Below are 461,373 nucleotides of genomic sequence, written 5' to 3'. Positions count from 1 at the left end.
GTCATGATGATACCGCCTTCGCCTTGGCAGCAGTGGCCGCACATCTGGCATTCAAAAGCCTTGCTCATTATTTATTGCCTGCTAAATTTTTATGGTCAACCATTATGCAACGGTCTTCGATTACGGTGATGTCTTTGCCGGAGAACAGTTCGCGTGCTTCGGGGCTGAAAATATCTTGCTGCATCCAGAAACATTTGGGCAGAGTTTCAAGCTCCAGTACTTCTCTGGCGTGGTCCGCGCAGAACTCGGAAGCCCTGAATAAGTTAACGAGATCAACCGCAACGGGGATATCTTTGACGGACTTGTATGTCTTAAGTCCCCAGACATTCTCCCTTTTGGGATGAACGGGGATGATTTCATAGCCGGCATCAATCATATAACGGCAGACTCGGTCAACAGGGCGTCCTGGTTTATCCACCGCGCCGATTACGGCTATTACCTTGACCTCGTCAAGAAGTGCGGCTAACTTTTTTTCGTCAACTATAAGCATATTTTGATCTCTCCAAGGTAATTGATTTCAGCATGCTACAGTAAAGCCCGATTACTTGCAAAGCTCTCTTTTCCACGAATCCTTATTTATATGAATCCGATACATCCAAGGAGTATAACTCATGTCTGATCTGGAATCCAATGTCGTTGTTCCGCGCAGTGAACTTGAAGCCCGCTGGGCAAAATGCCGTCGCTTCCTGCCCGAAGTAGCTCCTCAAGCTGGGGGCATGCTCTGCTTTTCGCGTTTGCAGATTTATTACCTCTCAGGCTCATTTGTCAACGGCGCAGTATGGCTTCCGCTGGAAGGAGAGCCTGTTCTTTTTGTCCGCAAATCCTGCGACCGTGCAAATATTGAAAGTTCCATCAAGAATATCGTGAGTTTCAGGTCTTTTAAAGACCTCGCCCCCCTTGCCAAAGAGTTGGGTCAGCCGCTGACCGAGGTTATGGGCGCGGAGACTGCAGGGCTTACATGGCAGCTTGGGGAAATGCTTACTTCCCGCATGTCCGAATATAAATTTGTTCCCGGAGATATGGTCTTGGCCTTGTCCCGTGCTGTGAAATCCGAGTGGGAACTGGAAATCATGCGCGAAGTGGGGCACCTGCATCACACCGCGCTGTTTGAGGTGTTGCCGGAATTAATCGAGACAGGAATGAGCGAACTGGAGATAGCAAAGTATCTTTGGAATATCTTTTTTGAGCTTGGTCATGAGGGGCACATGCGCATGCAGACTTTCAACGAGGAAATTTTCCTCGGTCATATTTCTGCTGGTGATTCCGGTATTTATCCCAGTTCCTTCAATGGTCCGCTTGGGTTGCGCGGAGTTCATCCGGTTTCCCCGTTTATGGGTAGCGGCGATAAATTCTGGGAAAAAGGTGCGCCTCTTTCAGTTGACTGCGGATTTGTCATGGAAGGGTATCATACTGATAAGACACAGGTTTACTGGTCCGGTCCTAAAAGCTCCATTCCTAAGGAAGTTCTGGATGCACAGTATTTTTGTCAGGATATGCAGGCTATGGCCGCAGATCTCCTTTATCCCGGAAATCTTGTCAGCGATGTTTACGCCAAGGTTATGGCGCAAGCTGAGAAAGAGGGATTCTTGGAAGGATTCATGGGCATTGGTGAATGCAAGGTCCCCTTTATCGGGCATGGTATCGGCCTGACCGTGGACGGCTTCCCGCCCATTGCCAAGGGATTTGATATTCCCATTGAAGAAGGCATGGTTTTCGCCCTTGAGCCGAAGCAGGGTATCCCCGGAATAGGTATGGTCGGGGTGGAAAACACTTTCGAAGTTACTGCTGACGGTGCAGAGTGCCTTACCGGAGATGATTATGATATCATTTGCATTGAGTAACTGCTGGGCTGAAAAATAAAAGGTTGCGCAGGTTGTTTTACAGCCTGCGCAACCTTTTTTTATAAAACTGTTACGACATCTTCCAGCGGAAGCCGCGCTTTAGGCTGTCCGTGGTTGTAGTCACCGTTTTTCAGATGATACCCCAGCGCCAATGCTGTTTCGCATACGTATCCGCCGAGTTCTTCCTTGAATATTTTACCGATAAGTTCAGAATCAACACCCTCCATGGGAGTGGAATCAATTCCAAGCCGTGCAACAGTGTGTAGGGTATTACCCAAAGCGAGATAGGTCTGGGCCTTGGTCCAGCAGCCGTTGTATCCTGTTTCGTCAGTGTTCAGGCCGGCAAAGAACATTCCTTTCTCCATCATTTCGTCATGCTTAGCAGCTGGCAGATGGCCTGATTTAACTTCGGCATCTACCACTTTTTGGTATTGTTCTTTTGTGAAGTACGGATTGTAAGCAAATAGAATTATATGGGATGCTTCAGTTGCGTGGGGCTGGTTAAATTGGAATTTATTGGCAAAAGTGCCATGGAAACGCTGCTTGGCGGAATCACTTTCAAGGACGATGAATTTCCAAGGCTGAGAATTTACGGATGATGGTGACATACGCAGGGCATCTTTAATCACAGCTATTTTATCAGCTGGAATGCGTCTGGATGAATCGTATTTTTTGCAGGTATAACGGCAGGTAAGTTCTTCGATAATCGGGTTGGTCATGTTTGATCTCCGTTTAAGGATTTAGGATTATCAATTGTCGGTGAGTCTAACGCGACATGGCAGAATCGTTCAATCCATTTCTTTTGTAAGCTTAAGAAAATAGAATCCCCCGCAACTATCTGGCTGCGGGGGATTTGTCTTCATCCTTTATATCTAAATTCTACTTCACATCAATATCAAGTCCGCTGGCAGTCTTGTTGATGACCGGGGCCGGGGTCTGGCCCTTGAGGTCCATGACCATGCGGATTTTGTCATCGTAGATGCCGATCCTGAAGCGTGAGAAGATCGGGTTTTCCGGCTTGAGCACGGTGGGTCCGAAGTAATCCCACTTGCCTTGGATGTCGACCACAAGGCGGTTGGGATCTTTCAGGAAAAACGATGTGTAAGACAAGGGCGAGCCGCCGAGATCAAGGCTGATTCTGGTTTTGCTGTCCACTTCTTTGAAATAGATTGATTTGAGCTTGCCTTCCTGCAAGCCGTGCTTTGTGCCTTCCGGCTCTTTCGCATCAACATTCTCTACAGTCGTAGCATTGCTTACGTCCGTACCGTTGAAGGCCAGAATGGTTTTTGAAGTGGAATTAGTTTGCGTGGCATTGGTCTCTGTTCCATTGCCATGCATTTCATTGGCAGTGCCGTTATCAGTTGGGATCGCAATAGTTCCATTTTCAATCGCGACACTGCTGTTGGTCGCATTGGCAATAGCCATGGAGAGCAGGGGAAGTTCGTTTTCCGGTTCGGCTTCAATGAGTTCAATTTCAGCCTGTTCGGATTGTTCCGCGACTTTTGAGTCCTCTTTAAGCAGCCAGCTTTCAGGTAAGAGCAATTGCGGGTTCATAAAGGCGAGGATTGCCAATGCTCCGAAAATATGGATCAGAGCCTGCTTGCTGGTGAAGTAGTTGCCATAGCGGCGAAAACTGCGACTGCACGAACCACAGGTGTAGGACCTGACCGGTACGAGCAGTGAAATTAGCACGTCAGAAACCAGCCCCCGCCTGAAATACAAGCGGTTGCTGTCACAAAACGGGCACTGAATTATTCTTTTCTGCTTTTTAGTCATTGTGCGGTAATTTCCTCCGATCCCCAGCTACCAACACTTTGAAATATGCCAAAATTCTTTAATTGTCTGTAGTTATACTTATAAAAGAGCACACTACAATGTCAATTAGCAGTTTTTTCGAAATTAAGGGGAACCCACAGATTGAGTTCCCCCTTTAATAATCAAGTCTAGCAGCTCGAAGTTAATTATATTTAACCTGCAATAGCTTCGGACATGATGCATTCAAGGTCTTCACGTTCCATCTTCGCGGGGGTGAACTCGAAAAGCTTGCCCATAGTCTGCTCGGCGATATCCACCAGTTCGGCAACATCTTCTTCTTTTGCACCGTAATCTTTGAGCGATTCTTCGTTGAATCCGGTCCGTTCGAGCAGGGAGCGAAGTCCTTCAAGGAAGACGGTTGAGCGCATATTCTCGTCAAACTGCTGGGTATCGTAACCCATAGCCATGGCTAGATCTTCGAAACGTTCCGGACTTTCCGGGACCAGGCGCTTGAAATAGGGTACGGAAAGCTTGGCAAGGCCGAGGCCGTGCGGTAATTCGGGGTATTTTGCGCTCAGGGCATGTTCAAGTGCATGCTGGGAAATGCAGCGGGAAAGGGTCTCGCACATACCTGCGGCGGTGCTGGACCATGCCATGACTGTGCGGGCTTCGATGTTGTCACCTTCGGCAATTGCCATGGGCAGGTAATGGCTGCTCAGGTGGACAGCTTCGAGGGCCAGCATGTCGCTCATAGGCTGGTGAGCGGTGGAAAGGAAGGTCTCCACAGCATGGAAAAATGTGTCGATACCTGTGTAGGCAGTTGTGCGCGGAGGCACACTGACCATGAGTTCCGGGTCAACGATGGAAATAGTCGGGAAGGTGGAATCATTACCGAGGCTGATTTTTTCAATGCCGTCGGATTTGCTGATCACTGCCCACTGGTCCGCTTCCGTGCCTGTTCCCGCTGTGGTGGGGATGGCGATGAGGGGTGCTGCCGGATTTTCTGGGTTAACACCGCCGCCGGAACCGGACTGCATGTAATCCCAGCATTTGCCTACGTTGGTGGTCAAAAGAGCGATGGCTTTGGATGCATCGATAGTGGAACCTCCACCAAGTGCAACGATGAAGTCGATTCCTTTCTCTCGGGCGATTTTTACAGCCTCGTCAACCTGATCGGATTTCGGGTTGGGAGAGATGTTATCGAAAACCACGGTGGAGACATCCTGCTTAGCGAGGAGGGCCTGAACTTTATCGAGGTAACCGTTTTTGATCATTGCACCGGATTCGCCGATGACAACCATTGCTTTTTTGCCTTTGGGCAGAGGCATGGTGCCCAGTTCTGCAAGTTTGCCGGGACCGAATACGATGCGAGTGGGGATAAATATCTGAAAATTGAGCATACGCTTCCTTTATTTATGTAATGTTTTTTAGTTGCGTTGAGCCACCTGATAACTGACTGTGGGGCTGTCGTAAAGGGTGGATGGTGCTTAAATCCTTTTGTTCCACTCATTGATTGAAGAGATCAGCTCTTGAAGGCATGTTGTCTCGGTTTTACCAGCCGTGTCCATCACAATTCTTTCCGACTTCCAAGCGTGATAATCGCGTTGCTCCACCTGTTCCCAAGTAGGTAGCTTTAATCCTGCCACGGATGAAGTCCTTTTTTCGACTCGTTCTTTATGCTCGGCCTTGTCAGAACAAACAACTTCAATATTAATAAACTTAACACCGGCATTTACGGCAACGTCCTTCCATTCTGTGCGGGTTAATTCTATGGGGTTGCAGGAATCGGAAACCACGCTGATACCGCATTTAAGGTTATCTGAAGCAACCCGATAAGCAAGGCGATACCCTTCGCCTTCTACTTTGAACTCGCAGAGGTCTCGTATTGCCTGTTCAATCGTATCTATCCTGAGATAGGCACATTTTAATTCAGAGCTTAAACCTTGAGCCAGAGTACTTTTACCTGATCCGGGCAGACCTGAGAATATGTATAAGATTACTGATTTCATTAGTTTTTTGTTTTATAGGTAATCAGGTTCAGGTAAATTACCTGCGGGTCCTGAATTACGCAGAACCTCCCGACGCCCTCAATCTTGGTGGGCGGAAGCATAACCTTGCCGCCTGTTTCTTCGACTTGAGTCGCTGCAGATTCCACGTCATCAACCGTGATGTACGGGTCCCAACAGCCTTTGATGTGTTCTGGTGTGCCGGCTGGCTTGATCATCATGCCTGCTGCCATGCGCCCGTCTTTGAAAGCGGTCAGATAGGTGTCGCCGTATATGGTTTTTGACTCCTTGAAGGTCCAGCCCAGAAGGCCGCCATAGAATTTCTTGGCCGCTTCCAGATCGCTTGTCAGCAGTTCATTCCAGCTGAAGAATCCGTGTGATGATGAATCGTTATGCATAATCTTTCCTTACTTGAGTGTCTGGCTTAAAGCCTCATTCATCTGTCCGGTTGTGTAAAGGTCGCGGATGACCGTGGGGGATGATGAGTCCTCTCCGGGCTTGAAGATGGCTGCCAGCGGAATGGAACGGCTGCCCAGTGCACGCAGGAATTTGTCAGCCACTTTGTCCGGGGCGGTGAGGTCTACCTTGATGAAGGTCAGGTTGTATTGTTCTTGCCAGCGGTTGAGGTTGGCGGGAGTTAGTACGGTCTGTTCAAGAACTTTGCAGGACGGGCACCAGTCAGCGGTGAATTCTACCAGCATGGCTTCGTGTCCCAAGCGAGCAGTGAAATCCTGCTGCTCAAAGCCGATCCAGTGTGCTGTACGTTCCTGCGGAGTTGCGGCCCAGAATCCTGCCCCGATACAGATTGTCAGCGCGCCGATACGCAGCAGGTACATAATTGATTTCTTGTCCGCGCCTGCGGAAAGCCCCCACATCCAAGCTCCCACAGCAGTGAACCAGAGGAAAATCATGGTTGGGATGTACATATCCTCTGGTAGGATGCTGAACAGGTAGATACAGGTTCCGGCAAGAAAAAATCCTGCGGCCCGTTCAATCCATATGGTCCATGCTCCGGGTTTAGGAAATTTGGTTGCCAGTGCCGGGAAAATTGCCATTAAAATGTAAGGCAAAGCCATGCCTGCGCCTACACTCAGGAAAACCGAGCTGATCACATAATGCTGCTGCACCATGGCCCAGCCTAGCACCCCGCCGAGAAAGGGGCCGCTGCACGGTGTCGCCAGAAGGGTGGCAAGCACTCCAGTAAACAGAGCCTGTCTACGCGGTCCGCTGTTTTCAGATCCAAGCTTGAGGTCCACAATGGGCAGATTGAACAGTCCGAACAGACTCAGGCTGAGTGCGAATACAATCCCGGTCAGCCCGATGACCACCGGCGGTTTCTGGAAAATCTGGCCCCAAGCCATACCTGTCATACCGAGGATGCAGCTGAGGACCCCGAAGTAGAGCAGGATGCCGAGGGCAAAGAAAATATTGTGTTCCCTGAAACCGCGTTTCTGTTCTTCCGCGCTTTCATGTCCCGCCCCGGCGAGCAGGGTAGAGAGCTTCAGGCTGATCACCGGAAGTACGCAGGGCATAAAGTTAAGCAGGAATCCGGCCAGCAGCCCGAAGAGGATTGCGGTTGTCAGATCTGTTACTTCAAGCCCCGGTGTGAAGGAGCGGGGCTTTAGGGAGTCGAATGAGAACGTGGATTCAGTTCCATTTTTCTCTACATCCTGAACAGGAGGAGCGGTCTTTTGCGGCTGGGATATAGCATCTTTTTCCGTCTTTATAACTTCAACTTTGGCTGCGATATTTTTTAGGGAGATTTTGATGGTTTTGGCTCCCTTGCGCATTTTTACAAATTCCGGCCACCAAGGTTGTAGGCTGGCCTGCGGAAGTTTGTCAGGTGATACCGCCATGCCGAAGAAACTGAGATCAGTCCTGAAAGGCTGGCAGGCTGTCTTGGAGCACATGAGCAGAGATAGCTTGGCCTTTAGTGTGAAGGATTTCAAGGACGGTGGCACTGGCACCAGAATCGGGGTCGGGTCTGAGTAAGTTGAGACTTTTTTACCTTTGTTAAAGGGATCATCCTTGAGTTTTCCCGGGAGGTAGATGGCTGGAAGAATAGTGTTATCCGGGGTCAGGGTGACTTTAAGGGTAGTCGGTTGGCCCAGCTTGCCCGGATTGTTGGAATATGTGTACCAGCCGTTCATAGGCTCAAGCATCAATCCAACCAGAATGTTGGTTTTCAGTCCGACTTGTTTCTGGTCTTCTTTGCTGAGGCTATAAAGATTCCATTTGGTATTCAGGTTGGGATTCTGATTTTGGGCACTGAGGGCCGTTTGCGGACAGATAAGCGCAAAGGTTGAAATGAAACTCAATAAAATTAAACAAATTAGCTTAAAACGCATTTAGTTGCCTTTTTTAAATAAAAAAATAAAAAACTGATTGACATCCAGAGTGAATGTCTCTAAACCCATTCTCACGACACGGGTCACTGGCTCAATTGGTAGAGCAGCGGACTCTTAATCCGTTGGTTCAAGGTTCAAGTCCTTGGTGGCCTACCACAGTAAATACAGGGTGTTAGACGTTTAGTCTAGCGCCCTTTTACTTTTTGTTTTTGGAGGTCTCTCCCGGTTCTCTCCCGGTTTTGGTTGGAATTTTGTTTAAATCCATATTTGTTTTCCGGTTTTAAAAATTGTTTAAATTGGTGGTTGTTTGTAGCTATAGTTTAATTCATTAAAGTCTAACTTGGCAAATCGTATCTATTTCGCAGATTTTGAATCCTTGAGTCGTTTTCTAAACCAAGCTCTTCAAGTTTGGCTAAAATTTTAGGCAAGTGATATACCCACCTTCCGCCATGTCCAAATTCTTCAGGTAAAACTTTCATTATTAGCCTGATCACCATATCAGCTTGCAAGCTCTGGAAACATTACCGAGTTCTTCCGCCAGATTCAGCAGACCTATCTTGTGTTTTATGATGTTTTGATTGAAACTGGACATGTGGTTCTCCTTGGGCACGGTGCCCTGTTTTGATGGTTCCTTAGTATTCCCATCAAAAAGGAGAACCTCTTCTGTTTCAAGAGGAAATGTCAGATCAAGTCGGAACTAATACAGCTAATTGGCCCTCAGGATTAAAGTTTCCCAACTTAATCGTTTGAGTTGTTAGTTCTTTTCTCGAAGGGGGGCTTTGGTTATACTTTCAAACATTAATATTGTTTACAATTTAAGACCTTGCTAAACTTCCCCCATGCCAACCTACCACCCACCCCACACAATAACCCCACTCATCGTAAATCTGATAGCCCAGATAAGCGAGGAAGTAGGGCGTTTGACCGTTTTAACCGATAGCTCAAAGGAGCTAAGACTAAGACGCATTAACCGTGTTCGCACTATTCGTGGATCACTGGCTATTGAAGGTAACAACCTTAGCGAAGAGCAGATTACAGCAATTCTGGACGGCAAAGAGTAATAGCTCCGCCCCGTGAGATTCAGGAAGTGCGTAATGCCATTGCTGCTTATGACCGGTTCGATGATTGGTCGGTGGAGAGTGAAGCGGATTTGAAGGAGGCGCACAGCGTGCTCATGGCCGGACTGATTGACGAGGTTGGTATGTATCGCCGTTCCGGCGTGGGCGTTATAGCCGGGGATAGGGTGATTCACATGGCTCCCCCTGCCGATAGAGTTCCGGCACTTATGCAGGATCTGTTTTCATGGCTGGGTGCTACTGAAGACCATCCTTTGATTGCCAGCTCGGTATTCCATTACGAATTTGAATTTATCCACCCCTTTGCGGACGGCAACGGTCGTATGGGCCGTTTGTGGCAGACTCTTATTTTGACTCGTTGGAATCCGCTGTTCGCAGATATCCCGGTTGAAAGTCTGGTTTATGAACACCAAGAAGAATATTATGACGCTCTGCAACAGAGCACAGATAAAGCTGATTCAGCCCCTTTCATAGAGTTCATGCTCAGGATGATTTTGGATGCAGTTTTATCTGCGACCCCCCAAGTCGGCCCCCATGTTACCCCCCAAGTTAAGGCATTGATAGAAATCATATCCGGTGAAATGAGTCGTGATGAGCTGCAAACAGCTTTAGGCCTTAAGGATCGTAAATCATTCAGGGAACTTTACCTCAAGCCCGCACTGGAAGAAGGGCTTGTGGGAATGACCATTCCCGACAAGCCCAATAGTCGAAATCAGAAGTATCGGTTGACTGAGATGGGGCGAATGGCTGTATATCGCTAATCCGTCCTTTTCTGTGTATTTCGAATCAGGACTAGATTGGTGTGTCTGTTGCCGAGAATGCGGATACAGCCTATCTGGTTTTGTGTAGAAAAATTGGTGTTGAACATACTGAAATAACAAATTGTCCATTGCTAAGACGGAGTCGCTGAGATGAAATCGCATTTTAATTTTGAAGATCTGAGCCAAACTTTTGTGGGGGCGTTTGCATTGGCGGTACCGATTTCTTTTTCCGAGGAAGCTTGGAGCATAGCCCCGGCTTTACCGTTGCTGAATTTGTTTTTGATTTTTAGTTTGTCGGTTTTATTTTTAGCTTTTTTCACTTATGAAAGCGTCTTTCGAGGGAATGTGAAACATAGGATCGGAGCTTTCTTTTTTCGTCTTTTTGTTGCCTATACTATTGCAAGTTTAGTGGTTGCTCTCCTTCTTTTTGCCTTGGATAAGTTTCCGTTAATTTCAGATCCTGAAGTCGCAATCAAACGTCTGATAGTCATAACTATGCCAGCTTCTATGGGCGCTATTGTAGTAGACAGTTTTGATAAGGAATAAAGGAGGCTACCCTGACAGTTTGCGCTTCTCTTCATTTAGGTCTTTGGCAGATGGACATATATAGTTGTCATTTCGGGGTTAGAACTGTTCAATTCAATATTGCCATTTTGAGCTTTGACCATCATCATGGCTAAGTATGTTCCCAATCCAGTTCCGAATTCTTTGCCTGATGTAACCATTTTGTTGAAAAAAGTGTCTCTTATGCTTTCTGGCACTGATCCGTAGTTACTAATAGCGATGGAACAATATTTGTTTTTACTAAGAATAACTGAAATTGGCTTTCCTTGAGGAGAAGCTTCTAATGCATTTGTAAGTAGGTTCATGAAGATGCTGTAGAGAAGAAATTTATCTCCAGTTACTGGGAAAATATCACTTTCAGCGCCATCAGCGTCCATGCAGGTGATTGAAATTTCATGTTCGTAATTTGAATGGGAACTAGCGATACGTTCGACAATAGTTGTGATTATTTTGAATAGGTTTACAGTCGTAAATTCTTTTGCATAAGTTCCTTCTTCTATCCGATAAAGTGTTAAGCTTGAATCAAGTATCTCAAGCATTTTTTCCCCACTGTCCCGTATCAGTCGTACAATGATTTTTTGTTTGTCAGTTAAGTTGGGATCAGAAAGAACTGATTCTGGTAATGATGCTGAAGCTATCAAAGCACTTCTGAGATCGTGCTGGATCATTTTCTCTATTAATTCTCTCGCTTCGATTTCTTCATGTAAACGGTCTATTTCGGTTTTGAGTACAGAGATAGATTGGTTTGCATCATCCAGATCAGCAATACTTATTGTTAATTCGGCATCTGTGATACGTTGTTTTTTCTTATAACCATCAATCCGATCTATGGCATTTTGAGATTTTGTATCAAATTCTTCAAGACTTAATTTGAATTTGAGCCGTTCAGACTGCATATCTGTGATCACATCATCCTGCTCCAAAATCTTATTTTGGAGTTTGGATTTTTCCACATCACTTGTTGACGTTGCTTTTTGGTCCCATATACCTTTCACTATAGTCGCAATTGTTCCAATAAGAATACCAATGAGTAAGGTTCCCAAAAGTACTAATGCACGTGATATTGGAATAGTCCAGAATAAGAACGCGATCTGAATCTGCTCAGTATTTTGGATGATAAACAATACGAAAAAAAGAATTATCAATATAATGACAGCTAAGTATATCTTATGTCTGATTTTTGTTAGAAGTCTTAGCATAAATGTCTCAGGATATAGCCATCTTTTTTAGATGAGGAGGGTGGTTATTTTTGGGAGAGTGTTTGCCGCACCAATCGTTTTTTTTTACTCTTGGCCAAATTCCCATGGCCTTATCTGAGGTTGGTGAAACTGTTGGAGGCGAGAACCTGCATATTCCGTCTTCCTTGTAGTCCATTTGGCTTGGAAGGTAGTAACGACAATTTTCGCATGCTTTATCCATTGAATGATCTCCTTAAAAGTACCACTGTCGGTAAAGTTGTGTGCTTTTTATGATTCTACCTTTAATCTTATGACTTCTGTAATCTTAGGTCAACCGGCATGCAAAAAAAATGTTCAGTCCTGATCCCGTTCCTCGTTTTTGAAGATGAGGTTTGAGCCCGTCCTACGAAGTTTGTTTCATTTTAATGCCTAATAAAATAGTCTCTAAATTGATCTATGACTAAAATATTAGGCATTAATTTGGGTTAAGCGTGAGTCTTCTTCTGCATCGCCCTATACATATCCCCAGCAACCTCACTGGCCCGCTGCATGGCGTCATCCCGTAAATGGGCATATCTTTGAACCATGGCTGGCGTTTTGTGGGTGAGAAGCTTTTGCAGGGTGTACATATCTACCTTCCCGGAACTGGCAAGAGTGGAAGCGAAGACATGACGTAGTCCGTGCATGGGCCGGAAGTCTTTGGGCAGCCCCGCATTGGTGCGGATGCGTTCAAAAGGTTCGCGCATGTCTTTGACGTGTCCTTTGAATCTACCGGGGAACACCCATTCAGAATTACCGCTTCTGGTGTATTGATCTTCGAGAACGTTTCTGGCCGGGGTGTTTATTGGGATACGCTGATCAATTCCGCCCTTGGGTGCGTGGATCAGGATAAAACCGCGCTCGAAGTCTACATGCTGCCATTGTAATCTGTAAATCTCGCCCTTACGCATGCCTGTGTATAAGGCCATAAGCATAATGCTGGCTGCTGCTCTGTTCGGTTCCTTTTCTATAGTTTCTAAAAGAGTGGAGAGCTGCTTGCTGGTCAGGTTTCCGTTTTGATATTGTTGAGCTTTGGCATTTCAAAATGAAGCCGAGCGGGATTGATAGGTTCACAAAGTCCACGTTTGGCTGCGAAATTCAGGATACGTTTCAGCAGGACTAAGCCTTGTTTGACTGTGCCGGGAGCAAGGCCGCGATCTTGAAGCTTGCGGCGGAGGCTATCCACATCCATAGTGGTGATTTCTTCGGGCAGCTTGTTGCCGAAATCCTTGAGCAGGTAGCTGCGCCAGCGGTTGCGGTCGTCTTTTATGCTCTTGTTTTCCTGCTTGGCGTCATAAAAGGCTTCCCAAAGGCGGCTGACGGTCTGCTTGGATCGCTCAGTGCGGATTTTTTCTTTACGTTCTTCATTGGAGTCAACTCTGCCTTCGATGCGCAGCACTCGGAGCCGGTTCGCCTTGGCGGGTGTCATGCGGTCCTGATGCTGGCGACCGGCTTTTTCTTCAATGGATTTTCCGTTCTTATAATAACGGATGTAGTAGATCCTTTCATTTGCCCCGGATGTGGGGTTGGTGCTGGTGATGTAAAACACGCCTTTGTATGCGGTTTTATTCTTTTTTTTGCTGCCATGACCTTACCTTTTTTACCTGTTTGTGGGGAATAGCTGGACTACTCTTTCCATAATTTTACGCGGAATTCCGTAAGGGGTAGGGCATGCTATTCCCATGCTATTCCCCATAAAAATCCCTAAATAAGGTAATTTGAGCTTAAATCAAATAAGGTAGGTTAAAGAGTGTTGTTCTTTGAATTAAACAACTTATGACTGAGTTAAGGCGGGATAAATTCGGTAGACCGGTACTCTTAATCCGTTGGTTCAAGGTTCAAGTCCTTGGTGGCCTACCACAGTAAATACAGGGTGTTAGACGTTTAGTCTAGCATCCTTTTACTTTATGTAAAATGAGAACCGGTCCGAGCATGATGTTCGGACCGGTTTTTTGTTATCTTTTCAGTTTGTTGCTAGGCAGGAAAATCAGAAAGAGTGCTGCCGGAATCAGAATTATGAAGTGACTATAATAGTTATTAAATCTAGCTGGTGTCTTGGGTTAGATCGTTATGTTACTAGTAAAAAATGCTTTCCCGTTCAGCCAGTTTTCAGTCAGATCTTCAATATTTTCAGCTCCACTTTCCAATAATAGATATACCGCTCTAGGTAAAAGCAGGTAGCCCGTTTCGAGGCCTGTTTCTTTTGCCCCGTTTAGAATCCCTACTTGAATGCTGTCTGCAATGATTCGTGGCAGTGGGTGGTTTTCGATCGGTGCGAGGGCGTCACCGGTTTGGTTGCTGTGTTTGCACATGTCTGCATTAACTGAGTTCCAGCCCCGGCAGACAAAAGGTCGGGCAGCATATATAGAGCAAGTCTCACCTTCCATGAAAAGGCAAGGGTGCAGGTGTCTTTCCATCCCGATTTCTTGGCGACTTTTACCTTTCAACTCTGTGAGCAGTTTTTTAGTCCTGTCTTTAAGAATTTGAAGCTCTTCCGGGCTTCGGGTTTCAAGTAGATGAAAGCCAAGGTACAGTGCTTCCGGTTCAGTTAAGGACACCTGATTGATACAGCAATAAATACATCCTCTTTTGCACGCCAGTGGCGGATCCAAGGTTATATCATCAAGCATTGAACCGAAAAGTGAATAGGACTCCTGCATAAGCTCTTTGAACGGCTGGATTCCGCTGCCCGTTGTTTTTACGGAGAGTCTTTCTACAAATTCTTTGCGTCTTTCTTCAGCTGTTTTTAATGCAAGAGCTTCATGTTGAGATAGTGTATGCGCTAAGTTTATATTCTGTTTGGTCGCATTAGGCGTTGCTTTTCTTTTTCTGGATTTCTTCTGCCGAATTTTTTGTCTGGAAGCCATTAGTTGTTCCTTTGGCAGAGTTCTGATCGTGAATACGCTGCCTAACTTTTAGTCTGTAATGAAGTTTTTGATTTTTACATTATTCATGCCAGACAAGCGGGCAATAGAATAATGTAATGTTTATAATTCTGTTTTGTTAACTGCCTGTTAAATAAATATATTTTTTATATCTTTCATTTGTATTTATTTTTTACAGAGATGAATTAAGTACTTGATTCATAAAACAAGTATTTTAAGTTCTTTTTTTATAGAAAAGAGAATTTTTAATTCTTATTAATTATCCCTTTATAAATAGAGATTGTCATCAGGTGTTGATGTTTCTCTTCTATAACAGGAATTAATAGTTCCTGTATTTTTCTGACGGTGTTTGTATTCTGCTTGGATTACAGCCTGTTCTTTGGTGGCATGTATGTTGATAACAGACCGGAGTACATAAAAGTTTTCATTTCTCTTTCGTGTCAGGGTGGCTTTTTTGCGTAGTGAAAACCACGGCATTCCGGGAGTTGGAGTTGGGAATAATACGGTTGTTACTTGCCATTGCTGTCTGCAATTCTCATTTTGAATTGACTGCGCTGCCAATGGTCGACGGACATGAGGCGGTGCTGACATTTTTTGCAGTGTCAGGCTTTTACATGGCTATGATTCTGGGTGAGAGAAAAGAAAGCCCGGCCAGTTTCTATAAGAGTCGCATATTGTCGCTTTATCCCATGTATTTATTTGCAGTGGTGGTAAGTGCGGCAATTCTTTTCTTGCTTGATGCCCATCCGCTGATAAGTCGCGCCCAGATGATGGAAATTATTAGTAATCCATGGGGAGTGATTATACTTCTTTGGACTTCTGTGTGCGTTGTTGGGCAGGAATTGCTGTTCAGTCTGGGGACTTCCGGGGGCGGATCTGTGCATTTTATAAGCGGGGATATGCCCAGCATATATAATCATGTGTTTCTGGTGCAGGCGTGGTCTCTTTCGCTTGAAATTATTTTTTATTGTCTGGCACCATTTCTTGTCATATTGAAAGATAAGACCTTGATTGTTTTGAGTATCGGAAGTCTCTTGTTAAGAGTCCTGATCGTTGTAACTCCGCTTTCAGAACAAAGTTTTTTCCTGCGCTTTTTCCCTGCTGATTTCTGGCTGTTCGGGTTCGGTATTATTTCCTACAGGTTTTATCGCGGTCTTTCGAAAAAAGTATCTCCGGCAGATTATCTGGCATTCATAGCTTTAATTGTTCTAGTGATGATCGCCGGTGGAGTCAGCAGTATTTATGAACCCTTCTTCCTTCCCATGGGAGCTTTGATTCTTCAGCCGTTCATTTTTCGGGCTTTTCAGTTTCTTGTTCTGGATTGCATCGTGGGGAAAGTCACCTATCCCTTTTATCTGTTGCACTATGCCGTGATAGGTCTTTTTGAGGAGTATGCAGATGATCCTCTGGGATGGCATATCTTTGCAGTTTCAATGGCTGCGGCACTGGTAGCTTTCTTATTCTTCAGCCCCGGTATAGGTGTTTTGAAATCTAAAGTAAGGAGGCGGAGTTCGGTCAATCCGATTCTTGGAACTGCGTGAGAAACTGCAGTATTGGCTGGCGTTGTATGGGCACCACCGCCCCCGTCTACCGAGGGCGATGGTGTATGGAGGTTTGGGAATTAGTCGGTTTTCAACTTAACCCAGTATTCATCGTACAATTTCATGGACTCGCCTAAATAATCCTGAAACTCACCGCGTTCGATTACTTCATTTGAAGGGTAAACGATGTGGTTGTTACGCACTTTTTTCGGGATAAGTTTCATAGCAGCGTCATTGGGTGTGGAGTAACCCATCTCAGTAGAGATTATGGTAGCGACATCAGGGCGCAGCAGGTAGTTGAGGAAAGCGTGTGCTTCTTCAATATTTTTGGCTCCCTTGGGAATGCACAGGGAATCTACCCAGAGGTTGTATCCTTCAGGAGGGTACACGTACTTAATGTCGGGATTTTCCTGATTGGCGATAAATGCTTCACCGTTGAAGACCACGCCCACGGCGACTTCACCGGCAAGCAGAGCCTGCTTGGGGGAGTCTGAATCGAAAACACGAACACTTGGAATCAGGCTTTTCAGCTTCTGATATGCTTCCTCAATGTGGGCAGGGTCGGTTTCGTTCAAAGGATAACCGAGCAGCTTCAGGGCAAGAGCGAAGACTTCACGCGGTTCGTTAGGCAGGAGCAGTTTACCTTTGAGCTCCGGTTTCCAGAGATCCGCGATGGAGTTTACAGTGTCGTTGCCGAGCAGGGCGGTGTTCACTACAATAGATGTTGATCCCCACATATACGGGATGGAGTAAATGTTCTCCGGGTCAAAGGACTGGTTTGTGAACTTGGGGGCAAGGTAGCTGAAGTTGCTCAGTTTACTTTTGTCCAGCGGCAGCAGTAGATTTTGACGGCGCATAAGGCTGACATAGTCAGAGGAGGGAACAACCAGGTCGTATCCTTCTCCGGCCAGTTTAACCTTGGTGTACATAGCTTCGTTGCTGTCGTAGTTGGACATATGGACCTTGATGCCGGTTTCTTTGGTGAAGTTTTCCACAACTTCATCCGGTATATATTCAGACCAGATGTAGAGATAGAGTTCACCGCTTCCGGCATAGGTGGGCACGCAGTAGAACAGAACCATGGCAAGCGCCAACAGTATTTTTTTCATTATTTTTTCTCCTTGAGCAGACGCCGTGATAAAATGACGGCGACAACAGTTATCCCGATCATTACCACGCTGAGTGCGTTTACATCAGGTTTGATTCCTAAGCGGACCATGGAGTAGATTCGCAGGGGCAAAACTTCATAGGTCGGACCTGTTGTGAAAAAGCTGATGATCACGTCATCCAGTGAGAGCGTGAAGCTAAGCAGCCATCCGGCCATCAGTCCGGGCAGGGCCATGGGGACGATAATCTTTTTGAAGACCAGATATTCGTTTGCACCCAGATCACGGGCAGCTTCAACCACGGTCCTGTCGAATCCCTTGAATCGGGAATAAACAGTTGCGGTGACGAAGGGAACGCATAAGGTCACGTGTCCCATAAGCAGCGTCCAGAATCCCAGCGTAAGCCCGGCCCCCATGAACAGCACCAGCAGTGAAATCCCGATGACAATGTCAGGGGACATCATCATTACAAATATACTGCCGAAAACAGCCCCGCGTCCTTTAAATCGGTATTGATGCAGCATGAAGGCGGCAAGTGTTCCGATCAGGCATGCAATTGTGGCCGAGATCAGTGCTATGGTCATGGACCGCAATGCCGCATCAATCAAAGTGGAATTGGCGAGCAGCTTGCCGTACCATTTGAGCGTGAATCCCTTCCATGAAAGCGAATACTTGGACGCATTGAAAGAGTACACCGCCATTACAGCCAGAGGCAGGTAAAGGAAAGTGTAAACCAGCCCGACATACAGAGACTTGATGAATTTATTCATATCTTGAGTCTCCTGCCTGAGCGGCGCATGCTGCGGTAATATAAGGCCAGCATAAGCCCCATCATCAGTGTCATGGCAATGGAAGCCGCTGATCCCATGGGCAGGTCTCTTGCAGTAAGGAACTGGTCACGGATATAGTTGCCAAGCAGCATTGTCCGCGCTCCGCCGAGGACATCGGGGATATAAAACATTCCCAGTGCGGGAAGAAATACCAGCATGCATCCGGATACTATTCCCGGCATGGTCAGCGGTATGGTTATCTTTCTGAATGCAAGCCATCTGCCTGCTCCAAGGTCTCTTGCGGACTCCAGAAGACGATGGTCGAGCTTCTCAATTGCAGCGTATAGCGGCAGGATCATGAATGGAAGCAGGGTGTAGACCAGTCCGATAAATACGGCGGACTGGGTGTACATGATCTTGATGGGCGCATCTATCAGGCCGAGAAACATAAGTGTCTTGTTCAGGATGCCGTCAGCTTTGAGAACAGCAACCATGGCATAGGTCCTGATCAGGGTGTTGGTCCAGAACGGGATCATAACCAGCATAAGCATAAGCCGGGACGTTTCTTTACTAGCCCGGGCTGCAATGTATGCAAACGGGTAGCCGATGAGCAGGCATAAAAATGTAGCAGTTCCCGCCATAAGCAATGATTGCACAAGCATGGTTCCCAGCGCCGGTTCGAAAAGGCGGAAATAGCTTTCCAGTGAAAAAAACGGAGCAATAAGATCCTCAGTATTACGGGTCATGAAGCTTACACACAGAAGCATCACAGTGGGCAGAATGCCGAACAATGTAATCCAGCCCAAAACTCCCCCGATGATAAAACGTTTGAACAAGCGTTTATCCTTCATGGGGCAGGACCACCTCCCAGCCTTCAAACCAGCCGACTGCTACGCGGTCTCCGGCGTGGAAGTAGAGGGTTTCGGCATCTTCATCAAAGAACTCCGAAACCAGAATTTTTTTTCCGTCATCAAGGGTGATGTCCAGGTCGTATGTCGCACCTTTGTAGTAAGTATGCTCTACGGTACCTTTGAGGAGTGCTTTGGAGAATTTTTCAGCCAGTTCCGGGTCATCGTTTACTTCGTGCATAACCTCAACCCGGAAATCTTCCGGCCTGAGCAGAACGTGGATTTTGTCTCCCACGGAGAAATCCCGTTTTGATTTGACGATGACCGGGACTCCTTCAACTTCGGCGTTAAAGCTGCATTCTTTCTTCTCGGTGATGATGCCATCGAGTATGTTGATTTCCCCCACAAAGCGGGCCACGTAGAGGTTGGATGGATTTTCGTAAATCTCGCGGGGAGTGCCGATCTGTTCAATGCATCCTTTATTCATGACGACCACACGGTCAGACATGGTGAATGCTTCTTCCTGATCATGGGTGACAAGTATGAAAGTAATGCCGAGGGTGCGCTGAAGTTCCTTGAGTTCCTTCTGCATTTCTTTGCGCAGGCGGTAATCAAGGGCGGACATGGGTTCGTCCAGAAGCAGTACGCGGGGTTTGTTGACAATGGCACGGGCGATGGCAACGCGCTGCTGCTGTCCTCCGGAAAGTTCTCCGGGCATGCGTTGTCCCATTTCGTCGAGGCGGACCAGTTTAAGAGCCTTTGCTACTTCACTGGCAATGTCGGCTGCGGGAGTACCTGCTATTTTAAGGCCGAAGGCAACATTGTCGTATACCGACATGTGCGGGAAGAGGGCATAGCTTTGAAAAACGGTATTCACCGGGCGGTTTTCCGGTTCAATGCCGGTCATTGGTTTACCGTCAAGTACGATTTCACCGCTGTCGCATTCTTCAAAACCGCCCAGAAGACGCAACATTGTAGTTTTGCCGCAACCGGAAGGTCCCAGCAGAGTCAGGAATTCACCATCTTCAACTGACAGGGACAGCTGTTTTACGGCTATGTCCCCATCATATGATTTAGATATGTCGGATATCTTAATAACCTTGTTCGCCAAAATTATCTCTTCCTATGTTTGTTACCAGGCATCGTCACTCCCGAATTGCATTTCATCCTCAAGGGTGTATCCGAGAACTTTAATGCTGATATCTTCATCTGTTTCAGTTACTACACCCTGTATTGTAATCCATCTGTCTATGTAGTTTGTAAGTAACTTACTAGACTCATCTATTTCGATGTTGAATTCTTCTTCCCCGTCTACAAGCAGAACGAGTTCGGATACAGAGTCATTGTCCCATCCCGAAGGCACAAGTTGTCCGTATAACGTATCTTGATAAATTTCTGAACTCATATTTTACCCCTCAGTAGCTAGTTGAGTTCGTCAGTGTCTGACCCCAGATCATACCGGTAAACAATTCCACCGCCTTCCGGGATGAACTGTTTGATATGGCGGTGTTCTGGAATGAAATTATTAGCTTCACAAAAGAGACGTGCGTTTTCAAAGGCTCTGTCTGTTTTTGTTTCAAAAAAGATGGATTGACCGTTATCGTAATCAACTAGTCTGTTCATCTCGTTGATCAAAGCAGAACCGATTCCTAAACGCTGGAACTCAGGGTCGACGGCAATAGCGTACATTTCATAATTTCCCGGCCAGTACGGAATGGGGCCGAAACAAATAAAACCGATAACCTGATCCTTCCCGGCTCTATTTATTGTAGCTTTTAGAAATGTGTCCGGCTCATTGCCATTTCCATATGCACTGTCCCATGCCATGGATTCAGCAGAGGTCATTTCTGAGGACGAAAAAAGTCCACTGGCCGCTGCCATGCTTAAAACTTGTTCAACATCGTCCGGGGTAAGTCCCGATGCGATTGCAACCTCTTGCGTTTCGACAGATGCATCTTCCTCTAGAGCCATCTCTCATCACCTTTGTTTTTGGTTTTATTGCATGAGGGGGGGGCGAGTGCGTCATACAGTTGCGGTATGCTTCCGGTGGCGTGATTCTCCCGTCACTCCCCAACATTTTCTATCGGTGTAAAGCTTTCCAGTAGGATGGACTCCATGCCGTCCTTTTTGTGTATGATACCGGTAAAAAATGCTTCCTTTTGTGAAAATGACCGTAATTCAGGGAAACTTTCAAAATTCTCCACACGAAGCTCCCGTTCATCCCGACAGGCAACTAGGATGCCTGTAACTTCGAAGCGGGCATTCCATTGTGCAGGGATAGCCATGCCTCTGATGGTTGTTGTGGTGCTTTGCGCAGATGTAGATGATTTTTCCATATAACCTCACGACATTTTCAATGAGCTAGCAAAGCATGATGAGTGCCAAGTGTATAACTATTTGATTTTAAATGGTTATATGTGAAAATTGTATTTCGAGTGAGAACTTAAAGTTCTTATATTCACTAAATGGACGTATGAAAAGCAAAAGCCAACTTTGCATATGCAAAGTTGGCTTTTGCTTTTCATGTAAATAATTTATTTATTTTAAGTGTTTATGCGTAAAAAAGAATTTATAGTTCTTATGTTGCAATGAAAGAGAATTGTTATTTCTTGTTTTTAAAGTCGGTTCTTTTGAGGCCGTGCCGATTCATTAATTTGCTAAGTTGCCGGGTTGTAATGCCAGCTTTTTCGGCTGTGGTTTTGATAATTCCATTACATTGTTCTAGAAGACTGGACAGGTATTGCTTTTCAAATCTGTCTACAGTTATCTGGCGAGCTTCCTTGAGAGGGAGGCTCGTTTTGACCGGGGAGGTTACCACTTCTCCCTGTGTGTCCAACAGATCCGGAGGAAAACTGTCCGGCTGCAGAATCTCGGTTGTCTCCAGAATGCAGGCCCGCTCGATAACATTCTCCAGTTCCCGCACGTTTCCTGGCCAATCGTATTCGAGCAGTGTGTCCAGTACTTGAGGATGGATGCCCTTGATTTCAGTATTCAGCAGACCGTTGAACTGCCTGATGAATCCTTCGGACAGTCTGGGAATGTCTTCTCGGCGTTCTCGTAATGGGGGGATTCGAATGGGGAATACATTGAGCCTGTAGAAAAGGTCGCGACGGAATTTTCCTTCCTCGCAGAGCTGGCCCATATCTTCGTTTGTTGCGGCAATGATGCGAACATCGACAGAAAGGTCGTTCTCGCCACCGACTCGCTGGATTATGCGTTCCTGAATTGCGTTGAGAAGCTTAACCTGTACCGATTGGCTGACTGTACCGATTTCATCAAGGAAAATTGTGCCTTCGTGGGCCAATTCGAATTTACCCAGTTTGCGGCGGATAGCGCCGGTGAAGGCGCCTTTTTCATGACCGAAGAGCTCGCTTTCTACTAGAGTGTCAGGAATAGCTCCGCAGTGAACACTGATAAACGGCATGTCCTTACGGTTGCTGTGAGCATGGATAATTTTTGCAATGAGGCTTTTTCCGGTTCCGGTTTCACCGGTCAGCAGGACAGTTGTGCGGGTTCCTGCTACCTGCCTGATTTTGGCAAATACATCGCGCATGGATTTGCTGCGGGTGTCCACATATTCAAGTGAATCGTCATTCCAGAATTGTCCCCGTAAATAGTCCAATTCAGATTGCAGCACATCGGATTCACGGACTTTCTCCATGACCAGTCCCAGTTCTTCTTTTTCAATGGGATGGGTCAGGTAATCAAAAGCACCGGCTTTTACCGCATCAACAGCTACTTTGGTCTGTTCTTCATTGGCCATGACCACGATGGAGGCTGAAGGGTAATGCTTCCAGAGGTCTTCAAGGGCCTTTGTCATTGATTTGTTCTTATTTTGCAGCGATTCTACATCTACAAAAAGGGTATCCACTTCCCGGTCATCTTCGGGGCTGGATGATTCTGTAGATGTTTCGGTCAGAATTTCTTCAATCTGGTCAATCAACTCTCCGATTTCTTCCGACCTGTTCCCGTCGCGGGTAATCACAAGCATCTTTCTCATGGGTTACAACTCCTCAAAGAGTATTTAAGGCTATGTTGAATTGAGCACAATCAGAAAATGGCCCAATTCTTAAAATGTTGTTGATGGCTCAGCAAAAGATGTTCGGCTTTTCAGAATTCCCCGCTTCCGGCTGATAAATCACCCCTCATCCCATCACTATTTTAAATTTTTAATAAAGTAATTAGTAGGCTATGTACGTCTACCAAAATATTCATATGTTTAGATCATTAATTGACATGTATAACAGAAGTGTATTAGTGCATTTCTAGTGTTACTTTTTCAATATTTGTATTTGGTGTGTTTGATGATTTGTTAACTAATTTTAACAAAGGAGGCCATACATGTCAGGATGTGCGCCAAAGTCCCCGCCAGCCGGGGCGGCAGCGGTTCAACCTGCTGTGAATGAAAATGCCAAACGAATGGAGGGTGTTGAGTACAGTCTTTACGCTCCTCCTGTGGGTGTTGATGCAGATACTGTCAGATTCGTGCGGGTTGACGAATCAAAATGTGAGGGTTGCGGTGCGTGTGAAGAGCATTGTGCAAGTGGTGCGATCCAGGCGATCAATGACGATGGAATTCATCAGATCATCGATCCTGTTGCTTGTATGAATTGCGGTCAGTGTCTTACCAACTGTCCGTATGGTGCCATCTACGAGGGTGTTTCATTCGTAGATGAGCTTGCTGCCAAGCTTAAGGATCCCAATACCATTGTTGTGTCCATGCCTGCTCCGGCTGTTCGTTACGGTCTTGGTGAATGTTTCGGTGCTCCTACCGGGACATATGTCGGCGGAAAGATGCATGCTGCATTGCGCAAACTTGGATTCGATTACATTTGGGATAACGAATTCACTGCTGACGTTACCATCATGGAAGAAGGTACCGAGCTTCTCAACAGAGTGAAAAGTCAGGGTTCCAAGGACGTAATGCCTTTGCCCCAGTTCACTTCTTGTTGTCCCGGCTGGGTAAAGTTCGCGGAGACCTTTTATCCCGACCTGATTCCCAACCTGTCCACCTGTAAATCACCTATCGGTATGCTTGGTCCCTTGGCTAAGACATATGGAGCAAAGGAAACAAAGACAGAAGGTAAAAAGATTTACACTGTTTCCATCATGCCCTGTATTGCCAAGAAGTACGAAGGTGTGCGCAGTGAACTGGATGACGCCGGATTTGACCGCGACATCGATGCTACCATCAATACCCGTGAGCTTGCTTACATGATCAAGGCAGCTGGTATTGATTTTAACAGCCTGCCTGACGAAGCTCCTGATCCGGTTCTTGGCGAATCAACCGGTGCGGCTACCATCTTCGGTAACAGCGGCGGGGTAATGGAAGCAGCTCTCAGGCTCGCTTACGAAGTGCTTTCCGGTACCAAAATTCCCAGCCCCGATATCAAAGTTGTCCGCACCCATGAGGGTATTAACACCGCTGATGTTCATGTTCCCAACTTTGGAACCGTGAAAGTCGCTGTTGCAAGCGGACTCAGCAATGCTGCCAAGCTTTGTGACGAAGTTCGTGCGGGTAAATCTCCTTATCACTTTATTGAGATTATGACCTGCCCCGGCGGTTGCGTTAACGGTGGTGGACAGCCTCTTGATCCTGAAATCCGGGCTTCCCTGTTCAGGTCTACCGTGGCTCAGATCAACAAGCGTTTCAGAGCCCGCAAAATTAAGGCATAAGGAGAAACTGATATGAAATTAAGCAGACGCAGTTTCATCAAGGCCGCAGGTGCGGTGGCCGGTTATGCGGTTTTGGGCGTAAATATCGCCAAAGAGGCAGCAGCAGAAGTCATGGACTTTGTTGCCCGCCGTCAGAACTCTGTTTATGCAGCTGATGCTAACAAGGATATCTACAAGTACAGAAAATCTCAGGATAACCCCATGATCGTTAAAATTTACGATCCTAAAAAAGGTTTCCTGCATGATGGTCCGTGCGGACATCAGTCCCATGAGCTCCTGCATACTCATTACTATGATCGCAGCAGTAAGCTTAATGCCTTGAAAGAGAAGGGTATCAAGCTGAATCTCTAAAAATTCATATACATGCGTTTGCCTGAGGTGAGGATTTCTCTGGCCCAAGGGTCGGCGCAAGTTCTGGAGGCTGTTTTGTAGAAACAGCCAGTGTTTTTCTTACCGGCAAATTACCGAGGAAAAGGGTCCGTCCTGACTTCCTGCAGGGGTTTCCCCGGCAAGCTCCGGAAGCTGTCAGCTGCTTCTTTACTTCGACCATTGCGGAGCCTTTTTAATGGATAAGCGTTTGGGAATTATAGGAATAACCATCAAAGACAGATATAAGTCTGCACCTAAGGTCAACCAGACCTTGAGTGAACATGGAGAAATCATTGTAGGGCGCATGGGACTTCCTTTCCGCGAAAAGGGCGTGAATGTCATCGGTATAATTATCGAGGCAACCACGGACGAGGTCGGGGCATTAACAGGGCAACTGGGCATGCTTCAAGGCGTAAAAGTCAAATCACTTCTCGTGTAGGAAAGGATAACATTATGAATAAGAATTCCACCCTTGGAACCGGTCTTGAATCATTTATTGATGAAGAGCTTATTTGGTCGGAAATTGAAAAAGCCGCCAATCCTGAGCCATCCCTTGTCCGTGACGTCATAGCAAAGGCCAAAGAGAGAAAAGGTCTTTCTCCTTTTGAGGCGGCGGTTTTGCTGAAGAATAAGGACAGGGAGTTGGATAATGAAATTTTTGAAGCCGCCATTGAAGTGAAAAAGGGCATCTACGGCAACAGACTGGTCCTTTTTGCTCCCCTGTATATTTCGAATGAATGTGCCAACCAGTGTGCTTACTGTGGTTTTAACGCCACCAATAAAGACCTTGTACGCCGAACTCTTACTGCGGAAGAAATCCATAAAGAGGTCGAGGTTCTTGAAGATCTGGGACATAAGCGTCTTCTTCTGGTTTATGGTGAACACCCCAAGTATGATGCCGACTGGATTGCTCAGACTGTTAAGGAAGTCTATTCAGTAACTTCCCGCAAGAGCGGTGAAATTCGCAGGGTAAACATCAACTGTGCTCCGTTGGATGTTGAGGGCTTCAGGAAATTGCACGAGGTCGGCATCGGTACCTATCAGTGTTTCCATGAAACCTATCATCAGGAAACATACAAGAAATATCATCTTGCCGGTCGTAAGACAGATTACAATTGGCGTCTCTATGCCATGCACCGTGCTATGGAAGCGGGGATTGATGATGTGGGTATGGGCGCGCTTTTCGGTCTTTATGACCCGGTCTTTGAGGTCATGGGCCTTCTGTATCATGCCAAGCAGCTTGAGATTGACTGTGGTGTAGGTCCTCATACTATCTCCTTCCCCCGTATTGAGCCTGCGCAGAACTCTGATCTGGCATTGAATCCTCCTTTCCTTTCCTCTCCTCATGATTTCAAGAAAATTGTTGCTGTACTGCGTTTGGCAGTGCCGTATACCGGACTGATTCTGTCCACCCGGGAGAATCCCGAGACTCGCAAAGAATTGTTGGAAGTCGGTGTTTCCCAGATTTCAGGCGGCTCGCGCACATACCCCGGTGCCTACAGCGATCCTGAATATGACCGTCCCGAAGTCCAGCAGTTCTGCATAGGCGACAGCCGTTCCCTTGATGAAACCATCCGTTCCATTGTCGGTGATCATGGCTATGTACCTTCATGGTGTACTGCCTGTTATCGCCTTGGTCGTACCGGTGAGCATTTTATGGAACTGGCCAAGACCGGTTTTATCCAGAAATTCTGCTTGCCCAACGGCTTGCTGACTTTTAAGGAATATCTCGAGGATTATGCCTCTGAAGAAACCAAGAAGGTCGGTGAAGAATTGATCAGGAACGAAATTGAAAGCTATGCTGATCCTGAACGCCGCAAGCTGCTGACTGATCGTCTTGCCCGCATGGAAAAAGGCGAGCGGGATCTATACTTGTAATCAAATCCCGGGGGAAACATGTCTGAAGCCGGAAAAACTGCTTTCCGCATAGAGAAGGACGCGCTGGGTGAAATGGAAATCCCGGCTGAAGCATATTACGGTATCCATACCCGGCGGGCTATGCTCAATTTCCCGCTGTCCGATTCCCGAATTCATGATCGGTTCATCCGCGCATTCGGGCAGGTGAAAGAGGCATGTGCTGCTGTAAATATGAAATTGGGCTTTCTGGATGACAGGATCGGAAGGGCGGTTCTTACGGCATGCAGGGATGTTTCCTCCGGTAAATTTAATAGCAGTATAGTGGTTGACCCGTATCAGGGCGGTGCTGGGACTTCCACTAATATGAATTTTAATGAAGTGATAGCCAACAGGGCTGTTGAAATACTGGGTGGCAAGCTTGGTGACTACAATCTGGTCCACCCTGTCGATCATGTAAATATGCATCAGTCCACCAATGATGTTTACCCCACTGCTCTGAAAGTGGCGGTTCTTGCCCTGCTTGTTGATCTGGAAAAAGAGGTCTCAAAACTTCAAGAGGAACTGCAACAAAAAGAAGCTGAGCTATCAAGGGTTGTCAAAGTGGGGAGGACGCAGTTGATGGATGCTGTACCCATGACTATGGGTATGACTTTCGGTGCCTTCGCCGATGCTGTTGCCCGAGACCGCTGGCGCATTTTCAAGTGCCGGGAAAGGATCAAGAAGGTCAATCTCGGCGGAACTGCTGTTGGAACTGGCCTTGGCGCTCCCCGTGGTTATATTCTTCAGGTTGCAGGAGAGTTGAAGAATATATGCGGCCTTCCTGTTTCACGGGCGGAAAATCTTATCGACGCTACCCAGAATTCCGATTCGTTTGTGGAAGTCTCCGGCATGCTTAAGTCGTACGCCACAAATTTGATGAAGATCGCAAACGATCTGCGTTTGCTTGGCAGTGGACCTGCTAGCGGGCTTGGAGAGATCAGGCTTCCGGCACGGCAGTGCGGTTCATCCATCATGGCCGGAAAAGTCAATCCGGTTATACCTGAATCGGTAACGCAGGTGGCTTTGCAGGTTATGGGTAATGATCAGACCATTACTCTTGCCGCATCCATGGCTCAGTTGGAGCTTAACCAGTTCATGCCGCTTCTGGCGCATAATCTCCTTAATTCCTTGAGTCTGCTGCTGAATGTAACCGGAAGTTTTACCCGAAATTGTGTGCAGGGGATAACCGCTGACGAAGACCGCTGCCGCAGGCATGTGGAGTCAAGCTATGCTCTGGGCACTGTTCTGGTCCCTGTTCTGGGTTATGAAGCTGTGGAGAAACTAGTCGATGCCTGCCGTGAATCCGGGCGTTCTTTACGTGAAGAAATCATCTTTCAGGGGATTGCCGGTGCTGATGAGGTTGACGAACTTTTGTCGCCGCAACGGCTTTGCAAGCAGGGGTTCACCCCGGACGAAGTGAAGGGAGGGAAGTAATGAAGCTCGTATGCGGTGTCGGAGAGTTGGGCATTCCTGCAATGTTTGCCGAGGCGAAGAGGAGAATCATCCTCCATGCTGCGGTTTACGGTCCCTTTTCAAAGTCCGAAGTTCATATTCTAGGGCTGGAGAAAGCCTTAGCACGGACCGGTTTCAATAGTCTTGATGTCATTGCCGTACAGCCCGGTATCGGAAATGGATGGGACGATTCGTTCTTAACAGCTCTGCGTTTCGGAATTTCCCGGCTGTCTATTGATGATGAGCTTGAGTTGTCACAATCATTTTTAGATGAACTGGCTGAACGCCATCCTGAAAAAGTTAATGTTTATCCGGCCGGCAATCTTCCCTGTCTACCGCTTGTCATTGTGGATGATGCCATTTGTTTCGGGCAGTATGCCCATTCCTGTGTGCATGCCCCGCAAGGATTCTGGGGATGCGTTGAGGCTGATGTTGAAAAGCTTTTCAACTGGGCCGAGTCAGGGAATATCCCGCTTGGAGCAACTGCCGACGAGATTGCTGCGTTCAGGCTGGTCAGCGAATGTTCAAGGGCTATGAAGTGCAGTAGAAATGTAGAAGGGGTTGATAATGGCTGTATTCGGGCGTGATGATCTTATTTTTTACCTGAATGGCGGCAACGATGATGAATTGTATGCACTGGCTGACGGTCTGCGGGACGAAACGTTTGGACGGGAAGTTTATTTGCGGGCCATTGTAGAGTTTTCCAACGTTTGCAATAAGAAGTGCAATTATTGCGGCCTGCGTGCTCCGAATTCAAAGGTGAGCCGTTACCGTATGGACGTTGATTCTATCATTGAATCCGCCCGTATGGCCGCTGAAGCAGGGGCGCGTACCATAGTGCTGCAATCCGGTGATGACTTCAGCTATTCCCCTGCGCAGGTTGAGGAAATCATTATAGGGATTAAGGAATCATACGATGTTGCAGTCACTCTCTCACTGGGAGACCGCAGTGCCGGGGAGTACGAGCACTGGTTTAACTGCGGTGCAGACCGCTGCCTGCTCAAGCTTGAAACTACAGCTCCCGATATCTATAGAAAAATCAGGTGCGGGGAAGATTTTCATAAGCGCATCAGCTTGTTGCGGTCCCTGCAGGAGATAGGTTACGAGGTGGGGTCCGGAATCATTGTAGGGCTTCCGGATTATACCGTGGAGCAGCTTGCAGAGGATTTGTTTTTTCTCAGCGGTCTTGAGCTGGATATGATTGCGGCCGGGCCGTTTATTCCGCATCCTGATACGCCTTTTTCTACTGCCGGAACCGGAGACATAGATTTATCCTTCAGGTTTACAGCCTTGGCTCGTCTGCTTAACCCTCTATCCAATATTCCGGCAACTTCCGCTCTCGATTCATTTGATTCAAAGGGCAGGGAGAAAGGCTTGAAGCGCGGCTGTAATGTCGTCATGCCGTCAGTAACTCCTGCGGCCAAGCGCAAGGATTACAATATTTATCCCGGCAAGAATTCTATTTCATTGGATGTTGCCGATTCTATTTTCAAGGCTGAAGAATTGATCCGTGAATTGGGTTTTGTTCCCTCAGCTACTAAAGGGTCTTCAAGGAGAATGAATAATGTCGAATAAGGCTCCACGCGGTGTCCGTCTGGTCATAACTCTTGTCGGCAAGCGTAATGCCGGAAAATCTTCATTAATCAATGCAATTGCCGGACAGGATGTGGCAATTGTTTCCGATCAGCCCGGAACAACGACCGACCCGGTGGCAAAGCATTATGAATTGCTCCCCCTCGGTCCGGTGACCTTTTACGATACCGCCGGACTGGATGATAGCGGAGAGGTTGGCGAGCTGCGTATTAAGGCCACCAATAAGGTCATGATGCGCACTGACCTTGCTCTGGTTGTCGTTGGCGAAGACGGACTTACCGATTACGAAATGAAGTTGATAGACAAGGTTTCTGAGTTGGAAATCCCTTATCTGGTAGCTTTCAATAAGAACGACCTGTGTGAGCCGCTTGAGTCCGATATGGATTATTGCCGTCAGCGCGGTATTCCATTCTACAAGACTTCTGTGCTGGAAGCATGTTCCATTGATGAACTCAAGGAAGCCATCATCACGCTGGCTCCTGAGGAGATGAAGCGCGATCCTGTTCTTGCAGGTGATCTGTTTAGTGAAGGAGATTGGGTTGTCTGCGTGGTGCCCATTGACCTTGCCGCTCCCAAGGGAAGGCTGATCCTTCCGCAGGTGCAGGTCCTGCGTGAAATCCTCGATTGCGACGCCGTGGGGGTAACAGTCAAAGAACGCGAGATTGAGGAAACATTGTCCTCAATGAAGCGTAAGCCCGCATTGGTCATAACTGATTCACAGGTTGTTATGAGCGTTGCCGGGGATGTGCCGGATGAGATTCCGTTAACAACATTTTCGACCCTGTTTGCCCGCTACAAAGGGGATTTACCCAGCCTCGTGGAAGGGGCAAAGGCCATTGATGCCTTACAGGATGGAGATACAGTCCTGATGGGTGAGGCGTGTTCCCACCATCCCGTTGCCGATGATATCGGAAAGGTCAAGATTCCACGCTGGATTCGCCAGTATACCGGGAAAGACATCAATTTCGTTATGTATTCCGGTCATGATTTTCCTGAAGATTTGGAGCGCTTCAAGCTGGTGATTCATTGCGGAGCCTGCATGCTCAATCGCAGTGAGATGCTTCGCCGCATCAAAGAATGCCAGCGTAGCGGGGTTCCGGTGACTAATTACGGTGTAGCAATATCCAAAGTACAGGGAGTCTTGGATCGGGTCATCCGTCCATTTGATCTGTAGGATTCTTCTAAGAACCAAAAGGCCGGCATCCACTTTTATTAAGATGGATGTCGGCCTTTTTTTATGCTTCTTGTATCCCCACGGGCCTGATAGCAGGGACAGGCGCTATCAGGCTCGTGCTCGAATCTAGAGGTAGTTATTTCCGAGTCGCCGTGGGATTTGAAAAACGTTAACGCCCCGGGGATGGAGGTAGATCTTCTTGAGTGGAATCAAGAAGCCGAAAAGCGTGCTGAGCAGTAGCATCTTCCCGGACTGGGGCCGTTTTTCTAGAAAAGTATGTACTTGATTTTGTGTTACCAGTCAAGAAAAGGTGTTACAAAAGTTTGATGAAAATTAAAAACTTATTCAATTAATATGGATGTGAGGTTTTAGGGGATGTAAATAAAATCCGGTCCGAGCGTGATGCTTGGACCGGATTTTTTATCTTCTTAGTTTGTTGCGGAGGGCGAAGGCGATATAAAGTTTTGGAAATAGAGTGATTTTAGGCAGAGTTATATTTTGCTTGGCTAGCAACATGTGTAGGTTGTGCCAAGTTTGGGCTACGGATAAATATACCTTGATGTTGAGAAATTACTCGTTCTTAATTCCTTTTACATACAGAACTTTTTTGTCATTCATGCCAAGTGTTACCTCAACCTTATGTCCTGTGTTTGTGCCTATGTGCTCTAAAGATCCAGCAAGCATGATAGGAAAAACTTGACGAAGGTCATTAGTAGACCCCGTACTTGTTACTGTTGTTTTCCATATTTGTATTTCCTTCTTGGTTTGAAGGAATTCTTTATAATCATATGCATCAATCCAAAAAAATCTGGTGTAGTCGGTGTGAGTTCTTGTTTGCTGAGTATATCCCGTGATCCCATATGTAGGAGTATAAGTTGTTGTTCCAGAATAAGTTCCTTGATTACCGTATGTATTAATCGTTCCGTATGTGTGTGAGGAGCTAACACCTGTTTGTCCCCAAACAGGAACGGACACCGTGCTTGTCGACGTTTTGGGACCACTTATTCCGTAGCCAAGCAATATAATCAAGTCTGCTGTCTCATAGCGTTGAGCGTAGCGCAAGCCTTTGCTTTGCATGGCTCGGACAACATAGGTTGCGAATTCATTAAACTGGAAGTCGTTTGGAGTTACGTTTTTGTTTCCAGGAACAACGACAAATGTTTTTCCGGCAACATTAAAAACTTTAGAAAAAGAGTCAATTTCACATCTATACTGAGGTCCACACCCCGTAACTAAGAACAAAGTTAAGCAAAGAAATATTATGTTTTTCATAACCCCTCCTTAGTCAGATTTCTATCTTAGTGGTTCAATTTTATCAATAACAATATCGATAACTTCTAGAATAATAGGAAAATTTTTCTTTTAGTAAACGAATAGGGTGTAAACCATTGAGTGATAACTTCGTTATGCAATGTGTTGTGTATTGGCTCTAGTAAGTCGTAGTCGGTACTCAACTGGAAGAAAACCGATGCCATACCCCTAGGCAGAACCCCCATATTGTATATGCATGAATATTATGCTTAATATGACAGCATATTTCATTGATCAGTACTATCTGGCTTTACTTATCAAATTTAAGGAGACTCAAAATGGATATCGTTCATGACATAGAAGTGCCATGCATGGCGGAAGGGATCGGACTTGGAAAGCTGACCACTAAACATCCCGAAGGGGATATGGGTAAGCCCGTGTTTGTTGCTGACGGTTCTGATAAAGCTTACGGCCCTGCTGATGTCGATGCTCTTATGCCTATTGAGGGACGGGAATATTCGGAAGATCAGCTGGAATATATTCGTGTGCACGGGTTGCAGATACAGGGCGATCGGGCATGGTACATGGAGGGCTGGGCACCCAGCAAACATGTTTGCAAAGGTCACTAAGCCTGTTCGGATAATACGTAAGGCGTAAAAAATCCCTGTTGAGATGCTCAGCAGGGATTTTAATTTTTGATTTGGTGGAAATCTAGAACTTCACGTAAAGCCGGAGCCCGGACATATAGAACTTGTTTTTCGGTTCCATGTAGGTTCCGGTGCTCACAGTGTCTTTCTCGGAGTCTTCAATGTGCCAGTAGCGGAAGTATGGTTCCATTCCCAGCGCGTAATCATCGAAGTCGTATTCAAGGAAAGCTGATACACGTCCACCGCCACCGGAAGCGAATTCCTGTGTGTTGTTGACGTCTTCATAGTTGGATCCGATATCGGAAAGCTTGCTTTTTACCTTACCGCCCAGCAGTAGGTCACCCTCAAGGGTTCCGCCGATGGACCAGCCTCTGTCCAGCCTAGTGACGATATTAACGCCTACAGGCAGGTAGAGCTGTTTGATCTGGCGTTCGTATCCACCAGTGGTTTTGATGTCATCATTCCAATAGCGGGCAGCAATGCCGAGGTAGGGCGTAATCCCAGTGTGACCGTAATCGAGACCCATGCCGATGGTGGCGCGCCCACTGATGAAGTAGTCGTTAGTGTCGCATTCCAGCGGAGTGCCGTCGCTGTATTTACCGCTGTAGCGAAGCGATCCGGCAAGGCCTTCAAGTTCGGCATTGAGCATGATGTTGTAGTCTGAGAAATATCCTGTCCATGATCCGAATCCGCCGTTAAGGATACCTTTTTCATGCATTACATCGGGTTCATCGTAATACATGTACATCCCCTCGTAACCGAGTTTGAATTCACTGGTGGGGAAGAGTTCCTTGTCCGCGGCAAAGGCAGAACTTGCCATTAGCAGCAGGGCGGTAATGAGGATGATTACTTGTCTTTTAAACATGAGTGCATGAACATTTCGATTAAAGATTCGGATTCTTCATGGATGTTTACTTCTTCCGGGAAGAACTGGGAATACTGTGCCAGACCGAGCAGGATTGAGAAATACTGGGCCGCTGCTACGTTGGCTTTCAGCTCTTCTCTAAAAACACCATCCTTTTGGCCTTGCTCAATAATTTTCTCTGTTCTTTTCAGAAACTTGTATTCATATTCCCTGAATTTCATCTTGAAGGGCATGAGTTCTTCTGACCATTCGGTCTTGTTGAACATTATGCCGAATGCTGCGCGGAAGTTATCTTCTGTACCTGCATGTAAGATCCAGACTTGCATAAGGCTGATAAGCATTTCCTTTGGTTCAAAATCTTCTTCAAATTTACTGAAGAGCAGATCCCGAACAGGCATGAATGCATAATCAAATAGTTTTTCAAAAAGATCGGTTTTATTCTTGAAATGCCAGTATACAGCCCCGCGAGTTACTCCGGCGTCTTCGGCGATATCCTGCAATGTTGTCTTGGCATATCCTTTATCATTGAACACCTTGAAGGCCGAGGCAAGCAGGGCCTGCCGCGTTTTCTCTGCTTCTTCTTTGGTCTTTCTGGCCATGTCTGTTCCTGTTTTGCTTATTTTCTCATTAAGTTAGCTTCTTCGTGTAACATAATCCTATTACAACCTGAGTGGCGGAAAGTCCAGCCGTGTATGTAAAGGGGGAGTGTGGTTCATTTCACTCCGTCATTTTGGAATTGGAATGGCAAGTAAGTAGTTCTTTAGAAAATTACATAGCTTTATGGCTTGGAACAATTTATTGTTGATGCTCCTATAGATAGGACTAAACATGTAGGTGACCATGAAAATAGTTGTGCCTTGTACCGAACCAGATCTTAAAGGAAATGTCGCTTCGAAGTTGGGATCTGCCGATCATGTTCTGATTGTCGATACTGATGATATGTCTTTTGAAATATTGGACGGTCCTCATAATGCATCAGGTCCCGGATCCGGAGTGACAATCATTTCGTTGGCGGTGAGTCATGAAGCGCAGGCATTGCTTGTCGGCTATGTTGCTCCGCATATTGTCAATGCCATGAAGGGTAAATCAATAGAAATAGTTACAGGGATTAAAGGGAATGTCCGTGAAGCTGTCTACTCTTATCTTGATAAGTGCGAGGGAAGGCAGGATTTTCCAGAATCGGACTTAAAGGTTGATGCTCCCAGCGAACGCGAACTTTGGAATGCTGCATTTCGGAAAGGAGTGCGTCAATTTTATCAAATACTGCCCAAGCTGGCCGGTGTAATCATGCTGCTTGGGTTGTTTCGCGGTTTTGTTTCAGAAAAAACTCTGTTTTCGCTCTTTTCAGGGTCGGTTCTTCAGGATTCCATTGTGGGTGCAGCTCTAGGGAGTGTTCTGGTTGGTAATCCGGTAAACAGCTATGTGATTGGCGATAGTTTACTTAGAGCAGGAGTGAAAGAGGCCGGAGTAATCTCTTTGATGATGGCGTGGGTTACGGTCGGTCTCATTCAGCTTCCAGTTGAAGTGTCTGCTTTGGGGACTCGCTTTGCATTGCTCCGTAATCTGTGCGGATTTGTAATGGCTGTGCTCATGTCTTTGTTGGTTACAAACTGGGGAGGGCTGTTCTAATGGTTGCAAAAAAAATCTGGCCCTATATCAAACCATGGCTGTTTCCGTTGATAGTAGGCTGTATTTACGCCTTTTGTCTCCAGTATGATCCCTTGTCAGGCCAGCGTGCAGTAGAGGCCAGCCGTAGGCTTATTAGCCAGCTTGGCCTGCCCATCTGTTTCGTGCTGGTGATGATGACGTTAATTAACCGTTATCTGGACCCTGCAGCAGTTGCCCGTTTTCTGGGTAGCAGAACCGGAGTACGTGGCATCTTGCTTTCCGCATTGGCAGGAGTCATTTCCATGGGGCCTATTTACGCATGGTATCCACTTTTTAAAAATCTTAAAGAAAAGGGTGCGTCCACCTTCATTATCGCAAACTTTATCGGCTGTCGTTCCGTAAAACCGGTGCTTATCCCTGTGTTGCTGGCTTATTTCGGTTGGCAGTTTTCTATTGTGTTTGTTCTGATTAATCTGTTCGGGGCAATGGGGACGGCGTATCTGGTCGCCATGTTCTGTCCAACTCTGCCGGAATAAATCCATACGAGTTATGTTGTATAAATATGTGTCTGAAGTTCAGTATTATGATTGAAGTGAAACTTCCTGTTTAAGGTAGAAGAAAGGAGAACTGTGGAGAGCATGTGCTTAGCTGTCTGGGTCAAATAATGATGGCCGGCGTCAGCTGCAAAACGTACAATGAAGGACAATAACTCATGAATGTAATAGCTTTTAATGGTAGCCCGCGTAAAAAGAACTGGAATACAGTAACGTTGCTGGAAAGTGCTCTCAAAGGAGCCGCCGCTGCAGGAGCAGAAACAGAACTGGTCAATCTTTATGATTTGAGTTTTTCAGGATGTATTAGTTGTTTTTCCTGTAAAAAAAGGAATCGTAAATTAGACGGTGTTTGTGCTGTAAATGATGACCTTACACCGGTTTTGGAGCGGGTACGGAATGCGGATGTCCTGATTGTTGGAACACCGGTTTATTACGGAGCTGAATCAGCAGCTACGCGTGCTTTGCTGGAACGTCTTTTGTTTCCCTACAATAATTATTCGAAGGATCTGAAATCACAGTTTCCAAGGGTTATCAGCACGGCCCTTATTTATACAATGAATGTCGGCCTGGAAGATGTGAAAAACTATGGATATGAACAGCATTTTAATTTGACCAAGACAATGCTTGATAGGCATTTCGGTCCCTGCGAATTGTTTTTGTCCGTTGATACAATGCAATACAGCGATTATTCAAAATATGAATCCGAAAAATTCGACGCTGAAGCCAAGCTTAAACATCATAAAGAAATTTTTCCGCAAGAATGTGAGAAGGCATTTGATATGGGGAAACGGCTGGTTACAAATCCTGCATAGAAAATGCTTGATGACAAAGGTCTTAGAAGGCAAAAAAGCCCTGCTGAAACATGTTCAGCAGGGCTTTTTAAAATTACGTCAATTAAAGAACTAGAAACGTACGGGCAGGGACTTTTCGAGCCCTGCGAGTACCTTCTGGTGTTCTTTGTCTACTGCCTTGTCGGTCAGGGTTTTCTGACCATGGCGGTAGGTGATGCGGAAGGATAGGTTGCGTTCTTCGTCCTGACCTTCAGGTGCGAATACGTTAACCAGTTCCACGGATTCGATCAGGGGCAGTCTCAGTCCGAGGATTGCTTCCTTGATGGTTTCCGCGTGCAGGGAAACAGGACCGATTACGGTCACGTCGCGTCTGGACGGCGGGAATACCGGAAGGGTTTCGAACTTGATTGCGTGAGCCATGACGATCTCGCGCAACAGGTCCGCGTTGAGATCAGCCATCCATACTTCTTTTCTAGCGTGGTACTTGTCAGCAATGTCTGCCTTGACCATGCCCATGAAGCCGATTTCCTTTTCACCGAGAGTGATGTTCACGCAAGGCTCAAGGTAGCTGTGATCTTCAGCAAGAGAGAAGGTTGCTTCGCCCAGCTTGAGGTCTGCCAGCAGGTGCTCTACGAGACCTTTGACATCAAGATAGTCGGCATCGCCATGTTCGTTGGGCCATTCAGCATTTGAACGGGGACCGTGAAGCATAATGCCCAGACGGGTCTGTTCGCGGGTCTCAGTGTCGGAAGTTTCATCTTTGATGAACTTCTTGGCGATTTCAAATACCCGGATGTGGGTGTTACCCTGCGCGAGGTTATGACGCACAGTGTTGAGCAGGCCGGGAGCCAATGCTGTACGCATTACGTTCTGGTCTTCGCTCAGGGGGTTGGCGATGTTCACGCGGCCTTCTTTGGGCAGGCCCAAGAGGTCGAGATCATCATCACCTACGAAGCTGTAGTTGATGGCTTCGTGCAGACCTACGCCGCGACCCCAGTTTTTGATGCGGCGATAAAAGCCGTAAGGGGTGTCCGCAATGACGGAAGCGTCAAAGGTCTTGGAGATGCGGGGCAGTACGGAAGGAATTTTATCCATGCCGAAGTAGCGAGCTACTTCTTCGTACAGGTCGGCCTCGCGTTCGAGGTCCAGTCTGTAGGAGGGGGAGGATACTTTCCAGCAATCTGCATCGCTATCGTTAACTTCCAGTCCCATGAGAGTGAAAGCTTTTTTGCTGAATTCAGGTTCAAGGTCCAGACCGAGCCAGCTGTTGCAGCGCTTGTGGCGGTAATCGTGGGTACGATCCTGCCAGGGAGTCGGCTCGTTTTTGGCTACGCCGGAAACAATTTTTGCCCCGGACAGTTCGCTGATGAGCTGAGCTGCACGGTCCATGGCAAAGGTGTTCATCTGCTGGTCCACGCCGCGTTCGAAGCGGTAGGAAGCTTCGGAGGGCAGGGCCAGACGACGGGCGGTTTTGCGGATGAGGCCGGGGCGGAATACTGCGGATTCGAGGACCACGTTAGTGGAGCCGTCGTGAATCTCGGAGTTCAAGCCGCCCATAACACCGGCCAGCGCAACTGGACGTTCTGCATCCCAGATAAGCAGGTCAGAGCCGATAAGCTTACGTTCCTGTTCATCAAGGGTGGTGAATTTAGTCCCTTCCGGAGCAAGGCCGACACGGATTTTGTCGCCTTTGAGCCTGTCTGCGTCAAAGGAGTGCAGGGGCTGGCCCAGTTCAAAAAGGATGTAGTTAGTCACGTCAACAATGTTGCTGATGGGACGAACGCCCACGGAAAGGAGACGGTAACGCATCCAGTCCGGGGAAGGTGCGATCTTTGCGCCCTGCAGGATTCTGGCCTGATAGAGTGGGCAGAGATCGGGATCGTCGATTTCGATTTTAAGCATATCTGCCGCATTTCCGCCGTTCTCAATAAGATTGAGCTTGGGCAGGTTGATGGGCAGATCAAACGCCAGAGAAGTTTCGCGGGCGATACCGAGCATGGACAGGCAGTCGGCACGGTTGGGAGTGATGCCCAGATCCAGAACCGTATCTTCCATGTTCATGGCTTCGGTGAATTTTACGCCGGGGGTCAGATTCTCGGGCAGGATCATGATGCCGTCGTGCGCGTCGGAGAGTTCCAGTTCGCGCTCAGAGCAGATCATACCGTTGGATTTAACTCCGCGGAGTTTTGCCTTCTTGATTTTGAAATCGCCGGGCATGGTTACACCGACTTTTGCCACGGGCACGTTAATGCCCTTGGTAACGTTTGGTGCGCCGCAAACGATATCAAGAAGTTCGCCGTCACCGACGGCTACTTTACAAACAGACAGCTTGTCAGCTTCGGGGTGTGGGTCGCACTCCACCACGTGACCGACAACGATGTCTTTGATCGCTTCAAAAGGATTGAAAATTTCTTCAAGCTCAAGGCCGAGCATGGTCAGCCTGTCGCCAAGCTCCTGAACTTCGCCTTCATAAGGAACGAAATCCCGCAGCCATTGCATGCTTAAAAGCATTTGAGCCTCCAGCAGTATTTACTGCGTATATATTAGGAAAACTGTTCGAGGAATCGGATATCGTTTTCAAAGAACATGCGCAGGTCGCCGATGCCGTATTTGAGCATGGCTACGCGTTCAATGCCGAGTCCGAATGCGAAACCGGAGTATTTTTCGGTATCGTAATCAACTGCTTTCATTACGTTGGGGTCCATCATACCGCAGCCGAGGATTTCCACCCAGCCGGTCTGCTTGCATACACGGCAAGGCTTGCCGTCGATGGTTCCTTTCCCGCCGCACATAACGCAGGAGATGTCCACTTCCGCGCTGGGCTCGGTAAAGGGGAAGAAGCTGGGGCGGAAACGCACGTCAGTCTTGGGCCCGAAAAGCTGGTGGACGAATGCAGTCAGTGTTCCGCGCAGGTCAGCCATACTAACGTTCTGATCGACGAGAAAACCTTCGATCTGGTGGAACATAGGGGTATGGGTCAGGTCGGAGTCCCTGCGGTAAACCTTGCCCGGGGCGATTGCTGCCAGCGGAGGAGTTCTATCCTTCATGGTGCGGATCTGTAGCGGGGATGTGTGGGTACGCAGCAGGATGGAATCTGAAATGTACAGGGTGTCCTGCATGTCGCGCGCGGGGTGTTCCGGCGGAATGTTCAGTGCTTCGAAGTTGTACCAGTCGTTTTCAACTTCGGGTCCGGTTACGACTTCAAAACCCAGCCCGATGAATACGTCACAAATCTCGTCCATGACGAGGGTGACAGGGTGGAGCGAACCTTCAGCAGGCTTGCGTCCGGGCATGGTGGGGTCGAAACGGGACAGGCTCTCAGCGGTGGCGGCTTTTTCAAGCTCGCTCTGTTTTCCCTCGATAAGCTCGGTGAGAGCGGCCTTTACTTCATTGGCTTTTTTACCTGCTACAGGCTTGTCCTCGTTAGGAAGTGAGGGCAGACCGGACATGATTTTGGCTACACGGCCTTTACGGCCGAGCATGTCGATCTTGATGTCTTCCAGTTCAGACAAAGAAGCCTGATCCAGGCGTGCAGAGCACTCCGGGACCAGGCCTTCAAGTTCCTGTAACAGGGACTTTACGTCCGACACCTTAGCTAACCTGAGCTTTGGCGATCTCAACTACTTTGGCGAATGCAGGTGCATCGTTAACAGCCAGATCAGCGAGAACTTTACGGTTCAGGGTAACGCCAGCAGTGGACAGTCCGTGAATGAGACGGCTGTAGGACATGCCGTTGAGGCGTGCAGCAGCGTTGATACGCTGGATCCAGAGTTTGCGCATATCACGTTTGCGCAGTTTGCGGCCGACGTAGGCCATGCAGAGTGAGCGTTCAACTCTCTCTCTGGCGGTACGGTAAAGGGTTGATCCAGAGCCACGGAAACCCTTGGCCATCTTTAAATATTTTTTATGACGCCTCTTAGCGGCAATACCACGTTTTACTCTCATTGTATTCCTCCAGGAATCTTTCTCTAAAACCAGCCGCGAACGTAGTTCCGCGGACAGGAGTGTTCATTTATTGTCTTAGTCGATTTTTACGCAATTAAGCGTAGGGAAGCATGCGCTTGACCTGACCAACGTTCGCACTGTCAACAGTTGCGCTCTGGCCGAGTCTGCTCTTACGCTTCGCGGTCTTCTTGGTCAGGATATGACGCAGACCCTGTTTGCGGCGTTTGAATTTGCCGCTGCCAGTTTTAGTAAAACGCTTTGCAGCGCCTCTTCTGGTTTTCATTTTAGGCATTTTTTATCCTCCTTGGGAAATACCGACACGTGAGTCGGAAAAAACCTTATTTTTTAATAGGAGCCAACATCATGTTCATGGTGCGGCCTTCGGACCTTGGAGCCTGCTCCATTTTGGAGATATCCATGGTTTCCTCTTTGACCCGCTCCAGAACTGCCAACCCTCTGTCCTTATGGACAATTTCTCGGCCCCTGAAAAATATAGTGACTTTGCACCTGTCGCCGCCTTCGAGAAACCGACGGATGTGCTTGAGCTTTGTCTGGTAATCGTGCTCGTCTGTCTTGGGGCGAAACTTGACTTCCTTGATCTGGATTACAGTCTGCTTCTTTTTGGCTTCCTGCTTACGTTTCTGCTGCTGATATTTGAACTTACCATAGTCCATAATCTTGCAAACTGGCGGATCTGCCTTCTCTGCAACTTCAACCAGATCAAGACCCCGGTCCTGTGCAATTTCAAGGGCTTCACGTGTGGGAAGTACTCCCAGTTGGTTACCCTCGTCATCAATAACCATGACCTTGGGAACTCTAATGCGCTCGTTTCGGCGGGCACCGTCATCCCTGCGATAGGGACGCCTACCGTCTCTATGAAAAGCTATAGCTCATGCCTCCGCGTTTGAATGGTTCGTCAATGGCGGTCGAAATAAGCTCTGCCGCTTCATCAAGAGACTTGAGACCGGGGTCTTCCCCGTCGCGGGCCCTTACATTGACCGATTCCGCAGCGACTTCTTTGTCGCCAACTACTAACATGTACGGGATTTTTTCAAGCTGGGCTTCCCGAACTTTGTAGCCCAGTTTCTCATTTCGATCATCAACCTCGGCACGAATGCCCTTTTCTCGCAGAAACTGCAAGACTTTTTGTGCAAATTCGTTCTGAGAATCGGTGACTGTGAGAATTTTTGCCTGAACAGGGGACAGCCAGGCAGGCAGTGCGCCACCGGTGTGTTCAAGCAGCACACCGATGAAACGTTCGATGGAACCGAGGATAACCCGGTGGAGCATAACAGGTCTGTGACGCTCACCATCTTCGCCCACATAGCTTAAGTCGAACCGCTCTGGCAAGGTAAAATCACACTGGATTGTAGCACATTGCCAGCGACGTTCAAGAGCATCTTTAATAATGATGTCAATTTTGGGACCGTAGAACGCGCCGTCGCCTTCATTGATTGAGTATTCCATACCCATTTCTTTGAGGGCGCCTTCGAGTGCTTCGGTGGCTCTATCCCAATCTTCGTCAGAACCGATAGCTTTTTCGGGCTTGGTGCTGACTTCTGCTTCGTATTCAAATCCGAACAGGCCCATCACATCGCCGACGAATTTTGCAATGCCGATGATTTCATCGCGGAGCTGATCGGGGCGGCAGATGAGGTGTGCATCATCCTGAGTGAAGGTACGTACGCGAAGCAGGCCGTGCAGTACGCCTGATTTCTCGTGGCGGTGAACTACACCATGCTCAAAGTAGCGCTGGGGCAGGTCACGGTAGCTGCGCAGTCTGGATTTGAATACCAGCATGTGAGAAAGGCAGTTCATGGGCTTGATGCCGTAGGACTGCTCATCAATCTCAGTGAAATACATATTCTCGCGGTAGTTGTCGTAGTGGCCGGATTTTTCCCAAAGCTCACGCTTGAGAATGAGCGGGCCCTGTACGAACTGGTAACCGCGTTTGAGGTGTTCCTTGCGCTCGAAGTCTTCAAGGATTGCACGGATAAGCGCACCCTTGGGATGCCAGATGGTCATGCCCGCGCCCACTTCAGGGTTCACGGAAAAGAGATCGAGCTGGGTTCCCAATTTACGGTGGTCGCGCTTCTTGGCTTCCTCAATCTGAGCGAGGTGCTTTTTCAGGGCTTTCGGATCAGCAAACGCGGTACCGTAAATGCGCTGGAGTTGCTGGCGTTTTTCATCGCCGCGCCAGTATGCGCCTGCAACGGAGAGAAGCTTGAAAGCTTTGAGCATGCCGGTGCGGGCCACGTGGGGGCCACGGCAGAGGTCAGCAAACTCGCCGTTGGTGTATACGGAAACAGTTTCTGCGCCCAGATCGTTAATCAGTTCGATCTTGTAATCTTCGCCCATTTCCTCGAATTTTTTCAGTGCATCTGCACTGGAAAGCACTTCGCGGGTAAAATCTTCATCAGCACCGACACGGCGCAGCATTTCGGCTTCGATTGCCTCAAGATCTTCAGGAGTGAAGGGGCGTTCGTAGTCGAAGTCGTAGTAGAAACCGCTGGCGATGGAGGGGCCGATGGTCACCTTGGCTGTGGGGAAGAGCTTTTTCACAGCTTCAGCCATAAGGTGTGCGGTGGAGTGGCGGATTACATTCAGACCTTCTTCGGAATCAGCCATTACCGGCTCAAGGTCGGTACAGTCGGCAGGCACGGTGGTGGTGAGATCAAGAAGCGTATCGCCACATTTGGCAACTACAACGTTCTTGAACTGCTTCTTGGACAAGGCCTCTTTGAGAACCTCGCCGCAAAGCGCACCCTGCTGAACCTCAAGTTCTTTACCTGCAACTTGCATAATCCTTTCTCTCTTTGCGGAAAAAATGTTTCTGTGTCCGATTCTTGCGGACAACTAAAAAATGTCTTCAATCAGATGGATAAGTTGTCGTTGCAACCCATCATTATCCTTGAATTCATAAGGCTTGAAGACGTAGAACATCATAAGGATCGCGCAGTAATATTACTGCACGAAAGGCGGTATATTTAGCTGAGATATGGTGAGAAGTCAAGTGTTGTAGGGGCTTTCTTCAATGTGTCCAGTGATTAGTAGGCTTAGTTTAAATAAAATTGCCTTCCACTTGATCGGTGGAAGGCAATTCGAAATTATATTATTTTATTCTTCTTACATTTTAAAATCAGTTGGCAGTGATCCATTATCTTTCATTGCCTTGATGTTTGCCTCTAACTTTTGGTCAAATCCATTAGCGAAAATTTTATTCATGACTTTAGCAGACTCCTGTTCAGCCTGTTTCATAATTAAAGGAAGTTTTTTCAGGCATTTTTGGCCGGTATCGGTTTTATAAAAAGCAATGATGTCTTGTAATTCTTTTTTGTTGAATTCTGCAGCGTAGACTTGTGCAAAGACTGTTATCAGAATCCGTTGATTTTTCTTTTCGTTGAATGTTTCCTTCATTGATTTGGTAAAGGCCTTTATTAATATTTCACTGTATTTTTTTGTTTCGGGATGAGTCTTAAATATTCCTTTAAGCATAGCAGGGGCTATCATATCAAATGCTTGGTCAAAGGCATCAGGGTTGTAAGTCAGTTCTGCCATTTCATAAGCTGCTTTTAAATTTTCCTCACTCTGGGCATGCGCATTTGCGGTGTGAATTACCGGAAGTGAAAGTAGTGTGCAGAGTGCCAATATTTTGAACAGTTTCATAAGAGGCTCCTGTTTTTATTTGATTTAAGCAAACTATGCTGACTTTGCTGCTGGGATACTCTGTTAATATTAGTATTGCAATATTTATTATTTTAAAGGTTAATTGATTATTGTGATTAGATTTTCAGTGCAGACAGTTAAACATCAAAAAATCCCGCTCTACTTGAGTATGCGGGATTTTTTGATGACAATTTTATGGAAAGGAATTTATTCCACTTTCAAAGCAAAAGCAGCTTTCCCTTCAGTCTCATTCAGGCCAATCAATTCATATCCATCGTCCTCGCAATCACAATCCATTAGCTTGATGGAGTTGCCTTCGAAAACTTCGGAAAGGAAGGCTACGCGAATTGATTTTACTTTGTTCTGGTCAAATCCAAGTGAACGCAGTCCATCAAATGACCAGCGCAGGTACTCAGTGTTGTTGACGTGACCATTGGCATCAAGAGAGCTGTAGCCCACACTTAAGGACCGGAGTTCTTTTTCCGGTGTGCCGGGGCGCAGCCTCTTTATCGGGTCAGGGAATACGCAGCGGTCTTGAGCGTGCAGATTCAGCTTTTGATCAATTGCTATCGGCCTGCGGGTTTCGGAGTCGAGTACCATCCATTCCGAGGAGGCGCGGATGATTTCTCTTCCGTTTTCATCACAGCCGGAGAAATCGCGGAAGGCCCGCAATTTTTTTGCGCCCCGTGACCAGGTTGTCAGCGCAAAAGTTTTTTCGCGCAAGGGCAGCTCTGCAATCTCGATACGCATTGAAGTCAGGACCCAGAAGCAGCCCTGCTTCGCCATATCTTCAATGCCGAAACCGAGCGAGTTCGCATGGGAGGTGGCTGCTTCCTGAAGCCTGCACATGAGCCAGTGGCAGTGCATGCGGTCATCCGGTCCCGTCTCATAGGCCGGGACCGTGTTACTGATCAAAAGTGAACCATTGTTCATTTCTACCACTTCCTTCCGAGGTCAAGCGGAGTCTTGCGGCGCATCATGATCTGTTTGGTGTCTTCCTCTGCGGAAAAGCGCTGGTAGACGCCCAGTGCCCACATGGGGAAATATTGGGAGTATCCATGGTAACGCAGATAGAATACGCGCGGGAATCCAGTTCCAGTGAACAGAGTCTCATCCCAGCTGCCGTCTTCTTTCTGGGTATCCAGCAGGTAACGAACGCCGCGGCTGACAGCCTTGGAGTGAACCCGTCCGGCAGCCATGAGTCCAAGCAGCGCCCATGCAGTCTGGGATGCTGTGGAATCACCAAGTCCGGCGTAGTTCTTGTCGTTGTAGCTCAGGCAGGTTTCGCCCCAGCCGCCGTCTTTGTTCTGGTGGTTTTCAAACCATTCTACAGCCTTGCATACGTAGGAGGAGTTCATATCCTCGCCAGCCTGACGCAGGCCGCAAAGTACGGACCATGTGCCATAAATATAGTTAACACCCCAGCGTCCAAACCATGAGCCGTCGTCTTCCTGTTCCTTTTTCAGGAATTCGATACCATCTTTGATGGGGCGGAAGCTCTTATCGTAGCCGATAACGCCCAGCAGCTCGATGACACGTGCGGTAAGGTCCGAGGTGGGCGGGTCGAGCAGGGCGCCGTGGTCCGCAAATGGGATGTCGTTCAGATACTCGGCGCAGTTGTCGATATCGAATGCTGCCCAGCCTCCGTTGGAGGACTGCATGCCGATAAGCCAGTTTACGCCTTTGATGAAGTTCTCATGGTGTTCCGGCTGATCCAGAACTCCGGCGCGGCACATTGCCATAAGTACCATGGCGGTATCATCAAGGTCCGGATAGAATGTGTTTTCAAACTGGAAAGCCCAGCCGCCGCCCTCAAGTTTGGGGGCCTTAGAGATCCAGTCTCCACGGAAGAAAATCTGCTGACCCCAGAGCCATTTCAGTGCTTGCTGAGTGGATTTACTATCTTGATTTTCGCCTGCTTCCATCATGGCTGAAAGGGTCAGGCAGGTGTCCCAGATTGGGGAGTTGCAGGGCTGGCACATGGCCTGCTCAAGGTTTTCTGCAGTACCGTGGTCGGGGGAAATGTCCAGCTCCGGTGCGGCGGAAAGCTCAGCTCCACCGGTGATTACAGTGTGCTCCCAAGGGGACTTTTCAGGCACGTGGAATTTATCGACCATGAGGTCATCCACAGACTGCATGCCACGGGCAAAATCCGGGTCTGATTCATCGTATCCGAGCAGGCTCAGGGCCATGACAGCGTTAGCCATTGCCGGGAAAATTGCACCGATACCACCACGTCCAGCCATGTGTTCGCGGGTCCATTTTTCCGCATAGTTCAGGGCTTTTTTGTTGATGGACTTGGGGACCAGATGAATGGTCCGCTTCAGTACGCGGTCAAGCAGAATGAAAAGGTTTTTGCGCCAGCCTTTGTCGCGGTACTTATCTATATGTATATGTTCTTCGGCAGGTTTGCAGAAAAGTTCGGGTACTGCTTCTTCAGGACGCAAACGGCAGACCGGCTGCTTGGCATAAATGATAAGCAGCGGGTAGATTACCGAGCGGGACCAGTAGGATACTTTGTCCAGATGGAAAAAGAACCATTTGGGCAGCAGTACGATTTCAATGGGCATAGCGGGCGGGCAGTGCCACGGAATCTGGCCGAAAGTGGCAAGGCAGATGCGGGTAAATACGTTAGAAGTTTCTGCCCCGCCCTTGGCAAGGATTATCTGGCGGGCGCGGACCATATGTTCAGCATCCTTGTCGTCGCCGAGCATCTTGAGGGCCATGTATGCTTTAACTGATGCACTGATGTTCACCGGGCCGTCATTGTCATGCAGAGGCCATCCGCCATCGGGCATCTGTTTGGCCCGGATGTAATTGCCAAGTCTTTTGGCAAGGCCTTTGTCCATCTTGCGTCCCAGAAATCTGTTGAACATGATGTATTCTGAAGGGATGGTCACATCAGCTTCAAGGGCAAAAACCCAATATCCTTCAGGGGACTGCAGGGAGCGGAATCTTTTCATTACCCGGTTCAGGGCATCTTTTGGCTGCAGCAGCGAAACAACTTGATTTTTGGCCTTTTTATTCATCTTCATGGCGCTTTTTTTGTTCATGTTGAAGTTCCTTATGTAAACGGATTATTTTATCCGACCCGTGCGAAAAAAGTTTGTTCGATTATAGTAATCAGCTGATGGCGTCAACAGCGGAGTCAATTACCTGTGCTTTTAACTTGTCCAGCGGACCCCATTCAAAAGTGGGGTAGGTAATCAAAAGTGAAGTCAGCCCGTGGGTAGCAGCTACTACCGAGTTTGCGGTAACTATAATGTCTTCATCGGAAGCATTTGCGGGCAGGCAGTCTTTTACACACTTGTTAATACGATTGTACATGGTCTTACCGAGCGGGTTGTCCTGAAAATGTGAGTTGTGGTCATTCCACAGGTCACTTTCCATCATAAAACCCACCCTATAGGCATTGGGGTTTTCAAGTCCCATATCCACAAGAGTGTAGAGTATGTCTTTCAGAGCTTCACGTGGGGGAGGCGTGGTCGCTATAATGCGATTGATACGGTGCAGGAAGTCCCGGTATGTCTCTTCAGTCAGGCAGAGGAAGAGTTCCTTTTTATCTTTAAAGTGATGATAAATTGTAGTTGGCGAGTAGCCGATGGTGGTCGCCAGCTTACGCATGGAAACCTGAGCGTACCCGTGCTCGGCAAAGAGCTTGCGGGCGGCGTCCAATATCAGCATACGTAAGGGCTGCTGCGGCGCATCCATTGTTTTTGAAGTAGTATTCATCGTTGATTCTCCAGCGCTTAACAGTGTTAAGCTGAGAAGCGTTCTGGCATGAATGTATACGACTGTCAACTAAATGTAACCATAGTTACTAACTTTTTAGCAGGGACAGGGGCGAAGGGAGGCGTGTTAACCGGATTGTATGGGAAAATAAGGATAAAAATAAAAAAAGGGCTTGCAATCGAAAACCGCTTTGGATATTAATGCTCGCCTCGGACGGAGAAATGCGCTAAAGTTCTCCAGCCGTTATCACATAAAGTGGCCCCGTAGCTCAGTAGGATAGAGCACAGGATTCCTAATCCTGGTGCCGCAGGTTCGATTCCTGCCGGGGTCACCAATGAAATCAAAGCCTTACGAAGATTTTTCTTTGTGAGGCTTTTTCTTTTCCAACTGTATTTCCAACCTTTGAAGGGAAAATTAGGGAAAAGGTAGGATATATCGTTCTTTGATAGATTTAGTATAAATTCCATTGCGTCGCGAGTTGCTTGTAGGTATTTATAGTAACTCTATCTATCCTCACTCAGCAGTAAAATTTCTTTCCTTAATTAGTTTTGATATTGATATACTCAATGGCTTTGGTTTCGTTCGATCGATAAAACAGTGTGTTTTATATTTTTAATCGCCCAATGTGTAAATAATATAAAAATATATTAATAAGCGCTTGCCAATTGCTTAGTGCTTCTATAATAGAGAGCGCTGGTTTTGATAATGTCTATGCACTGATGTCGTCGATTTCCTTTTGTCCGTGAGAGTGGGAATCAATAAATTTGAGGCTATCAATACTATTAAGCAAGCTCTCTGTCTGATTTGAAGAAAACACTAGTTTACACCACACCCTAGCATAACTCTCCGGTTCCATAATATTCATAGTATTATAATTTTTGATCACTCCAGCCGGTTTAGATCGAAGCCCTATTGGCTATCTCTTTGCTCGCGAATTTTTTAATTAAAAAAATAAAGATATATTATAAAAGTTATTGCTCTCTATTTAGTATTTCTGTAATAGCTGGCGTTGCTTTCTGGAAAACCCTTGAGTGGTACGGGTTAAAATTATGTTAGGATAAATATAATTTCTCGAAAGCGTGCTGTTTTAGAAAGGGCGTTAGTGGTCGAGTTGGTTTCTATTTTACATTGGTTTTATTTTTTGTGTGAGTCTTCTTATGAAATATATATTGATGGTTTTGGTTTTAATTTTGTTTGTGGGGGGGGGTTCTGTGAGTGCTAAAGCTACGGATAGTGATGCTTCTAATGGAATAGGGAAATACTTAGACCTATATCTATCCACTTTGTTTTATAAAAATAATGATACCTTGCTTAAGTGGGATGACCACATAACAATCCGAATGATTGGTTTGCCAGAGGAATTAAATCCTATTTATCATATGTATTTAGACTATTTTAATTCAAAGTTAAATAGTGAAGGTGTTGTCATTGAAGGTGTAGAGAGTGGGGATGCCGACATTATGATTGTTGTGTCAAACGATCTGACTAAAACAGCTCTTTCTCCAAATATTAAAAGTCTTTTAAAGATTAATTCGCAAAGCGAAGATGATTATGATGATGAAGTTTCTAGTTATAAAAAGGACGGAATAGTTCTCAAGTATAAAAGATTTGAAGATGGCGCTAGATTTGTCGCTCTTTGGGATCCGTTAGTATATCCAGCTAGAAATAAAGTAGAGAGAGATCCTCGTTTTCAAATTCAGAGAATTCTTTATTGTGCATTGACTTTTGTTCCACCAACTACAAAATGCAATAGCCTTGTTGTAGGTAAACGAGTTTACGGTTTGAATTACCTTGATGCTTCTTACATGGTTTCTATATATGATAAAAGTATTAAATCTTTTGCCCCTATTTCAGAGGCAAGAGGTAAAATTTTAAAGAATATGGTTAATTATCTTTCAGCTATAAGAAAGCGTAAGTAGTAAGTTTGAGGAATTTAAATTATGTCTATTGTGCCCAAAAAAATAAGCTCTCCATCTGATCTGAAGAAAATATTATTTTGCCCCATATCCCCCGGCATAACTCTCCAGTCTCTCAATATTTATCGTATTATAATTTTTGATCACTCTGGCCGGTTTAGATCGAAGCCCTTTTGGCTATCTCTTTGCTCGCGAATTTTTTAATTAAAAAGATAAAGATATATTATAGAAGTTATTGCTCTTTGTTTAGTATTTCTGTAATAGCTGGCGTTGATTTTCATAAAATCCTTGAGTGGCGAGGGTTAAAAGTATGTTAGAATAAACATAATTTCTCGAAAGCGTGCTGTTTTAGAAAGGGCGTTAGTGGTCGAGTTGGTTTCTATTTTACATTGGTTTTATTGTTTGTGTGAGTATTCTTATGAAATATATATTGATGGTTTTGGTTTTAATTTTGTTTGTAGGAGTTGGGGCTGTGAATGCTGATGCTGCTGATAGAGAAGAGATGGAAGAATATGCGAATGCATATCTGGATAGGTGTTTCTCGGCTTTGTTTTACAAGACTAATGACAGGCTGCTAAAGTGGGAGAATGAGATAACTATTCAGTTTTTTGGGTTACCAAGTGATTGGATGGGTGTGTATAATAACTATTTAGAGTATTATAATAACTTTCTTTCTCATAACAAATTGGGGCTTCGAAATGTTGATACTGGGACAGCTGATATTAGCATATTTCTTACTGACAATTTATATAAAACAGCTAAGAAGAAGTCGCTACGCTCTCTGTTACAGAATAGAGGAGAAGACGATACTGCGTATGAGTCTAGGATAAAGTCTTGGGTTGATGAAGGTGTTACCTATAAGTTTATAAAGCATGGAGACGCCGAGAGATTTATTGTTTTGTGGAACCCATACAAGTTTGAAAGGACTTGTATGGCAGATCGTAGTCCTAGATTTCAAATGTTGAAGATTTTATACTATGCAATAGCTTTTGTTCCATGCTCAACAAAAAGCAGTAGAATCATAATGAAGGATGACGATATATACCCTATCTCTTATGCCGATATGTCTTATCTTATGGCTTTGTATAACCCTAATGTAGAGGCCTTTTCTCCGCTTCAAAATATACGGTCCATTCTTTTAGATAATATGGTTGATTACTTATCTTCACTCAATCTTTAACTTTTCGTGTTACCTATGCCTTCTATACCTAAAAAAATCGGGAGCGTTACTGATTTCCGAAAGTTTATCGGAGATTTTGATGGCGATATTACTATTGATCCTGTAACTCGTAAGATTACAGGTATAAATGCTAGTGGTAAAACCATTTTTGGTACACTTAGCGGGGAAGTAGCGCTTGATAAGCATGGTAATGTTGATGCCTTTGTTTTTGAAGGCAGTCGTTCGGTTAAGCTTGCAGACGTTGGAGTGCGTTGTTCGTTAAGTGATGGTGGTGTTATTACTTCAGTTTTTGCCTCAACTGATATTGGGACCGAGGATTTTAAGGCCGAGGGTTCATTGACAGGTAGTATAGGATACAGTGGTAATGCTTTATTTTTAGAGGTGGCAGTTGATGGTAAAGTTGTAGCAAACTATATGGGGGTTAAGCTGTCCCATGGTGGTGAGTTGTCAGAGAGAATTGAACTAGTTAGTTGGGACACCGTAGAGGCCGGTGACAATTCTACAAATTCAACAATTTCTGGTTACAACCCAGACAAACACGCAGGAGCTGACTCAACTCCCATTAAAGACACCGATTTGAATCAGAACCAGGGGTCAGGTGACACCAGCTCAACAAATACACCCCAGCCAGATAATCTGGTAACTCCCACCCCGCAAAACAATACTTCTCAGATTATCCCCCGCAATAGCACTTACAAAATCCAGCCCGATGACACTTTGACTGCGATTTCAAAAAAATCAGGTGTTCCAGTTGATGTGCTGCGTGAGCATAATAATATTGATGACCCAGATAAGATATATGCAGGCGCTGACCTTGAGATTCCTACTAAGGATAAAGAAGCCGAAATAAAGCAGAGAATCAAAGACGAACGTGAAGCAGCAATAAAAAAAGCACAAGAAACAAAAACTGCCGAAGATACAGCCACAACTTCTTCTGAAAATAATTCTGACCCTCATGATCAGAAAGATGCAGATAGTGCTGATGATCCTGCAAATGAAGACAATCCTACTGAAAATAAAGATGAACAGAATGCGTCCGGTGAAGATCAGGACGAGAACAAGTCCGCCGAAGAGAATGCAGACGCACCAGCAGTAGATAACGTCATCACCGGAACCATCGGTTCCATTGTCGGCTCCCATATCGGTATGGCCCTTGGTATAGATGGGCGTTTTGAGACTGCTGCTGTCAGTGCGGTGGGGCAGACTTTCGGGCGCAATATTGGTGAAGTTGTCGGCGGTAATATTGATGCTTTTGATGATTTTTTTACCGGCAACGGCCAAGCGGGCAATAATGTTTATGAAGATTTCGCCACCAGCGATTTCGGCCAGAATGCCGTAGGGGCTGGAGTCGGCCTTGCTTCCTCTTTTCTTACTTCAGAACTTTCCAATCTTCTCGATGTAGGCGGTGATTTCGGCGGGGCCTTGTTTGAAACGGTCACGGATTTCGCTATTTCGTCTGTAATTGAAGAGGGGCTTAAATTAGCTGATTTTAACCCCATGATAGGGAAAGATTCGCTATTAGGCGGGTTTGAAGGTTTTTCTAATCCTGCGAACTGGGCCAGCATGGGCGGTGGATTTCTGGGTGGGTATCTGGGGCGTCAGGTCGTGGATATTGATACTCAGGCAGAAGCTATCGGTAGTTCCATGGGCTCGGCTCTCGGTGCATGGGGCGGTGCTGCTGCAGCGGTAAGTATCGCTAAGATGGCTGGGATGGCGCAGGTTTGTATTCCTATCCCTTTTGTGGGTGCCCTTATCGGTGCCTTTGTGGGTACCATTATCGGTTGTTTCTTTGGCGGATTGTTTGGCGGCAGCAAGCCTGAGCCTCCGCCGCCGCCACATGCCGAGGCTGTTATGGAGCTCAATGCGGACGGTGAGTTCGAGTTGACCCATATGGAAATGGAGCATGGCGGGGACGGTGGCGGACTCGGTGAAACGATCTCCTCCATGGCCGATACCCTGAATGCCCTTATTGAGGCCAGCGGCGGTTCTATCCTTAATGCCGGGGATATCGGTAAAGTTACCATCGGCTATACCAAAGATGAGAAGCACCTTAACGGTGAACCTATTGATTCCCTTTCTGATGGTGTTGATAGAGGATTGCTGGCTACCATCCGCAGCATTCAGATTGAGGGTGGCGACCCTATCATCAAGCGGGCCATTTATAATTCCCGAGCCACCACGATTGAGGAGCTGCTGGAAGATGTTCAGGCTGCGGAGAAATACCGCACCTACGTTGAGAATCAGGACGAGATCGACCAGTTGCTGGAGGCGGAAGGCGAGATTGAAGAACTTCTGCAAAGGGCCGATGAGCTTGCGGCTGATTCAGAGGTTACCCCTGCTGAATTGCGTGCTCAGGCCAACAAGATGGCCGAAGAGATTGAGTTCTGGAAGGATGTACTTAAGCAAGTAGAAGGACTCCGACTTGATCAAGAACATTATTCGGATGGCTTCAGCAAGCTCGGCAAGCTGCTGGCAGCCAGCGGAGTGAATTTTTCCGGGCAACATCTGAATGACCTCTCCATGGAACTTTCCCATGGTCGGCTTACTATTGCTGTTAATGATCCGGAGAACCCGGATGCTGATTTTTCTGACCTCCAGCCTCGTTTTACTATTTCAGATTGGGATAATTGGAAGAAAGATTCTTCCATGCTGACTCTGTCCGACGGGACTATTGTTTCCCTTGGTGGGCTGGTGGAAAGTTTCGGTGTTACCGAGAACTCCGGCCCTGTTAATCTGGGTGAGGTCATGGCCGAACGTCTCGGCACTGATGGTATCTCCGGTACCGATATGAATGATGTGCTTGGCGGCACAAGTGGTGATGATGTCATGTCCGGCGGTAAAGGACGCGATACACTCAAGGGTGGAGCCGGGAACGATACTGCCGATTATTCAAGCTCGGATGCCGGTGTGGATATTGATTTGGCCGCAGGCACAGCTAAAGGTGGTGATGCTGCGGGCGACAAGCTGGTCAGCATCGAAAACCTTACTGGTTCCTCTCAGCGTGATGTCCTTAAGGGGGACGCTAAAGCAAACGTGATTGACAGCGGAGCGGGTGATGATGCCATTGCTTCCGCTGGCGGGGATGATGTTGTTCTCGGTGGAGCAGGTGAAGATGTTATCAATGCCGGGGCTGGGGATGACGTTATTGATGGCGGTGCTGATTCAGATAATATTTTCGGTGATGGTGGGCGCGACCGGGCTTCCGGAGGCGCGGCCAATGATTCGGTCTTTGCAGGGGCCGATGATGACTTTGCCTCTGGTGGTGATGGAAACGATATGCTTTCCGGAGGTTCCGGGGACGATGTTCTGATCGGTGGTTCCGGGGACGATGTGCTCGTGGGCGGCGAAGGCAGTGATTACCTTGTAGGTGGTACAGGCACTGATACTGCTATTTTTGATGGCGATGCCGGTGACTATATCATCAAGACTGAGAATGGACGGACTACCGTACGTCGCAAGGACGGTACCGGAGATGAAGATGTCCTTAAGGATGTAGAATTTTTCCAGTTTGACGATTCCGTTGTCAACAGGCTTGATACAGTTGTGGCTTCAGGTGGAGCAGACGAAGAGGAAGAAGAGGAAGAATATAAATCTTCCGGTTCCCGTGTGTTGCCTTCCAGAGCCAGCATGATGGCCATGGCCGCAGCTTTGGGTATTGCCGCAGTGATGGCAACCGATGAGTCTTCGGCTGCCGATGAATTTTATGATCTTACACCTGATCAGGTGGTTGGAACATCCGGCGGAACCGTTACTGGTGATGACGCGCAGGATGTGGTTGTTAATGCAGCAGATCAGGCGGCGGACATTGAGAGCTCTTTGTCTGAAAACACAGCAACAAACGGGGCTGCAGAGAGTGATAATGTAGTTGTTCCATCAGATGAAGATAGCGCAGATGAGGAGCAGCTGGAAACAAGCTCTTTTAGTTCTGTTGCTATGCCGGAGCTGGATCTGGAGCAGAGTGCTGAAGCAGAACCGGCAGAGGGCGGAGAAGTTTCTACCGCCGAGGCTGTTGCAGAAGATGATGCTGAAGAGAATGTTGAAGTTGAAGAAGACGGAGAGGGGGCTGAGATAAATGGAGATAGCGACCCTGAACCTGAAATCCTTATCGCAGAATCTTCTCCCTCTGCCAGCGGAGATGAAGATAGTTCCATTGATCTGGACTTGAACGTACATTTAAGCAATCCGGGAAAGGCCTTAATCATAATTTCAGGAGTGCCTGAAGGAGTCTCTCTATCTGCAGGAACTCATACAGGATCAGGCAATTGGACTCTTGAATACAGTCATCTGGAAGGTCTCAAGTTACTGATGCCGAATGACTGGGCTGCGGATTTTGAATTGGGGCTTTCACTAACCCAGTTCGGTGCGTATTCCGTTAAAAGCAAGGTCAGTTCCTTTACGGTCCAAGTTCAGGCTACTACCAATGCTCCGACTCTTACCGTTGTTGAGGAAATCTTGGCTGTCTCCGATACCAGTACAGGCGAGCTCATGAACGGTACAGCTGTAGAGGATACTTTCCATGCCGGTGGAGGTGACGATACTGTTTACGGTGCTGCCGGTAATGATGTTATATATGGTGACAGTGCAAAAGGATTGTCCACTTCGCCTCTGGTAATTGATTCTACAATGGTGCAGCCCGATGCAGACGGGAGTGAAACCCTGACTTTGGCTGTGTTCGGTGTTCCTGTCGGAGGGTATCTTAGTGCCGGAACCGAAATGCCGGTTGGATCGGGAGTATGGAGCCTTACAGCCGACCAGATCGAAGGGCTTGAAATAACTGTTCCCGCAGGTGCTGAAGATTACACCGTTGCAGTCATTGCCACCACAACCGATATTGATCCTGATACTGGGCCTGTTACAGCTTCCAGCGAGCCAAAAGAAATCACAGTTAAAGCTTCCGACGTTGCCGGGGATGATGAATTGCACGGCGGTGCTGGAGCTGATGAACTGCGTGGAGAAGACGGTGCCGATGTTCTTTGGGGTGATGCCGGAGAAGATAGCCTTTATGGCGGTGACGGCAATGATGTCTTACATGTGGATGCGGACGATAAAATTTATGACGGCGGCGACGGTTACGATACTCTTGTTGCAGATGGAAGCACAGGGATCACAGTCGATCTTGGTGAGAATAATATTGAACGCGCCTATGGTGGAGCTAACTCCGACAATATTTATACTTCAACCTCCGCATCAGTATATATTGATGGTGGAGCCGGAACTGATGCCCTCACAGGGAATGACGGTGATGATACTTTAATCGGTGGTGCCGGAAATGATGCGTTTCACGGCGGCGACGGCGATGATACTCTTTATGTGGATAGTGAAGATACCATCATTGACGCCGGGGAAGGTACGGATACGCTTATCGTCACCGGTGACAGCGGGCTTGATATTGATCTTAGCGCGGCCAATGTGGAGATTGCTGTCGGCGGCAATCATGCAGATACATTTCGGATTAGCGGCGCAGAATCCATTGTTGCTGATTTAGGAGACGGAGACGATCTGGTTCTGTCCGGTTCGGGCCGAGATGTTCTCTCCGGCGGCGATGGTGAAGATACAGTCTCATATGAATTGTCCGATACTAAGGTTTATGCCAGTCTTGCCGTCGGTTTTGCTGGAGTGGATGGATATGCTGAGGCAGATTCTCTGGACGGTTTCGAGAATATCATAGGATCTTCGCATGATGATGTGTTGACCGGGGATGATCTTATCAACAAGTTGGTTGGTGGTGCTGGAAATGATAATCTGATCGGTGGCGGTGGCGACGATATCCTTACCGGAGGCATTGGCGATGATGTAATTGAAGGTGGCGAAGGTGACGATGTCGCAGTATTCAGCGGAAAGTTTTCTGATTACACCGTAACCAAAACCGAAGACAGGGCAGCTTCTGTTGTCTGGAACGGTGCCTCCGGGACCGATTCTGGTAGTGACACGGTATCCGAAGTTGAAACATTGCAGTTCGATGATGCTGTCATCTATCTGGATGGGCGCAACAACAGACCTTATACTCAGGCGGATACCGCATCCACTCGCGAAGATACAGCTGTAATAATTTCCAAGGAAGACGTTTTTGCCAATGATATAGATTTTGATGGCGACCCCATGCATATTTCTAATGTCTCTGCAGCGGTAAACGGCTCTGTCAGCCTCACCTCCGGTGGTGATATCAGGTTTGTGCCTTCGCATAACTATTACGGCGAAGCCTCTTTCACTTATACCGCCTGCGACGATAAAGGGCTGGAGCATTCTTCTACAGTGAGCGTTACCGTGGAAGCGGTTAACGACGCTCCGACAATTCAGGCCGGTGGGGCCCAGTATTCCGGCCAGCATTCACCATACAGCGGCTCTGGACGTGTGCTCGGTACCGATGTTGATGATTCTTCGCTAACCTATCAGTTAGTCTCAGGGGACGGATTTTCTGTAAGCAGTGACGGTTCTTTTTCCTACGATGGAGGTAATCAGACAGACTCCATGGTCGTTCGTATTACCGACCCACACGGTGCCAGTTCCACTCATACAATATCTATCACCAACCCCGAAAAGCCTGATGGCGGTGGAAAAAAGCCTATAGCCATGGATCTGGATAACGATGGTCTGGAATTTATAGGCATTGATGATTCAGATGTCTATATGGATGTTAATAATGACGAGTTCATAGAACATTTGGCTTGGGTAAGTGGCGACGATGGTTTGCTTGCATTCGATCGTAATGACGATGGTAAGATTGAAGGTTTTGACGAGATTTCTTTTGCCGCTGACCATGATGATGCCCGCACAGACCTTGAGGGATTGGCTCTGGGCTATGATTCCAATAGCGACGGAGAGTTCAATGCTGAGGATGATTTATGGGATCGTTTCGGAATTTGGCAGGACGCTAACGAAAATGGAATCTGCGAGCATGGAGAATTTATCGATCTCGAAATAATTGGAGTGTCTTCCATTGGTCTGAGTAGTGATTGGCAGGCCGAGCGTTTGGGCGATACCGTATTATTCGGGAAGACGTCTTTCGAGACAACTGATGGTGAAGTCGGTATTCTGGGGGATGTTGCTTTTCTGTATGACGATTCTCGTTATGTTCGTATCGATAATGACGATGGGTCTAGCCGGATTGTACAAGTGGCCGAAGATACAGAGGAAGGTAGACAGGTTCTCAACGAAATGGTGGATGAGGTAATTGCCGATATTCAGGAGCAGAATAGTACGACTGAGCAGCAAGAAGTTACGGAAGAGAGTGTCGAGAGTGATGTTTCCCCTGAAGATATGTGGCTACAGGATCAGCAGGACAGTGACACTCCAGGACTGGAGGATGGGCCGGAAGAAAGCTTTAATCATGATGTTTCTCCTGAAGATGCGTGGTTACAGGAGCAGCAGGGCAGCGATATTCAAGGGCTCGATGATCCGCCTGCGGAGAGTATTAATGGAGATGTTTCTTCTGGGGATGCGTGGTTACAGGAGCAAGCTGTTGAATCGTTTGATAACGATGAACAACCTTATGAGAATAACTCTGAATCCATTTCAGATTCACGTTCAGATTCAGGTATTGGAGATGGGGGGAGCGTAGCAACTGAAGCTTGTCAGGTTGCTGAAGCTATGGCCGTATTTGATTCTCCGGACGATTCTTCTGCTGAAATTGATTCCGCAATAATTGATTTGAATATGGATGTTTACATTGATGAAGCTATTGATGCTGATGCCAGATAAAAACAATGAGACCGACAAAAACTGAAATAATTGAACAGGTAAAGCAGGTTACTGCTCAGGTTATGGGGCTGAACTCTTTGAAACTGAAGGAAGAGTTCCACTATATTGCAGATTTGGGTACTGATTCTCTTTCGATGCTGCAGATTAAGCTGGAGCTGGAAGATTTGTATGACATAGATATACCTGACGAACATATCACAAAAATATCCAGTATCGGTAGTACCGGCGATTATCTTTTAGAGCGATTGAGTGAGGAATCATAATGAATATTCGCCCTGCAATGCATTCAGATGTCGAAGCTGTAGTTCAGCTTGGGAGAGAAATGCACTCCTTAGGTCGTTTTAAAAATATCAGATATGATTTTACAAAATGCCGTCAGGCCGTCAGGCATTGTGTGGATAACCCCGGTTCCTTTTTTTTCTGTATTGCAGAAACTGATGAAAAGGAAATCATTGGTTTGCATATGGGAATGCTTCAGGAGTATTTTTTTAGCAATCAGGTAGCAGCGCAATCGATTAGTTTTTTTGTAACGCCTGAGTACCGTGGGTCATCGGCTGCTTTGAAAATGTTATACGCTTTCAAGAAGTGGGCGAAGAAGCGAAATGCCATTGAGGTTGTTTTCGGTACAGGTATTTCTGAAGGAGCTCCTTTAGCTGTTATGGATAATTTTATGAAAAGGCTCGGTTTTGAACTCACTGGCGGTAACTACGGCTTGTGGATTAACACGGACCAAAGTGTGGGATAATATTTTTAATGATGACGAATTCAGAAGACAACCTTGATTTTGAGGCAGCGGACAGGAGTTTTATTAAAGAAAGAGGCGGGGAAAGTTTCAATAATTATTTTGGAATTCCTGATGGTTCTGCTGTTTTTGAGTCTGTGGTGAAGTTGCTTCTTAACTCTCCTTCCCATGATCATTTATTCCTTTCGGACATGAAGTGGCTAGTGTTGCCTCCGTTACAGCTAAGGCAGTGCAAATTGTATCGCCAGCAGGGGGTTGCCGTGGCTTTTGCTTCTTGGGCGATGCTGTCTCCTGAGGCAGAGAAGGATTTTATTCGTAATAAAAGACTGCGTCCAAGGGATTGGGATTCCGGAAATAGATGCTGGCTTGTTGACGTGGTGACTCCCTATGGTAATTCGGAACAAGTCATAAAAAATTTGACTAGGACAGCTTTGAAGGAAATACCGGTTCAAACTCTGCAGTTCCACAAAGACGGTTTTAGAGTTGTTCAACTGGAAGAAATGCTGGCAACAACAAATCAGTAATAAAAAATATTTTTTTTAGGAGAATAGGATGAGTGAAAAAAATAATAAATCTGGTCACTGGAGTCAGAAGAATACCAACGTTAGAGGAGCAAATGGGGAACCCATCACAATGGCTGGAGTTCTCGGAGAGATAACTTGGGTTCTCTCACAGCACCGCTCTCACCGTTATATGTTTCTTGCGGATTTGGAATGGCTGGTAATGCCTCCGGTGCTGGCTGGTCAGTACAGAATATTCCGTACTGAGGAAGGTCCGATCGGCGTCGCTCTGTGGGCATACTTGTCAGATAAAGCCGAAAAAAGGATTTCAGAAGGGTTGGGGCGTATTGCCCCTGTTGAATGGAGGAGCGGAACGAATCTTTGGATTATTGATTTGATAGCTCCTTTCGGTGGGGATGATAAAATGATTGAGGAATTGAAAAGCAGCGTATTCAAAGGACAGTCGTTTAAATATCCCAAAGTAACACCCGATGGTCAGAGAACAATCGTGGAAGATAAAGGATAACTGGTTCTCGGCGTAACTGTATTGCTCTTTAATGGCAGTAGCTTGTGAGTTGCATGAGTGAAATAGGTGAAATTATTATGCATACCAATGTTAATGGATTGGCCGGTTCAAGTCATTCCAACGAAGGACATACGATTGATAGTGGATTGGCCTGCACTGCATTGGCATTGAATCTTCTTGAACTTCCTTCTGATGCTAAAGAAATCAGGAGAATTGTCGGAACCTATGAGCTTTTTACTGTCAGCGATATTATACGGGCGGTGAGGGAGTCTGGTGCAAAGGCAGACCAGCAGAAGACCACATGGGAACGGCTTATCAAGTTGCGTTTTCCACTTATTGCAGTGTGCAAGGAACAGCGTTTTGTTCTTGTTGCTGGTGCTGAGGAAAATAAAATTCTTATTCGTGATCCTCTGCAGTCAGGGACGCTCGTCCTGACCAGGGAAGAGTTTGAAGCGCAATGGGAAGGGGTGGTTGTTCTTGTTGCTAACGCCAGTCAGAAAAGCTCAGAAGCAACAAAATTTGGGTTTAAATGGTTTTTACCGGGGTTGTTCCGCCAGAGAGGTTTGCTTACGCAAGTTCTTTGTGCATCTTTTTTTGTGCAAATCTTTGGGTTGATAACTCCTCTTTTCACAATGGTTATTATTGATAAGGTCCTCTCTACAGGAGGTATGAGTACTCTGGATGTACTTGTTTTCGGTCTTATCATAATTACTGCATTTGATTTCATTATTGGTGCTTTTCGAGGATTTCTTTTTCGACATATGACCAACCGAGTCGATGTTGAGTTAGTTGCACGCCTATTCAGACATATGAGCAGGCTGCCAATGAGTTATTTTTCTTCCCGTAAAACTGGCGATACTGCTGCACGTGCCCGTGAGCTTGAAACTATCAGGAATTTTTTGACAGGTCCTGCTTTGACATCCATGACGGACTTTCTGTTCACTTTTGTATTTCTCATTGTCATGTATGTTTTCAGCCCGTTGCTTATGGTTATGGTGATGATTTCTATTGGATTGCTGCTCTTGCTATACGGAGGTCTTGCTCCGAAACTTAAGAATCGTTTACAGAAGAAGTTTGAGGCCAATACCGATTCGCAGTCATATCTGGTGGAAGTTATTTCCGGCATGGAAACCGTGAAGGCAATGTCGGTTGAGCCTCAGTTTCAGCGGCAATGGGAAGATCTGGTGGTGGGGCACACTAGGCAGGCCAAAGATTCGGAAAATCTTTCCAACATAATCGGGTTGATTTCAGGAACGATCAATAAGCTCACTGTTGCTATCTGTCTTTGGGTGGGGGCTAAGCTGGTCATTTCGGGAGACATGACTGCAGGTGGTTTAATCGCTTTCAATATGATGGTAGGGCGGGTTCTTGCTCCTGCAATGCGAATTGCTCAAGTTTTTCAACAGATTCAACAGGCTAAAGTGTCTGTTAACCGTGTGGGAGATATTATTAATTCACAAGTGGAGCCTGCAAGCGGCTCAAGCGTGGAGAATCTTCCTGTTTTGCGTGGCAATGTGCGGTTTGAAGATGTTTCTTTCAGTTATGGACCTGAAAGCCCTTGTGTGGTTGAGGATATAAGCTTTGATGTAAGAGCCGGTGAGATTGTCGGTATTGTCGGTTCGTCCGGGTCTGGTAAGAGCACCCTAATGAAGCTTTTGCAGCGTCTTTATACTCCCCAAAAAGGTCGGATTCTAGCTGATGGCATCAATGTTTCTCAAGTGGAGCCGTCATGGCTTCGTAGGCAGATAGGAGTTGTTCTTCAGGAGAGCATTTTGTTTAACCGATCAATTAGGGATAATATAGCACTGACAGATCCTTCATTATCCATTGAGAAGGTTGGATATGCTGCTAGGCTTGCTGGAGCTGATGAGTTTATTCGTGCGCTGCCCCAAGCTTATGATACTATTGTGGGGGAACGTGGCGCCACTCTATCCGCCGGGCAACGACAACGTATTGCCCTAGCGCGCGCTTTGGTAGGTAATCCTCGCATTCTTATCTTTGACGAGGCGACCAGTGCTTTGGATTATGAATCAGAACGTATTATTCAACATAATATGCGGAAAATATGTCAAGGCAGGACTGTTTTTATAGTTGCTCACCGTTTGAGCACTGTACGAATCGCGGATCGAATTCTTACGGTAGAAAAAGGTCGAATAGTTGAAGACGGACCTCATAAAGTGTTGCTTGCTTCCAATGGGCGTTTTGCCCAGCTTCATGCGATGCAGGAGGGGCAGGTTTGATGAACGAATCTAATAAAGAGATCATGCCGTTGCCTCAGCGTATAATAAAAATGATTCAATTCACTAAAGCCGGTTTGAACCAATGTTTTGGTTTTATGAGGTTGGCTCCGAAATCAGTTTGTGATGGAATTCACTGTTATAAAAATAGGTACAGATCTAAGGAGGCTGAATACCTTTCCGGCATTGATGCTGTTGTGAATGCGCCGCTTCCTACGATTGCCTGGCTTCTTCCTGTAGCCATTATGGGACTTATTTCAGTAGCTATATTATGGGCCACGTTTTCTCAAATTGACATTATTTCTCCAGCAACAGGGAAAACAATTCCTTCCGGGCGGGTCAAAGTCATCCAGGCCCCAGAGCTTTGTGTAATCAAAGAGGTTTTGGTTCAAGAGGGGCAATCAGTAGAGGCCGGACAGACTCTTATTGCATTTGATCAGACTGAGGTTGAGGGAGATGCTCTCGATATTAGTAATCAGCTTGACCGTCAGTATGCAAGGCGCGCTAGGCTTGCGGTTCTTTCCGAGTCTGATGATAGCGTCGGTGATTTTATGGAACCAGCAGGGGTGCCGCAGTTTTTAGTCGAAGCAGAAAGGCGGATCATGTATTCTCAATGGGATTCATTTTGCGCCGAGATGGCTACTCTGGATCAGGAGATTGCAGGAAAGGAAGCAGAGTATGAAGAGACTCTTGCTCAGTTGGAAAAGACTAGAAGTATGGTCGGATTTGCTGAGAGGCGGGTTGAACGTCTTGAAAAGCTTTTTCAAGAAAAGGCGGTATCAAGATCTGGTCTTGAAGAGATGGAAGAACAATTGGTTGAGAGGAGACAGTCTGAGTCGGTCCTGACACAGACGGCGAAGAAGATCGAGACTGAGATTGGTTACGCAGTTGAACAACGCAGGACAGCTGCTGAAAAATTTCATCATTCAATACTTACGGAACTGTCAGAATGTGAACAGCAGATAGTGACTCTGGAGCAGGATCTTCACGCAGTACAGCGCCGTCTAGCAATGAGGACATTGAAATCTCCCATTAAAGGTACAGTTCTCGACCTTGCCGTCCATACCAAGGAAGGCGTAGTTGAGCCAGCATCTGTACTCATGCGTATTGTTCCCAATGAGAGTCACCTTGAGGTTGAAGCTAAGATTTTAAACCGCGATATTGGCTTTGTGAGTCCTGGACAAAAAGTTAAGGTGAAGGTCGAAACTTTTGAGTTTACAAAATATGGAGCCATTAACGGTATAATCCGTAAAATTGCTAATGACGTAACAATGGATGAGCAATTAGGACCGGTATATCGGGCTCTTATTGAGATGGAACGCGATACTATAAAGGTGGGAGATAAACCTATCAGACTTATTCCGGGGATGTCAGTCACAGTTGATGTTAATCTTGGATCAAGACGTTTAATCGAATATCTTTTGACACCTGTTTTGCGGTATAAAAATGAAGCCTTGAGAGAACGCTGATTAGATAAGTCTGAGCATATAATGCATGTCTCTTATTATGGTGTTACGCCACCGCATTATCATTAATTACTTCAACCAGATCCAGCACCTTTCGTGCATCATGCATTGAGAACACACCTCCAACTCCGTGCGGGTGCCTATCTATATAGGGTGATGATTCAAAAAGCAGGCCGGGGTCCATGGTTCCCTGGCTGGTCAGGTGTTCGATGATGTGGTTTACGAAATGGATTTGATCGGCATTGTAGTTGCCGGACTGGATGAATTCTTGGAAGGCGTTTTCTGCTGCGCTGCGGTCTAGCCCCACAATATTGCGGATAAGGGTGCCGAGAGTGTAGTCCTCTCCGAAAGCGGTGCTGAACCGATTTTTATCGCCGATCTCCTCGGCACTGAACAGCATGCGCTCAAGTTCGCTGATGTCTACCGTATTGATCGGTTTGTTCATGTACAGTTTGTTGATGGCGATGTGGTCCATGTGTGAGCGGATGAACTGCTCAACCTTGAGGCGATATTTGGCGAGTGATAGCCCGTCACCCGGAAGATCAACCTCGGTTGCTTCGCCGAGGGTGTCAGTGAAATTTGTATAGACCGGTTCCTGTGTTTCGGTGTCCAGAAAGCGGATCAGTTCGCGCAGAGCGATGCGGATGCGCTCCAGCAGGCCGCAGGATGGTTCAGCCCAGAATTCATCGGTCAGGATAGCCTCGATCAGGACCATTTCCTTTTGAACTGCCGGAATGGTTGCTTTGTCAGTTAAAGCCTGTGCCAGTGCGCTGATTTTGCCCTTGTATCCTTCAAATGCCGAATCTTTGGTCAGCAGGCAGGTCTGGGCATTGAGGATGATCATGTCGAACCGTTTGCAAAGCCCGTTGCCTTCGTCAAAGTCTGATTTGAGTTTTGCAAGATGGTTGCTGAGGTCCGCTTCATCTTCATCAGAGACGGAATCCCAGCGTTCAAGATCGGCGTAGCGTTCGACGTATTCACGCGCAGGGCGGACCATGAAGCTGTCCACATTAAGGCCATTTATTGTGCGGTAGAGTTTGTCTTTTACGCTTTCCAGAAATTTGTCATCGTCATCAGTGATTTGTTCGCCTTCAGCAAGTAGGCGTAACAGTCCCAGTCTCTTCAGGAATATTTTTTGATGCAGAGGTTGCCCCCCGCCATTTTCGTAGCCCGCAGGGTTATTGCTGAAGAATTCAAAGTTTTCGCAGAAGTCAAAGATTACGAACTGTTCTTTGTGTTCGCCCGGAGCAAATAGATTCTCGCAGAGCCGTGTGCCGCGCCCGATCATCTGGTGGAACTTCACCCGTGAGTATACCCGTTTGAAAAAGACAAGGTTGACCACTTCCGGCACATCCACCCCGGTATCGAGCATATCTACTGAAATTGCGATCTGGGGCAGCTTGTCGCTCTGGGAAAATTCTTCGAGCAGGGATTCAGCGAATGGGCCGTAATCTTCACCACTGGCGATTATGCGCGCATATTTTCCGGCTTCTTTGGGAAAATTGGAATCGAACCGTTCCTGAATATAGCGTGCATGTGGAATATTGGCCGCGAAGATAATGGTTTTCCCCAGCTTTTCGCCGCCGTCTATTTTGATACCGTTTTCAAACAGGAATTTGAGAACCTTGTCCACGGTGTCCTGATTGAAGAGCCATTTATTCAATTGGGATTTGTCGATCTCACGCAGGCTGTCATCGCCGTCTTTCCAGAATGTATCTTCGAACTGGTCTTTTTCATCAGCAGGCAATTCGTCATACTTCACGCCTTCTCGGGGAAATTTCAAAGGCACTGAAATATTGGTCGGCGGCACCAGATGACCTTGTTCTACTGCAACAGCCAGCTCATAATTGTATGTGGGAACTTCGTCTTCCAGCTCAAAAAGTTCATAGGTGTTGCGGTCCACCTCATCACGCGGGGTTGCGGTTAGGCCCAGAAGCAGGGAATCGAAATAGTCGAAGATGGCCCCGAATTTCTGGTAGACCGAGCGGTGTGCCTCATCAATGATGATCAGGTCAAAGTGCCCGACTCCGAAACGGCGCACTCCGTTCTCAAATTCATCAATCACGCCCATCATGGTGTGGTAAGTGGAGAGCACCACCCGTTCTGTATCGCCGCTTTCGCGGTCGGTGCGGATGTCCAGCGGATTGCTGTCCGGCATCAGGGCGAGAAAGGCGTTCTTGGCTTGTCTGACCAGAGCGTTGCGGTCCGCGAGGAAGAGGATGCGTTTGGCCCAGCCTGCGCGTTGCAGCACATCTGCCAGCGAAATAGAAAAGCGCGTTTTTCCTGTCCCTGTTGCCATAACCACCAGAGCCTTGCGTTGCCGTTCTTCAAAAGTACCGGTCACGCGGCGAAGTCCTTCCTGCTGGTAAGGCCGTCCTGCAATGTCGGGATTCAGTCCCACCTCGCTCAAATCCTTGGACTGAGTGCGGCGCATAACCAGCCGTTGCAGCTCATCTTTTTTATGGAATCCCTGCACCGGGCGCGGAGGGTAGAAGGTGTCATCCCAGATAAATGTTTCGTATCCGTTGGTGTAAAAAAGGATAGGACGTTGGTCGTACATCTGTTCAAGACAATCGGCATACAGTTCGGCCTGCCTTTTGCCCTTGGAGGCGTTAGCGGTAGTGCGTTTAGCTTCAACCACAGCTAGTGGTTTGCCATCATCACCCCAGAGAACATAATCCGCCTTGCCTTTACCGTCTTTTTTGCCGGATTTGGTAGGCATGCCGACAACCGGAAACTCCCGCACATTAGGCTTTTCAAGGTCCCATCCTGCTTCACGCAATAACAGGTCGATGATGTATTCGCGGGTCTCGGCCTCGGAATAATCATGCGGATCTGGGATGGAAGCGTTACGCTCTTTAGTTTCGGTAACCTTTTCGTTGCGTGCCGTAAGTTCCTCACGGGTCAGCGCATGAGCCTTGCGCTCATCATTAAGAGCCTTGGCTTGATCTTCAAGTTTTGCTTTGAGCTCCTGAATCTGTTTCAGGGTAAGGTCTTGTTCCTGCGTTTCTTCGACCAGAAGCGCGGCTTTAAACTCCTGATCCTGCGGTTCAACATCCGAATAGCTGCGGTACAGCCAGTATAAAAAATGGAAAAGTTCTTTCACGCATTGCAGCGCATCAATTGCTTTGGGCTGGCGTCCGCTATGGGCGGCAAGGTTCCCGGCCTTGTGGATGATTTTTACCTTCGGGAAAAGGGAAGGCGGCATGTTCTCTTTAAAGCTAGGTTCATGAATCAAGGCCCCGAGGTTCTCGGCATAGGGCTTCTTTAAGTATTCGTCATGATCATAGAGCCAGTGAGTGGCCTGTTCTAAGGTATATCGGCAAGAAAAAAGGCAGGAGCGCGGTGCTGATTTTACCTGTGATTCCGCTTCACGGGCAGCAGAGTAGAGTTCGGGCCACTGGGATTTCAGGAAGGTGAAGTTTGATTTCATAACGTGCTTATGATCCTGCTATGCTCGTTGTGAGTGGGATGTTTAATTGTATGGGTGGGTTATAGCAGTTTATTGAGGAATAATTAAGAGTTTATTTAGGCCAGAATAATGACCCATACGAATATACCTGCAATGAACATGGCGGCACTTGTTAATCCTGATTTTTTACTCCAATTTTGGTATTTTTTCCCTTCTTTCAGGTTTTGGGCTATTTTTTTTAGATTTGGTTTGTCTTCTGAGATTTTGATTGGTTCGTTAAAATGTTTTTGTGAGATCATTGCAAGTGCATAGAGAAGGACAGAGCATAGGATTCCTATTCCAAATATTGTTGCAGGGACGATAAACCAAAGACTGTTGAGTCCTATGATAGGGTCTTTGGTTTGCATGCTAGCGCCAAGGAGTGTCAGTAGTGCCACTGCCGCACCGCCATTGGCGAGAAAAAGCGTCTTTCCTGCTTGCATGGCGAAGTTCTGCAAGGCTTCAAAACCCGGTTCACCGTATGGTTCTTGCTCCAGACGATTGACGAATTTATCACCGTCCTTTGCGCTCTGAATTAGTTGTCTTGCTTTTTCTTCGAAGTCTGATGCAGGCATATATTCACCATATATTTTGAATTAGAGTCCAACAATCGATACACTACAGCAAATAAAAAGGCCAGCTTGGGGCTGGCCTTTAGGAAATGTCGTGGCCTCACTGAAGGTCATGGCATTTGGTGTTGAGTATGGCGGTGCTGGTTATCAGGGGTTATTTTCTTTTGATTTTAAGTTCTTTTTCAATCAATGCGTAAAGAGCATCATGACGCATTCTATAAATCGTGTTGTCTTTGCACTTCGCACGAAGGAAAGCTTGTACACTAGGTTGATCTTTTTCTTTGAACAATCCCACAACGTATCTTTCTTCGTGATCTTCGGAGCAATTATAAAGATCCCAGTCAGAGTATGACATATTTATCTCCGTATTATTTACGCACGCCAATTTCTCAACTTAGCATAAGTAAGACTTTCGATGATTCTGTCAATATGGAATATCGATAATTTTATAATTCACCCCGGAATGCTCGTTGGGATAGGGATGCGAATAGGGTGTCGGCAGTGGATAACTTGTCGATGGACTTGTTTCTCAAGTAGTACATTTTTTTTATGGCATCTGAGTAATCGCGTTGCATGCCCATACTTGGAATTATAGCTTTAAATTTTTTTATCGCGCCGACATTGACATGGGGAGATGTTGCACCACCAACTTCTTTTAGTGCTTGTTGATAAATTCCCTTAGAATTGAGGAGCCCCCATAGGAATTCAGATGTGCACTTGCTCCGATCAGGAGAGAAAAGCATCATCCTTTGTCCCAAACAAAGTTTAGTTTCTTGCGGGATCAAAGCAGCAATTCCGAATCGTTCTCCCTCACGGCTGTATACAATATCTCCAGATGAAGGTTCATGTCGTTTGATTCTTACTGCGTAATTTTCGGGTGTTACATATTTTGTTGTTTCAAACTCTAAAAACCCCTTTTGAAGATCTGAAGTCCTTATGCAGGGAATTCCTTCTGTTGGATCGCAGTACTGAGGTGTTGTGTGAGGGCAATCAACTATCGTTTTGCATAAGTCTTCAATTTTACAATTATTCCATCCCATAGGATTACTAACCGGATCACCAAACATATCCAGAAAAGTAGCCCGCAGAAACTCATCCGCTAACTCCAGAGCTTGCTTCCTTTTACGCCGGATAGCATCGGCCTTGTCCAGAATGGCGGCTATGCGTTTTTGTTCGGATAGCGGGGGGAGGGGGATTTTGAATTTTGTGATGTCTTCTTTATTGAACCCCTGCTGTGCAGCTCGGCTACCAACTGATTTGAGCAAGTTTTGAAATAAGTCTGATTTAAGATAGAAATAAAGATACGGCTTAATCAGGCTTTTCGCATCAGGTATTGTTTTAACAATTGCAACGTTATATGCCCCGCTTAGCCCTGTTAATATCTTTCCAACAGAAGCCCCATATCTTGCAATAAGAATGTCGTCTTCTTTGCAAATTTTTAAGGAATTAGATGTAGGTACATATTCATTCTGCGGTGACTGCGTAAAATCCCTAATTTGAAGCATAGGAATATACCCGTCTTTGGGGTTATTAATCCAAACATTTTTAGGGGGTTGCGATCCACCTTGAAAATTGCATACTTCCCCCAGTTCAATCATATCCCAACTCATCCCATCACCCCACAACCACAAAAAATAAAATCATAAATCATAAAATTAACCAACCCCATTCCCAGAATCCGAATAAGAGCAAAACTCAATCCCAACCCGCGCAATATGCTCCCGCAAATCATCAGATGTTATCTGCCGGAACAAACTCAAATCAATAGTGTACGGCAGAAAAAGATCATCCAGAGCCAACAGAATGCGGTCCCGCTCTGTGGCTGTAATCTCATCCCCCATAAGGGTCAGGTCGATATCTGAACCGGGGCTATGACAGCCTTTGGCCCGTGAACCGAACAGGATCACCTTTTCCACTGACGGATAGCCGTGAATAACAGCGCATATCCGCTCTATGACTTCCTCTTTGAGTCCAAAACGCATACTAATCCTCTGATTCATCACGAATGGTCTTGAACCGTTCGGCCATTTGCTGAAATGCGGGGTAATAATCAGCCAGAATTCTTGTGGCAATTTCCCTTGCCGTGTCTTCATTGTAGGTATGGGAAGAACGGTTACGGTCCAGAATCATGCTCATCCAGATTTCGCCGTCTTCTATCAGGCCGTTTTGAAACGCAGAACGGACGGCATCTTTTGAGCCTATAAGGTTGCTGATTCCCTGATGCTTCAAAAAGTCTTTTAATACATTCCAAGCCAGCTCGTGGGTAAACTCGAATCCTTGAATCATGCCCTGTTCTTCCAAATCAGAAAGGCCACGCGCTTCAGCGAGTTCTACAGCATTAGAAAGCCTATCCAGAGCCTTTAAGTAATTGCTGAAACGTTGCTTCCAGCGCACATCCTGATTAGTCATTAAGCATCTCCCTTAATTCGGCCATATCGCCGAGGATTTCCCGTTCAAGCTCTTCCATACGATCAAGGATTTCAAGAGGCGGGTCGTATTCTTCCTCTTCGTAGACGATTTCTTTGTAGCGGTTGATGGAGAGATCATACTTGTTTTTGGCAATATCTTCCACGGGAACCATGAAGCTTTGCTCGGTACGCGCGCGGCCTTCTACATCCGCAAGAGCCTTCCAGCGGGCGATGATATCCGGAATGTTGTTTTTTTCGTGATCGTCTTTGTCCAACTCGGTGCGCTTGTCATCCAGCGAATAACCGTCGGCCTGCATGTCGTAAAACCAGACTTTGTCAGTACCACCGGAATCTGTTCGGGTGAAGATGAGGATAGCGGTGGATACCCCGGCATAGGGCTTGAAAACACCAGAAGGCATGGAGATGACAGCATCAAGCTTGTGTTCTTCTACAATCATCTTACGAATAGCAACGTGTGCCTTGGTGGAACCGAAAAGAACGCCATCAGGTACGATGCATGCACACTGCCCGCCGGGTTTGAGCAGACGAAGGAACAGGTTCAGGAAAAGAAGCTCGGTCTTCTTGCTTTTCTGCGGGCGCAGCAGGTCGGGAGCAACGATGTCATAATCAAGTGAACCCTTGAAGGGCGGGTTGGCGTAGATTTTGGTGCAGATTCCGGCGATGTTTTCGCTGGACTGAGCCAGCGAGTCGCGGGATTCGATGTTCGGGTTTTCTACGCCGTGCAAAACCATGTTCATGACCGCAATACGCAGCATGGAGGGGTCGAAGTCGAACCCGGTGAACATGGGGCCGCTGAAGTGTTCGCGCAGTTCAGCGGATTGGAAAATTTCGGGATGTGTGTCGCGTACGTATTCACTGGCAGCCATAAGGAATCCGGCGGTTCCACATGCAGGATCGCAGACGGTGTCCTTGGGCGTGGGGGCGAGCATTTCGATCATCATCTTGATGATGTGGCGCGGGGTGCGGAACTGCCCATTTACCCCGGCGGTGGTTAACTTGGAAAGCAGGTATTCGTATAGATCGCCCTTGGTGTCCCGGTCTTCCATGTCGATATCGTCAATGAGGTCGACTACTTTGGTCAGCAGGTCGGCGGTAGGGATCATGAATACGGCATCTTTCATGAATCTGGCATAGGCGGTGCCGTTGCCGTTCATGTTTTTGATGAATTCGAAAAGTCCCTCGGCTCCGGTGAAAATTTCATACATCTCAGAAGGTGCCTTGTTCTTGAGCACCGACCAGCGGAAGTGTTCCTGCTCCGGCGTGAAAATGGGATTCTCAATCTCAATGCGTCGCAACATGGCCTGTTGCAGCTTCTGGGTATGCAGTTCGTCGAGCCTGCGGATGAAAAGCAGGTAGGATATCTGTTCAATTACAGCAAGCGGGTTGGTCAGTCCTCCGGACCAGAATGCGTTCCAGACCTTATCGACCTTTGATTTCAGTGTTCCGGTGATCATCTATATTTTCCTTTGTAGGGTGGTGTCGAATTCAGATGATGGTCATAACCGGATTGGGACCGGAAGTGAACTCTTAAAAGTTGGTGTGGTGGATTGGGATATCTTGGTGAATATTAAGGTGTGGGTGTGTGCTTACATTGCTGTAGGCAAAAAGGTTTGCCGAAAAGTGTGGGGCAAGGCTGAATTTTAAATAGGTAGGATTGTAGCCATATAATATATGGTAAATAAGGTTGGTTTACCATATAGATGCTTTTTGTGTCCGTGCATTGGCTATGTAATTCTTGTGAATTTACCATATAATATATGGTAAGTTTATTTGTAAAAAATAACATGATTTATGGCTAAATAAAATTAATCTACCTGGAGGGTTATGCATAGTTCTAAAAAAGATCATTATGCCATATATTATGGTAAACTGTACTTGTTTACCATATAGAGATGCCTAAATATGCAGTTTAAAATGTGTCTATGAGTTTACCATATATATGGTAAACTATGTGGATTTTGAGAAGTTGGGTATTTATCTATGGAATTTTAATAGGCTCTATATGGTAAATTCATTCCATTTACCACAGAGGCAGAAATATGGTAAACGGCTATAAAAATCAGCTTGAGCAATATTAGCGAAAATGAAGAGTAGGAGTAGTTCGTTTTTAAGATTGGTAGTGAAAATTGAAATACGCGCAGAATCTGCGTAAAAATTAGTTTACAATCATCGCGTTAAAATATTGGCAAAATGAATTGGTCGTAATGGTGTTGAAATTGGAAGCCGATACGAGTTTATATTCAGATCAGTATGACATGCACTCTGAATCCTTAGGAAGTCAGACAAATTATAATCCCTACTCCTCATTTGATTTGCTTGAGGGGCTATCGTGTGTCTTTGCTGTCTTGCTGGGTATGATGTCTAAAAAAGGCTCAAAAGAGATTCTGAGGGGTAATGTGACCCGAAAACGGAGTTGAATATGCTGATTCATTCTTGTTGGTTTGGAGGTATAGCCAATGCTGGTGTTGGTTCAAAGGTATCGAAATAAAGGCATAAAAGTGGGTTTATTCGGTAAAAAATGGTGAAAAAATATGTTAGGCCGTGCGATTCAATCAAAGCCGGTGACAAAAGGGCTTCAGTGAAAATATGAGAACATAGGGTTGTAAGTGTTTTTTATATTGAAATTGATTTGAAATATGACGTTTGTCCGGAAATTCAGGCTGTTTTTGCCTTTGCTGACTTTAAGATTTGTGTCTTTGTCTCGACATCCTCTCTCCAAAAAACTGAATTAGGGCCAAATAAGCCCCTAATTCAGGAAAAAGTCCACTCTTTGAGCTGTTAACATCTCCTTTCTATTTGGTTGGCAGATTTGCCGTTAATTAACCTTAACCGGAGGGATTGTTATGAAAAAAAATGTAGTTGCACTAGACATAGGCTATAGCAATTTCAGAGTGGCTTACGGACAAGGAGATAAATTTAAAAGTTGCATTTTCCCTGCCGGGGTAAAAGAGGGGCATTCTTGTAATATTAAAGCGAAAGAGGAGCATGACCCTCCTTTTTGTGTAAACATCGGGGGGATCTCACATATAGCTGGTATTGAGCCTATGCAGACTGAGACACGGGCCCTCCATAGGTGGTATATTGAGTCAGATCAATATCTGGCATTATTTTATGCGGGGCTTATTCAATCTGGGTATTCAAAGATAGATTGTTTGGTCACTGGTGTGACTATGTCTGAATATCTTGAAGGGACGCAGGTTAAGCAGCTTACTAAGATGATGACAGGCGTCCATCACGTTGCTCCTAATGTAAAGATAGAAGTAGATGATGTGCATGTCGTTGCCCAGCCGTTCGGGAGTTATTTTAATTCTATTTTAAGGAATAGTATGGATAGGTTTTTGTCGTCTGTACTTGTCTTTGACGCTGGTTTTTATTCACTAGATTGGGCCCTCTTTCATAAAGGTAAAATTATAGAGTCGACTTCAGGCAGCTCGATGCTTGCCGTTTCCATGGTTTTAGAAGAAGTATCTAAATTACTGTATAAAGACTGTCGAATGGCTCTTCCAATTGCAGAAATTGAGGCGGCGTTGCGGAAAGGAAGAAACTATGTCTTTTGTTTTGGTAAAAAACATAAATTGGATAGTTATATTAAGCGAGCAACGGAAAAGATGTCCACAGAGATATACGATACTATTTTAAATAGACTTAGAATGAGTGAGAACCCTGTTGATATAGTGGTCCTCACAGGGGGGGGAGTTGTATACTATGAAGATATAGTACGTCGTATTTTTCCTAGTTCTGAATTGATAATTGAGCCCGATCCTTTGTTCTCTGCGGTACATGGATATTATCATTATGGTCTGTCAAAGCAAGGATAGTGTGGTTATATTTATGATGAATATACATGTTCGCTAGTCTGATCCACTAAGAATAAAATTGACTATGAAGGCCTCCGATGAAATTCGGAGGCCTTTTCTTTATGCCCAGCGTAAAAGACTGAGGTGGTGCTCAATGTCCTACAAAGACTTTGTACTGATATTTACAAAGGTTATCCTTATGGTATTGTGTGCGCTAAATTAAATTTTGCGGAGGAATGTATGTCACCTTTATTTTTGAGTCGGTTGAATCCTGTTGAAAAGTTTATATATATTTACACAGGGGTTGAGCCAGAAATGTATTTCCCTTTAGCAATGGGATTGTTTTTCCTTGTAGTCACAGTTGGAATTGTTTCTAGTTTTATACGATATCAAAGAATACCATTGGATAAGAATGTTAAAAATGCTCAGGGTAAGATTTTTTGTCCCCAATGTAGTAGCCAAGTCTATTATAACAGATCATATAATGCTGATTTGTTGATTTGTCGCAGCTGCGGAAAATATGTTGCCCGGAGGGATACTAGAGAAATTATCGGATTTAACTATAGGAGATAATGTTTAAAATGAATGAGAAGAGCATTGCCGATAAAGCCAGTTGTCAGGTTGCCGATTCTAACACTTACGATGAACTGAATAGCGTTAAGTCTACAGTGAATTCGGCCAGGTGGTCTTTCATTCGGTGGTTCTCATTTATGCTTATTTTACAGACAATACTTATCGTTGTTTTGATTAAATTTTTTTAGTCAAGAGAGGATGTTGTGATGAATACTAGTGTTCTAGTTTTTATTGTTCAAGTTTTAAGGAAAATGGCTAGCTATATAGAAGCAAAATTCGCATATGAATTACAGGGGGCTCAAGTAGGTTCGTCCTCCGAATTGAATGATGATGGGGTAAATAGTGATCAAGTGGTGTTTTTAAGAGAGAAGTTACAATGTCCATTGCACTTGGATATTGTTCACATTGATGAGTGTCGTGGGTGTCGATTTTCTGATTGCTGTTATGAATTCATAGATATACAAGTTGCACAGTAATAAGTGAATTGGGTTTGCAAAGCATTATTTAAATGATGGTGGGTTTTGTTTATATGGATAAAAGAATGTTTGTTTTGATTGTTTTGGTTTGCATCGTGTTTTTGAATACTGGATGTGAAAAGCGTATATATGGATATGAAGAGACCTATGCCTACAGGGTGTGTAAACAATCCAGATTTGCTGATGAGTATGAATTTAGACAGTACTTACGAAGATATTCTGAATTATATAAGAAATCTGCCAATGCAACAGCTAGAGTGGACTCTCAAGCTGCAATTGTTAGCCCTTCTGTAGCAGGGCTTTTGAGTGCTTCCACTCCTCCTCCTGGATTTACCAACCTGAGTGCAGGGCTTTTGTCTTTTTTCTTTTGGTCAGGTACCAAAACATATGATTTTCAATACCCTCAGGTATTTATTTGGAAGGAGGGGCATGGTGATCAGACGGCAGAAGAAGTTAATAGCTGGCTTATAGCTAATTATTTGGAAGTTGTTCGCAAGGAAGTTGGTGAGCGAGGACTGTTTCAAGGATTTGATCCTCAGGCCAGCAAGGAAGAAATAGGCGAAGGCTTCACTCCGCTCGTGTATAAGCTAGGGATGAATGGAACAATGCAAAATTATTGCCAAATTGGCGTTAGTTCAAGAGAGGATAAATTTCCCCAAAAGAAAGTTGCTCCTGAGATTCTTGGCAAGGAAAAGCTTTGGGAAGGAAGCGCAAGCATTGGAGGATGGTGCTATTATAGGCAGCCAACTACTTTCTTTAATTCTTATGTTAAGAAGCCTGTTCCATTTCATTTTGCCACATATGATTTCTGGGTAAGTCTGAGCAAAAAGTTGCCTACTGAATTTTTCATATATCTCCCACCAGCAGGGAAATTTTACAGTTGCAAGTATGAGAATGGCGAGAAGCTCATGCATCCTGTTGTGCTTCATCAAGGTCAGCCACACTGGTTTTATCCAGGAGCGAGTTAAATCTCTTCCGTTATAATTATAAAAATTAGCCCCTCTTGACATGGATCAAAAGGGGCTAATTTTTTATCTCGTATGATTTATTGGGATAATCGTTTTGGCTTCAAGGTAGGCCAAAATGTCTTCTTGCCTGTAACGAATGCTTGATCCTATTTTGACATAAGGAAATCCTGTTCCGAAATGTCGATCTTTTCTGATTTTAGAGAGGGATAAGCTTGTCATTTTAGCCAGTTCAATTTCAGTATATAGCCGTTGCATGAGATTTCTCCTGGACAGAGGTCTACAAAATATAGCTGCAATTATGATGTGTTAGAGATGTGCAGCTTTCCCAAATCAATGCGGCGTCCCAAAATTAGTTTTTGGGCTGTTGTAGATCCATCTAATAGCTGCCATGGGACTACTAGTGAGGAGTTTTATGCTGGCCGTATGGGCCGTCCTGAGGTTGGGAAAATGGGTTAAGCAATGCACACTTAAGCGCGTGCAAGGGGGTAGTCTAAAGATAAAATTCTTTAAATCTTGAGGAAGAGTTTCATGCAGGTTGGTTTGTTCTGAAATAAATCAGAATCTGATTGTAAAATCGGTTGGGGTGGCCTGATTGGGGTGTTTAATCCGCAATTGGCTCGTTACAGTACATTTACACTTGGTTGAGTCTGTTGTCAAAATTAACTATTTTCAGATTGTTTCTTGCTAAAAAAGTGTACTTTTTTAGGCTCCTCTTTACCAATGTTGTCGAAAATATTACCGGCAACATCGGAAGCCCGTTGTAAAGCTTCATCGCGTAAATGAGCATAACGCTGAGTCATAGCTGAGCTCTTGTGGGTCATTAACTTTTGCAGCGTATATAAGTCCACCTTTCCAGAGCTGGCAAGCATGGAAGCGTATACGTGTCGTAGGCCATGGATAGGGCGGAAGTCTTTTGGTAAGCCTGCTTCCTTTTTGATAATGGCAGTTGCTCTACGGCAATCCTTACGCTCGCCTCCCTTCGCTCCAGGGAAAACATAGTCGCTACCTGTACGTTCGTGATTTTCGAGTAGTTGACGAGCTGCCTGATTAAGTGGAATTTTCTGATCTACTCCACCTTTTGGATCTTTTAGGGTAATGAAGTTGCGTTTGAAGTCAACATGGCTCCATTGCAAGCGGAAGAGTTCTCCTCTGCGCATGCCTGTGTAAAGAGCCATTAGCATAAGGTTGGCAACTTGCCGGTTGGTCGATTCATGAAGAACCTTGAGCAAAGAGTTGAGTTGTTCACTGCTGAGATCTTCGGTCTTTAGATTGTTTACTTTGGGCATTTCAAAATGTAGGCGTGATGGATCGATAGCAGGACAAAGGCCACGCTGTACTGAAAAGTTAAGAATGCGCTTGAGAAGGACAACGGCTTGTTTGACTGTTGCAGGGGCCAAGTCTTTTTTGGTTAGACTTCTCCTCAGCCTATCTATGTCTAGCGTAACAAGTTCTTGTGGCTCTTTTTTAGCGAATTCTTTTTCAAGGTATGCTTTCCAGCGATAGTAATCGTCTTTGATGCTTTTATTTGCCTGTTTAGCTTCGTAAAAAGCTTCCCATAGTTTGCCTATAGTTCCGGCTTCCTTACGAGATTGTTCTTCACGGATTTCTTTTCGTGACTTTCTTTTGTTCTCAATACGCTCAGCCCTTATTCGGGCAGCACGAGCAGGTGTCATGTCATCCTGATATTGGCGGCCTACTTTTTCTTCGTGTGTTTTGCCGTCCTTTTTGAAGACAATGTAATATATTTTTTCAATTGCTTTGCCGGTTCCAGCTCGCTTGCCTTCGCGGTAGTAGATACCGGGGTAGGTAGTCTTGATGCGTTTTGCCATGACTCTTTGCTCCCTGCATGAAAAGAAATTCAAGGTTAGAATGGTAGAGTTCTGTTATTAGCTGTCGGAAAATATTTTCCAACCGTATTTCCAACCTATGGTTGGAAAGTGAGGGAAAAGGCTGGAAAAGTCAAGAAGGTCATTTTTATGATAAGTGTCTGTATTTATTGCTGTGTGAAAAGAAATGAAAATGTAGGAAAGTTTCGCTTTACGGATTCCTAATCCTGGTGCCGCAGGTTCGATTCCTGCCGGGGTCACCATCTAGTACAAAAGTACTACAATATTAAAGGGTTAACTCAATATTTGGGTTAACCCTTTTCTGCGTTTATTTGCGGTTTATTTGGTGTGCTGCCAACCTTTGGTGCCAACCGTGATGGGGGGGGGTGATTGTTGTTATAATGTGATTTGTTTTGAGATTGTTGATGCTTGACCAAAAAGCTTGGAGTAGCTAGTACCCTATTAGTGTTTTGTTTATTTTTTTAAACATATTAAAAATCGAATTTTATTTTAACATTTTTGTGCTGTGATGAATAATAAAGATAGAAAATATAAAGTGTTATCGTTGTTCTCTGGAGCAATGGGGTTAGATATAGGGCTGGATGCTTCTGGATACTTTGAAACCATTTTATGTATCGAAAAAGAAAACGCTTTTTGCAATACTATTCGGCAAAATAAGAAAAATGGGAATCTACCACCTGATTTAATTGTTATTGAAGCTGATATTTCGAAGTTGGATCCTGAAGAGGTTCTTGCTGAGAATGGTATTGACCCAGATGATATTGACGTTGTTGTTGGTGGCCCTCCTTGTCAATCCTTTAGTACAGCAGGAAGAAGAAGGACTACTCAAGATCCTAGAGGTACTTTACTGTGGGATTTTTTGCGTTTTGTAAAATATATTAAACCAAAGTTTTTCCTTATGGAAAACGTGCGAGGACTTCTCTCTGCTGCGTTAAAACATCGTCCTCTTGCTGACAGACCTAATAAAGGTGGCCCACCTTTGAGTATGGAGGAAGAGCCCGGATCAGTTGTTAGATTGTTTGCGAAGGATTTATCTGAGATGAATGGGATTGGCTATCGCTTAGATATTTTTGAAGTCAATTCTGTCAACTATGGCGCTCCTCAAATTCGGGAGAGGGTTCTTTTCTTTGGCAATAAGTATGATTTGGAAGTTAATTTTCCCAGTCCCACTCATGGTCAGGAGGTTAAGAGTAAAAATGAGCAAGCTTCCTTGTTTAACTCTGAAAAATCTTTAATGCCTTGGAAAACTCTTGGTGATGCTATCTCCGATTTGAATGAAGAAGAACCTGAAGTTTTAGATTTTAGTCCTAGGAAGAAAGAGTTTTTGTCACTTGTGCCGCCCGGTGCAAACTGGCGCAGTTTACCCGAAGAGATTCAAAAAGAGTCTATGAAAAAAGCTTGGTATGCTAAGGGAGGTAGGTCTGGATGGTGGCGAAGATTGACTTTTGAACTTCCTTCTCCGACATTAATAACTATGCCTAATCATGCCAGTACTTCATTATGTCATCCTATAGAGACACGTGCTTTGTCTGTCCGTGAATATGCAAGAGTTCAGGAATTCCCAGATGAATGGGAGTTTGCAGGAAAAACAAGTGAAAAATATACCCAGATAGGCAATGCAGTCCCTACCCGATTGGGAGAGGTTGCTGGCAATGTCTTGGCTTCTCAATTAGACAAGATTGATAAAGATAGTCTGAAGGAAGTTTCTACTAGCTCTTGTGATCCTCGTATAGTATATGTTCAATCACATATTCGCACTCGCAAATGGTTTAAAGACGGTAAGGTGGTTGTTTGGAATGGAAAAGGGGCTAATGATGAATGCAGTTATAGTGCTCCAAGAACTTTTAAAAAAGTAAAGGCGCTTTAATATGGCACGCGGACATAGAGGACTTCCTCGACCTATGCCAATGACTCTTCGGAAGAGTGATATATTGTCTCAATTGGGGACTGTTGATGGTTCTCAAGAGTCAAGGGATAGAATTTTGGCAATGGAAAATGATTTTAGAGCTAGAATTGATATTCACCTTGATGCATTGCCACAAAATAATGCAACATTACAAAAATTTAATACTAGTCCATATGTTCTGTTGATGCATGCAAAACAACGTGGTTATTCTAGAATTAGTGATATTGAAAATGACCTTTTGCCAGCCAAGCAGTTTTCATCAATGGAAACATCTGCTGGTAGGATGGTGGAGCAAGTTGCTCTTCCCATTTATGGGTGGGAATGTGTTGAGAGTGAGATGCATTCAGTAAACTCTGCTTTGGATGGTAAAAAGAATGATGGTGAAACATTAAAATTAGTTACCTTGAAAAGTGGACCTCGTTGTTTAAACGATGAAATGAGTGAAAACTTTGCTGATGCTATCATTAATAACTATTCTGAATGGGCAAATGATGGAGATGCAAGTAAAATAGACTTTACATATGGTGTGCTGTACGGAACTAAAAAGATTTCTAATAAAAAAGATTGGCACATTCTTAGAAATATAAATGAGAAGAATTCTGATTCGATGACGATTTCTCCTGATCAACGTTGGGATTGCCAATTTAATGATGGTAATGTTGAAGTTGATGTCTCAGTCAGAGTTGGGCTAGATTGGTGGCATCATCTTGGTGGAGAATTTTGCTTTGTTGAAGTTTTTACTGCTTTGATACGTGCTTGTATTTTGCCCGGTGAGATTGATGACAGAGAGTATGCCTATATTATCTCTGACCTTGGTTCAATTGTTTCAACAGAAACAATACCTCAAGATTATAATGTTGCGATTTTGCAGAGGAGTCAGATTCCTTGGCTGTTTTTGATGGCGAAACATTTTTGTGACGTATTAGAATAAACCCTAAATAGATATTAATTGATATAAAGCCGGTATTTCCCGGCTTTTTTTATATATTCAGCTTGGTTAAATTTACAGCACGTCATCGCCACCAGATTCGGTCAACCGAAGAATCGAAGCACTAGCAACGAACCAAACTCCACCACAAAACACACCACCATCTGATCCACAGAATCACCAAAAAAATCGAAAGATAATCAACCCACCCCAGTGACCAAATCAAACCAATCAGGATACCCTTCAATTTTCATGATTATTTAACAATATGAAATTGAAGGAGATTTGCTGATGGTAATTAACTGCGATCCATCTTTATTCTGCATCTTAAATTTTAAGGCGAATAAGTATAAAAGGTTAACTCAAACAAGCGAGTTAACCTTTTTGGCCGATATTTGTGTTGTTCTCCGCGATGAATGATAGAAGTCATTACACCTTACAAAATGAAAAAGCAGTCAACCCGGTATAGGTTGGCTGCTTTTGGGGATAGCTAGGAAGGTGTTCTATTTTCCAGAGATGCTTTCAAGTTCCTCAGCAAGTTGGACAAGATTATTTAGGGCTCTTGTTGAAATCTGGACTCTTTCACTTATTGCGCTGGCAAGGTTGTTTACGTCGCCTATGGAGCGGTTAATTTCCTCTGAACTTGCAGATTGTTCTTCAACTGCAGCGGCAATGTTTGTTATGTCCGTCGTAGATTCCTGAACGAAGGTTACGATGTCCTTTAACTGTTTGCCTGATTCTTCAGCATACTCAGCTGCTTTTACAGCTAGTGTCCTTGTTTCATCTGTTATGGTTTTTGATTTGCTTGTCTGGTTACGTAGCTCAGTAATTACTGTTTCAACTTCTTTGGTAGCATCTACTGTTTTTTCTGCCAGTTTGCGTACCTCGTCGGCAACTACGGCAAACCCTCGTCCTGCCTCTCCTGCTCTGGCTGCTTCGATTGCAGCGTTTAGAGCAAGCAGGTTCGTTTGATCCGCAATATCGTTAATTACGCTAAGAACAGATCCTATACTTTCAGCTCGATCTTCCATCTTACCCATGATTTCGCTCATGATTTCGGTTTGATGTCTAACCTTGGTAATGGCTGCGGTTGCGTTCAGTACCGTTTCTGCTCCATTCTCAGCCCGGTCGCGAGTCTCCTGAGATTTTTCTGAAGCCCGGCCCGCATTCTCGGCAACATCAAGTACGCTCGCATTCATTTGGCTCATAGCGGTGACAGTTTCAGAGAGGATCTTTTGCTGGCTGACAACTGATTTATCAACTGTTTTCATCTCCAGTTCCAAGTCGTTGCAACTGCTGGATACTTTTGATGATGCTTCTTTTGTAGAATTATTAACCTTGTTGATTTTTTCAAGCTGGATGTTAATCGCGTTTTCTTTTGCAACAAGATCACTGACGTTTCTGGCTACTTCCAGATAGCCAAAAGTCTCGCCATTTGCGTTCTTAAGCGGGGTTGCGACAGGCTGTATGTATATTTTGTTGCCTTGCCTGTCTGTGAGCAACAGTATTTCCGCTTCACTTTCCTGCCCGCTTCGCATGCTTTTTTCTATAGGACATTTTTCTGTTGAGCATATTTGGGTCTTGAAAATGTTTGAGCATTTGCTTTTTTTGATTTCATCTCTTCCTAAACCGGCAAAATTCTCTACAGCTTGGTTTGCCAGCAAGAGCTTGAAATTTTTATCAACTACGAAAATGGGATCAGGTACGGCATTTACGACATCGACATATACCTGCATGTTGTTGACCATTTCTGACAGCTTCCCGAGCATGGTGTTGAACAAGCTGCACAGGTTTCCGATTTCGTCATTAAATCTGATTTCCATTGTGCTGCCAAGGTCAGCCCGATCTTCGTTAATGTCATTAATCTTGCCGGAGATGGCTTGCACAGGTTTAAGCACCTGAATGGACAGGCTGAAGTAAATGAATATCAGCGGGATAACCAAGATGGCGGCAAGGCAAATTAATAGCCAAGTGTTCGCGTTGCTTGAGAGCACAGCCAGTTTTTCGATGTTTAAGACTCCTATGAGAATGCCAACCTGTTTTCCTCGGTAATCAGTTATGGGCAATGTAGCTATTGCTATGTTGTCCATGTTTTTAATGATCTGCTTGGTCCGTCCTTCGTCTAACATTTCTTTCTTCAGCAGATCGGTATATTTTGTCTTGTCAGTAGCACTGACCAGTACATAGTCGTTAATGACCGGATACTTGGATTCGTCCTTTAACGAAGTTGATGTGTTCAATAAATCTTTATTCATGAAAAGCATGGTTGAAATACCTGCGTTTTCAACACCTTTTAAAACAGGTTCGAAACTCTTCAAAACTTCTACAGAGCCGAGCGTATTGCCTGATACGTCTTTAACGGGGACAAGGCCTCTGATGGCGAAACCGCCTCGTCCAAGTTCAATTCCGCCAACGGCTTTACCGTTCTGGTTGACGTCTAAAACTGTCTGGCGAAAACTTGAGATATCGTCGGATATATCTACCCATTCTCCGTTTCTCTTTGCTTGTTTTTCGCGCCACAGCCGTACAAGGCTCCTTCCGTTGGGCAAATGGAAATGAAGTCGTAACTTCTCATTCTCTAATTTTTGATATCCCTTAAGCTCTGCTTGCAGTTCATTTCTGAGGTGTTCGCGAGCAGTTTGTGATTCGGGCGAGCGCTCGTTATCAATGTTTCCGGAATGAGCTACTTTAAATGCTTCAACTACATCCGGCCTTTGTGAAAATAATGCCGCAAGATGTTGTGCAGCCTTTGCAGAGTCGTTGATGCTGTTTTTTACTGAGGTAAATGCATTGCTTACTTTAGATTCTACGTACATCTCTTTGAGTTGAGTGAATGATTTATCTATAATGTAGAAGCTTACACAGCCTAGCAAAACAACAACGAAAAGTTGTGGCAGGATTAATTTTGTATTTAATTTCATGCTTCATCTCCGTTAGCGATAATTGATAATCGTACGAATATAGCATCTGCACAGTGCTAGGACAATGCTTTTACGTTTTTCGGGTACTTCTTTTCATAATTCACAATATGTAACAATAACGAGCTGTTTTATATCTGTTTTTTATTCAAATTTTGAGAATTATTTCACAATATAGGGTGCTTCTAATTTGAGTTTTGCCTGGAATTAGCTGTAAATGCTTCATGTAATCATCTTAGTAAAAAACAAATCTTCTACGAGATAGAATTGCTATAAGCAGGGTAGCCTTAAAATTCGAAATTTTTGCCGTTGTCCCTTAATTAGTAGGGGGAGAGCTTTAGAATAGCGCTCATTTTTATACATAGAATGGGGCTATGTGTTGTCGTGCGAGTTATTGGTGACACACATACCCCGTATGGGTATGTTAAAGTCGAAGAGTTGGATAAATATGTCTCTTTGCATTCAAAAAAGGTGATGGGATGTTATGGGTTAAGAAAATAATTTTTGGATGTTTCTAATGAATCGCAAGGTAATAGGCACCCTGATCTGTGTTCTCATGGTACTGTCCATAGCCAGCATGGCTACTGCTTTCGGTGGCGGTAATGCTCGTAAGGGTAAATTCCTGTATCGTAAACACTGCCGTTCGTGTCACGGCGCAACTGCATCAGATTTGAGTCCCAGCAACAAGACTCAGGCAGAGTGGACTGACATTTTCTATGATACTTCCAAGATTCCGTGTTCCTCTGATTGGAAAAAAGTACAAGAAAAAGACATTAACGATATTTTCACCTACCTGCATGACTACGCCAAGGATTCCCCGTCCCCGGCCAAGTGCAGCTAGTGTGTGTAATTAGCGTATTTTTATGTGCGGCGGAATGCCTGATTCCGTCGCACTAATCTATACTCCTTTCCACTTGATCAACATGGAGGTGGAAGTGGCTAAAGACAAGACCAGGCTTTCCCGTCGTGACTTTTTTAAGGCCTCCGGGATGCTGGCCGCTGCCGCAGCCGGGAGTGTCCCCGCACTGGGCGGACTCGAAGCGGCGTCCGCACAGGTAACCAAATCCTCGGGTAAATGGGAATCGGCCTTTTCGGCCTGTGATATGTGTTCAACAAGTGTGGCTGCATCGCCCGTGTACAGGACGGCGTGGTCAAGAAGCTTGATCCCAACCCTAAATTTTTGAAATCCAGAGGTATGCTCTGTGCTCGCGGTAATGCTGGAGTGGCACAAATGTATGCCCCTGACCGCCTCAAGTATCCCCTTTTAAGAAAGGGCGAGCGCGGTGAGGGCAAGTGGCAACGCATTCCGTGGAATGAAGCCATCGACATGATGGCGGAGAAGATGCAGGACATCCGGCAGAAGTATACCCCCTGTGGGCATCTATTTACTGCCGGATCAGATCTGCAGTCCACATTTGTGGGCCGTTTTGCCGAAGTCTACGGATCATACAACGTGACTTCCCACGAATCCCTCTGTCTGCTAAGCGGAAGCCGTGCTTTTCTTGATACCTTTGGCGAAGTTCCTTTCGCTGACGTCCTCAACAGCAAATATATCATCATGGCCGGGGCCAACCGCTTTGAAGCATTGGTCACACCTGACTCCATCGATCTGATGACTGCCATGCAGAAGGGTGCCAAACTTGTGGTGCTCGACCCGCGTTATACCAAGACCGCAGCATTGGCAGATGAATGGTATCCCATCCAGCCCGGTACGGATATGGTCTTCATGCTCGCACTGGCGCATGTCATCATTAATGAAGAACTATATGACAAGAAGTGGATTGCCGAGAAGACCTACGGCATTGATCAGCTTCGCGAACATGTGCAGAAATATGATCCCCGTTTTGCCGCCGAAGAGTGCGGAATCCCGGCGCAGGATATCGCCCTCATAGCCCGTGATCTTGCTGCCGCAGCTCCGGCTTCCATGATCTATCCCGGCCGCCGAACATCAGACTACAAGAATTCCACTCAGGTCCGCCGCAGTTTCGCCATTGTGAACGGCCTGCTCGGAAACTGGGACCAGCCCGGCGGACTGCTGGCTGCACGAGAAGTGGGACTCAAAGGCGTTCCCTATGATGCCCCGTGGTATGATGACAATCCGGATGACCGCATTGATGCCCATAAGGTGCCCATGCTGTTCGAACATGACGGTTCATTTGTCATCACCCGCGACGCAGTACTTGAAGGCAAGCCGTATCCCATTAAAGGATGGTTCGTATACAAGACCAATCCCATGGGGACCGCACCCAACCGGGCTAAGACCATCGAGATGTGCAAGTCCATGGAATTCATGACCGTAGTGGACATTGCTATGAGTGATACCGCATGGATGGCTGATCTCGTGTTGCCTGCCCCAAGTTATCTGGAGCTAGGAGAATACTTTGATTTTACTATTGAGGAATATCGTAAACAGCAGTTGCGTGAACTGCCCGGAGCAGCTGAAGCCTTCAAGAAGGACGGGGTCTACTATAACCCCAGTAAGGTTTACGGCATTTACGAGGACCGTGTTTACAAAACGCTGAGCAAGAAGGTTGAACTTTATAACCAGCGCTACGAAAAGATGGGCGTGGACCCTCTTCCGGTCTACACTCCGCCGTCCAAGCCGCCTAAGAACAGGTTCCGCATGGTTATCGGGCGCAGCGCCTCTGTCACTCAGACTTCGTCGCAGAATAACTCTGTGCTGCATCAGATAACCGGACCCAACACCCTTTGGTTGAATACCAAGGCAGCCGAGAGGCTGGGCATCACCCCCGGTGATACCGTGGAGGTCTCAAGTGCCGTGGGCAAGGGTGCACTCAAGGTTGAAATCACCGACGGCATTCGAGAAGATACAGTTTATATGCTCTCCGGTTTCGGAGCCTTGTCTCCGCAGCTTAGTCTCATCTACGGTGAAGGAGCCAGCATGGCTGCGGTACTTGAAGAGGGGTACGATGAAATCTGCGGTAATGCTGCGATGCATGAAACATTTGTGTCCGTAACAAGGAAGGTGGCCTCATGAGTAAGACTGTACAACTCGCAATGGTCATCGATTCGTCAAAGTGCATAGATTGCAAGGGCTGCATGGCTTCCTGCAAAGTCGCTAATGATGTGCCCGAAGGTCAGTGGCGTAACTGGATCAAGGCATCGGTTCCGGACTTTTCTTCCGGCAAACTGAAGACCCATTTCCAGCCCGGCGGCTGTATGCATTGCGATAATCCCACCTGTGTTCAGGCCTGTCCCACCGGGGCAACATTTAAAGACAAAACAGACGGCACTGTGCGCATCGATGCTTCATTGTGCATAGGTTGCGGTAACTGCATCCCCGCCTGTCCGTATAATGCCCGGTTCCGTAACGAGATTACCCGTAAAGCCGATAAGTGCGACTTCTGTGCTGATCGCCGTGCGCAGGGATTGCTCCCGGCCTGTGTGGATACCTGTCCCACCAAGGCCCGGATCTTCGGCGATATAAACGATCCCGATTCCGAAGCCTACAGACTGCTTCAGGAAAACAAGGGCAAGTTGGTCCGCGTGATCAATGCCAAGTCGGACACCAAACCGAACATGATCTATCTCGGCGAAACCGCTCCGCTGGAATGGCCTGTGGAAGCGAAGATGCCTTCAGCCATGGATGTACTGACCATCATGGTCAACCCTGTGGTCAAGACTGTGGTCGGCCTTTCTGGAATCGGAGTGGCGGTCATGCTGGGCCGTCAGCTTCTGGTCGGGTCCAATGAACATGACGACTCCCGGAATAAGGGAGGTGATGCCTAATGACTCAGAGACAATACAAGCGGCATGACCGCTCGGACATCTTTATTCACTGGTTCAACGCGGCCTGCTGGTTCCTGTTGCTGGTAACCGGACTGGGGCTTTTCGGTAATCCGGAAATTGATCCGCTTGGTTCCGGTTATCCGGCCTTTATGCGTTCACTGGTGGGCGGAGGCGGGAATCTGCTGACCATTCATGTCACCCTCGGCCTTATCTGGGCCGGCGGTCTGATTTTGTACATGCTGATCAATTTCAGGGGAGCTATATTTTTTTTGAAGGAAATCTTCATGGTTGATCCGGTCCGGGACATAACTTGGATGATCCGCAAGATGATCCTTATGACCGCCGGACCTAAATTGCTGGGCAAAAATTCCGAACTGCCCGATCAGGGATACTACAATATGGGCCAGAAGGCTTTTGCACAGGCCTCTGTTGTGGGTGGTATTGTTATCGTTGTGACCGGAATCATAATGTTCCTGTCCGACCGGACTCTCGGTGCGGAGCACATGGCCTTGGTAAGCTGGTCCATCACCCTGCATTATCTTGCCGTAGGTCTGGTTTTCGCAGGCCTGCTGGTCCACATCTACATGGCAGCCATATCACCCGAAGAAAAGCCCGGATTCCGTTCCATGTTTACCGGACACGTGCCGGAGGATTACGCCAAGCATCACCATAAGCTCTGGTACGAACGGGTGAAGGACAATCCTTCGTCTGACATTTAGAAGAAAGCGCGCAGCGCACCATAATAAAAGAGCAAAGGGAGAATTACATGAGGAAAATTAAGTTTTTCAAAGTAGCGGTACTGGTTCTGTGTATGGCGTTCATCGCCGCACCGGCCATGGCTAAGGACGTTGTTCCCAAGAGTCAGATGCAGGACTGGATGTACAAGGACTTGGTCGATACCGACTTTATTGCCAAGTACGCCAAAATGCCCAAACCTGAAGGCGTGATGATAATTGACTCACGTCCTTACAAGGGTAAATACATCCTCGGGTACATTCCTACTGCGGTATCCATCCCGGATTCCAAGTTTGATGAAATGACGGACAAGCTGCCCAAGGACAAAAACACCCTGCTCATTTTTTATTGTCAGGGCTTGAAATGTAAACTGAGTCATAAGTCTGCTAAAAAAGCTGTAAAGCTGGGCTATAAAAATGTAAAAGTATATCCCTACGGGTACCCCGGCTGGATGAAGTCCGGTCGCTACGGTGGTATCGGCCTTGAAACCGTTGCCGAAATGATGGCAAACGGCGATCCATACATGCTGATCGATGCCCGTCCTACAAACAAGTTTCTGGCTGGTTCCATCCCTTCAGCTATCTCCATTCCCGATTCAAAGTGGGCTAAGCGCACCGGTCTGCTACCCGCGGATAAGAAAAATACCAAGCTTATCTACTTCTGCGGCGGCTACAAGTGCAAGCTGAGCCATAAGTCTGCCATCCGTGCCATGGGTATCGGCTATAAAAATGTGCATGTTGCCGAAGCCGGATATCCCGGCTGGAAAAAAATGTTCGGCGCATCCGGTGCAGTTGAAGTTAAGTCCGGCGGCGAAGAGGGCAGCATTGATATTGAGCAGTTCAAAAAGATTGTAGCTGAAACCCCGAATTCCATTATGCTTGTCGACGTCCGTGATGCGGATGAATATGCACAGGGGCATATTCCCAGTGCAGTGAATATGTCGGTGGACATGCTTGAGAAGAAAATTAAGACTCTCCCCGCTGACAAGCCCATCGTGTTTGTCTGCTCAACCGGAGCACGCAGCGGTGAAGCTTACTACATGACCTTGGACATGCGTCCTGATATTAAGAAAGTATATTACCTTGAAGCTGAAACCGATTTCCATAAGGACGGTTCCTTCACCATTCATACACTCAAAAAGTAATCAGTAAGCAGGGCCGGGACTTAGGTCTCGGCCCTTTTAACTTCGGGAGTAGTAATGATCCGGATGCGGATTTCCATCACAACGTTCTTTCTGTTCCTGATTATGCTTTCGAGTGTGCAGGTTCGGGCGGAACAAGATAGCCCAATTTGGTGGAATGATGCGCAGAAGGAAGCAGACCATTATGGCTATAAGCTGTTGGACGGAACGGGAGTTGAAGAGAAATTAAAGGAAGTTCCCGGAATTATGCTGCTGGATGTACGGGCGGAATATGAGTTTGAAAGCGGGCATATTCCCGGTGCCTTGAACATGGAATTTGAACTTGGTGAAGATCAGTATTTTTCCACGGAAAGAGAAAAGCAGTTACGGGAGTTGTTTGGTACGGATCTTAACCGTCCGGTAATTATCTATTGCCGCAGCTTCAGGTGACTGCGCAGTTCCATTGCGGCTCGCCGTGCAGCGCGCCTTGGCTATACAAATATTTACCGCTATGCTCCGGGCTGGTTTGGTTGGGTGGGGGATCATCCACCGGAAAAACAGACGGCAGAACTCAAAATATTACCGGATATGAATTTTGCTTTCTCCGGCAATGCTGAAGAACGTGCTTATTTGGGGGTGGGCAAAGGAAAGACCGACCTGAATCTGGCATCACTCGATGCTAAATACTTCCTGCTCCTGCTGGTGGAAGAGGGGCACGCTGAGAACGCACAGGCAGTTCTCAGTGTTGATGCTGCGCGCAGGGAATTGGAATGCTGCACCCCGGATATGCTGTTTGTTACTATCGGGTTCGGTATGAACCGTCGCGAAGCCATACGTTTCCACAAGATCAACAATGCCGGGATTCCCATGCTTGCTGATCCCGTGGAACACAGTGAGGCTTTAAGAGAAGGGGAGCACCTTCCTGCGGTATTCATGCTTAAAAAGGAAGAGAGAGTTTTTGTAGTAATGTTTGTCTGTAATGATCTGGTTTCCGGACCGGCACCGCTGGTTAAAAGAATCAACGATGCCCTTAGCGGAAAACCCGGACGAAAATGTGTCAGGAGGAAGTAATTTCTTCCAGCATGGAAACCAGCAGTTCTGATGCTGCAACGTAAAATTTCATGGTGTCGCTGTTGGTCAGCTTTTCACTGAATTTGCGGACCCAGACTTTTTTTTGGGCGGCAAATGCGCTGGCCTGCTTGAGGGAATCATCATCGTTTCCGCCCCAGCCGTTGGCCAGCAGCACGTAAAGGTATTCCAGCTCAATGCAAAGATGGTCCATGGGTTCTGAAGCCTGCTCCCCGGTGGGGGTAAGCCCTGCTTCTTCAAGAAGCTTGCTCATGGCAACATGGGACTCGCCCATAACTCTGCCGGAGCCCGGTTCGTAACATGATTCATAAAGCGGGGCTACAATCCCGTCCCTACTGTTGATGAACAACCGTACGTATTCGGACTCAAGCTCGTCGCAAAAAGTGTCGGTGACGTCCGGGTAGGAATTTTCGAGATTTTTTAGTGGCCTTGAAAGGGATTGCAGCGATTCCGATGAAAGTGTAGCCAGTGCGGGCAGGCCTTCATCCAGAAGAGCTGCACATTCTTCGGGGTCAATTCCCCGAAAGATAATGGCGCATAGCTCAATACAGTTGAGCAGGCAGACCTGATCAAGGTTTTCGTCTTCGGACATTGGTGTGTTGGTGTTTTTTTCAGTCATCCGGGGACTCTACTTAATCTCTCATACACATACAAGATCAAGGAGCATGATATGCCAGACTCCGCAGCAGAACAGGAAAAAATTAAAATTGATGTTCTCAAGCGCATGAAGCGCATTGAAGGGCAGATCAGGGGAATTCAGGGGATGATTGAAGGGGGTAAGGAATGCAGCGACATTTTAACACAGGTCAAGGCTGCGCGTTCCGCCCTTAAATCTTCAAGCAAGCTTATTATGAAACGTTACATGCTTAAATGTTATGCCGAGGCCATCGAAAGCGGTGAAGATCCGGTAGAAGCAATGGACAAGTTTGTAGCTGTCATGACGAATTATATGGAATAGATAACGTATTGGTAAGATACGTAAAAAAGCACAGCCTAATTTAAAAGGACAGCCAGATCTATGAATATTGGACCGTATACTTTTGAAGAGTTCAAAGAAGTTGCCCGTAAATTTCACGGATATCCTGCTCCCGGTTTGCTTATTGGCGGCTATATGGTGGAGGAAGCTAAGCGGCATTTGCCCGCAGATACACTCTTTGATGCAGTAGTGGAAACCGGTAAATGCTTGCCTGATGCGGTTCAGCTTCTGACCCTCTGTTCATATGGAAACGGCTGGATGAAAGTGATCAAGCTGGGGCGTTACGCTCTCTCTCTTTACGACAAGTATACCGGGGAAGGTATACGCATCCATATTGATACCGAAAAGCTGGAAAACTGGCCGGAAATCAAGGCTTGGTTCCTGAAGCTTAAGCCCAAGAACGATCAGGATACTGATAAGCTTTTCGCTGAGATCTGCGAGGCCGGACATTCACTTTGTTCTATTGCCCCGGTTCGGATTTTATCCGATTTTATGGGACATAAGCATATGCGCGATATCGCCATCTGCCCATCATGCAAGGAAGCTTATCCGCTCAGTGACGGGGCTATCTGTCGTGGTTGTCAGGGGGAAGTGCCTTATGTAGGTGCTTCTCGCGATTTGGTTCGTGAGGACTGTATCGTTGCTGTAGATGTGGAAGACGCCGTTGGGAAAAACGCGTTGCACGACATGACCCGTATTGTGGCGGGAGTTTCTAAGGGCCCGGAATTCAAGGCCGGACAGGAAATTACTGCAGGGGATGTCTGCCGTTTGCAGCAGATGGGGCGTAATCGTCTTTATATTCAGGACGAGAGTGTTGCCGGCAACATGGTTCATGAGAATGATGCCGCGCAGGCTTTTGCCGAGCGTATGGCCGGAGATGGAATTGTTTTCAAGACACCGCCTGAGGAAGGGAAGATCAGTTTTTGCGCAGCTTACTCCGGTCATTTTTCAATCAATCGTGACATTCTTGAACGTTTCAATATGCTGCCGGACGTGATGTGTACCTGCCGTCAGGGAGATATTCTTGTTGATGAGGGTAAGCCTGTTGCCGGTACAAGGGCTATTCCCCTCCATATTTCCGAAACCGTTTTCCGTAATGCGCTATCTGTACTTGATGAAGGACCGCTTTTTTCCGTCATTCCGATGAGAAAGGCCAACGTTGGGATTCTGGTCACCGGAACTGAGGTTTTTCAAGGTCTTATTGAAGATAAATTTATCCCCATTATCAGTGGAAAGGTACACGGCTTGGGGTGCGAAGTTGTTGCAAGCGTGATTGTTCCTGATGATAAGGATGCTATTTCAAATGGTGTAAATGAACTTTTGAAGCAGGGTACTGATCTGATTGTAACCACAGCAGGGCTTTCCGTTGACCCTGATGATGCAACCCGTGCCGGTCTGATTGATGCAGGGTTGGAGGATGCCTTGTTTGGAGTTCCCGCGTTACCCGGGACGATGCTTTTAGTGGGTAAGATCGCTAATGCGGACATTATGGGAGTTCCGGCCTGCGCTTTATTCTACAAGACTACAAGTTTTGATTTGCTACTGCCGCGCATCCTTGCTGGACAGACGGTCACCCGCCAAGACCTTGCTCGATTAGCTGAGGGCGGACTTTGTCTTAATTGTCGCGTTTGTACTTTTCCCAAGTGCCCGTTTGGAAAGTAAATGACATAGTTGTGCTGTAACAGTTTGTAATATATTAAATATTTTACTGCTGATGCGGTAGGTTTCATTCCTGTTCGGCATCATAACGAATAAGCCATGCAAAGATCTTCTTTGTGCGGCTTTTCTTTGTTTGTTGTGTTTCGATAACTGAGTATTGTTTATAATTATAATTACGGTTGTTTCTTGTTTCTAATTGACGGAAGTCAATTTATTCGAAAGTAAAATGCATAGTATTTTGATATGCAAGCGGCTTTATTTTTGGGGCTGTTTTTTTTGCCACAGTGTTATAAAAGTGATAAGATTTCAATGTATAACTATTAATTCTATTCAGACTAAAAATTGAAATCTGTATATATGAATAGGTGATTTATGCGTAAGTTCTATGAAGGTAAATTAATACGTAAGGCCATTGTAATGGTTCTTGCTTTTAGCTTTGTAGGTCTCCTGTTGGTTTTCTTTTTTTATTTTAAATCATTGGATGATTTAGCTGCTGAAAATATGCGCCAAAGAGTAATGGTTGCGTTAGATGTTGAAGCTAGTATTCAGCAAGAAATATTAGAAGAGTATACATTTTGGGATGAAGCCTATGAGAATTGTATCGAACAAGTTAATAGCGAATGGATTTATCTCAACACAGGAGACTATATATTTAGTCAGCAGGATGTTGCTTTTAGCTTGGCTGTAGATTCTACCGGGGCTTTTACTTATGTAGATGCTGCAGACAAGAAAGATATAAGTAAGTATGCACAGCTTCTTGTTCCAGAAGTTAATTTACTTTTAAAAAAAGTACCGCAAAGTTCTTTACCAACTAAAGTAGTTAGCGGCTATATTGTTATTGAGGATGATTTTTATCTTGTAAGTGTTGGTCCATTTATAAATGAAAAAACAAAACAGGTTCGTTTGCCTGCCAGCTACTTGGTTTTCGGAAAGAGGATGGATGCTGATTATATCAAAAAGATCGGAGAAAAATACAGATTGAATCGTCTTGATTTTAGTTATGAATTTAAAGATTGTGACCATAGCCTTCAGATACGAGATCAAGAAAACAGCTTAATCGGATGCGTTGTTTGGGACAAGGTTTACCCCAGCCGCGAAATCTTGCCGTTCCTTACTTTGGTGGTCTGTTTATTTTATCTCATTGCCAGCGGTATTTGTATGGTAGTTCTTAAGCGGGAAGCCGGGAATATTAAAGAACATGAAGAACAGTTATATTTTATGGCTACCAAAGATTATCTTACCGGGGTCAGCAATAGAAGACATGTTATGGAACTTGGACAGCAGATGCTTGCCGCTCATCATAGGAGTTCGTGCAATCTTTCCGTGCTGGTATTGGATATTGACCATTTCAAGGCAATTAATGACAAATACGGTCATGAAGTTGGGGATCGCTCGCTAAGTTCCTTTTCAAGTCTTTGTTCCAGAGTTTTGCGTTCCTCGGATGTTTTTGGACGGTTCGGTGGAGAAGAGTTTTTGGCTGTACTCCACGATACAGGATTAGTAGAAGCCATTGAGGTGGCTGAAAGGATGCGTAGAACTGTTGAAGAAGGTTCTCTTGATAGTGATGGTATTCCCCAGCTGACCGTAAGTATAGGCGTTGCTGTTGATTTTGCGGGAGATAATTTTGAAATGGTTATACGCAGAGCTGATGAAGCCTTATTCAAAGCTAAGTCGAAAGGTCGCAATCGAGTTGAAGTCTATGATGGTACTGATGTAGGATGAGTTTTTTAGCCATGTCCCGACAGGTAAATGATGCGTTCAAGGCAAGCCGGTTGGCTGGTGAATAGATTACTGTCCAAGCTGACTATTCTTCGTCAAGATCACCACGCGGGAATGTGATAGTGAAGCATGCTCCGAGGTCTTCTTTAGTCGAAGCGGAGATTGTTCCATTGTAATCCTTGATTATTCCGTAGGATATGGAAAGGCCGAGTCCGGTCCCTTTACCAACGTCTTTGGTGGTGAAGAAGGGCTCGAAAAGACGGGTCTGAATGGGGTCCGGTATACCCGGTCCGGTATCACAGATTTCGATGATTATATGTTTGTCAGTAAAGTCAGTGGTTATGTAAATCTTTTTGTTGTCGGCAAGGGGAACGCTGTCTTTCCAACGTTCTTCGATTGCATCGCGGGCATTGATAAGCAGATTGATGACCACCTGTTCAAGACGGTTGGAATCAGCTTTGATTATGGGAAGGTGGCTGTTGAGGTTCCATTCCACACTGATATTACGCAGGGTAAGTTGCCTGCTGAAGAAATCGAATCCACGCCTGAGCACATCGTTGACCTGAACGGGCATGGTTTTCATATCTGATTTGCGGCCGAACTCGCGCATGTGTTCAATGATCTTGCTGGCCCGGTTTACGTGGGTATCCACGCCTTCCGCCATTTCCTTGAGAACCTTGGGTTCGACCTGCTGGTTTCGAGTCACCTTGCGCATGAGCAGATTGCTGATGGTCTTGAGAATTGCCAGTGGCTGGTTAAGTTCATGGGCAACGCCGGAGGCCATTTCCCCAAGGGTACTCATTTTACTGGCCTGAATCAGTTGCTGTTCAGCCTCAAGTTTCTGCGTAACATCACTGCAGGTGACGATCAGGGTACGGTTGCCGTCAAATTCAGCAGGAGAAATCCTGAGCATTGCGTAAATTGTATTGCCTGACCTGGTCAGATGTGAGCAAGGGCCGATTTCTTTCCTTACTTTGATCAAATGCTCGTAGTCATTTTGTTCTTCTTCCCTGAAAAGTTTTAGGAAAGAACTTCCCAGAATCATACCGCGCGAATATCCGTATATCTCTTCAACCGGATCATTGCAGTTGAGGATGGTCAGGTTCTCTGCATTCAGCACGAACACCGCCTGCGGAATGGAATCAAAGATGGCGTGGTAGCGTTGTTCAGAAGCTGCGAGGCTTTCTTCAAGTTCCTTACGCCGGGTGATGTCGAGCATCATTTCCATGGCAGCAACAATTCTGCCTTCACGGTCCTTGATGGGTGAGGTATAAACTATCCAGTGAATGGGCTTGCCATCCTTAGAAAGTCCGGATTCCTCACTCATGTGCGGGGTCAGGTCAAAGAAAGTTCTTTCAACCGGGCATTCTTCACACTTGCGGTCCCGGTCTTTGTTGATCTGGTAACACTGCCTGCCGCGTGGTTTGCCGAAATGTTTTTCGTAAGCCTTGTTGTGGCGGATTACCTTGAAATTGAGGTCAACAACAGAGACCAGACAGGGGACGTTGTCGAACAGGTCACGGTACTCTTCCTTTTGTTCTAGAAGGGCCCGATGTTTTTCCTGAACCTGTCTACCCATCATGTTAAAGGCATCGGCAAGTGTACCTATTTCATCAGTCTGGGCGAGTTGGATTTCAACAAAATCCTGAGCCGAACCGAATTTTCGGGTAGCGGTGATCAGCGTTCTGATCGGTTGAAAAATGAAATTGTAGGCAAAAATAAACAGGGCTCCGAAGGTGGCGATAAAAACAATCAGTGCTATGCCGAAGTTCGCCTGTTCAAAAGTAGTAAGTATGGAGTCCTTTTTCTCCGTGGAAATCTCAAGGTCCAGCAGTCCGAGTAACTGTTCGTCTTTGGAATGTACATGGCAGGGGCCGGGAGCACACCCCTCGGAGTTGGGGATGGGGGTCATTATGCCCATGAACTTTTTGCCATTGATGGTTTTCAGCCTAGTGCGCTGCTCGAGGCTCATGGTTGCCGGAGGATTGTCCAGATGGTGGCAATTCCAGCAGGGCGGACTTTTTATGTCGATAATGTTGAGAATTTCATCCGGATCATTTGAATAGATGATCTGTCCTTTCTTGTTAATGACCCGGATGGACTTGATTTCACCTTGCCTGGTGATGTTGTTGATGTCGTTCTGGATAAATTCCTTGGAGTCGAGCATCATGGCGTGATGCAGGCTGAGCAGGACGGTATCGGAAAGCATGGCAATATCGGATTGGATGTTGCCGGTGACATTCTTTTTAAAGAAAACCACATTAAAGCTCGTCCAGAGAATCACACTTAAGAGAAGGGTGACTCCACCGGAAAGGAGCATTTTCATGATCAGGGTGTGGCGGTATTTTTTAAACACTCAACATCCTGCGTATTATGATTCTCTATTACTCTGGCCTGTCCATGGGACAAAGACGGGCATCTTTAATCAGGTCAGCCAAGGTGTATGAATCAAGCATCTTGTACATGGCCTGATTAGCGTCATCCCAGATTGAGCGGCGCAAACAGACCGCTGCTCTGGTGCAGGTGGTCATATCGCCTTCGCAATCAAGAATTTTATCCTCGCCTTCGAGGGCTTCAGTGAGTTTTCCGAGTGATATCTCTTCCGGTGCCATGGTCAGTACATTGCCGCCGTTGGGGCCGCGTTTTCCTTTAATATAACCTGATTCTTTAAGGATTTTGAGTATTTTTTCCAAATATTTAAGTGAAATATCTTCCCTGCGGGCAGAGTCTTTACTGGGGACCGGGCCGTTTTCAGAATGCAGGGCAATGTCGAGCAGCAGGCGTGCTCCGTATCTTGAGCGGGTGGTAAGTTTCATTAAATTAATTGTCGTTGTTTAAAATTATTAGAGTATTCTATCGCTTGTTAAATCTTTATAGCAGGATGCCGGCAAGATTGAAAGTGGCAGCAATCATTATACACAGGGGCAGGGACAGGGCTGCTTTTTTATTTCAGATTTTCGAGGCAGTAATATAGTGAACGTGGTTCCCTGTGTGGGTTCAGATTCAACACTTATCTTGCCTCCGTGCTGCTCAATGGTCTGGTTGGAAATGAATAGACCTATTCCGGTTCCACGTTTACCTTTGGATGAGAAGAAAAGGGTGAATATTTTTTCACGGGTTTCCTGATCCATGCCCGAACCGTTATCACTGATCTTGATTTCGATTTGATCTGCGACTTCTCTTGCTGAGATGTTTATAGAATATTTTTTGTCCGGAAGAGGGGGCTCACAGGCATCTACTGCATTTTCCAGAAAGTTTACCAATGCGGCAGACATGGAACTGGTATCTATTTCAATATTGCCGAGCTCTTCGGGGATGTCGATGTTATAGGATACATTGGCAGTTGCGGCTTTGGTAACAATCAGGGCCGCTGTGTCGCGCAGGAAATTTCCGGCGGAAATAGTTTCGGTCTCTATTTCACGTGATTTGGCGTAGTAAAGGATATCCAACACCATTTTTTTAACCCGGCCGACCACATCTTTCAAAGTTTTGGTGGCGTCTTCAACTCTGGTGGGATCGTTTTTACGCAGACCTGATTCAAGGCGGTATAAACCGCCATCAAGGGCAGTAAGCATCCCTTTTACACCATGAGACATGGAGCCAAGCATGAAACCCAGAGAAGTTAGGTGATCTTGAAGCCGGCGTATCTCGGTAATGTCAGTAGACATTTCCATTACCTGCTTGATCTCTCCATATGCATTACGCAGGGGAGCAGACCAGACCAGCATGTTCTTCTGTTCGCCGTTCTTGGTGGTTACTACTGTTTCCATCTGATGGGATTCACCGTCTTTGAAAGTACGTTGGACCGGACATTCATCACATGGAGTCTCACGGTGTTTGTATGATGAGTAACAGGTGCCACCGATCGGTTCCAGAAAGTCGTCCTTGAAACGCCGGTTAACTTCCGCAATGGTGTAGTCCTTATTCTGGACAGAGATGTAGCAGGGGGCTTCGTCAAAAAGACGCTGAAATTTAGACTGCGTTTCAAGCAGTTCATCACGCAAACGCTGCAGCTCAGTCATGTCCACGGAAATGTCGAGGACCAACTCGATTTCTCCGTTTTTAGCGGGGATAGGTGCAGTATAGACGGTTACAGGGATTTCCTCGCCGTCTTCTGTTATGAAAGTTTCCTTGCTGCGCTGGCCCTTACCGGTCTGGAAGGTTAGTTGAACCGGACATGCGTTCCCGGCGGAATTACGGTCAGAGTATATGTCGAAACTGTTTTTCCCGACCACGTCACCGAGACGTTCTTTGAGAAGTTTGTTTGTGGCTACAATTTCAAGGTAGCGGTTGTGGATAGAGACCAGGCAGGGAAGCTCGTTGAACACGCTGCTTTCCGATTCCACTTCATGGGCAGCACTTGAGAGGGCATTGCTCAAGCCCTCCACAACCTGACAGGCAGCGTTCTGGCGCTCCAGCTCAACAATGCGACTGGTCTTTTCTTCGACCATTTTTTCGAGATTTTCTGTGTATTCCTGAACCTGCCGTTTCAGATGTATTTTTTCCATCACCCGTTCAAGGGATAGCTCAAGCACATCATCATCAACGGGTTTGGTGATAAAGTCGGCTGCATCGTTCTTGAGAGATTCAATGGCCAGATCAAGGTCTCCATGCCCAGTAAGCATGATTACCTCAATGTGGGGATGGTCTTCTTTGATGGCTTTAAGTAAATCGATACCATCCATCCGCGGCATTTTGATGTCAGTGACAATAATATCGGGGTGAAAGTTTTCAAGCAGCTTAAGTGCCTCAACCCCGTTTTCCGCAGTTTCAACCGTATAACCGAAATCCATAAGAGTGAGTCCGAGGAACCTTCTAAGGCCTTCCTCGTCGTCAACAAGCATTATTTTATTGTCACTCATCTCCGCACCCCTGCAAATTCATGACACAAGTTCCGGCCAACACACCGGATAAAAGTTAAGTAAGAAAGGCTCCCCCGTCGACAAGCAAGCTAGTCGTCGGTCTCGCCCAGAGCCTTTCTAACTATCTCAATAACTTCAGTGGGATCAAAAGGCTTTTTAATTGTTGCCACAGCCCGTTTGATCGCCATGTGAATCCCCGGAAGACCGCTGATAACGATAACCGGGATATTGGAAAATTCTTCTTCGAGGGTCAGGCGACGGTAAAAACGCGGTCCCCATTCATGGGGCATTTCCAGATCAAGAGTTATCAGGTCCGGTTTTTCGGCCATGGCCACATCGAATGCAGATACACCGTCGGAAGCCCGACAAGTGAGGTAACCGTGGTCCTCGAATACTGTAACGAGGTAATCCACGATATACGGGTCATCATCCACAACCATTATTTTTTTGGGCATTATTTCCACCTGTGCAATGATTTTAAGGGGTTATGTTTCCCTGTGGGATGAAGCCTACACCTAGCCCGCATATTATTTCAAGTTAAAAAAATGGCCGGCCGGTGTGTGAAACACCGACCGGCCCGATATGGATTCCCTTGGTTTAGCCGATTGTGTCCTTCACAATCCTGATTAGCTCTTCTGCATCGAAGGGCTTGGTCAGAGTGGCTACAGCCTTAGGAATTGCGTACTTATTAGCGTTCAGACCGCTGATAACGATGACCGGAGTTCTTTTGAACTCATCATTCTGGGAAAGCTTGCGGTAGAAACGGGGACCCCACTCACCGGGCATTTCCAGATCCAGAGTGATAAGGTCAGGTTTCTCGGTTTCCACAGCTTCCATAGCAACAGAACCGTCTTCGGCCATGGCGGTTTCGTAACCGTTATCGGTGAACAGTTCGCTCAGGTAAGAACGAATATCCTGATCGTCATCTATAATTAAGATCTTCTTAGACATAATAACTCCTCCTGTTGAATCTTTCCCCTTCGTCATTTCCCGGCAACCTGAAGGTGTTAGGTTGTCGGAATTAGCGATTAATCAGATTCAGTTATACTTACAGCCTAAACTTTATCGGGTTTGCTGACGCTGACCACCGGGCAGTTTGCCCTTAAGATGACCTGCTCAACAGTAGAACCGATACGTGCTCTTTCCGGATCAAGCTCATTGGTGTGATGGGCGAGGCAGATAAGGTCCACGCTTTTTTCACGGGCAAGCTTGACGATTTCGACGTAGGGAGTTCCTTCCCATACTTCGATGTCGTAGTTCTTGAAATCGCCCATGAGCGGGATGTAGGTTTCTCTGATACGCTTGCGGGCGATGATCAGTTTTTCCTCGATTTCATTCTGGTCCAGAACCTTGCCGCTGATGTCCAGGGCATGGAAGATAGTCAGGTCGCAGTTGAGTTCGCGGGCTGTGGACAGAGCGAATTTGAAAGCACTCTCAGCCTGCTTGGAGAAGTCAGTACCAAAAAGGATATTGGAGAACCCGCCCCAGTAGGATGCGGATTCACGGTGTACGGAAAGGACCGGGCAGCGAGCAGCTTTAGCTACTTTCTGCATGGTGCTTCCGGGGTAACCTTTGTGGAAGGATGCGTTTTCGCCGGAGCTTGCAGCCATAACAATTAAATCACTGTCAGCTTTGCGGGCTTCACGCAGGATTTCACGGGAAGGTACACCGGTTGTCAGAACGATCTTGGCGTTGTCAGTTCCTTCGAACTGTTTGGCGAAGGTGGTTTTGAGTTCTTCTTCAACCCAAGCGAGGTATTCTTCATCAACCTCAACCTCTTCACCGGTGCGAACGTCGTTGACAACGTGGGAAAAAGCCTTGGTAGGCACACCCACAACATGGAAGATCGTAACTTCGGAACCGTAGCGTTTCGCCATGTCGAAGGCTACGCGGGCGGCACCGAAGCTCGCAGGAGAGCCGGTAGTCGCCAAAAGGATTTTCTTAAACATGTGACACCTCGTTCGTTGCGGACAATATCAGATAATCATCGGCCCCGAAGGGCCGATGGCTACTACCATTCGACACGCATGCCTTCGGGAACGTCCAGCATACCAATGATCAGGGGCTTAAGGAAGGACCAGCGGATACCGATCTCATACTCTTCCTCAAGATCTCGGATTGCATCCCAGCAGTTGTGGCAGGGAGCGATAACCAGCTTACAGCCGGTGTCGAGGATCTGATCCATTTTTTTACGCAGTGCTACGTTACGCTGTGGGCGGTACAGGCCGACTCCGTTGAATCCGCCACCACCACCGCAGCAGTAGTTGTGTTCCTTGTTGGGTGCCATTTCAACGAAATAGCCGGGCTCAACAATGTAGCTGATGATTTCCCTGGTGATTTCCTTGAGACCGTGGTTACGCACGTAGTTGCAGGAGTCCTGCAGGGTTACGGGTTCCTTGATTCTCTTGGCAGGGTCGATTTTCAGCTTGCCTTCGCGCAGTGCCTCGGCCAGCCATTCCACATAGTGAATGTACGGTTTGGGAGGCAGTCCGTCTTCACGTCCAACCCAGTAGGGGCCTTCGATGACGGTAGCACGGTGTGCGTGTCCGCATTCGGTACCGATTACTCTGGCCGGGTTGAGGCGCTCGATGGCGTCGTAGACGTTCTGTACGTTGTCCTTGCAGCATTCCCAGTCACCGGCAAACATGGACAGGGAGGTCTGTTCCCAGCCTTCGGAAGGCACGGTCCAGTTTTCGCCTGCTACATGGAAGAGGATTGCGGCTTCAGCCACGTCTTCCGGGTAGTGTTTGGGTTCACGGGCGTTACAAGTGTACATGATGTCTGCGTCCTGCTTGTCCACAGGGATGGTCAGACCGGGCCATTCTTCCTCGGTCTCTTCGGCCATCCATTCACATGTTTCAACCCAGTCGTCAGTGGTTACGTCCATCTGTGCACGGTATACGCGGTGCATACCGGAACCGATCTTCAGTTCCCACGGAACAAAGCCCTGAGAGTAGAGAAGTCCGCGCAGGTAGGAGAACATAACACCCATGTCGATACCGTGGGGGCAGTACATGCCGCAGCGGTTGCAGCAGGTGCACTGGGACCACGCCACCTTCATGCAGTGACGCATGAACTCGTTGGTCACCTGTCCTTTCTTCTTGACGATCTGGCCGAGAGTGGACTGGATTTTATATGAAGGTACCTGTTCTGGTACACAGTCGTTTACCTGATAGAGGAAACAGCTGTCGGCACAGAGGCCGCAGTGAGCGCAGATTTCAAGCCAGGTTTTGGTCCTGGACTTCATGGTCTTCTGGATGGTGGCCCACAATGCGTTGGTGTCCACATCCAGCTGTTCCATTTCTGAGTAGTATTGCTTGCCGCTCTTGTCTGAGAGAGTCAGCTTGAGCTGCTCGTCAGTGGTGATCGGCTGTCTGTTACAAAGCTTACCTTGAGGCATTTTCTTTCTCCTGTTCGGCTGTGATTCTTCCTGTTACCAGGAGAATGTGGAGCCTTTCATGCCGCCGCGTTTGATGCCGTAGTCCATTCCGAGCTGTGCACGGGAACAGAAGAAGAGCACGCAGTGGCTGAGTTTGGTGAAAGGCAGGCACAGCAACCAGATTTCGCCGGTAATAATATGGGTCAGCAGCCAGAAGTTGTAGTCACCCATGTGGTAACGAGCGATGAGGCCGGTTACGAAAGGAGCTACGGTGATGATCAGCAGCAGGTAATCATATGCTGTGGTCAGGATTCTTACTTCCGGAAGCGCAAAGCGGCGGGCGATGATAGCAACGCAGGCCAGAATTACGGTCCATGACAGCAGGTCCGCGAAGAAAGCGGGCAGCTGCGGCATGCTGAAGCCCAGATTCTCCTGCAGCATTACGTTGTGTGCTGCGAGGAAAATGGGGGTTACAAGCAGTCCGATGTGGAATGCAAAGAATATGAAAGTAAAGCCGGGTTTCTTTCTCCATCCACGTGCACCCACGGGATTGAGCCAGCTAATTATCGAATTGAATGCACCTTTAAGTCCATAGGACATGTGGGCTTTGTATGCCACGCGGTCGAGCTGCTGGCTGAGGCCCTTGAAGTAGAGCACGATGCGAACCAGCAGGCCGCCGAAGCTGATCGCGAAGACCAGCCAGAGCAGGGGCCCTGTCAGAAGTTCATACATTATAGTTTCTCCTCGAATCTCGGCTTAATGGTGGTCGCCGTAGTTCTTCTTGTTTTCGTCACGGTAGGCCTTTCCACCCATGAGGAACTGCCAGAACATAGTGACTCCGACCAGTGCTCCACCCATGAAAAGGTACATGATACCTTTTGTGAATGTGTAGTATTCCTGAAGGTTATGTGCTTCCATTTTACTATCTCCTATGCTGGGTCGACCTAGTGGTCGCCTTTGTAATCAGGATGCTCAAAGAAAATGGGCATTCTGGTGGTGATGAAACGGAAAATTACCACGCCGAGAGTGACGATGAATACGGAAATTCCGATTTCAGTCATGCTCGGGAAGTACCTTTCAGATGCAGGCAGGTGGTAGTTGAACGCGATCATGGAAACGTTGAACCTGTTGAAGACAATGCCGAGAACGGTAATTACCGCAGCTTTCTTGATCAGGCCGAGGTTCTTGTCGCGTACACCTACTGCATAAAGGAAGCAGGGCAGGGCTACGAAGCCGAGCATTTCAGTCAGGAAGAGCAGGCCGTAACCGGTGGTAAGGTAGTGCCAGTTGTTATCGTAAGCTACGCCCATCATTTTGATGAAGAAATAGCCGAAGAGAACCAGCGATGCGGCCTTACCGAAACCGAGGACCACGCCGTCATGGTGCTTGAGGTATTCTTCGTCCATCATGCGGTGCAGCTTCTTGTGGGACAGGGTGCCCTCGAAGATGACCATGGACATACCTGCTGCAATACTTGAAACAAAGAAGTAGAGCGGCATGTAAGGTGAATACCAGAGCGGATGAAGCTTGGACGGTACGATGGTGTACAGTGCGCCGAGAGAAGACTGGTGCAGGGTAGAGAGCACTACGCCGAAGATAGTCAGCACGAGGGTCATTTTAACGACCACTTTTCTGATCTTCGTCCAGCCCAGCCATTCAAAGGCGGCCGGAGTGAACTCAACGAAGAGCACAGTCAGGTAGAGCATAACGCACAGACCAACTTCGAAAAGCAGGGAGGTAGTACCCTGAGATACGAAGATGGGGTAAGGCAGTCTCCACGGACGACCGAGGTCGTACTGCAGTGCAAATACAACCAGAGCGTAGCCGAGGAATGCGGTCAGGATTGCCGGACGGACAGCGGAGTGAAAGCGTTTGAGTCCGAAGATATAGCAGGCTGCGGAAGTTGTGTAACCTCCGGCTGCAAGTGCAACACCGCAGAGCAGGTCGAATCCGATCCAGATTCCCCACGGGTTGTTGTCATCAAGGTTGGTCACGGGACCTATCCCCTGAGTGAATCTGAGCACGGAGAGTACCAGACCAATTACGAGGATGGCGCCAGCCACCAGATTAAAGGTATTGAAGGCCGATTTAGGGCCATTGTTCGCGGGAGTGGACATTAAGATTCCTCCTTCTCGCTGTTTTCATCCTGCTCTTCTTCTTTGGGAGCAAGTGCTTCTTCCACAGCTTTCTTGACCTCGACTTCGATCTTGCGCTTGTTGGCAACATCAGCCTTTTCAAGAGCTTCGGAGAGAGTTTTTTCAGCTTCCGCGCTGGCTCTTGCAATTGCCTGTTCCACGGCTTCCTTGCGCTCTTCGTCGGCAACCTTGCTGTTGCGTTTGCTTACAGCGTAGATGCCGCCGAGAAGTACGGGCCAGAGACCTGCAACCATGGGAACTGCTGCCAGCGCGCCGGCGGTGAGTTCAGGTGCGGACTTGGTGCCGAGGTCTTCACGCATGCCGATTTCTTTGAAAGGCACACCGGAGAGGTACAGCCAACTGGTTCCGCCCATTTCGTCTTCACCGTATATGTGATCAACGTAACGGTCGGGGTTGCGGCGGATACGCTCGCGGGCGATCTTGATCAGTTCGTCCCTTTCGCCGAAAACAAGTGCTTCCTTGGGGCAGTCCTCTACGCAGCCGGGCAGTTTGCCTTCGGCCAGACGGGGTGCGCACATGGTGCATTTCATGACTCTGGGAGTCAGAGGCTCATCATATTCGTAAGTCGGGATTTCAAAGGGGCAGGCCACCATGCAGTAGCGGCAACCTACACAAACCGACTCATCGTAAACAACTGCGCCGTTGGGCAGTTTTTTGAATGCTTTTACAAAGCATGCGGATGCGCAGGCGGGCTCAAGACAGTGGTTGCACTGGGACTTACGGAACACGGGGTTCTTGGGTCCGCCGTACTTGTTGACCACGGTAAAGGTCTTGGCGTCGGTTCTGCGTTTGGTATCCAGCACGGACAGGTCGTCGAATTTTTTCTCGGGCTCGGGAAGCTTGTTGACCTTGTTACAGGCCGCTTCACATTTGCGGCAGCCGATACAGCGGGTCGCGTCGAAGAGTACACCCTTACTTCCGGGATAACCCTTGAACTCCTTGCCTGCGGCCTCGGCTCCTGCGGGGAGGCTTGCTCCCACGCAGGCTGCGCCAAGCATTCCGAGGAATGTTCTGCGTTGCATTTATCTGTTCTCCTTCAGGCTATCCGTTACTATTTCTTCGCGTGACATGCGGTGCAGTCAGTTGAAGCAGGCTTCTCAATGTTCATAGCGTTATGACAGGTCATACACTGAACATGGTAAGCAGCCTTGAGGGCCGGACGTCCGTCCTGAACTTTACCGCCGTGACAGCTTGCGCAGCTCGGCGGAGTTGCGCTTGCAGGGCTGTTGTGGTGGCAGCTTCCGCACACGGTAAGAGGTGTGCTGTGGAAAGCGTTAGCCATCTCGTCACCCTTCATCTTGTCGACCATGCTCATGATGATCTTACGGTGGGGCAGCTTGCTGGCCTTGTATTCATTTTCGAGGACGTTGATGGTCACGAATTCGGGAATGTCCTTTTCAGCAACCAGTACCGGGGAGGTAGGACGTTCCATTACCAGCTTGGACGCAATGGCTGCCTTGGCGGAGGCATCCATCTTGACAGGATCGCTGGAGGTGGAAGCGGGGCCGTTATGACAAACGGCGCATGTTTCCTTGGACTGGATTACGTTCTTGGGCATGAGTTCATGACAACCTGCACATTTCGGGTCTTTCTGCTTAACGGCATGACAGCCCACACAGGATCTGGTGCTGTCGGCCTTGTGCATGGCCTTGTCAAGAGTAACGAATCCGCCATCCTTGGAACCACGAACGGTGTGACATGAGGAGCATGACTTATTCATGGTTTCGTGGTGGCAGGAGCTACAGGAGTCAGTGTAGCCTTCGTGAGCTTTATGGTTAAAAGCTACGCCAGCCATGGTTGCTTTTACAGCAACGTTGTCCTGTACCGGAGCGGTGAGCAGAGCAGCGTCAGGCTGGTTTCTGGGCAGGCGAGGAAGTTTGCCGTCCATTTTCTGCAGAACAGCAGCATTGTCAGCCTTGATTTCCGCAGCCTGATTCAGGCCGTGACAACCGGCACAGTCGACAGGACCGGTCTTTTCAGCCTTGGCAGCTTTCATTTCAAGGTGACAGGATACACACTGGCCGTGGTAAGCTTCAGAAGTCTTGAGCTTAACATCGCCAGTGGGCTTGGCGGTATGACATACGCCACAATTTTCTTCCTGCCCTTTTACGTACTCAAGCTTCTTATCAAGCTTGTTGTATACGTGGTGACAGGCTCCACAGTTGGTGTCCTGACCTGCATCTTTAGCAATGAGCTTGGAATCCCAGTGGCGGTAGTGGAGAATGTTCTCCATGCCGGCGGGAGCACGCTCTGCTGTGATTTCAGGTTCAGCAACGTGACAGCTGCGACATTCTCCAACCTGAGGTCCGGCTTTCTTTCCGGCCTTGGCGTCGGCAGCATGACAGCTGATACAACCGTTGTGGTAAATTTCTTTAAGCTGTTCAGGAGTTCCGTTCTCAAGTCTCTTGAACTTGTAGGATACGGTCTCCTCGTTTTTCTGGTGGCAGGCAGTACAGTCTTTGCCTTGCTCGGCCACCGCCTTAGCGTGTGTTTCATGGAGAAACGCAACGGCAGGCAGTTCCAGTTCTTCCTGAGCGGCAATAGTGTCGATCATGATCAGATCAGGACGCTTGTTGCCGTTTTCCTGCGGGGTTCCGACCATGCTCAATGCTTCCATATGGAAGCCGAGCACCCCGGCCAGGACGATCAGGATACCGGACAATCGCAATAGTTTCTTTCCGTTTGCCATGATATGGATCCCCTCTCAATGCAATTGGTCCTGGAGCCTCTTACTCCAGACCTTTGTTGCTCCGGCCGGTTTTTTATAACTATTCACAGCTTTTATTCCTCCGTGGAAAGCCGTTTTACAGAATAATTTGTCTAACCGTTCCGGTGCGCCTCATTTCCCATCCATCGGGTTGGTATTAATACCCCCTCAACAGATAGGTTTTTATACCTGCTCGATAGGTATGTTATTAATCTACATTCCGTCAAGGGGTGTTTACAAAAAGTTAGGGTCGATAATTCTTCACTTTTAAGGTCTGAAATTACGAAAATAATTAACTTTTAGTGACTGCTAAATTTGGTCAAAATGATCGGATTCTTAGTTGTTCAAAATTTGAAAATCCTTGACACAAAATGAAATTTCCCGAAAAAGCAGCGGAGAAAAACGGCCTATGGGCCGAGGAGTGTTTGTCATTAAAATGAAATATTATATTGAACTACTGAAGAAATTTAACGATTTTCAAGGTAATGCAAGCCGCAGGGAATTTGTGCATTTTATCCTTTTTCACTGCGGAATTATTGCTGTGCTGCTTTTTTTGGGCTTTGCCATTGAGCATCCTTTTGCACACAAGGTCATCAACACTGTGAGCGGTCTTTTTGTGGTCGGTACTTCGCTGTCTTGTGTGGCTCTTTTCGTCCGCAGGATGAATGCTCTGGGCCGTAATCCAAAACTGCTGTTCGTGGCTTTGATTCCAGTTTTAGGATGGCTTTATCTATTGTTTATCTGTCTGAAAAAAGTCTGAGCAGGGTTGGATGTTTTCACAAATCTAAGTGTCTGTAAAATAGATAAAAAAGGGCCTGAAACATAAAGTTTCAGGCCCTTTTTTATCTTGAGCTGATTGTCAGTTATAAAGGGTAGGGTGAAATTTCAAATTTTAACCCTCGCTATGTTTTCAGCAAATTTGCATAACATATCCAGAAGCAGAAAAGTATCACATGTCATCACTCCCCTTGATGAAAATGCCCCATGGAAAGGGCGGCTACCCTCCTAGCCGTCCTTTTCTCCTTCTGTGAGCATGTGAAATTCTTCGCCGCTCAGAGCTTCTTCGGATAAATCTTTATTTATTGAGCGCTTGGGCTTTACTCCCAGTTCTTTCAGCATTTCTGCCTGCCGGATCAGGTTTCCGGAGCCGTTACAGAGCTTGACGCGGGCTTTCTCATATGAATCCTGAGTCTGACGGAGTCGTTCTCCTACTTTTTCCAGATCATCCACGAAATTTCTGAATTTATCATAAAGAATTGCCCCCCGGTTGGCGATTTCCTGCGCATTTTGATTCTGACGTTCCTGCCGCCAAATATGGGCTACGGTTCTAATTACAAAAAGCAGGGTGCTGGGGCTGACAATAAGCATGTTTTTATTCCAAGCTTCCTGCCAGAGGGCTACGTCATTGGAAATTGCCAGCGCAAAGGCCGGTTCGATAGGAACGAACATGATCACGAAATCCGGTGATTTGATGCCGTATAAATCCTGATAATTTTTAGCCGAGAGTCCTTTCAAGTGCGCTTTGATGGAATTTATGTGTCCCTTTAAAGCTATCTCGCGCTTTGTTTCGTCTTCAGCCTCGATATATTTCAGGTAATCTGTCAGCGAAACCTTGGAATCAACCACCAGATGCTTTTCTTCCGGTAGATGGATAACCACGTCCGGTTGTATTCTGGTTCCATCCTGACGGGTATGGCTTACCTGAACAGTATACTCATGGTCTTTGCGCAGTCCCGATGCTTCAAGGACCCGCTCAAGAATAAGTTCGCCCCAGTCTCCACGAGTCTTGGATTGTCCTTTCAATGCTTTGGTCAGGTTGTGGGCATCATCAGAAAGCTGACGGTTAAGATTCATAAGCTGTTTAACCTGTGCCGCCAATTCGGATCTGTCCTTGCCTTCCTGAAAATAGGCTTTTCCTACTTGTTCTTGAAATTCGTGGATCTTTACTCCCAGTGGGGCAAGAATCTGTTTGATATTTGTGGCATTCTGGTCCGTGAATCTTTTGGATTTTTCTTCAAGTATTTCGCCTGCAAGAGTCTTAAATCTGTTGGAAAGTTCTTCTTTGGCTTCTTGAAGTAAAGACAGTTTTTCCTGTCCCTGTCTTCTCTCATTATCAAGATTGGCTTTGGTTGCCTTGTATTTGCCGTACAGGTTGGAGTAAGCGGTGGTCAGTTTATGTTCTTGAGCTCGTTGTTGAGCCAGTTCTTTTTTTAGTCCGGGTAATTGAGCTGCCTGTTCCTCAAGTCTGGCACCAAGCTGGAGCTGCTCCTGAAGGTGATCCTGAAGTTCTGCGTTTTTTTCTTTCTCCTCGGTCAGACGTCTCTTGCCGAAAACTGCAGAGATAGCCAGTCCAAGCACAAGGCCGGCAAAAGAACTGCCCAGCAGAACATATTCATTTCCAATTATTTCAAGGGGTGGCAGGGAGAACACAGGAACCTCACATTTCAGAATTCGTAGTCGAGTTTAAATCCGTGTGCTCGATAGCATATGTATCTTCATTAATATAGTGTGCGGGGAGAGGGGATAAAAAAAAGGCTGGCTCTCAAAAATAGCCAGCCCTTGCTGATGTTCTTAAAATTTCAATCAACTAAACGAATTTATCCCTTGTTAACATCCACCCCATACTTGGACATGCGTTTGCCGGAATCGGTGTAGTGCTTGCGGATGGTTTTTTCGAGTCTGGAAGGACGACCTGATTTGAGGGCTTCCAGAATAACAAGGTGGCGTTCGTAAACTTGCTGAGGGGTGTAGAGGTTTATCCATCTCTTGTAGAGTAGGAATTTAGAGATTCCCTGACAGGAGCGGCGGCAGAGTTCTATGAGCAGCTCATTGTCTATGCGGGAAAAAAGGATATTGTGAAAGGTTGTATCCAACTGAGTCAGGGATTCGTGGTCTTTGCCTGAATCAGCAACTTCACGCATCTGTTTTACGATTTGTTCAAGATTAGAAATATCTTCATCGGTGTAGAGTGGCATGGCCTGCGTCACTGCGGCGGCTTCGAGCACTCCTCCAGTGAAGTAGCTGTCCATGATCTGCTTGGCGGTGAGTGCGGATACGTGCTTGCCTTTTTGAGGCTCGGATTTAATGAGTCCTTCACGGGCTAGAATCTGCAATGCTTCGCGAATGGGAGCGCGGCTTATTCCCAGCTTTTCGGCCAGCAGCACTTCCTTGACCTGATCTCCGGGTGATAATTCACCTTCGAGAATGGATTGCTTAATGTATTCAGCAACTTGTTCGCTGTAGGTTAGCTTTTTGATGCCGTCCATGGAATCTCCAATACTGAAAGGGTCGCGCGTGTCTGCAAGTATTCTATCAAAAATTTGTGTCATTTAGATATCGTGAAGTTTATGGGTTGTCGAGTCTTACCAGCACGAATGCTTTAGGAATAATGTTTCCAAGTATGTTTAATTATCAGGATAAATATTAATACAATCCCGAATGTTAATTGTTTGAAAACAGGAATAGGCCTACCATGGGAAGGCCTACCTGTAAGTGTTTGCTCGATTTTTTAAAATAAAAAACTGTGTTCGGTTTCGTTGAATGAAAATCGTTCTTCTAATTGTGTTTGTGCTTTTTCGGCATTTGCAGCCAGCGAGGGCAGGGCTTTGAAGATGACATCAATGTATTTGTCTGAGTCTTCTGTCGTGAATGCCGGTATTTTCCATTCTTTGATATAGTCTTCCGACACCACCATAGAGAGAACTGCGCTGGTTCCAGGCATAATGCCTCCGCCGCCGACCTGATCATGCATATGTGCGCTCATGAAGGTCACGCCTCCGGCATCCTGACTTACGATTAAGGCCAGTTCGCTTATGAGTTTCACTTTTTCAGCGGATGTTTCCGCAGAAGTAAAACTGTTACCGAGCTCGGTGATGCGCTTACCTAAAACCTGCACTGCGTTTTTGAGTTCCCCTGTATGGCGAGGGTAGGCAGCGTTTGAACTTAAGTATGACAGTTTAGCTTCTTCAATACCGGAAAGAAGCGCATCATAAACGTATCGGTTGTCGGATTCAGCGTTGATTCGCACCCACATGCGGTCATGACCAACACCTTCACATATGGAAGGGACATAGGCCTTACTCTCAAGGATGATGGTTGGCAAGCGGTCAAGGCCGAGGTCTCTCATGGCGCGGCCTTTATCTCCGAGAGCAATATTGCCTTCAAGGTCTTCATCCGGGCCGAGACCTCCGTGATTGGCATTTACCAGTGCCATTATCGAAACCGGGATTTCTCCCATGAGCAGGCGGGTACCGATGCAGCCGCCGATTTTGCTGGGCATGTCTTCGTTGCCGCGTATAAAGCTGCCGGGAAATTTATTTTCAAATGTATTCATTACTGCCAAGCAGCAGGCGGCCTGAAAAGCAACCGGGCATTCAAGCACTCCCTGACCGTAGATACGGCCGAAGACCTGAAATGCGCATGACTGGCTGTAGGTTGCATCCAAGTCTTTGGCTGCATTCAACAGGGCAGCCTCGTATGGTGTGAATCCGCGGCGTGCAGTAGCTTTACCTGTGCCGCCGTCTTTGGTGGTAACAGTTACTTCGCCGGAAAGGACGTCTACATTGACTTCGGCAATGGTGGTGTCAGCGGGGTAGGCTTTCTTGATAATTTCAATGGCAGTGGCGAATCCGGCGGAATCATCCTGTACAAAGCCGCAATGGCTGTGCACATGACCGACTCCGGCATGGCCGGAAATGCCGAGGATGCTATTCCCTTCAGGATTGGGAGTAATCTGCATGCGTTTTGCTCCAATAAAAGGTTGCCCGCCGCCTGGAGGGTGACGGCGGGCAAAGTATTATTACAGCCCGGGCAGCCAGAGTGCCATGGGCGGGAAGAAGACAATGGCGAGGAGTGCCAGAATCATTGTGAACAGGAAGGGCATAACAGCTACACTGAGTTTTTCAATGCTGATGTTACCGATGCTGCAACCTACGAAGAGGTTAACACCTACCGGAGGAGTCAGGAAGCCCATGGAAGCACAGACGATCATGACAATACCGAAATGAATCGGGTTCATGCCCAGAACCTTGACCACAGGCAGGAGCAGTGGAGTCAGGATCAGGATGTTTGCCAGTGCGTCCATGAAAGTTCCCATGACCAACAGGAAGACCAGAATGATCGGAATGAGAATATACTTGTTGTCAGATATTCCTACGAGGAATTTTACGAGCATGTCAGGTACATTGTAAAAGAGCAGGATCTGGCCCAGTGCTGTTGCTGTAGCAACCACCAGAAAGATGGATGCTGTGGTCAGGGCGGTTCCCTTGAAGATTTCAGTTACTTTTTCCCAGCTCAGGGTGCGCAGTACAAGACCTTCAGCAACAAACGCATAGAGAACAGCGATAACACCTGCTTCGGTGGGGGTGGTCAGGCCACCGTAGATACCACCGAGAACGATGAGCGGAACCATGAGTGCAACAATGGACTCTTTGAGTGCAGTCATGATCTCTTTTAAAGTAGCGCGTTTACCGGAACCGGTGTAGCCGTACTTCTTGGAAAGGATGTAGCTGCAGATCATGAGGCAGATACCAACGAAGATGCCGGGAATGACACCTGCAATAAACAGGTCGCCAACAGAAACACCGGCGGTGGTACCGTAGATGATCAGTGGTACACTGGGCGGAATCATAACGCCCAGGCAACCCGCTGCGGTGTTGACGGCAGTAGAGAAGGAGGTGCTATAGCCTTCTTTTTTCATGGAAGGGACCATGATTCCGCCAACAGCCGCAACGGTTGCAGGTGCTGAACCGGACAATGCTCCGTAGAACATGCTGGTAAGAATGGAAATATGAGCCATACCGCCGGTAATGTGGCCGACGAGGCTTTTGGAAACAGTCAGCAGGCGTTGAGCCATACTTCCCTTCTGCATGATTTCACCCGCCATAATAAAGAACGGGACAGCCATGAGCGGGAAAACATCAAGGGAAGTGACCATTTTCTGGATCAGGAACTCGTAGGGCAGCATGTCGCCTGCCCACACACCCACGATAACGCTCATTCCGATGGCGACGCCGATGGGTACGCTCAGGAAAAGGAACGATGCGAGTGCAAGAAATGTAAGGACGATTGCAGTATCCATTATATAAACCTTCTATTTTTCCACCGGGGAGGCGAATTGTATATCACCCCGGATAATGGAGAGCACACGCTGTGCGGTGCGGATGGCCATGAGGCCCATGCCGACGGGAACACTGAGAAATACCCAGTACATCTGGATTTCAAGAGCCGGGGTCTTTTGTCCGGTTCCGGCGAGAAAATCAACCATCTGAAAACCCCAGACAGAAGTGCATACGCAGAATCCGATGGTGCAGAGATAGGCTGCAAGGGTCACGTATTTGGCAATGTTGGGTCCGAAGCTGCGGAGGATGGTTACTTCCAGATGGCGGTCTTTCTGGGTCGCATAGCTGCAACCGACATAGACGGACCAGATGAAGAGGTAGCGGGCCAGTTCTTCAGACCAGTCCAGCGAACTTTGCAGGACGTAGCGCATGAAGACCTGAACTGCGATGATCAGGGCCATGCCTGCGAGACAGGTAGATGATACGACCCCTTCGACTTTATCGAATAAATTTTTACTCATGGCGCTCACGCTTTTTTGAACAGCGGCCACCGGAAAAGGTTGGTACGGTGGCCGCTGTATGTTTTATTTACCAGCTGCAATAGTAGCTTTAGCTCTTTCAATCAGGTCTTTGCCGATACGATTTTCAAACTGGGTGTATACGCCTTTGGTGGCTTCTGCCCAGCGAGCACGTTCTTCAGGAGTGAGAGTGTAAACGGTCACACCTTTGTTGGCCAGTTTAGCCATGATTTCTTTTTCGCCGTCACGGATGAGCTTGCGTTCGTACAGTTTTGCTTCTTCGAATGCTTCGAGGATGGTTACTTTGTCAGCATCGTCCAGAGAATCGAGGAAACGCTTGGACATCATTACGAGGTGGGGGGAGTACAGGGAGTTAACAATAGTAAGGTTGTTGTTAACTTCAGGGAAGTTGTTGTGCCATGCAAGGTTGAGATCGATGTCGATGCCGTCAACTGTCTTCTGCTGCAGGGCGGTGTATACTTCACCCCAGGAAATAGGAGTGGGGTTGATGCCGAGACCTTTCAGGGTGGCGATGTGCGCTTTAGAAGGAGTAGAGCGGATTTTGAGGCCCTTGGCATCTTCGAGGGTTTTAACTGTGCGCTGGTTGTTCCAAAGGTTACGGAAACCGATTTCAATGTAGCCGAGGCCGATGATGCCGGTTTTTTCCAGTGCTTTTGCAGCGGTCATGCCGATGGGACCGTCGGTGATAAGGTCAGCGGACTCGTAAGTGGGGAACAGGAAAGGAAGGTCGAAGATTAGGAAATCATCGGAGAAAGGAGCAAGGTTCGGAGTGGAAGCGGAACCCATCTGCAACATGTTGAACTGCAAGCCCTGCACGACTGCGTCGAAGTTGCCGAATTTGGAGCTGTCGTAGATGTCGACACGGAATTTACCGTCAGTGCGGGTTTCAACGAGTTCTTTGAATTTTTCAAAAGCCTGACCCATGGGGTGCTGGGGAACGTTGGGGTGGGCCAGTTTAATTACGGTGGGACCTGCAAAAGCGGCAGTGGACATAATCAGAACAGCCACGAGAGCGATCAGCATTGCGGAAATACGAGACATTGATTTCTCCTCATTTACGGAAGCGATTCAACAGGAGTCGTCCGCTTCTCATTTCAGAACCTTATACCTAATAACCTTAAGCCATTATCTAAAGGCCCGCACTGAAAAAGCACGGGCCTTATTAGTTTTTTAGTCGCGGAAGGTGTCCAGATATGCATAGAGAGCGGGAGAGCCGCCGGTATGCAGGAAGAGAACATTGGAACCTTCGGGAAAGTGTCCTTTGCGGACGAGGTCTACGAGACCGGCCATTGCTTTACCGGAGTAAACAGGGTCAAGCAGGATGCCTTCGGTGGAAGCGAGCAGTTTAACTGCTTCAACCATGGAATCGGTGGGCAGGGAGTAGCCGGGGCCTACGTAGGAGTCGAAGCATTCAACTGCTTCAGAGGGGATGCCGCCTTTAACGCCTACGCGTTCAGCAGTTTCTACTGCCAGCTTGTGGACGATGCCTTCCTGTACGTCTTTGGTGCGGCTCACGTTAACACCGGATACGGGAATGTTTGCGTTGCAGCCGTGCATACCTACAACAACACCGGCGTGGGTGCCTGCGGAACCGGAAGGAACTACCATGTGGTCGATTTTGAGACCCATTTCGAAGAGCTGCTGCAGAGTTTCTTCTGCGCATGCTACGTATCCGGTAGCACCGATGGTGTTGGATGCGCCGCCGGGAATGATGTAAGGCTTTTTGCCTTCTGTTTCCAGACTTGCGGCCAGCTTTTCCATTTCGCCCATCATGTCGGAACCGCCGGGAACTACGCTGATGGATTTTACGCCCATAAGCTGAAACAGGAAGTTGTTACCGGAAGCTTCAGGTTTGTAGCTGCCCTTCACGCGTTCTTCGAGAACGAGGTGGCAGTCCATGCCTTCTTTAACTGCCCAGGAGAGGGTCAGACGGGCATGGTTGGACTGAACTGCACCGCAGGTGATGATGGTGTCAGCACCTTTTTCGATTGCGTCAGCGATGCAGAAGTCGAGTTTGCGTGTTTTGTTACCGCCGGCACACCCGGGAAGCAGATCGTCGCGCTTGATGAAAATGTTTACCTTGCCGCCGAGAGCTTCGGAGAAAGCCGGAACTGCTTCGATGGGTGTGGGGTTTTTAACATAGCCGCGACGGGGAAATTTAGCGAGGTTCATAATTTTTTTTCCTCTGTTTAATTATTTAAGGTTGAGAATTGCTTCAACTTCAATGTCCGAGCCGAGGGGCAGTGCTGCCACCTGAAAGGCGCTACGGGCAGGGAAGGGCTTGTTAAAATATTCACCATACACGCCGTTTACAGCCTGAAAGTCAGCTATGTCAGCGAGATAAACGGTGGTTTTGACAGCATTGTCCAGAGAGGTTCCTGCCTCTTCTGCAATTGCGCGCAGGTTTTTGAAAACCTGGTGGGCGCGATCTTCGATGCTGCCTTCGACCATTTTTCCGGTTGCCGGATCAATAGGCAGTGCACCGGAGGTAAAGAGAAAGTCGCCAGCGGCCACCGCCTGAGAGTAGGGGCCGATTGCGGCAGGAGCATTTGAAGTGTCGATGATGGTTTTGCTCATCTTGAATTTCTCCATTTAAAATTCAATTGATTTGTTTAAATGACGACTGTCTAATGTCGACATTTTGAAAACGTGAGTATTTTCTATATGTCGACATCTTTGCTGTCAATAGAAATGTGCTTGATTTCACAAGAGGTCTGACTGAGTTCACATTAATGCTCTTAAATAATAGTCTTTTTATAAATAAAAAAAACTAATAAAGAAGGTGTAAGTTAGAGAAAAAGGGTCTTTGTCCAGAGTGTGAGTGTATGTTTTCTTGTTTTTTTGCTCTGTCTTAATCTGAGTGATGCTTGATTTTGAGCCATTTTAACTTTGAAATGGTCTTGGTATTTATCTGATTCCAGGTCGAAGTTGCTATGGTCCATAGAATGAAATCAACTCTATATAGTTTTGGAGATTTGGAGTTAGTCTTTGTTTTGGTTGATCAGGGTGGCTCTTATATAGCGGTCAATAAGGAAACTCCTGATGATATGGTGAGCAGAATTCAAAGCGCATTTGATTCTTTGGTCGCGGACGGTGTTCCTGATAAAATTGTCGAAAAGTATTTGGATGAGTGCAAGGATCAGAAATAGAGATATATTTTTGAGCGGATGGAGTTCATTGTTGACTGTATAAAGCGATAGGCCGACCAGTTGCATGTGACGTTCTTTGAATTCTTATTAAAGCTTTTCTTGTAGGGTATTCCATGTGGAATGCCCTTTTTTATTGGCTTGATGAGGTGTTTTGGGAATTGTTGTACAATTTTGTGAAACGGTCTCGGAATTATTTTGCTGTTTTACGGCTTAAAACGTATAAAATTTAAAAAATAGATGAATTTTTAGAATTAAATTTAATGAATAACGTTTTTGTTGATCATAACCTCTGGTAAAAGTTCTGTCTGGACAATTTTATGCATTTGCAGGTGTTAAAATCCTGCGTTTTTTAGAGGGATTTGGTTTTGCGATTTATAACTTGCTTATATTCTGAGGTGTTATCGTGTTTAAGCAGGATATGGCATGCAAATTGTTGTAGCTGCAGGATCAAATAAAAAACATATGATAAAGGGGTAGTACTAATGTTTGAAGCACCATATTTACTTTTTCTTGGAGATGCTCCGGATGCTCTGGCTGCAAAAATGGCTCAGGGTATCTATGACTGGAGACCTGAAGCTGTTGCCGGACAGTTTCGTATGGAAGAGTGCGGAGCAAATCTTGGAATTAAGGATCTATCTATTAAAGAAGCAGCTGAAGCCGGAGTAAAAACTCTCGTAATCGGTGTTGTAAACCGTGGCGGCATTATTTCAGAAGGCTGGAAATCCATTCTTGTGGAAGCCCTTGAAGCCGGAATGGATATCGCATCCGGATTGCATACCCTTCTGCGTGATCAGCCGGAGCTTGTTGAAGCAGCAGCAAAGAACGGTTGTTCTTTGCATGATGTACGTATTCCCACTGTCAAGTATCCTATTGCAACAGGTAAGAAACGCAGTGGTAAACGTTGTCTTGCTGTCGGTACTGATTGCTCCGTTGGTAAGATGTACACCACTCTGGCCATGGATCGCGAAATGAAAAAGCAGGGCCTAAAATCCACTTTCCGTGCCACCGGACAGACAGGTATTCTGATCGAAGGCAACGGTGTTCCCCTTGATGCGGTTATCGCCGACTTCATGGCCGGTTCCGTGGAATATCTCACTCCTGAAAATGATGCTGACCACTGGGATTTCATCGAAGGTCAAGGTAGTCTTTTTCATGCTTCCTATTCAGGTGTAACCATGGCTCTGATTCACGGCGGTCAGCCTGATGCTTTGATCCTTTGCCATGAACCCACACGTAAAACCATGCGCGGCCTGCCTGATTACACCTTGCCGTCCCTTGAAGAGCTTCGTGAACTTGCTTTGCCGATTGCTAAGATTGTAAATCCTGATTGTAAGGCTGTAGCATGTTCTATCAATACCCAGCACATGTCTGAGGATGAAGCGCTTGCCTATCTTGCTGAAGTTGAGAAACAAATGGGTATTCCTGCTGTTGATCCTTTCCGTCAGGGTGCGCAACGTTTGATCGAGGCTCTGGGATAATGCAAATCTCGGTAACAAAAGACGTTTTCCAGCTGGCGCAGGTATTCACCATTGCGCGCGGATCGCGGACCGAAGCTGTTGTGCTGCGGGTCGAGATTGAAGAAGACGGTTTTACCGGGCGTGGGGAATGCGTTCCCTACGCCCGCTATAACGAGACCGTTGATTCTGTCTCTGCCCAGATTGAAGGGTTGAAGACTCCTATAACCCGCGAAGAATTGCAGTCTGCACTCCCCGCTGGGGCGGCTCGTAATGCCGTGGATTGCGCTCTTTGGGATCTGGAAGCCAAGAAGACCGGAGTTCCGGTATGGAAACTGGCCGGAATCAGCGAACCTACCCCGGAAATTACAGCCTATACACTTTCTCTTGATACTCCAGAGAAGATGGAAGCGCAGGCAGCAGAAAATGCAGGACGCCCTTTGCTTAAAACCAAGCTTGGCGGCGGCATTGAAGATATTGCCCGCATTGAAGCTGTGCGCAGGGGGGCTCCTGAAGCCCGCATAATTGTTGATGCAAATGAAGGCTGGACTTCTGATATTTATCGTGAGATGGCTCCCGTGCTGGTTCGTCTCGGTGTGGAAATGGTAGAGCAGCCGCTTCCCGCCTCAGATGATGATGCCTTGCTGGAAATAGAAAGGGTTCTGCCTGTATGTGCTGATGAATCCTGCCATGACCGTGACTCCCTGCCTGCTTTGAAAGGCAAGTATGATATGATCAATATCAAGCTGGATAAGACCGGTGGGCTGACCGAGGCTATCAAGTTGCGTGAAGCTGCATTGGCTGAAGGGTATAAGGTGATGGTCGGATGTATGGTCGGTTCTTCTCTGGCAATGGCTCCTGCTGTGCTGGTTGCCAGCGGTGCTGATGTTGTAGATCTTGACGGGCCTTTACTTTTGGCAGAAGACAGGGAATCCCCTTTGGAATACGATGACAAATTTGTCTTTCCCCCGCAGAGTTCTCTGTGGGGCTAGTAGTTAATCTATCATATTGGAATAAGTGAATAAAATGAGTCGTATTGTATACGTAAATGGTGCTTACGTACCTGAAGAAGAGGCAATGGTTTCTGTTTTTGACCGTGGTTTTCTGTTTGCTGACGGTATTTATGAAGTTACCGCTGTTGTGGATGGAAAAATCTGTGAATGGGAAGGCCATATCGGTCGTCTTGAGCGTTCTCTTGGTGAAATCGACATGGCTATGCCGATGGGTGCTGATGAACTGCTCGAAGTTCACCGCGAAATGGTTAAGCGCAACGATCTTGAAGAAGGTGCTATTTACCTGCAGGTTACCCGCGGCGCTACTGACCGTGATTTCGTTATGCCCGAAGGTCTTGAGCAGACAGTTGTTCTCTTTACTCAGGCAAAGAAACTTACCGGTGCAAAATCAGGTCTGCGTGTGATCTCTGTTCCCGATATCCGTTGGGGCCGCCGTGACATCAAGACCGTTCAGCTTCTGGCTGCTTCTCTGGTTAAGACTGAAGCCAAGAAGAAAGGTAAGGATGATGCGTGGATGGTTGAGGACGGCTTTGTAACAGAAGGTTCTTCCAACAATACCTACATTGTTACCAAAGACGGAAAGATCATTACCCGCAACCTTTCCAATTCAATTCTTCCCGGCATTACCCGTAAGTCCGTACTTCGTCTTGTTGAAGAGCTGGATATAAAAATTGAAGAGCGTCCCTTCACTATTGAAGAAGCTCAGAATGCAGCTGAGGCTTTCATGACTGCTGCCACTTCTTTTGTTACTCCCGTTATTGAAGTAGATGGAGTAGAGCTTAACGGTGGCACCCCCGGTCCGGTAAGCAAGCGTCTTGGCGAAGTTTATATTGAGGAAAGCCGTAAAGCTTCCATCTAAGATTTTGCGTAACTTGGGGAAGTTAACGCTCCTGAACAGACAGAAGTCTGTGTTCATTGATTGAAAGGCGGTCCGTTTCTTTTGAAGCGGACCGCCTGTTTTTTATTTGTTGCGGTTGGAGTTGTTGTAATAGTTGTACATGAAATCGTGGTGGGTTGTAATATAGGTTAAAGCTATGCTACATTTTATGTAATGCCTGTACGAAATAAATATAATAATTTTTTAGGTCTTAAGCCTGATCTTAAGCTTTTAGCCTGTTTTGTGATGTTGTTTTGTGTTTTTCTCTGTGATTTAGCACTTGCCGCCGATAAGACTGTTGTAGTGGTTAATAGTTATAATCGTGATTTCAAATGGGTGAAAGAACATAACGGCATTTTAAAAAGGGGGCTTGCAGGGGAGGCAGATGTTATTTGCTACTATCTGGATTTCAAAAGGCTCAGCAAGGATCAGGCTGAACGAAATGTTGAGGATGTTAAGCGTGTTCTGGCTGAGCGCAGGCCTGAAGTCGTTGTGCTGACTGATGATTACGCATTAAAATCTCTTGGGCAATTTCTTGTGGATCTGGATATACCTGTTGTTTTTTTAGGAGTGAACGGTAATGCTCGGGGGTATGTGAATAATGTCCGTAAAATTACAGGGGTGTTTGAACGGCCTCTTGTGAAGCGTTCGGTGGCTTATTTAACTGAGATTATCGGACCGGGTAAGTTTCTTGTCCTCATGGATGACAGTTTGAGTTCAAGGGTTTTTGTGCAGGAATCACTGGGGGGAAATCAGAGTTTTAACGTTTCCGGGACTCATGCGGATATCCTGCTTATTCAGAATTTTCTAGATTGGCAGGAAAAAGTTAAAGGAGCTCAAGCTGCCGGATACACCTGTATAATAATCGGTACTTATCATGTTTTTAAGGATGAGCAAGGGAAGCATATCTCCAGCGCAGATGTCATCAGGTGGACCTCAAAATATGCTACAGTGCCAGTGTTTGCTCTTTGGGATTTTTCTGTCGGACAAGGTATGGCTGTGGGCGGCTATGTCCTTTCCGGAGTAGATCAGGGCCGTGAGGCCCTGAAAATGGTAAAAAGAATTTTATCCGGAGAAAAGACAGAAAATATCCCTCCTGTTATAGGCAAAAGAGGGCAGTTGCTTTTCAGTGGTCCTGAAATGAAACGCTGGAATGTGACTATACCTAGATCACTTAGTTCTAAGGGATTTCAAATCAAGATAATTCGCTGAGTTGTAATGTCAGCCTATCATTCGTGCTGCAGCCTGAGCGCATTTCTCTCCATCCATTGCTGCGGAGATAATTCCCCCTGCATATCCTGCCCCTTCTCCACAGGGGAAAAGTCCTTTGATCTGAACATGTTCCAATGTCTCACGGTCACGCGGGATACGTATCGGAGAGCTGGTGCGTGATTCCACAGCAAGCACTTTGGCTTCGTTTGAGTCGAATCCTTTGAATTTTTTGCCCAATGTTTTTAATCCGTTGCGCAATGCTTCTGATTGGATAAAAGGCAGCAGCTCATGTACGGGTGCTGAATATGTGCCGGGGATGTATGATGATTTAGGGATTGATTTTGATACACGTCCGGCAATGAAGTCGTTAACTCGTTGAGCCGGAGCCTGCTGGGTAACGCCATCTCCTGCTGCAAACATATTTTTTTCCGCAGCAGCCTGATATTTCAAAGCACAGAATGGATTGCCGGGGTTTTCAAGGTCTTCGATTTTTACTTCAGCCACCAGACCTGCGTTAGCAAAAGGAGCATTGCGTGCGGCAAGGCTCATACCGTTCAGTACCAGTTCTCCCGGAGCCGTTGATGCCGGGACAATGTAGCCTCCCGGACACATGCAGAATGAGAATACACCGCGTCCCATAGCTTGAGTTGAAATGCGGTAGCTAGCCGCGGGAAGATTTTCGTGGCGCGGGGATTGGTGGTAGAAAATTTTATCAATCAGCGGTTGGGGGTGTTCAATACGTACGCCTAAAGCAAAAGGTTTTGCTTCAATTCTGATGTCCTGATCGGCAAGGGCGTAAAAGATGTCGCGCGCTGAATGTCCGGTAGCGAGGATTACTGCGTCAGCTTTGATTTCATTGCCTCCGGCAATAACTCCGGCCATACGGTCCCCGTCAAGAATAAATGAATCCACACGGGTGTTGAAATGGACTTCTCCGCCACAAGAGATGATGTCATCACGCATTTTGCTGACAATACGCGGCAATACATTTGAGCCGAGGTGCGGGTGAGCATCGATACGTATGTCAGCGGGTGCGCCGTTCGCAATGAGCAGGTCGAGGATGCGTCCTACGTTGCCTCGTTTGGTTGCGCGGGTATAGAGTTTGCCGTCTGAATAGGTCCCGGCCCCGCCTTCACCGAAGCAATAGTTGGAGTCCGGGTTGACCAGTCCTTCCGTGTATATTTTTTTCAGGTCCTTGCGGCGGTCATTTACAGTGCGTCCACGCTCAATAATGATGGGCTTTATTCCGTGTTCCAGCAGAGTCAGTGCTGCGAAATATCCGGCAGGTCCGGCTCCGACAATTACGACTTGTTTACCGTTCATGGGTTGAGGGGTGAATACAGGTTCTTCCGGTTCCACTGTTTCAGGGTCGCCGATTGCAACCTGCAAAATGAAGTGCGGCTTGCGGGAGCGCGCGTCGATTGAACGGCGCAGAACACGTGTGGAAATATCTTTATTGTCTGGAACCCCGGCAGTTTTTAGAGCTTCTTTGCGGATAGCATCGGGAAGATTGATTTGTTCGGGGTTTATTTTGATCTGTACTTTTACCTGTTTCATGGCAGCAGCTCTCTTTAATTATTGAATTCCGCCTACCTCTACCGACTGACCTGCTAAAGTCAACGTAAATTATGCATGGCATGGTTTTCAGCTATTTGGCTGATTGTCTTCCAAGATTACTACGATATCACTTTTGCATGGAGTTCGGCTGAAAAATGTAACTAAATTATATGTACACATGTAAATGTCAGTATGAGGAAAAAATAAATGAAAGTAACAGTCGTCAATGGAAGTGCCAGAACAAAAGGGAATTCACATGCTATTGTGAATGCATTGTGCGAAGGCTTTGCTGAAGGAGTGGAGGTAAAATCGTATGAACTGTCTAAAATGAAAAACAGCGGTTGTATCGGTTGTATGTCCTGTAAGGGAAAAATCGAGCTCTGCGTTATAAAGGATGATCTCACTCCTGTTTATGAGGAGATGCACGAAAGTGATGTGCTTGTTCTGGCCAGTCCCGTCTATTTTGGGGATGTGAGCGGACAGGCTAAAATCTTTATTGATCGTCTCTATCATTTGTTTACGCCTGATTTTCACGATGGGTTCGATCCTGAAGGCGGGGTAATTGAAGAGAAGATGAGAAACTATAGCCGTCTCAAGAGAGGAGTGAAATTTGTGTTTATCACTTCTCAAGGGGCTGTGATGGAAGGTATGTACGCTGATATTCAGGGGCGTTACCCGTTGTTTTTTAAATATCTTGGGTTTGATGAAGTGTATTCAATCCGGGGTCTCGGTGATCCTCTTGCCTTTCCTGAAGCTAATCGTATGGAAGAGGCCCTTGAGCAGGCTAGAGAACTTGGTAGGCGATTAAGTGTTTAGAAATAAAGAATAAACACCTTTCTGTTTTAGTCTCTATTTTTTTGTTAAAAAAAGAACAATGATAAGCTGATTTTTGGGGAATATTAAGCCGTCACCATTCTGGTGGCGGCTTTTTGTGTTTAAGAATTACGGATTTATTATTTTGAGATGTAAAATGGTAATAGATTGTGAAAATAGGCGTAAACTTTATTTAAATGTGAAAAAAAGAATTAACAAAAAACAGTTGACGAGAGCACTTTTAGGCGTATGTTTTCGTCAACGTCTTTTGAAAAGGAGCTAAAAAATGGCGCTTGAATTGTATTTTGCACTTACTTTGTTGTTTTTTGTTTCTGTGAGTGCAGTGGCCGAAGCAGAACAGTATGTTGAGGATAATGTTTTAGTTAAATCAAAAAGAATTAATGGTCTTTTTCAAATGTTAAAGGATAAAATTGCAAAGTTTTACCATAACGATGATGAGTTTTACTGTTTTTTCAAAAAAGATGCATTTGATTTGGATTAGTTGAATCAGGATTCGATTCAAATTGAATACAAAAACCCCGCTCTGGTACCAGAGCGGGGTTTTTGTATTTCTGCTGAAAATTAGTTTGCGGAGCAATGATAAGAGGTGTAACTCTTGTGCTTATTTAATGAAAGTATCTCCGCCAGAGAAGGAAATGCTGATGAAAAGTCTTCTTAAAATCCAGCTTGCAGTATTTGCCCTCGTTTCAGCTTCTTTTACCAATATTTACCTTCCTCAACCTGTTCTGCCTATTTTGCAGTCTGAATTTCAGATCAGCCCTGTACAGGCATCCTTTGCGGTATCGTTTGTAATTCTAGGAATAGTACTCTCCAATCTTTTCTTCGGCTATCTTTCGGACAGGTATCCGGTCAAACCGATAATTGTTGCCGGTGGTGTCTTTGTTGCTGTCGGTGGTTTTATCTGTTCTTTGACTCATAATTATTCGGTGCTAGTTGGTTCGAGATTGCTGCAAGGGCTTTTTATCCCTGCTTTAACTACCAGCATTGCTGCATGGCTGGCACGTACTCTTCCAGCCAAGCGATTGAGCGTAGTTATGGGGTCGTATGTGTCGGCAACTATTCTGGGCGGGCTGGGCGGACGTCTGCTTGGCGGTTGGATTCATCCTCCTCTGCATTGGCGGTATGCATTTGCTTCAGCTTCAGTGCTAATTCTGGTTACGACATTTCTGGCTGTGCTTATCCTTCCCGCCAGCGGAGAAAAAGAGATTGCAGATGTTCGCAGCAGTAATGGCAAGGAAACATATCTTTCATTGCTAAAGCGTAAGGAACTCCTTTTGATCTACGCTTGCGGGGCCGGTAGTCTTCTGATTTTCTCGCCGGTTTTTAACTATCTGCCATACAGACTCTCGCATCCGCCGTTCGATCTTTCTACTGAGACAATCACCCTCGTTTATCTGGTTTATATTCTCGGTATTTTTCTGGGGCCCCTCGCTGGAAGGCTCAGTGCTCAGTTTGGGGGAGGGGTGATGCTGCTTTCCAGTTCAGTTCTTCTTGGAGCTTCGCTTTTAATGCTTTTGCTGCCTTCAATCGCAGCGGTTGTAATTGGGCTGCTTGGAGTCTGTGCTGGCTTTTTTACTATTCACACAGTGGCAGTTGTTCTTTTGAATCGTAAACTGACCTGCAGTCATGGCAAAGCCAATGCGCTGTATGTTCTGTTTTATTATAGCGGCGGTTGGCTTGGTATTACGGGGGCCGGCTTTGCTTATGAATATGCAGGCTGGCAAGGTGTGATTGTTTTCTTAGCGAGCTTTTTAATTATTCCACTCAGTGCAGGGGTGCTTGAGCGAAGGATAGAAAGCAGGTCCGGGTAAGGATGTTGAGGCTAATTCAGATTGTGTTTTGGGTGAGCGGAAGCCGTATCTTTTAAAGCAGAAATGTTATTTTTGAGGGTGATTGAATTTCTGTTCAGTTTTATTTGTCCTTTAAAATTAGTTTGTTGAAGATAGACAATGAATGCGAATATAAAATGTGAAAAAAAGAATTAAGTTAATCTCATTGACGAGGTGTTTTTTCTGCGTACACTGAAAGTAAGTTCTTAGAGAAAAGAAATCTTAAAAAAGATTTTTGGATGTACTTTTAGTTGTAGGAGCGTTTTTTATGTTTATGTGCTGGTTATGCGGAATTGCAAGAATTGTTGAAGATGTCTTTTTCGCTAATGCTGAGAAGGCTTGCGTTGTTGTAGAAAGAACCAGTCGTGAAAATAAACTAACCAATCGTTACAACGATAAGTATTAATATTTTTCGATAGTCATTCCTCCTGAAAGATGCAGGCCGTGGTTCGTTGTTGATCCACGGCCTGTCTTTTTGGGTGCGGATTAATCACAGCTGTGGGTCAACCGAATTACTTCGGCGCGCATACGGGCTTTAGAATATAAGGCTATTGCGGCTACCGCACGGTCACAGACCGGAAAGACCGGAACTCCGTTTTCAAGCAGCATATCTCTTAAAGGCTCATAAAGCCTGCCGCCGTCTACAATTGCGAGTATCGGTTTATCACTCTTCTTGACGATCTGAATGAGAAGGTTGCCCAGGGAATTCTCGTCTTCCATTGAGAAAGCAGGAATCGTCGGCTCTGCCAAGGTGTGCATAGATGGGGAAAGCGGGTCCAGCCCGATTACAATGGAATCTACCGCTGGATCTTTGGCCAGTATTTCAGCCATACTGGCGTGAATTACATCATTTGATCCCGGAGTAAGGTCCAGAGGGTTTTGGATGGTTACCAGCGCTTTTAGTCGGTTCTTTTCGAGAATATCATCTATGTTTTTGATAGACTCTTCGCTGAACCTTGCAAGTTCAATATCATAATCATCCGATTGAATGGAGTCAGCCATTCCCACTGCTTCGAATCCGGCTCCGCTGACAGCTGCAAGCCTGTCGCCGCAAATGGTTTTGTTGCTCAGCTTTTCCGCCAGCATGAAAAGGTCCTGAAATTCCTGAAAGGTACGGGCCACGATTGCTCCGGCTTGGCGCACGCAGCTTTCGCAGACCATGTAATCTCCAGCAAGAGAAGCGGTGTGCCCACTGGTGGCGGTTTTACCTTCCGGCGTTCTTCCGGCTTTGTAAAAGACTACTTCTTTGCCGTTCATTACTGCCTGCCGTACGGCTGTGCAGAATTCCAATCCGTCAAGATCGTTGAATCCTTCTGCGTAAACAGCAATGACGTCCACTTCTCCTGAATCTTTGAAGTAATGGATCATGTCGCCAAGGGTCAGGTCCGTCTGATTGCCCATGGAAATCATGTAAGCCGGATTAAGTTCCGGGCATTGGCTGTAGCGGAAGACCATGAAGGCCCCGCTTTGGCTGATCAGGGCAGAACGCTGGTATGGAGCGTTGCGGTCTTTGGGCAGTTTTTCATCCGGGATGAACCAAGTATCGTAATCGCCGGGGCGTGAGACCACTCCCATGCAGTTTGCTCCGATAAAGACCGGTCCGCCGTCAGCTTCAGCATGTTTTTCATTGATGCTGGCAATGACCTGTTCCGCCCGTTCCTTACTGTCCTCGGTTTCACCCATGCCCCCCGGGATGAGCATCACACTCTTGGCGCAGTCCAGTTCGATAACCTTGTCGACGAGATCAGGAACATGCTGGGCAGCAATGGCAACTACTAAAAGATCAAGCTGGTGATCCAGTGTGTCAAAGCTCGGCACACACCGCACACCGTCAACTTCATCACAGCCTTCACGGATAATAACTACGTCTTCTTTTGCGTATCCTTCAGCCAGAACATTATCTAGGATGATCCGCCCGAAGTTTCTGCGGGTGGAGGAAACCCCGATTATGCCTATTTTTTGCGGATGGAGCAGGTTGTGGATTTTCTCTACAGGACGGGCCAGCGGCATTTGGTCCGGTCTTGAAAAACGGCATAACCCGTCCAGAGGCACCATCAGATATTCGGTGAAAGCAAAGGGGTTGATCTCCAGTTCATCAATGACGAATTCAGCTTTGGGATTGGATGGGGAAAAGTATTTACCCATTTCAATGAAGGAATCAAAGCATTCAATAAGCTGTTCATCAGTGACAATCCGGCGCTGTCCGCGGGTAAGGCCTGCCAGCTTTTTATATGAGATGGTATTCTTGAAGAGTTGGAAAAAGGTTTGCCCGTCCACCATTTGTACGGATGCGGCAACAATGGCTTGGCCTTTGCGGAAGCGTTCGGCGTAAAGTTCGGTGTCTGTCCCGCCGAGTCCGGCACTTATGATGGTTCCGAATTCTCTGGTCCTGCGCAGACCTACAATGAGCTCGTTGCCGAAAGAATCAGAATCCGGGGGCATGAACTGAACCTGCAGGACTCCTCTGAGATCACGGCTGATTGCTTTGATAAGTGCTTCTCCGTGCAGCCCTTTGTATTCTTCGGGGGCATGCTCAGGGGCTCTCTCTATGTAAGCTGCGAAGTTCTCCGGTACTTCATACATCATACCGCGTACAGCGGAGCGGATCTTTGAGGGTTCTTTTTTTACAATGCGCACTCCTCCAACTTCCGTTTTATGGACGATCGTAGGGGAGACTATTTTCAGTACAGCTTTCTCGCCCGGAATGGAGGTAAGTTCCTCATCTGAAAAACGTGCTCCACGCGGCAGCAGGTTTGCGGCAGGTGGTGTTTCAGCACCGGAATTGGCCAGCAGGTTGTATACTTCATATTCAAAAAGATAATCACGGCCTTCATTGTCAGCATTGCCGAACAGGTCGTTGATAGCTTCAAAGCTGATTTCATTTTCAATAAACATGTGTGCTCACTTTGCATGGATTTAATGTCTGGGAATTGTATGCCATATCTTCTTCAAAGGGAACAAGACGGATTTTGACGTATTAAGGGCATTTTATCAGAAATTATTACAGGGCGGACCCGAGTCATCTGATTCAGGTCCGCCCTGCTGCATATTATGTATTTCGAAGGGGGCGAATGAGGCCACTGAACGACCGCATAATTCGTTGATTCGTAAATATAGGTATGCTTCACAGCCATATCTCCTTCGCAAAATTATTTTAGACTTTTAGCAAGGAGGCAGGATTTAATGACGACGGACTCCGGTTTTCTGGAGGATGAACAGCGTGAGGCTGAAAAGGTTCGAGAGGAACAGCGCAGGATCAACGAACAGTTCCTGTCCGATGTGAGGGCTACATTCAATACTCCGCACGGCAAGAGGGTGTTTACTTTTCTGCTGGAGCAGGGCGGGGTGAATGCGCTTCTATATGCCAAAGAGAGCGATATTTACCGCAACGTGGCCGTTCATGATTTTGTTGTTGAAAATGTACTTGGCCCGGTTATCGGCGCTGATGAGGAAATTTACCTTTCCATTATCCGTGAACGGGCTGAGCAAATGAGAAAAGAAGAGGAGGAACGAAAATGATGGATTTTCCGGTTGGTGATGATCCGCAGCCGGATCATTACTCTCCGCAGGCAAAGATGAAAGATGAGGTTCCAGAACCGGTACTCGGCGGTGATGCATTGCTGGAGGATGAGTTTGTCGAGGAACAGGAATGTCGCACTGTCGATGAAGCCGAGCAGTTGCTGGATAACCCGGTTCCAAATGCTCCTGATGCGTATGAACTGGATTACGGTATGCCGGATGGGGTAGACCCTTATGTGGACTGTCAATTCCGTCAGTTCGCACATGAGAACGGGGTAAGCGGAGAAATGGCTCAGAAACTGGTGGATTTTCATAATTCCCTTGAAGCTGCCCGTTATCAGGACCACCAGACACAGGCTGGTGAGTGGGAGCGCCAGACCCGTGCGCTTCCCGGCTGGCACGGAAACAACTATCGCAAGAATATGGGGGTGGCCAATAAGGCCCTGCAGGCTTTTGCTTCCCCGGTTCTTGCCAAAATGATCAGGGAATCCGGGTATTCCTGCCATCCTGAGGTTGTTAAAGCCTTTTACAATGTAGGCAGGCGTCTTACGGAAGATTCCTACGTAGACAGTACAAGGAATACTCCCCGGAAAAAGACAATCGGGGAAATCCTTTATCCCAATCAGCCGATCTGACAATAGCGCGTAGCGCATATAAGAACGCTTGAAGCGTCATGTAATTAAGAGCTCCCAAGAGGGCCGAATCTTGTAAGGAGAATTAATTATGGCAACTCTTGGTATGAATGCACTTACCCTTTCCGACTGGAGCGGACGTCTTGATCCTAACGGCAAAGTGGCCGAGATCACCGAAGTTCTGGCCCACACTAACGAAATCCTCGATGACGCCGCATGGGTGGAAGGCAACCTGCCCACTGGGCACCGTACTACCGTGCGTACTGATCTGCCTACTGTCAGCTGGCGTAAGCTTAACTACGGCATCAAGCCCAGTAAATCCCGCACCAAGCAGATCGATGATACTTGCGGTATGCTCGAATCCTATGCGGAAATGGACAAAGCTCTTTCCGATCTCAACGGTCATTCTTCCAACTTCCGTACTTCAGAAGAGCGCGCTTTCCTTGAAGCCATGAACAGGGAATTTGCCGACACCTTTGTTTACGGTGATACCGCGCTGGAGCCTGAAAAATTCCTCGGTCTTGCACCGCGTTTCAACTCCCTTGAAGATAAGAACGTCATCAACTTCGGTGGAACAGGTAACAACTGCACATCTATTTGGATTGTGTGCTGGTCGGATCAGACCGTCCATTTCACTTTCCCCAAAGGCAGTTCCAACGGTCTGAGTCATAAGGACCTCGGTGAAGTTACTCTCGAAGATATTAATGGCGGCAAGTATCAGGGACTGCGTACCCATTACAAATGGACTCCCGGCCTTGTTGTTCGCGACTGGCGTTATGTGGTGCGCATTGCTTCCATTGATCCCAAAAACATCGGTTCCAATTCCCTGCGCCATGCGCTGATTGAAGGCTTGAACATGATACCCAATACCAACATGGGCAGAACTGCCATTTACTGCAACCAGACTGTGAAAACACTGCTCGATATTGAGGCTTCTGACAAAAACAACGTCATGCTCAAGACCGAGAACTGGGAAGGTAAGCCTGTAACCACCTTTTGGGGGTGTCCGGTCCGCCGCGTGGATTCCATTCTCAACACCGAAGCAGCAATCAGTGCGTAACTGAAAGGAGTAAAGAATATGTATCTTGATAAAGAACTTTGTTTTTGTGATGAACAGGCCGTTACTGCCAGCGCTGTTTCCCAGAATGTAATCAATGTAGGTGAAGATTGCGGTTCCGGTGGTAATGTCAGGCTCAAGGTTATGGTTGATGGCGAAGATTTTGCCACCCTGACCAGTCTGCGTGTGGGCGTACAGGCTTCCGGGACTGATGATTTTTCCCTGTTTGATACTCTTTTCGAATCCGGTTCCATGCCTGTGGCGGAGCTTAAGCAGGGCTACAGCTTTCCTCTGCCTTCCCTGCCCGTGACGCATAAGGGATTCCTGAGACTTTCTTTCACTGTGACAGGAAGCAACGCCACTGCCGGAAAAGTCAGCGGCTATCTGATCATGGATGATCAGACTAACGTTTAGGCTGGTGTGTAAGTGAAATACGTCTGTAAAAAAGATTGTTACGTGAGGAATCCGCAAGGTAAATTACAGCATTTCAAAGCTGGTATGACTGTTGATTATGCTGATGGTGTTGAGGTTGCGGAGCATTTTGAACCTGCGGGAGGACCTAAGACAAAGCCAGCCGCTAAAAAAGCTATGCCTAGAACTAAGAAAGAGGAGAGAGCAAACTAGTCTGGTTTTAGCATTTTGAATCAGTACAAAAGTAAAATCCCCGGTCTGTATTGACCGGGGATTTCTTTTTGTTAGGGAATAATTATTTTACAGGAGATATGAAGCCGGCAGGCTTGATGGCCAATAATGATTCCGTAAGAGCTCCTGCTACTTTTTCAGCGGTATTGCCGATGAGTAAACCCGCTATGCCGGAACGCGCCACGCTTCCCATCACGACTATGTCCATTTTCTTTTCCAGTGCATATTCCGGTATTAATATGCCGGGGTCGCCGTGCATGATTACTTTGCGGGGTTCATTCGGGAAGGAAGTGGCCTCAATCAGGTTCTCGAAGGCTCTTTCGCTACTGCTTTTTTCATAATCCAGATATTTTTCCACTTCATTTTCCGAAAAATATGGGTTGGCGGTGACGCCTTCCAGATAGCCTTTCCAGCAATGCATTACATGCAGTTTTCCGCCAAGAACACGGCTTAGTTCTGCTGCATGTTTGAGGATGTTGCTGTTTAACGATTCGTTTCCCGGTGAATTATCAAAAGGTCCGATTGCCGCAAGAATCCTCACCGCTCCCCGCCAGAGATGACCGTGGTGGATCCAGACCGGACAAGGGCATTTTCGTAACAGATGCATTACGGTGCTGTCCGGAGCTTTTTCTTGTGTCGTTTGCGGGCAAATGACCAGATCATATTTATTTTCGTTAACTGCCTTTATGCACTCAATGAAACCCTTGCCCCATCGAACTGAAAATTTGATGCGGCTTTTCTCTAAGTTTTCTTTTTCCAAAGCAGATTGCAAATTGGCGTTGTGCCCATCGAGGATATATTTTTTTAAATCCTTTCCCTGAGTGTTGAAATAGTCGAGTACAGATGTTTTGGGATTTTCAAAAACATGCAAAACGGTAATGCCGGCTCCGCTCTTGTCCGCAAAATCAAGTACATGTTTAATCAGTGGGGTATCTATTTCAGTACCAAGGTAAAGTAAGATTTGTTTTGTCATATAATCCTCTTTTGATTTAGACCTGTTACTTTTCAATTTCGCAATTGTCATTTGGGCCGTTTAAAAAAACTTTTGGGGTGTCGGCCTCCTTATCACATACCATCCAGTAACATCCTCCTAATGCGAGGAGTATTAGGCCTAGTGATATCGCCTGCATGTAATCTATTTCTTTGAAATCAAGTACAATTACTTTTCGTGCAGCGGCCATTAGTGCTGTGGCTATGACAAGTTTTAGATGAATCATCTTGTATTCAAGATATATTATTATATTCGCAAATATTTCGATGGCAATCAGCACTGCCATGAAAGCTCCGAAAGTTGCTAAGATATCATTGATATTTAACAAGTAGATAGGAGGTGTTCTCATTCGCTGGTAAAGAACCCATATTACATCAAGTATCCCCCAGATTATGACAAGAGTCATCAGAATTGCCAGAATGCGCACAGAGAAGCGTATCAACACCCATAATCTGTCTATTATAGGGTCAGAGCATGGGTTTGCAGAAGTTTTCTTATCAAAAAAGAACATAGGTAAACCTCGCTCGCAATGTTGAGGATATTTCTACTCTACTTTAGCAGGTAATATTTATAAAAAACAGTGGGCCGGATAATAAATTTTTAAATTGTAAATTCCGAAGAAATTGTAGTCCTTATTCAGTCCTGCGTAGATTTAGCCCGTAAACTGTGCTAGTTATTTTATATGACAAAAGTGATATGCAAATATATTCGCAGTGAATTATTGCGACTATTCGGGCTTGCAGTTATTTTTCTTTTTATGGCTTTACCTGTCCGTGCAGAGGAAGTGCGCCATGTTCTGGTCCTTCATTCTTATCACTCCGGAATGTCTTGGGTTGCCAATATTGAAAAGGGAATTCGTGATACCCTACTGGTACCGCCTTATAAAGATCTAGTTCTGCATATCGAATATATGGATACCAAACGGCATCATTCTGCTGAATATTATGCAAGAATCAGAAATCTGCTTGAATCAAAATTCAAAAATATACATCTGTCTTTAATCCTGTCTTCTGACAACAATGCTTTCGATTTTCTGTTGGAAAATCGTAATGATCTTTTTCCTGATGTTCCGGTGGTCTTTTGCGGGGTTAATGATTTTTCAGATGATCAGATCAAAGGTGTAAAAGGAATTACCGGGGTGGCGGAAGTAATGTCTTCGCGCGAAACCGTGGAAAGTATCCTTAAGCAGTTACCGGAAACAAAATCCATCTATGTGATTAATGATTATCTAAAAACAGGTCGGGCTTGGGAATCCACGATAAAGCGGAATCTGGAACCGTTCAGAGATCGTGTCAGTATTGAATATAATGAAAATCTTACCATTGCCGGATTGCGGAACAAGATTCATTCCTTGAAATCTGGCAGCGTTGTGCTGCTTGGTGTTTATTACTCTGATCGGGATGGTAAATATGTAACATATGAGAAGCTGGGCAGTATCCTTACAAAGGATAGTCCGGTTCCAGTATATTGTCTTCTGCGGTTTAATCTTCGTGACGGTGTAATCGGCGGTAAGGTCATCAGTGGTTATCATCAGGGCGTGATGATGAGCGAGGTAGCCCGCAAGGTTCTGTCAGGGGAAAAAACCGAAGATATACCTGTCGTTAAGATTGGAGCAAATGCATTTATCTTTGACTGGCAGTCCCTTGATAAATATGGGATTTCTATTGACTCACTTCCTGAAGAAAGTGTTGTCCTTAATGAGCCTTTTTCCTTTTATGAAGAATATTTTTATCTTGTATGGAGTACTGTTTTTGTCTTTGTGTTCATGATTCTTCTTGTCATTGTTTTGATTAAGAACGTTATGGCACTGCATAAAACACGCAGAGACCTCGGACATTCAGAACTTAAATACCGTTCCATATTTGATAATGCTCAGGAAGGTATCTTCCAGACCAGTGTTGAGGGAAGAGTTATGGCTGCTAACGCAGCTTTTGCCGCAATCTTTGGATACGATTCACCGGAAGAAGTTACTGAAGTATTGGATAACGTCGGGAAGAAGCTTTACCTGAATGAAGTAGACCGTAATATTTTACTTACCGCCATGACGGAAACCGGAACTCTTACTGGTTTTGAAGTGAAAATGAAGTGCAAGGGCGGTGAGATAGTATGGATTACTATGAATGCCCGGAAGACAACAGACCAAAACGGAAAGGTTATCTTTGAAGGTTCTGTCGTGGATATCACTGAAAGGAAGCTAAATGAGCAGCGTATAATTCAGTCTGAGAAGATGATGTCTGTCGGCGGTCTTGCTGCCGGAATGGCTCATGAAATCAATAATCCTTTGGCTGCTATCGTTGGTGCTGTCCAGAATCTGCAAAAGCGACTGGCGAGCGAAAGCAAAAAGAATATCATGATTGCAAAAGAGTGTGGGACATCATTTTCAGCAATTACAGAATATCTTGAACGAAGGGATTGCTTAAAATTTTTGGATGGTATTTATGAATCTGGACTCAGGGCAGCAACCATAGTTCGCGGAATGCTTAGTTTTAGTCGAAAAAGCGGTAGCGATTTTGCCTCGCATAATTTGGGCTCAATTGTTGAGAATGCTTTGAGTCTGGTTATGAAGGATTATGATTACAATAGAAATTATGATTTTAAAAAAATTAAAATAATTAAAGATTTTGATGCTCCCAACTCATGGATAAAATGTGATGAAGTTGAAATTCAGCAGGTTGTATTGAATTTATTGAAAAATGGTGCTGAAGCTATGGGTGAGAAGTCTTATGAAGAGGGCGGGCCGTGTTTTGTTTTGCGTATCCATGAAAATAGGTCCATGGCTGTACTGGAAATAGAGGACAATGGGCCGGGCATGGACGAAGAGGTTCGTAAGCGGATACTTGAACCTTTTTACACCACCAAGTCAGTTGGTAAGGGGACCGGTCTGGGGCTTTCAATTTCGTATTTTATTATAACAAGACGTCATAAAGGCTCTATGGAGGTCTTTTCAGAACTTGGCAAGGGCACTCGGTTTGTGGTCCGTCTACCTCTTTACAAAGATTAATTTGCCGTAAAAAACAGAATTAAAATATTAGTACGGGCGGACTTGAGTCGGGTTACTCAGGTCCGCCCTCAATTTTATCCTGACTATGAAAAGGAGATCGTAATAAAGCGTATTTCCCAAGCATATCAGGAAAAATATGGCTGTTTCAGAAGTTAAAATTTGTAATCTCGCCTTACGTAAACTTGGCGCGAGACTGATTGAATCATTGAGCGACAGCTCACAGGAGGCTGTCACCTGTAATCTTTTTTATGATCAGGTGCGTGATGCGGTCCTTCGTGAGCATCCATGGAATTTTGCTGCTTCACGCATAAGATTGGCTAAGCTGGCAGATAATCCGGCTTTCGGTTTTGTGCATCAGTACCAGCTCCCTTCAGATTGCCTGCATCTCAGGCAGCTTAATTCACCGGATGAAGAGTTTGTAGTTGAGGGAGATAGAATTCTGACTGACCGGGATGGTGCTTCTGCTGTTTACACCGCAAAAGTTACCAATCCGGTTCTTTTCGATCCTTCATTTGTGATGGCTTTTGCCGCACGCCTTGCTGCGGAAATGGCTGATGACATAACCGGTTCCACGACTAGGGCACGGGAAATGTGGACCATCTATCTTAATGCCATGCAATCTGCACGCTTGGCGGATTCGGCTGAAGGAAGGGAAGACAATATTCCTAACGACCCGTGGCTGGAAGCACGGGGTATTCACGGCGTGGACTCGCCGATTTGGAGGGGCTAGCTATGTCAGTCTCCCTTATTATGACTAATTTCAGCGCCGGAGAACTCTCTCCCCGGCTTGGCGGCAGGGTGGACCTTGCTAAGTATTCAAACGGGCTTGCCGAGCTTGAAAACATGTTTACCCATCCCCACGGTGGTGCCTCACGGAGGACCGGTTTTCGTTTTGTCCGAGAGGTTATGGGGCGTAACCTGCTTCTCCCGGCAAGTCTTGATTCTACAGCAAACTGGACTGTAGGCAGCGGCTGGACCGTGGCTTCCGCAAAGGCAACCTGTGATGGCTCACAGACAGCTGAATCGATACTTAGCAGGAATTTAGAGCTTGTCGCGGACCGTGTTTATGAGATCAGCTTTAAGGTGACCGGATATAGTTCAGGTGCGGTTTGTGTCAGTGCCGGAAGTGGAAGTGTGAGCGAGCGGGTTGCCGCTGACGGAAGCTATGCTTTTAGGTCCAAGGCGGATGCAGATGGATTGCTTTCTATTATTGCAGATACCGATTTTTCCGGTGCTGTCGAGGCTGTGCAGGTTCGGGAAACCGATCCTGCGACCCGGTTGATCCCTTTTGAATTTTCCACCGAGCAGACTTACGTATTGGAATTTACAGACCATAATATCCGTATTTTTAAGAATGGCGGGATTGTGGTTGATGAGCAGGGGAACCCTATTGAAATAGGGGCTCCGTATACGGAAAAGGATCTTCCAGGAATCCGTTTCACCCAGTCTGCTGATGTTATGTATATCGTTCATCCGGAGGTTCAGCCTTATAAGCTTTCGCGCACGTCTCATGTTGATTGGAAGATGGAGCTTGTCGCATTCAGTTCTCCGCCCAAAGAGTGGAATAGCGAGAAGGGCTTTCCTTCCTGCATAACTTTTTTTGAGGAACGTCTTTGCTTTGCTGCCAGCCCCTCCAATCCCCAGACCATCTGGATGAGTAAAGCCGGATCGTATGAGGATTTCGGTGTTTCTTCTCCGGTATTGGATGACGATGCCTGTACTTACACCCTTTCTGCTGATCAGGTGAATGCCATCCGTTGGATGGTCAGTTCCAAGAAACTTATCATGGGCACTTCCGGTGGTGAGTGGTGGCTTTCCGGGGGGAGCAGCATGGATTCAGTTACACCAAACTCAGTTATGGTTCGCCGTGAAACTACACACGGTTCGGCGGCGATTCCTCCGGTAGTTGTCGGTGGGGTGATGCTATTTTTGCAGCGTGAAGGCAGAACCATCCGGGAGCTTTCCTATTCATTCGAGGCTGATGGTTATACAGCCCCCGACCTGACCATTCTTGCTGAACATTTGACCCGTTCCAACTCCATCACAGAGTGGGCTTACCAGCAGTCACCGGACTCCGTAATCTGGATGATCCGTGACGACGGGGTAATGGTCGGCCTGACCTATCAACGTGAACATGAGGTCGTGGGCTTTCATCGTCATACCACAGACGGTAAATTCCGATCCGTATGCACCGTCCCCGGTTCAACGCAGGCGGAAGTTTGGGTTGTTGTTGAAAGGGAAGTCGGTGGTATTGCCCGCAAATATGTTGAGCGTATGGAGAATCAGTTTGTCGGCGAAGGTTCTGTTGATGCTTTCTTTGTAGATTCCGGCCTGAGCTATGATCAGGGAGTCGCTGATACAGTTTTCAGCGGTCTTGACCATCTGGAGGGTAAGACTGTTTCCGTGCTGGCAGACGGTGCGGTGCGCCCTGATGTTGTGGTCAAGGATGGTGCCATTACTTTAGCTTCTCCCGCCAAGGTCGTTCATGCCGGACTTCCGTATATTTCCAATATGAAGACCCTGCGCATTGAAGGCGGAGCAATCTCAGGAGGAACTGCTCAGGGCCGGAAGAAACGTATTTCTCATGTTATTGTGCGTTTGTTTCAATCGCTGGGACTGCAGGTCGGCTATGACGGGGATCATCTGGAGCGTGCTCCGTTCCGTACTTCGGCGGATAAGGTTGGCGGAGCCCCGGCATTGTTCACTGGTGATTACGAGGTCAAATTTAATCGCGGCTACGATCGTGACGGGCAGATTTATATCCGGCAGGACCAACCTTTGCCGCTTTCTGTATTGGCTCTGATACCGGAAGTCTCGGTGTACTCGTGAGCCGGGTGAGCAAGAAGAGAGCTCTAAAGCTTGAGGTTCCAACCTTGGAAGATGTGGATTTTGTTGCCGCTAATATTCGTGAAAGTGATCGTCAGGACATGGAAGGGTTGCATTCCGGAAAATCAGTGCGGGAAATCATCATGGGTGACGTGGTGTACTCAAAGTTGGTTTACGGATTGTATCGTAACGGTTCAGTTCAGGGCATCTTTGGGGTTATCCCTCTCCTTTCTAATGTCGGTACTCCGTGGGTTGTCGGTAGTGTCGCTGTAGATGAGAATCCGCTTCCATTTGCAAGGGCTTCACGGGGACTACTGGATATGCTCCAGCGTTCATTCCCCTTGCTGGATACGTGGGTGTGCAGTCGCAACAGTAAAAGTGTGCTTTGGCACGAGTGGTGCGGTTTTGAATTTGAAAAGGAGAAGGTCCGGCTGGGCAGGGATGAATATTTCCACGCTGTGCGTCGGGTAGGAAAAAGTAAAATGGAGGTGAGTTAATATGGCGATGGGAGTTGCTTTTAACTATGGCTCTCAAATGCTTATGGGGGCTGTGAGTAATATGGCAATGGGCTCAGCTACGCGAGGGCTTTCTGGGCAGGGAATGTCTTGGGGTAATTTTGGTTCAGATGCTTTAAGTGGTGTCTTGGGTGGCGGCGGTATGTCCGGTTTGTCCGGTGGGAGTCTCAGCGGTTTAACTGGGCAGGGGCTTTCCAACATGATAGGCAATACGGGGAGTGTCTCCGGGGCAGGTGGTGCAAGCTCAGGCACATCAACCGGGGCAGGAGGAAGCTTGCTCGGTGGTGGAGGAGGTTCAAGTTATTTGGGCATGATGACTCAATTTGGACAATCTATCTTCAGCGGAAATCAGGAACGCAGCGAAGTGGAATACAACTCCAAGATGACCGAAGTGAATAATTACCATCTTATGCAGCAGGGTATTTATAACCGGAGTGTCAGTTACAAAGAAGCCCGTCTCATTCAGCAGGACGCAGAAATCAAGCTGGCAACCATGCGCCGTGAACTATATCGCCGCAACCATTCAGTTTCCGGGCATAAGGGTGTGCGGTTGGATTCCGGTTCAATTGTGGATGTGCGGGAAGATACTATCCGTCAGGCCGCTTATGATGCTGAAATAGTGAAATATCAGGCGGAGGTTAATTCCAACAGGATGATCGAGCGGGGGGATTTATCGGTCTGGTCTGCGCGTAGCAAGTCGGTGTTAAATTCCAATGTGGTACAGGCAGATACGAATACAAGTGAATCAGCAATCGGCAACGGGCTTTTGAATCAGGGAATGAGTATGGCCGGGAGCATGTTGGGGTCAAAGCTTGGCTGATAATTAGTGTCAGCACAATCGTTATTCAAGGCGGACCTGAGTTGGGTTACTCAGGTCCGCCTTTCTTTTTAATCTATAGATATAAGGTTGATATTTAAATGTCTTAGTAACGTTAACAGGAGTAATTTATGACTGTGGTTTCAAGCGGGAACACCATCACTTTTGCGGGGGATGGTGTTCAGAATTCATTTGACTTTAACTTTCGTATTTTCAGGGCCGAGGACCTTTGCGCAGTATTGCGTAATAGCGATGGTACTGAGGATCGGTTGGTCTTGGGCAATGATTTCAAGATTGTTTCCGGTGTAGGGAGCGATTCAGGGGGGCGGGTACAGTATCCAATCAGTGGAACACCGCTTCCAGCAGGGCAAAGTATAACTCTGTATCGGGAAATTGCTTACACACAGGAATTGGAACTAGTGGATAATGACCCCTTTTCCGCACAGCTGTTGAACGAAGCATTTGACCGGGGGGTGATGCGCGACCAGCAGTTACAGGAACAGGTTGATCGTGCTTTGAAGTATGAGATTTCAACCCCTGAAGCAGAACGCCTTACTCCACAGGAAATGGTGCAGACTATTTCCAATGCAAGGGATGAAGCTGTTTCCGCCCGGAGCGGTGCAATTGCGGCGGAGGGAAATGCCCAAGGAATGCTCGTTGATGCCAGAGCAGCACAAACCGGCTCAGAGGCAGCCCGTGATAAGGCTTTGCTGGCCCAGTCAGCAGCAGAGGAAGCAAGGGATTCTGCGATTAAGATTGCCGTGGGTGATTTAAGCGCGTTACGTAGTTCCACTCCAGAGCTGTCCGCTCCATCTGAGGCTTTCGAAGGTACAACTGTTTCAATTGTAATTACCGATCATATTGATGATGGAATCACTTCTTATGAAATCAAGACCTCAGGATTCGGTTATGCTTCAATTTCCGGTAACACCATTAGCTGGGTACTGGAAACCAGTGATACGGATGTTGCTAAAGTCATTGAAGTAACCAGAAGAAGGCGTGGTGAACTTTATTCAGATGCAGCAGCGCATCAACTGTTGATAAAACATGTTTCCGTTCAGGACGGCCCGACCATCGCCTTTGCCGATGCCATTGATGGTTATCCCGGCGCAAGCGTAGACAGCGAAGGTGTACATACTCCAGCATACTCAGTTTCAGTAGAGAATGCTGCGCAGGTTGTCTCCGCTAAGCCTGAAATTGTGGTTGTTAACGGCAAGTTGATAGTGCTGGACGGCACAACCGAATCTATCTTGAAATTAGCTGTAAAAGTAGCTGCTGGGGATTTAATTATCACTGATAAAGGTGAAGTGGTTGTCACCGATTTTACCAGTTCAGGGGTGACTGTACAAAACAGTACAACATTACAGCCAAACTCAAAATTTACTGAGTTGGCAGGGGTGCCTTTCACAGAACGGTTTGTAGACACAGAAGGATGGTCTGAACAATTTAAGATTATGCCTGTTGGAGGTGTCAGCAGCAGCGTAGAGACGGCAAGGACACTGGCAAATATAGCAGGCATGTATATGCTGTTTCACATCAAGGATTGGACGGTTTTAGAAAACCCCCACGGTTACGGATACCTTGGGGTCATGGATACCTATTGTACTGATACAGCCAGCACCTATCAGGTTATTACGATCATGCTTCACCAGATACTGGGTAGTTCTACAGGGGTAGGGCTTTCCTGCTGTTTCGGCACAAGGCCTGACGGTGTACCTGATCTTGTAGTTTCTGACATGGATATGACAAAAGAAACTTGGGTGCTTATGTCTATTGAGAACGGACAGGTTACTTATGGATTTAAGTATGGAGATAAAGACAACCGTCCGTCTTCCGTATCTGATTTGAATGCCAGCAAAACATTCACAGCAACTCCGTTAAATCACCAAATTGAGCGTGCGGCTGTTGTCGGAGATTTTTATGGTTATCCAGTTAAGACAAAAATCAGACATGTTGAATATGGCCTTTCTACTTATGCTAAAACTGAGAGCGTAATTAATATTAACCGGCCCTTGCCCGGAGTGCCTACCAAGGCTTTTAAGAATCCTTTTAAAACACCGTTGGGCATGACAGCCTCAACTCTCAGTTCCGTTACTGTTGCAGATAAAGTGGTCGAGGGTGAGACTTTATTTGCCCTGCTTTCTGATGGTTGGCATGAAGTTGCTGCTGGAACTATTACTACAGAGACGGCTGGCTCTTCTGAGATTGTCTACGACACAAGAGGACTTGATTTTATCAATGCATCCTTCACCTTCTCCAGTGGTTCATATTCGCCTGTTGGCGTTAAATTCACGCCGTCGAAAAACACAACCCTTACTTCTGTAATATTGAATCTTGAATCAACCGGGGCTGCAGTCCTTTCCGCTTCAATATTTTCAGATAATAATGGGGTTCCGGGTAGCGAGCTAGTTGCATATGGCGCTACTGTTTCTGTTTCAACTCCCGGAGACGTGGAAGTTCCTATACCTGAATATGAGCTTCAAGCTGGAACGCCTTATTGGGTGCAAGTGGAGAACACAGGCGCTGCCGCAACGGTTAAGGCTACAAATCAGGCTAACGTTGTCACTAGTAGAAATGGTGGACTTCTAACTACTCAGCTAATGATGCTTGCACTGAAAGCAAAAGGAATCTCTTACAATGTAGATATTTCGTCTGCCGGATTGTCTGCGGCTCCGACCTCAATAGCAAAAGCCAGTGGTTTAGCCCTCAAAATAGGTGCTGGGGTCGCTGGTGAATATCTTGGCCCGAAAAAAGTGCTGTCATTAAAAAAAGCTAGTGCTCTCCCCGTTATGACTGCTGCCACTACGAACGGTTTTACTCTCAGCTCCGGGGGGACTTCTGTTCCTGCTCCTTGGGCGCCATGGAATGCGGCTGACGGAGACCTGAATACACTCTGGCAAAGATCCTCAACCAATGAAGAGCCGCAACTTGTCGTTGAAGGACCGTTCACTGGCCCTGTAACCAGAATTGACATTCAGGCTCGCTCAAGTGCCTCAGAGGTCGCGCTTAAACGTTTGCCCAAGGATTTTACTATCGAAGGATATAATGGTTCTTCTTGGGAGGTGTTGAAGACGGTCACGGGTGAAATCGGTTGGCAATCAGAAGAGAAAAGGTCTTTCTCCTTTGCAAATGGCGCGAATTGCCAAAAATACAAGGTTAATATCTCTGCAACAGAAACTGATGGGGATGTGTACCGTGAAATAGGCGAGCTGGCTTTATTTTATGAAGATTCCTCAAGTAAAACTGAGGTTGTTGTTGAAAGTGAAGAGTCAGTAAAAGATCAGATTTTAAAAACTGGTGGACTGCATAAAACATTATTGTTTGATGGGCAGTTGGTCGAGGTTGATTCTGTCAGCGAGATCGAAGACGGCTATGTAGAAGGTGGTTCACTTATCCCTGTTCTGTCCAGTAATACTCAGGATGGTATAACAGTGTCAGCTTCAGTTGTAGGTCAAGAACCTTATCTATCCACAGTTGAGACTGTAGGCAGTACGGGCTGGACTGCTGGTGCAGGTCAAGCCGATTGGTTTATCGAGTTTCCTTCGCCTGTCCTCCTGTTTGGTTATTCTTTGTGGGGGCCTAACAATGCCACCAACGTAAAGTATTATCACCCTCGTACATGGGAGTTAGCTGGGTTGGCTTCAGACGGAACAACATGGGAGACAATTGACAGTAAAGTTGATCAACCCAATTGGGTAGCAGGGGAGCAGAGAGACTATGTTGTTTCGCCAACTAAGGCATATACAAAATTCAGAATGCGTTGCTCTAACAATGAAGCTGGGGATAACCAAATCGGATTGGGCAAAATCCAGATGTGGTCTGCCGTTACGGCATACAAAACAACTATTATCCCGAAAACAGAACTGGCTCAAATACCGACTGAAGTAGCAATTCCTGACCGTTGTACGCTGGCTCCGGCAAACTATAGCAATACTTTTGACGGTAACGGTCTCAAAATTACCGGAGCGGAAATTGCGCTTGCAGATAATCCGGCACTTAAACGGCTTGTTATGGCTGTTAGCGGGGAGGGTGTTACTTTTAAAAGCGGTAAGATTTACATCAAGGAGAAACCATAGTGGCTGAAATAATCCATAAAGTCGAAGAACAGTCCGGAGTATCCATCCATCGTGAAATTCCGGCGAAGCGTAGCCATGAAGATTTTGATATCAGTCAAATGAGCCCACAGACCAGGGATGCTTTCAGCAGGGTTTGTAAAGAGGGCTCGGCTTTACCTAATGATTACAGACATGTCTTCGAATCCATATTAGGCCGGAGCGTGGTCAGTGAAATTCTGCAGTAAAAAATAATTTAAGGGGTTGGTGACAATGTTCACCAACCCCTTTGTTCTACTTGTGCTCTTTTAAATAAGTTTCGCAACGTTGTTTTACGTTTTCCTGAACATTGTAGAAAAAGAAATCATAATCGTAGCGGTGGTAGACCTCGTTTCCCAGTGACATATTCAGCTGGCTTAACACTGACGGTCCGGGAGTGGGGATTTCCAATGCTCCGTCTTCGTTAATGCGGGCAGCTGTAAAATTTTTGATGAGTAGCTTTTTGCCGGGACTCAGGAATATTCTGGCTTGTATATTCATGGATGCCGGAAACTCCTCTGCGGCAGTTCTCCACGAAAGAGGATTCACACAACGTGCTCCTTGCTTGACTGTGGGAGATTTTCCTCCGGGACCGATTGTGTTCCAAGTTATCAGGCAGCCGGTCTGATCCGGTTTTTCACTCAGCTTGAGGCCAATATCGAGTAGGTCCTGATCTGTGAATGTCCATCCCGGCATGTAGGCCGCCACCAGTTTATTTTTGTTCAACAGTTCAGGATTATTGCGCAACAGTGTCTGCAGGACAAAAGAGCCCTGACTATGACTGGCCAGAATGAAAGGGCGCCCGTTGTTTAAATTGTTGAGGTAGTATTTGAAAGCGGCTTTGATGTCATCCACTGGTGTTTTTAAGTATTCCTGAAGATGCTGGTCATCCATCTGAAGTACTTCAATGTTCATCTGGCGGTAGCGGGGTGCAAATATATTGCAGGAGTCAGTAAAGGACCTGGTAATCCACTGAACCGTGTCGCGGTCGGTTATATGATTAAGATTTTGGTCGTTCAAGTCGGCTATCAGGTGACCGTTTGCCGGTGGACCGTATGTAGTGGGATGAACAAAGAAAACATCAATCTCGTGTTTGATATTTTCATCTTTTATGGACCAGAATCTATCATCAGAGTAGTCAGGAGCAGTTGGTAGCTGGGCAGCTCTTTTGATATTGCAGGCAGATGCAGAAACAATCACGATCATAAAAATAAAATATGTAATAATTTTTTTAACTGACATATCCTGTCTCCTTTATCGTTTGCGTATAAATGTAGTTGTTATAGATTGAATCTGGCTGCTGTCAACGAGCTTGGGTGATTTGATGATTTGTTGTATGAAAATACAATTGTATGTGGGCGTGGAACTTTAATTTTGCTTCTGCTAAAAAACATGGTTGCTATTCTGGGCCATGAGTCTTATTTTTCTCCTTCAGCATCTAGGACTCCCATTTATTTTTTACTGCCGGATTTTGTTTTTATGACTCCAAAGAGTTTTTATCGCCGTATTGATGGCGAATTGACTGAACTTGAAAAAAGTTCCCTGCTCAGGACGGTTCCTGAAGTGGATTGCGGTGCAGATAAGGAACTGGTTTTTAAGGGCAGAAGACTGCTCAACCTTGCTTCTAATGATTATCTGGGACTTGCCAATGACCAAAGTCTTGCTCGCGCTGCAATCGAAGCTGTGGAGCAGTTCGGTTGCGGTTCTGCTGCCTCCCGTCTGGTGACCGGAAATTTTCGCCTTTACGATGAATTGGAACGTGAGCTTGCTGCTTTCAAAGAGCAGGAAGATTCTATGCTTTTCACTTCCGGCTATGCTGCCAACCTTGCCATCATGGATTCTTTTGCCGGTCGGCGGACAGTTGTTTTTTCAGACAAGCTTAACCATGCCAGCATCTTAGATGGGATAAGGATGTCCGGTGCGCGTCAGGTTCGTTATCGGCATAATGATATTGCACATTTGAAAAAGCGCATGGAAGTATCTAAAGATGCTGAAGAGAAACTGCTGGTCACAGATACTATTTTCAGTATGGATGGAGATCTTGCCTATCTGGAAGAGATTGCCGATCTTTGCGACTTTTATGATACCATGCTGGTGATTGATGAGGCTCATGCTGAAGGAGTCTTCGGTTCAGGGAAAGGAATAGCTCATGAACGGGGATTGGCACGCCGTGTGGATTTACACATGGGAGCCTTTTCTAAGGGGTTCGGCTCACTTGGCGGGGCTGTTTCCGGGCGAAAGGATTTGATTTCGTATTTACGTAACAAAGGGCGTTCATTTGTTTTCAGCACTGCCTTGTCGCCAGCTGTTATTGGCGCAAACCTTGCTGCTCTGCGTTTGGTCGCCGAGGACCCGTCTCGTGGTGATAAACTTTTGCAGATGAGCCATGAGTTAAGAACTTACCTTGAGTCTTGTGGATTTGATTGCGGTCAATCCGAAAGCCAGATCATTCCTGTAATCGTCGGCGATAATGAAACAGCGCTTGCCGCCCGTGACAGGCTTATTGAGGAAGGTATTTATACTGCTGCCATCCGTCCGCCAACTGTTCCTGAAGGAACAGCGCGTTTGCGTCTTTCTTTGCGTGCAGATTTAACAGAAGCAGATTTGCAGAAGATTAAGACTGCGTTTGGCCGTTTGAAAGCAGAGATGGATAAATGAGTATAGTTTTTGTCGGTGGCTGGGCTACCTCAGCGCAGCAGTATCCATTATTGTCCGATTCTGCGCGATTTTTGATTCCTTTTACAGGTTTTAAGCCGGACGAATTGCCGGAATTACTTGGTGAGGGCGGTGATGTGCTGGTGGGCTGGTCTACCGGGGCACACATGCTTTTGAAGGATTGCCGCCATTTATTTAAATTATATGGAAAGGTCATCTTGATTGCTCCCTTTTTATCGTTTACCGACTCTTTTCCCGTACGGCTGGTTCGGGGGATGATAGCCGGAATGGAGAGCGACCCTGCGGCAGTTGTAAGCTCTTTTCATGATAATTGCGGTGAAACAAATCCGCCTGCCTATGACCCGGCAGATCGTAGTTCACTGATTGCCGGACTTGAATACCTTGTCTCTTCCAAGATCGAGACGGAAGGATTTTTTCATTTGCCTAATTGTACCATGATTCATGGCTCAAAGGACCGCATTGTCCGTAGTAAAGCTTTTGAAAAGCTTACAGCTGTCATTGAGGGGGCGGATGTCATTAATGTAGAGGGCGGGCATAAAATTTCTGAAACACAATTAATGAGTATCATCAAGGGATAGAATTTACGTGAAACAAAGGATTCGCCAATGTTTCGGCAAAGCTGCTTCCAGCTATAGCAAGGCCGCTTCAGTACAACGTGTGGTTGCGCGAAATTGTGCAGCACTGTGTCCGGAAGAATACTTCCGTAATGTTCTGGATATAGGCTCGGGAGTCGGTTTTCTTCATGATGAACTCAGGGAACGCATTTCTTGCGGTAATTATGTTTCGCTGGATTTGGTAAGGCCGATGCTCATGGAGCAGAATAATTCCGGAGCATTTCTTGTCGCTGCGGATGGCGAAGAATTGCCTTTTGCCGCTGAGAGATTTGATTTGCTGGTAAGTTCGTCTGCCATGCAATGGTATGGTGCGCCGGAGACAACTATACCGCGCAGTTTTGAGGTCCTGAAGTCCGGTGGAAGGTTTGCCGTAGCTATTTTCACACACGGAACACTTGCGGAACTGGCTGATGTGAGTGCTAGAACCGGATTCGGTTCGGTAAAGGAGCTTAAACCAAATTCATTTTATAAGGAACTTTTCTACAGTATGTCAGGTTTAAAGGTGGATTACGCAAGTGAGGAGCATGTAGTGTTCTTCCCTTCCGTAAAACACTTCCTGAAACAGCATAAGATGACCGGAGCTGTTGCTTCCAGTGAGAATCTCTCATGGGGGCGGGAAAAATACCGCCGGTTCGTTGAAGAGTACGAGAATTTATACAGGGGAGAATCAGGAATAAAAGCCAGTTACAAGGTGTTTTTTGCTTACGGGCGGAAATTGTAGCTGCCTTTGGAGGAAGGCAGTTAACCTTTGACTTTTTTGCTGATCAATACGAACTTCTTCGTAAGATTAATGATGAGATTCAGGAGTTAAAATATGTTAGTAGGCGATTGGATGACAGAAGAGGTGATTACCCTTATGCCTGGTGCACCCATAATCGACGCTATTGAAATGATGCGTGATGCTGGAATCAGACAGATACCTGTGACTGAAGCATCAGGCCTTGTCGTAGGAATTGTCTCTGATAGGGATGTGCGTGACGCAATGCCCTCCAAGTTTTTACCAGGAGATAATACTGCTGGAAACGGTGACGGCTTGATGGGACTTAAGATCAAAGACATCATGACTCATGATCCGTATATCGTTTCTCCGGACACCTGCATGGAAGTCGCTGCCGAAATTCTCCTTGAAAAGAAAATCGGTGGCTTGCCTGTTGTTGACGAGTTTGGTCTGGTCGGTATTGTTACTGAGGTAGATATTTATCGGTTTTTGACCACTGTAACCGGAGTAAGTAAAGGCAGTTCCCAGTTTGCTTTTGTGCTTGAAGATACCGCCAGCGCCCTTGAGGAATTATTGAGTGATATGTGGGCAAGGGGATTAAGGCTTTCTACTGTTTTTACTTCGTATGAAGGTGTTGAACAGGGCTCTCGCCGTGTCTTTATCTGGGTTCAGAAGCTTGATGATGATGTTGTTGAATCTTTAGTTGTACACCTGAAAAAAACGTATAACTTTAAGTATCATGTTCATCGAGGCGAGACGTACAAGAATGAATTTTAATTATTAGCGCTAATTAAAAAACCGCACTGGATTTCCGGTGCGGTTTTTATTTTTAAAGAAGTTTCATTCTCTTAGCTTCTTCGTATTTTTCGATTGTAATCATATTCAGGGTCAAAAGAGCAGCAATTACATTTAAATTCTTTTCTGTGGCATAAATCTCAGCGGAAAGAAACTGTACCTCAGTCAGAACTCCGCTCTGTACTAACCAGCTTTTGAGGTCTGATGGCTTTTCGTCTGTCTTTTTTGCTGCTGCTTCGGTTTTTATTCCGGCTTTTAAAAGCACTTTCAGGTTTTCCAGCCTGCGGGAAAGCTCTTTACGTTTGGCTTGCAGTTCCTGTTGTGTTTCGACCAGATTTTTTTCTTTTCTTGCCAACACATCATTCTTAAGCTCAAAATTGCCGGTGATGGTTTTACAGGCAACTATTGTAGCTATAGTCCCAAATAAGACAAATATTATAGAAAATGTCATTGTTTTGATGTCTTACAGTGCAGTATAAGCAGTTAAGAATCCTTTGAATTAACATCCGCCTCGACTAAGTCGATTTCCAGCTCATCTATTTTTTCTTGAGTCTCAGCGACTTCTTTTTCAATCAAGTTGATTTCAGAGCGAATTTTTTCCATGGTTTTTTCCATGTGTTGCTCTTTCAACTCGAGTGCCTTCTTCCTCTGGGCATATTTTGCATTTTGTGCAGAGTAGGAGGAGTAAATAATGAAGGCAAAAATGATGAGTGCAATTGATGCGACAAGTAATTCCGTCATTCCAATTCATCCCCGTGTGTATATATTCTCGGAACCTTAGTTTATATGGAATTTATGTTCAAGTTAAAATAGCTATCTGCTTAAAATAATGTATAATGTATGTCCTAGATTAAGGAAATAGTCTATTAAGTCCATAATACAGTTTAAATTTTTTTTTATCTGAGATAATCTACGGGTAAGATTCTTCAATTACTACTGGTTACTCCGTGAGGACTTGCATGCATAGTGATGATCTGTTCGCAGAGGATGAGCTGCTTTTTTCCGGTGAAGAAGCTGAAGAGTCCACAGTTCATAAGCTTGAACCGTGGATGGTTCTTATTGTTGATGACGAGCCTGATGTTCATTCCATGACCAGAATGGTGCTTGGTGATTTTGCGTTTGAAAATCGTCCCCTTGAATTTGTGAGTGCTCATTCCGGGGAAGAGTCATTAGAAATACTTAAGGCTGATCCTAGTTTTGCCGTTGTCCTGCTTGATGTTGTAATGGAAACAAATACAGCAGGTCTTGATGTTGCGCGCAGGATCAGGAATGAATTGAACAATCAGTTTATCAGGATCATTTTGCGTACTGGTCAGCCCGGTTTTGCTCCTGAGCATCAGGTCATTACCGAGCTGGACATTAACGATTACTGGCAGAAGGCGGAGTTGACTTCCAGAAGGTTGACCACCTCTATGACAACGGCCTTGCGTTCATATCGTGACTTGCGCAAGATCGAGCTTAACCGGGAAAGTCTGGCTCAGATGGCCAAGTCCGTTGCACACCAAATTCGTAACCGGACTATGACTATCAACGGTTTTACTAATCTTGCCTCCCGTAAACTGGGGCCTCATTCAGAGGCTACGGAGTATCTTGAAACCATCTCCCATGAAACTGCCAGACTTGAAGATATAGTCAACAGCGTCTCTGAATTCGCGGCTATAGACCGGTGCGATCATTGTAGTTCAGACCTCAAGGAGGTTGGAGAAAAAGCGATTGATTTATGCAGGGGGGTAGCTAAGGAACTCGGGAGGGATGTTCATTTTGAGATAGATTTTGTTGCACAGAAGATAGATTCCCGTCCGGATTTGCTGTCTAAGGTCATATTTGAACTTGTTTCGAATGCGATTGTCTTTGCAGATGAGCAGCAGCCCCAAGTCAGCATTAAGACGAGGGTTGAGGGAGAAGTTTGCCTGCTTGTTGTCTCCGATAATGGAATGTGCATTTCAAATGAGGACCTGCCTTATATTTTCGATCCTTTTTTTACTACTCGTCCCGAAGCAGTCGGAATGGGATTAAGTATTGTAAATAGAATTGCCAGTGGGTATAACTGGGATATAGATGTTTCCTGTTCGGATGAAGGGGGGGCTGTTTTTACTCTGCAAATCCCCCTGTGATATTCAAGTGAGGTCTGTTTATGGTAGATGGTTCTGGTCCCTTTGATAATGATGAGCTTCTCTTTGCTGATGAGACTCCTGAAGAAGTAAGCGGAGTGAAAGGAAAGAGCTGGAAGGTTCTTATTGTTGATGACGAAGATGATGTTCACAGCACAACTCGCCTTGTTCTTGATGATTTTTCCTTTGAAGGAGCAGGACTTGATTTTCTGAGTGCGTATACTGCTGAGGATGCAGTTTCCGTGTTGAAGGAGCATCCTGATGTGGCGGTGATTCTTCTTGACGTGGTTATGGAAACTAATCATGCCGGATTGGAATTGGTTAAGACCATCCGTGAAGAAATGAAGAATACCATGGTCCGCATTATTCTGCGTACCGGACAGCCTGGGCAGGCACCGGAACGTCAGGTTATTGTTGAATATGATATTAACGACTACAAACATAAGGCCGAACTTACCGCCCAGCGTTTATTCACATCAGTTTTTTCTGCTCTTCGTTCTTACAGGGATCTTCAGGTTATTGAACAGAACCGCAAGGGCTTAAAACATATCATTGAAGCTTCCGGAAGTCTCTTCAAGCAACAGTCAGTTGGACGTCTTGCGCAAGGTGTGCTGACTCAGGTCATCTCGTTAATCGGTTTAAGGGATTCTGTTTATGTTGAAGGGAACGGTGTAGCAGTTTCCAGTCCTAATAAAGGGAATATGAGGATCATTGCCTCAACAGGAAAATATTCTGTCTGCAATTCTTCCGTTGAAGAGTGCAGCGTTATTTCAGAGCGGACCAAAGAACAGCTGGAGCTGGTCCGCGAAAGAGGGTGTGGTTGTTTCGCAGACAATGACTATATCGGTTATCTGCCTACCCATCAGAAAGGTTCGCACATGCTCTATGTGGAAAATTGCGGTAGTGAATTTAGTGAGCAGGATGAGGATTTGCTCAAAATTTTTTCGGATAACGTGGGTGTGGCCTTTGATAACATTTATTTGAATCAGGAGATTTTGGATACTCAAAAGGAAATTGTAAGAATGCTGGGCGAGGTTGTGGAATTCCGTTCCAAGGAAACAGCTTTCCATGTCATTCGTGTGTCCGAAATAGCCCGAATTCTGGGTATGGCGGTAGGCCTTGATCCAATGCAGGTAGATGAACTTTACTATGCATCTCCCATGCATGATGTAGGAAAGATCGGCATACCTGATTCAATTCTGCTTAAGCCCGGAAAACTTACCCCCGATGAAATGAAGATTATGCGCAGTCATACCGAAATCGGCTACAATATCCTTCGGGCCAGTAATCGGAAATTACTGAAGGCTGCAGCAACTATTGCACATGAACATCACGAATACTGGGACGGTTCCGGTTACCCTCAGGGCTTAAAGGGGGATGAAATTAGTATTGCCGGACGAATTATCTGCATTACTGATGTATTTGATGCTTTATGCAGTGACCGCATATACAAGCAGTCATGGGAAGTAGAACGGGCTTTGGAATTTCTCAAATCCCATAGGGAAACGATGTTTGATCCCGGATTGGTGGATATTTTCTTTAAGAATCTTGATAAGATTATGGAGATCAGGGAAAAGTATAAAGACGATTTTTAAGTAATAAAAAAGGGAGCTGAATGGCTCCCTTTTTTTATGTTTTTATCTATTTTTTCTTTTTCCACGAATTCTCTTGGCCTTTAGCAAGACGTCTGATGTTTTCACGGTGAGTCCAGAATAGGAGCACTGTCATACCGCAAGCAAGCGGAACCATACCTATGGAACCGGTTACCAGAGTAAAGAATGGAAGGGCTACTGCAAAAGTAAGTGATCCCATGGATACAAATCCGGAAAGAGCGATCACTGCCAGCAGGAAGACGATTGAATAAAGTGTTGCAACCGGAGCCACAGCCAGAAATACTCCGATAGTAGTGGCAACAGCCTTGCCGCCTTTCATGTCCATGAAGATGGAGAATACATGTCCGATTACGGCAGCGGCAGCTACCAGAGAGATGAAAATCCAGTTGTGGCTGTACTGATAGGCCATGAGTACGGGGACAAAGCCCTTGGCAACATCAAGAATAAGTGCAGCCACGCCGTACTTGAATCCACAGAGGCGGGCAACATTTGTAGCTCCGGTGCTTTTGCTGCCTTCGGTGCGGATGTCGCAGTTGCAGCAAATTTTACCGATGAAAAGTCCGAAGGGAATTGATCCCAGAAAATAGGCGAAAACAAGCCAGAATATCCAGAGCATGCGCTAACTCCTTTAAGTCTTTTTCCGTTTCAGGCCTACCGGTGTCCCTTCCCGTTGCTTTCCCCCGTTGCGGGATGGGTCGGATTGCCTGTAAGTTTCTTTTTGATGTCGGTATTTAAGGGCAATAGTCCTAAAAACCGAAAATACATATATGCTAATTCCAGCCAGAATAACAGCCGGAAATAGGCGTTTCCTTTCCTTTATAACTATTCTTCCATGGCTTCAACAACGCGCAGTTCGTTAGTCAGCGGGTCTATTTTGTTGAAGCGTATCTGGAACCCTTGTCCGGGATACAGTTTATCTCCAAGCATCGGTCTGGGAACCCTGACATTGATCTGGATTTCAGGCATGGCCAGCGTGGCAAGGGGGCCGTTGTCGTCTACAACAACTGCATGGTGCCAACCTTTTCTGTTCTGTGCCAGATAGAGCAGTTTCCAGTAACGTGGTCTGAATCGTTGGATTTTTGTGATCGATTGCAGACGAAGCTGAAGAATCTCTGCAAGTGATTTCAGTTCGTCAGCATCCCATTTAGGCTGGCCTTCAACAAGGTAGTGGCAAAGTTGGGCCATGTTGATGAAGTCTGCGTATCTGCGCAGGGGGGACGTAATGGGGCTATACCCGCTTACCGCCAGTGTTGCGTGTTTTTTGGGAGCTGTATCCATCTGCGGAGGGACCATCTGGCGCACACGCATGTATATTTCGTGAGGTTCAGTGATGATTCCGCTCAGGTCGGAAGGCAGGGCAATATCCTGCGTACGGTAAAGCAGGGGAAAATCATTTTCTTCGGCGAATTTGCCAAGACCTGAGTTGGCGAGGATCATAAATTCACTGATGATCTGGTCCGCACGGGTCGTCTTTTCCTTGGCAGACATGAGAACCTTGGGTTGCTGCGGCCATCCTTCAAGGGAAAGTTCCGGTTCGGGTCTGCGGATGACAATTGCCCCGTGCTTTATGCGGTCCTGCAACAGTTTTTCGGAAAGCTCAAAAGCGAGAGCCATTTCGTCATCGCTGCCTTCTTCAAGCATTTGCTCCACTGCAAGATAGGTGGAGTTATCGGTGATTTTTACCCAGCTGATGTGGGGTGTAACCGATTGCAGGATTCCATGTTCATCAAGCTCAAAAGTGTTGATCAGTGCCGGCCGGACTTCACCTGCAAAAAGGCTGAACGCACCTATGCCTAGAGCTTCGGGCATCATATGGCTGGTGCCTTCGGGCAGGTATACGCTGGTTCCGCGGTTCATGACCGCATGGTCCAATTCAGAACCGAAGTCCCAATCCATGCAGGGCCGTGCGAGGGCTATGGTTAATGTGTAGCCGCCGTCTTCACGTTTTTTGAGATTGAAGGCGTCATCAATATCTTTGGTGGTTGCCGAATCGATGCTGCGCATGGGCAGAGGGCAGGGATCCCCTGCTTTTGTTTCCACAGCTTTGACCAGCCTGTCCACTTCGTCCTTATGAGCAACAGACCAGCTGTCATCAAAAGAGTATTCCGCTTCATCCAGCAGGTAGTTGTGGTGCGGATAGACTATTCCCCAGCCTTGGGCCAGTAAAAGCGGCAAGTGGGGATGGTCGGGCAGTCCCTTGCGCAGGGCAGACCACATCTTGTTGGATTTGTCCTCGTTCATACCGGAAATCCTGTCCATAAGAAAGGATCTCAGACCTTCTTCTATCTCCTCGGACATATAGGGAATCTGGTCCGGCCTGATTTTTCCGCCGCATTCTCGGGCGGTCCATATCTTCTTGAAGAGATCCTGTCCGACACTCATGATTTCTTCGTGAGCTTTTTCCTCTGCCTGCATTTGAAGGCGGAGTTCGACCTTTTCTTTAGTATAGATGATAAATTCAGGCGGCTGAAATTTAAAATGGGTTTTAGCTGCGATCATGGCCCTGCCGAGGGCGGAGATCTGATCGGGATCCGGTTCTTCCCAGAGGAGCCCTGCAAACCAGTTCAGAGGAGCTTTTTCCACTTCACCCTGAGCCAGATCCCAGATTTCCATGGTATCAAGCCCGGCTTGAAGTTCGCCTCGTTTTTCCTGATGGGCGACCATGTAGTCGAGCATTTCCTGCCGGGAGGCTGAAGCGGAATATTGCGGTCCTACCCAAGGAAGTACCCGTGCTGCGGGCATCTTGGTTTCGCGTTTGTTTATGGTGTAGAGCTTGAGTTTTCCGGATTGCTCTTCCATGACAAATGCCAGTTGAGGCTGGTTGCCATGCATGAATTCTACAATATTTCCGGGCGCTACGTAACGTCCTTCCTTGAATAGGGACATGTAAATCCTTCCGGGAACTGCTGTGTTTGCCGATACAGTAAACGTTTCCCGCATTCCGTCTGCTCGCTATCAAACGGAAGTAATGTTCTAACTTGCTAAGTCGTAAAAAAATAAACCCCGAATGTCTCACCAAGACATCCGGGCTTTCTTAACATAAATGTTTAATTATTGAAATGGCAGGGCTGCGCTAAAAACAATTTCAGTTTCGAAGTGGCAAAGCCTATTAAAAGTTTCTTAAGGGGATGGGGTCTGGGGAAGGGGAAACTCTTGCAAGAGTTTCCACTTCTCCAGCCGCCGGAGGCATCTTAATGCTTAAAAGAACGCTGGCCGGTGAAGACCATGGCAACTTGAGGTGAGGCTTCGTTGGTAGCCTGAATCACTTCGTGGTCGCGGATGGAACCGCCGGGCTGTGCGATAGCGGTGATACCCTGTGCCATGCACAGGTCTACGCCGTCGCGGAAGGGGAAGAAACCGTCGGAAACCAGCACTGAACCTTTGAGTCCGCCTTTGGCTTCAACTGCGGCCTGTTCGATTTCTGCGAGATCTTTGGCAGCCTGCTCGTCTTTGAGAGCCTTGAGTTTAAGCTCGAAAAGGGACATCTGGAATTTTTCAAAGCAGAGTCCGTCAGCGTACTTGATGCGGGCTTTGGTAACGGCCAGTTCTACGCAACCGACGCGGTCCTGCTCACCGGTGCCGATGGCAGTGGTCACGCCGTCTTTTGCAAAAATTACAGAGTTTGAGGTTACACCTGCTTCAACTGCCCATGCGAAGAGCATGTCGTCCATTTCCTGTTTGGAAGGAGCGCGGGAAGAGAAGGTGGAACCGTCTTTTTCTGCTGTTGCGGGAATGAAATCTTCTGCATCGAGGATGCGGTTGCGGAAAGAAAACTGTACAACCATGCCGCCATCCATAAGGGATTTTACATCAAGGAAAGGCTGGCCGAGCATTTTTTCCAGATCGGCAATGCCGGGAATCTGGAGAATACGCAGGTTTTTGCGTTTTTTGAGAACTTCGAGAGTTCCTTCTTCAAAAGAAGGAGCAGCAACAACTTCAAAGTATGCACTGTCGACAACTTCAGCCGCTTCCATGGTGAAGGGTCGGTTGACAACGATAGCTCCGCCGAAAGCAGCAATACGGTCAGCCTGAAAAGCATTGTGCAGAGCTACGCCGACGCCTTCTTCAGACCATGCTGCGCCGCAGGGGTTGTTGTGCTTGAGAATGACAGCTGCAGGCTTTGCGGTGAGGTACTGCAGGATGTTCAGGGCGTTGTCCACATCGGTCAGGTTTGTTTTGCCGGGATGCTTGCCTGCCTGAATCATGTGTTCTTCGGTGAGTGCGGAAACAAGTCCCTGTCCTTCGCCGCGAAATTTGATGCCGTCGTACTCAAGTCCGCCGGAAACAAGTTCGTAAAGGGCTGCAGGCTGGTCGGGGTTTTCGCCGTAACGAAGACCTTTGGTTTCACCGTCGATTTCCCAGGTCCTTTTTTTAAAAGTAAGTTTCTGGTCGCCGAGGGTAACAGTCATATCAGCGGGAAAAGGGTCCTGCTGCAGGGTTTTGTACATTTTTTTAAGATCACTCATAGTTGTTCTCCGTGAGTTGTTGCCTTGTGGTAAGCCGCTCATAGCACACCCTTTTCCGGTGGGCAATTTTGAATTGCGGTACCAGCGATCTTTTTGTAGGTTGATTGTGATCAAGTGCGCGGGAAAATCTCATTTTTTTCTGAGTTCCTTCGCCAGCAGTATTTTGGGAGAAAATATGTCAGAAGGTTATATGGAAAAGGCCCTGTTGAAATTGGCAAAGCAGCTTAATGCCTACGATGAGGCTTCTCTTACGGAATTATGGAATAAGTACGAAGCTGAAGTGGCCAATTTCGAACCCACCCGCAAGTGGGAGGAAGCCGCAGTTGTATTCGGAATGATACAGGCTGTCCGGCTTAAAAACCAGCTTTTTAATTATCATTGGGCTCAGACTGCTGGTCCTGAATCAATGTCTCCGCGTCCGGATTTTATTCCCGGAAAGGGTGAGGATGAACTGTTCGGTTCAAAACCTAAAAGTTCAGGTGGTGGATCAGCGGGCGGAAGTAAGGGGAATAAGGTAATTCGCCTCCAGCCCCGGAAGGACAGCTAACCCGTTCATGATGTAATAGTAGTAGCGGACGCTATCGACATAATCCACGGCTTCATACCCTCGTGTGTAGCCGTGTTTTGTTTTTGAATGGTATTTCGGCCTTGTCAGCAACGGAAAGACCTGCTTGAGTGAGCGCCATGTACCCGGATGCTTACTGGTATACTTGGCAATCTCAATGGCATCATAAACATGTCCCAAGCCTTGATTGTAGGCCGCGAGGGTGAACAGCCAGCGATCCCAACCTTCAACATCCTGGCTTTCCAGCTTGTCCCAAAGAAATTTTAAATAACGCGCGCCGCCGTTAATTGCTTGTTGCGGGTCCAGCCTGCTTGTTAATCCTAAGAGTTGAGCGGTGTCGTTAGTCAGCTGCATCAGTCCGCGAACTCCTGTCTTACTGCGTGCAAGCGGATCGAACCGAGATTCCTGATACATTACAGCTGTAAGCAGCAGCGGGTTTATTCCGTATTTCTTGGCGGCCTTCAGGATATATTTGTGGTAACGGGGCAGTTTCTCCCGGATATCCTTACGAAGAGAGTACAAGTCATAGAAATCGGTCTCTTCCGGTATGAATCCAAAATACTTTTCCTGCAAATCTTCAAGGGTGCCATTGGTGGTGACCATGTTCCAGTAGTCGTCAGATGCCTGTCGAAGGCCATAGACGTCAGAGCGCAGATACCACCTGTATTCCAGATCATCGCCGAAATAATCTGTGATTCTGAGTTTGTGGAGAAATGGTCTGATAGGCTTGAAAGCACCGGATTCCACAAGGTGGAAACGGACGTCTTTGTTTTCGTTTAATTTCAACAGCGGGCCAAGATGAGTTGAGCTGTTCCCCCTGATCATGGTTGGTGAGCACTCTAATTGTTCCTTAAGGTCTTTGAAGGTCTTAATCAGCCCAGAGTGTGCCGGCACGAAAACTTCCTGATCGCAAAGTTCAAAAGGTGTGCGAAGTTCAAATCTAAGAATATGGTGCAGCATTGCCGCTTGGCTTTTTTCATATACCGGACCTTTGCGCAGCGGTGTGCTTGTAGTGCTTAAATCCGGATTGTAGCCGGTCGCCAGCAGAATATCGGCTTTTCCTTTAATCAGGGCTTCGAAGGCTTTGTCATGGGTGGGGTAGGCTTTGATGGCTAGTTCTGCCCCGGCGTATTCAGCGAATCCATCCACCAGTTCACGTTCGAATCCCGGCCCCCATGGGGAGAGCTTTGGGAAAACGCGTTCGATGTTCACCGCAGCAACCCGGATTGTGTTGGGCAGGGGAATCTCGTATTTTACTGAATAAATGTAGTAAAAAAAGGAGAACAACGCCAAATACACAACAATATTGAATATATGTTGTGAAAAAAGTATCAAAATGCCCATTTTGGGGTCATTTAATTTACTTTGATGTATTGACATATCCCCTAAAGATTTTTTACGCATTAAAACCCGTCTGCCGTGCTTAGTGCTGGCGTACCCATTTCAAAGAGGGTATCAAAAGCAGGTAAGCGGATCTTCTTGAGCGGCCTTAACGGATTAATTGTTGTGAGCGACTGGTTCGTTCCTGTTAATATACGTCAGACGCAGTGCCGCTATCAAGTAATCAAATTACAGCAAAAATTCCATGTCTTAAGTCAAAGACATGCGGAAATACTGTAGAAGGAGCACATTAGTAATGGCTAATACCGTAATCGTGGGAACCCAGTGGGGGGACGAAGGCAAGGGCAAAATCGTTGATATGCTCGCCGAACAAGCAGGTGCGATTGTACGTTTCCAAGGTGGAAACAACGCAGGCCACACCCTTGTTGTGGAAGGAGAGCAGTGTATCCTGCATCTCATCCCGTCCGGGGTTCTCCATCAGGGTAAAAAGTGCCTCATCGGTAACGGTGTAGTACTCGACCCCGAGGTTTTTCTCAAGGAGATTGACGGACTTGCCGCAAAAGGCGTTGATGTCTCTCCCGAGCGCTTGATGATCAGCAAGAAAACCCAGATCATCATGCCGTACCACAAGTTGATGGACAATTGCCGCGAATCTCTTAAATCCGCTGATAACAAGATCGGAACCACCGGTCGTGGAATCGGTCCTTGCTACGAAGATAAAATGAACCGTTGCGGCATTCGTGCCGCTGATCTTGCTGATCCCGAACTGCTGCGTGAAAAAATTGTAGCCGGGCTTCAGGAGAAGAACGTTCTTTTTGAAAAACTTTTCAATGTTGAAGCTCTCGACGCTGAAAAGGTATATCAGGAAATGCTGCCTATCGCTGAAAGGGTTGCGCCCTACCTCGCCGATGTTTCTTCCGTAATTCAGGATGAAAACAAGAAAGGCAACATGGTCCTCTTCGAAGGCGCACAGGGTGTGCATCTCGATATCGACCACGGAACCTACCCGTTCGTAACTTCCTCCAACGTTGTTGCCGGTAACGCTGCTGCAGGCGCAGGATGCGGTCCCCGTCAGCTGGAAAGCATCATCGGTATCTGTAAGGCTTACACCACCCGCGTTGGTGCCGGTCCTTTCCCCACCGAACTGTTCGACGAAGTTGGCGACACACTGCAGAGAAACGGCCATGAGTTCGGTGCAACCACCGGACGTAAACGCCGCTGCGGTTGGTTGGATATGGTTGTCCTGCGTGAAACCGCAAGGCTCTGCGATCTCACCGAGTTCGCCCTGACCAAGCTCGACGTACTTTCCGGTCTTAAAGAAATTAAAATCTGCGTTGCTTACGAGTACCGCGGTGAAAAAGTCGATTATCCCCCGCAGGAACAGAACGGCATGGCTCACGTCCAGCCCGTTTACGAATCCATGCCCGGCTGGGATGAAGACATCACCAAGGCATCTGTTTATGACGAACTGCCTGAAGCCGCACGTAACTATATCGCACGCATTGAAGAACTCTCCGGCGTAAAAGTCGGCATAGTCTCTGTAGGTCCCGACCGCGCTCAGACTATTGTGAGATAATATTGATCATTCCGGTGTCTGGGGAAGGTAGACCTCTTATGGGTTTATCTTTTCCAGACATCATTCTTTCAGAATCTTTTATTAAGCTTCGCTGCCGGCACATCATGTTCACATCTATTCAAGAAACTGCTTCGAGGCAGAGTTTGGTCTTGCCTCGTTTTGCGAAGCTCGCACAGAAGCCACCGCAATGCCTGCTGATCGAGGGCGGCAACGCAGACGAGCGCATGGACATGGCTCGCTATTGGGCCTGTGTGCTGAACTGCGAGAATGGTCAGGACCCATGCGGTTCCTGCCAATCCTGTCAGCAGATAGCAGATAATGCCTTCAATGATTTTCTGCTCATCGACCGCGAAGAAAATGAAAGCGGAACCGGATTGAAGCAGGATATTTCCGTAGATTCAATTCGTGAATTACTTCCGGTATGGGGGCAGCCGCCAAATGGTGGAGGAACCCGTGTCACCGTGGTCCGCGAAGCGCAGCACCTTAATGGCAATTCAGCCAATGCACTTCTGAAGACTCTTGAAGAACCCCGTCCGGGCAATGTTTTTGTTCTTACAGCACCGCAGCGTGAGCGCCTGCTTGAAACCCTTGTCTCACGCAGTTGGGTCATTACCCTTGCGTGGCCTACAGATCAGCAGAATTCACCGGAAGTGGCAGAATGGGTTGATGCTATGCTCCGCTTCTGGCGTTCCGGTCAGGGCTGGTTTGCCCGTACTTCCGCAAAGGGTGCTTTGGATAAAGAACTGGGCTTGCAGGTGGTCATGGGCTGTCAGCGTGAGCTCAAGAACTCGCTCGTTAATCCCCAATCCACTTCCGCAGCCAATGCGCTTTCGGGTCTGTTCGATCCCAAAGGTTTGCGTAGGCTTGACCTTGTGCTTGGAAAAGCGCAGGAATCCCTCAATTACAATGTAAATCCTGCCTTAGTTCTGGACTGGGTTTGCACTGCTGCCATGCCGAAGAAACGGCGGTAGTACGCTGCTGGTTTTCCCATTATTTAAGAGTTTTCGGCTTAATTTCTTTCTGGTATATACGGTTAATCAAACCAGTCCTCAGAAAGGTGTGAAAATGAAATCTTCAATTCATTATGATCAGTTGCAGCCTGGCGAAGAAGGCCGTGCTTCCAAGTTGATCTTCAAAGTTTTCGATGAAAATGTTGCTCCGTGTTTTACGGAAGAAGGTTGTTCAGAATTTAAGTCCTATGCAACTCCTGAAGCCCTGCGTGAACGTGTAGGGTACGGATCTTTTATTTTTGCGGCACGAGATGGTGAAGAACTTGTGGGTGTTGCAGAAATACGCTCTTTTAAGCATTTGTGCCTGCTTTTTGTTGATTTAGCACAACAGGGTAAAGGTATTGGAAAGGAATTAATTCAGATGGTTGCAGACCGTTGCCGGGAGGCTGGGAATAGTGAACTAACCGTTAATTCTTCGCTAAATTCCCGAACTTTCTATGAGAGATTTGGCTTTATTGCACAGGACGAAGAGCAGCTTAAGAATGGCATACGATTTGTGCCGATGAAGTATATGCTGTGATTATTTGCCACAACATAAGCTCTTTCAACTGTCGAAATATGTCTTGGCAGACCGTTTGTTAATCAGCATACCTGCTAAGTTCGGTCTCATATTTGATTTCAGTTATGGCGGCGTTGATCTTGCTGATTGTGTCATTTGAAACATCTTTGGAAAAGATCAAATGACGTGTATTTCCTTTTATGATGTCTGCCATGGACATGAAGTAAAAATCATTTTCCTTGTAGGGAGATTGCTTAATTATTTTAGCGATTTCTACTGGAGCCAGCAGGCAGAAATCAATTCGCTTATCGTAGAGCATTCTGACAAGTTGTTGAGTTGTTCCGGATAGGGCATGAAAGGCTTGCGGATGTTTTGTGAGTAAATAATCAATATATCCTCCCATTGAATGACCTGCAATAAGACCTGTTTTGTATTTACTCTGTTTCAAAAGTTCTTCCAGAGTATTATATTTCGAGAATTGTTCGCGATCTTCTTTTCTTAAAAGCACAAGAATGGGTTTGTTTTCGTAAATTGGTAACGAAAACTTAGCATACTCTTCACGTTCCGGGGTCTTAAACCATCCTATTGAGGCAAATGGACCTCCCTTCTTGAGGGTATGTAATATCCTTTTGGATGGCATGCTTATGTATTCGCAATTGCATCCTGCTCTCCGCATAATTTTCTTTGTGAGATACAGTAAAATACCATCTGGTTTTTGTTGGTCATTTGTATAGTAGTAGGGCGGAAGTTCGATATAACCGATTGTTATTTGATCAGCATAGATCGTTTTATTTGATAGAGCTAAAATAGAAAAGATTATAGTCGAATATGTGAATATGAGATAAAGAGTGTTTTTCATATCTCTTTTGATTTTTTCATTGCAATTGTGTTGGAGCTTGGGTTTAAGCTCCTTAATTTATGCATTTAGAGCACTTGCAATGATAACACGTATAGCTGTGTCTGTCTATTGATCTGCTGGAAAAAGGACAAAAGAAAACCCCGGATGGAACTTTAGTTCCACCCGGGGGCTTTAAATACATGTTGTACTGATTACTAAGTAACGTGTCCTAACCACATGTTAACGGTTTGCTTTTAGTTTTACCTAAATCACGCGTATCAACCATGATTAGCGGTTGTTTTGAAGTTATTCTTAAACGCGTCTAAACCGATTTAATGGTTTGTTACGAAGTTACAATAAATCCGTTTTGCCGTTGAAGAGGGGCGCCTTTTTCGCATTTGCCGGGATAACCGGCTATTTCCAATCTCTCCGTGGGCCCGTAGGAGGTCTTAAAAGAACTCACGCGGTAGGCTCCCCTCGAATTGAGCCTCTACTTGAGACTCTTCTTTAGAAAGTGACATCAAATTGATTTCACTCCCGTCTGAGGGTTGGTAACGAGTTGCCTTGGTACAACTACCTCTGCCTTTGAATAAAAGATAACTCCGCTTAAGCCACGCGTCAATACCTAAAATAGATTTTTATCGTTGCTAAGAAAAAGAAAAACAAATTAGCTTTTACAAGCAATTAGAAAAGCGAGGTAAAACTGGATATGAAGTTTCACTTCGCTGATTATCAGGAGATTAGCGGTGCAAGGCTCTGATATCTACGAAGCTTGCTTTTTCTGTTCCGGTGAGGACCATTGCTGCAGTGAGTTCCGCTTTGAGTTGGTCGATGTATTTTTCAACGCCTTCCTGCAGGCCGCCTATGGTGGCAATTGAGAAAGGACGTCCTATCATGACAGCATCAGCGCCGAGAGCCAGCATCTTGAGCACGTCGATGCCTGTGCGTACGCCGCCGTCGACCATTACGGAACACTGACCTGCAACTGCACGGGAGATTTCAAAAAGAACCTCCGCGGTACCGGGGCAGGAGTCAAGAACGCGGCCGCCATGGTTTGAAACAACAATACCTTTGGCTCCGGCATCAATAGCCATGCGTGCTTCATCCGGGGTCATGATTCCCTTGAGGATGAAGTCGGCATTTACAGATTCGATGATTTCGCGCAGTTTACGCATGCATTTAGGGGTAACCGGACGGCCCATTTTCTTCAGGGTGATCAGTCCGGCTGCATCAATATCCATACCGATGATTTTACATCCGGTTTCTTCTGCTTTCTGGAGCTTTTCGTTAAGCTCTTTATCTTCCCAGGGTTTGATAAATGGTATTCCGTGCCCGTCTACATCTTTGATGGCTGCAAAGCCGCTTTCATGAATAAAGGGGGGCACGCCGTCTCCGGTACAGCCGATGATTCCTTTGTTCCTGCAGCCTTTGAGCTTGTTGGTGACATAATCCAGTTCGCTGACCTTGCCGCCCATATTGAATTCCACGCCGCCGATGGGAGCGGCAATGACGGGAATATCGAGGTCGATGCCCATTACATTCACAGAAGTATCCGGATCGCTGAATTCATGGATGGTACGCATGTTCAGCTTAAGGTCTTCAAGTGCTTTTACGTTATTTTTAAAGCTGGCTGCAGTACCGAGTCCTCCCATGCCGGGAACTTCGCCTACACAGGCTTTGCCGTTACAGACAGGACATACTTTACAATAGCCTTTCATTAATTCTCGGGCGTTATCGCGTACTTCTTTCATGAGATTTCTCCTATATTAAAAAATGCTAATCAGCATTCTGGTTGCTACAACTATGAGCAGGATTGCAAAAATTTTCTTAAGTTTATCCACAGGCAGGCTGTGGGCCAAACGTACACCAATGGGGGCTGTCAGCATACTGGCGGAGACGATTCCGATCAAGGCAGGCAGGTAAACATAACCGAAGCAGTAGGGGGGGAGTCCCTCAATTCCGATGCCGGTCCAGACATATCCGGCAGTTCCGGAGATGGCGATGGGCAGACCTATTGCTGCTGCAGTGCCGATGGCGGTGTGAATGACGATATTGCACATGGTCAGGAAAGGCACGGAAAGTGTTCCGCCGCCGATGCCTACGAGACTGGAAAAGATACCGATCACGTTACCGGCAACGAAGAGTCCCTGAAAGCCCGGTACCTGCCGGGAAGCCTTGGGCTTGAGTCCGAAAAGCATTTGTGAGGCTACGTAATAAAGGAAGACTACAAAGATGCCTTTCAGAAAATTGGTGTTCATGAATGAAGTGGACAGGGAGCCGAGAAATGTACCGAGGATGATGCCCGGGGTGATGGTCTTGAAAATATCCCAGCGCACGGCTCCGCGTTTGTTGTGCGAACGCATGCTGGATATTGAAGTAAATATGATGCTTGCAAGGGAGGTTCCCAATGCGATGTGCATGAGATGAACATCCGGTATCCCCAGCGGAGGCAGGGTGAAGACAAGGATTGGTACAATAACCAGCCCTCCGCCGATGCCGAGCAATCCGGCCAGAATTCCGGCGAAAATACCAAGTACAACGAAAATCAGTAAGGTGGAGAACATTCTTCCTTCCTCAACTTTTGCTATAGGTTATTCTGATGAAGTGCGGCCTGTTGCTGCTTCTTCAACTTCATCGATGTGCTTGCGCATGGTTTTGCGGGCCTGATCCTGGTCACGGTTTTCAAATGCTTCCAGGATCTTGAAATGTGCAGAAATTGAGGCCTGTTGCCTTTGTGGCGGTTGCAGGATCTCACTGCGGCTTTCCTTCATAATTCGCTCAAGAGCCATCATCATTTCCGGGAAAATCGAGTTCCCGGTTGCCTTGGCAATTTCAAGATGCAGCAGGGCATCAAGATCTCTGGTGTTTTTACCGCTCTGGGTTTTCATCTGTTGATCGAAGACAATTACCTTTAAGCGGTTAAGAGTCTCCTCATCCATGGAGGCCGCGGCAAGGGCGGCAATTTCCGGTTCGATGACTCTCCTGAATTGGAAAATGTCACTGATCCTCTTTTTCTGGTCGCTGAAAGCTGTGGTGAAGGCTTCGAAAATGTCTGCGTCCATATCTGCAAGAATGTAGGTGCCGTCTCCGCGGCGGCTTTCAACCAGATTTTTTTGGGCCAGAGATTTGATAGCCTCTCGGATTGAACTTCTGGAGACCTTGAATTTTTCGGCTAAAGACCTTTCCGCAGGAAGCTTGTCGCCTTTTTTAAAATTGCCCGATTCAATCAGCTCGGCAATCTGCTGTGCTACTGACTGGTGCACTGTTTTTGCTGGATTATTTGAATCCATAATGGGTCCTACCAATTTGTGGTTTTGAACAATTGGTCTGACCAATATCATTGATTGGCAAATCAGACAATAGAAATTGAAGCAAAAAAAAGCCGTCTACCAGAAGTAGACGGCCGTTCTGCAAAGGGTTGCAGCTAAAGTCTAAGTACTCAAGGTCATAAAGCGGGCCAGAGTGGCCAGACCAATACAGATGAAAAATACAGCTAGCCCGGTGGCGAACTTATTCAACCTGCCGCGCTGGTAATCCTTGATGAAGCCCCATTTGACCGCAATTCTGTACAGTCCTGCCACAACGTGCATGACCACCAGCGGAGCCAGTACAAGGTAAAAGAAGATCCACGGGCCGGACTGAATGCGTTCAGCGGAACGTGCCGCAGTGATGGGCAGGTCGCTGAGCACAGCCCACATATGGATAGCTCCCATAACCAGAATCAGCATGGCGGAAACAACCTGTACAACCCAAAGCCATGTGTCACGGTGTTTGAGCATTTTGGCGTGTTTCCAGATGGTTTTCTGGCCTTCAAGCCTGAAAGGAATCTTGCGCGCAGCAAGGTAGAAATGAAAAAGGAAAAGCAGGAAAAGGAGGGGCCCGCCGATCTGGGCCATGTAGTTTTCCTCGTAAGTGTGGGCAATGGTGTCCATGATTGATGGACTGAAAATTATACTTGAAACAAGGCTCATATGCATAAATACAAAAATGATAAGAGCCACCCCTGAAAACATCTGGAGCCAGTCCAGAATCGCGTCACTCTTGCCCCGCTTGACAGGAGTAACAGTAGAATTGAAAGACATCAGCACCTCCGTATAATTATTGAAATAAAATACCTCGCAACTGGTATTTTCCGCGCCGGAGATAATGTACTTCATATGTTGTTTTGTCAATCAACATAAACATTGTTTGTTGCAGTTAAGGGCTTGTAATTACGGGCTCGAAGGTCTGTTTTACGTTTTTCGTAATGGTGAGGTCTTTGTTCTGGTTTTTCATGTCTATTTCGGTCTTCGCATTGACCTTGGCGAAAGCTATGCTTAATTTGTTTTTGTGTTTATGGGATATTTATCATCGCCCTCTATTTTTACGATAATTTGTACTTCAAACCTGATTGACATACTGGAGTTTAAGAGACATGGTCCCTCAACAAAATGTGAAGGCTGTAGCAGCCGTTAAAGGATTTGATTTTGAAAAAATATGTATTTTTATGCTGCTTTGCGGGGTGCTTCTAATGAGCTCCGGATGCAAAGTGGAAAAAATAGATGACAATAAAAAGGAAGATGTGGCTGCCGGATTGATCGAAAATGAATCCGGTGCCGCTCCTGCGGTTCAGCCCGTTGCTGATACCACCGCGGAAAAAGCTGCCTCCGCTGAACTCAGCGAGGAGATCAAGAAAGCTCTTGCTTCCGGCGAAGGTCCGCACGTGATCAAGCTCAAGAACGGCATGTCCATACTTGTTAAAGAAGATGACCGTTTTCCGCTGGTCAATGTGCGCTTGTTTGTGCATGCAGGGTCTTCTTATGAAGAGCCGGGGCAGGCAGGGATCAGTCACCTTCTGGAACATATGGTTTTCAAGGGTACCGAAACCCGTGCTCCCGGTGAGACTGCCCTTGAAATCGAATCCGTGGGCGGTGACATGAATGCCGCAACCAGCTTTGACTACACTGTTTATTACGTGGAAGTCCCTGAAAATGAATGGAAGCTGGGCATGGATATTGTCACTGACATGACATTCAACGCCAAGATTGATCCTGAGGAGCTTAAATCCGAGCGTGACGTTGTCCTTTCCGAGCTGGAGCGTGGTGAAGATAATCCCGGCAGCAGGATTTTTAAGACTCTGCAGTCTATAGTCTGGAAAGATACCAGTTACCAGTGGCCCATCATCGGTTACCGTGACACTGTTAAAGGTATATCCTCTGAAGATATTCACGCCTACATCGACCGCCTTTACCAGCCGCAGTCAATGCTGCTCAGTGTTGTGGGCAAGATTGATCCCGAGGCAGTTGTTAAGGAAGCGGAGAGACTTTGCGGCAGCCGCAAGTCCGTTAATCCTGTTGTTCCTCCCACGGCTTTTCCTGTTCCTGCAACCGGTAAGACCACCGTTAAGGTTGTTCCCGGTAAATGGAATAAGGCTTATATAGGCGCAGCTTTTCCCATTCCCGGCCTGAGCTCTTCCCAGATTGCCGGACTTGAAACCATGTGTGAGCTTCTCGGCGGCGGTGAAACTTCCCGTCTTTACCGCAAGTTCAAGTATGAAAAGCGCATGGTAGACAGTATTTCCGTGTCATCCCTGACTCTTGAGCGTGCGGGGATGCTTTATGTCTTTGCTACACTTGATGCGGATAAAGTCGAAGAGTTCTGGAAGGAACTCATGATCGAACTTTCTTCCGTCGATTTTAATGATTTCACTGATCGCGAAATGGATCGAGTGGTTATCAATCTTGAAGATTCCCTGTTCCTGACCAAGGAAACCCTTTCCGGTCTGGCTTCAAAATTGGGATATTTTCAGTTTTTTGAAGGCGGACAACAGGCTGAGGATAACTATCTTTACGATTTGCGCAACATCACTCGTGATCAGTTGCAGCAGCTTTATGATGAATACTTTGATCCAACAAAGCTGGCTGCATGCATGCTCATGCCTGAAGGTGTAGAAGTTGATGCGCAGGATTTTGAAAAAGCCGTTGCTGCAAATTGGCCTGCAAAGACCAAAGCTGCTGCACAAGCGGAAGTTGCCGGTCCGGGTGAAGCCGCGACTGTCGAACTGGCTAACGGCAGTAAGCTGGTCTTTATTCCTGATGAAACCCTGCCTTATACCGCCATGTCCATGTACTGGGTGGGCGGCGACGCAGACCTCTCTCCTAAAGAGCAGGGCCTTGCGGCGATGGTTTCCCAGAGCCTGACTCGCGGAACTAAAAGCTTGAACGCAACAGAGTTGGAAGACTTTGTTTCCGATCGTGCCGCATCCCTCGGCGCAACAGCCGGGCGTGAAGTTTTTGCTATCAACGCAAAGTTTCCATCCCGCTTTACTGCGGATATGTTGCCGCTCGTTAGCGAACTCATCACCAGCCCGCGTTTTGCTGAAGAAGAATTGGATCGTGTTAAGCAGGATCAGGTTTCCGCAATTAAGCGTAAAGAGGATCGCCCTCTGAGTCTTGCGTTCAGGAATATTTTCCCGTTTCTTTATAAAGACGGCAGCTATTCATATTTCCATCTCGGTATGCCGGATAACGTGGAGAAATTCTCCCGTGAAGAGATCATTGCCTACTGGAAGAAGCAGTCATCCCGTCCTTTCGTAATTTCCATTTGCGGAGATTATGACCGTGATGCTCTTGCTGCATTTGCAAAAGATCTTGACGGCAAGCTGGTTGTTAAAGCCACTGCAGTGGCGGTGCCTGCTCCTCATTGGGGAGTGGAGAAAAAACTTACCATGACCCTGCCGGATCGTAATCAGGCTCACCTGATGGTTGTTTTTCCGGTTCCGGGCATGGAAGATGAAGAAGCGACCGCTGGGCTTTCCCTGCTTCGGGCATCTCTTGCAGGGCAGAGCGGTTTGCTTTTCCGTGACCTGCGTGACAAGCAGGGCCTTGGTTACACCGTTACTGCTTTTCTCTGGCAGGCACCTAAGACCGGATTCATGGCTTTTTACATAGGTACCAAGCCGGAACAGCTTGAGCAGGCCATGGCTGGATTCGATAAGACCGTGAAAATGCTTAAGGAGAAATATTTGCCGGAAGATGAACTCCTGCGCGCCCGCAATATCCTGCGTGGTGAGTACTATCAGGAACATCAGAGTCTGCTTTCCCGAAGCCGGGAAGCGGCCAGCCTGATCGTAAAGGGATTTGAGCCGAATCTTGATCAAAAGATTATCGAGCGGGCTTCGAAGACAGATGCCGCTCAGGTCCGCGAGTTGATTAATAAATACATCGACTGGGACAATAAATATACTCTGACAGTAAAACCGTAAGCCAAACAAAACCCCCTTGCTTCATGTGAAGCGAGGGGGTTTTACCTCCAAATATCTTCTTCTTCCACCAACAACTCTGCTGTCCCGTTGGTTTCTTCCACAATCCGAGCACTAAATGCTTCTACCTGATCCGAAGGCATGATCAGAGTGAATGTCAGGCTGGCTCCGAAGGATTGTTCCTCAATTTCAGCACGGTAGTCATCAAGCATGCGCCGCAGCATTCCTTCCTGTGCGTATGAAATTTTGACAGTCAGCACGCGCATAGGGACTTTCATTACCACTTCAAGGGCTTCTAAGCCTTGCTGAACTGCACCTGAATAAGCCCGGACAAGCCCTCCGGTTCCGAGTTTGATACCTCCGAAATATCTGGTCACAACCGCGGCAATATCCCCGATGCCGCTGCCTTGCAGTACTTGCAGCATGGGTTTGCCTGCTGTTCCTTGCGGTTCTCCATCATCACTCATGCCCATGTCCCCGGTCTTGGGTGGGCCGGCTATGAAAGCAGAGCAGTGGTGGCGGGCATCAGGGAATTCGCTTTTTATTGAGGCGATAAACTCTTTTGCCTCTTCTCGTGTGCTTACCGGTTTGATGTCACAGATAAAACGGCTTTTTTTTATGGTTTCTTCAGTACGAATACTTTTTAGAGGGACTGGATATGCTTGGTTAGACATGATTGCTTAATGTTTAATATTATTGGTTTTGTTTGTGTGATGTCGTGCTTGGTTAATTCATATAGTACAGAAATTCAAATTTTATGGAATTTATCTCTTGACTCACTAATAGTAATTGTTATTATTAAATCAAGGTTGATGGGAAACCGATTAGTAAAAATATTTTAGAAGTAAGGAGATAACTATGGGAAGCCTTAGAGATTATAAGAACTGGGACATTGATTGGGAAATGACTCCTGAAGATGCAGTAACCCTGTACCTTGAATGGGGAAACCATCCTTGGGACTCCAAGTTTGCACCGGTAACATCCAAGAGTGACTATACAAACTATTTCACCGTTTATCTGTGGGACGATAAGCCGAGAGTGCTGTTCGTACGCAGGAACTCGGAAGAGGCTCGTGAACTGATGAGCATTGAACTGCCTAAGGACATTGCTGACAGGTTCAGGAAGTCGGTCGGCGATCTCAAGGGAAATTATCCCGTAAACGCCGAAGTAAGAGAATGGATTGAATCGCAGATGAATAATTAGTTCCCATCTCCTTATCATCTAGCACGCAGGGGGACAGGCAAAAGCCTGTCCCCCTCACTTTTTGCCGTGCGGTTTTTGCTGAGGTTATGATATAGTCTTTAATAAGGATTAATGGCGGTAATTTGTGTTTTCTGACGGGAAGGACTTTATGGTTGAAATGAATAATCACCATGAGCTAGGTGAGCTTCTGCCAGCAATGATTTGCGAGTTTTTACCTGACAGTACTCTCACATATGTAAATAAGGCATATTGCGAGTTTTTTGGTAAAAATGAAGAAGAGCTCGTTGGCTACAAATTTCTAGAGTTCCTACCTGAAGAGGCGGTGGATGCTGTCAAAAACAGGTATCTTACTCTCACTCCTGAAAATCCGGTTCATACTCATGTGCATGAGGTTGTCAGGGATGGTGAAATCTGCTGGCATGAATGGACGAATCGTGCTTTTTTCAACGAACAGGGGCAGGCGGTTCGTTTTCAGGCTGTTGGGCAGGATACGACAGAACGCAAACTCATGGAGCAATTGCTGAAGTCGCGGCTTATGCTTCGTGAATATTCCATTGAGCATGGTGTGGATGTAATTATCGGACGTGCTCTTGAAGAGGTGGAAAAGCTTACATGCAGCGAATATGTTTTTTTTCGTTTTGTTGAGTCCGAAGAATTTATAATTGATGTGAATGAACAGGCCGAGCTGAATTCTTTCCTAAGTAAAAAATATGAAGGGAAGATGCTTGATGCTGCATTATTGGATGATTGGTGTTTAGAGTGTTATCGTAAATGTTGTTCAATTTACAACGTTGAGATTGATGAAAGTGATTTGCATAAAGGTTTGCGGCACGACTATATGCAATATGTTTTGATTACTCCTGTCCTGTATCAAGGTAAAGTTTTTGCTGTTTTGGGTTTGTGCAAGAAAGATCGGCAATTTTCTAAAAATGATACTGAAGTGATTAATCAATTGGCAACTACAGCTGTCGATGCTGTTGTTCATAAGATTATGAGCGATGCCTTGTTGAAAAGTAAAGAAAAGGCAGAAGCTGCAAGTAAGGTTAAATCAGAGTTTCTCGCAAATATGAGTCATGAAATACGTACGCCCATCAATGGAATAATGGGGATGCTTCAACTTTTAAAAACAACGGACCTTGATGCTGAGCAACTGGAGTATGTTGATTATGCGATGAAATCCAGCGGCAGGCTGAGTTCTTTGCTTACTGATATTCTAGATCTTACAATGGTTGAAGCTGGACAGTTTGAATTGCAGATAGCTCCTTTTGAAATAGCAGAAACTATAGATTCGATAAGGCAGTTATTCGGGCAGGAAGCTCGTGAAAAAGGCCTTGTCTTGAATTTTAATATCAGTCCAGATGTTCCGGAAACCATAAATGGAGATGCTCTTCGTTTGCAGCAGGTTCTTGTTAATCTTGTCGGTAATGCTTTGAAATTTACCGAGCATGGCATGGTGGATGTTGAAGTTCTACTGGCGGAGAAACATCCAGATGGTCTTTTGTTTAAAGTGAAGGACACTGGAATAGGGATAGCTGATGGTATGCTGGAAAAGCTCTTTGAACCGTTTATTCAGGGAGATGGTAGTTATAAGCGGAGCTTTCAAGGAGCTGGATTGGGACTGTCTATCTGCAAGCGGGTTTTAAAAGTGATGGGCGGTGAAATTTATGTTTCCAGTATATTGGGAGAAGGGACAGTCTTTTCGTTTATAATGCCCCTGATTGCAGAGGAATCCGATGCTCTGGGCGAGCAGAGGCAATCTGCGAAAATTCTGATAGCTGATGATGATATGGTCAGCAGGTTTGCTATTCAAAAACAGCTTGAAAAAATGGGTTATGAAGTCCATATAGCTGAAAATGGGGGGCGAGCGTTGGAGATGCTTGCCGCAAATGAATATGATTTGGCATTGATAGATATTCAGATGCCTGTTGTGGATGGGGTAGAAGTGATCAGGCAGGTCCGTTCCGGGGCTATAGGAAAGGTTGTAAGCCGCATGCCCCTTATTGCGGTTTCAGCTTACGCAATGTCCGGCGACGCCGAGAAATTTACGGAATCAGGTGCTGACGATTATATTACAAAGCCTTTACTCTTTGAGGATTTAGAGAAATCCATATTGAAGATCCTGATTTAAGTATTCTTTTTTCTGTACTGCAGTAAAAAAACTGTTTTGCTACTTGTGTTCTAAATGAAAATCAGTATGCTTTCTTCCATTCCAACGTTCGCATTCCTTTATTTTACCCGAAAATAAGCAACGAACTGCCGAAATCCCACTGTTATATTTTTCAGTGGCGTAATTCCTAATGCCTTTCTTTCGGCATCACATATTCTCAAGGAGGCTAATATGCCCGTTAAGTTTGCAGACCGTATGTCTACAGTTCACAGATCTTTTATCCGTGAAATTCTGAAAGTAACTGAAGATTCTTCAATTATTTCTTTTGCCGGAGGCTTGCCCAATCCCGAACTTTTTCCTGTGTCCGACCTTGAGGCTGCTGCGGTTAAAGTTATGCGTGAAAGTGGACCGCAGTCCATGCAGTACTCCACAACAGAAGGTTTTCAGCCTTTGCGTCAGTACATTGCTGATCGTTACATGGAGAAAAAAGGCATTAAGGTTGATGCTGATGAAATTTTGATTACCTCTGGTTCACAGCAGTGTCTGGACTTGTTGGGTAAGGTTTTTCTTAATGCCGGGGATAATGTTGTTATCGAACGTCCCGGTTATCTTGGCGCTATCCAGTCATTTTCCGTTTTTGAATCAAATTTCCTCACCGTAGGTCTTGAGGAGGATGGTCCTGATCTTGCCGAGCTGGAAAGGGTTCTTGATGAGAATGAAGCAAAAATGTTCTACGCTGTAACCAATTTCCAGAATCCTTCGGGCTTGACCTACAGTGCGGAGAAACGTCAGGGCGTGGCGGACATTCTCAAGGGGCGTGATGTTCTTTTCGTAGAGGATGATCCTTACGGTGAACTCCGGTTCATGGGTGAGTTTGAAAAGCCTGTTGTTCGCGGCTACCTTGAAGATAATGGAATCCTTTTAGGTTCTTTCTCCAAGGTTGCAGCTCCGGGATTCCGTCTCGGCTGGATGGTCTGCGGCGGAGAAACCCGTGATAAGTTGATTATCGCCAAGCAGGCTTCTGACTTGCATACCAGCACATTCGCTCAGCGGGTTATGCATCAGTATGTTACTGATAATCCGCTCGATAACCATATTGAGAAGATTCGCGAACGTTATGGAAACCAGCGTGCGGCAATGGTCCGGGCCATTGAGGAATATTTCCCGGCTGAGGCTAAAGTTACCAGACCTGAAGGCGGCATGTTCCTCTGGGTAACCTTGCCTGAAGGAATGTCCTCCATGGATCTTTTTGATGAGGCTATCAAGAATAAAGTTGCCTTTGTTCCCGGCCGTCCCTTCTACGTCGACGGCAGCGGTGAGAATACTTTCCGCTTGAACTTCTCAAACTCCGATGAAGAGCACATTGTAGAAGGCATTAAGCGTCTTGGAGCTGGAATTAAGTCCTTTCTGAGTAAAGCATAGCTAATTTATTACATCAAAAAATGAGAGGCCCTGAAACATTTGTTCCAGGGCCTCTTTTGTTATTCTGATTAGTTAAGCTTAATCGTAGCCGTGTTCATGCATGAAGTCAGTGTACTTGGCATCAACGACCATGATGTGCTTGATGAGCCAGTCTTTGAGGAAGCGGATAATATCCGTTGAGGCAGTAACTTTGCCTCGCTCGACATCGGCTTTGAAATCAGCGATTTTATCGATGAAGGTTTTATGCAGTTTCTTGTGCGGATCTTTTTCAGGATATCCGTGTTTGTCGAAAATTTTCTCTTCGTATCCAAAGTGGTAGATGGTGTACTCAAGCAGTCTCTCAGCCACTTCGCCGATGATGGTGTCAGCCTTGCGTTGACGCATGGCTCCGTACAGTTCGTTGATCAGGTCGAGCAGTTTCATGTGATGTTCATCAATGATGCGGACATCAACTGAAAGATCGTCTGACCACTCAACGATTTTACCGGAGCTGGTATCCACAATTCTGCCGGATGAAATACCCTGTACAATTGAATCAAGTTCTTCGACTACACTTGCGATTTCGGTAAGCGCGTGGGCGGATGCGGACATGCCTTCCGATGTTTCCGAAGCAACTCTTGCCACGTCACTGATGGCCATGTTGATCTCTTCGGATGCTGCGGACTGCTCTTCACTTGCTGCGGCAATGGATTCAACTTGAGTATTGGTCTCGTCAACGAAACCAACAATTGCTTCCATGAGTTCGCCGGATTTGGCCGCTGCTTCAGTGGAGTTCACAATATCTTCAGCTGCAGATTCAACAGCAGCGATGTTTTCGCGTGCATTATCCTGAATTTTGGATACGGCCTGTCCAACGCCTTTCGTTGCGTCCATTGTTTTTTCTGCAAGTTTACGGACTTCATCAGCTACAACTGCGAAGCCACGTCCTGCTTCTCCTGCCCGGGCAGCTTCAATAGCTGCGTTCAAAGCGAGAAGGTTGGTCTGGTCGGCAATATCGGTGATAACTGTCATGATCTGGCCGATGTTGTCTGCCTGTTCGCCCAAGGTTCCCATGGTCCCCTTGAGGTTAAGGATGGTATCCTTGATTTGTTCAAAAGATTGGATTGCCTCTGCAACTCCTTTAGCGCCATGAACAGCATTGTCTTTGGACTGGGCAGAACTGTTGGCTGCAAGGCTGGCATTCTGAGCTACTTCCAGAACTGTGCTGTTCATTTCTTCCATTGCTGTGGCTGTTTCGGTAACACGGTCACGCTGCAGTTCCATGCCTGCGCTAACTTGGTTTACCTGTGCACTGAGTTCCTCAATACCCGCGAAAAGTTTTCCGGATATGCCGCCCGCATTTGCAGCCGACTTGCTGATGGATTCAAGTACGTCTTTTTGATCAGCAAGTTCTTTGCGAACGTTTTTGGTTTCTGATTCAGCTTTGTTTAATCTGTTGCGCAGGTTTTCTGCTTCTTCTTCTGATTTTTTGAAGTTTTCAGCCAGTTCATGGATTGCTTTACCTGCTTTTTGCGCTGTCTCATTAACATTGTCATCAAGGCTGGCAGGAATGGAAGCCTTTGCTTTGCCTTTGCTCAGGTCTATGAGGTAGTTGCACAGAGTCTCCTGCTGACTGTTCAAACCGGAGTTAAGGGAAATAAATGCCAGTATTGTTGCGACAATGGCAATACAAATAATAATTATTTGCGAGAGGGAAATTCCAGACTCCGCAGCCGGGAAAAAAGCAGCCATGACGACCGAAGCAGCAGCCATCAGGAATATCACAGCTATGGATAATGTTAGTTTAAGTTTTTCAGGCATGTTTTCTCCTTTTTGCGGGAAATTCTTATTCTGTGTGTTAATTGTACTTATAAAATAAAAAAAGTTTATTACGCAAGTGTGGTTCAGATAATAACTACTTTTGATTGGAAAAATATCATCTTTTTTTGGAGAGTTGTAAACTGGTTGGATGTTATAAACTATGTCCCAGTGGGGGGAGTTGTGTTGCGACTTCCTTAATTACTGAGCGTATCCATTGCTGTGCAGGATCATTATCATTTAATGAATGCCAATGCTGAGATACTTCGAATTCAGTATTTTTTAAGGGCAGTTGGACTATGCGTAAACGTCCCTTCGCTGCATACATTTCTGCCAAGCGTTGGGCTACGCTGCCGACAAGGTCCGAGTTCTCCACCAGTGAAGGGATCACAGTTTCCTGCTGCAACACGATTTTTATTTTTCGCTGCACTCCTTTGCGGTATAGGTAATCTTCAAGAAATCCCAGCCCGGACTCTGAAAGTGAAAGGGCTGCAAATTCACTATCGGCCATTTCTGCTTCATTCATTACCTTGCCTTGGATTGGGTGGTCATTGCGGATCACACAGACTTCCCTGTCGTCAAACAGCTTCTCCTTGAGTACCCCAGCCCCGTAATTTCTGGGGCAGCCAAGAAAAACATCCAATTTGCCGTTTTGTAGCATTTCTTCCCGTTTTTCATAAGTTGTCTGCATTATGCGAATCGATATTTCTGGAGCTCTGTTTTCAATTAACTGTAATATATCAGGAAGTAGCAATTTGCATAGATAGTCGCTGAGTCCTAGGCTGAATGTCCTTTTGGATGATGCCGGGTCGAATTCACCTCGGTCGGCAATAGACTGGTTTATGGTTTTCAGGCTGGGGGCGATGTTTCTGTGTATTGTTTTGCATAGCGGAGTCGCTTCCATGATATTACCGCGGCGAACAAAGAGTCGGTCATCAAAGTGATGGCGCAGTTTGGAGAGGGCATGGCTGACGGCGGACTGGGTCATGAACAACTTGTTTCCGGCAAGGGTCAGGCTGCGCTCGGTGAAAATTGTATCGAGTATGACCAGCAAATTAAGATCAAGGTTGGACGGATTAGTTTTGCTCATACAGGGAATGAATAGTTTTCAGTGGTAAAAGTTAATAAGCGGGAGTAGTTATCCTCCCTAACTAAATCACTACTTCATTTCAGGGGAAATTCAAAATGTTTGCATTCTATGGTTCAATCGCGGTTGTAGTGGCTTCTTCCGTGATTTATCACCTTGCTCAAAAAAGCATAGCCGGAGGCGGTTCTTTTTTTGGGTCTCTTGCTTTTGCATATGCCTTGGCCATGGTTTTCAGTCTGGTGGGAATGTATTTCCAGACCGGGAAGATAGAATTGTTTGATGTTGTTAGTTTTAAAAACTGGCCTGTTCTTCTTTTAGGGTTGGCGGTTTTCGGGATTGAGATCGGGGTTCTGCTTACTTATAAAGCCGGGGCGAATGTAAACACCCTGCCGATTCTGGTTAACGGTGTGGTTATGGCGTGCCTTATCCCCTTGGGGGCTGTGATTTACAGGGAACACATATCGCTTACTTCCGTGTTAGGGATATTGCTGATCGGTTCCGGTGTATGGGTTTTGTGTACATCCAGCCATGCCTGATTTATAATTTAGCAGTTTATTTACACGGTGTGATCATTTCTTTGGGAATATCCATTTTTCGTATAAAGTCATTGCAATCAATCGATTTTTTAAATTCATTAAGTTCTTTCGAAAATTTTTGGCTTATTCTCCCATATCCCGGAACTTTGGTAAATCCGATATAGAGTGCGGTCGTGTACACATTGTTTGGGCAGATAGCTATACGCTCTTGCAGGTTCATATTTGCCATAGTGTTTACGCCAACAGCGCGGTAACCAGCTACTAAGTCAATTCTTCCGGCCAGTAGTTTTAGAAAATTATGGCGTATACTGGATACTTGTTCTTTTTCGAATAAAGTGCTGTTGTCAAAATTACTCCCATATGTGTAGCCTTTTGTTATTCCGACCTTTTTCCCTTTCAACGACTGGATGCCGTTATATTCAAAAGGGTCATCCGCACGTTTAAAGATAACGGTAACGACATTCATGAGTGGCTCTTCAGGATATATCAGCCAACGTTGCCGCTCTTCTGTTTTGCGTAATCCGAAAATTCCATCCACCTTCCCTGATTCAGCCATAAGTAAAGCTCTTTTCCAAGGAACAAATATAAGTTTAAAGCTTAAATGCATTTTGTCGAAAACTATCTTAGCCAATTCATACTGAAGGCCTCTAGGGATGCCGTCTTCCTCATAGTAGTAGGGAGGGAAGGGGTCAGTCGCGAAAGTGAGCTGTCTTGCTGCAAAAACGTATTGAGGGGCTAGTAGTAAGATCGTTATTAATGTGATGAGCTTGTATCTAATTTTCATACCCTCTCCCTAGTCTTATTCGGACACTTGCTTTAACGTAGCATGTATTAGCTTAGTCTTGTAGTTTTCTATTTACATCCCAGAAAGGTAGCAGGCCAGTGCAATGGAATGGAATTTAGAACTGTCGGAGTCTCCTCTTGATGAAACAACAATGGGAACTTCACTTCCAACGACAACGCTGGCCATGGTTTTTCCGGCAATGGTAGCCAAAGCCTTGTAAAGGATATTTCCGCTTTCAATTTCAGGGGTAAGCAGGATGTCTGCGCAACCGGCCACAGGATTATCAATCCCCTTGCAGGTTGCCGCTGTTGAAGAAATAGCAAGATCCAAGGCCAGCGGACCTGCGACGTATGCATCCCCGAAAGCGTCTTCAGCAGCCATCTTAGCAAGGATGTCCGCATCAAGAGTTGCGGGCATGGCCGGGTAGTTCACCTTTTCTGTTGCAGCAAGGATTGCCGCTTTAGGCTTTTCCATTCCGAGCTTACGCGCAACATCAATTGCGTTGCGCAGGATGTCTGCTTTGCGTTGCAGGTTGGGTTTGATGTTAACTCCTGCATCAGTCAGCAGGATGAGTCTTTTTTGGGAGGATGCTTCAAATACTGTTACGTGACTTATGATCCCTCTGGTGGGTACTCCTGTCTGTTTATTGAGGATGGCTTTGAGTACCGTGCTGGTACTGACCAGACCTTTCATGATCAGGTCGGCTTTGCCATTTTTAAAGTAGGAGACAGCAGTTGCTACTGCTTCGACATCATCCTGTTCATCATGAAATTCAAATCCGCCTATGTCTAATCCGTGCTTTTCAGCTACGGCAAGGGACTTTTCTCTGTTGCCGATGAATATCGGTTCGGCAATGCCTTCTTTATGTGCAGTGAGGGCGGATCGGATTACAAATTCTTCAGCGCATGGAGCAATTGCCACGCGTGCCGGCCGGTCGTGATTGCGGACCGCTGTAATTATTTCATCTAGTGATGTTATGGTCATCTGCGCACCTTTATACGGTCTGGAAGTTCCGTCTGGATTATGAACAATTCCGCGTTGGTTGAGAGTTATTCATCTCCGCGTTTGAGTGCGATCATACCTGTTCGGCAGAGGCTTTTTATCCCGAAAGGCTGGAGGATTTTGATAAGGCCTTCGACCCTTTCCTGGTCTCCGCTCAGTTCTACGGTAATGGTTTTCTGCCCCATCCCGACAACGTCGGCCCGGAATACTTCGAAAATCTGCATAATTTGCGACATGGTGTCTTTGTTTACTTCAACTTTTATAAGCACGAGCTCGCGGTCCACAAATTCCTTGCGGGCGAGATCGTCAAGCTGAATGACAAAATCCATGGCCTTAAGTTGCTCAGTAACTTTAGCAATTTCTTCTTTGTTGCCCTCGGCGCATATTACCATGCGTGAAACGTCCATGTTTTCTGTTTCTCCGCAGGAAATGGAAGTGATGTTTATTTTATTTTTTTGAAAGGCGGCTGATGATTCAGCCAGAACCCCGGTTTTGTTTTTTACCAGTGCAGATATGGTGTGTTTCATCTTTACTCCTGAAAATGACAGTTCTTTTTCATGGAGCATACACGCAAAGCTACCCGTGAACAAGCAGGGACGCGAAAAGATAAGGAGGGGCAGGGGTGTTAAATTGTAGTTAATCCGGGAGGGCAGAAACCTTCGGAGCGCATCTTGACCAGTTTTTCCGCGTCTTCATTCGTCTGAGGTTTGTCGAAGTAGTAACCTTGCACATAATCACAGCCGATATCTTTGAGCAGGATAAGCTGTTGTCTTGTTTCAACACCTTCAGCAATTACGTCCATGCTCAGGCTGTGGCCCAGAGCATTTACAGCACGAACAATCTCAAGGGATTCGTGGTCGCTTGCCATATGGCTGACAAAGGAACGGTCGATTTTAACAGTTGATGCGGGGAAGCGCTGCAATTGGGCCAGTGAAGAGTATCCGGTGCCAAAGTCATCCACTGCCAGCCTGATACCCATCTCTCCGATTTTTTTCAGGTTCAGGGAGGAAGCTGCATTGCGTTCCATGATCGCTGACTCAGTAATCTCCAGCTTTAAATTATCAGCCGGAATCTTGGTCTCTTCCACAATTGTCTCAATGGCTTCAGCAAGATCCGGTTTGGACAGCTGGCTGGGAGAGAGGTTGACGGTCAGGAAAAGATCCTTGGTATTAGGATAACGCCTGCACCATTCAGACATGAATTTGCATGCTTCAAAAAGTATGATTCTGTCGAGTTCAACGATTAATCCTGTCTCTTCAGCAACAGGTATAATCTGATCAGGAGTCAGGAATCCCCGGTCCGGATGGTTCCAGCGGACAAGGGCTTCAAATCCGGCCAGATTACGATTTTGCATGCTGTAAATAGGCTGGAAGTACGGGAAAAATTCATTTTCAGGGATGCCTTGTCTTATTTCTGTTTCAATCAGCAGGCTTTGCAGGGCTTTTTCATGCATGGTCTTGTTGAAGACCTTGAACTTGTTAACCCCTTGTTCTTTCGCCTTGTACATGCTGATGTCGGCATCACGGATAATGTGCTCCGGATGCTCGTAGCTTGAGGTCTTGAAAACAATGCCGATACTTGAGCTGATGACAACTTCCCGCGAGGAGATATTCATCGGCTTGCGGATTTCGTTGCGGATATCACGGATTATCTGAATAACCATTTGGGGGGTGGAGAAATCATCAATGAGTACTGCAAACTCATCGCCACCCATCCTTGCCACTGTATCAACAGGACGCAGGCAGTGCTTGATCCTTTTGCCGACTTCAATAAGAAGTTCATCCCCTGCCTGATGACCAAGGCTGTCGTTGATGCGTTTGAACATGTCGATATCAAGCATCAGGACCGCGAAAGTTCTTTCCGGAATCTTGCGGGAGATGTCCAGCGTCTCTTCAAGACGCTCAAGGAAGAACGTGCGGTTGGGAAGCCCGGTCAGGGAGTCGTGAAGTGACTGATAAGAGAGTCTGCGTTCATATTCCTTGCGTTGTGAAATATCGTCGTAAATTATGAATGTCCCGGAGATTTCATCATTGTATAGAAAGGGGTATCCAAGGATTGAAACCGGGATCAGCCTGCCGTTTTTGTGGCGGCGCATGTCTTCTGTCCGGTATGTTTCACCCCCGAGGATTTTCTTCAGGTTTGCTTTGATTTTTCCCGGATTGGTCGGTGAAAGGTTTTCGCAGCAGGGGGACATTTCTTCGGTTGAGTAGCCGAATAGTTTGGTGAAAGCACGGTTGGTGTCTACCACATTTCCTTTGGAGTCAGTTAATGCGATGGCTTGCGGGGAGCTTTCAAAGAGCTGCATGAATCGCGATTTGTGTCTGAAAATTTTACGTTCAGCTACAATCTCTAAAGTAGAGTCGAAAGCGGTCCCTGTGTACAGGACAGGTCTGCCCTGAGAATCATAGGAGGTGCGGGCATTGATTGTAACCCATTTTTCCTTTCCTCGGCGATGGTTTACGCGCAGCAGCATGCCATTGACTGCTCCGTCGGTGAGCAGTCTTTTCAGGAACTTTTGACGTCCTTCATGATTGTAGAGAAACCTTGAAGCTTGATCATTTCCCGCCAGCATTTCATCAACGCTATCATATCCCATGATTGCCGCTAACGCCGGGTTAGCCACTGTAACCCTGCCTGCAGCAGATATCTGGAAAATAGCAACAGTCGCGTTCTCGAAAATTGACCGGAATTTCTTCTCACTTTCCAGCAGAGCTTCTTCGGCCTGCCTGCGTAAGAGGGCTGCTGCAACTTGTTCGGAAATTGCCACCATTAGGTCAATGTCCCTGGAGTTGTATACACCGGGCCGTTCATATGACTGAATTGCCATCACGCCCATAATTTTCCCCCCGTATTTCAGAGGGATGCCCATCCATGACTTAGCAGGGGAGCCGACATGATTTATGCTGTTGGTTCTCTGGTCACTGAAATCATTTTCGTCAAGCAATAGGGGGTGTTCAGCCTTAATAACTTCTACGCTTAGGCTTTTACCTTCAATCATCGGTAAAACTGTATATGGTGCCATGAAGTCTTTTTCATCAGCGTAGTAGGGAAAAGTTAAGGTCTTCTGTCTTTCGTTGTATAGTCCGACAAAAAAGTTCTCGGCTTCAATGAACGGCTTTAGACTTTCGTGAACCTGCTTGAGGAATATGGGGGTATCTGCCGTTGAGTTCAGGGCAGATGAAATTTTGTAGAGGATTAAGTTGATATTTTCGGTTTGTTTTCTTGCCGAAATATCGCGGAGGGATTCAATGGCTCCGATGGTATTGCCGTTTGCATCCAGTATTGGAGCTGACTGAACCCAAAGGTTAGTGCTTTTTCTGTTGCCGAGGTTTTGGATGCATATTTCAGCGGCGAGGGCTCTTCCTCTGCGGCTGATGGCTCCATATTCAATTTCACCAATTTCATCACAACCGTTAACAAGATCGATCAGGCCGGGAGTTCTTTTGCCGTGGATGAGCTTAATGTGTTCAAAGTTACCTTTTCCAATGACATCTTCTGCTTTTGTGGCGGTAAGCTGCTCAAGGGCTGGGTTCCAGGCAACGACAATCCCCTCTCTATTGATAATGAATGCCGGATCAGGAATGAAATGTAAAATGCTTACAGCAGGGGAGTTGGGTACAAGAGTAGAGTCATCAAGGCCGGAATATGTTTTTTCGACCAAGTCTATAAAATTGTTCAGCTCATCGGCGAGTTCTAGAGACTGGTCTCCGATGGTGTCTTTAAGTTGTTTTTCCAGCAATTCGTGCATCGTAGTAAGTGGATACTTTAATAATTGTTGAGTTGCAAGTCAGCTTGTCTCATTTTTGAAATAGCATAACCTTGTGCTATAGTAACCTTATTTTCCGATTTTGTGGACAGAAATCGTCGGTTCGTTTTGAGTGTTCCGTTGCACGCTAATTAAATAGTAATCTCCATGTGGAGTACTTATTTCCCATGTTTTGTCTTCGTGGTTCATTTTTCCTTGAACAGTTTTTTCGATTATTTGAAATCTAGTCTTATCTATTAATTTAGATACAGAGAAATCTTTAAAGTATTGAGGTTCTCTCTTGTTGTTTTCAAAATAAGGCAGTTTGAATTTTATAGTCTGCCAATTTGAGTAGAAGTCTTTGCTTTCTGATGTTGCATTTACATTTCCTGTCTGATCCGTAAGTAGCGGATAAAATGGCTTCCAGTTTTCTCCGTCATAGAATTCTATCCAGCCCTGTTCATCAAGAAAACGTGCCGGAATACCTGCACTACGCAGAATTGCAGTGTTTAAAATACATATTTCAGCAAGTGAGGAAGCTTTGCCGGTATCCAGTATGTATACAGGCGAGAGTGAATTCCCTAGTGCGCCTCTTTGTACTGTGGATATTCCGGTATTGAATTTTCTTATTTTTTTCAGCAATTTTTCAAGTCCACCGATTTTGGTGAGGTTGAATCTTTGATGAATGGATTTTCGCCAACTGCTTTGCTGTTCGTACATGATACGCGGGTTAAGGACATATAGCTCAAAAATATTGTCAGGGTATTTTAGGCTCTTTGACTCAGCTTCCTGTCTTGCTAGATCAGAAAAAAGCGCATTTTCAATCAATTCAGAATCAGTAATGGTCAGCAGATCTGCCGCAGGCATGATGGAGATGGATTTGAACAGTGAATTACGGTTGGCAGTTGGGCAGGTGCTCACTGATAGCATTACTTGCGGGGTGTTCAACCCTGAATTTGCAATGGCCGGAGCATAGTCGGGCATTGCAAATTCAGCACTTTTTTCCATGCCTGAAAGATTTTGCAGTCGCCTGTTTTTGATGGAATCAAATTCGGTCTTTTGGGCTCCTTCAGAATTTTTGGGCGGGGTAGGTATTTTTATGGTGTCGTTGTAAACAAATTTAAAGCTGATGGTGCCTTCCGGTTTGTTGTCAGGTTGCATTCTAAGCATAACCGGCGAGCGAACTGCTTGTTCTCCGGGAATCCAGATTGAGCCTGAGTATGCGGAATTATCTCCGTTTGCTGCAGAGATAAGTACGGAACCAGGACCTAATGTTATATCCGCCTTCCCTTCTGCGTCAGTGGTCTTGCTGGCCACAGGTCTGAAAGATGCATAGTTCAGCACTGAAAAGAATATCTTAGTCTCTGGCAGAGGGTTGCCTTTGGAATCTAATACCAGCACTTCGGTTCTGCTTGCCGGGGCATAACGCGCTGTGGTGTTAATCAATGTACAGCCGAAAGACCGGCCAAGAATTGGGTAATCGGTTGAACTCGCGTTGCCGTAAGCATAGGAAATTACCAGCGGTGCCTTGCGCACTGAGCCGCTGAACCATGCATGATCAAGCCCGTAATCGGGATTGGCGGACTCAATGTAATGCCATTTGCCGTCTACCTGAACTTCGGTCCATGTATGGTTGTCGTTTGAATGCTGCCATGCCGGGACCATGGCCTGCCTTGCGGGGATACCTACGCTGCGCAGCGCACAGACGGTGAGGATGACAGCTTCTTCACATCTTCCCCAGCCCCGGTTGATAGTCATCAGCGGGTTTTGGTCCCAGCGCTGGGTGGATTTGAATCCTGTCTTGGAAAAACACCAGCGGTTTACGGCAAGCACCGCTTCTTCCATTGATGTACATTCAGCAACAATGGGTAAAAGTTCGTTGTAAAACTGTTCTCGCCAACTGACTGCTTTTTCCTGACTTACACGGTGGGGCAGGACGTAGTGAAGAAAATCGTTCCATGAAATATCTTTTCCCCACTCTGTTGATTCTCGGGCAAGGAACGCATAGTCGAGGTTTTCGGACAACTCCTTTGCGGATAGTGCGGCCCGGTCTGATGGCGGAAGGTTGGAAACCAGAAATTGTGCGGCCTGCCGTTTTTCAGGATTTTCAGTATATCTGGAAATGAAACTTTCCAATTGAGCACGGTTGCTGCCTGAAGTCTCAAGGATTTTTGTTGTTGATGCGGAGTATGGTGAAAACTTATCTTGATTATTTTTAGTTGAACAGGCGCATAGTGATGCGCAGAAGTAAATGGCAGCTAAAATATATGATATGTTTTTGAGTGAAATCATGAGGATTAGTCTAGCATATAGTCCGTCTTATGTAAAAAAAGACCGGAACCATAAAGGTACCGGTCTTTGAGTTCTTTTGCGTCGCCACATCATGGCGTTTTGATCAGCCGCAACCGCCGCAGCAGCTGCCGCAGCCACCTTCAGACTCTTCGAAGACGAGGGAAGAGGAGATTTCAATGCCCATGGGTGAAAGGTCTATTACCATGGGTTTAGCCTGTTCGAAAAGCTCCTGATCAACTACAAAGTCGTAGCCTTCAAGGTTGACAGTTTCATCTCCGTCTTTAGCGGAATCAATTCCAAGGGCCAGACGGATCCCGCTGCATGCGGAAGCAATGTATATACGAATCGGCTCTTTGTCTTTGCCTTCAAAGTGCTGATCAAGTACTTCTTTTGCTTTCTCTGTGATCTTAAGCATTATTTTCTCCTTTTGAGGTTTGTTTTTCTAACAGAATAGCCCTCATGCAAGGTAAGTCAACCTGAATAAAGCAAAAAAAAGTTCAGTATTTGTTTTGCTTCTGAATGCGCTTGTTTTGCATTTAAAAATCCTATTCGCCGGTAGGCATTTTGCTATCTGTTCTCCCGAAGAAAACGTCCGGGTGAAATACCTATTATCCTTTTGAAGTGGCGGGAAAAATGACTTTGGTCAGAAAAACCGGAATTAAGTGCCGCTTCGATAAGAGCTTCTCCAGATTGAATCCGGGTTTTTGCTTCGTATATGCGGTAGGAGATGATCTGTTCCTGCGGTGAAAGTCCGTATCTATTTACGAACAGCTTCTGCAGATGGAACGGATTTAGACATGCTGTTTCTGCAAGATCGTTTAGGGTTATTTTGTTTTTGAAATTTTGTTCAATGTATTCTTTTACCCGACTCAATGCATTGTCCTGAGGTCCGGTTGTTTCCGGTATGATTCGGTTGGTGCTGAAATGTTCCAGTGCATGGTATAAAAAATTGTTCAGGGCTGTTTGTTTTTCCAGTTTTGTTCCGGTTGTTTTTGAGAGGGAGAATAGTTCGTCAAATGATATCCGGTCGAAATCTTTGTAAGCAATGGCAGGGTTAAAATGTGGCGCAGAACAAGCCTTGCCGCTGATCTCTTCTGCAAGGCTTTGCAGATAGGATGGATTGACGCACAGGGCTCGATATGAGTGGGGGCCAAATTCATCTTTGCTGATAGATTCGCAGCTATGGGAAGTGCCGGGGGGAAGTATGCACATCTCCCCGGCACAATATGAACAAGTTTGAGAATTGATACAGACCTTGCGTTCACCCTGATCTATCAGGCTGAAAATGTAGCTGGAATGAACGTGGCGAGGGAAGCGGTTTGCGATTCCGTATGCTTCAACAAGCACAGCTTCCGGAAGTTCTTCCAGTTCATGGAAGGTCAGTTTCTCGTTTTTTTTTGTCATTTGTTTCGGTCTATATCAAAGCCGGGAAAAACTTGGCAAGTAGAGTCAGCCCCTCCGGCCCAGCCTTTACGCTATGTTCTTTTCCTTTAGGGATAACAGCGGATTTTCCAGGATGATAGGGGGTAGACTTGTCTGCCAGGCTGGCATTACCGCTTCCTCCGATAATTTCATGCAATTCCCATTGGTTTTCATGGATATGCGTTTCAAGGGTGCAGTCCGGGTCAATCCTGACAATGTGGCAGCTCAGCTGCCCTGCGGTCTCATCTCCGGTGAGAAGGTGCTTGAGGTAAACTCCTTCAAATGCAGGGTGCGGATTCCATTCAAGGTTTGAACATTGAATGGGACCGGAAGTGGTTTCAATTGTGCCGTTCGCGGCTAGTATGGGAAATTCTTCAGTTGTCATGTTGTCCTCCTGTTTTTGTTGGTGTGCTCGTCATATAAGCAGGATCTGGAGGAATATTATTGTACGATCTTGTGAATGTTGTTTTTTTCAATAAAAAAGCGGATAAGATTTATCTCTTATCCGCTTTTAGCTGAACCAAAATGGCAGCAAAATTTATTTAAACAATTTCAAGCTGGAAAGACGGTGGGCTCATTAGAAGCTTCTTTATGGGACACAGGTCCAGCGCCCGGAGCAGGGCTGCTTTGTATTTTTCTGGAAAACCTTCAGGGATGCTTAGTTCGTAGGTGAACTTTGCTATCTGGTCTCCCTCTTCATTGTACTGGTACCTGACTTTTAGTCCAAGGCCTTCCATGGGCAGAGATCTCGCTTCACAGAACTTGCGGGCGTAATGTGCCGCACAGGTCGCCAGAGAAGCCAGAAAGAGATGCGTAGGTTCCGGAGCAGATCCTTCGCCTCCTTCATTTACAGGCATATCAACATCGATACAGTAATCGTCACTGACAGCTGAAAGCTTTTTGCCTGATCCGAATTCTATTTTGATTTCATTATTCATCATGACTCCAATTCGTCATAAATGTTGATAAAAATCACAGTGCTGCGGTTGCGCTGTAAAGTAGCCCGTTACGTGGGGAAAAAGCAATGCTTTTTGTGTAGGGAAAACGGGGAAATACGTCTTTGGTTCTATTTTCCTTCGGGGATATGTCCTGACTTGATCTTGCCTTCGTCATGCATTGCGTCTTGCAATATTTTTTCAAAGTCTATTTCAGTGGACATGCGGAAGCCGCATCCGGCAGGGAGTTCTCCGAATTGTATAAAAATTGAAGGGTTTGGGAAATTGCGACAAAGTTGGGGGCGGTTTTCATAGTCACTGCAGGTGCCGTTGTCGGTCAGGCTGGTGCAGGAAAATTTCAGGTAACCTTCTTCGGTTTTTCCGCATATTTCAAATCGGGATAGGAGACCGTCTTCTTCAATGGCTTTTAAAAACTGTTTGTTATTTTTCAGCCATTTACCGCCTACGTGAAGGCATATGGAACGGCAGCAGCTTCCGCACATATTGCAGGAGCCGCGAATCACCACCGTTTGCCGTTTTCTTTTTAAGCGCCATTTGCGGTATTGAAATTCCAGATATTCAAAAAGATTCATCAGCGGAAAGTAGTCCGCGATGTTGCGGAATGCAAGGAGCTTAAAGCAAAGGTTTACCGGCAACCCGGAAATTTACATATAGATTGAGCAGGTAGTTCCAAAGTCCGGTGACAAGTGAGATCAGGATTCGGGAAATTATGTATTGCCACTGCAGGATGTCGACCATCAAAAACATACCTCCGGTGACGATGATCAATCCGGTCACGGCTATCAGCAGAAAACCGAGATAGCCTTGTTTGAATTTGCGGGAGGTGCCCTTGAAGACCAGTTTGCGGCTGATGAGGTAGTTGGTGGACACCGCAATTAAAAATGCCACTCCCGCTGCGAACACAGGATGCCATTTGAGCCCATCGGTAAACAGGTAGAGCATAGCCAGATCGAAAAGAAAAGTTCCTCCGCCTACATAGGTATAGCGCAGAAAGCGCAGGAAGCCTTTAGTGTCCCATGTGGGAAATCGCTTGTGTCTGTTTCGGAAGTTTGTTTGCTCGGTCATATCTGGGCAGGAAGCCTGTCAGACTGTCAAAAGTCAAGACCAAGCGGTAAAGGTGGCCTATTTGTAATACTTCGGTCACAAAATAAGAAAAGCCCCGCTGGATGAGGGGGTGAAATCCTCGTCAGCGGGGCTTGCGGCGTTCGGGTCAGGTTGCGCCAAACCTCCCTTATGCCGTCTGGAAGAAAGGGTGTTTGTCCGGTGATGAACAAAGAATGAAAGTAAAAAATTGTTTGAGCATGGAGCCTTTTCCTGCTCCGTTGATCTGTTTATATGAAACGACTTTTCATATGTCTAATATATAATTTATACCAATTTGATACTTTTAAGGTCTTGATCAACCGTGATACGGGATCTGCTGTGGATAATTATTTTTGAAAGTAAATTTCAGAATTAAATTTGTTGAAAAATAAGATTAAGGCTGAAGTGTTCAGTGCATTGTTCCGATAAGTTTTTTTGGGTCTTATGGGTTTTATAAAATTTGATTTTATATTAATTGGTGGAATCATGGAAAATAGCCTGAAAATATTGCTGGTGGATGATAATGCCGTAAACCTGACCCTTCTGGAGCGGTTGCTCAAAGATGAAGGGGCTGAGTTATACAAGGCAGTGGGGGGGGAGGAGGCCATTGGTCTTTGCCGGGAAAATGATTTTGCACTGATTCTGCTTGATGTGCAGATGCCCGGAATGGATGGCTATGAAACAGCTCGCAAGATTAAAGATATTGAATCTTGTCGACTTGTTCCGATAATCTTTTTGACTGCAATCTATAAAGATCCGGTCTATGCCCGTCTTGGGTATGAGGCCGGTGCGGTGGATTTTCTTACGCAACCTATTGATCCTCCAACCTTAAGGGGAAAGGTCGGGGTTTTTTTGGAGTTGAAAAGGCAAAAAGACAGACTTGAACAGGAGATCGCGCAACGAATTAAAACCGAAAAGGCTTTGCGCGCAGCTGAAGAGAAGTACCGCAACATCTTTGAGAGGGCGGTGGAAGGAATCTTCAGGTCCACCCTTGACGGTCATTTTGAAGAGATTAACCCTGCCTTGGCGCGCATTCTGGGGTATGACACCCCCGAAGAAGCCGTGAATAAGGTCCATACGGATACTCTCTATAAAAATAAGTCTGACAGAAAAGTCTTTTTAAAAAAACTTATGCAGGAAAAGTCCCTAAGCGATTATGAACTCCGTTTCAGGCGCAAGGACGGTTCCTTCATATGGGTCTCGGAAAGTTGCCGATTGTTTGAAGAGGGTGGTGAATTTTATATTGAAGGTGTTGTGGAAGACATCACTCATCGTAAGCTGTGCGAGCTTGAGCTGCAGGAAAAGGCTACACTTGATGCGCTGACGGGAATACCGAATCGTTACCTTTTCTTTGACCGGTTAGAAAAATCAGTCGCCAATGCCGGACGTTATGGTGAAAAGCTGGCTTTATTGTTCATTGACTTGAATGACTTTAAACGTGTGAATGATATGTATGGTCACCATACGGGGGATATGGTGCTTTCCAAAGTTGCCGCGAGGCTTAAATCTCGTTTGCGTTCAGCAGATACTTTTGCCCGGCTGGGCGGTGACGAATTCTGTGTCTTGCTTGAACGTCCTTCAAATAAGGAAAGCATTGCCCAGGTTGCAGAGGATTTTATAAATTGCCTTACTGCACCGTTTGAGATTGATGGAGTAAGCTGTTCAATCGGTGCATCGATAGGTATAAGTGTTTATCCGGAAAATGGGGTCGAGGCTGAGGCATTAGTGAAAAGGGCAGATGAAGCGATGTACAGGGTTAAGGAGCAAAAGGATCGCAAATACTGTTTTTACAGCTGATGTATAAATCAGCCGGATTTTAAGTGTAGCTTTTTATACACGCATTAGTTTTTCTAATTAGGTGTTTTCGCTTGTGTTGGGCGGAAACACCTTCTTTTTTGTCAGGCGGTTATCTGTAATTCCTGATTGCGGATTAGTCCTGTGTCATTTTGGAACTATATTTGAGCGTGTTTTGGTTTGTGAAATATATTTCTTTCTCTCATTCCTTGTGTCCTGTGCTTTTAAGTATCGTATTGCTTAGTGTGTCGAAATATTTTGTAAAAACGGTATTGAATCTATTGTGAATTGTGCTATTACTAAGCGGAAAATTTGTTTTGCATCGTAATTTATCTTTCAACTCTCTGGAATTAAAGTTTATTATTTTGTGATTAATTTAACTATCTAGTGTTTTACAGTCATCCGAACCTGTAAAACGCTCAGTCCTCCTTGACACAGGAATGGTCGGGTGAGATAGATTTAATAAAAATTTAACTTCAGAATTTTTTTAGACTTTTTCCAATGTTCCCTTTGCAATTTAACAAAAAAACAATTAGTGTCCGCTTCGTGTTACTAATTTTAAAAACGTAAGAGAGGTGCGAGAATGGTTTTTACCTGGCTTCAGTTCGCCATCTTCATGTTTTTGATAGGTGGGCTTCTTTTTGCCGGTGGGCCCCTTATCCTGTCTGCTCTTGTTCATCCTAGGGCAAAAGGTGGGGACATGGGCATGTCTTATGAATGCGGGATGAAACCCCACGGGAGGGCATGGAATCAGTTCGGCATCAGTTATTATGTTTACGCCTTGCTGTTTCTCGCCTTTGACGTAGACGTTCTCTATCTCTTCCCGGTTTCAGTCTGGTATCCCCATACCGATGGAATGTTTTATTTTATTGAAGTTGCCGGATTCCTGTCTGTTCTTGCTGTCGCGATTATTTATTTCTGGAAGAAAGGAGTGTTCACATGGCCGAGAAAAATCTCCTGACCCCCGGCGGGCATGTTGTCGAGGACGGAATTGTTCGCCTCGAACTTGCCGAAGACGCCATGAACATCTGCCGATCCATGTCACTGTGGCCTATGACCTTCGGTCTGGCCTGTTGCGCCATTGAAATGATGGCTGTGGGTATGGCCCGCTTTGATATGGCCCGGTTCGGAGCTGAGGTCTTTCGGCCTTCCGCGCGTCAGGCTGATCTGATGATCGTGGCGGGGACGGTGACCAAAAAAATGGCTCCTGCTGTTGTCCGTCTTTACGAGCAGATGCCTGCACCCAAATGGGTTCTTGCTCTAGGTAACTGCGCGATCTCGGGAGGCCCTTTCAAGTTTAAGGGGCAGTACGGGATTGTAGAGGGCGTGGATAACCTTATCCCGGTTGATGTCTACGTTCCCGGTTGTCCGCCGCGCCCGGAGGCATTGCTTGAAGGACTGTTCCAGATTCAGGAAAAGGTGACTGGAAAACGCTGGTGGCCCGTACCTGAGGATTTAGAGAAGGAGCGTGCCTTATGATGGGTGACAATCTCAGTCTACCGGTAACCCCGCTCATGATCGGCAAGGGGAGTTTTCAAATTTCCGGGGTAACCATGAATGTTTTCCTCACTGTCGATGACATCAAACAGGCGGCAGAAGCCATGCTCAAGCAGGCTTATCATTTGGAAAACATAGACGCCCTTGATGTAGCCGAAGGTTTTCTGATCTCCTACCATTATGCACACTTCACCAAGCCGGGCCGCATCGTCCATAGGGTGCTGGTCTGCCGTGAAGAAGCTGAATTGCCGTCTATCTCTTCCATCTATCAGGGTGCGGACTGGCATGAGCGTGAGTGTCACGATTTTCATGGTGTAAAGTTTGCCGGACATCCCAACCTGTTGCCTCTGCTGCTTGATCCCGAAACTCCCAACGGGGTGCTGCTTAAAGATGATAGTAGTCGCAAGCCGTTGCGCGAGATTCTTAATCCCGGTGAAATAATATTCAAAGGTGAAGGCTTCACCCTCTTTGATGAAGATCAACCGGAACCGGGAGAGGGGGCAGAATCATGAACACATTTCCTGAGGGCGATTTCTATACCAACCATTTTGAGAAGGGTGCAGATGACCATACCATGATTCTGAACATGGGTCCGCAGCATCCTTCCACTCACGGTGTTTTGCGGGTCATCCTTGAGTTGGACGGTGAATATATCGTTCGTGCAGAACCTGTGCTCGGCTATCTGCATCGTATGCATGAGAAGATGGCTGAGGTTAAGACATGGGTCCAGTTCATCCCCAATATGGGCCGCGTGGACTACCTGCATCCGCTGGCATGGAACCATGCTTATGTGGGGGCGGTGGAAAAGCTGGCCGGAATCGAAGTTCCTGAACGGGCCGAATATATCCGGGTCATTCTTACCGAACTTAACCGAATTTCATCTCACCTGCTCTGGTGGGGGGCATATCTTCTGGACCTCGGTGCGTTCACTCCGATCATGTACGGCTTTGATGACCGTGAAATCCTCATGGATATGATGCAGAAGGTGACCGGAGCGCGACTGACTTATAGCAACTTCCGTTTCGGCGGGGTGGTTCATGACCTTGATGACGGTTTCGCAGACAAGTGCACCGAGTTCATCAAACGGCTGCGTGACCGTTTGCCCATGTACAAGGATCTGGTCACCGATAACATCATCCTGCGTAAACGTATTGAAGAAATCGGCTACATGGATGCGGATATGTGTAACCGCTACGGTGCAACCGGACCGATAATTCGCGGTGCTGGAGTTGAGCACGATACCCGCAGGGCCGAACCTTACTCCATTTATGATCGTTTCGACTGGAAGATTCCGGTTTATTACGAAGCCGATGCCATGGCCCGTTACATGGTGCGCATGGAAGAAATAGAGCAGAGCCTGAACATTGTGGAGCAGGCCCTTGAGCAGATTCCCGAAGGTGAGCACATCATCAAGAAAGCTCCTAAACCTACGTGGAAAGCTCCGGCAGGTGAAGCTTACTTCTGTACTGAAGGTGCGCGCGGTAAGGTCGGAATCCATATTGTCAGTGACGGCAGCAAGACCCCGTACCGGATCAAGCTCCGTGCACCGGGATTTTCCAATCTGTCCCTGTTTGCCGAATGTGCACAGGGAACAATGCTGGCAGATGCGGTTGCGATTTTAGGCAGCTTGGACATGGTAATCCCGGAAATCGACAGGTAGTCAGGAGCTTCATATGTCTCAAATTCCTGTAGAACTCGTGAAATTAATAATCGCACTGGTGGCAATTGCCGCTTTTGTGGGATTGAACGGGCTGGTACTGGTTTATCTTGAACGCAAGGTAGCCGGATTCGTACAGCGCAGGCCCGGACCCTATGAAGTCGGACCGCAGGGACTGCTGCAGCCTCTGGCCGATGCTGTAAAGCTTATTGGCAAGCAGCTCTTCACCCCCAGCGGTGCGGATAAGTTGCTGTTCTGGATGGCTCCGATTCTATCCTTCCTGCCCGTACTTTTACTTTTCCTGCCTATTCCTTTCGGTCCTGTTGCTACCGGAATGGAAATGGACCTCGGCCTGCTGCTCATTCTGGCTTTTGCCGGTTTGAATGTGCTTGCCCTGTGTCTTGCCGGCTGGGGATCGAATAACAAATGGGGGATTCTCGGTGCGGCAAGGGCGGTGGCCCAGTCCGTGGCTTATGAAATTCCTTTGTTGCTCTCAGTGCTGGCTGTTGCCTTCATGACCGGAAGTCTGAACCTGACCACTGTGGTTGAAGGTCAGGGAGGCTGGCCGTGGCAGTGGAATGCAGTTGTACAGCCGCTGGCTTTCATTATTTATTTTGTCAGTGCGCTCGGCGAAACCAACCGCGCTCCCTTTGACCTGCCTGAAGCTGAAAGTGAACTGACCGCCGGATTCCATACTGAATATTCGGGCATGGGGTTCGGTCTGTTCTTCCTTGCTGAATACGCCAACATGATCGTGGTCTGCTCTGTGGCTGCGGCCCTGTTCCTCGGCGGCTGGCAGGGACCGTTCTTTGACGGCGCATGGTGGTTCCTCGCCAAGGTCTACACCTTGTTGCTGGTCATGATTTGGTTGCGCTGGACTTATCCCCGCGTACGTTTTGATCAGCTTCTGAATATCAACTGGAAATGGCTCATGCCCTTAGCTCTGTTGAACCTGTTTATCACCGCTTTTGTGATGAAGCTGTAGGAGGGCGCTTTAATGAGTGTAATCAAAAAAATATGGGATGACGTGACTTCGCTCTGGTCCTTGATCGTAGGGCTGAAAGTCACGGGCAAAAACTTTGTCGATAAAAACGTGACCCTCCATTACCCGCGTGAAACGGTCACTTCCGGGCAGTTGGAAGGATTCCGCGGACCGCTGGAACTCATCGGAAAACCCAAGGATCCGGCTAAACCCAAATGCATTACTTGTATGATGTGCGTTACCGCTTGCCCCAGCAAATGCATTACCGTGGTCAAGTCCAAGGCTCCCAAACCTACCGAAGCTGAACTTCAGGCCATGAAGGAAGCGGAAGAGCGGGGCGAAAAGGTCGAGAAGCCTAAGGCTCCCAAAGAGCCTGCAAAATTTTTATATGACTTCTCCCTTTGTTCGCTGTGCGGATCATGTGTGGAAAACTGTCCCGCAAAGGCACTGCGTTACTCCTCAAATGTGTACCTTACCGTAACCGACCGCAAGGAACTTAAAATGGACTTGCTTGCCAGACTCGGCGCACAGGCTGAGGCTGCCGCAGTGGCCAAAGCGGCTGAGCCTCCCAAGGATGTTGGAGCTGTAACTACTGAAAAAGAGGCAGGGACAGAATCATGATGGAAACGCTCGCAAAAGTAGCTTTTGTCGTCTACACGCTGCTGATTCTCGGCGGCGGGTGCATAGCCGTGGGCGCACATAGTCTGGTCCGGGCCATGGTGGGGTTGATTTCATCCCTGCTGGGTGTAGCTGGTATGTACATGCTCATGGCCGCACCGTTCATGGCTTTCATGCAGATTCTCATCTACGTGGGTGCGGTCTGTGTGCTTATTTTCTTCGCCATCATGCTTACTCAAGCTGATGCCCAAGGGGTTGAGTCCGGAAGCCGCAGGCCTGGTAAATCTGCACTCGCGGCGCTGACCTTTATCTCTCCGGTATTTATAATCGGGTTTATTCTGGTCAAGTTTCAGCCTTCTTCAATACATATCCCGGTTGAGGTCCCGCTGGTTCAGATCGGTAAAGGGCTACTGGAAGATTATCCGGTTGCTTTTGAGCTTATTTCGGTAGTCCTGCTGGCTGCAATGGCCGGAGCTGTGCTGCTGGCTTTTGAAAAGAAAGGGAGGAAAGCATAATGAGTCCTCTTTTGATGTACCAACTGGTGGCACTCCTGCTGCTGGCTATCGGACTATATGGCATTGTCTGGCGTAAATCGCTGGTGGGCATGCTCATTTCCGTGGAGCTGATGCTAAACGGCGCAGGGCTGTCCATTGTTTCCGCTTCCCAGCTTACCGAGGCCGGAAGCTCAGTGGGGCAGATAGCCGCACTTTTTGTTATGGGACTGGCCGCTGCTGAAGCGACCCTTGTGCTGGCAATAATCATTGTGGTGGCAAAACGGTTTAAGTCCGTTGAGACCGACGCAATAACAAAGCTGAAAGGGTAAATGTATGACAGTTAGCACTGAATTCATCACCAGCGCGCGAATCCTGATCCCGCTCGGCATCACCCTTGTGGCTCCGTTCTTCATCTGGTTTTTCCGGGAGAACATCAACCGCCGCGAGGCCGTATCCATCTGGGCCGGTATTCTGACCTTCCTTTCCGTGGCTTCCATGGTTCCTGATGTACTGGAAGGCAAAATTGTAGAGTACACACTGTTCACCCTTTTTCCGGGTGTGAAAGTTTCTTTTGCTGCGGACGGGTTGGCTTTCATCTTCGCCCTTATCGCATCATTCCTGTGGGTCTTCGCCACTAGTTACAACATCGGTTACATGCGCACCCTCAACGAGCATGCCCAGACCAGATATTACTTCTGTTTTGCTGTTGCCATTTTCGGTGCCGTTGGTGTGGCATTTTCGGCGAATATTTTCACTCTTTATCTTTTCTATGAAATAATTTCCGTATTCACTTACCCCCTGGTTGCCCACCATCAGGACGATGAAGCATTCAGCGGCGCGCGGAAATATATGGTCTACCTGATGGGTACCTCCAAGTTGTTTCTGCTACCGGCCATGGTCATGACCTATGTGCTCTGCGGAACCTTGGATTTCCATCTTGGCGATGTGGCGCAGGGAATTTTCCCTCCGGATGCTGACCCCACACTGGTGACCATTACCTACGTTCTTTACATTGCAGGTTTGGCAAAAGCAGCGCTTATGCCGTTTCACAACTGGCTTCCCTCAGCAATGGTCGCGCCGACTCCGGTCTCTGCGTTGCTGCATGCGGTGGCCGTTGTTAAGGCCGGGGTTTTCTCCGTTTCCCGTGTGATCCTTTCCGGATTCGGAGTCGATCTCATGGATAAATTGGGACTGGGATTGCCGACAGCATATCTTGCGGCATTCACCATCGTTACGGCCTCGCTTATCGCCCTGACCAAGGATGATATCAAGGCAAGGCTTGCATACTCCACGGTCAGCCAGCTTTCCTACATCATTATCGGTGTAGCCATGTTGACCCCGGATGCTGTGCAGGGTGGCTTGATGCATATCGCTCACCATGCCTTTTCCAAGATCACCTTGTTCTTCGGTGCCGGTGCCATTTATGTGGCAACCCACCTTAAGAAGATCAGCCTCATGGATGGCTTGGGACGACGAATGCCATGGACCTTCGGGGCCTTTGCCATTGCTTCACTGTCCATGATCGGGGTGCCTCCGGTCTGCGGATTCGCCACCAAATGGTATCTGGTCAAAGGTGCGGTAGGCATCGGGCAATGGGGACTGCTGGTGGCTTTGCTGGCAAGTACTTTGCTCAATGCCGGATACTTCGGACCTATCGTCTACCGGGCTTTTTTCAAGGCCCCGGCAGAGGGTGCCAATATCGAGCAGTACAAAGAGGCCCCGCTGTGTATGGTCATTCCGCTTTTTACCACGGCCTTGATTTCAGTCTGGTTGGGACTTTATCCCCAGACCTTCCTGAACTTCATCAACGTGTTCGGTAAATTCTAAGGAGAACCGCCATGATCGAAAAACTTGGAAACTGGTTCGAAACCCAGCGCACGCAGAAAATGAAGTTCTGGAAGCTCCTGTTTGCAGGCTTTCTTGCTCTGCTGGTGGTCCTTAATTTCTTCATCCATCCGCACCATGCTGAATATCATTACGATATTTACCCCGGTTTTTGGGAGCTGTTTGCCTTAGCCGCATCGGTAGGCATGGTCTTCCTGATGAAAGTTCTTATTCAACCTTTTCTTGTAGGACCGGAGGAAGATGATGACGCTTAACGGTTTTCTCCATCCGGCACTGGCTTTTATCGCCTTGGCACTGGCCTTGCCATTTTTCCGGGGCAAACAGTGGAAATGGTTTTTACTTGTTCCCCCTGTAATTGCCATTGCTGTGGTTTTTACCGCCACACTCGGTAATTTCGGGGTAATTCCGTATCTTGGTAACGTGCTGGTACTGGGCAGGGTAGATAAACTTTCGCTGGTTTTTGCCAACGTATTCGCCATCCAGTCGCTCATCGGCATGATCTATGCCTTGCATATGGATGACAAAGCGCATCACGCTGCGGCAGCCCTTTATGTTGCCGGATCATTCGGTTGCGTCTTTGCAGGTGATTACCTGACCCTGTTTATCTTCTGGGAACTCATGGCTGTTGCTTCCACTTTCTTAGTCTGGTTGCACCGCACGAAGACTTCAAGCGCTGCCGGTTTCAGGTACTTCCTGTTTCACATGCTCGGTGGTTTGTTCCTTCTCGGTGGACTTTTGCTCCGTTATTCCGAGATCGGTACTTTCGCCTTCCTTCCTGTGGACCCGCAGGGCATGGAATATTACGACTGGTTGATCCTGACCGGATTCTGCGTCAACGCAGCTGTCGTACCTCTGCATGCATGGCTGCCTGATGCCTACCCCGAAGCAACTGTTCCGGGCGCGGTTTTCATGTGCGCCTTTACCACCAAGACGGCGGTCTATGTGTTGGCGCGCGGATTTTCGGGAGTTTACGCACTGGCAGTGGCCGGAACAATCATGGCGGTCTATGGAGTGCTTTACGCGTCCATGGAGAACAATGCGCGCAGGATTCTTTCCTATCACATCGTCTCGCAGGTCGGTTACATGGTAGCGGGTATCGGTATCGGTACGGCCATGTGTATTAATGGTGCTGTTGCTCACGCTTACGCTCATATCCTTTATAAGGGTTTGCTTTTCATGAGCGTGGGTACTGTGCTTTACGCAGCGGGTACTGCGGATCTGGACCGTCTCGGCGGACTGGTTGGGAAAATGCCTGTGGTCATGCTCCTGTACATGGTCGGGGCGGTTTCCATCTCCGGTATGCCGTTCTTTAACGGATTTATATCCAAGACTATGACCATCACCGGGGCTGCTGAATCGCATCACACCCTGCTGGCTATCGGACTTGAAATCGCCGCCGTTGGTACATTCCTTTCGGTTGGTATCAAGCTTCCGTACTTTGCCTTCTGGAACAAGCCTGCAAAGACGGACATCAAACTCAATCCCATTCCCAAGAATATGTACGTGGCAATGGGCATTGCGGCTTTCCTCTGTATTGCGCAGGGCGTTTATCCGCAGATGCTCTATAAGCTGCTGCCGTTCCCGGTGGAATACCATCCTTACACCCCGTGGCATTTGCTGCAGGCTTCCATGCTGCTGGCATTCACCGGAGCAGGGTTCTGGATCATGCGCAAGATCATCGTGCCGCACCACGGACGTAACCTCGATTTTGACAAGCTTTACCGCTTTATCGGCAACATGGGTTTGCTTCTGGTCTGCCGTCCCATCGCATGGGCGGATTCAGTCTGGACCACAGTGTACCGGGTGATCGGACTTAAATGGCTGATGAATTCTGCTGCAGGCTCATCATGGTTTGACCGGAAGGGTATTGATACCGTTGTGGACGGCACCGCCTACACCGTACGTAATATCGGTAAGACCGGGGCCAAGATACAGACCGGACGGTTGCAGGATTATCTCGGTATGGCTGTGTTCATCGTGCTCTGCGTCTACGGCTTAGTCTGGTACTTCGGATAAAGGGGAGAGAATACAATGCAAGAATTCGCTTATCCTGTTCTGACTGTCCTCGTGTTCTTTCCATTGCTGGCGGCTGTCGGGCTTTTCTTACTGAAAGGTGACAACACCATCAGGATGTACACACTGGGCGTGTCTATAATTGAACTCGCACTCTCGTTTCCGCTCTTTGCCGGATTCAAGCTTGAGTCAGCAGCCTTCCAGTTTGTGGAACGCATGGACTGGGTCAAGCAGTGGGGGGTAGAGTATTACCTTGGTACTGATGGCATCAGCTTCCTTATGGTAGTGCTGACCATCGCAGTACTGCCGCTTTGCGTGCTTTGCTCATGGACTTACATCCAGACACGGGTCAAGGAATTCCACTTCTGTCTGCTGTTCATGACCGCAGCCTGTGTGGGAGTCTTTACCGCTCTTGATCTGGTTCTTTTCTATGTTTTCTGGGAAGCAATGCTGATACCCATGTACCTGCTTATCGCTGTATGGGGTGGACCTGAGAAGCGTTATGCATCGCTCAAGTTTTTCCTCTACACTTTGGCTGGATCGGCACTGTTGCTGGTGGCTATCGTCGCCTTTAGAATTGCTGGCGGAACCTTCGCCATACCGGAACTTATGGAGCAGAACTTTGCCTTCAGCTTCCAGTTTTGGGCATTTCTGGCTCTTGCTCTGGCATTTGCCATTAAGGTCCCGATGTTCCCGTTCCACACATGGCTTCCAGCCGCACACGTACAGGCCCCCACAGCCGGATCAGTCATTCTGGCTTCCGTGCTCCTGAAGATGGGAACTTACGGCTTTCTGCGCTTCAACCTGCCGCTTACTCCGGCTGCTAGTGAATACTTTGCTCCGTTTATGATCGCCATATCCATTGCCGGAATTCTTTACGGCGGAATCGTGGCTCTCGGGCAGAATGATATCAAAAAAGTTATCGCCTACTCCTCTGTCGGTCATATGGGATTTGTCACTCTCGGCATCTTCCTTTTCAACCAGCGCGGATTGGAAGGTGCGCTCTTCCAGATGCTCAATCACGGTATCACCACCGGCGGCCTGTTTATGATGATCGGGACCGTCTATGAGCGCAGCCACAGCCGCGAGCTTGATGACAACCTCGGACTTGGTAAATACATGCCCGCCTACATGTTCTTCTGGGGGCTGTTCGCACTGTCCTCCTTTGGATTCCCCGGAACCAACAGCTTTGTAGGAGAGATTCTGGTATTTGTCGGAGCATTTGAGCAGAATCCTTGGATCGGTGCACTGATGGTGCCCGGAGCCATGGTTGCTGCCGCCTACATGCTGCGTGTTTCACTTAAGCTGGCTTGGGGGCGTCCCACTTCATGGAAGGAATGGCCTGATCTCAACTTGCGTGAATGGACTTATCTGGTCATTCCGGCTGTATTTGTCCTTTATATCGGTCTTGCACCGGGGCTTTGTTTTAAGGTTATGGATGCCTCGCTGATTAAGTTGGAGAAGGACGTGAAGGAAGGCGCTAAGATTGTTGCCTTGGAAAAAGAGCATCCTGCAGAAGTGGCCTTTAATTCCCTGAAGGGAATCATTAAGTAACAGGAGATAATGAAATGAATGTGAATTTATATCTTTTCATGCCGGAACTCTCCATGTTCCTGATTATTACCCTGTTGTTTGTGCAGGCCGTCGGTAGTGAAAAGATGCGTGATAAAGTCGGAGTTTGGCTGCCTATTGCGTCTTTTCTTCCGGTGATTGTCTCACTTCTCTCAGTGGGACAGGAAGGCCTCTCCTTTCACGGGGCCTATCTGGTCGATCCGCTTTCGCAGTTTTTCAAAGTTGCAATTGCCATTGGTTTTTGTGTGACCGTCTTTAACGCAACCCGTCAGCCGACATTGCTGCAGGAAAAGAGATCCGATTATTTCCTCTTTCTCGCCATTAGTGCTTGGGGACTGATGATGCTTGCTTCCTCAGTGGAGCTGATCACCATGTACCTTGCCTTGGAACTTTCATCTTACGCCCTCTATTCAATTATCGCTTTGCGGGCCAAGGATAAGGGAGCGGCGGAAGCGGCAATCAAGTATATTATGTTCGGTGCGGTTTCCACTGCGGTGGCATTGTACGGATTTTCTTACATCCTTGCCGGAATGCATACCACCTACCTTGCGGAACTGGTCCAGAAAACATGGTCTTTCGATGCTGCACCTATGGCCGTTACCGGCATGGCTTTGTTTCTGCTGGGTATGTTCTACAAGTTGGCTTTGTTCCCGTTCCACTTCTGGTGTCCGGATGTGTATGAAGGCGCCAGCAATGAAACCGCCGCTTTTGTGGCAACCCTGCCCAAGCTTGGCGCGGTGGTAATCCTGATTCGTCTCGCAGCCATGTTCAAGCCCGGATACGATATCACCACGATTATTGCCGTACTCGGTGCACTGTCCATGACTTTCGGTAACCTTGCCGCGCTGGTCCAGCGGGATGTAAAACGTATCCTCGGTTATTCATCCGTAGCCCATGCGGGTTACATCATGATTGGCCTTATTTCCGGTACTGCGGAAGGTCTTGCAGCGGCGTCATTTTATGCACTGGCTTACGTTGCCATGAACCTGACCTGCTTCTGGGTGGTCAGCCGTGTGTCCGTGGATGGTCGGAACCTGCAACTGGATGACCTTAACGGGCTGCACAAGCGCGCCCCGGCCTTGGCCTTTGCTCTGGCAGTGGGAGCTTTCGCGCTGGTCGGTTTGCCGCCCATGGCCGGATTTATGGGTAAGCTCTTCCTGTTCTCTTCCGGTTGGAACCATGGCTACAACTGGCTGATCATAATTGCCGGGATCAATACCGCAATTTCCATCTACTACTATCTTGGAATGGTTCGCCATGCCTACACCAAGGATGCAGTTGAAGACACTCCTTTACCGGATACTTCCGCGTTCAGCTATGCGGGGGCGGCTCTGCTTTCTCTGCTGGTACTCGGTTTGGGAATGATGCCTGCCGGAGTGTTTGATTTTGCGCTGAAGGTGGGAAGTATTGTGCCGTAAGGTGATTGATAAATAACTATGAAATTGAAAAGCCCCGTCTGAGTTTTCAGGCGGGGCTTTTCAGATATTTTTTTGGGATAATTATATTTGTGCAGATGCGGTCGGAAGTAAAATTTCAAAGGTTGTTCCTTCCGAAGATGTTTTTGCCACGGAGATTGTGCCTCCATGATTTTTGATGATGCCGTAGGCCATGGAAAGCCCTAATCCTGTCCCGGTATCCAGCCCTTTTGTTGTAAAGAAAGGATCAAAGACACGTGGAACATCCTTCTTCAGGATGCCGGAACCGTTATCACTGAAGAGAATGCGAACCATGGTTGTTTCTTTTTTGAATTCTGTAGTTACATTGATCTTATTCTGTGATGGATCAGTACGGTAGTATAGTGCGTCCCGGGCATTTGTCAGAATATTGATAAAAACCTGCTCCAATTCTCTGTTGTTACCCATAATCGAAGGCAGCTGAGTGTGAAATTCTGTGTCAAAATTAATATTCAAAGATTCAAATTGATGAGTCAGCAGAGAGTATGAAGAATTAATGACATCGTTTACATTCAGAGGATGCTTCAAGGTGTCGGACTGACGGGAAAATTGTCCGAGATGGTCAATTACTTCTGATATTCTTTGGGTATTTTGCTCTATAGTTTTAATGGACTCGTTTAAGCCGTAATCAGTCTCTAAAACAGTTATTTCTCTACGCATCATGTAGAGGTTGTTCTTTATGACTGTAAGTGGATGATGGATTTCTTGAGTAATTCCAGCAGCCATTTGACCTATGGATGCCATTTTTGCTGATTGTACCAGCTGGGCTTGGGTTTCAGCCAGATCTTGGGCCATTGTTTTCAAGCTGTCAGCGAGTATCCCGATTTCTCCCTCACTTTTATTAATCTCTGCTGTATAATCCCCGTGTCCGATTTTAGTTACGGCCCGTACAAGGTTGTTAATCGGGTTTAAAATGGAACTGAATGTTATAATTGAAGCAAATAATATTGTGCAAACGAGTAATGTCAGTAAGATAATAGCTATAGTTTGGAAGTTTTTGAAAGTTATACGTAATAGGTCATGTGTTTCATCCATTTCTTTTTGTTCATCTTGAATTTGATTATCTATGATAGCTCGTAATTCATTGTCGTAAGCAGAATGGATACTTTCTTTAAATAGAACTAGAGATTTGTTAAAGGTATTTGTTTGAATTGCTTTAACTATGTTTTCAGATTCACGTATGATATTGTAAGAAATTTTGTATATTTTGTTTACAGTGTCAATTTCTTTTCTTTCACTAATTAATTTTGCGTCATTATGAGTAGATATGTGCTCGATTTCATCTTGTGTAGCTGTTTTCAGCTTCTGTAGATCCTCTTTGAGATTATTTTTTGCAGTATTGAATTCATCCAATTCAAAATTATTTTTTAGTATTATAAAGTCTGCTACTTCTTTCAACATAAGGCTGGATGAAGATTTAATGCTTTTTAAAAGCCGAAGCTGCTGCTGAGAGTATACAGCCCTTTCATTTTCTACTTGCAGTGAATTAGCTGTGAAAATTGTTGTGAAGCCCATTAGAACACTGGCAACAAAAATCGAACCGAAGGCAAAAAAGAAATATTTTTTAAGACTCATTTTAGCACTGGGTATATTTAGTTGTGATTAAAGAGACAGTTAGTGTGTAGTAGTGTGCGTTATGTTTGTAGGAAGTAGGAATTTAATATCTCGTTATTTAGAAAATGAAAATATAAAAAGGGGCGTTGCCGAAAACTAATTAAAAACAAAAGCGGAGAATCTCGAAGACCCTCCGCTTTTGTTAATGGTAATGTGAAATGTAGATTTTACAGATTTAACGGTTGCAATCCATCCAGCTTTTCTGATTCCTTGTTGCCCAGATATTTCAGAGTCGCGTAAATTCCGGCAAGAATGGCGATGGCGATTCCGGCGTAAACAGGATTTCTGCCTTCTGCGATCTGGTAGAACAGTGTCGCTACGGACCAGCCCAGAGCGGTGCAGTACATTGCCATAACACCGGAGTAGAAGCCGCCCATTTCCTGTCTGGTTGCCCCGATTACCGCAAGGCAGGGGAAGTACATGAGTACGAAGAGCAGGTATGCAAATGCGGAGTAGACGGTGAAGTTCGCTGCAAGGTGCTTGTATACTGAGGCATCAGCGCCGATTTCTTCGGATACGGTTGCACTGTCTTCGCTTATCAGTCCGATTCCGAGCAGGTCAACGGAAGTAACAACACCAACAAGACCGTCAACTACAGTACCAAATGCTTCGTTAACTGCTCCGCCGATATCGAGTCCGCCTTCTTCCTCTCCACCCTCAGGGGATTCAGCAGCAGCGGTGTCATCCATGGATGCGTAAAGTGAGTTTACAGTACCTACGATTGCTTCTTTGGCGAAGAGTCCGGTGAACAGTGCAACGGATGCAGGCCAGTTTTCTTCCTCAATGCCCATGGGCTTGAACACAGGGGAGATGGATTTTCCGGCAATGGAAAGCACGGAATTCTGCGAATCTTCGTTGCCGAAGGTCAGCTTACCGTTATCGAGACCGACAGAGTTCAGCATGGAGAGCACGAACACAGCGGTTACAACGATAACACCTGCACGCTTAACAAAACCTTTCATACGAAGCCATGCGCTTTTGAAAACAGCACTGATTCTGGGAATGTGATAGAGGGGCAGGTCCATTACAAAGTGGGACGGAGAGCCTTTAAAAAGTGTGTTTTTCAGGAGGAATCCGGTGAAAATTGCCATTGCAAGACCTGAGAGATAGATCAGGAATACAGCCAGACCTGAATATGCACCGAAGAGAGCTACGCAGAAGAGAGCGTAAACAGGCAGGCGTGCACCGCAGGACATGAACGGAGCCATGAAAATAGTCATGAAACGGTCACGCTTGGAAGTCAGGGTTCTAGCGGACATAACCGCAGGAACGGTGCAGCCGAAGCCGACAACCATGGGGATAAATGCAGAACCGGGCAGGCCGATCTTGCGCATGAAACGGTCTGCGACAACTGCGACGCGGGCCATATAACCGAAGTCTTCAAGTATTGCCAGTGCGAGGAACATGAAGAATACAACCGGGATAAAGGTGGCAACTGTCTGGATACCCGCGCCGATACCTCCGAGGGTCACAGTTACCCACTCAGGTGCGCCGATTTTATCCAGCAGATCCGCAGGAATATCGATGAAAATTAGTCCGGCCATGATGTCAAAGAAGTCGATGAATACGGATCCGAGACCGATTGCAAACCAGAAGGTCAGGAACATGGAAATAAGAAACACGGGAATAGCCGCGAACTTGTTCATGACAATGTTATCGACCTTGTTGGTGAAGTTTTGGCTGCGGTCTTTTTTTTCCTTGAGGACCTTGCTGTAAATGGAATCGATGTAGTTGTACTTTTCAACTGTATCCATCACTTCCTGACGGGTGGGGTGAGAGTCGTGTGCCGGGAGTTTCTGAGATTCCATTGCAAGGGCTGCAACAGCTTTTTCAACAGAATTCTTGTCAACGGCAATCACCGGAATTACCGCGATACCAAGCTCTTTGCTGAGTTTTCTTACATCAATATCAATGCCTTCACTTTCAGCCACATCAAGCATGTTAAGCAGGATAATGATCTGGTCCGTGCGTTCCTTGAGGTCCATGGTCAGAAACAGGTTGCGGGAAAGGTTTGTTGCATCCACAACGTTTACGATCATGTCGTATTCACCGCTGCGGATTACACGTTCTGCAACTTTCTGGTCTTCGGTATCAGGGCTCAGGTTGTATGTCCCGGGGAGGTCTACAAGCTCAACCTTGGTACCGGCAAGTGAAAATGTACCTTCAATTTTTTCTACCGTAACTCCGGGCCAGTTACCGACTTTCTGGCGTGCTCCGGTAAGGGCGTTGAAAAGTGTTGTTTTACCGCTGTTGGGTACACCTGCTATGGCAATTCTTTCTATCTTATGCATGACTAGAGTTCCTCCACCTTGATCTGGTCTGCTTCATTTCTACGTAAGGCCACGCGACTGCCACGAATTTCAAAGATCATTGGATCGGAAATTTTGATCGGGGCGAGGGTGATCTGGGTGCCTTCGACAAAACCCATTTTACGCAGTTTCTGAGCGTAAGCAGAAGTTTCCGCTTCAAAACCGAGAACAGCGTAGGTGCGTCCTTCAAGTATCCTGGAAAGATTGATGTTTTTAGTCATTTGTTGTCTCCGTTTATGAATGACTTTTATATGGGTGTGCGATTTAGAGGTTGAAAATCATTGTCAATTGAAATTCTGACTATACAAGTATGAAATGTGCGTCAAGAAGAAAATGAAATTAATTTTCAATTAGATGTAGGAAGATGTCTGTAGGACTCAAGATTAAACATTGCATCACATTACCTAATTGAGATGACGATTGATAATCAAAGTCGATTAATATCTATGTTTAGAAGTTATGAAGGTCAAGAAGAAAATGAAAATTGTTTTCAATTGAGCGTATGCTAAGAGTAAGTCTTGAAGTGAGTATTTCAATTGCAAAAAGTCTGCTTTGTCATCAAGCTTGCGAAAGCTGCTTAAAGTTTTTATTATATAAAGCGATGCAGGACTCACAGGGAGTTTTGCTTCAAGGATAGAGAAGGGTGGGCGACCTGATCGGCAGGTCGTCCTCCCTTCTTTTGTTTTTAAGCACTTGCACAACAACCCGGCATGCTTATATAATTGAATGATAAGTTAACATAAACTCGGCGCCTGCCGGAGGCACAATATGCATGAAGTCAGTATGGGTGGAACATTGCGCGATTACTTGAGTGGCGAAGAGATAGACGAGACCACTTACGAGGAATTCCGACAGGCTCTGGCAAAGCTGCTGGTGGAAGAGTTTGGCTATCCCAAGGATTCCCTGAAAGCCAAGATCGACCTTTGTTTTGATGTAGACGGCGAGGAAATGTGCCGCACCATGGATCTTGTAATACATGATAAAGAAGGCCTGCCTATTATGCTGGTTATGTTCTGTGCCGGGGATGTGGGCAGCTATGAGCGTGAAGCAGTCTGTGCTGGAAAGCTCTTTCAGGGGGGACCAGTTCCGTATGTTGTTATTTCCGATTCCATGGATGCTTTTTTGCTGGATGCTATTTCCGGTAAAACATTGGCCCACGGCATGAAGTCTGTGCCCAGCTACGAAGAATTGCTCAAGATGACTGCCGATTATAAACGCGAACCGCTTCCGGCAGAGAAACGGGCCAAGATTGAGCGTATTTTTTATGCCTATACCGGATTCCTGCAGGGCACATGTTGCAGTGAGTCATGCTCCTTGCCGCCGAAAAAATAAGGTTGAATAAGTTTAAATTGAAACAGGCCGCAACGTTAAACGCTGCGGCCTGTTTTTTGTGCAAACTTGCTAAGTTATCTAAAGCAGCCCATGCCGCTTCATAAATTCTCGGATCATACAGTTAATTTCCTGTGGGCGTTCAAGCATCAGAAAATGTCCGGGACCATAAAAAAGTGCGTATTCTACGCCCTTGAACATAGATTCAAGCATCTCTTTCTGATTTGGTGGTAAGCCTTCGGACATGGCATAGATAGCCATAGTTGGCAGTTCCTGCTGCGGTAGATTCCACGTTTCCTTGACCAGAAAATTCGTCATGGATGAAGTGCGAACTTTTGCAGGTGTTGCCAGCATGTTATTTTTTATGTCTATCTTAAGGCTCTCAGGAGTCATTCTGCCGTGCAATGAATCAATGAAATCTATTGTGAATTTTTCTGAATCAGGACCGATAAATCCTTGGCGAAATCCTTGATCTATTTCTTTGTTCCAGAATTCCAGTTCTGCTTCTGTCTTCGGATAAGGAAGCAGGGCACCATCAACGATTATTAAACCATTCACCTTATCTGGATGAATATGGGCAACCCAGCGGATGACCGAAGCTCCCATGCTGTGTCCGCCCAGAGTTGCGGATTTAATTCCGGCGTAGTTCATTACTGTCGCAACAGCTTCAGCAAATAGTTTTTGGGTATATGGTCCCTCAATCTGTCCACTTTTACCATGTCCGGGAAGGTCTATGGCTATAACGCGTATGTTTTTGGATAGCTCTGCAATCTGGGGATTCCAAAAGCTCGTATCACAAGCCCAGCCGTGGACAAGCACAATGCTCGTATCGCCTTTGCCTGTATCTGTATAATGCAGTGTCGAACCTTTGAAAGGAATGCTTACGGATTCGGCAAAGCCGGGTGTCGAAAGCATGAATAGGAAAAATGAGAATAATATTGCCAGTCTTGTCTTAGACATGTTGTCTCCTTTTTGTGTTTGAGAGATTAACATGAACTATTATGTCATAGATAGGTCAAGCATCAAAAAGAGAGGTCGAATATTGCTTGTGTCTGCCTATCAGCTTCAAAATCTTACATTCTCTCCGGCTACTAAGGGATTACTCTCCTTTTCGTAAAACACTTCAGGAGTCCATGTTACGTTTTTCTTGATTATCTTTGCGGGATTTCCGGCAGCGAGGCACTGCGAGGGGATTTCTTTACTGAGAACTGTCCGGGCTCCAAGTATTGAATCGCGTCCAACTGTTGCTCCTTTCAAGAGCACTGCTTCATAGCCGATCCAGACATGGTTTGCGATATTTATATCCCGGCCATGGTTGATGCGTTTACCTGTCGTAGCATCAACAATTGAGTGGGCATCGCCGGTCCAGGCGTGCACACCATAACTTATGAGACAATCCTCTCCGATAACAATTTTGGTGCCGACCTCAAATGAAATTATCTCCGCTTCAACTATTGTGGTTCGTGCTCCTATCGCGATGAGACCGGCTCCATGGATAAGACGTAAAAGACCTGCACTCATTTGAACATCCCTGCCTACAAAAAGGCGATGACGATCACCACGCAAAACGATTTTCACTGATCCCAGTTGAGCGCTGGGGTTGATTTTGATTATGTTGTCATTTCCAATAATGTCTATGCTCGCGTTAGATATGCTTGAACTCTCATACTCAAGAGAATTTCTATCTCCACAGATATTAACATTGTCATTGCTTTGCATTGAATCGCCGATTTGCCTTGTTATGCGTTAGCCTTTCAGGGGCAGGAGATGAACGATTTCTAGGACAATAAGTTTTGTCTATTTATAAGCCGTCTGTATCAATTTTAATATTAATACGTCAAACTGTTAGTTTTTTTATTTATTTTATTGAACTGTGAATCTTTCAAATACCATTCATCACACCCAGAGAGCAATGTAAGCCTTCAAGTTTTTAATTTGTCAGTATATTACAACGCAAAAAAAAGGTGTAACTCACGTAGGTTACACCCTTTTTATTTAATATTTTCAGCAGACTTAGATATTGGCCCAACAAAGCTTCAGGTGCTCTTTGTTCATCTTCGGTGTGATCAGTGCCACTCCGATAGCCAGAGCCATTGAGACTGGCAGGGCGACTACGTTGGGGTCAACCCATTGCAGCAACCAGATCCATGAGCCTTTGGCAGCGGATGAAACAAGAGTATCCATTCCGGTCAGGGATTTGCAGAGTCCTATGGCTGTGGCTTCCTTGGCGTGCACGAACAGCAGCCAGAACATGGAAGCACTGAACCCGCCTACCATGGACACTTTTGCGGCTTTCTTGGTCATGCCTTTCCAGTACAGCCCCAGCAGATAAATGGGAAGGAAGGATGCAGCGCAGAGCCCGAAGAAGAAGGCTGTTGCGCGGGCAATGATGGACGGAGGCAGAACCCATGCCCAGAGAATGGCAGCAAGCAGGGTGATGGCGACACCGATCTTGGTTATTTTGACTGATTTTTCAGCCGGAACATTTACGAATCTTTCAAAGAAGTCGCGTCCCAGCGCAGTCCCGCCCACATGATATTGTGAGGAAAGAGTGGACATCCCGGCTGCAAGCATTGCCAGCAGGAACAGGGCCGAGAACCATGGAGGCATCATCTGTTCGATGAACATGGGGATGATCTTATCCATGTTTCCACCGGCGACAGCAATAGATATTTTACCTACCGATTTATAGAAAATCGCGTTGGAAAGGGCTCCGGTAAGGAAGGCTACCCCGGTCATGAGCGGAATGAATATTCCACCGTAAAGAACTGCGCGGTTCAGCTCGCGGTCGGAGGGGACGGTCATGAAACGCACGGCCAGCTGCGGCTGTGCCAGTACGCCTATCCCTACGCCGTAAACAATTGTGGTGTAGATCACCAACCAGAGCGGGGTTCCGAATTTAGCTCCCTGCGTCCAACCGATCATACCACCTTTCTGGAGCTTGGCAGGCATGAGGTTGACCATGTCGGTCAGGGCCTGATGTGCTTCAGTTACGCCTCCAAGCATTGCATAGGTGGAGATGATGAGGATGATCATCATAACGGCCATGATCAGCCCCTGAAAAGCATCAGTGTACATAACAGCTTTCATGCCGCCGGTGATAACATATCCAGCCAAGATGAAACTGATTACCAGCAGTGCGGTGTCGTAGGGAATGCCGAATGAAATTTCCATCATGCGTGAAATACCGATCAAAACCGCTGCAGCGTATACCGGTATAAACAGGAAGATTACTCCACCTGCGAAACCTTGAATGAATTTTGAGTTGTATCTACGGCCCAGCAGTTCCGGGAAAGTGTGGCTTTCAAGGGCCAGTCCCATGCGTCTGGTGCGTTTACCGAAAAAGACCATGGCGATGAGTACTCCGACTACGATGGTGGCAAGGGTCAGCCAGAGCAGGGGGAATCCGAAAAGTCCTGCAGCTCCGCCAAAACCGATGATAGCTGATGTGGATACAAAGGTAGCGCCGTAGGACATCGCCATGATGAAAGGGTTCATCTGCCGTCCGGCGAGCATGTAGTCAGTAGATTTTTTGGTGGATTGCCAGCCTTTGAAGCCGAGATAGAAAATTACGAAAAGATAGATGCATGTAATGACGATCTTGGTAACCATTACTTATCACCTTTCCCTTTTACATCCACATTCAGTGCTGTGGCATCAGGTTTGCCCCTTTTGTTCCAGTTCAGGATTCCATAAGCCACACATCCAAGCGAAGAGAGAATACAGAGCCAGAAGACTGCTGCAATCTCTACGCTTCCAAGTCCTAACATCATTTGAAGCCTCCAGATTTCAAAATTGGTTAAATTTGTAAAAATGCAGTGCTTAGCTGAAATTACGAAGTTTTTTGAGAGGGGCAGGCGTTTTGTGGAAACCCGGGGCAGGAAAGAAAAAAGGCCGCGGGCTGGTTGCCTGCGGCCTGGGAGAAAACTCTTTCAACTATCGCTTACGCGAGTGAACACCTCCAGACCACAGGGCTGGTAAAGCTAAAAAAGTTAAAAAAGAAAAATAGAGCTTTGTTGGTGTTCATAGGGGAGTTTCTACAGTAAGCATTTACTTACTGTCAACCTGTTTGTGTTAGAATAAGGCTTCAGTTGGTTTGATCTTTAGATCAAAAAAAACAAAATTAGCAAAAAAAAGATGAAAATTTCTTGTGATTTTTTAAAAAGATGTGTGGACTTAGTCGGTTAGTGGTGGAATAAAGGAGTTGAAAATTTATTTGGATGTTAATTTCATATCAACTGCTTAAGGCCGATTAGGAGGCTGTGCATGGAAATTTTGGAACTGGTCAAAAACAGGGACCCCAATGAACGTGAATTCCATCAGGCTGTGAGTGAGGTTGTTGAATCCATCAAGCCTGTTCTTGACCGCAATCCCGAATACCGCAGTGCCGGGATTATGGAAAGGATTGTCGAGCCGGAACGGGTAATCATGTTTCGTGTGCCGTGGGCTGACGATGACGGCGATGTGCACGTCAACCGCGGATTCCGCATTGAAATGAACAGTGCCATCGGTCCGTACAAGGGCGGTTTACGTTTTCACCCTTCGGTTAACCTCGGTATTCTCAAATTTCTGGCCTTTGAACAGGTCTTCAAGAATGCTCTTACCTCTCTGCCTATGGGCGGCGGCAAGGGCGGTTCCGACTTTGATCCCAAGGGTAAGTCGGACATGGAAGTGATGCGTTTCTGCCAGAGCTTCATGCTTGAGCTTTCCCGGCACATCGGTCCGGACACCGACATCCCTGCTGGAGATATCGGGGTTGGTGCCCGTGAGATCGGTTACCTTTTCGGTATGTACAAAAAGATCCGCAACGAATTCACAGGTGTGCTAACAGGTAAGGGACTCAACTGGGGCGGCAGTCTGATCAGGCCGGAAGCAACCGGGTACGGTTCAGTTTATTTTGCCGCTGAAATGCTTAATGCTAAGGGGCAGACTTTTGAGGGTAAGACAGCTCTTGTTTCCGGTTCCGGTAACGTTGCGCAGTTTACCATGGAAAAGCTGCTTGAACTCGGCTGTACCCCGGTAACTTTCTCGGATTCATCCGGTTATATTTACGATGAAAAGGGCGTTGATCGTGAGAAGCTTGATTACATCATGCAGCTCAAGAATGTGCGCCGCGGCAGGGTTAAGGAATACGCTGAAAAATATCCCGAAGCAGTCTACATCCCGGTTGATCCTGATCTGGATTACAATCCTCTTTGGAATCATAAGGCTGACTGTGCATTCCCCTCTGCCACCCAGAACGAGATCAACGGCAAGGATGCGTCTAATCTTGTAGCCAACGGTGTGCGTGTGGTCTCCGAAGGCGCGAATATGCCGACAATGCCTGAAGGTATCGATATTTTCCTTGATGCCGGAATGCTCTATGGTCCGGGTAAGGCTGCCAACGCAGGCGGTGTCTCTGTTTCTGGTCTCGAAATGAGTCAGAACAGCATGCGCCTCAATTGGCCCCGTGAGGAAGTCGACAATCGCCTTAAGCACATTATGCATAATATTCATAAGTCATGCATGGAAACTGCCGAGCATTACGGAACTCCGTTTAACTATGTGAACGGTGCCAACATTGCAGGTTTCGTGAAAGTTGCACAGGCCATGTTAGATCAGGGTGTTGTGTAAAACAGTTTCATATTATATTGTAATATAACGAATCTGACCAAAAAGGCGGACCGCGATGATTTCGCTGTCCGCCTTTTTTGAATTTATTCAATTGCGGGGCATTCCATGGAAGAGAAAATGAGATTTCTGGGCGGGCAAAGCCGCAAGTTCAGTCTTTATCACGACCTTATGCAGATCAAGGTCAGGGATATTCTGTTGATTTCCAGTCCTTATGATGCATGGGTCATGGAAGAAGACAGCCGTATTTCCGAACGTATTGTCAGTGAATATCGCGGACTGAATTTGAGCCGTCCCCCGCGTCTTACATGGGTTTCAAATATTGAAGAGGCTCTGGAATTGCTTGATGTGCGTTTTTTTGACCTTGTCATCATCATGCCTCACCTGACCAATATGGATTGCTGCGATATGGGGCGGCGCATCAAGGATAAAATTCCGGGCATTCCTGTGGCAATGCTGGCTCACAAGCAGCTTGCCGTTGCCGATGAAGTTTTTTGTGACGGCACGGATCGTCAGTTTGTCTGGTCCGGAGATGCAGAATTGTTGGTGGCTATGGTCAAGAATCTCGAAGACCTGCTCAATGTGGAGCATGATACCTCCGAGGTCGGGATCAGGGTAATCATTGTTGTGGAGGATTCCCCGCGCTATCTGGCTTCATTTTTGCCTATTCTTTATAAAGAACTGGTGCGCCAGACTCAGGCGGTGCTTGAAGAAGGCTTGAACTCCGAACACCGTCTGTTGACCATGAGGGCGCGCCCCAAGATATTAACAGCCCGCACTTATGAAGAGGCCATGGTTCTTTTTGAGAAGTATGAGCCGTATATTCTGGGTGTGATCTCAGATGTCCGCTTCCCGCGCATGGGCATTCTGGACGGTAATTCCGGAATAGAACTGCTCAAGAGCATTAAAGAACGCCGTGATGATATCCCCTTGCTGCTGGCCAGTAATGAGCCGGAAAACAAGGAACGCGCCGAGGCTGTCCCGGCTTGCTTTGTGGATAAGAATTCACCGGATTTAATGTCCGAGGTCCGTAAGTTTGTAATGGAGCATCTGGGGTTCGGAGATTTTATTTTTCGTGATCTGGGAGATCATGAGGTGGCAAGGGCTTCCAGTCTTTATTCTCTGGAAAAAACACTTCGTAAAATTCCGAAAGATATTTTTATGCAGCATTGCCAGCGTAATGATTTTTCCCGCTGGTTTTATGCCCGTACCGAAATTGCCTTGGCAAATACTCTCCGTCCTCTGCGCGAGGATGATTTCCCGGATGTGGAAACCCATCGCGAACATATGCTTACCCTGATCAGGGAAAGGCGTATGCTGCGTCAACAGGGAGTCATTGTTTCCTTTAACCCCAAAGATTTTGACCCTGATACTGATTTCCTGAAGATCGGGGCCGGTTCGCTGGGCGGGAAAGCCCGCGGTATGGCTTTCATCTGCTCTATGCTGGCCCGTAACTCATGGTTGCACGATAAGTATAAAGATGTAGTCCTCACCGCACCGCGAACCCTGACTATTGGGACTTCCGGTTTTGATGATTTTATGGAGATGAATGACCTTTCCTATCTCGCCACCACCGATCTTGAAGATAGTAAGGTGGCTGATATTTTCAGGGAGGCTTTCTTTCCCGGCTGGATTGAGGCTCAGTTATGGGCATATTTGAAGGAAGTGAAATATCCGCTTTCCGTACGTTCATCCAGTTTGTTGGAAGATGCTCAGTATCAGGCCTACGCAGGTTTGTATCAAACCTACATGATTCCCAATGACCATTCGGATATTGAACAACGATTAAAGCAGCTCGTTGATGCCGTAAAGCTGGTTTGGGCTTCTACTTATTACAAGGCTCCGAAATCTTTTTCCCAGCGGGTGAACCAGCGTACTGATGAAGAAAAGATGGGGGTAATCATTCAGGAAGTCGCAGGGCAGCAGTACGGTGATTACTATTTTCCGGCTATTTCAGGAGTGGGGCAGTCTTACAACTACTATCCCTTCGGAAAGATGAAGCCTGAACACGGGGTGGCGACGATAGCGCTTGGAATTGGTAAGTCGGTGGTGGACGGAGAGCAATGCATCCGCTTTTCTCCCAAGTACCCGAAGATACTTCCTCAATGCCCGACTTTGCAGGATTCCCTTAAGAATGCCCAGACATCCTTTTACGGGCTTCGTTTGGGAAATGGCGAGGTGTATGACATCCATGGTGATGCTAACCTTGAGAAACTGGATATTGCGGATTTTGAGGATACCGTTCCGGTTCGCAAGCTGGCTTCAACTTATCTGGCAGACGAGGGCAGGATCAGGGATACCGCAGCTATTCCCGGACCCAAGGTTGTCCTCTTTGCCCCGGTGTTGAAACATAAGCTTCTGCCTCTTCCGGGCGTACTTACCGACGTACTCAAGCTTGCTGAAAACGGTATGGGCGGTCCGGTTGAGATGGAATTCTGCATCAATATATTTGATGACGACCGCAAACCGGAATTCAACCTTTTGCAGCTCCGGCCTATGAGCGCCCGCGCCGATCTTAACCGCATTGATATTTCCGATCAGGAATTGAATGAAGCGGTCTGCGTTTCCAGTCATGCTCTGGGTAATGCTGAAAAGGATGATATTGTAGATTTGCTTATTGTCCGCCCTGACTCCTTTGATGTGGCTAAAACACGGCAGATTGCAATGGAAATTTCAGCTATAAACAGTCGTCTTATTAAGCAAAACCGCAAATATCTGCTGGCCGGTCCGGGACGCTGGGGGTCTGCGGACCATTGGCTGGGTATTCCGGTGGAGTGGCCAGATATTTCAAATGTGTCTGCAATTATTGAAACTTCCTGCGATGAACTCAAAGTCGAACCGTCTCAAGGGTCACATTTCTTCCATAATATTACGACGTTGGGTATTAATTATCTGATGGTGCTTGATAAGCCGGGAAATTTTATGAATTGGGAATGGTTCCAGAACCAGCCGACCATTGAAAAAGGTGAATTCATAAGTCATTTACGGCTGCCCGCTCCGGTAATACTCAAAGTTGATGGACGCAGCTCTCAGGGGGTAATCCTTCCGGCTAAGGGAAGTGAAGATTATTGCCTGCTGCGTGAGTGCATTGCGGAATAAATTTCTACTTTACTGAAAACGATTCAAGTCTTAGTTTGCAGTTCATAATTACTAATCAGCAAATAAGACTGGGAAATATATGTTCGATTTTATTGAAGAGGAGCGTGAGGATTGTCTTCTGTTATGTCCTAAAGGTAATTTCAATCACTCCACGGTAGGTCTAATCAGAGACCGTTTGTATAATCATTGTTGTGAGGACGGTTGCCGGATTGTCATGTGTATGAAAGATGTGGATTTTATTGATAGTGCCGGACTTGGAGTGATGGTTCATGCTCACAAATACTGTGATAAGTCTGGCGGGATGATCGTTTATAGTGACATGAATGATATGATCATCAAAAATATGAAGATGCTGACCATGGACCGTTATCTTAATTTCAGCCCTAATATTGATTCAGCTTTGACCAAATTTGATTGGTAGTCTTAAGCTAATTTAATTCTGTAAGTGGACCTGTTCTTTTCAGGTCCGCTTTTTTATTTTCTAAATTTATAACACGTTGTCTTGAATATTGGCATTTATGATGCATTGTTCAAGACATGACTAGCATAAATGACAGTGTAAAACGCATTGGTCTCGGGGCCAATGCCTTGAAGTTAAAGGAAAAGGTAGAGGGGCAAAATTCTGACACTGTGCAGAGTCTCGACTCTGTGATCAATCAGGCTTTTGATGCTCAATTTGATTTTATTGAGCGACGAAAGGGGGAGTTCACCATTTTCGCACCCAAGGGACGGATCAGTAATGCCACTGTGAAGTTCTTCAAGAATAGAATTTATAGCGCAGCGGCTGAACAGGGCTGCAAAATCATTATCAATCTCAGGTATGCAAGCCTGATTGACAGTGTCGGCCTTGGAATGCTCATTAATGCCCACAAAACTGCGGATCAGAAAGGTGGGATGGTCGTTTTTACCGATGTTCCGGAAAGGATTATGAAGAACCTCAAGATGTTATACATGGATAGGTTTCTCAAGTTCGCTCCAGACATGAAGCATGCAGTACGGATGATGGATTGGTAGGCAACTATCATACGTTTTGAGAAACCCCGACTCTAGTTGTTTAGAGTCGGGGTTTTTTGTTGTGTAGTCTTCCGCCCTTTAATCTTTTTTATGTGGGATACCGAGCAATTCGCGTTTGGCTCGCCCGCGTTCGTAGGACCATTTCTGGTACGAATCCATATAGGTGTAGAAGACGGGGGTCAGGTAAAGGGTTACAACTTGTGAGAGAATCAGGCCACCCACAATGGCGAGGCCCATGGGCTGACGGGCCTGTGCTCCGGCACCGAGTCCCAGTGCGATGGGCATGGCTCCGGCAATGGCAGCGATAGTAGTCATCATGATCGGACGGAACCTTTCCAGCGATCCTTTCATTGCTGCTTCAGACGGGGAAAGGTTGTCTTTCTCTTCGGCTTCAAGGGCAAAGTCCACCACCATGATGGCGTTTTTCTTTACGATACCGATAAGCATGATGACCCCGACAATGCCGAACAGGTCGAGGTCCTTGCCGAAGATGGTCAAGGTTAAAAGTCCGCCGATTGCCGCAGACGGCAAGCCGGAAATGATGGTAATGGGATGGATGTAGCTTTCATACAGAATTCCCAGAATCATAAAAATGACAAAGATCGCGATAGCCAGCAGGAAATAAACGCTGGCCATGGATTTCTGGAATTCGTCAGCAGTTCCCTCAAAATTGGAAACCACGGTATCCGGTAGATTGTTCAAGGCCAGCTCATTGATGGACGCAGTGGCGTCACTCAGGGAATAACCCGGAGCAATGTTGAATGAGTAGGTTACCGAGGGCAGCATGCCGGTATGGTTAACCTGCATGGGGCCGGGTTTCTCCTCAAAGCTGGCTAGGTTATCCAGCCTGATCAGGTCTCCGTTTTTGTTGGCGACATGCAGCTTCATAAGGTCGCGTGGGTCGCGCTGGTTGTATGGCAGAACCTGCAGGATTACCCAGTACTGGTCCGTATCTCCGTAAATGGTTGAAACTTTGCGTTCTGAGTATGCTGAATTAAGTGTGTTCTCTATATCGTGAGCGGTGACTCCGTAGTAGGAAGCCTTGTCACGATCTATCTTGACCCAGAGTTCCGGGTTCTGGTCCAGCAGGTCCGAGGTAAGACCGGTCAGAAACGGAATCTGGCGCATCTGCATTTCAAATTTCGGGGCAATTGAAAACAGCTCCTCCTGATCCGGTGCCTGTACTGTGTACTGGTAAAGGTTCTTGGTGGACTTCGCTGTCAGGCGGATCATGGGCGGGTTTTGAATCCAGACCATGATTCCCGGTTCATTGTTCAATTTATACATGAGCTGGCGGGCTACCTCATCCGCGGTCATCTTCCGGTCACCCGGAGATGTCAGCATGGGGAAAACATACCCTTGGTTCTGGATGGGCGCTCCGGCTACGGTGATGACACTTTTTATATTCGGATCAGCCATGAGGATAGGTTCAAGCTTTTTGATATGATCCTTCATGGCATTGTAGGAAATACCCTGTTTGGCCTGTGCAAATCCTTGACAATAGCTCATGTCATCGGTGGGCAGGAACCCCTTGGGAATGACCATGAAAAAGTGAATGGTCGCCAGCAGGATCAGTCCGGCTGCACCCATGGTCCACGCTCGATGACGCATTACAAAATGCAGGGAACGATCATACATGCGCAGCAGGAAATCAAATACCGGATCAGATTCGGACAATTTGCTTCCCGGTTTGAGAATGCGGCTGGCAAGCATGGGGGTCATTGTTAAGGAAACAATGCCCGATGCAAGGATTGCCACGGTAATGGTCATGGCAAATTCATGCAGGATACGCCCGATGATCCCGGACATGTACATGAGCGGAATAAAAACGACCGCCAGCGAGAGGGTCATGGATATGATGGTAAAGGTGATTTGTTTCGCTCCATCCAACGCTGCCTGATAAGGCTTCTTTCCCGTTTCCAGATGGCGGACAATATTTTCGATCATGACTACCGCATCATCGACAACAAATCCTACGGAAAGGGTCAAGGCCAGCAGTGAGAGGGTATCCAGCGAATAGCCCAGAACATACATTATGGCGAAAGTGAAGACGATGGAGACCGGGACTGCCACGGAAGCAATGATGGTAGCGGATAGGTTTTTCAGGAAAAAGAAGATAACGCAGATAACGAAGAATATTGCCAGCAGCAGGGTTACCTGTACATCGTCAACCGCTTCCTTGATGGGTTCGGAACGGTCATAGAGAACCTTCATCTGAATTCCGGCAGGAATCTGGTTGCGGATGGTCGGCAGCATTTCCCTGATGGTTTCGCATACCTCAATCGTATTTGAACCGGGCTGTTTTTTGATGGCGATAACTATACCGCGTTTGCCGTCAATCCATGATCCGGATTTGTCCGACTGTACGGAGTTGATGACTTCACCAACTTCGGAGAGGCGCACGGTCCTGCCGTTTTCCGATTCAAAAATCATCGGCATGAATTCGTCGGCATTCTTTAACTGGCCGGTGGCTTCAATAGTCACCGATTGCATTTTGTTGTCCAGTGTTCCGACCGGCTCCTTTACGTTCTGCTCGGCAATAGCCTGACGGATATCATCAATGTTCATGCCCCGTGCAGCAAGTTTTTCAGGGTTGACGCGTACGCGTACCGCCAGTTTGGATTCCCCGTAAACCTCTACCTTTGAGACTCCGTTGACCATGGAAATGGTGTCGGTCAGGAAGGTGGTTGTGTACTCGTTAACCTTATATAAAGGGAGTGAGTCCGACCAGATTGCCATATACAGCACCGGGTCGTCTGCAGGGTTGAATTTTTCATAGTAGGGCTGTTGCGGCAGGTCAGTGGGCAGATTGCCGCTGGCGCGTGAAATAGCAGCCTGTGTGTCCGAGGCCGCTCCGTCAATGTCGCGGTCAAGGTCGAATTGCAGGGTGATCAGGGTCTGGCCTTGCGAGTTTACGGAACTCATGGAGCGTAGGCCCGGAGTGGAGGTGAATTCTTTTTCCAGCGGTGTCGCTACTGATGAAGCCATTGTGGAGGCGCTGGCTCCGGGCAGGGTGGCTGTAACCTGCAGGGTCGGGAATTCAACCGCAGGCAGGTAACTTACCGGGAGTCGGAGATATCCCACGATTCCGAAAAAGACCATGCCGATGACCACTAGAGAGGTCATGACCGGGCGTTTAATGAAAAGTTCGGTGATATTCATTGTTATTCACCGTTCTTTGATTGAGGTGTTGATGCAGTGGAATTAGTTGTTTTTCCTTTAATCGCAATGGCTGCTCCGGGATAGAGACGTAATTGACCATCCGTAACGATGGTCTCCTTATCCTTTAAGCCGTTACTGATTATGTCCATTTTCCCGGCCCTGCGATCGACCATAACGGGACGCATATCCACGGTATTGTTGCTGTGTGCTATCCAGACAAAATTGCCTTTCGGTCCGGTGCAGGTCGCCTCCATGGGAATATTGATTACATCCTCATCATAAAGTTTAAGGCGGATTTCAACATAGTTGCCGGGCCAGAGGGCTTTGTTAGTGTTGGCAAAGCGCCCCTGCATCCAGATGGTTCCGGTCTTGGTGTCCACGTTATTGTCAATGAAGGTTAGTTCTCCGTTTTCCGGTTTGTCGCGGCCCTCGGTAATGGCGAGTACCTCAAGAGTTTTATTGGCAGAGTATTTTTGAACCTCAGCCAGATATTTTTGCGGCAGGTAGAAATTTACAGCAATGGGAGAAATCTTATTGATGACTACCAGTTCGTCTTTGTTTTCTTCAATAAGGTTGCCCTCGGTAGGTGTTACATAACCGGCAAGACCATCAATAGGTGAGCGTATAAAGCAGTAGTTAAGATCGTTTTTAGCATCGGTCAGCTTTGCTTTGGTCACAGCAATTGCATCGCTGGCTGTTTTCATGTCCAACCGTTTTTCTTCATAGTTTTCTTCACTGACAACTTTGCGTCGTACAAGGTCACGGTAACGGTTGTAGTCTTTCTTGGCTTGTTCATATTTGGTGATGTCAGAAGCAAGTTCAGCTCTAAGCTGACCGATGGAGGCTTCATAAGGAGACGGGTCCATGGTGAAGAGTTGTTGGCCCTTGGTTACATATTGTCCGTCGTTGATAAAAGTTTTACTTAGATATCCGGTTACCCTTGAGCGGACGGTGATAGTGTCCACTGCCTTAACCGTTCCGATTGCAGTCAGGTAATAGGACGTATTCTCCAGCCTAGCTTTTGCGACAGTAACTGGCGCTGGAGGGTATCCGCCTGCGTTTTTCTTTTCATCTTTGCAACCTGCAAGCAGAAGACAAAAAAGAATGGCAATCAATACTATCATAAAGCGGTGAGCTGGATGCATTGAGGTGGTTGTTTTGATCCGTAGCATGGGCAAAATCTCCTTACTGCTGAAATATAATTGATATATAGCCTAATTTATTGCTCCTTAAAAGTCGGTTGGTATTTATTTTTATTTATTTGAAAAAAACACGGATGAATTTATTTGGATAATAACTTGATTTTTGTTCATATTACATGCAGGAAGGGACTGCTTTTTGTGACGAATGTTACAACGTTTATTTTGCCACTTTGAAAATAATATTTAGCTCTTTTTATATATGACTACAGCAAATACTGTGAAAATCGACTATGTTGACGGTGTCCGCTTCAGGAGGGGAGTTGTGGCCGCTGCAAGCAAACTGATAGCTAATTCCCCGCATTTGGATGCTATCAATGTGTTTCCGGTTCCAGATGGTGATACCGGGGCCAATATGGCCGGCACAATGCGCAGCATAGTAAGTTCCACCGGTAAATCTGTGGAGCGCTCCATTGAAAAAATGACCGCCCTTATTGCGGAATCAGCCCTTGACGGTGCAAAAGGTAACTCCGGTGCTATTCTGGCTCAGTTCCTTTGTGGATTCGCTGAGGGTGTGAAAGATATGCCTAAACTTTCTCCCGCAGATTTTGCCCAGGCTGCTTCCATGGCTGCCAAGCGTTCCTGCGAGGCTATTTCTGATCCCAAAGACGGAACTATTCTCAGTGTTATCCGTGATTGGGCTGCCCACCTGCATGCTAATGGCGATAAATATCGCGATTTTCATCATCTGCTTTCCGATTCTCTCGAATACGCGCGGAACTCCGCAAAGTGCACCACTGAAAAATTGGCCGAACTTAAGGCTGCCGGTGTTGTTGACGCCGGAGCTCAGGGCTTTGTTTACCTGCTGGAAGGCATTGTAGACTTGCTGGAGAACGGCAAGATTGAAAAAAGTTTTCTGCCTGATGCTCGCAACTCCAAATCTTTTGCCAATGTTCAGGATAAGGTGGCGGTCGAATCTCTTGATTTCCGCTTTTGCACTGAATTCCTTCTCAAGGGACAGGATATTGATCGTGTCGCTATTCGCGATTCCATCTGCGAAATGGGTGACAGTCTGATTGTTGCCGGGACTCCCTCATCGGTTAAGATTCATATTCATACCAATGATCCAGATGCAGTTGAAGAGATTGTCTGCAATTATGGTGAGGTGGTTAAGCGCAAGGCTGATGATATGCTGGTTCAGCATAAGCGCCTCCTTGCTGACGAGCGCACTGTCGGTATTCTCACCGACAGTACCTGTGACCTTCCTGATGAAGTGCTGAAAGAGTATGACATTCGCGTGGTTCCCATGCGCTTATCCATTGATGAAAATGAATACATCGATCGGGTAACCCTCAGTTCCAGTGAATTTTATAAAATTCTTCCTTCTGCGAAGAGAGCGCTTTCTTCCCAGCCGACTCCCGGCGATATGAAGCGAGCCTACGCCAAGGTTTCTTCTGATTATGAAGACGTTGTTTCTCTGCACGTTGCCAAAGTGCTTAGCGGGACATTTCAAAATGCCCTGACTGTAAGCAGTCCTTTTGACAATGTTTCCGCCATTGACAGTAAAATGCTGACTATCGGTCTCGGTTTGCCTGTTCTTGAAGCTGCCCGTGCAGCCAAGAAGGGTGCTACTGCCGCTGAGGTCCGCAGGATTGCTGATAGGGCGGTGGAGAATGTAAAGATTTTCGTAACAATTGACTGTCTGGATTATGCCGTGCGCGGCGGACGTTTGAGCAAAGGACAGGGGATGATTGCCAAGGCTTTGAATATTAAGCCTATCCTGCAGTTTGCCGGTGAAGGTCATCCTAAGGTTGTTGCCAAGTCCTTTGGTGTTAAGCGTCAGGAAGACGCCTTGATCAAACTGGTCAAGGATAATGCTTACGGACGTGGTAACTTCAGATATGCCATTTCACACGCAGATACTCCCGAGACCGCCGAAAGGTTCAGGCGTGTTCTGAAGGCAGAATTCGGTGCTGAGCCGGAGTTTGTTGTTGAGGCTTCTCCTGTGCTGGGGCTGCACTCCGGTCCCGGAGCATGTGCGGTGGCTTTTCTCACTGACGATTAGCTCCGAAATTTAATACAAGCTGATTCAGCGGGAACAGGTTACACCTGTTCCCGCTTTTTTTGTTTTTTATGGGTGCATGCTGATGTGTTAGATTTATCTATGGGTTATGGAATCGATTGCTCGATCAATCAAAAATTAACAACTATGGCAATTGCTGTTTGGCTGTGTGAACATGTTGGGTTGAGCTCTTTAACACCTGTTTTTAAAGGTTGGGCAGGTTTGTTGGGTGATTTGCTGTTCGTGCGTAAGGGGCTGTAGGGTGATATTTCCTGCATAAATTTTATTAAAAAAGAAAAAAAATATTTGAATTTAATTTTTCCGTAAAAATATTTATCTTTTTTGTATATTTATTTCACATGGGCGATTAAAGATGTTATGTGTTGTCTAAGTCTGAGAAAGCCTGTGGTTGCGCCAAAAGAAGGAAACCTGCTGATAGTTGATGAAGAGCAAAATTATTGATGTTTTGCATCTTCGGCAAACTGTTTTACGGATTATACATAAATGGAAAAAAGGGGTTAATTCCTTGACTTTTCTTCGTTTTGGGCTATAAAAGTCTCTCATTCTTGAATTCTGAGCGCTATCAATACGAGCTTGGAGAATGGCGGCCGTAATCATCAATTTACGCTTTTTTACTGTCACGGCCGGTCCTGAACTTAATAAACAGTACGGGAGTTGGAGTTAAGCATTATGGCAATGATTGAAATTAAGAATCTCCACAAGTGGTATGGGGATTTTCATGTATTAAAAGGTATCAACGATCATGTAGACAAAGGTGAAGTGCTTGTAATCTGCGGCCCCAGTGGTTCCGGTAAGAGTACTTTCATCCGTTGTATCAACAGACTCGAAGATTACCAGAAAGGGACAATTACATTTGATGGTAAGGACATTCTTGACAAGAGTGTAAATATTAATGACCTGCGCGCCGAAATCGGTATTGTTTTCCAGCAGTTCAACCTTTATCCCCACCTGACCGTATTGGACAACGTTACCCTTGCACCCTTGAAAGTGCGTAATGTTCCCAAGGCTGAAGCCGAGGAAACAGCACTTTACCTTCTTGAAAGGGTTGGAATCCACGATCAGGCCCATAAATATCCCGCAGAACTTTCCGGCGGACAGCAGCAGCGCGTTGCAATTGCAAGGGCTTTGGCCATGAAACCCAAGGCCATGCTTTTTGACGAGCCTACTTCCGCGCTGGACCCGGAAATGATCAACGAAGTTCTTAATGTAATGAAAGACCTTGCCCGTGAAGGCATGACCATGCTTTGCGTTACCCATGAAATGGGGTTTGCCCGTGAAGTGGCAGACCGTGTGATTTTCATGGATGGCGGTGAAGTTATCGAACAGGCTCCCCCGGAGGAGTTCTTTCGCAATCCCAAGCATGAAAGAGCAAAAATGTTCTTGAAGGAGATATTGTAATTATCGCACTTGCCGGCGATATTGGTAGGTAACCTTAAATTTTTCAGGAGGACCCTGATGAGAAGACTCTCAATTATTGTTGCTATGGTTTTGGCGATGGCTCTTTGCGCATCCGTTGCAATGGCTGACAAACTGCAGGAAGTAAAAGCCCGCGGTGTTCTGATGTGCGGTGTTAAAGATGCCGTTGTTCCCTTCGGTTACATTGACGAAGACACCAAGAAGCTCGTTGGTCTGGATATCGACATCTGTAATTACATCGCCAAGGAACTGGGTGTGAAGGCAGAGTTCAAACCCGTAACTTCCGCCACCCGTATTCCCATGGTTGTTCAGGGCTCCATTGATCTTGCTGCTGCTACCATGACTCACAAGATTGCCCGTGACGACACCATTGACTTCTCCATTACTTACTTCATGGACGGTCAGAAGCTGCTCGTTAAGAAAGGTTCGGGCATCAATTCCGTTGCTGACCTGAAAGGCAAAAAAGTAGGTACCGCTAAAGGTTCCACTTCTGAGCAGAACATCATGGCTGCACAGCCTGACTGTAAGGTTCTTTCCTTTGAAGGTTACCCCCAGGCAATGCTTGCTCTCAAGCAGGGTAAAGTTAAGGCTGTAACCACTGACTCCACCATCCTTCTCGGTCTCAAGAACTCCGATCCTAATCCCGAAAAATGGGAAATCGTTGGTGAGTTCATCTCTCCCGAACCTTACGGTATCGGTCTTCCCGAGAACGAATCAAACTTCCGTGATGCAGTTAACCAGGCTCTCATTAAAATGTGGAAGTCCGGCGACTACAAGACTGCATACAACAAGTGGTTCGGTCCTGACACCAAGTACTACCTGCCTCTTACTTGGAACATGGAAGTTTGGCCCTAAGCCGACGGTCCTATAGTGCCGTGTCTATCGAATGACATTTGAAATGGATTTATTTTGAGGGCGTGGCTCTAGTTTTAGCTTTGTAAGATAACGGGGAGGCCGTGTCAGCACGGTCTTCCCGAAAACAACGGATAGATGTTTTGAATTATCAGTTTGATTGGAATCTGGTTCTTAGCGGACAATACGGTCAGTGGATTATCGACGGGGTAAAAATCACCCTGCAGATATCTGCAGTCTCTATCGTATTTACATTGCTCCTTGGAACTATTGTCGCAGTTATGCGCATGTCCAAGTTCAAGCCATTCGAATGGTTCAGCTTTGCTTTCGTAGAGTTTTTTAGAAATACGCCGCTGCTGATCCAAATATTTTTCTGGTATTTCGGTTCATATGCCATTCTGCCCGAAGCGGTAAACGAATGGCTATATGATCATGATTTCGAATTTGCGGCCGGTGTAATTTCCCTGACCGTTTATACTGCCGCATTTGTGGCTGAAGAAATCAGGGCCGGGATCAACTCCATTCCCAAGAACCAGCTGGAAGCCTCCCGTGCAACCGGGCTTTCCTTTCTGCAGGCGTACCGTTACGTTATTCTGCCGCAGGCTTTCAGAATCATCATACCACCACTTATTTCACAGTCGCTGAACCTTATTAAAAACTCGTCACTGGTCATGACTATCGGGGTTATGGACCTCACCTACATGGCCCGCCAGATCGAATCCTATACTTTCCACGGCTTCGAAGCTTTTACTGTGGCGACCGTTATCTATCTGTGTATCTCATTGGTCGTGTCACTCATGATCAATATGTATAACAAGCATTTCCTGCTGCAAATTAAATACTAGGAGTGGCGTCTCGTGCAATGGGATGTAGTTTGGAACAACTTTGATTATTTTCTTTGGGGCGCCTTTCCTGACGGACCTCTCGGCGGTCTGGCTGCCAGTATTATTCTGGCGTTGCTCGGTATTTTCGGTGCATTCTGGATAGGCCTTGCTGCGGGCTTGATGCGTCTTTCGCGCAATAGGGCTGTTAAAACTGTATCTGTAATTTATATTGAGGTCATACGCGGGGTGCCGCTGCTGATGCTCATTTTTTGGTTCTATTTTCTGGCTCCGGTTGTGCTCGGAAAACCACTGCCGGAATTTCATTGTGCACTGATCGCTTTTATCGTCTTTACTGGTGCGTATATCGGTGAAATTGTAAAAGCAGGGGTTATTGCCCTGCCAAGAGGGCAGATGGAAGCTGCTCGTGGTACGGGACTTTCTCACGTTCAGGCCATGCGCTACGTCATTCTGCCGCAGGCTTTGCGCAATATGATTCCTTCTTTTGTTAACCAGTTCGTATCCCTGACCAAGGATACCTCCCTTGCCTATATCATCGGGGTAAACGAGCTTACCCGTACAGCGACTCAGGTTAATAACAGGACTTTGTCCGCACCAACAGAAATCTTTATTACTATTGCGATTCTTTATTTTATTGTTTGCTACGTGCTCACTTGGTCCAGTCGCCGGATGGAAGCGCACATGGCTAAGTATCAGGCTAGAGATCGTTAGTAATCTTGAATTATTTAAACTGTTTTGCCCCTGTTTCAAATGAAGCAGGGGTTTTCTTTTGCGCTTATGTAACTTTATTTTGACCGAAAATTCTAATTCGATTAATGTCGTTCTAATGGGAAGTATGCTCTTGTTTCAGGGACGGCATTTTTTGTCGGTCTTTGAATAGTGTTTTCAAATTTTAAAGCCGGGAGGCGGACATGGACAAGATAGAGAAACTTGCTTCGTACATTGACCACACCTTGTTGAACGTAACAGCGGTTCCTGCAGATATTGAACAGCTGTGTCGAGAGGCAGTTCAGTACGACTTTGCATCTGTTTGTGTCCATCCTTCCCATATCGCCCGCGCTGCGGAGTTGTTAGCCGGTGAAAAGCCTATTGTGTGTTCCGTGATCGGTTTTCCTTCGGGGTCGACTTTATCAGAAGTGAAAATGCTTGAAGCTATGCGTGCTGTGGAAAAGGGCGCACGTGAATTGGACATGGTGGTTAATATCGGTGCCTTGAAAGCCGGTGATCGTAACGCTTTTCTGAATGATATTTTTATGACTGTGGAAGGAGCAGGAGGGGTTCCGGTAAAGGCGATTATTGAAACCGGGCTTCTTGATGATGAGCAGAAAAAGATTGCTTGTGATCTTGCGGTGACAGCGGGTGCCTCTTTTGTTAAGACATGCACCGGATTTGCCCCCGGTTGTGCTTGCGTAGAAGACATCAAACTTATGCGTTCTGTTGTCGGTAATGATATCGGCGTTAAGGCCAGCGGGGGAATTAAAACATATGAACAGGCTCAGGAACTGCTGCAGGCAGGAGCCAGCAGGATAGGTACTTCCTCTTCCATTGCTATAATAAGGAGATAATTTTTGTCCGGGAAAGTAGAACTTATGGCCGTGGCAAAGCCCGGTGATATTGAAAAAAAGTCTTTTGAAATTATTGATTCCGAAGTCCCGGAACCTCGCAGGTTTGACGGCATTGAATGGCAGATAGCAAGGCGCATGGTCCATACTACTGCTGATTTCGAGCTGATTGATCTCGTTCGCTTTCATCCGGATGCAGTTTCTGCCGGACTCGCAGCATTGCGGGAAGGGTGTTCTATTGTCACGGATACTGAAATGGCACGTTGCGGGATTCCCATGCGCCGGATGACTCCTTTAGGGTGCGAAGTGCGTTGTTTGATGAACGATCCGGAAGTTATTGCGTCAGCTAAGAAGAATTCCACTACCCGTGCTCATGCAGCCCTCGAACTTGCTGCCTCTTCTTTAAAGCCTGCAATCCACGTTATTGGTAATGCTCCCACAGCACTCATCAGATTGGTTACTCTGGTGGAGGAAGGGAAAATGGCGCCTCCGGCGTTGGTTGTCGGCATGCCTGTCGGTTTTGTGAATGCCGCCGAATCCAAGGCGCTGTTAATGAATAGTGAGTCGATACCTTATATTGCTATTGAAGGCAGAAAAGGAGGGTCAGCTCTTGCTGCATGCGTAATTAACGCTCTCGCAGAAGTTGTTCTTGCAGAAAAGAATCTTTCCGGTGAAATATGATCTTTTTCCTAGCAACACATTATTAATTATAGACTTTGAAAGTTAATTGTGAAAACAATAATGTAGTCAATTCTGTTGGTTTTTCGAGTGTTAATGCTAGTTCCGGTGCAATAAGGTATGTCTGAGAATACGACCGCTTCAAAAAGATCATTATTAAAATTCAAAAAAGGCGAAAGATCAATATCCCGTGATCTGGCTGCCTGCCTTGTTTTTGCGCTTGCCATTATTATCGGCTTGGTAACTGCGTATGAATATTTTGGCCGTTCGAAAATGTTGCGTCAAGAATATGAAGATAAAGCTGATAATTATATTGAACAGTTAGCTAAGTCTGTGACCTTTCCTATCTGGAACTTTGATATGGGGTCGCTCAAACATGTCTGCAGCGCTTATACCCAGAACGAACAGTTTGCGAAGCTTAAGATTGTCGATATGAACGGCGAGGTGCTGTTCAACTTTGTGCGTCCCGGCGACAAGGATGATAATCCCATTGTCCGTGAACGTGATCTGCATATTTCCAAGGAAAAGATCGGTACCATCCGCATGGAACTGAGCAGCAGGATCTACCGCCGCAACCTCGACTGGATTTTATTTGTATCAAGTCTGACTTTTCTGACATCCGTGGCGGTCATCTACATAATTACAGGATTTCTCATGGATTACTTTATCCGTAATCCCATAGCCAGATTGCGCAAAGGGATGGATAAGGTTGCTATGGGGGATTTCTCATACCGTTTTGACGAATTTCAATACATAGAATTGCTGGAGATAGGTTCGCGTTTTAACCGTATGACAGAAGAGATTGCGAGCCGTGAGAGCAGACTTGAAGAAGTGAATAAGGTTCTGCAGGGCGAAATTCTCATGCGTGAGAAAGCTGCCCGTTCACTTGTTAAGAGTGAAAAGCGTTACCGGGCGCTGGTGGAAACCACCGCTGAAGGCTTTTTCATGATTGATGAATCTTTGATTCTGCTTGATGTAAACCCTGCTTTCTGCACCATGATCGGACTTAACCGCGAAGAGGTTCTTGGCGGTGATGTCGGGTCAATTCTCGGGGAACTGGCAGCTGAAAGGTTCAGAAATAATGAAGGGCACTCCCATAAGTTTGAGCTTAGTTTTGTGAACAGCAATGGGCGTGAGGTTGATATCTTTATCAACGCAACCAATCTCTTTGAAAGTGATAATGTAAAACTTACTTTTGCATTTGTTACTGATGTTTCCAGTTACAAAATGATGGAAAAGGCCTTGCGTGCTTCTGAAGAGGAGTACAGGACCATCGCTGAATATACATTTGATTGGGAAATGTGGATCGGTCCTACCGGGGCAGTTAAATATGTAAGCCCTTCATGTGAACGTATTTCCGGTTATCCCAAGGCTTATTTCATGGAAGGTCCGGTCAGGGTAGAGCATATCCTGCACAAGAATGACCGGGAGTTCTGGCAAAAAGCTTTGCGTGGGACATTCCCCTCTCCTGATGGGACGGATATGCGTCTTTTCCGCCGGGACGGGCTGTTGCGCTGGGTTTCGCTTACCGGGCATCAGGTTTTTGCTGATGACGGCACGTCACTCGGTTTAAGAATTTCCTTGCGTGATATTACAAAGCGTAAGTTCATGGAAAAGCAGCTTCAATACGAAGCTCTGCATGATCCGCTTACCGGACTCGCCAACCGCACTCTGTGTTGTGATCGAATACTTCAGGCTGTGGAGCGTTCCCGCCGTCGTGAGAATTACTATTTTGCGGTTGTTTTTATGGATTTGGACCGTTTTAAAATCATTAATGACAGCCTTGGTCATAATATCGGCGATAAATTGCTGGTGGAAGTTTCCAAACGACTGCTTCAAACCATTCGTGAACTGGATACGGTGTCCCGGTTCGGTGGCGATGAGTTTATTGTGGTGCTCGAGGAGCTTGCTTCCCCGCGGGAAGGTATCCGCATTGTCCGGCGTATAAGGGATTGCTTGAACGATCCCATTATTATCGAAGGGCATAAGATCAATATCGCTGCCAGTTACGGTGTTTTGCTCAGTCCTACCGAGTATGACAAGCCGGAAGAAATTATCCAGAATTCCAACGTTGCCATGCATCAGGCTAAAGAGTCCGGAAGGGATAGGATCAAGGTTTTCAATAAAAGGATGCTGGAAGAGGCCGTACAGGCGATGCAGCTTGAAAGCGATCTCCGGGCGGCAATGCTTTCTGGAGATGAATTATTTCTGGATTACCAGCCGATATATTCATTGCAAAGTCATAGTGTTGTAGGTTTTGAGGCATTGATCCGTTGGAATCATCCTCGTCGTGGTCTGGTTATGCCCGGCGAATTTATTCCAATGGCGGAAGAGTCCGGGCTTATCTTTGAGCTTGGTAGTTGGGTTGTCAGTGAAGCTTGCCGCCAGATGAAGAGTTGGCAGGTTAAGTATGATTCCGCTTCTGATATGATGATGTCCATCAATATATCGCCGCGTCAGTTCTCACAGCCTGCACTTGTAGACAATATCCTTTCCAAGTTGAGTGAATTTGATCTACCTGCGCGTAATTTAAAAATTGAAATTACTGAAACCGCAATAATGGAGCGGGCCAAGCAGTCCGTGGACATGCTTAACAGGCTTAAATCAGCAGGGGTTCTGGTTTCTATTGATGATTTTGGAACAGGCTATTCATCCATGAGTAATTTGCAGGAATTCCCGCTTGACCAGCTGAAGATAGATCTCAGTTTTGTACGGAAAATGAATGAGTCTATCGAGAACCTTGAGATTGTGCGTGCAATCGTCAACCTTGCGCATAACCTCGGTTTGAACGTTGTTGCCGAAGGTGTGGAGGAGATTGAGCAGCAGGATGCGTTACGTGATCTCGGTTGTGAGTTCGGTCAGGGATACTTGTTTTCAAAACCTGTCAGCCGCAGCAAGGTTGAAGCCTTTTTTAAGAATGAAATTAAGCTGAGCTAAGAACTGAGAATCTGTTCTGTCTAATATTGGAAGTCAGTATTGCATGTTTTTGTGCAAGTAAAATTCAGAAAATGTTTGTTTGGCTTATGCATTGAAGAGTTAAACTGTGGGAGTCGGTATTCAGCCGACTCTTTTTTTTGAGCTGATTGTGTGATTGTATAATCAATCAAAAGTCATTTGTGACGAACTTTACCATTCTTTAATAATCTATGTATAAAGCATATTCATGTCAATTAAGTAATGCTTATTTTATAATATTGCCATAAAAGTTCTGATTCCTGTTGCATGTACGGAATTACCGTGCTAGGGCCGAATTTAGGCCTTGTTAATATGAAAATTTACGAGGCTGTCGGTAAGGTTGGTCCGTTCAAGGGGAGAAGAGGAACGGATTATTAGAGTCACCCTCAACCTGGATCAGGTTATGAGTGTCAAACGTAAGGGAAATAGCACGGTTACGATTTTTCCGGACTGGTGCAAGGGTTGCGGCATTTGCGCAGCCTTTTGTCCGGCAAAGGTCATGGAGTTGAACGATCAGGGTAAGGCGGTCGTTATCCGGGAGGAAGAATGTATTAATTGCGGATTCTGTGAGCTGCATTGCCCGGATTTCGCTATTATGGTTCGTCCTAAGGTTGATGATGAGATTCCTGCGGTATGCAGGGCTGTCCTTGAGAAGGCCGCCCGGAAAGCAGATGAGCCTGCCGCTTCCGGCGCTGCTGCGGAAAAAACCGGTTCCGGTAACAATAAGGAATAAGGTGAATTTCCATGGCCAGACCTAGAAAAAAAAGAAACAAAGAGATTTTCGCTCTGGGCAACGAGGCTGTTGTTGAAGGTGCGCTTCTGGCGGGCTGTACCTTTTACGGCGGATATCCCATTACTCCTTCATCGGAGATTATGGAGATAATGGCTCAGAGATTGCCGCTCATTCCTAATGGTGCATTTATCCAGATGGAAGATGAGATAGGTGGACTCGGATCGGTTATCGGTGCGTCTCTGGCGGGCAGGAAAGCTATGACTGCTACTTCCGGTCCCGGCTTTTCCCTGATGCAGGAGCATCTTGGATATGGATGTATTACCGAGACTCCGCTGGTAATTGTTAACGTCATGCGTGGCGGTCCCAGTACCGGTCTTCCCACATCCCCGGCTCAGGGTGATGTGCAGCAGGCCCGCTGGGGTACCCATGGCGATCATTCCATCATAGTACTTTCAGCTTCTAATGTTCAGGAATGTCTTGATAATACCATCGAGGCTTTTAACCTTGCGGAGAAATACCGTACTCCGGTAGTTCTGCTTATTGATGAGATCACCGCGCATACCCGTGAGAAGATCATCATCCCTAATGAGGATGAATATGAGGTCTTCAACCGTATTGTTCCGACCATGCCTCCGGAATGGTATAAGCCTTACGAAGAGACCGTACGCGGCGTACCTCCTATGCCTGCCATCGGTTCAGGATACCGTTTCCATGTCACCGGGCTGACTCATGACACCAACGGCTTCCCCACATCCAGGCCTGACGAAGTTCGTGAACTGAACGAACGGTTGTTCCGCAAAATTGACCAGTTCCTGCATGATGTGCAGCTGGTTGATGAAGTGGATACCGAGGATGCGGATGTTGTTGTTATTGCTTACGGAACAGTGGCGCGTTCTGCTGAGCTTGCCGTTAAGCAGGCCCGTGACCTTGGTGTAAAGGCTGGTTTGCTTAAGCTTTCGACCTTGTTCCCATATCCAAGGAAAGCAACGGAGAAGGTTATGGCCAAAGCCAGCACTCTTATTGTTCCTGAAATGAATATGGGACAGATTTCAAGGGAAGTGAAAAGGGTCAATAACGGTCAGGTAAGCGTGCGGACAATCAATAAGGTCGATGGGCAGATCATTACCCCGGCTGAAATCCTCAAAGTCTTAACACGGGTGTAGTCATGGTTGATATGAAAGGTACACAGCTCATTCATGAGTACTTAAGGCATAACAAGAAGTTTCCGCACGTTTTTTGTGCAGGCTGCGGGCATGGCATTGTGCTCGGCTCTCTGATCAGGTCTATTCACGGTCTCGGCCTCAAGAAAGATGAGGTCTGCGTGGTAGCCGGTATCGGCTGTTCCGGCAGGCTGGCGGCATACGTTGATTTCAATACTGTCCATACCACCCATGGCCGTGCGTTGACTTTTGCCACCGGAATCAAGATGGCTAAACCCAATATGCACGTTATCGTTGTAATGGGTGACGGTGACTCCATGGCTATCGGCGGTAACCATTTGATCCACGCAGCGCGCAGGAATATTGGTGTTACAGCCCTGATTCTCAACAACAACATTTACGGTATGACCGGCGGGCAGTGCTCACCGACCACTCCGTCCGGCTCGTTCTCCATGACTACCCCGCTTGGGCAGATGGAACAGAGTTTTGACTGCGTAGAGCTTTGCACTGCTGCCAAGGCCAACTATGTGGCTCGCGGATCAGTTTTCCATGCCAAGAAGTTGGACCAGATGATCATGGACGGTATCAGCAACCCCGGCTTCGGTGTGGTTGAGATTCTCACTCCCTGTCATACCCAGTACGGCCGTAAGAACAAATACAAGACTCCTGTGGACATGTATAAAATGCTCAAGAAGGATGTCATTGACATTGATCGTTATGAAAAGCTGACTGAGGCGGAAAAATCCAAGAAGATTCCTTCCGGTGTATTCGTGCAGAAAAGCGAGCCCGGTCTGGAAGAAAAATTCTATGAAATGGCTGCAAGATGTCAGGGAGGTGCGTAATGAATAATCAACCTCTGGACAGATTTGAAATCCGCCTTTCCGGTCTCGGTGGTCAGGGTATCCTTACTCTGGGCAAGGTTATGGGGACCGGCTTGGCTCTCGGACACGGTTATTTTGTGACCCAGACCCAGAGTTACGGCCCGGAAGCCCGTGGCGGTGCCAGTCGTTCCGATCTGGTTATTTCGTCCAATGTGATCAGTTATCCTAAGGCTGAATCCCTTGATCTGCTTATCGCCCTGAGTCAGGAAGCGTGTAACATGTATTACCGTAACCTGAAGCCCGGTGGCCTGCTTATGATCGAAACCGATCTGGTCAAGCAGCCCCCGGTTAACCAGTTTATCGGCCTGCCTTTCACCAAGCTTGCCAAGGAGAAACTGGGCTTGCCTCAGGCTATGAATACAATTGTTCTGGGTGCGGCAACTTATCTGCTGCCATTTGCCCAGCAACGCACCATGCGTAAGAACCTTGAAGATGTCCTGCCTGCAAAGATCAGAGATATCAACGTTAAGGCTTTTAACATGGGGTTCCGTGAAGCCAAGAAAAGTTTCGGTGATCCCGAAAGACTCTGGAAAGATAATTCCGTAATAGTCTCGGACGATGATTCTGATTACGATTCCATTTAGTTTAGACTGACATAGAATTAATAAAAAAACTCCGGCCGTTGGTCGGAGTTTTTTTATTTAAATTTGAAAAGTGAGTCGGAAGTTCGGTTGAAAGTATCTACTTCTTCCTGCTGGTCAGGGGTAAGATTTTGCGTGTCCCATTGTTCGCAGAGTTCCTGTGGTTCCCGTGCTCGGTTGCGTACTCTGATGACCGCTAGACTGCGTTTCCCGGTGGGAATGAAGGTCATACGCACCAGATGGCAGTCAATGTGTGCTGTGTAGCATTTTGTGCCTTGGGCATCATCTAAACAATTACCAATGGATACGGTTGACCAGTCTCCGATTTCAGGCATGTCCACAGTAGCTTTCCGGTTAAGTATCATCCTTACTTCTGCTGTACAGTTCTTGTTTTCAAAGTAGTAGTGCTGGAGGGTAATAGTTTTAAAACTTCTTTCCGAACTGCCATCAGGAGAGAGTGAGGGTGACACGGAAAGTTTTTTTTGAGTGGTTATATGGGAAGAGTCAAAAGGAATGATAAAGGGTTGCTCCGGTGCTTTTTTTGCACCGGAACAACCCGTAATGATTGAAATCAGCAGACTTAAAGCTGCACAAAGGATAGGCCTTAGAGCACCTTTCTCGGCTAGCTTTATTCTTTGCATTTTCTATTTTTTCTTTTTAGCGCCTGCGTATTTTTTGACGTCAATATTGTACTTCTTAACCTTGTAGTTAACGATACGGTAGCTGACACGCAGGTCTCTGGCAGCTTGCAGCATGTTACCGCGAGCCTTTTTCAGTGAATCAACCAGCAGTTCCTGTTCAAACTTCGCGACAGCCTCTCCAAAGGAGAGTGAAGTGTCAGTGGCGGTTGATTCAGCTGTCTGCAGGGTTGGTGGCAGGTGATAAGTCCTGATTACCTCTTCCTCGCAGATGAGAACAGCACGTTCTATGCAGTTTTTCAGCTCACGTACGTTCCCCGGCCAGTGGTACTGGGTGAAAAGATCGATTGCAGGGCTGGAGATACGTTTGATTTCCTTACTGTATTCTCCGGCAAATAAGTCGAGGAACTTTTCAGCCAGCGGCAGAATGTCCTCACGGCGTTCGCGCAAAGGCGGAATAAACACGGGGAAGACGTTGATGCGATAGAAAAGGTCTTCCCTGAATTTGCCGTCACGCAGCAGTTGTTCCAAGGGCTGGTGGGTCGCGCAGATTAAGCGGACATCAACAGCGATGGGCTGCTCGGAACCGACACGCTGGATTTCCTTTTCCTGAATGGCGCGCAGAACCTTGGCCTGTGCATCAAGGGACAGTTCCCCGATTTCATCAAGGAAGAGAGTTCCGTTGTTTGCTATTTCAAATAGCCCGCGTTTGTTCTGATAAGCTCCGGTGAATGCACCTTTCTGGTGTCCGAAAAGTTCACTTTCAACTAGTTCAGCAGGCAGTGCGGCACAGTTGAGCTTAACCAGCGGTTTATCTCTTCTGGGGCTGCAGGAATGAATAGCCTCGGCAAGGAGTTCCTTACCGGTGCCGGATTCACCGCGAAGCAGGGCGGTCGCACGGCTGGGACCGACCTGTCGGGCCTGCCTGAGAACCTGCTTCATGCTTTTGGAAGTGGCCACGAAGTCTGCCGGTGGGGGAACATCCACCGCTCCGGGCATCATGCCTTGAGAAAGCATCTGGGCCTGCAGGGACATTTCTTCTTGTAAGCGGGAAACCTGATTGGAAATAAGGGCTGCTACAACTTCGAGGAAATGCTTGTGTTCATGCAGGTTATCCATAGGCAGGATAGGAGAGTCAACGCTCAGTGCGCCGATAACTTCCTGATTGCCGTCTGAATCCGTCCTTATTACAGGGACGCAGATGAATGAAAGAGCCTTTTGCTCTTCTTCAGACCTGTTGAATGCTTTATTGAGCATCTGATCATCATCAGACATTCTGGGGATGATTACAGATTCACCGGTCTCGTATACTTTACCCACAACGCCTTTGCCCGGTGCGTAAGTGGCGGTGTAGTCTTTTGCTGGGCTGTGGGTAATGGAAAGCTTCAGCTTTTCCGATTCCGGGTCCATAATGGCCAGGAATGCACGCGGGAAGTGGAGGTCTTTGGACAGAACTTCAAGAATAGCATTGAGGCTGGGTTCCAAATCGTGATGGGGAGCTACAGAATCAAGAATTTCACTCAAAGTTGAAAGATAAATATTGTCCACTCGTTCCGTCAGTCCGTTTCTAGTCATTTCTTTACTCATGCCGTTCCAGGCTGTTTTAGATTTCAGCTTGTTCGGAGCGGTCTTGCTCCGTGGTTTCGGCCTAAAATATTGTTTGGCGCATCGGGAATAACCTCCCGATAAGGTATACAGTTCTTTAAAGTCGACAGCCGCATGATTTCATGCGGCTGTCGATTTGTTTACTTATGATACAGCTTTTACTCCGAGTTCCAGAGCCTTCAGGTTGATTTCCGCAATTTTCGGTTTCATAGCTGATTTAATTGTTTCAGCCAATTGTTCCGGTTTAAGCGGAATGCATCCTGTAGCGCAAAGAGCTCCAAGCAGGGCAATGTTCCCACTCTGCACTGCTCCGGCTTCGAGACCGAGAGACTGGCAGGGGAGGTAGTATGCTTTTCCGGCGCAGGTATCAACCTTTTCCTTGATAATTTCAAGAGGTGTGTTTTCTGCTTTGCCGGTGCATACGGAAAGGGGCGGAATGTATTCGGTGCTGGAAAGCACTGTGCCGCCCGGTTTGAGGTAAGGCAGGGCGCGTAGGGTTTCCAGAGGCTCAAAGCCGAGGATTACGTCTGCTTCCCCGTGTCCTATCTTCGGAGAGGCCAGCCCGATGAGCAGTGCTGATTCAACAACACCGCCGCGCTGGGCCATTCCGTGAATTTCACCGGCAGTGACATCGATACCGCAGTCAAGAACCGCCTGTGCGAGGAGGTTGGTGGCTGTCAGGGTTCCCTGTCCGCCGACCCCGGTCATGAATATACGCAACCTATTACTCATTAGCTGCTCCTTTTCCGGGCTTTAATATCTTTAGTCAGCTGCAGGCAAAGCATACAGCCGGAACAAAGGATTTCGTTGATTTCAACGCCTTCCGCAGTTTTTTCAAATGCTGGACAGGCCAGTTCTTCCATCACCTTAAGGACTTCTTCGCTCTGGTTTTTTACATACGCGGTCTGTCCGGGAGCCTTTTTGAGGGTCCTGCGAGCGAAAAGCGGGCAAGGATCTTTAGCGATGAGAACGCGAACGCCGCTCATTTCTTTAAGTTCCTCAAGGGCTATGGTAATGGCCTTCTGGTTGAGCGGACTTACAGTGCGAACTTCGTTTACACCACAACCTTTGACGATGGCTTCCATGTCAATCTGTGCAGGGTTGGAACCGAGCATGGTGGTCTCAACACCGGGGTTGGGCTGGTGTCCGGTCATAGCTGTGGTGGCGTTGTCAAGAATCACCAGCAGGATGTCGTGCTGGTTGAAAACCGCGTTAACCAGACCGGTGATACCGGAATGGAAGAAGGTTGAGTCACCGATGAAGCCGACCACGGTCTGGCCTGCAGCTCTAGCTGCTCCGGAACCTGCGGAGATGGAGGAACCCATGCAGAGCAGGAAGTCCGCAGCATTGAGCGGAGGTAGAATGCCAAGAGTGTAACAGCCGATATCGGAAGAACATACAGCATCGGGACCGAATACTTTCTTTACTGCGTAAAAAGCTGCACGGTGGGTACAGCCGGCACAGAGGTTCGGAGGACGCATGGGCAGTCCTTCTTCTGCGGGACAGGTTTCGATCTTTTCGGCTTCCATGCCCAGAACTTCGCGGATAACCGCAGTGATGTTTCTGGTGGAATATTCGTCGTTCAGCGGCAGCAGGGCGTTATCTTTACCTATTACTTCTACTGCAATAGAACTTTTCTGGGCCAGAACCCTGATTTCGTTTTCAAGGAAAGGCTCAAGTTCTTCCAGAACAACTACTTTTTCAACGGAAGAGATAAAGTCGGTAATCATCTTGGAGGGCAGCGGATAAGTAAAGCCCAGTTCAAGAATTTTAAATTTATCGGCAAGGCCGGTATCTGCCAGTGCATCTGCAAGATAAGCTCTACAGATACCGGAAGCTACGATACCGATTTTCCCGTTGCCGGAAATTTTGTTGTACTTGGAGGTTTCCGCCATTTCACGCAGTTTTTCGAGTTTTTCAAGAAGATCTACGTGCATTCTGCGGGCGAAAGCCGGGATTGGTACAAACTGAGCGGGATTCTTTTTGAATCCTTCAGCTGGAGCAAGCTTGGCGACTTCACCGTATTCAACCGGACCGCGAAGGTGGTTGACACGGGTGGTGGTGCGAAGCAGGAACGGAGCAGACATTTCGCGAGACATATTCAGCGCATCGCGGGTCATGTCCTTGGCTTCCTGAGCGGTAGAAGGCTCAAGGCAGGGCATGCCTGCAAGGCGTGCGTAGTAGCGGTTGTCCTGTTCGTTCTGGCTGGAGTGGCATCCGGGGTCGTCTGCAGAAAGCAGGACCATACCACCGGGAGTGCCGGTATAGGCTAATGTCATGAGCGGGTCGGCAGCAACGTTTACGCCTACATGCTTCATGGTGGTCAGGGTCATTGCGCCTGCGAGAGTGGCGCCGCCGCCGACTTCCAGTGCAACCTTTTCATTGACCGAGTATTCAAAAGTGAAGTCGCCTTCGGGGGAAAGGCGGAAGAAAGTGTCCGGTACTTCGGAGGAGGGGGTGCCGGGGTAGCAGGTCACTACCTGGATACCGGCTTCAATTGCGCCTCTGACAATGGCTTCATTGCCGAGAAGCAGCTTTTTCATGCCCGGACTGTCCTTGAGAAGTGGGTGAGCCATGAATGCGCTCCTTAGGTCATGGGGTTAACAGAATGTTCACAAACGCACGACTGATTAGTCTCAGCGGGGATCCGGCCCCTATGGTAAATGCCGGAGCCCCGTTCTGCGGCTTATCGTGTACCGTCGTACACTTATGATCAGCCTGTGTTAAATTTTAGCCTTGAGCTCTTTAATTTTGAACTCAAAGAAAGAAGCTTCCTGAGGAGAGCTGGTCAGCAGTGCCTGATAAGCCTGTACTGCAACCTGAAAGTTACCTGCTTTCTCTGCTGCTTCACCCAACAGTCTGTTGATGGATGCTGCGTAAGATGCGCCTGCGCTTTCTTTCAGTTTCTGCAGAACAGTAACTGCTTCACCGGCTTTGTCTTCAAGCATCAGGCATTTAGCTTGACCGAGACCTGCAACCGGAGCCATTTTGGGAGAAGTCTTGGCAATTGCAGCCCATGCATCTTTAGCATCAGCATAGCGTCCGGCGTCCATCCAAGCCTTGGTGAGGGCAAGCTGGACTGCAGGTTTCATGGATGCAGGAGCGTCTTTTTCAAAGGCAGAAAGCGCTTCGGCCTGTTTTGCTCCGTTGTACTTGATCAGGATAGTTCCCATTTCGCTCTGGGCCTTGATCAGTTTCTGCTGGTTCATATACTTGAACCCGGAAACACCTGCAGCGATAATAATAATTGCCGCAACCCCGGCTGCAATCATCTTTCCGTTCTTAATAATGTAGTCGAGGATAGGGTGCAGGGTGTCGGGGGTGGATTCGTGAACCTGATTCAGTATGTCCTGTGTGTTGTTTTGTTCTTCCATTTTAAAGGAATGCCTCCATGAAAATTTTATACAAAGTTGAAGTGCGCTATATAATGCAGTCTGACAAAAAGGTCAAAAGCGAAAACCTAAAATAACATCCCGTAAAATATGACTTATTGCTAAAGTGGTTGAAAAAGATGACAAAAAAAGAAAAAATAATTTCACATATTTTTCCCCAAAACCTCTTGTTGATGGCTATCATTGGTAAATGGTAGTTGACTTTTTTGCAATATCCTTAGTAGCCAAAAAGAATCAATCGGCGGAAAAAATGATATTTCAGTCAATATAAATGTTTTTGAGGTGGAATAATGAGCCATTCTGAAGCGATGAAAGCTGTGGCCGTAAAGGCCAAGGAAGCTTCCCGGAAAATTGCCTGTGCCGACGGCACCGCAAGGAATGCGGCCATCATTGAGCTGGCTGCTTTGCTGGAGAAGGAAAAAGAATTTATTTTTGCAGAGAATAAAAAAGATCTCGATGCAGCAAGAGAGCGTGGTCTGGATCAGGCCCGCCTGCAGCGTCTGGAAATTACTCCGTCTGTTCTGGAGTATATGATTCAGGGTTGCAACGAGGTTGCCGGACAGGCTGACCCTGTCGGCGAAATTGAAAAGATGGAACGCCGCCCCAACGGCATGATGGTTGGTAAAATGCGCATTCCTCTGGGCGTGATTATGATGATTTTCGAATCTCGTCCCAACGTTACTGTGGATGCAGCCGTGCTTTGTCTCAAGGCCGGTAATGCAGTCATTTTGCGCGGTGGTTCCGAGGCGATTCATTCCAATCTGGCACTTGCTTCCTTGTTGCAGAAGGCTCTAGGTAAAGCCGATTTGCCTGCTGAAGCGGTGCAGGTTGTTGAAGTTACTGACCGTGAGGCCGTGGGTGAACTTCTTAAGTTGGATGAATACATTGACGTAGTCATTCCCCGTGGTGGTGAAGGACTGATTCGCGCAGTTGTTTCTCAGGCAACAATGCCCGTGCTCAAGCACTACAAAGGTGTTTGTCATATCTATGTGGACAGCGATTGTGAAATTCCTGAGGCCATGGACATCATCAAGAATTCCAAGACCCAGAAGCCCGCAGCCTGCAACTCTCTTGAGTGCCTGCTTGTTCATGAAGATATTGCCAAGGAAATTCTGCCTTCCCTCGGAACTCTGCTTGGAGCATGCGGTGTGACCATGAAAGGTTGTCCGCGGGCTATGCCGCTGCTCGGACCTAAAGCTATTGCTGCTGATTTTGATGACTGGGGTATGGAGTATTTGGACCTTATCCTTTGCGTTAAAGTTGTCAGCACTCAGGATGAAGCACAGGATCATATCTCCCGCTACGGCTCCAACCATAGTGAGGTTATCCTGACCAAGAACCATGATCGTGCTATGCGTTTTATCCGCGAAGTTGATGCTTCCATGGTAGGTGTTAATGCTTCTACCCGCTTCAACGATGGCGGACAGCTTGGGCTTGGCGCTGAGATCGGTATTTCTACCTCCAAGCTTCATTCCTACGGCCCCATGGGTGCAACTGAACTTACTTCAACTAAGTTCGTACTGCTTGGTAATTGGGATGTAAGGAATTAGTTTTAATCTATATAAATTAATCCCGGTGAAAACGTATGTTTTTCACCGGGTATTTTTTAGGTTTGAAGTATGAAAATTGGTTTGTTTGGCGGAAGTTTTAACCCGGTTCATCTGACGCATATTGATGTTGCTAACGGTGTTTTAAATCGTCTTGGTCTTGATAAGATTCTGTTTGTTCCGGCGGGTAATCCTTATCATAAAGAGCAGGGCGAAATGCTTCCTGCGGCGTTACGTTATGAACTGGTTGAAAAGGCTGTGCAAGGTTGTGCAGGATTTGGTATCAGCGATATTGATATCTCTGCAAATGGGCCTACTTATACCGTCGATACCTTGCGCGAAGCCTTACGCCGTTATCCCGATGCCGAACTCTATTTTATTATGGGGCAGGATTCTCTCGATACTTTCACTACTTGGAAGGGCTGGCAGAGTATTCCCGAATTAGCCAATGTTGTTGCTGTGAGCCGGGCAGAAGCTGACTATGGTGCCATGGCCCGCGAGCTTAAACGTATTTTTCCTGATTTGGCTGAAACAGGACAAAATGTCTGGCAGCTGAAGGGTGGAAAGTCGATTTACATTATCGGAGATTTTGATTTTGTAATCAGTTCTACTTTTGTGCGCGAGGAATGGAAAAAGGGAGGCGATGTTTCCGGGCTAGTCCCGCAAGCTGTTGCTGACTGCATGGATGAATATGCAGTTGAGATAGGCCAATTTTGGAAATAGCAGTGGCGAAGCCCTAATAAAAGGTTTTGGGAGTCTTGAACCCTTTTGCAAAAGGGTTCGAGCCGCCGGAGGCGAAATCTATTTATTCCTAAAGCGCGTTAGCGCATCAAGTCTAAAATCTTTTCAAACACATATTCCGGTGTGATTCTTCTGAGACATTCCCTGTCTTTTTTGCAATTGCTCTTGCCGTGCAGGGAGCAGGGGCGGCAATCCATATCAGATTCCAGAACAACATCGCGCGGTCCGGCGGGGTAGAATCCCCAAGCTTTTGAAGTCGGGCCGAACATGGCGATTACCGGGGTTCCCACCGCAGCAGAAAGATGCATGGGGCCTGAATCTCCGGTGATCAACAGTGCTGATTTCTCCAGCAGGGCGCATGTTTCACGCAGCTGTAACTGGCTGGTGAAGTTGCAGCCGGTTGATTGCGGCTCGAACACATTGTTGTCACGTCCGATGATTGTCCACTTTATGTCAGCCACATCCAGTTTCTTGATGAGCGTAATCCAGTTTTCTTCCGGCCACGCTTTGTCGGGATGGGTTGCATATGGGTGCAGGGTGATAAAATCCTTTCCCAAGTCGTGCTCAGTTATGAGTGTCTGAGCGATCTTTCTTTCTTCGTCAGTCAGATATATTCGGGGTATGAGTTCGTAAGTTGCCGGTATGACTTCTTCAAGAGCAGAAGCATAACGCTGGGTAACCCTGAGCTCAGAAAGCTTGTTGTTCAGCTTGGGGGAGCGGCTCAGCTTGAACATGCGGCGTTCAAGTGAAAATTTGTTGTAGCGCGAGACTTTTCCTTTCCACCGTGCGGCAAGAATTCTTGAACGCAGGGTTGAATGCAGGTCTATGAGTTCACAACCTTCGTACCGGGCGGCAATCTCTCCGGTTTTTTTCACCCATGCCAGATCACCAAGGTCCTTTTTATCAAGGCTGATGACATTTTTTATATGAGGATTATTTTCTAATACAGGGCTGCTGGAACTTTTGGTAATAACAGTGAACGTGCAGTTGTACTTTTTGGCCCAATACTCAATTACTCCAGTGGTCAGCACTACGTCCCCAAGGGCGCTGAGCCTGAATACTACTTTGTGATTTGTGTTTGTCATCGCGCGCATATTTTAATGGTGAAACGCAAAAGGTCAATGTCTTTTTATCTTGTTCAGAACGGGGAGTAATGATTATTTTTTTCACTCTAACTGTTTGAACTCTTGCTAATTTTAACTTATAAATTTATTTTGTAGCAAAACCGTAGGGATTAAGGCTTTAGGTCTCCCTATTTCTATTGCGCCACTATCTGCCTTCTGATACTGATGCCAGTATCAAATAGATGCCGGATGGCGTCATTCAACAACTTTAACTCAAAAATTAATGCTGGAATTAATACTTTCCGTCAGTGTAGCTACACTTATTTCTGCTTACTGTTCAGTCAGTGAAGCCGTTTTTTATTCCTTTCCGTGGAGCAGGATCGAAACCCTGCGTAAGGAAGGTCATAAGTCCGGAGCGATCCTGCATAGACTGCGTTCCAACGTGGATCGTCCCATCACAGCAATCCTGACCCTCAATACCGTTGCCCATACTGCCGGAGCCGCATTTGCCGGAGCAGCGTGGGCTTCTGTTTATGGTGCCGAGACCCTGCCCTGGTTCACGCTTGGTTTCACAATCATTATCCTTGTCCTTTCTGAGATTCTGCCAAAGACCATCGGTGTGGTTTATTGTGAACCCTTGGGACGTGTTTTAGCACGGCCTATGGAAATTTTAATCTGGATTTTTCTTCCGGTAATTTGGATCTGCAGCATTTTTTCTCGTCTGGTTAACAGAAAAGAGAAAGGCCCGCAGGCCACGGAAGAGGATATAAGAGCTATGGTCAGCCTGACCAGGAGATCCGGGGCGATTAAACCTTATGAAGCCCTCTCAATTGCTAACATCCTGTCGTTGGACGACAAGATTGTTGAGCAAATTATGACACCCCGGACTGTTGTGTTCTCTCTTCCTGCTGAGATGACTGTAGCCGAGGCTCATGCCAAATATATTGCATGGCCTCACAGCCGTATTCCCGTCTATGAAGGGGATGATCCCGAAGATATTGTCGGTGTTATTTACAGGCGTTCCGTTTTTGAAGCGCTTGCGGATGACCATGATGATGTGAAGCTTTCAGAGTTGATGAAGCCGGTCCGTTTTGCACTGGAAAACATCACATTGGATAAGCTTTTGGTGAAATTCCTTGAAAGCCGCATGCATCTGTTTGTGGTTCTGGATGAATACGGTGGAATGTCAGGGGTTGTAACCCTTGAAGATGTAATGGAAGAGATCCTCGGCAGCGAGATTGTGGACGAGACCGATCAGGTTGTGGACATGCGCGAACTTGCCCGCAGGAGAAGAAAAGAACTGGTCGTCAGCAAGGAAGATGCTTCCGCTGACGTTTCGAAATAAAACGGAGTACGAGATGGCCAAGAAAGGTGGAAAAGGCGTATATATTGCTGCCTTGATCCTTTTTCTCGGTGGACTGGGTTACCTGATTTATTCGGGTATTTCTCAGGACAGCGTGTATTTTCTTAATGTTTCAGAGGCTCTTGCAATGAATGAAGCCGAGCTTGGACAGGCAAGGCTGTTCGGCAAGGTAGCGCCTCAGAATATTGAGACTAAGGCTGGAGGACTCGGTGTTGCTTTTGATCTTAAAGATCAGAAGGAAAATACCCAGACTATCCGCGTTGATTACAAGGGGGCCGTCCCTGACACTTTCAAGGAAGGGGTAGAGGTTATTGTGGAGGGAACTTTTGTCGGCGGTAATAAGCTGTTCAAAGCCACCTCCCTGATCACCAAGTGTCCTTCCAAGTATGAAAAGGAAAACCGCGAGGGGTGATCCCTGTGGTGATACTTCAATGCTTTTGACTTGAAGTTACCGTTTTTATAAAGATTTTATCCGTAATGGAGTAAATATAATATGCAGCTGTTTGCTAACCTTTTGCTCCTCATCGCCCTGCTTGCGGCGTTGGGGGCGGGTGCTTATGCATGCTTGGCCCTGCTCACGGGCAAGAGAAGTGTGCTGGACCTTATCGACAAGGCGAATATGGCTATTGCCGGTTTGGTTACTGGTGCCAGTGTCATTCTGACCATAGCACTTGTTAACAGAGATTACTCATTTAAATACATTTACGAATACGTAGATAATACACTTCCCATTTTTTATACGCTTACAGCATTCTGGGCCGGAGCCGACGGTTCCCTGCTTTTCTGGATGCTTTCCATTGCGATTATGGGGGTAGTTTTTGCGAAACTTCCTCTATTCAAGGAATTTTCCGAAAAAACAAGGCTTTATTACTGGTTGTTTTTCATGGTGGTGCAGGCTTTCTTCCTGCTTCTGCTGACCAGCTGGTCCAACCCTTTTATGGAACTCGTTCCTACACCTGCAGATGGACGCGGTTTGAACCCGCTGCTCCGTAACCCCGGTATGATTTTTCATCCGCCGCTGCTGTTCCTCGGTTATGCAGGTTTTACAAGCCCTGCTGCTCTGGCTCTTGCGGCCTATCTTTCCGGGGAGCTGAAATCCTGGGTTTCATTCTGCCGTAACTGGAATATTCTGGCCTGGATTTTCCTGACTGCCGGTATCGTTCTTGGGTGCTGGTGGTCTTATATGGAACTCGGCTGGGGTGGTTACTGGGCATGGGACCCCGTTGAAAACGCATCACTCATTCCGTGGCTAAGTGCTTCTGCTTTTATGCATACAGCCATTATTCAGATTAAGCGTAAGGCTCTTCAGCGGACCAATGTCTTTTTGATGGGGCTGACCTTGCTGCTCTGTATCTTTGCTACCTACCTTGTGCGCTCCGGTGTCGTGCAGTCTTTGCATGCCTACGGTGAGAACGGAGTCGGGCTGCCGTTGCTGTTGTCTCAGCTTACCTTTCTTGCAATCCTTTTTGTAGTGCTTGTTGCCGGCCCCCGTCCTGAATTCAGGACCCTTTCCGGCTTGAACAGCAGACAGGGGATGCTGGTTATCGCAGCATGGGCATTTCTCGGTCTCGGCCTCGTGGTCGGCCTCGGAACCATGTGGCCTGTAATCAGCAAGATGTGGAGCGCTAATCCCATCGGCCTTGATGCCCGTTTCTACAATCGGGTTTGTCTGCCTTTGTTCAGCTTGATTATTCTTATCTTTACGGTTTGCCCTTGGTACAACTGGAAAGAGGGTATTTTTGATAAGCGAGGACTGTATCTGGTCGGCGGTGCCTTCATCGGTGGCGGTGCTATCAGTTATGCCTGCGGCCTGCACAATCCCCTCGGATTGATAACCAGTGCAGCGGCAATTGCTTCTCTGGTGGGAATTGTCGGCGTTTTCGCTTTTATCCCCCAGCTGCGTAAAGTCCGTTCCATGATCGGTGTTTATGGTCTGCATTTCGGTGTAGCACTTGTGTTCCTCGGCGTGGCTTGGTCTGGACCCAACAAAATCGAACATCAGTACGTGATCAAGGAAGGACAAAGTGTCCAACTTGGAACATACACCATGACTTATAAAAAATTGACCGAAGGCCAGACTCCCGAAATGGCAAAGATTTCCGCGATCGTGGAAGTTTCCGAGAACGGGAAGTTTGTCGGTCTGCTCGCTCCTGAACGCAGGCTTTACCGTAACTTTGAGCAGCCTTTTGCTGAAGTTTCAGTTATTCCAAGCCTTGGCAGCGAAATATACGCTACTTTGTTGAGTGTGGATGCTGAAGGCAATGCCACGTTCAAGATGAGCCTTAATCCGCTTATTAACTGGCTTTGGATCGGCGGAACTCTCATGTGCCTGTTCGGATTCATGGCTTTTAGAAAACCGAAACTGACTTAGGCGGGTTAAAGTGGCTGAGAATGAAAGTATAGCGCTTAAGGTTAGAAAGGCGGCCAAGTTCTTTGGAACAAGGCTGATTTTCAAGGATGTCAGTTGCGATGTGCTGCGTGGGGAAATTCTTCTCGTAGTCGGGCGCAATGGCGCGGGCAAAACAACCCTGCTCAAGATCATGTCCGGGCTTTCAAGGCCGTCGGCCGGAGTTGCGGAAATTTTGACTGAGCCGGAAAAGACCGCTTATCTCGGGCATTCCACCTTCATTTATCCGCGCCTTAGCGGTGTGGCGAACCTTTCATTCTGGGCTTCCATGTACGGCCTTTCACCTACCCGTGAGGAGCTGTTGGTTCTGCTGAAACGGGTCGGTTTGGAACGTGCCGCCGAAGAGCAGGCCGGTTCTTATTCACGAGGCATGGCTCAGCGTTTAAATCTGGCTCGTGTCTTTCTCGTAAATCCGGATCTTCTTTTTCTGGATGAGCCGGGAACAGGTCTTGATCAGGCTTCTCTCACCTTATTGCGTGATGAAGTCGTAGCCATGCGTGACCGTGGAACCGCCATTGTCTGGATCAGCCATGATGTGAACCATGATACTGCGCTGGCCGACCGGGTTCTCGGACTGGCCGGGCGCAAGATGGCTTACCTTGGTGCTGCTTCTGAATTCGACCCTGAAACAGTATTGGGAGGGGAGAATGCTTAAGCGTGGATTGACAATAGCAGCCAAAGACCTGCGTCTTTCCATAGGTGGAGGACAGGGGCTGACTCAGGCTGTTCTTCTCGGACTTTTGCTGATCTTTGTGTTCAGCTTATCGCGTCCGGCAGGGCAGTTGGTTGAACCACAGGCAGCTTCGGCCATCTTCTGGCTGGCATCTTCCTTCGGGCTGGTTTTGGTTTTCAACACTTTGTTTTCAATGGAAGAATCAAACGAAGCTCGTTTGGGGCTGCTTTCATCTCCAGTTCCATTGCACGCTGTCTGGTTCGGAAAAGGCCTTGCCGGATTCGGGTTGTTGCTTTGTTCGCAGCTTGTTTTCCTTCCGGCAACAATTGTATTTCTTGGTCAGGATATGAAGGGATCATTAGCAGTTTTTGCTGTAACCCTTCTGGCTGCGGATTGGGGACTGGTTTCCCTCGGGGCGTTGCTTGGTGCAATTTCCCAAGGGCAGGCCGCACGTGAATCACTGCTTTCAGTGATTCTTTTTCCCTTGCTGCTGCCCATCCTTCTGGGAGCGATACAATTGATGACTTCGGTATTTTCCGGAGTTAACCTTATGGACGAGAGTTCGTGGATGGGCATTATTGTTGCCGCCTCGGCGTTGTTCAGCGGTGCGGGCTTGATCCTTTTTCCTTTTGTATACAGCGGCGAGCAGTAGGCTGGCCGTTTAAGATAGTTTACGGAGTTTATAAATGAACCTTGCAATCGCAGCACTGCTGGCTGGTGTAGCACTCTGTGCCGGGCAGTATCTTATCTGGATGTATACCCCCATTGAAATGACCATGGGGCTTGTCCAGAAGATTTTCTATGTCCACATGCCATTGGCGGCGTGGGCCATGATCAGTTTTTTCGTGGTGTTCCTCGCCAGTGCGGCGTATTTGCTGAAACGTGATATAAAGTTTGATTACATTGCCGGAGCTGCTGCTGAAATCGGAGTTATTTTCAGCGGTCTTGCTCTTGTAACCGGTTCCATTTGGGGCAGGGCGGCATGGAATGTTTGGTGGACATGGGATCCGCGGCTGACCACTACATTAATCATGTGGTTCGTCTATGCTGCTTACCTTGTGCTCAGGACTTCACCCATGTCGGCTGAACGTCGTTCCCTTGTCTGTGCGGTTCTCGGAGTTGTCGCATTTGTAGATGTCCCTCTCGTTTTCTATTCTGCGCGGCTTTGGAGAAGTGTGCATCCTAACGTGATCGGTGCAAAGGGCGGCGGAATGGAGCCTGAAATGTTGACGACTCTGATGGTCAATCTCGCTGCATTCGGTCTGTTCTGGCTGGTCCTGCTGGCTGTGCGTTATCGTCAGGTAAGGCTTTCCGGCCAGCTCGACGCGAAAATGGTCTGGGATCAAGATTAATATTAAATGACTAAACTGCCATACGAAGCGGCGAATCCTAACTGAAGAAGTTTGGAATTCTTAAACCATTTTTAAATGGTTTAAGCCGCCGGAGGCAAGGAGTACATATATAATGAACAGTGAAACATATCTTCTGATTGCTAATGTAGCTGTTTGGGCCGTTCTTGCCGGTTATCTGGCATTTATCGCTGCCAAGGGTGCATCCATGGACCGCCGTATCAGGCAGATGGAGATGCTCGATAATGACAAGTAAATCACTCAAAGACTTTACCCTCAGCGGAGGACAGAAAGCTGTCGTCTGGCTGCTGGGCTTAGCTCTTGTGGCTTTGTTTGTTTCATCGCTTACTTACCGCATGAGCCACCCCGGCAATAAGGTTGAATTCCAACAGCGCAGCAGTGGTGGCGGAATGCCGGGAGGCATGGGTGAGGGCATGAGCGAAGATGCCATGAAGCATGTACGTGAACTTATGGAACGTATGGGCAAAGATCCCGAGAACATGGAAATCCAGCTCGAGCTTGCCAACTCTTTCATGATGATCAGGGCTTATGGTCGCGCGCAGACATTCTTTGAAAAGGTGGTCAGCGTAGAACCGAAAAATGTTCAGGCCTTGATGGGGCTGGGCATGTGCTTTTATCAGGCAGAACAGTTTGAAAAGGCGGCTGAAGCTTTTGATAAGATTGTGGCTATTACACCTGATGATTCCATGGCACTGTTTAACGCTGCCATTGTAAAAAAATATTATCTGCATAAGCACGAAGAAGCTGACGTACAGCTGAAGCAGATTGTAGATAATCCCAAGGCTTCGGCTGAAATGAAGAAACGTGCCGAAGAAGAGCTGAAACGGGATGCTCACGCTGAGCAATAGTTTCAGATAATAATAAGTAGAAAAAGGGAATCCGTAAAAAACGGGTTCCCTTTTTTTGTTTTTGCGTTTTGTTCGGTTCAAATTTTACTTAAAAATGATTCTGCGAGTGTTTACTCCGAATTTTATATTTTTTAATGGGGGTAAAAAGTAGCAAAACAGACTAATTTTTTACGAGCAGGTAAATTTGGTTTACTTTATTCGTGATTTTCAGGCAAACGTTGACAAGTTTGCTCAATGCTGGGTAATTAATATTCAAGACAGATTGATTTTATCGCAATTTTATTATGTCCGTCTTGCCGGATTAGGGCATTCGCAGGGATAAAATCAATGAATAGTCGTAGTCAGTTGTTTTCAACAGCTGTATTAGCATGATAGGGTTATTCACGTTTTCTTCTTGTGGCGATTCACGAGTTGTTACGCAGGTGAATACTGTAACCGGGCTCGAACGGCCCAAATTAACGCAGTCAAGGAGTGTTATAATGAAACGTTCATTGTTGGTACTGCTGGTCGCAGCTATGATGACCATCGGTAGTTTCGGTTCTGCATCCGCAGGCTCAATTGTTCTCGGTGTTCCCGGCGCCCATAGTGGCGACCTTGCTTCCTACGGTCTTCCCACTGTTGAAGCTGCCAAGCTTGTCGTTAAGGCTATCAACGAGTCCGGCGGTGTGAATGGTGATCAGGTTGTACTTTCTCTTCAGGATGACCAGTGCAAACCTGAATTTGCCACCAACGCGGCTATGAAACTTCTTTCCGATCAGGTAAACGTTGTTCTCGGCCACATCTGCTCCGGTCCGACCAAGGCAGCTCTTCCCATTTATAAAGATTCCAATCTGGTTTGCATGTCTCCTTCCGCAACCAACCCCGCTCTTACCTTGAGCGGTGACTACCCTAACTTTTTCAGAACCATTGCTTCTGACGATGCTCAGGGTGCTCTGGCCTGCAAATTTGCCATTGAAAAGCTCGGCCTGAAAAAGCCCGCTATCATTCATGACAAAGGTGACTACGGTAAAGGTTTTGCAGAATGGACCAAAAAGTACCTCGAAGAAGCAGGCGTAAAAGCTGTTCTGTTCGAAGGTGTTACTCCCGGTGCTGTAGACTATTCCGCAGTTGTACAGAAAGTTAAGGCTTCCGGTGCTGACGGCGTAATTTTCGGTGGTTATCATCCTGAAGCATCCAAGGTTGTATCCCAGATGCGCAAAAAGAAAATGACCATCCCCTTCCTTTCCGATGACGGTGTTAAAGCTCAGACCTTTATCGACATCGCCGGCGATGCAGCTGAAGGCGTTTACGCAACCGGTCCTCAGGATATTACCGGCAATCCCATGTATAAGGTTGCTCTTAAACAGTATAAAGATTCCCATTACGGTGCTGAGCCCGGTGCTTTCTACTTTGAAGCATACTCCGCAGCTCTGGCCCTGCTCAAGGCTATTGAAAACGCCAAATCCACTGATTACGACAAAATCGTTGAAGCTCTGCGCACCAATGAAGTTGAAACTCCTGTAGGTAAGATTAAGTTTGATGCCAAAGGTGATGCTATCGGTGTAGGTTTCTCTGTTTATCAGGTGAAAAATGGCGAGTACGTAGAAGTTAAGTAAACTTCTTTTTTAGCAATTCCGGTTCAGGGGACAGGTGTTTGCCTGTCCCCTGAGTCTTGATTCAGCAGGGTCCAAATGGAATATTTTCTGGAATTATTTTTCAGTGGTCTGACCAGAGGAAGCATCTATGCGCTTATCGCTCTCGGTTACACCATGGTTTACGGCATTATTGAACTGATCAACTTTGCCCACGGCGAAATTTACATGATCGGAGCTTTTGTGGGACTCGTTGTCGCAGGGATTCTGACCAGCTTCGGATTTCCGGCGGCTTCCATCATTATTCTGGCTTCCATTGCGGCTGTAATTTACGCTTCCGCATACGGATACACCCTTGAAAAGATTGCTTACCGTCCCCTGCGCGATGCGCCGAGACTTTCTCCGCTCATTTCCGCAATCGGTATGTCCATTTTTCTCCAGAACTATGTAATGCTTTCCCAGACTTCCGATTTTCTTTCCTTCCCTAACCTGATTCCCGAATTTCATTTTCTCGGGAAATTTGAATCCATGATCGGCTCATCCGACTTTGTTATTATTGTCGTTGCTGCAGTGGTCATGGTTGCCCTCAACCTTTTTATCAAATTTACCAGAATGGGTAAGGCCATGCGCGCCACGGCTCAGAACCGTAAAATGGCTATGCTCGTCGGTATCAATGTTGATCAGGTTATTTCCGCCACTTTTGTTATCGGCTCCGCTCTTGCGGCAGTTGGTGGTATTCTCATTGCCTCGCATATCGGGCAGATCAACTTTTTTATTGGATTTATCGCTGGTATCAAGGCTTTCACAGCCGCTGTTCTCGGTGGAATCGGTTCTATTCCCGGCGCTATGCTGGGCGGTCTTATTCTGGGCTGGACCGAAAGTTTCTGCACCGGATACGTTTCCAGTGACTACGAAGACGTTTTCGCCTTCGCACTGCTGGTCCTTATCCTCATCTTCAGGCCTTCCGGGTTGCTTGGAAAAGCTAAGACTCAGAAGGTGTAACAGCTAGGCTGATGGTGCGGGAACCGCTTCCCGCTGATTGAAAATGATAAAAATGGATATTTTTTAATATGGAAGGCTTGAAAAAATCTATACTGGCTTCATTGTGGTTCATGTTTTTGACCTTGCCTATTATGGGGGTCTTCGTGAACACCATTGATAAGTCTGTCACCTGGCATTTTGACCGGGTTCTATATGTGGGGGCAGCGGCCTTTGTCCTTTCTTTTATCTGGCGTTATATGCTTGAACGCAAGGAAAGGGGCAAGAAGGCTGAAGAACAATCGAATGTTGAGAAGGTGACCCTCCTTAACAAGCTGCTGGCTAATCATAAATTTTTCTGGCCTGCAGTCGTTGCCGTGGCCGGTTTTGCCATTGCATTTCCCAAACTGTTTTCAATGTATCAGGTCAACGTCATGACCTCGGCACTGATTTATGTGGTGCTGGGATTGGGGTTGAATATTGTTGTCGGCCTTGCAGGACTGCTGGACCTCGGTTTTGTAGCTTTCTATGCTGTGGGCGCGTATTCATACGCTCTTATGAACATGTACTGGGGCATCAGCTTCTGGGTGGCATTGCCTCTTGGAGCATTACTTGGAGCGTTCTGCGGTATTCTGCTCGGTTTTCCTGTGCTGCGTCTGCGCGGGGACTATCTGGCCATCGTAACTCTCGGGTTTGGTGAGATTATCCGCCTTGTGCTGGAAAACTGGGGTGAGTTCACCCATGGTCCGTCCGGTATCTCCAACATTGCCCGTCCTGAATTTTTTGGTCTTGCCAAAGGATTTATGGCCCAGATCAACTTCATGTATTACCTGATGCTGGTGCTGGTTGTGTTTACAATCTTCGTGGTTAACAGGCTTAAGAATTCCCGTATCGGGCGTGCATGGCAGGCCCTGCGTGAGGACGAGATTGCTTGTCAGGCCATGGGGATTGATAAGATGAAAACCAAGCTCATGGCCTTCTCGCTGGGTGCTACATGGGCAGGCATGGTCGGGGTTGTTTTTGCCGCCAAGACCACTTTCATCAACCCCGCATCATTCACATTCCTTGAATCAGCAATTATCCTTTCCATCGTAGTTCTCGGCGGTATGGGCTCTATTCTCGGGGTTATCCTCGGTGCGCTTGTTTTGATCCTGTTACCGGAATACATGAGGGATTTTTCTGAATACCGCATGCTGATCTTCGGTGCGACCATGGTTCTGGTTATGGTTTTCAGGCCGCAGGGACTGGTTCGTGATGTTCGAAAGAAAATTGATATCAGCGCAGTGAAAAAGGCTTTAGGTGGCGCCCATGAGTAATGAAAGAAGAACAGTTCTCCAGGTTAAGGGCGTCAGCAAGGATTTCGGTGGATTGCGCGCACTTGATGATGTTGATCTTGATGTGAAGGAAGGGGAGATTGTAGCGCTCATTGGACCCAACGGGGCAGGTAAGACAACCTTCTTTAACTGCATTACCGGAATATATGCCCCGACTGAGGGTGACGTTAATATTGATCCCAAAGGTAAAGGCTTTAAGCGCATTAACGGTATGAAGCCCAACCACGTAACCGAATTGGGAATGGCCCGTACTTTTCAGAATATCAGGCTCTTTCCTTCTATGTCGGTGATCGAAAATGTCATGATCGGCTGTCATTGCCGGACTAAGGCTACTTTTTTGGGCGCGATTTTACGTGATCCGCGGACCCGCAGGGAAGAGCAGGAGACTGTCCTCAAAAGCTACGAGCTTCTGAAGGAACTAGGTCTTGAGCAGTATGCGGACGATCTGGCCCGTAACCTGCCTTATGGTGCACAGCGCAGGTTGGAAATTGCCCGCGCTTTAGCAACTGATCCGTTTATTTTGCTTCTGGATGAACCTGCAGCAGGTATGAACCCGCAGGAAACCGCCGAGCTTGAAGAGTTGATCGTTGCCATTAAGGATAAGCATAACATATCGGTTCTGCTTATTGAGCATGATATGAAAATGGTCATGTCATTGTCGGACCGCCTGTTTGTGCTTGAATACGGCCGTGAGATTGCCCATGGCACACCTCAGGAAATCAGCGAGAACCCCGCTGTAATCAAGGCTTATCTCGGGGAGGAACTCGTCGATGCTTAAACTTAAGAATGTAAATACATTTTATGGGAATATTCAGGCTCTTCGTAATATTAATATTGAGGTAAAGCAGGGGGAAATTATCACCCTTATCGGAGCCAACGGTGCCGGTAAAACCACTACCCTGATGACCATCAGCGGTGTGGTTCCTCCGAGAACCGGTGAAGTTCTTTACAATGGTGAGCCTATTCACAAGACCAAGCCGGATAAGATCGTAAAGATGGGGATTTCTCAGGTTCCGGAAGGCCGCTTGATTTTCCCGGACCTGACCATTACCGAGAACCTTGATATGGGTGCGTTTCTTCGGGACGATAAGAGCGGGGTTAAGGATGACATGGATCATGTTTTCGATCTTTTCCCTATTCTCTACGAGCGTCGCAAACAGCTTGGCGGTAACCTGTCCGGCGGTGAACAACAGATGCTCGCAATTTCCCGTGCGCTCATGGCCCGTCCCAAGCTTTTGCTTCTGGATGAACCTTCTCTTGGTCTTGCTCCTTTGATTATTAGACAGATATTTGAGATTGTTAAGAAAATTAACGAAGAAAGCGGCACGACGGTTTTTCTTGTCGAGCAGAATGCGAACCTCGCCTTGAAGACGGCGCATCGGGGTTATGTTATGGAAAACGGGGAGATTATACTTTCGGATACCAGTGACAAACTACTCGCAAATGAGGACATCAAAAAAGCCTATTTGGGCTTATAAGCTAAACATAATTGTTGACAAAAATCGGCCCTGCACATATGCGGGGCCGAACACTTTTAATAACTTTTCTGTGACGGCCTTGAGTCCGGTGCAAAAAAGTATATAATCAGTTTATCAAAGATTGAAATTCCCGGCAGGGAAGAACCTGCCAAAACCCCTGAGAAACTGATGGTGTCGCTGCCCGGTAGATCGCCAAATATGACCGGAGCGCGCCTTTGAGAGGAATCATATGTAATGATTTCTCTTTTCTTTTAGCTAATATTTCAAATCATTTTGCGAGGGCAATATGGAAAAGGTAGTAGGTCAGGCTCTGACTTTTGACGATGTTCTGCTTTTGCCCGCCTATTCGGAAGTTCTTCCCGATAGTGTGGACGTATCCGCCAAACTCACCGAAGAGATCACTCTTGGAATCCCACTGGTCAGTGCCGCAATGGATACTGTCACCGAGTCCAAGATGGCGATCCAGATGGCCCGTCACGGCGGTGTCGGCGTTGTACATAAAAATATGAGCGTACGCGATCAGGTTCGTGAAGTTGAGAGAGTTAAAAAATCCGAGTCCGGTATGGTTACCGATCCCATCGTGGTTCATCCTGATGACACCGTGGGCAAGGCTCTCGATCTCATGTCTGAATTCAAAATTTCCGGTTTCCCGGTTGTTAAAGGTGAGCACCTTGTTGGTATCATCACCAACCGTGACGTCCGTTTCATCACTGATCGCAATGTGCCTGTATCCGAAGTGATGACCAGCCGTAACCTCGTTACCGTACAGAAAGGCACCTCTACTGAAGAGGCAAAACGCCACCTGCACACCAACCGTATTGAAAAATTGCTGGTTGTTGACGAGGAAAACAAGCTTACCGGTCTGATCACTATTAAGGATATTGATAAGGTTAAGAAGTACCCCAACGCAGCTAAAGATTCCGCAGGACGTCTCCGTGTAGGTGCCGCTGTCGGTGTTGGCCGTGATCTTATGGAGCGCAGCTCCGCACTGATCGCAGCAGGCGTTGACTTCCTGACCCTTGATTCCGCTCACGGTCACTCAAAGGGTATCCTTGATGCTATCAAGGAACTCCGTTCCTGCTACCCCGATGCTCAGATTGTCGGCGGTAACATCGCTACTTACGATGGCGCCATGGCTCTTATTGATGCCGGCGTAAACGCTGTTAAAGTTGGTATCGGTCCCGGTTCCATCTGCACCACCCGCGTTGTTGCAGGTGTTGGTGTTCCGCAGATCACCGCTATCATGGAAGCCGCACGTGCCTGTCAGGAACGCGGAATCTGCGTAATCGGTGACGGCGGTATCAAATTCTCCGGCGATGTTGTGAAGGCTCTGGTTGCGGGTGCAAACACCGTAATGATGGGTTCCATGTTTGCTGGAACTGATGAAAGCCCCGGTGAAAAAGTTCTCTATCAGGGTCGTAGCTACAAACTCTACCGCGGCATGGGTTCCATTGACGCAATGAAGAAGGGTAGCTCTGACCGTTACTTCCAGAAGGATACCAATAAGCTGGTTCCCGAAGGAATCGTCGGTCGCGTTCCTTACAAAGGACCCGTTTCCGACAGCATCTATCAGATGATCGGCGGACTCCGTTCCGGTATGGGTTATGTGGGTTGTGCTAATATCGCTGAAATGTCTGAAAAAGCTCAGTTCATCCGCATGTCTGCCGCCGGTTTCAAAGAAAGCCACGTTCACGATGTAATTATTACCAAGGAAGCACCCAACTACCGGGTTGATTCCTATTAATCAGGAGTCGTCATGCAGCACGATAATAAAGTAATTATTCTGGATTTCGGGTCTCAGTTTACTCAGCTGATCGCCCGTAGAATCCGTGAAGCGGGTGTATATTCCGAAATTCACCCTTGTAATGTTGATCCTCAGAAGATCAAGGATCTCAGGCCCGGAGCACTTATTCTTTCCGGTGGTCCTTCCTCCGTTCTGGAAGAAGATTCTCCGCAGCTTGATCCTTCCCTGTTGGAACTGGGCGTACCCGTGCTTGGCATCTGCTATGGCATGCAGCTCATGACCAATGATCTCGGTGGTCGCGTTGTTTCTTCCGAGAACCGCGAATACGGCCGTGCAGAATTTAAAGGCGATTCCAGCTGCACTATTTTCGAAGGAATCGAAGATATTGAAAAGCTCACCGTATGGATGAGCCACGGTGACCGCGTTGAAGCAATCCCCGAGGGATTCAAGGTTTGCGGTACCACCGAGTCTATTCCTTTCGCAGCCATGGCTAACGAAGAAAAGAAAATGTACGCCCTCCAGTTCCACCCCGAAGTGGCACACACCGAGAGCGGTACCACCATTATCAACAACTTTGTTTTCAAAGTTGCAGGGCTCAAAGCTGATTGGACCATGTCCTCTTTCGTTGAAAACTGCATCGAGGAAATGCGCGAAAAAATCGGTGACAACCAGGTTGTGCTCGGTCTTTCCGGCGGTATTGACTCCACTGTTGTTGCTGTTCTTTTGCACAAGGCCATCGGCAAGCGTCTGCACTGCATCTTTGTAGATAACGGCCTGCTGCGTATGCACGAGCGTGAAGAAGTTATCGGCTTCCTCGAAGAACACTTTGAACTCAACGTCAAATGCGTTGATTCTGCCGACCTTTTCCTCGACAAACTCAAAGGTGTTGAAGATCCTGAGAAGAAGCGCAAGCTCATCGGTTACACCTTCATTGATGTTTTCAATGAAGAAGCTGGCGCACTCAAGGATGTAAAATTCCTCGCTCAGGGTACTCTTTACCCCGATGTAATCGAGTCCGAATCCTTCAAAGGCCCCTCTGCGGTCATTAAGTCTCACCACAACGTTGGCGGACTGCCCGAAGATATGGATCTCGATCTGGTTGAACCTCTGCGTGAACTCTTCAAAGATGAAGTCCGTAAGGTTGCTTACGAACTTGGTCTGCCCGAGTTTATTATCTGGCGTCAGCCTTTCCCCGGTCCGGGTCTTGCCATCCGTGTTCTGGGTGAAATCACTGAAGAGCGTCTTGAAATTCTGCGTCAGGCTGACAAGATCGTGCAGAATGAAATGCATGCTTCCGGCTGGTACCGCAAGGTATGGCAAGGCTTTGCAGTTCTGCTGCCGCTCAAGACTGTCGGCGTAATGGGTGATGACCGTACTTACGAGCATGTCATTGCACTGCGTATCGTAGACAGCATCGATGCTATGACCGCTGACTGGTCCCGCATTCCCAACGATATCCTCGCACGTATGTCCAACCGGATCATCAACGAGGTTAAAGGTGTTAACCGCGTGGTTCTGGATATTTCCTCCAAGCCGCCGGCAACCATCGAATGGGAATAATTATTCCTTGAGAATTGAATTAATTAAATGCCTTCGACATTATGTCGGAGGCATTTTTTTTGAAATTATGAGTTGAACGTTTAAGCTTTAGATCAATAAATGAGTGTATTTGAGCGATGCAGAACATAAGATAAGAAGGAAGTTCTGTTAAATTAGGCGACTAGTGCGCTATGCGTTTTTGGGCATTAATTTGTAAATAGTTAAAAGCTAACCGATTACTCTGAATTTCTGTGGAGATAAGACGTAGATAAAGTTTTAGAAATCGGTTACAAGACGTCAGCAAATTTTGAAAAAGCCTGTGCTGGGTTTAAATTAGATCAGTATCGGTTTTCCGCGTATTAGCGTGTTTTTTATTGTCGCAACGAAGAAGGAATTAATATGTTCGGTATCGGTTCTACAGAACTTATAGTAATTTTGGTTGTAGCCCTTATTCTCATTGGACCCCAGAAACTCCCGGAACTTATCAAGAATCTTGGTAAGGGGCTCTCCGAAGTGAAGAAGATGTCCAATGATGTAAAAAACACTCTTGATGCTGAGATTTCTGCTGCTGACGAAGAAAGGGCACAGAAAGAAGATGCTGAGCGCGAGGCTGCACGTAAAAAAGCAGAAGCAGAAGCTATGGAAAAAGCTCGTCAGGCTGAAGCTGAAAAACAGCAGGTCGCTGATGAGGCTGAAAAGGTTGCTGAAGCACCTAAGACCGAGAGCGAGAAAGCATGAGTTCAGCGGAGAAAGATTCGCGTGAAGTAGGGCAGGAGAGTCCTGAAGAAAAAAAGCAGGCTGAAGAGACTGCTGCGGAATCTCTGAATCCCGAAGAGGAAACAGCTGAAAGCACTGAGTCCGAAGCCGGATTGCCTGCTGAAAAGGATGCGGATGGACTCGCGGTGCCTGATGAGACACCAGAAGCTGATGAGGACGAGGAAGACCCTGACGAGCTTGATGAAGATGAAGCTCCCATGACTTTCCTTGAGCATCTTGAAGAACTGCGTCGCCGTTTTGTCAGAATTTTTATTGCCTGCGGTGTCGGTTTTTTTGCTTGCTACTCTTTTGCAAAACCGCTTTTTTCCATGCTCATGGCACCGCTTGTTGCGGTTCTGCCGCCTGATTCTACATTGATTTTTACTTCCCTGCCCGAAGGTTTTGTCACCTATTTGAAGGTTGCTTTTGTTGCCGGGATTTTTGTTGTTTCTCCCTATATTTTTGCCCAAGTCTGGGGTTTTATTGCGCCTGGACTTTATGAGCATGAACGCAAATGGATGATTCCTCTGGCGTTCCTGTCCGCATTTTTCTTTGTGGGCGGTGCCTTGTTCGGGTATTACGTAGTATTCCCGTTCGGTTGTGAATTTTTCATGGGCTTTGCTGATGAATTCATTAAGCCCATGCCTACCCTGCGTGAATATTTGGGATTTTCGCTTAAATTGCTTTTTGCTTTTGGGCTTATCTTTGAGCTGCCGTTGTTCATTTTCTTCCTCGCCAGACTGGGCGTGGTCACTGCCGAAGGTCTGCGCGAGAAGCGTAAGTATGCCATTCTGGTATGTTTTATCTGCTCCGCGATTCTGACTCCGCCGGATGTAATGACCCAGACCCTGATGGCTGGGCCGCTGATTATCCTTTATGAAATCGGTATCTGGGTGGCTCACTTCTTTGGTAAGCGCGGCGGCAGGAAGTTGAAGAATGCTGCCCCGGAAAACGGCGGTCCGGATGATTCCGGTCCTGACGGTGGAGATTCTGCTCCATCAGATGAAGACAGCTCTTCTGAATCTCCTGCTGGAGAAACGTCTGAAGCAGAAGACTCCGGCGCTGAAAAGAAAAAGAAGTCCAAAACGAATGAATCAGGTTACGAAGAAGATTTGATTGAAATGTAATGGCCGCAACAGGCCGCACAATAAGAGAGGTTGGTTTTGTCACAGAGATCCGCAGCAATTACCCGTACTACTAAGGAAACCGATATTTCCCTTAAGCTTGATATCGACGGTGAAGGCAGTACTAATATCGACACCGGAGTAGGTTTTGCAGACCATATGCTGACCTTGATGAGCTTTTGGGCCGGGTTTGACCTTGATCTCAAATGCAAAGGCGATCTCGAAATTGATTCGCATCACACTCTTGAAGACATTGCGCTTGTTCTTGGTCAGGCTTTGTCCGAGGCCATGGGCGACAAGAAAGGTATTAACCGCATCGGTTTTGCCAAGGTGCCCATGGATGAAGCGCTCGTTGAGGTTGTAATTGACCTTTCAGGACGGGCTTATCTTGTGTATGATGATGACATCCTGCCCCCGATCATTTCCGGGGATGAAAAAGATGTCTGGCGTGAATTTTTCAAGTCACTGGCTTTCAAGGCCGGTATGAACCTGCACATCAAGTTTGAATATGGACGTAACGGCCACCACCTGCTCGAGGGTGCGTTCAAGGCCCTCGGTCTTGCTTTCCGCAATGCCCTGTCCGTTGAAAGACAAGGTGTTTCCAGTACAAAAGGGAGTCTCGATTAATGAAACGGCTTTTCCCTCTGCTCATTCTCTGTGTTTTCGCACTTGGAGCACTCAGTGGTTGTGCCACCAAGAGCGACCTTGTTAAACTCCCGCGCCCTAGCGGAAAAATTGCTGTAGCCGGGTTCACCAACCCTGTTTTCAACTGGGAGCTGCTGGCCGGCTATCTGCCGCACGAAGGCAAGCCCATTGATAAAGATATCCTGCAGAAGCTTGATGACAAGATGGTTGGAGTGCTTTCCAAGCATGGTGTTACCGCTTTTGCGCGTCCGGCAATTACCCGCCAGTGCCAGGAAATCGAGGTTTTTGAAAATTTGGGCGGCCGCCGCGAAGCCGCTTTTGCTTATTGGGTTAAGGTCGGTCAGTGCATGAGTGCCGACTACATTCTGGTTCCCCAGATTCTCTTCTGGCAGGACCTGCGCGGCATGCAGAAGGCTGATTTCAATATCCAGCCTGCATCTGTAATTATTGATCTGTATCTTATCGATGTTAACAACAGGCGCATCATCAGAAGGTTTCATTACGATGAAACTCAGCAGACTCTCATGGAGAATGTGCTGGAAGCCGATACTTTCTTCAAACGTGGCGGCAAATGGGTTACCGCAATGCAACTCGCTGATGAAGCTCTTGAGACAGGACTTATGGAGCTTGGTTTATGATCGTTTTTCCCGCTGTAGATATCAAGGACGGCGTATGCGTACGCCTCTCACAGGGACAGGCTGATGCCGTTACTGTTTTTTCCAGTGATCCCGTAGCCCAGGCAAAATACTGGGAAACTCAGGGCGCAAGATATCTGCATGTAGTTGACCTAGACGGTGCATTCAGCGGAATGCCCAAGAACTTTGAACTTATCAAGGATATCTGCAGTCAGCTCAGCATTCCGGTGCAGCTTGGCGGCGGTATTCGTGACATTGAAACTGCATCCAAGTACCTTGAAGCAGGCGTAAGACGCCTGATTATCGGTACTATGGCCCTTGAAGACGAGGAAACTTTCGCAGAGCTTTGCGCCAAGTTTCCCGGTCAGATCGGGGTGTCTCTTGATGCTGTTAACGGTCAGCTCAAGTCTCGCGGCTGGGTGGAAGATGCGGGAATTACCGTATTCGATATTATCCCCCGTATTGAAGCAGCAGGTGCGGCATTTATCATCTACACCGACATCAGCCGCGACGGCATGCAGACCGGTGTGAATGTTATGGCTCTTTCCGAACTGTGCTCCAAGACCAAGCTTCCTGTCATCGCTGCCGGTGGCGTTGCTACCCTTGAGGATGTAATCAATCTTCAGCCTCTGGTTTCCAAAGGTCTCGAAGGAGCAGTCTCCGGTCAGGCAATCTACACCGGTACTCTCAATTTCGCAGAAGCCATGGAATGGATTGAGAATAACTAGCAAGGCTTGATGCCTACACAACTACATGATACAAATTCTCAATTAGAGAATAAGGTGGCGAATGCTGCCGCACTCCCAAATAGCTTAAGTCTTCAGAAGTAAATAAGGAGATCAATCATGAAAAAAGTAGAAGTAAAAGGCATGAGTTGCATGCATTGCGTAGGTTCAGTTGAGAAGGCTCTCAGCGCGATTGAGGGAGTTACTGACGTCAAGGTCAGTCTCGAAGACGCATGTGCTACCTACGAAGAAACTTCTCCGGTTGATGAATCCAAGATCAAAGAAACTATTACCAAAATCGGTTTTGAGGTTGGTGAAGTTAAGTAGTTTCTGTTTGATATGAGAATTGAAAGCCCCGTGCTCTGTGAGCGCGGGGCTTTTTTCGTTTTGGTGGCGGTAGCATATGTCGCAAAAATGACTCATATGAAAATAGGTTGCGGGTAAATCTAAACTAAGTTAGTTGGTTGTAAGTTAGATAAAAAATAAGAGAGGCTTTTAGATGAAAAACACTTTTGCTTTTCCCGGCCGAGAGTTGTTGGTACCGGAGATTGTAAAGTCAGATAACTGCACTCTTATTGACGCCGATGGCAATCAGTACATTGATCTGGAAGCAGGGATATGGTGTACCTGCATTGGCCATGCTAATCTGACGGTTAGGGATGCTGTCATTACACAGATGGATAACATTTCGCATGTGGGCTTTTGTTACAGCTCAGATGTTGTTGAGCGCGCAGCCGGCGCGGTTCTTGAACTCCTTAATCATCCCGGTGGAAAATGCTCCTTTCTCTGTTCCGGGAGTGAATCCGTAGAATATGGGGTGCGTATATTACACACGGTGCTGAATTCGAAGCGGATCATGACCATGTCTGATTCATATTTCGGTGCCTATGGTGATGCGTCAGCAAAGGATTCCGGCAAGTGGTTTCTTTTTGATTGGAGCAAATGTGAGAGTTGTACTCATGAGGTTTGCACCAAAGATTGTTCCGTTTATTCCGTCATTCCGTTTAATGAGATTGGTGCCTTCCTCTTTGAACCCGGAAGTTCATCCGGGATGGTCCGTTTTCCGCCTTCAAAGTTGATCAGCAGCATAGTTGAGGACGTGACTGAGGCTGATGGGCTGGTGATGATCAATGAAGTTACCACAGGTGTCGGCAGGACTGGAAAATGGTTCGGATTTCAGCATTACGACATGGAGCCGGACATTGTCGCTATGGGGAAAGGGATCGGGAATGGTTATCCTGTGAGCGCCGTATCGCTCAACAGTCGTGTTGTCGATTTGCTTTGTCCAGATGCCGTTGCCTACGGTCAATCCCATCTCAATGATCCTTTGGGTGCTGCTGTAGTTGAGGCAGTGATTACCGAAATTAATGAGCATAACCTGATTCAGCATGCTGAATTGCTATCTGATGTTCTCATGGATGGTTTACAGCGAGTCGCTGCCGAGTCAGATTTGATAGAATGTGCACGCGGCAGGGGGCTTATGGCGATCCTTGTTATGTCCAATCACGTAGATGTCTCAAAAGTGGCTGAACTGCACAGGAGATTGATTTCGCGTGGATTTATAGTGGATCATCGTCTTGGGACCAATGCTTTACGGATGCATCCTGCTCTTACTATCGGTGTGGAGAAAATTTACAATTTTATTGCCGTGCTTGAGGAGATTGTGGGGGCCATGGAGATTGAATTGGGTTGATGGATTTAAAATAAATTTATTTGGTAGTTGAAAGCCCCGTGCTCATTTGAGTGCGGGGCTTTTTTGCGTTCTGTTAGCGGCGTAGCTTGTTTCGCAGGGCGAAACCGAATAGGGCTGCTTGGATGGTAATTAGCGTTACTGAGATGCCTTTTAGGAGGTAGTGGTAGCCTTGGGAGTCATTAAGATTAATTTTGATTAATGGCATGTACCACATTGCTTCTTTCAGCCAGTCTGATGGCCCTCCGGGGAAAAGGCTGGCAATGAATTTGATTATGAAGGGGAGGATTACTATGCCAAAAAGGATTACTCCTGCACGTATAGGTTCTTCTCCATAGCCGCTAATGAATCTGTAGAATTTAAGATAAATCTTAGTGAACGTCTTGTTAAAATCGGTGACTTTTTTATAGTCGCCGTAGGCAATTCCTATTGCTGTGCCTAGTAAGGACGTAGCTACTCCAAAACTGAAAATACTCATGGGCTTCATTTCTAGAAAGAAGATGCAGAGTGGAATAAAGAATACAGCAGTGGCAAGTATATTTCCAATTGGGTATAGAGATACATCGCTTAAGCTTTTGAGGGTCATTTCTTTTTCGCGGTAGTGCCAGTGTGAGGTCTGTTCTTCATCTGCGCTTTCGCGGGCAATTCTTTTTAGGCGGCGGTAGATTTCGGCAAGAGTGGTGTCATTACAGTTACCTGTTTGGTTTTTTTGATCGTAGATTTCAGCAAATCGTTTCTCACCCCAGTTGCAGTCTATAAATTTGAAAGACTCTATGTTGGTTTCTGCAAATTTTAAATTAGATAGATTTATGGATTCCAAAAGAATAGTTTCTTTTGAAATTGCTCCGGCGAAAGTTGTCTCACCTAAGAATTTAGAACCACGGAAATATGACCATTCTTTGAATAAAGCTAAGTTAAAATTTGCTTCGTCATTGAAATTTGTCTGTTCAAAGTTTGAGTAGTCATAAAATATTGTTCTTTGAAATGAGGTAGAGGTTTTAAATGTTGATTCGTTAAAATGTACAGGCTCTTTAAACTTAGCGTCATTGAAATGTACATTTGTGAATGTTGCGCTCTGGAAGTATGTGCTTTTGTTAAATTCTGTGCTTAAAAAAGATGTTTTTTTAGAAAAGATAGTGTTTGTAAAATCAGCATAACTTTTTATTTTTGAGCCGTCGAAATTAACGCCTTCAATAAATTTTGCATCTATGAATATTGCTTGATTATAAAATTCTACTGCTTCGAAGCATGCGTATCCTGTAAAATTTATATCACGGAAAGATGTATAATTCAAAAATACCGATTTAGTAAAATTTATCGGTGGAAAATAAGTTGGTTTTTTCCCAGATGTGAAGTAAAGATCAAAATCTATTTCATATGGGAATATGGTTTTCGTGAAATTACATCTTGGATTCCAACCTCCGAGTAGATAATCAGCAAAATCATCTCTTTTATCCCACTCCTCATCCTCTCCCGCATCAAGAACCTCATCAATCCTATCAAATACCAACCCATTAAACTGCTCCGCCCCCATTAAAGCAGGCTTCTCACCACCATTCCGCTCATCATAAGGCTCACCTTTCGGCACATCAAACTTACACTCAGCAGGAGCATGAAAAATACAATACTCTTTCCCCTCAGCATCAATATAGACGATGTCGTAATCTTTACACCAATTACTATGCTCAGCACCAATGCAACAACTCATATGTACTCCTCATAAATAGCGAATTTCAGTAAGTGGTGGTCTTATATCTTGTAAGGCTACGTTTAATCCAGAGGAAAAGAGCAGGGTGGCAAGTTCCGATTAACTTATTAAAAGTTTTTGGGATTCTTAAACACTTTTTCAAAAAGGGGTTAAGCCGCCGGAGGCTAAATAGTTTTATTAAATCCGCGGAGCGTACCAAACAAAAAAACGCCCGATTCTCAAAAGAGAACCGGGCGTTAAAAAGTCTTTTACGACTTACAGAAACAGACTACCAACGGGGGCGTGCTTCTTTGGGGCGTGCTTCGTTAACCTTGAGGTTACGACCACCGAAGTCTTTACCATCGAGAGCTTCGATAGCGTCCATTGCGCCGTTGTCATCCATTTCTACGAAACCGAAACCACGGGGGCGACCGGTTTCACGATCTTCAACGAGTTTAACGGATACAACTTCACCGTAAGCTTCAAAGGAAGCACGTACATCTTCTTCAGTAGCAGACCAAGGCAGGTTACCAACATAGATATTCTTAGACATTCAAAATTCTCCAAAAAAAGTAAAATAGTATATTAGTGCCCGTGCACCAAAAAAAAAGGGGCTTCGTACAAGATGCGTACTCGGCTCCTCGACTGACATGTTTAATCTAAACCAGCGCTAGTCACAGTTTGACCGTGCCTTCACGGGTACGGCTGGTGTTTGTTTTATAAGTTACTCAACTATTTCTGATCTAAAGTCAAGCAATAACGCATCGGGAAAATAGATTTAATGTAAATTTATGTTGAGTGTTGTTTTAAGTTATCGAAAAATAAGATTAAATATTTTATATAAAAAATAAATAATTGCTTATGGCTAAACAAAAGCCCCGCACTCATAAGAGCGTGGGGCTTTCAATTTATATCTATTTATTTTCTAGAGCTTAACTTTGGGCAGCTCAGGGAGGTTCTTCTCGAGGATGTGTGCAGCCTGCAGCATGGTCTTTTCATCAAAGGCGGGAGCCATGAGCTGGAGACCTACGGGCATGTTGGTATCCTTGCCCATTGCTACGGGCAGAGACATACCGGGCATTCCCACTAAGTTGAGGGAAATGGTGAAGATATCCTGCAGGTACATCTGCAGGGGATCTGAAGTCAGCTCGCCTACGGGGAAGGCTGTGGTGGGGCATGCGGGGCTTGCGATGAGGTCGCAGGACTCGAAGGCCTTGTTGAAGTCTTCACGCAGCAGGCGGCGAATCTGGGCGGCCTTGCGGTAGTATGCATCGTAGTAACCTGCGGAAAGTACGTAGGTACCGATGATGATACGGCGCTGGACCTCGTCACCGAAAGCTTCGGTGCGGGATTTGGTGTAAAGCTCTGCCAGTTCTTTGGGATCTTCGGTGCGGTGACCGTAGCGTACGCCGTCGAAGCGGGACAGGTTGGAGCTCGCTTCAGCCATTGCGATGATGTAATAGGTGGCAATGGCGTATTCGGTCATGGAAAGTTTAACCGGAACGGTCTTGGCGCCCAGCTCTTCGGCCTTGGCGATTGCGGCGCGGCAGGCTTCGGAAACTTCTTCGGAAAGACCTTCGCCCCAGTATTCTTCGGGCAGGCCGATGGTCAGGCCGGAAAGGTCCTTGCGCAGTTCGAGGGCGGCAACGAAATCTTCCATAGGCTTATCAGCGGAAGTGGAATCGCGCTGATCGTACCCGCCGATTACGTTAAGCACGCGGGCGGAATCTTCTACTGTTCTGGTCATGGGACCGATCTGGTCGAGGGAAGAACCGTAGGCGATCATGCCGTAACGGGATACGCGTCCATAGGTGGGCTTAACGCCTACACAGCCGCAGAAAGATGCGGGAAGACGGATGGAACCACCGGTGTCTGTACCAAGTGCGGCGTAACACTGTCCGGCTGCGATAGTTGCTCCGGAACCACCGGAAGAACCTCCGGGGACGCGGCTGGCGTCCCAAGGGTTGGTGGTAGTTTGGTAGGCGGAGTTTTCAGTGGTGGAACCCATGGCGAATTCATCCATGTTGGCCTTTCCTACGATGATGGCGCCTGCTTCCTTGAGCTTGGCAACTGCGGTGGCATCATAGAATGGGGTGAAGCCTTCAAGAATTTTGGAACCTGCGGTGGTGGGCACACCCTTGGTTGCCAGTGCGTCCTTGATGACGACCGGAACACCCCAGAGCGGCTTGGATGAGTCAGGACTTGCAGCGTCCATTTCTTCGGACTGCTTGAGGGCTTCCTCGTTGCAGATGTGCAGCAGGGCTTTTGTTTCTGGTTCGCTTTTGGCGATCTGCTCAAGGCATGCTTTGACTGCTTCTGTTGCGGTCACTTCCTTGGCCATGAGCATGGCATGGATTTCAGTTAGTGATTTTTCTATGAGTGCGGACATTTTATATCTCGGTATATTAGCGTGAATTTAAACGATACGGGGAACTACAAAGTACTTGCCGTCAGAATCTGGGGCATTGGAAAGAACTTCGTCTCTTGTATGTTCTTTCTTGACCTCATCCTTGCGCAGTCTGGTGGTGTGTTCCACCGGGCTGAACATGGGTTCCACTTCGCTGGTGTCGATTTCGTTCAACTTGTCCATGTATGTGAGGATGTTATTGAGCTGTCCTGCAAAAAGTTCGGTTTTTTCTTCTGAAAGATCCAGTCTTGCAAGGCGTGCTACGCGGGCAACTTCCTCTAAATTGAGTTTTTCATCACTCATTGAATATCTCCTGATAGCATTATTTTTATGACAGTGGCGAAGCCATAGCAAAAGGTTTTGGGAGAGTCCAGAGAACCCTTTTGTAAAAGGGGGTTTTGGCCCGTCCGAAAGGCTCGCCGAAGGCAGTCTATTGTTCAGTCTTTTCTAATCCGGCAGCTTCTTTCTTTGCTTCCAGTTCAGCCTGCTTTTCTTCCCAAGCGGTTACACGTGCCTCGCGTCTGGCCTTGGCTTTGGCGAGAGTGCTGCTGACCAGCTCGGCATCGATGCGGGTCTTGCCGTTCTGCTCGGGACGGAACAGGTAAAGCTTCTGACTGGCCTGACCTTCAGCGTTCCAGCTGATGGGGGCGAGGCTGAAATCCATATGCTGGGCATCCTTGATGCGGGCGTTAACGGTTTCAGCGGTCCAGCCTTCGGAAAATGTTCCGAGCTTGCCTGCGAACTTGATGAAGTCGTAACCAAGGGCAACCCAGAAGTCTGGAGTGCCGAGACCTTCACGGTCCATTACTTCTTTGAGACGTGATGCACCGTCACTGGCCGGCCACCATGCTCCGGGAGCAACGGTCAGGCGCAGGTTGCGTGCTTCCACATCGCGGGCGGAGTTCAGGGCCTGACTCCAGAGTTCAGGGCCGAGGAAGACAAGGGTGTCTGCCTCATGAAAAAAGAAGTGCGGGATCAGCAATTGTGCCTGATGCCATGTGTCCGGAATGAATACCGCACCGAAATCAGTTTCCGGAAGAGGTGCATCTTCGCCCAGACCTTCGGCTTCGTTCTGTGCCTTTTTCTGGGGAGCGCGGACCAGATTGCCGACTACTTTACCCCATTTGGGGAAATCGCGGGGCGGGTAGGATGCCATGCCGGTGATTTTCGCGCCGCGCATGGAAGCCATATCAAAGAATTTCTTGGACATCTGGCGACCGAATTTTTCCTGCGGATAAAGCACGGCCAGCTTGGTGATGCCCAGATCGTTGACTGCAAGGTCGAGGGTAGAGCGGATCTGGTCTTCAGGGCTGGAGAAGAATCTCCAAGCCTGTTTGCCTTCTTCAAGATTGCCGGGCTTGGCAAGGAAGGAGAAGGTCACTTTGTCCGTGTATGTTCCGGCCTGTTCCATCTGCTTGAAAGCTTTTACGCTGAGAGGTCCGCCGATGGTGGTGTACCACGGGGGCAGATTCTGGAGTCTTTCCAGCCAGTCTGGAGTTTCAGTGTTGATGACCTGTACGTCTACGTCCAGTCCGGCCTTGGTCATTTCCCACTGGGCTGCGCCCGCACCGCGTACGATTTTCCAGCCGTATTCCTGAAAGCGTCCGGAGATGGGCAGCACAAGGGCGATGCCTACGCGCGGGATACCGTATTCTGCTTCAAGCTTGCTCAGGATTCCGGTAAAGAATGATTTGTTTGTAATTTCACCATTCTGGATGATCCCGGCCATGGTACGCCATGACATGGGCCAGTATTCAGTGTCCGCGGACTGGCGGACCGCTTTTTCGAAGACCAGCAGTTCGTAGGGAAATTTGAGGTTGTTGTCACTGGGGACAATGGTGTTCATGGCTTCAATTTCGGCTTTGCTCTTTTCTTCAAGGCCCTTCATGAACCATTGTTCCAGTTCCTGCTTGTTGCTCTCTTCGGGAGCAATAGCGTAAAGGCGTTCGAGTGCTTCCAGTGAACCTGCATCCTGAGTCATGCCGGAAAGGCGTTTGCCTGCTGTGGAGCGTATCTCCCAAGACAGAAAAGGATCTTCCATAGTCTTGGAAAGGTGTGTTCTCAGTTTAGGGAGGTCTTTAATGGCGGTAAGGGTGTCGAAATAATATCCCTGCCAGACTGGAGAGTTGATCGCGTCTTCAGAAAGTTTCTGCCACTGCTCAAGCCGGGCTTCTGCTTCATGGTAATGACCGGATTTGAAGGAACTTACCGCCAGTCTTTCCGTGGCAGGAAGGATTACCCGTTCCGGAATGTCGGTGCGTTCCAGCAGTCTGGTGTAAAAGAGTTCACTGGTGATGTAATCCCTGGTCCGCCAAGCCTTATCGGCCTCGCTGACTAGGTCTGGGGTTGTCATCATTTCAGTGGATATCGTCGGCATTTTAACCGGCTGTTTCTGGAGTGAAACACAGCCTGATGCGGCAAAGATGAAAGCCGCCAGCATGACGATGGCAAAAATATGGTTCGAAAGGCGCAAGGCCTTGTCTCTATTCATTGAGTTTTCCATGCAAAGTTTGTGGCCCATGAAAGTAAATTCGTCAAGGGAAGGTAAAAAAAATCCGGCCTTCCTTTAAGCAAGGAAGGCCGGATTAAATTATACTTTACTTATCTGCTATGCAAGCGTGCACGGGAATTATTTTTTCTCGTCTTTGACTTCGGTGAAGTCTGCATCGACTACATCGTCGTCTGCGCCTGCTGCTCCGGCATCTGCTGCACTTTCAGGGCCTGCTGCACCGGAATTCTGCTGTGCGTAGAGCTGTTCTGCCAGCTTGTGGGAAGCCTGAGCCAGAGCGTCAGTTGCCTGCTTGATGGTTTCGGGATCATCGGAATCCTGAACCTTCTTGAGGTCTTCAATTTTGGTTTCGATGTCAGACTTGAGAGCCGCATCTACATTTTCGCCTACTTCACGCAGGGATTTTTCAGTGGTGTAGATCAGGGAGTCAGCCTGGTTACGTGCTTCGATGAGAGCCTGCTTTTTCTTATCGTCTTCAGCGTGGGACTCAGCATCCTTAACCATCTTTTCGATGTCTTCTTCAGAAAGACCGGAGGAAGCGGTGATCTGGATGGACTGCTCTTTACCGGTACCCATGTCCTTAGCGGATACGTTTACAATACCGTTAGCGTCGATGTCGAAGGTAACTTCGATCTGGGGTACGCCACGGGGAGCTGCGGGAAGTCCGGTCAGCTCGAAACGGCCGAGGGTCATGTTGTCGGCTGCCATGGGGCGCTCACCCTGCAGAACGTGGATGGACACGGAGGGCTGGTTGTCAGCCGCAGTTGTGAACACCTGACTCTTGCGGGTCGGGATGGTGGTGTTTCTCTCGATGAGGTTGGTGAAAACACCGCCCATGGTTTCGATGCCCAGAGACAGGGGAGTTACGTCGAGCAGGAGAACGTCTTTAACGTCACCGGCGAGGATACCACCCTGAATGGATGCACCCATTGCAACAACTTCGTCCGGGTTAACGGAACGGTTGGGCTCTTTGCCGAAGAATTCCTGTACCTTCTGCTGAACCAGAGGCATACGGGTCATGCCACCGACGAGGATAACTTCGTCAATGTCAGCTGCAGTCAGGCCTGCATCTTTCAGTGCTTTCTGGCAGGGGATCTTGGTGCGTTCAACAAGGTCTTCAACCAGTTTTTCCAGCTTGGCGCGGGAAATCTTAACCATAAGGTGCTTGGGACCGTTCTGGTCAGCAGTGATGAAGGGCAGGTTGACTTCGGTTTCCATGGAAGTGGAAAGTTCTTTCTTGGCTTTTTCGCCAGCTTCTTTCAGACGCTGCAGAGCCATGCGGTCAGCGGAAAGGTCGATACCGTTTTCGCGCTTGAATTCTTCAACGAGGTACTGAATTACAGCGTTGTCAAAGTCTTCACCGCCAAGGAAGGTGTCACCGTTGGTAGCGCGAACTTCAACAACGTTGTCGCCTACTTCAAGGATGGAAATATCAAAGGTACCGCCACCGAGGTCGAATACCGCGATCTTTTCGTTTGCTTTCTTGTCGAAGCCGTAAGCGAGAGAAGCAGCGGTAGGTTCGTTGATGATACGCTTAACTTCAAGACCTGCGATACGTCCTGCATCTTTGGTGGCCTGACGCTGTGAGTCGTTGAAGTATGCGGGAACGGTGATAACTGCTTCGGTAACAGGTTCGCCGAGGTAAGTTTCAGCGTCTTTTTTGAGCTGCTGTAGGATGATTGCGGAAATTTCGGACGGGCTGTATTTTTTGCCGTCGATCTCAACCCAAGCATCGCCGCCTTTACCGTCAACGATGGGGTAAGGGCAGTGGTCAGTCCATTTTTTTACTTCAGGGGAGCTTGCCTGACGACCCATGAGACGCTTGATTGCGAATACGGTTTTCTCAGGGTTGGTAACTGCCTGACGTTTAGCAATTTCACCAACGAGGCGTTCTTTATCAGTGAAGCCTACGATGGAGGGAGTGGTGCGTCCGCCTTCTGCGTTGGAAACACATTTGGGGTCTTTACCTTCCATAACGTAAACGCAGGAGTTGGTGGTACCGAGGTCGATTCCGATAATTTTAGACATATATAAATTCCTCCAGATGTATGTTCAAATTTATTGTATTATGATTTAAGGCCTGATTTCTGCTTGTAAAGAGGTCAGACTATAAAAATCAGGATAATTTGTTCACCATTACTTTTGCAGGGCGGATTACTCTTTCTTTAAGTACGTAGCCTCGCTGCATTATCTGGGCAATGGAGTTGTCGGGAATATCCGCAACCTGTGCCATGCCCATGGCTTCGTGAAAATTGGGGTCGAACTCATCGCCGACTTTGCCTACAGCTTTAAGGCCGTGTTTGGCGAGTGTGTCCAGAAACATCTTTCTGGTCATATCCACGCCGATTACGAAGTCTTTGCAGGCATCAAGGTTCTGGGCATGGTCAAGGGCGAGATCAAGGTTGTCGAGCACGGGCAGCAGGTCGGAAAGGATGGAGTCCGCCGCGAACTTTTTCAGTTCTTCAGTCTCGCGGGCGAGCCTCTTTTTGATGTTTTCCGTTTCAGCCAGTGCGCGGAGCCTTTCATCCTTGGCTTCTCCCATTACATCGCATGCAGGGCATACGTGTTCCCGGCAGAGGGCTTTGAGCTCATCTTCGCTTAAAGTCACTTCATTCTCAGCTTCCGCAGTTTCTTCAGTTTCAGTAGCTGCGGTTTCCTGTTCATTCATTTCTTTATTATCTTCTTTTCCAGACATGGACTCTCCGGTGTCATGAATTAGCGGCCTGAGAACCTTGAAAAAGGACAGTCAGACCGCACAATTAGACAAATAAGCATCCCGCATATCTTGTCAACACATGAAAGGGGATCAAAGGAAACTTTTTTTCAATTCATGCTTTTTCAGGGCATTTTGAATCGTCCGCCCTCGTAAATAGTCACTTTTTTGCCATCGGCAAGGTTTGCGGTAACAATTTTTTCTTCAGTGTTCACAAGATCCCAGTGAATGGATGAGGTGTTGAATCCCAGCGAATCCATCATCGTTTTATCGAGAATTTCAGGCGGACCGGCAAATGTTTCGCTTAAGGATTGGCCTAAGGCAATATGGCAGCTGCCATGGTTTCCTCCGAAATTTTCATCGAAGATGGTCTGGGCCATGAAATGGTCAACACGTGAGATGGAAGCGTCTGTTAAAGAAAACTCACCGACCCTGCGTGCTCCGCCATCCGCCCGGAGCTGGTCGAGCATGAATTTCTCTCCGCCCATGGCTTTTACGCGTACTGCAATGCCGTCCATGAATTCAAGCTGCACTCCATAGGTGGCTTTATCCATGTATAATGAAGGGAGGTCTGCATAATAAATTCCGTTTATGGTCCGGCAATCAGGCGAAATGTACACTTCGTATCCGGGAATGTTCTCTCCTGCTGCTCCCTGCCAGCGTCTGTTTTCTCCGGGCGAGAAAAAGAGGTCGCAGAGCTCCGACTGCATGCGGATCGTTTTGATGTCCAGCGAAGTAAGCCACTGGGCTATTCCATTGGTGCGAGCAGAAATTTTTTGCCATTCACGGTCCGGGGCAGGCATGTTCAGGTAGCAGGCCCGCTTTAGCCGGGTAGAGTAATCTTCAAGGGAAAGGCCGGATTTAGCAGCTAATGCTGCAGTAGGGTAGGCGCATTCTGTCCACGCCAGTTTGCCGTGAAGTTTGCGTTTTTCAATTGATTGGCGGAAGGAACGTGAGCCGTTGCGGTTTTCCATGATTGAACGCGGGTCAACCTCTGTCATTGCTTCTACTTCTTCCGGGGCATGGATACGTATAACACCGGCAGCACTGGCATAAAGTTCTTCTTTGCCCGGTGGATGGAAAGTCAGCTGTCCGTAGCTGGAGTTAATATATAGCTCAGCCTTCATGGCCGGAGTTAAGCCAGTTTCCATAACCGGATGCAAATGCTTTTCAATAAGCAATGCAAAAAGTGCTTCGGCTAGAGGTGTTGCAAGGTAGTCATATTTGATAATGATGATATCTTTGTTTTTCAAACCATCTTTTTTCTGACTGTCTATAGCCCAGAGGAGGACTTTGGCATATTGGCGCAGGTCTTCGTAGGAAAATAAATTTAGCATATAAAGTGTGAAGGGTTAGAGGGATAGTTGACTTTGCCATTGTAAATGTTCCGTCCGATCTTATCTACAATTAAAATGATCATAGTTGATTGACATGTGAATATATATACTTATTTGGTGTGAAATTAAATGTGTCGAAAGTTTCATATTAAAATTGTAGGTTTGAGATTGACTTTCAATCATCTGCATGCCTATGAAACTCATTTCTCGCAGCACTCAAGTAGACTGTGTGTTGTTGAAAATGCTATTCATATTCAAGTATAGAGATATATAGTAGAGGGGAGTTATGTCCGTATCACTTAGAACAATGAGAAAAGACCAGAAAGGTGTTGTCGTAGCCGTTAACGCCAGTGGTGAGCTTGGCCGCCGTATTCGCGATATGGGGCTTGTTCCCGGCACTGAATTCATGGTCGTTGGTCGTGCACCTCTCAAAGATCCTGTTGCGTTGCGTATGAAAGGGTTTACTTTGACCCTGCGTAACAACGAAGCTGATTACATTGTGGTCCAGCCGGAGGATTAGTTCATGGGTAAGGAATATTTTGTAGCTGTTTCAGGCCAGCCTAACTGCGGTAAGAGTACCATGTTTAATGCCCTGACCGGGGCGACAGCCCGGGTGGGCAACTATCCCGGGATTACCGTTGACCGTACTGAAGGGCGTTATTGTACTCCTGAATTCTGTGCGAATCTGGTTGATTTGCCAGGGACATACTCACTTACTTCATATTCCATGGAAGAGGTTGTTGCCCGTGATGTAATTGTTGATGAGAAGCCCGATGTGGTCATCAACATGCTCGACGCGACTTCGCTTGAACGTTCACTTTATCTGGCTGTCCAGTTTATGGAAATCGGTGTTCCGGTCGTGCTTGGACTGAACATGATGGACGAGGTTCGCAAGAAAGGTATCCGCATTGATACTGAAAAGCTTTCCGAACTCATGGGTGTTCCCGTAGTTGAGTGTATTGCCCGCAGGGGAGTTGGTAAAGACGAGCTCATGGCGTCCGTCCAGAAGGTCGTTGAAGAAACTCAGGGAAAGTGGAGTCCGGTAAATATTTCATATGGTCACGACCTTGATCCGGTTATTGAAGAAATGACCGCTTTGATCAAGGAAAATGAGTTCATGACAGACCGCTATGATTCGCATTGGCTGGCGGTTAAGTATCTGGAAGAAGATGAAATTGTAATGAAGAACGGTCGTAAGGCCGGACCAATTGCCGAGCAGTTGGAAGAAAAGGTTAATACTGTCTCCGAGCATATCCAAAAGACTTTGAATACCTATCCTGAGGCGGTTCTTGCCGACTATCGTTACGGTTTTATTAACTCCATTCTCAAGCAGGGCGTTATCAGCCGTGAGGATGATCTTCGCTTTGATTTTTCAGACAAGATCGACCTTGTGCTGACCCATAAATTTCTCGGTCCGGTGATCATGCTTTTGATCATGTACGGCATGTTTTACATTACCTTTAATGTCGGGGCGGTTCCGCAGGGCTGGGTTGAAGAAGCATTTGCATGGTTTTCCAATACCGTTGGTTCCTTGTTGCCGGATGGACTGCTCAAATCCATGATCACCTCCGGTGTCATTGACGGCGTTGGCGCGGTCATGGGGTTTACCCCGCTGATTCTGATCATGTTTGCCATGCTCGTTTTTCTGGAAGACCTTGGCTATATGGCTCGTGTTTCCTACATGGTTGACCGTGTGTTTCGTTCTTTCGGGCTGCACGGTATGTCGATCATGCCTTTCATTATGTCCGGCGGTCTTCCGGGCGGCTGTGCTGTTCCCGGGGTCATGACCTGCCGAACCCTGCGCAGCCCCAAAGAGCGTATCGCTACCATCCTGACCGCTCCGTTCATGATCTGTGGTGCGAAGACAACCGCATATCTCATGCTTGTCCGTGCATTTTATCCGGACAATGCTACTACGGTTATGTTCTGTCTGGTGTTGGTCTCTTGGCTGCTGGCTCTTTGTTTCGGGCGTTTGCTGCGTTGGACCGCGCTCAGGGGTGAGTCCACTCCATTTGTAATGGAATTGCCGCCGTACCGTATTCCTACTCTGCACGGCATTGCCATTCACACTTGGGATCGCGTCTGGGAATACGTGAAGAAAGCGGGTACCGTAATTCTCGCAATTTCCGTTCTCATGTGGGCCTTGATGACTTTTCCGCAGCTTCCTGCTGAACGTGTTGCAGCCTTCGAAGCTCAGCGTGTTCAGGTTGCAGAGCAGAGTGCTGCATGGTCCGGTACTGCTGAAGAAAAAGAAGCCAAAGTTGCTCAGACCCTTGCTAAAATAAGCTACAACGAAGGCGAGGCCGCACTTAAGCATTCCTATGCCGGACGCCTGAGTGAGGCCATTTCTCCGGTAACAGACGTAGCCGGATTTCCGTGGCAGGCCAACATTGCATTCATTGGCGCATTTGCAGCCAAGGAAGTCTTTGTTTCCACCATGTCCACAGCCTATTCTCTCGGAGAGGAAGACCCTGAAGAGGCTCTTTCCCTTACTGAGAAGATTGCAGCAGATAAGGCTTGGACAACTCCTGTTATCTGGTCAGTCTTCATTTTCCTGATGGTTTATGTGCCGTGCATGGTAACTGTTGCGGTTATCGCCCGTGAGACCAACTGGAAATGGGCGACATTCTCAGTCTTCGGTTCGCTCGCTTTCGGTTACACGCTGTCCGTGATTATTTATCAGGTTGGGAATTTATTGATTTAATGATTGCCTCCGGGCGTTACCCAAAAATTAAGGCCGCAGTATCCTATAAGATATTGCGGCCTTTTTGTGTGCTATGAATAGCAAAAGGCGGAATGCTCGGGTGGTATCGAACATTCCGCCTTTTTACTTGGGGTGTGAGTGGTATAATGAGGCGACTAAAATATCTTAAAGAGGTTCGTAGTAGCAGCGTTTGGGGCTGTGAACTTTTCCTGCATCCTTGAGTGCTTTGATAGCTTTGGAAACATCTTTTGATTCTTCACCGATGGCTTTTGCTACATCGCCGGGACGAACAGGCTTCCCTGCTTCTTTCATTGCTTCGAGAACTTTATCTTGCATTTGGGGCTCCTTAAGTACTGTTGATAACTATTACTAAATATTTTGAGATTTGCTGTCAACTTAAAAAAGAAGCCCGTATGAAAAGTTTCATGCGGGCTTTATAAATGAAACTAGATTTTGAGCAAACGTGGCGAAGCCATAATAAAAGTTTTTGGGATTCTTAAACCCTTTTTACAAAAAGGTTTAAGGCCTCCGGCAGGGCCGCCGGAGGCTATAATCTTACTCAGTCTTAAATTCCAAGCCATCATTACCGGCATCAATATTAATAGTCTGCTCTTCGCGAAGCTCTCCGCCAATGATCTTCTTAGCTAGCGGAGTCTCAACATGGGATTGCAGGTATCTGCGCAGCGGTCTTGCCCCGTAGATAGGATCATAGGACGCATGGGCGATGAATGCCTTGGCCTTGTCTGTGACTTCCATGAACATTTTCTGTTCTTCAAGACGAGTACGCAGGCCTGCAAGCTGCAGATCAACGATCTTGACGAGGTCTTTTTCAAGTAACGGCTTGAAGAGAACCGTTTCGTCGACGCGGTTCAGGAATTCAGGCCTGAAATGTCCGCGCAGAACGTTCATTACGCCGTCCTGAACACCACTCTTGAATTCTCCATTTGCTTCGATTCCTTCGAGCATGAGCTGGGAACCGAGGTTGGAGGTCATGATGATGATGGTGTTCTTGCAATCCACGGTGCGGCCCTGTGAATCAGTGATCCGGCCATCATCAAGGATTTGCAGCAACACGTTGAACACATCGCTGTGCGCTTTCTCAATTTCATCAAAGAGAACTACTGAGTAAGGCTTGCGGCGGATGGCTTCGGTAAGCTGCCCGCCTTCATCGTAGCCTATGTAGCCCGGAGGAGCTCCGATGAGTCGTGCCACCGCATGCTTTTCCATGTACTCGGACATGTCCATGCGTATGATGTTTTCTTCGCTGTCAAAGAGCGCTTCAGCAAGGGCTTTGCAAAGCTCGGTCTTACCTACACCGGTGGGGCCGAGGAAGATGAATGAACCGATGGGTCTCGAAGGATCTTTCAATCCGGCACGGGCGCGCAGGACCGCTTCGGAAACCGCACGGACCGCATCATCCTGACCGATTACCCGGTCATGCAGGATTTCTTCAAGACGGAGCAGCTTTTCACGCTCTCCTTCCACAAGGCGGCTGACCGGAATTCCGGTCCAGCGGGAAATGATCCCTGCAATGTCATCGGGGCCGACAAATTCCTTGAGCAGACGTTTACTGTCGGCTGTGACTTTGTCATCTTCGCCTTCGATGTCGTTAGAGATCGCTGCCAGCTGATTTTCCAGACCGGGCAGCACTGAGTAAGTCAACTCAGATGCACGGGCAAGGTCACCTTTACGCTGGGCTTCTTCGATATCTATTCTGGCCTTCTCAATCTGTGCCTTGAGGTCGCGTACAGTATCGATTGAACCTTTTTCTTTTTCCCACTGTTCGACAAGCTCAGACTGCTTGATCTTCATCTCGGTGAGGCTGTCTTCCAGCTTGGAAAGACGCTCGCGTGACGCAGCATCATCTTCTTTGCGCAGAGCCTCACGCTCGATTTCAGCCTGCATGATCTGACGGTTGATCTTATCCAGCTCGTAGGGTTGGGAGTCGATTTCGGTCCTGATCATGGCAGCAGCTTCATCGATTAAGTCGATGGCCTTATCGGGCAGCTGGCGGTCAGTGATGTAACGGGCTGAGAGGCTCGCCGCTTCCACCAAGGCACTGTCGCTGATGCGGACACCGTGGTGCACTTCAAAACGTTCCTTCAAACCGCGCAGTATCGAGATGGTGTCCTCAATGGTCGGTTCTTCAACCATAATGGTCTGGAAACGGCGCTCAAGAGCCGGGTCCTTCTCAATGTATTTGCGGTACTCGTCAGTGGTGGTTGCGCCGATGCAGTGCAATTCACCACGGGCCAGCATGGGTTTGAGCAGGTTTCCGGCATCCATTGCGCCGTCGGTTTTACCTGCGCCGACAATGGTGTGAATCTCATCAATAAAGATGATGATCCGGCCTTCGGATTCCTGAACTTCCTTGAGCACGGCCTTGAGGCGTTCCTCAAACTCACCGCGATATTTTGCTCCGGCAATGAGCGCGCCCATATCGAGCATGAACACGGTCTTGTCTTTCAAACCTTCGGGCACATCCTGTTTAACGATACGCTGGGCCAGACCTTCGATGATGGCGGTTTTACCGACCCCGGCCTCACCGATGAGGATGGGGTTGTTTTTGGTGCGTCGTGAAAGGATACGGATAACGCGCCGGATTTCGGAGTCGCGGCCGATGACAGGATCGAGCTTGCCTTTGCGGGCTTCTTCCACCAGATCGCGTCCGTATTTCTTGAGCGCATCGTAGGTGGCTTCCGGGTTGTCGGTGGTCACCCGCTGGTTGCCGCGGATTGAGGTCATTGCTTCCAGCACCTTGTCTTTAGTCAGGCCGAAGGTCTTGTTGACCTTGCCCGCTCCGGTGGAGCCGTGTTCGTCCATTATGGCGAGGAAAAGGTGTTCCACACTGATGAATTCGTCCTGCATGCGCTGGGCGATTTCTTCAGAGGCCACAATAATCCTGTTCAGCCGCTGGGTAACAAAAACCTGACCGGGCTGTGCGCCGGGACCGCTGACCCTAGGCAGTTTGCGGATTTCATCCTCGACAGCCTTTTTGTAGTCTGCGGGATTAATAGACGATTTTTCGAGAATTTTGGAAACAATGCCTTTTTCCTGTTCCACAAGGGCGAGGAGAAGGTGTTCCACTTCTATCTGCTGCTGACCGTTTTTAACAGCCAGAGATTGTGCCGCAGCAATGGCGTCGTTGGTTTTCTGTGTGAATTTGTTCGGATCCATATATAGTCTCCTTTTGCTTTATCTTAGCTGACTTGCATTCAAGATTCACAACTCATTTCAGGTATTCTGCCTGAAATCCGGACGCACTTCTACTATTCTTAAAGGGGAGGGCGTGTCCTCCCCCTGAGTTCATACTGCGTTTTAGGCAGGAGTTTGAATCCTGTATATGGTTCGCAAGTCATTGCGTTTTAAATTAATTTTTTCATTTCTTCGATTTGCGACTCAAGTTTTTCGACCCGTTCAAGCAGATCAACGATAATTGATCCGCCAGTAGGTGTTACATCAAGGTCCTTGCAGAGCCTTGAAAGCTTGGTCATGCGATAGAGATCTCGTGTTTCAAAGAGATAATGTCCGTCCCCGGTAGTTCCGGGCCGCACCCATTCCATACTGATCAGTTCCAGTACAACTGCTTCTTTCAGTCCGGTCATTTCCATGACCTGAGTGATGACCAGCCGTTTGGAGCTGGAGGGAGGCTGCGCTTCGGTCCTTGCTTTAATGTTCATTGCGGGCCTCCTTTAGAATGAGCGGGGTGAGAAGTTGGACTTTGCAGCCAGTTCTTCCCATAGTTTTTTCATTTCATCAGTTTCAGCTTTGGGTACCTGAATCATGATGCGCACAAACTGGTCGCCTTTATTGGCTCCAGTTCCGAGGCCGCGTCCTTTAATGCGGAGCTTTTTACCGCTTCCAAGCCCTGCGGGAATGTTCATTTCAACCATACCGTCAAGGGTCGGCAGCTTGAATTTTCCGCCAAGAGCAGCTTCCCAAGGGGCAAGGTTCAGGTCGAGGATGACGTTGCTTTCTTCAACCTTGAAATCTTTGTGCGCAGCAAGCTTGATCTTCAGGTACAGGTCTCCGCGCGGACCGTCATTCGGGCCAGGTGATCCCTGACCGGAAAGGCGGATTTTCTGACCTTCCTTGATTCCTGCGGGAATTTTAACATCCAGAGTCTTGGACTGCACCATAGGGTGTCCGCCCGGACCTGTTGCCCTTTCCTGTACTGTCACGGATTTAGGTCCGCCTTTGTACGCTTCCTCAAGGGTCAGCAGCAGGGTGGTTTCGGAATTCTCGCCCTTGCGAGGGCGTTGTTGGAATCCCTGACCGCCGAATCCGCCACCACCAAAATTGGCACCGCCGAATCCGCCGCCACCGCCGCCGCCGAAAATGGTTTCAAAAAAGTCACTGAAATCACCACCGCCAGCGCCGCCGAATCCTCCGAATCCGCCACCGCCGAAGTTCATGTTCTCGTAGCCCGGAGGCGGACGGAAATTCTGCCCGTGCTCCCAGTCCGCGCCGAACTGGTCGTACATTTTCCGCTTTTCGGGGTCCTTAAGAACTTCGTAAGCTTCGTTGATTTCCTTAAACTTCGTTTCAGCTTCCACATTGTCCGGGTTCAAGTCCGGGTGGTATTGCCGTGCCAGCTTTTTGAAAGCCTTGGCAATCTCATCCTTGCTTGCGGACCGGGAAACTCCCAGAAGTTTGTAGTAGTCCTTATATTTCACGCTCATCTTGTAATTACTCCTTGAGTGATTGGGCGATCAATTTCTCATCGCCACTCTATCAGAATAAAACAGAGTTTGGGCAAGTCAAGCGTAATAATTGAAATTTGGGTTTGAGGGGGAACTTGGTTGCAGGTATGAGTATAAGTATATATGGGTACGTATAATTGTTGAAGTGAATTATATAAAGCATTGGAAGTGAGCTAATGACAAAATTTGAGAAAATGATGACCGTAATCTCTTTGGTGATAACTAGTATTTCGATTGTGATTTCTTTTCCGAGTTCTATTTTAAATACAGTGCATTTTCAGGCCCATATTGCTGATTTTGAATTTGAGTTTAGATTTTTAATTTTATTTATTCTTGAAGTGGTATTAGGTTATGGGTTTGCTGCGATAATTAGCCTCTGCTTGAAAAAAAATGAAAAGTTGTCAGTTTATTTTGCTTGTGCACTATTTATGATGGCAATTAATGCTTGGGTGACATTTTTTAATGTAGAATTTTTTATTGTTTCACATTTGACGGGTGTAATAGCTTTTGGAACTAGGCTGTTAGTTGGATGGGTCTTTAGCGTCATCGGGATAGTCCTTTTGTGTTGTGCCGTGGGAGAAGATATTAAGAATGAAGTTGCACGGGCTCAATTTATTTCATATTCACTCTTTTTTGTTCTTTTTTGTTTCAAATAATTTTTTTGAAGCGTTCAATATTTAAAAATCATCCGGCAACTCATAATCCTTCTTCTCCGGTACATAACAATAAACACAACGATCCTTCTTCACGAAAAATCGTATCAATATCATTCCGGCGATAAACCCGCCGATATGGGCGGCCCATGCGACCTTTTGTGCTCCTTCGGCAAAATGCTCGGATACACCGGAAAATACCTGAATCAGGAACCAGAGACCTAAGAATAGGGACGCAGGAATTTTAAAGAAAAACGGGATGATGATTACAGGGAATAGGGTCAGAACCTGCCCGTGCGGGTAGAGCATCATGTATGCCCCCATGATTCCGGCGACTGCGCCGGATGCACCGATTACAGGCGCACTGGCTGACGGGTTGATGATCATCTGTACTGCGATGGCAATGATTCCGCAGGCCAGATAGAAGACGACAAACCGTCCGTGCCCCATGGCATCTTCGATGTTGTCGGCGAATATCCAGAGCATCCATAAATTTAAAATGATATGCAGCCAGCCGCTGTGCAGGAACATGTAGGTGAAGAGCGGCAGTATTCCGGAATCGGGATATCCGGCGGCTATTGCCCATTCAGGATCGAAAAATCTTGCCGGGACCACGCCCATAAGGTGAAACAGTGCCAAACGTCCCTGCGGTGTCAGCATTTGTTCAAAGGCAAATACCGCGATGTTGACGATCATGATTCCGCGCAGCACGTAAGGTGTGATCAGGCAGGGGACGTTGTCGCGGATTGGGATCATGGTATTTGTTTCTTTTCGAGTATTTGTATTTGTGATTTAAGATCAGTTATTTCTTTGTCCAATATTTTATATTGATGAGTTTTGTTTCCAATGGAAAAGTCAATGTCTTCAATTTCTCCCGGATGGCGGCCTTCGTAAATCATGTCTTCGCGTTTATCGCTTAGTTCTACGATTTGATTGTATGTGTATGACTTTTCATTAGTCCTGTTGTTCAAATCAGCCCTCATCGCTTCAAGTTGTAAAGTGATTCGCAGCGATTCTTGTGTTTGAGGAGGTGGGATTGGTTAATATGGTCAGGGGATGATTTGTCGGTAAATAAATTAGCTAGCCGTTTGAAATCGTTGTTTTCCTTAGTGCCGCTCATATATCAACTCCCGATCATCCTTAATATTCTCACGCACAAATCCATGCAGCAACTTATCCTGCACGATATCAACATTGCGTCCCAATGCTTCTTCCAGTTCACCGTAAATTGTATAGGCCCGGAAACCTTTGGGGCGGGTGGCGTCGTCATAAACAACGAGCAGATCGACGTCACTGCCGGGACGGTCGTCTCCTCTGGCTAGTGAACCGAAAAGCTCTGCGCGCAGCACATAAGGGTGCTGTTTCAGAATTTGACGAATAGTATTTATTACTTCCTGCTTACTCATAATGAACTCTTTATCTTTTCTAATAAGTTATCGCATTAGAGCATTAACAGCAATCGCTATGCAAATGAAATCTATCCCACAAAAAACGACCCCCGCAGCAAAAGCCGCGGGGGCGTGACGAGATTGAGTTGGTAGGTAAACTAGGGGTACTCACTCCCTAAACACAACCTGATGCCGAAAGCGGGGTTGGACCTTGCGTAGAATTCTTTTATGTATAATGGACTTGCATCCTAACAATTAAATTGTGTTCATTCTTCCGACTACGGCCCTGACCACACGCCTCAGGTCTCACTTATAAAATAACACATGGTGCAGGTAAGTCAATGCTCACAGGTACGAAAACCTAGCTTTCATCGGGGGTGAACAGCTTTTTCAGGTTATTCTCGAATGATGTTTCCTTGTTCTTGCGCAGGCCTGACAGAACTTCGAGAACCCGGTCTGTTTCCGAATCAAGTTCAGTCAGTCCCGCTTCATTTTCAATAATGGCGGTGCAACAATCCATTTTGGATTTTTCATCCCATTGCCATGAATCGAAAACCGCAAGCATTTCAGGATCAATTCCGCGTTTCTCTCGCAGTTCACCGGTCCGTTTTGCTTCAGGAGTGCGTACTCCGATTACAGCATCAACCAATTTCTTGGTATGCCAGCCGCTTTCCAGCAGCAGGGGAACCTCAGCTACAGCCAGCGGTTCGTTGGTATTGGCTTTGAAAAATTCACTGACATCGTGCTGCACAATGGGGTGAATGATATTCATGACTTCCCGGCGCAGATCTTCGTTTTCGCACATGGCGGTGAATAGGGAGGCTTTATCGATGTCGCCTGTTTCGTTGTCGATGAAACGATTACCGAACCTCTGGCGCAACAATTCCCATCCGGCTCCGTCTTTTTCATAGGTGCGTGCGACGGAATTATCCGCGCTGAAGGTGGGGATGTTTCTGTCCGCAAGGATTTTGAGAACTGCGGATTTCCCGCCGCAGGGCATGCCGATCAATCCGACTCTCTGTACGGATTTATCAAGTGCCTTGAGCATGGTGATGAAATCTTCGGGCGGAGCTTGGGTTAAGCTTAGCTCTTCACCTGATTCAGGGTGCGTAAATGATATGGAGTAGGCATGCAGCATCTGACGTCGGGCAAGCTTTGCTAGCTGTGGAAGATCCTGCTCCCAAAGGGCGTGCGGCATGGAACCGTACACCTGATCTCCAACCAGCGGATGTCCGATATGGGCCATATGGACCCTGATTTGGTGGGTGCGCCCGGTATAAATTTTCACTTTAACAAGGCTGGCTCGTCCGGCAGGATCGGACCATAGCACTTCATATTCGGAACGGGCATCGCGGCCGCCTTTGAGTATAACCGCCATCTTGGTTTTATGTACCGGATGCCTGCCCATGGGGGCGTCAATTTCACCGAACCCTCGTTCAGGTACGCCATGCACGATTGCAAGGTAAGCCTTGTTGACCTCACGATCAGCAAAGGCGGCGGACATGGCAAGACGGTCATGTTCGTTCAAGGCTACGGTAATTAAACCGGATGTGAATTTATCCAGACGGTGCACAATTCCGGGCCGCCATTCGTCCATTTCGCGGATTTCCGGGAAGTGGTGGATCATGCGGTGAACAAGTGTTCCGGTGGGGCAGCTGGGTGCTGGGTGGGTGGTCAGTCCTGCGGGTTTGTTGATGACCGCAATCCTTCCATCATTATAGATGATCTCCAGCGGCAGGTCTTCAGGGACCAGCGAGGTCAGATCGGCTTCACCTTTCATGGTAAGCTCTTCATTTCCCATTAATTTCTGGTTCGGCTTCGTGCAGACTTTGCCGTTGATTTCAGCAAATCCGGCCTTGATCCAGTCTTTTACCTTGCCGCGCGAAATTCCTTCTTCTTCCAGAGCGGTCCCCCAGAATTTATCCAGACGGGTATTTCGGTCAGAAAATTCTGCAGTTTTTGTCCAGAGGAGCTCGGTCTCATTTTCTTGAAAATCTTCGTTATTGCACATGTAATTTATTCCATATTGGGTTATATTCGTATTCAGTAATGGGATGCTTATTAGTAAATTCCAGTTATGCCAAGTAGATATGACTTAATTATAGAATAATTTAAAATCTGCTTGACTGTCAAAGCCCTGTCTTATAAAAACACGAAGTTTTGACTTTTCGGATTTTATAACAAATAACATGGGATCAAGGAGGCACCGTGGCGGTACATGTGGTAGACCATCCTTTGGTAAGACACAAGCTCGGCATTCTCCGTGAAGACGGCATCAGCACCAGCCGTTTTCGCGCACTGGCTCAGGAAATTTCAAGATTGCTTACTTATGAAGCAACCAAAGACCTCGCAACCGAAGCTAAAACCATTAAAGGTTGGGCCGGAGATGTTGAGGTTGAGGAAATCAAAGGTAAAAAAATCACCGTAGTTCCTATTCTCAGGGCCGGCCTCGGTATGATGGACGGCGTTCTGGATATGGTTCCCGGAGCCCGTGTAAGTGTTGTCGGCTTTTACCGTGACGAAGAGACTTTGCAGCCTGTCGAATATTACGTCAAGCTTGCAAGTAACATTGATGAGCGTATTGCTCTTATTCTTGACCCCATGCTCGCTACCGGCGGAACCCTGATGGCAACAATCGATCTTCTCAAGAAGTCCGGTTGTACCAGTATTAAAGGTCTGTTCCTTGTAGCTGCTCCTGAAGGGATTGAGAAGATTGTTAAAGCTCATCCGGACGTGGATATTTACACGGCGTCCATCGATGAAAAACTCAACGATGCAGGATACATTCTTCCCGGTCTCGGAGACGCGGGCGATAAGATATTCGGCACTAAGTAAATGTTTTTAAAGGCACCAAATACGGTGCCTTTTTTTTGGAATAATATTACGGAGATTACTAATGAGCACATCCAGTACTGAATATAATTTCAGGGCAAAAGACTTTGTCCTTGGCGCACAGATGCTTTTCGTCGCATTCGGTGCACTCGTTCTTGTTCCCCTGCTGACCGGTCTTGATCCCAACGTGGCTCTTTTTACTGCCGGCGCAGGTACTCTGGTATTTCAGGTTATTACGAAGGGTAAGATTCCTGTATTTCTGGCATCCTCATTTGCCTTCATCGCGCCTATCATCTACGGCGTACAGACTTGGGGTATACCTTCCACTCTCTGTGGCCTTGCCGCCGCTGGACTTTTCTATGTGGTACTTAGTTTTCTCATCCGCTGGCGCGGTACAGATATCCTGAAACGTGTTCTGCCTCCGGTTGTAACCGGTCCGGTAATTATGGTTATCGGCCTGATTCTCGCTCCGGTAGCTGTTTTCATGGCAGTTGGTAAAACCGGTGACGGTTCTGTCGTGCTGGTTCCCGAAAAGACCGCACTGATCGTATCCATGGTTTCGCTTGCTGTTACCGTTGCTGTTTCCCTGCTCGGCAAAGGCTGGCTCAAGCTGATCCCCATCCTTTGCGGTATCGCAGCAGGGTACGCAGTTTCCCTTTTTCTCGGGCTGGTTAATTTTGAAGCTGTTGCAGCTGCTCCCTGGTTTGCAATGCCTAATTTTACCTTCCCTGAATGGAACCTTGAAGCCGTACTCTTCATCGTTCCGGTTGCAATTGCTCCGGCCATTGAGCACTTCGGTGATGTTCTCGCCATCAGTTCCGTAGCTAACAAGGATTACGTTAAAGATCCCGGTATCCAGAACACCATGCTCGGTGACGGTCTGGCTACATCCCTTGCAGCTTTTCTCGGCGGACCTCCGAACACCACTTACTCTGAGGTTACCGGCGCAGTTGCCCTGATCAAGGTTTTCAACCCAGCAATCATGACTTGGGCTTCAATTGTAGCCATTGCACTTGCTTTCTGCGGCAAGGTCGGTGCTTTCCTGGCAACTATTCCTGTTCCGGTAATGGGCGGTATCATGGTCCTGCTCTTCGGTGCGATTATGGTTGTAGGTATGAACACTCTCGTTCGTGCCGGTGAAGATCTCATGGAAGCACGCAACCTCGCCATTGTGGCCCTGATTGTAATCTTCGGTGTGGGCGGCATGTCTCTGCCGACTCCTTTCAGCGATGAGTTCAGACTCGGTGGAATCGGTCTTGCCGGTATCCTCGGTGTCTTTTTGAATCTTGTCCTTCCGCAGCCGAAGAAAGAAGCATAGCAATAAGCCGGAGTAGTCCGGCATTGTATAGGTTTGACTTGTGAGAGACTTGTCCGGAGACCCATCGGGGGTGTCCGGACATTTCTCATTTTTTACTTGCTGGGATAAGAGCTGCTCTGTAGTTTGTAACCGGAACGAAATTTCGCAGTTGATATACTGTTACAAAGAATAAGTAATTTGTGGAGAATGGAATGGATACAGGGTTTAAATATCCTGAACTGAAAGATCTGGCAGCCGGACGGAAGGTCGCCATGGCGGTCAGCGGCGGTGCGGACAGTCTACTATCTATGGTTCTGCTCAAGGAGAGCGGGGCGGATGTTGTGGCGGTCCACGGTTGTTTTCTGGGCAAGGAAAAAGCTGAAGTAGCCGTTGCCGGATTGGAGAAGAGATGTGCAGAGCTGGATGTGCCGCTGCATGTCTTTGATCTAACTGCTGAGTTTGACCGTTTGGTTGTCGAGCCGTTTGTTCAGGAATACCTGCGGGGAAATACTCCCAATCCATGCGCTCTCTGTAACCCTGAGATCAAGTTCGGCGTACTTTATAAGGCTGCGCAGGAACTTGGTTGCGATATGCTCGGAACAGGACATTACGTGCGTATTGCCGAAGACGCCTGTTATGGCCGTGTTCTGGCTCGTGGTGCTGATGTGGGCAAAGATCAGAGCTACTTTCTTTCCCTTGTACCGCGTGATTCAGTTTTGAATGCTGTTTTCCCCCTCGGAGGGCACAGCAAGGATCAAACTTATGCCGAACTGGATAAGCGCGGCGTGGAAATTCCTCTGCCTTCGGAAAGTCAGGAGATTTGTTTTGTTCCTGATGATGATTACCGCCAGTTTTTGATTGATCGTAAGGTAAAGCTTTCCGGGCCGGGAATAGCGGTCCTTTCCGACGGAACTAAAGTAGGTAAGCACAAAGGACTCTGGCGCTATACCCAAGGGCAGCGACGAGGGTTAGGTATTTCATGGAAGGCTCCGCTTTATGTCCTCGATAAGGATATGGAGCGTAATCTGCTTATCGTTGGAACTTGTGATGAGCTTGAAGCTGAGGGCTGCGTTGCCGATGGTTTTAATTTTCTGATCGATTTTGAGCGCTGGTCGGAAACTGTCTACATCCAGACCCGCTACCGCCAGCGATCCAAGCCCGCAAGGGCCATGCAAGTTGGCAGCAGTATAAAATTTGATTTCATTGAGCCGCATTCCCGGCCAACGCCGGGACAGATTGTGGCAGTATATACAGAAGATGGCGCTGTGCTCGGAGGTGGTATAATCCGGGAATAGCCCCGGGAGATACGTGCCGTGTTTATCGAGACGCAAAGACTTATCTTAAGGCCCCTTAAGCAGAATGATGTCGGTTTTCTTTCCGGCATGATGAAAAATCCTGATGTCTACCGCTACATTCTTAAACAGGAACCGTGGTCTGACGGCAAGATAAACTCTCTGTTGCAGAAACAGGAAGAGTTGTTTGCCCGGCAGGGTTATTGCTTATTTGGAGTGGAAATGAAGGGCGGTGGAGCATTAGCAGGTTATTGCGGGGTGCAGCCGCTGGAAGATTTCACCGAATCCCTGATCGGACAGGTCGGCATCAGCTGGGTATTTCAAAAGGATTACTGGGGAGCTGGATTTGCTACGGAATCTGCTTCCGCCTTTTTGGATTATGCATACCTCAAAACAGAGCTTCAGGGAATAAAGGCCCTCATTCATCCGGCTAATCGCGGTTCCATGCGTGTTGCTTCCAAGTTGGGATTTGAGTTTGATGACCTAGTCTTTCGTAACGGCAGGTTGCGGATAATGTATTCACTTTTGAAAGAAAAGTACTCTAACGAATCCTTCGTTCTTCGTGGAAACTGCGTGGGTTGCCTGCAGCCCGGACTGGTCTAATTGGTTTGGTTGAGTGTTCAGTAACTGAGCTGCTTGTTTAGGGTGTGCGGGGGCTGAGCTTATTTTCAGGTCTGATACCGATATATAAATAATTTACAATTATCGGGTTGACCTTTGTTTGGCAGGGGAGTATTAACTGATTTCAGAAAGCGGTTACAGGCATGTTGCCAACCGAACATTATGACCCTCACGGGTTAGGTGAAGTTAAAAATCTAATACGATTATACTGGAATTTATTTTTAAATCAGTTTAAGTATTTCTCATGGCAAAGGAAAAAAGAATACCGAAGCACAAGGGCGTATACATTCTGCCCAACCTCCTCACCGTGGCGAGCCTGTTTTGCGGGTTCCTCGCGATGAACTGGGTTGTGGAAGGTGCATACGAGATGAGTGCTGTAGCCATTCTGGTGAGTTGTCTCTTTGACGGTCTCGACGGAAAAGTTGCTCGGTTGACCGGAACCAGCAGTGAGTTCGGCGTACAGCTCGATTCTCTCGCTGATGCGGTCGCTTTCGGTGTTACTCCTGCGTTCATGGTCTATCACTGGCAACTTTACCAGTTCGGAAGACTGGGTATGCTGGCAGCCTTTTTGTTGATGGCTTGCGGTGTGCTCAGGCTCGCCCGTTTCAATGTTCAGGCAGCGACAACTTCCAAGGCTCACTTCATCGGTCTGCCCATCCCTGCGGCAGGTTGTACCTTGTCGACTCTGATCCTGTTCACCCCTTATATCCCTGAAAGTCTCGCACAGAGTGTACTGCCTATGTTCACTCTGGTGCTTGTATATTGCCTCGCATTTCTGATGGTGAGTACCGTGCGCTATAATTCTTTTAAAGAATTTGGTGTATTCAAAGCTCATCCCTTCAGCTCCATGGTTACCGTTATTGCGCTCTTTACCATGGTCGCATCTCAGCCCAAATTTTTGGGTTTCGTGATCTTTGCCGGATACATTATTTCCGGTCCGATCTACACTATTTTTATTCTATCCCGCAGAAGCAATAAGCTACTAGGAAAGTCCTCCAAAGAATTGTCATAAGCTTTTTTCTAGGTAGTTCTATAACTACATCCAGAACAAGCTTATACGGTACCAGAATTCTTTAGGGGACGGTAAATTACTAAGTAGTTTAACCTGTTTCACTGTTTTATTCCCAATTTTTATTATAAACTGCAAATATTCTGTACTTGCAGCCTCTTTCTGGAGATAGATAAATGTCTGATAAAGTATACATTTTCGATACTACATTGCGTGATGGCGAGCAGTCCCCCGGTGCAACCATGAACATGGGCGAGAAAATCACCATGGCCCGGCAACTGGAAAAACTCGGTGTAGACATCATTGAAGCCGGTTTTCCTGCAGCAAGTCAGGGGGACTTTGAAGCCGTTACCGCGATCGCCAAATCCGTAGGTGATATTCAGGTTGCAGGTCTCTGCCGAGCACTGAAAGCCGACATTGACCGTGCTTTTGAAGCAGTCAAACATGCTAAGAACCCCAGAATTCATACCTTTGTTGCTACTTCCGACATCCACATGAAACACAAGTTCAACAAGGAGCCGGATGAGATTCTGGAAATGGCCCGCAAGGCTGTGCGTCACGCTGTATCCCTGACTCCCAATGTTGAATTTTCCGCAGAAGATGCATCCAGATCCCGTTGGGATTTTCTCGCACAGGTCGTTGAGGTCGCTATTGCAGAGGGTGCAACCACCATCAACATTCCCGATACAGTAGGTTATGCCCAGCCGGATGAATTCGGTAAATTGATCGAGTACCTGATCAAAGAAGTGCCGAATAGCGACAAGGCTATCTTTAGTGTTCATTGTCACAACGATCTCGGTCTGGCCTGCGCTAACACCTTGGCTGCCATCAAAGCCGGTGCCCGTCAGGCAGAGGTGACTCTCTCCGGTATCGGTGAGCGTGCCGGTAATGCTGCCTTGGAAGAAGTGATCATGGCCCTGCACACCCGCAAGGACTACTATGATGTAGAAACTTCTATCATCACCGAGCAGTTGTTCCCTTCCTGCCGCAGGCTGGCAACCACCATTGGTCAGCCCATCTCTCCGTATAAGGCTATTGTGGGTGCCAACGCATTCGCTCACGAGTCCGGAATTCATCAGGACGGCATGCTCAAAAACCGTCAGACCTACGAAATCATGACTCCTGAATCCATCGGTAAAAAGGGCACTTCCATTGTTATCGGCAAACATTCAGGCCGTAACGCTTTGGGTACTAAGCTCAACGAAATGGGTTACCAGCTGGATGATGAGCAGATTGGCCGCGTATTTGCTGCTGTTAAGGCTCTGGCTGATAAGAAAGAAGAAATTTTTGATGAGGACGTTGAAGCTCTCGTTCTTGAAGAGGCCTATCGTATTCATGACTTGTACCGGGTAAAGGAACTCTCTGTCTTCTCAGGTACTGCAGGAGTTTCCCCGCACGCTGCAATCGTGCTGGAAGATTTCAGTAAGGATAAGGAAAATCCTGTGGTCATTCAGGAAGTCGGCTTCGGTGACGGTCCTATCAACGCGGTGTTCTCAACCATTAACAAGATGGTGAACAGGTCACCTAAACTGGAACTTTATTCCGTAAACGCTGTTACCGGCGGTACTGATGCGCAGGGTGCGGTTACGGTCCATATTACTGACAACGGTTTTAAATCAATTGGGCGCGGTTCTGATGAAGATATCATCGTCGCCAGTGCCAAGGCTTACGTCAACGCAATTAACAGGGCTGAACGCATGAAACAGGAGAAAAATAATGCCTAAAACTTTAGCTGAGAAAATTTTACAGGCTCATACCGACGAAACAGTGAAAGAGCCGGGCCAGATTGTCCGCTGCAATGTTTCCATGGTGCTGGCCAACGACATTACCGCCCCTCTCGCCATTAAATCTTTCCGGGCTATGGGTGCGGATCAGGTCTTTGACAAGGATAAAGTTGCTCTTGTCTGTGACCACTTCACCCCCAACAAGGACATTGACTCTGCTGAGCAGGTAAAAGTTGTCCGCGAGTTCGCCCATGAGAAAAACATTACTCATTACTATGAGGGCGGCGAAGTTGGTGTTGAACACGCACTGCTGCCCGAACTGGGCCTCGTCGGTCCTTCCGATATCGTAATCGGTGCCGACTCACACACCTGCACTTACGGCGGCCTCGGTGCATTTGCTACCGGAATGGGCTCCACCGACATCGCAGGCGGTATGGCTCTGGGTGAAACATGGTTCAAAGTTCCCCCGACCATTAAAGTTGAGATCGAAGGTACTCCCGGCAAGTACATGGGCGCGAAGGATTACATCCTTAACCTCATCGGCACCATCGGCGTATCCGGTGCGTTGTACAAGGCTCTCGAATTCAGCGGTTCCGTTGTAGACAATCTCTCCATCGAAGGACGCATGACCATTGCCAACATGGCAATTGAAGCAGGCGGTAAGGTCGGTTTGTTCCCGGTTGACGCAAAGACTCTCGCATACTGCAAGGCTGCAGGCCGTACCGGTGATGTGGAAATGCGTGCAGACGAAGGTGCTAACTATGAACGCGTGGTCAAGATTGATGTAACCGGCATGAAGCCTCAGATTGCCTGTCCGCATCTGCCCGACAACGTCAAGCCTGTTGACGAAGTTAAGGACATGAGAATTCATCAGGCGGTCATCGGTTCCTGCACAAACGGTCGCATCGAAGACCTGCGTGAAGCAGCAGCTGTACTTAAAGGCCGCAAGGCTGATAAAAATGTGCGCCTGATCGTGCTGCCCGCTACCCCGAATATCTGGAAACAGGCCCTGCGCGAAGGTTTGATTGAAACCTTTATGGAATCCGGCGCAATCGTCGGTCCCGCAACCTGCGGTCCCTGTCTCGGCGGTCATATGGGTATTCTCGCCGGCGGTGAAAGAGCAATTGCCACCACCAACCGTAACTTCAAGGGCCGCATGGGCAGTCTTGAGAGTGAAGTTTTCCTTTCCAGCCCCGCAGTAGCCGCAGCGTCTGCAATTACCGGTATCATCACTGACCCCGAAGCCTTATAAGAATAGGAGAGTTTAAATATGTCTATCAAAGGAACAGCACATAGAGTCGGGGCACATATCGATACTGATGCTATCATCCCGGCCCGTTTTCTGGTTACCACCGATCCTGATGAACTCGGTGCCAACTGCATGGAAGGCCTCGAAGCAGGCTGGATCAAGCGTGTTAAAAAGAACGATATCATGGTTGCTGATGAGAACTTCGGTTGCGGTTCTTCCCGTGAACACGCTCCCATCTCCCTTCTCGGTGCCGGTATTCCGGTTGTAGTAGCCAAAAGCTTTGCCCGTATTTTCTATCGCAACGGTTTCAACATGGGGCTCATCCTCCTCGAAGTTGGTGATGATTTTGAAAAGCTCGGCGATGGCGATCAGCTTGAAGTTGATGCTGAAAAGGGCGAAATTAAGAATGTAACCACTGGCGAAACCATCACCTGTGCTCCGGTTCCCCCGTTTATGAAGGGCATCCTCGACTGCGGTGGACTGGTAGAATACGTTAAAGATCGTCTCTCTAAGTAAATTGGTATGAAGCACTTTTTTGTGGCAATTGTATTTGTTTTTTGCTCCGTCATATCGGCATCTGCTGCCGATATGTTCGGCTGCATTATAAACGAAGCTCCTGTTGCCGCTAAAGGCACCATTCAATCTGCGCAGACGACGATTAATTTTAATGTCCACCGTTGTTATGTCTGGTGTATCACGTTACCGGAAGGAGAGTATTCGGTAATTTCGGATAATTTCTCCTTCCACAAACATTTTAGTGTTTCATCCGGAAAAACGGTCGGCCGTGTTGGTAAGCAAAATTTACATTGGGTTGTAAAAATTAAAAAACAGGATTTGAAATAATGAAAATATGCGTAATGCCCGGTGACGGTATCGGGCCGGAAATAATGGAACAGGGCGTTAAGGTCCTGAACGTAATCGGCGAAAAATTCGGTCATAAGTTTGAAACCACCGAAGCTCTGATTGGTGGTGCTGCCATCGATGCAACCGGCGGTCCGCTGCCCGAAGAGACAGTTAAGGCTTGTAAAGAGTCCGACGCTGTACTTCTCGGCGCAGTAGGCGGTCCGAAATGGGACACTATTGATCCTGCAATCCGTCCTGAAAAAGGTCTGCTCGGTATCCGCAAGGAGCTCTCCCTGTTCGCCAACCTGCGTCCTGCTGCTTTGTTTCCGCAGCTCAAAGACGCCTGTTTCCTGCGTCCCGACATTGTTGAAAAGGGCATCGACATCATGGTTGTGCGCGAACTGACCGGAGGTATTTATTTCGGTGAACCTCGCGGCACCAAGGTCGAGGACGGTGAACGCATGGGCTACAACACCATGGTTTACTATGAGCACGAAGTAAAACGTATTGCCAAGGTTGCTTTCGAAGCTGCACAGAAGCGCAATAAGAAGCTTTGCTCCGTAGACAAAGCAAACGTTCTGGATGTTTCCCGTGTATGGCGTGAAATCGTCATCGAAGTTTCCAAAGATTACCCCGATGTTGAGCTGACCCACATGTATGTGGATAACGCTGCAATGCAGTTGGTGCGTGATCCTTCCCAGTTTGATGTTATCGTGACCGGCAACCTGTTTGGCGATATCCTTTCCGACGAAGCTTCCGTTATCACCGGTTCCATCGGCATGCTGCCTTCTGCTTCTCTCGGTGCATCCAACCCCGGCCTGTACGAGCCTATCCATGGTTCTGCACCGGATATCGCAGGCGAGAATAAAGCCAACCCTCTGGCTACCATCCTCTCCATCGCTATGATGCTGCGCTATTCCTTCAACATGGCTGAAGAAGCTGATTGCATCGAAGCCGCAGTTGAAAAGACTCTTTCCGAAGGACTGCGTACTGGTGATATCATGGATGTGGGCGGTAAGCTCGTAGGCTGCACCGAAATGGGTGAAGCCGTTATTAAGAATTTGTAAGATTGCCTCCGGCGTCTGGGGAAGAGGAAACTCTTGCAAGAGTTTCCCCTTCCCCTTCAGAATCTTTTAATTTGCTTCGCATATATTTTTTTAGGCTGTCTTCGATTGAAGGGCAGTTTATATTTGGCAGACTGGTCTTGTAGAGACTGGGCTGCTTTTTTGTTCGCATTGACCAAATTTACAAACTGCTTAGTTCTATTGTACCATTTTTATTATGATTAAGTTTAAAACCGAACGACTTGTTCTACGTGGATGGAAACCCCGTGATTATGCTCCTTTTGCTCGCATTAATGCGGATCAGGAAGTGATGAAATATTTCCCTGCACCGCTTTCGGAAATGGAAAGTAATGCTAATGCTGACGTGATAAGCGGATTGATTGATAAGCGGGGATGGGGCTTCTGGGCAGTTGAAATACCGGATGTTTCGTCCTTTATAGGTTTTGTCGGTTTACATATTCCAATTGCAAAACTGCCTTTTTCGCCGTGTGTTGAGATTGGCTGGCGTCTGGATAAACAGTTTTGGGGACATGGTTATGCTACTGAAGCGGCGAGATTTGCCTTGGAATACGGATTCATAAAGCTTGATCTGGATGAGATTGTTTCCTTCACTGCCACGCAAAATAAAGCGTCACAAGCAGTAATGAAAAGACTTGGTATGCGACGTGAAAGTGAAACTTTTGAGCATCCGTCAGTTCCTGCTGGTAGTTCTTTACGCGAACATTTTCTCTATCGGCTACAGCGAGATGTTTGGATTGAAATACAGTGCTCATAATTATCCCATAATGATGATTCAGGCTCGTTTTGCGCCAATAATGTTGAGCTGTGTTAGCCAGGTGACTAATAATTAGCTGTATTTATTGTATTGATTATGTTGGCCTCCTTTATGCAAAATTAAATGAAAAGAATAATTAATTTCAGAACAGGAGGCATTATGCTTATCGCTGTAAGTGCAAATAATTCAAATTTGGATGGACCGTTTGAACCCCGTTTCGGTAGGGCTGCAGGTTTTGTAATTTTTAATAGCGAAACAGGTGAAAGCCGTTTTGTGGATAATTCCTCCAATGTACAGGTTGCTGGTGGAGCCGGGATTCAAACCGCGCAGCTGCTGGCTGACCAAAGTGTGAATGTCGTGATTTCTGGCACTTTTGGTCCTAAGGCTGAACAGGCTTTACAGGCTGGCCGTATTGGGATGGTTACCGCTCAGTCCGGCTCTGTGCGTGAACTGTTCGAGAATTATGTGGCTGAGCTTGCCGGAGATGGTCAGCCTGTTGCTGATTTAAAGCGATCTCCTAATAGCTTGAGCCGTTTTGGCGGTGGATGCCGTCGCATGGGCGGTACCGGACGTGGCATGGGCGGCGGAGGTCGTGGCATGGGCGGCGGAGGTCGTGGTATGGGTGGCGGACAGTATTAGCTTGCAGGAGGTTCAGGATGACTAAAATCGGAATGATCCGCTGCGAAAAGAATGAAAATACATGTCCTCTGACTAATTGTATTAAATGCCATGATCAGGCCGTACAAGGCTTTAGCGGCTATGATGAATGTTCGTTGGCAGGGGTTTTCACTTGTCGATGCCCCGGTGATAATTTTGCGGATATGGTCAAGATTTTAAAAGCCAAGGGTGCGGAATCTGTACATGTCGTGACCTGCACGTTTTCTAAAAAAGATGATGGCGTCTGGAAATTAGAAAACGGCTTCTGTGATAAAATTGATGAACTGGCGCGAAACGCGGCAGCAGAAGCAGGCATTCCTGTAACAAAGGGAACCGCCCATCTGCCGGAAAATTATAAGCCTGAAGTTTTTAGGTAGAATTTAGATATAAGTCTCCGAAGTTTACTGAAAGGTTTTAGGATTCTTGCACTAGCCCTTAGGCAAGAAGCTTTGCTTCGAGCCTTAGGGCTAGCGACAGTGCATCAAATCAAAAAAATCCCCGCATGGAAAACCGTGCGGGGATTTTAAATGTATTACTGATAGCCGTCTAGATCAGACCGCTTGCTTTGAGTTGTGCTTCAAGTTTTGCCTTGCTTTCTTCCATGAGCGGAACCAGCGGCAGCCTGAATGAAGTCTCAAATTTACCCATCATGCCCAGCGCTGTTTTCACCGGAATGGGGTTGGTTTCAACGAACATTACCCGGTTCAGGGGCTGCATCTTGAAGTGCAGTTCCTGAGCTTTTTTCATGTCTCCGGCCCGGTATGCTGCACACATGGCTGTCATTATGTCAGGCACGATGTTTGAGACAACTGAGATTACGCCGTGTCCGCCAAGGGCGAGCAGAGGAAGAACTGTGAAATCGTCACCGGAAAGTACGGTGAATCCTTCTGGGCACTGCTCGATTAAATCAGAAACCTGACAAAGATTGGCGGTTGCTTCCTTTACACCGACAACATCCGGAACTTCGTTCGCGATCATTGCGATGGTTTCGGGCAGGGCATTAAGTCCTGTTCTTCCCGGAACATTGTAAAGGATGAAGGGCATGGATGCCTCTTCGGAAAGGGCTTTGAAATGCGCCAGCAAGCCCGCCGGAGTCGGTTTATTGTAATATGGTGTAATCTGGAGGGTGGCGTCTGCGCCTGCCTGTTTAGCAAGCTTAGTCAGGTTTACGGCTTCCTTAGTATTGTTGGAACCCGCGCCAGCGATGACCGGGACACGTCCCTTGGCCTGCTCGACACAGATTCTAATAACCTCACCTTGTTCTTCATGGGTCATTGTTGCCGCTTCGCCGGTAGTACCGCAAGGTACAAGACCGTCGATCCCCTGTTCGATCTGCCACTCGATCAGTTCGCGGTATGCGTCCTGATCAATCTCTCCGTCCTTGAACGGAGTGACCAGAGCAGTGAATGCTCCTTGGAATGTCATGTTTAAGCCTCCAAATTTAATTTACTTATCGTCCGAAATACCACTGAGCAGCTTAGCAACTTCCGGCTCCTCGCGGAGCTTTTCAGTCAAGGTTTGCAGAAACCATTTTACGTTCTGGCCGGAAGACCATTTAAAGTCTTCATCTCTTGAGGGCCAGTTGTAGATATCGATTCTGTTAACCGCTTTTCCGGTAGGGTAGCTGCGCACCCAAACGGTCTTACCCTTTGCAGTAAGACTGCCGGAAAGTCCCGGTCCGTCACCGCTCCCAAGGAGAATGTCCGGAGGAGCCTCGCCAATGACCGGATTGGCGAGAAATTTTTTCTCCCTGAAGTAACCCCATGAACTCATGGTAATTACCAGATCCGCTTTCCCTCTGTTTTCCTTGATCAGTGTGGCGCATTCATCAATGAGATCATCAGGAAGGTCGTCGGAACCTTTTTCAAGGTATGGAAGGATGATTATTGCGGCCTTCTTGTCGTTTGCAAGAGGCTTGTAGATAACCTGTGCTTCCATGTTGCCTAACCAGTTTCGCGGAATTCCTTTGTCGGAATTTTGCAGAAAACTAATTTCGGCAGGACTAAGAATTCCTAAATCATAATTAATGATTTGGAAAGCTTCAGTCAGCGCATTTCGTTTTTTATCGGAAACTTTTTTGCCGGAAGTCGGCAGAAATTCAAAAGCACCGCCCAGTGTCAGGACATCGTGTTTCTGTGCGACCCGCAGATCCATAAGATAACCGGCCCGCCGGGCCAGACCCCCAAGGGTTTTGTTCCCTCAGGTGGGGCAGGGGTTTACAGTCCCGAATGTGTTGGCGGTGTCTGCAATAGACAATAGTACATCCTTGTCAGCATAGGACATCGATGGTCCCATGCTGACAAGGATAAGAAAAGCAAATATGAGAAGGCGCATTAAGCGTTCAAATATTCTTTCAGCTCTTTACCGGGACGGAAAAAAGGCAGTTTCTTAGGGGTAACGTCTACGACATCACCTGTTTTAGGGTTACGTCCGGTGTACCCTTTGTATTCTTTCATCTTAAAGCTGCCGAAACCTCTGATTTCAACTCTGTCGCCGCGAACAAGCGCCTCTTTGATGGCATCTACAAATGCATCAACAATTTCGGCTGATTCATCCACGTGGAGACCTTTTTCTTCCGCAAGACTCTTGATCAGTTCGCTTTTGTTCATGTCCTCTCCCACATCGTGTTGAGTTGTGACAAGCTAGTGTTTTTACCATTTCTAATACAACTATGCCGAAAAGTTACCCTTTTCGTCAAGCATAATTAGTCGTCCAGTGTTGGAAATTTTTTCATGACAGGTCTTTCACTGAGTCTGCCCATATTTTCCATTCTGATCTTCTGAATTTTAACAGCAATATTCAGGATATCGCGACTTGCATCAGATTTAGGAGCATACTTAATAAAAGGAATCTGCCGCCTTACGGCTTCTGTTACTGCTGGATCATAGCGCACATAGCCCATATTTTTCAACTTAATATTAAGAAATTTTTCGCAGGCCATATTCAAGCGGTTGAAAGTCTCCCGGGCTTCTTTTTCATTGGAAGCCTGGTTTACTATTATGTTGAAATCACTGACATTGTGTTGGGAATGAAGAACCTTGATCAGGGCGTAACTGTCTGTCAGAGAGGTCGGTTCCGGGGTAATGACTACAATTCTCATCTGCGTCATGGCAGCAAAAGAGAGTACTGTCCCGTTGATTCCGGCACCGAGGTCGAGCACCAGATACTGGTATCCGCCAACAAGCTCAGTTATTTTGCTGAACAGGAGATCCTGCATGTCTTCGTCCATTTCCACCAGCTCCGGCACACCGGAAGCTGCAGGCAGGATGTCGAATTTCTTTCCCGGCTCAATGGGTATTACAATATCAGAGGGCTTGGCGCTGCTGGTCAGCAGGTCCTGCATGTTTGATTCCGGGGAAATGCCCAGCAGGACGTCGAGGTTTGCCAGACCGAGGTCACAGTCCATGAGCAGCAGGCTGTTGCCGCCTGTGTTCAAGGCATAGGAAAGGTTAAGGGAGAGGTTGGTCTTACCGACTCCACCTTTACCGCTCATGATAGCAAGGCTTAATGTTTTATTGGCGTTGATCATGTCTAATTTGTTCCTTTATTAGGGTAACAATCAAAAATTATCGTGATTCAAAATAATTTTTTATTTTGAGAGCGCTGCGTTAATTTCCTGTAAATAAAAACTTTTTCTCATTGGCATGTACAAGGGTTTCCTTGGTAACTGTTTCAAAGTCAAGAATGTCAGCAGAGCAAACCTGATCCTTGCCGGACTTTTTGGCATCGTAAAGAGCCTTGTCCGCCTTGCTTATCAGTTCGTGCATTTCAACATCCACTATGCCTTTGAAGCAGGAGATTCCAGCAGAGCATGTTATTGAAAAAGTCTCATTGCTTCCCGGTTTGGTAAAGGTCAGTCCACGCACTTTATCCAGCAATCTTTCCAGAAGCTGTTTGGCTTTTACCAGACCCACACCCGAAAGGATGATTGCAAATTCTTCTCCGCCGATTCTAGCCACAAGGTCATAGCGGCGTGAGTTTTGGGAAAGGAGATCGGCAAAATCAATCAGCACTTCGTCACCTTTCAGGTGCCCCCAGGTATCGTTGATTTTTTTGAAGTTATCCAGATCAAGTATAGCAAGGGTCAGAGGGGTTTTATTTCGTCTGGTTCTTTCTATTTCCTGATCAAGGGTTCTTTCAAAGACCCTGCGGTTGGAAAGTCCGGTCAGCGGGTCATGCTCCGTTTTGTAGGATAGTTCCTGCAAAACAGATTGCACATGGTTGAGATGCGGGGCCATGTTCCGGTCAAGGGGAACAGTCATCCAGTCATTCAAACCATGCCTCTCCGCGAGGATCTCCCAAGCTTTGAGAGTCATCCCCGGACAGAGCCGTAAAACAGCCAGTCCTTCCGGGCATTCATTCGTATGGCAGACCTCTTTTTCATTGCAGAATCTGTCACGCACGGAAAGCAGCTCTTCGAGAAGGCTGGCTTCATTTTCAGCGATGTACTCAGCGCTCATTTTCTCCGCCATATGCGTTCAGCATGTATTTTCTGATCAGGCCGTCGAGTTCGCCGTCCAGAACCGCTTCGACATTGCCGTCTTCGGCTCCGCATCGATGGTCCTTGACCAGTCGGTAAGGTTGCAGAGTGTATGTCCTGATCTGACTGCCGAATCCGATGGAATCCTTGGTGGCATAGTCAGCTTTTTTGCTTTCTTCCTGTCTCTTGAGTTCCTGTTCGTAAAGTCGGGATTTGAGGACTTTCATGGCGGTTTCTTTGTTTTTCAGCTGTGATTTTTCATTCTGGCACTGAACAACAATATTTGTGGGCAGATGGGTGATGCGTACCGCAGAGTTTGTCTTGTTGACGTGCTGCCCGCCGGGACCGCTGGCCCGGAAAACGTCAATGCGGAGATCTTCGTCTTTTACCTCAATTTCAATATCCTGTGAAATTTCAGGGTAAACGTCTACCGATGCAAAGGAAGTATGTCTTCTGCCGGAAGCATCAAAAGGAGAAATGCGGATCAAACGATGGATTCCTGCTTCTCCTTTGAGAAAACCATAGGCGTAGAGACCTTCAATACGCAGGGTTACACCCTTGATACCGGCTTCATCATCAGGCTGGTAGTCAAGATAACTGGTTTTCCAGTTACGTTTGTCTGCCCAGCGAAGGTACATGCGTAACAGCATTTCAGCCCAATCCTGAGATTCAATTCCGCCGGCTCCGGGGTGAATTTCAATAATGGCCGTGCTTTTATCTTCCGGTCCGGACAGCAGCGCGGCAAGCTCGGTCTGTTCCACGAGCTTGGCAAGCTTTTCAACGTTCTCTGAAAGGGCTTCAAGAATCTCCTGATCCTGATCTTCAGAGGCCATCATCAACCATTCTTCAACATCGTCTTTGCTGGAAGAAAGGGTGTCATATGAGGTCACCTTCTCTTCAAGCATGGATTTTTCGCGCAGTACCGGGGTCAGTGCATCCGGTTTATCCCATGCGCCGGGTTTGCTCAGGTCGTGTTCTATCTCTTCAAGCCTTTCTTTGCTTTGAGCGTGGTCAAAGACGCCCCCAGAGGGATTCGTATTTTTCTATGCAGGTTACGGCCTTGGATTTGAGGTCTGAGAATTGAAGCATATTCTGAAATAATTCCTTTATATTTTAATTTCCGCCCGATTTTTGTGACGGTTTATAATTATCCATATTGCGCAAAGCAAAGTCAGTGACAGCGGGGTGGTGCTCACTGCTTTGTGATTTTGGTGGTAAAAAGTATTACCGCTTATAAGTCCGGCTTCTGCAGCTACTGCTGTATCAACAAAGAGTTCGGTTGCGTGGCTGACCCGTCCCAGCGGATCAATGCATGCGGAGATACCGGTATTGGTTCCCCTGAGCATATAGCGGCCTTGCTCCACAGCCCTCATGGTTACTAGGCTGAGATGTTGCCGTGGTGCTGATGTGTCACCATACCATGCATCATTACTGATGTTTATCAGTATGTTGGCTCCTTTTTCGACTCTTTCTTGTGCAAGTTCCGGAAAGATTCCTTCATAGCAAATGAGCATACCCATAGCAAGGTCGCCGCTTTGAAGCGGAGATGCGTCTGAACCGGGGATAAAGTCTCCCGCCCCCTGCACCAGCTTGCCAAGTGGAATAAATTCTTTAAAGGGCATGTATTCACCGAAAGGAACCAGATGCGATTTGTCGTACCAGTCCATGTATTTCTTATCGGGTGAGATAAGATAGGCCCTGTTGTAGAGAGAAAAATCACCTTTGCTGTGCAGAATGTATCCGGGGGCTCCTGTTAGAACCGGGGTCTTGGTTTCAGATGCGAAATTCATAATTTCCGCACGCATGATGCCGCCGTCCTGCAGGTAAAAAGGCATGGCTGTTTCCGGCCAGATTACAAGATCGGTTTTGTGGATTACCTGCCTGCTTAGCCGGATGTATTTTTCAAAGGTTGCTTTTTTATACTTTGCATCCCACTTTTTTGCCTGATCGATATTTCCCTGAATCAGGCCGATGGAGGTGTCTCCGGTCTTTAACAGATCAGAAAATTGTTCCGCGCTGGTGCGCATACCGCCGAGGATGATCACCACTGCAATTACAGCAATAGCCCAGACTTTTGCAGGGTGGGAAATTCTCCAGCACAATATTGCTGTTGCCACTGAAACCAGCAGGCCTGAAAGACCGTATGCACCGATAAAAGCTGCTCCCTGAATCCATTCCGGTCTGAAAGCCAGAGCAGATGACAGGGTCATCCACGGGAATCCCGAGAAGAGAAATCCTTGCGCTGTCTCCATGCTGGTCCAAAGTAATCCACTGAAAATGCAGAGCGCAAAAGGTGGTAATGCTCTGGCTGCATAGTTGAGGATGTAGGTGTAAATGCCATAGTAGGTACCCATCAGCATGGCGACCAGTATGGGGCACGGTATGGCCAGTGCCCACGAGAGACCGCCATATACTCCGACTGGATAGGCGATCCAGTACATGCAGGCCAGAGAGGCCAATGACCCTGCAATCCAGCCTTGTTTCAGTGCCTTGCGCGGGGATAGTGCCGAGAAGGCAATCATTCCCAGAGCCAGCGGAAAAGCCAGGATGGCAGCAGGAAGATGGAGCAGGGGATTGGCATAACCAAGCCCCGCAGACAGCATTGCAATAAAGATCGGAACAGCTGGATGCATTCTATTTACCGGTTGGCGGGTCTATCAGGATTGAAATAATCTGCTTGGCATCACCTGCATGTACGGTGAATCTGTAGCCGGAAATATTAATGAATTCTCCGACATGAGGAATTCTGCCCGTTAATTCGGAAAGGTATCCGCCGATAGATTCAACATGTTCTGATTCAAGGGTCAAGCCGAGTCTTTCGGATACTTCTGTCAGGGGAACCCTGCCGGAGATAAGGAATTTCCCATCTTCCAGTTCATTGAAGTCTGATGGACGATCTGCATCGTGTTCATCTGAAATGTCACCGACGATTTCTTCAAGAACATCTTCCATGGTGATCAGTCCGGAGGTTCCGCCATACTCATCCTGAAGGATGGCCATGTGTACGCGTCCGGTCTGAAATTCCTTGAGCAGTGATTTAACCTTTATATTCTCAGAAACAAAAAAAGGCTTCCGCATGATTTCTTCAAGCGGTGTATCAATCTTCCCCCTGAGCAGCGGGGCGATTATGTCTTTGGCGTGGATGATGCCCACGATGCGGTCTTTGGTATCCTGATAAACAGGGATGCGGGAGTGCCCGTTTATAATGATTTCTTCAGCAACATCAGCCAGACCGCCGCTTATTTCAACGCCGATCATATCTGTGCGCGGAATCATGATTTCATGGGCTTCGGTGTCCTTGAGTTCAAGAACATTGAGCAGCATGGAAACGACTTCATCTTTGATTTTGCCGTCTTCACTAGCTTCGAGAATGTGCTCTTCAAGGGGAGAGTCTGATTTTTTAAAAATATTGACCATTTTGGCCCACAATCGGCCTTCAGAACCGTCGTCCAATTCAATTCTCCTTTTTGCGGTTGTTCCAAATTTAATAAGCAAATAGAAATCAGGTTTATAGTTATATCTACTTATTATGTGCTGTTCGTGTCAACAAGCTTAATTACTCGTTACCTTCACGGTAAAGTTCAAGGTAAAGGTTATAGGTCCAGTCATCCATTTCCGGACAACCGTTTTGGTCTACCTTTTCCCACTTGGGCTTTTTTGTTTCTTCGTCAAATCCCATAAATTTGGATTCAAAGGAAAGTCCAAGCTGTGCCCGGCCTTGAGTAGGGTCGATAAATACCCGTCTGACTTTGGTGACAAAAAGATGGCGGACAATTCCTCTGTCTCCGAAATCCACAAGGCTGAGCAGGACAAGAAAATTATGCCCCTTGTTCAAGTTGAACCGTGCGGCTCGCTTGTTTGTCATATGGGTCAGTTCAAGAGAAAGGCCGCCGCCTGATATGTCTGAAAGAAATACCTTGGAGTCTTTTCCGCCCATTTGTCCGGGGGTATATTCACCGTTTGTGGCGATAAATTTAAGACCGGCGTTTAGTCCCTGCTTTGTATCAGGGATAATGTTTGCATAGTCGTAATTCCGTGAGGGAGGGGATACTCGCAGGAATTCCCGCTTCTGGGTTTGCTCAATATGGTCAGGTAAGGCAACGTACAAGTTGAAGTACTGTGATCCCTTAGTTTTTACATCGGTAATGATTGATGTAAAATTATAGAAGATAACCATGCCTGCCTGTTTTGCAGGGACATGAAAGAAGCATGTTACCTCACGACCCGTCCATGATTTAGTAACATTGCTGGTGGCAGGCATTTCAAGGACAAGGTGATCAGATATGTCGTCAATGGCACAGGCAATGGTCCTGCGTTTTTCAGATTTGGAATGAAAACTCAGGTCAATCTTTGAACGGTAAACAAGGGCCGTTTCGAAGATCGAATCAAGTTGTTCTTTGTCTGTTATCCAACTGGTAGGAACTACCTTGAGTTTTCTTTTTAATTCCCTGTTGTTGTACCAGAGTACCGCGGCGACAACAGCCACTAGGCAGAACCCCACCACAATCAGCATGTTTACTGTCTGGGGCGGCAGTCCTGTCTCGCCGAAACCTCGCAGGGTCTTATATAAGAATTCCTGATCTACTGCCATATGTCAGCCTTGTCTAAATGTTAAAGCTCTTTGTTTACTTATACTTATTTTTTATTATTTTGAAAAGTAAATGCTTTAACCAACAGGCTTAATCATTAAATGGCACCAATCTTCTTCAAATGAATTTCAATTGAGGATACCGCTGCCGGAGTAATTCCGGAAATCCTGCTTGCCTGCCCAAGGGTCAGGGGCCGGACTTGGGTAAGTTTTTCAACTGCTTCCCGGGTAAGTCCTGCTACCGCGGAGTAATCAAGGTCTTCAGGAAGGGATACGGATTCCATTTTGCGGAATTTATTCACCAGTTCTTGCTGACGAACAAGATAACCTTCGTATTTAATCTGGGTTTCCGCTTCAGTGAGAATATCATCAGCATAGTTTTCAATTTCAGGTTTGAAATGAATCATGTCTGTTATTGAAAGTTCCGGCTGACGAAGTACCGCCGCAAGGGGGACCGATTTATTGGGAACTGTTCCGCCGATTTTGGTGATGATTTCACGGGTCGGCTGATCCGGCTTGATCTGGGTCGAGTTTATCATTTCCACAACTTCATCAAGCCCTTTTTTCTTGGCAGAATAAAGCGCCCAGTGATCATCTTTGACCAGTCCCAGTTCTCGGCCGATTTCAGTGAGTCGCAGGTCGGCATTACCTTCACGGAGCAGCAGTCTGTATTCCGCACGGGAAGTAAACATTCGATACGGTTCAAGTGTTCCCTTGGTGACGAGGTCGTCTACCAGCACGGCAATGTATGCCTGATCGCGGGAAAGCAGGAAGGGATCGCGTCCGGTCAGTTTGCAGAAAGCGTTGCATGCTGCCCAGAGTCCCTGTGCTGCAGCTTCTTCGTAACCTGAAGTTCCGTTGATCTGGCCTGCCAGATAGAGACCGGGAAGGACCTTGGTTTCAAGTGTAGGCAGCAACTGGGTAGGCGGTACGAAATCATACTCAATGGCGTAACCCGGGCGGACAATCTGAGCCTGCTCCAAGCCTTCGATGGAGTGAATCATGCGTTTCTGCACGTCCAGCGGAAGGCTGGTGGGGATACCGCTGGGGTATACCTCAGGGCTGTCGTAGCCTTCAGGTTCAAGGAAAATCTGGTGGCGGTCCTTTTCCGGAAATCTCGCAACCTTATCTTCAATGGAAGGACAGTAACGCGCACCGGTTCCTTTGATCACTCCGGTGAACATGGGAGAGCGTTCAAAGCCGCTTCGTATGGCTTCGTGGGCCTTTTCATTGGTATAAGTGATGTGGCAGCTTACCTGCGGCAGGCTGATTTTCTTGGTCCGGAAACTGAACGGTTGAGGCGGATCATCTCCGCGCTGTTCTTCCAGCTTGTCGTAATCAATGGAATCCTTGAGCAGACGGGGAGTGGTCCCGGTCTTGAGTCGTCCAAGCGTCAGCCCTGCTTCTTTAAGGCTCTTGGACATACCGATGGAAGCCGGGTCGCCCATGCGTCCGCCGCTGAAGTTTTCCAGACCGATGTGGATAAGTCCCTGCAGGAATGTTCCGGTGGTCAGCAGAACCGAACGGGAAAGGAATTTTTCTCCGATTCCGGTCACAACGCCCGCAGCTTTGCCGTCTTCAATTATCAGAGATTCAGCAATGTCCTGACGTACCCAAAGGTTGTCCTGTGAAAAAATATCCTTCTGGACCACGCGCATGTATTCACTGCGGTCCATCTGTGCGCGCGTGGCGCGGACTGCAGGGCCTTTGCGGGTGTTCAGGATACGGAACTGGATTCCGGCTTTGTCGGACCAGATGCCCATGTAGCCGCCCAGCGCGTCAATTTCCTTAACCATGTGTCCCTTGGCAAGCCCGCCGATGGCAGGGTTGCAGGACAAATGACCGATGCGATCCACATTGATGGTCAAAAGCAGGGTTTTCAAGCCAAGGTTTGCGGCAGCCATGGCTGCTTCGCAACCAGCATGGCCCGCACCTGCGACAATAAGGTCGAATTTTTCCGGCGGCGGCTGTTTTCTGATCATGGTATTAACTTACTTTGCTAGAACGGCAGAAGTGCCATTACTTTTGCATCATTGAGAGTGTTGCTGATGGAACCTTTTTCATTGGGCTGGTGGGCCTGATGCAGCAGGGTGGACCAGACAACAGTCTGGTAGCCGCGCTCACGCAGGTGCACGGCAACGGTTCCTCCGCCGATTCCGCCGGGTCTGGCATCCACGCCGTAAACTTCCTTAACAGCGTCAACAACTTTTTCCACGATTTCGGCATCAGCCGGGGTAGGAGGTGCGGCCTGACTCTCGCTTTCAACATCCACAGTGACTTTTACGCCGTACTCTTCTGCAACGTAAAGGCCCATTCCTTTGACCTGATCAATTACTTCCTGCAGGTCGTAAGTGGGCAGCACGCGGCAGTCGATGTAGAAAACATCCTTACCGGGAATGGTGTTGATGTTCTCGACGTTGGCTTCTTTTTTAGTAGGTTCAAAAGTGGAATAGGGTGGGGAGAAAAGTTCATCTTCTTCATCAAAGTGGTATTGCAGTTCTGGCACTTCCATGATCATGGCAGCAGCTGCCACAAGAGAGTTCACGCCCTGTTCAGGGGTGGAAGCATGGCACTGTTTGCCTTCAACTGTAACCTTGAACCATACGGATGATTTTTCCGCAATTTCAACCAGTGCAGAGTCAGGTTCGCCGGAATCTGGAACGAGAAAAAGATCATTCTTTTTGAAGAGATCTTCATGTTCTTTAACAATGTACTCAAGGCCGTAATGTGAGCCAGTTTCTTCATCAGAAACAAAAATGAGTCCAATGTTGATGCCCGGAGTCAGGTCGGACTCAAGCAGGGCTTTCGCTGCAACTACAGAGCTTACCAAGCCCTGATGGTTGTCTTCAACGCCGCGTCCGTAAATAGCATCGCCATCCTGAACCATCTTGAATGGATCAGTATTCCAGAGGCTGAGGTCTCCTACGGGAACAACATCCATATGTGAGATGATCCAGAGGGTTCTGGAACGGTCCTGACCGGGAATGATAGTAACCAGATTGGGCCTGTAACCGCACTCAACTCTGTCATCCGGCGCGTTGTATGATTTGACTTCGCCGAATCCGTTTTCCTTAAGGTATTCGGTCAGGAAGTCTGCTTTGGCTTTTTCCCCGGTTCCATTGTTAGTGGGACCTATGGCAGGAATGGCAACCAGCTTGGCGTGGAGGTCGAGAGCTGCGTCTTTCATGTCGTCAATTTTTGAAAGAAGCTGAGTGGGCATTGCTGTTTCTCCGGTTATTCATCAGATACAGGGTTAGTAAAATTTGGTCACATTCAGGCGTACCAAAGAGAAGAGCCGGAACAAGTCCGGCTCCCATGATACACGAAATGAATCGGTTGAAAAACATCCGTTAGAATGTTCTTCAGGTAATATGCAGTTAACGACTTGCCTGAAAAGACAGTGTTCGCTTGTAACTGGCATCACATCCATAAAAATAAATTTATGAATGAAATTAATGAATAATTTTGTTGATGCTCTACTAGCGACCGCGTGCAGCACGCTTGGATGCTTTAAGCGGGTTAACTTTTACTTTACCTTCTTTGTCAACACCGGCACGCACGTGAGTTGCGAAGTTGCATACGCTGTGAGCCCATTTCTTAGCGGGCTGTGCGTAGCTGGGGCAGTAGTTTTTACCTTCGAAATCAACTGCGCGTTCACAACCGTCACACTGTTCAACAACGGTTTCGAGAATTACGCCTTTGTAGGAAAGACCTTCAGCAGTCATTTCTGCACCTTCGAGTGCGTGTACTCTTGCATTCTTTTTAGCCATGTAGCGCCTCCTGTTTGGCAAGTCGCTTGCGAACAAGCGTTAGTTTTATATTAAAATATCTTTGCTTGGAAAAGCACAAATCCATATGCAGTCTTCCTCTATGTTGTCAAGGAAAAAACTAAATTTGGATCTCAAAAAAATATCCGTTTAGCGGTTTTCAAGCCGTTTCAAGGCCCATTCTACCGCCTTTTCCGCTTCCCGTGAAATAGTTTCCACATCAGCAGTATTAAATTTACCGTCCCGGTAGAGGATCTTGCCATCACATATGTTCAGGCATACATCCTGTCCTCCGGCGGAGTAAATTACGTGCGAGAGGGGGTTGTATACAGGTTTAAGGTGCATCTTGTCCATATCTATGGCAATGATGTCTGATTTCATTCCAGCTTTAATTGCCCCGCAGTCATCAAATCCTAAAAACTTAGCTCCGGACAGGGTTGCCATATCAAGAACTTCCTGTGCAGGCATGGCTTCGGGATCTTGCAGAAATCCTTTTTGAAGCATGGCTGCTGTGCGCATCTCGTCGAACATGTCCAGATTGTTGTTGCTGGCAGCTCCGTCTGTTCCAAGTCCGGTTGTTATTCCGGCATCAATAAATTTGGTCAGGGGGCAAATACCTGAACCTAATTTAAGATTTGACTGCGGATTGTGGGCAATCATTGTTCCGGCGTTTTTAATCCAGCTGATTTCCTCATCTGTGACATCCACGCAGTGGTGCAGGCGTGTGCGTTCACGCAGTAATCCGTATTCTTTTAGGATCTCAATGGGCCGTTTACCGAAAGTTTCCAGCGTAAGCTTGGTCTCCGGTACGGATTCAGCTGCATGTATCTGCCAGAGAAGGTCCAGCCGTTCCGCAAGTTCCATACTCTCTGCCAGTTGAGCAGGGTCAGTTGTAAATACGGCGTGAGGTGTAACCGCAGTTTTAATGCGTTCATGTCCTGCAAATTTGTTGTGCAGTCCTTCAATTACGTCCCATGCATCCTGTGCGGTCTTGAAAAAAGGCGAGGGGAATTTGAAAAAGCCTTCCCCGAGCACAGCTTTCATCCCTGTTTCTTCCACAGCTTTGCCGACAACATCTTCATACATATATCCGTCGAGTATGGCAGTGGTTCCGCTGGCAATCATTTCCGCGCAGCCAAGCCGTGCTCCAAGTTCAACCAGATCCTTGGTCAAACCTGATTCGATGGGAAACATATAATTATGAAGCCATTCCAGTAGTGGCAGGTCGTCTGCCACTCCACGCATGAGGGTCATGGGTACGTGGGTGTGTGAGTTGATCAAGCCGGGCAGGATGACGGACTTGCCGCAATCAACGGTTTCTTCCGCAACCCACTCTTTTTCAACATCAGCACTCTTGCCCACAGCGGCAATTGTCTTACCACTGATAGCAATAGCTCCATCTTCAATCAGCTCACGGTCTTCATTTTGAGTAAGAATGTAAGAGCCTTTAATGATCAAATTACATTTTGCCGGTTGCATAAAAAAATATCCGCCGAAGGCATCCTAAATATTTTCAATAGTCTTAATCAGCATGGAAGTAACATTTTCGGCATTGGCTTTGAAAATGGCGAGGATATCATCCCATGTGACGGGTGCTTCATCGGTCTTCCAGCAATCGTAGTCAGTGGACATGGCAACTGCGGCATAGGGGATTCCGGCCTCGTTGGCGAGAATGGCTTCAGGCGCAGAAGACATATTTATGATGTCGGCTCCCCATGCACGGAACATATGTGATTCAGCGCGGGTGGAAAAACGCGGTCCTTCGATGGTTACTACTGTCCCTTTGTCGTGAACAGTAACACCGAGTTCATCGCAGGCTGCGGTCATTTTGGCGCGCAGGTCAGCATCAAAAGGTTCTGCCATGGGAGTATGGGCCGGGGCGTGCGGTTCAAAGCTTTCAAAAAATGTAAGTTCACGCTTGCGGGTAAAATCGATGAACTGGTCGATGATGACCAAGTGTCCGCGATCGATTTCTTCACGCAATGATCCGACTGCAGTGGTGGCAAGGATACAGTCACAGCCGAGATCTTTCAGTGCTTGAATGTTTGCCCGGTTGTTAACGTAGGTCGGCGGGATTGTGTGTTCGCGTCCGTGGCGACCGATGATATGGACTTCTTTTCCGGCAATGGTGCCGGATTTGATGGGGGAGCTTGGGGAACCCCATTTGTTGGAAACCTCCGAGTCCTTTGCGTCTTTCAGAATGTCAGGATTGTCGAGTCCGCTGCCGCCGATGATTCCGATTACTGCCATGATTGCTTTTCCTTGTTTGCAAAGGTGAAAAATAAAAAACTCCTGCCTTGATCGCTGATTAATAATCCGTGATCCGGGGCAGGAGTTTTGAAATATCCTGATTAAAGCTGGATGAGGCTGGTGGTGTCAATGCCGCTCAGCTTGCTTTTCCCGTTAAGGAAAGTCAGCTCGGCGATAAATCCCATACCGGAAACCTTACCGCCTGCTTTTTCGACCAGTTTAACCATTCCTTCAGCAGTTCCGCCGGTTGCAAGAACATCGTCAATTAGCAGGACATTTTCGTCTTTAGCGATAGCATCAATGTGCATGCTCAGGTTGTCGGTTCCGTACTCAAGATCGTAGCTTACGGAAATGGTTTCGTAAGGCAGTTTGCCGGGTTTGCGGATAGGCACGAAGCCGATGTCGAGCTTGGTGGCCAGCGGTGCTCCGAAGATGAAACCACGGGCTTCTGCTGCGGCAATTTTGTCTATTTTGTAATCAGCAAAGCGTTCAGCGAGCTGATCGATTGTATATTGGAAAGCTTTCGGCGCAGCCAGAAGCGGGGTAATGTCAAAGTATACGATACCTTCTTTAGGAAAGTTGGGTATATCGCGGATATAATCCCTCAGATTCATGAAGTTCCTCCATCGGATTTATTTGATAAAATTTGCTTAAATGCTTTCGGTGCTGTTGTCAAAGGTGGAGGAACTGGACTTTAAATGTTCATTTTGATGATTAAAACAGAACTTCACATAGCATTCCTTTCGGAACTTCTGTTAAAGAACTCTTGACTGGTTGTGCAGGTGTTCCGCCGCCAACTCCTCCTGAACCTTCTGCTCCTTTTTTCTTATTGAGAATATCCATTAGCATTCCCTGATATTGTTGCAGTTCCTGCTCTTTCATCTTTATAGCTTTTTCATTTTGTTCAGGATTTTGTCGTAATTCTTTGAGTTCTTTTTCCAGTTGTTTAATCTTTTTCCGTATCATTTCCTCTGTATTGTCTTTTTCAGAAGCCTCTTGAGCTACTTCTTTAGCTGATTTTTCCGTTAACTCACTGGATTTCCGGAGACCCTCAGCAGAGATATTCACCGAGTCCTCTGTTTTTAATTCGAGTGTTGTTTTTGCAAAATCTGTATCTTCAGATTTTGATTTGATTGGGGCAATTTTGAAAGTTGAACTGTCAATTTGATCTGCCGTTGTTGTTCCAATTTTTAGATCGAATCCCATATGCACCTCTTTTGATGTGTGTGAGTATGTTATTAATATCGGCATAAAGTTTAATCTATTTATGCTTGCTTAATGATAATGGGACAGATTTTTATAAAAAAAACCCATCCAGAAGTTATCTGAATGGGGGGGGAATAATTCATAAAATTTGTTTACGTGAGGGAATTACTCATTCCTTCCGCTCTGGTACCGCCGGAAGAGTTGGTGCCGGATGCTTTGGCTTTCTGGTCTTGCATTTCAGCCAGTTGGCTTTGCATCTGCATTAACTCGTTTTGCTTGGCAGCAATCTGATCCTTATTCTTTTCAGGATCTTTCTGCAGTCTTTCTAATTCTTTTTTGATTTTTTCAATCTGTTCCTTGATGCGTTCGATCTGATCATCAATGGAACTGCTGCTGTCAGAGCTTTCTTCGGTTGCTTCGGAAGCAGATTTCATGGATGTCATGGCAGCAAGTTTTTCCTGACCTGCCTGAGAAATGGACACAGTGTCTCCTCCAGAGCTTTTTCCCATGGTCAGTCTGGTTTCCTGAATTTCATTTTCCTCTGTAGCGGAATTTCTGGCAGTTGATGTAGCGTATGTTTGTTGCGCGTCACCGCCGATACGGAAGTCGAAACTCATATTAATATCCTCTTATTTAGAGTTATATGCGTGATACGACTTCCATATCGACGGGCTTTTAGATTTCTTTAGGGTACTTTGTTTATTTTTATTTTAATGTGGGCAGGTCGCCCTTTTTACCGAGCAGCCCGGCCCGGTGGGATACAAAGTGTCGATTCAAGTGAGGACGGGGTATTGAAAACTTGTTCCGGCATGGGAGCAACGCCCACGAACACCGCCGAAAAAGATTGCGCCCAGTGCGGTTTGCCATGTATGGCCCATTACCTTGACGACCGTAAAGGAGATGAAGGCGTTTTCGTCTATGTAAGGAGCCACGGCAAAAGGGCGTTTGGCGTACAGGCCTATGCCCTTGGTATTTGCATATCAGGAAAATATGCGGCAATATCCTTACATATATAAATTTGACGGGCAACCTTGAACTTGCCTAGTTAGTCGCACTGAAGTTAAAGTCAGTTTTTAATATATTTTTAAAGTGGAGTTTTTGTGCAAACAAGACACAGAGCCAAAAAAAGCCTCGGGCAGAACTTCCTGCAGGATGCGAATATAGCGCGTAAGATTGTAGACAGCCTTAAGATCACGGAAAAAGATTCAATTATTGAGATCGGTCCCGGGCAGGGCGCTTTGACAAAATTTATTCTTGAAGCTGGGCCGGAGAGCCTTACCTTGGTTGAAAAAGACCGCGATTTAGCTCCAGCCCTTGAAGCTGAATATCCGGATGCACGGGTCGAACTTGAGGATGCCTTGAAGTTTGATTGGGCAGGTCTTGATTCTGATAAAAACTGGAAGATTGTTGGTAACCTTCCTTACAACGTGGCTTCGAAAATTATGTGGGATATCGCCGCGCTGTGCAATGCTACCTGTGTTTTTATGGTTCAGCATGAAGTTGCCCAGCGGGTAACATCCGGGCCGGGATCTAAAAAGTATGGTGCGATCAGTGTCTGGATTCAGAGTTTCTGTCGAACAGATTATCTTTTCAAGGTTCCACCTACTGTTTTTAAGCCGAAACCGAAGGTCGACTCCGCAGTCATAAAATTTTTTCCGCTGCCAGATGAAGAAAAACCCAGTGATATTGAGGGGCTTGCGAAGCTGGTAAAATACTGTTTTCAATACAGACGCAAACAATTGGGTAAGATATTGAAATCATTCACTTCTGATGAGCTGGATCAATGGGCTGAAAAGGAGGGGATTTCCCTTACAGATCGGCCGGAAGCCTTGTCACCACTGCAATTTCAAAGCCTTTATAAATGCGTTAAAAACGATTTTCCCTCTTGACTTGTTGGCGAAAATTTTGTTTTAGATTTTCATCAAGGTCGTTTGTTCAGGCAGTCCCGCTGTTTTTTTGAACGAAATACGGGGTAGGGGGCTTGTTTTAAACGGTTTTGAGTGTTAGCAAGACGAATTGTTGGACGGGGATGTCCGGCAGTTTTTTTAATGAACCCAACTCTCGCCGGAGGGCGAGGTTAATGGCAGGCGCGATAACGTGCCGCAATAATCATTTTCCCGTTTCAAGGAGGAAGGACTGATGACTAAGGCTGAACTCGTTGTTAAGATTGCTGAGAAAGCAGGAATGACCAAAGCTGATGCAGAACGTTGCCTGAACTACTTTCTGGATACAGTAGAAGAAACCCTCGTTAACGAAGGTAAACTGACTCTTACAGGTTTCGGTACTTTCCAGGTTGACGAAAGAAAAGAGCGCGTAGGTCGCAACCCCCGCACCGGTGAAGAAATTAAGATTCCCGCTTGCAAGGTTGTAAAATTCCGCCCCGGTAAGCTTCTGAAAGACGCTGTAAAGTAGTTTAAGGAGATTTAATTATGTTGCATGGTGAAACTGTTCAGAGTCCTCTTCCTATGGATCTTCCTTGGTGGATGCCTGATCACTTTATTTTCTTCGGCGTCCTCTACGTTGTGATCGGTATTCTCGGTGCCGGAATGGCCTACTGTGCTGTTAAAGCATGGATGGATTCCAAAAACGATACCGCCGCTCACTAGTAGCACTTTTTAAGTGAGAATTTTTGTTCAGCATCTGCGTATGCGGGTGCTGGACATTTTTTTTGGGGATTGCCCTTGACTCCATGCAATATTTAACGTTAATAAAATCTCTTCCGCACATTACAATTTTTTGTGCGAGATTAATTCAGGGGGGTGATTTGATTGCCCGGTGTATATCTCGAAGATTCTGATAACTTTGAAATAGCTCTTCGCCGCTTCAAGAAGCAGGTTGAAAAAGCTGGAGTTCTTTCCGAACTCAAAAAGCGTCAGCACTATGAAAAGCCCAGCGTACAGCGTAAGAAGAAAAAAGCTGCTGCCCGCAAAAGGCTCATCAAAAAATGCGCAAAATGTCAATGGGTTAATATATGAGTCTCATTGAGCAGATTGATAAAGACTACATTGCGGCCTTCAAGGCCAAGGATGATGTAAAGAAGGCGGTTCTGAGACACCTCAAGACTGCCATCAAAAATCGCACTGTTGAACTGAAAGGGGAAATCCTTTCAGACGACGAAGTACTTGATCTTGTTGCAAAGCAGATCAAGCAGCGTAAGGATTCTATTGAGCAGTATAATGCTGCGGGGCGTCCCGAGCTGGCCGAAATTGAGGCTGTTGAAGTCGAAGCTCTTTCCGGCTACATGCCGGAGCAGCTTTCTGAAGAGGAAATTGCTGCTGCTATTGACAAAGCGATTGCCGATCTTGGCGCATCGTCCATGCAGGATATGGGTAAAGTGATGAAAGCCATCACTGAAGCCTATAAAGGACAGGTTGACGGAAAGGTCGTTAGCGGCCTCGTTCGTGCCCGTCTCTCCTGACATCAGCTAAAGCTGAATTTTAACGGCAGGCCCCGGAGTTTTTCCGGGGCTGTTTGCCGTTTTTTCTGTATTGGTGTCCCGTTTCATTCGGGATGCGTGATCTAACACTTTTCTATATTGGAATCCCATGGAGCCAAGATCTCTCCAGTTACTTGAATTTCCGAAAGTTCTTAATGTCCTTTCCGGCCACTGTGTTTCCACGTCCGGTGCAGAGGCTTGTCTTGCCCTGTCTCCCATGGATGACGCCGGTTCCATTAATTCCACAGCTCAATTTTTCAGGCAGGGTCAGAATTTCGTAAAAGAAACGGGATTCAGGCTCGGCACATTCCCTCCGCTGGAAGGACTTTTTCAGTATCTGGTCAAACCGAATAACGTGCTCGATGCTGATGCTCTTTATGCGCTGGTCCAGACTCTTGGGCAGGCCCTTACTCTCAAGGAAGCCCTTGAAATAGCAGAGAAGCGCGAGTGGGATACTATCATCGAATTTCTTGAAGGTGTAAGTTGGCCCGAAAAAACATTTTCCGGTCTCAAGCGTTGCCTTGATCAGGACGGAAATATTAAAGATGAAAGTTCCCCGGAACTTTATGATATACGCCAATCCATTCGTTCCCTGCATCAACGTTGCTCTAAAAAAGTGCGTGATTTCATCCACGGCGAGGATATTTCCCGTTTTCTGCAGGATGATTTCATGACCATCACCAACGACCGTTACGTTCTGCCGCTGAAGACAAACTTTAAAGGCCGTCTGCAGGGGATCGTTCACGATTATTCCAATACCGGTGAAACCTGCTATTTTGAGCCCATGTTCCTCGTGGAGCTCAATAACTCCATGCAGGAACTCAAGCAGCAGGAAAGGACTGAAGAACTCAAGATTCTGACCTATCTGACCGGACTGGTTCGTTCGGAGTACGATCAGTGCGAGGCTGCATACGTTTTTCTGGTTGAATACGATGTTCTACAGGCCAAGATAAATTTTGCGGAAGCAGTTAAAGCTGTCGCCGTTGACGTTCAGTCCGGTGCAGGCTTTGACCTTCGCGGTGCGCGTCACCCTCTTCTCGCCGCTGCAGAAGGCGGGGTTAACCCGCTTAATATTGAACTGCCTACTGAGCAGAAAGTCCTTATTGTCAGCGGCGGTAACGCCGGTGGTAAGACCGTCTGTTTGAAGACTGTCGGGTTGCTTTCAGTCATGGCTTTCAGTGGAATTCCCGTTCCGGTTGAAAAAGGCTCCGTACTTCCGTTGTTTAAGGAAATCTTCGTTATTATGGGTGACGAACAGTCTCTTGAAGAAAACGTAAGTACCTTTTCCGCTCAGATTCAGTCCATCAGCCGCATTTGGGATTCAATGGATTCCTCAACACTGTTCATTCTTGATGAATTCGGTTCCGGTACCGATCCGGCACAGGGTGCTGCTCTGGCACAGGCTGTGGTTGACGGACTGCTTGAAAATGGCGTGACCTGTTTTGCTGCAACTCACTTTCCGGCACTTAAGACTTATGCTTTGGTGACCGAAGGAGTACGTGCAGCCAGCGTGCTTTTTGATCCTTCTACCAAGAAGCCGCTTTTCTCCCTTGCCTATGATCAGGTTGGTGCTTCCATTGCGCTTGATGTTGCTCGCGAGCACGGTTTTCCTGAGTCCCTGCTTGCCAAGGCCGAGCAGTATCTGCTCATGGAAGGTTCTGATTCCGGTTCAGTTATGAACAGGCTTAATGAGCTTGCGGTAAGCCGGGAGAAAGAGCTTGAAGAGATGAACCGCATCAAAGCCAAGCTGGAGGATAAGCGCGCCAAGCTGGAAGAAAAGTTTGAGCGTGAACGTCTTACAGTTCTTGCTGATGTTAAAAAACAGGCTCAAAGCGTTCTTAAAGAATGGCAGGACGGTAAGATTGGCCGTAAGCAGGCTTTGAAAAAACTTTCTGAAGCGCGCTCTACAATCGGCGGTGATGAAAAGCCGAAAGATGATGTAAAGCCGTTTTCCTTTGACGATATCAAGGTAGGCAAGCCTATACTGAACATCAGCTGGAACCGTAAGGGTATGGTCATTGAAAAAGATGAACGTAAACAGCGGATCAAGGTTGATATGGACGGCGTAGCAATGTGGATTCCCGCAGATCAGCTTGGTCCTGTCGGCAAAAAGGCTGTGCAGGAAAAAGTGCGTCAGGTTGTAGATAAAGCCGACAAGAAAGCTCCCAAGGGTGAAATGACCCTCAAGATCGACCTGCGCGGTAAACGGGCTGATATTGCGATCAGCGAACTTGGACGTTTCTTTGATCAGGCACTGCTGCGCGGTGCTACTGAGCTTGAGATTGTTCATGGGCGCGGAACCGGGGTCTTGCGTCGCGAAGTGCATATTTTTCTGGATGATAATCCGGCTGTTGCCGGATACAGCCTTGCCCCGGAAGATAGGGGCGGCGACGGTATGACCGAGGTTGAATTAGTATAGTGCAAATTATTGCAGGCCGTGCTATGGATGTTCAGGCTGCAATGATTGTGCATTATTTCAACTGCTTCGAATTTTTTCGATGATGTTACGGAGGATTCTTTGGATAGAGCTGCCATAGAGGCCATCAAAGAACGCCTTGACATAGTCGATATCGTGCGCAGGTATGTAGAACTGAAACCCGTGTCCGGACGCTGGATGGGACTTTGTCCTTTTCATAATGAAAAGAGCGCTTCTTTCAGTGTTAACGGCGAGGAAGGTTTTTTCTATTGTTTCGGTTGTCAGGCGTCCGGGGATATTTTTGATTTTTACTCCCATATTAACGGGGTGGAATTCAAGGATGCTCTTGAACAGCTTGCGGCAGAAGCCGGGGTGGAGCTTACTCCGGGGAAAGTTGATCCGCAGGCAGCCAAGAGAAGTTCTGAACGCAAAATTTTCATGGATATGCATGAACATGCGGCTAAATATTTCAGTCGTATGCTCAAGCTTCCTGAAGGGCGTGAAGCCCGAAAATATCTCGAGGGCAGGGGCATGGATGCTTCTGTTATCGAGTCTTTCGGTCTGGGGTGCAGCACCGAGGATTGGCAGGGATTGGAAAAGTATTTGGTTTCCAAAGGTTATACAGCCGAGCAGGGAGTCAAAGCCGGACTTCTCTCCCAGAATGCCAAGGGCCGCACTTATGATCGTTTTCGCGCAAGGTTGATCTTTCCCATCACAAATTTATCGGGAAGGGTTATTGCTTTTGGCGGAAGAATAATTACAGATGGAGAACCGAAGTATTTAAACAGCAGTGATACCCCTATCTACAAGAAAGGGGAGCACCTGTACGGTCTTTCAACGGCCCGGAACTCCATTGCCCGAACCAAGCGGGCCCTGCTGACCGAAGGGTACATGGATGTTATTTCCCTGCATCAGTTCGGATATACAAATTCATGCGGGGTGCTGGGAACGGCACTTACCCCGGATCAGGTCAAAAGGCTCTCCGGGTTCTGTTCGAAAATAGATCTCGTTTTTGACGGGGATGCTGCCGGGCTGAAAGCGGCTTTGCGCAGTACGGAAATGATTCTTACGCAGGGAGTTTCCTGCGGTGTTGTCGTCCTTCCCGACGGGGAGGATGTGGATAGTATCCTTCAGTCCCGTGGGGCGGAAGGATTTCAAGTGTTTCTGGATAAGGCTCGTGATGGTCTGGAATTCAGTCTGGAAACCTTGCAGAAGGGGTCTTCACCCCGTGAAGTAATGGATTGGGCGCAGGGATTTCTGAAGAGGATGACCAGTGCGTCCTTACGTGCGTTTTATCTGCCTAAGGTCGCTAGCGGCCTTGGAGTGGCAGAAGCGGAATTAAGGTCGGTTTTTTCCGGTGCTCTCAATGCCCCGGTCCCGCAGCAGCAGAACATAGTTCAGAGGGATCAACACCGCGCTGCGACTCCGGTGGGGGCACAGGTTAAAGATGATAAATATTTCTTGAGGTATGCGGTAAAACATCCGGAATATGTCGTCGAATTATCGGAAAGGGGAGTAGCTCAGGTTCTGACCTCGCACTGGGGCAAAACACTGTGGTCTAAAATTGTGGCTCACAGCGGGCAGGACATCATCCCGTTACTCGATGATTCTGAAAAAAGATTCTATGCCGGTTGCCGGATGGAGGAAGCTCTCTCCGGTGAAGATCTGGAAGATGAATGGCGACATGTCTGTAGGGTAATTGCCCGGCGACGGTACGATATGGGCCGAAAAAAGCTCACCGATGCTTTGCGCCGTGCTCAGGCTCAAGGCGATACCGAACGCGTAAACGCGTACCTCAAAGTCCTGAACGACTCTGTATGGAGGGATGATGAGCAACATTAAGGATATTCAGGCGATTAAAACTCTGATTTCCGAAGGTAAGAAACAGGGGTTTTTGACCTTTGAACAGTTGGGGAAGGCTCTGCCTGCCGAGTTCAACAAGTCTGATCAGCTTGATGATGTAATCAAGATTTTCGACCAGTTGAACATTGCAATCGTCAACACACCCGAAGACGGCAAAAAGATTATGGATGCCGGGGTGGATAACGAGGATGACATTGATCTCACTGAAAGCGAAGAGGAAAGCGTAGATTACGTTTCCCGTTCCACTGACCCTGTGCGCATGTATCTGCGCGAAATGGGCGCGGTAGGACTTCTGGACCGTGAGGGCGAGGTTGTCATCGCCAAGAAAATTGAAAACGGCGAGATGGATGTCCTTTATGCACTGGTTGAAATTCCGGTTGCAATTGAAGAGCTCATCAACGTCGGTGAAGATCTTGACGAATCACGCATCAAGCTGAAGGATGTCGTTAAAACCATTGAGGAAGACGACCCCAGTGAAGATGAGATGAACCAGCGCCAGCGTGTTATTTTCCTGCTGGATGAAGTCAAGAAGCTTTATGAGAAGAAGAGAAAACTCTATGACAATCTCGACTACTGTGCCCGTCTGGACAAAAAAGTCGCTAAGGAACAGAACGAGATTGTAAGCTATAAGAATGAAATCGTTGAAAGACTTCGTGATATCAAAATCGAGAAGACTCTCATCGACCAGATCATTGAGACTGTAGGTGACTACGTAAGGCAGATGCATAACTGCCAGCGTGACCTTTCCGCATATATCCTCTCCACTGGTAAAACACAGCAGGAGATCAAGGAACTTTTCAAGCAGATCGATGACCGCGAAATCAATCCTGTTGCCGCTTCAGATGAACTCGGCATGACCGTTGACGAACTTTTTTCCTTTAAGGAAATGATCTCCGGTAAGATGGAAATTCTGGCTCGCCTGCAGGATAAATGCTGTCATAATGTGTATGACCTTGAAGAAGTTCTCTGGCGTATCAAGCATGGTAACCGCAGCGCAATGCGTGCTAAGCAGGAGCTTATCCGCGCCAACCTGCGTCTCGTTGTTTCCATTGCCAAGAAATACACCAACCGCGGGCTGCAGTTCCTCGACCTGATTCAGGAAGGTAACATCGGCCTGATGAAGGCGGTTGATAAATTTGAATACCAGCGTGGATACAAGTTCTCCACCTATGCAACCTGGTGGATCAGACAGGCCATCACCCGCGCGATTGCGGACCAGGCCCGTACCATCCGTATTCCGGTTCATATGATCGAGACTATTAACAAGCTGATCCGTACTTCCCGTTACCTTGTACAGGAACTGGGACGCGATCCTTCTCCGGAAGAAATTGCAGAGCGTATGGATTATCCGCTGGAAAAAGTTAAGAAAGTACTCAAGATTGCCAAGGAACCAATTTCCCTTGAAACACCTATCGGTGATGAAGAGGATTCGAGTCTCGGCGATTTTATTGAAGATAAGAAGGCCGCGGCGCCTGCTGAAGAGGTGGTCAGCACCAAACTCGGCGAGCAGATTGCGACCGTACTTTCCGATCTTACCCCCCGTGAGGAGCAGGTCCTGCGTAAGCGCTTCGGTATCGGCGAAAAGTCCGACCATACTCTTGAAGAGGTTGGTAAACTTTTTAACGTAACCCGTGAGCGTATCAGGCAGATTGAGGCCAAGGCCTTAAGAAAACTGCGTCATCCTGTTCGCAGTGCTTTACTGCGTTCCTACTACGAAAATTAAAAATAAGAGAGCGGTACGGATTGTTGTCCGTGCCGCTTTTTTATATGATGTAGAGACAGCAAGCGTCCGATTCTGTGGGAAGGATCGGCTGCGGGGCATTTATTTACCTTTACGCGAGGTAGGAAATAGTGAGATTCCGGCTCCGGCTGTCCCTGTGTGCCGATTTGAGTGTCAGGTTTATTAAATTCATAGATTTGAATTAACTTAAAATAAGTATGAATTTATTTTGAGTGCGCCGCACTATTTGTCTCGGCCAAACGCTTTAAGATTTGAGGATGAATATCTGATGGACAATTCTACTGTTTTGTTTCTTGTACCTGTTATTGCACTTGTTCTTGATCTCGTTTTAGGTGATCCCAAGTGGCTTCCCCATCCCGTGCGTTATATCGGTATGGCTCTCGACAAGTACAAAAACTGGGTTTTCTCCACCGGCATGTCCCGTAAGATTATGGGCGGTGTAGGTGTACTGGTTTTCGCTATAGTGGTCTGGAGTGTACTCAAGATTTTTCTGGCAATTCCTTTCTTCGGTGTGTTGATCGCCCTGTATCTTGCTTATGCAGGTCTTGCTCTCGGCTCCCTGCTCAGTGAGCACAAGAATGCAGCTTCTCTGCTGGACAGCGGCAGAATTGAAGATGCCCGTAAAGCAATTGCTGAACTGGTCAGCCGTGATGTTTCCGAACTCGATGAAAACGGTCTGCGTAAGGCTCTTGCTGAATCTACCAGCGAAAACCTGAACGACGGTTTCGTTGCTCCTTTCTTCTACCTCGTAGTTACCGGACCTGCCGGAATGTGGGTTTACAAAACCATCTCCACCATGGATTCCATGTGGGGCTACAAGAATGAAGAATTCAAGGAGTTCGGTTACTACGCAGCCAAGGCTGACGATGTGCTGGCTTTCATTCCCGCACGTATCACCGGTTTCATGATGCTGGCAGCAGGCCGTATTATGAAGCTTGATTGGGAATCCGCTTACGATAATCTCATCGAAGACGCCAACAAGACCGAAAGCCCCAACGCTGGTTGGTCCATGGCTCCTGCAGCATGGCTGTTGGGTGCTTCCATGGGCGGCAAGGCTGTATACTTCGGTGAAGAAAAAGAAAAGCCCGTTATCGGTCCTGAATCCGGTGAATGGACTTCCCTTAAGCTGAAGAGACTTGGTGCTCTGGTAATGACCACCGCAATCTTCTCCGCTGTTCTGCTCGACATCTACTTTGTAATGGTCTGGGCATCCGGCGTAGTTCACTAGTAATTAATCCGCCTTCAAGCTGACATTTAACCGGAATTTCGCAGCAGTGGAATTCCGGTTTTTTTATTGATGCTCAATGGTCTTCTTTTCTTGATTTTTACCCTACCCAAGTGGCTCTAATCCGTATAAAAGAATAAAAAAATACGGAGAATTTCATGCCTCAGGATCCATATAAAAATCGTGTTGTACTGGGTATTTTGGTTCTGGCTATATGTGCTTTTGTCGGGGCTGCTTTTTACGCCTTCAATTCATCTCTTTCAATGCCGGATAATTCTTATCTGGCTGCTCATCCGAAAGCACGCTGGATTAAGCTTGACCTGCCTTTTCGACTCAACGCCCGCAATAACGGTTCTGAAATAACCCTTTTCCGCCGCAAGTTTGAGCTCAAGGAGCCTATGGATATCAGTCTGCAACTAAAGGCTTTCCGTGGGGCCGGTGTCTGGCTGGATGGAGTGCCAGTGCGCAAGTTTGACGGGGATATGGGGAAATGGCGTGAAGGAATTGCACTTGTTCTGCCTGATCTGGCTGCCGGAAAACATGAATTGAAAATTGCGGTGGTCAATGAAAATGCACATCCGGCTCTGTTGTTATGGACTGAAGACGTAGGAGTCGAAGCTTTAGATATTTCCACTCCTGATGGTTGGGAAGCCAGTCGCGATGATTTTGTTTGGAATCAAGCCGCTGATGTTGCGACTCCGGGCAGTTTGCAAATTGCTAATGAATTTGAAAGTTCTGATCAGGCTTTGTTGGCGTCTTTGCCACTAATGTTGCCTTTGTTTTTGTTTGGGGCAGGTTTTGTCTGGTTACGTGAGAGCGGTAAGGGACCTGCATTTGTCCGCAGCATTGATTTCACCCCCGCACAATTCAGGTGTATTCTTCTTGGGTTATGGGCAGTCATGGCGTTTAATAATTTTCATGACCTGCCACTTAAGCTTGGTATGGATTCGGTCGGACACTTCAAATATATTGAGTACGTAGCCGAGAATTTCAGTCTGCCCAGTCCGCTTGAAGGATGGCAGATGTTTCAGCCTCCACTTTATTACATCATTTCCGCCGCATTTTATAAATTTCTGCTTTTGTTCATGGATGTTGAAAGTGCTCTCTATTGGCTGCGGCTGATACCGCTTGCCTGTGGCGCGATTATGATTGAAGTATGCTACAGATGCGCTGTTAAGGCTTTTGATGAAAATCGTTTCGCTCAGATCGGGGCAACCTTGATCAGCGGATTCCTGCCTATGAATTTTGCAATGGCCCAGTTTTGGGGCAATGAATCGCTTGCTGCTGTTTTTTCCGCATTAACGATCCTGATGTGCCTGATCATAATTAAAGATCGTGACAGACGAAATTTACTGGATTTCGCGCTTCTTGGTTTTTGCCTCGGCTTGGCCATTTTGAGCAAAGCGACCTGCACCCTTTTGATACCTATGGTTATCTTTTTTGTCCTTTTGCCCTTAATGGCAGAGAAAAGTGACTCTTCAGTTGATAAAGGCGCAAGTCTCAGGGGAGTTCTCCTGTGTTTGATAATTACAGCAGTCAGTGGCGGTTGGTATTACCTGCGGAATTGGCTCAGTTACGGTAAACCTTTCGTTGGTGGCTGGGATAAGATTCGTGAGATCAGCTGGTGGCAGGATCATAGCTATCGTATCTGGGAGCATTTCACCAGTTTTGGGAGTGCTGTCATCAAGCCCGTTTACTCTACAGTCAATGGAATCTGGGACGGACTTTATTCCACTCTCTGGTTGGATGCGAATCTGAGCGGGATGAGTAAATTTACCAGCAGGCCTCCGTGGGATGATCAGTTGATGATGGCGACAGCATTGTTGGCCTTAGTCCCGTCAATCATGATTCTGGCTGGGATAGGGAGAACATTTTACAAGCCCGTCAGGTCTGTCTTTAATGGGCGTATGTTTCTTGTCGCGTGTATCGTGGTCTATTTTACTGCCGAAGCATACCTGTATTTAAATTTACCCGTCTACAGCACAGCCAAGGCAAGCTACACACTCGGTCTGTTACCGTGTTATGGTATTCTCGCCATGGCAGGCATTAAACCATTGCTGAAAAATATCTATGTTAAGTCCGCGCTATGCGGTTTTATGACCGTCTGGGGAACGACAATATATCTGACTTACTTCGTTTAAAAGAAAAGGAGACTTGAACAAATCAAGTCTCCTTTTTTTACATTTATGCCGTACCAAGCTAGCTCATTTTAAAACCGATAAAAGGTTTTGAAGAGTCCGGAGAAACTTTTGCAAAAGTTTTTCCGGTCCCCGAAGGGCCGCCGGAGGCATTCTTATTTTTTCCCGAGTTCAACACTCCGCTTATAGCTCTGACGTACCGCATCAATAATATTGGCGCGGGTAGCGGTGCGGTCCAGATGGATGAGGGCTTGAACGGTAGTTCCTCCGGGAGAGGTTACCATTTCACGCAACTGACTGACGTGGAACTTGCTTTCCTGTGCCAGTTTGGTGGAGCCTTCAAACAGCTTCTGAACCATGGATGTGGCCTGTTCGCGAGGAATTCCCAGCTCAACTGCGGACTCGATCATCGCTTCAATAAAGTAGAAGACATAAGCGGGACCGGACCCGATTACCCCGGTAAATGCATCAAACTGGCTTTCAGCCAGTGCGTATACATCACCGAGCGGGGTGAACATTTCGCGAGTGAAGTTTGCCTGTTCATCACTGAGATGGCTATCATCAAGGCACACTGCAAACACACCTGCGTTTACCAGTGCGGGGGTGTTGGGCATTACCCTGACTACAGGGCAACGGTTCTCGCAGGAGTCTTTGAGTTTTTGTACTGTCAGGCCTGCTGCGATGGAGATAAGACATTTGGACTCGTTGAGTTCAGGTGTAATCTCTTCCAGAACTGCGGGAGCGTGCTGTGGTTTGACCGCCAGCACTATGAAGTCGGATTCCTTGGCAAGATCGCGGGGAGTCTCACATTGAATGAGCCCGGTCTCTTCGGCAAGGGCGTTCAGTGCCGTTTTGTTCAGGTCGGAACCAAGCAAGTTGATGCTGTCATCGCCAGCCATTCCTCTGATTATGGCGGCGCCCATGTTGCCTGTGCCGATAAATCCAACTTTTTTAGTCATATTAGTTTACCATTTCGAGGTTGCTGAAGAAGTAGGGTACTTCGATAGCTGCGGTTTCGGGTGCATCGGAGCCGTGGCATGCGTTTGCTTCGATTCCAGCGCCGAAAGCTTTGCGGATGGTACCTTCTGCTGCTTCATTGGGGTTAGTGGCACCCATGAGGTCACGGTAGCGCTTGATGGCGTTTTCGCCTTCAAGAACGGAAACAACGCAGGGGCCGGAAATCATGAACTCAACCAGTTCACCGAAGAAAGGACGCTCTTTGTGAACAGCGTAGAAACCTTCAGCCTGAGTCTGAGTCATGTGGATCATCTTGGTTGCCTTGATCTTCAGACCGGCGTCAGAGATCATTTTCATGATGTCGCCTATTTTACCGGCTTTAACTGCATCAGGCTTGATGATGGAAAAAGTAAGTTCGCTCATTGTTTAAGTCCTCCAAGTGTATTCTTTTTTGCGGATTTTCGCATTACTCAGGTTTTACCCTGAACGGGAAGTTCATGTTGTCGTGATCAGGAAAAGAGCATCCTGTCCGTGGCAACATCCTCGCCGCGAAGGGAGTAGAATCGATCAAGCAGATCTTCCACCTTAAGCCCCTTCTTCTCCTTCCCGGAAATATCCAGAATTATCATGCCCTGATGGAACATGATCAATCTATCGCCCATGTTGATAGCCTGATTCATGTTATGGGTAACCATAAGCGTGGTCAGGTTATCACGGCGTACAACGGCGTCGGTTATATCAAGAATTTTGCGTCCTGTCTTGGGGTCAAGTGCAGCTGTATGCTCGTCCAGTAATAAAATGTCAGGCCTTGTCATTGTTGCCATAAGCATGGTTAAAGCCTGTCTTTGACCACCGGACAGCAGTCCAACCTTATCCGCAAGTCTGTTTTCAAGCCCAAGTCCGAGAGTCGCAAGCTGTTCTTGAAACAGCTCCCGGTCACGAGCTTTCACGCCCAAGCCCAGCCCTCTTCGTTTGCCTCGTTTGAGGGCTAGAGCCATGTTCTGTTCAATGGAAAGTGATCCGCAGGTGCCGAGCAGCGGGTCCTGAAATACGCGGCCCAGATTTGCAGCGCGTTTGTGCTCCGGCCATCTGGTTACATCTTTGCCTGCAATGGTAATACTACCACTGCTGAGCATGAAAGTTCCGGCAATTGAATTCAGAAAAGTTGATTTTCCGGCACCGTTGGAACCGATGACAGTGATGAATTCACCAGCATTTACTTTCAGGTCTACTCCGCGCAGGGCCTGAACTTCATTGACGCTGTCTGGGTTGAAGGTCTTGGCTGCTTTTACAACTGTCAGCATTATACAGCCCTCCTTTTGAGCAGGCCGCTCTTAATTTGAGGGGAGACCAATGCTACGACGACCAGCGCTGCAGTAACAAGGTTCAGGTCACTGGGGGTGAAAGCAAAATCACCAAGACGTACGCCAAGGGCCAGAGCAATGGCGATGCGGTAGACAATTGATCCGAGCAGGGCGGAAAGCATTGCCCGGGTGACATTCGGTTTGCCGAAAAGGGTTTCCCCGATGATAACCGAGGCAAGTCCGGCGATGATGGTTCCTATGCCCATGTTTACATCGGCAGCTCCTTGGTTCTGGGCTACCAGCGCACCGGAAAGGGCGACCATGCCGTTCGAAAGACCTACTCCGAAGATGATCATCATATCGCGGTTAACACCGAGGCTGGTGATCATTTTAGGGTTGTCACCGGTAGCGAGCATTGCCAGTCCGAAAGATGTTTTCAGGAACCAGATCAGTACCAGCAGGGCTGTGCCGGAAATAATCGCGAAAAGTATAGGAGTGGAAAAGTGGGGTGCCAGTCCGCTAAGTTCAATGAACTGGTCAATCAGGGTGTCTTCGCCGAGCAGGGTCATATTCGGCCTGCCCATTATGCGGATATTTATGGAGTAAAGCGAGATCATGGTCAGGATGGAAGCAAGCAGGTGCAGGATTTTGAATTTGGTATTCAAAATACCGGTTACCGCTCCGGCAAGAAACCCTGCCCCAACGGCCATACTCATTCCGACAAGGGGATGGTAGCCGTTGCTGATGGCAACAGCCGAGACCGCAGCACCTAGCGGCAGACTGCCGTCCACTGTAAGGTCAGGGAAATCCAGTACCCGGAAAGTGAGGTACACACCTAGAACCATGAGCCCGAAAGCAGTTCCCTGCTCAATGGCTCCCATAAATGCATATAAACTGATCATGATATGTTAAACTTATTTTTTAGTGGGAAGCGCAAATAAAAAAAGGCGCAGAATGTACTGCGCCTTTAACTCTTATACGGAAGATTTGCAAATATTTACTTAATCACCTTGTCGGCCCGATCCATGACCTGTGCGGGGATTTTTACTCCCATTTTGGCTGCTGCTTTTTCATTTACAAACAGGCGCAGGTTCTGGAGTGTTTCAACAGGCATATCAGCCGGTTTGGCTTTCCCGCCGAGAATGCGGGCAGCCATGTCGGCGGTCTGCAGGCCCATGCGGTAGTAGTCAACGGCCAGAGCGGCCACAGTTCCGCGCTCTACTGAATCGGTGTCAGCAGAGAAGATAGGCAGCTTGTTCTGGCGGCAGACCTTGATGGCTGCTTCAAGGCCGGAGACAACGGTGTTGTCCAGCGGGATGTAGATGGCTTCACATTTGCCTACAAGGCTCTTGGCGGCCTGATAAACACCGCTGGAGTTGGCAATGGATGCCTCTTCTACCTTGATTCCGAAATCCTTGCAGATTTCCTTGAGCAGGTTGGTCAGTACGATGGAGTTGGCTTCACCGGCATTGTAGATGGTACCGATGGTTTTGATTTCAGGCATGAATTCCTTAATCAGTTCCACCTGACGCAGGACAGGGCTCATGTCGGTCATACCGGAGATATTCTTACCGGGCAGCATTAGGCTTTTGACCAGTCCTGCTGCTACCGGATCGGTAACACCGGTAAAGAGTACCGGAATATCTTTGATCTTCTGGGCAACTGCCTGTGAAGACGGGGTGGTGATGGTCATAACCAGATCGGGATTTTCACCTTTAATCTGGTTGGCAATCTGAATATTGGTGGCTTGATTACCCTGAGCGATATGCTCATTGTAAATTATATCAAAGCCGGCTTCTTTGAGTCTGTCTTTAAAACCGTCCCTCATGGCATCAAGGGAGGGATGTTCTACAATCTGGGAAATAGATACGGTGTAAGTCTGGGCGGAGTGGATGACGGGAACCGTCACCATGAACAGAAGTACGAGAAATAGGAGGATTTTTTTCATCCTGGTACAACCCTTTATTGAAAAATTATTTAATGAAATGAATTTGCCCTTAAAATGACACTTAAGTCAAGACAGGATCAAAATTATTTTTTACAATTATAGATTTAGCTGTAGCTTTAAATCCCGGCTGTAAGTCCAACCTGCAACCGATGTATTGCTCAGGGCTTAACTGTTGGGCCGCAACGAACTTACCGGAACAATCCTGATTTTTCCCTTGTTCTCAGCAACCCATTGGCGGATGGCTTTGAGGGTCTCATGGTTCGGATGCCCGATAGCAATGGCCTGCCCTTTTTTACGGGCAATCTTGGCTGCCTTGGAAAGCTGGTATTTAATGGCACCGACATCCTTGACGTTATCGAGGAATATGTTGCGTTCATAAAAGGTTACCCCGGCCTTTGCAGCGGCTTTGCGGCCCGCACTTTTGGGGGTGGTCCGGCTGTCGAGGAAAAACAGATGCTTTTTGTTTAACTGTTTCAGGGCTACCAGCATTCCGGTATAGTTCTCCGTGAAGCTTGAACCCATGTGGTTGTTAAGCCCGGTTGCTCCGGGAACTTTGGATATGGCTGCAAGTGTTGTTCGGCCTATCGTGTCCGCATCCATGCCTACAAGCAGGGCATCCGGTCCGGGATTGACTTTAGGATATCCTTTAGGTTGCATGGGTAGATGGACCATGATTTCATTGCCGCTTTTTTTGGCAATGGCGATGGTTTTTTTCACATGAGAGCTGTTAGGCCAGATGGAAAAAGTTATTTTTGCATCCAGAGCGGCCAGTCCTTTGGCCAGTTTAAGATCTTCGCCCATGTCGTCGATTACAATAGCCAGTTTGGGCGCGTTGGGATCAAGTTTTACCGGAGCGGGTTTCTGTTCCTTTACCACCGGGGTAAAGATGGAAAACTTATGGGTGGGTACTCCGTTGATGCTGATTAGCCATTTGTCTGTACCAACTTCGTGCAGGCTGGCATTAAGGGCGGTTGACTCCAATCCCTTTTGCACATTGGCGAGAAAAAGTTGTTTATCACCTGAGACAGGAAAGCTCAGCTGCTGGAAGTGGTAATCCCGTCCCTGATGTTTTTTCAGGGAAACATCTTCCAGCCGCAAATCGCTCATGGAGATTTTGGCCGCTTTCAGGGTATTGATCAGACTTAGGTCTATTTGTTTGACCAGATCGTCAAGGTCGCCTTCCATCGGCTCTTCATACAATGGAACTGAATTAACCGCAGTCTGTTCAGTTTCAGGTGATTCAGCGGAAGCATTGCTTTCTGGTGAACCGGAAACAAGCAGGGCGATTATCAGGCAGATGGATGCCGCAGCCGCAATAGTCAGAGCAGCAATGGCAACAGGTTTGGAAATGTAAGCCCGAAATCCCGGTTTGGTTTCCGGGACTTCGGGCTGATTGTTTTGTTCAGGATTATGCTGATCCACTTTAATAAACCTTAATGCTATTTGATTTCTTTCAGGCGGGGAAGTTGCTTCACCATCTGCAGTCCCAGTCTGAGCTGGTTATCTCTTTCAAGCATTTTTTTGGCTTTATCATCCTGTATTTTGGAGTTTTCCTTGTCTTTACCGTTGTTTTCAAGGTGACGGCTAAGGTCTTTTTCGCGCAGGATGAAACGGTCGTCTTTCTCTTTGTCTTCCACTGGAGGAACAAAGGGGTATACGATATCAGGGTCAATTCCTTCAGCCTGAATGGAGCGGCCGCTGGGTGTGTAGTAAAGGGCGGTAGTCAGTTTGATGCCGGAACCGTCAGCCATGGGAATAATGGTCTGTACAGAGCCTTTACCGAAAGTACGTTCGCCGAGCAGCAGCGCACGGTCATGGTCCTTGAGTGCGCCAGCCACGATTTCGGAAGCTGATGCGGATCCTGCGTTGATCAGGGTTACGATGGGGACATGTACGTCTGTTGCCTGCTCACTTGCCATGAAGTCCTTGCGGCTGGCTTTGCTGCGGCCTTCAATATAGACGATCAGGCCGTCGTTAATGAAGGTATCTGCAACAGATACAGCCTGTGTGAGCAATCCGCCGGGGTTGTTGCGCAGGTCAAGTACCACACCTTTGAGAGTGTGCTTTTTCTTGTAGTCGCGCAGTGCCTTATGCATTTCACGGGTTGTGTTCTCGTTGAATCTGGTCAGTCGCAGGTAGAGGATGCCGTCTTCAAGCTCCTGGCTCTTTGCGCTGATGATGGGAATAGTATCGCGGGTGATGGTTATCTTGTCGGGCTTATTCGCATCCTTATGAAGAATGGTCAGGATAACATCGGTGCCGCGTTTACCCCTGATTTTGCTTACCGCTTCCATCAGGGAAATAGACTGGGTGGATTCACCGTTGATTTCGAGGATTATGTCACCTGCCTTAAGTCCTTCCTTGTAAGCCGGGGTGTCCTCAATGGGAGAAATAACGGTCAGGCGACCTTTTTCCATGCTGATTTCAATTCCGATGCCGCTGAATTCACCGCTGGTGGATTCCTGCATTTCTTTGAAATCGTCAGTGGAAAGAAAAGTGGAGTGCGGGTCGAGCTGTTCGAGCATGCCCTTTACTGCGTCATCAACAAGTTCTTTGCGGGAGATGTCGTTAACGTAATTATGTTCCACCAGATCAAGCACCTGCGAAAATCTGCGCAAGGGTTCAAAACGGTTTTCATCAACGGCTTGTGTCGGCTCCGGTGCAACGGAGATTACGAAAAGAGAGATGATCACAATCATCCACAAAGTTTTTCTCATGTGTTCCTCCAGCGTGGTGGGTGCTGTATCTTGCTCAAGTTGTTATACATTAATTTCGGGCAAGCCATTTTTGCGGGTTAACGGGTTTCTGATGGAAACGCAATTCAAAATAGAGTCCCGTTTCTTTCAAGTTAGGGTAATACCCTGTTTTACCGATAATTTCATCCTTTTCAACCTCCTGCCCTGTTTTAACAAAACTCTCGGCTAGATAGGCGTAAAGAGAGTAGTAGTTGTAGCCGTGATAAATAATCACAACTCGCCCAAATCCTCTGAGGGTGTCGTTATGTACAACTTTTCCCCAAAAGATTGATTTTACATCAACATTTCCGGTCGTTTGGATTCCGATACCGCGAACTGGCGGTTTGCCGGAAGGCTCGAACCGAACTTTGGTCTCCCCCTCACACGGGCGAGGTAAGGACCCTTGAAAATTGGCAATTTTTTTGCTTGTCAGGCTTTTCAGTTTGTAATTTAGTTTGTTGATTGTTTCAAGTAGCCCTTTCAGTTCCTGTTCTCTGTTGATTTTCAGGGCGCGAATGGATTTGATACCGGCCAGCAGGCTGAGTTTATCCTTGAGCAAGCTGTCTTTTGTGTCGTTGATTTCCGAAAGTTTAGCTTGTGCTTTCAATCGTAAATCTTTTTGCACTTCAAGGTTTGCGGATATTTCGTCGGCTTTTTCCTGAGCCTTGTTCAATTCAATTTTGGTATCTTTATACAGAGAAGCCAGCCAGACAAAATTACGGTCAGCCTTTTCCCAGTCATCCAGTGAGCCGAATTTGTTTTCAAGCTTGCGGGAATGAACCGGCCAGAGCTTGGTCAGCATGGTTTTCAGTTTAAAAACAATTTCGTCCAGCTCGCCTTCAAGAACGCGTTGGTCCGCTTTAGCAGCCTGTTCATCTTCCATGATGCCTGCAAGGTCATCTTCCTGTCGGAAAAGTTCACGTTCTACATTACCGATGCGGTCTTCAATAGTGGCAAGCTCGCCGAACATGCTGCGTTCTTCGCGGGTCAGCTTCAGCAATTCCTGTTTCTGTTCTTTGACGGTATTTTGGGTGTCCTGAATTTCTTCTTTAAGCCTGTTAACCGCGGAGTCTGCAGAAGCAGGTATAAGCCCGCAAAGCATCAGCAATGCGATGGTCGCGATAATCAGGTATGTTTTAGTAAGAATTCGGGACATAAGCTGAAATCAGTTTTCGAGAAATTTGCCCAACGGGCAGTTCTCACAATCAGGGTTGGTTTTTTTACACCATTCTTTTGCTGTACGCACAATCAAGGCGTGGTATTCATTGTATATTTTTACGTCAGGATCAAGTGCATCCATGAAATAATCCTGAAGTTCATGGTAATCAATATCTTCGTGAACCAGCATGTGGCGGTTAAAAATCCTGCGCGTGTAGGCATCGACTACAAACACCGGTTTATTTAAAGCGTAGAGCAAAATTGAATCGGCTGTTTCCGGCCCGATTCCATTGACTGCCAACAGTTTCTCGCGCAGTTCAAAAGTCTCTGCGTCTTCCAAGTCCGTGATACACTTTGCAGAATTGGCGTCAAGGAAATCAAGGAAATTATTAAGCCTTATCGCCTTCATACGGAAGAAACCGGAAGGTTTGATAAGTTCCTGCAATTCATCCATTGAAAATTTACGCAATCCATGCGGAGTCAGACCGTCGTTCTCTTTGAGATTATTGATAGCCTTTTCCACGTTTGCCCAGTTTGTATTCTGGACCAGAATAGCACCCACTGCGATCTCGAACGGGCTTTCTCCCGGCCACCAGTGACAAGGCCCCAGCCGTTTGGAAAGGGCCTTGTAGTATTCAATTAATATTTGCTCTCTACTCATCTTCCGCACTTACATCGCGCCAGAGGAGTCCGGCCCATTCACCCATGGTGAAAATTTCCGGGGCGGGCAGTCCGGCTTTGATGTACTCTGCTGCAACTTTTTCGGCCTGTTCCACAAGAATACCGGAAAGAATCAGGATAGAGTTTTTTTTCAGTCTTGCTGTCACATCCGGACAAAGTTCAATGAGCGGACCGGAAAGAATATTTGCAACTACCAGCTCGTATTTGAGCTTGGGATCAATGGAGTCGGCACTTCCTACGGAAAGAATGATGCCATCGACATCATTGTTGTCGATGTTTTCCTGTGCGCAGACGATGGACTGCGGATCAATATCCACACCGACACCTTTCAGGCCGAGCTTGGCAAGTGCGATGGCGAGGATCGCGGAACCGGTACCGAGATCGAAAAATTTCATGTCCGCATTAAGTTTGCCTTCATCAGCCAGTTTGCTGATCAGTTCAAGGCAAAGCGCGGTGGTGGGGTGGCTGCCTGTTCCGAAAGCCATTTTCGGTTCTATGATGATATGGTTTTTGCCTTCGGTTTTCTTTTCAAGCAACCACGGGGGCAGGATTTCGAATTGTCCGCAGGTGACAGGCTCGAAATAGTCCTTCCATGCGAGTCCCCAGTTCTCATCTTCGATTTCTTCTGCCACACAGCCAGCGTTGGGCCAACGGGTTTTGATTTCTTCTACTATTTCCACGCCCAACGGATGGTCTTCCAGATGGATGGTGTAAAAAATGGAATCGTCATCAAGTGGTTTTTCTTCCCAGCCGTGTGCAACACGTGCGCCGAGGTAGACCTGACATTCGTCACTTTCAAGCTCGGAAAGGGTAAACTGAATTCTAAGCAGTTTAGGCATTGGTGTTCCTTATATTTTGATCTGGTTTGATTGTTTGATTAATGTCCTGTGTTTTCGAGATAGCAGTACATGAAAATGCTCAGATACTCCACAGAGTACCTGAGCATTTTAGGTTTATTTGCTTAATCCCCGCCACGCAGGGAATAATCGTATGCTTTAAACAATTCGGTCAATGAGATTACCCTTGCCGGTGAGACTGTGGATGGCATTGTCCACGGCCTTTTGCTGTTCTGTTTCGTGAAGCAGCAAAGACGGTCCGTCGATTCCGGCCGGAACTGAATCCAGCTGGTCTGCTCGCAGCCAAGGCTGCAGGCTGGTGTCCTGAACACCGCCTTCTACTGGTGTGGCAAGTGCAATATCATCCATAAATTAAAGATAAGCCCGTATGGCTTGATGGTCAAGCTAAGCCTGTTCTGCAAGCAGACCCTCAAGCGCATCAAGAAATGCAACGAGGTCATCCTTATCAATAGTCAGCGCCGGGAGCAGTCTAAGAATTGTTCCCTTGGTCAGGTTCAAAATGAAACCTTTCTCGCGCAGGGCGGCAAAGATTTCACTGCCGTCAAAGTTCAGCTCCACGCCGAGCATCAGACCTAGTCCGCGCACGGATTTGATTTTGCCGGGGAATTTTTCCTGCAGCTTTCCAGCTTCTGCTTTGAAGAAACCGCCCAGTTCGGCTGCGCGTTCATCAAGCTTGTCCGCAGTCATGATGTCGATGACCTTGGATGCAACTTTGGATACCAGTGCTCCGCCTCCGAAGGTGGTTGCATGGCTGCCGGGGGTGAATCCCTTGGCGACTTCTTCTGTTGCCAGCATGGCGCCCATGGGCAGGCCGTTAGCAAGAGCTTTGGCTGAAGTAAAAATGTGCGGGGTAACTCCGTAATGCTGATGTGCCCACCATTTACCGGTCCTGCACAGGCCGGACTGGACTTCATCCACGATGAGCAGGATGTCGTTTTCTTTGACCAGCTCGGTTACGGCTTTGACGTAATCCTCAGGCAATGGTTTGATACCGCCTTCGCCCTGTACCATTTCGATCATGACTGCCGCTGTCTTATCAGTGATGGCGGATTTGAGGGCCTCTGCATCACCGGCAGGAACATATTTGAATCCTTCCGGCAGGGGGGCAAATCCGTCCTTGATAGGACCGTATTGTCCAGTGGCGGTCAGGGTAGCAATTGTTCTGCCATGGAAGGAACCTTCGAGAGTGATAATTTCAAAGGCATCTCTTTTTTTTACGGTGCGCATGTACCGTCTGGCCAGTTTAATGGCTGCTTCGTTGGCTTCAGCACCGGAGTTGGCGAAGAAGACCCTGTCGGCATCGCAGGTAGCGAGGAGCTTTTCAGCCAGCTCTACCTGTTCTTCCTGATAAAAGAGGTTACTGACCTGAACCAGTTTACGGGCTTGCTCAGCCATAATGTCGGCAAGGTCGTCACGGCAGTGGCCGATGTTGACTACGGAAATTCCGGAAAGCAGGTCAATGTATTCTTTGCCGTCAAGATCCCAGATTCTGGAACCTTTGGCTTTTGTTACGTTCAGGGGGTATCTGCCGTAAGTGTTGCAGATGGAATTTTGTTCAGCGGCTACAAGTGTATCGTGTTTACTCATGATATTGTTCTATTCAGTGGAGACTATTTCTTACCTGTATGCCCGAAACCTCCGGCACCTCTGGTTGTGTCGGAAAGTTCTTCGCTGGGAGTCAGCTGGGCATGGCAGTAGGGCATGAAAACGAGCTGTGCGATGCGTTGTCCACGCTCAATTCGTCGCTTCCCGCCCGATGTGTTGAGCAGGGAAACTTTGATCTCTCCACGGTAGTCAGGGTCGATTACTCCGACTCCCTGACTGACGGTCAGGCCGTCCTTGGTACCCAGTCCGCTGCGGGAATAAATAAAACCGGCGATGCCCGGTGATGTGATTTCAATAGCAATCCCGGCGGGGAAGGCATGTCTTCCGCCTGCTTCTATTTCTACGAAATCTTCTTCAATACAGGCTCGCAGATCAACTCCGGCGGAGTTGGGGGTAGCGTAGTACAGACCGCCTTCGCTGGCAGTCTCACTGAGGAATTTAACTTTTACTTCAACTGGATTGGATTGGGTGGGATTCATCTTTCTATCCTTGAACAAGTGATATTTTGAAGAGGCAGAATGCTCTTGTAAGTCAGATGTGTCAACTTTCTATCGAGATTATTGCTAAACTGTCTTGATATGTTAACCTGAATAAGGCAAATAATAAAAATAAGTGTAAAAGGTCCGGGCTTTCTGATATATTCGATCAATCATCCCGTTTCGAATTAATACTCAAGGAGATAACTATGCAGCCGCTTCGCGTTTATAGCGTCGTTCCACGTCTGCCCAGTCAGCTGAAAGAGCTTTGGGACTTGGCATATAACTTCCTTTTTGTCTGGAACAGCGACATTGCCAGTATCTTTTCTACCATTGATCATGTTCTCTGGCGGGATTGCCAGCAGAATCCTGTTAAGTTCTTGAACAGTCTGCCTCAACAGCAGCTTGAGGAGTTGGCTAACGATGATTTTTTTGTACAGCGACTGAAGGAAGCCGTTAAGGTACAGAGAAATTATCTGGCACGCGAAGGCTGCTCCTACAAATTTGACGGTGTCAAGAAAGGACAACCTGTCGTAGCCTATTTCAGTTTGGAATATGGTATCGGTCTTAGTCTGCCTATTTATTCCGGCGGTCTTGGTATTCTTGCCGGTGACCACCTTAAGTCTGCAAGTGACCTGAATATTCCGTTGATCGGGATCGGCCTTTGTTACCAGCACGGTTATTTCCGGCAGTACATGACTCAGGATGGCTGGCAGCAGGAACGCTACCCCAGCCATGATTTTGAGGAAATGTCCATTAAGGTCGCCAAAGATAAAAACGGCAAAGACGTAAAATTTAATTTCGATATGAAAGGGGAGACTCTTCATGTCAAAGTCTGGTGCGTTGAAGTCGGGCGTGTAACTCTTTACCTGCTCGATACCAATATACCTGAGAACCCGGTTCATTTCAGAGGAATTACTGCCCGTTTGTACGGCGGTGATCTTGAAATGCGTCTTTGGCAGGAAATTCTGCTTGGTATCGGCGGAGTCAAGGCTCTTGATGCTCTCGGACTTGAGCCCAGCGTCATTCATATGAACGAAGGCCATTCGGCTTTTGCCGGGTTGGAACGTATCCGTATTTTTATGACCGAGCATGGTCTTTCCTTTGAAGCGGCGATGGAGATGGTGGCTTCTTCCAGTATTTTCACCACCCATACGCCGGTTCCTGCGGGTAATGACCGTTTCCCGGCTGAACTGATGCGTCCATACTTTGAGCCGTATGCCCAGACTATGGGTCTTGCTTATAAGGTTTTCTTGTCTCTCGGCAGGGAAGACCCCCGCGATGATGCCGAACAGTTCTGCATGACCGTACTGGCCCTGAAACTTTCACGCTTCAATAACGGTGTATCTAAGCTTCATGGGCATGTTTCACGGAACATGTGGCAGAAGGTTTGGCCGCAGTATCCGGTGGAAGATGTTCCCATCGGGGCCATCACCAACGGTGTACATATGCCGACATGGGTGGCTACTGATTTTTCTCTGCTTTTTGACCGCTACCTCGGTCCAAACTGGCGTGAGGATCCGGATTGCGCAAAAGTGTGGAGACAGACCGATAACATCCCCGATGCAGAACTCTGGCGTACCCATGAACGGCTCAGGGAGCGGCTGGTGGATTTCGTGCGTAAACGTCTGCGCCGTCAGTTGATGAATATCGGTGCTCGCCGCAAGGAAATCGAACTTGCAGACGAAGTGCTTGATCCCCGTGCTTTGACTATCGGTTTTGCACGCCGTTTTGCTACCTATAAACGTGCCGGACTGCTGCTTAAGGATAAGGAGCGTCTGCTTAAGCTTATTTCCGATTCCAAGCAGCCTGTGCAGTTTATTTTTGCAGGTAAAGCCCACCCGCAGGACAATGAAGGTAAGAAGCTTATTCAGGATCTTATCCAGTTCTGCCGTCGTGAAGAGTGCCGTATGAGCCTTGTCTTCCTTGAAGACTATGACATGAAAATTGCCAATTACATGGTTCAGGGTTGCGATGTCTGGTTGAATACTCCGAGGCGTCCCCTTGAGGCCTGCGGAACCAGCGGCATGAAGGCTATGGCAAACGGTGTGCTCCAGTTCAGTACCCCGGACGGCTGGTGGGATGAAGCTTACCTGTCTGATAACAGCCTCGGTTGGGCCATTGGGCGTAGAGAAGATTACAATGACCATGAATATCAGGATTTTGTAGAGAGTCAGACCCTTTACAAAGTTCTGGAAAATGACATAATCCCTGAATTCTATGACCGCGGCCATGGCAGCCTTCCCCGTAGCTGGATTGCCAAGGTCAAGAAGGCGTTGCGGATTCTGGGACCAGAATTCAACGCCAACCGCATGGTGGAAGATTATACTGAAAAGGCATATCAGCCTGCATACAGTAACTACGCCACCATGCATAAGAATGACTTCCAGGGTGCTAAGGAATTGGCTGCCTGGAGAATGGAAGTAATGACCAAGTGGTCCAGCTTGAAGGTTCGCAATATACGCTCGGAAACTCATACTGATGTATATGTCGAAGAGCCGATCATCATCACCGCAGAGATCTTCCTCAATGGCTTGACCACGGATAATGTTCAGGTGGAAATCTACGCCGGACCTGTTGGACAGGACGGAAAGTTTGCACGCCGCAACACAGTGGTTATGACTCCTGAGGAAGATATGGGTGGCGGCTGGCACGTCTATCAAGGCGAGGTTATGCCCCATGAGGCCGGAAGGTTCGGTTATACCGTACGCATCCTGCCCAAGCATGAACTCCTGCTTGATCCTCATTCTCTCGGACTGATCCATTGGGCACAATAAAAGGAACTGAATGCCGAAAGGAATAATTAAAACTATTAATTCACGAAGCGGGGTCCTCAGGGGCCCCGTTTTCTTTTTGTTGTTTTGCTGCCTGTTATTCAGCGCTGTTACTGCTTCAGCCTTTGAAGCCAAGGTTCGCTATGTAATAGATGGCGACACTTTTATCCTTTCCAATAATAAGCATGTGCGTATTGCAGGGATTGATACCCCGGAGATAGGGCGGGACGGCAAACCTGATCAATATTACGCCCAGCAAGCTAAATCTATGCTGAACAAGTTAATTCTCGGCAAACGGGTACGTATTGAATCTGCAGGCAAAGGAACTGATCACTATAAGCGTATAATCGGATGGGTTTATGTCGATGATGTCTTTGTGAACAGTGAGATGATCCGCAACGGTGCGGCATTTTTTTATTTTCATAAGGGAAAAGACAAGGGTAAACAGAAATTACTTCTCCAAGCCCAGAGAAAATCCTATGATGAAAAGAAAGGTTTCTGGCCTGTTATCAGCAAGTTGGAAAGTTTTAACGAACCGTGGATTGGTAATAAAAACAGCCGCCGTTGTTTTCTTCCCGGCGATAAATATGCCACGAAGATAAGCCGAAAAAACAAAGTTAATTTTTCCAGTCTGGGTGAAGCTTTTTACGGTGGTTATTCACCTGCAAGGCATTTGAACTTCTGGCCTGTTGTGAAGTAAAAGTGAGGCAATAAAAGTGCTATTCAGAAAATTTGCCGGCACATTCCATGAATTTCGCATAGTGCGCGACCCGGACCTGTGTATTGATTGTAAGGTCTGTATCAAGCAGTGCTCTTATGAAGCGCACTTCTGGGACGATGCACGGGAAAAAGTATCCCATGACAGCCGCAAGTGTGTAGGCTGCCACCGTTGTGCAGCTTTGTGTCCGACAGCCGCTCTTACGATTAAATTGAATGAGTTGAATTTCCGGCCCAATGCTACTTGGCGCCCCGGGTTTGTGCGCAACATATATAATCAAGCCGAAAGCGGCGGCGTGCTGCTGGCAGGTATGGGTAGTCCCGTTGATATCCCGGTCTATTGGGACAGGTTGTTGCTGGATGCAAGTCAGGTGACTAATCCGTCTATTGATCCCCTGCGTGAACCAATGGAGCTGAAAACATTTCTTGGAGCCAAACCGGATAAGGTTGAAGTCGATTTTGATGCTGACGGTAATCCGAAGCTTAAAACTGAACAAACCCCGCAGATAGAACTTGCTACCCCGATAACTTTTGCGGGCATGTCCTTCGGGGCGATCAATTACAATCTGCATGCGGCAATGGCTATGGCAGCCAAAGAGCTGGGCACGGTCTACAATACCGGAGAAGGCGGGTTGCATAAGTCTCTCTACGAATATGGAAAGTGGACCATAGTGCAGGTTGCTTCCGGGCGTTTCGGAGTTCATAGCGATTATCTGAACGCCGGAGTCTGTATTGAAATTAAGGTCGGTCAGGGCGCTAAGCCGGGAATTGGCGGACATCTGCCGGGTGAGAAAATTAACGCCATGATTTCCGAGACCAGAATGATTCCGTCAGGCTCTGATGCTATATCTCCCGCACCTCACCATGATATTTATTCCATCGAAGACCTGCTGCAACTTATTTTTGCTCTGAAGGAAGCTACGGAATATCGCGTTCCGGTAGCAGTGAAGATTGCGGCGGTGCATAATGTGGCGGCTATTGCCTCAGGTGTTGTACGTGCCGGGGCGGATATTCTGACCCTTGACGGTATGAAGGGCGGAACCGGCGCTGCTCCTGCCATGACCCGTGACAACGTAGGAATACCGATTGAACTGGCTCTTGCCAGCGTGGATCAGCGTTTGCGGGATGAAGGTATCCGTTCCAAGGCTTCTATTATTGCGGGGGGGGGATTCCGTTGCAGTGGTGATGTGATCAAAGCCATTGCCCTTGGTGCTGATGCCGTCAATATCGGCACTGCAGCTCTTATTGCTGTGGGCTGTACTCTATGCGGCCGCTGTTACACAGGAAAGTGTCCGTGGGGTATCGCTACCAACGATAAGAAATTAGCCAAGCGCCAGAACCCGGAAGTTGCGGCGGAAAGGCTGGTTAACCTTGTGCGCGGATGGTCCCACGAAATAGAGGAAATGCTCGGCGGTATGGGACTTAATTCTATTGAAAGCCTGCGCGGAAACAGGGATAAACTGAGAGCAGTAGCCCTGACTGATGCTGAAATGCAGATTCTGGGAGTTAAGCATGCGGGACGGTAAATAAACATGAAACGTATTTATCCTGACAGGGAGTTATGTATCGGGTGCGGCCTGTGTGTGTTGGGCTGCCTCGCTGCGCATTCCAAATCGAATGATTTGATCCTTGCTTATAAGGAAGAACGGGCCAAGGGTTTGGTGGCTCGCAAGCGCTTGATTGAAGATGATGAAGTATGTGTCGCCATCAGCTGCAGACATTGTGAAGAACCTGAATGTGTACCTGTTTGCATCTCCGGAGCGTTGACCAAGGATGATAAAACCGGAATCACTCGTTATGATGCGGACAAGTGTGTGGGCTGCTGGTCCTGTATTATGGCTTGCCCGTATGGTGCTATTCAGCGCGACAAATATAACAGTATGATTGTTAAGTGTGACCTTTGCGCAGAAAGGGAGAGCGGTCCGGCATGCGTGGAAGCCTGTCCCAACCGGGCTTTAAAATATGAGGAGAGATAGCCATGGCATATGTAATCATCGGTAACGGTATTGCTTCGCTTGGAGCTATTGACGGTATCAGGAAATATGACCGTGAAACCCCGATTATAGTAATTGGGGCCGAGAATACAGCCGCCTACGGCAAGCCTCTTACTTCATATTTGCTGGCAGGGCGGATCAGCCCTGAAAGGCTGGCTATGCGGCCAGATGATTATTACAAGGGCAAAAGCGTTACCCTGAAGCTGGCTACATTTATTGAAAGGGTTGATCTTGAATCGCAGGAACTGCAAACCTCAGAAGGTGAGCTGATTCCGTTTGAAAAGCTGCTGCTCGCAACAGGCGGCAAACCATACGTTCCGCAGATTAAAGGTCTTGAAGGAGATGAGGTATACAATTTTACCGCTGCAAAGGATGCCTATCGTTTAATTCAATCTGTTAAGGATTTAAAGCGGGCGGTGGTGATCGGCGGTGGACTGATCGGGATCAAGGCAGCTGAGTCTTTATACAATAGGGGCGTTGATGTCGCTGTTGTTGAAATGCGCGAACGCATACTGCCGCTTGCCTATGATGAAGAAGCTGCAGGGTTGATCTCTCGCCGGGTGGAAGAGGCCGGAATGCTGGTCCGGTGCGGGGTGAGCGGCAGGGAAATAGTGCGTGATAAGCATGGTAAACTGCGCGGAATCCTGCTGGATGATAAAAGTTTTCTTGAAGCTGACGCTATAGTCATCGCTATCGGTGTGGTTTCCAATACCGAGCTTGCAGAGCAGGCTGGAATTGAAGTTGATAAGGGTATTATGGTTGATGACAACATGTTTACCGGAAAAGAAAATGTGTATGCAGCCGGTGATGTCGCGCAGGCCCGTGATGTTGTTTTCGATAAAGATAAAGTCGTTCCGATCTGGTCCAATGCCTATACCCAAGGATACTACGCCGGAAGAAATATGGCCGGGAATAAATCCGTATATCCCGGAACCATGTCCATGAGTTCAATCAGCTTTTTCGGATTACCGACTATTTCTGTTGGTGAGGTGAATCCTGATTCTGAAAATGCTGATTATGAAATTTATACTTTTTATGATGAACTCAAAAAGAGTTACCGCAGGCTGGTTTTCAAGAAAGATCGGCTTGTGGGCTACGTGCTGGTAGGTGATATCGATTTCGCAGGCATGTACACCTCATTTATTAAATTTAAGTTCAAGGTGGATGCACAAGCACGCAAAAGGCTCAGTGAAGGTGAGCCGGACGTTTTAATGTGGCCGGATGAATTCTTCAACAAAGCATGGAATCCTGATTAAGAGTAGCCGCCGGAGGCATTATATGAAAGCACCAGAAAATTATCATGATTTTGAGAAAGACATATCCGGTTGCGGTGTGTTCGGTGTAATCAGCAAGAGACGCGAATGTATTCCCGGTGATATTCCTATCAGGGCCATGAGTTGCATGCATGATCGTGGTAACGGGCTGGGCGGCGGTTTTGCGGCTTATGGAATCTATCCTGATCTGGCTGATAAATATTGTCTGCAATTGCTTTGCGATAACCAGCAGGCACTTGATAAGGCTGAAGAAATCATTAAAAGATTTTTTGATGTTTATGAAGCTGAACCGATAAGGACCAGGAAGGTGCTGACTATCTCTGACCCGCCTGTGGTCTGGCGTTTTTTTGTTTACCCCAAAGAGTTGCGGACCCAGTCCCATTTCAGCGGAGGAAGCGAGTCGGATTATATCGTCGGCGTGGTCATGATGATCAATAAAGAGGTGCCGGGTGCGTTCGTTCTTTCCAGCGGTAAGAATATGGGTGCTTTCAAGGGTGTCGGTTATCCGGAAGATATTGCGGAATTTTACCGCCTTGATGAATATGCAGCCTATATCTGGACCGGGCATAACAGGTTTCCGACCAATACGCCGGGCTGGTGGGGCGGGGCGCACCCGTTTACCATTCTGGATTGGTCCATTGTGCATAACGGGGAAATCTCATCGTATGGTATCAACAGGCGGTACCTTTGTACCCACGGGTATGAATGTACCATGAATACCGATACGGAAGTTGTTGCATATTTAATTGATTTATTGATACGTAAACACGGTTTGAGCCGAAAACTGGCTTCGTCTGTTTTTGCACCTCCTTTCTGGGAGGAAATCGAAAAAATGGATGAGCCGGAGAAAAAGCTTTACAGCGCACTTAGAACCACATACGCAAGTGCAATGTTAAATGGTCCGTTTGCCATTTTGGTGGCGGATTCCGATAGCTTGTGGGGATTAAATGACCGTATCAAACTGAGGCCCCTCGTGGTTGCCCGGAAGAATGACCGGGTATTCATGTCCAGCGAGGAAAGTGCTATTCGGTTGGTCTGTCCTGATCTTGACGAGGTCTGGATGCCCAAGGCCGGGGAACCGGTAATAGTTCAGGCGGACGGGTGCTGATATGACAGGACCATTTAAGATAGATGCTACCGATATGGATTACCGCAGGCTCAATGAGATCGTGCGGGAAAATGTTCGCAACGGAATTGATGAATTCGTTCTCGACAATGTTGTAGGACAAAGGTACATAGCTACAGCCTTTAAAGGGAATTTGACTTTCACAGTCAACGGCACGCCCGGTCAGGACATGGCTTCTTTTATGAAGGGGCCGAAAATTGTTGTGAACGGCAATGTGCAGGACGGAACCGGAAATACCATGGATGACGGTCAGATCGTGATCAAGGGGATTGCTGGGGATGTTCTGGGATACGCAATGCGCGGCGGAACTATTTACGTTCAGGGCGATGTCGGGTATCGGGTAGGAATCCATATGAAGTCTTATATGGATCAGCAGCCAGTGATTGTCATCGGCGGTAAGGCCGGTGATTTCCTTGGTGAATATATGGCCGGAGGAGTGATTTTACTTCTTGGCATGTTTTCTGGTAAACCAGATGCTCCCGTCGCGGGAATGTCGTTGGGGACCGGGATGCACGGCGGAGTAATCTACGTGCGCGGAAATGTTCCCGAAGATATGGTCGGCCATGAAATAAAGGTTGAACCCGCGGATAAAGGCGATCTTGAGGCAATAGCCGAGATTGTCAGGGATTATTCAGAGGAAATCGGTGTGGATGCGGCAACCATAATGGCTTCAGACTTTATGAAGCTTTTGCCTCGGTCACACCGTCCGTACGGGGATATGTATGTTCCCGTGTAATAGGCGGATTGTTTTATTCGTACACAGTCTTTTCAGGAGGACGTAATGTTTTTTGCAGATGTCGCACACGCGATGGGTGCAGCCGGACAGCAGGCCCAGGGCGGGCCTATGGGCGCACTTGGCTCTTTTCTCCCCCTCATTCTCATGTTTGCAATTTTCTATTTTCTGCTCATCAGACCGCAGCAGAAAAAAGCCAAAGAGCACAAAGCCATGCTGGATGCTATCCAGAGGGGTGACCGTGTTCTTACCGCAGGCGGTATCTACGGCAGAGTAACTGCTGTGGACGGCGATGAGCTGACTGTTGAGCTTGCTGAAGGCATGCAGGTCAAGGTTGAGAGATCTTTTGTTTCCAACCTCGCCAACCCTGCTAAAAAAGTAGAAAAGAAAGATAAATAATCTTTTTGTGTAGTGAAGCCTATAAGGCAAGTCACTTTTCGGGATAGCCCGTAAGTGCTTGCCTTTTTAGTGTTTTTGTAACCTATCCTAGTTGAATTTATAAAGGGAGAGGAGATGAACGGGAGTCTTCGTTGGAAAATAGTTCTGACCCTGCTTGTTGTCGTGTTTGGAGTTTCTTACCTCCTTCCTTCACTGCCTGCGGTTCAGAATTCGGGAATGGCTCGCTTCCTGCCTGATGACAAAATCAGTTTGGGACTTGACCTTAAGGGCGGTATCCACCTCACACTCGGTGTTGATATGGATAAAGCCATGGATAACAACCTTGCTCGTATGGGAGACGATCTTAAAGCCGTTGCCCGCGAGGAAGGTGTAATTGTTTTGAAGCCCACAGTGCTCAAGGGTGAGAGAATCGAAGCGGTTCTTCTCAAGGAAGCCCAGAAGGAAAAACTTGAAAAGATTGTTAAGGATACCTTCGGCAACCTTACTATCCTCAGCACAGCAGTGAAGCCTGACGGCAAAGTCACTTACGTTTTTGCTCCCACTCCGGAATACAAAAAGTACCTGACCAAGCTGACTATGGATCAGGCAATTAAGACCATCCGTAACCGTATTGACCAGTTCGGTGTGGCTGAGCCGGATATCCGTAGACAGCAGGGCAACCGCATTCAGGTGCAGCTGCCCGGTATGCAGGATCCCGAAAGAGCTATCAAAATCATCGGTAAGACCGCCCACCTCGAGTTCAAGCTCGTGGACGACGTTGCTGATCTTGAAAAAGCGCAGAAGGGCATTGTTGCCCCCGGTCGTGAAGTTACTGTCATCATGCACAGGCTACCCGACGGCTCTTATATTGAAAAGCCTATTGTTCTTAAGAAAGACGCCATGCTGACTGGTGAATATATCACCGATGCTCAGACTCGTTTTGACCAGTTCAACCAGCCTTACGTAACCTTGAACTTCAACAGCAGGGGCGCAAGAATTTTTGAACGCGTCACTGGTGAGAATATCAAGAAGCGTATGGCTATCGTTCTGGACGGAAAAGTTTATTCCGCACCGACCATTCAGGATAAGATTGCAGGCGGACGTGCTTCCATTACCGGTAGTTATACTACTGAAGAAGCACATGACCTTGCTATCGTCCTTCGCGCCGGTTCACTGCCCGCTCCGGTTAAAATCCTTGAGCAGAGAACAGTCGGTCCTTCCTTGGGACAGGAATCCATCGACAAGGGAATTTCCGCAGCAATCGTAGGTAGTGCCCTGGTTCTGGTCTTCATGTTCGTATATTACGGCTTTGCAGGATTTGTTGCTGACGTGGTGCTGGTGCTCAACGTTATCCTGATTCTTGCAGGTCTCGCAGCTTTTGGTGCAACCCTGACTCTTCCCGGTATCGCAGGTATTATCCTGACTATCGGTATGGCTGTTGATGCTAACGTCATCATCTTCGAACGCATACGTGAAGAACTCAGAAGGGGACTCACTGCCAAGGCCGCTATTGTTGAGGGCTACAGCAGGGCGACCCTGACTATTCTGGACGCAAACATCACAACTGTGATTGCTGCGGTTATTCTTTACCAGTTCGGTACCGGGCCGGTGCGCGGTTTTGCGGTAACTCTTACTCTGGGTATTATTACCTCTATGTTTACCGCTATTTTCGTTACCCGCATCTTGTTTGATCTTTACACCTCCAAGCGTGCCGCTGATGCGCCGCTGAACATTTAAGGAGAGTGAATAAATGGGATTGCAGATAATTAAACCCGATACCAAGATCGATTTTATCGGATTCAAGACCAAAGCATTCATCATTTCCGCTGTGCTGATTCTTCTCGGACTCGGCTCGCTGATCATGAACGGTGGTCCCAAGTACGGCATCGACTTTGCCGGCGGTATTGTGGTTCAGGTTAAGTTTGATAAAAAAGTAGAAGTAAAGGCCGTTAAAGCTGCTCTCAAGGAAGCCAAGCTTCCCGGACTGGTTGTCCAGAGCTTCGGCCATGATGATGATAATGAAATCCTGCTCAGGACTTCTTCTTCCGATATCAGTTCCTCAGAAGTTAGGGACAGAATCTCTTCCGGACTTGCGTCCGGTATGGATGGTACCGGTTTTGAACTCCAGCGTCTGGAAATGGTTGGTCCTAAAGTCGGTGCAGACCTGCGTACCAAGGCTATCGAAGCCCTGTATTTTGCAGTTCTCCTGATTGCCATCTATATCTCCGGCCGTTTTGAGCAGCGCTGGTTTGCTGCGGCAATTATGGCCGGTGGCCTTTTCGGCGGAATCACTTTGCTGCAGATGCTCGGTATGTCCACCACCGTACTTATTTTCGGTGCACTGTTCATTACTATCGGTTTGTGCTGGTATCTGAAGTTGAACTACGCTTTGGGTGCTATTGTCGCACTTATCCATGACGTTTTGATTACTGTGGGCATCTTCTCCCTGCTCGGCAAGGAGTTCGACCTGACCATCATCGCAGCACTGCTGACCATCATCGGTTACTCCCTGAACGATACCATCATCGTTTTTGACCGTATCCGTGAAAATCTGCATGGCAAAATCAGTGATTGCCTTGCTAATACCATCAACATCAGTATCAACCAGACTCTTAGCAGAACCATCCTGACTTCCGGCACAACCCTGCTGGTTGTTGCAGCTCTGTTCGCTCTGGGTGGCGGCGTTATCCACGATTTCGCCCTCGCACTGCTTATCGGTGTCGGCGTCGGTACTTACTCTTCAATCTTTGTTGCCAGCCCCATCCTTCTCGGATTTGGCCCCAGCAAAATTGAAAACGATGTGGAAGAAGCTGAAGCAGCATAGTTTCAAGCGCTTTCATACTGCTTATTCAAGCGGGAATGGTTTTGGCCGTTCCCGCTTTTTTTGTATGAATTTATTGAGGATTAATATTGTGGTGTCCTTATGTTAATTTTGTTAAGTGGGAAGGAATCGTTCTTGGATTAACAGCATGAATTTGTCATTGTTCTTTTAAGGAGTTGTTTTGCACAGCCCATTCTTTTTTCTGCATATTCCCAAAACAGCGGGGACAACTTTAAATCATATCTTTGCTGCTAAATTTCCCGAAGAAACAATCTGTTCTGTATACACAAAAGAAGAGAATGAGTTTCTGAAAAAAATCAGTGCCGAAGAATTGGATCGTATTAATCTTGTTCAAGGGCATATTTTTGTGCATGACTTTGATGAATTTTTTTCCGGTTTTTTAGGTAAATATGCATTTACATTTCTTCGAGAGCCTGTGGCGCGGGTTGTCTCCGAATATAACTTCTTGCGCACTTGGCCTGAGAATCATCTCTACAGATATTTGAATGACGAGAAAGTCTCATTGATAGAGTATGTAAGCAGTCTACGACCTGAGCTCATATATAGAGGCAAAAATTTAATGACCAGGTCTCTTTGCGGTGCTGTTGAGGATGGCAGAAGCATGCTTGAGAGGGCAAAGGATAATTTACAGAGATTGTATCTTTTCGGAATCACAGAGCGATTTGATGAAAGTCTGCTAATGCTGAAAAGGATGATGAATCTTGAGAATGTCTTATATGAAAAACATAATGTCAGAAAGAAACGGAGCACTGTAACAGAGGAAGAGCTTGATGTTATTCGCGAGTATAACTGTCAGGATATTGAACTTTATGAATTTGCCTCATGCCTTTTTGAACAACGTGTTAATGATATGGGTGATGAATTTAAGAATGAATTATCTTTTTTCAAAAAGATGAATGAACGTTATCAGCGTATAGCTAATCTGCTTATGCAGCAGACTGCCGATGATGATAAAGATTTTATATATGGAAAATAATTTTAAAATATCAGTATATTTTTTGGATAATCGCTAGTCCTCAGGGTTTAAATTTCGGTTTTATTAAAATTATTGCAAATTATTACGATAAGCGTATGTATCCGTAAGGGGATGGCGGCAATAGGTCGTCATATTTAAGTTCTGGTGTCTTTATGTTCCGTTCTTAGTCCTTTGTGCTTGTCTCTTTTTACCTGTCTGCATCTTTTCTATTCATAGCCTTATCAGGCCTTGCTCCTGCTTCCTTTGCGGAATGCGGGATTTCTTTGTTTTATTATTTAAGGAGATAATTTTGAATACTAAGATGATCGGTGCAATCAGTGTGGTTGCAGGGACCTCTATCGGTGCTGGTATGCTCGGACTGCCCATTACACTAGGGAATTTAGGGTTTGCAACCGGGGCAAGTGCGCTTGTCTTTATGTGGATTGTCGCTGCGTATTCCGCATTGATGCTTCTTGAAATCAACCTTGAGTTTGGACAGGGGGTTAATTTCAACTACATGACGGGTAAGATTCTTGGTCGCACCGGGCAATTGATCGGAACCGGGAGCGTTTTCTTTTTGTTGTACTGCCTGATTGTTGCTTATTTGAGCGGGCTCGGAGGTCTTGTCTCCAATGCAACAGGAATTGATCCCCGCACGGGGACCATTGTCTTTACTGCTATAAGTATTGTGATACTTGTCGCCGGAACCCACTTTGTAGTGCAGGCAAACAAGTTTCTTTTCATAGTTATGCTGGTGGCAATGCTGGCTAGTTTTGTGGCTTTAGGCGGACATATGGATTTGAGTTACCTGAAACAGGGAGATCCTACTCCCGGCGCGTTGTTTGTTACCTTTCCGGTGTTGATCACTTCGTTTGGTTACCATGTCTGCATTCCGAGTATTGTGACTTATATAGGTGAGGATAAGAAGAGTCTTATCCGAATTCTGATTGTTGGCGGAGCCGTTCCGAGTCTATGTTATTTTTTCTGGCTTTTACTCTCTCTTAGCAGCACGACTCCTGAGCAATTGGCGGCAATGACCAATGTAGATGCCTTGGTAGAATTAATCAGCGGTGGAATCGGTTGGGTCAAGACAGTTGTTTCTGTTTTCGCGGCACTAGCTCTCATAACTTCATTCTTTGGGGTCTCATTGAGTCTTTTTGATCTGGTTGCCGAGACGTTCAAGCGAAAAGATACCAATATGGGGCGTATCGGGACCGGGCTGATTGTCTTTGTTCCGCCGCTGATAGCTTCTTTGCTGGCTCCGGACGGATTTATTGCTGCTCTTGCCCATGCCGGGGCTGCTTTTACCGTTATCGCAGTTTTACTTCCGTGTATTATGATCTGGAAAATGCGCGCAGCAGGATTGAATCAGAAGTTCAGGGCCCTTGGCGGGAGGCCGGCAATTGTTGCCAGTTTTCTATGCGGGGTAGCGATTATTCTCGCCAATTACGTTCATGCATAAAAAAATAAGGGGCCCGTTTGAGGCCCCTTTTTGATATTTAATACCGGAAGATCCAAGGAAGAACGAGGACTGAGAAACCGGTCCAGATTGCGTAGCAGGGTAGGTAGCGGGCAAGCATGGTTTCAATATCATCCAGCGTTCCCCTTCCTGCGTGATAGCGCACGTATCCTGCTCCCATAAATGCAAGGTTTCCGAAGACGACCAGGTTTGAGCCGAGTACACTGAAGCGGTTCGCTGTCAGTCCGAATTCAAAAATGCGCCAGCCGATGGCGCATATTCCTAAAAGGTCAAGAATAACCGTCGCTACAACCATGAGGCTGATAATCGAATTAGCCAATTTTCCGGATTCTTTTTCGCCTCGTCCGGTCAGGGTGAATATGGCTGTAGCCAGCACGGTTAATAACAGTATGTTATACGTAAGAAGGGTCTCACGGTCCTGAAATAGTTCATCTGTATTCCATGCCATGGCTCCCATGTAGCCTAAAATCAGTATCAGTAATAATGGTGAAAATATCCTGGCCAGCAATGGAACCAGCTTTCTGGCAGCTGAATATGTGTCTGTGGCCCAAGCTGCCACCAGCGGGATAGATGCGGCTCCGTATATGGCCAGATCTTCAATTATCCATGAGCTGTCTATGTTCAGCATGTCCAGCAGGCCAAATGTCAGTAGAAGTAGTATCCCCCCTCCCAGGAAGAAAAGTCCGGCATGAATTATCCATTCCCCGCTGAAGCGCAGGTATTCAATGCGTTGTTCTGTTGCTCTCCAGTCTTTATTGAAACGACTGAGTCCGTATAGCGACCAGATCAGGAATGGCAGGTTCAGGCATGACAATGCAAAGGTGTCGACCCATTTTTCAGGAGTAAAGTGCATTGCTATGGACAGAACAATGATGGCGCCAAGTCCGGTTGCAGTGATTTTCCGGGGCCAGCCGCGCATGTGCATGGTATATAAAAACATAGCTGTCAGCGGAACTAGTGAGCCCATCCAGCCTAATATTTCGTAGTTATCCAGATTGGTCCAATCCGGAAGTTTCAATATTGTCCCGGCAATAAAGCAAAGAAGTAGCATTGCCGTCAGATCAGTGACGGATAGAGTAGCAGTTGCAGGTGCGGAGTATTCCAGCCGTGCCTGCCATGCCCGAAAAAGAATTGAATCTTTCTGATCAGCAAATGCTTCCTGATAGCTTTTTTTAAAATGTTTAGGGTTATCGCGATAGATTTGTTCCAGTTTCTCTGGTTCCGTAATGGATTCTTTGATTTTATGATCAATGCCCATGGTTTCCCCTCTGCGGTATATGTAATTTAGGATCAGTTATGATTGTTGTTAAATTATTCGCAAGATGAACATTTAGTCAATATATGCTGTATAAATGTAGTTTTTATTTTGCAGTGTATTTTGGTCTTGTATTATTTTTGTTTCGATTAAAATTTAATGTAGTAAATGTGTTTTGTAGTAAATTATAAATGTGTTAAAGAAATGTGTTGATGCTGTTTTACAACAATTTTATTTAATATGCCAAAATAGATATAATAAAAAATTATGTGCTTAGGGGGATATAATTTAAAATCTTTGACAAGAGTGTATGCAGGTATATAATCGGTGTACTTATTAACACAACGGATTTATTTAAGAACGAAGGTTGATTTTACTAATTTTTCAAAATTTATAGGTGGTTATCATGCCCAGAATCCTAAGAATCAATACCCGTACCAAAGAATTCAAATTTGAAGAACTCGGCGATTACGCTGGTCTCGGCGGACGCGCCCTGACTTCCAGAGTCGTAAACACTGAAGTTCCCGGCGACTGTCATCCTCTTTCTTCAGAAAACAAGCTCGTATGGGCTGCCGGTATCCTCGCTGGTTCCGGTGCTGCCAACTCCGGCAGACTCTCCTGCGGCGCCAAGTCTCCTCTGACCGGCGGTATTAAAGAAAGTAACTCCGGTGGACAGTTCGCACAGGTTCTGCCCCGCCTCGATATTCAAGCAATTATTTTCGAAGATAAGCCTGAAATGGATGCTCCTTTCTCAATCGTAGAAATTTACGCTGACCGCGTAGAATTCAAGGATGCTACCCCCATCGTAGGCATGGACAACTATCCCGCACACGAAGAACTGAAAAAACTTTACGGTGACAAAGCTGTTACCGCTCTGGCAGGTCCTGCCGGTGAGCAGTGCCTTGCTGCATCCACCATCCAGTTCTCTGATCCTCATCTGAATCCTGCTCGTTCCGCAGGTCGTGGCGGCATGGGCGCGGTTATGGGCTCTAAAAAGGTCAAGGCTGTTGTTCTTGATCCTGAAGCCAAAGGCCGTATCACTCCTGTTAATGAAGAGGCTTTCAAGGTTGCCCGTAAACGCTGGCTTGAAATTCTTATGGGTCACCCCGTAACCAGTGAAGGTCTGCCCGCATTCGGTACCGCTATCCTCGTTAACATCATTAACGAAGCCGGCGCGCTGCCCACCAAGAACTTCCGTTACGGTCGTTTTGATGACGTTGCTGACATCTCCGGTGAAAAAATCGCTGAAGTTATCGAATCCCGCGGCGGTAAAACCAAAGAAGGTTGTCACACCGGCTGTGTTATCCAGTGCTCCCAGCGTTACAATGACAAAGACGGTAACTACCTGACTTCCGGTTTTGAATACGAAACCGTTTGGGGCTTCGGTGCAAACTGCCTGATCAACGACATCGACGATATTGCCTCCATGGACCGTATCTGCGACGAAAAAGGTATCGACACCATTGAAATGGGTTGTACCATGGCTGTTGCAATGGACGGCGGTGTCCTTAATTGGGGTGACAGTAAAGCCGGTATCGAGCTGCTCAAGAAAGTCGGTTCTTCCGATCCCATGGGCCGCATCATCGGTAACGGTGCAGACTTCGCAGGTCAGGCTTTCGGCGTAGACCGTATCCCCACCGTTAAAGGTCAGGGGCTGCCCGCATACGATCCCCGCTCCGTAAAGGGTGTCGGCGTTACCTACGCTACCACTCCCATGGGCGGTGACCACACTGCAGGTTACGCTGTTGCTACCAACATCCTTAAAGTTGGTGGTGATGTTGATCCTCTTTCCAAGGAAGGCCAGATCGAACTTTCCAAGAACCTCCAGATTGCTACTGCAACTATCGACGGCCTCGGCCTCTGCTTGTTCGTAGCTTTCGCTGTTCTGGATACCGAAGATGCAGTTCAGTGCATGTGTGACCTCGTTGCCGCAACACACGGTATCGAATTCACCGCAGATGACTTCATCGCACTCGGCGTGAACACCCTTAAGGATGAACTTGAGTTCAACCGCAAGGCCGGTTTCACCAAGAGTGATGACCAGCTGCCCCGTTTCTTCAGCGAAGAAAAGCTTGAGCCCCATAACACTGTATGGGAATACACTGTTGAAGAACTTCAGGCTGCTAAAGTCTAAGGTTGCATAAGATAAAATGAGTTAAGCCCGGTTGAGAATTTCTCAGCCGGGCTTAATTATTATGTGTCTTTGCTTACCTAAGCTGCGTTGTCTTTTTCAAGAAGTGCATGAATTATATTCCAGAGGATTAGTCCGGCCAGTATTCCGCATAAACGGGTAATTGGCGGTTGCAGTTCTGTCCCCGGTCCCAAGCCTTGTACGAGAGTTAAGGTTAGGGCTATGCCCCCTTGTAACCCCATATATGAGCAACGTGGATCTCCATGGTCGATGTAGGAAAAAATGAAAATCAGGACCCCGTAAGCAGCTCCCCAAGTTATGAGATAATGTCCGGCAGGGCTGCCGAGTAAAAGCAGTCCGATGCTTCCTCCTGCCATGCAGCCCAGCAAACGTAAAATTCCTTTACGCCATGACTGCATTGGGTCCGGCTGGAGTAGAATCAGCGAGGTTACTCCTATCTGTAACACTCCCGGCAGGTCCAGCCATTTCCAGATCAGCGGCACTGAAACCATGGCTAGGGCAAGACTTATGGCCTGCTTGACAAGCTCTGACTCCTGAGCAGGGGAGATCATGCTACCAGCAAGAGCATCTGTGGGATTGGCTGATTCCGGAGGGTCAGGGTTGATAATTGCGCTCATGATGATGGCCATTATTGTTCCAAGGCTGATTTCAAAAGTGCGGTAAAAAGCGAAATTGAATATTGATTGCGGTATTACCAGTCCGGCAATGGATAGCAGTACTACCATGAAACCGGCCATTCCCCATGCATAACTGTCCCAGCCTCTGGTATTGGATACAATTACCGTAGCGATAGAAGTAAAGAAGATGATGCACAGGATGGCAAAGACATTATCAATGAACGTTCCCAGCATAATTAAAGCCAGTACGCAGCCGCCGATTGTTCCGGCAATGCGCAGTAATCCTTTAATGAGGGAAGCGTCATAGCTGGAACGGGAAACCACCAGTGCTGAAATTCCGGCCCAATACGGTTTGTCCAGATTCAGCCAATTGGCGATCAGCACTGCCCCCAGCGCGGCAATGGCTGTTCCCAGTGCACAGCGGGCCTGTTCTTTATTGAACTCTTGCAACTCCTTTGCGAGACCTTGCTTGAATTCTTTGAATACTATGGTGGCGTGCATTGCTGACCTCAATAAAAAACAACAGTTCGGGCATCGGAGCCGCTGAGCAGCCTTGCTCCTTGCGGATTCCTGATTTGGATGCGGACCGGGAATCGGCGGGACAGCCTGATCCAGTTTGTCTTTGGCTCTACATATGGCAGCAGCTTTTCTGAAACCGGGCTGCGGGAAACTCCGCGGGCCACTCCTTGAACTTCACCTTCGAAAAAATTCCATGGATAATTATCCAGATGCACTGTTACGTGTTGTCCCGGTTTGATGTGTCGGACCAGTTGTTCACGGTAGTTTGCAATAACCCGCCAGTCTTCGTCTGAGACTACAGCCATGATTGGCTGGCCTGTTTTTGCGTAGTCTCCGGGCTTGATGTTCAATGCGGTGATAAAGCCGTCTACAGGAGCATAAAGTCTGGTGTGTTCAATTTGGAATTCTGCCATGTCCAATTGAGCCTGTGCATGACGAACATCGTGTGTCTGGCCCTGCACGGACGCCTTGGCTTCATCAACTTCTGATTCTGCTTCCCTGTGTTTATCCAAAGCCTTGCGATAGGCTTCCAGTTTTTCGTCATAAATTTGTCTTGATACGGTTTTCAATTTGATCAATTTACGAAACCGTTTTTCTGTCGTTTCGGCCAGTATGAGGGCTGCTTCACTTTCTTTGAAGATCGCTTCTGCTGCATTCAGATTTTTCTTTTGTGCTTCGAGTTTTGATTCAGCTTGATTCAATTTTGCTTGTGAGCTGTTGAGGTTGATTTGAAATGGTGTAGGGTCGATGACCGCAAGCAGCTCGCCTTTGCTTACCTGCTGGTTGTCTTGTACGGGAACAAGCTGAATATGTCCTTCCACTCTCGGTGCCATACGGATTATGTCTGTTTCCAGATATGCATCATCTGTGTAGGCAGCAAAATAGGTTGAAATCCAATATAAAAAGAGAAGGAACAAGGCTGCGAAAAGCAATTTGAATACGGTTTTACGGTTCATAGTTGTCCCTTGAAACAAGCTGTCTCTGATTTTGTTTGAGAGTTAAGTGTATATCCGAGTATAGCACAGCAACAAAAAAACGGCACCTCTCAACCGTAATGGTTGTGAGGTGCCGTTGTATATCTTGATGTGTTGTTGCCGCGTTACATCATCATATAATATTTACGTAGCATTTCCAGCGGGTAAGGCGAATCCCAATGGTTGGTGAACTTGGCAGCTGCATAGTAGACCAGCAGGATCACCAGCGATCCGGCAGCGATCACATACCACGGCAGTTTTACCCTGCTTAAGCGGTCTGTGACGTTCAGGCAGCCGTCCACCGGGCAAGCGTTGATGCATTGGGTGCAGCCTACACACTCCGGTGAATTAATGGTTTGCTTGATGTCCACTTCGATTCCGCCGGGACAGGCCTTGTTGCATTTCCCGCAGCTGATGCATTTTTTTTCATCACGTTTCACTGCAATGGGAGATACCTTGGCGATGATGCCCAGCAGTGCCCCGTAAGGGCAGAGGAAGCGGCACCAGAAGTAGGGAATGAAGATGCCCAGCACTAATATTGCCCCGATAATCAGGGCTGCAGTCATGCTTATGTCGGTAAAGAAGAGCATCATTTTTGCTTCAGCTGTGAAGTTGTACGGAGAACGGATAAAGGCTTCCAGTTCGCGTCCGCCCATTTTGAAAACGGCTATTACAAAAAAGGCTAAGGCAATGTATTTGGGGATCAACATCCCGAACTCAATATTACCTTTGACGGTTATGATTTTACCGATCCTGCGTCCAATCTTATTGAGCAGGTTGTGGATGAATCCCACCGGGCAAAGATAACCGCAGAAACCTTTGCGCATGATCAAACTCATGATCAGAACCGCAATAAAGATGGTCAGTCCTGCAGGATGGACTTCATCGAATATGCCTTTAGTGAAGAGCTGTTTCAGGGAAAGCAGGGCGCTGATTGGCAGGAATCCTTCAACTGCGCCGGGCTTGGTCACGGCAATGTCTGAATTGCCGATCATCCATTGGTAGAAAAGATAAAAGCGGTATCCCACCCAGATGCAGAACAGAGTCATGGCGCACTGAATGGAATCCCGCAGCAGTTCAGGGGATATTTTTTTCATTTTCCTTTACCGGGAAGATTAATCTTCCTGATCGTCTTTCAGGTCGTTGTAAACATAGTCCCTGAGAGCCTGCACCCACGGGCGTGGGTTTTTCCCGGTCACCTTGGTGAACTTGGTGGTATCGAGAACTGAGTAGGGCGGTCTTGTGGCCTTGGTGGGGTAGGCGGAAGTGGGGACCGGGTCAACCCGGCAATTGATGGCGCAGCTGTCGATGGCCTCGGTGGCCAGCTCACACCAGCTTGCCTTGCCGGAGTTAACTACATTGAAAATTCCTTTGGCTTCGTGTTTGAGCAGCTCAATTGAGTAATCAGCCAGATCAGGGGTGTATGTCGGAGAACCGGATTGATCATGCACAACACTCAGGCTCTCTCGTTCTTGAGCGAAGTTCAGAATTTTGTGTACAAAGTTGGTCTTATGCGGTCCGAACAGCCATGCTGTGCGGATGATCAGAATATCTTCGTAATTAAGGTCTTTCAGTCTTTCTTCTCCGGCCAGCTTGGTTTCGCCGTAAACCGATTGAGGGTTTGGCTTGTCATCTTCGGAGTATGGTGAATCCTTTTTACCGTCAAAAATAAAATCTGTACTGTAGTGGATCAGTTTAATTTTGAATTGCTTGCAGAGCCTGCCCAGAGTGGCTGGGAGGGTGGTGTTCAGCAGGTGGGCTCTGTTTTCCTCGTCTTCCGCAAGATCGACCATGGTGTAGGCCACTGTGTTGAAGATGAAGTCCGGTTCTTCCCTTTCCAGCATTGCGGTCAGGGATTCCTCATTCAGTGGATCAAAGTCGGAGCGGGACAGAGGGATGGTTATGATCTCCTGTGCCTGAAGCTTTTCAGTCAGGCTCTGCCCGAGAAGTCCGGTTTTTCCGCCGAGGATTACGGCCTTTTTGCCTGCTAAATCAATCATTTTCGTTCTCCGTACCATTGGTCCATGAATTCGCGGTAAGCTCCGCTACGCACGTCTTCAAGCCATTGACCGTTGTTCTGGTACCATTCGATGGTTTTACGTATTCCTTCATCAAAAGTAACTGCCGGAGCGAAGCCAAGTTCTTTTTCAGCCAGTGAATAGTCCATGGCATATCGCATGTCGTGCCCGGGCCTGTCTTTGACGTAGGTTATGAGTGACTCATCTTTTCCGAGAATTGACAGAAGTTCCTTGACCAGTTCAAGGTTGGTCTTCTCGGCAGCCCCGCCGAAGTTGTAGGCTTTGCCGGGCTGTCCTTTAAGCAGAGTCAGTTCCACCCCGGTGCAATGGTCATCAACATAGATCCAGTCCCTGATGTTGGAGCCGTCCCCGTAAATGGGCAGACGTTCTCCTGCTGTTGCCTTGATAAACATAAGCGGGATGAGTTTTTCAGGGAACTGGTATGGACCGTAGTTGTTGGAGCAACGGGTAATGGAAACGGGAAATTTGTATGTCTCGAAGTATGCCCGGGCCATGAGATCTGCGCCAGCCTTGGAGGCGGAATAAGGGCTGTTAGGCTCAAGGGGATTCTCTTCGCTGAAGGCCGGATCATTGGGTCCTAGAGTGCCGTAGACTTCGTCTGTGGAAACATGGACGAACTTTTCGATTCCGGCACTGCGGGCGCATTCCATCATATTCTGGGCACCAAGGGTGTTGGTAGTCAAAAATGGTGCGGGATCGTTGATGGATCTGTCTACGTGAGATTCTGCCGCGAAGTTGACTACGGCATCGATTTTATAGTCGTGCAGTACGGAAGTGACGAATTCTTTATCACAGATGTCGCCATGGAGGAATGTATAGCCGGAGTTCTCTTCCTGTTCCAGCTCAAGCAGGTTCTTGCGGTTCCCGGCGTAGGTCAGCTTATCAAGGTTGAACAGTTTCCAGTCAGGATGCCGTTCTTTCATCAGGTAAATGAAGTTGGTTCCGATAAAACCGCATCCGCCGGTAATAAGAAGTCGCATAGATTCTCCGCTGATGATTAAAATTCAAGGGCGAACATACCTGTTGCCGCAGTGTTATGCAAGAAAGTGCAGTGTGCAAATTGATGTGCAGTGACGGTCTTTATTTAAATGAAACCCTTGCTTCCAGACATGACAGAGCCTGATAGAGGATAATTCCTGCAGATGTGGAAAGGTTCAGGCTGCGCACATTGTCAGTGGTGGGAATGTTCACCGCGTGTTTGAATTCATCAAACATCCATTCGGGCAATCCTCTTGTTTCCGGACCAAGAACAAGGTGGTCTCCGGGCAGAAATTTGAATTCGAACAGATGGGTTCCCCTTTTGGCACTGGTTGTGACCAGTCTTTGGGGTTTTGCATTCTCTTTGTATTCCTGCCAGTTTTTCCATACCGAGAGTTTTACTTTGGGCCAATAGTCTAGCCCTGCACGTTTGAGGTGCTTGTCGGAAATGGAAAATCCCAGCGGTTCGATGAGATGAAGCTGGGTGTCCGTTCCGGCACAAAGCCTTGCAATGTTACCGGTATTAGGTGGAATTTCAGGCTCGAAGAGAACGATACTGAAAGGGTTGGTAAATTTTTCCTGTGTCATGGCTGGAATCGATAGCAGGAGAAGTTGCTTAGGGCAATCCCTGAATCAGGATTAAAAATCGGGAATAAAAAAATGTCCGGATCAATCGCGGGAGGGAGGCAGAATCGCTTTTGTTTATATTTCTTTTCTAAGCTGTTCGTTTCTACCGTTTCCTGCACTCGCCTATCAGTCCAGAACATTTTTTTAAAGATGGAGGTGAAGAACGACTCTTATTTTTAATGGCTGTTGCCTAAGATTTTATTTTGTTTAGTCAGTTCTTTTTTAGTCCGTCTTGATTATTTATAAGCAGTTTGCGTGCCACATTTGAGACTAAGTGAGTAACTGCTTTGAATGGTATGTCTTTTTATAAAAGGGTAGGAAAATATTTCTGTTGATGTTGTCCTATGCCGGAAAATGGACGATTTTTTGGCTGTTTTGTTGGCGAATTTGTCAAAGCTGAAATACAAAAATGTAGACAACAAAAAAGGGCCACGAGTGGCCCTTCAAAATTATACGTAAGATGTGCCTTACATTTAAATAGCCGCAATACACTTAATTTCCACAAGTCCGCCTTTGGGGAGTCCGCTTACTTCGATGGCGGCCCGTGCTGGCTTGTGGTTGGAGAAGAACTCGGCATAGACTTCGTTGACTTTGGCAAAGTCGTTCATGTCTGTCAGGAAAACATCCACGCTGATAACCTTGTTCAAGGAACTTCTGCAGGCTCCAAGGATGGATTTAAGATTTTCAAGAGCCTGTCTTGCCTGGTCCTGTACATCATCAGAGATGAACTCGCCGGTTTCCGGGACAAGACCGAGCTGCCCGCTGACAAAAGCCTGCGAGTTGTAGATGGTGGCCTGCGAGTAGGGTCCGATTGCTGCGGGAGCATTTTCGGTATTTACAGTTGTAACGATCATAACCATTCCTTTAGTTTTTAAGATTGTTTGGGGAGTCCCCATAAATATTTATCGGCAAAAACGGCCGGAATAAATTTAGTTATCTGGACCAGTGCTGCTACTATCAGGCAGGACATAATAAGCCGTCCCCAGAACAGGCCGGATACGTGTCCACCTATCATCATAAGCAGCAGGGTGTCTTCAATCAGGCTGTGGCAAATGCTCATCAGGGTCAGGGAATAAAAGACGTCTTTTTTATCAATGCGTCCTGATTTTGTTTCATGGATGATCATGCCTCCGCCGTATGAAAGTCCCATGGTCAAACCTACCACGGTCAAAGCAGAAGCCTTGGTACCAATTCCCATCATGGTCAGGAAAGGGCGCAGCAGGAAATCCATTGCTGCAATGACCCGTAATTTGGTTAGGATACGCATGATTGCCAGCAGGCATAAAATGATTCCGAAGATGGAAATCAGGTTGCGTATTTCACCAAAGGCCCATTGCAAAATTGTTTTTTCGATAGCGGAATTGTCCGGAGTCAGCAGGATGTTTGCCGGTCCCTGCAGGACGTCGAAATTCTGGTAAATCAAGTGCAGGACCAAGCCCATCAGGAAAGCGGCACCCATCCTGATCAGCAGCTGAAATCCAAGTTTGGGGCCGGAGCTTTGGACCACCCGCAATTCCACAGGCATTGAGTGGGCAACAAGAATCATTGTGCCAAGCACCGTTGCTTGTGCTGCAGTGAGCGGTTGATCCTGGGCCAGACTTAAGAAAACAATCAATCCGCTGTATATGTTGTTGATTAATGCTGTAGCCCAGACAAGGCCCATTTCGCCGGGTAACCCAACCATTTTCATGATCGGCGCCAGCGGGGCTGCAAGATATCCGACTAGGTTGAATTCCTGCAGTATTTTGACGACGATGACTACCGGGATCATAATTTTGAACAGGTCAAGGCTGATGCGGGCAGCGTCTTTGATAGTAGCGAGAGCAGGGTTAATTAAATTTTCTTTGAGGGACATATATGCGGTGGGTGGAGGTGGGAGAAAATAAACCGGGCAGACTTAACAGCCTGCCCGGTTTTTATATCAATTTCAGTTAAGCCAGCATTTTATCTTTGAGGCCGTTTACAGCATCTTCTTCTGTGTCAAAAAGGTCAAAAACTTTGTGCAGGGCGGCAATGTCGATAATTTTCTTTACCCGCTCGCTGATGTTGAACATGGCGATGTTGCCTTTTTCTTTCATCAGTTTATTCCGCAGTGTGATCAAAGTTCCGATGCCCATGCTGTCCATGAAGTCAACACTGTCCATGTCGAGTGCTACATTGAATTGTTTTTCTTCGAAAATAGGTTGAATCTGGCGCTGAAAATCATGGCTTACAACATGGTTCAGTTCAGTAGATTCAATTTTTACAACGGTGACTTCATCTATCTGTTTAAAACTAAGTTCCATTCTTTATTTCCTTCTTCTGTGGTTCTATTGCAAGGATCACGGCTAGCAAGCTACACCGCCTTTTGATTTCAATCAAGTACGAGTTTATCCCGGAAAGCTGATTTGAAAGGTTGCTCCATTATCATTGAAAAAATGGACTTCACCATTTAATTGTTGCGCAAGTGTTTCTACAAGGGTCATGCCAAGGGTTCTTGAGCCGCTGATGGAAAAATTTTCGGGTAAGCCGACACCGTTATCTGAGACTTCCAATTTGATTTGTTTGTTCTCCCTGTGCATGGAAACTTTCAGTTCCCCGCCGGAATTCATCTCATAGGCATGGGTCAAAGCATTTGAAACCAGTTCATTAATGATCAGTCCGCACGGGATTGCTGAATCAATACCCATATGTATGTCATTAATATTATATGTCGGGTTGACTTTACCATCAACAGAGTAAGAACGAAGGAGAAAGCTGATCAAGGTCAGGGCGTATTCGTTCATATCAATGCGGGAAAGGTCTTCTGAACGGTATAGTTTTTCATGCAGCATTGACATGGAACGGACCCTGTGCTGGCATTCTCGCAACAGATTGCTTGCTTCTTTATCATCTGTATAGCCGCTTTGCAGGCTGAGCAAGCTTGAAATTACCTGCAGGTTGTTTTTTACCCGGTGATGGATTTCCTTGAGCATGACTTCCTTTTCAGCCAAGGATGCCCGGACAAGTCCTTCTGATTTTTTACGAGCAGTAATTTCCTCTGAAAGGACTTTGTTCATCAGCTGGAGTTCTTCGGTCCTTTCACGGATTTTGCGTTCAAGCTCTTCTTTGTAGCGTTCGTTTTCAACGAGGAGTCTCGCTCTTGATCGGGTTCGCAGGATAGCATTTTCCAGATCTGTAAGGTCTGTGATCGGTTTTGGGATATAGTCCCATGATCCCAGTCTTACAGTGGCAATGACATCTTCAAATGATCCTGTTCCCGAGACGACTATGACCGGAGTTTGAGGTGCTTCCTGACCCAGCTGTTTGAGCACGGAAAGACCGTCCATTTCCGGCATCCGCAGGTCAAGCAGGACAACATCAGGCTCCTGTTCATGAAATATTCTCAAACCTTCATGCCCGTTACTGGCTTGAAGAACTTCGTATCCGCTATCTTCAAGATAGTGTGCAATGGAAAGGCGAACGCTCTCATCGTCATCAATCGTCAGTATTTTTGGCGTTTCATTCATGTACAGTGTCCGAGTTAATGTTAGATCTCTTTTTGAACTGAAATTCTGGTGTCTGCTAATCTGAGATGTTGGTTGTTTGAAGTAGGCGCTTAAGTTATATTAATGCTTGAAAACCTTTATAACTGTGTAATTTTTGATTTTGTCAGTATATATTGTTAATGGCTGTTAGCCAAGCTGATTTTATTTTTTGGAGGGTAATTAAGGGTGGATAGAATGAGAATCTTGCTCGTTGCAGCTCCCGGAGATAATCGGGGAGTATATATTCAGGCTTTGAAAAGTTTTGATCTGGATTGTGACGTTGCCGAGTCCCTTCATGAGATTTCTCTCAAGCATAATAAAGTTAAATATAACGGTTTCTTAATTGATATTCCGACTTTGCTCCGTTCTACTGCAGCGGATAAGGCAGAGGCAAATCTCTTGAGTGATAATTTTCCGGTTATGAGACTGAGCTATAAGGCTGCGGAAGGTATACGGTGTATACCTACAGGGAAATTTTCCGGGCATGGCACATCGCTGGAGGAGTTTTTCCGGGAAAGCTGCCAGAACTTTACAGCGAGGTCTTTACGTGGCACCAAAAGGGCTAACAAAGTTTTAAATGTTTTGTTGAACAGGGATATCAATTCTTCAAAAAGCCAGATTGAAAAAAGTGTAGCCTTGAATTTCTCAGCAGAAGGCTGCTTCTTATTTTCTGTTACAAGGTGGAAGAAGGGAGATACTCTCTGGGTGGCATTTATGGAGTTGAATGACAAAACTCCAATTAAGTCGGAAGTTTTGTGGACGGTGCCTTGGGGGGTAAAATCACAAATGCCCGGTATCGGGTTGAGATTCTTGTCTCTATCTGAGGAACAGGCTGATCAGCTTGATGAATTAATACAGGCTAAGAAGGTGTGACGTGGGTGAATTAAAGGAAGATAAGAATTTTGAGAGACTGCTGGAATGCATGGCTCGCGGAATTCTTGTAGGTGGATCAGTTGGAGCCATTGCGGGGTGGTTTTTCATGGATATTCAGCGTGCATTGTTGCTGGGAATGCTAGTAGGGTGCGTTGCAGGATTAACCATGAAAAATGTCCGCGATAAGCGTGACGCAAAAGATTAAACTTTTACATATTTCTGAGCCGTCCTAAAATAGATTGACGGTTAATTGGTTTACTACAGGGCTGTGGGGGTACCCCCACAGCCCTGTTTATGTATTTGGTTCGGTGTTTTCATTTTCAAACTAAGATGAGGACGTTCAGAATTATATATTTCAATAGACTCTTTTACGAGTGAATTTAACTCATCAAAGCTAGTGCATTTAACCACCAAAAATTCTTGTTTTAAAATTCCATTTATACGTTCAGCTAACGCATTTTGGTAACAATCATACCCATCTGTCATAGATGGGACCATTTCGGCTTTCTTGAGTTTGTTTTGATAAATGGACGATGCGTACTGCAATCCACGATCTGAATGGTGGATTGTTTTGTTTCGCGTTTTTCGGTTTTTGATAGCCATATCTAAAGCTTTAGTGGTCCCTTCGGCACTAAGATCAGAACTCAAATTGTGACCTACAATTTTTCTGCTAAAAGAGTCTGTGATTAGTGATAGATAGTATGTTTTATTTAACGTTTTTACGTAAGTTATATCACTAACAAAGACTTCTTCTGAATACTGAGGCTTAAACTCCTTCAATAAATTAGGATGTTTTTTGAGCCAATGCTTTGAATTTGTAGTTTTTGTGTAATTTTTTCTTGTTTTTATCAGTAAATGCTCTCTGCGCAATAATGCGAAAAAAGCATCCCGCCCAAGCTTGATTCCACGAGCTACAAATTTCTCACGCAATAAAAAATAAAGCTTACGCGTTCCCAGCCGAGGCATTCTGGCCCGCAGACTCAAAACAAGTTTCTTTACTTCTTGGAACTGTTTTTCCCGTACCTTATGGCGTTTTTCAGCCTGATATATCGATTGCCGACTCACCCCGAGCTGTCTACAGCAAGCAGATAAACTTATTTGCTTTGTTTCCTGAAGACCTCGTGCAGCTCGGGGGTAAGTTTTTTTCTTATGGAAGTACCCAGTTCTCTGTCAGAAATATCAATCATTTCGTTGAGAAGCATAGTTTTGATCTTCTCTTCCTGAAGCTCTTTTTCAAGACGCTTAATCTTTTGTGCTGGAGTCTCTTTGGATTTTGGCATTCTTTTCTGATGTACCATTGGCTTGCTCCAGTCAAGGCTGCCATGTTTACGAAGCCACTTTAAAACAGTGCTGCGACCTTGGATTCCATAGGCCCTTTGGGCCTGCTTGTAGGTCATTTCACCCTTTTCAACTAATGCCACAACGGACAATTTAAAGCCCATTGTGTAGTCCCGCTGAGTACGCTTTACTCTTTGAGTTTCTTCCTTTTTCATAAAATAGGTCCTTTGGGTGTAAACCTATTTCAGGACGGGACATTCCAGTAAAAAAGGCCGCTTCCATATGGAAACGGCCTTTTTTACTGGTTTGTTAAGAAAGTCTACAGGATCTGGCTGAGGAAAGCCTTGGTCCTGTCTGATTCCGGATTTTTGAAGAAGTGTTCCGGGCTGCCCTTTTCAATGAGCATACCCTGATCCATGAAGACAACTTCATCCGCAACTTCACGCGCAAACCCCATTTCGTGGGTAACCACAACCATGGTCATGCCTTCCTTTGCAACGGTCTTCATTACATCCAGAACTTCCCCGACCATTTCCGGGTCAAGGGCTGAAGTCGGTTCATCAAAGAGCAGGACTTTGGGGTCCATAGCCAGTGAACGGGCGATAGCAACACGCTGCTGCTGTCCTCCGGAAAGCTGAGTGGGGTAAACTCCGGCTTTGTCATGGATACCTACTTTCTTCAGCAGTTCCATGGCCACCTCACCTGCTTCCTTTTTGGTCCTTTTGCGGACTACTGTCTGGGCGATAGTCAGGTTTTCCAGCACGGTCTTGTGCGGGAAAAGGTTGAAGGACTGGAATACCATTCCAACTTCTTCGCGGATTTTGTTGATATTTGTCTTTGGTGAAAGAATATCAATTCCGTCGATGAATATGTGGCCGGAGTCAGCGTACTCAAGCCTGTTCAGGCAGCGCAGGAAGGTTGATTTTCCGGAACCGGAAGGCCCGATAACAACGACAACTTGTCCTTTGTCCACGCTGTGTGAAACATTGGAAAGTGCCTGCACCTCATGGGGAACATAGAAAGTTTTGTATATATTTTTTACTTCAATCATTATCTCTGCACCATTTTCTTTTCAAGGTACTGTACAAACATGGAGAAAGCAAAAGTCAGTACGAGGTAGAGCAGTGCACAAAGGAACCACAGCTCAAACGGCTGCAGGCTTGTGGATACCGCTTCCCTTGTACCCTTGGTAAGTTCTCTGATGGCGATAACTCCAAGCAGTGAGGAGTCCTTGATCATACTGATGAACTGTCCTGCCAGCGGGGGGAGGATTCTCCGGAAAGCCTGAGGCAGGATAATGTGTTTCATGGCATAGTATTTTGACATACCCAGTGAACGGGCTGCTTCCATCTGTCCGCGGTGAACGGACTGAATACCTGCACGAACGATCTCAGCAACATAAGCACCTGCGAAAATAGAAAGAGACGCAATACCGAACCAGAGAGGTGAAATCTGGGAGATATCGTATTTTGCAAGCATGTTGTTGATCAGGGTTCCCAGCACGAAATACCAGATGAACATCTGTACCAGCAGTGGTGTTCCGCGGATAAGTTCAATGTAGGTGATCGCAGAAAGCTTCAATGCCGGGTTCTGGGAAATACGGGCCAAACCGGTAAAGAGGCCGAGCAGAATAGCGAAAACAATGGCTATGGCACTGACCTTGAGGGTTATGAATAAACCGTCAAGGATAACACCCGGTTTCCATTCTTTTTCGATTCCGATAGTGTCACCTACAAAAACAGTATCGTCCTTGTAAACACGCAATCCGGAAGCGGGTACTTCATACTGTTCTGACTCGTGGTTTTCCCCGGTCACAGTAACGATGGCATTATCACCTTGTTCTTTAATAGCGGTGATACTGCCTTCGATATCTGAATTGATATTTATTTCATCCTGATAATAGAAGTAGTTCGGAATACGCTCCCAACGCCAGACATAATCAACCTGCTGTGTCGCCCAGTAAAGGCCGAACATTGTGGCAAACAGGCCGATGAAAAATACAGTCTTCCAGAAAAGTTCGTAGTTCCGGCCTTTGCCGGGAGCTCTTAATGATGTTCCACTCATAATATAAGCCGATTTTTAAAATTTATGTTTTACTCAAAAAGCAAAAATTCAGATTGTCGGAAAGGGTCGATGAATATGGCGCTATCGACCGTTTGTCAACAATCTGAATAAAGGGGCGGATGCACCGCCCCTCATTAAGCTCATAGGTACTGCTACATGTTGTTACGCCAAGCGGTGCTTTCAAACCACTTGTTGTAAAGCTTTTCGTAGCGTCCGTCGTTCTTGATCTGGTGCAGGAAGTTTCCGAGGAAGTTCAGGAAATCGGGATCACCTTTACGGATACCCCAGCCCAGAGGCTCGTAAGTGAAAGGAGTATCAAGGAATACGAGTTTGCCTTCACCCTGTTCAGCCATAAAGATAGCGTTAAAGGGCAGGTCGTAAATCATAGCATCAGCTTTGCCGTTGAGAACTTCAAGAGCTGCGTCGGTTTCAAGGTCGAAAGACTTGTAATTGGCTTTAGGGATAAAGCGTTTTGCAGCCTGTTCACCAGTGGTGCCGAGCTTGGAAACAATAGTGAACTCAGGCTTGTTCAGGTCCTTGTAGGACTTGATTTTGCCTTCGAGTTTTTTGTTCAGCAGAACAGTCTGGCCTACAACCATGAAAGGTTCAGCGAAGTTGATCTGCAGGTTACGCTCCTGGTTGACGGTCATACCGGCGGTGATGATGTCAATTTTGTCAGTAAGAAGAGCGGGGATGATGCCGTCGAATTCCATGTTGACCGGAACAAACTTTACACCCATGGCTTTTGCCATTTCGCGGGCGAGGTCGATTTCGAAACCGACAATGCGACCTTTCTTGTCAGTCATCTGAAAGGGGATGTATCCGGAAGCGATACCGCAGCGCAGTTCTCCGTTTTTCAGAATGGAGTTGAGGGTTGATTTCTTGGCCAGATCAATGTCAGCTGCATTGGCGGTGGCTGCAAAGCCGAGTGCCAGCACCATGATCAGCATCATGCAAATTCTTTTCATAGCTGTCTCCTTTAAAGTCCTAGTCTGCATTTAAGTCAAAATACCTGTGGTAAAAACAGATCAACCGTATTTGCCTTCTGTCAGTACTTCCTTAACAATCATTTCGACCTTGCAGACAGGGCAGATCGGCATTGATTCCTTGGGAAAATAAACAATCCGGGTTTCACGGCATTGGGGACAGATCACCTCAACGGCTTCCTGTCTCTCTTCTTTGACTTTGTTTTTCATGAGTAATGCCCCTTTGAAAAAAGAATCTGGAAAATTAACTTTTTTTTGAATAAAGTTCAAGAAAACATTTTTTTACAGGCTTTATAATTCAAAGAAAACAATATTGTGCATGTAAACCGTTATTGACACCGTTACCGTTTTGTATAATTTTCATGTTTGTTATTTAGAGGGTATTTTAACTTATTTGGAGGAATATTTATGAAGAGGATTATAGTTGCTCTGTTGCTGACTATTCTTGCCGCAACACCTGCTCTTGCCGGAAAAAAGGTGATTAACATTGCATCCGACTGCACATGGCCCCCCATGGAGTTTGTCAATAAAGATAAACAGATTGTAGGTTTCTCTGTAGATCTGATGAAAGCTTGCGCCAAGGCTGCCGGATACGAAGTAAAAATTAAGAACGTAGCATGGGATGGTATTTTTGCAGGTCTTGCCGCCGGAAAATACGATGCTATCTGCTCTTCCGTGTCCATTAACGAAAAACGTAAAAAGGTAATGGACTTTGCTGAGCCTTATTTCGAAGTACAGCAGTCAGTTGTTACTGCTAAGGATTCAACTGCGAAAACCCTTGCTGATTTCAAAGGCATGAATGTAGGTGCCCAGATCGGTACTACCGGATATTTTGCTATCAAAGGTGAAGAAGGCGTAATCCCCAAATCTTATGATGAAATCGGTCTTGCTATGGAAGACCTGTACAACGGTCGCCTCGCAGCAGTTGTTTGTGATGATCCCATCGCTGCTGACTTTGCACTGCAGCAGGAAGAGTACTCCAAGAAGCTCAAAATCGCTTTCATTGTTAAAAGCGACAAAGCTGAGTACCTCGGCGTAGCAGTTAAAAAAGGAAATACCGAAGTTCTGGACCTGATCAATAAAGGTCTTGCTGCTGTAAGAGCAGACGGCACTTACGATAAAATCAAAGCCAAATGGTTTGGCAGCAACTAATTGCGGACCAGCAGGCTTGAGTTGAAAACAAATGGCCGGGATCGGAAGTTAGCCGGTCCCGGCATTTTCATGCAGCCCGGATATATATATGAAAGAAAAACAAGTTAAGATTGAGGTTACGGACGGGGCCAGCATTCCTGACAGCAGCGACAAGGGGCTGTTGAATGCTTGGTGGGTTTCCTTTTTCGGTGCAGTTGGGATTATTGCCTATTTGGTCATTGCCAAGCCTGATCCTTATAGGGATATTCTGCTTTTTATTCCTGATGGAATCGTAGTTACTTTTGAGGTTACCATCTGTTCTATTTTCGGGGCGTTGATCATCGGACTTTTTACCGGGCTGGGACGAATTTCAAGTAATAAATTTATCAACCTCGTGGCCTCAACGTATGTAGAAGTTGTCAGGGGTATCCCGCTGTTGGTCCAGCTTTTCTACATCTATTATGCCATGGGGCGCGTCCTTCAGGTGCCGGACATGCTTTCGGCCATTATTGCTATGAGTGTTTGTTACGGCGCATACATGGGTGAAGTTTTCCGCGCCGGAATCGAATCCATTGATGAAGGGCAGACTGAAGCAGCAAGGTCCCTTGGCTTCAGCAAGAAAGAAACAATGTTTCTGGTTATTCTTCCGCAGGCATGGCGTACCATTCTGCCTCCGGTCGGTAACGAATTCATCGCTTTGTTGAAGGATTCTTCACTCGTATCCATTCTGGCTGTTGCGGATATTCTCAGGCGTGGGCGTGAATTCGCAGCGGAAAGTTTTCAGTATTTTGAAACATACACAATGATCGCTCTTGTTTATCTCTTGATTACTCTGATTCTTTCAAGAGCGGTGAGCCACATGGAAGAGAGGTTGAATCATTATGACCGCTAATCCCATTATCGAAATCAAGAATGTATACAAATTCTTCGGTGATCTGGCTGCACTCAGTGATGTTTCACTTGATATCAAGCCGGGAGAAAAGGTTGTCATTATCGGGCCGTCCGGGTCTGGTAAGAGTACCTTGCTGCGCTCCATCAACCGTCTTGAGGAAATCAACAGAGGGTCTATTATTGTTGACGGTCTGGACGTGCATGATAAGGACAATGATATTAACAGCATCCGTCAGGAGCTGGGGATGGTTTTTCAGTCATTTAACCTTTTTCCGCATAAGACCGTTCTTGAAAACCTGACCATGGCTCCGATCCGTCTCAAGGGGATGGAGAAGGAAGAGGCTAAAGCTATTGCCGTTGACCTGCTGAAGAAGGTTGGGATACGTGAGAAGGCTAATGTCTATCCTTCCAAGCTTTCCGGCGGACAGCAGCAGCGTGTGGCAATTGCACGTGCTCTGGCCATGAATCCAAAGATCATGCTTTTTGATGAACCTACTTCCGCTCTAGATCCTGAGATGATCGGGGAGGTTCTTGATGTTATGAAGAATCTGGCCCGTGAAGGCATGACCATGGTTGTCGTAACCCATGAAATGGGTTTTGCCCGTGAAGTCGCGGACAGGATTGTTTTTATGGAAGACGGCAGAATTATTGCCTGTGCTCCTCCGGATGAGTTTTTTAACAATACAGATCATCCGCGTTTAAAGCAGTTCTTAAATCAGATTTTGTAATAAAGCTGTTTATCGTATCTATAAAAAGCCGGCTCTGAAGATTCAGAGTCGGCTTTTTAATTATTAAATAACCGGAATGTGTTTTCAATTCTTTGAATATTTATTATACCGTGAATGATCCTTATTTCTAAATAAATGCTAATGGGGTAGAGTTGATGGCTGGTAAGCGGATTCTGGTTGTTGATGATGAAAAGATTGTTAATCTCGATATTCAGGCGACTTTAAAGCGCTTAGGCTACATTATAGCCGGAGATGCCGGAACCGGCGATGAAGCAATTGAAAAAGCCGGTGCATCCCGCCCTGATCTGGTCCTTATGGATATCAAGCTTCAGGGTGATATGGATGGAATTGAAGCTGCTAATATTATTATCAAAACGTATGATATACCTGTCGTCTTCCTTACAGCATATTCCGATGAAAAGACGCTTAGCAGGGCAAAACTTTCCGGTCCGTTCGGCTATCTGCTGAAACCCTTTGAAGAACGTGAGTTGCGTTCTTCCATTGAAATTGCTCTCTATAAGCATGGTATGGAGCAGGAATACCGACAGGCTGTGGCAGATGCAGAAGCAGCCAACGAGGCTAAAAGTTCCTTTCTAGCTACCATTAGTCATGAATTACGTACTCCCATGAATGGAATTTTAGGATTGAGTGAAATTCTACTCGGCAGCGGCCTTGCCACCGAGCAGAAGGAGTATGTTGAATTGATTAAAGGGTCCGCTTCTTCATTGCTGCGGGTGCTTAATGATATGCTCGATTATTCCAAGATTGAGCGGCGTATACTGGAATTGCGCGAAGGAACCTTCGATGTGCGCCAGATATTATCTCTTGTGATGAATTCTCATAGTCCAAATGCCATAAATAAGGGCTTAAACATTGAGTGTTTTATCCATCCTGAAATTTCAGGTGAATTACAGGGTGATTCGGGCAGGTTGACCCAAATATTGAATAATATAGTCAGCAACGCGATAAAATATACCGACAAAGGCGGGATTGCTATTGAGGTCATGCCTGATGATTGTGAGGATGATCCATATCCGGCAGGATCAATAAGGTTGCTTTTTGTTGTCTCCGACACGGGAGTAGGCATTTCCAGAAGAAAAGCTGATTCAATTTTTGAAAGCTTTACCCAGCTGGAAGATTATATGACCCGCAAGCACGGCGGCATCGGGCTTGGACTTACAATTACCCATAACCTTGTCAACATGCTGCAAGGAGCTATCTGGGTAGAGACTAAACCGGCGCAGGGAAGCAGCTTCTATTTTACAGCTGTGTTCAAGCCTGTAACGGGTATGCTGGGAGACATGCAACCGAAGTCTATTTATGAATGCATGGATTTCAGCCGTTTTAAGCGAATACTGCTGGCTGATGATAATATTATCACCCGGAGGGTTGTTTCCGCTTTTCTTGAAGATGCCAATTGCGAGTTGGAGATGGTTGAGAATGGTCAGGAGGCAATCAGTCTTTTGGCGACAAAGAATTTTGATTTAGTAATCATGGATATTCAGATGCCGGTTATGGATGGGTTGGAAGCTACGCGTCTGATTCGTACCGGATATATCGATAATGTTGATCCGCAAGTCCCTGTGCTTGCGCTTACTGCCCATGCGATGAAAGGAGACCGCGAACGATGTCTCGAAGTCGGTATGAACGGTTATCTGTCCAAGCCGTTCAATTCCTGTGAGCTGATGCAGGCAATGCTTGCGGTTGTGAAGGGGGAGGGCCATGCTGATTCGGTCCAGCTTGAGCAGGATGCCGGTTTTGAAACAGGGACTAATCTTGATTTAAAGGGTACGATAAGACGTCTGGATGGTAATGATAAGCTTGTCAGGGAAATCTATCGCCATTTTTTAAAGCTTGTTCCGGACCATCTGGCAAGGATGGACGAAGCTATCGCGAATACTGATTTGGAGATTTTGAAGTCAGAGGTGGTATTTTTGCGCGGATTATCTCTTGATGTCGGAGCCCATAAGCTTTCTTCCTTAGCCAGTGAGATCGAAAAGTATCTTCAGTATGGAAGTTTGGAGATTGTGGAAGGGCTGGTTTCCCGTATGAAGAAAGAGGCAGATAATACTTTTGAGGTAATGTCTGATTATATTTTAAAATCGACCTGATTTTAATTGTGCTTGCTGTTTTTATCTGGAAGTATGAGCATCCCTCAGCATAATTAATCAGATTTCAAGGACTTGTTCATGACTCCCCCTCCTGAAGGCAAAATAATAAAATCTCCGGCAATATATACTTTTTTTCTTATCCTGCTGCTTCTTTCTGCGATTGCGCTTGGATATTCTGTTATTAAGCCTTTCATAAACACGATTATTATTTCAGTTGTTCTGAGTGGTATTTTTTATCCGTTAAGCAAGAAGATATGTTGCCGTCTTGGTGGAAGACCTGCCTTAGGGGCATTTTTAACCGTCTGTATTATCATTTTTGCTATCATTATCCCTGCCGTTGTTTTCTTTTTAGGTTTGATCGGTCAGGGGGTTGATTCCGTTACTGCCATTAACGAATGGCTGCGGACTACTGATTTTTCAACTTTTTTTGATTCACAGCATTACAATACATATCTGCAATGGTTTGAGCAGAAATTTCCGTTTTTCGAGATAAGCTCCAGTGATATTCAGGCCAGAATACTCGAGATTTCGAGAAGTTTCGGTCAGGCTATGCTGACTTCCGGAACATGGTTAGCCGCAAACATGGCAAGCCTTGTTGCGCATTTCTTGATCATGAACTTTCTAGTCTTTTCCTTTTTAAAGGACGGGGAAAGATTTATTGAACGGGTGAGATATCTTTCTCCTTTAAGAGTAGAACAGGAAGATTTTATAATCGAAAGCCTCAGGAAGGTCTCAAAATCAGTTCTCTTCGGGAGCCTTTTTATTGCATTCCTCCAAGGTATTGTCGGCGGAATTGGGCTCGCAATAGCTGGCATCCCGGCTTTGTTTTGGGGTACGATGATGAGTTTTGCTTCCCTTATTCCTGTTCTCGGAACCGGGTTGATCTGGGCTCCTGCCACTATTTACCTGCTGATTGTCGGTAAAGTTAAAACTGCTGTTTTTCTGCTTCTTTGGTGCGGAGTGCTGGTGACCGGAATTGATACGGTTCTTAGGCCCATGATTGTTCGTGAAGCTTCGCGGGTTTCCACTATCTATGTCTTCCTTGCCATTCTTGGCGGTATCAATGCGTTTGGACCGTTGGGTATTTTGTACGGTCCTCTTGTTCTATCCTTTCTGATGGTTATGCTCCACATTTACGGCGTGGAATATCAAGATGTGCTGACTCACAAGAAATAAATATTTCTTGTGAACTGGAAATTTTTGAATGCCTTATGGCGGGAGTGGGGAGCTAGTTTTTATAAGGTGACCCGTCCGGAGTATAAATTACCGGCGGGAATTCTGTTTCTAAGGTTTCCATTTTCAGCATACCGGATTTGATAACTTCATTGACCTTTACAAACGTTTCTACTTTCTCCGGTACGTCCTTAAGCATTATGTAGCCGTCTCCGCCTCTAGCAAGGTAGGAATTGGTGGCAATGGAATATTTACGCGTGTCGTTTATGGATTTGTAGCTGCCTGATTTATCCATAATTTTAATATTGGAAACTCGGGAGCCGGCTGTTTTTATTTTGGCCGGTTTACCTGTGCTGTCAATTTCCAGTTCCTGAGGCTGGCCTTTAATATCCAAAGTGAACTTAAGACCTGAAATTTGTAGAAAAGCCCCTGAAGAAGCGGGGAGTTTGTGAACTGAGCGTTCAAGAATTTGTTTAAGGGTTTTTCCTGAAACTTTAATTACAATCATTTTGTTCCCGAAGGGAAACATTGTATTGATATCTTGATCTGTGATCGGGCCTGCCGGAATAATCTTGTTTCCCCTGAATCCACCACCGTTTTGAAACGCGATATCCGTATTGAACTTTTCACGCATGATGGAACTTACCAAGCCTCCGGCAATTGTTTCGCCTGTGCGTATGGACTCTGCGCGAGTATCAAGTGCAACCGGTGAAATCGCAACAGGAACGCTTGTGGTGTCCTTTACCCTTGATGAAAGAAATGCCTTTATCCGGCTGTCTTCCTGAGTGTTGTCTGTTACCGGTATAATTGTCCATTCATGTTTGTTGATAGCTCTGGCATTCATATTGATCTTTAAAACACCAACATAGCGTCCTTGACTTCCACATTGAACCATTAAGCCGGGAGTTGAAGCGTCACGCGCGATGATCTCTTGTCCGGGGAATATATCCTTATAACTTTGTCCACCGCAGACAATATCTATTTCCGGAACTTCCTGCAGGATCTTTTTTTGTGCTTCAATAGGTAGATGGCTTAAAAGTACAATTATGTCTGCCTTTTGGTTGCGTTTCAAGTCGTGTGCTGTTTTACGGGCGGATTTGATATAGTCGGCAGGTATTGAAATTCCCGAACCGGGGTTTGATATAAGCTTGAGCTCAGGAAGGATCATGCCCATAAATCCTACCTTGATGAAATTTCGTTCGAAAATAGCTGTGCTGGTTATGTAATTACGTAGGGGATTGCCTTGGGTTATGTTGAGGTTGCTGCAGACTGTAGGGAATTTTTTGCTTTTCAGGCAATTAGCCAGAAATTTTGTGCCTCTGTTGAATTCATGGTTTCCGAGGGTGGATATGTTGAATCCCATTTTATTCATAGCTTCAAACACAGTCGTGCCTTTTTCGTTTGTCAGGGATTCGCCCATGAGATCGTCGCCGGTGGCTACTGTGATTGTTGCTCCGGGGTATTGGGCTCTATATGATTCAAATACTGACTGAATTCTTGCAAATCCTCCGAAAGTACGTACCATGCCGGTACTATGTTGTTCGTTTTTTTCTTCCGCAGGAAGCAATTGTCCGTTAAGTCCGGAAGTTGTAAGGATAACTAAATCCCAGCGGTTGGCTAAGCCGGGGGAGGATGTCGCCAAGATGGCAATAATAGCTGCTATGATAGGAAAAAAACGCATATTTGTTCCTGCGGCAGTTGCTTATATTTCTTTGGTTGTGAGTAAGAACATGTATTAAGTGTATACTTTGGATGTGTAAGCCAATCTTTGTTTTTTTTCCAGTCTAATCGTTAATAATATATCATCAAATAAGGCAGGCTTCGGTGTTGATTGTAAGATTCAGGAAATTTTTATCGGCTTTTTTTTGTGGAATACTAATTTTAGCTTGTTTAGGGGGATGCTCTACTCACAGCGTACGACCAGAATCTAATGTTACCGGATATACCAAGGTAGATGCTGCTCAGGTTTCCGGACTTATTAATCGCCTGCAATATCAAAGCGGTGATGATTTTTCATGGATGGATTTGCAGAAAGGGATTGAGCGGAACCTCAGGTTCTTATCGCGTAAACCCGATAATGGTATAGCTGCAAAGTACGGACGTTCACAGATTACGTGGGGAATGCTTAAGCGAACCAATGAAGAAATGCTCAGCCTTCTTCCTCTGCTTGAAGAATCTCCCGAGCTTTTAGAGGAGAGATTCGTATGGTTCTCCATGTCTCCGCGGACTTTATTAACCGGATATTATGAACCTTATCTGGAAGCTTCACTTGTACCGCACCCGGATTACCCCTATCCGCTCTATAGTATTCCACACGATCTCCAGACCCTTGATCTCGGTAAATTTCATCATCGTTGGAAAGGGCAGAGCCTTATTTACCGTCAGGAAAATGGGGAAGTGCAGCCTTATTATGATCGTGCGGACATTGATTTTGATGGAGCTTTGCAGGATAAAGGACTTGAGATTGCATGGGTTAAAGATTTAGTTGACGTATTTATTCTTCAGATTCAGGGGTCAGGGCGCCTTGTCCTGCCGGATGGAAGTGTAAAGCATGTACTTTATGCCGGTAAAAACGGACTGAAATACGTTTCGCTTGGCAAGGTTCTGATTGAGCGTGGACTCCTTCCCAAGGAAGGGATGAGTATGCAGAAAATCAAGGCTTTCCTTGATGCCAATCCTGATATGGTCAAGGAGTTGCTGACTACCAATCCAAGCTATGTGTTTTTTAGATTAGATGATGAGGGACCGTTCGGGTCCATGGGATCGCCGCTTACTCCCATGGCCAGTGTTGCTGTAGATAATAAAGTTCTCCCCCTTGGGTCTCTGGCCCTGTTGACCACCCGTCTTCCGCAGCAGGAGGAAAGGAGCAAGATTCCTTTTGCTAAAATAGTTATGGCACAGGATCGCGGTGGAGCTATTAAAGGGACAAGAGTTGATTTGTTTTGCGGTTCCGGTCCTGAAGCTGAATATCTGGCAGGTCATCTGACTTCATGGTCACATGTTTATCTGCCGGTCAGCCGTGCATTTCTGGAAGAGCAGGAAATTGCAATCGCCGAGTAGTTTCATGCTGGTTCGTCTTGTCCATATCTTTCATAATTGCTTTGTGATTGATGCCGGGGAAAACTGTTATGTATTCGATATCCCCGCAGAGCGGTTCAGGAGTAAAAAAGTACTTTCGGCTTTGCAGGATGCTCTCGCAGGACGTAAGGTGACGGCTTTTTTTTCTCATAGTCATCTTGATCATTTTGCGCCGGACTACCGTGAAGTCTGCGCAAGTGCAGCTTCCTTGCAAGCGGTGATTTCTGACGATATTGAAGAGATGTACCCTGATCTTGATTTCGGTAATGCTCTTGTTGTTGAGCCGGATGAAAAGTATGATTTTTATGGACTGGAAATAGAAACTCTTATGTCCAATGATCTGGGAGTGGCCTTTCTTTTCAATACTGCTGATGGGTTAAGGATCTACAACGGCGGTGATTTGGCCTGTTGGGATTGGGAAACCGCTTCACAGAATGAAATTGATTTTACCCGTTCATTTTTCCGTTCAGCATTGGATAGAGTAGTTGATTACGGTGTCCATATTGCTTTTTCCAATGTGGACAGAAGATTGGAAAGCCTTGCCGGAGGCGGAGAACTTGCGAGATTTGTAAAGCCGCAGGTCTTTGTGCCGACGCATTCTTTGGGGCGCACACAATGGCTGCACGGGATACATGAAAAACTGGGAATTTCAGAAGAGAATTGTTTCATCTACCGTCGAACAGGAGATGAACAACTGTATGATATCCAAGTTTAAACAGCAGGAATAAAAGAACCCCGGATACTTATGCATCCGGGGTTTTCTTTTGTCGTATCTGAATATTTCACAGGCTTGTTTTTAGCCGCAGCCGTTACATCCTTTGCACGGCTCTTTGTATCCGCCCATTCCTTTGGGGATACCGTTGGGACGGACATTGCCCATGGAGAGTAGCTTTTCGCATTCTTTATGGCCGCACTCGGGACAGTCAGCCTTAGCATCCTTTCCGGGCATTACCAGTTCATCAAATTCTTTACCGCATTTGGGGCATTTAAATTCAAAAATAGGCATATCTACTTACTCCTTTCGGCCTGAAATTCTATGTAAGGGAGCATTGCTCCGCTTTTATTACTATGCAGGCCTTAGGGGTAAGAAAAAATTACGTGCTTTTCAAGAGAAATCTATATGCTTCGTGAGAGCAGTGTTCCGCCACCCAGCATTCCCAGTTGGGAAAAGAAGCCGTTAAGCTGCCCATGAACCTGACTGGCCTGCTTGTCCTGCTGTTCCTGAATTGAAGCAGCTTTATCGAGCAGTAGATTAATATTCTTTGTTATTTTGGCGAGTTTGTCCTGCTCTTCTTCAGACAGTCCGGATTCTTTAGCTTTGTCTTTGAGAGCATCTGACTGTTCATCAAGTTTATAGTATAGAGTCTTTTCCGCATTACTGAGGCCGTGGGTGACCAGACTGCCAGCTATCTTTTCCATTTCAGCAAGGATTTCTTCAGCCCGTTTGGATTCTTCTTCGTTGAGTTCCTTTTTAGTGGTTCCTTTGATTTCATCTATCTGTTTGTTCAATTCGTCCGCTTTGGCCTGTTCTTCTTCAGTCAAAGTTTTGGGACCGGTGATACCAAACAGCTCTTTCAATTCTTTTTGAATGGAAGCTTCTTTCCTTTTTTCCGCTGCTGAGAGCACTTTCCCTTCAGGATAGTACATCTTTTTCAGCTCCCATTTTAGGCTTTCAGCCCTTTGACGGTCTGCGCCCTGCGGGTCTTTGGTTGGAACTATTTCATAAAGCTCGTCCAGTTTTGTCTGGAGTTCCTCTACTTTCTTTTGTTCCTCGGAGGTGAGTTCTTTGGGATCCTTATCAAGACCGTAAAGGGCATCCAGTTCTTTCTTCAGCTCTTTGAATTTTTTTTCCTGCTCTTCACGGATGGACGAATCATTGACACCATAAATATTATTCAGTTGTGAGAAATAACCATTTACCTGTTGTTGTTCACTGGAGTTCAGCCCGAAGCTCATGGTTGCGAATTGCATCTGCAGCTGTCTACGGATCTGAGATGGTGTTAAACTGCTTGAAATATTTGGTGTTCTTACGCTTTGAGAATTGTTGGCTATGTTTGAAAAATAGCTTCCGGCAGTGCTTGATCCACTTAAAACTGAGCTGGTGAACATCTTCAGGCTCCTGAGAATATTGTTAGGAAATCTTTTCCGTAAATTTATTTTTCTTAATAAAAGCAAATATTGTGCCGAGATATTGTTTTGGACTCTGGTGTTTTGCTAAGTGGTGGGAACCGGGAGTTTTTATATTGGTGAAAAACTAAAGTTCATGTTTTGGAAATAACATGGTTGCGTTGGCTGATTATTTGTGAGAATCACGGAGTGTTTGCAGGGAGGATGGATCAAAATTTTTAAAAAGGTATAAATTCTTGATTTGAAGTCGTCCTTGAAGTATAGTCCTTTTTCGTTATAAACACGATCATTTAGGAGGAAAAAAATGAGCGCAGCGACTGAAAAAGTACATCAGATCGAAGATTACCAGCAGAGTGAAGAAGTGCTGGGTGAAAACATCGTTTCTGGTGTTGGTGAAACTGCTCAGAAAGACATGGGTAAGGTAGCAATTATCATTTCTTTCATGGCAGTAGTTCTTCTCGTAGTATTTTTCTACGGTTTGAATCAGAATCTGACCAGCCTTACCGCTGAAGTTAAAGATCTGCAGACCGTACGCGGTGACGTGGAAGCCCTGAATTCCCAGATGACTGTTGTAGACGGCAGACTGGTTGAACTCGAAAAACTTCCCACTAAAACCAGACATATTATTATGGACGGCATTATTGAAGAAATGAACCAGAAAGCTGCTTACGTTGGAGCTCAGCTCAGCGAAGAAGAGCAGGCTAAGCTTGCAAAGGTTCAGGAGCTCCTCAAGGACGTACAGTCCGGCCTCCAGAAATAATAGCTTTGAGCAATCAAAGTTCGGGTGCATCGGGATTTCCCGATGCGCCCTTTTTTATTATTTTCGTTCCGGTTTCTTATTGCGCCTTGCCTCAGGTGTTTGCTCTGCAGTCAGGCAAATGGCTCTTTTAGCAGGCTGAAGCCTATTCTACTTTTTCCCCGACACGGTTGGTGAATATGGTTTCCAGAGGAACATCTCGATCGTAGCAGATCAGGCCGCAGCGCAGGCAACGGGAGGTTTCGTAGCGGAGCTCTTCTTCACTGAGACAGCCTTCAATTTCCTTGAAGCTCGATGTACGGTCTTCGCCGGTGCAGTTATGGGGCATTTCAGTGCGTTCTTTGTTCTTGCAGCCGTCTACATCCTTAAAAAGGGTATATGGGATCAGGTTATGCATGGTGTTATCTGCTACAGGAATTTCTCCTGTGGTCAGCAAATAGTGGATTGAACGGGCAGCGTGTCTTCCTGCTCCTACTGCAGATATTACCAGATCAGGACCTGAGACAGCGTCGCCGCCTGCAAATACCATAGGAATTGATGTTTGCAGGGTGTCCGGGTTTGCATCAATGGTCCGCCAGCGGGTGAAGTCGATATTGCATTGCTCTTCACCTGCAGTATAGAAGCAGGAAAGCTGGGGTTTTTGTCCGATGGCCGAGATGATGGTGTCCACCGGAAAACGTTCTTCAGTTCCTTCTACCGGCACGGGACGGCGGCGCCCTGAGTCGTCGGGTTCACCAAGCTCCATTCTTATGCATTCCAGATGAGTGGCTTTGCCTTTGTCATCAATGATGACTTTGGTTGGTGCGGAAAGAAATACATATTTTACGCCTTCGTCTTCAGCACCAATAATTTCTTCTTCGTTGGCTGGCATTTCATTGCGCGTGCGCCGGTAGAGCAGGGTGACTTCACATCCTAAGCGTATGCTTGTCCGGGCTGCATCAATGGCTGTGTTTCCGCCCCCGACAACAATTACCTTCTTGCCGATATTCGGTGTCTGGCCTAGTCCTACAGCGGTAAGAAATTCCGTACCGGAAATTACGCCTTGGGCTTCTTCGCCATCAATGCGCATGGTACCGCTGGCCCAAGCACCTATGCCCATGAAAAATGCTTCGAATCCTTCTTCTGCAAGGTCGTCAATAGTGAAGTCTGTGCCTAGTTTCTGCTCTGTACGCACATCAATTCCAAGGTCAAGTATGCCTTGGATTTCCCATGCAAGATCTTTCTTGGGCAGCCTGTATTCCGGGATGCCGTAACGCAGCTGTCCGCCAAGTTCAGGCATGGCCTCAATGATGGTCGGGCTGTGTCCTAGACGGCGCAGGTAGTTAGCGCAGGAAAGGCCTGCCGGACCTCCGCCGATAATAGCAACCCTGTGTCCGGTGTCTTTGGCACAGGGAATAGGCAGGCGCATGTTATTCTTCATTTCCCAGTCGGCCACAAAACGTTTGATCATGTTGATGCCTACCGGTTCATCCACATGGCTGCGGCGGCAGACTGTTTCGCACGGGCGCGGGCAGACCCGGCCGCAAACCAGCAGCAGCGGATTGCGTTCACGGATAATATTTACCGCCCCGGCGTAATCTCCTTTATTTGCAGCTTCGATGTAGCGGGGAATGTTGATATTAGCCGGACATCTTTGCTGGCAGGGAGCAAGACAGTCGTTGACTTCTTCCACGTGCAGCAGTTTGGCACTCATGGAAACAATGGAAAGGACTCCGCGCGGGCAGGCGTCAACGCATTTACGGCAGGCGCGGCAGGCTAGCGGATCAACCACCGGTAATCCTTCTGGTCCCATATGGATTGCATCAAATGGGCATACTGCTACACAGGTTCCAAGTCCGAGACATCCTTCCGGGCAGGTTTTGGAACCGTTATAGAGCAGGGCCTGTGCACGGCAGTTGTTTGCTCCTTCATAATTGAAAAGTTCTTCAGCACGCTCTCCGCCGGTACAGTCACGGAAAGCAAGTTCCGGTTCCATGTCCAGCACTTCCAGTCCCATAACCGCCCCGACAGCCTTGGCTGTGTCGATGCCTCCGATGACACAGACATTGGCTCCTGATTTACCTTCCACCACTGCATTGGCCGCACCACTGCATCCTGCGTAACCGCAGCCTCCGCAGTTTACTCCGGGCAGAACGTCCTCAACCTGTGCAATGCGCGGGTCTTCTTTTACGTGCAGGATTTTGGAGGCCACAGCGAGAATCGTTGCGGCGGTAAAGCCCAGTCCCATGAGTACTAGAAGTGAATTAAGAATCATAATTAAATCATCCCCTTAAAGGCAAAAAAAGCAAGAGACATCAAGCCTGCCATAACCAGCGCAATGGGAGTGCCTTTCATGGATTTGGGTGTCCTTGAAACTTCAATTTTTTCCCGAATGGCGGAAAGCACAATCAAAGCCAGCATGAAACCAAGTCCGGATGCGAAGGAAAAAGCCACGGTTTTGATGAAAGTGAATTCTTCCCGCTGGCAGATGATGGCAATACCCATCACCGCGCAGTTGGTGGTAATGAGCGGCAGGAAGATACCGAGCGATTTGTAGAGTGGGGGTACTGCTTTTTTCAGGAACATCTCTACAAACTGAACAAGTGAGGCGATGACAAGGATGAAGGTAAGGGTCTGGAGATATTCCAAACCAAGCGGATCGAGCAGGTATTCCTGCACCGTCCATGTAATGGCTGCCGCCATGGTGGCAACAAAGACCACAGCGCCGCCCATGCCCATGGCTACGGAAATTTTCTTGGAAGTTCCGATGAACGGGCAGTTGCCCAGGTATTGCGCAAGGACAATGTTGTTGACGAATATGGCCGAGATAAAGAGCAGGAAATATTCTTTCATGGCTGGCTCCTTTTATCGGCTGCAAATACCGCAGGTTTTGCAGTCATGGCCGGGATTATCCAGTACGGCCTGTCCTTTTCGTCTGGCCTGCCAACTGGTGAAGATGTTCATGGCAGAGAGCAATAGTCCAAGGCAGACAAAGGCTCCCGGGGCCTCAATCATGAATGAAAACGGTTTGTAGCTGTCAGGCATAATCTGATTGCCGAAAATGGTGCCGTAGCCGAGAAGCTCACGAAGTCCGCCAAGCAGGGTCAGGGAAATAGTGAAACCGATACCCATGCCTAGACCGTCCGCAGCGGAGAGCAGGATCGGGTTCTTGGAGGCAAATGCTTCAGCCCGGCCTAGAATGATACAGTTTACAACGATAAGTGGGACGAAGATGCCCAGTTGCTGGTAGAGTGGATAGGCAAATGCCTGCATGAGCAATTCCACCGAGACAACAAGCGACGCTGCGATAACGATGAAGCAGGCGATACGCACCTTGGGCGGAATTATTTTGCGGAAGATGGAAACAAGGATGTTGGACATGGTCAGTACGAAGATAACCGCCATGCCCATACCGAAACCGTTATCCGCTGTTTTGGTAACAGCCAGCACCGGGCAGAGGCCGAGCACGACTTTGAACGGCGGCAGGTCTTTCCAGAGTCCTTTTGAAAATTCTTTCCATAATCTGCTCATCTTATGACCCCTTTGACCAAGCTTGAGTAATCTGTGGTTTGATCTTCTGGAAAATGGAAACAGCCTGTTTTACCGCTTCAACGGATGCGGTTGAAGAAATGGTCGCTCCGGAAATTCCTTCGATATTTCCGCCTTTGGAAGTAAGTTCAACAGCTGTTGTGTGGTCCTTGAACTGGCTGGTGAATCCGTGTCCGGCTACTCTTGATCCGACACCGGGGGTTTCTTTCATGGTAGTGATGCCGATACCTGAAAGGTTATTATCCGTCAGGTTGAATCCGACCATGACTCCTACGTCTCCTCCATAACCTTTGGCAAAAGTCTCAAGGGCAACACCGAGAAGCTGTCCGCCTTTTATGGCAGGGAAAACAGTAACCTCGTTTTCCAGTCCCGGAGCATTGAATTTCTTACGGTCCTTTACCGGGGAATTGTCATATCCGTTAAGTACTTCACTGATTGCAGGTCCCTGCACATAGGTCAGCACCTGTTCTTCAATGCGGCTTTCAGTGGCTTCCTTCAAAGTCGCGAGGGTCACGCTGAACATCCCGCAGATGAGAGTCAGCACTGCGATCATTTTTATGCCATCTTTCATGACCGCCTCCGCAGATGGATGTTGGTGACGCCGCCGAACGGTCCGGGCTTGAGCTTATCAACCAGTGGAGTCATCAGATTGGCCAGTAAAATGGCAAAGGGTACGCCATCGGGGTAAATACCGTAGACCCGGATGATGACGACCAGTGATCCTCCGATGAATCCGTAGATGAGCATGGGAATATGTCCGGCGGGTGAAGACGGTCCGTCTGTTGCCAGAAAGAATGCCCCGAAAAGAGTTGAGCCGCAGAGTAGATGGTATTCCGGTGAAGCGTATTCAAGAGGCTCAATGAAAAAATAAATTGCTGCGGTCATTGCGACTCCGGTCATGAAGGCCAGCGGAATGTCCGGCCTTACAATTCTGCGGGCCAGCAGATAAATACCGCCCAGCATGACGGCCCCGGCTTGAGCTGCCCCGGTGCCTCCAAGCTGGAAGCCAAGCAGTAGAGATTTGAGCGAATATTCATCCAGCGTTTCCGGGCCGAAGTTTTTCAACTGGCTCAATGGATAGGTCAGTTCCGAAGCCAGCATGGTCATGTCAAAATCCATAAGCTCCGGCCATGAAACTGTCAGCACAGCCCAGCCTACCAGCGGCACGCAAAGCGGATTGCTGCCAAGCCCTCCGAAAATCATGCGGCCTATGAAAACAGAGATGAAGCTGCCTACTGTCACCAGCCACCACGGAGCTGCCGGGGGAACCAGAAAACCAAACAGCAGCCCGTAGAGCAGGGCTGTGTAGTTATCAGCTTCAACTTCCCGTTTCATGACATACAGGCAGAGGCTTTCGGCGATAACTGCCGTGAAGCAGGAAAGGGCCAATACCCGGACAGCCAGCATCTGATAATGCCAGACAGCAAAGGCTGCAGCTGGAAGCAAAGCGAGGATTGTTTCCAATGCATCCAGCTTGAATGTCCTTCCGCAATGGGCATGGGGAGGGAAGGAGACTGTCAGTACGGGGGTCCCGTTTAATGGCTTCATTGCTGCTCCCTCAAGTCTTCAATTATCGGCTTGGCCGCCAGTTCTTTTTTAGCCAGACGGATGTATTGCAGCATGGGCCTTTGGGCCCTGCACCAGTATCCGCAAAGTCCGCATTCAATGCAGGAGGCAATGTTGTATGTCTGCGTATTCTCATAAAGACCGAATTCCGAGTGGCGGGAAATCATATTCGGTTCCAATCGGGCCGGACAGTGGATAACGCATTCTCCGCAACCCACACAGGGATTGTCTTTTACTGTGGGCTCCTTGAGAGCTTTGAGTATGGTTATGGCCTGTGTACCCGGGGATACTCCGTGCTTCAAACTGTATACGGCTTCTCCGGTTAATGGGCCTCCCAATATGACCCTGTCATGTTCAGCGGGTCTGAAATCGGCAAGTTTGAGCAGGGTTCCTACAGGGGTTCCTACCGGAGTAAGGAAAGAAGTCGATCCAATTTTAACTATAACTAAGGTTACAGGCTGGCGTCCGTGGATGGTTCTGCCGATGCGGTAAAGAGTTGCTGCATCAATAACGCATACTTCGGAAGGCATTTCTTTTCCGGTTATGGCTTTGGTAAGCAGTTCAGGCAGGCTGTTGGGGTAAACCGGATCAATTTCATATCCGGTGCAGCCGGGAATAGTCCAATCCATTCCGGTAGGGCAGGCTAACGCACAGGCCTTGGGGGTAATTGCTTTCTTGAGGTAATTAAGCCCGATAACCATGATGTCTGTGAATTCTTCAATCAGATAACGGTGTCCGTCCATTCCGACTTCATGTGGTATGGCGTTGATTATCAGGGTGGAGTCTTTTTTCAGTCCGCGGACATTGATTCCGTTTTCCCGCAGGGCGTTGAGCATCTCCCGGGTTCCTGTTCCGGGAAAGTCAACAGGCTCGGCAACGCGGGCGCCTTCTTCTCTTATAGTAATGAAGTCTTTTTTTACGTCAGTTACTGTACCGGAGATGGAACTGTGTATTGTCGGCTTAATGCTTGCCTTGTCGGCTGCAACAGGCTGGGCTTTTGCCACTTTTTCATTTTTTTGCACAAGTGGTTCAAGTCCGGTGATTTCAATACATATTTCAAACGGGCCTCCAAGGTCCTGCTCCCATGTATTGACTATGGGGCCGCGTTCGGATGGAGCGAGTGAAAATAGAGGATTCATGTCCAGTCTTCCTTTATTTTAAATGACACTTAGAGCAGTCACTGTCTTTGTAAGGGCCGCGTTGCAGTTTCTTATGGCAATCCATGCATTGGTCATGGAAAGCATTGGTCCGGTTGAGCACGAGATCCTTGTCATTTTCCTGATGACATTGGTCGCAGGAGGTGAAATCTCCTGAATAGTCATTCATGTCCTGCATCTTATGGCATGGAGTGCAGCCTTTTAAGCCCGCCTCGAACATTTCGTCATGGCAGTCTATGCAGCGTTCATGGGCTGCATTGCGTACACTGGGAATTTCTGCTGTTCCGGCGTTGGTGTGGCAGTTGCCGCACTTTTGGGGTTCTTTTTCTATATCAGTATTATGGTGGCAGGCCAGACAGTCTTCATCCGCATATTCTTCATGGGCGGCATGATCAAAGTTAAGCTTGCCGAGTTCCGCATGATGGCACTGTACGCAATAGCTGGTGTCCGGGAATGAACGGATATGTTCACGCACATAATCCCTATCAAAGGATTCCGGGTGGCAAGAGCCGCAGGGAAGCGGTTCATCGTCCTTTGTCTTACGCTCGTGGTGACAATTATCACAAGGTATTTCATAATCCCGGTGATGTCGGATGTGGTTGAAAATTACTTTACCTCCGCTGTTCTTAAATAGAACGCGGACTGGTATTTTTTCTTTCTTCTCAGGCGATACATAACCGGCAACAGCCAGCCCGAAGAGAACAATAAGTATAATAGAGATGGGGATAAATTTACTACGCACCGGGTAATCCTTGATTTGTTAAACAATATTAACTGTCTATTGTATACTTAAGTTGGATGGAATTGTCTAGCTTTAAAATTTGTACGTGTTAAGTGATTCGTATTGTCATTAATTTGTACTGTAGCATATGTATCAATAGAAAATAAGCTTTTGGTTAATTAATGATGTTAAAAAATAATTCAGCTCTTTCCCTTGCATGCAGACAACCTTATGATGTGGTTTTCCTAAAATACTTCTACCTGTGACAGAAAGGACACATTCGACTGATAAGACTCTCTGGTGAAATGGGTACGTGAGTCCTATTTTAAAATAAATCAATTATCAGGAGAAAGTGATGAGATTTTCCAACAAACTCAGAGTATTGATGGCCCTTATGGTCTGCGCCGCGTTTATGGCTGCAGCCCCTGCATACGCAAAAGACAAAAAGGTTCGCGTATACAAAGGCAAACCTGCCAAGTACGTCTTCCTTTTCATTGGTGATGGTATGGGGCTGCCCCAAAAGGGGGCTACCGAGGCTTTCACCGGTGAACAGCTTATTATGAACTCCTTCCCCGCGCAGGGAATGACCACCACTTTTGCTGCTGACAGGTTCATTACCGGTTCTGCAGCTTCCGCTACCTCCATTGCCAGCGGCCAGAAAACCAACATCGGTATGCTCGGCATGGCTCCCAATCAGAAGCATGTTAAATCTATCGCAGAGATGGCTAAAGCTGATGGTAAGAAAGTCGGTATTGTTTCCAGCGTATCAATTGACCATGCTACCCCGGCTGCTTTTTACGCTCATGTCCCCACTCGCGGACAGTACTATGACATTGATGTTGCTCTTTCTGAAAGTGATTTTGACTTCTTCGGCGGTGGCGGTCTGAAAGACGTTACCAACAAGAAGAAAAATTCCAAAAACTACAAAGGTAACGCTCTCGAACTGATCAAGAACGCCGGCTACAACGTAGTTACCGATAAAGATGAATTTATGGCTCTCAAGCCTGCTGACGGTAAAGTCATCTCCTGGAATGCATGGCTTCAGGATTCCAAGGCTCTGCCTTATGCCATGGATATGCGTCCTCAGGATATCACCCTTCCTGAATTTACTGCCAAGGCAATTGAAATGCTCGACAACTCCAAAGGATTTTTCCTTATGGTTGAAGGCGGTAAGATTGACTGGGCCTGTCATGCAAACGATGCCGCAGCTTTTATTCAGAATACCATTGCTTTTGACAATTCCATTGCCAAGGCTGTTGAGTTTGCTAAAAAGCATCCCGAGGAAACTCTCATTGTTGTAACCGGAGACCATGAGTGCGGTGGTCTGACTCTCGGCTTCGCAGGAACTAAATACGGTTCTTACTATGATGCTCTCAAGCCCCAGACCATTTCTTTCCAGCAGTTTTCTGATCAGGTGGTTAAACTGTGGAAAGAAGAACACAAAGGTAATGCCAGTTTTGAAGATTTTCAGCCTACCATTACTCATTTTTTCGGTCTTGAGTTTGAAGGTGACGCCAAGAAGAATCCTCTTGTTGTAAAGGATTACCAGCTTGCCATGCTCAAGGAAGCTTATGGTCGCACCATGAATGACGAAAAGATCAAAGATCCCGAGCTTTACAATCTTTATGGTGAATACGATCCTCTGACCGTGACCATTACCCATGTTCTGAATAACAACGCCGGCCTCGGTTGGACATCCTACAAGCACACCGGTGTTCCCGTTGCCACTTCCGCAATGGGCGTAGGTTCTTCTTCCTTCAACGGTTATTACGATAACATTGATATCGCATACAAAATTATGGCTGTTATGGGCATGACTCCTAAAGTTCATGCCGCCATCAACAACGCTGAGTTTGCTGCCAACTAGCAGATTTATCGTACTTTAGCTGTTTCGGGCGGAGTGTCTTTCGGCACTCCGCCTTTAGCATATCTGATAAATTTCAACCCCTGAGAATATGTCCGCATTATTAAAAAACAGAGAGTTCATTCTTGTTGCTGTCTTCGCATTGTTTACAGCAATTCTTTATTTTATCCCCACTGAATTTGAGCATCGGGTAGCGGAAAATGCCGAGCGCTGTCGTGCGGAAGTTGTTTCCGTCGATAATTTGGATATTGATCAGTTCGGCATGGTTAAAACCGGGCCGCAAATTGTGACGATGAAGATTCTCGAAGGGCGGTTTCAGGGACAGGTGTTCACTGGAACCAACGAGCTTCTGGGTCAGATGGATAAGGATAAATTTTTTGTCCCCGGTGATGAAGCCCTTGCTGTTGTTACTTATGATGTGCAGGGAAACCCGATGTATGCAGTGCCTCAGGATCATTATCGCATTGATCTTGAGCTGACCATGCTGTTGCTATTTTCCTTTCTGCTGCTTGTATTTGGTGGCTGGACCGGAGCCAAGGCTTTGTTCTCCTTCATGTTCACGGCATTGGTGCTTTGGAAGCTTCTTGTTCCGGCTCTTCTGGAAGGTGTCGATCCGGTCTGGATTACTCTAGGGGTAGTCGCAGGACTCTGCGCGGTGATTATATTTATGGTTGCAGGATTGAACCGCAAGGGAGTTGTCGCTTTTCTTGGGTCATTTCTCGGGGTTTTCACCAGTTGTCTGCTGGCAATATATTTTACCGGTAAGTTGCATTTACACGGTGCGGTAATGCCATTTGCGGAAACTCTTCTTTATTCCGGCTTCGGACATCTTGATTTAACCCGTATTTACATTGCTGCTGTTTTTCTGGCTTGTTCCGGGGCGGTTATGGACCTTGCCATGGATGTTGCTGCCAGTATGGATGAAGTCGTCCGAGCTAATCCTGAAATCAGTCCTATGCAGGCCCTTGCTTCGGGAATCAGGGTTGGCAGGGCAGTTGTGGGAACCATGACGACCACTTTGCTGCTGGCCTATTCCGGCGGATTTATAACACTGCTTATGGCGTTTATGGCTCAGGGAGTCCCGCTGATCAATACCTTCAACTTTGTTTATGTTTCTGCTGAAATTTTAAAGACTCTGGTGGGCAGTTTCGGGCTGGTGACAGTTGCACCGTTTACTGCCGTTGCCGGGGCATTTATTTTTATAAGGAAAAACAAATAGTTCAACATGACGTACTTGTCGGCAGTGACTTCCTTGTGCTAATTTCCCTTAAACCGGATATTTTGCTGGAGGGAAAGAATTTGAAGTTGCGGTTGATTTGTTGTTTCTTAGTGCTGGTATGCGTCAGTGGGTGTGTTGCTTCGAAAAAGACTATCGCCAAGGCTCCTACGGAAATGGTGTCCCTGCCTGATGTCCGGGAACGGATAATTGCTTACCACGACAGTGGAAAGTACAGGGAAGACATTTCACATAAGGCGGAGGCTATAGCAGATGTAGCGGTTAAGGCTATTCAGGGGCAGGTCAAGTATCCTGCTGTAGTGATGGTGGTGGAGGATGTCTTGTTATCCACCTATGAAGCGCGCAGGAAGCAGGGCTTTTCAGACAACGCTGCTGCGGTCAGTGATCTGGAATCACATATTATTTTGAGCACGCTTCCAGCTGTGAGACCTTCCATTGTTCTGTTTGAATTTTTGCTGCAACGAAATATTCCAGTTTTTCTGGTGTCATACAGGGCTGAAGGGTTTCGTGTCCCTCTTATGGAGAATCTGTCTAAAGCCGGATTTTCCGGGTGGCAAAAACTGTTTATGTTACCGCCCAATTATCCGGAAGGTTCAAATTATTGCGAGGAAGTACGCAAGGGACTTCAAGGAGCAGGTTACAATGTCATCGCCACGATAGGAGTTTTGCCTGAAGACATTGCAGGTGATTTTAAAGGGCATGCTGCGCTGTATCCCAACTATATTTACTCAGAACGCTAAAAGAAAACCGGGCTGCCCTGAAGGTCAGCCCGGTTTTTATTATCAGGTATTACAATCATCAAAAGCGCGTAGCGCATCAAATTTGAATTAAGCTTTGCGGACGTACTTGGCAGCGCTTAAACCTGCCACACATCCTTCACCGACGGCTTTTGCCATCTGGAGCGGCGGACCGCAGATATCTCCGGCAGCGAAAATGCCGGGGACATTGGTGCGCATCTGCTTGTCGGTTTCAATGAATTTCATGGATTCATCAAGCTGGATACCAAGCTCTGCGGCGAGGGACATGACTCCCTTTGCACCCAGTTCTATGAATACGCCGGTTACATCGAGTTTGCTGCCGTCCTTGAGAACAAGGCCGTCAACACCGCTTTTCCCGGTGATTTCTTGAACTTCAGCACCTTCGTGAATAATGATATTCACGGCTTTGAGTTTTTCCATAAGTTCCGGGGCGAAGTTAAATTCCTTTGAAACAAGATGAACCTTGGAAGCAAGATGGGAGAGGTGGAGTGCTCCGCCGGCAGCGGCACTTTCGCCGCCGACAATAGCCACTTCTTCTCCGCGGAAAAAGTTTCCGTCGCATTCCACACAATAGCTCACGCCCTTTCCGAAAAGATCCTTTTCTCCGGGAACTCCTAGTTTGTTGCGGGTGGTTCCGGTGCAGATAATTATTGCTTTGGTCTTGAATTCTTTTGTCTCGGTGGTCACAGTAAATCCGCCACCGCTGAGGTCCATCAAGTCCGGGGTTTTGATCTTCAATACATCTTCATTGAAGAATACTGCACCGAAACTTTCGGCCTGCTGTTGTCCTGTTCTAAGGATCTGCTCACCGGAAATTTCCAGTGTGCAGCAGAAGTTTTCGATGTGTGCCCACCAGAGGCTGCTCTTGTCGTTTTTACCAAGGATGAGTACTTTGAGTCCCTTTCTTGCTGAATGGATGGCAGCCTGCAGTCCCGCAGGGCCTGCTCCCAGAATGATAATATCGTAATTGGTTTCGGTCATATTCTAGCTGTCCATGGTAAGGTGTTGTGTTTTCTAAAGTCTACTTGAAAAAGTAAGTTTGAATTTACGAATGACAAGAGATCTTGAATTTCATTATTCCATAAAATCGATCAAGAGTTAAGCTGTTCTATTATCGGATTGCGAAGTGCATGTATTTGATCTGTATCAGGAAGCTGGCTCATGAGTGTTTCAACGTAGCCACGTTTGATCATTTCCTTGCGCGACCATTCAAAATTCAAGTCATAAGCCCAGCTGAGCAGGAGCAGTCGGAAATCATTCAAGCATTTCATCGCTTGATAGGCACCTTGCCGACCTTCTTTTACAGATTGAAGGATAGCCGGAGTTATTTCTTCCGGTTTTTCTTTCAGTCCCATAAGCGGAACTTCATTTCCGGGAAGAACTCCGGTCAGATGCGGAATCAGCACCTTAATTATGTCGATCTTGTCTGAGTCACGGACGATTTCAGTACAAATTCTAAGTTCGTCGGAAAGGAAAGAGGGGAGTGCGTTGCGGTTATGCAGGGCAATGGCGCCGAGGATCGTATTGCGCTGTTTTCTTGGCAGTTCGTTCAAAAGGGCATATTTTAGAACGGTTCTGGCACCCAGAGTCCCGTGGTTACAGGACTCTGAATCTTTAAATGTTCCGTATGCCTTATATTGTGGAAATCTTCCTGTGTCGTGGTAGAGGGCTGCTATCTGGGCTGTTTCAGTCCGTTCCGCAGGAAGTGAAAGTGATTCACAGATATTCCGGCTATTTTCGAAAACATCAAATGAATGGTCTATCTTCAGCTGAATGTCAGGCCGTTCCCTGTCGGTTGCATTTTGCAGGTATGGACTGACAAATCGGCTGAAAATTTCTTTTAAATGAGTCATCTGTCTACAGCATGATTCTTTTTTTCTTGAACTTATAGTCGATTTCGGAAATCTTTCCTGACTTCAGATCTTCTTCAAGCTGAGCCAATTCTTTTTCACGCATTTCGGCTGCTTCGCGATCAAGGTCCGGGTCTCTGAACTTTCCGTTGGGACCGAAAAGAACACGCAGGAAAAGTAAAATTACACCAAGTATTGCGGCTACAAAGAGCATTTTAGTAACGGAAGCCCAGAAGTCTCCGTAGCCCGGGCCGAAGGGCCAGTGGTCCCAGTGAGGATTGGCTTCGTATTTTCCTGATATAAATGAAAATATGGATGATATTGTTTCGATCATGAACAGTTCCTGTTAAATTTTTGGTGAATAATTACCTCTCATTTCAACTCAGTGCAACATAAACCGTAATTGATCATTTTGTGTATATAATTGCATATATAATCCCGGTGTGTTCTAATGTAATGCTCTTGAAGTCTATAATTGGATGAGGAGACGATATGAGGATTTTGATTGTTGAAGATGAGCTTGCGAGCAGGAAATTTCTCACGCATGTGATGACAAGCTACGGGCAATGTGACTCTGCTGTGGATGGAGCCGAGGCGATACAGGTTTTTACAGATGCTTTGGAGTCCGGGGATCGTTATGATTTGATCTGCCTTGATATCATGATGCCTGAAATGGATGGACAGGAAGCACTGAAAGAAATCCGTGAGATAGAAAAGGAACACGGCATCCCTCATCATCTCGAAACCAAGGTTATGATGACCAGTGCTCTAGGGGATCCTTCTAATGTGATTGAAGCTTATTATAAGGGTGGGGCTTCAATTTATCTGACTAAACCGTTGGATGTGGAAAAGATCCGTGAGGCAATGGTTGAGCTCGGCTTTCTGAAAAAAAGTATTGAATAGGTCCGATATTGCTGGACAGGTAGCGTTAGCGTAATTATCTAAAGGACTGCGGCTTCGGTCGCGGTCTTTTTTTTAACTTAAGTAAATGAGGTATTAGATGAAACTACTCGGGTATTTGGTTCTTCCTCTTACCGTTGTCTGCCTGCTGGCTTTTATGGCCGGTGATGCCGACGCGAAAAGAATGGGCGGGGGAAAATCCTTCGGCAGCAAGCCATCTTTTTCAAAAACTTACAACAAACCGACATCAACAGCTACTTCCCAGAAGCAGGCAAGCGGTACTAACAATCAGCAGGGCGGCTTTGCTCGTCCCGGTATGGGACTCCTTGGTGGTCTGCTGGCCGGAACTTTTCTCGGCTCCTTGTTCGGTGGATTCGGTGGAATGGGGGGCGGTTTCTTCAATCTCCTGATCATCGGCCTGCTTGTTTATCTTGGATTTAAATTTTTCAAGTCCCGCAGTCGTGGGACTGATGATATGTATAGGCAGGGGAATTATCAGCGTGGTCCGGACTACTCCCAGTCTAACCACAACAATGCCAATGCCGACCCTTATGCTCGCAGGGAGCATGCAGCTCAGAATGCGTGGGATCATCTCTCTTCCAAGCCTTCTTCGCAGCAGGCTTCCGGTTCAGCGGCACCGCAGAGCGGACCTGTTGTAAATATTCCTGCCGGTTTTGATGAAGAGGAGTTCCTTGAAGGAGCAAAGGCGGTTTACACCCGTCTCCAGAAGTCATGGGATAACCGTGATATGGCGGACATTGAGCAGTTTGCAACCGCTGGTGTGGTGAATGAGATCAAGCAGCAGGCCAAGGAAGATCCCGGCCAGTCCCAGACTGATGTTTTGATGGTTAATGCAAGATTGCTGGAAGTTAAGGAAGAGGGTGGCGTTACCAATGTCACAGTCTACTATGATGTTCTTCTGCGCGAAGATCCTTCCCAGTCTCAGCCTTCGCAGGTGCGTGAAGTCTGGCATTTTGTAAAACCTGTCGGTTCTGATGGAATGTGGAAACTGGATGGCATCCAGCAGCTTGAAGAATAACAGCCGTAAATAATCATTCGTTTTTGTGAATTAGTTTTTGCCTGCGGCAGATCTAGTTGATAATAGTAAGGGTAACGCTATAAAAGCGGTACCCTTTTTTATTTGGATCGCTTTATGAAACGTTTGCCGTGGAACTATGTATACCGGTAGGGATTGTATGGGGTTACAGATTGTTGAACGAATAGATAGGGATTTGCAGGGTCTTATTCCGGGATTTATGGAGATCACCCATAAAGAGATTGAGGCTTTAGAGCAAGCTCTGGTGGATGGGGATATGACAGTAGCTGCACGTATAGGTCACAACCTTAAAGGTTCGGCCTTGAATTATGGTTTTTTACTGCTTGGAGATATTGGCAGAAGAATAGAAAGCAATGCAGCTCAAAACCGGCAGGAAGAGGTTTTGGTCGAGCTGGATTTGTTAAAGGATTATGTGGACCGTGTCGAAGTTACTTTCGTGTAAGAGTGATAATTACCAGAGGAACCTGTCCAGCTCCAGCTTGAATGTCTTTGGGTGAATGCATTCGACAATTTCAAGATTATCACCGTTTGAGCCATTGGATCTTTTAGATAAGTCTATAAATTCAGGATGAATAGCTCTGAATCTGCTGCTGAAAACGACTTTAACTTGAGGTAGAAGCGGGGCTTTCGGAGTGTTGGTCACTACCACTCCATAGCGGCCGTCGGAAAGTTTTACAAAGCAGCCCACAGGATAAATACCCACACATTTTATGAAGCTTTCCAGATATCTGGGGTGGAATGCAGTATTGGTCATGGAATAGAGATGTTTGATTGCCGAGTTTGGAGTCATGGCTTCTCGATACGGGCGATCTGAAGTGAGTGCATCATATGAGTCGCAGATGGATATGATGCGTGCATACTGAGGGATGTCGTTGCCGGATAGACCTTGCGGGTATCCTGATCCATCATATTTTTCGTGATGTGCTCTTATGGAGTTGATTATGATCTGAGGTGAGTTTTGTCCGGCAAGGTACTCGCAACCTTTTAACGGATGAAATTTAATCTTTTGGAACTCATCCTTGGATAGTTTGCCCTTTTTGTTCATAAGATTTTTCGGCAGCCATAGCTGACCGATATTCATCAGCATTGCAGTTATTGAAAGTTCTTCGACCGCTTCCCGTGAAAGTCCGATATAACGGCCAAGTATGGCACTGAGTATCGCAGTGTTCAAACTGTGGGTGTATAGATATCTGTCCGCGCGGGCCAATACGGTAAGGCTGGCTGCAGCGCTATTGTTTCTGTCAATGGAATCAATCAGCGGGCTTACGCCTTTTTTGTATTCAGAAATTTCAAGAGTGCCTTCCCGTTCTACTGTTTCAAATATTTTTTGAATATAACTGAGGGCGTTGTTGTAGGCCTCGCGGGCAAAAAAAATCTCTTCGGAGTATGTTGTCTGGGGAAATGAGTTTATGACAGAACTTTTTTCAGAATCAATCAGGACTTCATTTATATTAAGCTGCAGGATGGCAGAAATATCTGCTTTCGAAGATATTGCATGGTTGGATAGTTCAGTTGGCAGGCTGGAATAGCCATTAGCAGAGCATACGACGAACATGCCTTCTTGAAGGTTTGTTGTTTTTATCTTTTCTAACATCTTGTAGCGCTTAGTTTTTTCGGGATAAATGTCCCCCGTTTCTCCTTAGTTTTAGTTACACCCGAAATATTAAGCAGGGCAAGAGAAAAGTGCGCATGCCACGCTACGTGGCTGTGGGATATTACTCCGTCACTTTACGCACTCTAATCTTTTTTCACTAAGGCGACTCAATTCGCATATTGTTTTTTGTTTAGATCCTATTTCCACATACCCTCCGTCGATGTTCTTCTCATCTAATTAATAAATTAATCATGAATTTGTATTTGTCCAGTCGTGCGTGTCGTTGGTTGTTCAGTTGAACAAAATGGATTTAATATTGAACATAGTATTGTTTAATTAAGTGTTGACTTGTGTTTGTTGGGGAGTTATTGTTTGTTTAATTTAAAAATAAACAACAAATGAGCAGTTGGTATGTCAAATCAGTACTTAAGTTTGAGAGAGGTCGGTAGGAGGCTTGGTATTCCTCCATCGACTGTGGTCTATTATAAGGATAAGTATTCGAAATTTATTCCTTCAATGGGTGGATTAGGGCGTAGGCAAAGGTATTCTGCAGAGGTAGTTGAAATTTTTAGGAGGATACGTGAAATGTATGGAATGAATTGGACAACTGAACAAATTGAAAATGAATTAAGTTTAAAGTTCGGTATATTAATAGAAAATATAAAAAGTGATCAACAATTGATCAGTGGGGCCGGTCTTGAGTCCAGTTCGGATATGGAGACCGTGATTAAAGGTTTGTCGTCAGTTCTTGGCAAGGTTTCTGACTTGCTGTCTAATCAGGCTTTATTTCAAGCTGAATTGCGTGATTTGCGTGAAGAGGTATCTGTGCTCAGGACAGAAAAGCGTAAGCTTTCCGCCGAAACAAATGAAAGAATTCTGGACATGGCTATGGAGATTGGTCGTTTGAAGCGTGATCGTGCTGAGTTGTTCAGACTGTTACGGACTGGAGATTCCGGTCCTGATGAATCTTCCTTTCCTTCTTCTGAGTATTTGGAGCGTCCTTTGGTTATCCGTAATTCTGAGGGCGAATATCTTGGCGTGGCAGGTAAAGGGCGTAAGCATTTCTCTTTGGAGGATTTTGTTAAACTTCTTGAGAATAGCATTAACTCGCATAGAAGTGTGGATCTCGAATGGCAAGAAAAGAGCGGACAGTGGATTCTTGTTATTGATGCCAGCGAAGGTCAGTCTTCACAGAAAAAGATTATGCTCGTAACTGAAGAAAATGTTACACCTAATAACAATACAGTCGTGCGCATTGATAGTATGGAAATTAACGGTAAAGCTGTTCCTGGAGCTCTTTTATTCAGTCTTTTTAAGCAGATAAGAGAAAGCTTTGATCGTTAAATTGGTGTGGTGTTTTTCTAGAAAAAGTCTTGATATGTTTGTTAAATGTAGTTATTAAATGAGTGTTATCAGTAGAGGAGTATTCTTAGGAGGATATGATGCCGCAGGTTGCAGCTAGAATCACGCATGATCATGAGCAGTGGCTTAAGAATTATTTCAAGACCAAGAGTGCGGGGGCCGAATTTATTTTGCCTTGGGCTGTGGATATGTTTTTTAAATCCATGCGCGCTGTTGCTCAGGAATTAAATGTCTCTGAACTTAAAACAGTTCTGGAAGCATATCAGGGAGTAAAAATTCTGCCCAACCAATGTAAGGGGGCTTATCTGTTTTTGCAGGTTGAAGAGGCTTGCGAAATAGAGAATGTGCATACCAATCATGGCGTAAGCTGGCCTAATCTTGAGGCTAAATTAAAGCGTCTCTCAGATGTGCATTCCACTGCATTAATGATTTGGGCTTCCGCCTATTGGGTAAGCAAAGTCTGGAATGGCGTAAGTTTTGAGGAATATATTAAACTGACCTGCAGTTAAAATTTTTTTGATCTAGATGATTTTTTTGTCCGGGCGGAACTATTTCGTTCCGGTGTGTTCGTTACTGAAAGCGACCAGCCCCCGTTTTCCCAAGTCTCTTAGAAATGAAGCTGTTGCAACTTCTGCTTCGCGGGGCAGAACCTGATATTTTTGCGCAAAACCAGATGCTATTTTGCGGACACTTGTTTTTCCGTCAATCATATCCCAGACCAAAGTTCCCATTTCATCAAGTTCCAATTTTTTAATGGGCGGGCTTCCGTCTTTCCACATTCCAAATCTTTTTGCCACGTCAGCGAAGAGCGGTTTCAGCCGCAATGGGTAGGAAAGCATTACCAATCCATTCTCCATGCGTGTTTCAGTTATTTCTTGATTCTTCAGGGGCTTGCAGGCCATGGCTTCGCCCCTGGTCATTTCCGGAATAACTTGTTTTTTCTTCCTAAATAATTTCATAATTCCTGAAAATATTTTTTGCCCTGTCTTCCGGGATATACTGACGTGATTTAACCATTACAGCCAGAATTCGATTGCTTTCCTGTGTGTAGCGGATTTCAATCTGGCCATATGGACGGCGTTTAGAGTTTAATTTGGCTAGAGCAAGTTTGGCGGTAGAAGGACTCTTTTCCTGACCGAACATACAGGTAGCGCCTTTGCCGTATTCAAGTTCAGCTATGGAAAGCCCCAAAGTTTTTATGTCTTCCTTGAAGAGCTCTCTGGAAAAATCACCCAGAGTGCAGTCTTTGAGGATTACATCGGCAGGACTGAAACGGAAAAGTTCTACTGTTTCTGTCTGGTCTGTAAGAGTTATATTGAATCTGCCGGGCTTGAACTCAAAGGAATCGAGATCCATTGATCCGGGTAGAGCGGCTTTCATATCATAGATCTGCCAGATTCTTTCAGCGTCTGAATCGTGGAATTTGAGGCTGCTGAATAATTTCACTGCAGCATCGTCGATCTGATCGTCGCATTTGCCGATGAATTGAACCAGCATGACTTTGGCTGCATTTTTACAGTAAAACATAACCCCGCGTCCTGTAGCGAGGTCAGACTGCCAGTAGAAGCCGGTAGTATCGTATTTTTTAAGCGGGCCTTTCCATGAAGATGGCATGACCGTGGATTCAATTTTGAGTCCGGATGCTGATTCAATCTTTTTGGCAAGCTGCCTGAAATATGTTTTTTCCTTATATGTCCTGCCGGCATCGTACCAGCGTAGTTCAATACAAGGATATTCTCCATTGTCGAGTTGCAGGAATTTCTTATCAATTCCGCTGACCTCGAAGTTGGACGGGATCTCAAAGCTGATGCCATCCCAAGCTATATTCTTAAAATCCATTATCTGTTCCTTATGGAAAACTTTCCGTCTGACTGTCTGGAAAGCCGAAAATCATATTAGTGCAAATACAATGCGGATAATCAAGCCGAAGCAAGGTTAACTAAAACATTTTCCAATCATCCGCAAAGTTTAATTCTTTATCAGAATTGTTCTAAACAAATGGGCTGATTTGATTAGTAAGCCATTTTTCCCAGTGATTTCAGGATAAGAGTGCAACCCATGGCAAACATACCTGTCAAACCCATGCCGCATGAGAAACCAGCCAGCAGGACCGGGGCATACTGACGCCACATGGTTCCGTATTTTTTCTGGAAGAAATAACGTCCGATCAATGCTCCGGCAACTTCAAGAATAAATCCGTGGGGTGTACTTTGACCAAGTCCCCTGACAACACCATATACCAGCAGGACGGGTAATCCCAGTGAATTCAGTATGGCGTAAAGAACAAGTCCCAGGCTTATCCCGCCCATGACTACCGGGCCGCTCAGGGCCTGGAAGAATAAGGAGTTGCCTTCAAGTGTCGAGGTCTGCATGAGCAAAGTGTTCAGGGCCTGCAGATGCCAGAGTTCCTGCGCATAAGGGTAGTTTGCGGACGGAATGGGTGCAAGTTGCCAAATGAATTGCGAGAAGAGCAGGCTGGCAATCATGACAACCGGGAAAACGACAAGCTCAGCCTTGATGATGCCCCGGATGGATGTTCCGGTCAGTTCGATTTCACGGAAATGGACAGTAGCCTCACCATAGTTATGGATCGGTATCGGAGCGTACCAGATTTCAATGCCCTGATAACCGAAAAATTTTGCTCCGGCGATGAAGCTTGCCTCACGGACCAGCGGCAGACTGACAAACTGTCCTGCAATACCTTCCATGCGTGCGGTAATGTACGAAATCACCGGAGTGTAGATAAAGCCGTAGAGCAGGAAGAAAATCCACGGGAAATTGGGTACCAGCAGTAAACTCATGCCCACGTAGGCAAGAGTAGAGAATACGTAGATGGCGATGGAAACCCAGAAGTTGATGTCCCCGCGTCCTTCCGGCGGCTCGAAAAGTTTACTCCACGATTCGCGGTGCTTGGCATGTTCTCCACGGAATGATTTGACTACGTACCAGATACCGATCAGACCGATAGCCAGACCGAGGCCGATGGAAAAACTCATGTAAAAGTCGAAGTTGTTTGCAAAGACCGTTTCAACTGTCTCCATGCCCGGATGCCAGCGGTGCAGGATGCCATGTTCATAAAGAACCGGGTTGGCGACAAAGGTAATGATGATACCGATAAGCCCGCCGATGACAGCCCAGAAAGGCAGGACCATGCCGATGAAAAACAGGCCGAGGTCAAACTGTATACCGGTTGCAACAGCTGGAAGTATCTTTTCCGTATAGGGCGTAAGCTCCACCCACGGGATAGGAATAATCCTGATCGGTTCGGTGAATAATAATCCTGAAACAGCTGGCAGGAGTACGTAAATAGTACCGAATGCCAGTCCGATGACTCCGCCCACAGAGAAGACACGCCATTTCCAGCTGGCCTTTTTTTCTTCGGTGGATTCAGCCAAGGCCATAGTACCCAGAGCACCGACAGGAGCCATGGGAAAGGGCAGTTTTTCTACATCTGAAGTGATGCGGTAAAGGGCGTATCCAAGTCCGAAATGGTCAATTCGTTGTACAATCTGTGCACCTACCAGCAACAAAATCGGTATCAGCCAGTCGCGGTGGAAGAAGGTGCGCTCAATGAGAGACTCGGATCCCGGTTGCGGGGCAATCCACGTCGGGATGAATTCGGTCAGCCCCAGCATACGTGCTGCGTCCGACTGTACTAAGTATTGCTGCCATAGCAGACCTGAGAATGGCGAGGCCAATGCGGCTCCGGCCATGTAGTAGAGCAGGAATATTTCCTGTTGTTTCAGTTCCGTATAGGAACGTTTTGCAATTTCAGCGAAAAGGATGATGGTTACCCAGCGGGCAGCAGGGCCGATACCCTGACCGATGACCAACTGCAGGTACATACTTCCCGGCATCATCAGGAAGCCGATGAAGATGGCACCGACAATGGTTTTCCAGTCAAAGCCCTCTTCAAAATGGGTCGGGGTTTTTAATAGATCCCGATATTCTTGTAGTTCTTTATCATTATGCATGTGTATGTCTCATTATGCTTGTTAACTGGATTTAGCCGGGTAGTACCTGATAACTTTGTCCTGCGTAGAGTCCGTAAAGCGCCCATGCTCCGCCCATGAGGAAATCGCCCATAATCAGGCCGAAGAAGAGGTAACGGACCCGCTTGAACAATCCTACTCCGCCATAGCGGAGAGTCAGCTGGTTGCAGATCCATCCGAGGAAAAAGCTGAACCAGAGAATTCTCATGGCTGAGCTGTAGGCGGTCAGGTATCCGATGGGATGCAGCGGCCACCACGGTAGCCTGTTGTAAGCCAGTATCAGCACAAACATAACCAGTGCGCCAACAGTGGCGAAGGTGGTTACCCAGTGTGAAGTTGCTGCTGGTTCCTGAATTATGCGGACTACGTTATCGTAGACGTTCATGGATGTGCGGGTTGCCCAGTCCAGTTGCAATTCACGGATGCCGTATTTGTAGCAGACCATAAGCATAGCCCCGAAAGATACGATTACACCCAGCAGAAGGATGATGGTTATGCCGAGCAGGAAAAGTCGTTTATTCTTGATCCATTCATTGATCTTTGAGCCGTGCACCAGTGAGGGCATAAGCGATTCCCTGAGGTCAACGAAAAGAATCTTCTGGCACATGGCAGTGATGGCAATTCCTACTGAGCCGAAGAATTTGGAACCGAAAATTGTGGTTACACAGTCAATTGGTGCGGCGGTCAGGGTAAAGTAGGCAATACCTCCTTGGCAGATTGCCTTGGATGCTACCAGCGTGAAGACGAAGAATGCCAACAGGACAACTACGGCCACCAGCAGGGGGATACCGAAATATACGCACCATGCAGTGAGTAGAAAACCTGAAACAGCAAGGCCCCAGAAAGAGAAGCGAAGAGACATCCATTCTGCTTCGCCGCGAGTGGAATCTGCTCCGAAAGCTTCCTTGATGACCTGTTTGAGGTGCTGGCGGGCCAGCCAGATGATAAAGCAGAAAAATGCAAGGTAAGCCCCGATCATCTGGGTTTCTTCCGGGTGTGTCAGGGTCGGGCCGAAGGTTACACCCAACGCGGAGGCAGGGATGTTCAAACCTGATGCACTGAGGATTCCATAAAATAATCCGCCAAGCAGGAAAAAGAACCAGAAGCTGAAAGATATCTGCCTTGAAGCTAGAAAGGCAAAGCCCACGAATGCTGGATAGAAGTAAATTTTCAGTTTTTGGAACCCTGAAAACAGCCCGGTTTTGGCAAAATATTTACCGGCTAGAATTAGTGTCGGTACTTCCGGCACAGAAGGAATGTAGAAATGCAACCCGTTGATCAGATGCAGACAAATGCAGAAGATAAGGCCGATCAGGAAAAATTTGTTGCTGAGGAAAGAGCCGTACAGTCCCTGATCCATTGCTTCTTCCATGAATCTGGGCAGCTGCAGGAGCGGGAAGTTCAAGCGCTCGTTTTCCACCCATTGCCTGCTGAAAATGTTGGTCAGGCAGAGCATCATGAAATAGCAAAGCAGAATGAAAGCCCCCCACCACATGAGCGGAGTAATCCACGATCCCCAAGGTATGGAATTGAAAATCTCAAGGTTGTCCATGAATGGGCCGCCCTTGATGCCGTTATATAACTGTTCTACTGCCTTGGGATCGGTGGGGTGAAGTGATTCCGGCAGCAGGGGCTGTAGCACTTCCTTCCATCTGTTGCCCAGGGTGGCAAAGTGGAACGGAGCGGTCAGGTTGATAAAAAATGTTCGGGCCAGACCGGTGTAGGAAATACCGGAAACAATGACCATAAGGATCCACATGGTCATCAGGTCCAGACCGGTCAGCAGCGGATGTGAACGCAAGACCTTACGATGCAGTGCGCAGATTGCGGTCAGCCATGCAAGTATGAAGAACGGTGCCAGCGGGAAATGTCCACCGGCCAGCGGGGTTGCGTTTAAGTAGGTGTTGTTAAAAGGTGTAAAAGCGCAAATGAGCAGCCCGAAGAGAGTGCCCAGCAGAATCGCTCTTTTCCTTATTTTACCGTGCATCTGAGGAATCCTTATATTTAGAGGTCTGCAAGCTTTTTACTAGTATTAAGTCCGGTAAAACCGAAGGCCATCATTTCCGGTACCTTCTCGCGGAAGCTCTTCTGTTTTTCCGGGTCGAGTGAACGCCAGATTAAGAATTGTTTTCGGATGGCATTTATGAAGTCTTTGTTCAGCCGTTTCCATGCTCCTATTTCACCTGATTCGCGGGTGATGAACAGGACAGCTTCAAGGAATTGCGGATGTGCGTTGGATGGTCTGAAACGGAGTTCGACCATCTGTTTTACACCGAAATCAAATGGAGCAAGCCAGACCCGCACATTGAAGCGGAAACAGGTTATGTGATCCGGGCACCCTTCCAGCAAGTCGCAGACTGATTCCGGCAAATGCTCCTGACTGAAGTTTACTTCAATTTCAGAAGTGGAGAACAAGCCATGTGAAACCTCGGTGTGCGATTCAAGGTATTCAAGCAGAAAGCCGCCTGCATCCTGCTGCTCGGCATGTTTGAGCAGGAAGGGCAGAGGCGCTTCGATGGTGTTGGTATCGGTGTCCGGCATTTTCCATGAACGGTTTACGTCCGGAATGGCAATGTTCGCCGCTACCTTTGAAGGGTAAATGACCGAAATGAGGGTTACGGCAATGACCAGCAGCATTGCGGCTACTCCTGCCATAGATGAATAGTTTGCGGTCATGCCTGCCCATAGCGGTGTTCCAGCCAGCAGGCCTGAAGCTGTCTGGGCGATCAGGTAACCGACAACGACACTGATTACTGCAAAGGCGATGGCCTCGGCAATAAACAGGAATGAAACATGGGTTGGAGCCATTCCGATGGAAGTGTAGACCGCAATTTCCTTTTTGCGTTCATAAACACTGGTTATCATTGTGTTAAGAACGATCAAAGCGGAAATGACCAATGGGATCATTATGTTGCCCATGCCCGAATAATTCATAGTGTCGGAAGCCTGACAAATGTACGTACCACCCTTATCACAGGCGAATATGGGCAGTCCGTAGCGGTCTGTCATGTTATCTACTGTTTCCGTTGAGAATTCTCCGGATACGGGTGCGATTGCCACTGCCTTGAGGTGTCCGCCCATTGCCATGAGGGTCTCATAAGGAATAATGGCGGTAACTTCGCCGGGGATGTGGGTATAACGACCTTGAAAAGTATCAATATCCTCACCGGACTCAATGGCTTCAGCTTCAACTTCGCTAAGCTCCTGCGCTGCAGCTGAAGGGAAGATGACAGGAGTCATGGGCTCACCGTCAAGGTCGGTGTGCTCGCTGAATTTTTTGCCGTCGAATATTCCTGTTAATACAAACTTGCTGCCCCACACATCTACGATGTCTCCGGCGGATGCTCCGAGACGGGAAGCTATCTTTTGCGAAAGCAGAATCTGGTTTGTCTTGTTTGGGGCAAGCCAGTCGCCTTCTACAAGAATGCTGTCGATGCCACTAACAAGCGGTTCTTTTGATCCAAGACCGACAAGACCTTTTACTTCTTCCTGTTTGCCTTTGAAGCTTACAGGAGTAATCGCAGATGTTGTTTTGTCTTTCAGTTCCATCCATCCGCGTGGAACCACAATGCCGTTTTCATCGAAGTCGTTGCTGACAATGCCCAGTGTTTCCCGGGGAAGGTCGTGCCAGCCGAGGTTTTTCAAGAGCAGGCCGTGGTAAGGCATGTTTTCGCTGAATTTCACGTAAGTGTGCTGACGCAGTGATTTTACCGCAGTAAAGCTCATGATGGTGAAAGTCAGGATAGTAAGGGTCAGGCAGGTCAGAAAAGTCCTGAGTTTTCTGCGGCGCAGGTTGCTGACCCCGATGACAAATGCGGAAGTGAAAGCCTTCCATTTGCTGATTTCAGAGGTCTGAGTTTTGTGTGCACGCTGTTGGAGCAGGATCATTTCCTTCTCAAAGCGGAAGAAAATGATCAGCGAAACCATGACTGAGAGGCCGAGAATAAAAAAGGCCAGAATTACAACCATGGGGCTGTAGGTCAGCTGAAATGCAGGGTGCACTGAGTAGATAACAGCAATAACCGCTAAAAGGATTACCAGAAAGCCCACAATTCTTTTGTGGATATCCGCGAATGAAAAGAGCAGCCTTTCCATGCAGTATGCAAAGGGAATGAACAGGGCGATGTAAAAGAGAACGCCTACCAGCACGTCCTTCTGGGTCTGGTCCACATCGAGATAGACCTTGGAGGCCAGTGCCCAAGCGCTGCGGGCATTGGTCATGAAGTCATCGTAACGGCGTTCTTTCCATGCAGTTTCCGCATCAGCGAGAGCAGTTGTACCTTTTTGCTCCAGAGTCCTGATCTGCTGGTTTACAATACCGTGTGATTCAAGGTTATTAATACGCGGCTCAAGCAGGGTCCACATATCTTTTGCTGCACGATAGTCGGTAGCCGGGATAATGGGCCATTCCTTGAGGTTGTATCCTTTACCTGCCGGATCAGTCGGTTTGGATTTGATAAGGATCATTTTCCGGTTCAGAACCGTATCGGAAAGAGTCATTTTCAACGGTACATCCGGCTCAAGAAAGACACTGGCAATGGTCGATGATCGGGTGTCGATGCGGCTGTACCAGTAATGCATTGGCGATGCATCACGTGTTCCGTCCAGTACTTCAACCTTGGTCATGTAGCGGAAAGTACGCGGAGTCAACAGGTCGAAGAGGGTCGTCTGGCGGCAGCCGAACATGACCAGCTTGGTCTCCATGTCCAGCCTGCGCATTTTCAGCCTGTAGGCATTCTTGCCTGTCTGCTCTTTATCAATGGCCCAGACAATTCTGCCGTCATCGTTGTATTTGTAGCCTTCAATGATAAGTTTGGACTGAACCAGCTTATTGGAGGCAACACCTTTGTAGTTGAAATCACCTTCGGAATCGGACAGGGCATAAAATCTGGTTTTGCCCTGAAAAGCCATGAAAACTGCTCCGGGAGCAGGTTGGTCAGCAAAAAGTTCGCCCTGACGGATAAAACGGGCCTTGCCGTTGACCATGGCGTAACCTTTGCGCGGCAGCTTTCCGGTTAAGGATCCTTCGCTGTCTGAAATCTTGCGAATCAGGCCTTCAGTCAATTCGGCCTGTTTTTCAATGTTGTCCCAATTTACATTTTCAATGGTATCAAACGGGGTTCCCCAGTATTCGCGTCCGTCGTTTACTGTGGCAAAAGTAAAACCGAGTTTGCCGGACATGGTGGCTACTTCACTGCTGAATTGCGGTTGGTCGAGCAACCATGTCTGCCAGGGGCGGGTGCGGTCAGGCCGCAGTGTGTCTTTATACATCCCGTCTGTGCCGGTCAGTTTTTCCACTTCCGGTACAGCGTCTTCAAGGATGTCATTAATGCGTGAAAATGTACGTGAAAGGTTGATGCTCGGACGAAGTTCATAGAACCAGCCTTCGCTGAAGGCTCCGACTCCCTCGCCATGGCTGGAAAGATGGAGTGACACCGCGCAGACCATTTCTTTTGTTCGCACGATCTTGCGTAGTTCCCGGGCACTTTTAATTGCACTGAGCTGTTGTGTGATGTCCTGTTTGGTTTTGAGTACTTTCTCTCTCACTTGAGGAAAAAGATCTTTTACAGCTGCCATTTCTTCGGATGGCAGGGTGGAGTAATCTGTTTTCCATGAGATGCGGCGCAGGAGTTTCTTTTTTTCATCCAGCTTGGCGATGGTGTCCTGATCAGCATTTTCCTGCAGTCTGAGCTGCATGAGCTTTTTACTGATAATGTCCACTTCATCCTTAATCTGGTTTTTCAGGGTTTCGTAGAGCAAAGAGAACAGTTGTGGATTCTTGACGGCAAGTTCTGTAGCCAGCGGATTATCAAGCTCAAGTCCGTCAAGGATCTTAGACGCATCATTCTTCTTGTTGCGCAGCTCCACCTTAATTTTTTTGAGTGTCTTGCTCTTGCCGGAAACCGCAGAAGCATATTCCCTTATTCCGCGCAGGGACTGGCCATGACCGGTTGTTGCCAGAAGAAGCACTGAGCGTTTCGGCGGATTAGCGGCCATTTTTTTGCCGATTTCAAGAAGTGATGCAATGGAAAGGGCTTCGTCCGCTCCCGGTGAATTCCCCATGACATAGGCAGAGCTGTCGAAAAAAGCTTCAATTACAATGAGCTCCTCATTCATCTCAGGGTCACTGCCTTGAATCATGCAGTAGACGTTTTCCGCTTCAATCCGCTCCCATTTGCTGTGTGATTTCAGCTCTCCTGATTCGGCAATAAGTTTATTTCCAATTCCAGCATCAAAGCCCAGTTCATTGTGTGCATCTTCTGCACTCATGTAGAAACGGGGAAAATCCAGAGGTGAAAGTTCGAGCTTTTCTTCGAAAAATCCTTTTAAGGTTGGACCTCTGTCAACATAGATAAGTGCCGAAGCTCCGAGACTGGCCGCGTTGAGCCAGTTCTTGCCGGAGTCCATGTCCATAAGTACAATGGCATCTTTGACAGGAAGTCCGTTGAAATCGTCGAGTCTGCCTTTACCCACATAAATGACCGGCCCGCTGAGCCCGTCAACAGGTGTTGCGGGCGGTGAGATAGCATTGAACTTAGCTGGCTTGATTTTAATCTGCTTTCCATTGTCGATACTGAAAACAGTCTCTTCAGCGGTCATGCTCGGAGCAAGGAATAGGTGTTTTCCGGTTTTAAAATCACCCAGTTCCTCAAACTTCATTTCAATATAGTCTGCAGCTCTTCGTGCTCCCAGAGAACCGAAAGAACGGTCGCCGAAAGATGCAAGCTCTGTGATGGTCTGCTGGATGGATTCTGCTGAACTGTATGCCGTCCCGGGCAGCCCTGCACAAAGCATAAGTAGTGCGGACAGCAGGAATATTGCAATTCTGCTGCGCTGGCGCGGAAATATATTTTCAGATGACAGTAAGGACATTAACGGTTGCCTCCGGTGATCAGGCCATGCGGATGCAGCCCACGTCGATGTTGAGCTGGTCGCGGTGTTCTATTTTCTTGATCAATCCGTCTTCGATCCAGACAACCCGGTCCGAGGCGTTGAGCATTTTATAGTCATGGGTTGCGGTAATGATTGTTACACCACGCTCCTTACTCAGCTCGTTCATCAGTTTGATGATTTCCTCGCCGGTGGAAAGGTCGAGGTTCCCGGTGGGTTCGTCCGCGAGGATGATGGCCGGATCATTGGCAAGAGCCCTTGCAATGGCTACGCGCTGCTGCTGACCGCCGGAAAGTTCCTGCGGTTTGTGATTATAGCGTTTGTGGAGTCCGACAAGGTCGAGGAGTTCGATACCCTTGGCTACCGCAGCATCGTTGTGTACTCCGGCGAAGATCATGGGCAGGGTGATGTTTTCCAGAGCAGTCATGACCTGAATGAGGTTGAAGGTCTGGAAGATATATCCGATTTTGCGGTTACGCAGCCATGCCAGCTCAAAGGCGTCCAACTGGGCAATATCCACTTCATCGATATAGACCTTGCCTTCTGACGGTTTATCCAACCCGCCGATCATATTGAAGAGGGTGGACTTACCTGATCCGGAAGGTCCCATGATGGAAAGGTATTCCCCTGCATAAATTTCAAGGTCCACACCCTTCAGGGCCTGAACATCAGTATTGCCGAGTTTGAAATTTCGTTTAACTCCGGTAACCCGGACGATGGTATGCTGGTCGGCCATATTTCTCGCCTTCTATATATTAAAGTTGTGGTTCAGTTTGAAATTTATTCGTCTATCTGGAATTTATTCTTCTACCCGCATAGCTTCAATGGGACGCATGCGTGCAGCAATGAAAGCCGGATATAGTACCCCCAGCAGGCTCAGTCCGAAGCCCACCCCAATAGAGTAGAGGAGTGACATGCCGACCTCATTAAGTGGCAGCATGGTCAAGGCATTTAATCCGAAGCGAAGCATGCCTACGAGGATGGCGATAATTGCCCCGAATAAAGCGCCGAGCAAAGCTCCTGTAGTTCCCTGCATGGATGCTTCGAGCAGGAAGAGGCGGAGCACAAAGCTGTCCAGTGCTCCGAGACATTTCATTGTCCCGATTTCACGGAAACGTTCGGTAACAGCCATAAGCTGGGCGTTGATGATTCCTACGGTGCAAACCAGCAGGGAAAGGATGACAATCCAGCGTTCCTTTGCACTTCCGCCCGGTTCATAGCCGGATTTATCCAGTATCTTGATCAGTCCGGGATCGCCTGAGTGATAGAGACCGCTGGAAATGTCCGAACCTACGAGAACATAAGCCAGAAAAGAGACCGCCAGTATCAGGCTGGTCACGGTGACCATATTTCGCAGGAATCTTGATTTCAGACTTTTCAGGCTGATTTCAAAGGATTTTTTAAAGGGCAGAACTACTTGCGCAGCAATATCCGGCTGTGCGTTCTGAGCTTGAAAGGGAATTCTCTTTTTCGACATGTCTTGCTCGGTAGCTATGAATGTATCTGGATCTCATGATTCGACCCCGTGAATCATGAGTGAATATTTAGCGGTTAGCTATCTATAAATAACGGAAACGGGCTGAAATGCAAAGGGAAAATGCAAAGTTTGGCATTACTTCGCCGTTATAACTTTCAAATACGACGAGTATACAGAGAATTCTGATTTTAGGGTATTACAATACTGCAAATTTGGTTGCAGCATTGCAATTAAAGAAGCTCACGTATGTCTTTTACACGTAATCCGGGGGTGCTGTTTATTTTACCGAGCAAGTGATGGAGGAATAGTTGAGATGTTTTATTCATCCGCTGATGATGGAGCATGAATCCGGCGCAACCGGATTTTACAGCCTCTACCATCAAGGATTGCAGAGTCTTCAGCCCTTGTTCAGGGGAAAGAGCTTTTATTGTGTGCAGGTCGATATTAACCGGAATGTCGGGCAGTTCCTGCGGAGGGTTCGGGGAAACATTTGTGCTTCTTGAAATTGCTTTGAAGTCTAGCTCAACAAGGCATTCCATCGTTTCTGCTGAGCAGCGGTTCCATGGCGGGGTGAATATGAGACTGAACTTATCACCCAGCAGCTTTGCAAGTTTGTCTTTGCCTCGCTTAAGTTCTCCGGCAACTATATTTTTATCACGAGATGGCCCGAATTCGAATTTTTTGCCTGTCTGTTCATGATTCATGTGGCGGTAGCCGTGCTGGTGCAGGGCCCACAGATTCAAGTCAGGGCCTAATTCTCCAAGAAGTCTGTCCCGGTGTTGTTCATTCATCCATGACGGAGCGACTGCCAAGGCCAGAGGGGTCTTGCGCTCTTTGAAGATGTTTATCATGGCGGAAAACTGTTTACCCGGATAGCCGATGTCGTCAGCCCTGAAAAAAACATCACAGCCATTGTGCGGAATACTTATGCTGAAATCATCCCACCAGAGATCAAATGACTCTGTGAGGGTGGAAAGATTGTTTTTCCAGATTGCTGAAACGGGTCTGCAGGACATTAAATTTTCCTTAGATTTCTAATTAAATCTGCCGATTTGCTCGCGCCTTCCAGATTTATGCCGTGATCTGTCCTGTTGCGGGATTGTCCTAGCAGGGCTTTCATGGTTGTTGTCATCACCGGAAGGTCAGTTGAATCAAGGATCTTTAACGGAATATACTTCGCAATTCTTTCTGCGCGCATACGTTGTTCATGATTCTGGGCAAAGGGAAATACAGCAGAGGGAATACATGAGGTAAGGATATCCATACAAGTATTATATCCGGCCATGGAGATCATAGCATCTCCGGCGGTGAGCAGGTCGGTGAAGTCACAGGCAAAACGTTGGATGGTGATGTTCTCGTACGGTTTTGCTGCAGTGAGCAGAGCATCGTACTTGTCATCATCCAGAAATGGACCACTGAGCATTAGCAGCCTGCATTTTTGTGCGTTAAGGCTGATGAAAGATTCAAGCGTTGCCTGCATCAACGTTCCGCCTACCTTTCCCCCTCCGGCACTAGCTATGAGTAATCTTTCGTCTGTGCTTACATCCAAATTTGCGCGGATTTCATCACGGACATTTTCTGCTGGTTTTCGGGCCGCAAAACCAGTGTATTCACATGGAATTTTAATCTGTTTGAAAGCTTGAAAGGTTTCATCCAGCGCAGCTATTTTAGGGTCTGCATGAATAAGCAGCAGATCAAAATATTTATTCAGGTATTTAACGACACGTGCTTCGTGTTTGCCGCCGTCATTGCGTTCAACGAGTATGTCCCGCAGGGAACAAACTACCTTTACATCCCCGAATTTACCTTCTTTGACGGCATCAAGAACAGGCAGCAGTTCAAAGCGGAAGGCTTTGCGTCCAAAGGGGAAAAGCTCAATGAGAAAAACATCGGGTTTTTCCTCTTCGAATATTTTAAAAAGAGTAGCGCTGCGTTCTTCTTTAACCTCTTCAAGCTCACGACCTTTTTCGGTGGGCATCAATCCGCCGAAATTTTTATTCATGCACAGGCCGGGTAACTGACGGTATTCCACATTGGACGGCAAAGGTTGGTCCGGGCGTTCTCCTCCGGCCACAAAAAGGACTTCTTCCTTGTCCAAAGCTTTGGCAATTTCAAGGCTGCGGAAAAAATGGCCCATGCCCAGCACGTGCTGGCAGTAGTGAATGATTTTCATAACTCGTCGTTCAACCTTGCAATGGAAAGTTCTCCGTTCCATTTTAACCAGTGCAGTCGGCGTCTTTTGAGCAGTTTCCTTTCTTCGGGCATGAAGTCATGGTCCAGCAATTTGTAGATCACGGATTTAATTACACCTTCGTGTGCGACAGTAAGTATTTTGATTTCTTTCTTGTCTACGGTGCTGAGAACTTCGTTTATTCCTTCTTCAAGGGCTTTAATACCGCGCTCGGCACATTCAGTACGGTTCTCGCCGTTGTTTGGGGTAAAGTGCCAGCCTTTGGCTACTTCTTCATCCAGTTTGCCGGGAAATTTCGTGTGCAGTTCGTCCATGGTTAAACCGGACCATTCACCCCAATCCTGTTCGCGAAGACCGGGAAGTTGAAGTGTGGGCAGTTCCAAGCCTTCAGTGATGATGTCGGCGGTCTCGATTGTTCTGCCCAGATCGCTGGTCAGTACAGCATCGAAGGTTTGCGGATTGAGTGTTTTCTTCCATTTTGCAGCGAGTTTTCGCCCATATTCTGTCAGCGGCGAATTAAAATGGCCCTGAATACGTCCTTCCTCATTCCATTCAGTAACCGAGTGGCGGATAAATGCTATTTTTACTGATTTCATTAATCTCTCCAGTGGCTGATGGTGATTAGGCTTTGTTCAACTTCATGAAGGTTTCTGTTCAGGTCGAAATTTCTTAGTACATGTTCCGGAGCTGCTTTTGCCATTTCTCCTCGCAGCCCATCATCAATAAGAAGTCGGGTTATGTTCGCGGACATGGCCGCGATATCCTTTTCCGGAGACAATAGTCCTGTCTCCCCGTGGACGACTGCTTCTTGAGGACCTCGTGTCGAGTAGGCTACGACCGGAAGTCCGGTGCACTGGGCTTCAAGGTAAACCATGCCCAGCGCTTCATTTATTCCCGGATAAGCGAAAATGTCAGCTGCACTATAGTACTTGTACAGTTTATCGCGTTTGACTTGACCAAGGAATATTACTTGATTTCCGGTTTTTTGGGCTGCCAGTTTTTCAAGGCGAGGACGGGCTTCCCCATCTCCTGCAATTAGTAGAATTGCGTTGGGAATTTCCCTGCTAACCGGCGCAAAGGCATTGATCAGGTCAGCAATGCTTTCCGCTTTGACATCATCCCGAAGCATTGCTGTGCTGAGAATTATCCTTTTCCCGTTCAGCTTGTATTTATTGCGTATCTCTTCCGCGCTTTGCGGGCAATAGTTGAATTTATCCGGTTCAATACCGGGATATGTGCGCGAGAGTTTTTCCGGGAGAATAATCCGTGAGAGATTGTGGAAATCGATGTCCTTGTTGGCAAAAACATGGTCAGCATAAAGAAGGGCGTGTTTGTTCGCCATGTAGCCGGCCCATGTCTTGTAATTGCGGCGATACTTGGTTGCAAATACTCCCTGATAGATGGCGTAGGGAATGCCTGTCTTTTCGGAGATATACGGGCCCAGCAGGTCCGGAGATTTGTAATAGCTGTGGTAAGTCAGCCAGAGGTCGGGCTTAAATTCTTCAACCCGCTTTAGGGTCTTTCTAAATTCAAGATAAAGGGCCGGCCATTTTAAAGGCTTTTGACTGATATTTCGCAGCCTGAAGCGACTGGCAATCAGCAGTTCATGGCCTTGGGAACGCAGGAAATTATGCAGAGTTTTCCCGATGATCAAATCCCCGGAAGGAAGCGGATGATCAATGGGTTTGTGGGGTGCGAAAAAAGCGATTCGCATCTGCATGGCTCCCAGTGTGGTTTGACTCAGCGAAGCTTAATAAAATTTTTAGGAGAGTCCAGATAACCCTTTCCCAAAAGGGTTCTTTGGTCCCCGAAGGGCCGCCGGAGGCATTCTTATGCCTTTATTCCGTACTGTTCGTAGACATCCGCAAGCTTGTTGATCCAGTAGCGGTTGTCAAAAATTTCGTGAACCCTTTCTTTTGCAGCAGGGATCAGGCTCTTGCGCAGTTCTTGATCGGTGAGCATACGTTCCATTGCATCAGCCATGGATTCAGAGTCTCCCGGTTCAACCAGAAGGCCGGTCTTGCCGTTCTCGATCAGTTCGGGGATACCGGAAACTGTGGTGGCAACAACAGGTACGGACATGGCCATGCTTTCGGCCAGCACATTGGGAATCCCGTCGCGGTCACCGTTGGGTGCTATTTCGCAACCAAGGGCGAACAGGTCCGCTTTGCGGTAATGTTCAAGCACTTCTTCATGAGTTTTGGTGCCCAGCCAGTTGCATCTTCCGTTGAGCTCCAGTTCGTCCAGCAGTTTAAGGGTCGCTTCGCGTTCATCACCGTCACCGATGATATTGTAATTGAAGTCGATACCTTTTTCTTCAAGTTTTTTAAGAGCCTTGAAAACTGTGGGCAGACCTTTTTTCGTGGTGAAGCGGGCTACGGTGAAAATCTCATAAGGTCCTGAACAGGTAAGTTCCTTGTCGGAACTGAACAGGTTCAGGTCAATGCCGTGGTAAACCTTGTGGACCGGTTTGCCTTCCGGAGCGATGGATTGCAGGTAATCGCAATTGTATCCGGTGCAGGTTACCGCGAATTTGGCTTCAGAAATTTTGGCGGTGATTTTTTCCGGCTTCTGGGTATAAATATCCTTGGCATGCGCAGTAAAGCTGAACGGCAGGCCTGAAAAACGGCTGGCGTTTCTGGCTACTGAGCAGGGTGAATGCGCGAAATGGGCATGGAAATGAAAAATATCTGAGCCGGGCAGGATTTTTTCAACAATATATTGGCCTTGCAACATGTGCTTGAATGACGCTTCACTTCCGGTCTCGCGGTATACATTCCATATCTCGTCAACGCGTGCTGTAAATTCTTCGTCTTTACCGTAGCGGGCATCTTTGAGACCCGCATCCATGTCTTCGGAACCGAAAAGTTCTTCAAGGCAGCCTTCAAGTGTGGAAGGCAGGTATGACACCGCTGCTTTGATCTCAGATATGGACTTATGGGTGAAGTTTTCACGCGGTTTACGCATGGAAATGATATGAATCTTGACACCTTTCTGTTCAAGGAGTCTGATTTCATTGGAAATAAAAGTCTCAGAGATACGCGGATATCCCTTGAGAATCATCGCAAGTACGGGCTTATTTGAATTTGTCATTAGCAGTTGTCTTTAAAGTAGCCTACGCGGTCATGCATGACCTCAAGACCTGTGAAGTTGAAGTTTTTAATTGCTTCCCGGATGGAATTGGAATTGTTCAGCAGATGGTTGACCTTTTCCATGATAGCGTCAGGTCCGAGCTTGTGCCAGGGCAGAAAGTCTGCAAGATTCTGCTCTTTCAGTACATTGGCGCGGATAGTCTGCTCAAGACGCGGGGTCTCGCGGGGGACGATAAGGCTGACCTGTTTGTGTGAAAGAATTTCGCAGATAGTGTTGTAGCCGCCCATGCTGACTACGAGGTCGGCATTGCTGAAAAGTTTCTCCATCCTTCTATAAAAATGGTAGAAGGTTACGGAAAGATTCTTAGCCCTTTGGGATAGATCAAGGCGCTGTTCCTTGGACATGAAAGGTCCGGTGACCATTACAGTCCTGAAATCCTGCGGATTGTATTTTTCGAGAGCTTTCAGGTAGGCATCCATCATGGGATAGCCGTCACCGCCGCCTCCGGCAGTGATTACTACCAGCTTTTTGCCGTTCTTTCTTTTGTCCGGGCAGGAGCGGTTGTGGATTTTCCGGGGAATATATCCGGTGAAAACCATCTTTTTACTGATGGATTCGGGGATAGCGTATTCCTTGATAGGATCGTAATATTCCTGATGTCCGTAGACCCATATTTCTGAATACAGATTCTCCAGAACATCGTATATGCCCTTGTCGGTCCAATCTTTGATAGTGCTTTCCGCATCATCCATGATATCTCGCAGGCCGAGGATGGTCCGGGTCTGGCCGATCTGTTTCATCCACTCAAGGGTAGGCATGATTTCGTGCTTCATCCCTTTAGGAGCCTTATCTACAATAAAAAGGTCCGGGCGGAAACTTTTGGCAGTGGCATCGATGATGGACTGACGGATGGACATAGCATGAACAGGTTCGATTTTGATGGAATGCGGAACATATAAATCGTTTGATTTTTTGATCATTCCCGGCACACGGACAAAATCAATCTGTTCAGGAAATTCGAAGCGTCCCACAATTGGGGAGCCTGTAAGGATGAGTATGTTTACCCCTTTGCATTTCAGCTGCGATGCTATTGCCATCGTACGACGGATATGCCCAAGACCGTATGTGTCATGGGAGTACATTAAGATGTTGTAAGTCTTGTCCATTTATCGTACCGATTTTCAGGGGTTAAATCGTTTCCGCAAAAAGGCGGAATTATGTTGCATCGTTGTAGTCGTTGGCATATCTAGCGGAAAGGGTAATATATGTAAATCCTTAAACGCGACGATTGCATGCGTGCTAATTTCTATTATTTTTTTAAATCAGAATCAATCCCTTTTCTGCCTTTTTGTTGATATGAAAAATAGTTTTTATTTCGCTGAAATTACTGTGATTAATTTTTATAAAGGTGTCTGATGGATTCGAATTTGGATGTTTTGATCTATGCCCATGATGGTCGGGGTTTAGGGCATGTGAGCCGTAGTGTGGGGATCGGGCTGGCATTGCGCCGATTATATCCCGATCTTTCGGTTCTTCTGATTACAGGATGCGCTGCCACGGCGGAGTTGATTGGTGATGGTCCTTTGGATTGGATTAAGCTGCCGTCGTATAAAACCAACGTTACAGCCGGAAAATCATCAGGGGTGAAGGGCAATTCCAACATTGACGACAATATGCTTGGGGAGCTTCGGGCGCAAAATATTCGTGATATTATAGCTGCATATAAGCCGAAGGTATTTCTTGCAGATCACACACCGCAGGGTAAGCACAAGGAGTTGCTGCCATCGCATGAGGTGTCCCCGGAAACCGTGCGTGTTTTAGGCATTCGTGCTGTTGTCGGAGAAGTAGGCAAGGTCTGGTCTGATTTTTCATCCGAGGTGTTTTCCGGTACTTATTCAAATATCCTTTGGTATGGAGATTCATCTGTAGCAGGAGCAGGCGAGCTTGAACGGTTGAGTACCCACTATGGTGTAAAACCTTATGAGGCAGGGTATGTCTCCCGTTTGTCCGAGTTGTGTTTTTTGAACAATGGCAGCGAGGAAGGCAGCATACTGGCAGGGGTTATTTCGGTCCCTTGGGCCGGAGAAGGAACTTCAGTGCTTTTGGATAAATTGGCGCAGGCTCTTGGCGGCATTGATAAGTCTCATGGTGATTGGAAATTTTATATGAATCTGCGTGATAACGAAGCTGCTGCGGCGATCCATAACTTTAACGGACTTGAGCATGTAAGTTTCGAACAGGTAGGGCCGCAGTTTCTTGGCGATTTACGCAATTCCCGTAGCGCTGTTATTTACGGCGGCTACAACAGCCTGACTGATGTGATGGTCTGTGCTGTTCCTTCAATTGTTTTGTTGCGTGGGATGAAAGATGGCGAGCAGGAAGACCATGCAGCTGTATTGGCTGAAAGGTCGTCTGCAATCCAGAATGTTTTTTCAGATCAGACTGTTGCAGATGAAGAGCTGCGTGAATCTCTGCTTAAGTGTTTGGAAGTTGATGTGAACGAGTCTTCGATAAACCTAAATGGTGCTGAAAATGCGGCCCGTTATCTGGCGGAGCTGGCAGGAGGGCGTAGTGCTGACCGCTAGTCCCGAATTAAGAAAGAAATTGCGCGGGCTGACCAAGGAATTTTCCCGCCACGAAATGAAGCAGTGGGATAAAATTCTCGCGCCGCTTGACCGTAATATGCGTATCCTTGAGGTTGGTTGCGGTCGGGGCGGAAAGACCGATTTTCTGCGGGCTCAGGGGTTCAGCAATATTCTCGGAGTTGAGAAAAATGAATTTCAGGTGCGTGAATGCTGTAAGCGCGGTTTGACTGTTGTTACCCTTGATGAGTTCGCAGAGCGACACAGTTCGGATAAATTCGATTTCATCGTGCTTTCGCACATCATCGAGCATTTTGATTTTGCAGGTCTTGTAGAATTTATTGACGGCTATCTGGCTCATCTGAAACCGGGTGGTTTGTTACTGATTGCCACCCCTATGCTGCATCCACATTTCTGGCTGGATCTGGATCACCAGAAGCCGTATTATCCGCAGGGGATAAAGAATTTCTACAGTGGTGCGGATGAGCAAGTAGGATTTACATCAAAGTATCGTCTTAAACTTAAAGATATCCGTTTCCGGAAAAGTCCGTTTCGGGTAAAGAATGATCGTAGCCTACTAGTAAAGAAGAACGATCTGCCGATGCTTCTATTAAATCTGGTTAGTGCAGCATTGTTTAAAGTAAGTTTTTCTTTGCTGGGATTTAAAAGTGGGTGGGTTGGACTATATAAGATGCGTACCTGACTTGCATTTATTTAAAAAAGTGCTTGCGTATGGATTATAGTTGGACTATTGTTTTTTGAACGTTTTAAATTTTTACGGATTTTTTTAGAGAAGAACTGAAATGCTACTATCTACCCTCAACCATATGAACGCCGTCGTCGCAACCGTCACCAACGTGGTGATGGTCGTGATTTCTGTCGTGGTCGTGCGAGGCTTAATTGAGCCGGAGGGAAGGTTGTAAGCAGCAGTTTACATTCACAAAGTGTAGTTGTAACCCCCCACCGGCTCAGCCGGTGGGGGGTTTTTTATTATCATCTGGAAATTGTGAGGGTGCGAAAATGGAAATCAGCGGTGCTAAATTGGTTATTAAACTCTTGGAACAACAGGGGATTGAAATTGTATGCGGTATCCCCGGTGGTTCCAACCTGCCCATCTACGATGCCTTAAGGGATAGTTCGATCAAGCATATTCTTGCCCGCCATGAGCAGGGTGCCGGGTTTATGGCTCAAGGTATGGCTCGTACTACCGGAAAGGCTGCCGTATGTATGGGCACTTCCGGTCCCGGCGTGACCAATCTACTCACCGCTATTGCTGATGCAAGGCTTGATTCCATTCCCATGGTCGCAATTACCGGTCAGGTAACCAGTACTCTCATCGGTACAGATGCTTTTCAGGAAGTTGATACCTACGGCCTGACCATTCCTATTACCAAACATAATTTTCTGGTTCAGTCCGCAGCCGATCTGCTGGAGATTATTCCCGAAGCTTTCAGGCTTGCAGAGTCCGGCAGGCCCGGTCCTGTAGTAGTTGATATCCCCAAGGATGTTCAGAAGGAAATTATCGAGATTTCCGAAATTCCATGTAGTGCCCGTAAGAAACCGGAGAGAGCTGAGGGTGATGGAAAGCTGATTGAAAAGGCCGTGAGCATGATCAATAAATCCCGCAGGCCGATCATATATGCCGGGGGTGGCGTTGTTGCGGCTGATGCTTCTGCTGATCTGCTTAAGTTTGCGCGCAGGAATTCCATTCCGGTTGTAACCACGCTTATGGGGCTCGGCGCATTTCCTCATGGTGATCCTAATTATCTGGGTATGCTCGGCATGCACGGTTCCCGTTCCACCAATATGGTTATGGAAGAGGCCGATTTGATTATTGCACTGGGTGTTCGTTTCGATGACCGGGCAATTGGTAAAGCCTGCGAATTCTGCAAACATGCTGATATCCTGCATATTGATATTGACCGTTCTGAAATCGGTAAAATCAAGTCTTCCAATCTTTCCATCGTTGGTGATGTTGGACATGTTCTGCACGAGCTTGTTGAAAAGGTTGAGGCTTCAATCAGGATCGGCTGGAGTGCTCGCATTGCTTCCATCCGCATGATGTATCCTGATCTCCGTCCTGATGAGCAGGATACTTTTCATCCGCTCAATTTGATTCGGGTAATGGGGGAAACTCTTCCTGAGGACGCCATTATCACCACTGATGTAGGCCAGCATCAAATGTGGGTTGCACAAGGTTATCCCTTCCGTAAGCCCCGGACGTTGCTGACTTCTGGTGGTCTCGGGACTATGGGATTCGGTTTACCTAACGCAATTGGTGCGGCCTTGGCCAAGCCGGACAAGAAGGTTGTCTGTGTTAGTGGTGACGGTTCTTTTCTTATGAATATTCAGGAACTTGCCACCCTTGCCGAGCAGCGCTTGAACGTCAAGATTCTGATTATGAATAACAACCGTTTGGGGCTGGTTCGCCAGCAGCAGGAACTGTTCTTTGAAGAGCGTTTCTTTGCATCAACATTTGAAAGCAATCCTGACTTTGCCTCTATTGCCAGAGGATTCGGTCTTCCCTCGTTTGATCTTGGCGAGCAGGAAAATCCCGAATTGTTCCTGCGCAAGGTTTTGGGGCAGGACGGCCCGTGCGTAATTAATATTCCCATTAATTTTGAAAACAAAGTTCTCCCCATGGTTCCGCCTGAGTGCGCCAACAGGGAAATGATAGGAGGCTAGTCATGTGTAAACATAATTTTGTTATTGATCTGTTGGTACGTAACCATGCGGGGGTAATGAGTCAGATTACCGGACTTTTTTCCCGTCGTAATTTTAACCTTGAGGGAATTATTTGCGGTCCAGTCGGAGATGGCGGACAGAGCAGGATGATCCTTACAGTTGCCGATGACAGCAAGCTTGAGCAGATCATGCTCCAACTGGATAAATTGTACGATGTCTTGAAAGTTGAGCAGGTTGAAGGACATCCGCTCACAGAAGTTTTAAGTCAGCTTTAACAAAAGAAATGAGGCCGGATCATCTCCGGCCTCATCTATTTTTTGCGAGAAAATTTTTGCTGTTTAGTATTTTCCAATCCTTAGTGGCTTTGCAGTAGAATCCGCCTTGTGTAAGCATCTTTTTAATTAATCCGTCTTGGCGCATCTTTTTTATGCCTATCTGTAGGGCGTTGAATACCTTTTCGCCTTCTGGATGCTGTTTAGATACTATAAAGTGCCTGCTTTCGGTTAAGGAGAATTTTATTCCTTTAACAGGGACCAGGGTTATTCCGTGGCGGGTAACGCTCAGGTCTTTTGAATTATGAAATCCCAGCGGAATCCAGTCAGCACGTCCAGCCTTGAGCATTCTGAAGAGACAGTCCTTGGTAGGGCCTTTCTCGATTTCATTTATCCCCATATCATTCAAGGTTTGACATTCGTTGGACCAGTGAATCCCGATTAAGGGTTTGCCTGCCTTTTTCAGGTCTTCAATCGTACGGACATTCAGGACTTTGTGGTTACCGGGAAGACAGAAAATCCCTTTTTCAAATTCTCCATCTTCGATAACCGGGTCGCTGACATATATTTTGTCTTTATATTTGAGATGTTCAATAGAACTGAGGTTGAATAGATGCGAGCTTACGACAGCATATCCTTTGATCAGCTCATCTTCTTCACGTCTGGCGTTGGGAGTTTGTTTGAAATTTAGTTGCGCATCAATTCCCCCAAGTTTGAGGGCGTTTTTCAAGATCATCAGGCTGGCAACGCATCTGGTCTTAATTTCCGGAGGAAGATGTTTGTATGAAAGAGGGACCGATTTGGCAGATTCAGGGAGATTGTCGTATTTTTCAACTGCGTTTTTTGTTGTGGAAACAGCAACGATCAGTTTCTCTGCAGCTGATGCAGGGAAGGAATATGTGGCAGCGAGAAGAAAAACTGCGGCATATATAAGAGTTGCTTGATTTCTGCTCATTTATTTGAATTTAAATTTAGGTCAAAGTAATTAATTCTGGATTATCTGTTCTTTAATGTTGGAATAATTTAATTGAGTTTGGTTTTGCACTAACACTTTATGATAATCAAGCGTTAAATATATGAATTTTGAAACATATGTAACTTTAATCAATGATGTTAGAATATAACATAAAAAAGATATTAGGTCTATTCTGGCATAATAAAAGAATGCAGTCAGAATAGTTAATATCTTAGAGGACTTGTCATTCTACACTAGAAAAACGAGCATAAAAAGTAGTTTTCTCAAGCAATTACTCCATATTCCAGTCTTTAAAAGCAGGTGGAGTTGTGACACAGGCAAAAAGTTGCTTCCACTCACAGACGGCCGTAAGTTCGACTCCGCGTTGAATTATCGAAACCGGTTTGTCTGAGGACACGACGATAACTATCAGGTTATCGTGTTCGGCGGTAAATCTCAGTGCGGAGTTAAAGCGTGCTCCTCTGGCCCGGTTCTCACCGGATACGGCTTTACCGTCCAAAAGACATGCAAAACCGTGCAGTTTCAAGTCCTTACAGATATGGACCGCTCCATCCAGTCTGGTTAATGAACGGGCAAGGCCGCGTATTTCCGGTTCACGCAGGTCAAGCGGTGCTTCAATGGTTTGCCCGGCAATGGTTACCGGAGCATCATTAAAGTCGATAACCAGCGTGCAACCGTGGCTGCGATGGTTTGCCGTGGTAATCATCTGGGTAACCAGCTGGAAAAGACTGTGACGCGTATCTGCACTCAAGTCCTGCTCCAGAAGGAATTCTTCTAGATGAACAAGGTTGGGCTTGTAGTTGGTGGAAGAAAATTTGGCATCCGCAAAGCTGCATACAGTTTCAGTTCCGAGATAGAGCATTCCCCAATCGCCTTTGAACTGTGCGGAAATGGAATTGCCTGTTGGTGGGATTGCTGCGATTCCGACTATACATTTGCCGTCAGAAACCAGTTTACGGCTTGAACTTTCAACGGACTGAAGTAATTTACGGACATGTTTATGGTTTTTGAGAGATGGTCTTTCGTTTTCGGGGAACTTGGCCATGTATTTGATTGAGTCAAGTTCTGAAGGCTCAATGAAAATCAGCTCTCCGCGAGCCCATGCTCCTTCTTCGCGGGTTTTGGAAATTCCCAGTACTGCGTCTAGAATGGGGTAAACACGCAGTTGTGTGTCCCAGCCCATGATGCGGTTGCGTTGGTCAACAATGTAATCGCGTACGGCATGAGTGGAGTATTCACGAAGAAGGTGACCTGAACTGTCTATTCGCAGAATATTCTGGGTGGCGAAATCCTGCGAGAGCAGCAGTGCCGCATATTCCATCCAACTCTCAGTGGGGCCGATGGAACACATATTCGGATGCTGCTCGGTAAACCAGCATTGGTAGAAGATGCTGCTGGCGCGGGCACTGCAGGTGATCAGCCCTGCAAGGGCAAGGTCCTTGGTGCGGACAACTTCTATGAGTTTTGTGTTGTCATCATGGTTGCCGCCTTTGCGCCAGTCCTCGGAGTCAAAGTAGTATTCCTTGAGCTTGGGCTGGTGGTCCCTTAACAGGTCCTGCGGATCATAGATACGCAAAGGATCATCAGGAGTCACCGCATAAACAAGGGCTGTACGGCTATTGGATGAAAAGTGGGAAAGTCCGTCCCGCAGTCCGTCCATGATGTGAAAAATGCACAGGTTGGCAAATGATTCTGAGCTCATAGAATAATCCGCTGTTGAAGTTCAGGTTAAGGATTATCGTATATCAATTGCCTCCTGTTTCCAACAGGAATTACTTCGTTTTTTTCTTCTTGGTAAACCTTTTGCCGTCGTCTTTGCGGTTAAACTTTTTGCTTTCGCCAGAAGCTTTCGGACCGTCATAACGCTTAGTGCTTTTCTTTCCCTTTTTAGGGCTGGAATCTTGTGCCCTTTCGGAAGGGGGTCTCTTTTTGCCTTGTTTGCCTGCCCGTGGGTCACGGCCCGGATCAGGAATGAGGATGCGGTGCTGCTTCAAGCGTTGCGCATCTGTTTTTGCTACGTAAATTTTATTGCCCGCAGGATCGGTTTCGCAATAGAACATGGCGGTTGCAACAGTGCCCGGTGTCGGAATAAAGCATTGCACCTGACGAGGTTTCCAGCCTCTTGCGGCCAGCCATGAAGCAAGATGGCGCATGTCATTATCTGTGCAGCCGGGGAAGGCACTCATTAGGTAAGGGATGACATATTGTTCCTTGCCTGCTTTTTTTGACTCTGCGGCGAACATTTCCAGAAAGCTTTCAAAGATGGGCAGGTCCGGTTTGCGCATATGCTTGAGTACGGAAGGCGCAATGTGTTCCGGGGCGACTTTCAGCTGTCCTCCGACGAATTCCTTGAAAATATCTTTTAGGCTGGTCTTGTCTTTTTGCCCCAAGTCATAACGCACACCGCTGGCTACACGCACATGTTTGATGCCGTCCATTTTCTGCGCGTCACGTAAAAGTTTGAGGTTGGCCTTCTGGTCATATTTGAAATTGGGGCAGACCTTGGGTACGAGGCAGCTTTTGCGTTTGCATTTACCCCTTTCGAGTGTGCAGTTAGCATTCCACATGTTGGCGCTGGGGCCGCCGATATCGGAAACAGAACCTCTGAAATCAGGATGCTCCTGCATGCGTTTAAGTTCATCCATGATCGACTTTCTGCTCCGGGAGCGTATGTGCCGTCCCTGATGCATGGCGATTGAGCAGAATGAGCAGCCACCGCCGCAACCACGATGGGAAGTGATGCTGAATTCAATCATGTCCGCAGCCGGAATGCGCCCTTTATCTTTATAAATAGGGTGGGGTAGTCGGGCATATGGAAGACTGTACAGCCAGTCCAGTTCTTCGGTGGAAAGATATTGCGAGGGCGGGGTGATGATAACATGACGGTTATCAACCGGTTGGATGGCCCATGAATCACCGAAGTGTACCTGCTCTTCAAGGGCGAGGGTGGCGGTCATCAGCTGATTGGATTCGTCAACGATTTCCTGATGCGAGGGCAGTTCGATTAATTCTGGTTCGGAAGCGACGTCTTCCGGACTGCCCATGAAGGCTGTACCGGGAATCTCTTTCAGGACCGCAGCGGAAGGCTCTTCAGCTTCGGAAAGGCGGAGCGCAGCATCAAGCATGGCCCGCTCGCCCATACCGTAGACCAGCAGATCGGCTTTGCTGTCCATTAGGATCGGTTTGCGGATTTTATCGGTCCAGAAATCGTAATGGGAAATTCGCCTGAGGGAAGCCTCAATGCCACCGATGATTACCGGAAGTCCCTTGAAGGCTTTTTTGATCAGGTTTGTATATATGATACAGGCCCGGTTGGGGCGTGCTCCGGCCTTGCCGCCGGGGGTGTATGCATCATCGCTTCTTTTTTTGCGGAAAGATGTATAGTGGGCGACCATAGAATCCAGTGCTCCGGCCGATACTCCGGCATATAGGCGCGGGCGTCCCAGTTCTTCCAGAGCTTTGGGGTCATTCCAGTCCGGCTGGCAGACTATGGCTACTTTGAAGCCGTGTGCGGAAAGGACCCGTCCCAGCAGCGGGATGCCGAAGCTTGGATGGTCGATATAGCTGTCGCCGGATACTAGAATAATGTCAGGTCTCTCCCAGCCCAGCTTGTCCATTTCCTTTCTGGTCATGGGCAGGAATTGAGGCTGGGGCTGCCTTTTTGCGATAATGCTTTTTGTCATGGGGCATACATATAGCCGAACCCTGCAGCTGGCAAGGAACTAAATGCGTTATTTCAAGAGTAGGTTAATGTTTAATCTGCAAGAATAGCAAATGTTGACCCGAAGGTGGTCGGTGGGTAAAATCCCCAAATCAAAATTATAAAAATTGCCCAAGGAGGCATAATGAAACCGCTTCCATGCGTTTTGACTATTGCAGGTTCTGACTCTGGCGGGGGGGCCGGGATTCAGGCCGACCTTAAAGCTATTTCCATGGCCGGTTGTTACGGGGCCAGTGCTATAACAGCGCTTACTGCCCAGAATACGACCGGAGTAACCGGAATTGAAGCTGTCTCTCCTGAGTTTGTAGCCCTCCAGATTGAAACGGTTTGCAGTGATATTGAAGTTAGGGCCGCTAAGACCGGGATGCTTTTTTCAGCTCCCATCATCAGAGCTGTTGGCGAAACCCTTAAAGATAAAGATTTTCCGCTGGTCATTGATCCGGTATGTGTGGCAACCAGTGGAGCAAAGCTGCTGAAAGATGATGCCGTTGAGGCTATGAAGGAAATTTTTCCGCTGGCAGAGCTGCTTACTCCCAATGTGCCTGAAGCTGAGCTTTTTACCGGGATGGAGATCAAGAGCCGTGAAGATGTGTTCAAGGCGATTGAAATTCTGCTGGAAATGGGGCCGAAGGCTGTGCTCGTAAAGGGTGGACACTTTGATTCCGTTGCAGCAACTGATTGGCTGGGCATTCAAGGGCAACAGCCTATCCCTCTTATGCAGCAAAGGGTAAAGACCAAGAATAGTCACGGTACCGGATGTACGCTTTCCGCCACCATCGCTTCCGGTTTGGCAAAAGGTTATGATATGGTAACTGCAGTGCGCAAGGCTCAGGAATACCTCAATCTTGCGTTGCGGGCCGGATTTGATCTCGGCGAGGGGAGCGGGCCGCCTAACCATCTTGCGCCCATGCTGATCGAAGGAATGAAGCAGGGGATTCTATCTGATCTGCATGAATTCGGTTTACGCCTTGAATGCATGCAGGGATTGAATGAACTTATCCCTGAAGTGCGCATGAATGTGGCTGTTGCACTGCCGTACGCCGGGGATATCAATGATGTTGCTGCTTTTAGCGGCAGAGTTTCCTGTTCCCGCAAAGGTGAAGTTATGGTTTGCGGACATCCAGAGTTCGGGGCTTCCAGCCATATTGCCAAAGTTCTGCTTTGTGCCCGGAAGTCAAATTCTAAAGTGTTTTGTGCTGCCGGATTAAGGCTCAATGAACGGATAATGGCTTCTGTTGCCGAGTGCGGATTTGTTGAAGCATGGTTTGATAGGGCAGACGAACCGGGAGAAATTCCCGGAACTGAAGAGAACACCCTTGAGTGGGGTACCTGTAAGGCCATGTCTGAACATCCCGAGCCGGAGATGATTGATGTGGTTTGTGATTCAGGAGCAAAAGGCATTGAGCCGTGTTTGCGACTTTTAGCAAAGGATTTTGAAGACATGGAAGCAAAGCTTAAAAAGCTGCTTGCGGCCATGTCCGGTTAATAGAAGTTGCCGTTTCTATAGAATTATTTTCGATTTTTGTTGACAAGTGATAGCCCTGCTTATATTAACGCAACGGCTGCACGGGACAGCAAGCTTTCATTTTTAAGCAATGTGAGCAGTTGTTCATTAAAAAGCCCATAATATTTGGTTGCGAGAGTGGCGGAATTGGTAGACGCACTAGATTTAGGATCTAGCGGCCTAGCCGTGAGAGTTCGAGTCTCTCCTTTCGCACCATTGCAAATATAAACACCCTCTTACAACATCATCCGCATAGATGTTTTAAGGGGGTGTTTTTGTTTGGTTTCTAACTCACCTGTTAGGCATAATAAACTTCCATGAACATACCCATTCATCCGGGTGATCATCAGGTGGGCAGCCGATGCATTCGCATTGTAAGCGGACATCCTACCTGAGAATTTTGGACATTTGAGTTGAGAAAAAGTGTGCGCATATTTCGCACCGTTGGAACAGTAATTGTAAAGGCCGGGAATCCCGGCCTTTTTCTTTCTCCTTGTATCTGTATAAAAGTCTTTAAAATCAGCAGCTTGCAGTCTAGGTCTTTTTGTTCAACAAATTCAACACGTTAAAACTGTGATCCTGAATCAAGCTGCCGACAAAATACGCTTGCTGTGGCGTGATGCCGTTTCCAAGTGCTTTGAGTCTGTCCAGCCAGTCGGTATGCCCATCATCCATTCGATGAATTTGGGGTCCGGGATATGCTTTGCAAATGCTTTCGGGCGAGGCCCTGTTAACCCGTAGATTATTCCAGCTAGCCTCGGAATCAAGTTGGAAGTCGATTCCATTGATTCGTTCTTCCGTAAATAGCCGCCGTGGGCCAGTTGGGTCGTCATCCCCTGCACTGTGGGGGTAGGCAACAATGAACAGCCTTTCACGGAGATGCGGCGCACCAAACTGGGCAGCAGATAACACGATCCATTCAGCATCATACCCGATCTCGGCCAGCTCTTTGAGGACAATTTCAAACCCTTTGGAACGGAGCCCGGGCACATTTTCAATGAGTACGTATCTGGGGCGAACTTGGCGAATAATACGGGCGTATTCATACCAGAGGCCGGAACGGGTTTCTTTCGTGATCCCTTTGCGCTTACCTCCGCAGGACACGTCCTGACACGGGAACCCACCTGAGAGCAGGTCGACTTTTTCAACTTCATTTCCATCAAGCTCCTTAATATCCTTATAGATTGTTCTTCCGGGCCATCTCTTTGAAAGGATGTCGCGTGCATATGGTTCTATTTCACAGAACCAGGCATGCTCGAACCCGGCCAGTTCCAGACCAAAGTCAGTTAGACCGACTCCGCTGAACAGACTGCCTACCTTCATCAGGTTCTCCTAATGAGGCTCTGTGGCTTTCTTCATTGGTGCTCATGGCTCTCAGGTGATTCATTGCCCCGCATCGAGGACATTTGATTGCAAGGTTGCCTGTGCCGATGGCCAGCAGCCTTTTACACGTTCCGCATCTGAATTCGTTTTTTCTCATTTTATTTGTCTATGTCTGGCCCAAGTGGTAAACAGCTATCCGACTTGATCAAGTCACGGAGTAGCGGGTTATCTTTGCGCACGGGTGACAACGTGTGTAGGGCCGTGGGGCGATGAGTCAACATCGCTTCGGTTGGGGATTGCGCGTCCCCGACCTGCTCCAAACTGTACCCCAGCGGCCCGGCATCGTGCCGGGCCACTAGTCTTATATGGTCAGTATTTAATTTTCAAAGATCGTCTTAGAACGATTTTTTTGATTTTGCTTAGTCAGATATCAAAAAAATTTGAAATGCTGTTAGGCGGCGTTTTTAGCCAACAGCTTCTGATTTGCCTTACAAAACCAACTTCCAGTAAAGAACCGACGCAGCAGCACAACAGGACCGACCACAACCATCATAAGTTTTTCCCAGATGGTGTCGGCAAGTTTGCCAGGAGCCTCGAACATCACATCCAAAGGCCAGCTCTGTCCCTGCAGACCGTCAAGATGCCCCTGTTCATGGATCTCAACCAGCTTGACCAGCGGTTCTGGCCAATAGGGTAGTTCATAAGCTTCAGCGCGGGTGTAGTGTCGAACTCCTTCGTTATCTGTTGTCCATACTGTTTTTCCGAAAATGGGATTTTTAAAAAAATCCTTCCAGCTGCGCTTGATCCTCTTCACTTTAATATTGCTCATGCTTATTCCTCTTCTTCCGATCCGGGCCAGCCTTTCCAATCAAAGACATTCAAGACCGACAGTGCCGAATGATCCATGTCAGCAAGTGTTTCTTCAAGAGCGTTGCTGGCTGTCCTTATGGCATCAGTTGCGGCGAAACGTTCATCTGTGGTCCCAGCCGCATTATCTGCACGTTGTTGGTTCATCTGGCGAATAATGGAATCTTCAACTGTGGTTACGTCCCATACTTTGAAAATACGGTTCTGGGCTTCATGTTTAATTGCCACAACCACGGATTCACGCGCTTTTTCAATGGGGATGATTTCCGACACGACCAGCTGTGCCCACGATGTGCCGTAACCGAGAGAACCGTATTCAGCCATATTTTCGTTGAAGAATTGGTTTTCGGCCTTTTCAAGTTCATTCAAAGGGTTGTCGGTTTTTGGGACAACGCAAACTTCAGCCGCATGAGTTGAGGCAATTGTGGGAAATTCGACAGGTGCAACCCCACCGGATTTCAAAAACTTCTTTTTCACTGCTTCAGAACCAAACCAGTCAATGACCTGTTCGGCATCAGCGGAATGCTGTTCAACAAACTGCCTGCTCGCTTTGCAATGAGGATTGTGTAAAATGATCATAATTCGACCTGCTCAATTCTGATTGTTCCACTCGCTCCGGCTATACCGTTTTCACCTGCACTTCCGGGAGTAGCATGGGCATTCGGTCCGCCCCAACCACCGGGACCACCAAGCCCACCATTGCCACCATCAACATTAATAGAACCGTTATTAGTGAGCTGTCCGGCATGGAGGATCACAACCCAGCCGCCAGTAGATCCGCCAGCAGCACCACCGCCACCACCTCCGCCATAGACGTTACCGGAGCTTGTCGGGCAGTTGCCGGAATTCGCACCACCGCCATTATTCCCATCAACACCATCGGCACTGACAATGGCATCGGGGCCGATGGTCAATTTGCCTTTTACTATCAGGATCAGCAGCCCACCGGATTCCAGCGGAGCAAGCCCACCGTTATCGTTACCGCCGCCATCGCCTCCTTCGCCGCCGAAACCGCCACCGAAACAGGTAGCAATTACACCGCTCTGACCGCTCTGACCACTCAAGGAACCGATTCCATAACAGGCTCCCCGGTTGCCGCCCTTTCCACCATTTCCACCGTATATGGATGAATTCCTGTTTCGCGGAAAAACAAGTTTCAGGCCCACGTCTACGGCTTTCTGGTTTGATTCGCTTTCTTTTGCTGCATTGCCGCAACCGTTAAGATTACTGCCGCTTCCGATACTCACTCCACCAGCCTTAAAACGGGTAAGGACGAAGCCGTTAGCATCTACAGGATTACCATCTGAAGGCGGCACGGGGGTATTTGAGGTGACGACAGAATCAGCCGGATTAGCCTTGCAGCCCTTGCCGTTCATGGAAATTGTGCCGTTAATGGTGCAATCGCCATCGACATAAATCATCAAGCCGCGACAAGGTTTATCAACGGTCAGCGTTGCCCCGGCATCAACAGTCAAGGATTTGTAATTTTTGACAACAATGTCGCCGTTCAGGGTAGAAGGCAGGGCGGTATCAGCGGCAATAACTGCATCACCATCGGAGCCGTTACCCCAATAGTTGAGTTCAAACACGTCTGACATCACAATTGAAGAAACAGGCCCGGCAGCTGACCAACCGAGGTTTTCCCCTTTATGGTAAGGACGCAAATAAACCGGGCTTGAGACAATAAGGCCGTCTTCTTCGGTTATTACAATTTCATTACCTGCCGCGACTTCGCCGGAATCATAAAAGACATTTGTAAAGTCAGGCGTGGTACTGGCTTCAACCCGTGATGCAACGTGGTTATCTGCGGTATTGAAAACCGCAAATTCTGAAAGCTGAATCTTAAGCGGAGCCATAACCCCAGTGCTGTCACTAGCCGGAGAAATGATCATTGGCGGCACTACATACTTGAAGGTAGCAGCCGTGGTGAATCCTGTGGCTTTTGATTTAGGAGAGGTATTTCCGTCTTCATCGGTGTAATCGAAATCCCACCAGTAGTTTTTATCTACTTCCAGCGTATTGGTTGCCGCTGTATGATTCAGCTTACCAGTAGGATTGTTCACCGTTCCGGTATAAACGACATTTTGCATGTCGGGATCAGTTGCAATACGCACAGTAGCGGAGGCAATAGCCAGACCGTACAAACTGCGCGGGGCCGAACCTGTGAGTGTGACCGGATCAGTTACGGAAACAGCACCCGGTGCGGGAGATTCATTCACAGGCATTGCTACCGGATAGGCCCGACCAGCTTCGGGGCTGGTGTAGACCATCATATAGTCAACATTAACCTTTTCATTTGCGGTAACTTTCAGCTCAACAATACCGCCCACAGGCAACCTGTAAAATTCATTTCTGGTGCCGGGTTCTTCACCAACAGTCTCAAGAAGTTTTGCAGCCTGCCAGTTACCGCCTTTAGTGCGGACCTGTACATCAAGTTTACCTTCGTTATCATCGCGGCGAATGTCCAACATCCCGTCACCGTAGTAACGCAGTACCTCCATTGCACTGGAATAATAAACACCACCAGCAGGAGCGATTGCATAACCGGAATAGATTTCCCAATCTGTTTGACCGAGCTTACCGCCGCCGAGTGTCCGGGCAAGATTTGCGGTTGCCTTGAAACGGGTTGCATTCAGTATTTCGCTTACAGTTATGGACTCCTGACCATTATCACCGGATATAACGTAGGTGTTACCGACCTTGAGACTTGCGGTAGATTCCACATCTACGGAATCATCACCAGCAACAGTGCGGGTAACGTTGATAGGTTCAAAGGTGATCAGCGTCATGTTGGGGGAAAACTGTTCTACCGCGTATCCTTCGTCAGAACGTTTCCATGCCAGCCTGACGGCTTTGGACACGGATACAGCATCCGAGGTTTCCAGATTACCGATAGCAGTATCAACACCGGCCAGCTTTTCAGCCAGACTTCTGGAGTCGCCCTTTGCCGCAAGGACATCCTGGACGATGGGTTCAAGCGCATCAAAGTTTTCCTGTGTCACTCCAAACGGACCGTTGAACAGTGCCGGAGTAGCAGCAGGAGGCTGCCCGGTTTCATCAGTTTCGGGAATCAGCCCAACCTGTTTAAGTATCTTATCAGCCATTTAAATGCCTCCTTAGACTTTAAACGGAATTGTGATGCGGACATCGAAGAAATCCATGTCCTGCACCGGGACTTCTTTAAAATTACGTACAAACAACAGCTTCCCATCTACAAACAGACCCGCCTCGCTTATGTCGGCAGCTTCACCGGCCAAGACTCGTGCTGTAGCCACAACAGTGAAATCATCCAGCTTGTAAACATCGGTCAGGGCCTTGGTCAGCTGTGAGCTGTGCAGGACACTCTGCGCGGTATCGATCGCAACCGGGCTGTTATCCACCCAGCCTCCGGTGCCGATCTGCATTCTTGTGTCGGGCTGTTGCAGTTTTGCCAGCAATTCGTTGGCAAGCATTGCCCAGTATTGGTCTGTAGCCGAGGCTGTTACGCTCATTTCATTCTCCTTAATTTACGCTTGGCCAAGTTGTGCAAACCGGCTTTGACACTCCAAGGCGGAGCTGCCCGTTAAGTCGGTGATCCGGCAGGGAACCGAGCCGCGCAGCTTCAACAAGCCTGGTCTCACCTGACAGATTCCAACTTCCGTTTAAGATCAGTCCGGTACCGACATTCCATGCTCCATCAAGACGCATGAGCTTTTCAGACAGTCTGCCGAGCGGTTCGCGCTGAAGAGTCGGTTCTCCTGGTTTGATGGTTAAGGTCATAGCTCCGTGAACATTGGTTGAAAGACGGTCGTTTTTGATTTGTTTGGTCACAGCGCCGGGTATGATCTCTCCGAGCTTAAAACCAAGAGACTGACCTTTAAGTCTGGTCGGGCCTTCGTCGCGGCCAAGTGTCCAGGAGCCATCAAGCCGAAGAGCTGCAGGCTGGGGGATGATTGATCCGGCCACAGCTGAAGCCTTACTTTCAGGATTGCGCGGCGCCGGACCTCGCAGGCCCAGATAGATTCTGAACTTGTCGAGACTGCGTGCGGCCTTATACTCAGCTACAATTTTACGAGCCAACTGGTATTGGCCATCTTCCATTGATCCCCAGTTCATATTGACCAGAAATTCTGCCCAGCCCAGAGAAGGAAAGCCTTTCAAGTCTCTGGGGGTGATCATGGCAAAGCCGAGGTCGCGGCCATCAAGGCGCGGGGTATTCGGATCAACCATTTGAGTCAGGTCTGAGGGTTCGTAAATCTCAGCTGAAATTCCTGCTTCCTTTAATATGGAAACCAGCCCGGCAGAGCGACCGGCCTGAGCCTGCCACGCATAGGCGTACACAATGCGTTTGCGATAGAAACTTTCAGGCTCGTCGGGCCAGCGCGGTGTACCCCTTGATGCTGAGTGATAATGCAGGTGAGCGGAGTCGGCTTGCGCGGGATCTGCTTGCCGAACCAGCCAGAGGATATCTTCGTAAGCCTGCTCCATTGCCCTTGCTCCACCCTTGACCAGGGCGGACAAAGGACCGGGCCTGAATACCAAAGGCCAGCGCAATGTGTTCTTGAAATAATCCCAGATCATGCCTGTTCCCATCCTACTGACAAGGTCAGGCTTTCAAGTATGGCCAGTCCGTCTTCAGGAACTTTCACATCTTCCATAGGCTGATCCCAATCAACACGCTGGCAAAGATGGTAGCCAGCTCCGGCCATGGCCTCGGAGGTCAACCGGTCCAAAGTCAAATCCTGACCGATTTGCAGCGGTGTTACTCCGGGGTAATCAGTGGGATCTTCAAACAAGGCACGGATACGCTTTTCAGCCTGTAGCAGGCTGTTGCTGTCTCCGGCGGTCAGAATCAGAGTCCCGGATATTTTAACAAGAATCGGGGTCGGGCCTTTGACCAGAACATTGTCATTCTGAGGGCGTTTCTTTTCGACCTCGGCCCTGACTTCTGCCAGAAGGCTATCTGTAGGAACTCCGGCAGCACCGCGAATAATTACGTCAATGGTTCCCTGACCGCGCGGGTGGCGGTCCCGGACCTTTACGGCGATCACTGCGGGAATATCCAAAACCCACTTCTTGTAAGCAGCACTGTTTACACCGGATATACCCGACCAGGCCAAGGCATAGCGGTTTTGCAAAGAGGAATCGTTTTCCTCGTCAGCTCCTTCGGAAGTCATCCAGTTAGAGTCATTGCTGACCGAATCAATGCCGGAAACATGGGTAGCTATATTTGTGATTTGTCCAGGGCCGACATTGGCTTTGCGTCCATACTCCTCGGACTCAACAGGGACACTTACAGAAGTATGGCCATCAGGAAGAATGGCATCCTCGGTGGTGATGAAGCGGTAAACCATGCCCTCGCCGTCAGGGTCGGTCTTGAGGATTCGACCGGCCGGGATCTTCACGTTGCCTTCAGCCGGACCGTTGAAAGTAACCCTGCCCATAGCTTTGGTTGATTCCCTGCGCGGAACAGCTACCTGTACAGCATGTTCATTCAGGTAAGCCCCAGACGAGCTGGCCGGGAAGATCTGATAAAAAAGGTATTCAAGAAAGACATACAGCTTATGAAGTCCCCAGGCCCAGATCTCAATCATGCCACGCACAACCCCTTTGTTCAGGTTCAAGCGCCGGGGCAGCCAGCCCTTTGCAACATATTCATCCTGAACGTCGTTGATGTGCTGAAAAATCATTTCACGCACTTCATCAAGTGTCTTCTTAACGGGGATTGACATCTTCAATAACCTCTTTGACTAAGCTGTTTTCGCCCACCTCAAAGATGATGTTGGACGTGTGGGTCTCATCGATGAAACGCCAGCTCGCTATCGCTTTGATGCCTTTATCGTCCCAGCTTGCTATTTTGCATTTAGCGGACATAGGCACAACGCGGGGATCAGTGTTGATGCATCTGGCAACTTCGACCGTAAACGCGCTGCGTGTTGCATTGGTCGATTCCTCTTTTATCCAATCCAGAACAGTGGAACCGTGCAGGGTGTCGTAAAACAGCGAACCTAAATAAGTGAACAGGGCCAGCTTAATGTCCTGCACACCTGTGGCCGGTCCTTCGGTAAGAACAAGTTCACCATTGGCAGCGACCACAACCTGCAGGTCTTCATCCAGCATGATGTCCTGACCGTAAATATCAGCACTCATATCGGGCCTCCGGAGCGGCTACCGGCATTGCTGTTGCCGGTTGTCTTCAGGTTGCCGTTTATTATTAGGTCCCCGTCGATGACCTGGTTGCCTTTAAGGTTGTAGCTTCCTTCATGTTCACGATGGGTGCGTTCATAGGATTTGCCGATTTCGCCGTTATGGCCGGTTACGGTTTCTTCTCCCTGCCTGGTTATCTTCTTGGCTACTATTTCGACTTCATCAGCTTCCACCCGCGCCAAACCTTCAACCTTGACTGTCCAGTTTGCGGCCGTAGTCAGGTCATCTTCGGTGATGTTGGAAACCCGGTTCTGTTCTACGTTTTCAGTCTTATTCTTATTGACGGTTATGGTTTCATCATCACCGACAAAGCGGGTGTTAGTTTTGCCGATATTCTCAAGTTGGTTGTCCCCGATCTCACTTGTGCGATCGCTACCGATCTCGCTGATCCTGTTGGCGGGGGTCACATGGATAATGTTTGACTTAGCGTCAATCTTGATATGCACACCGGGAATCTGTTGGATGATGTATGCACCGACCTCGCAGTCAGGAGCTTGCGATACATGCCAACGAAAATTACTGATACGCGGGAAATCCGGGTCTCCATCGTAATAAGTGATGTCGCAATGAGTGCCGACCAGCGGAGGGCAAACCACGCCACGTTTAGGACCTGCCCACATAATCGGGATCTCGACTTTGGGTATGACCGGCTCAGATTCGTCTATGGAGTCATCGTTACGAAGCGGCTGCACGTCGGCCCAGTAACGGCCGTTGCTTGGATATGTGGCCACAATTTTGCCTTTACGCGGTACGCGGTAATATGCGCGCAGGTCAGGCATGACCAATTCCACAATCCTTTTCATCAGGGCCATCAGGTCAACACTAGTACCCATATTCCACTCCGTAGCTAAGATGGGTTCTTGCTGATGTGTCCTCTATCAGATGCCTAACTTCCAAGGCGCGGTACTGGCTGTTAATGCCACGCTTGTTATCGATCAGCCCGAACTGCCTTGAATGCATCAGGCCGGGCAGCAGAAAAGTTTCAACTTCTGAAAGTGCCGCCGGATTGTCTGCAGGCAAATGTTTGATAAGTCCTGCGCCGGTTGCGATTGTCGGCACTGTTCCATCCTGATTATGATCACCCCAGTGAATACCATCAGAACCAAGCCATATTTTCCACTTGGCCATGTCGATGTTGAAACCGCGCTGGCAGGTCTCGGCTGCCTGTCTGGCCAATTGCCAAACGGGAACGGTAGATGAGACGAAGCGGGGCAAAAGCACGCCGGGGGAGTCGATTCGGGCAATGGGCAAGCCGGTCAGGCCAGCAGCGTATCGAACGATCGCTTCAGGTGTTTCATTCTCCCAGCTCTGACAGACAGTCACGTTGTTAAGCTGCTCGTCATCACGACCAACGCCGGAGATAACAATCTGGTCTTTGTTACCTGGGCGCATGGCCTTGACGGTACCAGCCCATAAAACAGGCTTCTGGTCACGGTATCCGATACCCATGTTAACGGGGTCTCCTAGTTGGGCGGCTCGCCGCACGTCGCCCTTGGGATCGGGTAAGGTGATTTCAAAAGACCACATAGGTCTTCTGCGCACCGAATGGATAAGCAATCTGGGACAACGCAGGATTTCCATGTTTCCGATAAATATATGAGTTCGGAGGCCGTTAATATTCATCGTGATTCCTCCGAAGCGGAAGGCCTGATAGCCGGAGCTGCTTTGCCGGAAGCAATGACCCTTTCTTCTGTGGTGACAACCGCCGGACGGTGTTCCGAGAAAGAGAGAGTGGCCAGGATTGCGTCATCACGGGTTGATTCCTGAGAGTCCAGAGCAGCAAAAACGACCTGGTTGATGTGCCTGGCTTGGCAATGGCGATTAAGGACGTTCAAAATCTTGGGATTGCCGCCGGAATCCTGACCTTTGAACAGTGCGTCAAGGTCATCAAGACGGTCATAACAATCGGCGTTATCGTCGGTCTTAAGCAGCAGGGTCAGAGTTATGTCGGCGTCTTCCCAGCCCATAGGCACTTTGACTTTGCCGGACATTCCGTCCTGTTCAGCCTTGTCAAATCGCACCGCGCCGCGCACAGACATCTGCTGCAGAACTCCGTCCAGCTCGGTACCGCCAAGAGAGACCTTGCCGTCATCAAAAGTAAGGTATCCATCAACCATCAAACTGGCTCACTGCGTTTTGAAGTTCACTGACAAGACCTTCCAGATTTGCCACTTCGGCAACATGAATGGTCAGCCCACCGTTGACTGTGATCCCGTTGGACTTGGACGCGCTGCGAGACGATCTGGAGGAAGTCTTCTCGGCTTGTTTGGAAGTGATCGGAGAAACTTCCACAGGGGTAGCACCTACCATTGCAGGCTCCGGCGCTTTGCCGAAGAAAGGATCTTCATCAAGCCCACGGTTGACCAGATCAACAGGCACAGAGAGAGCATCAACGGCAACTTCTGCCATTTCCATCGGTACGGACAACCCCCCGATTCCGGCATTGATCAGTTTGCCCGGTGTATCAAGAGCAGTGCTTACAGCATCAGCAAGCGCCCCGGCTCCGGTTCCAACGCCACCGGCGATGGTTTCCATCAACCTCTTACCGCTGAGTGTGAGAGTTGAAAGCGGACCTTCCTTGGCATCTGAAAATGGAAGCATGTTGCGAAGTTTCTGCAACCCGGATTTGAAAGTCTCAACAGGAGCCGAAACCATGGACTTGAGGCCATCGGTAAACGTGGTCCAAAGTTTGCGGCCGCACTCGGAAAGATCGACCGTGGAAAAATAATCAATGATGCCCTGAACGCCTTGAATCATCAGGCCCAGCGGTGTGAAATTGAGAAACAGGTCTGCCAGAACATCGAATGCTGTGGATGCGCTTTCTTTGATACCAGCCCATAAGTCAGTAAAAAAATTGCTGATGCTATCCCAGTGCCAGACAATGGCACCGACAATACCGGCAACGATGCCTACAATAGCAGCAACCACAGCGGCAAAAGGACTGACGAAAATTGCAACGGCTGTGATGGCCACTGAGGCCATAAGCCCAAGGAAGCCCTTGAAGCCATCGGAAAGTCCATCCCATAGCCCCATAAGAGCCGTTTTCCAACCGACATTGACAAAGACGTTGGCCAACTCTGTCCAGTAAGCAGCCAGTCCAACAAAGAATTCTTTGATTTCTGTCCAATATGACATGACCAGCACAGCAGTTGCCACCAGAGCCGCACCGATCAAAACAATAGGGTTGGCCAACAAAGCAAGATTGAGTGCTCCAGCTGCAACGGTAGCAGCCCACATGACAGCGGAGAAAAGACCGACAGCAATAACTGTGGCAGCGAGAGCGGCCGCAAAGCTGATAATAAATTTGCCTACAGGATTACCGGCCAGCTCGTTAAGCCAACTGACCACGCTGGAAATACCTCTGATGACAGGAGTCAGGACAGGTAGGAAAATAGATCCGATGGTTATCTGCAGTCCTTCCCAGGCTGAGCCGAGGATGGTCAATGCGCCGTTCATGTTATCGAGCTGCTTGGCTGCCATTTCCGCAGCAGCTCCGCCCGAATCTCGCAAGGCATCGGCGTAAGCCTTTGCAGAATCAACACCCTGATTGAGAAGCGATGTTACAGAGCCTACGGCCTCTTCACCGAATATCCGCTTAAGGAAAGAAGCTTTGTCCGCGCTGCCCATCCCGGCAAGAGCACCTTCCAGATTTCCGAGGATATCGAAGATCGGCAACATGTTTCCATTTGCGTCTTTGGTCGCTATTCCCAGACTGGTCAGGGCCTTGGCTGCGTCTCCGGTCGGACCTTGCAGCCGGTTGTACATGGTTTTAATCGCAGTACCGGCAACAGCTCCGCTGATATTTACATCGGCAAGCTTCCCGGTAATGGCCGCCAGTTCTGCAAAGTCACCCCCGGCAGCACTTACGACCGCCCCGGCATTGGCCACAGCAGCTTCAAGACCATTAATATCTGTAGCCGAGCTGGTAGCGGCTGCCGCGATAATATCCGCTACCTCACCCGTCCTGCTGGCTTCCATATTGAAAGATTTAAGAGCACCGGAAGCGACCGTAGAAGCCAGAGCCAGATCAGACTGAGTTGCTGCAGCCAGATCAAGAAGACCGGGCATGGCGGCAACGACCTGGTTGGCGTTGAAGCCTTTCTTAGCCAACTCGGTTTGCCCCTGGACAACCTGAGCTGCTGAGAAAGCAGTGGAAGCACCCAGATCAAGAGCGGCTTGTTCCATTACCTGCATGTCTGCAGCACTGGCTTTGGAGATAGCACCGAGGCTTGAAACCGAGGCTTCAAAGTTGGCTGCCACGCCTATAGCCGGTCCGAAGGATGCTAAAAACAGTCCTGCAGCAAGAACAAAAGGCAGCATGGATTTAGTCAACGCGCCAAACGATTCAGACAAACGCCCACCGGCCAGCTCCGTCTGGGTGAATCCTTGGCGGATATTTCCCAGCGGTCCGGTGATATTGTCTAAAAGCGAGAAAGTCGCGAAAACATCAAAAACGTCCATGATACCCTTTATTCACTGCCGAAGATTTTAGAGATTGTGTTTCCCAGGTGTGCGGCCTGTTGCTTGTGGAATCTTTCTTCCAGATTCAACGCTCTGGCCGCCTGCTCTTTGAATTTATCCATGTCCTCTGCTGGTTCAATTCTCAGCCACTGCCGGACAAGGTCGGAGAAAATCTGGACGGAGTGGCCAAGCTCCGCCCGGATCTCATCTAGTTTCCCCGCGTGACCCCTTCGCTACCGCAGGCCTTCATCAAGGCACCGGCGAAGCTCATGGCCAGAACGGGTTCGTCTTTGATCATCTTATTCAACTTTTCTTTGTCCTCGGGGTGGACAAGGCCGAGCATGACTTTGCAAAGAACGTCGAACTGTTTGTCCTTGCCGGTTCTGGCCATCAGGGACATGTCCTTTCTTTTCGGCTCGGAAAGGCGCAGAACTTCATTGCGCTCATTGCCGTAAAAGTCTTCGAAATCAGCGGTAAACGGCTGGTATTTGGTGTCGTCTTTTTTTGCTTCTGTTGTGCTACTCATAGTCGGGTACTCCGTCTTTTATGATCATTTGTGCAGTACCGGAGAGCTTGACTACAATTGCGTCTTCTCCCTGCTTGGCACTGTCGTCTACATCGTCAATCAGAACCTGCTTAATCAGGGTTTCCGATCTGTCCTGTCCGTCGAGTTCGAATACAATGGCCAGATCAAACTCGGCTTTGAACGGGGAAGTTCCGAGGCTTTCAACGAACTGTCGGTATTCATCCTTGCTGATGGTGAAATCAACGGTCGCGGAGTAATTGCCTCTGGCAACTCCAGTAGGGACACTTCCCTTCCCGTAAATACGTTTTTTCTTCTGCGAGCTTTTCCAGTTGACCTCAGTGATATCGATGAAAACACCGTTAGGTCCGGTTACACTGACTGACGGCCAGTCGTAGTTAAGCCCGTTAATTTTGATCTCGGACATAAACGCTCCTTACGCCGCCAGGCGCGGATCAAACTTGCTGCCTGCATAAACGTAATTTGCGAACAGCTTGATCTTTTTGATAATGGGGATACCTATCAGTTCGGACTCGACGGCCACACCGTTGTTGACGATGTCCTGACCATCAGGAATGGCAATAACGTAACCGGCCAGCTCCTTGGGCTTGGCCTTGGTCATGGTGTCGAGTGCGTTTTCAAGATTGGATCTCAGATAGGCAAGACCGGAAGCATCGGCACCCAGAATTGGATCGCCGACTTCGTCCTTCAGGGATTTGAGAGCCTGAATTCTCAGAAGACGAACCGCCTTGAAAACTACACGCAGAATTTCAAGAAACTGATAATCTGATGTGTCTTCGGCCAGTGTGCAGGCATCGCCCCAGTACGCTGCTTCGAGTCCGGCATAAATGGTCGCGGTTACGAATCCAGCGTTTTCAAGCTCTACCTGCATGCTTTCTTCATAAGAGTCGGGAAGCTTGAGGGCTGAAATTCCCTGATCCTTAACCCGACCGATATCACGCTGCACCGGAACTTCAAGAATACGACCTACAAGCAGGCCGCCTGCATTACGCAGATCACTTGATCCGGTTCTGTTTGTGATTTCTCCGAAAGCTGTGCAAACCGATACAAAACGGTGAGCCACGCCGTCGCGTTCAGCTTTCAGCGCAGTAACCCAGTCGTTAAGATCCTCACCGTCCTGCGGGAGGCGGGATTCACAGGTAAAGAATGTGGGGCGGTGTCGGTTCCAAAGATCATCGGCCAGTGATCCGAGGGCAACCCAGTCAACCGAATCGGACGGGCCACACACATGGACGAATTCAGGATCAACCCTCTCAAGCGGAAGGCTCAGGGAATCGATAACACTTGAGATAGTCGGTACCGGTGCCAGCAAGTCGAAGCGATATTCAGTTCCAACGGTGTAGGCCTCTGCGGGGCAGGTAATGACAACACCTGTGTCGTCAACGGTAATATAACCATCAATGGGAATTGTACGGTAAGGGCTGTAATTATCGCCTCCGTCAGTAGAAAGGCGATACTGGCCAACATTGCGAATGCCGGATTTTACGATCTGCAGGACAACCTGCGCGGCACGGGTGACGGTCCCGGCAACGGTAACGTCAGGACCGAGGCCTACTTTCAGGATAGGACCGATAGCCGAGCGGACAACGAAGGAATAGGAATCGTCTTTGACCAGATCTCCTTCACCGAGCACAACGGTGACGCCTGTGTCATCAATCGTGATCTGGCCATTTGCAGGGACAACAGCAGTAGCATCAAAGCTGGTGCCACCATCCTTTGAGACCTTCGCCTTAGCCACACCCGGAGCACCAGCATCTGTAACAAGGATAACAACATCAGCATTTCCAGCAGCAATCCCGCTGGTGGAAGCGTCAGGACCGGTCCCGGTGTGCTCCAGCTCGCCGATATAACCGGCAGGAGAACCGGAAACGGGAACAGCCAGAACTGTTGCATCCTGTCCACAGGCCGTAAAAACATCCTGCAGCCGGTCAACCAAAGGTCCGGCACCGAGCAGGCCGGAAAGGTCGGATCGTTTACCGAGATAGTAGATTTTACCAACCTGTCCTTTGGAGCAGACCCCGGCGATCAATACTTTGCCGGACACATCACCAGGAACAAGTCCGCTGGTTCCGTCAACGATATATTCAAAAACGTCATTGCGGGGCATGGTCTAGCCCCCCATCTTACGGTTTTCGAAATGATTCAGGGCCGCGTCGAATTCATCCTGGGAAACCATCTTGTCCATGGTCCATCCGGCTGATCTGCACAGGGCCGCCAACTTCCAACCCGGAAAGTCGGCTTCTTTTGCCAACTCGCTAACGGGGTGCAAGGTAACCTCCGGTTTCTTAGGCATCTTTGTCCTCCTGTTTGTAATCAACATTGATATCTGCTTCTTTGATCCAAGCGACCTCGCTGTCTCTCGTGACCAGGCCGGTGAATCTCAAATGAAACACTTTGGTCAGCTTCTTCTTGATGGCCACATTCACCAGCTTCGAACCTCCGCCAGTTGAATCAACCGCCTCAACGCTGACCTTAACGACGTTATTATGCCTGTCCGCCAAGCTTCTCGGCAGTCCTGTGTGCAAACTGTGCGCAAAATCTTTCAGCCAATTTTCGTCTTTTGCGACGATGGATAACCGCACCGGCTGAATGACCTGGTCAAGTGCAGTCCTGACCGTGCGGTGGGTATCTTCTTTTTCAGGAGTGGCGAACTTGGCCAGCTTTGTATTGACCGGCTTGACCGGGGCTTTGGTCAGCAGGATCTCGATACGCGGATTGGGTAACAAGGCATCTTTGATCTCGACCGGAGCTTCATAAATGGGCGGTTTGCCGTCAGTTCCGGCAGGCAGCCCGGCAGCCATGGCCACTTTGGTGATGGTCTCAAAAATCAAATTTCTCATTTTGTATGTCCTATACTCCGAACATGGATTTCATTTCGGCTACGGCTAAAGCACGGATCTCCGCGCGGTCTTCATCGTTGATATAGATATACGGTCGGGCTGGCATTTCGACTTTCAGGCCACGTCCTGTCTTGCCGCCAAGTTGGTGGATGCGGGCATAAACGGCATTGACTCCAATAACGACCATTTGCGAGGTCGCCTCATAGGTCACGGCGTTTCGCAGTCGTGCCGAATCTACCAGAGTCTGTCCGCCTTCCTTGCTGGCCCGTTGGCTGGTTTTCCACTTTTTACCGTCCGGCCCGACACCGTCCTTGAAGTGCTGATGAGTTGAGCTGACGAGTGTTTCGCCCATCGTGTCCATGAATTCCTGACTGCGCTGGGCCTTTTGCATGGCTATATCAAGACCGCGCATGGCCTTATCCATGTCCAACTCAAAAGAGAAACCGGCCATCAGAAACGTCCCCAACCTTTGGGACTCTTGAAGCGGCTCGGCTGGCTGATCACAACAACAGTGTCATTAGGCTGAGAGGTTTCAGCGGTAGGAGCTACAAGTCTGACTTTACCTTCCCGGATCTGATCCATGACCTTCTCGGCTCGCTCGGCCTTGCGCTGCAGGGGCAAGAATTCGTTATCAGATGAGGTTTCAGAACTGACCAATGAAGTGATGGCGCAGACCGAATTGTAAGCAGCAATGACCGAACAAACCCGTTTCACCGTGGCCGGAACCGAATCTTCGGTCACGGTGTAGCCTCCTGAGACAAGGGCCTCGGTCATTTCAGCTTCAACATTGGCAATAGCTGTGGCTACAGTTCCTTCTGTTTGATTGTCAGCGGCTGCCAGGTAGTCTTCAAGAATATAGGCGGTGAGGTCGGTTCGTGTGCAGTACATATGCGTCTCTCGCTAGTTTTGAACTAGTTTTAAACTAGTTTTATGATGAAAAAGCGGGGCGTCGTACCTAACGAAGCCCCGCTCTGCTTAGAACGGATTTTTGAGCCTATTCGGCTGCGTTCACCGATTCATCCACGACAACAGCCTTGCAGATGGACGCCGGAGCTACACCGGGCAGGGGTTTGGAGTTACTGATATTCTGAAGGCTTCCAGCTTTCTCGTCTTCTACGGCTTTGACGAACAAAGGCAGGGCCTGCAGGTTGGCCTTCAAGTCATCAATGGCAGCGTATTTGAGGGTGGTGTATTGCGGGGTGACCATGCGGATCTCATCGTCAGGAACCTTGGGTACGTCTTCACCTTTGGCGTCGTAGTAGGTCTCGCTCATCTCCTGAATGATGAATTTGCCGATCTGAACCGTGCCGTCTTCCTTGATGCGCATGGGAGTGCGGCTGTCTTTGTTCTGGTCAACCAGGTCGATCAGGTAGCCAAAGGCGTTTACACCGGCAAAGATCTTTCTTTTGCCGGGATAACCGGCCCTGGTCAGCTTGTTGTCCATATTACGAAGCAAAGAAAGAACCACCGTGCGTGATTGCCCCGTAACGTTCCACAGAGCCTGATCGGCAACATCCACTGTCTGAATGGTTTCAGTGCCATAGCTCACTGTGTAGAGCTTGGATTTTGCTGAAGCCACCTGCAGGGGATAACTGATCTTGCCGTCAAACAATGCTTGAGCGCACAGTGCTTCAGTGGTCAGGTTGGTAGATTCACGCAGGTTTGCAATCTGGCGGTTGCAGTAGTTGCGGATGCTTTCATCACTGAGCATACGCAGGTTGTTGAGCATGATCGGATCGATGTCGGCGAATAGTTTGACTGGCAGGGGTTCAACGTATGTGACTTCCATGCTGTCGGATGAGACATTGAGAGGCTGACCGTTTCTGGCTACCACCGGCATGTTTTTGATTACAGATCTGAGTTCTGCCAACGGGATCACCGGCAACTGCACAGTATCCCGGTTGGTGAAAACAGTGCTCATGAGGGTCAGTTCAACCGGCGCAACGGTCTTGAGTACATTACGCACTGCGGCTGCTGTATAATATTTCCTGAGCTTTAATAGTAGCGACATGGGATACTCCTTATCCTACGGGGTAAATGTTGATGGATTCCAGCAGTGCCAGTTCTGATTTGCTGGGGGCCATGCCACCCACGGAAAGATGGCCGAAAACCACCTCGCCGAAGACAATGACGGCACCTTCGGTTTCATCTTCTTCAGCAGTGTGCTTGAGCACACCGCAGGGCCGGGGCTTGTGAGCTGCTGTGATGGCACCGTCCGCCGCCGGGGCTGCTGCGAATGAAACCGCCCAGGCTCCAGTCAGGTAGTCCACACTGCCGGAACCGGCACCGGAGGACACCAGCACACCACCGCCGTTGTCGGTGAAAGTTTCTGTGCCGTCAGTAATTACCAGCGTGCCGGGCATTACTGGGCCGAGAACGCCTTTAAAGTTTTTCTCTGCCCCGTCACCTGTCGCCAGATTGGTACCGGTGATAGTCTCATCGAATTCATGCAGCTCACCATCAGGGTCGAGGCTCATCAGGGTTCCGGCCGCGATTTCTTCGAGAAGTGCATCCGGGAAGTCATAAACCCTGACAATACAATTCTTACCGGCTTCGATCTGGACATCATTGAGGGATTCAACTCCCAGGACTGCGTTATGATCTTTCATTTTTGCTAACTCCTGTTGCCCTACATTTTGCAAGCCAGATCGGTTGCGTCATCTTCGCCCTGGGCCTGGGAAAAGTTGCTTGTACCGTCCTTGGCGAATTCTTCAGTCAGGTTGTTGGGTTCCGCTGCTTCCAGCTTGCGCAGGTAGGCTTCACGCGGGCTGACCTGTTCGCTGGAACCGTCTTTCTTGGAAAAGTTCATGGTTGCCGTGCCGTCGTCCATGGCCTTGGCAAAGGCCATGACTTCGTCCTTGTCTGCAGGCAGCAGTCTGCCGGTTTCGACCAGCGAATTCACACGAGATTCAAGGGACTTGTCGTCCTGAGCTTTCTTGTATTCGGCAAATTCCTTTTTTACGGCCTCGGTTTCATCCTTGGCAGCTTTCAGTTCTGCGTCGGATTTCTTGTCTTCGTTAGCCTTCTTGAGTTTTTCAATCTCGTCCTTAAGCTGCTTATTCTCAGCTAAAAGTTCAGCCATTTCCATAGTGTCGTCCTCCTCGGGCTTGATGCCCTCGTTTGCTGTAAATTCGTATGTTTCAAATTCAGCACCCGCGCTGAATTCAATATCCTTCAACCCTTCCACAGCAGGCAGTGCCGCCCCCAGAAAGGCCACGTGCTGTAAATTAAATTGTTTATCCACCGAGATAGACCGTTTTTTATAACGGCCTTCCTTTAGAGCTGTTTCGAACTCTGGAGCAACCTGCTCAAAGTCACCCTTGAGGGTTCCGTCATCCACCCAGAGCTTTGAAACCCAACCATATGCAGGGGCCGTTTCCTTTGGATGGCCAATCACAGCCGGAGCTTCCTGTTTAGCCGGGTCGTACTGACTGACAATTTTATGCAGATCTTCAAGTGTCCATGTGCGGGTACGACCATCACTGTCGGTATGGGTACCGATCACGAAAAGTTCCACGTTATTGAGTGTGGCCATGTATTGACTCCGTGTCTGTTGGTTGTTATTTAGTTAATAGATAATAAAGCTGGTGCAGATGGTCGCAGATGGTAGCGGGGCTCTAAGGACTTAACTGTCCTGACAGCAGATCGTGGGATCGAAGCCCACCCACCAGCTTTATATTTTTTTGTATCTCTTGCCTGTCTCAACATTCTTCTTGTCAATCACTCCGGCGGTCACGATCCTGTTAGCCACTCCGTGCTTACTGACCTTTCCGTCCAGATTGATGACCACCTTGACCAGTTCGTCACCGAGCCGGACCCAGCTCATGAGCAACCCTTCTTTTTCCGTGTCCTCGTACCAGTCCGACTCTGCAAAACGTTCCGACATCTCGGCGATTTCAAGCGGGGTCAGTGCCTGACCTCTTTTTTTCTTGGCAGTACGGCTTAAATGCATGATCTGGCCGTCATCCACGGTGACGAGAGCCAGACGGGGACTTTTCCCCTGTTTATGCAGATGGGCTGTCACCTTGGCGGGAAGATTGCCCACAGGATAAAGGTCTCCACGCTGGCGGTAGTTGCGTTTAAGCACTGCCTCGGTCCATTCTTCAAAACCTTCAACACCGCCCTGCATGCGTGACCGGATCAAGGTCTGCATGTCCTCAAGATCTTCTTGACTGAGATGTTTTTTTAATCGGGCAAGACATGTCGATTCACCGCTCTGGGCGAAGTCATGCGGGCAAAGCCCATCAATCATGTTTTCCAAATATTGTTGTTTGGAATCAGCCGGGTATTTAGACAGATCAGGCTGATAGAAGTCTTTGCCTACGTTCCGCGCCCAGCCTTTATCGGGCATGGGATTGACGTTGATCTCACTTCCATCAGGCAGTGTGACCATGGTCGTGCCGGGCATGTCGGTTTCAACCTGCAACCCGCTTTTTTTGAGTTGGCGCTTTGACAAGCTTATGACCGTGCAACGGCAACGAAAGCCGTTAGGCGGCAGGTATGTGTCCCAAAACTGGTGATCTGCCGGATAGACCTTGCCATTCAATGCAGTGTGGCTCGGGCGTGTGCGCTTATCCCCAACGGCAACATACTGCCAGTAAGGGCGGAGCTTGGTTGCTTTGGACATCTGATCATGGCGACCGGCCATGTACGCTATCTGGAGATTGGTACGCAGAAGATTGTCTACCCGGTGCGCGGCTTTGCCCGTCCATCCTTGAGCTTTGATGATTTCCGGGATTTCCTTTTTGAAATCTGCCAGAGTACCGCCTTCATCAATAATTTTGGCCAAGGCGTTTTGGACCGCTATCACCTGATCCAGTTTCGAAAGCCCTGAGACGGAAAAGGCTTGTGCCTTGGCTTGTCCTGTGAGTTGGGCAAATTCCTTATCTGTGACCGGCACTTTGCCAGCCCAGTATTTTTGTGCAGCTGCAGGCTTGAGGGCGTTGACGCTAATCATCACTGTCTCCATGCACAGCGGCGCGGCCTGCAAGCTGGGCGTTGAGCATGGCATTGCTCAGCAGTTCGTCCATTTCATACTGATCCAGCTCTTGGCCAAGCAGCTCGGCAAGTCCGGCATGTATGTCTTCAAAGGACTCGGCCTGCTCGACAATATTCTCAATTTGAGTGGCTAAACCTTCGTTGATTTTTGCCACTTCAGGAGTGAGCTTGTCGGCCAGCCGGTCTATTGCCTGCTGAAATTCGTCAACATCGTCTGCAGCAGAAAAATTGGAACCGACAGAGCGAGCAGCAGACACCGCCGGTTCCTGCTTCTGGGTAGAAGCACTTTCAGGGGATGAGTCCATGTAAAATTCATCGGGTGACATGCCGAACTTGTTTTCAAAATATTTGGGCAGGAACCTAACGCCCATGGAGTGCAGACTTTTACCCAGCTCTGCTTTCTTTGCGTGGTCCTCCGGCTCGGTGAACTCGAAAACAGGCGGGAAAATGTCATCACCGAAGTTGAGCTTGGTATAGATGCGAGCCAGGTCGTTCATGCTGTCCACGAGCATGGCCTGATCGGATTCGGCCAGCGCGTCGAGCTGCGCCGAGTGTGTCTCAGCAGCTGCGCGGGAGCCATTGCCGTCCTGGTTGGTGGATAAGTGTTGCCCGGTCAAAATCTTTGAAATGGCGGTGTTCCAGTGACTGACAAAGGACTTGTGAAGGTCTCCGGCACGGCTGGCAGCCTGCACCAGATCCACATCACTATTCGGAGGTAGTACGGCCACGGCATCCTGGATCATGGATACAAGCTGCGCGGCAATAACGTTCCGCTCCTGGGCATCTTTACCCGCCTTCGCAATCATGAACGCCGAGCCGAATTTTTCACAGAACCGGGACCAAAACTCTATTCCGCCTCTTTTGAACACGACCGGCCAAAGGCAGCGGGTCAAAAGCCTCTTACCGTAAGGATTGTCATAAGAGGCCCTGTGCCTGGTCATCAGGAACTTAAACGGCGGCAGTGGCTCGCCTTCAGGTGTGTCCATAGACTGAAACACGGGCTTGCGCTGGTCATTGAATGCAAACCAATCGCGAGGCTTGCTGGTTATGGCCACAAGCTTGTAATGCCCGTTATGCATCTCCCAGCTCAGCTCTGAAAACGTAGGGCCGTAAAACACCGTTTCAAGGATTTCGCCGAATGCAGTTCGTAGCTTCAGGTCAGCCAGATCCCGTTCAAGCAATTTGCAGACGGTCACGGCCAGCTCCGTGGGTTCTTCGCCTTCAGCGTGACCGGGTGAAAAAGTGAAATTCGTTTTGTTCAGTGTGCGCAGTGTGCGTTTTTCAATGCCGGTACCGACCTCATCGTCAGCTTCCAGCTCGTGCAGGATACTGGCATCTTCTCCCCGATCGCGCAGAACAGGATCGGGATCGGGAAGCATGCCGAAAAGAGTTGCCGGGTCGAATCCCATGGCGCGGCTGGAGGTGGCGAAGTCTTCACCCAGCACGGACGCGCTGCGAGCAGATTCAAAGCTGATGAAGTCGCCGTTAGGTGCGTAGATTCCAGAAACACGTGTCATTATTTGTATCCTCTGATCATACTTGCGGTGTGGGATGATCCGGCGGTTATGGGTTCTTCCCATTCTTGGAGCGGTTCAATTGTCGCGGCCGCGAACTGGACCAAGGCTGCAGCTATTGCGGAGTCACAATGCCTCTGGCCGGTTTCGGTTTTGGTCCGAGACTCAGGAGGACAGGCAACGCCATTACGAAGCTTGATTCCTCGGAAATCATCAATAATGTCTTCGTGCTTGGGGATTGAGAAGGTACGGTCTTCAAAAGATGTTTTCAGTCGCGGCATGTTCTCGCGATACCAGGCGGCAGAAAGCATGACTTCGGCTATAAGCTCATGGCCGTAACGCTGCCGGGCATATTCGGCGATTGCTTGACCGTTACCGCGTGCGTCAAATGCAGCTCCAGACATCTTGGGAAATCGATCAAGGAGATAGAATAATATTTGCTCCTGGGTGCGGAACGGAGCATTGCGGAGCTGCAGGACAAAAGGAGTGTCCAAAGAATAGTCCGGCATTCTGACAGCAGGCCAGTCAACAGAAAGGTCTCCGCTTCGGCCAAAGTCCTCGCCCAGGTAATGGCATTTATCCTTGGGCAGGACCTCAAGAAGCGGATCTACGTTAGCTTGCATCCAGTCGCGGACGTCCCGGTATGCTGTATCTATTGGCCAGTCGACAAAATCATTGGCCGGAGGTTCCCAGGTCAAAAGAGGAATTTCGGGATTCGTGCAGGACTCAATGCGGTTGAGATTTAGCCAACTACCGGAAGATTTTGATGGGATACAGAACAGCTCTTCGTCGGCTCCGTCTCCGTATGACTTAACGATATCTTCACGCCATTCGTCCTCGGCCTCTTGGGACCACTCACGCTCGGTGCGCTCGCAAATACGTTTATAGAGTCCTTCCGCAATGGCTCGGTTAAAATCACAGCGCAAAAGCTTATAAGGAAACTTCCCGGCCCGTATATCCTGAATCAATTCATTGAAGGGGTTGTCTTCTCCGTCGTGGGTAGAGATGATCAACACCTTGCCGCCCCAGATGGTCAGGGCCAGCGCAGCCTTAAGCAACTCTGCAAGGTCTTCGTGGAAGGCAGCTTCATCAAGAATCACCAGTCCCTGCATACCGCGCAGGCTACGGGGTTTACTTGGCAGCGCGACCACACGGCCATGCTTGAAATCAACACGAAAAGCTTTAACCTGATTGTCCGGGTCATTAACGTCACCGAAAAGCGTTTCACCGATAGCCGATGCTCCAAGCTCCAAATACTTGCCGTCTTCGCCAACGTATTCGATGAACTCACGGGCCATCTCAAGATTGTAGCCCATGTAATAGACGTTCATGCCGCCTTCATATTTGGGTTTTGCAGCGTATTCGGTTGCAACCCAACTCGCGCCCCAGGAATAACCGGTGCGTCGGGATTTCTCCACGACAACGACGTCATTCTCTACAAGAGCTTCGCGCAATTCATGTTGATATTCGAGCAGCTTAATTTTCATATCTATTTCAATGCATCGAGCATTTTGCCAAGGTTGTCGGCGGAAACTCCGTTGCCGGAAGCGAGGTCTTTATCTTTGCTGGATTTGCTTTCCATTTCTTCGATAATTTTGGAGGCCTTCTGAATGTCAGAAACGGTTTTCAGGTCTACCTTGGTGGGATCATCCAGAAGCTCTGCCAATTTCATGGTCACGGCTTCACGAAGAGCGCGTGCTATATCATCAGTGGTTTTGATTTCTGTTGTTTGAGTGTATTTGCGGTCAGCAGCTCGTCCGGCCCGTTCGGCTTCAGCTTGATCAAGAGCGAGTTTTTCAAGACCTGCGACGGCAAAACCAACCTGTGCGTTTTTGGTCTTGATGAGGGTCTTGAGCATTTCGCTACGGGCCATAATGGTGTCAGCCCTGATGTCACATTCAGCCTGGGCGATGTTTGCGCGCTTCTCTTTCCATCCGTACTTGTCGCACCAGCGCCAAAGCGTGGATGTGGCCACGCCGACTTCCTTGGACACGGAAGCCATGGACAGCCTCAGGACGCAATACAGTTCCTGTGCTTTGAAGACGGTTTCAGGCTGGTGCTCTTTTCCCATGGTTATCTCCGCAGCATTGGATTTTGGACGCCATCAAGCATTTCACGGCCATGACAAACGTCATTGCCGTAATCCAGCAACTCAACGCGGTAGCAGTCGGAATCTTCAATCTGTTTAAATTCGATAAGGCCATTGCGTTCCATCCAGCGCAGCTCGGCGCGGAAACGATCGCGACCGAATGATTCAAATGCATATTTATGAGCGCGGGTCAGCAGTATGGAATCGTTGGTTGTTCCACCAACTTCAACCAAGCTGCGCAGGACGTGCAGACGCAGGCTTTCAGTAACTTCTTCGGGGTAATGTTTGCTCATTTCTTGTCTCCGTGCATTATGATGGATTCTCGGCGGTCAACAGTGATGTCGATCTTTTCAACTAGCGTTTTCATTGCTTTTAGATCTCCACCCATTTCGGACAAAGACAGCTCTATCTTGTGAAGCGAATCTTTTGACGGGAGATTGCAAAGGTCTGTTTCTGCTTTGGTCAGCCGAGATTCCACGCTATCTAAACGCTTGTCGAAGCCCTTGAATTTGTTGCCTACGTAAAATGCGAGTGGGATGAAGACGACCTGCAGCCAACGCAAAGTGTGATCTACGATTTCCATATCCAAGGTCACTGTTTGTTCCTCCAAATGTCGGCCACCTTTTCAGCACTACGCCCAACGGTGTATCCGCCTACCCCGAGTTTCATGAGGTCCCAGAGCTCAACAGGGAGGACCAATTGAGGGGCGGCAGGCCAGAACAACCGCAGATACGGATAAATCATGTAGTTGTTGGCAATAATTGCCACGATCACCAGCATCAGGATGGGCCGCCATGAGCGCTGGAGCCAGTTACCGTTCATCTCGGCCAGCATGACTTTGATGCGAAGATCAAGCTCAGTAAGTTCCCCGGCCTGATACATTTGAAACAATTTCAATTTCGCTGCTTCGCGTTCCTCGTCCGAGGTAAACAGGTCATCAAAGACTTTGCCGATTGCGCCGATAACACCACCGGCTGCATCACCGATTTCCTTGCCAACTTTTACAGCTCCTAAAAAACTCATGACGGCCACTTCCTACTGAACGTTAAGGGGCAAGTGACGGATGCCGTAGGACATGCCGACAACGATTACACCGAAGAGCGCACCAAGACCGAGACCCAGCACACTCCAGCCGGTAAAGGCTCCGATCGCACCGCCGAAGACCACGCAGAGCACAAACACGATTACACCGCTGTGCCAGGTCTCCACGTACTGGGTTGCAAACCAGTTGGGCCATTTGTTCCAGGTCCAGATGCCGATAACTCCGGCAATGGTGCCGGTGATTACACAGGGCCAGATCACACTGACGAGCCAGCCACAAATACCGCCGACCAGTGCGCCGAGAACGGCACCGATGACGGTCATGATGAGATAGGTTTTCATTGCTTTCTCCGGGTTGATGTTGAAGGTTTAATCAAGCAGATCGCGTATTTTTTCGAAGAGCTTATCCACGAGGGAAAGCCCCCATTCAACTGTGATTGTGCCGAGCCGAAAGGCCAATCCGGCAGTAAACAACATGCAAAAGACTTCAAATGAACTCGGCATACCTACAAACCTTCCTTGTAGATGGTCGCGCCATTCTTCTTGCTGGCTGTCAGAACCTGACGGCGCGGTTCGTCGCCCATGGGTGCTATAGAGACATGCACCCACTGTCCGAATTCAAGAATGCACTGGTTAAAGGGCAAACCTGACCGCACAATCATCAGGGCCACGCTGCGCGGAGACATGCCGGGCACGACAATGTCAGCAGCGCGGCCTGAAAGGTGCGCGGAATTAGGAGCTCCGCCGATAAGCTCATTAAGCCAATCAGGACGGTAGCCGGATGTAATAGTGATGGGGGCTTCGAGCAGTCCACGCAACGGCTGCAAGATTTCTTTGCAGAGCGTGACTATGTTGGCGTATTCGGGTGATGTCAGATCAACCGTTACCCGTTCACCCAGCCTTGCGGCTGTCTGGGATCGGGTAAATTCATTGAGGGTGAAGTTCTCGCTGAGAGCGACCATAAAAAAACCTCCGTAGCATTTATGTGTTCATGCGTTACGGAGGCTATTATGTGATATACAGGAGGCTAATTCACTGCGGTCATGCAGGATATGCAAAGTTTATTACTACTCTAGTTGCTCCATTTCCTGCTTCACGGACTCGGAAGTTATGCGCAAAGGGGGACGGACATGGCGTATCAAAATTCCCTCTTCAACCAGGTCGCGCACATGACGTTCGGATACATCCAAGCAAAAGGCTGCTTCTGCCGGACGCATAAACTTTTTCTTAAGTAATGTAGCAACTCTTTCCTGCCATTCAATAACAGACGGTTCAGCATTGGGCAGCACAATCTGGAAGCCTCGGATGTCTTTGGGTGTGCATTTCCTGCGGCATCCCAGGCAATGGAGGATAGGCCAGTTGCAAACCCAGTACGCTCGTTCGGGCTTCTCGCATTTCAAGCGTTCATATACTGTCGGGTCGATTATACCATTGTACTGCTCAAATCCGTCGGCAAGCATCTTTCGTAGTGTTCTGCAAAGTGTGCTGTTCATGGTCATCTCCTGATTTCCTCACAAAGATAAAATCCAGCAAAACCATAACCCCTGACCCAAATCTGCCACCGTCCATCCGGCCCTTGTATGGGATCGGTTACGGTCATGCCCATAGTCCATCCATTTGGACCGAGTACTGTTACCCGCTGCTGTGGCTTCAGCTCTGGTACATTCTCAGGTTCCGGCTCGACCAATCCCAACGATTGGACCACAATTTCTCCAATTTTAGCGGGAGACATGAAGGAATATTTTTCACCCTGCATAACCCAGAGACGGTCTTTGCGCAGACGGTAGTAACCAACTTTGGCCCTCGGTTTTTTCCACTGTTCTGAGGGGAAAATTTCCAGCTTGGGTCCAGCGGTTTCTCCGTCCTTATGGCAGAGTACATGTGCTATTTTTTGCTGTTTCATAGGTCACTCAATTTGAGAAAATTTCTAACACCGCTGCAGCTTGGGATCGGAACAGTCGGTCACACTTGTTGCAGGTTCCGCTGACTGCACATTTCTTACAGGCCTCGGACTTGATGGCTTTGAAAACAGACTCGCTACGGTCCTCGCCTGACAGGGCCATCTTGATTTTCTTGATCTGCTTTTCAGTGTTCCCAGGATACTTGCCGTTCAAAACCAGATAGACCGTAGGCCGGTTAAGTTGCTGGTTTCTGCGGCAGAACCTGTGGATCGTTCCATGCTGGTTGACTATTGCAGCCCGAAGGCTTTCCCGCTCCTGATCCATGCTAATTGGGACTGTAGTCGATACCGCGTTTAGCACAGCGCTGCTGCATGTCTTTGATCAGGGTCTGCATATGGCTCTGCTTTGTGATCCAGATGAACTTTTCCACACCGAATTGTCTTTTACAGCGGGTATCCAGTCCAGACAGTTTCCACCCGAGCAGCGCGGCCAGAGCCAATGCATAACGTTTCTGCTTGGCTAACGGGTCTTTCGGGTTGATCTCGACAAATTCACCCTGATAGCCCTTGCCTTTCTTCTGTGTAGGTGTGGGCTTCTTGTTCTTTGATGGCTTGGGTTCCCATCCATATTCACCAATGTAAACGTTATGGATTAAGTCGTGCAGCTGCTTGATGTTGAGGTCTTTGGAGCTGCTAACACCATAGCGACGCTCCAGCAGCATTCGATATGCGACATCATCAATGCCGATCTGCTGCCGGGCTATGGCACCCTTTGTAATTAAGCCGCTTTTAGGATTATACTTTTTTGCCATGTTGCTTAATCCTTATCTCTTGATCGTGTTCAATTCCTTCGGGGCATACGCACATGTTGTCGCACCCTGGACAGCGGATCTCACCGCCGAAGGCCCTTGCGCGGTGTGACTGTTTATCGTGCTTGCATGTCAGATCTCGCGGAGTGAGCTGGGCTACGCCGCCGCATTTGGACTGTTTAAAGATGGGAGAATAAATGAGTTTATTGGTACTCATTGCTCTGCCTTCCGGTTTTTGAGTTCAAACA

434 protein-coding genes, 3 tRNA genes and 1 pseudogene (2 of these 438 only partly in view) are annotated in these 461,373 nt (G+C 47.3%); 198 read left to right on the top strand and 240 right to left on the bottom strand.

The window, feature by feature from the left end; translation table 11 throughout:
- Positions 1–68, bottom strand: the beginning of a protein-coding gene (locus ACKU40_RS09035) for a YkgJ family cysteine cluster protein (RefSeq protein WP_320176189.1). The gene continues 370 nt to the left of window position 1, outside the view; 68 of the gene's 438 nt are visible here — the first part of the coding sequence; it begins with the start codon at positions 66–68; its stop codon lies off the left edge, out of view.
- Positions 68–490 (bottom strand): CoA-binding protein, encoded by a 423-nt coding sequence (locus tag ACKU40_RS09030; protein ID WP_320176188.1) that lies wholly within the window; start codon positions 488–490, stop codon positions 68–70. Before ACKU40_RS09030 ends, ACKU40_RS09035 begins: the two co-directional genes overlap by 1 nt.
- Before the next feature lie 121 nt (positions 491–611).
- Here ACKU40_RS09030 and ACKU40_RS09025 point away from each other — a divergent pair, with 121 nt between their 5' ends.
- On the top strand, positions 612–1,841 hold the full coding sequence (locus tag ACKU40_RS09025; protein ID WP_320176187.1) for a Xaa-Pro peptidase family protein: 1,230 nt from the start codon (positions 612–614) through the stop codon (positions 1,839–1,841).
- Positions 1,842–1,900: 59 nt separating this feature from the next.
- On the opposite strand, the gene ACKU40_RS09020 is transcribed toward ACKU40_RS09025, so the two are convergent.
- From ACKU40_RS09020 to ACKU40_RS08995, 6 genes are all read right to left on the bottom strand, one after another.
- The gene (locus ACKU40_RS09020; RefSeq protein ID WP_320176186.1) at positions 1,901–2,560 is read right to left on the bottom strand and encodes a nitroreductase family protein; all 660 of its coding nucleotides are present in this window, start codon (positions 2,558–2,560) and stop codon (positions 1,901–1,903) included.
- 160 nt (positions 2,561–2,720) lie between these two features.
- Positions 2,721–3,617 (bottom strand): AMIN domain-containing protein, encoded by an 897-nt coding sequence (locus ACKU40_RS09015; protein WP_320176185.1) that lies wholly within the window; start codon positions 3,615–3,617, stop codon positions 2,721–2,723.
- A gap of 191 nt (positions 3,618–3,808) precedes the next feature.
- On the bottom strand, positions 3,809–4,996 hold the full coding sequence (locus tag ACKU40_RS09010; RefSeq protein ID WP_320176184.1) for an iron-containing alcohol dehydrogenase: 1,188 nt from the start codon (positions 4,994–4,996) through the stop codon (positions 3,809–3,811).
- A gap of 87 nt (positions 4,997–5,083) precedes the next feature.
- Positions 5,084–5,605 (bottom strand): AAA family ATPase, encoded by a 522-nt coding sequence (locus ACKU40_RS09005; protein WP_320176183.1) that lies wholly within the window; start codon positions 5,603–5,605, stop codon positions 5,084–5,086.
- The gene (locus ACKU40_RS09000; RefSeq protein WP_320176182.1) at positions 5,605–6,000 is read right to left on the bottom strand and encodes a VOC family protein; all 396 of its coding nucleotides are present in this window, start codon (positions 5,998–6,000) and stop codon (positions 5,605–5,607) included. The genes ACKU40_RS09005 and ACKU40_RS09000 overlap by 1 nt, the downstream gene beginning before the upstream one ends.
- A gap of 9 nt (positions 6,001–6,009) precedes the next feature.
- Positions 6,010–7,920 (bottom strand): cytochrome c biogenesis protein CcdA, encoded by a 1,911-nt coding sequence (locus ACKU40_RS08995; RefSeq protein WP_320176181.1) that lies wholly within the window; start codon positions 7,918–7,920, stop codon positions 6,010–6,012.
- Positions 7,921–8,030: 110 nt separating this feature from the next.
- Here ACKU40_RS08995 and ACKU40_RS08990 point away from each other — a divergent pair.
- From ACKU40_RS08990 to ACKU40_RS08975, 4 genes are all read left to right on the top strand, one after another.
- Positions 8,031–8,106: transfer RNA gene (locus ACKU40_RS08990), tRNA-Lys, on the top strand.
- A gap of 764 nt (positions 8,107–8,870) precedes the next feature.
- Positions 8,871–9,011, top strand: a complete 141-nt coding sequence (locus ACKU40_RS08985; protein WP_320176180.1) for a hypothetical protein — start codon at positions 8,871–8,873, stop codon at positions 9,009–9,011.
- A 26-nt stretch (positions 9,012–9,037) separates the two neighbouring features.
- Positions 9,038–9,787 (top strand): Fic family protein, encoded by a 750-nt coding sequence (locus tag ACKU40_RS08980; protein ID WP_320176179.1) that lies wholly within the window; start codon positions 9,038–9,040, stop codon positions 9,785–9,787.
- 150 nt (positions 9,788–9,937) lie between these two features.
- The gene (locus ACKU40_RS08975; RefSeq protein ID WP_320176178.1) at positions 9,938–10,333 is read left to right on the top strand and encodes a DUF2391 family protein; all 396 of its coding nucleotides are present in this window, start codon (positions 9,938–9,940) and stop codon (positions 10,331–10,333) included.
- Between the two features lie 35 nt (positions 10,334–10,368).
- On the opposite strand, the gene ACKU40_RS08970 is transcribed toward ACKU40_RS08975, so the two are convergent.
- From ACKU40_RS08970 to ACKU40_RS08955, 4 genes are all read right to left on the bottom strand, one after another.
- Positions 10,369–11,550 (bottom strand): HAMP domain-containing sensor histidine kinase, encoded by a 1,182-nt coding sequence (locus tag ACKU40_RS08970; RefSeq protein ID WP_320176177.1) that lies wholly within the window; start codon positions 11,548–11,550, stop codon positions 10,369–10,371.
- A 464-nt stretch (positions 11,551–12,014) separates the two neighbouring features.
- Positions 12,015–12,539, bottom strand: a complete 525-nt coding sequence (locus ACKU40_RS08965) for a site-specific integrase (RefSeq protein ID WP_320176370.1) — start codon at positions 12,537–12,539, stop codon at positions 12,015–12,017.
- Positions 12,540–12,571: 32 nt separating this feature from the next.
- Positions 12,572–13,117, bottom strand: coding sequence for a hypothetical protein (locus ACKU40_RS08960; protein ID WP_320176176.1), 546 nt, complete (start codon positions 13,115–13,117; stop codon positions 12,572–12,574).
- A 511-nt stretch (positions 13,118–13,628) separates the two neighbouring features.
- Positions 13,629–14,435, bottom strand: coding sequence for a YkgJ family cysteine cluster protein (locus tag ACKU40_RS08955; protein ID WP_320176175.1), 807 nt, complete (start codon positions 14,433–14,435; stop codon positions 13,629–13,631).
- Between the two features lie 509 nt (positions 14,436–14,944).
- Here ACKU40_RS08955 and ACKU40_RS08950 point away from each other — a divergent pair.
- Positions 14,945–15,994: an acyltransferase gene (locus ACKU40_RS08950; RefSeq protein ID WP_320176174.1), complete on the top strand. Its 1,050-nt coding sequence runs from the start codon at positions 14,945–14,947 to the stop codon at positions 15,992–15,994.
- An 80-nt stretch (positions 15,995–16,074) separates the two neighbouring features.
- On the opposite strand, the gene ACKU40_RS08945 is transcribed toward ACKU40_RS08950, so the two are convergent.
- From ACKU40_RS08945 to ACKU40_RS08910, 8 genes are all read right to left on the bottom strand, one after another.
- Positions 16,075–17,103 carry an extracellular solute-binding protein gene (locus tag ACKU40_RS08945; protein WP_320176173.1) on the bottom strand — a complete coding sequence of 343 codons (1,029 nt, stop codon included), beginning with the start codon at positions 17,101–17,103 and terminating at the stop codon, positions 16,075–16,077.
- Entirely contained in the window at positions 17,103–17,870 is a 768-nt protein-coding gene (gene potC / locus ACKU40_RS08940; RefSeq protein WP_320176172.1) for a spermidine/putrescine ABC transporter permease PotC, read from the bottom strand. Before potC ends, ACKU40_RS08945 begins: the two co-directional genes overlap by 1 nt.
- Positions 17,867–18,721 (bottom strand): spermidine/putrescine ABC transporter permease PotB, encoded by an 855-nt coding sequence (potB, locus tag ACKU40_RS08935; RefSeq protein ID WP_320176171.1) that lies wholly within the window; start codon positions 18,719–18,721, stop codon positions 17,867–17,869. The genes potC and potB overlap by 4 nt, the downstream gene beginning before the upstream one ends.
- Positions 18,711–19,829 carry a spermidine/putrescine ABC transporter ATP-binding protein PotA gene (gene potA, locus ACKU40_RS08930; protein WP_320176170.1) on the bottom strand — a complete coding sequence of 373 codons (1,119 nt, stop codon included), beginning with the start codon at positions 19,827–19,829 and terminating at the stop codon, positions 18,711–18,713. Before potA ends, potB begins: the two co-directional genes overlap by 11 nt.
- 21 nt (positions 19,830–19,850) lie before the next feature.
- Positions 19,851–20,123, bottom strand: coding sequence for a hypothetical protein (locus ACKU40_RS08925; protein ID WP_320176169.1), 273 nt, complete (start codon positions 20,121–20,123; stop codon positions 19,851–19,853).
- A gap of 17 nt (positions 20,124–20,140) precedes the next feature.
- The gene (locus tag ACKU40_RS08920; RefSeq protein WP_320176168.1) at positions 20,141–20,689 is read right to left on the bottom strand and encodes a GNAT family N-acetyltransferase; all 549 of its coding nucleotides are present in this window, start codon (positions 20,687–20,689) and stop codon (positions 20,141–20,143) included.
- A gap of 92 nt (positions 20,690–20,781) precedes the next feature.
- A complete protein-coding gene (locus tag ACKU40_RS08915; protein ID WP_320176167.1) occupies positions 20,782–21,054 on the bottom strand; it encodes a hypothetical protein in 273 nt (90 codons plus the stop codon).
- A gap of 266 nt (positions 21,055–21,320) precedes the next feature.
- A complete protein-coding gene (locus ACKU40_RS08910; protein WP_320176166.1) occupies positions 21,321–22,718 on the bottom strand; it encodes a sigma-54 dependent transcriptional regulator in 1,398 nt (465 codons plus the stop codon).
- A 419-nt stretch (positions 22,719–23,137) separates the two neighbouring features.
- Here ACKU40_RS08910 and ACKU40_RS08905 point away from each other — a divergent pair, with 419 nt between their 5' ends.
- The 8 genes from ACKU40_RS08905 to hydF all read left to right on the top strand — a co-directional run bounded on the left by ACKU40_RS08905 (position 23,138) and on the right by hydF (position 30,878).
- A complete protein-coding gene (locus ACKU40_RS08905; RefSeq protein ID WP_320176369.1) occupies positions 23,138–24,394 on the top strand; it encodes a [FeFe] hydrogenase, group A in 1,257 nt (418 codons plus the stop codon).
- Positions 24,395–24,406: 12 nt separating this feature from the next.
- Positions 24,407–24,745, top strand: coding sequence for an iron hydrogenase small subunit (locus tag ACKU40_RS08900; protein ID WP_320176165.1), 339 nt, complete (start codon positions 24,407–24,409; stop codon positions 24,743–24,745).
- Positions 24,746–24,959: 214 nt separating this feature from the next.
- On the top strand, positions 24,960–25,202 hold the full coding sequence (locus ACKU40_RS08895) for a TM1266 family iron-only hydrogenase system putative regulator (RefSeq protein ID WP_320008982.1): 243 nt from the start codon (positions 24,960–24,962) through the stop codon (positions 25,200–25,202).
- 14 nt (positions 25,203–25,216) lie between these two features.
- Positions 25,217–26,641, top strand: a complete 1,425-nt coding sequence (gene hydG, locus ACKU40_RS08890; protein WP_320176164.1) for a [FeFe] hydrogenase H-cluster radical SAM maturase HydG — start codon at positions 25,217–25,219, stop codon at positions 26,639–26,641.
- A gap of 18 nt (positions 26,642–26,659) precedes the next feature.
- Complete coding sequence (locus ACKU40_RS08885) at positions 26,660–28,093, top strand: aspartate ammonia-lyase (RefSeq protein WP_320176163.1); 1,434 nt, start codon at positions 26,660–26,662, stop codon at positions 28,091–28,093.
- Positions 28,093–28,698, top strand: a complete 606-nt coding sequence (locus tag ACKU40_RS08880) for a hypothetical protein (RefSeq protein WP_320176162.1) — start codon at positions 28,093–28,095, stop codon at positions 28,696–28,698. The genes ACKU40_RS08885 and ACKU40_RS08880 overlap by 1 nt, the downstream gene beginning before the upstream one ends.
- Entirely contained in the window at positions 28,679–29,686 is a 1,008-nt protein-coding gene (gene hydE / locus ACKU40_RS08875) for a [FeFe] hydrogenase H-cluster radical SAM maturase HydE (protein ID WP_320176161.1), read from the top strand. The genes ACKU40_RS08880 and hydE overlap by 20 nt, the downstream gene beginning before the upstream one ends.
- Entirely contained in the window at positions 29,676–30,878 is a 1,203-nt protein-coding gene (hydF, locus tag ACKU40_RS08870; protein ID WP_320176160.1) for a [FeFe] hydrogenase H-cluster maturation GTPase HydF, read from the top strand. The genes hydE and hydF overlap by 11 nt, the downstream gene beginning before the upstream one ends.
- A gap of 570 nt (positions 30,879–31,448) precedes the next feature.
- Here hydF and ACKU40_RS08865 read toward each other — a convergent pair.
- Entirely contained in the window at positions 31,449–32,150 is a 702-nt protein-coding gene (locus tag ACKU40_RS08865) for a hypothetical protein (protein WP_320176159.1), read from the bottom strand.
- A 317-nt stretch (positions 32,151–32,467) separates the two neighbouring features.
- Here ACKU40_RS08865 and ACKU40_RS08860 point away from each other — a divergent pair, with 317 nt between their 5' ends.
- Positions 32,468–32,758 carry a hypothetical protein gene (locus ACKU40_RS08860; RefSeq protein ID WP_320176158.1) on the top strand — a complete coding sequence of 97 codons (291 nt, stop codon included), beginning with the start codon at positions 32,468–32,470 and terminating at the stop codon, positions 32,756–32,758.
- A gap of 82 nt (positions 32,759–32,840) precedes the next feature.
- On the opposite strand, the gene ACKU40_RS08855 is transcribed toward ACKU40_RS08860, so the two are convergent.
- Together ACKU40_RS08855 and ACKU40_RS08850 are read right to left on the bottom strand one after the other, a co-directional pair.
- Positions 32,841–33,641 (bottom strand): hypothetical protein, encoded by an 801-nt coding sequence (locus ACKU40_RS08855; RefSeq protein WP_320176157.1) that lies wholly within the window; start codon positions 33,639–33,641, stop codon positions 32,841–32,843.
- Positions 33,623–34,240, bottom strand: a complete 618-nt coding sequence (locus ACKU40_RS08850; RefSeq protein ID WP_320176156.1) for a TetR family transcriptional regulator — start codon at positions 34,238–34,240, stop codon at positions 33,623–33,625. The genes ACKU40_RS08855 and ACKU40_RS08850 overlap by 19 nt, the downstream gene beginning before the upstream one ends.
- A 241-nt stretch (positions 34,241–34,481) precedes the next feature.
- Here ACKU40_RS08850 and ACKU40_RS08845 point away from each other — a divergent pair, with 241 nt between their 5' ends.
- The 3 genes from ACKU40_RS08845 (at position 34,482) to ACKU40_RS08835 (ending at position 36,615) form a co-directional block, all read left to right on the top strand.
- Entirely contained in the window at positions 34,482–35,270 is a 789-nt protein-coding gene (locus ACKU40_RS08845; protein ID WP_320176155.1) for a NifB/NifX family molybdenum-iron cluster-binding protein, read from the top strand.
- Positions 35,270–35,785: a hypothetical protein gene (locus tag ACKU40_RS08840; protein WP_320176154.1), complete on the top strand. Its 516-nt coding sequence runs from the start codon at positions 35,270–35,272 to the stop codon at positions 35,783–35,785. The genes ACKU40_RS08845 and ACKU40_RS08840 overlap by 1 nt, the downstream gene beginning before the upstream one ends.
- A gap of 176 nt (positions 35,786–35,961) precedes the next feature.
- Positions 35,962–36,615 (top strand): flavodoxin family protein, encoded by a 654-nt coding sequence (locus ACKU40_RS08835; RefSeq protein ID WP_320176153.1) that lies wholly within the window; start codon positions 35,962–35,964, stop codon positions 36,613–36,615.
- 90 nt (positions 36,616–36,705) lie between these two features.
- On the opposite strand, the gene pheT is transcribed toward ACKU40_RS08835, so the two are convergent.
- The 10 genes from pheT to ACKU40_RS08785 form a co-directional block, all read right to left on the bottom strand.
- A complete protein-coding gene (gene pheT / locus ACKU40_RS08830) occupies positions 36,706–39,105 on the bottom strand; it encodes a phenylalanine--tRNA ligase subunit beta (protein WP_320176152.1) in 2,400 nt (799 codons plus the stop codon).
- 32 nt (positions 39,106–39,137) lie between these two features.
- Complete coding sequence (gene pheS, locus ACKU40_RS08825) at positions 39,138–40,184, bottom strand: phenylalanine--tRNA ligase subunit alpha (protein WP_320176151.1); 1,047 nt, start codon at positions 40,182–40,184, stop codon at positions 39,138–39,140.
- A gap of 1 nt (position 40,185) precedes the next feature.
- Positions 40,186–40,539, bottom strand: coding sequence for a 50S ribosomal protein L20 (rplT, locus tag ACKU40_RS08820; protein WP_320176150.1), 354 nt, complete (start codon positions 40,537–40,539; stop codon positions 40,186–40,188).
- Positions 40,540–40,633: 94 nt separating this feature from the next.
- Positions 40,634–40,831, bottom strand: coding sequence for a 50S ribosomal protein L35 (gene rpmI / locus ACKU40_RS08815; protein ID WP_320176149.1), 198 nt, complete (start codon positions 40,829–40,831; stop codon positions 40,634–40,636).
- Between the two features lie 46 nt (positions 40,832–40,877).
- Positions 40,878–41,342, bottom strand: a complete 465-nt coding sequence (gene infC / locus ACKU40_RS08810) for a translation initiation factor IF-3 (protein WP_320176148.1) — start codon at positions 41,340–41,342, stop codon at positions 40,878–40,880.
- Between the two features lie 70 nt (positions 41,343–41,412).
- A complete protein-coding gene (thrS, locus tag ACKU40_RS08805; RefSeq protein WP_320176147.1) occupies positions 41,413–43,341 on the bottom strand; it encodes a threonine--tRNA ligase in 1,929 nt (642 codons plus the stop codon).
- A 324-nt stretch (positions 43,342–43,665) separates the two neighbouring features.
- Positions 43,666–44,205, bottom strand: coding sequence for a DUF2059 domain-containing protein (locus ACKU40_RS08800; protein ID WP_320176146.1), 540 nt, complete (start codon positions 44,203–44,205; stop codon positions 43,666–43,668).
- 207 nt (positions 44,206–44,412) lie between these two features.
- Positions 44,413–45,138 (bottom strand): acyl-ACP thioesterase domain-containing protein, encoded by a 726-nt coding sequence (locus ACKU40_RS08795; protein WP_320176145.1) that lies wholly within the window; start codon positions 45,136–45,138, stop codon positions 44,413–44,415.
- A gap of 2 nt (positions 45,139–45,140) precedes the next feature.
- The gene (gene shc, locus ACKU40_RS08790) at positions 45,141–47,258 is read right to left on the bottom strand and encodes a squalene--hopene cyclase (RefSeq protein ID WP_320176144.1); all 2,118 of its coding nucleotides are present in this window, start codon (positions 47,256–47,258) and stop codon (positions 45,141–45,143) included.
- Positions 47,259–47,328: 70 nt separating this feature from the next.
- Entirely contained in the window at positions 47,329–47,937 is a 609-nt protein-coding gene (locus tag ACKU40_RS08785) for a TetR/AcrR family transcriptional regulator (RefSeq protein WP_320176143.1), read from the bottom strand.
- A 257-nt stretch (positions 47,938–48,194) separates the two neighbouring features.
- On the opposite strand from ACKU40_RS08785, the gene ACKU40_RS08780 reads away from it, so the two are divergent.
- The 10 genes from ACKU40_RS08780 (at position 48,195) to ACKU40_RS08735 (ending at position 64,205) form a co-directional block, all read left to right on the top strand.
- Positions 48,195–48,271 (top strand) — tRNA-Arg (locus ACKU40_RS08780).
- 823 nt (positions 48,272–49,094) lie between these two features.
- Positions 49,095–49,856 carry a hypothetical protein gene (locus tag ACKU40_RS08775; protein ID WP_320176142.1) on the top strand — a complete coding sequence of 254 codons (762 nt, stop codon included), beginning with the start codon at positions 49,095–49,097 and terminating at the stop codon, positions 49,854–49,856.
- A gap of 415 nt (positions 49,857–50,271) precedes the next feature.
- On the top strand, positions 50,272–51,033 hold the full coding sequence (locus ACKU40_RS08770) for a hypothetical protein (RefSeq protein ID WP_320176141.1): 762 nt from the start codon (positions 50,272–50,274) through the stop codon (positions 51,031–51,033).
- Between the two features lie 15 nt (positions 51,034–51,048).
- Positions 51,049–58,731 (top strand): Ig-like domain-containing protein, encoded by a 7,683-nt coding sequence (locus tag ACKU40_RS08765; RefSeq protein ID WP_320176140.1) that lies wholly within the window; start codon positions 51,049–51,051, stop codon positions 58,729–58,731.
- 5 nt (positions 58,732–58,736) lie between these two features.
- Positions 58,737–58,994 (top strand): acyl carrier protein, encoded by a 258-nt coding sequence (locus ACKU40_RS08760; RefSeq protein ID WP_320176139.1) that lies wholly within the window; start codon positions 58,737–58,739, stop codon positions 58,992–58,994.
- Positions 58,994–59,476, top strand: a complete 483-nt coding sequence (locus ACKU40_RS08755) for a GNAT family N-acetyltransferase (RefSeq protein ID WP_320176138.1) — start codon at positions 58,994–58,996, stop codon at positions 59,474–59,476. Before ACKU40_RS08760 ends, ACKU40_RS08755 begins: the two co-directional genes overlap by 1 nt.
- An 8-nt stretch (positions 59,477–59,484) precedes the next feature.
- Complete coding sequence (locus ACKU40_RS08750) at positions 59,485–59,997, top strand: toxin-activating lysine-acyltransferase (protein ID WP_320176137.1); 513 nt, start codon at positions 59,485–59,487, stop codon at positions 59,995–59,997.
- Positions 59,998–60,025: 28 nt separating this feature from the next.
- Entirely contained in the window at positions 60,026–60,499 is a 474-nt protein-coding gene (locus ACKU40_RS08745) for a toxin-activating lysine-acyltransferase (protein ID WP_320176136.1), read from the top strand.
- 53 nt (positions 60,500–60,552) lie between these two features.
- Complete coding sequence (locus ACKU40_RS08740; RefSeq protein ID WP_320176135.1) at positions 60,553–62,739, top strand: type I secretion system permease/ATPase; 2,187 nt, start codon at positions 60,553–60,555, stop codon at positions 62,737–62,739.
- Positions 62,739–64,205, top strand: a complete 1,467-nt coding sequence (locus tag ACKU40_RS08735) for an HlyD family type I secretion periplasmic adaptor subunit (protein ID WP_320176134.1) — start codon at positions 62,739–62,741, stop codon at positions 64,203–64,205. Before ACKU40_RS08740 ends, ACKU40_RS08735 begins: the two co-directional genes overlap by 1 nt.
- 43 nt (positions 64,206–64,248) lie before the next feature.
- Here the strand turns inward: ACKU40_RS08735 and ACKU40_RS08730 are convergent, their stop codons facing one another.
- The 7 genes from ACKU40_RS08730 to ACKU40_RS08700 all read right to left on the bottom strand — a co-directional run bounded on the left by ACKU40_RS08730 (position 64,249) and on the right by ACKU40_RS08700 (position 72,108).
- A complete protein-coding gene (locus tag ACKU40_RS08730) occupies positions 64,249–67,635 on the bottom strand; it encodes a DEAD/DEAH box helicase family protein (protein WP_320176133.1) in 3,387 nt (1,128 codons plus the stop codon).
- 95 nt (positions 67,636–67,730) lie between these two features.
- On the bottom strand, positions 67,731–68,228 hold the full coding sequence (locus ACKU40_RS08725) for a hypothetical protein (protein WP_320176132.1): 498 nt from the start codon (positions 68,226–68,228) through the stop codon (positions 67,731–67,733).
- Between the two features lie 151 nt (positions 68,229–68,379).
- Positions 68,380–68,580, bottom strand: coding sequence for a hypothetical protein (locus ACKU40_RS08720; RefSeq protein WP_320176131.1), 201 nt, complete (start codon positions 68,578–68,580; stop codon positions 68,380–68,382).
- Positions 68,581–68,671: 91 nt separating this feature from the next.
- Positions 68,672–69,835: a restriction endonuclease subunit S gene (locus tag ACKU40_RS08715; RefSeq protein ID WP_320176130.1), complete on the bottom strand. Its 1,164-nt coding sequence runs from the start codon at positions 69,833–69,835 to the stop codon at positions 68,672–68,674.
- Between the two features lie 45 nt (positions 69,836–69,880).
- Positions 69,881–70,207: a nucleotidyltransferase domain-containing protein gene (locus ACKU40_RS08710; RefSeq protein WP_320176129.1), complete on the bottom strand. Its 327-nt coding sequence runs from the start codon at positions 70,205–70,207 to the stop codon at positions 69,881–69,883.
- Between the two features lies 1 nt (position 70,208).
- Positions 70,209–70,634 carry a nucleotidyltransferase substrate binding protein gene (locus tag ACKU40_RS08705; RefSeq protein ID WP_320176128.1) on the bottom strand — a complete coding sequence of 142 codons (426 nt, stop codon included), beginning with the start codon at positions 70,632–70,634 and terminating at the stop codon, positions 70,209–70,211.
- On the bottom strand, positions 70,627–72,108 hold the full coding sequence (locus ACKU40_RS08700) for a class I SAM-dependent DNA methyltransferase (protein ID WP_320176127.1): 1,482 nt from the start codon (positions 72,106–72,108) through the stop codon (positions 70,627–70,629). Before ACKU40_RS08700 ends, ACKU40_RS08705 begins: the two co-directional genes overlap by 8 nt.
- Positions 72,109–73,497: 1,389 nt before the next feature.
- On the opposite strand from ACKU40_RS08700, the gene ACKU40_RS08695 reads away from it, so the two are divergent.
- The 4 genes from ACKU40_RS08695 to ACKU40_RS08680 all read left to right on the top strand — a co-directional run bounded on the left by ACKU40_RS08695 (position 73,498) and on the right by ACKU40_RS08680 (position 76,468).
- Positions 73,498–74,472, top strand: a complete 975-nt coding sequence (locus ACKU40_RS08695; RefSeq protein ID WP_320176126.1) for a ParM/StbA family protein — start codon at positions 73,498–73,500, stop codon at positions 74,470–74,472.
- A gap of 219 nt (positions 74,473–74,691) precedes the next feature.
- The gene (locus tag ACKU40_RS08690) at positions 74,692–75,024 is read left to right on the top strand and encodes a hypothetical protein (protein ID WP_320176125.1); all 333 of its coding nucleotides are present in this window, start codon (positions 74,692–74,694) and stop codon (positions 75,022–75,024) included.
- A gap of 206 nt (positions 75,025–75,230) precedes the next feature.
- A complete protein-coding gene (locus ACKU40_RS08685) occupies positions 75,231–75,500 on the top strand; it encodes a hypothetical protein (protein WP_320176124.1) in 270 nt (89 codons plus the stop codon).
- A 32-nt stretch (positions 75,501–75,532) separates the two neighbouring features.
- The gene (locus tag ACKU40_RS08680; RefSeq protein WP_320176123.1) at positions 75,533–76,468 is read left to right on the top strand and encodes a hypothetical protein; all 936 of its coding nucleotides are present in this window, start codon (positions 75,533–75,535) and stop codon (positions 76,466–76,468) included.
- 63 nt (positions 76,469–76,531) lie between these two features.
- Here the strand turns inward: ACKU40_RS08680 and ACKU40_RS08675 are convergent, their stop codons facing one another.
- Both ACKU40_RS08675 and ACKU40_RS08670 read right to left on the bottom strand, forming a co-directional pair.
- On the bottom strand, positions 76,532–76,723 hold the full coding sequence (locus tag ACKU40_RS08675; protein WP_320176122.1) for a helix-turn-helix domain-containing protein: 192 nt from the start codon (positions 76,721–76,723) through the stop codon (positions 76,532–76,534).
- A gap of 404 nt (positions 76,724–77,127) precedes the next feature.
- Positions 77,128–78,297: a site-specific integrase gene (locus tag ACKU40_RS08670; protein ID WP_320176121.1), complete on the bottom strand. Its 1,170-nt coding sequence runs from the start codon at positions 78,295–78,297 to the stop codon at positions 77,128–77,130.
- Between the two features lie 526 nt (positions 78,298–78,823).
- Here ACKU40_RS08670 and ACKU40_RS08665 point away from each other — a divergent pair.
- Both ACKU40_RS08665 and ACKU40_RS08660 read left to right on the top strand, forming a co-directional pair.
- Complete coding sequence (locus ACKU40_RS08665) at positions 78,824–80,182, top strand: DNA (cytosine-5-)-methyltransferase (RefSeq protein ID WP_320176120.1); 1,359 nt, start codon at positions 78,824–78,826, stop codon at positions 80,180–80,182.
- A 1-nt stretch (position 80,183) separates the two neighbouring features.
- A complete protein-coding gene (locus ACKU40_RS08660; protein WP_320176119.1) occupies positions 80,184–81,152 on the top strand; it encodes a PmeII family type II restriction endonuclease in 969 nt (322 codons plus the stop codon).
- 500 nt (positions 81,153–81,652) lie between these two features.
- Here ACKU40_RS08660 and ACKU40_RS08655 read toward each other — a convergent pair whose 3' ends face one another.
- Complete coding sequence (locus tag ACKU40_RS08655; protein WP_320176118.1) at positions 81,653–84,070, bottom strand: methyl-accepting chemotaxis protein; 2,418 nt, start codon at positions 84,068–84,070, stop codon at positions 81,653–81,655.
- 514 nt (positions 84,071–84,584) lie between these two features.
- Between ACKU40_RS08655 and ACKU40_RS08650 the strand changes: the two genes are divergently transcribed.
- From ACKU40_RS08650 to ACKU40_RS08625, 6 genes and pseudogenes are all read left to right on the top strand, one after another.
- Positions 84,585–84,908, top strand: coding sequence for a cytochrome c (locus tag ACKU40_RS08650; protein WP_320176117.1), 324 nt, complete (start codon positions 84,585–84,587; stop codon positions 84,906–84,908).
- A gap of 82 nt (positions 84,909–84,990) precedes the next feature.
- A pseudogene (locus tag ACKU40_RS08645) lies at positions 84,991–87,065 on the top strand (molybdopterin-dependent oxidoreductase).
- Positions 87,062–87,817 carry a 4Fe-4S dicluster domain-containing protein gene (locus ACKU40_RS08640; protein WP_320176116.1) on the top strand — a complete coding sequence of 252 codons (756 nt, stop codon included), beginning with the start codon at positions 87,062–87,064 and terminating at the stop codon, positions 87,815–87,817. Before ACKU40_RS08645 ends, ACKU40_RS08640 begins: the two are co-directional and overlap by 4 nt.
- Complete coding sequence (locus tag ACKU40_RS08635; RefSeq protein WP_320176115.1) at positions 87,817–88,536, top strand: cytochrome b/b6 domain-containing protein; 720 nt, start codon at positions 87,817–87,819, stop codon at positions 88,534–88,536. Before ACKU40_RS08640 ends, ACKU40_RS08635 begins: the two co-directional genes overlap by 1 nt.
- Before the next feature lie 47 nt (positions 88,537–88,583).
- Positions 88,584–89,696, top strand: a complete 1,113-nt coding sequence (locus ACKU40_RS08630; RefSeq protein WP_320176114.1) for a rhodanese-like domain-containing protein — start codon at positions 88,584–88,586, stop codon at positions 89,694–89,696.
- 54 nt (positions 89,697–89,750) lie between these two features.
- A complete protein-coding gene (locus tag ACKU40_RS08625; RefSeq protein WP_320176113.1) occupies positions 89,751–90,743 on the top strand; it encodes a rhodanese-like domain-containing protein in 993 nt (330 codons plus the stop codon).
- Here ACKU40_RS08625 and ACKU40_RS08620 read toward each other — a convergent pair.
- Positions 90,730–91,380: a molecular chaperone TorD family protein gene (locus tag ACKU40_RS08620; RefSeq protein WP_320176112.1), complete on the bottom strand. Its 651-nt coding sequence runs from the start codon at positions 91,378–91,380 to the stop codon at positions 90,730–90,732. The two genes, ACKU40_RS08625 and ACKU40_RS08620, sit on opposite strands and share 14 nt — an antisense overlap.
- 51 nt (positions 91,381–91,431) lie before the next feature.
- Between ACKU40_RS08620 and ACKU40_RS08615 the strand changes: the two genes are divergently transcribed.
- The 3 genes from ACKU40_RS08615 to ACKU40_RS08605 all read left to right on the top strand — a co-directional run bounded on the left by ACKU40_RS08615 (position 91,432) and on the right by ACKU40_RS08605 (position 95,118).
- Positions 91,432–91,719, top strand: a complete 288-nt coding sequence (locus tag ACKU40_RS08615) for a metal-sensitive transcriptional regulator (protein ID WP_320176111.1) — start codon at positions 91,432–91,434, stop codon at positions 91,717–91,719.
- A 60-nt stretch (positions 91,720–91,779) separates the two neighbouring features.
- The gene (locus ACKU40_RS08610) at positions 91,780–93,399 is read left to right on the top strand and encodes an FmdE family protein (protein ID WP_320176110.1); all 1,620 of its coding nucleotides are present in this window, start codon (positions 91,780–91,782) and stop codon (positions 93,397–93,399) included.
- 369 nt (positions 93,400–93,768) lie between these two features.
- Positions 93,769–95,118: a diguanylate cyclase gene (locus ACKU40_RS08605; RefSeq protein WP_320176109.1), complete on the top strand. Its 1,350-nt coding sequence runs from the start codon at positions 93,769–93,771 to the stop codon at positions 95,116–95,118.
- Positions 95,119–95,200: 82 nt separating this feature from the next.
- Here ACKU40_RS08605 and ACKU40_RS08600 read toward each other — a convergent pair whose 3' ends face one another.
- The 12 genes from ACKU40_RS08600 to hmcA form a co-directional block, all read right to left on the bottom strand.
- Positions 95,201–97,471 (bottom strand): PAS domain S-box protein, encoded by a 2,271-nt coding sequence (locus ACKU40_RS08600; protein WP_320176108.1) that lies wholly within the window; start codon positions 97,469–97,471, stop codon positions 95,201–95,203.
- 28 nt (positions 97,472–97,499) lie between these two features.
- Positions 97,500–97,931, bottom strand: a complete 432-nt coding sequence (locus ACKU40_RS08595; protein ID WP_320176107.1) for an Rrf2 family transcriptional regulator — start codon at positions 97,929–97,931, stop codon at positions 97,500–97,502.
- A gap of 96 nt (positions 97,932–98,027) precedes the next feature.
- Positions 98,028–99,977, bottom strand: a complete 1,950-nt coding sequence (locus ACKU40_RS08590) for a response regulator (protein WP_320176106.1) — start codon at positions 99,975–99,977, stop codon at positions 98,028–98,030.
- An 89-nt stretch (positions 99,978–100,066) separates the two neighbouring features.
- Complete coding sequence (gene divK, locus ACKU40_RS08585) at positions 100,067–100,432, bottom strand: DVU0259 family response regulator domain-containing protein (protein WP_320176105.1); 366 nt, start codon at positions 100,430–100,432, stop codon at positions 100,067–100,069.
- 142 nt (positions 100,433–100,574) lie between these two features.
- Positions 100,575–100,928, bottom strand: a complete 354-nt coding sequence (gene divK / locus ACKU40_RS08580; RefSeq protein WP_015851251.1) for a DVU0259 family response regulator domain-containing protein — start codon at positions 100,926–100,928, stop codon at positions 100,575–100,577.
- 104 nt (positions 100,929–101,032) lie between these two features.
- Positions 101,033–101,926, bottom strand: a complete 894-nt coding sequence (locus tag ACKU40_RS08575) for a universal stress protein (RefSeq protein ID WP_320176104.1) — start codon at positions 101,924–101,926, stop codon at positions 101,033–101,035.
- Between the two features lie 62 nt (positions 101,927–101,988).
- Complete coding sequence (hmcF, locus tag ACKU40_RS08570; protein ID WP_320176103.1) at positions 101,989–103,377, bottom strand: sulfate respiration complex iron-sulfur protein HmcF; 1,389 nt, start codon at positions 103,375–103,377, stop codon at positions 101,989–101,991.
- A 33-nt stretch (positions 103,378–103,410) separates the two neighbouring features.
- Positions 103,411–104,088, bottom strand: a complete 678-nt coding sequence (gene hmcE, locus ACKU40_RS08565; protein WP_320176102.1) for a sulfate respiration complex protein HmcE — start codon at positions 104,086–104,088, stop codon at positions 103,411–103,413.
- 24 nt (positions 104,089–104,112) lie between these two features.
- Positions 104,113–104,274, bottom strand: a complete 162-nt coding sequence (gene hmcD / locus ACKU40_RS08560) for a sulfate respiration complex protein HmcD (protein WP_320176101.1) — start codon at positions 104,272–104,274, stop codon at positions 104,113–104,115.
- 26 nt (positions 104,275–104,300) lie between these two features.
- A complete protein-coding gene (gene hmcC, locus ACKU40_RS08555) occupies positions 104,301–105,473 on the bottom strand; it encodes a sulfate respiration complex protein HmcC (RefSeq protein ID WP_320176100.1) in 1,173 nt (390 codons plus the stop codon).
- Positions 105,473–106,534, bottom strand: a complete 1,062-nt coding sequence (gene hmcB, locus ACKU40_RS08550; protein WP_320176099.1) for a sulfate respiration complex iron-sulfur protein HmcB — start codon at positions 106,532–106,534, stop codon at positions 105,473–105,475. The genes hmcC and hmcB overlap by 1 nt, the downstream gene beginning before the upstream one ends.
- 29 nt (positions 106,535–106,563) lie before the next feature.
- Positions 106,564–108,201 (bottom strand): sulfate respiration complex hexadecaheme cytochrome HmcA, encoded by a 1,638-nt coding sequence (gene hmcA, locus ACKU40_RS08545; protein WP_320176098.1) that lies wholly within the window; start codon positions 108,199–108,201, stop codon positions 106,564–106,566.
- 454 nt (positions 108,202–108,655) lie between these two features.
- Between hmcA and ACKU40_RS08540 the strand changes: the two genes are divergently transcribed.
- Entirely contained in the window at positions 108,656–108,979 is a 324-nt protein-coding gene (locus tag ACKU40_RS08540) for a DUF805 domain-containing protein (protein WP_320176097.1), read from the top strand.
- Positions 108,980–109,224: 245 nt separating this feature from the next.
- Here the strand turns inward: ACKU40_RS08540 and rmuC are convergent, their stop codons facing one another.
- The 8 genes from rmuC to ACKU40_RS08500 all read right to left on the bottom strand — a co-directional run bounded on the left by rmuC (position 109,225) and on the right by ACKU40_RS08500 (position 117,394).
- On the bottom strand, positions 109,225–110,649 hold the full coding sequence (gene rmuC / locus ACKU40_RS08535; RefSeq protein ID WP_320176096.1) for a DNA recombination protein RmuC: 1,425 nt from the start codon (positions 110,647–110,649) through the stop codon (positions 109,225–109,227).
- Positions 110,650–110,816: 167 nt separating this feature from the next.
- Positions 110,817–111,485 (bottom strand): GntR family transcriptional regulator, encoded by a 669-nt coding sequence (locus tag ACKU40_RS08530; protein ID WP_320176095.1) that lies wholly within the window; start codon positions 111,483–111,485, stop codon positions 110,817–110,819.
- A 242-nt stretch (positions 111,486–111,727) separates the two neighbouring features.
- Positions 111,728–112,957: a hypothetical protein gene (locus ACKU40_RS08525; RefSeq protein ID WP_320176094.1), complete on the bottom strand. Its 1,230-nt coding sequence runs from the start codon at positions 112,955–112,957 to the stop codon at positions 111,728–111,730.
- 60 nt (positions 112,958–113,017) lie between these two features.
- On the bottom strand, positions 113,018–114,298 hold the full coding sequence (locus tag ACKU40_RS08520; protein ID WP_320176093.1) for a TRAP transporter large permease: 1,281 nt from the start codon (positions 114,296–114,298) through the stop codon (positions 113,018–113,020).
- Positions 114,299–114,310: 12 nt separating this feature from the next.
- A complete protein-coding gene (locus ACKU40_RS08515; RefSeq protein WP_320176092.1) occupies positions 114,311–114,799 on the bottom strand; it encodes a TRAP transporter small permease in 489 nt (162 codons plus the stop codon).
- Between the two features lie 63 nt (positions 114,800–114,862).
- Positions 114,863–115,858, bottom strand: a complete 996-nt coding sequence (locus tag ACKU40_RS08510) for a TRAP transporter substrate-binding protein (RefSeq protein ID WP_320176091.1) — start codon at positions 115,856–115,858, stop codon at positions 114,863–114,865.
- Positions 115,859–115,987: 129 nt separating this feature from the next.
- Complete coding sequence (locus tag ACKU40_RS08505) at positions 115,988–116,989, bottom strand: D-cysteine desulfhydrase (protein WP_320176090.1); 1,002 nt, start codon at positions 116,987–116,989, stop codon at positions 115,988–115,990.
- A gap of 21 nt (positions 116,990–117,010) precedes the next feature.
- Positions 117,011–117,394 carry a RidA family protein gene (locus ACKU40_RS08500; protein WP_320176089.1) on the bottom strand — a complete coding sequence of 128 codons (384 nt, stop codon included), beginning with the start codon at positions 117,392–117,394 and terminating at the stop codon, positions 117,011–117,013.
- Between the two features lie 368 nt (positions 117,395–117,762).
- On the opposite strand from ACKU40_RS08500, the gene ACKU40_RS08495 reads away from it, so the two are divergent.
- The 5 genes from ACKU40_RS08495 to ACKU40_RS08475 all read left to right on the top strand — a co-directional run bounded on the left by ACKU40_RS08495 (position 117,763) and on the right by ACKU40_RS08475 (position 122,522).
- The gene (locus tag ACKU40_RS08495) at positions 117,763–117,966 is read left to right on the top strand and encodes a hypothetical protein (protein WP_320176088.1); all 204 of its coding nucleotides are present in this window, start codon (positions 117,763–117,765) and stop codon (positions 117,964–117,966) included.
- 482 nt (positions 117,967–118,448) lie between these two features.
- Positions 118,449–119,444 (top strand): N-acetyltransferase DgcN, encoded by a 996-nt coding sequence (gene dgcN, locus ACKU40_RS08490; protein ID WP_320176087.1) that lies wholly within the window; start codon positions 118,449–118,451, stop codon positions 119,442–119,444.
- Positions 119,444–120,412 (top strand): N-acetyl-D-Glu racemase DgcA, encoded by a 969-nt coding sequence (gene dgcA, locus ACKU40_RS08485; RefSeq protein ID WP_320176086.1) that lies wholly within the window; start codon positions 119,444–119,446, stop codon positions 120,410–120,412. Before dgcN ends, dgcA begins: the two co-directional genes overlap by 1 nt.
- Before the next feature lie 34 nt (positions 120,413–120,446).
- The gene (locus ACKU40_RS08480; protein ID WP_320176085.1) at positions 120,447–121,292 is read left to right on the top strand and encodes a D-amino-acid transaminase; all 846 of its coding nucleotides are present in this window, start codon (positions 120,447–120,449) and stop codon (positions 121,290–121,292) included.
- A gap of 321 nt (positions 121,293–121,613) precedes the next feature.
- Positions 121,614–122,522 (top strand): ABC transporter substrate binding protein, encoded by a 909-nt coding sequence (locus ACKU40_RS08475; protein WP_320176084.1) that lies wholly within the window; start codon positions 121,614–121,616, stop codon positions 122,520–122,522.
- 9 nt (positions 122,523–122,531) lie between these two features.
- On the opposite strand, the gene ACKU40_RS08470 is transcribed toward ACKU40_RS08475, so the two are convergent.
- On the bottom strand, positions 122,532–124,079 hold the full coding sequence (locus ACKU40_RS08470) for an FAD-dependent protein (protein ID WP_320176083.1): 1,548 nt from the start codon (positions 124,077–124,079) through the stop codon (positions 122,532–122,534).
- Positions 124,080–124,286: 207 nt separating this feature from the next.
- Here ACKU40_RS08470 and ACKU40_RS08465 point away from each other — a divergent pair, with 207 nt between their 5' ends.
- The 3 genes from ACKU40_RS08465 (at position 124,287) to ACKU40_RS08455 (ending at position 126,724) form a co-directional block, all read left to right on the top strand.
- Positions 124,287–124,895, top strand: coding sequence for a flavodoxin family protein (locus ACKU40_RS08465; RefSeq protein WP_320176082.1), 609 nt, complete (start codon positions 124,287–124,289; stop codon positions 124,893–124,895).
- Positions 124,896–125,178: 283 nt separating this feature from the next.
- Positions 125,179–125,394 (top strand): hypothetical protein, encoded by a 216-nt coding sequence (locus ACKU40_RS08460; protein ID WP_320176081.1) that lies wholly within the window; start codon positions 125,179–125,181, stop codon positions 125,392–125,394.
- 160 nt (positions 125,395–125,554) lie between these two features.
- A complete protein-coding gene (locus ACKU40_RS08455; protein ID WP_320176080.1) occupies positions 125,555–126,724 on the top strand; it encodes an MFS transporter in 1,170 nt (389 codons plus the stop codon).
- 504 nt (positions 126,725–127,228) lie between these two features.
- On the opposite strand, the gene ACKU40_RS08450 is transcribed toward ACKU40_RS08455, so the two are convergent.
- Positions 127,229–129,637, bottom strand: a complete 2,409-nt coding sequence (locus ACKU40_RS08450) for an acetate--CoA ligase family protein (RefSeq protein WP_320176079.1) — start codon at positions 129,635–129,637, stop codon at positions 127,229–127,231.
- Between the two features lie 288 nt (positions 129,638–129,925).
- Here ACKU40_RS08450 and ACKU40_RS08445 point away from each other — a divergent pair, with 288 nt between their 5' ends.
- The 5 genes from ACKU40_RS08445 (at position 129,926) to ACKU40_RS08425 (ending at position 132,574) form a co-directional block, all read left to right on the top strand.
- Positions 129,926–130,261 carry a hypothetical protein gene (locus tag ACKU40_RS08445; protein ID WP_320176078.1) on the top strand — a complete coding sequence of 112 codons (336 nt, stop codon included), beginning with the start codon at positions 129,926–129,928 and terminating at the stop codon, positions 130,259–130,261.
- Positions 130,258–130,896, top strand: coding sequence for an endoprotease (locus ACKU40_RS08440; RefSeq protein ID WP_320176077.1), 639 nt, complete (start codon positions 130,258–130,260; stop codon positions 130,894–130,896). Before ACKU40_RS08445 ends, ACKU40_RS08440 begins: the two co-directional genes overlap by 4 nt.
- A gap of 88 nt (positions 130,897–130,984) precedes the next feature.
- Positions 130,985–131,953, top strand: coding sequence for a major capsid protein (locus ACKU40_RS08435; RefSeq protein WP_320176076.1), 969 nt, complete (start codon positions 130,985–130,987; stop codon positions 131,951–131,953).
- Positions 131,954–131,971: 18 nt separating this feature from the next.
- Positions 131,972–132,364: a Bbp16 family capsid cement protein gene (locus tag ACKU40_RS08430; protein ID WP_320176075.1), complete on the top strand. Its 393-nt coding sequence runs from the start codon at positions 131,972–131,974 to the stop codon at positions 132,362–132,364.
- A gap of 12 nt (positions 132,365–132,376) precedes the next feature.
- A complete protein-coding gene (locus tag ACKU40_RS08425) occupies positions 132,377–132,574 on the top strand; it encodes a hypothetical protein (protein WP_320176074.1) in 198 nt (65 codons plus the stop codon).
- An 82-nt stretch (positions 132,575–132,656) separates the two neighbouring features.
- On the opposite strand, the gene ACKU40_RS08420 is transcribed toward ACKU40_RS08425, so the two are convergent.
- Together ACKU40_RS08420 and ACKU40_RS08415 are read right to left on the bottom strand one after the other, a co-directional pair.
- Positions 132,657–133,565, bottom strand: a complete 909-nt coding sequence (locus tag ACKU40_RS08420) for a universal stress protein (protein ID WP_320176073.1) — start codon at positions 133,563–133,565, stop codon at positions 132,657–132,659.
- Positions 133,566–133,590: 25 nt separating this feature from the next.
- Positions 133,591–134,094 carry a phosphate-starvation-inducible PsiE family protein gene (locus tag ACKU40_RS08415; RefSeq protein WP_320176072.1) on the bottom strand — a complete coding sequence of 168 codons (504 nt, stop codon included), beginning with the start codon at positions 134,092–134,094 and terminating at the stop codon, positions 133,591–133,593.
- Between the two features lie 246 nt (positions 134,095–134,340).
- Between ACKU40_RS08415 and ACKU40_RS08410 the strand changes: the two genes are divergently transcribed.
- The 7 genes from ACKU40_RS08410 (at position 134,341) to ACKU40_RS08380 (ending at position 145,042) form a co-directional block, all read left to right on the top strand.
- Positions 134,341–136,584, top strand: coding sequence for an ATP-binding protein (locus ACKU40_RS08410; RefSeq protein ID WP_320176071.1), 2,244 nt, complete (start codon positions 134,341–134,343; stop codon positions 136,582–136,584).
- A gap of 136 nt (positions 136,585–136,720) precedes the next feature.
- Positions 136,721–137,314: a hypothetical protein gene (locus ACKU40_RS08405; protein ID WP_320176070.1), complete on the top strand. Its 594-nt coding sequence runs from the start codon at positions 136,721–136,723 to the stop codon at positions 137,312–137,314.
- 2 nt (positions 137,315–137,316) lie between these two features.
- Positions 137,317–139,413, top strand: coding sequence for a hypothetical protein (locus ACKU40_RS08400; protein ID WP_320176069.1), 2,097 nt, complete (start codon positions 137,317–137,319; stop codon positions 139,411–139,413).
- Positions 139,414–139,418: 5 nt separating this feature from the next.
- Positions 139,419–139,907: a hypothetical protein gene (locus ACKU40_RS08395; protein WP_320176068.1), complete on the top strand. Its 489-nt coding sequence runs from the start codon at positions 139,419–139,421 to the stop codon at positions 139,905–139,907.
- A 1-nt stretch (position 139,908) separates the two neighbouring features.
- The gene (locus ACKU40_RS08390; protein ID WP_320176067.1) at positions 139,909–140,745 is read left to right on the top strand and encodes a hypothetical protein; all 837 of its coding nucleotides are present in this window, start codon (positions 139,909–139,911) and stop codon (positions 140,743–140,745) included.
- A 128-nt stretch (positions 140,746–140,873) separates the two neighbouring features.
- Positions 140,874–144,818 carry a choice-of-anchor R domain-containing protein gene (locus tag ACKU40_RS08385; protein WP_320176066.1) on the top strand — a complete coding sequence of 1,315 codons (3,945 nt, stop codon included), beginning with the start codon at positions 140,874–140,876 and terminating at the stop codon, positions 144,816–144,818.
- A complete protein-coding gene (locus tag ACKU40_RS08380) occupies positions 144,818–145,042 on the top strand; it encodes a hypothetical protein (protein ID WP_320176065.1) in 225 nt (74 codons plus the stop codon). The genes ACKU40_RS08385 and ACKU40_RS08380 overlap by 1 nt, the downstream gene beginning before the upstream one ends.
- 46 nt (positions 145,043–145,088) lie before the next feature.
- Here ACKU40_RS08380 and ACKU40_RS08375 read toward each other — a convergent pair whose 3' ends face one another.
- Positions 145,089–146,075, bottom strand: a complete 987-nt coding sequence (locus tag ACKU40_RS08375) for a DUF3089 domain-containing protein (protein ID WP_320176064.1) — start codon at positions 146,073–146,075, stop codon at positions 145,089–145,091.
- Positions 146,076–146,312: 237 nt separating this feature from the next.
- Here ACKU40_RS08375 and bioF point away from each other — a divergent pair, with 237 nt between their 5' ends.
- From bioF to ACKU40_RS08355, 4 genes are all read left to right on the top strand, one after another.
- A complete protein-coding gene (gene bioF, locus ACKU40_RS08370) occupies positions 146,313–147,491 on the top strand; it encodes an 8-amino-7-oxononanoate synthase (RefSeq protein ID WP_320176063.1) in 1,179 nt (392 codons plus the stop codon).
- On the top strand, positions 147,488–148,087 hold the full coding sequence (locus ACKU40_RS08365; protein WP_320176062.1) for an alpha/beta hydrolase: 600 nt from the start codon (positions 147,488–147,490) through the stop codon (positions 148,085–148,087). Before bioF ends, ACKU40_RS08365 begins: the two co-directional genes overlap by 4 nt.
- Positions 148,088–148,094: 7 nt before the next feature.
- Entirely contained in the window at positions 148,095–148,844 is a 750-nt protein-coding gene (locus tag ACKU40_RS08360; protein ID WP_320176061.1) for a methyltransferase domain-containing protein, read from the top strand.
- 93 nt (positions 148,845–148,937) lie between these two features.
- On the top strand, positions 148,938–149,618 hold the full coding sequence (locus ACKU40_RS08355) for a CBS and ACT domain-containing protein (protein WP_320176060.1): 681 nt from the start codon (positions 148,938–148,940) through the stop codon (positions 149,616–149,618).
- A gap of 52 nt (positions 149,619–149,670) precedes the next feature.
- Here ACKU40_RS08355 and ACKU40_RS08350 read toward each other — a convergent pair whose 3' ends face one another.
- Entirely contained in the window at positions 149,671–149,991 is a 321-nt protein-coding gene (locus ACKU40_RS08350) for a hypothetical protein (protein ID WP_320176059.1), read from the bottom strand.
- Between the two features lie 128 nt (positions 149,992–150,119).
- Entirely contained in the window at positions 150,120–150,377 is a 258-nt protein-coding gene (locus tag ACKU40_RS08345; RefSeq protein WP_320176058.1) for a hypothetical protein, read from the bottom strand.
- A 218-nt stretch (positions 150,378–150,595) separates the two neighbouring features.
- Between ACKU40_RS08345 and ACKU40_RS08340 the strand changes: the two genes are divergently transcribed.
- Positions 150,596–151,750 (top strand): hybrid sensor histidine kinase/response regulator, encoded by a 1,155-nt coding sequence (locus tag ACKU40_RS08340; RefSeq protein ID WP_320176057.1) that lies wholly within the window; start codon positions 150,596–150,598, stop codon positions 151,748–151,750.
- Between the two features lie 20 nt (positions 151,751–151,770).
- A complete protein-coding gene (locus ACKU40_RS08335) occupies positions 151,771–153,342 on the top strand; it encodes a DUF3369 domain-containing protein (RefSeq protein ID WP_320176056.1) in 1,572 nt (523 codons plus the stop codon).
- Positions 153,343–153,388: 46 nt separating this feature from the next.
- On the opposite strand, the gene plsY is transcribed toward ACKU40_RS08335, so the two are convergent.
- From plsY to ACKU40_RS08320, 3 genes are all read right to left on the bottom strand, one after another.
- Positions 153,389–153,976 (bottom strand): glycerol-3-phosphate 1-O-acyltransferase PlsY, encoded by a 588-nt coding sequence (gene plsY, locus ACKU40_RS08330; RefSeq protein WP_320176055.1) that lies wholly within the window; start codon positions 153,974–153,976, stop codon positions 153,389–153,391.
- A gap of 206 nt (positions 153,977–154,182) precedes the next feature.
- On the bottom strand, positions 154,183–156,246 hold the full coding sequence (locus tag ACKU40_RS08325; RefSeq protein ID WP_320176054.1) for a ribonuclease catalytic domain-containing protein: 2,064 nt from the start codon (positions 156,244–156,246) through the stop codon (positions 154,183–154,185).
- Between the two features lie 305 nt (positions 156,247–156,551).
- Positions 156,552–157,826, bottom strand: coding sequence for an IMP cyclohydrolase (locus tag ACKU40_RS08320; protein ID WP_320176053.1), 1,275 nt, complete (start codon positions 157,824–157,826; stop codon positions 156,552–156,554).
- 175 nt (positions 157,827–158,001) lie between these two features.
- Here ACKU40_RS08320 and ACKU40_RS08315 point away from each other — a divergent pair, with 175 nt between their 5' ends.
- Positions 158,002–158,373, top strand: a complete 372-nt coding sequence (locus ACKU40_RS08315) for a hypothetical protein (protein WP_320176052.1) — start codon at positions 158,002–158,004, stop codon at positions 158,371–158,373.
- Here ACKU40_RS08315 and ACKU40_RS08310 read toward each other — a convergent pair.
- The gene (locus ACKU40_RS08310; RefSeq protein ID WP_320176051.1) at positions 158,314–159,735 is read right to left on the bottom strand and encodes a transglycosylase SLT domain-containing protein; all 1,422 of its coding nucleotides are present in this window, start codon (positions 159,733–159,735) and stop codon (positions 158,314–158,316) included. The two genes, ACKU40_RS08315 and ACKU40_RS08310, sit on opposite strands and share 60 nt — an antisense overlap.
- A gap of 292 nt (positions 159,736–160,027) precedes the next feature.
- Between ACKU40_RS08310 and ACKU40_RS08305 the strand changes: the two genes are divergently transcribed.
- From ACKU40_RS08305 to ACKU40_RS08295, 3 genes are all read left to right on the top strand, one after another.
- On the top strand, positions 160,028–161,308 hold the full coding sequence (locus ACKU40_RS08305) for an adenylosuccinate synthase (protein WP_320176050.1): 1,281 nt from the start codon (positions 160,028–160,030) through the stop codon (positions 161,306–161,308).
- Between the two features lie 104 nt (positions 161,309–161,412).
- Entirely contained in the window at positions 161,413–162,279 is an 867-nt protein-coding gene (locus ACKU40_RS08300) for a DNA polymerase III subunit delta' (RefSeq protein WP_407944332.1), read from the top strand.
- A gap of 94 nt (positions 162,280–162,373) precedes the next feature.
- Positions 162,374–162,838 carry a GNAT family N-acetyltransferase gene (locus ACKU40_RS08295; protein WP_320176048.1) on the top strand — a complete coding sequence of 155 codons (465 nt, stop codon included), beginning with the start codon at positions 162,374–162,376 and terminating at the stop codon, positions 162,836–162,838.
- Between the two features lie 58 nt (positions 162,839–162,896).
- Here the strand turns inward: ACKU40_RS08295 and ACKU40_RS08290 are convergent, their stop codons facing one another.
- The 5 genes from ACKU40_RS08290 to ACKU40_RS08270 form a co-directional block, all read right to left on the bottom strand.
- Positions 162,897–163,676, bottom strand: coding sequence for a transporter substrate-binding domain-containing protein (locus tag ACKU40_RS08290; RefSeq protein WP_320176047.1), 780 nt, complete (start codon positions 163,674–163,676; stop codon positions 162,897–162,899).
- 719 nt (positions 163,677–164,395) lie between these two features.
- Entirely contained in the window at positions 164,396–165,406 is a 1,011-nt protein-coding gene (locus ACKU40_RS08285; protein WP_320176046.1) for an alpha-hydroxy-acid oxidizing protein, read from the bottom strand.
- Positions 165,407–165,421: 15 nt separating this feature from the next.
- Positions 165,422–166,219, bottom strand: coding sequence for a sulfite exporter TauE/SafE family protein (locus ACKU40_RS08280; protein WP_320176045.1), 798 nt, complete (start codon positions 166,217–166,219; stop codon positions 165,422–165,424).
- Between the two features lie 27 nt (positions 166,220–166,246).
- A complete protein-coding gene (locus ACKU40_RS08275) occupies positions 166,247–166,945 on the bottom strand; it encodes a FadR/GntR family transcriptional regulator (RefSeq protein ID WP_320176044.1) in 699 nt (232 codons plus the stop codon).
- A 141-nt stretch (positions 166,946–167,086) separates the two neighbouring features.
- Positions 167,087–167,737, bottom strand: coding sequence for a succinate dehydrogenase/fumarate reductase cytochrome b subunit (locus ACKU40_RS08270; protein WP_320176043.1), 651 nt, complete (start codon positions 167,735–167,737; stop codon positions 167,087–167,089).
- Between the two features lie 332 nt (positions 167,738–168,069).
- Here ACKU40_RS08270 and ACKU40_RS08265 point away from each other — a divergent pair, with 332 nt between their 5' ends.
- Positions 168,070–170,898, top strand: coding sequence for a pitrilysin family protein (locus tag ACKU40_RS08265; RefSeq protein WP_320176042.1), 2,829 nt, complete (start codon positions 168,070–168,072; stop codon positions 170,896–170,898).
- A gap of 41 nt (positions 170,899–170,939) precedes the next feature.
- On the opposite strand, the gene ACKU40_RS08260 is transcribed toward ACKU40_RS08265, so the two are convergent.
- Entirely contained in the window at positions 170,940–171,569 is a 630-nt protein-coding gene (locus ACKU40_RS08260) for a YigZ family protein (RefSeq protein WP_320176041.1), read from the bottom strand.
- Positions 171,570–171,753: 184 nt separating this feature from the next.
- On the opposite strand from ACKU40_RS08260, the gene ACKU40_RS08255 reads away from it, so the two are divergent.
- From ACKU40_RS08255 to ACKU40_RS08245, 3 genes are all read left to right on the top strand, one after another.
- The gene (locus ACKU40_RS08255) at positions 171,754–172,098 is read left to right on the top strand and encodes a DVU0772 family protein (protein ID WP_320176040.1); all 345 of its coding nucleotides are present in this window, start codon (positions 171,754–171,756) and stop codon (positions 172,096–172,098) included.
- Between the two features lie 148 nt (positions 172,099–172,246).
- A complete protein-coding gene (locus ACKU40_RS08250) occupies positions 172,247–174,226 on the top strand; it encodes an ATP-binding protein (RefSeq protein ID WP_320176039.1) in 1,980 nt (659 codons plus the stop codon).
- A gap of 210 nt (positions 174,227–174,436) precedes the next feature.
- Positions 174,437–175,627 (top strand): PLP-dependent aminotransferase family protein, encoded by a 1,191-nt coding sequence (locus tag ACKU40_RS08245; RefSeq protein WP_320176038.1) that lies wholly within the window; start codon positions 174,437–174,439, stop codon positions 175,625–175,627.
- 78 nt (positions 175,628–175,705) lie between these two features.
- On the opposite strand, the gene ACKU40_RS08240 is transcribed toward ACKU40_RS08245, so the two are convergent.
- Together ACKU40_RS08240 and ACKU40_RS08235 are read right to left on the bottom strand one after the other, a co-directional pair.
- A complete protein-coding gene (locus ACKU40_RS08240; protein WP_320176037.1) occupies positions 175,706–177,427 on the bottom strand; it encodes a bacteriohemerythrin in 1,722 nt (573 codons plus the stop codon).
- 151 nt (positions 177,428–177,578) lie between these two features.
- Positions 177,579–178,514: a LysR family transcriptional regulator gene (locus tag ACKU40_RS08235; protein ID WP_320176036.1), complete on the bottom strand. Its 936-nt coding sequence runs from the start codon at positions 178,512–178,514 to the stop codon at positions 177,579–177,581.
- 95 nt (positions 178,515–178,609) lie between these two features.
- On the opposite strand from ACKU40_RS08235, the gene ACKU40_RS08230 reads away from it, so the two are divergent.
- Entirely contained in the window at positions 178,610–179,047 is a 438-nt protein-coding gene (locus ACKU40_RS08230; RefSeq protein WP_320176035.1) for a hypothetical protein, read from the top strand.
- Between the two features lie 16 nt (positions 179,048–179,063).
- On the opposite strand, the gene ACKU40_RS08225 is transcribed toward ACKU40_RS08230, so the two are convergent.
- From ACKU40_RS08225 to ACKU40_RS08175, 11 genes are all read right to left on the bottom strand, one after another.
- The gene (locus tag ACKU40_RS08225; protein WP_320176034.1) at positions 179,064–179,831 is read right to left on the bottom strand and encodes a transporter substrate-binding domain-containing protein; all 768 of its coding nucleotides are present in this window, start codon (positions 179,829–179,831) and stop codon (positions 179,064–179,066) included.
- Between the two features lie 72 nt (positions 179,832–179,903).
- On the bottom strand, positions 179,904–180,815 hold the full coding sequence (locus ACKU40_RS08220) for a bifunctional enoyl-CoA hydratase/phosphate acetyltransferase (RefSeq protein WP_320176033.1): 912 nt from the start codon (positions 180,813–180,815) through the stop codon (positions 179,904–179,906).
- Positions 180,816–180,880: 65 nt separating this feature from the next.
- Entirely contained in the window at positions 180,881–181,360 is a 480-nt protein-coding gene (ilvN, locus tag ACKU40_RS08215; RefSeq protein ID WP_320176032.1) for an acetolactate synthase small subunit, read from the bottom strand.
- 98 nt (positions 181,361–181,458) lie between these two features.
- Positions 181,459–184,581 (bottom strand): EAL domain-containing protein, encoded by a 3,123-nt coding sequence (locus tag ACKU40_RS08210; RefSeq protein ID WP_320176031.1) that lies wholly within the window; start codon positions 184,579–184,581, stop codon positions 181,459–181,461.
- Between the two features lie 87 nt (positions 184,582–184,668).
- The gene (locus ACKU40_RS08205; protein ID WP_320176030.1) at positions 184,669–186,870 is read right to left on the bottom strand and encodes a transglutaminase domain-containing protein; all 2,202 of its coding nucleotides are present in this window, start codon (positions 186,868–186,870) and stop codon (positions 184,669–184,671) included.
- Positions 186,871–186,973: 103 nt separating this feature from the next.
- The gene (locus ACKU40_RS08200; RefSeq protein WP_320176029.1) at positions 186,974–187,285 is read right to left on the bottom strand and encodes an IscA/HesB family protein; all 312 of its coding nucleotides are present in this window, start codon (positions 187,283–187,285) and stop codon (positions 186,974–186,976) included.
- 152 nt (positions 187,286–187,437) lie between these two features.
- The gene (locus tag ACKU40_RS08195; protein ID WP_320176028.1) at positions 187,438–188,274 is read right to left on the bottom strand and encodes an AraC family transcriptional regulator; all 837 of its coding nucleotides are present in this window, start codon (positions 188,272–188,274) and stop codon (positions 187,438–187,440) included.
- A 10-nt stretch (positions 188,275–188,284) separates the two neighbouring features.
- Positions 188,285–188,677, bottom strand: a complete 393-nt coding sequence (locus ACKU40_RS08190; protein ID WP_320176027.1) for a cupin domain-containing protein — start codon at positions 188,675–188,677, stop codon at positions 188,285–188,287.
- 157 nt (positions 188,678–188,834) lie between these two features.
- The gene (locus ACKU40_RS08185; RefSeq protein ID WP_320176026.1) at positions 188,835–189,233 is read right to left on the bottom strand and encodes an OsmC family protein; all 399 of its coding nucleotides are present in this window, start codon (positions 189,231–189,233) and stop codon (positions 188,835–188,837) included.
- A gap of 125 nt (positions 189,234–189,358) precedes the next feature.
- Entirely contained in the window at positions 189,359–189,820 is a 462-nt protein-coding gene (locus ACKU40_RS08180; RefSeq protein WP_320176025.1) for a YkgJ family cysteine cluster protein, read from the bottom strand.
- 40 nt (positions 189,821–189,860) lie between these two features.
- Complete coding sequence (locus tag ACKU40_RS08175) at positions 189,861–190,313, bottom strand: GtrA family protein (RefSeq protein ID WP_320176024.1); 453 nt, start codon at positions 190,311–190,313, stop codon at positions 189,861–189,863.
- A 504-nt stretch (positions 190,314–190,817) separates the two neighbouring features.
- On the opposite strand from ACKU40_RS08175, the gene ACKU40_RS08170 reads away from it, so the two are divergent.
- The 14 genes from ACKU40_RS08170 to ACKU40_RS08105 all read left to right on the top strand — a co-directional run bounded on the left by ACKU40_RS08170 (position 190,818) and on the right by ACKU40_RS08105 (position 204,221).
- Positions 190,818–192,128, top strand: coding sequence for a diguanylate cyclase domain-containing protein (locus ACKU40_RS08170; protein WP_320176023.1), 1,311 nt, complete (start codon positions 190,818–190,820; stop codon positions 192,126–192,128).
- Between the two features lie 580 nt (positions 192,129–192,708).
- On the top strand, positions 192,709–193,086 hold the full coding sequence (locus ACKU40_RS08165; RefSeq protein ID WP_320176022.1) for an NADH-quinone oxidoreductase subunit A: 378 nt from the start codon (positions 192,709–192,711) through the stop codon (positions 193,084–193,086).
- Positions 193,065–193,604 (top strand): NADH-quinone oxidoreductase subunit NuoB, encoded by a 540-nt coding sequence (locus ACKU40_RS08160; protein WP_320176021.1) that lies wholly within the window; start codon positions 193,065–193,067, stop codon positions 193,602–193,604. The genes ACKU40_RS08165 and ACKU40_RS08160 overlap by 22 nt, the downstream gene beginning before the upstream one ends.
- On the top strand, positions 193,601–194,134 hold the full coding sequence (locus ACKU40_RS08155; RefSeq protein ID WP_320176020.1) for an NADH-quinone oxidoreductase subunit C: 534 nt from the start codon (positions 193,601–193,603) through the stop codon (positions 194,132–194,134). Before ACKU40_RS08160 ends, ACKU40_RS08155 begins: the two co-directional genes overlap by 4 nt.
- Positions 194,131–195,282 (top strand): NADH-quinone oxidoreductase subunit D, encoded by a 1,152-nt coding sequence (locus ACKU40_RS08150; protein WP_320176019.1) that lies wholly within the window; start codon positions 194,131–194,133, stop codon positions 195,280–195,282. Before ACKU40_RS08155 ends, ACKU40_RS08150 begins: the two co-directional genes overlap by 4 nt.
- 13 nt (positions 195,283–195,295) lie before the next feature.
- Complete coding sequence (nuoH, locus tag ACKU40_RS08145; protein ID WP_320176018.1) at positions 195,296–196,264, top strand: NADH-quinone oxidoreductase subunit NuoH; 969 nt, start codon at positions 195,296–195,298, stop codon at positions 196,262–196,264.
- A 12-nt stretch (positions 196,265–196,276) separates the two neighbouring features.
- Complete coding sequence (locus ACKU40_RS08140; RefSeq protein WP_320176017.1) at positions 196,277–196,882, top strand: 4Fe-4S binding protein; 606 nt, start codon at positions 196,277–196,279, stop codon at positions 196,880–196,882.
- A complete protein-coding gene (locus ACKU40_RS08135; RefSeq protein ID WP_320176016.1) occupies positions 196,879–197,394 on the top strand; it encodes an NADH-quinone oxidoreductase subunit J in 516 nt (171 codons plus the stop codon). The genes ACKU40_RS08140 and ACKU40_RS08135 overlap by 4 nt, the downstream gene beginning before the upstream one ends.
- Positions 197,394–197,702, top strand: coding sequence for an NADH-quinone oxidoreductase subunit NuoK (gene nuoK / locus ACKU40_RS08130; protein WP_320176015.1), 309 nt, complete (start codon positions 197,394–197,396; stop codon positions 197,700–197,702). Before ACKU40_RS08135 ends, nuoK begins: the two co-directional genes overlap by 1 nt.
- 4 nt (positions 197,703–197,706) lie before the next feature.
- Positions 197,707–199,200 carry a monovalent cation/H+ antiporter subunit D family protein gene (locus ACKU40_RS08125; protein ID WP_320176014.1) on the top strand — a complete coding sequence of 498 codons (1,494 nt, stop codon included), beginning with the start codon at positions 197,707–197,709 and terminating at the stop codon, positions 199,198–199,200.
- 11 nt (positions 199,201–199,211) lie between these two features.
- Positions 199,212–199,472 carry a hypothetical protein gene (locus ACKU40_RS08120; protein ID WP_320176013.1) on the top strand — a complete coding sequence of 87 codons (261 nt, stop codon included), beginning with the start codon at positions 199,212–199,214 and terminating at the stop codon, positions 199,470–199,472.
- Positions 199,462–201,234, top strand: a complete 1,773-nt coding sequence (locus ACKU40_RS08115) for a Na(+)/H(+) antiporter subunit D (RefSeq protein ID WP_320176368.1) — start codon at positions 199,462–199,464, stop codon at positions 201,232–201,234. The genes ACKU40_RS08120 and ACKU40_RS08115 overlap by 11 nt, the downstream gene beginning before the upstream one ends.
- Positions 201,235–201,249: 15 nt before the next feature.
- Entirely contained in the window at positions 201,250–202,785 is a 1,536-nt protein-coding gene (locus ACKU40_RS08110; RefSeq protein ID WP_320176012.1) for an NADH-quinone oxidoreductase subunit M, read from the top strand.
- Positions 202,786–202,799: 14 nt separating this feature from the next.
- On the top strand, positions 202,800–204,221 hold the full coding sequence (locus ACKU40_RS08105; RefSeq protein WP_320176011.1) for an NADH-quinone oxidoreductase subunit N: 1,422 nt from the start codon (positions 202,800–202,802) through the stop codon (positions 204,219–204,221).
- Positions 204,222–204,302: 81 nt separating this feature from the next.
- Here the strand turns inward: ACKU40_RS08105 and ACKU40_RS08100 are convergent, their stop codons facing one another.
- The 3 genes from ACKU40_RS08100 to ACKU40_RS08090 form a co-directional block, all read right to left on the bottom strand.
- Complete coding sequence (locus ACKU40_RS08100) at positions 204,303–205,832, bottom strand: ATP-binding protein (protein ID WP_320176010.1); 1,530 nt, start codon at positions 205,830–205,832, stop codon at positions 204,303–204,305.
- Between the two features lie 206 nt (positions 205,833–206,038).
- On the bottom strand, positions 206,039–208,162 hold the full coding sequence (feoB, locus tag ACKU40_RS08095; RefSeq protein ID WP_320176009.1) for a ferrous iron transport protein B: 2,124 nt from the start codon (positions 208,160–208,162) through the stop codon (positions 206,039–206,041).
- A 2-nt stretch (positions 208,163–208,164) separates the two neighbouring features.
- Positions 208,165–208,401, bottom strand: a complete 237-nt coding sequence (locus ACKU40_RS08090) for a FeoA family protein (protein WP_320176008.1) — start codon at positions 208,399–208,401, stop codon at positions 208,165–208,167.
- Between the two features lie 547 nt (positions 208,402–208,948).
- Here ACKU40_RS08090 and ACKU40_RS08085 point away from each other — a divergent pair.
- The gene (locus ACKU40_RS08085) at positions 208,949–209,512 is read left to right on the top strand and encodes a type I restriction enzyme HsdR N-terminal domain-containing protein (RefSeq protein WP_320176007.1); all 564 of its coding nucleotides are present in this window, start codon (positions 208,949–208,951) and stop codon (positions 209,510–209,512) included.
- Between the two features lie 78 nt (positions 209,513–209,590).
- On the opposite strand, the gene ACKU40_RS08080 is transcribed toward ACKU40_RS08085, so the two are convergent.
- The 4 genes from ACKU40_RS08080 to ACKU40_RS08065 all read right to left on the bottom strand — a co-directional run bounded on the left by ACKU40_RS08080 (position 209,591) and on the right by ACKU40_RS08065 (position 213,282).
- The gene (locus ACKU40_RS08080) at positions 209,591–210,469 is read right to left on the bottom strand and encodes an alpha/beta hydrolase (RefSeq protein WP_320176006.1); all 879 of its coding nucleotides are present in this window, start codon (positions 210,467–210,469) and stop codon (positions 209,591–209,593) included.
- 105 nt (positions 210,470–210,574) lie between these two features.
- A complete protein-coding gene (locus ACKU40_RS08075) occupies positions 210,575–211,030 on the bottom strand; it encodes an acyltransferase (RefSeq protein ID WP_320176005.1) in 456 nt (151 codons plus the stop codon).
- 492 nt (positions 211,031–211,522) lie between these two features.
- Positions 211,523–213,121, bottom strand: coding sequence for a sodium:solute symporter family protein (locus ACKU40_RS08070; RefSeq protein ID WP_320176004.1), 1,599 nt, complete (start codon positions 213,119–213,121; stop codon positions 211,523–211,525).
- A complete protein-coding gene (locus ACKU40_RS08065) occupies positions 213,121–213,282 on the bottom strand; it encodes a symporter small accessory protein (protein ID WP_320176003.1) in 162 nt (53 codons plus the stop codon). The genes ACKU40_RS08070 and ACKU40_RS08065 overlap by 1 nt, the downstream gene beginning before the upstream one ends.
- Positions 213,283–213,775: 493 nt before the next feature.
- Between ACKU40_RS08065 and gdhA the strand changes: the two genes are divergently transcribed.
- From gdhA to ACKU40_RS08045, 4 genes are all read left to right on the top strand, one after another.
- Entirely contained in the window at positions 213,776–215,122 is a 1,347-nt protein-coding gene (gene gdhA / locus ACKU40_RS08060) for an NADP-specific glutamate dehydrogenase (RefSeq protein ID WP_320176002.1), read from the top strand.
- 105 nt (positions 215,123–215,227) lie between these two features.
- The gene (locus tag ACKU40_RS08055) at positions 215,228–218,218 is read left to right on the top strand and encodes a PEP/pyruvate-binding domain-containing protein (RefSeq protein WP_320176001.1); all 2,991 of its coding nucleotides are present in this window, start codon (positions 215,228–215,230) and stop codon (positions 218,216–218,218) included.
- Between the two features lie 79 nt (positions 218,219–218,297).
- Positions 218,298–218,639, top strand: coding sequence for an STAS domain-containing protein (locus ACKU40_RS08050; RefSeq protein ID WP_320176000.1), 342 nt, complete (start codon positions 218,298–218,300; stop codon positions 218,637–218,639).
- A gap of 116 nt (positions 218,640–218,755) precedes the next feature.
- Entirely contained in the window at positions 218,756–219,232 is a 477-nt protein-coding gene (locus ACKU40_RS08045) for an STAS domain-containing protein (RefSeq protein WP_320175999.1), read from the top strand.
- A 78-nt stretch (positions 219,233–219,310) separates the two neighbouring features.
- Here ACKU40_RS08045 and ACKU40_RS08040 read toward each other — a convergent pair whose 3' ends face one another.
- Both ACKU40_RS08040 and ACKU40_RS08035 read right to left on the bottom strand, forming a co-directional pair.
- On the bottom strand, positions 219,311–222,394 hold the full coding sequence (locus ACKU40_RS08040) for an efflux RND transporter permease subunit (protein ID WP_320175998.1): 3,084 nt from the start codon (positions 222,392–222,394) through the stop codon (positions 219,311–219,313).
- A gap of 2 nt (positions 222,395–222,396) precedes the next feature.
- The gene (locus ACKU40_RS08035) at positions 222,397–223,566 is read right to left on the bottom strand and encodes an efflux RND transporter periplasmic adaptor subunit (RefSeq protein WP_320175997.1); all 1,170 of its coding nucleotides are present in this window, start codon (positions 223,564–223,566) and stop codon (positions 222,397–222,399) included.
- Positions 223,567–223,858: 292 nt separating this feature from the next.
- Between ACKU40_RS08035 and ACKU40_RS08030 the strand changes: the two genes are divergently transcribed.
- The 12 genes from ACKU40_RS08030 to ACKU40_RS07975 all read left to right on the top strand — a co-directional run bounded on the left by ACKU40_RS08030 (position 223,859) and on the right by ACKU40_RS07975 (position 237,279).
- Complete coding sequence (locus ACKU40_RS08030) at positions 223,859–225,598, top strand: DegV family protein (RefSeq protein ID WP_320175996.1); 1,740 nt, start codon at positions 223,859–223,861, stop codon at positions 225,596–225,598.
- A 687-nt stretch (positions 225,599–226,285) separates the two neighbouring features.
- Positions 226,286–227,014 carry an amino acid ABC transporter ATP-binding protein gene (locus ACKU40_RS08025; protein ID WP_320175995.1) on the top strand — a complete coding sequence of 243 codons (729 nt, stop codon included), beginning with the start codon at positions 226,286–226,288 and terminating at the stop codon, positions 227,012–227,014.
- Between the two features lie 57 nt (positions 227,015–227,071).
- Complete coding sequence (locus tag ACKU40_RS08020; protein ID WP_320175994.1) at positions 227,072–227,887, top strand: ABC transporter substrate-binding protein; 816 nt, start codon at positions 227,072–227,074, stop codon at positions 227,885–227,887.
- 140 nt (positions 227,888–228,027) lie between these two features.
- Positions 228,028–228,729, top strand: coding sequence for an amino acid ABC transporter permease (locus tag ACKU40_RS08015; RefSeq protein ID WP_320176367.1), 702 nt, complete (start codon positions 228,028–228,030; stop codon positions 228,727–228,729).
- A 12-nt stretch (positions 228,730–228,741) separates the two neighbouring features.
- Positions 228,742–229,437 (top strand): amino acid ABC transporter permease, encoded by a 696-nt coding sequence (locus ACKU40_RS08010; protein ID WP_320175993.1) that lies wholly within the window; start codon positions 228,742–228,744, stop codon positions 229,435–229,437.
- A 200-nt stretch (positions 229,438–229,637) separates the two neighbouring features.
- Positions 229,638–230,291, top strand: coding sequence for a deoxyribose-phosphate aldolase (gene deoC / locus ACKU40_RS08005; RefSeq protein WP_320175992.1), 654 nt, complete (start codon positions 229,638–229,640; stop codon positions 230,289–230,291).
- A 3-nt stretch (positions 230,292–230,294) separates the two neighbouring features.
- Positions 230,295–230,969, top strand: coding sequence for a precorrin-8X methylmutase (locus ACKU40_RS08000; RefSeq protein ID WP_320175991.1), 675 nt, complete (start codon positions 230,295–230,297; stop codon positions 230,967–230,969).
- 117 nt (positions 230,970–231,086) lie between these two features.
- Positions 231,087–233,903: an EAL domain-containing protein gene (locus ACKU40_RS07995; RefSeq protein ID WP_320175990.1), complete on the top strand. Its 2,817-nt coding sequence runs from the start codon at positions 231,087–231,089 to the stop codon at positions 233,901–233,903.
- 421 nt (positions 233,904–234,324) lie between these two features.
- A complete protein-coding gene (locus tag ACKU40_RS07990; protein WP_320175989.1) occupies positions 234,325–234,654 on the top strand; it encodes a 4Fe-4S binding protein in 330 nt (109 codons plus the stop codon).
- 11 nt (positions 234,655–234,665) lie between these two features.
- Positions 234,666–235,817, top strand: coding sequence for a 2-oxoacid:acceptor oxidoreductase subunit alpha (locus ACKU40_RS07985; RefSeq protein ID WP_320175988.1), 1,152 nt, complete (start codon positions 234,666–234,668; stop codon positions 235,815–235,817).
- Positions 235,818–235,819: 2 nt separating this feature from the next.
- Complete coding sequence (locus ACKU40_RS07980; RefSeq protein ID WP_320175987.1) at positions 235,820–236,656, top strand: 2-oxoacid:ferredoxin oxidoreductase subunit beta; 837 nt, start codon at positions 235,820–235,822, stop codon at positions 236,654–236,656.
- Positions 236,656–237,279, top strand: a complete 624-nt coding sequence (locus ACKU40_RS07975; protein ID WP_320175986.1) for a 2-oxoacid:acceptor oxidoreductase family protein — start codon at positions 236,656–236,658, stop codon at positions 237,277–237,279. The genes ACKU40_RS07980 and ACKU40_RS07975 overlap by 1 nt, the downstream gene beginning before the upstream one ends.
- Positions 237,280–237,332: 53 nt before the next feature.
- On the opposite strand, the gene ACKU40_RS07970 is transcribed toward ACKU40_RS07975, so the two are convergent.
- The 5 genes from ACKU40_RS07970 to ACKU40_RS07950 form a co-directional block, all read right to left on the bottom strand.
- The gene (locus tag ACKU40_RS07970; RefSeq protein ID WP_320175985.1) at positions 237,333–237,641 is read right to left on the bottom strand and encodes a hypothetical protein; all 309 of its coding nucleotides are present in this window, start codon (positions 237,639–237,641) and stop codon (positions 237,333–237,335) included.
- Positions 237,642–237,920: 279 nt separating this feature from the next.
- Positions 237,921–239,489, bottom strand: coding sequence for a sigma 54-interacting transcriptional regulator (locus tag ACKU40_RS07965; RefSeq protein ID WP_320175984.1), 1,569 nt, complete (start codon positions 239,487–239,489; stop codon positions 237,921–237,923).
- A gap of 174 nt (positions 239,490–239,663) precedes the next feature.
- The gene (locus tag ACKU40_RS07960) at positions 239,664–240,251 is read right to left on the bottom strand and encodes an indolepyruvate oxidoreductase subunit beta (RefSeq protein ID WP_320175983.1); all 588 of its coding nucleotides are present in this window, start codon (positions 240,249–240,251) and stop codon (positions 239,664–239,666) included.
- Positions 240,251–242,095 carry an indolepyruvate ferredoxin oxidoreductase subunit alpha gene (iorA, locus tag ACKU40_RS07955; RefSeq protein WP_320175982.1) on the bottom strand — a complete coding sequence of 615 codons (1,845 nt, stop codon included), beginning with the start codon at positions 242,093–242,095 and terminating at the stop codon, positions 240,251–240,253. The genes ACKU40_RS07960 and iorA overlap by 1 nt, the downstream gene beginning before the upstream one ends.
- A 147-nt stretch (positions 242,096–242,242) precedes the next feature.
- The gene (locus ACKU40_RS07950) at positions 242,243–242,893 is read right to left on the bottom strand and encodes a tetratricopeptide repeat protein (RefSeq protein WP_320175981.1); all 651 of its coding nucleotides are present in this window, start codon (positions 242,891–242,893) and stop codon (positions 242,243–242,245) included.
- 308 nt (positions 242,894–243,201) lie between these two features.
- On the opposite strand from ACKU40_RS07950, the gene ACKU40_RS07945 reads away from it, so the two are divergent.
- On the top strand, positions 243,202–244,461 hold the full coding sequence (locus tag ACKU40_RS07945; RefSeq protein ID WP_320175980.1) for a glutamate-5-semialdehyde dehydrogenase: 1,260 nt from the start codon (positions 243,202–243,204) through the stop codon (positions 244,459–244,461).
- 69 nt (positions 244,462–244,530) lie between these two features.
- Positions 244,531–245,181: a nicotinate-nucleotide adenylyltransferase gene (nadD, locus tag ACKU40_RS07940; RefSeq protein ID WP_320175979.1), complete on the top strand. Its 651-nt coding sequence runs from the start codon at positions 244,531–244,533 to the stop codon at positions 245,179–245,181.
- 98 nt (positions 245,182–245,279) lie between these two features.
- On the opposite strand, the gene ACKU40_RS07935 is transcribed toward nadD, so the two are convergent.
- Positions 245,280–246,284 (bottom strand): glycosyltransferase family 9 protein, encoded by a 1,005-nt coding sequence (locus ACKU40_RS07935; RefSeq protein WP_320175978.1) that lies wholly within the window; start codon positions 246,282–246,284, stop codon positions 245,280–245,282.
- 262 nt (positions 246,285–246,546) lie between these two features.
- Here ACKU40_RS07935 and ACKU40_RS07930 point away from each other — a divergent pair, with 262 nt between their 5' ends.
- The 22 genes from ACKU40_RS07930 to ACKU40_RS07825 all read left to right on the top strand — a co-directional run bounded on the left by ACKU40_RS07930 (position 246,547) and on the right by ACKU40_RS07825 (position 267,146).
- Positions 246,547–247,608 carry a hemolysin family protein gene (locus ACKU40_RS07930; protein WP_320175977.1) on the top strand — a complete coding sequence of 354 codons (1,062 nt, stop codon included), beginning with the start codon at positions 246,547–246,549 and terminating at the stop codon, positions 247,606–247,608.
- Between the two features lie 13 nt (positions 247,609–247,621).
- Complete coding sequence (locus ACKU40_RS07925; RefSeq protein ID WP_320175976.1) at positions 247,622–248,038, top strand: cytochrome c maturation protein CcmE; 417 nt, start codon at positions 247,622–247,624, stop codon at positions 248,036–248,038.
- Positions 248,039–248,119: 81 nt separating this feature from the next.
- Positions 248,120–249,997: a cytochrome c-type biogenesis CcmF C-terminal domain-containing protein gene (locus ACKU40_RS07920; RefSeq protein WP_320175975.1), complete on the top strand. Its 1,878-nt coding sequence runs from the start codon at positions 248,120–248,122 to the stop codon at positions 249,995–249,997.
- 10 nt (positions 249,998–250,007) lie between these two features.
- Positions 250,008–250,688, top strand: coding sequence for an ABC transporter ATP-binding protein (locus ACKU40_RS07915; RefSeq protein ID WP_320175974.1), 681 nt, complete (start codon positions 250,008–250,010; stop codon positions 250,686–250,688).
- Positions 250,681–251,358 carry a heme exporter protein CcmB gene (locus ACKU40_RS07910; RefSeq protein ID WP_320175973.1) on the top strand — a complete coding sequence of 226 codons (678 nt, stop codon included), beginning with the start codon at positions 250,681–250,683 and terminating at the stop codon, positions 251,356–251,358. The genes ACKU40_RS07915 and ACKU40_RS07910 overlap by 8 nt, the downstream gene beginning before the upstream one ends.
- Before the next feature lie 34 nt (positions 251,359–251,392).
- Entirely contained in the window at positions 251,393–252,058 is a 666-nt protein-coding gene (ccsA, locus tag ACKU40_RS07905; RefSeq protein WP_320175972.1) for a cytochrome c biogenesis protein CcsA, read from the top strand.
- A gap of 112 nt (positions 252,059–252,170) precedes the next feature.
- Positions 252,171–252,311: a CcmD family protein gene (locus tag ACKU40_RS07900; protein WP_320175971.1), complete on the top strand. Its 141-nt coding sequence runs from the start codon at positions 252,171–252,173 to the stop codon at positions 252,309–252,311.
- Entirely contained in the window at positions 252,301–252,924 is a 624-nt protein-coding gene (locus ACKU40_RS07895; RefSeq protein ID WP_320175970.1) for a tetratricopeptide repeat protein, read from the top strand. The genes ACKU40_RS07900 and ACKU40_RS07895 overlap by 11 nt, the downstream gene beginning before the upstream one ends.
- A gap of 479 nt (positions 252,925–253,403) precedes the next feature.
- Positions 253,404–254,519 (top strand): branched-chain amino acid ABC transporter substrate-binding protein, encoded by a 1,116-nt coding sequence (locus tag ACKU40_RS07890; protein ID WP_320175969.1) that lies wholly within the window; start codon positions 253,404–253,406, stop codon positions 254,517–254,519.
- A 75-nt stretch (positions 254,520–254,594) separates the two neighbouring features.
- Positions 254,595–255,497, top strand: coding sequence for an ABC transporter permease subunit (locus ACKU40_RS07885; RefSeq protein ID WP_320175968.1), 903 nt, complete (start codon positions 254,595–254,597; stop codon positions 255,495–255,497).
- A 68-nt stretch (positions 255,498–255,565) separates the two neighbouring features.
- Positions 255,566–256,789, top strand: coding sequence for an ABC transporter permease subunit (locus ACKU40_RS07880; protein ID WP_320175967.1), 1,224 nt, complete (start codon positions 255,566–255,568; stop codon positions 256,787–256,789).
- Positions 256,782–257,585: an ABC transporter ATP-binding protein gene (locus ACKU40_RS07875; protein WP_320175966.1), complete on the top strand. Its 804-nt coding sequence runs from the start codon at positions 256,782–256,784 to the stop codon at positions 257,583–257,585. The genes ACKU40_RS07880 and ACKU40_RS07875 overlap by 8 nt, the downstream gene beginning before the upstream one ends.
- Positions 257,578–258,285 carry an ABC transporter ATP-binding protein gene (locus ACKU40_RS07870; protein ID WP_320175965.1) on the top strand — a complete coding sequence of 236 codons (708 nt, stop codon included), beginning with the start codon at positions 257,578–257,580 and terminating at the stop codon, positions 258,283–258,285. Before ACKU40_RS07875 ends, ACKU40_RS07870 begins: the two co-directional genes overlap by 8 nt.
- A 286-nt stretch (positions 258,286–258,571) precedes the next feature.
- Positions 258,572–260,029: an IMP dehydrogenase gene (guaB, locus tag ACKU40_RS07865; protein ID WP_320175964.1), complete on the top strand. Its 1,458-nt coding sequence runs from the start codon at positions 258,572–258,574 to the stop codon at positions 260,027–260,029.
- A gap of 12 nt (positions 260,030–260,041) precedes the next feature.
- Positions 260,042–261,589: a glutamine-hydrolyzing GMP synthase gene (guaA, locus tag ACKU40_RS07860; protein WP_320175963.1), complete on the top strand. Its 1,548-nt coding sequence runs from the start codon at positions 260,042–260,044 to the stop codon at positions 261,587–261,589.
- 378 nt (positions 261,590–261,967) lie between these two features.
- The gene (tatB, locus tag ACKU40_RS07855; RefSeq protein ID WP_320175962.1) at positions 261,968–262,306 is read left to right on the top strand and encodes a Sec-independent protein translocase protein TatB; all 339 of its coding nucleotides are present in this window, start codon (positions 261,968–261,970) and stop codon (positions 262,304–262,306) included.
- Positions 262,303–263,451 (top strand): twin-arginine translocase subunit TatC, encoded by a 1,149-nt coding sequence (tatC, locus tag ACKU40_RS07850; RefSeq protein ID WP_320175961.1) that lies wholly within the window; start codon positions 262,303–262,305, stop codon positions 263,449–263,451. Before tatB ends, tatC begins: the two co-directional genes overlap by 4 nt.
- A gap of 36 nt (positions 263,452–263,487) precedes the next feature.
- Entirely contained in the window at positions 263,488–264,075 is a 588-nt protein-coding gene (hisB, locus tag ACKU40_RS07845) for an imidazoleglycerol-phosphate dehydratase HisB (RefSeq protein WP_320175960.1), read from the top strand.
- Entirely contained in the window at positions 264,075–264,731 is a 657-nt protein-coding gene (locus ACKU40_RS07840; RefSeq protein WP_320175959.1) for a hypothetical protein, read from the top strand. Before hisB ends, ACKU40_RS07840 begins: the two co-directional genes overlap by 1 nt.
- Positions 264,728–265,456, top strand: coding sequence for a 1-(5-phosphoribosyl)-5-[(5-phosphoribosylamino)methylideneamino]imidazole-4-carboxamide isomerase (gene hisA / locus ACKU40_RS07835; RefSeq protein WP_320175958.1), 729 nt, complete (start codon positions 264,728–264,730; stop codon positions 265,454–265,456). The genes ACKU40_RS07840 and hisA overlap by 4 nt, the downstream gene beginning before the upstream one ends.
- A 117-nt stretch (positions 265,457–265,573) precedes the next feature.
- Positions 265,574–265,780: a heavy metal-associated domain-containing protein gene (locus ACKU40_RS07830; protein WP_320175957.1), complete on the top strand. Its 207-nt coding sequence runs from the start codon at positions 265,574–265,576 to the stop codon at positions 265,778–265,780.
- 172 nt (positions 265,781–265,952) lie between these two features.
- Positions 265,953–267,146, top strand: coding sequence for an aminotransferase class III-fold pyridoxal phosphate-dependent enzyme (locus ACKU40_RS07825; RefSeq protein WP_320175956.1), 1,194 nt, complete (start codon positions 265,953–265,955; stop codon positions 267,144–267,146).
- A gap of 73 nt (positions 267,147–267,219) precedes the next feature.
- Here the strand turns inward: ACKU40_RS07825 and ACKU40_RS07820 are convergent, their stop codons facing one another.
- From ACKU40_RS07820 to ACKU40_RS07785, 8 genes are all read right to left on the bottom strand, one after another.
- The gene (locus tag ACKU40_RS07820) at positions 267,220–268,851 is read right to left on the bottom strand and encodes a pentapeptide repeat-containing protein (protein WP_320175955.1); all 1,632 of its coding nucleotides are present in this window, start codon (positions 268,849–268,851) and stop codon (positions 267,220–267,222) included.
- Between the two features lie 268 nt (positions 268,852–269,119).
- The gene (locus tag ACKU40_RS07815) at positions 269,120–269,383 is read right to left on the bottom strand and encodes an RNA-binding protein (protein ID WP_320175954.1); all 264 of its coding nucleotides are present in this window, start codon (positions 269,381–269,383) and stop codon (positions 269,120–269,122) included.
- 372 nt (positions 269,384–269,755) lie between these two features.
- Entirely contained in the window at positions 269,756–271,219 is a 1,464-nt protein-coding gene (gene gatA / locus ACKU40_RS07810) for an Asp-tRNA(Asn)/Glu-tRNA(Gln) amidotransferase subunit GatA (RefSeq protein WP_320175953.1), read from the bottom strand.
- A 27-nt stretch (positions 271,220–271,246) separates the two neighbouring features.
- Positions 271,247–271,540, bottom strand: a complete 294-nt coding sequence (gene gatC, locus ACKU40_RS07805; protein ID WP_320175952.1) for an Asp-tRNA(Asn)/Glu-tRNA(Gln) amidotransferase subunit GatC — start codon at positions 271,538–271,540, stop codon at positions 271,247–271,249.
- 127 nt (positions 271,541–271,667) lie between these two features.
- On the bottom strand, positions 271,668–273,728 hold the full coding sequence (locus ACKU40_RS07800) for a penicillin-binding protein activator (RefSeq protein WP_320175951.1): 2,061 nt from the start codon (positions 273,726–273,728) through the stop codon (positions 271,668–271,670).
- Between the two features lie 138 nt (positions 273,729–273,866).
- Complete coding sequence (gene dnaK / locus ACKU40_RS07795) at positions 273,867–275,774, bottom strand: molecular chaperone DnaK (RefSeq protein ID WP_320175950.1); 1,908 nt, start codon at positions 275,772–275,774, stop codon at positions 273,867–273,869.
- Positions 275,775–275,862: 88 nt separating this feature from the next.
- Positions 275,863–276,441, bottom strand: a complete 579-nt coding sequence (gene grpE, locus ACKU40_RS07790) for a nucleotide exchange factor GrpE (RefSeq protein ID WP_320175949.1) — start codon at positions 276,439–276,441, stop codon at positions 275,863–275,865.
- A 143-nt stretch (positions 276,442–276,584) separates the two neighbouring features.
- A complete protein-coding gene (locus tag ACKU40_RS07785; protein WP_320175948.1) occupies positions 276,585–277,796 on the bottom strand; it encodes an aminopeptidase in 1,212 nt (403 codons plus the stop codon).
- Between the two features lie 286 nt (positions 277,797–278,082).
- On the opposite strand from ACKU40_RS07785, the gene ACKU40_RS07780 reads away from it, so the two are divergent.
- Positions 278,083–278,316, top strand: coding sequence for a FeoA family protein (locus ACKU40_RS07780; protein ID WP_320175947.1), 234 nt, complete (start codon positions 278,083–278,085; stop codon positions 278,314–278,316).
- 3 nt (positions 278,317–278,319) lie between these two features.
- Positions 278,320–280,500 carry a ferrous iron transport protein B gene (gene feoB, locus ACKU40_RS07775; RefSeq protein WP_320175946.1) on the top strand — a complete coding sequence of 727 codons (2,181 nt, stop codon included), beginning with the start codon at positions 278,320–278,322 and terminating at the stop codon, positions 280,498–280,500.
- A gap of 165 nt (positions 280,501–280,665) precedes the next feature.
- Here the strand turns inward: feoB (ACKU40_RS07775) and ACKU40_RS07770 are convergent, their stop codons facing one another.
- The 4 genes from ACKU40_RS07770 to ACKU40_RS07755 all read right to left on the bottom strand — a co-directional run bounded on the left by ACKU40_RS07770 (position 280,666) and on the right by ACKU40_RS07755 (position 285,182).
- Positions 280,666–280,836: a transcriptional regulator gene (locus ACKU40_RS07770; protein ID WP_320175945.1), complete on the bottom strand. Its 171-nt coding sequence runs from the start codon at positions 280,834–280,836 to the stop codon at positions 280,666–280,668.
- A 219-nt stretch (positions 280,837–281,055) separates the two neighbouring features.
- Positions 281,056–283,677: an ATP-dependent chaperone ClpB gene (gene clpB / locus ACKU40_RS07765; RefSeq protein ID WP_320175944.1), complete on the bottom strand. Its 2,622-nt coding sequence runs from the start codon at positions 283,675–283,677 to the stop codon at positions 281,056–281,058.
- A gap of 188 nt (positions 283,678–283,865) precedes the next feature.
- Positions 283,866–284,180, bottom strand: coding sequence for a chaperone modulator CbpM (locus ACKU40_RS07760; RefSeq protein WP_320175943.1), 315 nt, complete (start codon positions 284,178–284,180; stop codon positions 283,866–283,868).
- A 12-nt stretch (positions 284,181–284,192) separates the two neighbouring features.
- Positions 284,193–285,182, bottom strand: a complete 990-nt coding sequence (locus ACKU40_RS07755; protein WP_320175942.1) for a DnaJ C-terminal domain-containing protein — start codon at positions 285,180–285,182, stop codon at positions 284,193–284,195.
- A 197-nt stretch (positions 285,183–285,379) separates the two neighbouring features.
- Here ACKU40_RS07755 and ACKU40_RS07750 point away from each other — a divergent pair, with 197 nt between their 5' ends.
- Positions 285,380–285,859, top strand: a complete 480-nt coding sequence (locus ACKU40_RS07750) for a hypothetical protein (protein WP_320175941.1) — start codon at positions 285,380–285,382, stop codon at positions 285,857–285,859.
- 21 nt (positions 285,860–285,880) lie between these two features.
- Here the strand turns inward: ACKU40_RS07750 and ACKU40_RS07745 are convergent, their stop codons facing one another.
- The 3 genes from ACKU40_RS07745 to coaE all read right to left on the bottom strand — a co-directional run bounded on the left by ACKU40_RS07745 (position 285,881) and on the right by coaE (position 289,255).
- Positions 285,881–286,612, bottom strand: coding sequence for a rhomboid family intramembrane serine protease (locus tag ACKU40_RS07745; protein WP_320175940.1), 732 nt, complete (start codon positions 286,610–286,612; stop codon positions 285,881–285,883).
- 350 nt (positions 286,613–286,962) lie between these two features.
- Positions 286,963–287,262 carry a nucleotidyltransferase domain-containing protein gene (locus ACKU40_RS07740; RefSeq protein WP_320175939.1) on the bottom strand — a complete coding sequence of 100 codons (300 nt, stop codon included), beginning with the start codon at positions 287,260–287,262 and terminating at the stop codon, positions 286,963–286,965.
- Between the two features lie 343 nt (positions 287,263–287,605).
- On the bottom strand, positions 287,606–289,255 hold the full coding sequence (gene coaE / locus ACKU40_RS07735; protein ID WP_320175938.1) for a dephospho-CoA kinase: 1,650 nt from the start codon (positions 289,253–289,255) through the stop codon (positions 287,606–287,608).
- A 197-nt stretch (positions 289,256–289,452) separates the two neighbouring features.
- Here coaE and upp point away from each other — a divergent pair, with 197 nt between their 5' ends.
- From upp to ACKU40_RS07670, 13 genes are all read left to right on the top strand, one after another.
- Positions 289,453–290,079, top strand: a complete 627-nt coding sequence (gene upp, locus ACKU40_RS07730; protein ID WP_320175937.1) for a uracil phosphoribosyltransferase — start codon at positions 289,453–289,455, stop codon at positions 290,077–290,079.
- Between the two features lie 61 nt (positions 290,080–290,140).
- Positions 290,141–291,394 (top strand): uracil-xanthine permease family protein, encoded by a 1,254-nt coding sequence (locus ACKU40_RS07725; RefSeq protein ID WP_320175936.1) that lies wholly within the window; start codon positions 290,141–290,143, stop codon positions 291,392–291,394.
- A gap of 191 nt (positions 291,395–291,585) precedes the next feature.
- Complete coding sequence (mnmA, locus tag ACKU40_RS07720; protein WP_320175935.1) at positions 291,586–292,668, top strand: tRNA 2-thiouridine(34) synthase MnmA; 1,083 nt, start codon at positions 291,586–291,588, stop codon at positions 292,666–292,668.
- Between the two features lie 18 nt (positions 292,669–292,686).
- Positions 292,687–293,268: a GNAT family N-acetyltransferase gene (locus ACKU40_RS07715; RefSeq protein WP_320175934.1), complete on the top strand. Its 582-nt coding sequence runs from the start codon at positions 292,687–292,689 to the stop codon at positions 293,266–293,268.
- Between the two features lie 262 nt (positions 293,269–293,530).
- The gene (gene pssA, locus ACKU40_RS07710; RefSeq protein WP_320175933.1) at positions 293,531–294,298 is read left to right on the top strand and encodes a CDP-diacylglycerol--serine O-phosphatidyltransferase; all 768 of its coding nucleotides are present in this window, start codon (positions 293,531–293,533) and stop codon (positions 294,296–294,298) included.
- Between the two features lie 173 nt (positions 294,299–294,471).
- Complete coding sequence (locus ACKU40_RS07705; RefSeq protein ID WP_320175932.1) at positions 294,472–296,019, top strand: 2-isopropylmalate synthase; 1,548 nt, start codon at positions 294,472–294,474, stop codon at positions 296,017–296,019.
- Positions 296,012–297,271 (top strand): 3-isopropylmalate dehydratase large subunit, encoded by a 1,260-nt coding sequence (leuC, locus tag ACKU40_RS07700; protein WP_320175931.1) that lies wholly within the window; start codon positions 296,012–296,014, stop codon positions 297,269–297,271. Before ACKU40_RS07705 ends, leuC begins: the two co-directional genes overlap by 8 nt.
- A gap of 18 nt (positions 297,272–297,289) precedes the next feature.
- Complete coding sequence (gene leuD, locus ACKU40_RS07695; protein WP_320175930.1) at positions 297,290–297,784, top strand: 3-isopropylmalate dehydratase small subunit; 495 nt, start codon at positions 297,290–297,292, stop codon at positions 297,782–297,784.
- A gap of 21 nt (positions 297,785–297,805) precedes the next feature.
- Entirely contained in the window at positions 297,806–298,111 is a 306-nt protein-coding gene (locus ACKU40_RS07690) for a hypothetical protein (protein WP_320175929.1), read from the top strand.
- The gene (gene leuB / locus ACKU40_RS07685; RefSeq protein WP_320175928.1) at positions 298,111–299,178 is read left to right on the top strand and encodes a 3-isopropylmalate dehydrogenase; all 1,068 of its coding nucleotides are present in this window, start codon (positions 298,111–298,113) and stop codon (positions 299,176–299,178) included. Before ACKU40_RS07690 ends, leuB begins: the two co-directional genes overlap by 1 nt.
- A 214-nt stretch (positions 299,179–299,392) precedes the next feature.
- On the top strand, positions 299,393–299,950 hold the full coding sequence (locus ACKU40_RS07680) for a GNAT family N-acetyltransferase (protein WP_320175927.1): 558 nt from the start codon (positions 299,393–299,395) through the stop codon (positions 299,948–299,950).
- A gap of 159 nt (positions 299,951–300,109) precedes the next feature.
- Positions 300,110–300,589 carry a NifB/NifX family molybdenum-iron cluster-binding protein gene (locus ACKU40_RS07675; RefSeq protein WP_320175926.1) on the top strand — a complete coding sequence of 160 codons (480 nt, stop codon included), beginning with the start codon at positions 300,110–300,112 and terminating at the stop codon, positions 300,587–300,589.
- Between the two features lie 17 nt (positions 300,590–300,606).
- Positions 300,607–300,984, top strand: coding sequence for a CGGC domain-containing protein (locus tag ACKU40_RS07670; protein WP_320175925.1), 378 nt, complete (start codon positions 300,607–300,609; stop codon positions 300,982–300,984).
- 169 nt (positions 300,985–301,153) lie between these two features.
- On the opposite strand, the gene dapA is transcribed toward ACKU40_RS07670, so the two are convergent.
- The 17 genes from dapA to ACKU40_RS07585 all read right to left on the bottom strand — a co-directional run bounded on the left by dapA (position 301,154) and on the right by ACKU40_RS07585 (position 317,515).
- Positions 301,154–302,032 carry a 4-hydroxy-tetrahydrodipicolinate synthase gene (dapA, locus tag ACKU40_RS07665; protein WP_320175924.1) on the bottom strand — a complete coding sequence of 293 codons (879 nt, stop codon included), beginning with the start codon at positions 302,030–302,032 and terminating at the stop codon, positions 301,154–301,156.
- A 21-nt stretch (positions 302,033–302,053) separates the two neighbouring features.
- On the bottom strand, positions 302,054–302,761 hold the full coding sequence (locus ACKU40_RS07660; RefSeq protein WP_320175923.1) for a hypothetical protein: 708 nt from the start codon (positions 302,759–302,761) through the stop codon (positions 302,054–302,056).
- Positions 302,762–302,940: 179 nt separating this feature from the next.
- Positions 302,941–303,216, bottom strand: a complete 276-nt coding sequence (locus ACKU40_RS07655; RefSeq protein WP_015851470.1) for an HU family DNA-binding protein — start codon at positions 303,214–303,216, stop codon at positions 302,941–302,943.
- Between the two features lie 95 nt (positions 303,217–303,311).
- A complete protein-coding gene (locus ACKU40_RS07650; protein ID WP_320175922.1) occupies positions 303,312–304,136 on the bottom strand; it encodes a MinD/ParA family protein in 825 nt (274 codons plus the stop codon).
- Positions 304,137–304,215: 79 nt separating this feature from the next.
- Positions 304,216–305,067 carry a GGDEF domain-containing protein gene (locus tag ACKU40_RS07645; RefSeq protein WP_320175921.1) on the bottom strand — a complete coding sequence of 284 codons (852 nt, stop codon included), beginning with the start codon at positions 305,065–305,067 and terminating at the stop codon, positions 304,216–304,218.
- Positions 305,057–306,176 (bottom strand): peptide chain release factor 2 gene (gene prfB, locus ACKU40_RS07640; protein WP_320175920.1). Its coding sequence is split into 2 segments (ribosomal slippage): positions 305,057–306,100 and positions 306,102–306,176, totalling 1,119 coding nucleotides; the frame shifts between segments, so codons are not numbered across the junction. The genes ACKU40_RS07645 and prfB overlap by 11 nt, the downstream gene beginning before the upstream one ends.
- Positions 306,177–306,193: 17 nt before the next feature.
- A complete protein-coding gene (lnt, locus tag ACKU40_RS07635; protein ID WP_320175919.1) occupies positions 306,194–307,720 on the bottom strand; it encodes an apolipoprotein N-acyltransferase in 1,527 nt (508 codons plus the stop codon).
- 1 nt (position 307,721) lies between these two features.
- Complete coding sequence (locus ACKU40_RS07630) at positions 307,722–308,540, bottom strand: hemolysin family protein (RefSeq protein ID WP_320175918.1); 819 nt, start codon at positions 308,538–308,540, stop codon at positions 307,722–307,724.
- A gap of 103 nt (positions 308,541–308,643) precedes the next feature.
- Positions 308,644–309,678 carry a hypothetical protein gene (locus ACKU40_RS07625; protein WP_320175917.1) on the bottom strand — a complete coding sequence of 345 codons (1,035 nt, stop codon included), beginning with the start codon at positions 309,676–309,678 and terminating at the stop codon, positions 308,644–308,646.
- A 95-nt stretch (positions 309,679–309,773) separates the two neighbouring features.
- A complete protein-coding gene (mnmG, locus tag ACKU40_RS07620; protein ID WP_320175916.1) occupies positions 309,774–311,657 on the bottom strand; it encodes a tRNA uridine-5-carboxymethylaminomethyl(34) synthesis enzyme MnmG in 1,884 nt (627 codons plus the stop codon).
- A 17-nt stretch (positions 311,658–311,674) separates the two neighbouring features.
- Entirely contained in the window at positions 311,675–312,895 is a 1,221-nt protein-coding gene (locus tag ACKU40_RS07615; protein WP_320175915.1) for a M20 family metallo-hydrolase, read from the bottom strand.
- A 259-nt stretch (positions 312,896–313,154) separates the two neighbouring features.
- Positions 313,155–313,445 (bottom strand): PxxKW family cysteine-rich protein, encoded by a 291-nt coding sequence (locus ACKU40_RS07610; RefSeq protein ID WP_320175914.1) that lies wholly within the window; start codon positions 313,443–313,445, stop codon positions 313,155–313,157.
- Between the two features lie 147 nt (positions 313,446–313,592).
- Positions 313,593–314,921, bottom strand: coding sequence for an amidohydrolase (locus tag ACKU40_RS07605; protein ID WP_320175913.1), 1,329 nt, complete (start codon positions 314,919–314,921; stop codon positions 313,593–313,595).
- A 24-nt stretch (positions 314,922–314,945) separates the two neighbouring features.
- Positions 314,946–315,692: an S-methyl-5'-thioadenosine phosphorylase gene (gene mtnP / locus ACKU40_RS07600; RefSeq protein ID WP_320175912.1), complete on the bottom strand. Its 747-nt coding sequence runs from the start codon at positions 315,690–315,692 to the stop codon at positions 314,946–314,948.
- Between the two features lie 101 nt (positions 315,693–315,793).
- The gene (locus tag ACKU40_RS07595) at positions 315,794–316,306 is read right to left on the bottom strand and encodes an adenine phosphoribosyltransferase (RefSeq protein ID WP_320175911.1); all 513 of its coding nucleotides are present in this window, start codon (positions 316,304–316,306) and stop codon (positions 315,794–315,796) included.
- A 100-nt stretch (positions 316,307–316,406) separates the two neighbouring features.
- Complete coding sequence (locus ACKU40_RS07590; RefSeq protein ID WP_320175910.1) at positions 316,407–316,898, bottom strand: hypothetical protein; 492 nt, start codon at positions 316,896–316,898, stop codon at positions 316,407–316,409.
- 152 nt (positions 316,899–317,050) lie between these two features.
- A complete protein-coding gene (locus ACKU40_RS07585) occupies positions 317,051–317,515 on the bottom strand; it encodes a hypothetical protein (protein WP_320175909.1) in 465 nt (154 codons plus the stop codon).
- Positions 317,516–317,689: 174 nt separating this feature from the next.
- Here ACKU40_RS07585 and ACKU40_RS07580 point away from each other — a divergent pair, with 174 nt between their 5' ends.
- The 11 genes from ACKU40_RS07580 (at position 317,690) to ACKU40_RS07530 (ending at position 329,720) form a co-directional block, all read left to right on the top strand.
- Entirely contained in the window at positions 317,690–317,914 is a 225-nt protein-coding gene (locus ACKU40_RS07580) for a hypothetical protein (protein ID WP_320175908.1), read from the top strand.
- Between the two features lie 84 nt (positions 317,915–317,998).
- Positions 317,999–318,787, top strand: a complete 789-nt coding sequence (gene rsmA / locus ACKU40_RS07575) for a 16S rRNA (adenine(1518)-N(6)/adenine(1519)-N(6))-dimethyltransferase RsmA (protein ID WP_320175907.1) — start codon at positions 317,999–318,001, stop codon at positions 318,785–318,787.
- Positions 318,788–319,037: 250 nt separating this feature from the next.
- On the top strand, positions 319,038–319,310 hold the full coding sequence (locus ACKU40_RS07570; protein ID WP_015336886.1) for an HU family DNA-binding protein: 273 nt from the start codon (positions 319,038–319,040) through the stop codon (positions 319,308–319,310).
- Between the two features lie 17 nt (positions 319,311–319,327).
- Positions 319,328–319,504: a hypothetical protein gene (locus ACKU40_RS07565; protein WP_320175906.1), complete on the top strand. Its 177-nt coding sequence runs from the start codon at positions 319,328–319,330 to the stop codon at positions 319,502–319,504.
- A gap of 162 nt (positions 319,505–319,666) precedes the next feature.
- Complete coding sequence (gene rpsU, locus ACKU40_RS07560; protein ID WP_407944325.1) at positions 319,667–319,873, top strand: 30S ribosomal protein S21; 207 nt, start codon at positions 319,667–319,669, stop codon at positions 319,871–319,873.
- The gene (locus ACKU40_RS07555) at positions 319,870–320,316 is read left to right on the top strand and encodes a GatB/YqeY domain-containing protein (RefSeq protein ID WP_320175905.1); all 447 of its coding nucleotides are present in this window, start codon (positions 319,870–319,872) and stop codon (positions 320,314–320,316) included. Before rpsU ends, ACKU40_RS07555 begins: the two co-directional genes overlap by 4 nt.
- 127 nt (positions 320,317–320,443) lie before the next feature.
- Positions 320,444–322,753: an endonuclease MutS2 gene (locus tag ACKU40_RS07550; protein WP_320175904.1), complete on the top strand. Its 2,310-nt coding sequence runs from the start codon at positions 320,444–320,446 to the stop codon at positions 322,751–322,753.
- Positions 322,754–322,852: 99 nt separating this feature from the next.
- Positions 322,853–324,592, top strand: a complete 1,740-nt coding sequence (dnaG, locus tag ACKU40_RS07545) for a DNA primase (protein ID WP_320175903.1) — start codon at positions 322,853–322,855, stop codon at positions 324,590–324,592.
- Positions 324,579–326,336 (top strand): RNA polymerase sigma factor RpoD, encoded by a 1,758-nt coding sequence (rpoD, locus tag ACKU40_RS07540; RefSeq protein ID WP_320175902.1) that lies wholly within the window; start codon positions 324,579–324,581, stop codon positions 326,334–326,336. Before dnaG ends, rpoD begins: the two co-directional genes overlap by 14 nt.
- A gap of 286 nt (positions 326,337–326,622) precedes the next feature.
- Positions 326,623–327,582: an adenosylcobinamide-phosphate synthase CbiB gene (gene cbiB, locus ACKU40_RS07535; RefSeq protein ID WP_320175901.1), complete on the top strand. Its 960-nt coding sequence runs from the start codon at positions 326,623–326,625 to the stop codon at positions 327,580–327,582.
- 155 nt (positions 327,583–327,737) lie between these two features.
- Positions 327,738–329,720, top strand: a complete 1,983-nt coding sequence (locus ACKU40_RS07530) for a glycosyltransferase family 39 protein (RefSeq protein WP_320175900.1) — start codon at positions 327,738–327,740, stop codon at positions 329,718–329,720.
- A 152-nt stretch (positions 329,721–329,872) separates the two neighbouring features.
- Here ACKU40_RS07530 and proC read toward each other — a convergent pair whose 3' ends face one another.
- The 13 genes from proC to dut all read right to left on the bottom strand — a co-directional run bounded on the left by proC (position 329,873) and on the right by dut (position 341,441).
- Positions 329,873–330,676 carry a pyrroline-5-carboxylate reductase gene (gene proC / locus ACKU40_RS07525; RefSeq protein WP_320175899.1) on the bottom strand — a complete coding sequence of 268 codons (804 nt, stop codon included), beginning with the start codon at positions 330,674–330,676 and terminating at the stop codon, positions 329,873–329,875.
- A gap of 1 nt (position 330,677) precedes the next feature.
- A complete protein-coding gene (ndk, locus tag ACKU40_RS07520; RefSeq protein WP_320175898.1) occupies positions 330,678–331,097 on the bottom strand; it encodes a nucleoside-diphosphate kinase in 420 nt (139 codons plus the stop codon).
- An 86-nt stretch (positions 331,098–331,183) separates the two neighbouring features.
- Positions 331,184–331,978 carry an ATP-binding cassette domain-containing protein gene (locus ACKU40_RS07515; RefSeq protein ID WP_320175897.1) on the bottom strand — a complete coding sequence of 265 codons (795 nt, stop codon included), beginning with the start codon at positions 331,976–331,978 and terminating at the stop codon, positions 331,184–331,186.
- A complete protein-coding gene (locus ACKU40_RS07510) occupies positions 331,978–332,880 on the bottom strand; it encodes an ABC transporter permease subunit (RefSeq protein WP_320175896.1) in 903 nt (300 codons plus the stop codon). The genes ACKU40_RS07515 and ACKU40_RS07510 overlap by 1 nt, the downstream gene beginning before the upstream one ends.
- A 95-nt stretch (positions 332,881–332,975) precedes the next feature.
- Entirely contained in the window at positions 332,976–333,926 is a 951-nt protein-coding gene (locus ACKU40_RS07505; RefSeq protein ID WP_320175895.1) for an ABC transporter substrate-binding protein, read from the bottom strand.
- Between the two features lie 165 nt (positions 333,927–334,091).
- The gene (locus ACKU40_RS07500; RefSeq protein WP_320175894.1) at positions 334,092–335,348 is read right to left on the bottom strand and encodes a divergent polysaccharide deacetylase family protein; all 1,257 of its coding nucleotides are present in this window, start codon (positions 335,346–335,348) and stop codon (positions 334,092–334,094) included.
- A 17-nt stretch (positions 335,349–335,365) separates the two neighbouring features.
- Positions 335,366–336,643, bottom strand: coding sequence for a S41 family peptidase (locus ACKU40_RS07495; protein WP_320175893.1), 1,278 nt, complete (start codon positions 336,641–336,643; stop codon positions 335,366–335,368).
- Positions 336,644–336,692: 49 nt separating this feature from the next.
- Positions 336,693–337,817: a peptidoglycan DD-metalloendopeptidase family protein gene (locus ACKU40_RS07490; protein WP_320175892.1), complete on the bottom strand. Its 1,125-nt coding sequence runs from the start codon at positions 337,815–337,817 to the stop codon at positions 336,693–336,695.
- 9 nt (positions 337,818–337,826) lie between these two features.
- Entirely contained in the window at positions 337,827–338,480 is a 654-nt protein-coding gene (locus tag ACKU40_RS07485) for an endonuclease III domain-containing protein (protein ID WP_320175891.1), read from the bottom strand.
- Positions 338,473–339,339, bottom strand: coding sequence for a 50S ribosomal protein L11 methyltransferase (locus tag ACKU40_RS07480; RefSeq protein ID WP_320175890.1), 867 nt, complete (start codon positions 339,337–339,339; stop codon positions 338,473–338,475). Before ACKU40_RS07480 ends, ACKU40_RS07485 begins: the two co-directional genes overlap by 8 nt.
- Before the next feature lie 156 nt (positions 339,340–339,495).
- Positions 339,496–339,705 (bottom strand): hypothetical protein, encoded by a 210-nt coding sequence (locus ACKU40_RS07475; RefSeq protein WP_320175889.1) that lies wholly within the window; start codon positions 339,703–339,705, stop codon positions 339,496–339,498.
- A 36-nt stretch (positions 339,706–339,741) separates the two neighbouring features.
- Positions 339,742–340,944 carry an aspartate aminotransferase family protein gene (locus tag ACKU40_RS07470; RefSeq protein WP_320175888.1) on the bottom strand — a complete coding sequence of 401 codons (1,203 nt, stop codon included), beginning with the start codon at positions 340,942–340,944 and terminating at the stop codon, positions 339,742–339,744.
- Between the two features lie 23 nt (positions 340,945–340,967).
- Complete coding sequence (gene dut, locus ACKU40_RS07465) at positions 340,968–341,441, bottom strand: dUTP diphosphatase (protein WP_320175887.1); 474 nt, start codon at positions 341,439–341,441, stop codon at positions 340,968–340,970.
- Between the two features lie 206 nt (positions 341,442–341,647).
- Between dut and glgP the strand changes: the two genes are divergently transcribed.
- From glgP to ACKU40_RS07405, 12 genes are all read left to right on the top strand, one after another.
- The gene (gene glgP, locus ACKU40_RS07460; protein WP_320175886.1) at positions 341,648–344,215 is read left to right on the top strand and encodes an alpha-glucan family phosphorylase; all 2,568 of its coding nucleotides are present in this window, start codon (positions 341,648–341,650) and stop codon (positions 344,213–344,215) included.
- A 76-nt stretch (positions 344,216–344,291) separates the two neighbouring features.
- Complete coding sequence (locus ACKU40_RS07455; RefSeq protein WP_320175885.1) at positions 344,292–344,912, top strand: thermonuclease family protein; 621 nt, start codon at positions 344,292–344,294, stop codon at positions 344,910–344,912.
- Positions 344,913–344,928: 16 nt separating this feature from the next.
- Positions 344,929–346,455, top strand: a complete 1,527-nt coding sequence (locus ACKU40_RS07450) for a glutamate synthase-related protein (RefSeq protein WP_320175884.1) — start codon at positions 344,929–344,931, stop codon at positions 346,453–346,455.
- 6 nt (positions 346,456–346,461) lie between these two features.
- A complete protein-coding gene (locus ACKU40_RS07445) occupies positions 346,462–346,905 on the top strand; it encodes a 4Fe-4S dicluster domain-containing protein (protein WP_320175883.1) in 444 nt (147 codons plus the stop codon).
- Between the two features lie 2 nt (positions 346,906–346,907).
- Positions 346,908–348,179 carry an FAD-dependent oxidoreductase gene (locus tag ACKU40_RS07440; protein ID WP_320175882.1) on the top strand — a complete coding sequence of 424 codons (1,272 nt, stop codon included), beginning with the start codon at positions 346,908–346,910 and terminating at the stop codon, positions 348,177–348,179.
- Between the two features lie 22 nt (positions 348,180–348,201).
- The gene (locus tag ACKU40_RS07435) at positions 348,202–349,305 is read left to right on the top strand and encodes a glutamine amidotransferase family protein (protein ID WP_320175881.1); all 1,104 of its coding nucleotides are present in this window, start codon (positions 348,202–348,204) and stop codon (positions 349,303–349,305) included.
- A gap of 1 nt (position 349,306) precedes the next feature.
- Entirely contained in the window at positions 349,307–350,059 is a 753-nt protein-coding gene (locus ACKU40_RS07430; protein WP_320175880.1) for a hypothetical protein, read from the top strand.
- 45 nt (positions 350,060–350,104) lie between these two features.
- Entirely contained in the window at positions 350,105–350,455 is a 351-nt protein-coding gene (gene yajC / locus ACKU40_RS07425; protein ID WP_320175879.1) for a preprotein translocase subunit YajC, read from the top strand.
- 114 nt (positions 350,456–350,569) lie between these two features.
- Positions 350,570–352,171, top strand: coding sequence for a protein translocase subunit SecD (gene secD, locus ACKU40_RS07420; RefSeq protein ID WP_320175878.1), 1,602 nt, complete (start codon positions 350,570–350,572; stop codon positions 352,169–352,171).
- Between the two features lie 13 nt (positions 352,172–352,184).
- Entirely contained in the window at positions 352,185–353,258 is a 1,074-nt protein-coding gene (gene secF, locus ACKU40_RS07415; protein WP_320175877.1) for a protein translocase subunit SecF, read from the top strand.
- A 178-nt stretch (positions 353,259–353,436) separates the two neighbouring features.
- The gene (locus ACKU40_RS07410; protein WP_320175876.1) at positions 353,437–354,252 is read left to right on the top strand and encodes a sulfotransferase family 2 domain-containing protein; all 816 of its coding nucleotides are present in this window, start codon (positions 353,437–353,439) and stop codon (positions 354,250–354,252) included.
- Between the two features lie 289 nt (positions 354,253–354,541).
- The gene (locus ACKU40_RS07405) at positions 354,542–355,693 is read left to right on the top strand and encodes an aromatic amino acid transport family protein (RefSeq protein WP_320175875.1); all 1,152 of its coding nucleotides are present in this window, start codon (positions 354,542–354,544) and stop codon (positions 355,691–355,693) included.
- 37 nt (positions 355,694–355,730) lie between these two features.
- Here ACKU40_RS07405 and ACKU40_RS07400 read toward each other — a convergent pair whose 3' ends face one another.
- Positions 355,731–356,969, bottom strand: coding sequence for a hypothetical protein (locus ACKU40_RS07400; protein WP_320175874.1), 1,239 nt, complete (start codon positions 356,967–356,969; stop codon positions 355,731–355,733).
- Between the two features lie 403 nt (positions 356,970–357,372).
- On the opposite strand from ACKU40_RS07400, the gene ACKU40_RS07395 reads away from it, so the two are divergent.
- Entirely contained in the window at positions 357,373–359,100 is a 1,728-nt protein-coding gene (locus tag ACKU40_RS07395; protein WP_320175873.1) for an aldehyde ferredoxin oxidoreductase C-terminal domain-containing protein, read from the top strand.
- 77 nt (positions 359,101–359,177) lie between these two features.
- On the opposite strand, the gene ACKU40_RS07390 is transcribed toward ACKU40_RS07395, so the two are convergent.
- The 10 genes from ACKU40_RS07390 to ACKU40_RS07345 all read right to left on the bottom strand — a co-directional run bounded on the left by ACKU40_RS07390 (position 359,178) and on the right by ACKU40_RS07345 (position 368,360).
- Positions 359,178–360,236, bottom strand: a complete 1,059-nt coding sequence (locus tag ACKU40_RS07390; protein WP_320175872.1) for an FUSC family protein — start codon at positions 360,234–360,236, stop codon at positions 359,178–359,180.
- Positions 360,237–360,244: 8 nt separating this feature from the next.
- Complete coding sequence (locus ACKU40_RS07385; RefSeq protein WP_320175871.1) at positions 360,245–361,210, bottom strand: HlyD family secretion protein; 966 nt, start codon at positions 361,208–361,210, stop codon at positions 360,245–360,247.
- Positions 361,211–361,353: 143 nt separating this feature from the next.
- On the bottom strand, positions 361,354–362,325 hold the full coding sequence (locus tag ACKU40_RS07380; RefSeq protein ID WP_320175870.1) for a 4Fe-4S binding protein: 972 nt from the start codon (positions 362,323–362,325) through the stop codon (positions 361,354–361,356).
- An 18-nt stretch (positions 362,326–362,343) separates the two neighbouring features.
- Positions 362,344–363,228, bottom strand: a complete 885-nt coding sequence (gene rfbD, locus ACKU40_RS07375) for a dTDP-4-dehydrorhamnose reductase (RefSeq protein ID WP_320175869.1) — start codon at positions 363,226–363,228, stop codon at positions 362,344–362,346.
- Positions 363,225–364,247, bottom strand: coding sequence for a dTDP-glucose 4,6-dehydratase (gene rfbB, locus ACKU40_RS07370; RefSeq protein ID WP_320175868.1), 1,023 nt, complete (start codon positions 364,245–364,247; stop codon positions 363,225–363,227). The genes rfbD and rfbB overlap by 4 nt, the downstream gene beginning before the upstream one ends.
- Before the next feature lie 100 nt (positions 364,248–364,347).
- Entirely contained in the window at positions 364,348–364,833 is a 486-nt protein-coding gene (locus tag ACKU40_RS07365; protein WP_320175867.1) for a tRNA (cytidine(34)-2'-O)-methyltransferase, read from the bottom strand.
- 512 nt (positions 364,834–365,345) lie between these two features.
- The gene (locus ACKU40_RS07360; protein ID WP_320175866.1) at positions 365,346–365,726 is read right to left on the bottom strand and encodes a Rid family detoxifying hydrolase; all 381 of its coding nucleotides are present in this window, start codon (positions 365,724–365,726) and stop codon (positions 365,346–365,348) included.
- A gap of 17 nt (positions 365,727–365,743) precedes the next feature.
- Complete coding sequence (locus tag ACKU40_RS07355) at positions 365,744–366,727, bottom strand: hypothetical protein (protein ID WP_320175865.1); 984 nt, start codon at positions 366,725–366,727, stop codon at positions 365,744–365,746.
- A gap of 76 nt (positions 366,728–366,803) precedes the next feature.
- The gene (locus tag ACKU40_RS07350; RefSeq protein ID WP_320175864.1) at positions 366,804–367,157 is read right to left on the bottom strand and encodes an STAS domain-containing protein; all 354 of its coding nucleotides are present in this window, start codon (positions 367,155–367,157) and stop codon (positions 366,804–366,806) included.
- Positions 367,158–367,241: 84 nt separating this feature from the next.
- Positions 367,242–368,360 (bottom strand): histidine kinase dimerization/phosphoacceptor domain -containing protein, encoded by a 1,119-nt coding sequence (locus tag ACKU40_RS07345; protein ID WP_320175863.1) that lies wholly within the window; start codon positions 368,358–368,360, stop codon positions 367,242–367,244.
- Between the two features lie 270 nt (positions 368,361–368,630).
- On the opposite strand from ACKU40_RS07345, the gene ACKU40_RS07340 reads away from it, so the two are divergent.
- Both ACKU40_RS07340 and ACKU40_RS07335 read left to right on the top strand, forming a co-directional pair.
- The gene (locus ACKU40_RS07340) at positions 368,631–369,251 is read left to right on the top strand and encodes a PilZ domain-containing protein (RefSeq protein ID WP_320175862.1); all 621 of its coding nucleotides are present in this window, start codon (positions 368,631–368,633) and stop codon (positions 369,249–369,251) included.
- Position 369,252: 1 nt separating this feature from the next.
- Positions 369,253–369,456, top strand: coding sequence for a hypothetical protein (locus tag ACKU40_RS07335; RefSeq protein WP_320175861.1), 204 nt, complete (start codon positions 369,253–369,255; stop codon positions 369,454–369,456).
- Between the two features lie 53 nt (positions 369,457–369,509).
- Here the strand turns inward: ACKU40_RS07335 and ACKU40_RS07330 are convergent.
- From ACKU40_RS07330 to ACKU40_RS07310, 5 genes are all read right to left on the bottom strand, one after another.
- Positions 369,510–370,744, bottom strand: a protein-coding gene (locus ACKU40_RS07330; protein WP_320173021.1) for an IS3 family transposase whose coding sequence is annotated in 2 segments (ribosomal slippage) — positions 369,510–370,390 and positions 370,390–370,744 — 1,236 coding nt in all. Because the reading frame shifts where the segments join, the coding sequence is not laid out codon by codon here.
- A 104-nt stretch (positions 370,745–370,848) separates the two neighbouring features.
- A complete protein-coding gene (locus ACKU40_RS07325) occupies positions 370,849–371,580 on the bottom strand; it encodes an amino acid ABC transporter ATP-binding protein (RefSeq protein WP_320175860.1) in 732 nt (243 codons plus the stop codon).
- Positions 371,580–372,593: an amino acid ABC transporter permease gene (locus ACKU40_RS07320; RefSeq protein WP_320175859.1), complete on the bottom strand. Its 1,014-nt coding sequence runs from the start codon at positions 372,591–372,593 to the stop codon at positions 371,580–371,582. Before ACKU40_RS07320 ends, ACKU40_RS07325 begins: the two co-directional genes overlap by 1 nt.
- Before the next feature lie 152 nt (positions 372,594–372,745).
- Positions 372,746–373,561, bottom strand: a complete 816-nt coding sequence (locus tag ACKU40_RS07315; protein WP_320175858.1) for a transporter substrate-binding domain-containing protein — start codon at positions 373,559–373,561, stop codon at positions 372,746–372,748.
- 60 nt (positions 373,562–373,621) lie between these two features.
- Positions 373,622–373,789, bottom strand: a complete 168-nt coding sequence (locus ACKU40_RS07310) for a hypothetical protein (protein ID WP_320175857.1) — start codon at positions 373,787–373,789, stop codon at positions 373,622–373,624.
- Between the two features lie 198 nt (positions 373,790–373,987).
- Here ACKU40_RS07310 and ACKU40_RS07305 point away from each other — a divergent pair, with 198 nt between their 5' ends.
- The 5 genes from ACKU40_RS07305 to ACKU40_RS07285 all read left to right on the top strand — a co-directional run bounded on the left by ACKU40_RS07305 (position 373,988) and on the right by ACKU40_RS07285 (position 379,616).
- Positions 373,988–374,731 (top strand): basic amino acid ABC transporter substrate-binding protein, encoded by a 744-nt coding sequence (locus tag ACKU40_RS07305; RefSeq protein WP_320175856.1) that lies wholly within the window; start codon positions 373,988–373,990, stop codon positions 374,729–374,731.
- Between the two features lie 88 nt (positions 374,732–374,819).
- Positions 374,820–375,602 (top strand): amino acid ABC transporter permease, encoded by a 783-nt coding sequence (locus ACKU40_RS07300; RefSeq protein ID WP_320175855.1) that lies wholly within the window; start codon positions 374,820–374,822, stop codon positions 375,600–375,602.
- Positions 375,592–376,329: an amino acid ABC transporter ATP-binding protein gene (locus tag ACKU40_RS07295; protein WP_320175854.1), complete on the top strand. Its 738-nt coding sequence runs from the start codon at positions 375,592–375,594 to the stop codon at positions 376,327–376,329. Before ACKU40_RS07300 ends, ACKU40_RS07295 begins: the two co-directional genes overlap by 11 nt.
- Positions 376,330–376,484: 155 nt before the next feature.
- Positions 376,485–378,440 carry a response regulator gene (locus ACKU40_RS07290; RefSeq protein ID WP_320175853.1) on the top strand — a complete coding sequence of 652 codons (1,956 nt, stop codon included), beginning with the start codon at positions 376,485–376,487 and terminating at the stop codon, positions 378,438–378,440.
- Between the two features lie 78 nt (positions 378,441–378,518).
- Positions 378,519–379,616, top strand: coding sequence for an AI-2E family transporter (locus ACKU40_RS07285; protein ID WP_320175852.1), 1,098 nt, complete (start codon positions 378,519–378,521; stop codon positions 379,614–379,616).
- Positions 379,617–379,668: 52 nt separating this feature from the next.
- Here the strand turns inward: ACKU40_RS07285 and ACKU40_RS07280 are convergent, their stop codons facing one another.
- Entirely contained in the window at positions 379,669–381,294 is a 1,626-nt protein-coding gene (locus ACKU40_RS07280; RefSeq protein WP_320175851.1) for a bifunctional UDP-sugar hydrolase/5'-nucleotidase, read from the bottom strand.
- A gap of 338 nt (positions 381,295–381,632) precedes the next feature.
- Between ACKU40_RS07280 and ACKU40_RS07275 the strand changes: the two genes are divergently transcribed.
- Positions 381,633–382,673: an MltA domain-containing protein gene (locus ACKU40_RS07275; RefSeq protein WP_320175850.1), complete on the top strand. Its 1,041-nt coding sequence runs from the start codon at positions 381,633–381,635 to the stop codon at positions 382,671–382,673.
- 4 nt (positions 382,674–382,677) lie between these two features.
- The gene (locus tag ACKU40_RS07270; RefSeq protein WP_320175849.1) at positions 382,678–383,406 is read left to right on the top strand and encodes a hypothetical protein; all 729 of its coding nucleotides are present in this window, start codon (positions 382,678–382,680) and stop codon (positions 383,404–383,406) included.
- Between the two features lie 81 nt (positions 383,407–383,487).
- Here ACKU40_RS07270 and ACKU40_RS07265 read toward each other — a convergent pair whose 3' ends face one another.
- Positions 383,488–383,697, bottom strand: a complete 210-nt coding sequence (locus ACKU40_RS07265) for a zinc ribbon domain-containing protein (protein ID WP_015851609.1) — start codon at positions 383,695–383,697, stop codon at positions 383,488–383,490.
- Between the two features lie 110 nt (positions 383,698–383,807).
- A complete protein-coding gene (locus tag ACKU40_RS07260) occupies positions 383,808–384,800 on the bottom strand; it encodes a hypothetical protein (RefSeq protein WP_320175848.1) in 993 nt (330 codons plus the stop codon).
- A gap of 322 nt (positions 384,801–385,122) precedes the next feature.
- On the opposite strand from ACKU40_RS07260, the gene ACKU40_RS07255 reads away from it, so the two are divergent.
- Positions 385,123–385,578: a hypothetical protein gene (locus ACKU40_RS07255; RefSeq protein ID WP_320175847.1), complete on the top strand. Its 456-nt coding sequence runs from the start codon at positions 385,123–385,125 to the stop codon at positions 385,576–385,578.
- A gap of 142 nt (positions 385,579–385,720) precedes the next feature.
- On the opposite strand, the gene ACKU40_RS07250 is transcribed toward ACKU40_RS07255, so the two are convergent.
- From ACKU40_RS07250 to ACKU40_RS07220, 7 genes are read right to left on the bottom strand one after another with little or no spacing between them, the layout of a single operon-like run.
- Complete coding sequence (locus ACKU40_RS07250) at positions 385,721–387,829, bottom strand: FAD-dependent oxidoreductase (protein ID WP_320175846.1); 2,109 nt, start codon at positions 387,827–387,829, stop codon at positions 385,721–385,723.
- A gap of 2 nt (positions 387,830–387,831) precedes the next feature.
- On the bottom strand, positions 387,832–388,407 hold the full coding sequence (locus ACKU40_RS07245) for an RnfABCDGE type electron transport complex subunit A (protein ID WP_320175845.1): 576 nt from the start codon (positions 388,405–388,407) through the stop codon (positions 387,832–387,834).
- 12 nt (positions 388,408–388,419) lie between these two features.
- The gene (locus ACKU40_RS07240; RefSeq protein WP_320175844.1) at positions 388,420–389,085 is read right to left on the bottom strand and encodes an electron transport complex subunit E; all 666 of its coding nucleotides are present in this window, start codon (positions 389,083–389,085) and stop codon (positions 388,420–388,422) included.
- Between the two features lies 1 nt (position 389,086).
- Positions 389,087–389,674, bottom strand: a complete 588-nt coding sequence (rnfG, locus tag ACKU40_RS07235; protein WP_320175843.1) for an RnfABCDGE type electron transport complex subunit G — start codon at positions 389,672–389,674, stop codon at positions 389,087–389,089.
- Positions 389,671–390,651, bottom strand: coding sequence for an RnfABCDGE type electron transport complex subunit D (locus ACKU40_RS07230; RefSeq protein WP_320175842.1), 981 nt, complete (start codon positions 390,649–390,651; stop codon positions 389,671–389,673). Before ACKU40_RS07230 ends, rnfG begins: the two co-directional genes overlap by 4 nt.
- Positions 390,648–391,808 carry a 4Fe-4S dicluster domain-containing protein gene (locus ACKU40_RS07225; RefSeq protein ID WP_320175841.1) on the bottom strand — a complete coding sequence of 387 codons (1,161 nt, stop codon included), beginning with the start codon at positions 391,806–391,808 and terminating at the stop codon, positions 390,648–390,650. The genes ACKU40_RS07230 and ACKU40_RS07225 overlap by 4 nt, the downstream gene beginning before the upstream one ends.
- A gap of 13 nt (positions 391,809–391,821) precedes the next feature.
- On the bottom strand, positions 391,822–392,568 hold the full coding sequence (locus ACKU40_RS07220; RefSeq protein WP_320175840.1) for a cytochrome c3 family protein: 747 nt from the start codon (positions 392,566–392,568) through the stop codon (positions 391,822–391,824).
- Positions 392,569–392,902: 334 nt separating this feature from the next.
- Between ACKU40_RS07220 and ACKU40_RS07215 the strand changes: the two genes are divergently transcribed.
- The 3 genes from ACKU40_RS07215 (at position 392,903) to ACKU40_RS07205 (ending at position 396,388) form a co-directional block, all read left to right on the top strand.
- A complete protein-coding gene (locus tag ACKU40_RS07215) occupies positions 392,903–394,414 on the top strand; it encodes an alkaline phosphatase (RefSeq protein WP_320175839.1) in 1,512 nt (503 codons plus the stop codon).
- 88 nt (positions 394,415–394,502) lie between these two features.
- The gene (locus tag ACKU40_RS07210) at positions 394,503–395,630 is read left to right on the top strand and encodes a YibE/F family protein (protein ID WP_320175838.1); all 1,128 of its coding nucleotides are present in this window, start codon (positions 394,503–394,505) and stop codon (positions 395,628–395,630) included.
- A gap of 80 nt (positions 395,631–395,710) precedes the next feature.
- Positions 395,711–396,388 carry an HAD family acid phosphatase gene (locus ACKU40_RS07205; protein WP_320175837.1) on the top strand — a complete coding sequence of 226 codons (678 nt, stop codon included), beginning with the start codon at positions 395,711–395,713 and terminating at the stop codon, positions 396,386–396,388.
- Positions 396,389–396,475: 87 nt separating this feature from the next.
- Here ACKU40_RS07205 and ACKU40_RS07200 read toward each other — a convergent pair whose 3' ends face one another.
- The 3 genes from ACKU40_RS07200 to ACKU40_RS07190 all read right to left on the bottom strand — a co-directional run bounded on the left by ACKU40_RS07200 (position 396,476) and on the right by ACKU40_RS07190 (position 398,590).
- Positions 396,476–397,387 (bottom strand): NAD(P)/FAD-dependent oxidoreductase, encoded by a 912-nt coding sequence (locus ACKU40_RS07200; protein WP_320175836.1) that lies wholly within the window; start codon positions 397,385–397,387, stop codon positions 396,476–396,478.
- 110 nt (positions 397,388–397,497) lie between these two features.
- A complete protein-coding gene (locus ACKU40_RS07195; protein WP_320175835.1) occupies positions 397,498–398,259 on the bottom strand; it encodes an HD domain-containing protein in 762 nt (253 codons plus the stop codon).
- Between the two features lie 4 nt (positions 398,260–398,263).
- On the bottom strand, positions 398,264–398,590 hold the full coding sequence (locus ACKU40_RS07190) for an SHOCT domain-containing protein (protein WP_320175834.1): 327 nt from the start codon (positions 398,588–398,590) through the stop codon (positions 398,264–398,266).
- A gap of 158 nt (positions 398,591–398,748) precedes the next feature.
- On the opposite strand from ACKU40_RS07190, the gene ACKU40_RS07185 reads away from it, so the two are divergent.
- The 3 genes from ACKU40_RS07185 to ACKU40_RS07175 all read left to right on the top strand — a co-directional run bounded on the left by ACKU40_RS07185 (position 398,749) and on the right by ACKU40_RS07175 (position 400,655).
- Positions 398,749–399,159, top strand: a complete 411-nt coding sequence (locus ACKU40_RS07185) for a response regulator (RefSeq protein ID WP_320175833.1) — start codon at positions 398,749–398,751, stop codon at positions 399,157–399,159.
- Between the two features lie 97 nt (positions 399,160–399,256).
- Entirely contained in the window at positions 399,257–400,195 is a 939-nt protein-coding gene (locus tag ACKU40_RS07180) for a TIM44-like domain-containing protein (protein WP_320175832.1), read from the top strand.
- Between the two features lie 157 nt (positions 400,196–400,352).
- Positions 400,353–400,655, top strand: coding sequence for an Hpt domain-containing protein (locus tag ACKU40_RS07175; RefSeq protein WP_320175831.1), 303 nt, complete (start codon positions 400,353–400,355; stop codon positions 400,653–400,655).
- A 9-nt stretch (positions 400,656–400,664) separates the two neighbouring features.
- Here the strand turns inward: ACKU40_RS07175 and ACKU40_RS07170 are convergent, their stop codons facing one another.
- On the bottom strand, positions 400,665–401,807 hold the full coding sequence (locus tag ACKU40_RS07170; protein WP_320175830.1) for an HD-GYP domain-containing protein: 1,143 nt from the start codon (positions 401,805–401,807) through the stop codon (positions 400,665–400,667).
- A 411-nt stretch (positions 401,808–402,218) separates the two neighbouring features.
- Here ACKU40_RS07170 and ACKU40_RS07165 point away from each other — a divergent pair, with 411 nt between their 5' ends.
- Positions 402,219–403,151, top strand: coding sequence for a MerR family transcriptional regulator (locus tag ACKU40_RS07165; RefSeq protein ID WP_320175829.1), 933 nt, complete (start codon positions 402,219–402,221; stop codon positions 403,149–403,151).
- A gap of 98 nt (positions 403,152–403,249) precedes the next feature.
- Complete coding sequence (locus tag ACKU40_RS07160) at positions 403,250–403,678, top strand: hypothetical protein (RefSeq protein WP_320176366.1); 429 nt, start codon at positions 403,250–403,252, stop codon at positions 403,676–403,678.
- A gap of 39 nt (positions 403,679–403,717) precedes the next feature.
- On the opposite strand, the gene ACKU40_RS07155 is transcribed toward ACKU40_RS07160, so the two are convergent.
- The 13 genes from ACKU40_RS07155 to ACKU40_RS07095 form a co-directional block, all read right to left on the bottom strand.
- Positions 403,718–404,128 (bottom strand): PqqD family protein, encoded by a 411-nt coding sequence (locus ACKU40_RS07155; protein ID WP_320175828.1) that lies wholly within the window; start codon positions 404,126–404,128, stop codon positions 403,718–403,720.
- On the bottom strand, positions 404,115–405,008 hold the full coding sequence (locus tag ACKU40_RS07150; RefSeq protein ID WP_320175827.1) for a hypothetical protein: 894 nt from the start codon (positions 405,006–405,008) through the stop codon (positions 404,115–404,117). Before ACKU40_RS07150 ends, ACKU40_RS07155 begins: the two co-directional genes overlap by 14 nt.
- A gap of 173 nt (positions 405,009–405,181) precedes the next feature.
- On the bottom strand, positions 405,182–407,143 hold the full coding sequence (locus ACKU40_RS07145; RefSeq protein ID WP_320175826.1) for a peptide transporter: 1,962 nt from the start codon (positions 407,141–407,143) through the stop codon (positions 405,182–405,184).
- A gap of 31 nt (positions 407,144–407,174) precedes the next feature.
- Positions 407,175–409,148 (bottom strand): DUF6785 family protein, encoded by a 1,974-nt coding sequence (locus ACKU40_RS07140; protein WP_320175825.1) that lies wholly within the window; start codon positions 409,146–409,148, stop codon positions 407,175–407,177.
- 17 nt (positions 409,149–409,165) lie between these two features.
- Positions 409,166–414,034 (bottom strand): FtsX-like permease family protein, encoded by a 4,869-nt coding sequence (locus ACKU40_RS07135; protein ID WP_320175824.1) that lies wholly within the window; start codon positions 414,032–414,034, stop codon positions 409,166–409,168.
- 19 nt (positions 414,035–414,053) lie between these two features.
- Positions 414,054–414,788: an ABC transporter ATP-binding protein gene (locus tag ACKU40_RS07130; protein WP_320175823.1), complete on the bottom strand. Its 735-nt coding sequence runs from the start codon at positions 414,786–414,788 to the stop codon at positions 414,054–414,056.
- 63 nt (positions 414,789–414,851) lie between these two features.
- A complete protein-coding gene (locus ACKU40_RS07125; protein ID WP_320175822.1) occupies positions 414,852–415,529 on the bottom strand; it encodes an FtsX-like permease family protein in 678 nt (225 codons plus the stop codon).
- Positions 415,530–415,759: 230 nt separating this feature from the next.
- Positions 415,760–416,545, bottom strand: coding sequence for a polysaccharide deacetylase family protein (locus ACKU40_RS07120; RefSeq protein ID WP_320175821.1), 786 nt, complete (start codon positions 416,543–416,545; stop codon positions 415,760–415,762).
- Positions 416,545–417,702 (bottom strand): glycosyltransferase, encoded by a 1,158-nt coding sequence (locus tag ACKU40_RS07115; RefSeq protein ID WP_320175820.1) that lies wholly within the window; start codon positions 417,700–417,702, stop codon positions 416,545–416,547. The genes ACKU40_RS07120 and ACKU40_RS07115 overlap by 1 nt, the downstream gene beginning before the upstream one ends.
- Entirely contained in the window at positions 417,699–418,316 is a 618-nt protein-coding gene (locus tag ACKU40_RS07110; RefSeq protein WP_320175819.1) for a histidine phosphatase family protein, read from the bottom strand. The genes ACKU40_RS07115 and ACKU40_RS07110 overlap by 4 nt, the downstream gene beginning before the upstream one ends.
- Positions 418,316–419,434 carry a glycosyltransferase family 4 protein gene (locus ACKU40_RS07105; RefSeq protein ID WP_320175818.1) on the bottom strand — a complete coding sequence of 373 codons (1,119 nt, stop codon included), beginning with the start codon at positions 419,432–419,434 and terminating at the stop codon, positions 418,316–418,318. Before ACKU40_RS07105 ends, ACKU40_RS07110 begins: the two co-directional genes overlap by 1 nt.
- A 116-nt stretch (positions 419,435–419,550) precedes the next feature.
- Positions 419,551–420,813, bottom strand: a complete 1,263-nt coding sequence (locus tag ACKU40_RS07100) for a glycosyltransferase family 4 protein (RefSeq protein WP_320175817.1) — start codon at positions 420,811–420,813, stop codon at positions 419,551–419,553.
- Positions 420,813–421,979, bottom strand: a complete 1,167-nt coding sequence (locus ACKU40_RS07095) for a glycosyltransferase (RefSeq protein ID WP_320175816.1) — start codon at positions 421,977–421,979, stop codon at positions 420,813–420,815. Before ACKU40_RS07095 ends, ACKU40_RS07100 begins: the two co-directional genes overlap by 1 nt.
- 249 nt (positions 421,980–422,228) lie before the next feature.
- Here ACKU40_RS07095 and ACKU40_RS07090 point away from each other — a divergent pair, with 249 nt between their 5' ends.
- The 4 genes from ACKU40_RS07090 (at position 422,229) to ilvN (ACKU40_RS07075) (ending at position 426,355) form a co-directional block, all read left to right on the top strand.
- Positions 422,229–423,398 carry a hypothetical protein gene (locus ACKU40_RS07090; RefSeq protein ID WP_320175815.1) on the top strand — a complete coding sequence of 390 codons (1,170 nt, stop codon included), beginning with the start codon at positions 422,229–422,231 and terminating at the stop codon, positions 423,396–423,398.
- Positions 423,385–424,098, top strand: a complete 714-nt coding sequence (locus tag ACKU40_RS07085; RefSeq protein ID WP_320175814.1) for a class I SAM-dependent methyltransferase — start codon at positions 423,385–423,387, stop codon at positions 424,096–424,098. Before ACKU40_RS07090 ends, ACKU40_RS07085 begins: the two co-directional genes overlap by 14 nt.
- A gap of 317 nt (positions 424,099–424,415) precedes the next feature.
- A complete protein-coding gene (gene ilvB / locus ACKU40_RS07080; protein ID WP_320175813.1) occupies positions 424,416–426,080 on the top strand; it encodes a biosynthetic-type acetolactate synthase large subunit in 1,665 nt (554 codons plus the stop codon).
- Positions 426,081–426,082: 2 nt separating this feature from the next.
- Positions 426,083–426,355: an acetolactate synthase small subunit gene (gene ilvN, locus ACKU40_RS07075; protein WP_320175812.1), complete on the top strand. Its 273-nt coding sequence runs from the start codon at positions 426,083–426,085 to the stop codon at positions 426,353–426,355.
- Positions 426,356–426,386: 31 nt separating this feature from the next.
- Here the strand turns inward: ilvN (ACKU40_RS07075) and ACKU40_RS07070 are convergent, their stop codons facing one another.
- The 3 genes from ACKU40_RS07070 to ACKU40_RS07060 form a co-directional block, all read right to left on the bottom strand.
- Positions 426,387–427,307, bottom strand: coding sequence for a hypothetical protein (locus ACKU40_RS07070; RefSeq protein ID WP_320175811.1), 921 nt, complete (start codon positions 427,305–427,307; stop codon positions 426,387–426,389).
- A 292-nt stretch (positions 427,308–427,599) separates the two neighbouring features.
- Positions 427,600–429,030 (bottom strand): DNA integrity scanning protein DisA nucleotide-binding domain protein, encoded by a 1,431-nt coding sequence (locus ACKU40_RS07065; protein ID WP_320175810.1) that lies wholly within the window; start codon positions 429,028–429,030, stop codon positions 427,600–427,602.
- A gap of 70 nt (positions 429,031–429,100) precedes the next feature.
- The gene (locus ACKU40_RS07060; RefSeq protein ID WP_320175809.1) at positions 429,101–431,011 is read right to left on the bottom strand and encodes a YgiQ family radical SAM protein; all 1,911 of its coding nucleotides are present in this window, start codon (positions 431,009–431,011) and stop codon (positions 429,101–429,103) included.
- A gap of 162 nt (positions 431,012–431,173) precedes the next feature.
- Here ACKU40_RS07060 and thiD point away from each other — a divergent pair, with 162 nt between their 5' ends.
- Positions 431,174–432,535: a bifunctional hydroxymethylpyrimidine kinase/phosphomethylpyrimidine kinase gene (gene thiD, locus ACKU40_RS07055; RefSeq protein ID WP_320175808.1), complete on the top strand. Its 1,362-nt coding sequence runs from the start codon at positions 431,174–431,176 to the stop codon at positions 432,533–432,535.
- Between the two features lie 150 nt (positions 432,536–432,685).
- Positions 432,686–432,769, top strand: a tRNA-Leu gene (locus tag ACKU40_RS07050).
- A 75-nt stretch (positions 432,770–432,844) separates the two neighbouring features.
- Here ACKU40_RS07050 and ACKU40_RS07045 read toward each other — a convergent pair.
- The 40 genes from ACKU40_RS07045 to ACKU40_RS06850 all read right to left on the bottom strand — a co-directional run.
- Complete coding sequence (locus ACKU40_RS07045; RefSeq protein ID WP_407944331.1) at positions 432,845–432,916, bottom strand: hypothetical protein; 72 nt, start codon at positions 432,914–432,916, stop codon at positions 432,845–432,847.
- Positions 432,917–433,087: 171 nt separating this feature from the next.
- A complete protein-coding gene (locus ACKU40_RS07040) occupies positions 433,088–433,876 on the bottom strand; it encodes a DNA (cytosine-5-)-methyltransferase (RefSeq protein WP_320175807.1) in 789 nt (262 codons plus the stop codon).
- Positions 433,836–434,033: a zinc finger domain-containing protein gene (locus ACKU40_RS07035; RefSeq protein WP_320175806.1), complete on the bottom strand. Its 198-nt coding sequence runs from the start codon at positions 434,031–434,033 to the stop codon at positions 433,836–433,838. Before ACKU40_RS07035 ends, ACKU40_RS07040 begins: the two co-directional genes overlap by 41 nt.
- Positions 434,034–434,327: 294 nt before the next feature.
- A complete protein-coding gene (locus tag ACKU40_RS07030; protein WP_320175805.1) occupies positions 434,328–434,705 on the bottom strand; it encodes a hypothetical protein in 378 nt (125 codons plus the stop codon).
- Positions 434,706–434,707: 2 nt separating this feature from the next.
- A complete protein-coding gene (locus ACKU40_RS07025) occupies positions 434,708–435,322 on the bottom strand; it encodes a hypothetical protein (protein ID WP_320175804.1) in 615 nt (204 codons plus the stop codon).
- Positions 435,319–437,847 (bottom strand): hypothetical protein, encoded by a 2,529-nt coding sequence (locus tag ACKU40_RS07020; protein WP_320175803.1) that lies wholly within the window; start codon positions 437,845–437,847, stop codon positions 435,319–435,321. Before ACKU40_RS07020 ends, ACKU40_RS07025 begins: the two co-directional genes overlap by 4 nt.
- 12 nt (positions 437,848–437,859) lie before the next feature.
- Positions 437,860–438,234 carry a hypothetical protein gene (locus tag ACKU40_RS07015; protein ID WP_320175802.1) on the bottom strand — a complete coding sequence of 125 codons (375 nt, stop codon included), beginning with the start codon at positions 438,232–438,234 and terminating at the stop codon, positions 437,860–437,862.
- Between the two features lie 10 nt (positions 438,235–438,244).
- The gene (locus ACKU40_RS07010; protein ID WP_320175801.1) at positions 438,245–439,303 is read right to left on the bottom strand and encodes a phage tail protein; all 1,059 of its coding nucleotides are present in this window, start codon (positions 439,301–439,303) and stop codon (positions 438,245–438,247) included.
- On the bottom strand, positions 439,300–440,454 hold the full coding sequence (locus tag ACKU40_RS07005; protein WP_320175800.1) for a baseplate J/gp47 family protein: 1,155 nt from the start codon (positions 440,452–440,454) through the stop codon (positions 439,300–439,302). The genes ACKU40_RS07010 and ACKU40_RS07005 overlap by 4 nt, the downstream gene beginning before the upstream one ends.
- The gene (locus tag ACKU40_RS07000) at positions 440,438–440,872 is read right to left on the bottom strand and encodes a baseplate assembly protein (protein ID WP_320175799.1); all 435 of its coding nucleotides are present in this window, start codon (positions 440,870–440,872) and stop codon (positions 440,438–440,440) included. The genes ACKU40_RS07005 and ACKU40_RS07000 overlap by 17 nt, the downstream gene beginning before the upstream one ends.
- Positions 440,869–441,762: a bacteriophage T4 gp5 trimerisation domain-containing protein gene (locus ACKU40_RS06995; RefSeq protein ID WP_320175798.1), complete on the bottom strand. Its 894-nt coding sequence runs from the start codon at positions 441,760–441,762 to the stop codon at positions 440,869–440,871. The genes ACKU40_RS07000 and ACKU40_RS06995 overlap by 4 nt, the downstream gene beginning before the upstream one ends.
- Positions 441,752–442,552, bottom strand: a complete 801-nt coding sequence (locus ACKU40_RS06990) for a hypothetical protein (RefSeq protein ID WP_320175797.1) — start codon at positions 442,550–442,552, stop codon at positions 441,752–441,754. Before ACKU40_RS06990 ends, ACKU40_RS06995 begins: the two co-directional genes overlap by 11 nt.
- A complete protein-coding gene (locus ACKU40_RS06985; protein ID WP_320175796.1) occupies positions 442,549–443,046 on the bottom strand; it encodes a hypothetical protein in 498 nt (165 codons plus the stop codon). The genes ACKU40_RS06990 and ACKU40_RS06985 overlap by 4 nt, the downstream gene beginning before the upstream one ends.
- On the bottom strand, positions 443,039–445,390 hold the full coding sequence (locus tag ACKU40_RS06980) for a phage tail tape measure protein (protein ID WP_320175795.1): 2,352 nt from the start codon (positions 445,388–445,390) through the stop codon (positions 443,039–443,041). Before ACKU40_RS06980 ends, ACKU40_RS06985 begins: the two co-directional genes overlap by 8 nt.
- A gap of 208 nt (positions 445,391–445,598) precedes the next feature.
- Positions 445,599–445,916 (bottom strand): hypothetical protein, encoded by a 318-nt coding sequence (locus tag ACKU40_RS06975; RefSeq protein ID WP_320175794.1) that lies wholly within the window; start codon positions 445,914–445,916, stop codon positions 445,599–445,601.
- Positions 445,909–446,340 (bottom strand): hypothetical protein, encoded by a 432-nt coding sequence (locus ACKU40_RS06970; RefSeq protein ID WP_320175793.1) that lies wholly within the window; start codon positions 446,338–446,340, stop codon positions 445,909–445,911. Before ACKU40_RS06970 ends, ACKU40_RS06975 begins: the two co-directional genes overlap by 8 nt.
- Before the next feature lie 9 nt (positions 446,341–446,349).
- Positions 446,350–448,041: a DUF2586 domain-containing protein gene (locus tag ACKU40_RS06965; RefSeq protein ID WP_320175792.1), complete on the bottom strand. Its 1,692-nt coding sequence runs from the start codon at positions 448,039–448,041 to the stop codon at positions 446,350–446,352.
- Between the two features lie 3 nt (positions 448,042–448,044).
- Positions 448,045–448,227, bottom strand: a complete 183-nt coding sequence (locus tag ACKU40_RS06960) for a hypothetical protein (RefSeq protein ID WP_320175791.1) — start codon at positions 448,225–448,227, stop codon at positions 448,045–448,047.
- The gene (locus ACKU40_RS06955; protein ID WP_320175790.1) at positions 448,220–448,774 is read right to left on the bottom strand and encodes a hypothetical protein; all 555 of its coding nucleotides are present in this window, start codon (positions 448,772–448,774) and stop codon (positions 448,220–448,222) included. The genes ACKU40_RS06960 and ACKU40_RS06955 overlap by 8 nt, the downstream gene beginning before the upstream one ends.
- A 10-nt stretch (positions 448,775–448,784) precedes the next feature.
- Entirely contained in the window at positions 448,785–449,225 is a 441-nt protein-coding gene (locus ACKU40_RS06950) for a phage virion morphogenesis protein (RefSeq protein WP_320175789.1), read from the bottom strand.
- Positions 449,225–449,662: a phage protein Gp36 family protein gene (locus ACKU40_RS06945; RefSeq protein WP_320175788.1), complete on the bottom strand. Its 438-nt coding sequence runs from the start codon at positions 449,660–449,662 to the stop codon at positions 449,225–449,227. Before ACKU40_RS06945 ends, ACKU40_RS06950 begins: the two co-directional genes overlap by 1 nt.
- Before the next feature lie 106 nt (positions 449,663–449,768).
- Entirely contained in the window at positions 449,769–450,785 is a 1,017-nt protein-coding gene (locus ACKU40_RS06940; protein ID WP_320175787.1) for a major capsid protein, read from the bottom strand.
- 10 nt (positions 450,786–450,795) lie between these two features.
- On the bottom strand, positions 450,796–451,383 hold the full coding sequence (locus tag ACKU40_RS06935; RefSeq protein ID WP_320175786.1) for a hypothetical protein: 588 nt from the start codon (positions 451,381–451,383) through the stop codon (positions 450,796–450,798).
- Positions 451,384–451,403: 20 nt separating this feature from the next.
- Positions 451,404–452,309: a hypothetical protein gene (locus tag ACKU40_RS06930; protein ID WP_320175785.1), complete on the bottom strand. Its 906-nt coding sequence runs from the start codon at positions 452,307–452,309 to the stop codon at positions 451,404–451,406.
- Positions 452,310–452,447: 138 nt separating this feature from the next.
- Entirely contained in the window at positions 452,448–453,731 is a 1,284-nt protein-coding gene (locus ACKU40_RS06925) for a phage minor head protein (protein WP_320175784.1), read from the bottom strand.
- On the bottom strand, positions 453,724–455,289 hold the full coding sequence (locus ACKU40_RS06920; protein WP_320175783.1) for a DUF935 family protein: 1,566 nt from the start codon (positions 455,287–455,289) through the stop codon (positions 453,724–453,726). The genes ACKU40_RS06925 and ACKU40_RS06920 overlap by 8 nt, the downstream gene beginning before the upstream one ends.
- Positions 455,289–456,773 carry a hypothetical protein gene (locus tag ACKU40_RS06915; RefSeq protein WP_320175782.1) on the bottom strand — a complete coding sequence of 495 codons (1,485 nt, stop codon included), beginning with the start codon at positions 456,771–456,773 and terminating at the stop codon, positions 455,289–455,291. Before ACKU40_RS06915 ends, ACKU40_RS06920 begins: the two co-directional genes overlap by 1 nt.
- 2 nt (positions 456,774–456,775) lie before the next feature.
- Positions 456,776–457,357, bottom strand: coding sequence for a hypothetical protein (locus tag ACKU40_RS06910; RefSeq protein WP_320175781.1), 582 nt, complete (start codon positions 457,355–457,357; stop codon positions 456,776–456,778).
- 2 nt (positions 457,358–457,359) lie between these two features.
- Positions 457,360–457,668 carry a hypothetical protein gene (locus tag ACKU40_RS06905; RefSeq protein ID WP_320175780.1) on the bottom strand — a complete coding sequence of 103 codons (309 nt, stop codon included), beginning with the start codon at positions 457,666–457,668 and terminating at the stop codon, positions 457,360–457,362.
- Positions 457,665–457,970 (bottom strand): DUF2730 family protein, encoded by a 306-nt coding sequence (locus tag ACKU40_RS06900; protein WP_320175779.1) that lies wholly within the window; start codon positions 457,968–457,970, stop codon positions 457,665–457,667. Before ACKU40_RS06900 ends, ACKU40_RS06905 begins: the two co-directional genes overlap by 4 nt.
- The gene (locus tag ACKU40_RS06895; RefSeq protein WP_320175778.1) at positions 457,967–458,398 is read right to left on the bottom strand and encodes a holin family protein; all 432 of its coding nucleotides are present in this window, start codon (positions 458,396–458,398) and stop codon (positions 457,967–457,969) included. The genes ACKU40_RS06900 and ACKU40_RS06895 overlap by 4 nt, the downstream gene beginning before the upstream one ends.
- Positions 458,399–458,410: 12 nt before the next feature.
- Positions 458,411–458,758 (bottom strand): hypothetical protein, encoded by a 348-nt coding sequence (locus tag ACKU40_RS06890; RefSeq protein ID WP_320175777.1) that lies wholly within the window; start codon positions 458,756–458,758, stop codon positions 458,411–458,413.
- Positions 458,759–458,785: 27 nt separating this feature from the next.
- Complete coding sequence (locus ACKU40_RS06885; protein ID WP_320175776.1) at positions 458,786–458,920, bottom strand: hypothetical protein; 135 nt, start codon at positions 458,918–458,920, stop codon at positions 458,786–458,788.
- Between the two features lie 2 nt (positions 458,921–458,922).
- A complete protein-coding gene (locus tag ACKU40_RS06880; RefSeq protein ID WP_320175775.1) occupies positions 458,923–459,378 on the bottom strand; it encodes a D-Ala-D-Ala carboxypeptidase family metallohydrolase in 456 nt (151 codons plus the stop codon).
- Positions 459,379–459,483: 105 nt separating this feature from the next.
- Positions 459,484–459,909 carry a DNA-binding protein gene (locus tag ACKU40_RS06875; protein ID WP_320175774.1) on the bottom strand — a complete coding sequence of 142 codons (426 nt, stop codon included), beginning with the start codon at positions 459,907–459,909 and terminating at the stop codon, positions 459,484–459,486.
- Positions 459,910–459,911: 2 nt separating this feature from the next.
- A complete protein-coding gene (locus ACKU40_RS06870) occupies positions 459,912–460,319 on the bottom strand; it encodes a hypothetical protein (protein WP_320175773.1) in 408 nt (135 codons plus the stop codon).
- Positions 460,320–460,326: 7 nt separating this feature from the next.
- Positions 460,327–460,641 (bottom strand): hypothetical protein, encoded by a 315-nt coding sequence (locus tag ACKU40_RS06865; protein ID WP_320175772.1) that lies wholly within the window; start codon positions 460,639–460,641, stop codon positions 460,327–460,329.
- 1 nt (position 460,642) lies between these two features.
- Complete coding sequence (locus ACKU40_RS06860) at positions 460,643–461,128, bottom strand: phage protein GemA/Gp16 family protein (RefSeq protein ID WP_320175771.1); 486 nt, start codon at positions 461,126–461,128, stop codon at positions 460,643–460,645.
- Entirely contained in the window at positions 461,112–461,342 is a 231-nt protein-coding gene (locus ACKU40_RS06855) for a hypothetical protein (protein ID WP_320175770.1), read from the bottom strand. Before ACKU40_RS06855 ends, ACKU40_RS06860 begins: the two co-directional genes overlap by 17 nt.
- Positions 461,339–461,373 carry the 3' end of an HNH endonuclease signature motif containing protein gene (locus tag ACKU40_RS06850; protein WP_320175769.1) on the bottom strand. 580 nt of this gene lie beyond the right edge of the window, so the window shows 35 of its 615 coding nt (coding positions 581–615); the start codon falls outside the window, past its right edge — the gene reads right to left on this strand; the stop codon is at positions 461,339–461,341. Before ACKU40_RS06850 ends, ACKU40_RS06855 begins: the two co-directional genes overlap by 4 nt.

Origin of the sequence: Maridesulfovibrio sp. (assembly GCF_963666665.1) — a bacterium.
In the GTDB taxonomy this organism is placed as follows: Bacteria; Desulfobacterota; Desulfovibrionia; order Desulfovibrionales; family Desulfovibrionaceae; genus Maridesulfovibrio.
Note: the sequence above shows the minus strand (reverse complement) of the source record. Positions and strands in the feature narration are given on the sequence as shown.

Bases quoted from the DNA above. Each gene is read 5' to 3' on its own strand.
- ACKU40_RS09030 (WP_320176188.1), bottom strand. From the start codon at position 490: ATGCTTATAGTTGACGAAAAAAAGTTAGCCGCACTTCTTGACGAGGTC.
- ACKU40_RS09025 (WP_320176187.1), top strand. From the start codon at position 612: ATGTCTGATCTGGAATCCAATGTCGTTGTTCCGCGCAGTGAACTTGAA.
- ACKU40_RS09020 (WP_320176186.1), bottom strand. From the start codon at position 2,560: ATGACCAACCCGATTATCGAAGAACTTACCTGCCGTTATACCTGCAAA.
- ACKU40_RS09015 (WP_320176185.1), bottom strand. From the start codon at position 3,617: ATGACTAAAAAGCAGAAAAGAATAATTCAGTGCCCGTTTTGTGACAGC.
- ACKU40_RS09010 (WP_320176184.1), bottom strand. From the start codon at position 4,996: ATGCTCAATTTTCAGATATTTATCCCCACTCGCATCGTATTCGGTCCC.
- ACKU40_RS09005 (WP_320176183.1), bottom strand. From the start codon at position 5,605: ATGAAATCAGTAATCTTATACATATTCTCAGGTCTGCCCGGATCAGGT.
- ACKU40_RS09000 (WP_320176182.1), bottom strand. From the start codon at position 6,000: ATGCATAACGATTCATCATCACACGGATTCTTCAGCTGGAATGAACTG.
- ACKU40_RS08975 (WP_320176178.1), top strand. From the start codon at position 9,938: ATGAAATCGCATTTTAATTTTGAAGATCTGAGCCAAACTTTTGTGGGG.
- ACKU40_RS08970 (WP_320176177.1), bottom strand. From the start codon at position 11,550: ATGCTAAGACTTCTAACAAAAATCAGACATAAGATATACTTAGCTGTC.
- ACKU40_RS08955 (WP_320176175.1), bottom strand. From the start codon at position 14,435: ATGGCTTCCAGACAAAAAATTCGGCAGAAGAAATCCAGAAAAAGAAAA.
- ACKU40_RS08945 (WP_320176173.1), bottom strand. From the start codon at position 17,103: ATGAAAAAAATACTGTTGGCGCTTGCCATGGTTCTGTTCTACTGCGTG.
- potC (WP_320176172.1), bottom strand. From the start codon at position 17,870: ATGAATAAATTCATCAAGTCTCTGTATGTCGGGCTGGTTTACACTTTC.
- potB (WP_320176171.1), bottom strand. From the start codon at position 18,721: ATGAAGGATAAACGCTTGTTCAAACGTTTTATCATCGGGGGAGTTTTG.
- ACKU40_RS08925 (WP_320176169.1), bottom strand. From the start codon at position 20,123: ATGAGTTCAGAAATTTATCAAGATACGTTATACGGACAACTTGTGCCT.
- ACKU40_RS08920 (WP_320176168.1), bottom strand. From the start codon at position 20,689: ATGGCTCTAGAGGAAGATGCATCTGTCGAAACGCAAGAGGTTGCAATC.
- ACKU40_RS08915 (WP_320176167.1), bottom strand. From the start codon at position 21,054: ATGGAAAAATCATCTACATCTGCGCAAAGCACCACAACAACCATCAGA.
- ACKU40_RS08910 (WP_320176166.1), bottom strand. From the start codon at position 22,718: ATGAGAAAGATGCTTGTGATTACCCGCGACGGGAACAGGTCGGAAGAA.
- ACKU40_RS08905 (WP_320176369.1), top strand. From the start codon at position 23,138: ATGGAGGGTGTTGAGTACAGTCTTTACGCTCCTCCTGTGGGTGTTGAT.
- ACKU40_RS08900 (WP_320176165.1), top strand. From the start codon at position 24,407: ATGAAATTAAGCAGACGCAGTTTCATCAAGGCCGCAGGTGCGGTGGCC.
- ACKU40_RS08895 (WP_320008982.1), top strand. From the start codon at position 24,960: ATGGATAAGCGTTTGGGAATTATAGGAATAACCATCAAAGACAGATAT.
- hydG (WP_320176164.1), top strand. From the start codon at position 25,217: ATGAATAAGAATTCCACCCTTGGAACCGGTCTTGAATCATTTATTGAT.
- ACKU40_RS08885 (WP_320176163.1), top strand. From the start codon at position 26,660: ATGTCTGAAGCCGGAAAAACTGCTTTCCGCATAGAGAAGGACGCGCTG.
- ACKU40_RS08880 (WP_320176162.1), top strand. From the start codon at position 28,093: ATGAAGCTCGTATGCGGTGTCGGAGAGTTGGGCATTCCTGCAATGTTT.
- hydE (WP_320176161.1), top strand. From the start codon at position 28,679: ATGGCTGTATTCGGGCGTGATGATCTTATTTTTTACCTGAATGGCGGC.
- hydF (WP_320176160.1), top strand. From the start codon at position 29,676: ATGTCGAATAAGGCTCCACGCGGTGTCCGTCTGGTCATAACTCTTGTC.
- ACKU40_RS08865 (WP_320176159.1), bottom strand. From the start codon at position 32,150: ATGAAAAACATAATATTTCTTTGCTTAACTTTGTTCTTAGTTACGGGG.
- ACKU40_RS08860 (WP_320176158.1), top strand. From the start codon at position 32,468: ATGGATATCGTTCATGACATAGAAGTGCCATGCATGGCGGAAGGGATC.
- ACKU40_RS08855 (WP_320176157.1), bottom strand. From the start codon at position 33,641: ATGTTTAAAAGACAAGTAATCATCCTCATTACCGCCCTGCTGCTAATG.
- ACKU40_RS08850 (WP_320176156.1), bottom strand. From the start codon at position 34,240: ATGGCCAGAAAGACCAAAGAAGAAGCAGAGAAAACGCGGCAGGCCCTG.
- ACKU40_RS08845 (WP_320176155.1), top strand. From the start codon at position 34,482: ATGAAAATAGTTGTGCCTTGTACCGAACCAGATCTTAAAGGAAATGTC.
- ACKU40_RS08840 (WP_320176154.1), top strand. From the start codon at position 35,270: ATGGTTGCAAAAAAAATCTGGCCCTATATCAAACCATGGCTGTTTCCG.
- ACKU40_RS08835 (WP_320176153.1), top strand. From the start codon at position 35,962: ATGAATGTAATAGCTTTTAATGGTAGCCCGCGTAAAAAGAACTGGAAT.
- pheT (WP_320176152.1), bottom strand. From the start codon at position 39,105: ATGCTTTTAAGCATGCAATGGCTGCGGGATTTCGTTCCTTATGAAGGC.
- rplT (WP_320176150.1), bottom strand. From the start codon at position 40,539: ATGAGAGTAAAACGTGGTATTGCCGCTAAGAGGCGTCATAAAAAATAT.
- rpmI (WP_320176149.1), bottom strand. From the start codon at position 40,831: ATGCCTAAAATGAAAACCAGAAGAGGCGCTGCAAAGCGTTTTACTAAA.
- infC (WP_320176148.1), bottom strand. From the start codon at position 41,342: ATGGTTATTGATGACGAGGGTAACCAACTGGGAGTACTTCCCACACGT.
- thrS (WP_320176147.1), bottom strand. From the start codon at position 43,341: ATGCAAGTTGCAGGTAAAGAACTTGAGGTTCAGCAGGGTGCGCTTTGC.
- ACKU40_RS08800 (WP_320176146.1), bottom strand. From the start codon at position 44,205: ATGAAACTGTTCAAAATATTGGCACTCTGCACACTACTTTCACTTCCG.
- ACKU40_RS08795 (WP_320176145.1), bottom strand. From the start codon at position 45,138: ATGAACAATGGTTCACTTTTGATCAGTAACACGGTCCCGGCCTATGAG.
- shc (WP_320176144.1), bottom strand. From the start codon at position 47,258: ATGAACAAAAAAAGCGCCATGAAGATGAATAAAAAGGCCAAAAATCAA.
- ACKU40_RS08785 (WP_320176143.1), bottom strand. From the start codon at position 47,937: ATGAATACTACTTCAAAAACAATGGATGCGCCGCAGCAGCCCTTACGT.
- ACKU40_RS08775 (WP_320176142.1), top strand. From the start codon at position 49,095: ATGAAATATATATTGATGGTTTTGGTTTTAATTTTGTTTGTGGGGGGG.
- ACKU40_RS08770 (WP_320176141.1), top strand. From the start codon at position 50,272: ATGAAATATATATTGATGGTTTTGGTTTTAATTTTGTTTGTAGGAGTT.
- ACKU40_RS08765 (WP_320176140.1), top strand. From the start codon at position 51,049: ATGCCTTCTATACCTAAAAAAATCGGGAGCGTTACTGATTTCCGAAAG.
- ACKU40_RS08760 (WP_320176139.1), top strand. From the start codon at position 58,737: ATGAGACCGACAAAAACTGAAATAATTGAACAGGTAAAGCAGGTTACT.
- ACKU40_RS08755 (WP_320176138.1), top strand. From the start codon at position 58,994: ATGAATATTCGCCCTGCAATGCATTCAGATGTCGAAGCTGTAGTTCAG.
- ACKU40_RS08750 (WP_320176137.1), top strand. From the start codon at position 59,485: ATGATGACGAATTCAGAAGACAACCTTGATTTTGAGGCAGCGGACAGG.
- ACKU40_RS08745 (WP_320176136.1), top strand. From the start codon at position 60,026: ATGAGTGAAAAAAATAATAAATCTGGTCACTGGAGTCAGAAGAATACC.
- ACKU40_RS08740 (WP_320176135.1), top strand. From the start codon at position 60,553: ATGAGTGAAATAGGTGAAATTATTATGCATACCAATGTTAATGGATTG.
- ACKU40_RS08735 (WP_320176134.1), top strand. From the start codon at position 62,739: ATGAACGAATCTAATAAAGAGATCATGCCGTTGCCTCAGCGTATAATA.
- ACKU40_RS08730 (WP_320176133.1), bottom strand. From the start codon at position 67,635: ATGAAATCAAACTTCACCTTCCTGAAATCCCAGTGGCCCGAACTCTAC.
- ACKU40_RS08725 (WP_320176132.1), bottom strand. From the start codon at position 68,228: ATGCCTGCATCAGACTTCGAAGAAAAAGCAAGACAACTAATTCAGAGC.
- ACKU40_RS08720 (WP_320176131.1), bottom strand. From the start codon at position 68,580: ATGTCATACTCTGACTGGGATCTTTATAATTGCTCCGAAGATCACGAA.
- ACKU40_RS08715 (WP_320176130.1), bottom strand. From the start codon at position 69,835: ATGAGTTGGGATATGATTGAACTGGGGGAAGTATGCAATTTTCAAGGT.
- ACKU40_RS08710 (WP_320176129.1), bottom strand. From the start codon at position 70,207: ATGCGTTTTGGACTCAAAGAGGAAGTCATAGAGCGGATATGCGCTGTT.
- ACKU40_RS08705 (WP_320176128.1), bottom strand. From the start codon at position 70,634: ATGACTAATCAGGATGTGCGCTGGAAGCAACGTTTCAGCAATTACTTA.
- ACKU40_RS08700 (WP_320176127.1), bottom strand. From the start codon at position 72,108: ATGATCACCGGAACACTGAAATCAAAGGTCGATAAGGTCTGGAACGCA.
- ACKU40_RS08695 (WP_320176126.1), top strand. From the start codon at position 73,498: ATGAAAAAAAATGTAGTTGCACTAGACATAGGCTATAGCAATTTCAGA.
- ACKU40_RS08690 (WP_320176125.1), top strand. From the start codon at position 74,692: ATGTCACCTTTATTTTTGAGTCGGTTGAATCCTGTTGAAAAGTTTATA.
- ACKU40_RS08685 (WP_320176124.1), top strand. From the start codon at position 75,231: ATGAATACTAGTGTTCTAGTTTTTATTGTTCAAGTTTTAAGGAAAATG.
- ACKU40_RS08680 (WP_320176123.1), top strand. From the start codon at position 75,533: ATGATGGTGGGTTTTGTTTATATGGATAAAAGAATGTTTGTTTTGATT.
- ACKU40_RS08675 (WP_320176122.1), bottom strand. From the start codon at position 76,723: ATGCAACGGCTATATACTGAAATTGAACTGGCTAAAATGACAAGCTTA.
- ACKU40_RS08670 (WP_320176121.1), bottom strand. From the start codon at position 78,297: ATGGCAAAACGCATCAAGACTACCTACCCCGGTATCTACTACCGCGAA.
- ACKU40_RS08665 (WP_320176120.1), top strand. From the start codon at position 78,824: ATGAATAATAAAGATAGAAAATATAAAGTGTTATCGTTGTTCTCTGGA.
- ACKU40_RS08660 (WP_320176119.1), top strand. From the start codon at position 80,184: ATGGCACGCGGACATAGAGGACTTCCTCGACCTATGCCAATGACTCTT.
- ACKU40_RS08655 (WP_320176118.1), bottom strand. From the start codon at position 84,070: ATGAAATTAAATACAAAATTAATCCTGCCACAACTTTTCGTTGTTGTT.
- ACKU40_RS08650 (WP_320176117.1), top strand. From the start codon at position 84,585: ATGAATCGCAAGGTAATAGGCACCCTGATCTGTGTTCTCATGGTACTG.
- ACKU40_RS08640 (WP_320176116.1), top strand. From the start codon at position 87,062: ATGAGTAAGACTGTACAACTCGCAATGGTCATCGATTCGTCAAAGTGC.
- ACKU40_RS08635 (WP_320176115.1), top strand. From the start codon at position 87,817: ATGACTCAGAGACAATACAAGCGGCATGACCGCTCGGACATCTTTATT.
- ACKU40_RS08630 (WP_320176114.1), top strand. From the start codon at position 88,584: ATGAGGAAAATTAAGTTTTTCAAAGTAGCGGTACTGGTTCTGTGTATG.
- ACKU40_RS08620 (WP_320176112.1), bottom strand. From the start codon at position 91,380: ATGACTGAAAAAAACACCAACACACCAATGTCCGAAGACGAAAACCTT.
- ACKU40_RS08615 (WP_320176111.1), top strand. From the start codon at position 91,432: ATGCCAGACTCCGCAGCAGAACAGGAAAAAATTAAAATTGATGTTCTC.
- ACKU40_RS08610 (WP_320176110.1), top strand. From the start codon at position 91,780: ATGAATATTGGACCGTATACTTTTGAAGAGTTCAAAGAAGTTGCCCGT.
- ACKU40_RS08605 (WP_320176109.1), top strand. From the start codon at position 93,769: ATGCGTAAGTTCTATGAAGGTAAATTAATACGTAAGGCCATTGTAATG.
- ACKU40_RS08595 (WP_320176107.1), bottom strand. From the start codon at position 97,931: ATGAAACTTACCACCCGCTCAAGATACGGAGCACGCCTGCTGCTCGAC.
- ACKU40_RS08590 (WP_320176106.1), bottom strand. From the start codon at position 99,977: ATGAGTGACAATAAAATAATGCTTGTTGACGACGAGGAAGGCCTTAGA.
- divK (WP_320176105.1), bottom strand. From the start codon at position 100,432: ATGCCCAAAAAAATAATGGTTGTGGATGATGACCCGTATATCGTGGAT.
- divK (WP_015851251.1), bottom strand. From the start codon at position 100,928: ATGTCTAAGAAGATCTTAATTATAGATGACGATCAGGATATTCGTTCT.
- ACKU40_RS08575 (WP_320176104.1), bottom strand. From the start codon at position 101,926: ATGTTTAAGAAAATCCTTTTGGCGACTACCGGCTCTCCTGCGAGCTTC.
- hmcF (WP_320176103.1), bottom strand. From the start codon at position 103,377: ATGCCTCAAGGTAAGCTTTGTAACAGACAGCCGATCACCACTGACGAG.
- hmcE (WP_320176102.1), bottom strand. From the start codon at position 104,088: ATGTATGAACTTCTGACAGGGCCCCTGCTCTGGCTGGTCTTCGCGATC.
- hmcD (WP_320176101.1), bottom strand. From the start codon at position 104,274: ATGGAAGCACATAACCTTCAGGAATACTACACATTCACAAAAGGTATC.
- hmcC (WP_320176100.1), bottom strand. From the start codon at position 105,473: ATGTCCACTCCCGCGAACAATGGCCCTAAATCGGCCTTCAATACCTTT.
- hmcB (WP_320176099.1), bottom strand. From the start codon at position 106,534: ATGCAACGCAGAACATTCCTCGGAATGCTTGGCGCAGCCTGCGTGGGA.
- hmcA (WP_320176098.1), bottom strand. From the start codon at position 108,201: ATGGCAAACGGAAAGAAACTATTGCGATTGTCCGGTATCCTGATCGTC.
- ACKU40_RS08540 (WP_320176097.1), top strand. From the start codon at position 108,656: ATGAAATATTATATTGAACTACTGAAGAAATTTAACGATTTTCAAGGT.
- ACKU40_RS08530 (WP_320176095.1), bottom strand. From the start codon at position 111,485: ATGGACGGCATCAAAAAGCTAACCTACAGCGAACAAGTTGCTGAATAC.
- ACKU40_RS08525 (WP_320176094.1), bottom strand. From the start codon at position 112,957: ATGCAGATTACTCCCAATCCTGAAGGGAATAGCATCCTCGGCATTTCC.
- ACKU40_RS08520 (WP_320176093.1), bottom strand. From the start codon at position 114,298: ATGGATACTGCAATCGTCCTTACATTTCTTGCACTCGCATCGTTCCTT.
- ACKU40_RS08515 (WP_320176092.1), bottom strand. From the start codon at position 114,799: ATGAGTAAAAATTTATTCGATAAAGTCGAAGGGGTCGTATCATCTACC.
- ACKU40_RS08510 (WP_320176091.1), bottom strand. From the start codon at position 115,858: ATGTCTCGTATTTCCGCAATGCTGATCGCTCTCGTGGCTGTTCTGATT.
- ACKU40_RS08505 (WP_320176090.1), bottom strand. From the start codon at position 116,989: ATGAACCTCGCTAAATTTCCCCGTCGCGGCTATGTTAAAAACCCCACA.
- ACKU40_RS08500 (WP_320176089.1), bottom strand. From the start codon at position 117,394: ATGAGCAAAACCATCATCGACACTTCAAATGCTCCTGCCGCAATCGGC.
- ACKU40_RS08495 (WP_320176088.1), top strand. From the start codon at position 117,763: ATGAAATCAACTCTATATAGTTTTGGAGATTTGGAGTTAGTCTTTGTT.
- dgcN (WP_320176087.1), top strand. From the start codon at position 118,449: ATGTTTGAAGCACCATATTTACTTTTTCTTGGAGATGCTCCGGATGCT.
- dgcA (WP_320176086.1), top strand. From the start codon at position 119,444: ATGCAAATCTCGGTAACAAAAGACGTTTTCCAGCTGGCGCAGGTATTC.
- ACKU40_RS08480 (WP_320176085.1), top strand. From the start codon at position 120,447: ATGAGTCGTATTGTATACGTAAATGGTGCTTACGTACCTGAAGAAGAG.
- ACKU40_RS08470 (WP_320176083.1), bottom strand. From the start codon at position 124,079: ATGAAACAGGTAAAAGTACAGATCAAAATAAACCCCGAACAAATCAAT.
- ACKU40_RS08465 (WP_320176082.1), top strand. From the start codon at position 124,287: ATGAAAGTAACAGTCGTCAATGGAAGTGCCAGAACAAAAGGGAATTCA.
- ACKU40_RS08460 (WP_320176081.1), top strand. From the start codon at position 125,179: ATGGCGCTTGAATTGTATTTTGCACTTACTTTGTTGTTTTTTGTTTCT.
- ACKU40_RS08455 (WP_320176080.1), top strand. From the start codon at position 125,555: ATGAAAAGTCTTCTTAAAATCCAGCTTGCAGTATTTGCCCTCGTTTCA.
- ACKU40_RS08450 (WP_320176079.1), bottom strand. From the start codon at position 129,637: ATGTTTATTGAAAATGAAATCAGCTTTGAAGCTATCAACGACCTGTTC.
- ACKU40_RS08445 (WP_320176078.1), top strand. From the start codon at position 129,926: ATGACGACGGACTCCGGTTTTCTGGAGGATGAACAGCGTGAGGCTGAA.
- ACKU40_RS08440 (WP_320176077.1), top strand. From the start codon at position 130,258: ATGATGGATTTTCCGGTTGGTGATGATCCGCAGCCGGATCATTACTCT.
- ACKU40_RS08435 (WP_320176076.1), top strand. From the start codon at position 130,985: ATGGCAACTCTTGGTATGAATGCACTTACCCTTTCCGACTGGAGCGGA.
- ACKU40_RS08430 (WP_320176075.1), top strand. From the start codon at position 131,972: ATGTATCTTGATAAAGAACTTTGTTTTTGTGATGAACAGGCCGTTACT.
- ACKU40_RS08420 (WP_320176073.1), bottom strand. From the start codon at position 133,565: ATGACAAAACAAATCTTACTTTACCTTGGTACTGAAATAGATACCCCA.
- ACKU40_RS08415 (WP_320176072.1), bottom strand. From the start codon at position 134,094: ATGTTCTTTTTTGATAAGAAAACTTCTGCAAACCCATGCTCTGACCCT.
- ACKU40_RS08410 (WP_320176071.1), top strand. From the start codon at position 134,341: ATGGCTTTACCTGTCCGTGCAGAGGAAGTGCGCCATGTTCTGGTCCTT.
- ACKU40_RS08405 (WP_320176070.1), top strand. From the start codon at position 136,721: ATGGCTGTTTCAGAAGTTAAAATTTGTAATCTCGCCTTACGTAAACTT.
- ACKU40_RS08400 (WP_320176069.1), top strand. From the start codon at position 137,317: ATGTCAGTCTCCCTTATTATGACTAATTTCAGCGCCGGAGAACTCTCT.
- ACKU40_RS08390 (WP_320176067.1), top strand. From the start codon at position 139,909: ATGGCGATGGGAGTTGCTTTTAACTATGGCTCTCAAATGCTTATGGGG.
- ACKU40_RS08385 (WP_320176066.1), top strand. From the start codon at position 140,874: ATGACTGTGGTTTCAAGCGGGAACACCATCACTTTTGCGGGGGATGGT.
- ACKU40_RS08375 (WP_320176064.1), bottom strand. From the start codon at position 146,075: ATGTCAGTTAAAAAAATTATTACATATTTTATTTTTATGATCGTGATT.
- bioF (WP_320176063.1), top strand. From the start codon at position 146,313: ATGACTCCAAAGAGTTTTTATCGCCGTATTGATGGCGAATTGACTGAA.
- ACKU40_RS08365 (WP_320176062.1), top strand. From the start codon at position 147,488: ATGAGTATAGTTTTTGTCGGTGGCTGGGCTACCTCAGCGCAGCAGTAT.
- ACKU40_RS08355 (WP_320176060.1), top strand. From the start codon at position 148,938: ATGTTAGTAGGCGATTGGATGACAGAAGAGGTGATTACCCTTATGCCT.
- ACKU40_RS08345 (WP_320176058.1), bottom strand. From the start codon at position 150,377: ATGACGGAATTACTTGTCGCATCAATTGCACTCATCATTTTTGCCTTC.
- ACKU40_RS08340 (WP_320176057.1), top strand. From the start codon at position 150,596: ATGCATAGTGATGATCTGTTCGCAGAGGATGAGCTGCTTTTTTCCGGT.
- ACKU40_RS08335 (WP_320176056.1), top strand. From the start codon at position 151,771: ATGGTAGATGGTTCTGGTCCCTTTGATAATGATGAGCTTCTCTTTGCT.
- plsY (WP_320176055.1), bottom strand. From the start codon at position 153,976: ATGCTCTGGATATTCTGGCTTGTTTTCGCCTATTTTCTGGGATCAATT.
- ACKU40_RS08325 (WP_320176054.1), bottom strand. From the start codon at position 156,246: ATGTCCCTATTCAAGGAAGGACGTTACGTAGCGCCCGGAAATATTGTA.
- ACKU40_RS08320 (WP_320176053.1), bottom strand. From the start codon at position 157,826: ATGAGTGATCTTAAAAAAATGTACAAAACCCTGCAGCAGGACCCTTTT.
- ACKU40_RS08315 (WP_320176052.1), top strand. From the start codon at position 158,002: ATGTCAGAAGGTTATATGGAAAAGGCCCTGTTGAAATTGGCAAAGCAG.
- ACKU40_RS08310 (WP_320176051.1), bottom strand. From the start codon at position 159,735: ATGGGCATTTTGATACTTTTTTCACAACATATATTCAATATTGTTGTG.
- ACKU40_RS08305 (WP_320176050.1), top strand. From the start codon at position 160,028: ATGGCTAATACCGTAATCGTGGGAACCCAGTGGGGGGACGAAGGCAAG.
- ACKU40_RS08300 (WP_407944332.1), top strand. From the start codon at position 161,413: ATGTTCACATCTATTCAAGAAACTGCTTCGAGGCAGAGTTTGGTCTTG.
- ACKU40_RS08295 (WP_320176048.1), top strand. From the start codon at position 162,374: ATGAAATCTTCAATTCATTATGATCAGTTGCAGCCTGGCGAAGAAGGC.
- ACKU40_RS08290 (WP_320176047.1), bottom strand. From the start codon at position 163,676: ATGAAAAACACTCTTTATCTCATATTCACATATTCGACTATAATCTTT.
- ACKU40_RS08285 (WP_320176046.1), bottom strand. From the start codon at position 165,406: ATGAAAGAAGTACGCGATAACGCCCGAGAATTAATGAAAGGCTATTGT.
- ACKU40_RS08280 (WP_320176045.1), bottom strand. From the start codon at position 166,219: ATGTTCTCCACCTTACTGATTTTCGTTGTACTTGGTATTTTCGCCGGA.
- ACKU40_RS08275 (WP_320176044.1), bottom strand. From the start codon at position 166,945: ATGGATTCAAATAATCCAGCAAAAACAGTGCACCAGTCAGTAGCACAG.
- ACKU40_RS08270 (WP_320176043.1), bottom strand. From the start codon at position 167,737: ATGTCTTTCAATTCTACTGTTACTCCTGTCAAGCGGGGCAAGAGTGAC.
- ACKU40_RS08265 (WP_320176042.1), top strand. From the start codon at position 168,070: ATGGTCCCTCAACAAAATGTGAAGGCTGTAGCAGCCGTTAAAGGATTT.
- ACKU40_RS08260 (WP_320176041.1), bottom strand. From the start codon at position 171,569: ATGTCTAACCAAGCATATCCAGTCCCTCTAAAAAGTATTCGTACTGAA.
- ACKU40_RS08255 (WP_320176040.1), top strand. From the start codon at position 171,754: ATGGGAAGCCTTAGAGATTATAAGAACTGGGACATTGATTGGGAAATG.
- ACKU40_RS08250 (WP_320176039.1), top strand. From the start codon at position 172,247: ATGGTTGAAATGAATAATCACCATGAGCTAGGTGAGCTTCTGCCAGCA.
- ACKU40_RS08245 (WP_320176038.1), top strand. From the start codon at position 174,437: ATGCCCGTTAAGTTTGCAGACCGTATGTCTACAGTTCACAGATCTTTT.
- ACKU40_RS08240 (WP_320176037.1), bottom strand. From the start codon at position 177,427: ATGCCTGAAAAACTTAAACTAACATTATCCATAGCTGTGATATTCCTG.
- ACKU40_RS08235 (WP_320176036.1), bottom strand. From the start codon at position 178,514: ATGAGCAAAACTAATCCGTCCAACCTTGATCTTAATTTGCTGGTCATA.
- ACKU40_RS08230 (WP_320176035.1), top strand. From the start codon at position 178,610: ATGTTTGCATTCTATGGTTCAATCGCGGTTGTAGTGGCTTCTTCCGTG.
- ACKU40_RS08225 (WP_320176034.1), bottom strand. From the start codon at position 179,831: ATGAAAATTAGATACAAGCTCATCACATTAATAACGATCTTACTACTA.
- ACKU40_RS08220 (WP_320176033.1), bottom strand. From the start codon at position 180,815: ATGACCATAACATCACTAGATGAAATAATTACAGCGGTCCGCAATCAC.
- ilvN (WP_320176032.1), bottom strand. From the start codon at position 181,360: ATGAAACACACCATATCTGCACTGGTAAAAAACAAAACCGGGGTTCTG.
- ACKU40_RS08210 (WP_320176031.1), bottom strand. From the start codon at position 184,581: ATGCACGAATTGCTGGAAAAACAACTTAAAGACACCATCGGAGACCAG.
- ACKU40_RS08205 (WP_320176030.1), bottom strand. From the start codon at position 186,870: ATGATTTCACTCAAAAACATATCATATATTTTAGCTGCCATTTACTTC.
- ACKU40_RS08200 (WP_320176029.1), bottom strand. From the start codon at position 187,285: ATGCTTAAGATCACAGAGAAAGCAAAAGAAGTACTTGATCAGCACTTT.
- ACKU40_RS08195 (WP_320176028.1), bottom strand. From the start codon at position 188,274: ATGACAAAAAAAAACGAGAAACTGACCTTCCATGAACTGGAAGAACTT.
- ACKU40_RS08190 (WP_320176027.1), bottom strand. From the start codon at position 188,677: ATGACAACTGAAGAATTTCCCATACTAGCCGCGAACGGCACAATTGAA.
- ACKU40_RS08185 (WP_320176026.1), bottom strand. From the start codon at position 189,233: ATGATGAATAATGAAATCAAAATAGAATTCGGATCAGGCAAAAAGCTT.
- ACKU40_RS08180 (WP_320176025.1), bottom strand. From the start codon at position 189,820: ATGAATCTTTTTGAATATCTGGAATTTCAATACCGCAAATGGCGCTTA.
- ACKU40_RS08175 (WP_320176024.1), bottom strand. From the start codon at position 190,313: ATGACCGAGCAAACAAACTTCCGAAACAGACACAAGCGATTTCCCACA.
- ACKU40_RS08170 (WP_320176023.1), top strand. From the start codon at position 190,818: ATGGAAAATAGCCTGAAAATATTGCTGGTGGATGATAATGCCGTAAAC.
- ACKU40_RS08165 (WP_320176022.1), top strand. From the start codon at position 192,709: ATGGTTTTTACCTGGCTTCAGTTCGCCATCTTCATGTTTTTGATAGGT.
- ACKU40_RS08160 (WP_320176021.1), top strand. From the start codon at position 193,065: ATGGCCGAGAAAAATCTCCTGACCCCCGGCGGGCATGTTGTCGAGGAC.
- ACKU40_RS08155 (WP_320176020.1), top strand. From the start codon at position 193,601: ATGATGGGTGACAATCTCAGTCTACCGGTAACCCCGCTCATGATCGGC.
- ACKU40_RS08150 (WP_320176019.1), top strand. From the start codon at position 194,131: ATGAACACATTTCCTGAGGGCGATTTCTATACCAACCATTTTGAGAAG.
- nuoH (WP_320176018.1), top strand. From the start codon at position 195,296: ATGTCTCAAATTCCTGTAGAACTCGTGAAATTAATAATCGCACTGGTG.
- ACKU40_RS08140 (WP_320176017.1), top strand. From the start codon at position 196,277: ATGAGTGTAATCAAAAAAATATGGGATGACGTGACTTCGCTCTGGTCC.
- ACKU40_RS08135 (WP_320176016.1), top strand. From the start codon at position 196,879: ATGATGGAAACGCTCGCAAAAGTAGCTTTTGTCGTCTACACGCTGCTG.
- nuoK (WP_320176015.1), top strand. From the start codon at position 197,394: ATGAGTCCTCTTTTGATGTACCAACTGGTGGCACTCCTGCTGCTGGCT.
- ACKU40_RS08125 (WP_320176014.1), top strand. From the start codon at position 197,707: ATGACAGTTAGCACTGAATTCATCACCAGCGCGCGAATCCTGATCCCG.
- ACKU40_RS08120 (WP_320176013.1), top strand. From the start codon at position 199,212: ATGATCGAAAAACTTGGAAACTGGTTCGAAACCCAGCGCACGCAGAAA.
- ACKU40_RS08115 (WP_320176368.1), top strand. From the start codon at position 199,462: ATGACGCTTAACGGTTTTCTCCATCCGGCACTGGCTTTTATCGCCTTG.
- ACKU40_RS08110 (WP_320176012.1), top strand. From the start codon at position 201,250: ATGCAAGAATTCGCTTATCCTGTTCTGACTGTCCTCGTGTTCTTTCCA.
- ACKU40_RS08105 (WP_320176011.1), top strand. From the start codon at position 202,800: ATGAATGTGAATTTATATCTTTTCATGCCGGAACTCTCCATGTTCCTG.
- ACKU40_RS08100 (WP_320176010.1), bottom strand. From the start codon at position 205,832: ATGAGTCTTAAAAAATATTTCTTTTTTGCCTTCGGTTCGATTTTTGTT.
- feoB (WP_320176009.1), bottom strand. From the start codon at position 208,162: ATGCATAAGATAGAAAGAATTGCCATAGCAGGTGTACCCAACAGCGGT.
- ACKU40_RS08090 (WP_320176008.1), bottom strand. From the start codon at position 208,401: ATGACTAAAAACATCAATCTTTCCAGGATACTTGAAGGACGCACCTAC.
- ACKU40_RS08085 (WP_320176007.1), top strand. From the start codon at position 208,949: ATGCATGAAGTCAGTATGGGTGGAACATTGCGCGATTACTTGAGTGGC.
- ACKU40_RS08080 (WP_320176006.1), bottom strand. From the start codon at position 210,469: ATGTCTAAGACAAGACTGGCAATATTATTCTCATTTTTCCTATTCATG.
- ACKU40_RS08075 (WP_320176005.1), bottom strand. From the start codon at position 211,030: ATGAGTGCAGGTCTTTTACGTCTTATCCATGGAGCCGGTCTCATCGCG.
- ACKU40_RS08070 (WP_320176004.1), bottom strand. From the start codon at position 213,121: ATGGTTACCAAGATCGTCATTACATGCATCTATCTTTTCGTAATTTTC.
- ACKU40_RS08065 (WP_320176003.1), bottom strand. From the start codon at position 213,282: ATGATGTTAGGACTTGGAAGCGTAGAGATTGCAGCAGTCTTCTGGCTC.
- gdhA (WP_320176002.1), top strand. From the start codon at position 213,776: ATGGAAATTTTGGAACTGGTCAAAAACAGGGACCCCAATGAACGTGAA.
- ACKU40_RS08055 (WP_320176001.1), top strand. From the start codon at position 215,228: ATGGAAGAGAAAATGAGATTTCTGGGCGGGCAAAGCCGCAAGTTCAGT.
- ACKU40_RS08050 (WP_320176000.1), top strand. From the start codon at position 218,298: ATGTTCGATTTTATTGAAGAGGAGCGTGAGGATTGTCTTCTGTTATGT.
- ACKU40_RS08045 (WP_320175999.1), top strand. From the start codon at position 218,756: ATGACTAGCATAAATGACAGTGTAAAACGCATTGGTCTCGGGGCCAAT.
- ACKU40_RS08040 (WP_320175998.1), bottom strand. From the start codon at position 222,394: ATGAATATCACCGAACTTTTCATTAAACGCCCGGTCATGACCTCTCTA.
- ACKU40_RS08035 (WP_320175997.1), bottom strand. From the start codon at position 223,566: ATGCTACGGATCAAAACAACCACCTCAATGCATCCAGCTCACCGCTTT.
- ACKU40_RS08025 (WP_320175995.1), top strand. From the start codon at position 226,286: ATGGCAATGATTGAAATTAAGAATCTCCACAAGTGGTATGGGGATTTT.
- ACKU40_RS08020 (WP_320175994.1), top strand. From the start codon at position 227,072: ATGAGAAGACTCTCAATTATTGTTGCTATGGTTTTGGCGATGGCTCTT.
- deoC (WP_320175992.1), top strand. From the start codon at position 229,638: ATGGACAAGATAGAGAAACTTGCTTCGTACATTGACCACACCTTGTTG.
- ACKU40_RS07995 (WP_320175990.1), top strand. From the start codon at position 231,087: ATGTCTGAGAATACGACCGCTTCAAAAAGATCATTATTAAAATTCAAA.
- ACKU40_RS07990 (WP_320175989.1), top strand. From the start codon at position 234,325: ATGAGTGTCAAACGTAAGGGAAATAGCACGGTTACGATTTTTCCGGAC.
- ACKU40_RS07985 (WP_320175988.1), top strand. From the start codon at position 234,666: ATGGCCAGACCTAGAAAAAAAAGAAACAAAGAGATTTTCGCTCTGGGC.
- ACKU40_RS07980 (WP_320175987.1), top strand. From the start codon at position 235,820: ATGGTTGATATGAAAGGTACACAGCTCATTCATGAGTACTTAAGGCAT.
- ACKU40_RS07975 (WP_320175986.1), top strand. From the start codon at position 236,656: ATGAATAATCAACCTCTGGACAGATTTGAAATCCGCCTTTCCGGTCTC.
- ACKU40_RS07970 (WP_320175985.1), bottom strand. From the start codon at position 237,641: ATGATACTTAACCGGAAAGCTACTGTGGACATGCCTGAAATCGGAGAC.
- ACKU40_RS07965 (WP_320175984.1), bottom strand. From the start codon at position 239,489: ATGACTAGAAACGGACTGACGGAACGAGTGGACAATATTTATCTTTCA.
- ACKU40_RS07960 (WP_320175983.1), bottom strand. From the start codon at position 240,251: ATGAGTAATAGGTTGCGTATATTCATGACCGGGGTCGGCGGACAGGGA.
- iorA (WP_320175982.1), bottom strand. From the start codon at position 242,095: ATGGCTCACCCACTTCTCAAGGACAGTCCGGGCATGAAAAAGCTGCTT.
- ACKU40_RS07950 (WP_320175981.1), bottom strand. From the start codon at position 242,893: ATGGAAGAACAAAACAACACACAGGACATACTGAATCAGGTTCACGAA.
- ACKU40_RS07945 (WP_320175980.1), top strand. From the start codon at position 243,202: ATGAGCCATTCTGAAGCGATGAAAGCTGTGGCCGTAAAGGCCAAGGAA.
- nadD (WP_320175979.1), top strand. From the start codon at position 244,531: ATGAAAATTGGTTTGTTTGGCGGAAGTTTTAACCCGGTTCATCTGACG.
- ACKU40_RS07935 (WP_320175978.1), bottom strand. From the start codon at position 246,284: ATGACAAACACAAATCACAAAGTAGTATTCAGGCTCAGCGCCCTTGGG.
- ACKU40_RS07930 (WP_320175977.1), top strand. From the start codon at position 246,547: ATGCTGGAATTAATACTTTCCGTCAGTGTAGCTACACTTATTTCTGCT.
- ACKU40_RS07925 (WP_320175976.1), top strand. From the start codon at position 247,622: ATGGCCAAGAAAGGTGGAAAAGGCGTATATATTGCTGCCTTGATCCTT.
- ACKU40_RS07920 (WP_320175975.1), top strand. From the start codon at position 248,120: ATGCAGCTGTTTGCTAACCTTTTGCTCCTCATCGCCCTGCTTGCGGCG.
- ACKU40_RS07910 (WP_320175973.1), top strand. From the start codon at position 250,681: ATGCTTAAGCGTGGATTGACAATAGCAGCCAAAGACCTGCGTCTTTCC.
- ccsA (WP_320175972.1), top strand. From the start codon at position 251,393: ATGAACCTTGCAATCGCAGCACTGCTGGCTGGTGTAGCACTCTGTGCC.
- ACKU40_RS07900 (WP_320175971.1), top strand. From the start codon at position 252,171: ATGAACAGTGAAACATATCTTCTGATTGCTAATGTAGCTGTTTGGGCC.
- ACKU40_RS07895 (WP_320175970.1), top strand. From the start codon at position 252,301: ATGACAAGTAAATCACTCAAAGACTTTACCCTCAGCGGAGGACAGAAA.
- ACKU40_RS07890 (WP_320175969.1), top strand. From the start codon at position 253,404: ATGAAACGTTCATTGTTGGTACTGCTGGTCGCAGCTATGATGACCATC.
- ACKU40_RS07885 (WP_320175968.1), top strand. From the start codon at position 254,595: ATGGAATATTTTCTGGAATTATTTTTCAGTGGTCTGACCAGAGGAAGC.
- ACKU40_RS07880 (WP_320175967.1), top strand. From the start codon at position 255,566: ATGGAAGGCTTGAAAAAATCTATACTGGCTTCATTGTGGTTCATGTTT.
- ACKU40_RS07875 (WP_320175966.1), top strand. From the start codon at position 256,782: ATGAGTAATGAAAGAAGAACAGTTCTCCAGGTTAAGGGCGTCAGCAAG.
- ACKU40_RS07870 (WP_320175965.1), top strand. From the start codon at position 257,578: ATGCTTAAACTTAAGAATGTAAATACATTTTATGGGAATATTCAGGCT.
- guaB (WP_320175964.1), top strand. From the start codon at position 258,572: ATGGAAAAGGTAGTAGGTCAGGCTCTGACTTTTGACGATGTTCTGCTT.
- guaA (WP_320175963.1), top strand. From the start codon at position 260,042: ATGCAGCACGATAATAAAGTAATTATTCTGGATTTCGGGTCTCAGTTT.
- tatB (WP_320175962.1), top strand. From the start codon at position 261,968: ATGTTCGGTATCGGTTCTACAGAACTTATAGTAATTTTGGTTGTAGCC.
- tatC (WP_320175961.1), top strand. From the start codon at position 262,303: ATGAGTTCAGCGGAGAAAGATTCGCGTGAAGTAGGGCAGGAGAGTCCT.
- ACKU40_RS07840 (WP_320175959.1), top strand. From the start codon at position 264,075: ATGAAACGGCTTTTCCCTCTGCTCATTCTCTGTGTTTTCGCACTTGGA.
- hisA (WP_320175958.1), top strand. From the start codon at position 264,728: ATGATCGTTTTTCCCGCTGTAGATATCAAGGACGGCGTATGCGTACGC.
- ACKU40_RS07830 (WP_320175957.1), top strand. From the start codon at position 265,574: ATGAAAAAAGTAGAAGTAAAAGGCATGAGTTGCATGCATTGCGTAGGT.
- ACKU40_RS07825 (WP_320175956.1), top strand. From the start codon at position 265,953: ATGAAAAACACTTTTGCTTTTCCCGGCCGAGAGTTGTTGGTACCGGAG.
- ACKU40_RS07820 (WP_320175955.1), bottom strand. From the start codon at position 268,851: ATGAGTTGTTGCATTGGTGCTGAGCATAGTAATTGGTGTAAAGATTAC.
- ACKU40_RS07815 (WP_320175954.1), bottom strand. From the start codon at position 269,383: ATGTCTAAGAATATCTATGTTGGTAACCTGCCTTGGTCTGCTACTGAA.
- gatA (WP_320175953.1), bottom strand. From the start codon at position 271,219: ATGTCCGCACTCATAGAAAAATCACTAACTGAAATCCATGCCATGCTC.
- gatC (WP_320175952.1), bottom strand. From the start codon at position 271,540: ATGAGTGATGAAAAACTCAATTTAGAGGAAGTTGCCCGCGTAGCACGC.
- ACKU40_RS07800 (WP_320175951.1), bottom strand. From the start codon at position 273,728: ATGAATAGAGACAAGGCCTTGCGCCTTTCGAACCATATTTTTGCCATC.
- dnaK (WP_320175950.1), bottom strand. From the start codon at position 275,774: ATGTCTAAAATTATCGGAATCGACCTCGGTACCACCAACTCCTGCGTT.
- grpE (WP_320175949.1), bottom strand. From the start codon at position 276,441: ATGTCTGGAAAAGAAGATAATAAAGAAATGAATGAACAGGAAACCGCA.
- ACKU40_RS07785 (WP_320175948.1), bottom strand. From the start codon at position 277,796: ATGCTAAATTTATTTTCCTACGAAGACCTGCGCCAATATGCCAAAGTC.
- ACKU40_RS07780 (WP_320175947.1), top strand. From the start codon at position 278,083: ATGTCCGTATCACTTAGAACAATGAGAAAAGACCAGAAAGGTGTTGTC.
- feoB (WP_320175946.1), top strand. From the start codon at position 278,320: ATGGGTAAGGAATATTTTGTAGCTGTTTCAGGCCAGCCTAACTGCGGT.
- ACKU40_RS07770 (WP_320175945.1), bottom strand. From the start codon at position 280,836: ATGCAAGATAAAGTTCTCGAAGCAATGAAAGAAGCAGGGAAGCCTGTT.
- clpB (WP_320175944.1), bottom strand. From the start codon at position 283,677: ATGGATCCGAACAAATTCACACAGAAAACCAACGACGCCATTGCTGCG.
- ACKU40_RS07760 (WP_320175943.1), bottom strand. From the start codon at position 284,180: ATGAACATTAAAGCAAGGACCGAAGCGCAGCCTCCCTCCAGCTCCAAA.
- ACKU40_RS07755 (WP_320175942.1), bottom strand. From the start codon at position 285,182: ATGAGCGTGAAATATAAGGACTACTACAAACTTCTGGGAGTTTCCCGG.
- ACKU40_RS07750 (WP_320175941.1), top strand. From the start codon at position 285,380: ATGACAAAATTTGAGAAAATGATGACCGTAATCTCTTTGGTGATAACT.
- ACKU40_RS07745 (WP_320175940.1), bottom strand. From the start codon at position 286,612: ATGATCCCAATCCGCGACAACGTCCCCTGCCTGATCACACCTTACGTG.
- ACKU40_RS07740 (WP_320175939.1), bottom strand. From the start codon at position 287,262: ATGAGTAAGCAGGAAGTAATAAATACTATTCGTCAAATTCTGAAACAG.
- coaE (WP_320175938.1), bottom strand. From the start codon at position 289,255: ATGTGCAATAACGAAGATTTTCAAGAAAATGAGACCGAGCTCCTCTGG.
- ACKU40_RS07725 (WP_320175936.1), top strand. From the start codon at position 290,141: ATGAGCACATCCAGTACTGAATATAATTTCAGGGCAAAAGACTTTGTC.
- mnmA (WP_320175935.1), top strand. From the start codon at position 291,586: ATGGATACAGGGTTTAAATATCCTGAACTGAAAGATCTGGCAGCCGGA.
- pssA (WP_320175933.1), top strand. From the start codon at position 293,531: ATGGCAAAGGAAAAAAGAATACCGAAGCACAAGGGCGTATACATTCTG.
- ACKU40_RS07705 (WP_320175932.1), top strand. From the start codon at position 294,472: ATGTCTGATAAAGTATACATTTTCGATACTACATTGCGTGATGGCGAG.
- leuC (WP_320175931.1), top strand. From the start codon at position 296,012: ATGCCTAAAACTTTAGCTGAGAAAATTTTACAGGCTCATACCGACGAA.
- leuD (WP_320175930.1), top strand. From the start codon at position 297,290: ATGTCTATCAAAGGAACAGCACATAGAGTCGGGGCACATATCGATACT.
- leuB (WP_320175928.1), top strand. From the start codon at position 298,111: ATGAAAATATGCGTAATGCCCGGTGACGGTATCGGGCCGGAAATAATG.
- ACKU40_RS07680 (WP_320175927.1), top strand. From the start codon at position 299,393: ATGATTAAGTTTAAAACCGAACGACTTGTTCTACGTGGATGGAAACCC.
- ACKU40_RS07675 (WP_320175926.1), top strand. From the start codon at position 300,110: ATGCTTATCGCTGTAAGTGCAAATAATTCAAATTTGGATGGACCGTTT.
- ACKU40_RS07670 (WP_320175925.1), top strand. From the start codon at position 300,607: ATGACTAAAATCGGAATGATCCGCTGCGAAAAGAATGAAAATACATGT.
- dapA (WP_320175924.1), bottom strand. From the start codon at position 302,032: ATGACATTCCAAGGAGCATTCACTGCTCTGGTCACTCCGTTCAAGGAC.
- ACKU40_RS07660 (WP_320175923.1), bottom strand. From the start codon at position 302,761: ATGGATCTGCGGGTCGCACAGAAACACGATGTCCTGACACTGGGCGGT.
- ACKU40_RS07655 (WP_015851470.1), bottom strand. From the start codon at position 303,216: ATGAACAAAAGCGAACTGATCAAGAGTCTTGCGGAAGAAAAAGGTCTC.
- ACKU40_RS07650 (WP_320175922.1), bottom strand. From the start codon at position 304,136: ATGATCAACGCCAATAAAACATTAAGCCTTGCTATCATGAGCGGTAAA.
- ACKU40_RS07645 (WP_320175921.1), bottom strand. From the start codon at position 305,067: ATGAGCGCTGAGTACATCGCTGAAAATGAAGCCAGCCTTCTCGAAGAG.
- lnt (WP_320175919.1), bottom strand. From the start codon at position 307,720: ATGCATCCAGCTGTTCCGATCTTTATTGCAATGCTGTCTGCGGGGCTT.
- ACKU40_RS07625 (WP_320175917.1), bottom strand. From the start codon at position 309,678: ATGGCAGTAGATCAGGAATTCTTATATAAGACCCTGCGAGGTTTCGGC.
- mnmG (WP_320175916.1), bottom strand. From the start codon at position 311,657: ATGATCAGAAAACAGCCGCCGCCGGAAAAATTCGACCTTATTGTCGCA.
- ACKU40_RS07615 (WP_320175915.1), bottom strand. From the start codon at position 312,895: ATGCCCACTCAGCTTCTTTCAAAAATTGACGACATGAAAGACGCAGCT.
- ACKU40_RS07610 (WP_320175914.1), bottom strand. From the start codon at position 313,445: ATGGCTAAAAAGAATGCAAGAGTACACGCACTCGAAGGTGCAGAAATG.
- ACKU40_RS07605 (WP_320175913.1), bottom strand. From the start codon at position 314,921: ATGCAACCGGCAAAATGTAATTTGATCATTAAAGGCTCTTACATTCTT.
- mtnP (WP_320175912.1), bottom strand. From the start codon at position 315,692: ATGGCAGTAATCGGAATCATCGGCGGCAGCGGACTCGACAATCCTGAC.
- ACKU40_RS07595 (WP_320175911.1), bottom strand. From the start codon at position 316,306: ATGAATCTGAGGGATTATATCCGCGATATACCCAACTTTCCTAAAGAA.
- ACKU40_RS07590 (WP_320175910.1), bottom strand. From the start codon at position 316,898: ATGGGATTCGATCTAAAAATTGGAACAACAACGGCAGATCAAATTGAC.
- ACKU40_RS07585 (WP_320175909.1), bottom strand. From the start codon at position 317,515: ATGAGTTTCGACTTCCGTATCGGCGGTGACGCGCAACAAACATACGCT.
- ACKU40_RS07570 (WP_015336886.1), top strand. From the start codon at position 319,038: ATGACTAAGGCTGAACTCGTTGTTAAGATTGCTGAGAAAGCAGGAATG.
- ACKU40_RS07565 (WP_320175906.1), top strand. From the start codon at position 319,328: ATGTTGCATGGTGAAACTGTTCAGAGTCCTCTTCCTATGGATCTTCCT.
- ACKU40_RS07555 (WP_320175905.1), top strand. From the start codon at position 319,870: ATGAGTCTCATTGAGCAGATTGATAAAGACTACATTGCGGCCTTCAAG.
- ACKU40_RS07550 (WP_320175904.1), top strand. From the start codon at position 320,444: ATGGAGCCAAGATCTCTCCAGTTACTTGAATTTCCGAAAGTTCTTAAT.
- rpoD (WP_320175902.1), top strand. From the start codon at position 324,579: ATGAGCAACATTAAGGATATTCAGGCGATTAAAACTCTGATTTCCGAA.
- cbiB (WP_320175901.1), top strand. From the start codon at position 326,623: ATGGACAATTCTACTGTTTTGTTTCTTGTACCTGTTATTGCACTTGTT.
- ACKU40_RS07530 (WP_320175900.1), top strand. From the start codon at position 327,738: ATGCCTCAGGATCCATATAAAAATCGTGTTGTACTGGGTATTTTGGTT.
- proC (WP_320175899.1), bottom strand. From the start codon at position 330,676: ATGACTAAAAAAGTTGGATTTATCGGCACAGGCAACATGGGCGCCGCC.
- ndk (WP_320175898.1), bottom strand. From the start codon at position 331,097: ATGAGCGAACTTACTTTTTCCATCATCAAGCCTGATGCAGTTAAAGCC.
- ACKU40_RS07515 (WP_320175897.1), bottom strand. From the start codon at position 331,978: ATGCTGACAGTTGTAAAAGCAGCCAAGACCTTCAACCCAGACAGCGTC.
- ACKU40_RS07510 (WP_320175896.1), bottom strand. From the start codon at position 332,880: ATGATCAGTTTATATGCATTTATGGGAGCCATTGAGCAGGGAACTGCT.
- ACKU40_RS07505 (WP_320175895.1), bottom strand. From the start codon at position 333,926: ATGAAAAAAATCCTCCTATTTCTCGTACTTCTGTTCATGGTGACGGTT.
- ACKU40_RS07495 (WP_320175893.1), bottom strand. From the start codon at position 336,643: ATGAGAAAAACTTTGTGGATGATTGTGATCATCTCTCTTTTCGTAATC.
- ACKU40_RS07490 (WP_320175892.1), bottom strand. From the start codon at position 337,817: ATGTCCCGAATTCTTACTAAAACATACCTGATTATCGCGACCATCGCA.
- ACKU40_RS07485 (WP_320175891.1), bottom strand. From the start codon at position 338,480: ATGAGTAGAGAGCAAATATTAATTGAATACTACAAGGCCCTTTCCAAA.
- ACKU40_RS07480 (WP_320175890.1), bottom strand. From the start codon at position 339,339: ATGCCTAAACTGCTTAGAATTCAGTTTACCCTTTCCGAGCTTGAAAGT.
- ACKU40_RS07475 (WP_320175889.1), bottom strand. From the start codon at position 339,705: ATGGATGATATTGCACTTGCCACACCAGTAGAAGGCGGTGTTCAGGAC.
- ACKU40_RS07470 (WP_320175888.1), bottom strand. From the start codon at position 340,944: ATGAGTAAACACGATACACTTGTAGCCGCTGAACAAAATTCCATCTGC.
- dut (WP_320175887.1), bottom strand. From the start codon at position 341,441: ATGAATCCCACCCAATCCAATCCAGTTGAAGTAAAAGTTAAATTCCTC.
- glgP (WP_320175886.1), top strand. From the start codon at position 341,648: ATGCAGCCGCTTCGCGTTTATAGCGTCGTTCCACGTCTGCCCAGTCAG.
- ACKU40_RS07445 (WP_320175883.1), top strand. From the start codon at position 346,462: ATGAAACGTATTTATCCTGACAGGGAGTTATGTATCGGGTGCGGCCTG.
- ACKU40_RS07440 (WP_320175882.1), top strand. From the start codon at position 346,908: ATGGCATATGTAATCATCGGTAACGGTATTGCTTCGCTTGGAGCTATT.
- ACKU40_RS07435 (WP_320175881.1), top strand. From the start codon at position 348,202: ATGAAAGCACCAGAAAATTATCATGATTTTGAGAAAGACATATCCGGT.
- ACKU40_RS07430 (WP_320175880.1), top strand. From the start codon at position 349,307: ATGACAGGACCATTTAAGATAGATGCTACCGATATGGATTACCGCAGG.
- yajC (WP_320175879.1), top strand. From the start codon at position 350,105: ATGTTTTTTGCAGATGTCGCACACGCGATGGGTGCAGCCGGACAGCAG.
- secD (WP_320175878.1), top strand. From the start codon at position 350,570: ATGAACGGGAGTCTTCGTTGGAAAATAGTTCTGACCCTGCTTGTTGTC.
- secF (WP_320175877.1), top strand. From the start codon at position 352,185: ATGGGATTGCAGATAATTAAACCCGATACCAAGATCGATTTTATCGGA.
- ACKU40_RS07400 (WP_320175874.1), bottom strand. From the start codon at position 356,969: ATGGGCATTGATCATAAAATCAAAGAATCCATTACGGAACCAGAGAAA.
- ACKU40_RS07395 (WP_320175873.1), top strand. From the start codon at position 357,373: ATGCCCAGAATCCTAAGAATCAATACCCGTACCAAAGAATTCAAATTT.
- ACKU40_RS07390 (WP_320175872.1), bottom strand. From the start codon at position 360,236: ATGCACGCCACCATAGTATTCAAAGAATTCAAGCAAGGTCTCGCAAAG.
- ACKU40_RS07385 (WP_320175871.1), bottom strand. From the start codon at position 361,210: ATGAACCGTAAAACCGTATTCAAATTGCTTTTCGCAGCCTTGTTCCTT.
- ACKU40_RS07380 (WP_320175870.1), bottom strand. From the start codon at position 362,325: ATGAAAAAAATATCCCCTGAACTGCTGCGGGATTCCATTCAGTGCGCC.
- rfbD (WP_320175869.1), bottom strand. From the start codon at position 363,228: ATGATTGATTTAGCAGGCAAAAAGGCCGTAATCCTCGGCGGAAAAACC.
- rfbB (WP_320175868.1), bottom strand. From the start codon at position 364,247: ATGCGACTTCTTATTACCGGCGGATGCGGTTTTATCGGAACCAACTTC.
- ACKU40_RS07365 (WP_320175867.1), bottom strand. From the start codon at position 364,833: ATGACACAGGAAAAATTTACCAACCCTTTCAGTATCGTTCTCTTCGAG.
- ACKU40_RS07360 (WP_320175866.1), bottom strand. From the start codon at position 365,726: ATGATCGTTACAACTGTAAATACCGAAAATGCTCCCGCAGCAATCGGA.
- ACKU40_RS07355 (WP_320175865.1), bottom strand. From the start codon at position 366,727: ATGTCCCTCAAAGAAAATTTAATTAACCCTGCTCTCGCTACTATCAAA.
- ACKU40_RS07350 (WP_320175864.1), bottom strand. From the start codon at position 367,157: ATGGAACTTAGTTTTAAACAGATAGATGAAGTCACCGTTGTAAAAATT.
- ACKU40_RS07345 (WP_320175863.1), bottom strand. From the start codon at position 368,360: ATGAATGAAACGCCAAAAATACTGACGATTGATGACGATGAGAGCGTT.
- ACKU40_RS07325 (WP_320175860.1), bottom strand. From the start codon at position 371,580: ATGATTGAAGTAAAAAATATATACAAAACTTTCTATGTTCCCCATGAG.
- ACKU40_RS07320 (WP_320175859.1), bottom strand. From the start codon at position 372,593: ATGAGTGGAACATCATTAAGAGCTCCCGGCAAAGGCCGGAACTACGAA.
- ACKU40_RS07315 (WP_320175858.1), bottom strand. From the start codon at position 373,561: ATGAAAAGAATTTGCATGATGCTGATCATGGTGCTGGCACTCGGCTTT.
- ACKU40_RS07310 (WP_320175857.1), bottom strand. From the start codon at position 373,789: ATGAAAAACAAAGTCAAAGAAGAGAGACAGGAAGCCGTTGAGGTGATC.
- ACKU40_RS07305 (WP_320175856.1), top strand. From the start codon at position 373,988: ATGAAGAGGATTATAGTTGCTCTGTTGCTGACTATTCTTGCCGCAACA.
- ACKU40_RS07300 (WP_320175855.1), top strand. From the start codon at position 374,820: ATGAAAGAAAAACAAGTTAAGATTGAGGTTACGGACGGGGCCAGCATT.
- ACKU40_RS07295 (WP_320175854.1), top strand. From the start codon at position 375,592: ATGACCGCTAATCCCATTATCGAAATCAAGAATGTATACAAATTCTTC.
- ACKU40_RS07290 (WP_320175853.1), top strand. From the start codon at position 376,485: ATGGCTGGTAAGCGGATTCTGGTTGTTGATGATGAAAAGATTGTTAAT.
- ACKU40_RS07285 (WP_320175852.1), top strand. From the start codon at position 378,519: ATGACTCCCCCTCCTGAAGGCAAAATAATAAAATCTCCGGCAATATAT.
- ACKU40_RS07280 (WP_320175851.1), bottom strand. From the start codon at position 381,294: ATGCGTTTTTTTCCTATCATAGCAGCTATTATTGCCATCTTGGCGACA.
- ACKU40_RS07275 (WP_320175850.1), top strand. From the start codon at position 381,633: ATGGATTTGCAGAAAGGGATTGAGCGGAACCTCAGGTTCTTATCGCGT.
- ACKU40_RS07270 (WP_320175849.1), top strand. From the start codon at position 382,678: ATGCTGGTTCGTCTTGTCCATATCTTTCATAATTGCTTTGTGATTGAT.
- ACKU40_RS07265 (WP_015851609.1), bottom strand. From the start codon at position 383,697: ATGCCTATTTTTGAATTTAAATGCCCCAAATGCGGTAAAGAATTTGAT.
- ACKU40_RS07260 (WP_320175848.1), bottom strand. From the start codon at position 384,800: ATGTTCACCAGCTCAGTTTTAAGTGGATCAAGCACTGCCGGAAGCTAT.
- ACKU40_RS07255 (WP_320175847.1), top strand. From the start codon at position 385,123: ATGAGCGCAGCGACTGAAAAAGTACATCAGATCGAAGATTACCAGCAG.
- ACKU40_RS07250 (WP_320175846.1), bottom strand. From the start codon at position 387,829: ATGATTCTTAATTCACTTCTAGTACTCATGGGACTGGGCTTTACCGCC.
- ACKU40_RS07245 (WP_320175845.1), bottom strand. From the start codon at position 388,407: ATGAAAGAATATTTCCTGCTCTTTATCTCGGCCATATTCGTCAACAAC.
- ACKU40_RS07240 (WP_320175844.1), bottom strand. From the start codon at position 389,085: ATGAGCAGATTATGGAAAGAATTTTCAAAAGGACTCTGGAAAGACCTG.
- rnfG (WP_320175843.1), bottom strand. From the start codon at position 389,674: ATGAAAGATGGCATAAAAATGATCGCAGTGCTGACTCTCATCTGCGGG.
- ACKU40_RS07230 (WP_320175842.1), bottom strand. From the start codon at position 390,651: ATGAAGCCATTAAACGGGACCCCCGTACTGACAGTCTCCTTCCCTCCC.
- ACKU40_RS07225 (WP_320175841.1), bottom strand. From the start codon at position 391,808: ATGAATCCTCTATTTTCACTCGCTCCATCCGAACGCGGCCCCATAGTC.
- ACKU40_RS07215 (WP_320175839.1), top strand. From the start codon at position 392,903: ATGAGATTTTCCAACAAACTCAGAGTATTGATGGCCCTTATGGTCTGC.
- ACKU40_RS07210 (WP_320175838.1), top strand. From the start codon at position 394,503: ATGTCCGCATTATTAAAAAACAGAGAGTTCATTCTTGTTGCTGTCTTC.
- ACKU40_RS07200 (WP_320175836.1), bottom strand. From the start codon at position 397,387: ATGACCGAAACCAATTACGATATTATCATTCTGGGAGCAGGCCCTGCG.
- ACKU40_RS07195 (WP_320175835.1), bottom strand. From the start codon at position 398,259: ATGACTCATTTAAAAGAAATTTTCAGCCGATTTGTCAGTCCATACCTG.
- ACKU40_RS07190 (WP_320175834.1), bottom strand. From the start codon at position 398,590: ATGATCGAAACAATATCATCCATATTTTCATTTATATCAGGAAAATAC.
- ACKU40_RS07185 (WP_320175833.1), top strand. From the start codon at position 398,749: ATGAGGATTTTGATTGTTGAAGATGAGCTTGCGAGCAGGAAATTTCTC.
- ACKU40_RS07180 (WP_320175832.1), top strand. From the start codon at position 399,257: ATGAAACTACTCGGGTATTTGGTTCTTCCTCTTACCGTTGTCTGCCTG.
- ACKU40_RS07175 (WP_320175831.1), top strand. From the start codon at position 400,353: ATGGGGTTACAGATTGTTGAACGAATAGATAGGGATTTGCAGGGTCTT.
- ACKU40_RS07170 (WP_320175830.1), bottom strand. From the start codon at position 401,807: ATGTTAGAAAAGATAAAAACAACAAACCTTCAAGAAGGCATGTTCGTC.
- ACKU40_RS07165 (WP_320175829.1), top strand. From the start codon at position 402,219: ATGTCAAATCAGTACTTAAGTTTGAGAGAGGTCGGTAGGAGGCTTGGT.
- ACKU40_RS07160 (WP_320176366.1), top strand. From the start codon at position 403,250: ATGCCGCAGGTTGCAGCTAGAATCACGCATGATCATGAGCAGTGGCTT.
- ACKU40_RS07155 (WP_320175828.1), bottom strand. From the start codon at position 404,128: ATGAAATTATTTAGGAAGAAAAAACAAGTTATTCCGGAAATGACCAGG.
- ACKU40_RS07150 (WP_320175827.1), bottom strand. From the start codon at position 405,008: ATGGATTTTAAGAATATAGCTTGGGATGGCATCAGCTTTGAGATCCCG.
- ACKU40_RS07145 (WP_320175826.1), bottom strand. From the start codon at position 407,143: ATGCATAATGATAAAGAACTACAAGAATATCGGGATCTATTAAAAACC.
- ACKU40_RS07140 (WP_320175825.1), bottom strand. From the start codon at position 409,148: ATGCACGGTAAAATAAGGAAAAGAGCGATTCTGCTGGGCACTCTCTTC.
- ACKU40_RS07135 (WP_320175824.1), bottom strand. From the start codon at position 414,034: ATGTCCTTACTGTCATCTGAAAATATATTTCCGCGCCAGCGCAGCAGA.
- ACKU40_RS07130 (WP_320175823.1), bottom strand. From the start codon at position 414,788: ATGGCCGACCAGCATACCATCGTCCGGGTTACCGGAGTTAAACGAAAT.
- ACKU40_RS07125 (WP_320175822.1), bottom strand. From the start codon at position 415,529: ATGTCGAAAAAGAGAATTCCCTTTCAAGCTCAGAACGCACAGCCGGAT.
- ACKU40_RS07120 (WP_320175821.1), bottom strand. From the start codon at position 416,545: ATGTCCTGCAGACCCGTTTCAGCAATCTGGAAAAACAATCTTTCCACC.
- ACKU40_RS07115 (WP_320175820.1), bottom strand. From the start codon at position 417,702: ATGAAAATCATTCACTACTGCCAGCACGTGCTGGGCATGGGCCATTTT.
- ACKU40_RS07110 (WP_320175819.1), bottom strand. From the start codon at position 418,316: ATGAAATCAGTAAAAATAGCATTTATCCGCCACTCGGTTACTGAATGG.
- ACKU40_RS07105 (WP_320175818.1), bottom strand. From the start codon at position 419,434: ATGCGAATCGCTTTTTTCGCACCCCACAAACCCATTGATCATCCGCTT.
- ACKU40_RS07100 (WP_320175817.1), bottom strand. From the start codon at position 420,813: ATGACAAATTCAAATAAGCCCGTACTTGCGATGATTCTCAAGGGATAT.
- ACKU40_RS07095 (WP_320175816.1), bottom strand. From the start codon at position 421,979: ATGGACAAGACTTACAACATCTTAATGTACTCCCATGACACATACGGT.
- ACKU40_RS07090 (WP_320175815.1), top strand. From the start codon at position 422,229: ATGGATTCGAATTTGGATGTTTTGATCTATGCCCATGATGGTCGGGGT.
- ilvB (WP_320175813.1), top strand. From the start codon at position 424,416: ATGGAAATCAGCGGTGCTAAATTGGTTATTAAACTCTTGGAACAACAG.
- ilvN (WP_320175812.1), top strand. From the start codon at position 426,083: ATGTGTAAACATAATTTTGTTATTGATCTGTTGGTACGTAACCATGCG.
- ACKU40_RS07070 (WP_320175811.1), bottom strand. From the start codon at position 427,307: ATGAGCAGAAATCAAGCAACTCTTATATATGCCGCAGTTTTTCTTCTC.
- ACKU40_RS07065 (WP_320175810.1), bottom strand. From the start codon at position 429,030: ATGAGCTCAGAATCATTTGCCAACCTGTGCATTTTTCACATCATGGAC.
- ACKU40_RS07060 (WP_320175809.1), bottom strand. From the start codon at position 431,011: ATGACAAAAAGCATTATCGCAAAAAGGCAGCCCCAGCCTCAATTCCTG.
- thiD (WP_320175808.1), top strand. From the start codon at position 431,174: ATGAAACCGCTTCCATGCGTTTTGACTATTGCAGGTTCTGACTCTGGC.
- ACKU40_RS07040 (WP_320175807.1), bottom strand. From the start codon at position 433,876: ATGAAGGTAGGCAGTCTGTTCAGCGGAGTCGGTCTAACTGACTTTGGT.
- ACKU40_RS07035 (WP_320175806.1), bottom strand. From the start codon at position 434,033: ATGAGAAAAAACGAATTCAGATGCGGAACGTGTAAAAGGCTGCTGGCC.
- ACKU40_RS07030 (WP_320175805.1), bottom strand. From the start codon at position 434,705: ATGAGCAATATTAAAGTGAAGAGGATCAAGCGCAGCTGGAAGGATTTT.
- ACKU40_RS07025 (WP_320175804.1), bottom strand. From the start codon at position 435,322: ATGATCATTTTACACAATCCTCATTGCAAAGCGAGCAGGCAGTTTGTT.
- ACKU40_RS07020 (WP_320175803.1), bottom strand. From the start codon at position 437,847: ATGGCTGATAAGATACTTAAACAGGTTGGGCTGATTCCCGAAACTGAT.
- ACKU40_RS07015 (WP_320175802.1), bottom strand. From the start codon at position 438,234: ATGAGCGTAACAGCCTCGGCTACAGACCAATACTGGGCAATGCTTGCC.
- ACKU40_RS07010 (WP_320175801.1), bottom strand. From the start codon at position 439,303: ATGATCTGGGATTATTTCAAGAACACATTGCGCTGGCCTTTGGTATTC.
- ACKU40_RS07005 (WP_320175800.1), bottom strand. From the start codon at position 440,454: ATGTCAATCCCCGTTAAGAAGACACTTGATGAAGTGCGTGAAATGATT.
- ACKU40_RS07000 (WP_320175799.1), bottom strand. From the start codon at position 440,872: ATGAGTGCTGATATTTACGGTCAGGACATCATGCTGGATGAAGACCTG.
- ACKU40_RS06995 (WP_320175798.1), bottom strand. From the start codon at position 441,762: ATGGGTACTAGTGTTGACCTGATGGCCCTGATGAAAAGGATTGTGGAA.
- ACKU40_RS06990 (WP_320175797.1), bottom strand. From the start codon at position 442,552: ATGAATATTAACGGCCTCCGAACTCATATATTTATCGGAAACATGGAA.
- ACKU40_RS06985 (WP_320175796.1), bottom strand. From the start codon at position 443,046: ATGGTTGATGGATACCTTACTTTTGATGACGGCAAGGTCTCTCTTGGC.
- ACKU40_RS06980 (WP_320175795.1), bottom strand. From the start codon at position 445,390: ATGGACGTTTTTGATGTTTTCGCGACTTTCTCGCTTTTAGACAATATC.
- ACKU40_RS06975 (WP_320175794.1), bottom strand. From the start codon at position 445,916: ATGAGTAGCACAACAGAAGCAAAAAAAGACGACACCAAATACCAGCCG.
- ACKU40_RS06970 (WP_320175793.1), bottom strand. From the start codon at position 446,340: ATGTCCGAGATCAAAATTAACGGGCTTAACTACGACTGGCCGTCAGTC.
- ACKU40_RS06965 (WP_320175792.1), bottom strand. From the start codon at position 448,041: ATGCCCCGCAATGACGTTTTTGAATATATCGTTGACGGAACCAGCGGA.
- ACKU40_RS06960 (WP_320175791.1), bottom strand. From the start codon at position 448,227: ATGCCTAAGAAACCGGAGGTTACCTTGCACCCCGTTAGCGAGTTGGCA.
- ACKU40_RS06955 (WP_320175790.1), bottom strand. From the start codon at position 448,774: ATGAGAAATTTGATTTTTGAGACCATCACCAAAGTGGCCATGGCTGCC.
- ACKU40_RS06950 (WP_320175789.1), bottom strand. From the start codon at position 449,225: ATGGCCGGTTTCTCTTTTGAGTTGGACATGGATAAGGCCATGCGCGGT.
- ACKU40_RS06945 (WP_320175788.1), bottom strand. From the start codon at position 449,662: ATGTACTGCACACGAACCGACCTCACCGCCTATATTCTTGAAGACTAC.
- ACKU40_RS06940 (WP_320175787.1), bottom strand. From the start codon at position 450,785: ATGTCGCTACTATTAAAGCTCAGGAAATATTATACAGCAGCCGCAGTG.
- ACKU40_RS06935 (WP_320175786.1), bottom strand. From the start codon at position 451,383: ATGAAAGATCATAACGCAGTCCTGGGAGTTGAATCCCTCAATGATGTC.
- ACKU40_RS06930 (WP_320175785.1), bottom strand. From the start codon at position 452,309: ATGGCCACACTCAATAACGTGGAACTTTTCGTGATCGGTACCCATACC.
- ACKU40_RS06925 (WP_320175784.1), bottom strand. From the start codon at position 453,731: ATGATTAGCGTCAACGCCCTCAAGCCTGCAGCTGCACAAAAATACTGG.
- ACKU40_RS06920 (WP_320175783.1), bottom strand. From the start codon at position 455,289: ATGACACGTGTTTCTGGAATCTACGCACCTAACGGCGACTTCATCAGC.
- ACKU40_RS06915 (WP_320175782.1), bottom strand. From the start codon at position 456,773: ATGAAAATTAAGCTGCTCGAATATCAACATGAATTGCGCGAAGCTCTT.
- ACKU40_RS06910 (WP_320175781.1), bottom strand. From the start codon at position 457,357: ATGGGAAAAGAGCACCAGCCTGAAACCGTCTTCAAAGCACAGGAACTG.
- ACKU40_RS06905 (WP_320175780.1), bottom strand. From the start codon at position 457,668: ATGAGCAAACATTACCCCGAAGAAGTTACTGAAAGCCTGCGTCTGCAC.
- ACKU40_RS06895 (WP_320175778.1), bottom strand. From the start codon at position 458,398: ATGAGTTTTTTAGGAGCTGTAAAAGTTGGCAAGGAAATCGGTGATGCA.
- ACKU40_RS06890 (WP_320175777.1), bottom strand. From the start codon at position 458,758: ATGAAAACCTATCTCATCATGACCGTCATCGGTGCCGTTCTCGGCGCA.
- ACKU40_RS06885 (WP_320175776.1), bottom strand. From the start codon at position 458,920: ATGCCGAGTTCATTTGAAGTCTTTTGCATGTTGTTTACTGCCGGATTG.
- ACKU40_RS06880 (WP_320175775.1), bottom strand. From the start codon at position 459,378: ATGGTCGCTCTCAGCGAGAACTTCACCCTCAATGAATTTACCCGATCC.
- ACKU40_RS06875 (WP_320175774.1), bottom strand. From the start codon at position 459,909: ATGAACAGCACACTTTGCAGAACACTACGAAAGATGCTTGCCGACGGA.
- ACKU40_RS06870 (WP_320175773.1), bottom strand. From the start codon at position 460,319: ATGAAACAGCAAAAAATAGCACATGTACTCTGCCATAAGGACGGAGAA.
- ACKU40_RS06865 (WP_320175772.1), bottom strand. From the start codon at position 460,641: ATGGATCAGGAGCGGGAAAGCCTTCGGGCTGCAATAGTCAACCAGCAT.
- ACKU40_RS06860 (WP_320175771.1), bottom strand. From the start codon at position 461,128: ATGGCAAAAAAGTATAATCCTAAAAGCGGCTTAATTACAAAGGGTGCC.
- ACKU40_RS06855 (WP_320175770.1), bottom strand. From the start codon at position 461,342: ATGAGTACCAATAAACTCATTTATTCTCCCATCTTTAAACAGTCCAAA.